Genomic DNA, 461,373 nt, shown 5'->3' on the forward strand with positions numbered 1-461,373 from the left:
TCAATCGCCCTATTCAGACTCGCTTTCGCTGCGGCTCGCTCACGCTTAACCTTGCTGACAAGAATAACTAGCCGGCTCATTATGCAATAGGCACGCGGTCAGACATTCCCTTGCGGGCATAGTCCTCCCACTGCTTGTAGGCACACGGTTTCAGGTACTTTTCACTCCCCTCACTGGGGTGCTTTTCGCCTTTCCCTCACGGTACTGGTTCACTATCGGTCAGAAACGAGTATTTAGCCTTACGGGATGGTCCCCGTGGATTCAAGCAGGGTTTCTCGTGCCCCGCCTTACTCAGGTACCTGCTTCGAGTCCAGATCAATTTCGCATACGCGACTGACACGCTCTATGGTTCCGTTTTCAACCGGATTCCGCTATCGACTGGATTGGTAACTCTACTGTTGCAGGCCCTACAACCCCCGTGCCACCGAAATGGAACGGGTTTGGGCTATTCCGAGTTCGCTCGCCACTACTATCGGAATCGAGGTTTCTTTCTCTTCCTAGGGGTACTGAGATGGTTCACTTCCCCCCGTTCGCTTGTTCAAGCCTATGTATTCAGCTCGACATACCTGGGTTTTGCCCAGGTGGGTTTCCCCATTCGGAAATCTCCGGATCACAGCCTGTGTGCGGCTCCCCGAAGCTTATCGCAGCTTGCCACGTCCTTCATCGCCTGTTTCTGCCAAGGCATCCACCGTGCGCCCTTAGTAGCTTGCTCATAGAATTTACTCGCACGCAGCACTTACCTGCGGCGAGCGTCCATGTTACTTCGCCTTAATTATCCTAAAGACACTCAACACTAAATCTTCAGCATTGCGCGGATACGACCCACGCGCTGAAGGCTCAGCCTTGTAGTTGTTTAATTACCCAATCTATTCAGTTGTCAAACATCCCATGCGATCAGCTATGCCGCTGTCGCGGTGCGCCCTTGGGCGCTGGAAACTCCTCTTGCGAGGGAATCCAAGGATCAGGCCAGAGCCTCAACCTCAGAGTTCCTTACGACTTTCGGTTTGGTGGAGCTGAACGGGATCGAACCGTTGACCCCCTGCTTGCAAAGCAGGTGCTCTCCCAGCTGAGCTACAGCCCCTCGTGAACAACCTGATCAGCGTATCGCAAATGCGACCGCGTGGTCAAGACAAGTGGTGGGCCTGGGTAGATTCGAACTACCGACCTCACCCTTATCAGGGGTGCGCTCTAGCCAACTGAGCTACAGGCCCAGCCCGAAGACCGGGCGGCGCCGCTATCGCGACTACCGCCCATCCTCGCTGCTCGTTCTGAGCTCGCCTGGCAAACCAGGGCGGCTCTTCGAAAGTATTTCGAGGACACAGTTGAACGTGCGGACCGGCTACGCCGGCCGTTGACCATCGTGTAGAAATTGGCAGACCAAGAGAGGGTCTGGTTCAAGCTCCCTCAAGCTCCACCAGAAGAGGAGTTGAGGGGTGTACACGGCAACATCAGGGGACACTCAGCCAAGCAGCTGCTCGCGATACGCGAGGCGTGATCCTGTGCCGTGACGTTCTCTCTTAGAAAGGAGGTGATCCAGCCGCAGGTTCTCCTACGGCTACCTTGTTACGACTTCACCCCAATCATGAATTACACCTTGGGCGGCTGCTCCCTTGCGGTTAGCGCACCGACTTCTAGTGCAACCCACTTTCGTGATGTGACGGGCGGTGTGTACAAGGCCCGGGAACGTATTCACCGCAGCATGCTGATCTGCGATTACTAGCGATTCCAGCTTCATGGAGTCGAGTTGCAGACTCCAATCCGAACTGAGGCCGGCTTTTTCCGATTGGCTCCCCCTCACGGGTTCGCAGCGGTTTGTACCGGCCATTGTAGCACGTGTGTAGCCCTGGACATAAAGGCCATGAGGACTTGACGTCATCCCCACCTTCCTCCCCGTTATCCGAGGCGGTTCCGCCAGAGTGCTCAACTAAATGGTAGCAACTGGAGGTAAGGGTTGCGCTCGTTGCGGGACTTAACCCAACATCTCACGACACGAGCTGACGACAGCCATGCAGCACCTATATACAGGCCCATTGCTGGGCGCCGATATTTCTACCGGATTCCTGTACATTTCGAGCCCAGGTAAGGTTCTTCGCGTTGCGTCGAATTAAACCACATGCTCCACCGCTTGTGCGGGCCCCCGTCAATTCCTTTGAGTTTCAGCCTTGCGACCGTACTCCCCAGGCGGATTGCTTATCGCGTTAGCTTCGGCACGGCAGGATTGGGTACCTGCCACACCAAGCAATCATCGTTTAGGGCTAGGACTACCAGGGTATCTAATCCTGTTTGCTCCCCTAGCTTTCGCGCCTCAGCGTCAGTTATGGTCCAGTGAGCCGCTTTCGCCACAGGTGTTCCTTCCGATATCTACGCATTTCACCGCTACACCGGAAATTCCACTCACCTCTCCCATACTCAAGCCCGGCAGTTTTCCGTGCAGGCTTCGAGTTGAGCCCGAAGTTTTCACACGAAACTTGCCAAACCGCCTACGCGCCCTTTACGCCCAATAATTCCGAACAACGCTTGCCCCCCTCGTATTACCGCGGCTGCTGGCACGAAGTTAGCCGGGGCTTCTTCTATAGGTACCGTCATAATCGTCCCTATCGAAAGGAGTTTACGTCCCAAGAGACTTCATCCTCCACGCGGCGTTGCTGCGTCAGGGTTTCCCCCATTGCGCAAAATTCCCCACTGCTGCCTCCCGTAGGAGTCTGGACCGTGTTTCAGTTCCAGTGTGTCCGTGCGCCCTCTCAGGCCGGATACAGATCATCGCCTTGGTAGGCCATTACCCCACCAACTAGCTAATCTGCCGCGACCCCCTCCCCAAGCGCATTGCTGCTTTGACTCGTAAGTGTTATGCGGTATTAGCCCAGGTTTCCCTAGGTTATTCCCCACTCGAGGGTAGGTTAGTCACGTGTTACTCACCCGTGCGCCACTTTACTCAGGGCCGAAGCCCCTTTCTCGTGCGACTTGCATGTGTTAGGCACGCCGCCAGCGTTGATTCTGAGCCAGGATCAAACTCTCGTTTGAATTCTGGTTGCACACTCTGACAGGACGGGGTCCCCAGAGATGTGCGCCGCACAACCTCGAAACGTTGTGCGGGTATAACTAGTGAGATGACCAGACCACAAGGTCTTGCCGTATCTCACGACTGGCACGTTCAACTATGTTGTCAAAGATCCGGAACAGATTCAGCCTAAGCCGTCTGCTTTTGGATCAAGGACGCCCGTCTTTGTCGACGAGTTGTGTCCTCGAACTTGGTGCGCGCTGCTTGTGTAGTGAGGTCTTTATGAGCACTCGCTCTGGACCGGATTGCTTGCTCGCTGTATTCTTATCTTGTTAGACCAGAACCGCGTCGCTCGCTCGCTACTGCCTTGCGTCAACTTTCTTAGAGTATCGCGTTTCGCTCTCTTTGTCAACCCGCTCACTCCCCGACACCCTCACTCGCCGGCGATCCACATGGTCGCTCAGTCCCTCGGACACGAGTAGCAGGCGCTGAAAGCAGGCGTGTGACTCTGGCGAATCGCACTCTTCGATCGTTGCACTTGGCTTGCTTCACTGTGGAAGCAGCGCTCAAATCTCAATCAACTCGGCGTTGCCCGAAGACAATGCCCGGAGCCTAGGCTCCTCATCTATTCAAACTGCAGTGGCTTGGGTTTGGTGGTGGGACCGGAACCAGAACCGATGGTGAAGGCTCTTGCTGTTCTCTTTGTCGGACCACAAACGCTTGGACTGCTCAGCGTATCGTCTCGCTGTCGCTTTTGCGACCCTCGCTCGACTCTTCCAACTCTACACAGGTCACTTTCACCTGTCAACCGTTGTCGCTGTTTTCTTTCGTCTCGCACATCGCTGTGCTCGACTTGGTTGAAGTTATCCGAACGCAAGCTCCTGTGCAAGCCGCTCCTTGCCTTTTCTGTGGAAGACGTGTGAATAAGTGAGCTGCTGCAAGATGCGATCGCGTCGGCGAATCAGCAACTTACGCCTTTCGAAAACTTCAACGCCGGTTGTCGGTGGCGGGCTCGGGATGAATCAAGACACGGGTCACCGAGGGGTGTTCCCGGAGGAAAGCCGTCTCCAACGCTGAGATCACCGAATGCACGGCATCAATCCGCATGTCATCCGGAAGAGTGCAATGGCAGCTCAGCTCCAGCTTGTCCCCGTGCCAAAGACCAAACAGGTCGTGAACATCGTCGATCTCGGGCCATTGCGCTGCGGTCGCACGCAAGTCTTCGAGCAATTTGGGATCGCGAACGACCCGCTCCGGATGCGCGATCGCCTGGTCTTCCCCCTCGATGTGGGTCGTGATAGAGCGGATTTCGGGGATTTCGCGCCGGATGTCGGCTTCCAACCTGGATGCAGTCTCGTGAGCATCGCGGAGGAGGGTTTCGGCGGGAAGTTCCAGGTGCTGCTCCAACTGCAGACCACGCTCGAGTTGCTGCACGGAGACGTCATGCACCGAAAGATCCGCTCGGGCAGCAACTGCACGCACCCGGTCGAAGACGCTTTCCTGCTTGTCTGCCACCGGGATGGTGTGAACTACGACGTCGGTTGCGGGCAGAACGCCCTGAACGGCACGGGTAATTTCCGCGACGAGCTGTTCGGACCGTTGGAACGTGATCGTTCGCGCCATGCCGACGGTTACATCGGCGAAGTAGCTGCCACCGGATCGCCGCATCCGCAGCCGATTCACTGAGACCACACCCGGAACCTGCGCGATCTTCGCAGCCATGGCGTCTCGGGTATCGGGCGGCGTCTTGTCCAGCAAGGCGTCGACGGTCTCGCGCGCCAATCCCCAGGTGACGTGCAGAATGATCGCGGAAACCAGAAATGCCGCAACAGGATCGGCGAGTTCCAACTGCCGAATGCCGAGATGCTGGCCTAGATACGCGGCGACCAGGCCGAGCAGAACCGCAAAGGACGACCAGATGTCCGTGCCGAAGTGGAGAGCCTCGGCCTCCAGCGCCTGCGAATGTGCCTGTTGCGCGGCGCGGCGGAGTGCCTGGGAACGCGTCCAGTCAACGGCGATGGAGAGTAGAAGAACCACCACCGGCCAGGGCGAAATGCTGAGTGCTATGGCTTCGCCGTGCCGGTAGCGCAGGAGCCGCTCGACCGCTTCGTAGATGATCCACACGGACGAGGCGAGCATGAAGAGCGTTTCCACAAATGCGGAAAGGCTCTCGACGCGGCCGTGGCCGTAGGTGTGATCCTCGTCTGCGGGCCGGTCGGCGACGCGCAGGCTCAGCAGCGTCATCAGGCTGGCGATGAGGTCAATCGCGGAGTGCGCCGCCTCGCTAAGCATGCCAAGCGAACCGGTTGCAACGCCCGTGATGACCTTGAGCAGCGTGATCGCGGAGGCCGCCAACACGCTGCGCAAAGCCGTTTCACGCTTGATGTGCTGCAGGTGCTGCGGGGAGGCGTCCGGACTGACGGGATCGGCCATGCGTTTTCAGCCTACACGTTCAGTCGGGAACACCCGATCCCGCAACAGATAGTGCGCGAGCAGTTACGCCGCGGCCTTTTCGCCGCCCTTGAGCGTGGCAAGGTCGATGACGAAGCGGTAGCGGACGTCGCTCTTCAGAACGCGCTCGTAGGCATCGTTCACGTCGGCGATGCTGATCTTCTCGATGTCGGAGGCGATGTTGTGCTCGCCGCAGAAATCGAGCATTTCCTGCGTTTCCTTGATGGAGCCGATCATGGATCCAGCAAGCGACTTGCGACCCACGATCATCGAAAATGCCGACACTGGCACGGGGTGTTCCGGCGCGCCAACCACGACCATGGTGCCGTCGCGCTTCAGCAGCGTCATCAGGCGGTTCCAGTCATCGGCGGCGGAAACGGTGTTCAGGATCAGGTCGAACTGGCCGGCGAGCTTGGTGAAAGTTTCCGGATCGTTGGTGGCGTAGAAGTGGTCGGCACCCAGGCGCTTGCCGTCATCCTGCTTCTTCAGGGACTGGCTAAGGACGGTAACCTCAGCGCCCAAGGCATGGGCCAGCTTGACGCCCATGTGACCCAGACCGCCCAGGCCGATGACGGCGACCTTTTTGCCGGGGCCGGCTTGCCAGTGCTTCAGCGGCGACCACAGGGTGATGCCGGCGCACATCAGAGGCGCGGCCTCGTCCAGGTTCAGGTTCGCAGGAATGCGGAGGACGTAGTCCTGGTCGACGACGATGTGATCGGAGTAGCCGCCATAGGTGGGCTGGCCTTCCTTGTCGCGGTCGTTGTAGGTCTGCACCAGCTTCACCTGGCAGAACTGCTCCTCCCCCTGCTTGCACTCGATACAGGTGCGGCAGCTATCGACGAAACAGCCGATGCCAACGTGGTCGCCGACCTTGAACTTGGTAACGGCGCTGCCGACGCTCTTCACCACGCCAGCGATTTCGTGGCCCGGGACCATTGGGAAAACGCCCTGGAACCACTCGTCGCGGACCTGGTGGATGTCGGAGTGGCAAATGCCGCAGAACTTGATCTCGATCTGCACGTCGCGGTCACCGGGCTCGCGGCGCTCGAAGTCGAAGGGGGCCAGCGGAGCCTTGGGCGTGGCTGCAGCGTATCCGGATGCGTGAGGCATGGAAAAACTCTCCTGAAAAGGGTTGTTGCCTTGAAGGGTGAATCAGCGTTGGGGTGCGTCCGCGGTTCCGCTCCACAGCCCGGCAACGCCGAACAGGTACGGTTGCCAGCGGGTTTCACGGAAGGCGGCGCGGTTCATCAGCGTGCAGAACTCTGCGGGAGGCGGAAACCGTTCAACACTCGCCGGCAGATATCGATAGGATGCTCCGCTGCCGGAGAGGATTCCGCCGATGCGCGGCAGAACGTGTTGAAAATACAACTGATAAGCCGTTCCTAATAAGCCTGAAGGGGTGCTGAAATCCAGAATGCCGATGCGGCCGCCGGGGCGCAACACGCGCCGGATCTCGCGCAGGCCCGCGTCGTAGTCCGCCAGATTTCGAAAGCCGAAGGCAGAGACGACCAGGTCCTGCGAGGCGTCCGTCAAAGGCAGGTTCAGGGCATCCGCTTCGATGAAATCAACTAGCTTGCCGGCGAGCTTGGCGCGGCCGCGCTCGATCATCTCGTGCGAGAAGTCGATCGCGGTGATCGGCGCCGCGCCGGCGGAGGCAGGCCGTCGGGCCAGCAGCGCCGCCGTCATGTCGGCGGTGCCACAGCACAGGTCCAGCACGTTCGCCTCAGGGCGGCGCAGCACGTCGTCAAAGAAGCGCGCCGCGCGATTCCACCACACACGGTCCATGCCGAAGCTGAGCAGGTGGTTGAGCTGGTCATACTTCGGCGCGATGGTGTCAAACATCTGCTGCACGGCCATGGATGCCTCGGCTGTGGTGCGAGTGCCTTCGGGACGCGCGCCGGTCAAACGAGGTGGGTCAGCCGGCATGCGCGGGCTCCTCCACTCCGGATGCCCTGCTGATTGCCTGCACCTCGGCCAACATGGCGGCAACGGCAGCGCTCAACTCGGCCTCTGTGACGTCGTTGACGATTTCAACCTGCCCGATACCGATCGGCAGGATGAATGAGAGCGTGCCGCTGCGCTTCTTCTTGTCGGATCCGGTGAGCGCTACGAGGCGCTCCGTAGTTGCTGCAAAATTAGGCAGGTCGGTAGTTCGGCGGATGAGTTCACGCATCCGGTTCGCGTCCGCAGCGGGCAGCACGCCGCGCGACTCGCCCAGGTGAATCGCGGCCAGCATGCCCCAGCCGATCGCCTCGCCATGCAGCAGGTGCTTGTACTCGGTTGCCGCTTCAATCGCGTGGCCGACGGTGTGGCCGAAGTTGAGGATCATCCGCAGACCGCCTTCTCGCTCGTCGGCTGCAACCACGGCCGCCTTGACCCGAATGCTGCTCTCGACCACGCGTTCGAGCGCTGCGGAGTCGCCTGCCAGAACCGCGTCGAGATTTGCTTCCATGAAGTCGAAGAGAGCCGCGTCGCGAATGATGGCGGACTTGACGCTCTCCTGCAGGCCGGCGCGAAGTTCGCGCACGGGCAGCGTGCGCAGCGTGTCCAGATCGGCGATGACAGCGACCGGCTGGTGAAAGCTGCCGACCAGGTTCTTGCCTGCGGCAAGGTTTACGCCGGTTTTGCCACCCACCGAACTGTCAACCTGGGCAAGCAGAGTCGTAGGAACTTGCAAGAAGCGGATGCCACGCATGTAAATCGCAGCGACGAAGCCGGTAATGTCACCGATGACACCGCCGCCAAGAGCGATGAGCAGGGTGTCGCGATCGGCACCCAACGCAGCCAGTTCTTCGCAGAGGCGCTCAACCGTGCTGAGGCGCTTGTGCTGTTCGCCAGCCGGGACGTGGAGCAGGTTCACCGGAATGCCGTTGCCAAGAGCGCGGCGCAGCGACTCACCCCAGAAGCGCTCGACCTCCGGAGAGGTGACGACAATCACGCGTGAGGCTTTAGCGGGCAGGCCGACGAGTGAGCTTGCGCCCGCCTGCGGCTGCAGCAGGCCACTGCCAAGGTGCACCGAATAGTGTGCGGAATCGGTTTCGACGCGGATCTCCGGCATAAGTTGATTATCGCAGTCGATGCTTGCGTAAGCTGTGCGCAGAGCCTGGCTGACCGGGTCGCTGCGGATTCGCTAAGCTGAAGCTATGCAGATTGGCGACCCTGTCGAGTTCACGCTGCCCGATCAGAACGGCGATGCTGTTTCCCTCTCCCAGTTCCGCGGCAGCCCCGTGGTGCTGTTCTTCTACCCGCGTGCCGACACGCCGGGCTGTACGGCCGAGGCGTGCGAGTTCCGCGATCTATACAGCGAGTTGAAGGCCGCTGGTGCCGTGCTGCTGGGCATTTCCCGCGACACGCCCGGCAAGCAGAAGAAGTTTGCCGAGAAGTACAGCCTGCCCTACACGCTGCTGGCCGACCCGGAGATGACGGTGGCGCGCGAGTTCGACGTGGTGAAGCAAGGCAGCATGTATGGCAAGCCGGTGACGAAAGTGGAACGATCCACGTTCCTCTTTGACAAGGACGGAAAGCTGCAAGCTGAGTTCCGCGCCGTAAAGCCGGAAGGCCACGCGGCGGAGATGCTGGCCGCGGTGCGGGGCGGCAGCTAGAGGCTCCGCGTTGTTCCGACGCCGACATGGCATTGCGGAACGACGCAGGCGTAGTGGCTAGGCGGCCGGAAGCGAGATGGGCTGGTCCGGCGTAAACACCGCTTCGGTTCCGCGCGCCGGCGCCGCATCCGGCAACTCCTTGGCACCCTCTTTGCCCAGCGCGGTCACCGTGTTGGACAGCACGCGACGGTCGGCAATGCTGACGACCTGCAGGGAGAGCTGGCCGTAGCTGGAGATTCTGCCCGCAGGTGCTGCCTGCACCACAGTTAGTCGAACGGGCGTTCCCGCCGGCAGGTTGCCGATGGGCGCCGCCAGTGTTCCGTCGACCATGTCGCCGTTGTGAGCGTGGCCCGAATCGACCGCAGACCGCAGCCGAACCACGATAGGTGCGCCGGACGGAATACCCAGGCCGTTGCCGGTAGAAGCGATGGGAAGCAGCGGCCGGTCGACCGTGCCGGTGGCGTTTGCCGCGGGAAAGCCGGTTACCTGCACGTCGCCGTTGGCGGCTGGAGCGGGCGGCTGCGAGGGGTTCGCACCGTTTCCACCTCGCGGCGAGCCCGCGCCGTTGCCCCGGCTACCTCGACCACGAACGCGAGCGGCACCGGCCTGGCCCGAAGGTGCGGCAGCCGTGGAGTTTGCGCCGCCAGAGGTCGCTCCGCCGGTGGAAGCAGGAGCCGAGGCAGTCGTGCCGGTGGTCGCCGGTTGAGTCGCCGTGGTGGTCTGGCCGTAGAGAGTCGCGGCCGCTATAAGGCCGGCCAGCAGTATGGGCGAACGCAGTTTCACGACAGGTGGGATGAAACGGCAGACGTGGAGGTTGCAGGTTTTCCCGTGTTGAGCCAGCGATCGTGAGGCTTGAATGGGTCTAGTCTCCTGCGACCGGCTGAGGGTAGTTGTAGGGCTTCTTGGGTGCGGCCTCGGGAGCGCTTCCGAAAAAGCGTGCCAGGAAAGCGCGGAGCCGATCCATGTAGAGGTACACCACCGGCGTAGTGAAGAGCGTAAGCGCCTGCGACACCAGGAGGCCACCAACGATGGTGATGCCAAGCGGACGGCGCAGCTCGGAACCGGTTCCCGTGCCGAACGCAAGCGGGATCGCTCCCAGCAGAGCAGCCATGGTGGTCATCATAATGGGCCGGAAGCGCAGCAAGCACGCTTCGTAGATGGCATCCCGCGGGCTCTTGCCGTGGTCGCGCTCGGCGACCAGGGCAAAGTCGATCATCATGATCGCGTTCTTTTTCACAATGCCGATCAGCAGGATGATGCCGATCATCGCGATGACCGAGAGGTCGACTTGCGTGACGAGGAGCGCGATCAGCGCGCCGACACCCGCGGAGGGCAGCGTGCTGAGAATGGTAAGCGGGTGGATAAAGCTCTCATACAGGATGCCCAGCACGATGTAGACCGCGGTAAGCGCCAGCAGGATCAGGATCGGCTCGGAAGACAGCGAGTCCTTGAAGGCCGCGGCCGTGCCCTGGAACCCGCCTGCGATGGACGCGGGCACCCCAATGCTGTTGCGGGCGTGATCGATTGCCGCGGTGGCCTGCGACAGTGAGACGCCCGGAGGCAAATTGAACGACAGCGTGGCTGCCGGGGACAGCCCCTGGTGATTCACCTGCAGCGGAATGCGCTGAATCTCAAAATGCGAGATCGCCGAGAGCGGCACCTGGGCGCCGGTGGATGACGTGACAAAGATCGTCTTCAGCGCGTCCGGGTTCTGCTGCCACTCCGGCGCAACCTCCAGAACCACGTGGTACTGGTTCAGCGGCTTGTAAGTGGTCGACACCTGCCGCTGGCCGAACGCCGCAGAGAGCGTCTGGTCAATGGTAAGTGCGCTGATGCCAAGCCGCGAGGCGGTGTCGCGGTCGATCACGAGCTGTGCACGCAACCCCTGATCCTGCTGGTCGGTGGCGATGTCGCGCAAGTCGGGCTCGTGCTGCATCGCCTCCATCATCTTCGGCGCCCACTGGTTCAGGTTGCTGACCGAATCGGCGGTGAGTGTGTACTGATACTGCGTCGCGGAGCTGCGGCCGCCGATGTTCAGTTCCTGCGAGGACTGCAGGTAGGTGATGACACCCGGCATGCTGGAAAGCTTGGGCCGCAGGCGCGCGATCACCATGTCCGCGGACTCGCCTTTGCGCTGGTCCGGATCCTTCAGGAAGATGAACATGTTGCCGCTGTTGGACGCGCCGCCGCCCGGTCCGCCGCCGCCCACGGAGCTCATCACGTTTTGCACGGCAGGATCCTTCTTGACGATCTCCGTCATCTGCTCGACCTTCAGCTTCATGGCGTCGAACGAGACGTCCTGCTGGCCCTGAATGCGGCCGCCCATGCGCCCGGTATCCTGCTGCGGAAAGAAGCCCTTGGGCACCAGGATGAACAGGTAGATGTTGAGCGCGAAAGTGCCAATGGTGATGAGCAGCACCGGCAATTGGTGCCGAAGCACCCAGCTCAGGCCGTGCTCATATTCCATGTTGATGAAGTCGAAGAACTTCTCGCTCCAGCGATAGAGCCGGCCGTGCTTGATGTCTTTGTGCGCTTTGAGGAACTTCGCAGAAAGCATCGGTGTGGTGGAGAGCGACACCATCAGCGACATCAGAATGGCCACCGACAAGGTGACCGCAAACTCGCGGAAGAGTCGGCCCACGATGCCGCCCATCAGCAGGATGGGGATGAACACCGCAATGAGCGAGATCGACATGGAGACGACGGTGAAGCCGATCTCCTTCGACCCGAGCATGGCCGCTTCATACGGCGACAGACCCTCTTCCAGGTGCCGCGAGATGTTCTCGATGACGACAATGGCGTCGTCCACCACGAAGCCGGTCGAGATGGTCAGCGCCATCAGCGACAGGTTGTCGAGCGTGTAGCCCAACAGGTACATGACGCCGAAGGTGCCCAGCAAGGAGAGCGGCACCGAGACCGACGGGATCAGCGTGGACCGGACCTCGCGCAGGAAGAAGAAGACGACCAGGATCACCAGAACGATGGTGATCATCATGGTCCGCGTGATGTCTCGCACGCTGGCGCGAATCGTGACGGTGCGGTCGAGTGCCACCTGCAGCTTGATGCTGGGCGGGATGGATGCCTGCAGCATGGGAAGCTGCTTCTCGATGTTGTCGACCGTCTCGATGACGTTGGCGCCGGGCGACTTGAAGACGATGATCAGGATCGACGGCTTGCCGTTGAACATGCCGAAGGTGTGAATGTCTTCAACGGAGTTGACCACCTGGGCGACGTCGCCCACGCGCACGATGCCGGCAGCCGGCGTGCTGGTGGTCGCAACGTTGGACGCGTTGGTGTTGATGGCGGCCGAGGTGTAGCCGGTGCCGCTGTTGATGGCCGCCGTGGTGGGCGCGGAAACGTTACTGCCGATCGAACTGACGGCGGCGTTGGTCTGAGTCGTGGTCGCCGCAGTTCCACCCGTGTTCGCAGTGCCACCACCGCCGCCACCACCCGTGGTCGGGGAAGCCAGTGACGAGACCGAGCCTGAGGACGCGCTGCTCGAGGAGGAACTGCCGCCGGACGTACCCGTGCTGGAACCGGAGCTGCTGGCCGAGGTGGACGATCCCGCGCCGTTGGCGGAAGAGCTGCCCGTGTTGTTGCTGCCGCCTCCTCCGGTTGCGCCCGCGGTCGCGCTGGCCACATTCGCCTGCAGACCGTTGTTGGCGGTGACCGTGGTGACCGGGCCGCGGCTGGTGGCCACGACCAGAGGGCGGTAGGCGTCCGCGCCAAAGAGCTGGTCGCTGGTGCTGATGGACCATCGCTGATCCGCACCGTTCAGGTACCCCTTGGGCTCCAGCACATTGAAGGTCTGGGCCGCGGCCGCAAGCGTGTTCAGCGACAGGTTGTAACTGGTGAGCTGCTGCGGGTTCGCCTCAAGCCGAACCGCGGGCTTGGAGGATCCGCCCACGAACGTCTGCCCCACGCCCTGCACCGAGGCCAATTTCTGCGCCAGGATGGAGTCGGCGGCGTCATAGAGCTGCGGGACGGTCAGCGTGTCGCTGGTGAGCGCCAGGATCATAATCGGCGCGTCTGCAGGATTGATCTTGCGGTAGGTCGGATTGCTGGGCAGGTTTGCCGGCAACTGGGCGCGGGCGGCGCTGATGGCGGCCTGCACGTCGCGCGCGGCGCCGTTGATGTCGCGCGACAGATCGAACTGCAACGTGATGCTGGCCGAACCGATCGACGACGTCGATGTCATCTGGTTGACGCCGGCGATGCGCGAGAACTGGCGTTCAAGCGGGGTGGCGACAGCGGACGCCATGGTCTCCGGGTCTGCGCCCGGCAGACCCGCACCGACGGAGATGACCGGGAACTCTACCTCAGGCAACGAGGCGACCGGCATCAGCTTGTACGCGACCGCGCCCGCCAGAATGATGGCGATGGAAAGCAGAAACGTCGCGACGGGGCGCTGGATGAACGGCGCGGAGAAGTGCACGCCACCAATGGGCGAGTTCGCGTCCTCCGCGGCCTCGGCGTTGAGGCGCTCCTCGTGCCGCGAACTGCGATCCTGCGGAGCGGAATCACCAGCGCGCTTGTCCGGTCCGCGCGTGCCCTCGCCCGCGTTCAGCTTGCCGGCATCGCCGGGCCGCTGACGGTCGCTGGGGGTGGTGTCGCCGGGTTGTGGTTCGGTGTTCATTCGGTTCGTATTCGTTAGTCGCCGGCCGCGTAGTGCGGCTCGGCTTCGTGAATGTGCTGCTGGAATTCTTTGTCAGCCTCTTGAGTGCCGAAGTAGCGGCGGCCGATGCGGTCAAAGAAGAGATAGACGACAGGCGTGGTGAACAGGGTAAGAATCTGCGACACAATCAGCCCGCCGACGATGGTGATGCCGAGCGGCCGCCGCAGTTCGGACCCCGTTCCGGTGCCCAGTGCTAGCGGAACACCACCCAGCAGCGCGGCCATGGTGGTCATCATGATGGGCCGGAAGCGCAGCAGGCAGGCCTGGTAGATCGACTCCTCGGGCGTCTTTCCCTGTTCGCGCTCGGCTTCCAGCGCGAAGTCGATCATCATGATGGCGTTCTTCTTCACGATGCCGATCAGCAGGATGATGCCGATCAGCGCGATGACGCTGAGGTCGGTATTTGTGATCTGCAGCGCGAGGATCGCGCCCACGCCGGCCGATGGCAGCGTGGACAAAATCGTGATGGGGTGGATGTAGCTTTCGTACAACACGCCCAGCACGATGTACACGGTGATGAGTGCGGCCAGGATGAGCAGCGGTTCATTGCTGAGCGACGCTTCAAACGAAGCCGCCGTGCCCTGGAAGCTGGCATTCACACTGAGCGGCAGGTTCAGTTCCTTCACGGCCTTGCCCACCTGCTTCACGGCATCGCCGATGGCGTACCCGGGTGCCAGGTTGAACGACAGGTTCACCGACGGGAACTGCCCCTGGTGCGAGACGGCCAGTGTGGTGTTCGTCTGCTCAAAGTGCGTAAAGGTGCTGAGCGGAACCTGGGTGCCGTTGCTGCTCTTCACGTAGATGTTGTCGAGCGCGGCGGGATTGCGCTGGAACTTGGGCGCGACCTCCAGCACCACGTGGTACTGGTTCTGCTGGGTAAACATGGTGGACACCTGCCGCTGCCCAAAGGCGTCGTACAGGGTGTCGTCGATGTTCTGCGGCGTGATGCCGAGGCGGGATGCCGTGTCGCGATCGATGACCAGGCTGGCCTGCAGGCCGTCGGTGGTCTGGTCCGTTGCGACGTCGGCCAGGGCGGGCAGCGTCTTGAACTTCTGCAGCAGCAGATCGGAGTAGTGCACCAGCTCGTCCGAGTTGGCGTCCTCCACAGAGAACTGGTACTGAGTGCGGGCAGTGCGAGTGTCGACGGTCAAATCCTGCAACGGTTGCAGGTACGCCTGGATACCTTCCACCTGGTTCAGCTTGGGCTGCAGTCGGCGGATCACGGCCACGGCGTCGGACTTGCGGTCTTCTTTGTCCTTCAGGTCGATTTGGATGCGGCCGGAGTTGAGCGTGTTGTTGGTCGCGTCGATGCCGATGTACGAGCTGATCGATGCAACGTCAGGATCCTGCAGGATCTGGTACGCGAGTGCCTGCTGCTTCTGGCTCATCGCGGCGAAGCTGGTGTCCTGCGAGGTGTCCGTGATGGCAAGCAGCTCACCGGTGTCCTGCACGGGGAAGAAGCCCTTTTGCACGACGGCGTACATGAAGAAGGTGAGTGCAAAGGTCGCCGCGGTGACGAGCAGGGTGATCACCTGGTGGCGTAGAACGAAGCGCACGCCCACGGCGTACTTGGCGATAACCCAGTTGAAGAAGTCTTCGCTGCGCTTGTAGAACCGCCCCTTCTGACTGTCAGGGGTGTGGCGGAGCAGTTTGGCCGCCATCATGGGCGTGAGCGTCAGCGAGACAACAGCCGAAACCAGGATGGTCACGGACAAGGTGACCGCAAATTCGCGGAACAGCCGGCCCACGATGTCGCCCATGAAGAGCAGCGGAATGAGCACTGCAATGAGCGAAATAGTGAGCGAGAGGATCGTAAAGCCGATCTGCTCCGATCCCATCAGCGCTGCTTCCAGCGGCGAGTGCCCTTCCTCCAGGTAACGGTCGATGTTCTCGACCATCACGATGGCGTCGTCGACGACGAAGCCGGTGGAGATGGTCAGCGCCATCAGCGACAGGTTGTTGAGCGAGTAGCCCAACAGATACATGACGCCGAAGGTGCCGATGATCGAGAGCGGCACGGCGATGGATGGAATGATCGTGGCGCGCCAGGAACGCAGGAAGAGGAAGATGACCAGGATAACCAGGCCGATGGTGAGCATCAGCTCGAACTGGACGTCTTTGACGCTCGCGCGGATCGTGTTGGTTCGGTCGGTGAGCACCTGCAGCTTGACCGAGCCAGGCAACGTGGCCTGCAGGCGTGGCAGCAGCGCCTGAATGCTATCGACCACGCCGATGATGTTTGCGCCGGGCTGCCGCTGGATGTTGACGATGACCGCAGGGTGGATCTGCGCGCCTTCGCCGTCTTCTGCGGCGCGGCCCATCCACGCTGCCTGGAACGCATTCTCCGCACCGTCGATCGCGTTGGCGACATCGCGCAGGTAGACCGGCGAGCCGTTGCGGTACGCAACGATGGTGTTGTTGTAGTCCTTGGCGGTGAGCAGCTGGTCGTTGGCGCCAATGATGTAGCTCTGGTGCGCTCCGTTTAGGTTGCCCTTGGCCTGGTCGACGTTGGCGCTGGCCAGGGCGGAACGCAGGTCCTCCAGCGACAGACCCTGCCCTGCCAAGGCGGTCGGATTTGCCTGGATGCGCACACCCGGCTTCTGGCCGCCCGCGATGCTGACCAGCCCGACGCCGGACATCTGCGAGATCTTTTGCGCCAGCACAGTGTCGGCAAGGTCTTCGACCTTGGTCAGCGGCAGCGTGTCCGACGTTAGCGCTAACGTCAGGATCGGCGCGTCTGCCGGGTTCACCTTGTTGTAGATGGGTGGGTTCGGCAGATCTTTCGGCAGGTAGCTTTGCGCGGCGTTGATCGCGGCCTGCACGTCCTGCTGGGCGACGTCGATGGACTCCGACAGATTGAACTGCAGCGTGATGATGGAGCCGCCACCGGACGAGGTGGAGGTCATCTGGGTCAGGCCGGGGATCTCGCCGAACTGCCGTTCCAGCGGTCCGGTCACGGCGGACGCCATCACGTCAGGGCTGGCGCCGGGGTAGAACGTCTGCACCTGGATGGTGGGGTAATCCACCTCAGGAAGGGCGGAGACCGGCAGCTGGAAGTAGGCGACCGCACCCGCCAGCAGGATCGCCACCATGAGCAGCGCCGTGGCAACCGGCCGAAGGATAAACGGGCGTGAGGGACTCATGCTGCGTGGACCTCTTGAATTCCTACCGGGGCACAGGCCCCGAGAGTACAACTTGACTCAGCGAACGGACGGCCGCCGCTCCCTCAGTGTGCTCGTCCTCGTCCCCTGCGCTGCAGAAGACGAGGCTGTGCAGCCTAGGGGTGCGACGCCCCGCTGCTGCTTCCCTGCTGGTTGGACTGTCCACCCTGCCCGTTGCCGTCGGTCGACCCGCCATTGGCGTTGGGTGTGCCCGTCTGTGATCCCAGGCGGGTTGCGCCACTGCCCTGCGCGGCGCGCGGGTCAACTCCCGCCATGCCGGGTGAAGAGGTATTTCCGGGTTGCTGATTGTCCACGCGCTGCGCCGGCCGCGGGATAACCTTGCTGGTGCTGGTCAGCTTTTCCTCGCCGTCCGTGACCACGCGCTCACCGGCACGTAGACCGTTGCGGATCACCACGGTGGTGCCTTGGGTCAAATCAACTTGGACCACCCGCTCCTGCACGGGATAGCTGGTCTGGCGCATGGCCGAGTTGCCACCGTTCCGACCGCCCTTGCCACTGCCGCCGCTGGTGCTGGCACCACCGCTGGGGGCATTGGTCTGCGAGCCTGCCGAAGAGTGTGACGACGAAGACCTGCGGCCTGCGGCGTCACTCTGGTTGGCCATGGCCTGGGTCTGGTCGGGCGAGATGGGATGATCCATATCCACGACGTAAACAAAGCTGCCCTTGCTGCCGGTCTGGAGAGCAGCGGCCGGGATGGTGAGGGCGTTCTGCCGTGTTTCCAGGATCAGCCGGATATTCACAAACTGATTCGGGAAGAGCGCGAAATCATGGTTGTCGAACACTGCCTTCAGCTTCGCCGTACCGGTAGTGGTGTCGATCTGGTTGTCCACCGTCATCAGCGACCCGGTCGCCAGCTTCGTCACGTTGTTGCGATCCCACGCCTCGACGGTCAGGTGGCGGCCACCCTTCATCCGCTCGAACACCTGCGGAAGCTGATCCTCGGGAAGCGTAAAGATGACCGAAATCGGCTCGACCTGGGTGATGACGACCAGGCCGGTGGAGCTGTTTGCGGCAACCACGTTGCCGATATCCACCTGGCGCAGGCCGACCAGGCCGGAGATGGGCGAGGTGATGCGGGTAAACGCCAGGTTGACGCGCGCCGCCTGGATCGCTGCGCGGTCCGATTCAAGGGACCCGACTGCCTGGCCGGAGGTGGACTCCTGCGCCTGGGCCTGCTCCTTGCTGACCACGCCAGCGGCGTAGAGTTGGTTGTAGCGTTGCGCCTCTGCCTGGGCGTTGGCCGCGTTGGCCTGGTCACGAGTCAGGTTGCCCTGCGCCTGGGCAAGGGCTGCCTGGTAGGGCCGGGGATCGATCTCGATCAGCAACTGGCCCTGCGAGACGCGCTGGCCTTCGCGGAAGTTGACGCGCGTGATCTGGCCGTTTACCTGGCTTTTCAGGGTCACCGTGTTGTAAGCCGTGACCGTGCCGAGAGCGTTTAGGTAGATGGGCACCGGCCGCTGCTGCACCAGGTCGTAGGCAACGGGCACGGGCCGATTGGCCATGGCGCGCGCGCCGGAGGCCTGCTGCTGGTCCGCCGCCTTGTTGGTGCGGATGCGATACACCACAAACGCAACGGCTGCCGCGATGATCAGCAGGAGTATGACAACGCGTAGCCAGGACGAGCGGCGCTGGGGAGGCGGCGCGACATCGGCGCCCGGTGCTGGATGCTGGGCGGCGTCGTCGGGCAGACCGGTGGAGGCAGGAGAGGCATGCGCCGGTAGGGCCGGATGCTCAGCGGAGGCAGACCGATCAGTGTGCTCGCTGGGCGAGGACGGTGACATAAACGAGGCAGACCTTCTGTTTTCCGAAATGGTGTGACACGACCCGGCCATCGCGTAGACGACGGCACGCTTTTGCAACTATATAGTTGTACGTTTCAGCCGCGCCAGAGTTTCGCCCCACCCGCGTTCGGCGAATGTGCGCCGGGTACCGGCCCCGGTCGGGAGTGGGCGGCGTTGCCCGGGAAAGAGTCCATGGCAGGCAGGGCAGTTCACGGCGGATGCGCCAGGGCTCCTTATAATGCCCGTGAGCACAAAGAGCGGAGATCGGCCGGCATGTTGGATCAAGTAGACAGGAACGTTGCAGATACGGGCTCCGTTCCGGAAGGTTTGCCGGCAGGGCACGAGGTCCCGCTGTGCGTGGACCTGGACGGGACTCTGGTAAAGAGCGACACGCTGGTCGACAGCATCCTTCTGCTGGCGCGGCAGCAGCCCCGGTCACCGCTGTCGTGGGCAGCCTGGGTGCGCCAGGGCAAGGCGGGGTTCAAGCGCGAAATTACCAGCCGCGCCGTGGTTGATGTGGAGCACCTGCCGTATAACCAGCCGCTTCTGCAGTTTCTACGCGAAGAGCATGCGCGGGGCCGTCGCATATACCTGGCCACCGCGGCGGATATCGGATTTGCCCAGCAGGTAGCGGATTACATCGGCCTGTTTACCGGAGTACTGGCGTCGGACGGCACGCTGAACCTGGCCGGTAAGAACAAGCTGGCAGCCTTTCAGGCGCAGTTTCCGGAGGGCTTCTCGTACATTGGCAACGCTATCCCTGACCGAACCCTGCTGCAGGCGAGCCACCAGCCCATGGTGGCGAATCCGCACGGCAAGCTGCGATCGGCCATGCGGCGGGACCGGGTGGTGGCGCACCGGGAGTTCCTGGATAGGCGCAAGCCCGTTAGTGCATTGCTGAAGGCGATTCGCATCCACCAGTGGGCCAAGAACACGCTGGTCTTCCTGCCGTTGCTGCTGGCGCACGAGCGCGGCGCCAACGTTGTGGGTGCGGCGGTGCTGGCCTTCTTTGCGCTGTCGTTCTGCGCCAGCGCTACCTATATCCTGAACGATCTTCTGGATATCGAGGCGGACCGCAGACATCCGCGCAAGCGCAACCGGCCGTTTGCGGCGGGCGACCTGTCCCCGTTTACCGGGGTGGCAGTTCTGGCGGTCTTCTTCGTCGTGGCGGTGGTGCTGGCGCTGCTGGTGCCGGTGATTTATCACGCCTTGCCCGGCACGCTGGGCGTGCACGAGGTGTTGGCGAAGCCCTACCGCTTCCTGGGTTGGCTCGCCCTGTACACGGTGACCACGCTGACGTACTCGTTCTACCTGAAGCGGCTGGCGCTGGTGGATGTGATCGTGCTGAGCGGTCTGTATACCGTCCGCATCCTGGCCGGGTCGGCGGCGACGAACATTGTCGTTTCCGCGTGGCTGGCGGCCTTTTCCATCTTCTTCTTTCTCTCGCTGGCCTTCGTCAAGCGCTTTGGCGAGCTGGAGTTGATGGTGGCGAGCAATCGCACGAAGGCCACCGGCCGCGGATACGGCACCGCCGACATCGAGCAGTTGCGAAGCTTTGGGACCAGCAGCGCCTTTGCGAGCGTGGTGGTCCTGACCATGTACATTAGCGGCCTGGCCGATGTGCTGTATGCACATCCTTCGCGGCTATGGCTTTTGGTACCTGTGCTGATCCTGTGGCTGTGCCGGGTGTGGCTGCTGGCCAGCCGCGGTGAACTGCACGAAGATCCGGTGGTGTACGCGATCACAGACCGAACAAGCTGGCTGCTGGGCGCAATCTCGGTAGGAATCGTTTGGTCCGCGCTGTAGCTGAGCAAGCCGCCACGGTTCACCGGCCAGCGGAGCCGGGTCAGGTATCCTGAATCGCGACGATGATTGACGGATCCACAGCAGAAACTACCGGCAGCGGCGACTCGCTGGACCTGGAGTTTTCGAAGCTCACAGAAGAAGTTCGCGCCGCTGCTGGCGCGCTGACCACGCCCGAGGCCAAGGAGCAGTTTCGGCTGGATTGGCTTGGCCGCAAGTCGGGCCGGCTGAAGACGCTAAGCGACGCCTGGCTCAAGTCCGCACCGCCCGACCAGAAGAAGTCGATCGGCATGCGATTCAACCAACTCAAGGCCGAGATCGAGGCCGCGTTGGACGCTGAAGTCGCGCCGGCCCGAACGAGCGCGTCCTCGCTTGATCTTTCCCTGCCCGGCATTCGCCGCGCCATCGGTGTGGAGCATCCGCTGACGCGCACCATGCGCGAGATGACCGCGGTATTTGCGGCGCTGGGGTACTCGGTCGGCATCGGGCCAGAGGTCGAGACCGACTTCTACAACTTTGAGGCGCTCAACTTCCCGCCGAACCACCCGGCGCGCGACACGCAGGACACGCTGGTCGTCGCGGACCAGGAATCCAAGCCGTTGCGCGAGCGCTACCTGATGCGCACGCACACCTCGCCCGTGCAGATTCGCAGCATGGTGGCAAACAATCCGCCGCTGCGGTTGGTCATCCCGGGCAAGGTGCACCGCAACGACGAGAGCGACGCAACGCACTCGCCCATCTTCCACCAGGTGGAGGGCTTGTGTGTCGATCGCGGCATCACCTTCAGTGATCTGAAGGGCACGCTGGATTACGCGATGAAGGCGTTCTTCGGATCGAGCGTGAAGACGCGCTTCTTCCCTTCCTTCTTCCCGTTCACGGAGCCAAGCGCGGACGTGCAGATTTCGTGCCCGTTCTGCGGACAGAAGGGCTGCCGCAAGTGCAAGTTCAGCGGATGGATCGAGCTGCTGGGCTGCGGCATGGTCGATCCCGCCGTGTTTGCCGCGGTCGATGCGCGACGCGTGGAGAACGGCCTGGAGCCCGCGTATGACGTGCCGGGCATCAGTGGCTTTGCCTTTGGCATGGGCGTGGAACGCATCGCGATGATGAAGTACGGCGTGGGCGACATCGGCCAGTTCTACTCGGGCGATGTGCGGTTCCTCTCCCAGTTTGTGTAAGGACTCGACACTGTGAACGTTTTATCGGCTTGGCTGCGCGAGTACCTGCCCGCGCTGGAAGTGAGCGACCGGCAGCTTGCCGAAGATCTGACGCTGCGCGGCATCGCCGTGGAAGGCGTGCACGAGCTGCCCAGTGGTGGCCATCTGTTTGAGATGGACATCACCACCAATCGGGTTGACGCGATGAACCACTACGGCATTGCGCGCGAGGCTGCAGCGATCTATGGCGTGCCGCTGCTGACGCTGGAAGACCGTCGCGTCGCGAGTGCCGAAGGAGTGACGGCGGCAGTGCCGGACAGCGGTGCCGGATATCCCGTTCGCATTGAGGCACAGGACCTGTGCGGCCGCTTCACGGCGCAGGTCGTGCGCGGCGTTACGGTAGGCGCGTCGACCGGCGTGGTAGCCGAGCGGTTCGCTGCGTTGGGGCAGAAGCCGATCAGCAACGCCGTGGACGCGACCAACTACAACTGGCTGGCAATGGGGCACCCCACGCACGTGTTCGACCTGGACACGATCGAGGGCAGCATTGTGGTGCGGCGCGCGCACGACGGTGAGCGCATGAAGCTGCTGGACGGCTCCGAAAAGACGCTGACCAGCGAAGACCTGGTCATTGCGGATGAAACCAAGGCGTTGAGCCTGGCCGGCGTGATGGGCGGCTGGGACTCGCGCGTGACCGAGGCGACGAAGAACATCCTGGTGGAAGCCGCGTGGTTCTCGCCGGCGGCAATCCGTGCAAGTTCGCGGCGGCATGGCCTGCACACGGACGCATCGCACCGGTACGAGCGCGGCGCTGACCTGGGCGCGTGTGCTGTGGCAAACCGGCTGGTGACGCGCGCCGTGTTGGCCGCGTGCGGCGGCGCCGCCGAAGGCGCAATGACCGACGTGACCGTGCCCGAGTGGGAAGCACGCACGACCAGGCGGCCGCAAGTGCTGCTCAGCGTGGTGCACGCGCAGGAACTGCTGGGCACAACGCTCGCAGGCGGTCCGACGGGCAATGTAGTTCCCGAGGACAAGATCGAGCAGTATTTGGAAGCGCTGGGCTGCCATCTGCGACCCACGCCGGACGGCGATGCATTCGAAGTGACGTTGCCAAGCTGGCGGCTGGACCTGGAGCGCGAGATCGACCTGATCGAGGAGATCGCCCGCGTCTACGGCTACAACGGCTTCGCCGACACATTGCCCAGCTTCAGCGGCGGCGTGGTTGCGCTGCCGCACGCGTCGCGCGAGGACAAGGTGCGCGGCACGCTGCTTGCCCTCGGCTACACCGAAGCGATCAGCAGCACGTTTGCCTCCGCCGAAGACAGCGCCCTGTTCACCACCGCGAGCGCGGTGCCCATGGGCAATCCGCTGAGTGCCGAGGCGGGTATGCTGCGGCCATCGCTGCTGCCGGGCATGGTTTCGATGCTGGCGCTGAATACTAATCGGGATGTACGCAGCGCACGGCTGTTCGAGTACGGCACTGTCTTCACCGGATCGACCGCAAGCGTGAGCGAAGCTCCTGCGCTGGCGCTGGGCGCATACGGTGCCGCGGAAGCGACACGCACGATCAATGCCGCGGACGCCTTGTTCTTCGAAGTGAAGGGCACGCTGGAAGAACTGCTGTCGCGCTTCGTCACGCCAACGCCACGCTTCAGCAGCGATGAACTGCCGAAGTGGATCGAAGCCGGCCGAGGGGCGCGCATCGTGCTCGGCGAAGCCACTCTGGGCTTCATCGGTGAACTGAGCCAGGCGGAGCGCGACGCGCGCAAGCTGCGCGAGACCGTGGTGTTGGCCGAGCTGGACGTGCCGGTGCTCTTCGCGTATCCGTTGCGCAATCCGGCAGCAGTGGAGCCTTCGCGCTTCCAGGCGGTCGAGCGCGACCTGTCGTTTGTCTTCGCCGACCGCGTGCAGTGGGCCGACGTGGCCGCTGCGCTGCGCAGTCTGGCAATCCCGGAGATGCTGTCGATCGCGCCGGTCGAGATCTTCCGCGATCCAAAGGGCAAGAGCATCCCCGCGGGGGAATATTCGCTGCTGCTGCGCATGGTCTTCCAGAGCAACGATCGCACGCTGCGCGAAGAGGAACTAACGGCGTGGCAGGACCGCGCTATCGCGGCGCTTACCGCGCTGGGCGGTCGTCACCGCGCGGCGTAGCGCCCTGAAGTTCGCGGACACGATCGCGCAAAGCGATGGCGTCGAACGGTGCGCGAACCTTCGCATCGTTGTCGAAATAGCAATACACGTCGCGCGCCCTTGCCGGGCGCGCAATGTGTTTGGGCGCGCAGTGAATGCCGCGCGGCGTGCACCCTTCGGCTTCGTCCGCCACCTCCTGGCCGCGTGACCAGGCGACGATGCGTTCGCCCCAGCGGTCGATCGCGTCGGACTCATAGCCGGAGACGTAGAGCTGTTCCGAGCCGTGCAGACGGCAATAGATGAAGTCTGCGGTCACATCGAACAACAGCGGCCACTCGACCGTGTCCGCCACCACCAGGCCGATGCGGTGCTTGCGCAGCAAGCGGGCAAACTCCGGCGTGACGAAGCTGCCATGGCGCACTTCGACGCAGTGGCGGATCGTGCCTTTCGCTTCGGCTTCGACCACGGAGCGGCCCTGGAAGCGCGGAGCGTGATCGTGCGCCAACACCGCGGCATCGGCGTGCGTGCGTGGCAGCAGATCAAAGAAGCCGGCCAGCCGGTCAGCGTCGAACGCAAGCTGCGGCGGGAGCTGCCACAGCACCGGTCCTAGCTTCTTGCCAAGAGCGAGTACGCCCTGTGCAAAGAAGTTTGCCAACCCCTGCTCTACGCCGCGCAGCTTCTTCATGTGCGTAATGAAGCGAGCGCCTTTGATCGCGAAGAGGAAGCCTTCTGGGGTTTCAGCATGCCAGCGCCGAAAGCTTTCCGGCCTCTGCATGGAGTAGAACGTGCCGTTGATCTCGACCGAGTTAAAATGCGTCGCGGCAAACTCCAGCTCACGGCGCTGCGGCAGCCGTGGCGGGTAGAAGACGCCGCGCCAGGGCTTATAGCGCCAGCCCGAGATGCCAATACGGATTGCATCGTGGAGGATCATATCGCCCTGCGCTGGTCTCCCTGACGGCAACCCAGCGATGCACGAATCGCACTTCCGGCATCTTACCTGCCATGCCGCTGGAACACCGCCTGCTGAACACGTCCCTGGAACGTCCTCTCTCCACCCAAATCCTGGTCAACGGACGCACTGTGCCCGCCGCGGAAGGCGAACTTCTGATCGAGGCGCTGAACCGGGCCGCCGGCATGGCGAACAACACGCTGCGCGATGCCGGGGACCACGAGGACGAGCAGCGGCTGTCACCCGCCGAACGCGTTGCGCGGCAGTTCGACTCCATCGTCGGCGACCCGCGTGCTTCCTCCCGGCAGGACCACCCGACGTTCTCGCCGGACTCGTCCATCGAGCAGGGCACGGGCGAGTACCACAGCGTTCCGCAGCTTTGTTATCACTCCCAGCTTGGCCCCATCCAGACCTGTGACACATGCATGGTGGAGGTGGATGGATCGCTGGTTCGCGCCTGCGCCACGGAGGTCTTCCCAGGCATGCGCGTGAGCACGGAATCTGCCCGCGCCTATGCCGCGCAGCACGAAGGCATGGACCGCATTCTGCAGAACCACGATCTGTACTGCACCGTGTGCGACAACAACAACGGCAACTGCACCGTGCACAACGCGGTAGGCGAGATGAACCTGATCCACCAGGCGCGGCCGTACCAGCACAAGCCCTACCCGCAGGACCACTCGAATCCGTTCTACCGGTACGACCCGGACCAATGCATCCTGTGCGGTCGCTGCGTGGAAGCCTGCCAGGACGTGCAGGTAAATGAGACTCTGACCATCGACTGGACCATGAAGCATCCGCGCGTGCTGTGGGACGGCGGCGAGCAGATTGCCGGATCGTCGTGCGTTAGCTGCGGACACTGCGTCACCGTCTGTCCATGCAACGCGCTCATGGAGAAGTCGATGCTGGGCCACGCCGGCTACCTGACCCACCTGCCGGTCAAGGCGCTGGACGACATGATCGAAGTCGTGAAGGGCGTAGAGCCGGAGACCGGCTACCCCCCCATTCTCGCGCTCAGCGACATGGAATCGAAGATGCGCGAGGCTCGCGTGAAGCGCACCAAGACCGTGTGCACCTACTGCGGTGTTGGCTGCAGCTTTGAAGTGTGGACGCGCGACCGGCACATCCTGAAGATCGAGCCCGAGCACGGCCCGGCCAACGGCATCAGCACCTGCGTGAAGGGCAAGTTCGGCTACGACTATGTGAACGCCACGAATCGGCTGCACACCCCGTTGATCCGCAAGCACGACCCGAAGACGGGCAGCGATACGTTTGTGGAAGCGACGTGGGATGAGGCGCTGGACCTGATCGAGAAGACCTTCCGCGAAATCAAGGAAAAGCACGGCCCGGATGCGCTGGCGTTCATCGCTTCGTCGAAGTGCACGAACGAAGAGAGCTACCTGATGCAGAAGCTGGCTCGCGCCGTCATCGGGACCAACAACATCGACAACTGCTCGCGCTACTGCCAGACGCCGGCAACCATGGGGCTGTCGCGCACGGTGAAGTACGGCGGCGATTCGGGGTCGATCGCGGACATCGAGAAGGCCGGCCTGGTGATCGGCATCGGCACCAACACGTCGGAGTCGCACCCGGTGCTCGCAACGCGCGTGAAGCGCTCGCATAAGCTGCGCGGTCAACGGCTGATTGTGAGCGACCTGCGCAAGCACGAGATGGCGGAGCGCGCGGACCTGTTCATTCGGCCCAACCCCAGCACCGACCTGGTTTGGCTGAGCGCGGTAGCCAAGTACACCATCGACCAGGGCTGGCACGATGCCGCGTTTGTCGAGAAGTGGGTAAACAAGTTCGAGGAATACAAGAAGAGCCTGGAGCCGTTCACGCTGGAGTTCGCCGAGAGGGAAACCGGCGTGAGCCGCGAACACCTCATCCAGATCGCGGAGGAGATTCACAAGGCGAAGGGCACGTGCATCCTGTGGGCCATGGGCGTGACGCAGCACTGCGGCGGGTCGGACACGTCGACCGCCATCAGCAACCTGCTGCTGCTGACCGGCAACTACGGTAAGCCCGGCACCGGTGCTTACCCGTTGCGCGGTCATAACAACGTGCAGGGCGCCAGCGATTTCGGGTCTATGCCGAACTACTTCCCGGGGTATCAGTTCGTGGACGATCCCGAAGCGCGCGGCAAGTTCGAAGCTGCCTGGGACGTGACGCTGCCGGTAAAAAAGGGCCTGGATAACCACGAGATGATGGAGGCCATTCACAAGGGCGAGTTGCGGTCGCTCTACATCAAGGGCGAAGACACCATTACCAGCGACGGCAATGCCAACGATGTTGGCCAGGCGCTGAGCGAGGTGGAGTTCCTCGTTGTGCAGGACATCAGCTTCTCGGAGACGGCGAAGTTCGCGAATGTCGTTCTGCCGGCCTCGCCTTCGCTGGAAAAAGACGGCACCTTTGTGAGTACAGAGCGGCGCATCCAGCGGCTGTATCGCGCGCTCGATCCGCTGGGCGATTCCCTGCCCGACTGGCAGATCATTCAACTCATCGCAAACCGGCTCGGCGCGGAGTGGCACTACGCACACCCGTCGGAAATCATGGACGAGATTGCGAAGCTGACGCCGCTGTTTGCCGGCGTGAATTACGAGCGGCTGGAAGGCTTCAAGAGCCTGCAATGGCCCGTTGCGATCGACGGCACGGATACTCCGCTGCTGTTCACCGACGGCTTCCCGTTTGACGACGGCAAGGCGAAGTTCTACCCGCTAAGCTGGGTGCCGCCGTCGGAGGAGACGAGCGATGAGTTCGACCTGCACCTGAACAACGGCCGCTTGCTGGAGCACTTTGAGCAAGGGGCGATGACCTATCGCGTGCCGGGCATCGAGCAGATCACGCCGCTGAACTGGCTGGAAGTGTCGCCAGAGCTGGCGGCGGAGCGCGGTATCGAATCGGGCAGCAAGGTGGAGCTGAAGTCGAAGTGGGGCACGATTCGCGCGCACGTGCTGGTGACAGACCGCGTGGAAGGCAAGCAGTTGTACATGCCGATGAACTCCGTGGACCAGCCGGTGAACCGGCTGACCGGCGCCCATGTGGATCGGGCGACGCACACGCCGGCATACAAGGAGGTGAGCGTGAACATGCGTGTGCTTTCGCAGCGTGGGCGCTCACCGCTATCGCCGGAAAACTTCCGCAACGGCCAGCGCACTCCACAATATGGGGTCGCAGTTGAGAAGAAGTGGGAGCGCGCCGACTACTACCTGCCGGGGACACGCCAGGGAGACCGGCTGGTGCAGATCCGGATGGACACGGTGTGAGCTGCTCGTTGCTGACAGCAGCGACCGATGCGAACCTGACGCCCAGACCTGAAGCCCAGAAACAGAGAAAGAAACGAGCAGATATGGCCATTCCAGTTCCGTTCACGCCCAAGCCCCTGGACCCGCGCGAAGGTTTGCGCAAGCGGCTCGATGCCGCGCCAATGGAACACGCCGAGGCTCTGCTGGTCGGATATGACCTGATCCAGGCGGCGCACGACGAAGGCATTCTGGACCTGCTGCACGGCATGGTGAAGCACAAGGATGTGGTGTTCGAGCACCTGTCGGCCGGGGCAGCGAAGCAGGAGAGCATCGACGCGATGCGCAACCTGATCTCCATGGGCAAGATGCTCACGGCGATCGAACCGGAGACGATGAGCTGCATCGCGGCGGCGCTGTCCACCGCGTCGAAGCCGCGGCCGGAGGAGCCCGCCAGCCTTTGGCAGTTGTTCAAGCGCGTGGGCAGCCGCGAGGGGCGTCGCGGCCTGACGCTGATGGTGGAACTGCTGGTCGCGCTGGGAACACGCCGCTTTGCCGACAGCGCCCTGCTGAACCCGGCGAAGTCGCTGGCCAAGCGGTGACCGCGATCCTCATTGCCTAATTACGGGCCGACCGCGCACAATAGGCGCCATGCGTTTCTCTCCGCTTTGCTGCGCCGCTCTCTCGCTTGGATCTTTCGTCGCTGCCGCTGCTTTTGCCCAGCAGGCACCCGCCACCATCACGATCCAGGCGGACAAGCCGCTGCACAAGGTCAGCCCGATGCTCTACGGCCTAATGACCGAGGAGATCAACTATTCCTACGACGGCGGCCTGTATGCAGAAATGGTGCGCAACCGCACCTTTGAGCATGACTGGTCAGGCTTTGAGCACTGGACGCTGGTAGAACAGGGCACCGGGCGCGCCAGGTTTGAAGGCAGCCGCACCGACGGACCCACGGTTGACCTGCCGAGCAGCCTGCACCTGACGGTAAGCGCAGCCGATGCACAGAATCCCGCGGGTATCCGCAACGATGGCTACTGGGGCATGGCGGTGCGCCCCGACACCACCTATACCGGATCGATTTTCGCGCACGTGGTTGACGGAACGCCCGGTGTGCTCACGGTTTCGCTGGTGAACGACAATACCGGAAAAGTGCTGGCGACCACCACGACTCAGCAGTTGAACGGCGACTGGAAGCAGTACCAATACGTTCTGAAGACGGACAAGCTGCCCGCAGGATCGGTAGGTTCGCAGAACCACCTGCAGTTCACGCTGACGTCGCCCGGCACGGTCGACCTGCAACTGCCCTCGCTATTTCCGCCCACATATAAGAACCGCGCCAACGGCAATCGCGCGGACTTGATGGACATGCTGGCCGGAATGCATCCGCACTTCCTGCGCATGCCCGGCGGCAACTACCTGGAAGGCGACGTACCGGAAGAGCGCTTCAACTGGAAGGCGACGCTCGGTCCGCTGCAGAACCGGCCCACGCATCGCAGCCCGTGGAACTACACCTCGACCGACGGCATGGGTTTGCTGGAGTTCCTAGAGTGGACCGAGGACCTGAACATTGAGCCGGTCCTGGCGGTGTACGCCGGCTACTCGCTCAAGGGTGCGCACATCAATGCCGGTGCCGCGCTGAAGCCTTATGTGGACGACGCGCTGGACGAGATCGAGTTCGTTACCGGCGACCAGAACACGAAGTGGGGCGCGATCCGCACCCAGCTTGGCCATCCGAAGCCGTTCCCGCTGCACTATGTCGAGATCGGCAATGAAGACGAGTTCGACCGCTCCGGCAGCTATGACGGTCGATACAAGCAGTTCTACGGAGCGATCAAGCAGGCGTATCCGCAGTTGCAGTTGATTGCGACCACACCGGTGAAGAGCATGACCCCCGACGTGATCGACGATCACTACTACAAGCAGTCGGGCGAGTTCTACGCGATGCTGAACCATTACGACACCATGGATCGCAACGGTCCCAAGATCTTCGTGGGCGAGTGGGCGACGCGCGAAGGCAGCCCCACCACCAACGCCGGTGCCATGCTGGGAGACGCGGCGTTTATGACCAGCATGGAACGCAACAGCGACCTGATTGTGATGGCGAGCTATGCTCCCCTGTTCGTCAACGTGAACCCGGGCGGCATGCAGTGGTCGGGCGATCTGATCGGCTACGACGCGATGACGAGCTATGGCGCGCCGTCGTACTACGCGCAGGCGCTGTTCTCGCAATACCTGGGAACCGATGTGCCGGAATCACAGAAGTCGGGCGGCAGCGACCGCGTCTTTTACTCGGTGACAACCGACGCCGCCAAGGGCAAGATCTTCCTGAAGCTGGTGAACGGCACCACCACACCGCAGCCGGTGCAGTTGCAGATCAACGGCGCGAAGCTGGCCCGCGAGGCGCAGGTAGAAACGCTCTCGGCCGCAACCCAGGCGGAGACGAACTCCATCACCGATCCGCGGCGCATCGTTCCGGTCCACAGCGTGCTCAAGGGCGTAAACGGCAACCTGCAACACACCCTGCCGCCGCTGACCGTGCAGGTCATCACGTTCAGCATGTAAGACACGAGCCTTAGCCGTTGCAGACGGGTGTCATCTTCCGGATGACACCCGTCTGCGTTAGCGCTTACGATGGCACGCATGCGTTTTCATCGAATCGTTTTTGCCGCCCTGAGCGTGGTCGCTGCGCCCCTGTTGGCGCAGCAGCAAGCGTCGCAATACTTCACCAACTGGCCGCAGGGCTATGACCCCGCTGCCGTCGGCAAGCGCGTTGCGGAGCACTTCGTCACGTCGCCGCACCAGTACGGTCCGACGATCCACTACTCGGAAGCGGTGACCTGGTATGGTGCCCTGACATACGCGACGCTGACGCACGACGATGCCCTGCGCACCGCGCTGATCCACAAGTACGAGCCGCTGGAGCCCGGCGGTGCCGAGGCTGCGCGCATTCCGCAGCGGCACCATGTGGACGACAGCATCTTCGGCATCGTTCCGCTGGAGATTGCGATTGAGACGCACGATCCCAAGTTCCAGAAAGAAGGCCTGTTCTGGGCCGACCGGCAATGGGAGAACCCGCAGCCCGACGGCTTCTCCGCCGAGACGCGCTACTGGATCGACGACATGTACATGCTGACCATGCTGCAGCTGGAGGCATACCGCGCCACGCACGAGCAGAAGTACCTGGACCGTGACGCAAAGGAAATGGTCGCCTACCTGGACAAGCTGCAGAAGCCGAACGGGCTGTTCTGGCACGCGGATGATGTGCCGTTCTTCTGGGGACGCGGCGATGGCTGGGTCGCGGCCGGCATGGCCGAGATGCTGCGCGAGCTGCCGGAGGGCCATCCGCAGCGGGCGCGCATCCTGCAGGGCTATCGCACCATGATGGCGGCATTGGTGAAGTACCAGGGGCAGGACGGCATGTGGCGGCAGTTGATCGACAAGCCGGAGTCATGGCCGGAGAGCTCGTCCAGCGCCATGTTCACGTTTGCCATGATCACGGGCGTGAAGAACGGCTGGCTGGATGCCGCGACCTACGGCCCGCCCGCGCGACGCGGCTGGATTGCCCTGGCCGGATACATCGACCAGAACAGCAACATCACCAGCGTGTGCGAGGGCACGGGCAAGAAGAACGATCTGGAATACTACCTGTTGCGCAAGCGCATCACTGGCGACTTCCACGGGCAGGCACCGGTGCTGTGGGCGGTTTCGGCGCTGCTGCGGTAAGCAGCGCCTGAAGCCTTAGCGGTTGCCGACGGGCCGGTTTTCCGACCACTCGTCGGCGACCACGCCGATGCTGGTCAGCGTATCCAGGGCCGACTCGATGTTGCGACGAAGCTGTGGGCGGGCGCTGGCCGGGGCGTCACGAGCTTCTTCAATGGCGACGACACGGCCGTAGGGCCACGCCTCTTTCGGGATGGCATTCAGCGCCTGGGGCAGGTCCTTGGCGTCGACGTTCAGCACCTGCTGGCGGGCTGCCTCAGGCCGCAGCATGGTGCCCTTGCCCAGGTCCGACGGGTTCGCGTCTGGCTCCGTCACATGGATGGAGATCATCTTCTCCTGCACGGTGAGCGACGGGTTGTGCCAATCCTCGAGGCGCTGCACGTTCAGATAGAGCGCCTTGCTGGGCGGCGGGATCTGCTGCAGATCCTGACGGGCGCGGTCCACCTGGTGCGAGCGCTCCAGGTTAGCGGCGGCGACATCGGCGGGTGTGCTCTTGCAGCCGGCGAGCGTGACACACAGCGGGAGGGAGAGAAGGGAAAAAGCGAGCAGACGCACCGTATCAGGATAGCGCGGCGCGGCAGCGGGATACTGGCCGCAAAGCGGCAAAGGACGGCGGAAATCGCGGGTGGCGCAGGCCGGCCAAGTAGAATCAGGACATGATCAAGGGTGTGACCACGGTGCGGGCCGCCAGCTCTGCCGCCGCGTGGCAGCGGGCAGCGTCCCTGTTTGCCGAATTGGGGTTTGAACCGGGCAAAGGCTGGGATGATGGCACGGGCAAGGGTGCCGCGTTCCTGGCACCGCTGGCGAATGTGGAGTTTGTGACCGGGCGCCTGCCCGCCGTGCCGGAACTGCTGGTGGAAGTTACTCAGTTGGACCTGGTGCACGGCATCGTGAAGCGCTGGGCGGCTGCGGAGGTCCGGTCAGAGGACCTGCCGCAAGTCGTCGGCGAGATTGCGGACACACACTGGAAGTCGCGCCTGTTTACGGCAGAGATTGCCGGCACTACCTTCGGCTTCTGGGAGCGGAACGACGTTCTGGCCGGTCGCCCAATCGCCCTGGAGGGCGACCTGAGCGCGGCGGGCATGCGGTTCGGCATCGTTGTGGCGCGCTGGAACGCGGTGATCACGGATCGCCTGCTGCAGGGTTCGCTCGATGCGATTCTGCGCTCCGGCGGCAAGCTGGCGGATGTGCAGATCGTGCGCGTGCCAGGAGCGTGGGAGATTCCGAACGCTGCGCGCATGCTGGCCGATGCGCGCCGCGCGGATGGAACGCGTTCCTTCGACGCGGTCATTACGCTGGGCTGCCTTCTGCGTGGAGAGACCGCGCACTACGAGGCGATCTACAACGAAGCGGCGCGTGGCATTGGGCAGTCGCAGCAGGACACGGGCGTGCCGCACGCATTTGGCGTGCTGACCTGCGAAACGCTGGAGCAGGCGCTGAACCGCGCCGGTGTGAAGGCCGGCAACAAGGGATTTGAGGCAGCCGTCGCAGCGATTGAGATGGTAAGCATCGCGAAGAAGCTGGGCGATGCCGGCCACCACCTGGGCAGCGGTGTCAGCGCGGCCCGCGAGGTGAATGAGCAGTTGCAGGTGGCCGGCGATCTGCCCGTAGTGGCACAGGCGACGACAGGGGCCGCGGCTGAGGCGGATGCGATTGTGGAAGAGGCAGGAAGCTAATGGCCGGGGAACGCCGAAAAGCGCGAGAGATCGCGATGCAGATGCTGTACCAGGCGGACATGGGCAAGCAGCAGCCGCTGGAAGTGCGCCGAGTGTTCTGGAAGAGCCGCGAAGACGAGAACGGAAAGCAGACCGTGGAGCCGGACACGCGCGAGTTCGCGGAAGACCTGTTCCGCGTGGCCACCGAGCGTTCCGATGAGGTGGATGAGCTGATCGAGAAGCACGCGCAGAACTGGCGCCTCGCCCGCATGGCAGCGGTGGACCGCAACGTATTGCGCATGGCGGTGGCGGAGATGCTCGGCTTTCGAGCGACGCCACACCCGATCGTGATCAACGAAGCGCTCGAGATCGCGCGCCGCTACGCCGCACCCGAGAGCATTACGTTCCTGAACGGCGTGCTGGACGCGGTGGGCCGGGACGTGCTGAAGATGCGTCTGGGATAGCTTCCTTCTTTTTCAAGAAGAGCAATGCAAAAGGCCCGCCGAAGCGGGCCTTTGCTGTTGCTGCCGACTTCCTACTGCCCGTTGAGCGACGTACGCGGGCGGGAGACGATCAGGTTGGGTGTTGCGGTCAGGTTGGGGTTGGCGGCCAGCGGCAGGTTGGGGGTGATCTGCCGGGTGTCCGTCAGCGACGAGACTGTGATGAAGTGAATCAGGTTGTCGCCGGACGTGCCCGCGAAGAAGAAACGGTTGTCGCTGGAGAACGCTCCCGCAACCGCCGCGGTAGCTCCCTTTGCAAGGGTGACGCTGCTGGTCGTGCCTGCACCGTTGAGTGCCGGGCGATATGCCCCGAGGGTGGCTCCGGTGCTGGTTGCGCCGGTCGCCGCCGTGTTGGTCACAAAGGCGATGGACGAGTCCGAAGCCGGATAGACGCCGGTGACCGTGCCAGCCTGTACGCCGCTGAATGCCGCGGTGTTCACCGTGGTGGTAAAGGTGGGCTGGGTGCCGTTGGCGGGGCAGGCGCCCGTTGGCAGGCCGGCACCGTTGCCGAGCACGACGTCGTTCATCACGGGGTTGCCGTTGGCGGTTGCCAAGCGAACGTCGAGCACGTGCTTGCCGTCGTTGGTCGCGGCCAGGCGGTCAGCTACGGCTGCGGAGACGGTGGTATTCGACGCCTCCGGGTAGAAGTCCGTGGTGGCGGTAGTGGTGTTCGGGCAATAGGAGCGGCCGTCGATAGCGGTCTGTGCTCCCACGAATGCACCAACAACCGGAACCGCGGTGATCACGTCATTCAGCGATCCCAGGCGGGACAGGTCGTAGCTGTGCCAGCTCGTGTTGGTGTTGTAGACCAAGAGGCGGCCGTCCGTCGTAACGACGTACGCCGTGGTTCCGTCCTGCGTCCATGCTGCGCGGCTGGCAACGCCGCCAAATGAAGTGGCGATGCTGGAGTTGGCCGGCGTGTAAACGTAGATGAGCTGACGCACCGGATCGCTGACGATCAGTTCCGTGCCGGTGGGCGACACCGCGAGCGCAGTGCCTTGAATCGCCAGGTTGGTGGCGGTCACGCTGTTGGTACCCGTGCTGTACGTCATCAGGCCGGTGTTGGAACCCAGGTAGATGGTCCCGCCGTCCTGCGTAAGCACCATGCTGTTGGGCTGGTAAGGCAGCTTCGTGGGCGCCGGTACCGAGCCGGCCGTTAGATCGATGGGCAGGAGATAGAGCGAGTCGGTGCTGGCCGCCCAGATGAGGGAGCTGGTCACACCAGGGGTGCTGACCACGATCTGGTTGGAACTGACCGGCTTACCGTTGCCCGATTGCGCGCCATTCGGATAGCGCCCGATCTGGGCCAGCGGCGCCGGATTGCAGGTGGGCGGCAGACACAGGGCGGTGATGTTGGATCCGCCGGCGAACAGGGGCACGATGCCGCTGGACGACACCGGCGTGGAGATGGGCGAGGTCGAAATATAAGTCAGCGTCAGGCCCGTGATCTGGACGTTCTTGGTGTCGAGCACCGTCGCCGTGATCGGTTCGTTGTTGCTGACGTTGACGTTGACCGTGCCGTTGACCGCGTTGGGAGTGTTGATCGTGATGGACTGCGGCGCACACACCGAGACGAACCCGGCGTTGGAGGTGATGCTGCCGGCGCCGCTTCCCAGGGAGGCGGTTACGACGGACGATCCGGGCGCGCTGGCAAGGAAGATGCCGCGGTTGTTCGCGTCAAACGTGCCGATCTGGGCGGTCTGCAAGGTGAAGACCGGCAGGCCGGCGTCGTAGGTCACGTTGTTCGGGTCCGGGATGGTTCCGGATTTTGGTCCCTTGTAGAAGCGAGTCACAAGCTGCGCACTTCCGCCAAAGGAAAGGCAGTCGTTTGGGTTGTACGCGCTGGTCGTGGCCACGGCAGGCAGTCCAGCGGCGTACTGTGCACAGTTGCTGGCCGGGTCGTTGACACAATCCGTGGAGGCGGCGCCGATCTCGATGTTGGTGATGACGGGGTGAACGTACACCTGCACGGCGTTGCTGCCGGCGCCGCCCGCGGTAGCGGTCACCTTGCCCACGCCGGAAACGCCAGTCGGCATGCAGGTGCTGTAGTCGGGCACGCCGCCAGGGCTGTTGCGGTTCCAGGTGCCAGCGCAGATGTTGCCGGTGCTCGGATTGATGTCGATCAGGTGAGCGTTGGCCGAGGTGGAGTCGACGCTGTAGACGATCTTGCTCAACGAAACGGTCGCGCCGGTGCAATCGGTGGCGGTCGGCGTGGAGAGGTTGGTGTTCTGGCCGGTGTTCAGGCTGAGGCCCGTGGTGTAGGGCTGCAGAAGAACCGTTGTGGGCTGGCCGACCACCGTGCCGCCAGGGTTGTAGCCGGGGCACAGGTTACCGGCACTGCCGCCGGACGAACTGCCGCATCCGGCGACGCCGAAGCTGAGCGGCATGACCAACACGAGTGCACATACAAGGAGCCAAACGCGACGCAAGAAACCCTCCCCGCAGCGGGACGCGGACACACCACTGCGGTCTCTATCTATGGTCTTGTGTGTGGGACGAGACCGGGCCGGAAAAGTCTGTTCCGGCTGCCCGTCTAGTGTAGTGGCGCGGGAACAGAGTCACAAGTCGCCGCGGCGATCTCTTGCAGTGCCGGGCGTTGTGGCTTAGGATAGGAAGGTTAGCAAAGTTCTCCGTCGCGGCCAGACCAATGCCGGGCGAAGCAACTGGGTGGGCGAGAGCCCGCCTTTTCTTTGCTCCAAAAGCAGGGGCGAACGCACACAGGGAGGCACGGAGTTGGCAGTTTCGATCGAAGCGGTTCGTTCGCTGGCAGAGCGAATTGCGAGCCGGCACGGCCTGGAAATTGTGGATGTGGAGTTCACCGGTGCCGGCAAACAGCGCGCGCTGCGCGTGTACGTGGAGAAAGACGCAGCCGGCCGCGAGGAACTGAAGCGCAAAGCCGCCGAGGATGCGTCGGGTCTGCCCAGCGGTGTCCCCGTGGAGGCGCTGAGCGGCGTGACCCACGAGGATTGCGCCACGTTTGCCCAGGACTTCGGCACGGTACTGGACGTGGAGGACCTGATTCCCGGAACCGCGGAATACACGCTGGAGGTGAGTTCGCCCGGCGTGGAGCGCAAGCTGTACCGGACGGCTGATTACGAGCGCTTCTCCGGCTTTCTGGCGGAGGTCCGCACCTTTCAGCCGGTACACGGGTCCAAGAAGCTGACCGGTCGCATGAGTTTTGCCAACGACACGGTCACGCTGGACCTCTCTGCCGTGAAAGCCAAGGGCAAAAGGAAGAAAGGTGCCGAACCGGCACCCGAAATCGTAGAAATCCCGCTGCGCGACATTGAACGCGCGCAGCTCGTTGCGGAGTTCTAAACCGCACGCCGAAACAACCAAGCAGGAGTTACCCAGCAAATGGCAAGTGCACTGTACCAGGCAATTGAGACTATGAGCCGCGACAAGGGCATCGACCCGGAGATCGTCGTGGGCGCCGTGGAAGACGCGATCGCGCTGGCGACGCGCAAGTATTACAAGACCGCGACCAACATGCGCGGTGAGTTTGACAAGGAAACCGGCGAGATTCGCGCGTACGAGTACAAAACCGTCGTGGAGCCGACCGAAGAAGAGCCGCTGGACGAGGACAATCAGCTGACGCTGGAAGAGGCTCGCGAAATGGCCGGCGAAGTCGAGATCGGCTCAGAGCTGCGCTTCTACCGCGACACCTCCCCGCTGGGCCGCATCGCGGCGCAGATGGCCAAGCAGGTCATCTTCCAGAAGGTGCGCGAGGCCGAGCGCGACACCGTGTTCAACGAGTACGCGCATCGCGTGGGCGAAGTTCTGAACGCGACGGTGAAGCGCGTGGAACCGATGGACCTGATCTTTGACATCGGCAAGGCCGAGGCTCGCATGCCAAAGCGCGAGCAGAGCCGCCTGGAGCAGTTCAGCGTGGGCGAGCGCGTTCGGGTCGTCCTGCTGCGCGTGGACCGCGCCGCAAAGGGACCGCAGGTAATCGTTAGCCGCGCTGCGCCGGCGCTGGTGCAGACGCTGTTCCAGAGCGAAGTTCCAGAGATTTACGACGGCACCGTCGCCATCCGCGCGATTGCGCGTGAGGCGGGCGAGCGCACCAAGATCGCCGTGGTCTCGCGCGACAAGGACGTCGATCCGGTCGGCGCCTGCGTCGGTATGAAGGGCATGCGCGTGCAGTCGATCATCCGCGAACTGCGCGGCGAAAAGATCGACATCATCGAGTATTCGGAAGAGATCACCACCTTTGCCGAGAAGGCGTTGCAGCCGGCCAAGGTGGCTCGTGTGTCGATCACCGATCTGAACGAGAAGCAGCTCGAGGTGATCGTTGACGACACCCAGCTTTCGCTCGCCATCGGCAAGAAGGGTCAGAACGTCCGCCTGGCGGCCAAGCTGCTGGGATGGAAGATCGACATCAAGTCTGAGGAAGAAAAGCGGCAGGAAGTGGAGCAGGCGATGCGCGCGCTGGAAGGCACGCCGCAGACGCCGATCGAACAGGTGACGGAACTGGGCGACCAGGTGCTGGAGAAGCTGATCGCTGCCGGCATCACCACCGTGGAGCACCTGGCGGACATGACCGAGGAAGAGCTGGGCGAGGTTCCGGGCATCGGTGACAAGTCGGTGGAGCGGATCGCCGTTGCCGTGCGGCACTACTTCGGCCAGTACGAAGAGGGCGAAGCGCGGCCGGAAAAGCCCGTCAGCGAGCTTGCAGCGTCTTTGGAGAACAATACGGCATCTGATTCTTCAGTCGCCCACACTGCTCCCACCGAAGAAGATGGCAAGCCGTACGATCCCGCGTCAGAAGGGGACGGTACGGAGGCAGGCGAAGTTCTGCGATTGGCCGATGACGCAAACGAGCCGGGAGCGGAAGAAGGCGACCTGACGAAGGAGAGTTCCATGAGCAAGACACCCGAACAGGTGCTGGCCGAGCAGGCCATCTACGCGGACGAGCCGGTGGAAGTCGGATCGATCGACGATGCCGTGCTGCGCGAAGACCGCCTGAGCCAACTGGATGCCTTCGGCAACGACGCCGACATCCGCGAGGCGCAGATCGAGATGAATAACGACATGACGGACGACCTGGCCGTGCAGGCTGGCGAGACCGGAAGCGAAACGATCGACCGGGATGAGCCCCTTGGTTAGCCAAGGACGCCTCCTGAACGCAATTCACTGCGTGAAAGCCCGGAAAACGGGCTTTCACGCCATAATGGAAGAGCAGAACAAACGCGCTCTGCACAACAACTCCTTTCCCGAGGCTTGTATGAGCAGATAGCGCAACTGAGGAACACGAGGGCCGATTGAGCAAAGTTAGAGTCAACGATCTGGCGCGCGAGCTTGAGGTCAAGAGCAAGGAAATTCTTGACGCGCTTGCAGCAGTCGGAGTCACAGAGAAAAAGACGCACAGTTCGTCCATCGAGGACGACGAAGCCGCAAAGGTCCGGTCATTGCTGACCGGTGGCCGCGGTGCCGCCCGCAGTGGCGGAGCCTCCACTGCCGACGCCCGGCCGCGGGTAGATCTGAAGAACGCGACCAAGCCCGGTGATATTGCCCGCGCCATCCTGGAGCGCAGGCAGGCCGAACAGGCAGCCGCAACAGCGGCCCGTACCGCCGCGCCGCCACGCCCGGTGGTCACGCCTCCGCCGGCAGCATCGGCGCCTGTTGCACCGGAACGCCCGGCGCCAGCGGCGGCCCAGCCTGCCGCGCCGGCTGCCCGTGCCGTGGTTACGCCGCCGCCCGCACCTCGTGTCATCACGCCTGCTTCGGTGGCTGCAGCACGTCCGGTCGTCACGCCCCCGGCACAGCCCGTAGTGGCTCGCCCCGCAGCTCCGGCCACACCGGCGGCGGTTGCGGCGCCCGCAGCTCCCCGCCCGGTTCCGCCACCCGCATCGACTCCCCTGCCCCCGCGCAATCCTCGTGCGACGCCGGTCATGCCGACCTTGCGCATTGCTCAGCCGCGCACACCGGATGCTCCCAGCGACCCCGCCCGGCGCATTGTTCCGCAGGCACGTCAGGCGCCTGCGGTGGTGGTCCGACCGGCAGTGCGTCCTGGCCAGCCCGCCGGCGATCGCCCGGCCATTGCCAGCAGCACACCGCCCCCGCAGGGTGTGGTCGTGGCGCGTCCGCCGGCAACCCCGGCTGGAACCGCCGCGCAGCCCCCAGCGGCAGCACAGTCTGCGGCTGCTCCCGCGGCGCCCGTAGCTCCAGCAGCACCACCCGTGGTGGAAGCCGCTGCACCGGCTGAACCCGCTCCTCCGGTCCGCCGCGTGATCATGCCGCAGACCGGTCCGCGGCCTACGTATTCCGCTCCACCGCCGACTCCCGGCCAGCCGCCACGCCGTCCCATCTTCCAGCGGCCGGGTGGCCCTGGTGCGCCGGGCGGACCTGGCGGACGTCCTGGTTTTGGACCCCGCCCCGGATTCGGCGCTGGACCTGGTGGTCCTGGCGGACCCGGTGGACCTGGCGCTCGCCGTCCCATGCACCCGACCCGCTCCTACCCGGGCGGACCGCCTGCTGGCGGACCCGGTGGACGTCCCGGCTTCGGTGCGCGTCCTGGCTTTGGCGGTCCTGGTGGACGCCCTGGCTTTGGTGCGCGTCCCGGTGGTCCTGGCGGTCTGGCTCCTGAGGGCGCGCCTGGTGCAGCCAAGCCCGGCATGCGTCCGGCGGCTCGCAAGGGCGCGGCCAACAAGAAGCGTTACGAAAAGAGCAAAGAAGGCCCAATGAAGGGCTTCGCGCCGCCGTCGCGTTTCGGCGGAGCGCAGGTCCCCATGGGCGAGGTGCCGATCACCCGCGTCATCACCGTGACCGAGGGCATTACCGTGAAGGACCTGGCCGAGAAGCTGGACCTGCGCGGCAAGGACCTGATCGCGATGCTGCTGATGCGCGGTGTGTTCGTGACCGTCAACCAGTCGCTCGACAATGAGCTGGTGAAGCAGGTTGCCGCCGCCTACGGCGCCGACGCGCAAATCCAGACCGTCGAAGAGACGATCGAAAACGAAGCGATCGAAGGTCTGCTGGAAGACACCAGCGGCATGGTCGAGATTGTGCGTCCGCCGGTTGTTACCGTCATGGGCCACGTCGACCACGGCAAGACCTCCCTGCTGGACGCGATCCGCTCGACGGATGTGGCTGGCGGCGAAGCCGGTGGCATCACGCAGCACATCGGTGCCTACAAGGTGCACGTCCAGAAGCCGGATTCACCTGCCTTTGGCCGCGAGATCGTCTTCCTGGATACCCCGGGTCACGAGGCGTTTACCCGTATGCGTGCGCGCGGCGCCAAGGTCACCGACATTGTCGTGATCGTGGTTGCGGCGGACGACGGCGTGATGCCGCAGACGATCGAAGCCATCGACCACGCTCGCGCGGCCAAGGTGCCGATCATTGTGGCGGTGAACAAGATCGACAAGCCGGGCGCCAACCCCGACAAGATCATGCAGCAGATGGCCGAGCGTGGTCTGCAGCCTGACTCCTGGGGCGGCGACACACCGTTTGTGCAGGTTTCGGCGAAGCAGCGGACCAACCTGGACGGCCTGGAAGAGATGATCTGCCTGGTCGCCGATACGAACCAGCAGAAGGCAATTCCGGAGCGTCCGGCAGTCGGTACCGTGATTGAAGCCAAGCTGGATCGCGGCCGCGGTGCGGTGGCATCCATCCTGGTGCAGAACGGAACCCTGAAGACGGGTGACAGCTACCTGGTGGGCAACACCTTTGGCAAGATCCGCGCCATGTTCGATGACCGTGGCCGCGCGATCGATGTCGCGGGTCCGTCCACACCGGTCGAGATCCTGGGTCTGGAATCGATCCCCGACGCAGGCGACACGTTCATCGTGATGGCCGACCGCGACCGCGCTAAGGAAGTGGCTCGCTACCGCACGCTGAAGGAGCGTGAGGCACAGCTTGCTAAGTCCAGCCGCGCATCGCTGGAAGGCTTGGCCGAGCAGATCCGTACGGCTGGCGTGAAGGACCTCAACATCATCCTGAAGGGCGATGTGCAGGGTTCGGTGCAGGTGCTGGAGGACTCGCTGCAGCGCATGTCGACTGACAAGGTACGCGTTCGCGTGCTGCACTCGGGCGTCGGCGCCATTACGGAATCCGACATCCTGCTGGCCGCAGCGTCGAACGCCGTGGTCATCGGCTTCAACGTCCGTCCGGAACGGAAGGCGCAGGAACTGGCCGACCAGGACAACGTGGAGATTCGTCTGCACTCGATTATTTACGAGCTGCAGGACGAGATCACCAAGGCCATGTTCGGGTTGCTGGAACCAGTTTTCCGCGAGAACTACCTGGGCCGCGCCGAAGTGCTGAACGTCTTCAAGATCACCAAGGTCGGCCAGATTGCCGGCTCGGTGGTTCGCGACGGCGTGATCCCGCGCAACGCACAGGTCCGCGTGACCCGCGACGGTCAGGAACTGTGGAAGGGCAAGCTGCAGAACCTGAAGCGCTTCAAGGACGACGTCCGCGAAGTGACCAGCGGCATGGAGTGCGGTATCGATCTGGGCTTCCGCGACATTCGCGTGGGCGACATGATCGAGGCGTACTCCACGGAGAAGGTGGCAGCCGAGCTGGGCGAGAACGTGGCGGACCGTAAGGCCGCTGCAGCCAAGCAGGCCGCCAGCGCCGAACAGCCGGAAACCGCCAACGCGTAAGCGCTAACATAGTGCATCAACAGAAAGGGCCGGGAGAAATCCCGGCCCTTTCTTTCGTTCAGTCCTGTGGTCCATTTCGACCCTGTCGACTGGTCCATTCAGAGCCTAGACTTAACGCACTGTCGCCCATCAAAGGGCAAGACAAAGCCCGCGTGCTTAGGCCTTCAGGAAACGGCGGCGCGCCATGCCTGCAAAGGCGACCACTGCGGTGCCGAGTTCCACGAAGGTCGAGGGTTCCGGGGTGGCTGCCACATAGGGCGTGACAGGGACATTGTCATACTCAGAGTCGCTGTAGTCGTTGACGGCGATGTCGTACTTGTACCCCGTGCCGCTCGTGCCACCCCCGGTCGTGTTCACAACCAACACGAGATCCTGCCCGTTGGGTACGATGACTTCGAAGTCACGAGCTTCTCCTGGATCGTTCGAGAAGAACTGGATGTTGCCGCTCGCTCCTTCATCGCCCAACCAGTTCTGGCCCTTTGCCGCTGGGTTATAGGAACCGGCATAGGCGCTCACAAAGAACAGGCCACTGTTCGACTCGTCGAAGACGCTAATGTCGATGTAGTTGTTCGGATTGAAGAGCGAATTGCTGAAGGTGTAGGTCTTGTAGTAGAAGGTCACTCCAGTATTGTTGGTGCCTGGGAACGAACCCTCGGCGCCCGCCCACGTCTGGGCTTGGCCACTGCGCACCAGGCGGCCCTGCTGGGTCGCATCGGAGGTAGAAACGGAATCCGTGAAAAAGGTAAGAGGATCCGCGAAGGCAGATGAAGCAGACATGCCGGCTACGAGCAGCGCGCCAGCAACCATAAAGCGAAGTTTCATAACAATCTCCTGAGAAGACGAGGTCGGGCAATGGGCGGTGGCCCTTAGCGGACCACCGCAGTTTGCTTACTGCTGTGCTGGCGAGGCGGCGACTGCCTTGGCTGCGTTGACAGCGTTGATGGCCGAGACGATACCGTAGCCGCTATCGCGGTCCACGCCGGCCGCCATGTTGTCGAGCGTGGTGCTCGTCATAATGTTCCGGATCTGCGTATTGGTGAGAGCCGGATTCGCAGACTTGATCAGGGCGGCGATGCCGGCCAGGTGTGGAGCAGCGGCCGAAGTTCCGAAGAACGGAGCGAAACCAGGCGTTGCGGTAGTCACACCGTCCGCTCCGGCGGCGTCCGGCTTTTGCAGCGTCCGTCCACCGCCGTTCGAGAACAGATAATTTCCGGGCGTGATCGGGGTTCCATCGGGGTTGTAGAAGATCTTGCGCGGCCCGTCTGAGCTGAACGTCTCATCGGGGTTGGTGCTGCCACCGGTGAACGGAGCGGGTCCGCGACGTGCTGCGTTCCAGTACACGGCTGCGGTGGAGAACGTATTCAAGCCAGCATTGTGCCCGAATGTTGCTCCGGACGTAGCGATGGTCAGGGTTGCGCGTTCCGTATCGACGTGCAACGCGCGAGCCACACCCGAATACAGCAGGACATACACGCGGCTACCGGCGGGGAAGCCATTGGTCGCGGAGGCGAACTCGTATGGATTCTGCGTTCCGGTTTGCGAATTGCCGCCAATGCCCAGGACTGAGGTGCCGGTGCTGTTCGTAATAATGAGGTCGTAGTCGTTTCCGGAACCGCCGTTGGGATCGGACCAATGCAGGCCGATGCCGCTGGCCGCCGTCGAAGTCAGCACGTCGTACGGCTGGTTGCTACTGAAGTTGTGCAGGGTACCAGTTTCGCCATACGGCCCGAAAGCGGCCGGGAGCGTTGCCGTCGAGGGAGAGAAGTCGCCTTCCCATGTGCCCGAGGTCCCGGAGGTGAGGTTGCCAGAGTTCGCGGCCGCAGAGAAGTACAGAGCACCGTTCGCCGTTACGTCGTTCACGGCCTGAGCGATGGGACCGTCCTGGAATGCGGACTCGTTGAAGTAACTGATGTCGTCGACGATGATGTCGCAGCCGTAGGTGTTGCGGAGAGTGCGAATGTTATCGGCGAAGCTGGCTGCGCCGTTGAAGGCTGAGGCGAAGAAAAGCTTCGCGTTCGGCGCGATGTCGTGCACGATTTCCATCATCGCCGCACCTTCATCTTCGCCGCTGTTATCGGACGGTCCAGCCTGACCGGGCAGCACAACCGTGTCGGAAGGCAAATCGCCCGAGGCGATAAGAGCCGCCACGCGTGCCGGGTAGGCGCTATCCGAGAGCACGCCCACCTTGATGCCGGCCCCCGTGACGCCGCTGGAGATCACGCTGTTCGCGCGGTGCGCGACGTAGCCCTGCGAGGTGACGGAACCGACGTTGGTGTGGGCCAGCGCAGCTTCTTCAACGGTCTGCACATCGCTCTCCGACGCGAGCTTGAGCAGGTTCGCCAGACCAACGTGCGCACGGGCGTGATGCCCTGCGATCGAGGTAGACGAGGCATCGACATCGCCGAACTTTGCGAGGCTGCTGGCAAGGCGTACGCCGGGACGTGCGTTGACGTCGACAGCGATCTTGCCCTGCGCATCGGTTTGCGGAACGCGTACCAGAGAGGCGAGTTCCTTCGGAAGCTTGCCTTGTGCCTGGCGGGAGAGGAGCACGAGATTGAAAGACATCTTCTGCTCAACAGGTGAGAGCGACGCCTTGATCGCGTAGACGGCTTGGATTTGTTTCAAGGCAGAGGGTGCAAGTCCTGCGGTGGCTTCCGTGCTCTGCGCATGGGTCGCGGAGAAAGCAAGGCTTGCGGCAAGCATCGCTGCGATATGGAGCAACTTCTTCTGGTTCATACGTCTCCTGGACGGCGAACGGCTGTTTCCGAGCCACGGGGGGACCGGCTGCGGCAAGAGGAGCTTGCTACAGAGCGGCGGTTCTGCCTGCCTGATTGGTTTCCGAGTTCTCCAAGAATGCAGGCCCCTCTAGACGCTGTCAACGGCCCACAGAGAACTGTCGGCTTTTACCAGCAGGGTTAGCTTCTGACAGTGACGGCGCTTATACTTTGGCGCTCAACTACGCGCTAAACCTGATGAAGTGCCACGAGGAACGAAGTGCCGGCTGTTAGCTGCTGCCTTCTGCGCGTCCTTCCCGGAGTCTCGCGTTTGCCATGTTTTTGGATCGGGGCTCGCGCTCTCCGCATCTGGTGCTGGTGAGGGACAAGCATGGAAGTGACGGGCAATACGATTCTGGTTACGGGTGGTACCAGCGGCATCGGGCGGGCGCTTGCAGTGGCGCTGCACCAGGCGGGGAATACGGTCATCGTGGCAGGCCGCCGGCAGAACCTGCTGGATGAGATCGAGGCGAAGTACCCCGGCATTGTCGGCATGCAGTTGGACGTGGAGGATAGCAGCGCCCTGCAAGGGTTTGCGAACGAAGTACAGGAGCGTTTCCCTAACCTGAATGTCCTGTTCAACAATGCAGGCATTGCGGGGATGGAAGACTACACGGCCGACACCGTCGACGTGACCCGTGCGAAGCAGACGATCGCCACGAACATCACCAGCGTGGTGGAGTTGTCGGCCGCGCTGCTGCCGCACTTGCGCAAGCAGCCTAAGTCGACCTTGATGGTGACGACGTCGGGCCTGGCGTTTGTACCGTTCCCAAAGGGACCGGTGTACAGCGCGACCAAGGCGTTTCTGCACAACTGGCTGGATGCGCTGCGCATGCAGTTGCGCGGCACGAGTGTGGAGGTGCTGGAGCTGGCGCCGCCCTATGTGCAGACCGAGCTGGGCGGACCACAGCAGGCACAGGACCCGCGCGCCATGCCGCTGGATGCGTATACGAATGAAGTGATGTCGATCCTGGCGGACCCCGGCAAGATCGAAAAGGGCGAGGTGCTGGTGGAGAACGTAAAACACCTGCGCTGGGCCGAACGCGACGGGCACTACGAGAAGACGCTGGAGATGTTCGCGAACTTCTAAGCGCGAGCCAGATACAGCAAAAGGACCGGGCGATCCGGTCCTTTTGCGTTTACGGCAGCGCAGCGCGCAGGTATGAGCGACCTAGCGAGCTAGGCGGCGCGCCCTGATGGAAGGATCGTGAGCACGGACGGGACATTGAGCATGGGCACGGCTTCACGGCGCGGGCGCGGGATCTCAAAGTCAGGAAGCTGCTCGAAGGCTGGTTTGGCGAGCAGATAGCCCTGCATCAAGCGGATACCACAGCTGCGCATGGCACGATACTCCTCGTAGGTCTCCACGCCCTCACCGACGATCTGTGTTCCAAAGCCGCGGCAAAGCCGCACCAACGATCGCACAATGGCCTGGGCACGCGGCCGTTGATGCAGATCGCGGGTCAGATCCATGTCGAGTTTCACGATCCCGGTGTGCAGGCGCGCGAGCAGATTCACGTTGGAGAAACCGGCGCCGAAGTCATCGATGGCGAGGGTGAAGCCATGCCGACTGTACTCGTCGGCAATCTGCTGGAGATGCGTCGGCGAGTCGATCTGCTCGGCTTCCGTGAATTCAAAGATGAGCCGGTCGAGCGGCAGGCTGTGAGCCCGCGCGGTAGCCAAGGTGAGTCGAACGCAGGCGGCTGGACTATAGACGGCGCCCGGCATGAAGTTGATGGAGAGCTTAGGATTCCGCTCGACAATCCCAAGTTGGCTGGCGAGGGTGATGGCCTTGACACGGCAGTTCTGGTCAAAGGCATACCTGTTCTCAGGGGTGACCGCACTCAGAACGCTTGCGGCGCCTTCGCCCTTGGGGCCACGCACCAGCGCCTCGTATGCAAAGACGCGATTTCTCTCGGTATCTACGATGGGCTGGACCGCCATGCTGAAAGGGATGGGCGGTTCCACTCCGTTACGGCAAGCCTGGCACGACTGTTGCATTTCGATCTTCTCCCCCTGTGAGCACCTATCGGCAACACGATAGCGCTCTCGTATGTCCCATTTCTGGTCACCTCTGCCGTGTCCCTTCGTGGAGAGGAACCTACGCGCCGGGGGAGCGCGACGGCACTACAAAGAACAAGGAGATGTTGCCATCCGGCAGCGAGTTGCCCAACTCTGCACTATTGGATAGGCGGAAAGCCAGGCATTCGATCTTTTCCGGCGCTATCGAAAGCGCGGCACGGCGCAGGGGTGCTTTCCAACGGAGTTGCATCAGACCGTACGGGAGCACACCATGAAACGCGTTTTCCTCTTCTTCGCCGCAGCTGCCGCGCTGTGCTGTACCGCGCACGGGCAGTACGCTCCGGCGGCGCCGGCGCAAACCGGTGTGCTGGGCTACTGGTCCACCGATGCCGGATCGGTGCTGCACATCGATCGTTGTGATGGGCACGTGTGCATCACGATTGTCACGATCTCAAAGAAAGCGCCGGGTGTGACAGACGAGAGGAATCCGGATGCCTCGCTGCGTAGCCGGCCGATCTGCAAGATGGCGATAGGCACGGACTTCGCCCTGCAGGACCCCGATCATGCGGTGGACGGCAAGATCTATGACCCGGAGAGCGGCAAAACGTACAAGGCCGCGATGACAAGCGAGGGCAACGCGCTGCACCTGCGTGGGTACATCGGAATCAAGATGTTCGGCCGCACGGAGACATGGCAGCGAACCACCGGCCAATACGCCACGTGCGAAGGAACGACGCGGCGCTAGCCAGGTACGCATTGCCATTCGCACGCGAGAGACGATTCCCTCGCGTGCGCATCTATCGACCTAGTTTCCGAGAATTGCCTTCAGCGGAATGGCCCCGTTCTGTGCCTGATACCCAAGGCCGGTGGGGTGGAAGTTATCACCGCTGACGAAGTTGGGCAGAAGGAAGTCCGGGTGTGCCGGATAGGCCAGCGCGGCGTCAAAGTCAGCCACAGCCACGACTCCGGGCAGAGTTGCCGCCACGTTGCGGATCCAGGTATTGACCAGTCGGCGCTGGGTGGAACCTGGATTCTCAGGACCGGGGTTCAGATCGCCCTGCCATGGATTGGAAGTGCTGGGCAGCAGCGACGGATCGGACGTGGTGCAGTACTCCGAGGGCGGGATTGTGGCAATGATCACGCGGAGGTTTGCAGCAGCACCTTGAGCGATGATGTTTGTCAGCGACGCTTCGACGTCGGTGGCTGACTTGCAATCCAGCCGCAGATCGACGCCGCCGATGTAGACGATCACAGCTTTGACACCGGGTTGCTGAACGACATCGCGATTGAATCGGTCGATACCGGCCTGCGACGTACCGCTTGCGGTAGTGGCATCGGGAGCTGCGGGATCGGCGATCTGACCGCCGTTTGCAACTCCCAGACGGTAACCAGCGGCCAAAAGGCTGCGACCGAGCCAATCTGCGGGTGTGTCGTTGTCCTGAGTGGGTTCGACGGTATTCTTGGCCGGGTAGGCATTGGTGCTGAGATAGTTGGAGTTAGTTCCGTCAATGGAGGAACTGCCCAGAAGGACCACCGTTCCTTGGTATGGGCCGTACACATCTACACCGGTGACAAGCAGCCATCGCTGCACTGAGTTGGTGAAGCTTGCTCCACTCGTGTCCTTTGTCATGTCTCCCGCATTCGTCGCGGTTGCATAACTCATCATGACGGGAGACTGGTGCTGTGTGAGCGGTGCGAATGTGCCTTTGACGTAGGTGGTGACGGCGAGCTTCTGCCCAGCGGTGTAGAACACCTTCACCGAATCGGACGTAACCGTCTGCCCGGCGGGGATGGTGACGCTGGTTGCCCCATTGAACGTAAGTGGCTGGTCGGTCGAGCTGTCTACTGCTGGAGCCGTGGTCACAACAGCAAGATGCGCACTGCCGATGGTGATGGGAGCGCTTCCATATAGGTTGGAGAGCCGCACACGCTCCTGCGATCCATCGATGGTCGGCAGGATGATGGACCGAAAGGTCTGTTCCTCTCCGCCTGGGTTTGTCGCGGAGGCGAGCGCGTTTTCAGGCGGCGCGCCCCATGCTACAACCCATTGGCTGTCCGGCAGCGGGACCGTGGTGTAGGTCGATCCACCGGAACAGCTGCTCAGCAGCAACGCCGCTGCGGAGAGCACAACACAAAAGGCCGAGCGCACGCGCTGTCCGAGAGTTCCCATACACCCCTAGACAGATACGACGCCGGAAAGTTTACACAGGCTTGATTTTTCCTGGTACCAGATGACTACCGGGGAGCGGGCAGTACCGAAAGGGGAATGGCGTCAGCCTCCGCATGGTAGCCGTTCCCGTTCGGGTGGAAGTTGTCGCCGGAGTTGTACTGCGATTGCAAGAAGCTGGGACGCGCCGGATCTTCCAGAGCAGCAGAGAAATCAGCAATGGCGACCACACCCGCCAGGGTTGCACCCGTCGACCGGATCCACTGATTCAGAGCAATGCGTTGCACTTCGCCGCCGTTCGGCGTGCTGCCGGGCGCGACGCCACCGGCGTACGGGTCGGCAGCCGTAGGAATTGGTCCGAAGTTGGCCTGCGCCGGGTTGGTGCAGAACGCGGACGGAGGAATCGTCGCCAGGATGACAGGAAGACTGGCGGCGTGCGCGGCAGATACGAGACGGGTAGTCGCTTCCTCGATTGCGGGCGCGGACTTGCAGTCTGGCGACCGGATATCAATGGACCCGAAATAGGTGACCATGGCCAGCGGGTTGGGAATGGTCAGGGCGTCGTGACCCACGCGCTGGTTCGCATTCTGGACACTGTTCTGGGTGTTGGTGATGTCATCTGTAACGGTGTCACCAGGAACCCCAAGGTTCACCACGCCGATGTGATACCCCGCCGCGTTCAGTCGCCGCGCCAGCCAGTCGGAGAGGCGGTCCGTGAACTGGCCGTCGACCGGTGCGTTGGGCGTGGGGTATACCGCCGTGCTGCTGTAATTCGATCGCCAGCCGTCCGTGGTCGAGCTGCCGAAAAGGATGAATGTCCCCTGATAGGGTCCGTAGACGTCGACACCGTTCAGAAGCAGCCACTCGGCATGGGTGGACGTGAGCCCATTGCCGGACGAATCTGCCGTCAGATCGCCTGCGCCATCGGCAGACATATAGTTCTGCGGAAAGATGCCGTCGTGGCGGGAGACAAGGCCGTAAGTGCCTTTCAGGTACATGGAGACGGCGAGGGTCTGACCGTAGCTGAAGGTGATCTTGACCGGGTCGGAGACCACGACCTGTCCCGCAGGGACGACCACGGAAGTTGCACCGCTGAAGGTAAGCGGCTGGTCCTGCGTGGTGTCGATCTGGCGACTGCCCTGCGCACCCAGCGAGAGCCGGGCTGCGCCGATGGTCACCGGCGTGGTGCCGTAGAAATTGGAAAAGCGTACGCGTTCCTGCGTGCCGCCGATGGTTGGGTAGACCAGAAAGCGGAAGGTCCTGTCACTGCCGCCGGTGTTTACCGCATTGCCGACTGCATTGGTCATGGCGTTTGCCCAGGCACCGACCCAGATGGAGGGTACCGCTGCCGGCATCGCGACGGGCTGAGTCGTCGTAGTGCTTTGCATGCCGCTGCCGCAACCGACCAAGACACCACAGAGAAGAACGAAAGCGCTAACGATAGGGATTTTTCTTAGACTTGGGCCAGACGACCGCATAGGCCTGACGGTAGCAGGAAAGTGCTGCGCCTGAATGAAGAGGCTGACGGCAAACGACGACGCCTGCACGTGTGTGCAACGAACTTCGATGCCGTCAAGATTTTCAACCCGGATGCACGGCCAGCCGTTGTCTCGGATCACTCGCTGTCTCTTGCAGGTCAGCGGATCAAGGGGAAGAGGCTGGAGTAATCGTCGGTCCAGAGGCGCAGGCCGGCACGCGGTTGGGTGGGCTGGGAGCGCTGCACTACTTCGGGCTGAGCCAAGAACTGCTGGTTGGCGGTGAGCAGCACCCAAGTGGAGCGGAACTCGCCGCGGCTGTTGTCGGCGGCGTTGTGCACCGTGCTCGCCTGCAGGCCATTGTGTTCTCCCAATTGCTGTACCGCCGGCTCAAGATCCACGTGCTGATTGGAGACGTGGAAGGCGAGGATGCCGCCGGGAGCAAGGTGGCGCAGGTAGACCTGCATGGCTTCTGCGGTGAGCAGGTGCAGCGGGATGGCGTCGCCGGAGAAGGCGTCTACGACGAGGACGTTGAAGTTCTGCGGCGGCTCGAAGGTGAGTGACGCGCGGGCGTCGCCTTCGACGATGGTTGTCGTGGCGGGTGTCTGGCGCAGGTAGGCAAAGAGGTTGCGTGCGACCGGTGGCACGGCGGGATTGATGTCGTAGAAGCGGAGTGTGTCGCCGGGTTTGCCGTAGGCGGCAACCGTGCCGGTGCCGAGACCGATGACGCCGATGCGGCGCGGACTATCGCCGCAGCAGAGACGCAGGGCGAGGCCGACGCCGGAGTCGTACGCGTAATAGGTTGTGGGCGTGCGGACGAGTTCCGGCGTGAAGATTTGCGTGCCGTGGCGAATGCTGCCGTTAGCGAGGGTGCGGACGGTCTGGCCGCTGCTGTCGGTGTTCTGCTGCACGCGCAGGGTGCCGTAGAAGTTGCGTTCGGAGAAGAGCGTGTCCTGCCGGTAGGCGATGCGCTGGAGGCCGAGCAGGAAGAGGAGCAGCGCCGTGCCAGTGAGCCACAGTAGACGCTGCGACCAGCCTTGCTGCCACAGCGCGAATGCAGCGACTGCGGCAGTGACCGTGAACGAGATGGCGAGGTCGTAATTGGCCGAGAAGATGAGCGGGAAGACGACACCGATGAGTATGGCGCCGAGCGCTCCGCCAGTCGCAAAGATTAGGTAGAAGCGGGTCGTCTCTTCGGCTCGGCGCGGACGAAGCTCGTAAGCGGCAGCGTGGCAGAACTGCGCGGCGAAAAAGAGCTCGGCCAGGTAGACGGCGATGGCGAGTGCGATGGGAACGGAGACGTCGACCTTGCTGAGCAGGTAGCCGAGGCTGGCCAGCATGACTGCGAGCAGGCGCAGGATGATGCCCTGCGGCAGGAGGCGCGGGAACTGGAAGCTGAAGACCAGCGAGAGCAGGTATACCGCGAGCGGCAGGATCCAGAGCAGAGGGATTGCGGCGACGTTGGCCGTGAGGTGCGCGGTGATTGCGGCGAGCTGCATGGAGGCAGCCATGGGCAGCAGTAGCCAGAGCAGGCGCGCTGTGTTCAGAGAAGGCGCGGGGGTTTCGGTGGGTTCTTCGCTGCTTGTGACCGCTGTTGCTGGCGCCGCTTGTGGGAGGGCGCGCTGCAGCCGGATCGCGAGCACCGCGAAGAAGGTGAAGCCAATCACCCATGCGACGCGCTGCGTATGCATGGGCAGATACGGTTCCATGAGCGTGGGATAAAGGCCCAGCGCCAGCAGCGACGCCAGGTTGGAGATGCCGTAGAGGCTGTAGCGTGTTTGCCCGGCGTTGGCGCGTGCGAACCACGCCTGCAGCAGGGGGCTGGTGGCGGCGAGCGAAAGGAACGGCAGGCCGACGGTGAGCAAGAGGTCTCGGCTGATGGCGAAGAAAGGATGCGCGGTGAGCGCAGGCGACGTGCTTTGGTGCAGAGCCCAGGCCGCTGCGGAGAGCACAGAGATGCCAAGCACAAGCGGGTATGCTCCACCCTCGCGTTGCAGAGCGTTGCGGCCGCGAGCGAGCCAGTCTGCGAAACCATAGCCCGCCAGCAGAGCGCATTGAAAGAAGACGAGGCAACTGATCCACACGCCGGCGGAGCCGCCGAAGCGCGGCAGGAGCTGCTTGGCCGCGATGGGCTCGACCAGGAAGAGCAGGAACGCGGACAGGAACGTCGCAGCGGTGAAGAGCGCGGAGGAGACACTGCGCGGCTCGCCGGCTTCAGTGCGGAAAGGCATGGGAAGAGATTACGGCGGGACGGCTAGGTGGTAAGTGCGCGGTGCGGCTCTGGCGGCAGATCGACGCGGATGCGGTCTTGCGCGCGGACTATGCCGCCCTGCGTGACGATGCCCATGACGCCGACGCGCGGGCGGCGCTTACCGTCTTCGTGCGAGAACATGCGCTGCTGCAGGCCGGGTTGGTAGCGGTCGATTTGCGCGCAGGGCTGGCGCAGGCAGGTGAGTTCGACGATGGCTTCCTCGCCGAGACGCAGGAGCGTGCCTGCGGGCAGGTGCAGCAGATCGACGTCGCGGGTGAGGATGTTTTCGCCGAGTCCGCCGGGATCCACCTGAAAGCCATCGGCGTTCACCTCATCGAGCAGCTCCGCGGGCAGCAGGTGCACCTGCATGCGGTTGGGCGCGGAGGCGTCCTTGCGCATGAGGTACAGGTGCTGCACGGTCTTGCCGCAGTGCGAGTCGCCCTCCACGCCGAGACCGGCGAGCAGATGAATCGCGGGCTGCGGCTGCTTGGAGAAGCCGTGGTTCGGACTGCTGCTTACGGCAATGATGCGCGGCTCTGCCATCACTGCAACGCGCCTAGTTGTTGAACTTGAAGAAGAGAATGTCGCCGTCCTTGACGACGTATTCCTTGCCTTCGCTGCGGAGGAGACCTTTCTCTTTCACGGCCTGTTCAGAGCCGAGCCGGAAGAGGTCTTCGCAGTTGTAGGCGTCGGCGCGGATGAAGCCTTTTTCGAAGTCGGAGTGGATGACGCCTGCGGCGCCCGGAGCCTTGGTGCCCTGGCGGATGGTCCACGCGCGCACTTCCTGCACACCCGCGGTGAAGTAAGTGATGAGGCCGAGCAGGCGGTAGGCAGCGTGGATGAGGCGGTTCAGGCCGGGCTCGCTCAGGCCCATGTCCTTCAGGAACTCGTCGCGTTCGGCGGGATCGAGCTGCGCGATTTCGGATTCGAGAGCGCCGCAGATGCGGACGACCTGGCTGCCCTCTTCGGCAGCGCGCTGTTCGACGGCGGCGGTGTGCGCGTTGCCGTCCTTCAGGCCGGCCTCGTCCACGTTGGCGACGTAGAGTGTCGGCTTCATGGTGATCAGGTGCAGGTCGCGGGTGTAGGGACGTTCTTCGTCAGAGAGGTCGGCGGTGCGGGCGGGCTTGCCGGCTTCGAGTGTTTCGAGCAGCTTGCTCATCGCGCTGAACTCGAGCTTGATTTTGCTGTCCTGCGTATTGCGTGCCAGCTTCTGCACCTTTTCGTGGCGGCGCGTGACGGTGTCCAGGTCGGCTAGCAGGAGCTCGGTGTTGATCACGTCGATGTCGGAGAGCGGATCGACCTTGCCCGCGACGTGGATGACTTCTGCGTCTTCGAAGCAGCGCACGATGTGCAGCGTGGCATCGGTGGAGCGGATGTTGGCGAGGAACTGGTTGCCGAGGCCTTCACCCTTGCTGGCGCCGGCGACCAAGCCGGCGATGTCGACGAACTCCATGGTGGTCGGCACGATGCTGTTGGGTTTGACCAGCGCGACAATCTTGTCGAGGCGCTCATCTGGCACGGGAACGATGCCGATGTTGGGCTCGATGGTGCAGAACGGGTAGTTCGCAGCGACGGCTTCCACACTGGTGAGCGCGCTGAAGATAGTGCTCTTGCCCACGTTGGGCAGGCCGACGATTCCGCAGTTCAAAGGCATACCTGTCTATTGTCGCCGATGCGCTATAAACGAGACATACACGCCAAGTGAATCGGAACAAAGGAGCAGACACATGCCTCGTGATCTGAACCGTCGCGCGTTCTTGCAGGGATCGGCTGCGCTGACTGGAATGGGACTAGTGAGTGGGTGCGCGAAACGCGCCGGTGTGCCCCTTGCCGCGCAGGCGACCGCGCCGGGAGCGGTGGCTGCGCTTCCCTTCTACGACATGCCGGGGCCGATCGTGCCGATCCGGGCGGACATGGATCGCATCTTCCGCATCACGGTGTGCCTGCGGCCTTTCCGCGCGGCAGGACCGCGGCTGGAAGTGGAACGAATTGCGGATGCCACAGTGGTGCACAACTACGGTCACGGCGGCAGCGGATGGTCGCTGTCGTGGGGTGCGGCGGACCAAGCCGTGCGCACGGCGATGCAGGCCGCGCCGGGAACGCGGGACGTGGCGGTGATCGGGTGCGGTGCTATAGGCCTGACGGCCGCACTGACGGCGCAGCGAATGGGTCTGAACGTGACCATCTATGCGAAGGAGAGGCCGCCGTATGTGCGGTCGAGCCGCGCCACCGGGCAGTGGACGCCCGATTCGCGCATTGCGCTGGCGAATGTGGCTGCGCCGGACTTTGCGCAGCGTTGGGAGCAGATGGCTCGCTTCTCGTTTGGCATGTACCAGAGCTATCTTGGTTCGCCCGGTTCGCCGATCGAGTGGACCGACCGCTATTTCCTCGAGGATCCACCTGCGGCGACGGCAGGGCGGGCGGCGGAGCAAGCCGAGGAGCACCAGTTTGCGCGATATCGGAATCGGATCGCGGATCTGACGCCGCAATGGAAGAACTTGCCGGCGGGGGTGACGCCGTTTCCAACGAAGTCGGTGCGGCAGTCGAGCACACTGACGTTTAACGTGGCCAGTTACTCGCGGCAGTTGATGCAGGAGTTCCAGATTGCCGGTGGACGCGTGGAGACGCGCGAGTTCCACTCGCCGGGCGAGCTGGCGCAGTTGACACAAAAGCTGGTGATCCACTGCACCGGCTACGGCGCGCGCGCGTTATTTGCGGATGAGAGCGTGGTGCCCGTGCGCGGTCAGATTGCATGGCTCATTCCGCAGGAAGGCGTGAACTACGCATTCTTCTACAACGGTTTGAATGTGGTGGGACGGCGCGATGGCATCGTGATCCAGCCGGACAATGGCCGCGGTGATGAGGACGGGTGGAACCGTACCGATGAAGAGCCGGACCGTGCAGAAGCAGAGGGCGGCGTTCGCATTTTGCAGGAGCTGTACGGGCGCATGAAGCCCGCGGCAGCGAGGCGCGGCAACGCATGACGGCGTAGCCCAGCAACGCGGCACGCGAGAACGCACTCCTATGCATTGGCCGCGACGCAGCAAGCGCAACGGCGAGAGTTCCTCCGGAGAAGCAACATGGCACTGATGGACGTACTGCTGGACGAGATGCGCGACCTGTACAGCGCAGAGAATCAACTGGTCAAGGCTCTGCCGAAGCTGGCGAGGGGCGCGAACGATCCGAGCCTGAAGTCCGGCATCAAGAACCACCTGGAAGAGACTAAGAACCAGGTGCAGCGCCTGCGTGAGGCGTTCGGCCACCTGGGCAAGAAGCCGACGGGTCAGCACTGCAACGGCATGGAAGGCCTGATCGAAGAGGGTCAGGACGCGCTGGAGAAGGATGAAGAAGGCGCGAACAAGGACCTGTGCATCGTGGGTGCATCGGCGCGCGTGGAGCACTACGAGATTGCCGGGTACACCGTGGCGATTGCGCTGGCTAAGGGCCTGGGCTTGAAGGAAGTGGCATCGCTGCTGAATGAGAACCTGCAGGAAGAAGTCGCCGCCGCGAAGACGCTCTTCGCCAACGCCAAGCCGCTGCTGAAGCAGGCTGCCAGCGAAGACGACGCGCACGAGAACGAAGAAGAATCGAAGCCGAAGTCCGCGAAGGAAAAGAAGAGCGAGAAGGAAAGCGAGCAGGACGAGAAGGAAGCCTCGGCGGAAGTGAAGAAGCGCGGCCGCTAAGTTGCACGGTTGTTGTAGGGAAAGATCCCGGCCGAGGTGCCGGGATCTTTTTGCGTTCGTCCTACCGTTGACTGCCCTCCAGCACTGCTAGGCTGGTGAGCGCAGCTTGCAAGGAGATCACAGTGAAGATGAAGAACGTAGTTCTGGCCGTGGCGCTGGCCACCGGTGCCTGTTGCCTGATCGGCGCGCAGGACATGCAGATGGCTCACGGGTCCATGAAGATGGACAAGGACGGAAAGCCGATACCGAGTCCGCGCAAGATGGCGATGGCCGACTTGGGCGGCACATCGATTCACATCAGCTACGGTGCACCTTCGCTGCGCGGACGCAAGATGGTCGGCGGGCAGGACCCCTACGGTAAGGAATGGCGACTGGGCGCGAACGAGGCCACCAGCTTTGAGACTTCGGGCGACCTGATGGTCGGCGGAACGCACGTGCCCGCGGGCAAGTACACGCTGTTTGCGCTGCCCGAAGCGAATAAGTGGACGCTGATCATCAGCAAGAAGACGGGCGAGTGGGGTATTCCTTACCCCGGCGCGGGCGACGACCTGGCGCGCGTGCCGATGCAAAAGGCGCCGGCAAGCGGATCGCTGGAGCAGATGCTGATCGACTTCGAAAAGAGCACCGCGAAGAGCACGCAGATGCACGTAAAGTGGGCGACCGACAACTACTACGTGACCATCACGAAGATGTAAGCGGGCGGGCTCGCACAGAGAGCGCACGAGAAAGCCCTCGCGATGGCGAGGGCTTTCTCGTGAATTTTCTGGAGCGGGAGACCGGGATCGAACCGGCGACATTCAGCTTGGGAAGCTGACGTTCTGCCACTGAACTACTCCCGCGCGTTCCCTAGCATAGCACCGGCCGGCGGGCGTACCACGGGATGGCCGGTGCTGGGCGCGTCAAGGCAGGGGTGTATCCCAGTCTGATTCCACCGCTTCAAATCGGCACTGCCGAATGGCATTTGCGCCCCTATACTTCGCTCTAGCAAGATGTCTTGCGACGCGAGGAGAAGCGCACCGATGACCACTAACCCCATCAGCGTGGACGAGTTTCAGGCACTGGAACAGCGCGTTTTGCGCACGGTGGAGCTGATCCGCAAGGAGCGCGAACTGCGTGTTTCCGCGGAGCAGGAAGTGGCAGCGCTGAAAGAGCTGCTGGACCACGCCTCCAACGAGAACAGCGAACTGAACAACCAGGTGCTCGCGCTGCGCGAGGAGCGTACCCAGGTGAAGAACCGCGTGGACGCGATGCTGCAACAGATGGATGAGATTCTGTAAGGGACGGCGCCGGCCGGCAACCAAGAGATCGGAGTGCGTGAAGTGACGGATACGACAACCGCTTCGGTGGAAATTTACGACCAGGTGTACCGTCTGCGCGGCGTGGATCCGGAGCACATTGCACGGCTGGGCGCGCTGGTGGACGGCAAGATGCGAGCGGTCAGCGCTCACGGCGCGACGGTGGATTCCCTGCGCGTGGCTGTGCTGGCGGCGCTGAATATCGCGGACGAGCTGATGGAGCTGCGCGCGCGGCATCGCGAGTTGGTGGCATCGCTGGACCGAAGCGAAACGCACACCCGCAGCCGGGCATCGTCACTGACCAACATGCTGGACGAAGCGCTGGGCGACGAATACCTGGACCGCATCGCAGTCTAAGCTGCGGCAGGCCCGCGCAAATTGTGATTGCGGCACGTGCAGAAGTGGCGCTACAGTGCCGCCATGCGATTCCCTGCCCTTCTGCTTCTGTCTGCCTCTGTTGCCCTCGCCGCCGCTGCCCCAGAAAAACCGGCTTTTGAAAGCGATCCCGCCTTTCAGAAACAAAAAGCACAAGCCCAGGCGCTGGAACGCCAGCGTGGAAATGTGCTGTTTGCGGCAGACGCCTGGCGCAAGGCGAACAAAATTGCAGGCAATCAGTGCATGGAATGTTACGAGCACGCGATCCGAGCCTATGCCGACCTGGGCGACACGAAGGACGCGGTGAAAGAGGCAGCGGCGATGGAGGCGGCGGCAGTCACGCCGGCCGACAAGTCCGACGCAGAGATGCAGCAGGGGCGAGCCCTGCTCTTTGGCGCGGGCGACGAGAAGTTCAAGCCCGCCATGCTGGAGCAGGCGCACGCCGCGCTGAGCAAGGCCTACTCTACCGATCCGACCAATCGCCCGGCCGCGTTTCTGGACGGCATGGCGCTGGCCAGGCTGGACCGCAACGCCGAAGCAAGTACCGCATTCCGCGCTTTTGCGGAGCATGCGCCGGAGAGTTCCGCGATGCGGCTACGCGCGAAACACTTTGCCGAGAACCCGGAGCTGGCGCGTCACAAATCTGCACCGCCCGTCGTGGTGACGACGTTGGCAGGCAAGAAGTTCAACCTGGATGACATGCACGGCCGCGTGGTGCTGGTGGACTTCTGGGCAACGTGGTGTGGGCCTTGCAACCAGGAACTGCCGCACATGCAGAAGCTGGCCAAGAAGTATGAGAACGATCCGTTCGAAGTCATCAGCATCTCGTGGGACAGTGACGAGACGAAGTGGAAGGACTTCATCGCGGCGCATAACATGACGTGGAATCAGTATCGCGACACTGCGCACACGCTCTCGACTGCGTTTCACGTGGACGCCATTCCGCACTACTTCACGATCGACTCGGATGGCGTGCTGACGGCGGAAACGGTGGGCTCGGGATCGATGGCGGATAGTCGCATCGACAAGCTGGTGCAGCGGGCGCGTGAGGCGCAGCGGGAGCGCGGAACCGCGATGGCCGTGGCGCAACCGGCGGCCACACAGTAGCACATGCACGTGCAAACAGGCGGCGCATTTCGGGAGTCGGCGTTGACTGTCGTGGAAAGAAGTTGTCACCGCCACTTGACTTGCATTCGCAAGCAGGCCGGTCTAGCATCCAACCCTAGAAGACCGGCCTGCAAAGCAGGTGTGGGAACAACGCTGGTTGAACCAACATTCAGTGAACCGGGGTCTGGCTCGTATATATGGCTCGGTGTGCAGTGTCCGCCAGTTCGGAATGCCTAAAGAGCCACGGCTGGATCCCACCGTCTTAGGGCGGGTTCACCGGCGCTTCCTGCACGGCCCCGCGGGTCGGTCTTTTGCTTTCTCTGGCAGTGAATGCCTGCTGTAAGCGTTGTGGCACGCGCATTTGATTCTGCTGTCACCTGCTTCCTTCCCGTTTTAGACTCGGACCCATGCTTCGTTCCTTTGCTGCCTTAGTGGCCCTGGTTGCCACTGCACCGCTGTCTGCACAACTGCCCACGCCAGAACTGAAGAAGCAGGTGGAGGCGATGCGTCCCGCGCTGGATGCGACATACCTGCAATTGCATCGTGCGCCTGAGTTGTCACGGCAAGAGGTGAAGACCTCCGCGTTTGTCGCGGACGAGTTGAAGAAGCTGGGCTACACCGTGACCGCTCACATTGGCCGTTACGAGGATGGCAGCCCCGCTCTGGGCCTGGTCGGCGTGCTGAAGAACGGAGCTGGGCCGACCATCCTGATTCGCACCGACATGGACGCGCTGCCGGTGACGGAGAGCACAGGACTGCCCTATGCGAGCAAGGTGCACGCCACCAACCCGCAGGGGCAGGACGTGGGCGTGATGCATGCCTGTGGACACGACACGCACATGTCGGTGTTTCTGGGCGTGGCAAAGATCCTGGCGGGCAATCGCGGCGCGTGGCACGGGACGGTGGAGATGCTGGCGCAGCCTGCGGAAGAGGTGATCGCTGGCGCCAAGGCGATGATGGCGGACCGCCTGTACGACCGCGTTCCGCGGCCGGCAGTCGTGCTGGACATGCACGACACGAACAACTATGCGACAGGGACCATAGCTACGGCTCCTGGGCCATTGCTGGCGTCGTCGACGAGCGTGTACGTGACGTTTCACGGCATTGGCGCGCATGGTTCCACGCCGGCCAACGGCAAGGATCCGATTGTGATGGGAGCGGAATTTGTGGTGCTGGCGCAGGCGATCGTGTCACGGCAGATTCCAGCGCAGAACCCGGCGGTGCTGACGGTAGGCACCTTTCATGCGGGCACGAAGAACAACATTATTCCCGACGATGCGACGCTCGGCTTGACGCTGCGTGCGTATGACGAGCCCACGCGCAAAACTCTGGTGGACGGCGTGACGCGTACCGCAAACGCCGTGGCTGCGGCGTACAACGTTGCTGCAGACAAGATGCCGACGATCACGATCCCGGAGCAAACGGTGCCGACCGTGAATGACGCCTCGCTGGCGGCGAAGCTGCGTGAGACCGCAGTCGCAACGCTGGGCGCGGACAAGGTGGAAACCGCCACACCGATCATGGGCAGCGAGGATGTCCCGTTTCTGACGGACAACGGGTCGATACCGCTAGGCATGTTCTGGCTGGGAGTCGCGGATCCAGCGGCGCTGGCCGAGTCACACCGGACCGGCAAACCTCTGCCCAACATCCACTCGCCGCTGTTTGCGCCTGTATACGAACCGGCGCTGACCACCGGCGTTGAAACCATGTCGGCCTTTGCCATGCGCCTGCTGCAGTAGCCGGGCCGACTGCACATACGTACACTGGTTGCCCATGGAACCAAGAGTGCGCGTGAAGATGTGTTCTGCCCTGTTTGCCACTGCCTTGCTCAGCTTCGGAGGCCTCGCATCTGGGCAGGCGGCAGCCGCGTCCGGGGGCACGGGAACCAGACCGGAGCAGGGGCAGATCGCGTCGGCAGTGCCGCAGGCGGTCGATCCCCTGCTGGTGAAGCCGGTGAGCGAACTGACGCCCGAGCAGATCGAGGGCATGCAGAAGAAGCTGGCGGACTGGCCAAACCTGCACCAGTTCCGCGAAGACAATGACCGTCTGCCGCCTGCTGAGCCGGGCCGCGTTGTGTTCTTTGGGGACAGCATCACGATCGCCTGGAAAGAGCGCGACGGCAACAGCTTTTTCCCCGGTAAGCCGTACATCAACCGCGGCATCAGCGGGCAGACCACGCCGCAGATGGTGGTCCGGTTCCAGCAGGACGTAGTGGCCCTGAAGCCTGCGGCCGTGGTGATCCTGGCCGGCATCAACGACCTGGCCGGCAACACGGGGCCGATGACGTTGCCCATGACGGAGGACAACTTCCGGTCGATGGTCGCGATTGCGCAAGCGAATGGGATTCGCGTGATTCTGTCGAGCGTGCTGCCGGCGAATCACATGGCCTGGCGCAACAACCTGAACCCGGCGCAGCAGGTGCGCGACCTGAACGCATGGCTGCAGAAGTACGCCGCCGCGCACGGCTGCACCTGGCTGGACTACTACAGCGCGCTGGTGGACGGTGAGGGCGGAATGAAGCCGGGCCTGTCGAAGGACGGCGTGCATCCGACCCCCGCGGGTTACGCGATCATGGCTCCGTTGGCGGAGGCTGCGATCGAACGCACGCTTCGGACTTCTCCGGCACGGTAGTCCGGAAGCTGCGGAAGTGCGCCGGGGAACCACAAAGGGTTCCCCACGTACGGACGGGTGAGGACCGCCCTGTTATGGTCAGAGGCGCATGCTCCGCGCCATCAGTACCCATGTTTTTCTGCCGCAGCGGCTCCATGCCGGTCTGCTGGATGCCTTGGTCGCCGGTGGTGCCCAGTCGATCGAGCTGTTCGCGGCACGGCACCACTTTGACTACACGGATCGCGCCGAGATCAAAGAGCTGGCAAGCTGGTTCCGCTCCAACGACTGCCGCGCGACGCTGCACCAGCCGATCTTCGAACCCGGACTGGGGCAATGGAGCCGTCACCAGCCTGCCACGCTGAACCTGATCGACCCCGACAAAGGCCGGCGCATCACCGCCATGGACGAGGTGAAGCGGGCGCTCGAGACGGCGGAACAGATCGACATAGATTCCGTGGTGCTGCACCTGGGTGGGCGCGACGACAAGTGGAACGAGCGATCGCTCGACCTGTCGATCACCGCGATCGAGCACATCAAGGCGTTTGCCCATCCGCTGGGCGTGAAGACGCTGCTGGAAACGCTGCATAACGACGTGACCACGCCAGAGCATCTCCTGGAGATTCTTCGTTCCGGTCACTTCGACACGGTCGGCGTCTGCCTGGACGTGGGCCACATGAACCTGCCGGGTATGCCGAGGCTGGATGAGGCGTTTGGCGTGCTGGCGGGCCGCATCGCCGAGTTGCACCTGCACGACAACAGAGGGCAGCGCGATGAGCACTGCTGGCCAGGCGACGGAACCGTCGACTGGGGTGTCGTCCGGGAAGGCATTGCCGGTGCGCGGCCAGAGGCGAAGGCGGTCCTGGAAATTGGCTACGAGCCGGAGCTGCTAGTGAAGACTGTCAGCGAGAACGCGGCGAAGGCTTTCCGACTGATCGAAGCGTAAGGAGCTGCAGTCTAGCTGCGTTAGCGGACGCGGGCCACCGGCTCGCCGTGCCGCATTTCATCGGCGCCGGCACCGAAAACGCGCGTCGCCTCGAAATTGCGCAGCTTCCAGGAGCCGTCCGGCTCGCGGCTGTACACGCGTGTGTAGCGGAAGGTGCCAGTCAGCGGATTGCTGTCGAGCTTGCCGGTTACGTCTGCCGTGGTCACCACGACGGCCGACGACGCCTGAATGCGCACCTTGCGATCCGTGATGTCGATGCGGGTGAACTGGTGTTCGTGCCTGCCGATGCGGCGCAGGTACTGCTGCTTGTCAGACAGCGTGCCGTTCGCCGAGATGCCGAGGAAGTCGTCGGCCAGGATCTTGTCCAGGGCCCCGGTGTCCGCACCGAGCAGAGCGGTCCGCATCTGGTCGTCAATGCGCAGGATCTGCTGCTGATCGGCGTGCCCGGGCCGATGGGGACGCATGCTCATGCCGTGTGCAGCAACCCCGCACAGCACCAGCAGCGCCGGGCACAGGAGCACCAGGCGGAGCAGCGGTGTGAAAGCGGGTTGGGAGCGAAGCTTCCCCATGGCGTAACGCATCGTACGTCGGTTCCACGCGGCGCGTCAAAGACCAATTCGTGGGATGTCGAATTCCTAACCTGAGCGGTGCTTATTTCACTTCGACGAGTGTTTCTGCCGTGCGCTCGCGAACCTTGCGGTAAAGCCCGTTGGTGGCGTAATCGTCGAAATGCTGCGAGGTGCGGTGGGCTTCCAGGGCGTCGGCGTCGCGGTACTGCTCATAGATCACGACCGTGTTTGGATCGCTTTCCACGTAGTGCGTCACGTAATTCACGCAGCCGGGCTCCTGCCGCGATGCCGCGCCCAGATTGCGCAGCAATTCGCGGATGGTGCTCTGGTCCTCTGGCGCAAACTTCATTCGAACCGTAAACGAGATCATTCAAACCTCAGAGAAAAGTGGTGCAGTTGTTCCAAACAGGCGGGGAGCGAACTAGCCGCCTGTTGCCTCCGTAAATGCGGGGACACTGTAGGTCTCGTCCCGGTCGGGGCCGGTGCTGACCATGCCGATGCGTGCTCCCGAATGCTTTTGGATGAAGTCCAGGTAGTTCTGCGCCGCCTTGGGTAGGTCATCGACGGACTTTGCGCCGACAGTGCTCGACTTCCAGCCCGGCAGCTCCTCGTAGATTGGCTCGATCTTGTTGAATCCAGGCATGTCGGCCGGGATCAGATCGGTCTCTTCGCCGTCGATGCGGTAATGCGTGCAGACCTTGATGGTGTCGAGCGTGTCCAGCACGTCCAGCTTGGTGATGACCAGCCACTCCGTGCCGTTGATCATGTTGCTGTAGCGGAGCAGCGGAAGGTCGAGCCAGCCGCAGCGGCGCGGACGACCGGTGGTGGCGCCAAACTCCTGCCCGCGCTCGCGCAGCTCTTCGCCGGCACTGGTGCGGTCCTCGGTTGGGAACGGGCCCTCGCCGACGCGGGTCACGTAGGCCTTGGTCACACCGATAACCATGCCCACGCTGGTGGGTCCAATGCCGGTGCCGATGACCGCTCCGCCCGCCGTGGCGCTGGACGAGGTGACGAACGGATAGGTGCCGTGATCGATGTCGAGCAGCGCGCCCTGTGAGCCTTCAAACATAACGGACTGGCCGTTGCGGATGGCGTCGTTCAGCAACACCGCCGTGTCGGTGACGTAGGGCGCAATCTGGTCGGCGTAGCGGGCGTACTCCTCGTAGATCTTGACCGGGTTCAGCGGCTCGGTGCCGAAGAGCGCGTGCGCGATCTGGTTCTTCTCGTGGCAGGCGTTCGTGATGTGTGTGCGCAGCAGAGCCGAGTTCAGCAGGTCGACGACGCGAAGGCCGTTGCGGTGGACCTTGTCCTCGTAGGCCGGGCCGATGCCGCGACGGGTGGTGCCGATCTTGGTGCGGCCCGGCGCGGTCTCTGCTGCCAGCTCGATCATGCGGTGGTAAGGCAGAATGACCTGGGCGCGATTGGAGACGAACAATTGGCCGTCGACCGGCAGGCCGTTCTGCTTCAGCATCGCGATTTCCTGCAGCAGGGCCGCAGGATCGACCACAACGCCGTTGCCGATGACGCCCTGGCCGCCGGGCCGCAGCAGGCCGCAGGGGATCAGATGCAGAACAAACTTCTTGCCTTCGATGATGACGGTGTGGCCGGCGTTATGTCCGCCCGCGTAGCGCGCCACCACCTGGTAGCGCTCGCTGAGCACGTCCACGATTTTGCCTTTGCCCTCATCGCCCCACTGGGCTCCAAGGACGACGGCGGTCTGCTTTCTGTTCACGAACGGTTCTCCCGAAACTTGCGTAAGAGGCGGTCCACAGGCTACCGACCGGCCTGGCAAAGGCGAAGGCCCGGCGAACTCCTACCTGCCCATTCTATACTTCGCCACGCGTGTCTCTTGCGACGCGCCGGTGGCCAGCGCATGACACGGGAAGAACTGAGCTTTGAGCTGTACGTGGTGCTGGGCAATGCGCTGCACCTGCTGGTGAATGGCGTAAAGCCGGAGGATCAGCAGCGACTGGCGCTGCCGATGGCCGAGCTGCAGCGGTTGCACGCGTGGCTGGAACCGGTGCGCGCGACCGAGATGCTGGGCGCGGTGGAGCGCCTGCCGGATTCAGATTTCAGCCTGCTATTGGAGGCGGTTGCGATGTGCGAACGGCTGGCCGATACGCAGGCGGAGCACCTGCTGGGAGCTCCAGCCGAGGTGCGGAGTGAGGTGCTTGCGGCGCTGCGAGCAACGCGGGAACACAATGGGGAGGTCGCTTGATGACCGGGGCACGCATGATGATTGCGTTGGGTGCTGCGCTCTTGTTGCTGCCGACCGCATCGATGATGCACGCACAACGCGAAGTTTCGTTGCAGCCCGCTGCTCCTGCCGGGTGGCCGCGCTGGGTGGCGTCGTGGACGGCGGCGCTTGAAGCTCCGTACGGAAGCGAGACGCTGCCCGCGGGTGCTCTGAAGGGCATGACGCTGCGCGAGACTGTTCACCTGAGCTTGGGAGGAAACCGGCTGCAGGTGCGACTGTCGAACCTGTTTGGGGAAGCTTCGCTGGTGTTGCGCAATGTGACCGTGGCGGTGCCCACGAGTGCCAGGCCCGACGGCAGCATTGTGCCGGCGAGTTGGAAGCCGGTGCTGTTTGGCGGGCAGCCCGGTGTGACGATAGCGCCGGGGCAGGAGGTTGCCGGCGATCCACTGAACTACAACGTGCGCCCGGGCGCTGACCTGGTGATTTCGCTGGACGTGACCAGCGCCCCGGACAAGCAGACGCTGCACGCCGGTGCGCGGGCGACGGAGTTTCTGCTGGCCGGCGATCATGCCGACGAGGCGTCGCTGCCTGGCGCGACGACCAACACGCGCTGGTACTTCCTGAGTGGCGTGGACGTGGAGGAGCGTACCGCCGCGCCGGTTGTGGTCGCGTTCGGCGACAGCATTACTGACGGCCACGGTGCGACGACGGACGGCAACGACCGCTGGACCGATGACCTGTTCCGGCGCTTGCAGGCGGCTTCGCCCACGAACAGTGTCGCGGTAGTGAATGAAGGCATTGGCGGCAATTGCGTGCTGCAGGTGTGCGTTGGGCCGCCGGCGACCGAGCGCTTTCAGCGCGACGTGCTGGACGTGCCGGGAGCGAAGACGGTGATCGTGCTGGAAGGCATCAACGACCTGGGCGCGCTGAGCCGCAAGGAGCCTCAGGCCGCAGCTGTGCACGCGGCTCTAGTGCAGCAGATGGAGGCGGCGTTCACAAAATTTGTGGCCGATGCGCATGCCCACGGCATTCGCGCGCTGGGCGGCACGCTGACGCCGTGGATGGGCAGCGAGTACTACCATCCCGATGCGCAGGCCGAGGCCGATCGTATGGCGCTCAACACGTGGATTCGGACAAGCGGGACGTTCGATGGAGTGATCGATTTCGACGCAGCGGTTCGCGATCCGCAACGACCCGACCACATGCTGCCGGCGTATGACTCGGGCGATCATTTGCACCCCGGGCCGGCGGGGTATCAGAAGATGGCTGATGCGTTGAATCTGAATCTGCTGACTGGAACGGAGCCGGGGGACATTCGGCGATGAATCAGCCGACATCAACCTGGATCGAGTTCCACGATAGTCAGATCCGCTACCTTGCGGTGTCGGAGGCGGGGCTTGTGCTCTCCTTGTATGCTGTCGTGCACAGCGACCCAAACGGCAACGGTCCCTATACCGGCTGGCAGGAGCATCGCCTTTTATTCAAGGGTTTCACTTTCACCTGCTCGAAGTTAGAACACGGCGAAAAGGTTGATGTGTACCTCTCCGATGGCGCCGTGAAGGTTGATGGGAGAGATATGAATCAGTTGCTCGCCTCAAACGCAGCATTTACAGGCGCGATAGAGGTTTCGCTTTGGCCTTCGCCGAACTTTGCGCGACTTCTCATCACGGCCGGATCTCTGCGTGTTGAACCGGTCGGCCCATTAAAGTGGGAGCGTAAACCACCTCAAGATGCGCTTGCTCCTTCAGCCTCAGCTTCGAAGTGAGGCTAAGTACGATCAACGCTTAGCCGCACGCCGTGTGTGGGCCGGAGCGTGATGCTGGGGCTGATGGGGATGTTTTCGGGTGCGCCCGGTTCAGGGGTGAAGCGGAACTGGCGCGCGAGCATGGCGAGGAGGAGTGTGCCTTCCATCCAGGCGAGGCCCTCGGCGATGCACTGGCGCGAGCCGCCACCGAATGGGAAGTAAGCGTAGCGCGGGCGGCCCTGCTTGGCTCCGTCGGTGAAGCGGTCGGGGTCGAAGCGATCGGGGTCGGTCCACCAGCGCGGGTCGCGGTGCAGGGCGTATTGCGGAGCGTTGAGCGCGGCACCCTTGGGGATGGTGAAGCCGGCGATCTGGTACGGCTCGGCACACATGCGTGCGGTGACCCACACGGGTGGGTAGAGGCGCATGGTCTCCGCGAAGACCTGCGTCGCGTACTTGAGCTTGGGGTAGTCGTCAGCAGTGACGGGGCGGTCGGGGCCTAGCACGGCGAGGGCTTCGTCGCGCAGGCGCTGCTGCACGTCGGCGTGTTGCGCGAGCAGGTGCAGGGCAAAGCTGAGGGCGTTGGCGGTGGTCTCGTGCCCGGCGAGGATGATGGTGACGCACTCATCGCGAAGCTGCGTGTCGTTCATGCTGATCGCTGCGTTGGTGGCCGCGCCCTCTTCGGCGTCGGTGGCCTGCAGCAGCATGCTGAGCAGGTCTCCGCGGTCACGCGGGTCGCGGCGGCGCTCGGCGATGACGCCGTAGATGAGTTCATCCAGGTACCGCTGCCCTGCCCGCAGCCTGCGCATGGCGGGCAGCGGCGACGCCTGCACCAGCCGTGAGAATGGCACAAAGCTGAGCGGCATGAAGTACATGAAGCTGGAAACGGCCGACTCCATAGCGTGCAGGTCGTTAATCTCGTCCAGGTCGAATAGGCATTTGCCGACGATGCGCAGGGCGAGCTCGAGCATCTCGCGATGCAGGTCGAGCGTGCTGCCGTTGGACCAGCGGCGCATCTGCGCGTTGGTGTAGCTGGCGATCACGTCGGCGTAGCTTGCAATGCGGCTGCGTAGGAACGCGGGCTGCGCAAGGCGGCGCTGGCGCATGTGCAATGGCTCTTCGCTGGTCAGCAGACCGTGGCCCAGCACGTCGCGGCTGCGCTGCATGACCAGGTTGCGGTGGTGGTGCGGAGCGTCGGTGGTGAAGAAGTCCGCGATCAGGTCGGGGTGGTTCACCTGGTAGAAGTGGCGACCGGCGATGTTGTAATGCGTCAGGTCGCCAAAGTCGCGCGCGACGGACTGCATGAACTCGGCCGGGTTCTGGCGGCGCGAGGTGCCGAAGAGTTGCCGTGTGAGCAGACGCGAGAAGAGCCGCGGCCCTGCCGGGTAACGCGGATCGCGCGGGTCGGTTCGTATGTCAAGCTCGGTGCGAATGTCGGGCGCGGTGCTCACTTGGCTAGTGTGTCACTTGCGCTTTCAACACATCCAATAGCCGATGCCTGAACTTCCTGAGGTGGAAACCGTAGCGAATGGCGTGGACGCGCGAGTGCGCGGCCAGCGCATTGAGCGGGTGACGCTGGGATCGAAGCCCGAGCCGCTGAAGTCGCCTGCGCACGTGATCGAAGAGACGCTGACCGGAGCGCGGATTACGCGGGTGCATCGCGTGGGCAAGACGGTTGTGATCGATGTGCAACGGCGTGACGGAGCGGCCGCGCAGGCGACGGTACACCTGGGGATGACCGGGCGGCTGCTGGTGTCGCAGGCCGAGGTGCCGATGCCGCCGCACACGCATGCGGTGCTGCACCTGCACGACGGGCGTGAGGTGCGCTTTGTGGACCCGCGACGCTTCGGTCGCGTTGGCGTGGTGGAGTCAAGCGAGCAGTATGCCGGTCCGGGCAAAGAGCCGACGACGATTGCGCCGGAAGAGTTTGCAAAGCTGTTTCGCGGCCGCAAGACGCCGATTAAGTCGGCCCTGCTGAACCAGTCGCTGCTGCACGGGGTGGGCAACATTTATGCCGATGAGAGCCTCTTCCGCGCGGGCATTCGACCGAAGCGGCATGCAGGGCGGCTGACGCGTGCCGAACTGCACAAGCTGCACGGCGCGCTGCAGACGGTTCTGCAACACGCGATCGAACTGGGTGGGTCGTCCGTTTCGGACTACGTGGATGCCGACGGCGTGCGCGGCTTCTTCCAACTGGAGCACCGCGTGTACAGCCGAACGGGGCAGCCCTGCCGCGAGTGTGGCGAGCCCATTCAGCGCATTGTCATCGGCGGTCGATCGACGCACTTTTGCAAGAAGTGCCAGAAGTAGCGCAGCACCGACCTATCGGACGTTGACGGTCTGAGTGGGTGCGTTGGTCTGCGGCGGAGATGCAAACGGGTCGATGTTGGAACGGACCTGAACCGTCGAGGTCTCGTCCACCACATGGTAGTTCGACGGAGGCGTAAAAAGCTGCGCCGGCGGCTCGGCTGTCTTCACGTCGATGATGCTGACGATCTGCTCCCCGGTGCGTGGGTCGTCGTGCTTTTCCAGCATGATCAGGTGCAGGTCTTCGGAGTACCAGTATTCGTCCGTGATGTGGATAGGCTTTGCCGCGGGCCCGGTTCCCTGCATGGAAAGTTCGCGCGTGCGCCGCAGACCGCGAACCGACACGCCGCTCATGGTGGACGTGCCCAGGTCCTGATCGGTGGTGCCGGGAACGCTGACCAGGAATGGCTTGCGCTCGGTAACTTGGCGCGCAGAGAGCGTGACGGTGTGAACGACGTCGGTGAACGGTGTCCAGTTCTGGCTTACGCGGGTCTGCGGGTCGTAGGTGTGGATGCCGAGCAGAGGCGGCTGCTTCTGAAACGCGGCCGGGACCAGCATGCGGCGCTCGTTGTAGATCTTGCCGCTGGAGGAACGCGCGATGTGGTTGGCAGTGCGCCGCAGTTCGGTGGTGCCGTCCGGGAGGGTCCGCATGGTGCTGATGTCGACAACGGCGGTCAACGGGATGTTTGCGATGGGTGTGACAAACACGCCCGGCACGTGGGTTTGCGGGCCCGCGTATTGCGGCGGCGCAACTTCTGTGGTCATCTGTGCGGCAAGCGGCGAAGCGGCAACGGCCAGAAGAACAGCGAACCGGAACATGCGGGCACCTTTGTGCCACCGAGTGTACTTCCGCCGCTACCGGAGCACCAGAAAAAATTGGTGATTGCATGGCAAGACTCCGCACCGCGAAAAGGCTTATGGTGCCGCGGCGTTACTGCTGCGGCTTTTTCTCCTGATTCGGCTGGTAGCTTTCTTTCTGCTTGCGGGTGATGGCGTCGATGTCGTCGTCATCGTTGGGCTGCGCGGGTGCGGGATGGGCTGCGCGCTGCGGGACTGCGAAGGCCTGCTTCAATCCCTGCTCCGCCGCGGCCTGCACATCGGGCTGGATGCCGGGCATGGCAAGCGCGGCCTTGTACTCCGCGGTGGCCTTGGTGCGGTCGGGCTGGGCGAGCGCCGTGTCGTACATGCGGCCCAGGTAGACGTGGGACCAGGCGACGGTGCGCGTGTCCTTGCCGGTTGCGATGATCTTCTCGAACGTGTCGAAGGCTTCCTGCGGCTCGCGCTGCATCAGGTGGATGCGCGCCATCACGTACATGGCGGAGGTCGAGTCCGGATGCGCGGCGAGTTCTTTTTCGGCGAGATCCGCGGCGCCGACACGATCGCCCTGCTGCAGCTTCAGCTCGGCCTGGTCCATCGCGGTCAGCGGCTGTGGCTTTACCGCTTTGCCGCGCCTTGTGGTGCTGGCGCCGCTACCGCTCACGCCGACCAGTTCGGGGCTGTTCTCGTCGAAGAACGGAATCTTTTTGTCGCGCGAAGCTTCGGCGGGCACGTCCATGCCGTAGACCAACTCACCCATGCTTTCTTTCAGGCTGATGCCTTCGCGGTCCTGGGTGCTGAGCTTGTCATAGAAGTACTGCGTGAGCACCCAGCCGGAACGCATGTCGCGGATAACCTGCTGGCGGCGCACCACTTCCGCGCGGCGCTCGTAATCCTGCAGCGCGATGTTGTAGCCGGTGGGGTCGAAGCGCTCTTTGCCGTTCGCCTTGCGCGACGGCTTCTCGATGCCGGTGTCCATGGTGCGCGCTTCAATCGCCTTGATGAGGCACTCGGTCAGGAACGCGTTGACGTCGTTCTTGTAGAGGAAGTCGATGGGCGCGTCCTGCACCGTTTTCAGGATCGGCAGCAGACGCGCGGTGGAGGAGGCGCGCGCGTAGATGATCGGGTCGATCTCGTAAAGCAGGTAGATGTGGCGGAGCTCTTCCAAGTGGAGGCCGGCCTTGCGCATGGCTTCGGTCTTGGCGTCGGCCTGCGGACGCGTGGCGCTGAGAACGACGAAGTAGTCGGTGCCGTAGATGCGCGCGTTAGCGGCCTCGGGGCTCAGCATGGGCTCCAGCAGAACGAGGAACCGGCGGCCGTCGTAGACCGTTGCGGGCTGGTGCAGGTAGGCGTTGGTCTCCAGCAGCATGCGCGTGACGGTATCGTGCACCTGGAGCACGGCCTGTTCGTAGTCCGCACGGTGCTGCACAAAGATGGCGTGCAGGTGAATGGTGCTGGCCCAGGTGCGCAACAGCGGCAGAACGTTGACTACGTTCAGCGCGTCGGGCGGCATCTCGTTTTCCGGGAAGCTCAACTGCAGGTCGGGCGAGAGGAACAGTGCCAGCGAGACGAACTGCGCCAGGTTCTGCGAGCCCGGAAGCTGGTGCGACTGGATGTAGCCGCAGAGTGCGCGCTGCGCGGGCAGGCCTCCGTCCACGTTTGCGGTCTGATCCGCAATCTCGCGGCGAACCGCAGACCGCACGGGCAGGCTCTCGGCGAGGCCCGCATCGTAGCCGCAGGTGTTCAGAGCGGCGGCTACGGTAAACATCTGCTCGCTCGTCTCCAGCGTCACGGCGGAGCCGGCGGCTTCTACGCCGCGGCGCTGTACGGGGGCCGTCTGGGCCGCGGCCTCGGCGTTTGAAGAGCTCGAGTTTTGCGCAACCAGGGGCGCCGCCGCAAACAGGACCAGCGAGACAGCGGAGAGGATTCGGTGCGGGGAAAGCTTCACGAGAGTTGGACGCCTCAGCAACAGATTCGAACCGAAGCTGAGTCTATGCACCCGGTCCCGGGTCCGCAAGCTTGCCGTCCGTAGGCTGACGCGTACATCCGCGGTTGGCACGCGATCCCGTCCGTCGTGCTTTTCGCGTCAGGCTGTGAACGAAAAGCCGTTAGCTGCGGGTGTTGAAGGTTACCCGTGCACTTCCACGTCGGCGAACGTGAGGACCACCGTGCCACGAACAGGCTCGCCGAAGAAGCTGGCGGGCTTGAAGACACTGTTCAGCATCCGTTCCTGCAAGGAGGCCGAAGTCGCCGGCGTGAGCGTGCCGCTGAGAACGCGGTACTGGTACACGCGGCCTTCGCTGTCCACACGGGCTTCCACCGTCAGGGGAGCCTGGTCGGCGGAAGTGACGTCGCGGGTCACGGGAGCCGCTGAGTACAGGTAGTGCGGTGCGGAGAAACCGACCAGCGGAACATCGTTGGCCTGGACCGCCTGCTGCGGCGTAACCGCACCCAACATTACCCCGAGGCCGAGCACAGTGAAAAGAGCGCCGGCCACTACGGCACTAGGCATGGCAAAGGGACGCAGAGTGTTTTCGCGGAACAGGTGTGCCTGGTGCTGGATGCGCCCCCACCAGCGGCGGTCTGCGCGCACCCGCTCATGCGAGATGGCTAAACGGAGCCGCAGTTGCAGGTCATCCGGCACGGCAACGGGCTGCTGCACCGCGCGCAATGCGTCATCGGTCATCACGCGCTCGCGGTGCGTCTCGTCGAGCCAGATGGACACGACCGGTTCGGCAGGGCGCTTTCCAAAGAGGTGGGCAAACAGTTTCATCGACTCGTCCTCTTCGATGTTGCAGCGGGAACTGCGGATTCGGAACGAGGAACCTTGCGCGGAACCGTTCCAGTTCCGGAACGGTGACCGGCGACGGCACCCCACTCCGGCAGGCGCTGGCTGAGCAGGGTGCGGAGAGACGCGCGGCCACGCAAAAGGCGGCTCTTCACCGTACCCATGTTGATCTGAAGGATGGCTGCGATTTCGTCGTAGGCCATGCCTTCGATCTCGCGAAGGATGACTACTGTGCGAAAGCTTTCCGGCACTTCGCGCAGGGCGCCCTCGACCACGGCGCGGAGTTCGGAACGGCGTGCCGCATCGAAGGGGCTTTCGCGGGTGTCGGCGAGGCTTTCGCGCAGCGGGAACCAGCCGTCCTCCGACGCGTCGGTGGTGTCGCTGTCGATCGTCACTTCCTGCCGCTTGTGGCGGGACCACCAGCGCTTGCTGTTGCTGCTCTCGTGCAACGCGATGCGGTACATCCAGGTGCGCAGGCTGCAATCGCCATGGAAATTGCGGATGGAGCGGAAGACCTTGATGAAGACGTCCTGGGTGATGTCGGGAGCGTCGGCCGGGTTTGGAAGAGAACGCGCGATCAGCGAATAGAGCGGAGCACTGTACTGTGCGATCAGTTGCGCAAAGGCTTCCTCGGAACCAGCCTGCAGAGCGGCGACAAGGGCCGCTTCCTCCGGGTGGCGCGACTCCGCCGCACCTGCGTAGGTGTCGAGCGGATCGGCGGAATGTACCAGGGCGCTCTGCAGCGGGTTCACGATTACAGCTCCCACAGTGCTGCTCCTTTCACACTACGGCTCTCAACGCACAACCGGCAAACTGGCGCGGACGGCTGACGCCGATTCGCTCCTGGATTTGTGTCCACCGCCGGCGGTGCAGAGTGCTCTCGCTCACTCTGACTGCATAGACACCGGGTAGTGCCCGGTTTGTTCCCGGAACTCACACGTCACCAACGGTGCACAAAAGTGGGATGCCGCTGGCGCCAAAGTCGCTCCTTTTGAGCGCAACCCGGAGCCCTGTTCCGGGTTCAGAGAGGTGTGCGGTGAGGCCTCTGGCAGGCACGCACCGACGGGCTGCGATGGACAGCCACTGACATCAAGAGTAGGAGTGAACACATGATGCGGAAGACACTTGCACTGACAGCGCTCGCAGGGACGCTGGCGGCCTTTGCCCCGAATCTCGCCTCGGCCCAGGTTTACGTCCGGGTGGGCCCGCCGGCGCCGGTGTATGAGCGCCGTGGACCGGTTCCGGGACCGGGATACGTGTGGCACGGCGGCTATCACCGCTGGGATGGGGGTCGTTACGTGTGGGTTCCGGGCAGCTATGTGGTTGCGCCCAGGCCACGCGCCTATTGGGTTCCCGGCGCCTGGGTTCGGACGCCGCGCGGATGGTACTGGCGCGAAGGCTACTGGCGCTAGAGCGGCCTGAGCTGGACGAAACTGGATCGCCGGTTTGACGAGATACGCCAAACCGGCGAGAATCAGACGAGACGTGGGCCTGTGGCGCAGCTGGGAGCGCGCTTCCATGGCATGGAAGAGGTCATCGGTTCGATCCCGATCAGGTCCACCAACTCCCTCCCTTGTACAAGTTCATTCGGACTGGCCTCGGCACTTTACCGGGCTGGTTTTGCTGTTTGCCGTCGAACATCAGGCACTCATGAAGCAGCGATCGACGCGAACTCGTGCCGGCGGACCTGACCTGCACATACCCGACCAGATCGTGCGTGAGCGCGGCAAGCGGTTGCTGCAGCGCGACGCCCTGCGACCCAACGAGCAGCGCGACCACGCCTTCCGGCTCATGATCCTGTCCATCCCCTCGGGCCGCGTGAGCACCTATGGCGCGGTTGCGGCAGCCGCCGGGTACCCGCGCTATCACCGTGCGGTCGCAAAGCTTCTGCGCTCGGAACCGGCCGATCACCTGCCGTGGCACCGTGTACTGGGAGCCGGCGGAGAGATCAAGCTGCACGATGCGGCAGCCGAAGAACAGCGGGCCCGCCTGGAACTGGAAGGCGTGGTCTTTCGCGGCAAACGAGTGGACATGGAACGCTACGAACACCGTCTGCAACCGTGGCAGGTCTACGATTAGCAGCCGCTCTGCATCTGTTGCCAGAGTGGGTGACGTTTCACGGCAGCTTCGAGCGTTCAACTGGGGTTCTTCTGAGCCGATGCATTCCCTGCTCTGCCTGCCGGCGGTGGCGCTGCCGCTGCTGATCGGAGTTCCGCTGGGCTATCCCGGCACGGCGGTGCTGATGGCAGGCGGAGCCCAGACCGTGGGCTTCGGGTCGTTCCAGCAGCCGCTCTACACCCGCTCTGGTCCCATGGCGATTGCTACGGTGGGCATTGCCATCTCCGCCATGGTTGGAGCGCTTTGCCGGGACAGCACGCCGGCGCTGCTGGCTGCGGTGCTGGTGTGGAGCGTGGTCTATGGCCTGAGCAACGGCATTAGTAGCGCCATGGCGTGGGTCGGCCAGCAGTGCTGCGTATTCCTGATCGTGTCATCCGCAGCGGCCAGCACACCGGGAACGACACACGACCTGGTAAAAAGCGCGATGCTGCGCGGACTGGGTGTGCTGGCCGGTGGCGCTCTGCAGACCGTCTGCATCTTTGTGGGCCAGCGGGTGTGGCCACAGGCGCGGACGCACTTTACCAAGCTCGACTTCGATCCGAAACGACTGCAGGTGCCGTTCCTGCGCGAGCAGCTCAACCCACATTCCGGCACATTCGTGTTTACGTTGCGGGTCACGCTGACCTCGCTGCTGGCTACCGTGGTGTACCGCCACCTAAACTTTCCCAACGCCTACTGGATCGGCATGACAGCCGTGCTGGTTCCAAAGCCGGAGTGGACGCTGACCGCGGCGCGCTCGGTGCTGCGGACCGCCGGTACCCTGCTGGGCGCGCTGATCAGCACGCTGCTGGTCGTCAGCGCGCACCCGCATGGCTTGGCACTCACCGCGCTGGTGATCGTGTTCCTGTTCCTTAGCTACTTGTGGACCAACGTGAACTACGGCGCGTTCTCTGTGGTGCTCACGGGGTATATCTGCTTTCTGCTGGCGATCGTCCGGCAGCCAGCGCACAGCGTGCTGGAACACCGCATGGGAGCGACGGCCGCGGGTTGCGGCATCGCCGTGGGCGTTCACCTGGTCGTGCTGGGGCTGCGGAAGGCCGGGCACTTCACCGTGGATCGGGTCCACACCTTGGAGGAGCGCTTCGGCTGGCGCTCCGTTCCGGCCGAAGAAAGCATGCACTAGCCCGAGCGGGACTACATGCCGCCGGAGCCAATGTCCGGGCTCTTGTTTTCCTTGCTGAGGTAAAAGCCGATGGCTTCGTCGAGCCGGCCCTGTGACTCCAGGATGAAGTCGATCACGTCGCGACCGGCGCCAAGACCGCCGGCATGCGGCGTGACCCAGTGCGCCTCGCGCTTCACCTGCTCGCGTGCGTTCCACGTTGCCACGGCAAAGCCGACCTGGCGCATGGGCGGGAGGTCGATGATGTCGTCACCGACGTACGCCATCTCCTCGAGCCCGACGGCTTCGCTCGTCGCGATCTTTGCCAGCGCTTCGGTCTTGAAGTGCGCCCCCTGGTAGAGGTGGTCGACCTTCAGGTCGCGCATGCGTACTGCGACCGTGTCCGACTGCCGCTTGGTGATGATGCCAACCTTCAAACCGGCCGCGCGCGCAATGGCGATACCGAGGCCGTCGTGTGCGGTGAAGCCCTTCACCTCAACCGCAGTCGGTTCCCCGTTGCTGTCCTTACCGGTGGGTACGAAGAAGAGGCGACCGTCCGTCAGCACTCCGTCCACATCGAACACGATCACCTTCACGCGCCGGGCGCGCTCTGCCGCTGACATCTCGTTTGCATCGCTCATAGTGCCTATTTTCGCAGGGCGGTCACCCGGCGCAATTTGGCGAATTGCCGGGGAGAAAACCGGTAGGAAGTGGTGGCATCGCACTAGATGTCGATCTGCTGCACGCCCCGCCCCGGAGTGGCTGGAGCGCAGGAGACGCGCTTGAAAGGAATCCCCGATGAAGATCTTTTCCGCAAACCTCCAAACGCTGCAGGAGCTGTACAACAACGAGCTTCGCAAGGCTCTCGACCTGGAAGAGCAGATTGTGAAGGCTTTGCCGACCATGATCGAGAAGTCCAGCGATACGCAGTTGAAGCAGGCCTTTCAGTCGCACCTGCAGGAGAGCGAACTGCACGTGGACAAGGTGAAACAGTTGCTGAGCCAGCAGGAAGACTCGGACAGCCAGACCTGCAAGGTGATTCACGCGCTAGTCACCGAAGCGCAGGACACCATCAAGGATGTGAACGATCCTGACGTGCTGGATGTGGCGTTGATTGGTGCCGGCCAGCAGGTGGAGCATCATGAGATCGCTGTGTACGGCACCCTGAAGAACTGGGCAGCCCTGCTGGGCCGCACGCAGGACGCGCAGGTGCTGGAGAGCATTCTGAACGACGAAAAGCACGCGGATAAGCTGCTGTCGCAGGTGGCGGACCGTGTGAACAGCGACGCCGCGGCTGTGGCAGCGTAACCTTTCGATTTCGATGTAGCAGCAAGGCCCGGCTTTGCCGGGCCTTTGTTGTTTGCACCAGCGCTGCTGCACTCTGCGCCACCACGGCACCAGGGCGAATACCCGGCGAAGCTGCGCGGTAGAATGCCCTATGGCTTCCCTCGCCATGGCGTCCCCGGAATCCCTGGCCTTTGAGCACCCCGCGCTGGCCTGGGCGCACCCGGTTGTGCGCGAATGGTTCCTCCAGCGGTTCGGATCGCCAACCGAGCCGCAGATCGAAGGCTGGCCCGCCATTGTCCGTGGTGATGCGACTCTGATCTCTGCGCCGACCGGCTCCGGCAAGACGCTGACGGCGTTTCTGGTCGCGATCAACGAACTGTTTGTCGAAGCCGTTGAGGGACGGCTACCCGCGACCACGCAGATCGTCTACGTCTCGCCCCTGAAGGCGTTGTCCAATGACGTGCAAAAGAATCTGGATGAGCCGCTGAAAGAGATCCTGGCGCTGGCGCTGGAACGCGGCTACCTCCTGCCGCAGATCCGCACCGGCGTGCGCACCGGCGACACCTTGCCGAAGGAACGCCTGGCGATGCTGAAGGCGCCACCGCACATCCTGGTGACCACGCCGGAGTCGCTGTACCTGCTGCTGACCAGTGCCAAGGCTCGCGAGAATTTGCGCTGCGTGCGAACGGTGATCGTCGACGAGATTCACGCCATGGCCGATGACAAGCGCGGCGCGCACCTGGCGCTGACACTCGAGCGGCTGGACGCGATCGTGACCGGCGAGAACCGTCTGAGCCCCGGCAGCATGCTGACGGGCAGAAGCACACCTCCTCAGCGCATCGGCTTGTCCGCGACGCAGAATCCGATTGAGCTGGTCGCGGACTTTCTTACCGGCGCTGAAGGAAAGCGCGCCACCATTGTGCAGGTGGGTCAGCGCCGCAAGCTGGACCTGGCGATCGAGATTCCGTCGTCGGAGCTGAGCAGTGTGTGCGACAGCAAGATGTGGGTCGATGTGTTCGATCGCGTCGCGCAGCTCTGCCGCGAGCACAAATCGACGCTGGTGTTTGTGAACACGCGCCGCATGACCGAGCGGCTGTGCGGCGCTCTCGCCGAACGACTTGGCCCGGAGAACGTGGCTGCGCACCACGGGTCGCTCTCGCGTGCGCTGCGACTGGATGCCGAGCAGCGGCTGAAGGCCGGTGAAATCCAGGCGCTGGTCGCCACGGCTTCGCTCGAGCTTGGCATCGATATCGGCGCGGTCGATCTCGTCATTCAACTGAACAGCACGCGCGCCGTTGCGGCAGCCATGCAGCGTGTGGGTCGCGCGGGCCACTGGCGCGGTGCAACGCCAAAGGGCCGATTCTTTGCGACAACGCGTGACGACCTCTTGGAGCAGGCGGCACTGGTGCAGGCGATGCGTTCCGGATCGCTGGACAGGCTGGAGATCCCACCCAAGCCGCTCGACATCCTGATGCAGCAGATGGTCGCGATGTGCGCCGCCGAGCCGTGGGAAGAGGACGCGCTCTTCCGGCTGGTTACGCGTGCGTATCCCTACCGCGATCTGACGCGCGCGGAGTTCGACGAGCTGGTGACACTGCTGCACCAGGGCATCGAAAGCTCGCGCGGGCGCTACGGCGCGTACCTGCTGCGCGATGGCATCGCGGGCCAACTGCACCCGCGCCGGGGTGCGCGCATTACCGCGATCGGGAATGGCGGAGCGATTCCGGACACGGCGATCTTTAGCGTGATCCTGCAGCCGGAAGGCACACAGATCGCCACGCTGGACGAGCACTACGCGATCGATTCCGGGCCGGGCGACGTAATCCAGCTTGGCAACGCGAGCTGGCGCGTTCTGGTGGTCGAGAAAGAAGGCCGCGTTCTGGTGGAAGACGCGCACGGCGCTCCGCCGAACGTGCCGTTCTGGGCCGGCGAAGCTCCGCAGCGCACGGACGTTCTGTCGGACTTCGTAAGTGCGTTGCGCGAGGAGATCTGCACGCGCACATCGGGTCTGCACCACGAGCGCATTACGCTTGATGATCCGCAGGTTGCGGAGGTCTGCGCGTGGCTGATGGACGAGTGCTGCGTGTGCGAGTCGGGGGCGCGGCAACTGGTGCAGTACGTGGTCTCCGGCTGCGCGGTGCTGGGCGCGGTGCCAAGCAAGAAGCGCATCATCGCCGAGCGCTTCTTTGATGAGGGCGGCGGCATGCAGTTGATCCTGCACGCGCCTTTTGGCGGCCGCATCAATCGCGCGTGGGGACTGGCGCTGCGCAAGCGCTTCTGCCGCGGCTTCAACTATGAACTGCAGGCCGCCGCGACGGACAACGGCATCAACATCTGCCTCGCCGAGCAGCACAGCTTTCCACTCTCGGACGTCTTCCACTACCTGACCGACGGCACCGCGAAGGAGCTGCTGGAGCAGGCGGCGCTGGCCTCGCCGATCTTCAAGACACGCTGGCGCTGGGCGGCGAACCGGTCGCTGCAACTCTTGCGATTTCAGAAGGGCAAGAAGGTCCCGCCGCAGGTGCAGCGTACGCGTGGTGAAGACCTGCTGGCCTCTGTTTTTCCGCAGGCGGCAGCGTGCTTTGAGACGATCGTCGGCGACATCCAGATTCCCGACCACCCGCTGGTGCGCGAGGTGATGCAGGACGTGCTGCAAGAGGCCATGGACCTGGAAGGCCTGCAGCAGGTGTTGCGCGACATGGATTCAGGTGCGATCGAATGCATTGCGGTGGATACGCCCGTGCCGTCGCAGTTTTCGCACGAGCTGCTGAACGCCAACCAGAACAGCTTCCTGGACGAGGCAGATCTCGAAGAGCGTCGCGCGCGCGCTGTTTCACTGCGCCGAACCATTCCGGATTCCGTACTGGGCGAAGCTGGCCGGCTCGATCCAGCGGCCATCCTCCAAGCGCGCTGTGAAATCTGGCCCGACCTGCGCGGTGAGCACGAATTGCATGATCTGCTGTTCAACACCGTCGCCTTGCCGCTGTCACTGTTCGACATTGAAAAAAGTGTTGGAACGAAAGCGAACGAACTGCTGGCGCATCGTGCGCAGGCGGCGCGTCACTGGCCGCTATTTTTTGAGCGGTTGCAGGCCCGCGGACGCTCCGCAACGGTGCAGTTCGGAGATGAAGTTTGCTGGGTGGCAACGGAGCGGCTGCAACACGCGCACGCACTGCTCGGCATCTGCTCGTCCGTGCCCTCCGAGAATGCCGGTTCAGAAGCTGTGCCCGGCTCGCTCGTTGCCCCCACGTCGGCCGATCTCCCCTCTGCTGCGGATGCTCTGAAGCTGCTCACGCAAGGACTGCTCCAACTTGTGGGACCTACCACGTCGAACCAGCTTGCTGCGATGTACGGCCTGCAGCCGCGCGCCCTGTTCCAGCAACTGGTGCAGATGGAGGTGCAGGGCGTTGCGATGCGCGGCGTGTTTGAGGGCACCACAACCACCGACGATGTGGAGATCGAGTGGTGCGAGCGGCGCATCCTGCAGCGCATCCATCGCCTCACGCTGGGCGCGCTGCGCAAGCAAATCCAGTCCGTCACACCGGCGGTGTTTCTGCGATGGCTGACGCGTTGGCAGCACCTTGCGCCGCAAACGCAGCTTTCCGGCGAAGAAGGCGTGCTCGAGGCTCTGCTGCAGTTGGAAGGCTTTGAAGCTCCGGCGGTGGAGTGGGAACGAACCTTGCTGCCTGCGCGTGTTCGCGATTACAGCCCGCAGTGGCTCGACGCCTTGTGTCTTTCCGGTGCGGTGGGATGGGGACGCATTTCGCCACATCCGGCATGGGCCGCGGGCGATGGCGCGGCGCCGCGCCGGGTGATCCCCACCAACATGGCGCCGATCACGTTCTATGTGCGTGAGTCTGCGGATTGGCTGGCCAGCGCGCTCGCGGCCAAACAAGTGGACGAAGCGAAGCTTGCCGCTGCGCTGAGTCCTGAGGCGCTGAGTGTGCGCGCGACTCTGCGGGACCGCGGAGCCTGCTTCACGGCGGACCTGCAGCGGATATGCACCCTGTCGAAGCCGCAAACGCAATCTGCGCTGTGGGAACTGGCTACCGCCGGTCTTGCTGCGGCCGACGGCTTCGATCAGTTGCGCCAGATGATGGACCCACGGCGCAAGCCACTGGCGACCGAGCCGGTTGCAAATGGAACGAGGCGCGGCACGCGCTCCACCAGCGGGCGATGGTCGCTCTTCCTCGAGGATGACGCTCCACAACGGACCGCGCCCGAACGCGCCCGGCTCAACGAAGCGGCACTGGAATCTGCGACACGCGTCCTGCTGGCGCGGTACGGCATTCTCTTTCGGGATCTGCTGGCGCGTGAGACAAACGCACCACCCTGGCGCGATCTGCTGCGCATGCTGCGCCGCCTGGAAGCACGCGGCGATGTGCGTGGAGGACGGTTTGTTTCCGGCTTTAATGGTGAGCAATTCGCCTTGCCGGAGGCGGTGGAATCCCTGCGCGCCACCAGGGACATTTCGCACGATGAAGTGCTTTCGATGGCCGCGTGCGATCCGGTCAACCTGGTTGGCATCTTGGTTCCCGGAGAACGCACTGCAGCGGTGGCGGGCAGGCGCGTCTATCTGCGAAACGGCGCAGCCTGCGACGAGGCTGGCGACTTGCTGGACGCAGTCGCGACGGCGGACGGCATTCGCAAGGCGAAGCGGGATACGGCTCCGCGGCCGCTGGCAGCGACGCCGGGTGCGGGCGGGATCGAAACGCCGTCGGGCCATGTCTCCGCGCAAGGTGGCCTGTTTGCCTGACGAGCCCGCAGGTCTCGCTCCGGAAGACTTCTACTACGAAGGCCCATACCTGGTCTTCACCGCGGCATACCACCTGAAGCGCGGGTACTGCTGCGGCAGCGGATGCCGGCACTGCCCCTACGGCGACGAGAAAGCATCCCCGAAATCGGGCTGTGATGACCCGGCCGCGACCGCCGCTACAATGGAACAGGACAGGGGAAATTGATGGCACACATGGTGTTTTGCGCGAAGTACAAGCAGGAACTGCCGGGACTGGACGAGCCGCCGTTCGACTCCGAGCTGGGTCAGAAGGTGTACAAGACCATCAGCCAGCGCGCGTGGAACGAGTGGGTCGAGCGGCAGAAGATGCTGTTGAACGAATATCGTTTGCAGCCCTGGACCCCGCAAGCGCAGGAGTTCCTGGTGGAGCAGATGAACGATTTCTTCTACGGCTCCGGCGGCGAACTGCCGAAGGAATACGTCGCTCCGACAGCCTAACTGCGTCACAGGAGAACCGATGACGCAAACCGCAGCCATTCTTGGCGGGTCGACCCTAGCAAGCGACACACCGCCGCCGCACCGGAGCGACAGCCGATTCGTGCGTGCTTGTCTGCGGCAGCAGGTGGATCGCACCCCTGTGTGGTTCCTGCGCCAGGCGGGTCGCTACATGCCGGAGTATATGGCGGTGCGCCGCCATCATTCGCTGCTCGAGATCTGCCGAACACCAGAGATCGCGGCAGAGGTGACGATCACCGCGGCAGAGCGCCTTGGCGTTGACGCGGCGATCATCTTTGCCGACCTGCTGCTGCCGTTCACGCCGATGGGACTCGACTTCGAGTTTGTGAACGGCGAGGGCCCGGTGGTGCATCAGCCGGTCCGCACGCGCGAGCAGATCGCGGCTCTGCGCACCGACGGCGCCGGCGAGCTGGAGTACGTTGCGCAGGCAATTGCGACGGTGGCCAAGCACTTTGCGGCACCGCGCGCGGATGGAGACCGTTTGGGGATCATCGGCTTCTGCGGAGCGCCTTTTACGCTCGCCAGTTACATGATCGAGGGCGGGTCGTCGCGCAATTACATCGAGACGAAGAAGCTGATGTACACCGATCGCGATGCCTGGACGATGCTCTGCGACAAGCTGGTGACGGTGCTGACGGAGTACGCCGCGCAGCAGGTGCGGGCGGGCGCGGATGTGCTGCAGGTGTTCGATAGCTGGGCCGGCGCGCTCTCGGTTGAGGACTATCGCGAATACGTTCTGCCTGCAACGACGCAACTGGTGCAAAGCATCAAGGCGCTGGGCGTGCCGGTGATTTATTTCGGCGTCGATACCGCTTCGCTGCTGAGCACCATGCGCGAGACCGGTGCCGATGTTCTGGGCCTGGACTGGCGCGTTCCCCTGGATGAGGGCTGGCGGCTGGCGGGCAAGAGCATCGCGGTGCAGGGCAATCTTGATCCGATTACGCTGTTCGCGCCGCAAGAAATTCTGCATGCTCGCGTGAAATCGGTTCTGGATGCGGCGGGAAACCGGCCAGGACACATCTTCAACCTGGGTCACGGAATCGTTCCGGGTACGCCGGTCGAGAACGTGATTGCGGTGGGGCAGTGGGTGCGCGAACTGAGCGCCCGGAGCGGAGCCGCGCAATGAGCCTCTTTCATTTTCTCGTCGGCGTTGCCGCGGAAAAACTGAACCTGCGTGAGCGCCTGGAGCCGCTGCACGATCAGATTGCGAGGCAGGTCACGCAGCGAGCGCAGGAGCCTGCAGAGAATGCGGTGACGCAGAGTTCCGGCCCGCTGCCGGAAGCGGTTCTGCTGCTGGCGCACGGCACGCCCGACACACTCGGGGAGATGGACGCGTACCTGAAGCTGGTGACCGGCGGTCGTGGCGTTCCGCCGCACGTGGTGCACGAGTTGCAGGAGCGCTACGCCGAGATCGGTCTGCGCGACGAACCCACTCCGGAAGGCCCGCACCTGACCCGCTGGACGCTGCTGCAGGGCCGGCTGCTCGCAGCGAAGCTGGGCGTGCCCGTGTATGTTGGCATGCGCAACTGGAAGCCATTCATCGCCGATGTCGTCGCGCAGATGAAGAGCGACGGCGTTCGCAGCGCGCGTACCCTGTGCCTGGCGCCGCAGAATAGCCGCACCAGCGTGGGTCTGTACCGGCGCGCGGTGGAGACCGCCGCAGGCGACGACCTCCAGATCGACTTTCTCGCGGGGTGGGCAGAGCATCCGCTGCTGGCGCGTGCCTTTGCTGAAAAGATGCGGGCAGCGTTGCTCTCCGCGCGCGCAACGGGTGCCCGTACCGCCGTGCTGTTCACCGCGCACTCGGTCCCCTGCCGCACCGTGCAGGCTTCTGTGAAGCCGGTGGAGCACCACGGCATGGTGCTTGCCACCGAACCCGACACCTACAACTCCGAGTGCAAGAAAACCGCCGCTCGCATTGCCGCGGAACTGAGCGACATTCTGCCGGAGTCGGAGTGGTACTTCTGCTTCCAGTCGCAGGGCATCAGCGGTGGGCCATGGATCGGTCCCAGCGTGGAAGATACGCTGTCGGCGCTGAAACAGGAAGGCTACGAACACGTGGTCTTGCAGCCGGTCGGCTTCCTGTGCGATCACGTGGAGATTCTGTACGACATCGACATCGCGTTTCAGCAGACGGCGCGCGAACTTGGCATCACCATCTCGCGCGCGGAGAGCCTGAACGACAGTTCGACGCTTATACAAGCGTTAGAGGATTTGGTGCGGAACGGCTACGAGCATCCGCTGGCACCCGCGCCGCACACCAGCGCCGAGTTGCTGACAGTGCTCGCGCCCCTGGAAGAGCCCGCAACGGCCGCCTGAGATGCCGAAGCACATCCTCATTCTTGGCGGCGGCATTGCCGGCCTGACCGCGGCCTATGAACTGACAAGATTACAGCAGAGCGGGGCGGACCTCACGTTCACCCTGATTGAGAAGTCCGCCCGTCTTGGCGGGACGGTGGAGACCGAACGCCGCTCAACAACGGCGGGCGAGTTCGTGATCGACCTGGGCCCCGACGGTTGGGTGAGCGAAAAACCGTGGGCGCGCGAACTTGCGATCGAGCTCGGCCTTGGTGATCAGTTGCTGCCCTCGAACGACGCCGAACGCGTCACGTGGGTACTGCACAATCAGCGCCTGGAAGCCATGCCGGACGGGATGCGCATGATGGTCCCGTCGGATCTGGGCAGTCTGGACCATGCGCCGCTGTTCAACGCGGAGGCGCGTGCCGCGTACGCCGCCGAGCCGGGTCGCGCGGAGGAGTTGAAGCGTACCGCGGCGCAGAGTGACGAATCGGTCGCCAGCTTCGTGCGGCGTCACTATGGCGACGAGGTGCTGCGCACCATTGGCGCTCCGCTGCTGGGGGGCATCTTCGGCGGAGACGTGGAGCAGCTAAGCGTGCGCGCGGTGATGAAGCCGTTCGTGGACATGGAGCGCGAGTACGGATCGCTCATCCTAGCGTTGCAGGCCAAGGCGGTCGAACGCAGTTCTAGGCCGCAGACCGGGAATAAGGCGACCATCTTCACCTCCCTGCTCCGCGGCACAGGAGCCTTAGCCGAGGCGATGATTGCGACACTCGATCCGCAAAACATCATGTTCCACAGGCGGGCGGTGAGCCTGACTCGCGTGGGATCGCAATGGCGTGTTGGTTCGGAGTTGGATGTACGCACGCCCGGCGTGTCCGCCGAGGCGCACCTGGCAGATCACGTTCTGATCGCCCTGCCTGTGCTGCAGGCGCGCGACCTGCTTCGCGATCTGGATGGAACGGCCATCCGCGTGATGCAGATGCAGACCAGCAGCGCTGCCGTGGTCGCATTTGGGTTTCTGCCGGAGAAGAACGTGCAGTGGCCGAAGGGCTTCGGCTTCCTTGTGCCGCCCACCGATGCCAGCGGAGGCGGCCTGCTTGCCGCCACCTTCAGCGACCAAAAGTACGCGCATCGCGCCCCTGCCGGCGGCCGCCTAATCCGCGCCTATTATGGTGGGCTCGACGTTGCAGCGGATGGCAGCGACCTGCCCGCATCCGCAATGCGCTCGCTGCCCTATGGGAATGCACTGGAAGACCTGCGCAGCATTCTGGGCCCGCTGCCCGACCCGGATTTTTCGATTACGCGCCTATGGCATCGCGCGCTGCCGCAGTATGCGGTGAGCCACCTGGAGCGGATGGCCGAGCTGGATGCGCGGATTCAGCAGCTTGGCGGCCTTCACCTGCTCGGCAATGGTTACCGCGGTGTAGGCTTGCCGGACCTGATCCGCGACGCTCGGGCCGCAGCGCGATCTGTAGCGGGGGCAAGCTAGACCGGAAACGCGAAGCGCTGCAGCAACTGCCACGGGCCGCCCAGGTAGCGCCACCAATCCAGACCGACAGCCTGGCATCGCCACGGCACGAAGCCGGCCTGCAGCACAGCCAGCGTCTCCCGGGCCACGGCAGGCTCCACCTTGTTCTGCACAACGACGTGCGGTCGGAAGCCCTGCCGGTCCTGCGGGCTCAGCTCGTCTTGAAACGCGTTGCTCAGGTCGCGGTGGAGAGCCTTGGCGGCAGGCGCTTCCAGGAAGAAGGCAACGCCCCGCCCCAGCGAGCGCAACCCGCTCACCTCCATGTGGAACGGTCGCGTTGCCGTCGCGATGGCACGCAGCGAGTGGGCTACGGCCTCGGTCTCGGGCAGGGTATGAAAGAGCGTGAGATGTGCAGGAATCTGGTTCCGCTCTGGCGGAAACCATTGCTGTCGCAGCAACTCAAACCGCTGCTGCGACGACGAGTCCAGCGCCAGAGTCAGAACGGAGCTCACGGCTGCTACTGGCGCGGCTTTAAAGAGGGCGCATTGCCGTTGGCCGGGGTATCAGGGCCGAGCGTCGGCGCCTTGCCCGCGCCGCCGGCCGGCGTTGCGTTCTTCATGTTGGTTTCATAGGCCAGCGTGGCCGCTTTGAAATCCGGCTCCATGCTGTTGACGGTGCCCTGCAAAATCTGGATGGTCTTGCCGCTCAGTTCGGGGCTCTTGGCGACCAGCGCCTGCCCCGCAGGCGTCTTGTAGAAGGCCAGGATGCCGTCGAGCTCCGGCTCAGTGAACGTCTGCATGTACAGATCGACCAGCTTGGGATGAACCGAGTCCCACGACGCGCCCTTTTGCGCGATCGTGCCCATCTGGTCCAGGTAATCCTGCGTGATCTTCTTCTGCTGGTCAGTGCTCGCCGTTTGCACCAGCATCTGGCGAGACGCGGCCTGCTTCACGCGATCGGGAACGCTGGCCAGCATCTGCTTGCTCAGGCTGTCCACCTTGCTCAGCGTCAGCATCTCTTCCACCTTGGTGCGCTTGGAGGCGTCGTCCGCGTGCAGCGACAACGGGAGAGCGCACAGGCAAAGGGCGAATAGGACAGAACGGCGCATGAAACTCCTTTTGAGAACGCCGCATGTGCCGCGCCTTCAAAGTCGATTCTACGCCGCGAGACCTACTCCGGCTGCCACCCCGGACGCTCCGCTACCGAGCGTGACAGCGCGACGAAACAAGACGCCAGCGGAATTGCCGATACGCAAGCCGCCATTAGGTTGATGGCAAACGGAGCGGCTGCGCCATGGATGCGGTGGGCCAGTTCCAGATGGCGCTGCAGCGCTCCGCCGGCGTACACGATGGCGGCGAACAGGGCAAAGCTGATCGCAGCGACCACAAAGGCGGGTATCCGCGAAGTTTCGCGCAGGCGAACTCCTTGCACACCAGCGAGCAGGCGCAACCACGCAGGCAAGATAAACCAGACCGACAGGATGAGGAAGCACCACGTGACGACGTACCCCCATTGGGGCGGAACGCCGCCACGCAGCGAGAAGAATAGCCCGACCACCGCGGTAAGCGCGCCCACGCCCAGCGTGAATGCCGCCACCCTGAGCACCTCGCCCATAGGTGCGGTCCAGTCGTTCGGGCGCGCTCCGTCTTCATCGCGCAGGCGATGTGCCCAACGGCCCGTGACCGCCATGCCGTAGACCAGCAAACCAATTTCGATCAGCAGAGGCAGAAATGTGAACACCGCAGCCACGACCACTACGGGGCCGCTGACCTTGCCGGAAAAGCCTCCCAAGACCGACTTCGGCGCCACGGCCTTCATCGCCGGGCCCTTCAGGGACCCGAATATCCAATAGGTGGCGAAGTCGAGCAGCCGAACGGCCAGCACCGGCAGCAATACGACTGGATTTCGCAACAGGAATCCTGCTGTCTTTTGGAGCAATGCCCCCGTCCCGTTCACGCTGGCCTTTCCGCGCCTCTTGGCGCTTCCTGGATTGCTTTATGAGAATCGCGGCAGACTTACTTCGCTGCCGGCTTTGGAGGTGCTGAGGACTTGCTGCCGTACTTGGATTGCATCTCTTGTGCGAACTCCATGGCTGCCTGCATGATCTGCGGCTGTACGGTCTGCATCAGCGACTGCGTAACCGCCTGCGATCGCTCAACGATCTCCGGCTGCTTGGCGACCATCTCCGCACCGACCGGCGACTTGTAAAACGCGATCAGCCCATCGATCTCGCTCTCGGAATACACGGAAGCATAGATGTCGGTGAACTGCGGCTCCAGCTTCTCCCAGGTTGCGGCCTGCGCAACGATGCCATGCACCTTGACGATGAATGCATCCAGATCCGCCTGCTGCTCAGCCGTCAGTGTTCCTGCAGGCATCAGCTTGCGAAGCAATTGCGGCATTTGCTTCTCCTGCGCTGCAAACATGATCCTCATGGTCTGGTCGATGTGAGCCAGTTGGAACATTTCGTGCAGCTTGGCGCGTTTGCTGGCCTCGTCGGCGTGCGTCGCCATGGGCAGTGCCGCTGCGAGCAACAGACCCGCGATCCACTGTGCTCCTCGGTTCATCGCTACTTCTCCTTCAACGGCGTACGTGCAAAGTAATACAGCGCGCCCGCCAGCAGTGCAAACATGACCACCGCAACGGGGTCGTGGTAGAGCGGATTCGTTTCGCTGAAGCGGGGCAGGTGCCAGTTGCCGCCACGATTTTCGCTCACGCTTTCCAGCAGTTTGGTCGCGACGCCAAGCAGACCGACCAGGCCGCCGGCAGCAATCAGGCCGCTGGCAAACAGCGAGCCGGGCGAGATCTCGTCGTTGTCCAGATCCGTAAGAGGCTCGTTGCCGGTCACCTCGGCCTGCATCTCGTCGTTCGTCAGCAGAGCTAATTTCGCGGCGTCGCGAGCACGGGCTTTCGCAATGGCGCGGTCCGCCAGCCAGCGCACCAGGCCGCCCACAAAGATCGCCAGCGTCGTTGCGATGCTGAGATAGGCGCCCACGGCGAAGGTCAGCGAGCGAATGCCCAGCAGCTCCACCGCGATCACCAGCGCTACCCCCAGCAGTACCAGGCTCCACGGCAGCTTGCGGCTCAGGATGCCGTTGATCACGGTGGCCATCAGCCGGCCCTGGGGCGCGGCGGCCTTCTCACTGCCGATGCCCTGGATCCACTGGATCTCCAACGCGCCGGTTGCAGGATCCATCAGGTACTTGCCATCTTCCAGCGTCGGCGATCCGATTGCGTTTACCAGGTGGAAGCGTGTGGCATCGTTCACTTCGCCCGCCTCCTGCGACGCGGTTCCCGACTTCTGCGCCAGCCGGATGTGCGGGCGCGGGAACGTGCCCATGTCATGCACGCCTTCGGGCAGCGCAGACGGGTTCAGTTGCACAGCGTGAGCCATGGGCCGGAACTCCTCGAGCCCCGTGTTCATCAGCTTGAGCGTGACACCGATGGAGAACACGCTAACGATCACGCCGATCATGATGGCGAGCTGCGTCTTCCACGGCGTTGCTCCGATCAGGTAGCCGGTCTTCAGGTCCTGCGCGCAATCACCGGCGTTACTCGCCGCAATGCAGACCACGCCGCCGATGGTGATTGCCAGCGCACCAAATGCCGGTGCGGTCCAGCCTTTGACGAGAAAAATTGCAGCCGTGGCCATGAGGGTGGCGATGGTCATGCCGCTAACCGGGCTCGCACTGGACCCAACGATGCCGACGATGCGCGCAGAGACCGTAACGAAGAGGAAGCCGAAAACCACGATCAGCAACGCCGCCGCAAGATTGGCCAGGATGCCGACCTGCGCTCCCGGCACCGGCTTGAACTGCAGGAAGGCAGCCATGATCAGCACCAGCAGAGCGCTGCCGCCGAACACGACGGAGTTCGGCAGGTCGTGCGCAGTGCGCGGCAGCTTGCCGAGCCAGCCACTCCGTTCGTCTGCAGACGATACTGCGGCGGCACGTCCGCCCGGCTCACCCGGCAAGCCGTCGCGCCCCAGCAGGTCCGCCGCAATCGGCTGCGCGGGAGCGGACACGGTGGAAGCGACGGCTTCTTCTGTGTTCGCCGCTGCCTTTTTGCCCACCGATCCGCGCAACGCGCCCACGATCGTCGGCAGGGTGCGCAGGAGCGTCAGCAGGCCCGCTGCGGCAACGGCACCCGCACCCATGGGGCGGATGTACGTGCGCCACAGGTCGCTCGGCCCCATGTCGCGAATGGGCACCGTGCCGGGGTAGAGCGGCCCGGGGAGGTGCGATCCGAAGAAGTAAATCGCCGGCATGAGCACCAGCCAGCTAAACACGCCGCCCGCCAGCAGAACGCCCGCCACGCGCAGACCGATGATGTACCCGACGCCCAGGTATTCGCTGGTTGCGTCCGCGCGGATCGCGCCGCCTTTCAGCAGGTGCTGCTCGCCGAGGTTCGGTTCGTAGTTGGGCGTGCTCGGCCACAGGCCAAATAAGTTCTCGTTCTGGAAGAGCGTGTACAGCGAGCCCAGTCCCAGGCCCAGAAAGACACGCGAGGCGAAGGAACCGCCACGCTCCCCGGCGATCAGCACGTCGGCGCAGGCCGTGCCCTCGGGGTACAGCAGCGTTCCGTGCTCCTCCACGATCAACTGCCTGCGCAGCGGGATCATGAACAGGACGCCCAGCCATCCACCAAACAACGCCAGAGCGAAGATGCGCGCGTACTCCAGATCGAAGCCAAGAAAGATGAGCGCGGGCAGGGTGAAGATGACGCCGCTGGCAATCGACTGGCCCGCATTGCCCGTGGTTTGGACGATATTGTTTTCCAGGATCGAGGGCTTGCCCAACACGCGCAGGATCGAGATGGACAAGACGCTGATGGGGATGGATGCCGCGACCGTGAGTCCCGCCTTGAGCCCCACGTATACCGTGACCGCGCCGAACAGTACACCAAAGAGCGCGCCGATCAGGATCGCGCGAAAGGTCATTTCTGGCCGCGACTCGGACGCCGGAACAAAGGGGCGGAAGGTCGCGCTTTTCGGTGAAGGGACAGCAGTGGTGGCCATGGCAGACTCCTGAACACACGCATACGGCACGCAAGGTTGCGTGCCGTTGGTCTAAGTTCAGCGAGTGTACCAGCGTGCCCGAGAACGATGGGGATGCGGCGAGCTCGGAATTATATGTGCCGCGCCGACGCACTCAAACCCAGCGACTACACGCTTCTAGGAGCCTCGCCGCCTACGGCTGCTGTGGCGGAGACGGTCCGTCCATGCGGCCGTGTGACCCAAACGGCCCTCGCATATGCTGCCGCATGCCACTGGGGCGCTCCTGCTGCAACTTGGTCCACTGCGCCTGCGTGAGCACGCCACGGACCTGCAGCAGCATGCGTGCGGTTGCCTTTTCCAGGTCGGCACGCATGTCGGCAATCTTGCTGATCTCGGCCATCACGCGCGCCTGATCGAGAGGGTTGCCGTTCAGCATGGGCTCCAGCACCGCTTCTTCGCTGTCCAGCGCGGCATGCATGCGCGTCAGCGTGTCTCTATTTTGCAGAAAGGTGTCGTCCATGCGCTTCTGCTGATCCGGCGTCAGTTCCAGCCGCTGCACCAGGTCCTGATCCTTCCACCAGATGCCCGGCGGCAGAATGCGGGCTCCCAGGCGCATGCCGAAACCCCCACCGAAGGGGCGACCCGGCCCTTGACCGCCAGGCTGATTAGGCGGACCAGAAGGCATCTGAGCCGTTAGGCCGCATACTGCAAAGCTCACGGCAAGCACCGGCGCCCAGAGCCTCTGACGAGCACGAACTGTCATTGCCGCACCACGTTCTGGCTAGCGCGAGAATCGTGCACCTCGCTCGCCTGTAGCGGCTCCATGGCCGCGGGCACACCGGTGGAAAGGTCGCTCTGGATCTGATCCAGAAGTGCCTCGTCCGTCACAGTCGACGCAGGCTGCACGCGAACACTACGACCATCCGCAGCGGCGGTCGAGGTGCCCTGAGGCGACGGGCTGTGATGCGCCAGCCGAACTCCCCCGACCGTTAGGGCGGCAGCCGCTACGCCTGCGGCGGCCCAGGCCAGCCAGCCCCTGCCGGTTGCCGCTCGCGGCCCTACCGTGGACGCAGAAGTCATCCCTGCACGGCTCCACGCGCGGTCCGCGTAGACGGTCGCGGCTTCGCGCAAATCGTCCAGGTCCTGGCGCATCTCGGCTTCCAGTTGCAGCAGGTCCAAGTCATCCATCTCGCTCCACCGATCGCTCATGCGCTCTCCCTCATCCCGCTTCGCACGCGCTCCAGCGCGCGGTACAAATGTGTCTTCACCGTGGCCAGCGGCAGACCAGTGGCCGCCGCGATCTCCGGCAGCTCCATCTCGTCGATATGGCGCATCAGAAAGATGCTGCGCTGCCGCTCGCTCAGCTTTTCCACGTGCCGCCAGACCGCGGCAACGCGCTCCCGTGCCAACAGGATGCGTTCGGCACCACGCTCGCCGCTCGGCAATACCTCGGCCAGGCTGGCGGCATCCACTGACTCCCCCTGCGCACGCTTCCAGAACTTATACTTGCCGCCGCGAACGTGGTCGCGCAACAGATTGATGGCGATGCGCATGAGCCATGTGCTCGGAGCGCACTCGCCCCGGAAACTCGCTTCGCTGCGCCAAGCCTTCACGAACGTGTCCTGCACCAGCGACCGGGCAGCGTCTTCGTCCCGCAGATTCAGCAGGAAGAACCGAAACAGTCGCGGCTGACACTGCGCCATCAGAGCTTCGATGGACCCGAGCCCTGCCGCCCGCTCGCCAACTGCCGCGGCGGTGCGCGGCGGCGCCATACCACTTTGCTCTTCCCTTACTTTGGTCTCCGGAATCAGCCCCTCACTTCCGGCCCGCAATGCGTGCTCCACCATTCGCGTCTCTCAACTGTACCGACGCAGCCTGCCGCTCGAGGTTTACAGCCAGCGACACGGCCCGAGTCTTTTCCGGACAGGCCGCGTCCATACCATCGGAAACGCGCCTCAGAAAGCCGCCAGGATACCTGCCATGAAAGCAACTCGCCAGTTCGCTCTTGCCGCCGTCGTCCTACTGCTCGCCATGCCCCGGTCTCGCGCGCAGGACGCTTCCGCCACCCAGGACGGCACACAACGCCAGGGGCAGAGCGGCTATGGCGGCCAACGTGGGCAGGGTCGCAACGGCATGGGGCGCCCCGTTCGCGGCACCGTGACGGCGGCCAGCGGCAATAATGTGACCCTGAAGACAGAACAGGGCGAGACCTGGACCGTGGTAACGACGGACAACACCCGCATCAACATCGACCGGCAACCAGTGAAAGCCTCGGACGTGAAGCCCGGCGATGAAGTGATGGCTATGGGCATCGCGGATCCCGACAAGCACGAGATTCACGCAATGATGCTGGGCGGCATCTCCGCCGCGCAGGTGGCGAAGCTGAAAGCCGACATGGGCAAGACCTACATCGTCGGCAGGATCACCGCGATCAATGACACCAAGCTCACGATCGAACGCCCCGATCACGTTTCGCAGACGATTGCCCTGGACGAAACCACCTCGCTGAAGCGTGGCGGCCGGCTGCCGGCCGAGCTGATGGCCGGCGGCGGCATGTTTGGCGGAGGGGGCGGCCGGCGCGGTGGACGTGACGGCGCGCCCGGCGGCAATGGCGCTCCCCCGGCGAACCTGAATAACGAGACCACCGGCGGAATGCCGCCCGGCATGGAGGGTGAGTCGATCACCCTGGCTGACGTAAAGGTGGGTGACAACATCGCTGGCACCGGAGCACTGAAGAGCGGGACGTTTGTTCCTTCGGATCTGCATGTGCTGGTGCAGCGGCCGCGCGGACCGCGACCGGACGGCGGTGCGGCGCCTGGCTCAACCTCGGCAGCATCCCCGCGCCCCTGATTCGCTTCGAAGTGACCGCTCACGACGGCGAGGCTGGATCCCACATCACTCGCCGCGTGCTGCTTCGCCTGACTCGCACGCTTGACAGAGGCCCGACTCCGACAGGGTCTCCTGTACGAAACACAAGCAAGCACCCCTGCGTCTATGCAGGTAACAACGCCTCTGCTGTGATCCGAGGACTTTCTTTGCGCCAACGCTCTTCCCTGCCGGTGCTGCTTGCACTCGCCGCCGTGACCGGTGCACCGCTTTGCGCGCAGGACAGCAAAGCGCCGCCGCAGGAACCGGCCCAGGCCGCCACCCCAGCCACCTCATCGGAGCCGCCAGCACAGCAGGGCGGCATCATCACCGGCACGGTGACCGCCGCAACAGCGGCAGCCGCGAATGGGAAGAGCCAGCCCGGCACGCCGCTGCCCGGCGTCACCGTCACAGCAACGCAGTCGCTGACGGGCAAGAAGTACGCCGCCGCCACCGATGTGAACGGCACCTTTCGCCTGCTGATTCCGCGCAACGGCCGGTATGTTCTCCGGACTGAATTCGCGGGATTCGCCCCGCTCACCTCCGAAGTTCTGCTGAACGACAGCAGCCATACGGGTACCTCAAACTTCACGCTGCAACTGGCCTCGCGCGTGGCGGCGCGCGCCTCGCAAGCCGGCGGCGCAAACGCCGAAGCGGCGGCAGGCTTCGGTTCGGCGCTAGGCCTAAGCGGAGCACAGACGCAAGCACTACAACGCGGTCTGCAGTCATTGCGGGGTGCCGGGACGGACGCCCAGGCCTCCTCCGACGCGGGCGGCAACTCCGGGCCCTCGCTCAATACGCTTGCCGGATTGGACTCGAGCGGTGCCGACTCCGTCGCCGTGACCGGTCAGTCCGGGCAGACCAACGGCATGGCCGGCTTTAACGAGGACGAGGTTCGCAACCGCATCGAGGGCGCCATCGCGGAGGCCCGCCGCAACGGCGGCCAGCAGGCAGACATCGCCAACGCCGTGGTCGGCCTGGTCGGCAGCATGATGGGCGGACCGGGTGGATTCGGCGGGCCGGGTGGCGGACGCGGGGGTCCGGGCGGTGGTGGAGGTCCCTTTCGCGTCGGCGGTGGTGGTGGCGGACGCGGCGGGTTCCGCAACTTCAATCCGACCCAGGTGCACGGAAACCTGTTCTACCAGGGCGGCAACGGTGCGCTGGACGCAACGCAGTTTTCGCTCACGGGCACGCCCATTCAACCGGCGTATTCGACAAACCGTTTCGGCCTGAACCTGACGGGGTCGCCCTACATCCCGGGCCTGATCAAGCCTTCGACCAAGCAGTTCGGCTTCCTCAACATCACCGGCCAGCGAAACGAAACGCCGACCAACATTGCGGGTACGGTTCCGACGGACGCCGTGCGCACGGGCGATTTCTCCGGCTTCACGCGCACCGTCTCCGGCGTGTCGATGCCCGTGGTGATCTTCGATCCCGTTACAGGTGCTCCATTTGGCTGCGCGTCCGCTGCGATCTACGCCGCAAACCCGGCGTGCGCAACGAACGTGATCCCGGCGAACCGCATCAGCCCACAGGCTCTGGCTCTGCTGAATTTATATCCGCACGCCAACCAGGCCAATCCCGCCAGCAACAACACGGGCGAGGTGTACAACTACCAGCGCGTGACCACGGCCGGGCAGAACCAGTTGCAGATCTCCGCGCGATTCGTGCGCAACTTCGGTAACGCACCCACAGGCCGTGGCGGTTTTGGAGGCATGTTCGGCGGCGGAGGTGGACGGCAGCAGCCAGGACAGAAGCCCAGCCTGCGCCAGAACATCAATACCAATTTCAGCTACTCGCATTCCGGCAACGACATCCGCGCGTTTGCCCCTTCGCTGGACGGCAAGAGCTTCTCCGATGGCATGAACGCGGGTGTCGGCTACTCCATCGGTTATGGCCGGTTCAACTCGAATGCCTCCATCAACTTCAACCGCGCGCACGCCACCACGCAGAACCTGTTTACCGGCGGTGCGGTCGATCCCGGCTCGGGGCTCAACATCCCCAAGCCAACGCCGCTTGCGCCTGGCTTCTACAACGGCGTTCCGACAATCGGTCTCAGCAACTTCAACTCGCTGTCTGACACGCTGCCGCAGGACCGCGTCCAGCAGACCTTCAGCTTCGGCGACCAGGTGCGGTGGAATCACAAGAAGCACAACCTGAACATCGGCTTTGACGCGCGGCGCGTGCAGAACAACATCATCGGCAGCACGAACGTGCTCGGATCGTTCACCTTCTCCGGCGTTTACACGCAGGATCCGTCGCTTACAGGTGCGGGTGGGGGCAGTACGGGGACTGGCAACAGCACCGGGACGGCGAGCGGATCGTCGTTCGCAGACTTCCTGCTGGGAGCGCCGCAGCAGACCTCGATCCAGGCTGGCCTGAACAAGACTCACCTGCGCGAAACCGTGGTGAACGCCTACGGCTTCGACGACTTCCGCGCCTTGCCTAACCTGACGCTGAACCTTGGTCTGCGTTACGAGTACTTCAGCCCGTACTACGAAACGAACAATCAGTTGGTGAACCTGGATCACAGCCCCGACTTCAGCGTGGTCACACCCGTGCAGCCGGACGGCACCGGCCCCTACAGCGGCAAGTTTCCGCGTTCGCTGGTCAACCCGGATCGGACGATGTTTTCGCCGCGGCTGGGCCTGGCGTGGCGGCCCAAGGGCAACAGCAACTTTGCGAAGAACACGGTGATTCGCGCCGGGTACGGCATTAACTACAACACCACCGCGTTCGGCTCGTTCGCGAACTCGCTGTCCTACCAGACGCCGTTCGCCATCACGCAGACCAACATCGCCTCCGTGCAGAACAGCAACGACTCAGGTTGCGGCACGTTCACCACGCCCGGCACGGTGAACCGCTCCAACTTCACGCTGACCAACGGTTTCAACTGCACCAGCAAGGCCGTCACGAACAACTTCGCGATCAACCGCGACTACCGGCTCGGCCGCGTGCAGGTGTTCAACTTTGGCATCCAGCACACGTTCGGCTTCGGCATCCTCCTGAACGTGGATTACAACGGATCGCTGGGCAGCAACCTGGACATTGTCAGCGCGCCCGGAGCCACGGCCCAGGGCTTGGCGCTGCAGAACGCCCAGGGCTTCACCTTTGAGAACTCCGTGGCCGACTCGCGGTCCAACGGTCTGTTTGTCAGCGCGCGCAAGCGCATGTCACGCGGCATCTCGTTGCAAGCTACGTACACCTACAGCCACGGCATCGATAACGCCTCAACATTATCGGGCGGTGGCGGAACCGTCGCGCAGAACTTTCAGAGGCTCGATCTGGAGTACGGCAACTCCAGCTTCGACGTGCGCCACCGTGCCACCGGCAACTGGGTGCTCGAGCTGCCGTTTGGCGAGAACCGCGCCTTCCTGAACAAGGGCGGATGGCTCTCCTACGCGTTGAACGGCTTCAACCTTTCCGGCAATTTCACCTTTGCAACCGGCGGCTATGCCACGCCGCAATACCAGAACACGGCCGCGCAGTTGGTCACCGGCGGCAACTACACCCTGCGGCCCGACCGTGTGTTCTCGCAGCCGATCAGCGGCGCGGGCAGCCTTCGCAACTGGTTCAACCCCCATGCATTTACCGACCCCGCCAACGTGTTCGGCACCAGTTCCCGCAACTCCATCCAGTTGCCCGGCACCGTCAGCACGGACACGTCACTCTCGCGCGACTTCGCTTTCGGCGATCTGAAGAACCTTGAGTTCCGCGCCACCGCCACCAACGTCTTCAACACGGTGCAGTACTCGGGCGTGAACACCGTGCTGAACAGCGCAACCTTTGGCCAGGTGAGCAGCGTAGCCCAGGCGCGGCGCCTCAGCTTCCAGGCTCGCTACCGCTTCTAAAGGAGGACACGATCATGCACAACAAACTGTTCTCCTCACGCAGCGCGACTGCGGCCACCTTGCTGGGCATCCTGCTTTCTGTTCCGCAGATGCACGCGCAACAGGACCAGCCCACGCCGGTTCTGCGCGTCAACAGCAACATCGTCCTCACCAACGTTGTGGTCCGTGACAAGAAGACGGGCGCGCCCGTTCGCAACCTGAAGGCCTCTGACTTCACCATCACGGAGAATGGCAAGCCGCAGCAGATCGTCTCCTTTGACTTTCAAACGGTGGACGAAGCGGCGCGGCTGAATGAGGCTACCGTTTCTGGCAGTACGCCGACCATCGCGCAGATGCTCGATCGTTCGCTCGGCTCGGATACGGCACAGCTTCGCGATCATCGGCTCATCGTTCTCTTCTTTGACACGGCGAGCATGCAGCCGGACGACATTGACCGGGCTGTGGACGCAGCGAACGACTACATCAATAAGAGGATGGCGCCCGCCGATCTGGTCGCGGTGGCTTCGCTCGGCACCACACTCTCGCTCGATCACGATTTCACCGCCGACAAGCAGGCGTTGCTTGCCACGGTAGGCAAGTTCAATGGGTCCACCGATTCGGCGGGCCTGGCGGCAGGATCGACCGCGACCAGCACAGAGAACACCAGTGACGACTCGAATGCCTTTCAGGCGGACGACACCGAGTACAACAACCTGAACACCGACCGCGAACTGTACGCCATTCAAACGATTGCAAAATCGTTAGAACGTGTGGACCAGCGCAAGAGCATGCTCTACTTCTCAGGCGGACTGTCGCGCAACGGTGTCGAAAACCAGGCCAGCATCCGCTCCGCCACCAACGCCGCGGCGCGCGCAAACATGGCTATCTACACGGTCGATTCGCGTGGTCTGCAGGCCCTGCCGCCGCTTGGTGACGCGTCGCAGGCGTCCACGCGCGGCAACAGCCCGTTCAGCGGCGCGACGATGCAGTCCAGGCTGGACGCCAACGCCGGATCGCAGGAGCTGCTCGCCACGCTGGCCAGCGACACCGGCGGCAAGTTCTTCGGCGACAGCAACGATTTCGCGCCCGCCTTCCAGCAGATCCAGCACGACACCGAGGCGTACTACATCCTGGGCTTCCGCTCCACCGACCACGCGCGCGACGGTCGCTTTCGCAAGCTGCAGATCAAGCTGAACCGCACCGATGCGAAGCTGGAGTACCGGCCGGGCTACTATGCTCCCGCCGACTTCCAGCACCAGAAGACAGAAGATCGCGAGGCTGCCCTGAACGAGCAGCTTCGCAGCGATTCACCCGCCGTTGACGTGCCGTTGTACCTGGAAGCGTTCTTCTTCCGCGAGCAGCCGAACCTGTACACGGTCCCCATGTCGCTGATCGTCCCGGGCTCTGCTATTCCGTTCACGCGCACCAAGGATCAGGACAAAGCGACAATCGACATTGCCGGGGAAGTAAAGAACGCGCAGGGCATCGCCGTCGGCAATGCTCGTGAAACGGTGAAGCTTTCGGTAGACGGCAATGCCGGTGCCGCCCGCCGCAACATCCAGTACGGCACCAGCTTTCGCCTGGCACCCGGCCACTACCACGTGAAGTTTGTGGTTCGCGAAAACGAGACCGGAAACATGGGCTCGTTTGAGACAGACATTCTTGTCCCCGATCAACGCAAGAGCACGATCAAGCTGTCCTCGGTTGTTCTCAGTTCGCAGCGCACACCGGCTGCGCCGGCGGATGCGGGACGACATCGTGGCACACAAAGCACACCAGCGAATCCGCTGGTGCAGAACAACGAACAGTTCCTGCCCAATGTTCCGCACGTGTTCCGGCAGGACGCACACGTCTACCTGCTGTACGAGCTGTACGACCCCGCCAAGCTCTCCAAGGAAGCACAGCAGCAGCTTGCCACCGAGGCCGCTGCGCAGACTAGCGGATTGAGGGCGCGACCGGGGGCGGGCGGCGTTCACGTGCTCACCTCCGTCGAGTTCCTGCAGAACGGAGCCAAAGTGCTGGAAACACCGCTGGTGAGCACCGATGTGCTGAACGAGCCGGAGCGCGGCGCGGTGGGCTTCACCTTCGACGTGCCACTCACCGGACTCAAGCCGGGCGACTACATCTGCCAGGTCAACGTGATCGACGACGTTGGGGGAGCTTTCACATTTCCGCGGCTTGCGATGCGCATCCTCCCGGCCACGCCTCCGGCTGCACCTGCGGCCCAACCGGCGGCGTCGGCCAGCGGCAGCTAAGTATGCGCTGTCGGTGTGGTGCGGTTCTCCGTAAGCGCTAACGCAGATCAAGACTGCTCGCCGCTGCGAAATCGGTCTAGTCTGTAGGCGGAGAACACTCGATGCGCCGTTTGCTGCCTTCGCTTTCGCTCCTGCTCAGTCTCTCGCTCGTGGCTCAAAGCCCGGCACCGACAAGCTCCCCTTCGGCACAACAGCCCGCCACAACGGGCGCGCCGCAGACATCCGCTCCGTCCACCAATCAGGGCGACCAGTCACCCGTCGCGACCATCCGGTCGAGTTCCCGCTTGGTGATTCTGGACACCGTTGTGCTCGACGGCAAGGGCAACATCGTTCCGGGCCTGAAGAAGGAGGACTTCCACGTTACGGAAGAAGACACTCCGCAGACGATCCTGAACTTTGTCGCGCCCGGCACGTTTACACCGCCCGCGGATGCGGCGATCAACTCCACCGCGGACCTGGATCGAGTGGCACCAAGAGCGCCGGTCAACATCATCCTGCTCGACGAATTCAACACTCTCTTCCAGGACATGGCGTTTGCACGCTATTCGCTGAAGAAGTACCTGGAGCGGCAGCCGGGCAAGCTGGACGAGCCGACCATGCTGATCGCGGTCTCGCTGCAGAAATTTGATGTGCTGCAGGACTACACGCAGGACAAAGGCGCAATCCTGAACGCGCTGGATCACCACTTCGCCGCGTATCCCTGGCAGGCGCACAACTTTGGGTGGCTGGCCGAACGCTACTCGCAGGCATTCCTCTCGCTACAACGTGTCGCGCAGGCCACGGAGGGTCATCCCGGCCACAAGAATATGATCTGGATCGGCCGCGGGTTTCCGAACCTGAACCTGCAGAACGTTGCCTTGGATCAGCGGCAGCGCGTGGAAAACGTGGTGCAGCAGACGGTGAACCTTCTGCGCGATGCTCGCGTGACGCTGTACACGATCGATCCCGCCGGCGTGCAGATTGACCCAAACGCTTACGGCAGGGACGCCGCGCTTTGGGACCCGTTCGGCGGCAGCTATGAGTTCAACAAGCTGGCGCGCGCCACCGGTGGCCGCACCTTTTACGGCCGCAACGATGTAGACGCCGAGATCGGCACCAGCATCCGCGACGGGGCAAGCTTCTACACGCTTACGTACCGTCCCACCGGCGCGGCCGACAATCCAAACAAGTTCCGCCGGATCAAGGTCACCTTCGACAATCCGGACTATCACGCGGTAACCCGCGAAGGTTATTACCCGCAGCGCGGGCCGGCCCGGTATAACCCGCAGGGAACGAATAACCGGCTCTTCACCGAGTTGGCTGCGGCGAACAGCAGCAACATGGCCTATGACGGTGTGCCGATCACGTTGCACCCGGATCCGAACGACCCCGACAAGTTCACGATCCACGTGGATTCACGCGGCCTGAACTGGACGCTGGCGACCGATACCGAGCCGCGCCGCTGCGAGGTGATCCTGCTTGCGACGACCTTCGACAAGAAAGGCAAGCCGGTCGGTGATCCCATCGCGAAAAACATCAAGGTCGCCGCGCCTTCCGATGTGGCGCCAACGGGCCGACTGGAGCGCGCCATCGACTTCAACGTAACGCTGAAGCACAACCCCCAGGCCGTTCGCGCCCGGTTTGTGGTCCGCGTAGCCTCCACGGGCCGCATCGGTACTGCGGATTATGCACTCAACCCGAATCAGCAGGCGGTGGCGAAACCGGCACCCGCCGCTACAGCGACGACACCTCCGGCGTCCACCACACAGCCGTAGCAGAGGGGCGCCGCTAGGTGTCGGTCCTAAAGCTGGTGCGAGTCAGCCCTTCATGATGGAAGCGCATGGGCGTGATGCATATTCCGCCCATGACCCGTCGTACAGCCGCACCTGCTTTGCACCGCAAAGTTCAAGAGCCAATGCAAGGACCGCGGCGGTTACGCCGGAGCCGCAGGTGGTCATCACCGGCCGCTCCACGTGAACGCCGTGCGCTGCGAAGACTGCCGCCATGTCAGGCAGGGGCTTCAGACGTCCGTCGGCGACCAGTTCGGTGTATGGAACACTGAGCGCTCCCGGCATGTGCCCGCTTTGCAGGCCCGCGCGAGGCTCCGGCGCAGATCCTGCAAATCGTCCTGCGCTGCGCGCATCGACCACCTGCTCTCCCCGTTCCAGAGCCAGCATCAGGTCCGGCAGGCCGGCAACCTGGCTCTTGTCGAGCACGGCATGGAACTGCTGCGGCGCGTGCTCGACCTCGCCCTGCTCCAAAGGCAGACCCGCTGCCTCCCAAGCGGCCAGTCCGCCCTGCAGCACGCGGACATCGGCCGCACCCATGACGCGCAACATCCACCAGGCCCGGGGCGCGCTGAAGACGCCCGCCTGTTCGTACACCACCAGCGTCTTGCCACCCTGATCAGGACCCGCAGAGGCAACGCCGAGCGCGCCCATGTCCGTTGCGAAGCGATCGGCCGGAGGAAGCATGTGGGGCAGCGTGGTGTCGCGGTCGCTCAGCGCGTCGATGTCGAAGAAAACCGCGCCGGGCAAATGCTTCTCTAGGTAGCGGGCCCGCGTGTCCACCTTGGGAACCACGCCAACCGGAGGCAGCGTCGCATCCAGCAACAAAACTTCGCCCGCATCCAACCGCTCGGCGACCCACGGCACATCCACCAGCACGTCCATACGGAATACCTTAGCCGACATCCGTGGACTGCGCGCTGGCTCGTTACGGTCGCCTTTGCCGAACTATTCCGGCCGAAGGGCGGCCGGCGTAAAGGCGGTGCGGAGCAACGTGGGAGATTGCGTGAGATAGACGGTCAGGATCTTCGGATACTGTTCTTCGACAAGCAGGAGCGTACGGAAGTCGAAGCTCTGGATGTCGCAGCGGGATTCCATGTGTTCGCGCTGAATGGTGCCGGCGAGGGCATCGACGAAGGCCTGTGGCTCGCGGGTGTGGTTCTGAATCAGTTCGAGCGGAACGCCAGGTTCCTGCATGCGCTTCACCTCGGGCGGCAGGTCATTGGGAAAAAGCTTGGTCTCGATGTTGAAGTGAACGGTTCGGGCGTTGGCGGCTCGCTCGGCTGCGTGCGGTGTGTTTCTGCCGGGGCCGTTCGTGTAGTAGTCGGCGTAGAAGGCGACGAATCGAAACAATTCGGCGGCGTAGGTGGGAGCGTAGGGATGCGGGCGGTGCTCGTGCTCGCTGAAGGCGACCGCGACCGGTGAGAGCGCCAGGTCGTTGCGCTGGTCGGGGAAGGCGCTCGCATGCAGCTTGTCGCAGATGAGCGTGTGCTGTGCTTCCTGCGTGCTGACGTCTTTGAGGTAGATCCGGTTGTCCAGCGTGTAGGGCTTACCGTCGGCGCGGCGGCAGCTTTGCGGGTTGTAGAACTGGTCGTGCGAGATCAGCGAAACTCCGTCGGTGGAGACGCCGGTGTCCGTCTCGAGTTCCGTGGCAAGCTGATCGAGGCCACTTTCAAAACTGGGCAGCGTGTTCTCAGGCCGCAGGCCCCGGCCGCCGCGGTGAGCACTGACGATGAAAGTCTTCCAGCGTGGGTCGTTCGGGGTTGCGGCGCGTTCCTCGGCAACCACACGTTGCAGCAGATCGGGGCGATCGCTGATGAGCCCGTCGACGCCGGTGCGGATGACGGCCCGCATCTGCTCGGGGTCATTGGTGGTCCAGGGAACGATGCGAACACCCCTACGGTGCAACGCGTCGACGGGCACCGTTTCTGCCGTCAGGTGGCGCTGCGCCTCCAGTGCATTCGGCGTGAAGGCAGCGGGCGCGACGGTGCGGTCAAGCGGTGACAGCACGGGCGTGAGCGCGCCGTGTTGCTGTGCATGCGCCGCGGCCTTTTGCATAAGCGTGAGGAACGGATTCGGCTTGGTCACGGTGTCGGCCGGCATACTCGAGGCGGATGCGGGCGCGGCACTGCCGGGTTGTTGTGCGACCAGAGGCAGCAGGACGCCGAAAACGAACCCGAGCAGAAAGAGAGCGCGCTTCATGGCTGGAGTATGAACGCCGAAAGAGAGGATGCGCCATGAAGATCTGGTGAAGGTACCCGCCGGTGTACGGCGGGCGCGCGGTTGAGGCAAGCAGAATTATCGGGTGGTTGGACCGCTGCTTGGAAGAAACAGTTGGAACACGGTGCCTTTGCCCGGAGTGCTGCGGACGCGCAGGTTGCCTTGGTGCCGGTCGATGATTTCTTTGCTGATCCAGAGGCCGAGACCGGTGCCCAGGATGCCCTTCGTGGTGTAGAAGGGGCGGAAGATCTTGGCCAGGGTTTCGCGACTCATGCCCTGGCCGTTGTCGGCCACCGTGATGATCACACCGCGTTCGCCGGTCGCTTGATTACGCGCCTCGCGGGCGCGAAGAAAGATGCTGCCATCGCGGGGGATGGCATCGAGTGCGTTGCCAAGCAGATTGGCGATGACCTGGCGTATCTCGCCCTCAAAGCAGCGGACCGGCGCCGCGGCACGGTAGCGGGTGTGGATGTTGGCACCGGCGTTGACGATGCGGCCCTGGTAGACAGAAAGCACGTTGTTGATGAGGACTTCCGCCGTGAACTGCTGCGGACTGCTGGACTGCTTGTGAAAGCGAAGGGTCTGGCTGGCGATGGCGGCAACGCGGCGCAATTCGTGGTCGGCGCTCCTCAGGTATTCGCGGCTCGCTTCCAGCGTTTCAGTGCTGCAGGCCAGGTAGAGCAGGTTCATCACCGCTTCGAGCGGGTTGTTGATCTCGTGCGCAATGGAAGAAGCGAGACGGCCCACGGCGGCTAGCTTTTCCGACTCGATCAGGGCAAGCTCGGCCTTCTTTTGTTGCGTCACCTCGAGCGAGGCGGCCGTGATGCCCTGGATCGTGCCGTCGGCTCCCGTGACTGGAAAGTAGCTGACCGTCCAATAGCGGTATTCATCGTCGGGGTCGGTGACCAGCGTTCCTTCAAGCGGATAGTTGACGACCGGTGGGCCGCCCGACGCGACCTGGTCGAACAGTTCGCGAAGGCCCGGAATGGGCGCCATCTCGATCAAGGTGCGACCGACGATCTCTTCAGGCTTGAGGCCGAAGAAGGCGGCCTGCCGATCGTTGAGGCGAAGGTAGTGGTAGTCGTCCAGATCAAACAGGGCCAGGCCGATGGGAGCGGTGCGGTAGACAGCTTCGATCTCGGCAAACTGCCGCTCCATTTCTTCTCGGCGGCGGATGAGTTCCTCTTTGTCGCGGCGCTCGTCGGTGATATCGCGAAAGAACAGAATGATGCCGTCGTCTGACGGGAAGGCGTGGACGTCGAAGAGCTTGTTGAGCGGTTCGGGGTAGAAGGCTTCGAAGTGAGTGGCGACGGCCTCGTCCATGGTGCGGTGGTAGTTGATCCAGAAAGGTGTGTCTGGCGCGGCCGCGTCGGGATACACCTCCCAGATGCACCGGCCGAGGATGTTCCCACTGGCCGCAAGAACCTCACGGGCGCGCCGGTTCACATAGGTGAAGTTGTAGTCGTGGTCAAGAAAGGCTACCGCGTCCGAGGTGGCCTCAAAGAACTGAGCCATCTGGCGTCGGATCTTTTCCGGGGTTGACTGAGCCATCTGGCGTCGGATCTTTTCCGGGGTTGCCGGTCCCACCTGGTTCGCGTTCTGCAACGCCTGCTCCATGCAGGCAAGTTTACGGGTTCGCGAATCGGCCTTGGAAGCAGGCGCCGGTCGCGGCTCGCTATGACCTCGGCAGGGCAGCGTTATAGAGCGGGCGAGTCAGCTCGTTGCGAAGTTGCCGCTGCAGTGTGGGCGGAGCCGTTTCGATGCGAGCGTTGCCCCAATCGGACCACTGCGGGTAAGCGGACCAGTCCCAATTGATGTAGCAGAAGGCGCGGATGCCTGGATGGGTGTGGACCAGGGCGAAGTACGGCGCGAACCAATCGCTCCAGACGTTGCTCGACCTGGTCACGTTGTATCCGCGTGGTGAGCTTTCCGCAATCATGACGGGATGATGCGAGGCTGCGGCAGCCTGCAGGAACTGCTCCGCGGCTGCCGAGCGAATGCCTGCCGAGGTGAAGAGGTTGAGAGCCCACCAGTCGACGGAATCGGCCACATCGCTGGCGCTGCTGCTGCCAGGGTAAAAGGCCTGCCAGCGTGAGTTGGCGGGAGCGGTGTTGCCGCCCGCTTCGGTGTCGAGTTCCGCATCGACGGACCAATCCCAGACAATGGCGGTCTGTGGCGCGCAGGCGTGAACGCGCGAAGCGATCCGACGGAATGCGGCCACATACGCGGTGGGCTGGTAGCCGTTCCACGAGCCGTTGAACTCATAGCCTGGGCGAAGGAAAACGGGCCGATGCAAACTCTGCAGGCCGTTGCAGAGCTGGCCGATGCTGTAGTCGTCGGTGCCTGCGGCGGTTTCGGATTCATAGTGCAGTTGCGCCTGGCCGCGGTTCATCGAAAGCCCGATTTGCGGGGTGAGCGCGGGCTCGGTGCTGAGAGTGCCGCGAAGCTGCGCGAAGAAGCCGGGTAGGTCGTCGCGCAGGTCGACATAGGTCATGAAGACCACGGGCTGCGCGGGTGCGACGGCGTTACGATACGCAGCAAAGCTGGCCCAATCGGTTTGGCCTGCACCATGCAGGACCGTGTTGCCCGCGGGCTCCAGGCGGCGGCCGTAGTGAGCACGCGGCAAAGGCTGGCTGTCCTGCAGGTTGACCTCGGGAACGGTTCCCTGCGCCCGACGCAGGGCTGGAGTGGCGATGCCCAGGGTTGCGGCAAAGAGACCTACGGCGAGGATCGCGGCTTTCATACGTGGGTGAGTCCTGTTTGGCGCTGAGGAAGATTTCACGTGGGGGGCCGCTGTGCCCGAAAGTACAGGTGGCCGAACCGGCGCGGCAATGACACGGTCGTGCCACGGCGGCGAACAGAAGTCTTCGCTCTTCCTGAGCTTTTCGGCAGGACGACGCTTGAGCTTTACAGAGATCGTGAAGCGGGCGTGGGCTCGGCCGGCGAAGAGGAGGCGCGGAGAGATCGTTTCCAGGCACCGTGCGCAACGCTGTTGGGCACCAGGCATATGCCAAAAAAGAAGAGAAGATCGAGAAGGCGGGGGTGGTTACCGCGAAGGAGACGGAATACCTGCCGTAGCCCGCTCCAGGAACCGGCTCGCTTCGCCTTCAGGGCCACCTTGCTGGCCAGGAACGAGTTGAAGGCGGTGTGGCTGAGCCAGCCGCGATAGCGCATTGCCCAATCGAGAGAGTCCTGCCAGTTGGCACGGCGCGAGCGCGTGGTGCTTTCCGTGGCGATGGTGTAGGTGACGAGCGGCTCCCAAAGAAAGCGGACGCGGGCATCGGCGTAGTTCCAGGCTTCGAGCAGCCATGCCCAGTCCTCGTGATCGGCGTGGTCGGTGAGCGGAGCGTTCCGAACGACGGAATAGTGCATGACCAGCGACTGCAGCGAGAGCACACCCGGGCGGCCGAGCAACGAGGGACGGATCAGTAGGTAGTCGCCCAGATCCTCGCCGGGTGCCAGCGGCCGTGCGGGCCAGACGTCTTCCCGGTTGCCGTGGCGATAGATCATGCGGCAGGCAGACATGCAGTGCGGCTCCGCCGGGTTGAGTTCGGCGAACTGGCGCGCGAGGCGCTCCGGAAGCATGGTGTCGTCGTCGTCGAGGAAGGTGAGCCATTCGCCACGGCTGTGCTGCACGCCGAAGTTGCGGGCTGCCGCAGGACCAGCATTGTGTGGCAGCTCAAAATACTGCAGGCGCGGGCCGAGCCCGCGCACGGCTTCGCTAGCGAGCGGATCCGGGCCATCCGCTACCACGAGGACCTCGACGTCCGGGTGCGTCTGAGCAACGGAGCTGGCAGCGGCACGGCGCAGATCTTCGTAGCGGCGGAAGGTCGGAATGATGACCGAGATGAGACCGGGCTGAACCGGGCGCTCCGAGCCTGCGGGGGCGGCGGTTGAAGGCATCAGGAAGGCCTCCGCTGAGCGGCCAGCAGGGACGCGTGGCGCGATGGGAATACTTTGTGTTCGCCGGTGCCATGGCCTGCCCGCGCGACTGGTGAAACAGCCGGTGCAGGCTGGGTGACGGTGAAGGTTGCCGCGTCGATGCCTTCAACGATCGGTCGGTCCGGCTCAGGGTCTGCCATGTCGACCGAACCCTCACGCAGGCACATGCGGAATACGGCGATGTAGACCAGCATGGTCGGCATGTGCGGATCGAGTGGCGCCGATTCCGAACTGCTGAGCAGAACCAGCCAGGTGAGCAGCATGGCGTTCAGCAGGTTGCTGCTGGAACGCAGATGCAGGTAGCGCCGCCAGGCTACCACCAGGGCGGAGACCATGATGGCGAGATACAGCGCGCCACCGACCACGCCAAGGATGATGACCTGGTCGAGATATGTGTTGTGTGCGTGGGGCACGGGCCAGCCCTGGTCGTGGCTGATGCGGGCGGCACGTTGCTCTGTCCAGAAGGCACCGTAGCCGTAGCCGAGAACCGGACGCTCCTCCACCGAGTCCAGCAGTTCCTGCCAGAGGGGCAGGCGGTTCGACAGATTGGAGGTGTTCTCAGTATCGTGCCGGCCCATCATGAAGGCGGTTTGCGCCGCGTCACCACCGCTGTTGCCGACGACGAACACCAGCAACGGAACGACGATCGACAGCAGGACCAGCAGGATTCCAACGCGCACATGGGGACGAACGCGGTCGCGCAGGAGTTTGTTGAGCGCAATCGCAAGCAGAACGATGCAGAGGATGGTTCCGATCCGGGCCCGCGTAATCCAGAGCATGGCGAGAGTGGAGAGAAGGATCACTGAAAGCCATGGAACCCATCGCGGCCGACGCAGCATGAGAGCGGCACAGCACAGGGCGCAGGCCACCAGGTTCATGGCCTGTTGATTCGGCGTCATCACGCCCTGCAGGCGGTAATCCGCGTCGGCCGGATTGAAGCTGTGAATGAGGAAGATGTCTGCAAGGACAGAGAAAACACCCGTGACAAACATCGCGATGGTGGCGCCAAGCGCCATCTCCATGGTGGACAGCGTACGCGCCAGGGCATACGTGACGAAGCAGTCCATCGCGAACACGGCAAGGCGTTTCGCGGTCAGTGACGGATCTTCGCTCCATGCTGTGCTGCTGAGAGCCCAGACCACGTAAACGCAGATGAGAATGAGCAGCCGGCCACCGGGCACGCCGCGCACCGGGTAGCGCCACAGCATGAAGCAGGCGCACAAGGCGAGAGCCGGAACGGCGAGCTGGCGACTGATCGCGCCCTGAAACTGCTCGGAGTTGTCGGCCTCCTGGACTGTGGCGTTGGCGTTGGGCTGATGGCGCGGCAGGCTGTATGGCACGGAAAACCAGAAGAGTATGCCGAGCAGAAGCGCGAGCCACATCTTGGAACGGCGCAGAGCGGCCGAGGCGGCGGTGAAGCGGTTCGCTTCGCGCTGCTGCCCTGCGGTGAGCGCGCCGCGATGTGCCGATTTGGGAAGCGTGGTCATGACGCCGCACCGAGGGCTGGAGAGATCTCCCTGTTGTAGAACACCTGGCGAACGAAAAGCACCACCACGCTTCCAAGGCAGAGGGCGGCGGCGGCACCGGGAACTCCGAAACGGGAGACGAGCAGGAACGCGGCCGCGGCCTGGGCGACGAGACCCACGAGGTTCGCGAGCAGCGTGGAGCCGGCCCGATCGATGGCGGAGAGAGCGTAGCCCTGAGCCATGGTCGCGGCGAAGGCGACAAAGTTCAAGCCGAGGAAGAAGAGGATGGTGCGGGCCTCTGCCGGGATGCTCTTGCCAAAGATGACTCGCGCGGCAAATGGGCCGAAGGCAGTGATGCCGATAGCGGCGACAACGGAGCCAAGCGTGAGCATGCGGTCGATGCGGGAGACGCGCTGGCGAAGCATCGGCTTGCCCCCCTCGGCGTAGGCACGCGCGAGCACGGGCGCGAAGACATTTTGCAGGCTGACGAGGGCGACACGCGGGATGTTCACGATGCTCTCGCAAACAGCATAGGCCCCGACGCTCGAGCCGCCGAAGACGGCGCTGAGTATCCACGGGTTCGCCTGGTTGGAGGCGACGAAGACGAAGTTGGAGCCGAGCAGCCAGCGGCCAAGACGGAAGTTCAGAGCGGTGTCGCGGACGAGGTCGCGGAGGCTCAGCGACACAGAACGGAGTTCGCGCGCGAGCCACCACAGGCCGACAATGCCGGCGCCATTGGCAAGCGCCCAGAGAGTATGCGGTACATCGAGGTGACCGGTGCGGAAGCAAAATTCGACGCCGGCAATCTGCAGCGCGACCGTCGCAACTTCGGTCCAGAAGGCTTCGCGCATCCGCATGTCGGCGAAGTACATGCGACGGTTGAACTCACGGAACAGGATGATGCCGCCGGTGACGATGAGTGGATGAAAGGTTCCGTAGTACACGCCGCGACCGGGTGTGCTGGCCCAGCGCGCCGCCAAAGCCATCAGCGGAAGGCAGAGCATGGACGCGATGACTTGCTGAAGAAGGACGCTGCCGCGATAGCGCGCCATCCGGTGGGCGGCGGTGGACGGCAGGTTGAATGTGAAGGGCGCCCAGGAGAGCGTGTTGCAAAGCTGGATGAGGATGTCCAGCGTGCGCTGGGTGAGGATGTACATGCCGAAGGTGCGCGGGCCGGCGTGGCGGCTGAGCAAGGCGGCTACCACCATATTGCCGAAGCTGTACACCACCTGGTCGCCCAGGGCGTAGCTGAGGCGATTGCGAACGAGAGCGACGAGGCGGGTGACCCTGCCCGTGGGCGCGTTCGAAGGCGTTTCGGGAATGGCGAGCGCGGGCAGCGGAAGTTCGGCCGATTCTTCAACCTGGATGGCGTGCGCGATGGATCCGGTGGTTGTGTCCATGCGGTTCTATGGTGTATCGGCTGCGCGCGCGGCGAGTTGAAAGTAAATGGAGTTGACGTGGTCACCGTTCACAGACCAGAGGAACTGACGGGCCCGCTCGGTGGCGCCCTGGCTTAGAGCGAGCAGGCGATGCTGGTCTGTCGCGAGCTTGTGGATCGCGGCAGACCAGTCTGCAATGGCGCGACCCGGTGTGGTCACAGGGATGCGGATGCCGCAGGTCTCGTCGACCATGTCGTGCGCGCCCTGGTGGTCGAAGCAAACGACGGGAACGCCGGCCGCCAAGGCTTCCAGGACCACGTTGCCGCTGGTGTCTCGAAGACTGGTGAAGCAGAAGAGGTCGGCGGTCTGCATGGCCTGTACGGCTCGCTGAAACGGCAGGCGCCCGAGAAAGCGCACGGGGTTCGCGCTTGGAATTGCGTCGGCTTCGTGCTTCCACTGCTTTAGCATGGGACCGTCGCCGAGAATGTCGAGCTCGAAGTGAACTTCGGCCGGGAGCACCGCGAGGGCACGCAGCAGAATGGGCAGAGCCTTGCGTGGGCGGAGTTGGCCGCTCCAGAGGATGCGCAGAGGACGCGGATGTCTTCTCTGCTCTTCGTCCTCCACGCGCTGGAGGAAACGAGTGCGGTCGGGCTCGGGAACCTCGTTCAGCCCGGTCTCAAGCAGGCGCTGTACCTTGCTGCCCGGGACGATGCGCTGCATGTCGCGCACCGTGGTTGTGTTGGCGCCGAGGATGACAGAGGCACGGTGCGCGGCCGTGCGAATGCTGGGACTGGTTCGCAGGATCACTTTGTTGAGCAGTGTGCGGGCGAGTTCTTTGGCAGCTTCGCTCAGTGGCAGCACACCGAGCATGCGCGTGGGGAAGTTCTGCGTGCCGCCAAACGGTCCCCAGACAAACGGGATGCCGAGTTGGTGGAGCAGGCCGGGCTCGCGGACGGTACAGACAGTGCTCTGGTGCGCGACGTGGAAGCCGACTTCGCGGTGGAGTTGCTGCGCGAGAGCAAAGGCCAGCGTGTGCCAGTGATGGTAGGCGGTGTAGTTGTAGTCGAAGTGAACAGGCTGCTGCTCGAGGCGCCGGAGCTCTGCGTCCGGTGCCGGGGTATGGATATGCGCGTTCGCGGGAACGAGGCCTTCCATGCGGGCACGCTCGAGGTCTGCAAAGTTCGTTTCGCTGACGATGCAATGGACGTCCGCAACGCGCGCCGCCTGCAGCAGGCGTCCCCAGCCAACGGCCCACTCGGAGCCGCGATACGGGGAGCACTCGTAGGCGATGAGAAGCAGATTCATGCGGGCAGCGAGTCAGCACATTCGGGCTTGCGCCCCAGAGCGGCTCTAAAAGAGGCCGTTGCCTACGGGGTTGAAGTAGACGCCGAGATTGACCAGCTTCATATAGCGCTCGACGGTTGAGAGCTTGTCGTGGCGGACCAGGATCATGTCGTCTGGCTTCAGCAGGATGTCGTCCTTGGTGTGTTCGCCTTCGTGCAGGTGATTCAGGTGGAGGACGAACGTCTCCGCGAGTTCCCCGTTGATGCGACGAAACAGGAAGACGTGGTTCATGGCGGAATCCTGTTTGGGGCCGCCAGCCATGAGGATGGCGCCAAGTGCGGTGGTTGGCTTGCGTAGATCGAAGTGGCCGGGCAAGTTCACTTCACCACCGACTGTGATCTGAGGCCGTTCGAACTCCTTGAGCGTGACCGTGACTTCCGGGTTTACGAGTTGCGTGGAGGCTGCCTTGACGATGTGCTCCTGCAGTTCGGCAACGGTGCCTCCAGCCGCTGGAACAAGCCCGATGTTCTTGAGGGTGAGGCGACCGTCGGGCGATACGGTTGCGGTGTCGTCGAATTCGGGCGTGAACCGGTAGTTGACCTGGACGACGTCGCCGGGGCGCAGCAAATACTCGCCACTGGTTCCGACCATGGCTTCTGAGGTGCGTACGGCGCCGTTGGGGTCGTCGCGCGTGGTCTGGGCGCGCATGCAGAGGCACAGAGCGCCTGCGATCAGAATGGCGGCGCCGCAGCGAGTGCAGGTGCGGCGTAGCGAATGGCGGTGAAACATCTCCGGGCTCCTTTCGTGTGCGATCAGATGAGGCGGTGCAGCCAGCGCGGGACCGGGTAGGTCCGGCGGTTGAGGAGGTAGCCAAGCAGCGGCACGCGGCGATCGGACAGGCTGGCGGAAAGCTGGTCGACCGAAGCCTTGCGAACCTGGCCCGCACTCACCACGGCGACGTAGCCATCGACGCACGGCTCCACTTCGCTTGCCAGCGTGGACTCGACGTTGCTGGGGCAGTCGAGCAGGATCAGGTCCATCTCCTCACGGGCGCGGTTGATCCAGGGGCAAAGGCGGGATGCGAAGTTGCCGCGCGGGCCGATCTCGCGCCAGGCGGCGTTGGGAGCAGTGCCATTGGCAAGAACCCAGTAGTTGCCGGGCTCCTGCAGGGCGAAGCCGAAACGCATCGTGCCGTCCTCTTCGAAGCGGCGCAGCATTTCGCGAACGTCCAAAATCGCAACCTGCGAACCGAACTGCCGGGCAGCCTCGTGCGCGAGATGCTCGGCCACGTACGAAACACCTTCGTGACGCACGGAAGACGTGATGGCGATCACGTACGCATCCTGGGCAATGACTCCCCGCGGCCACTCTCCATGCGGGCTATCGTACAGGGGCAGGATGCTGGAGCCATGCGGATCAAGGCGGCGCTCCTGCATGCTCTTGTGAATGCTGTAGAGCAGGCGACGGTATTCCAGCGCGTTGATCTCGTCCGCGTTCGGTGCGGTGCTGGCGTCGGCCAGGGTGGCCAGCGTTCGTGTGCCGGTCAGGTTGTCCAACTGGCCGGGCGTGTAGAGGAAGCCGGAGGACGTATCGAGATAGACGACGACCACGGTGGCAAAGAGCAGGGCAAAGACGAGACCCGTAACGGCGTAAAGAACCGGACGCGGGCGGATGGGCTCGCCCGTGGAGTAAGGCGGCTGCACGAGTGAAACGTCGAACAGCTTCATCTTGTCGAGTTCGGCAGAGATGCGTGCGTCGGCCTTGCGCTGGGCGTACAGGTTGTAGTCGGTGCGGGCCTGCTCCAGGTTGCGCTTGAGGGCGTTGACGTCCGTTGTGGATTTCTCGAGTTCATCGAGGCGGTTCTGCGCCTGGTCGAACTGGTGCTGCAGCACGGAGCGCTGTGCCTGCAAGCCGGTCAGCTCACCTTGCGACATGGCAACGGCCGTGGAAAGCTGCTGATAGACCGGGTTGACCTCGGTCGCATTTTCAGCGGCCGGCTTGGAGGCAGCGTCGCTGATGGCGAGCTTGGTGTTGGCGATCTTATCGTCAAGCTCGAGGATCTGGCGATCGGAGGGAGCGTAGCGACGGACGAGTTCGGCGCGCCGGTTTTCGAGGTCGACCAGTGAAGTGGTGAGCCGCTCCTGCGAGTACTGGTTGGTGATGGTGCGTTCCATGCCGCGGGAGCGGGCGGGCGTGTTCTGGAGCTGCTCTTCCTGGTGCGCACTGCGAGTGCGCTGCATGGCGATCTGGCTGTCGAGCAACGCGAGCTGATCCTGCAGGGAAGAGACACGCTGGAGCTGCAGCTTCTTTTCGTCGTCGAGATCGCTGATGTCGTGCTTGAGGCCGTACGCGGTGAGGGCCTGCTGGTCGGCGTCGAGCTGACGCTGTGCGGCTTCGAGCTGACCGTTGAAGAAGGTGGCGGCGCCCTCGCCCATGCTGTGGCCGGCGCGGGCTTCGAAATACGAATCGATCACGCGCTGTAGTTCGCGATTGGCCTGGTCGGCGGTGTGCGCGGTGTAGCTCAGGTTGATCAGGTTGGTTTGGTGGACGGGATCGACCTTGAGGTGGTGCGCGACTCGATCGATCTCCTGCTGCGCCCTGTTGGTCTGGACGCCTCCGACCGGCGCGCCGACCGCCATGTGGGCAACCATGGGGCTCTGCAGCAGGTCGACCTCTGAGTTGATCTCGGATTGCGACACGTCGTCCTGCGTGGTCTGGTGCACGGGTGCGGTGGCGCTAAGCGGTGTGGCCTGGCGCACGTTCTGCACGATGAGCTTGGCCTCGGACTTGTACTGTCGCGGGATCAGGACGGTGATCGCCAGTACCGCAGCCATGATGGCGAGAACCAGGAACGCGAAGAGGCGGCCGCGGCGAAAGATGGCTTCCACCACGATCTGGCGCAGCCTGGTCTGGCCAGGAGCGGCGTTCAAGCGCGATACCGCGAGTTGGGGACAGGGTGCATGCGCGACGAAGAGGCCTTTGGGCCGCAGTGTAGCCTTTGCACCGCAGACGGGGCAGTACCGAAGTCGCGTGGGGAACACGCGCTGGTTCACTTTTCGTCTGGCTCGCGCGGATGCTGGGGGATGAGCCAAACGGCTTTGCGGCGGAGCGGGAGCTGTTATGGTGTCTGCGCGGATCGACCTAGGCGTCGTTGCCGTTGCGTTTGCGGCGCGACCAGAGGCCCAGGCCACCCAGGCCAAAGGCGCTGGCGACCGCAACGCCAACCGCCACCACCGCCGCCAGCGCGATCAGCAGGCCGGTAAGGCTGGTGAACACGTCGACGATAGCGGACGCTAACGCCCGCGTGACGGCATGGATGAGCCAGAGGATGAGGTGCAGGAGCGCCAGGATGTTGTCCTTTGCCTACTAGCTTAGTCTGCCTCACCCGCAGTGATCACGCCGTAGCGGGTTTTATCGCGCCGTGGGCACTCCAGCCTCACTGTCCTGCTGCTTCGCCTGGGTCTGGCGACGCAGGATGAAGAGGTGGGCAGGCTGCTTGGCGGGGTCGAGCGAGACGTAGTTGCGGGCGCCCTGCCACATGTAGGTGGAGCCAGTAAGAACGTCTTCGACGGTGTAGGGCGCTCCACTGTCCACGCCCAATGCGAGCACATCGAGAGTGGTGAACCCGGTCTGTACCGCGTCGGGGTCTAGATTCACGATACAGAGCACGATGTCATCGCCCAGGCGCTTGGAGTAGCAGAGCAGATTGTCGTTGCTGATGGGGTGGAAGCGCAGGGTGCTGTTCGTCTGCAAAGCCGGGTGTTCGCGGCGAAGGGTGTTCAGCACCGTGTAAATGGGTGCGAGGCTCTTTGCCTTGACCGCTGGATCGTCCAGATTCCACTGCCGGATCTGGTACTTCTCGCTGTTCAGGTATTCCTCGGCGCCCGGCTTGGCGGGCTCGTGCTCCATCAGCTCAAAGGCCGGCCCGTAAACGCCGTAGCTGGCGCCCAGCGTAGCGGCAAGAATGATCCGCTGCGAGTAGAGCGCGGGGTTGGGCACCTGTAGCGGCTTCGGAAGAATGTCGGGCGTGTTGGGCCACAGGTTGGGGCGGAAGAAGTCGCTGACAGGTGGCTGCGTGATCTCTTCGAGGTACTCGGTCAGCTCGGCCTTGGTGTTGCGCCAACTGAAATAGGTGTAGCTCTGGGTGTAGCCGCCTTTGGCCAGCGAGTACATCACGTGCGGCCGCGTGAATGCCTCGGCAAGGAAGATCACTTCGGGGTGCGTCTTGTGCACCTCTGCGATGCACCACTCCCAGAACGGCAGGGCCTTGGTATGCGGGTTGTCGACGCGGAAGACGCGAACGCCCTTGTCGACCCAGAAGGCGAAGACGCTGTAGAGCTCCTGCCAGAGCGCCTGCCAGTCAGACGATTCGAAGTTAATGGGGTAGATGTCCTGGTACTTTTTCGGCGGGTTCTCAGCGTACTGGATGGAGCCGTCCGGGCGGATGGAGAACCAGTCGGGGTGCTGCTTGACCCAGGGGTGGTCGGGCGAGCACTGGAAGGCGATGTCGAGCGCGATGTCGATGCCGAGACCCTGCGCGGTTTGGACAAGGTAGTCGAAGTCGGCGAAGTTGCCAAGCTCGCGCAGAATGGCTTTGTGGCCGCCGTCCGCGCTACCGATCGCCCAGGGCGAGCCGACGTCGCCGGGCTCAGCGACCGTGGAGTTGTTCTTGCCCTTCCGAAAGGCATGACCGATGGGATGAATCGGCGGCATGTAGACGACGTCGAAGCCCATGGCCGCAACCTGCGGAAGGTAGGCGGCGACCTCGCGCAGGGTGCCGTGAGCGCCATTCTTGCCGAGCGAGCGCGGGAAGAACTCGTACCAGGAGGAGAACTCGGCGCGCTTGCGATCTACCCACAGCGGAACCTCGCGCGAGTATGTCGTCATGAAGCTTAGGTCGGGGTAGCGCATCGCGAGCGCGACCGTGGCGTCGTCCAGCGGAAAGTCATAGCGGACGCCGTTTTCGGGAGCACGCTCCGCGATCACGCGAAGTCGGCCGGCGGCGGACTTGAGTGTCTTGGCGTCTTCACCCGTTGCGCGGCTCGAAGCCTTGTCGAGCAGGATCGCCCCGCTGCGGAAGGCGAGTGCGACGTCGGCCGCTGCGGTGCTGAGTGCAGCTGACGCAGTGCTGGAAGTGGAGGTCCCGGAGGTCGGCGTGGACGTGCCAGGCAGCGGTTCGTTCAGGTTGGTGGCATGGGCCGCATCCGCGGTACCCTGCGCGGCGATGCGCTTGTGCAGGTCATGAATCCAGGTGTCGAAGTGGTCCACCCAGGCCTGGATGGTAAAGCGCCACTGGCCGAGCGTATCGGCCGTGAACTCCGCCTTCCACAGATCGTTGCCAAGCTCCGCGAACGGTGCGTAGCGCCAGGTCTTTTCGTCTTCACGGCGGTACAGCAGCCGGGCGCCGAGATGGTCGTGGCCGTCGCCAAAGATGGCTGCGGTGACGGCGACCGTGTCGCCCAGAACACGCTTAGCGGCATAGCGGCCGCCGTCGACCTCTGGCGATACTTCTTCGATGATGACGCGGCTGCGACCTTCGTTCGGCTTCAAAACAGACCTGCTCTTTCCCACGGCTTAGCCGTGTTGCGCCCCTGGCGTGACCGTGTGCGGCGTCTGCGCATCCGACGCTGTGAACACAGTATCGCTTCCCTGAAAGGATGAGATGCCGGTTCCGCCGCCCTGAACGCGGACAGAAGGAATGGCCTCCATGAGCCCGTTGAAGTCCCTGCTGCACCCATCTGCTGAAGACAAGCCGCTGCAGGCGGCGCGGATTGAAGACTACGCAATGATAGGCGACCTGCAGACCGGCGCCCTGGTTTGCAAGAGCGGGTCTGTCGACTGGCTATGCTGGCCCACCTTCTCAGACCACGCGGTGTTTGCGGGCCTGCTTGGGACGTCGGACCACGGCTTCTTCCAGATTCGCCCGGCCAAGGACGAGGCGATCACCGGCGAACAGTGGCGCTATGTGCCGGGAACTCTGATTGCCGAGAAAACGTGGACCACCCTGGACGGCGAGGTGATGGTGAGCGACTTCATGCCTCCGCGCGGCAAGAACAGCGACATCGTCCGCATTGTGAAGGGTGTTCGCGGGTCCGTGAAGATGCGCATGGAGGTGACATTCCGCTTCGATTACGGACGGACGGTGCCATGGGTGACTAGTGCAGATCATCACCTGCGCGCGATCAACGGGCCGCACCTGATCGTGTTGCGCACGGAAGCTCCGCTGCACGGGGAAGGCCTGTGTACGGCGAGCGATTTCACCGTGGAGGAGGGCCAGAGCATCTGCTTCCAGTTGAGCTACGGCTCGTCCACGGAAGAAGAGCCAGCGAGCTTTGACGCCTACGACGCTTACCGGGACACGGTGAATTTCTGGGAAGAGTGGATGGCGAAAAATCAGTTCCAGGCTCGGCCGGAGCACCGCGACGCCGTGGAACGTTCGCTGATCACGCTGAAGGCGATGACGTATCAGCCGAGCGGAGGCTTGGTAGCGGCGTTGACAGCGGGTCTGCCGGAAAGAATCGGCGGCGAACGCAACTGGGATTATCGCTATTGCTGGATTCGTGATGCCGCATTCACGTTGCTGGTGCTGCTGCATGCTGGCTTCACGGAAGAAGCGATGGCGTGGCGGGGATGGCTGCTGCGCGCCATTGCCGGATCGCCGGAACAGTTTCGCGCGGTGTATGGCCTGAAGGGCGAGCAGTTGCTGACGGAGTGGTGCGCGGAGTGGCTGCCAGGATACGAAAACTCCAGGCCGGTGCGGATCGGCAATGCAGCAGTGGAGCAGTTGCAACTGGACAACTTTGGCGATCTAATTACTGCGCTGAGTCGAACGCCCGTTGGCAAAGATGACATGTTGGCCAAAGACATGCGGTCGATGGTGACCGGGCTCCTGAGATATCTTGCGAAGGTTTGGCATGAGCCCGACAACGGTATCTGGGAAACCCGTGGTAAGCGGGAGCATTTTGTCCACAGCAAGCTGATGGCGTGGGTTGCCTTTGATCGTGCTATCTCCACGTATGAGCAGCGGCACCTGACAGAGGACGATCCGGATCGCGACAAGAACCAAGAATTAGTGGAGGAGTGGCGGCGCAACCGCGAAGAACTGCGTGCGGAAATACTGGAAAAGGGGTTTGACAAGGAACGCAATACCTTCACGCAGGCGTATGGATCGAAGCGGCTGGACGCGGCGACCTTGCGCATTCCGCTGGTGGGCTTTTTGCCCGGCGACGACCCGCGAGTTCTGGGAACGATCGATGCCATCGAGAAGAACCTGATGCAGAACGGTCTGTTGCTGCGCTATGACACCGCGGGAGATTCCGATGGCCTGCCCAGCGGCGAAGGAGCGTTTCTGGCGTGTTCCTTCTGGTACGTCGGCGCGCTGCATGTGGCAGGCCGGCGCGATGAGGCTTCAGCATTCTTTTTAAAGCTGCTGGGGTTGCGCAACGAAGTGGGTTTGCTGTCGGAAGAGTACGACCTGCCGCACGGCCGCCAGCTCGGAAATTTTCCGCAGGCACTCAGTCATCTGACGCTGTGCCACGCCGCGATGATCCTGGCGGACGCGGAAGGCCCCTGGAATGGACATACTCAGGCCACGGGCCGGAAACAATCGTGAGAGGAGACGCCACTTGGCGGCATTCCCTGGAGGCCGCCGAGCGCAAGTGCAACCTGCCCGCGAGTGGCTGCACCTAACGGCTTCGAAGCAAAGTTTCACTGCATGAACAGGCAGCCCCTCGGCTGCCACAGCAGGTGCGCCCCGACGCGGGCGCCGCAAGGATAGTTGCATTCATGGCTCGGATCCCCCACTCGACCTACCGTCTTCAATTGCACAAAGGCTTCACCTTTGACGACGCGTCAGCTATTGCGCCATACCTGCGCGATCTCGGCATCTCTCACGTGTACAGCTCGCCCTACCTGCAGGCGGGACCTGAGTCGATGCACGGCTATGACGTAGTCGACCATCATCGCGTGAACCGCGAACTGGGCGGAGCGGAGGCGCACGAACGATTCTCGAAGAGGCTCGGCGAGCTGAAGCTCGGCCAGGTACTCGACATTGTGCCGAACCACATGAGCGTGCACCGGGACAATCGCATGTGGTGGGACGTGCTGGAGAACGGCCCGTCGAGCCGGTTCGCAACGTTCTTCGATATCGACTGGAACTCCGTCGAAGAGAAGCTGCGCGACAAGGTGCTGATGCCGGTGCTGGGTGACCAGTACGGCCGCGTTCTGGCCAAGGGCGAGATCAAGCTGAAGCGCGAAGGCGAATGCTTCCTGGTGCAGTATGGTGAGCAAGCATTCCCCATGGCTCCGCGCTCACTGGCATGGCCACTTGGACGCGGAGCGGCGCTGGCACCGAGCGATGAGCTGAACTTCCTGGCGTCTTCTTTTGCGCGTTTGCCGGAGCCCACATCGACCGAGCGCGAAGTACAGCTGTCACGCCACCGCGACAAACAGGTTCTGCAGAAGCTGCTGCAGCGGCTGTGCAAGGAAGAGCCGCGCGCGTGTGCCGCCATCGACGAGGCACTGGAAGAGATCAACAACAACATCGATTCACTCGACGAGATCCTGAGCCAGCAGAACTTCCGCCTGGCCTACTGGAAGACGAGCGATCAGGAGCTGGGGTATCGCCGCTTCTTTGACGTGAACTCCCTGATCGGTCTGCGCATGGAGCGCCAGTACGTCTTCGACGAGACGCACGAACTGATCCTGTACTGGCTTGAAAAGGGTTTGCTGGATGGCATTCGCATCGACCACCCGGATGGCTTGCGCGATCCGCGCCAGTACCTGGAACGTCTGCGTGCGAAAGCGCCGGAAGCGTACATCGTGGTCGAGAAAATCCTCGAGCCTGGCGAGTGGCTGCGCACCGAGTGGCCGGTCGAAGGCACCAGTGGCTACGACTTCCTGAACGTGTGCAATGCCCTGCTGGTGAAGCCGGACGGCATGGAAGCTCTGACGGCGATCTACCGCGACTTCACCGGGCAGCCAACGAACTTCGACGACATCACGTTTGAGAAGAAGACCAACGTCGCCAAGGAAACGCTGGCGAGCGATGTAAACCGGCTGACGAACATCTTTGTGCAGATCTGCGAATCCAACCGCGAGTTCCGCGACTTTACGCGCGCGGACATCCGGCGCGCCATCCGCACCGTGGCGGCCTGCTTCCACGTGTATCGCACGTATGTCGTCGCCACGCAGAACGAAATCTGCGAGGACGACATCAACCACATTCGCCAGGCTCTGAAGGAAGCGGCAGAGCGCAAACCGGACATCGATCCGTGCCTGTTCGGTTTCATTGGGGACGTGTTGACGCTGAAGATCACTGGCCCGCGCGAGGCAGAGTTCGTGGCGCGCTTCCAGCAGTTCACTTCCCCGGTCATGGCAAAAGGCGTGGAAGACACGGCCTTCTATGACTACGACCGGCTGACGAGTTTGAACGAAGTGGGCGGGGACCCTTCGCGGAACGGGCTCTCCGTGAGCGAGTTCCACGAGTACAACACACACATGCAGCAGACGTTCCCGCTGACCATGACCACGCTGAGCACGCACGACACCAAGCGCGCAGACGACGTGCGTGCGCGGCTTGCGGTTCTGAGTGAACTGCCGGACCGGTGGTCGCAGCAACTGCAGCAGTGGTCGGAGGCGAACCGCGACCTGCGCACTGGCAACTACCCCGACCCGAACACGGAATACTTCCTCTATCAGACACTCATTGGGGCATGGCCGATCGACGCGGATCGCACCAAGACCTACATGCAAAAGGCCATGAACGAGGCCAAGCTGGAGACAAGCTGGACCAACAAGAACGAGGCATACGAAAATGCGGTCGCCAGCTTTATCGACGGCCTGTTTGCGCGGCCGGCGTTCCTGGATTCCTTGAAAGAGTTTGTGAACGGGATCAATCGCAGCGGGCGCGTCAACTCCCTCACGCAGACGCTGCTGAAGTGCGTGGCGCCAGGCATGCCGGACCTCTATCAGGGCGGAGAGCTGTGGGACCACTCGCTGGTAGACCCGGATAATCGCCGCCCTGTCGATTACAAACTTCGGGCGAAGCTCTTGAAGGAGCTGCAGCAGATCACGCCGGCAAAGTTCGTTGAGACGGTCGAACAGCGTTTCGAAGATGAGGGCTCGCCGAAGCTTTGGCTCACGTACCAGGCCCTGCAACTGCGGAATGAGCGGCCACAGAGCTTTGGCTCAAAGGCGGCCTACACGCCGCTGGTGGCACAGGGTGCTGCGGCCGATCACGTCGTCGCCTTCTCGCGAGGAGAAGATGTGGTCGCGGTCGGGCAGCGGTTCCCGCAGACGATTGCGGGCAACTGGCGTGACACTACGCTGGAGCTGCCAACCGGATCCTGGACGGATCGCCTGAGCGGGGCGCGGCACAATGGGGGAAAGATCGACGTTGCAAACCTGCTAGACCGGTTTCCTGTGGCGCTGCTGGTGCGCGACAGTAAGAATTGAGAAGACGGCGCAACAGCCGCTGAAAGGCAAACATACGAATGCATCATTTTTCCGTTTGGGTACCCCGGCGCCACAAGGTTTCGGTGGTTGTAGACGGCAGCACGTACCCGATGCAGGGACCTTCGTCGCACGGCTTCTGGACCGCGGATGTCGAGAAGGCCGTACACGGTAGCGACTACGCGTTTCTGCTGGATGACGATCCGAATCCCTACCCGGATCCCCGATCGTTCTGGCAGCCGAAGGACGTGCACTCGTTCTCGCGCGTACTGGATCACCGCAACTTCGCTTGGACCGACGAGAAGTTCAGAGCGGTGCCATTGCCCTCGGCCGTGGTGTACGAGATGCACGTGGGAACGTTCACTCCAGGCGGCACGCTGGATTCAGCGATCGAACGGCTGGATTACCTTTGCGAGCTTGGCATCACCCATGTGGAGCTGTTGCCGATTGCGTCTTACGAGGGCAACTTTAGCTGGGGCTATGACGGTGTGGCGCCCTATGCACCGGACGAGACGGTCGGCGGACCTGACGCGGTAAAGCGGTTCGTGGACGCGTGCCACAGCAAGGGTCTTGCCGTAATTCTGGACGTGGTCTACAACCACTTTGGGCCGGCCGGTAACTACACCGGGCAGTTCGGGCCGTACTACACCGAGAAGCACAAGACGCCGTGGGGCGCAGCGATCAACTTCGAAGAGGGCGGCAGCGATGAGGTGCGCCGCTACTTCATCGACAACGCTCTGATGTGGCTTCGCGATTACCACTTCGACGGCCTCCGCCTGGATGCGACGCACGAGCTGATTGATCGTTCGGCCTTGCACTTCCTGGAGCAGTTGTCGCGTGAGGTGGAAGACTTGTCAGCGTCGGTAGGCCGATGCCTGGTGCTGATTGCCGAGAACGATCTGAACGACCCTCGCGTTGTGACCTCGCGCGAGGCGAACGGGTATGGCATGGACGCGCAGTGGAGCGATGACTTCCACCACGCGCTCTTTTCCCTGCTGGCAAACGAGCAGATCGGGTACTTCCGCGACTTTGGCGAGATTGGTCAACTGGCACACACGCTGAAGCACGTGTTCCTGTATGACGGCCGCTACTCGCAATATCGCCAGCACAGCCATGGTCGCCAGGTGCTGAACCTGAGCTACCACAAGTATCTGGGCTTCATCCAGAACCACGATCAGATCGGCAACCGCGCCAAGGGCGAGCGACTGGAAATGATTGTGGGCATGCGCAAGGCAAAGCTGGCCGCGGGTGTGGTGTTTACAGCGCCATTCGTTCCCATGATTTTTATGGGCGAGGAGTGGGCCGCCGATACGCCCTGGATGTACTTCGCGGACTTCGAAGCACCTGAGTTGCGCAAGGCGGTAAGCGAGGGGCGCAAGAAGGACTTCGCACACTTCGGTTTTGGCGATGACGTGCCTGATCCGGAAGACCCGCAGACGTTTGAGTCGTCGAAGCTGAAGTGGGCGGAGCTGGACGAGCCCAAGCACCACGAGATGTTGCGGTGGTACCGCGACCTGATCCACCTGCGCAGGAAAACGCTGTCACTGAATCTGGGCGATATGCATCGCATGGATGTGGAACACAGCGAAGAGAGCCGGTGGATCCGCACAGACCGCGGCGAGATCCGGACGTGCATGAACTTCGCAGAAACAGCGACGGCCTTTGCGTTGCCCCCTGGGTCTGAGCTGCTGTTGTCGAGCGCGGAGGCCCCTGACCGCGAACCGGGTGGCGTGGTGGTGCCGCCGCTGAGCATGGCCGTGTACCGTATGCCGGCGCGGCCGGTGACGGTAGAGCCGCCGCAGTAATCTGAATACCGAAAGCAGTAAGGGCGGCCCGAGTGGCCGCCCTTCTGCTGTGTTCCAACGAAGTCTAAAGCGCTTTACGGACGACTTTGCGCACAGTCTCCGCTACCAAGCCGTAGACCACGTGCGTGACCATTTCACTGCGCTGCTCGCGCGGCTTCTGGTCCTTCGGCTCGGCGGAAAGGCCGAGCGCCGGCAGGGCACCCTCGTGCGCAAAGGCCATGAGGGTCATGCCAAAGGTGATGCCGTTGCGCGCGGTCACCTGCGGATACACCTCTGCGACGACGCCGTAGGCAGCGCCGGCGAGAGCTCCAAAGGCCCAGTGCACACCCTCGGCTTGCGCCTTTTTCGAAGAGGTCTGCTTGCTGTCCGCGCCCAACTTTTCGACCGTGACCTCGGTCGGATTGCGCTCACCATGGATGCGCGGCGGGTAGAAGCTTTCAGCGAGCGTCTTCGCTCCGGTGGCGATCAGGCCGCCGACCAGACCGGCTACGGCGCCCTTCAACAGGCTGTGCGTGGGATGCGTGAGTTGGTGCGCTTCTTTCGCCATATCAGAACATCGGACGCCGCAAGGGAGCGTTGGGTGGCTTGGCAGTGCGGCTCCGGACAGCGGACAGGCCAGCCTTCGACGGGACGCGATGAATCCTTTCGCCAGTTGGCGCATTTAGAATGGAGGCTCCGGTCCTGCGGCTCGTTCAGTGCCGACCGAACACACATCCATGACAGAGAATCCGTCCGTTCCAACACAAGCAAAGGATGGCGAGCCGGCGGGCGACATCCGCGATGCAGCCAACGACGTCCGCGACACCGTGATCCTTGGTTCCGGCTGCAGCGGCCTGACCGCGGCGATCTACACCGCGCGTTCCAACCTGAAGCCGCTGGTGATCGAAGGTCACGAGCCGGGTGGGCAGTTGAGCATCACCACGCTGGTCGAGAACTTTCCCGGCTGGCCCGATGGCGTGCAGGGACCGGAGCTTGTCGAGAACATGCGCAAGCAGGCGACCAAGTTTGGCGCCGAGCTGGAGATGGGCCACCTGGTCGCGGCAGACCTGCACAAATCGCCAATCGAGCTGGACTTTGGCACCAAGAAGATCAAGACACGCACGCTGATTGTGGCGAGTGGCGCAAGCGCACGCTGGTTGGGACTGCCTAGCGAGCAGGCGCTGATCGGGCATGGCGTTTCCTCATGCGCCACCTGCGATGGCTTCTTCTTCATGGACAAGACCATCTGCGTGATCGGCGGCGGTGACAGCGCGATGGAAGAAGCCATCTTTCTGACGCGCTTTGCGAAGAAGGTGTACCTGATCCACCGCTCCGCCAGCTTCCGCGCGAGCAAGATCATGCTGGAGCGAGCGATGGCGCACCCGCAGATCGAATTCTTGACCAACACCGTGGTGGAAGAGGTGCTAGGCGTGGAAGAGAAGGAAGTCCGCGGCATCCGCATTCGCAACGTGGAGTCGGGCGAGGTGAAGGAGATCGCGCTGGAAGGCTTCTTCCTGGGCATCGGCCACATCCCGAACGCGAAGTTCTTCGAAGGCCAGATGGACCTGGACGAGGACGGCTACATTCTGAGCAAGGACAACGTGTTCACCACGCGCAATGGAGAGGTGATTCCGGGCGTCTTCTGCTCTGGCGATGTGCAGGACCGGCGCTATCGGCAAGCCATCACGGCCGCTGGTACGGGCTGCATGGCTGCGCTGGAAGTGGAGAAGTACCTGGAAGAGCAGGGGCGGTAAATCCTAGCTCCGTATCGCAAGCAAAGGGCGTGCCGAATGGCACGCCCTTGCTGCTGCAGGATGCGTTGGACAGTGAATCGATCCATGACAGGTGTCACCTTCCTGAGTTGACCGGACGCGCGTTGCGCAAAGGGTATGGCGCGCTACGCTCTCTGCATGGCTAAGATTCAGGCAGGGCGTTTTGCGGCAAAGATCGAAGGCGACTTTGTGGTGTTTTACATTGGTGCCCGTATCAACCGGTTCACCGCCGTAAGCAAATGGCTGCCGGTCACGCTGGCCATGCCGCGCATGATCCGCGAGCTGATCGCGCAGCCGGAGCTTGGCTTTCTGCATGCGGAGCCAGCGCTGGCTCCGCCGCGGACGGTGGCGCTGGTGCAGTACTGGCGCAGCTTTGACCACCTGCACGCTTACGCGCATGCTCGCGATAGGGCGCACCTGCCGGCCTGGGCGGCGTTCAACAAGGCGGCGCGCGGCAACACGGCGGTCGGCATCTTCCACGAGACGTACCTAGTGCAGGCGGGCAGCTACGAGAGCATTTACGCCGACATGCCGGTGTGGGGCCTGGGCAAGGCGGGCTCGCTAGTGCAGGCGGTGGGCAGCATGCACAATGCCTCGCAGCGCATTGGCCGCGAGGTTCGCGGAGACTCGAACGCGCCGAGCGACTAAGCTGAAGCTATGTCGATTGCAGAGAACCTCCAGCGCGTGCGGCGCGAGGTGGATGAGGCGTGTGAGCGCGCGGGGCGCGAGCCGGGCAGCGTGCAGGTGATGGCGGTCAGCAAGACGCACGGGCCGAAGCTGGTGGCCGAAGCCTTTCACGCTGGGCAGCGCCTGTTTGGCGAGAGCCGCGTGCAGGAGTGGGAGCACAAGCGCGAGCAGTTGCACACGCTGCTGGGCGAAGGCGTGGGCGAGATCGACATGCACCTGATCGGCAACCTGCAGAACAACAAGACAAGCAAGGCCGCTTGGCTGTATAGCGCGGTGGACTCGGTGGACACGATCAAGGTGGCGGAGCGGCTGAACGCTCCGTGCGCGCAGGCGGGCAAGGTGTTGCCGGTGCTGATCGAGGTGAAGCTGAGCGAGGAAGCGACGAAGCACGGCGTGGACCCGTATGCCGTACCCGGTCTGGTGCGCCGCATTCACGAGGACTTGGAAGGGCTGGAGGTGCGCGGGCTGATGATGGTGCCGCCCTACAGCGATGACCCGGAGGAGGCGCGTCCGTTCTTCCGCAAGCTGCGCGAGATCCGCGACGAAGCGCAGCAGGCGACCGGCATTGCCCTGCCCGACTTGAGCATGGGCATGACGCATGACTTCGCCGTCGCGATTGCGGAGGGCTCAACGTGCGTGCGCGTGGGCACCGCGATCTTTGGATTGCGGGAGTATGCAACGACTCCGCAGGAAGAGGCCTAGCGCCGCTTAGCGACTGCTACTGCGGTTCTCTGCTTGAAATCGGCTTTGCCGTTTGAGAGCACGCTGCCGCAGCATGTGCGCACCACCGGTCACGACTCCAACGATCATCAGCGTCAAAGCGATCAGGTTGATGGTGATCCAAATAGACTGGTGCGCATGGTGAGGAGCGGAGAAGGTGGAGATGCCGTTGAGCAGCAAGCCACTGCAGAAGCAAGAGGTGTAGAGCTTCTGCGCCCGGCTCATCGGCGGATTGCGGAGTGCGTCATGCGTATCGAACATGGCTGCCTCGCTAGTCCACGGCTAGGATCAGGCACTTCAGATAGCGCGTCTCCGGCAGCGTGAGAACCTCCGGATGGTCGGGTGCGGCGGCGCGGGTTTCGAGCAGGCGGACGTGGCGGCCGGCGTCGGCAGCGGCGGAGGCGATCGCTTCCGTGAAGTCAGCCAGCGCGATATGGTGCGAGCAGGAGCAGGTGACGAGCGTGCCACCGGCGTTGAGCATGCGCACAGCGCGCAGGTTCAATTCCTTGTAGCCGCGCAGCGCACCTTCGACAGCGCGGCGGGACTTGGCGAACGCAGGCGGATCGAGCACGACGGTGTCGAAGCGCTCACCGGTGCTGTCGTAGTGGCGAAGCAGTTCGAAGGCGTCGGCCTCCACGAACTCCATGGGCGCAAGGGCGTGCGCTTCGCGATTGCGGGTGTAGTTGGCTTCCGCGATTTCGAGGGCACTGCGGCTCTGGTCGATGGCGGTGACGTGGTCACAGCGACCTTGCGCAGCGCCGCGCGCCAGGTGCAGCGCGAAGCCGCCCTGGTAGGTGCAGACGTCCAGCCCACGGCCGCGAGCGTGCTTCGCGGCAGCGGCATAGTTCAGCCGCTGATCGAGGAAGGCGCCGGTCTTTTGTCCGCTGTTGGCGTCGTACTGAAACCGCAAGCCATTGAGGGTGAAGGTGGTGGTGAGCGCCTCGTCTCCGCTGGTGGACAAGAGAGGCGCGGCGGGCGCAGGTGCCAGCTGCTCCAGCTCACGAATTCGCGGATCGGGGCGTTCCACGATCGCCCGGACGCCGGCCGTGGCGAGTTCGGCAGCGAGAACTTCGCGCAGGTCATCCTGCGCTGTGCCCTGCGCGAGCAGTTGCAGGATGACAAGGTCGTTGTAGCGGTCGGCCAGGATGCCGGGCAGGTTGTCGGCTTCCGCAAAGATGAGGCGCAGTGAATCGGTATCTCCGCTCGCCAGCATGGGCGCGCGCAGAGCCAGCGCGCGGCGGACGCGTTCGCGGGTCTCATCCAGGTATTCGCCGCGGGAGAGCCGCGGTTCGCTGCTGACCTTGCGCAGGGTGAGTTCGGAGCTGCTGCTGAAAAGTGCGGAGCCCAGCGGGATTTGGCGTGCGTCCAGAATGGTGACGAGCGCACCTGGCTGGATCTCGGCATGACCAAGCGCTGGAATGAGCGATTCGACCTCGGACCGGTAGACCCAGAGGTGACCGGCACGCAGGCGATCGGCGGCGCGGCGGCTGACGACCGCGGCGGGGCCGGCCAGATCGGCCTCGGCGTAGCGGAGAGGCTGGTCTTTGCCGCGGGCGCTGATCGCGTCGCGGGGTGAAGCCGCTTTGCGGGACGCGGGATTGCTGGGCCGAGAGGGTGTGTTGCCGCGTCGATTCATCCCTTTGATTGTCGCAGGGCGCACGATTGGGACCGTTGTCCCTCGACGTGCACAGGAAGAGCATATGGTTCACCGCGCTCCGGACGACACTTCGGGGAGGGAGATCGCACGAGGATTGCCGGATGCGCTACACTTCCCTGCGACGCTGAAACGTTTTGATGGACCTCGGTCAGAGGCTTCCGTTGCACAGACCTTGTTCGGCACAGGAGAGTCCCAGAGCTATGCAGTTTCCCAAGTTTTCGTTCGGCATGGGCGACCGTTTCGCCCACCAGGCCAAGGCGCAGTTGCAGGCCTGCATGCTTGCTGCGCAACAGGGCGCGGACGTGACGCCGGTGTGGAACAAGTCGAACCGCGAGCACCTGATCATCGGCAGCGAGCCGACCGGAACGCGCGAGGCTGCGGACGCCGCGGTAAAGGAAATGGGCTGGACGAAGCCGTACTTCCTGGATGCCGACCACATCAACCTGAAGACCTATGAGCGCTTTGTGGCGCCGTGCGACTTCTTCACCATCGACGTGGCGGACAACATCGGCCAGAAGAGCGATGAGACGGAGATCGCGAAGTTCGTCGAGCGCCACCCGGAGCTGATCGGCGAGATCACCATCCCGCGCATCGACCAGCCGTTCCGCACGGATAAGGCGTTTGTCGAGAAGACGGCCAAGCAGTTCCTCGCCGCGGTGCAGCACGCGGGCGAAATCTACCGAGCAATCGCCGCGGCAAAGGGCAACGAGAATTTCGTCGCCGAGATCAGCATGGACGAGACTGACGCACCTCAGACGCCTGTCGAGCTCCTGATCATCCTGGCTGCGATCAGCGATGAAAAGGTGCCGATCCAGACGATTGCGCCCAAGTTCACCGGGCGCTTCAACAAGGGCGTGGACTACGGTGGCGACCTGCAGCAGTTCGCGAAGGAGTTCCGCGAAGACCTTGCAACGATTGCGTACGCGGTCGAGAAATACAACCTGCCGAAGACCCTGAAGCTGAGCGTGCATTCCGGGTCGGACAAGTACTCGATCTACCCGGCGATTCGCGAGGGGCTGCAGGCGTTCGATGCCGGCGTTCACGTGAAGACGGCCGGAACCACGTGGCTGGAAGAGGTGATCGGTCTGGCAGAAGCCGGTGGAGACGCCCTGGAACTGGCAAAGGAGATCTACGCACAGGCCTATGCGCACGCGGATGAGCTGTGCGCCCCATACGCAACGGTGATCGACATAAAAAAAGACAACCTGCCCACGCCCGAGACGGTGGACGGCTGGTCGAGCGAGCAGTTTGTGAAGGCGCTGCAGCATCGCTCGCCTGCAGAGGCTGGCGACCTGCCGGAGTACAACCCGGATTTCCGGCAGCTCTTGCACGTCGGTTTCAAAGTGGCGGCAAAGCTGGGCAAGCGCTACACCGACACGCTGGAAGCCAACGAAGAGGTGGTCGCACGCAACGTGACGAAGAACCTGTTCGAGCGGCATATCCGGCCCATCTTCCTGGGCTGATCGCAAGGGTCGAGCGGATGCAAAGACGCGCGTGTTTCAGCCTGGGCGTATGCGCTGCGGCAGGGTTGCTGATGGGTAGCGGCTCTGCCGCAGCCGCAGGCCTGCCCGTGCTGCAGGTGGGACCGCAGGCGAAGTTCCACACCGTGCAGGCAGCGATCGATGCGGCGCCACAGACGGGCGCGGAGATACGGCTCGCGCCGGGTAAATATCGCGAGAAGATCCACATCTCCACACCGAACCTGTACCTGGTGGGTACGGGCAAAACGCCGGGCGATGTGGTGCTGAGTTGGGACGACTCGGCGAAGAGTGCGGGCGGCACGGGCAAGAGCGGCAGCGTGACCGTGGAGGCGGACGGCTTCGAAGCCGAAAATCTGACAGTTGAGAATACCTGGCAGAACGAGCACGAGCGCACCCAGGAGGGGTCGCAGGCCGTGGCGTTGCTGCTGCGAAGCGACCGTGCCGTGCTGGACAACGTTCGCCTGATTGGAGCACAGGACACCCTGTATGCGGACAGTCGCACGTGCCATGAGAATCTGCCCAGTGATGGCAGTGCGCCGAAGGAGCCGCAACCCGCGTGCCGTGCATCGCGCGAGTACTTCCGTGACGTGTACATCGAAGGCGATGTGGACTACATCTTCGGCGATGCGCAGGCGGTGTTCGATCGCTGCGAACTGCATCCGCGACACCACCCGACGGTCATGTTTACGGCGCAGAGCCGGCACTTTCTGGAGGAGGTGTCGGGATATTACTTTCTGCACTCCAGCATTACAGGGGATCGCAGCACATTCGACGGCTCGGAGAAGCTGGTGCTCGGCCGGCCCTGGCGCGACTACTCCACCGTATGGTTCTACGACACTGAGATCGAGCCGACGATCACAGCGGATGGATGGAGCGACTGGAACGGACGCTTGAAGACGAGCGAGTACCGCGAATACAAATCGCATGGACCGGGTGTGAATGGTGGGCAGCGAATCGTGAGCTATCCACCGCTGACAAAGGAAGTGGAGAAAGGCCTGACGCCCCAGGCTCTGCTGCGCGGGACGGATGGGTGGAACCCGGTGAAGGCAGCGGATCGACTATGGAAGGCACGATGAACAGAATGCGCCCATTCGTGACGGTTGCGCTTACTGCAGCGTGGATCGCGTCCGCGTGCGCGCAGCAGACCATGGTCGGAGCGAATGCTGCCGTGAGCGCACAACGGGACGGCGCGGCGATGGCGGCAACCGTGCGCCAGCAATGGCCGGACGGCGTGGTGGCCACCCAGGCGCATCCGGGTGCGTGGGCGTATGAGACGGGCACGCTGCTGGACGGGATGGCTGCGGTCGGTCTGGCAACGAACGATGCTGCAGAGCGTGCCGCGGACCTGGCCTATGTGAAGGCGGCGGTCGATCGGTGGGTGCGCCCCGATGGATCCATCGAAACCGAGCCCGGCAAGCCGTTCAATCCGTCATTGCACACCTTGGACAACCTGGAGCCCGGGCGAGCGGTGTTGTTTGTTTGGCAGCAGACACACGAGGAGCGGTACCGCAAAGCGGCGGCGTTCCTAATTGCGCAGTTTGCGGCGCAGCCGCGCAATTACTTCGGCGGGTACTGGCACAAGCAGGTGTACCCAGACCAGATGTGGCTGGACGGGGCGTACATGGCGGAACCGTTTCGCGCCGTCTATGCAAAGCAGTTCGGTCCGGCCAGCGAGCTCGACGACGTCGCCAAGCAGTTGCTGCTGATGGACGAGCATATGCGCGCGCCGGGTATTCCCGCGGGCGAGTTGCTGCGGCATGGGTGGGACGCGAGCGGCGCCGAAGGAAAGCAGGCGCAGCCCTGGGCCGATCCGAAGACCGGCTTGTCCGCAGAGGTTTGGGCGCGGGCGCTGGGCTGGTATGCGATGGCGTTGGTGGATACGCTGCCATCGTTCCCGGCAAACCATCCGGATCGGGCAAAGCTGATCGCAGTGCTGCAACGGGTGATGACCGCCGTGGCCGCCGAACAGGACGCTGCCACCGGTGTGTGGTGGGATGTACTGCACAGGCCGGGCCAGGCGGGCAACTTCCGTGAAGCGTCGGCAACAGCGATGTTTGTGTACGCCTCAGCGAAAGGTGTGCGGCTGGGGTACTTGCCGCCGCACTTCTCCGGGAACGCAGAGCGCGGGTGGACCGGACTTGAAACTCAGTTTGTTACGCGCGCAAACGGACGCGTAACCCTGCACGGCACCGTGAAGGTGAGCGGCCTGGGCGGCACACCGTACCGCGCAGGCGACTACAGCTACTACGTGCACGAAGCTGTCGGCGATGACGACCCAAAGGGCGTGGGAGCGTTTCTGCTGGCGGCCAGCGAGGTGGGTCGGCTCCGTACGGTGACGCACTCCAGGTAGCAGTCCAGCGGGGCACCGAACCGGGTCGCTCGCAGCGTGCGTTTGCCCGTTACAGAGAATGCGCCGCGATGCGATACTTGCTGGAACTTACAGGAGATCTGTTTTGTCTACGTCGCCTCGTCCCGATGCTTCGAACCGCAGTGATGGTGTTTCACGCGCGGAGGGCGCGCCGCTGCAGGCACGGAGAGCAGGACGCATCAAGATACAGGATGTGGCCCGGCTGGCGCAGGTGTCGCCCAGCACCGTTTCTGGCGTGTTGAACGAAAAGAGCAATGTGCGGCCGGAGACGCGGCAGCGCGTGCTGGATGTGATCGCGCAACTGGGGTACACGCCGAATATCTTCGCCAGCAACCTGGCGCGGCGATCGACCAAGCTGATCGGCATCATCGTTAGCGACCTGTTGAACCCGTTCTTCGCAGAAATTGCTGCGGCACTGGATGCTGAGGCCCGCAAGCATGGCTACGAAACGTTTCTGGCGTCGACCAGCTTTCACCCGGATAAGCAGTGCGCGGCGGTGCGCCAGATGCTGGCGCTGCGCGTGGCCGGCGTGGCCATGATGACGAGCGAAAACGATCCCGAGGCGTTCAGCCTGCTGAAGGGGAGTGGGACGCCCGCGGTGTACCTGGACAACAATCATTCCGCGCCGCACATCGGCACCGTTCGCGTGGACAAGCGGCACGGGATGTTTATCGCAGTGCAGCACTTGTTGGAGTTAGGCCACCGAAAGATCCTGCTCATCAAGAACTCGCAGCAGGACTCGGCCGAACCGCCGCTGCTGAGTCACCAGGAACGGCAGATCGGGTTTGATGAGGCACTTCACCAGTACAACCCGAAGGAGATGGACGTCCACGTGATCGACGAACCCGGCGATCCGGCGTCCGCGGGCATGCGCGCAGTAGAACGGGCGCTGAAGCAGTACCGGTTCACGGCGGTAGTCGCCATCAACGACCTGGTCGCACTGGGTGCATTCCGGGCGCTGCAGGCGGCGGGGTTGCAGATACCGCAGGATGTTTCCGTCGTTGGATTCGACAACACATATCTTTGCGACTTCCTTCACCCCCCACTCACCACGGTGGCAACACCCCGCGCAGACCTGGCCAGCAACGTGGTCTCGATGCTGCTGAGTTACATACGCGGCGACGGCGCGCCCCCAGAGCCGATGCTGCCCGCCCAGATGGTGCTGCGGCAGTCCACGGCGACGCCGCAGGCGACGTAGGGCAAGGATGGTAGCGCGGACAATCTGCCGCACAGCGGTCACGCTCACCGCTCTGTTGGTGACGTCCTGTGGCCACGCGCAGAGATCTCGCGTAAGTGCGGCGGAGCAGGCGACGTACACAAACCCGATTCTCTTTTCGGACTACTCGGATCCTGACGTGGTTCGCGACGGCAAACGTTACGTCCTGGTCGCGTCCACGTTTTCGTTTGTGCCCGGGCTGCCCATTCTGGTATCGCCAGACCTGGTGCACTGGACGATACTGACGCATGCGTTACAGCGGGTTGATCTGGCGCCGCAGTACGACATGAACGATGGCGATCGGTATGGGGGAGGCGTGTGGGCGCCGGCGATTCGGAAGCATGCCGGGCGCTTCTACATCTTCTTTCCAACTCCGGAGGAAGGCATCTTCATGGTGAGCGCGGCGCGCCTTAGCGGGCCGTGGACGAAGCCCGTCGCGGTACTGGCCGGGCCGAAGCTGGAGGATCCGTGTCCGTTCTGGGATGACGACGGCAAGGCCTACCTGGTGCACTCGCGAACAGGCGCGGGGCCACTAATCTTGCACCGCATGTCGCCGGACGCAACGCACGTACTGGATGCCGGCAAGGAAATTGTGAATGACCCCGTACACCTGAAGACCCTGGAAGGCCCGAAGCTGTACAAGCGCAATGGTTGGTACTACATTTTTGCGCCGTTTGGTGGAGTGAGCACGGGCAAGCAGGTGACGTTGCGCTCGCGAAGCATTGATGGCCCTTACGAATCACAGATCTCCCTGCAACAAGGCACGAGCAACATCAACGGGCCGCACCAGGGTGGTTGGGTCACCACGCCGGATGGCAAAGACTACTTTGTGCACTTCCAGTCGCGTGGCGCACACGGGCGCATTGTGCACCTGGAGCCAATGCGGTGGGAGAACGACTGGCCGGTGATGGGAACGGCTACGATTGACCCGATGGCCCCGCGGCCGGGACAGCCGGTGCAGAGTGCTCCCGTGCCCGTGCCGGTCGCACGTGCAGCCAAGATCACGGTGCAGACTTCAGATGAGTTCGCGAGCACCGCACTTGGCCCGCAATGGGAGTGGAACCACAACCCGGTCAAGGATGCGTGGTCGCTCAGCGAGCATCGCGGATACTTACGGCTGCACGCCCTGCCCTCTGCGAGTTTGTTCGCTGCGCGCAACACGTTGACGCAGCAGATGCAGTCAGAATCGCTTGTGTTCACAGCCCGGCTGGAACTGACAGGACTGCAGCCGGGAACTCATGCCGGGTTGGGGATATTTGAGCAGAAGGCCAGTGGCATCGAGATAACCGACGGAGGCCAAGCGTCGTACCGCCTTGCCTACTTTCACGTGGAGCGGGCGAAGCGTGGGACGGTGACTCAGTTGGGCGACGACGCCGCTGCTCATGTCGCCCGGCATATCCAGGCGTTACTGCTGCGGGTGACGGTACGCGGAGATCGTGTTCGCTACAGCTTCAGCGCGGATGAGGGCAAGAGCTTCCAGGAGCTGGGGCCGGAGACCCCAATCGACTTCAGTTGGTGGAAGGGCGCGAGACCGGCTTTGTTTGCGTACAGCGAGTCGGACGGAAGTGCGACGCCGGGGTACCTGGATGTGGATTCGGTCCATGTGGACCCGATACCGTAATCGCGCTGGGACGACAGCACGGACCGGGCAAAGCGGGGGCGCTCTTGCACGTGTCGGCTGGTGCTGAAAGGTCCGAAATTATCTTGCCGCTTAACGAATTAAGCCTTTGAGCGGCAGAGCGACGGTCTCGGTGCGCGGAGGCAGGCAGACCTGGTCGTTGCAGGTTTGATAGCGCACCAGGACGTGGCTGACGGCGTCTGCAGCGGGCCGGGTGCGAGGCGCGCGCAGTTTCAGGGTGAAGTTGACGTCGGAGAGGAAGACGCCCGCCACCGAGTGCGTGACCGGATCGGGAACCCGGGCTGGGTCGGGCTCGCTTACGTCGAGCAGGGTGAGCGGATCGCCCTGTTGCAGGCCGATCTCGGTTGCGAGCGGGCCGCCCTCGGGCTCTTCCAGCGCGTACAGATGCCAGCCCGGCTGTACCGCCGCGGCAAGCGTGACCGTGAACGCCGCGCCGGGAGCAACCGGCCGCGACGGCAGGTGCTGAACGGACCAGTGGGCCGGCGTGGGCGGAGCTGCAAACAACTGCGACACCGGGGCGAACGGGACCGCGATCGCGAAAGCGAGCACCACGCGGAAGCAAACGGCAGATGAGCGCATCATCGGGCCGCCTGCTGAAGCGGAGCGTCGCCCAGAGGAGCGTATGCCGCCGCGACCACTTTGTGCGAGGAGAGGTCCTCAACCCAGGCCGCCACGGCAAGCTGATCGAGCGGCAGCGTGGTGTCGGTGCTGAGAAAGTGCGCGGTGCCGAAGCGCTCGTTGTACTGGGCGAAGTCCGCGAGGTACTTGCTGAGCTTGGAGCTGATCGTTGCCGGATCGAAGGCCGCGGACGCAGAGGACGATCCGGTGAGCGCTACGGGTAAGGCGTCCGCTGTCGGCCGCGCCAGATCGCGAACAACCACTGCATGGAATCGAATGCCGTTTTCGCCGCTGTAACGAACCTCGCGCTGAACCAGGGCGAAGTTGAGAACCAGCTTGGGAGTCTTCGCGGCAGCAGCAGGAGCTGCAGTTGCCGCTGGATCAGAGGACGCAACGTCCGGCTTCGCCGCTTGCGAAAGAAGCTTCCGCAGCGCATCGGCATCGGCCACCTGGAACTCAGCCTTTGCAGCAACCGTGTGGTCCGGCGCGAAGCCGGCCGCAACATGCAGCGTGGCTCCGGAAGGAACCTGCAGTTCCTTATCCAGCTCGGCGGAAAGTGTCTTGTAAGCTTCCTCGGCGTCTTCGCGTCCACCACCGATTTCTGGACCTTCCACGCCGTCGATGCGAAAGGTCGGCGTGAAACGCACGTTGTCATACGCGGCGCGCGCGACGGAGGCGGTGTTTGCGAGGGGATCGGGCTCGGGAATGTGCTGGTCGAACGCCAGCGCAACCACTTGCGAACGCGAGTATTGCTCCAAGACGCCGTCTGTCGCCAAGTCCGCGGCAGCGCATGGGTCGCACGCCGAGCCGGTGTAGAGCGCGAGCAGGACGGTGCGGCCGGAAGTGGGTGCGGAGTGCTGTGAGGCCGGCCTGGGCTGATACAGAGCGCGGTAACGACGGTCGATCTCCGCCTCCAGACCGGCGCGATCGCCCCCATGCTGCGCGGCGTAGAGCGACTGCAGAAGGGCTTGCCCCGCGGGTGTCATTCCGCCATAAATAGTCGCCAATTCCAGGTCGTCCACGGCCTTGTCGTCCTGATGCTGCAGGTGCTCGATCTGGCCGCGTGTGAGGAACGTTGCACCCTGGGTCGGATAGAGCGGCTGTGCCTGGTCAAGCGCAGCGATCGCATCGGAGATCTTGCCTTCGTGCAGGTAAACGTCGGCGAGCGTCTGCAGATTGGCGGCCTGAGACTCACCGAAGTACCGCTTAACCTGGGCGTCGCGCTTGGCCTGTTCCGCGGGTGTAAGCGGCTTGGCAGGCGCGCTACCAAACATCATTGCCGCCATGGCAGGCAGGGTGGTCTGCTTCACGGAATCGCGTGCCCAAGCCTCGGCCGACTTGAGATCGACGCCGTTGGGCGGGGCTTCCGCGAGGCTGTAGGCCACGCCGTTTTCCACGTTTGCACGGGAGGTTTTTTCGGCTGCATCGACTCTGGCCTTGGCAACCTGGTGGATCCGTTTTTCGTCGAGAGGCTGCTGCTCCAGCAGGAGCTTGAGCAGAATGCTGCGAGCGCGGTCGGCGCGCTTGCTCGTCGGGAAGTCGTGGAGAAAGGCCGTGAGCGCGGCGGCACGTTTGTCCGGTTGGAGCTGCGCATTCGCGGCCTGAAATGCAGCCTGATCCGGGGTAACCTGCATGGCCGTAGCGGACCCAGCGCCGGAGGGCGCCGCTGTCTGCGCAAACACTGGAGGAGCATTGCCGAGCGCAATGGCGACACAAACGGCGGCGAACCAGGACTGCCTGAACAGCATGAACGCTCCCAAATTAGCCTGAATGGACGAAGCATATCAGCACGGTGCCCGATGTGAGCGGGCGGGAGATAAGCGGACCGGGGCACGGCGTTGATCGGCCCATCCAGGTAAGGCGCGGCTGACCGCGGATTGCCTATACTCCGCGTATGGGTCTGACCGCAGTCGTTGTGGATGACGAGCCGCTTGCCCGGCGGGAGTTGCACTACCTGCTCGGTCGCATTGGCGATGTGGACGTAGTCGCCGAGGCGAGCAACGGTATCGAGGCGGTGGAGACGATTCGTAACGCCGCGCCAGACGTGGTCTTTCTGGACGTGCAGATGCCCGGACTGGACGGCTTTGCGGTGTTAAAGAAGCTGATCGACGCCAAGGCTCTGACCCCGGAACGCGAGGAGCCGATGCCCGAGGTGGTCTTTGCGACAGCATTCGACCAGTACGCGGTGCGTGCATTTGAAGTGAATGCAATCGACTACCTGCTGAAGCCATTCGAAGAGCGGCGGGTGCGCCAGGCGATTGAGAAGGTGCGAGCCCGGCAGCAGGCGAGCGCATCGTCAAACGGTCAAACAACTATCGAAACCGTGCCGCAGGCCAGCAGCGAGGAGCGGCTGGAGAGCCTGCTGAAGCTGCTGGAGTTGCAAGCGGGAGCCACGCAGGCCGGGGCTGCAACGGCCCAGGCTGGTCCCGCGCGCGGCACCAGGGTACGCAGCGGTAAGGTCGTGGTGCGCAGCGGACAACGATTGCTGCTGGTGGAGGAGCGCGACGTGTCGTTTGCGTCCATCGAAGAGGGCGCCATCTCCGTGGTGACGCCGCAGATGGAAGGGCTGGCGAACTGCCGCACCATCGAAGAACTGGCCGAGCAGGTGGACCCGAACAGTTTCTGGCGCGCGCACCGGTCGTACCTGGTGAACATTGCGCACATCCGGGAGGTGGTGCCCTGGTTCAAGAGCACGTACCTGCTCCGCATGGATGACCGCAAGCAAACGGAGATCCCGGTGGCACGGGCACAGATCAAGCGGCTTCGGGAGTTGTTCAACTTGTAATCTGCCGTGCCCGCGGCGGTGATTTTGATGGCGAACATCCGGCGAAGATGAGACACTGGTGCGGGCGCGTAAGAGCCCGGCCAGAGCGCCATGCCTGAAGATTTCGGTCCGCCAGCACCGCCCCTGCGCAAGATCGTGCATGTGGACATGGACGCGTTCTACGCGTCGGTGGAGCAGCGCGACGATCCTTCCCTGCGCGGACGACCGGTCGTTGTGGCGTGGAAGGGTTTGCGATCCGTGGTGTGCGCGGCTTCGTACGAGGCGCGGCGCTTCGGCATTCGTTCGGCCATGCCCGCCGTGCGCGCGGAGAGGCTGTGCCCGGAAGCCATGTTCGTTCCGCCGGATTTTGTTCGGTACAAAGCCGTGTCGCAGGCCGTGCGCGAGATCTTTCAGCGGCATACGGACGCGATCGAGCCGCTGTCGCTGGATGAAGCCTACCTAGATGTGACGGAGAACAAGACTGGCCTGCCGACGGCCACGCGCGTGGCCAGCACCATCCGGCAGCAGATTCGGGACGAGCTGAAGCTGACTGCCTCGGCCGGTGTGGCGCCCAACAAATTTCTCGCCAAGGTGGCGTCCGACTGGCGCAAGCCAAATGGCTTGTTCGTCATCCAGCCGCACGAGGTGCTCGAGTTTCTGCGCGACCTACCGGTAGGCCGAATTCCTGGGGTGGGCAAAGTAAGCGAGCAGCACCTGGCCGCACGCGGCGTGAAAACCGTGGGTGACGTGCAGCGGATGGACCGCGTGGAGTTAGAGGCAAGGTTTGGCCGGTGGAGCGCACGGCTGCACGCGCTGGCGCATGGCATTGACGACAGTCCCGTGGTGGCAAACCGCGTTCGCAAACAGGTAAGCGCGGAGGATACGTTTGCCGCCGACGTGCCGCTGTATGAGACCGAACCGGCGATCCGACGACTCGCGGAGAAGGTCTGGAAGGCAAGCCACGGCAACGCCCGTGCCGCGCGCACCGTCGTCCTCAAGTTGAAGACGAAGGAGTTCACCAGTCTTACGCGAAGCTTGACGCCGGTGGAGATGCCGCGTTCTGCGGAAGAGCTGGGCGATGTGGCCGTGGGCATGCTGGACCGCGTTGCTCTGCCGCCGGGGCAGATGTTTCGCCTGGCCGGTGTGGGCCTGAGCAACTTCCAGAGCGATGTGGAAACACCGCTGTTTGCTGAGCCCGGCGACGGCGTAGCGGAGATCTGAATCGGGCTCTCTTCCGCCGCGCCGCTTTGCCTCTGCGAGCGCCCGCCAGTTTGACCGAAGCGCTGGGCGTCGTCGGCTGCGGCACGCATGTGTCACATCTCCTAAGTTCTTAGTTGACAGCGAAGGAGTGTGCGGCCTATGCTCCGAAACTGTTAGGAGGTGCGATGGGCGGGAAGAAGCGGGAAGGTTTGACACCACTGGAGTTGAAGGTGATGCAGTCGTTGTGGTCGGTGGGAAGCGGCACCGTCGCGGACGTGCAGGAGCAGATGCAGCCCACGCCGGCCTACACCACCGTGCAAACGGTGCTGAACATCCTGGAGCGCAAGGGCAAGCTGACTCGCACGCTGGAAGGCCGAGCATACCGGTACCGGCCTGCCCTGTCCGAGGCGAAGGCACATAGCCACGCGTTGCGCGACCTGGTGGACCGCATGTTTGGCGGATCGAGCGAAGACCTGGTGATGAGTCTGGTGAAGACACGGCAGTTGGACGCGAAGCGCCTGGCCAGCATAGCGCGCAAGCTGCAACAGCAGGAGGACGGGCAATGAGCACAGCAATGCACTCCTTGGCGAATTATCTGTTGAACGCTTTATGGCAATCGGTGCTGATTTGCGCGGCCGGATGGGGAGTCGCACGGCTGGTGCGGCCGCTGGGGGTTGCGGCGGAGCATCGCGTGTGGGTGAGTGTGCTCTGCGCGCAATGCATACTGCCGGCTTGTGCGGCGCCGGGGCTTGCGGCGTCTCTGCAGCGATGGATGGCATCGGGCAACGAACGCAACGGTGCAGTCACCGTCACCGTGGGGGCGGCGCAAGCAATCGGCCGTGGTGGCGCTGGCGTTATGCTCCTGGACCTCGCTGTCACGATGTGGGCTTTGGTGACCTTCGCGTTCGCCATGCGATTCGTGGTGCAGATGTGGCAGCTGCGGAACTTGCGGCGGGACGCTTCACCACTCACGCTGAATGACGCGGACGCGCTGTGGATGCGCGACTCCTGCGCACAGCTTGGCATCGCACACCCCGAGCTGCTGACTTCCAGCAGTGCGAACACGCCGCTGACCTTTGGGTTTAGCCGGCCCGTGCTGATCTTGCCAAGCGGCTTTGCACAGCGTGTCAGCACCAGCCGCTTGCGTGCCGCGCTAGCGCACGAACTGGCGCACGCGACACGACACGATGCAAGGAAGCAGGTGCTGTTTCGAGTCGCCACGCTGCCGCTGGCGTGGCACCCTGCCGTGCACTTTGCCATGGCCAAGATTGCCGAAACGCGTGAGTGCGTTTGCGATGGGCTTGCTGCCGGAATGACGGGAAGCGCGCGGGAGTATGCGCGATCGCTGCTGGAACTCGCTTCCCTGCTGACCGCACGCCGGCCAGCCAACGCTCACGCCATCGGCCTGTTCGATGCCAACCAGTTGGAGAGGAGAGTTCTTATGTTGAACCGTCGTGTGTTTCCTATGGCTCGGTCCTTGCGCGTAGGTCTGGTGGCAGGCAGTGGTGTGCTGGCAATGGTGGCGTGTACGTCTGCCCTGGCATTTCGAATGGACGCGCCGGGACAGCCCTCGGCTGTGTCGGCTTCGGATCAGAAGAAGCAACAGGGTCCGGTTCGCATTGCGCCGGGCGTAGCAGCAGGGCAGGTGGTCCAGAAAGTCACACCGGTGTATCCGCCGGAAGCGAAGAAGGCGCATATCTTCGGCGCGGTGGTGTTGCACGCGATCATCGGCAAGACGGGATCGATCGAACAGTTGGATGTTGTCTCGGGACCGCCGGAGTTACGCGACTCGGCCCTCGACGCCGTACGCCAGTGGGTTTACAAGCCATACCTGCTGAATGGCGAGCCAGTCGCGGTCGATACGACCATCACCGTGAACTATTCGTTCTCAGAAAACCCGCCGGCGAACGCACCGGCACCCGGCACGAAGTAGCTTTTGCAGTTGCGCGCGGAGGGCACGCGGGCCGGCCCGCGTGCCCTTCCCTATGCAACGGAAGACCCGCTGAAGCTTAGGTAATGTCGAGCAAGTGTGCCGGTCCCCAATAGCGTTCCCCATTTTGCTCGCGATATATCGTACTGCGATACACTTAGAGCAGGACGATTATGGCGGACGAATCACAGCGCTATGACATGGAGCATCTCGCGAAGTTTCGTCGGGAGATCCGGCGTTTTCTCCAGTTCAGTGAACAGGCGGCGATCTCCGCAGGCCTGCAGCCGCAGCAGCATCAACTGATGTTGCAGGTAGCCGGAGCGCCGCAGGATGAGTCCGTCACGGTGAGTTATATCGCCGACCTGATGGGACTTAAACATCACACGGCTGTGGGGCTGAGCAAGCGCTGCGAAGCGGCGGGCCTGCTGCGCAGGGTTCAGGACCCGCAGGATCGCCGTTGCGTGGTGTTGCAGTTGACCAGCTTGGGCCGGCGGGCCTTGCGACAGCTTTCTGAGGTCCACACCCAGGAACTACGCGACCTGGCACCCAGCCTGATTCAGGCGTTGTCGCAGATCCAGAAAACATAGACAGGCATGCAGCGGTCAGGTAACCGCGCGACCAGAAGAGAGGTACGTTTGCAGTCAGAACCATCAGCCTTGAGCGACTTTTCAGTCGATCGGCGCGTTTGGGTGCTCTCCGGCGTGGCGGTGCTCATCGGCGTGTGCGCGACATTTCTAGCGGTGCTGCTTCTGCGTCTTATCGCGCTCTCGACGAACCTCTTCTATTACCACCGCCTCAGCTTTGCATCGGTCTCGCCCGCGGGCAGCCCGCTTGGGCACTGGATGGTTGTCGTTCCCGTGGTGGGCGGGCTCATCGTGGGCCTGATGGCGCGGTTCGGTTCCGACAAGATTCGCGGTCACGGCATACCGGAGGCAATCGAGGCCATTCTGCTGCACCGCGCGCGGGTTGATCCAAAGATCGCGGTCTTGAAGCCGGTGTCGGCGGCGGTCGCTATCGGATCCGGTGGGCCCTTCGGCGCGGAAGGCCCAATAATCATGACAGGAGGTGCCGCCGGCTCCCTGATTGGTCAGTGGATGCACGTAACCGACAGCGAGCGGACCACCCTGCTGGTTGCGGGAGCGGCGGCGGGCATGTCCGCCACCTTTGCGACACCGGTCGCCGCAATCCTGCTCGCAGTGGAGTTGCTGCTGTTTGAATGGCGGCCGCGGAGCCTGGTTCCCGTGGCAGTGGCAAGTGCAACGGCGGCGCTGCTGCGGGTTTATTGGCTCGGCGCAGGTCCGCTGTTCCAGATGCCCGCGCTGCCGGACCTGACGCGTGTCTCATTCGTCATCGGTGCATTGTTCCTCGGAGCTCTGCTGGGGCTCGTGTCCGCTGGCATGAGCCGGCTGATGTATTGGTTCGAGGACCGGTTCGACCACCTGCCCATTCACTGGATGTGGTGGCCCGCCCTTGGCGGCATCGGTATCGGTGTGGGAGGCTTGTTTTTCCCGCGCGGCCTCGGCGTTGGCTACGAGAACATAGCAGAGCTGCTTCGCGGAAACGCGCCGCTCGGGCTGATTGTCGGCATCCTGATCGCGAAGTCGTTGATGTGGGCGTTCTCGCTCGGTTCTGGAACGTCTGGCGGCGTGCTGGCACCGCTGCTCATGATCGGCGGAGCGGTAGGCGCGTTGGCGGGACACCTGGCTCATGCCTCGGCAGACGCTCAGGCCGTGTGGGCACTGATCGGCATGGGATCGATGCTCGCCGGCGCGCTAGGAGTGCCTCTGACCGCGATCCTGTTCAGCCTGGAAGTGACGCATTGCCTCCCTGCCCTGCTTCCGCTGGCGGTCGCGTGCGTTGCGTCGTACATCGTGACGGCAATGATCATGCCGCGATCGATTCTGACCGAAAAGCTGAGCCGGCGTGGCTACCACCTCACTCGGGAATATGGCGTCGATCCGCTGGAACTGGTGCTGGTGAAGGAGGTCATGTCGCCTCTTGCCCTGGGAGAAGAAAACCTAACCCTACCGAAGATCTACACGTACGCTGACTCCACGACGCGGTCTGCAGCAGAGCTGATGGCGACGGAAGGCGTGGAGCGCATTCCTGTGATCGATCGAGCAAACGGGCAGGCCTGCGGTGAGCTTTCGTTGCACGATCTGCTGCGCGGGCGGGGGCGGTCTGTCGTGCGAGAAAGCGAACGGCTCAGACTGTACAGCTATGTTCCGCCAGAGTTGGGCGGCCACAACTGAGCGCTGTTCTCGTCGTCACGTACTTTGCGCGGTGAAGCGAATGTTCAGTGCGGTTGCTAGTGGGCCGCCATCTGCTCGGGATCAACCTTTGCGGTCTTCGGCGGAAGGCGCATGATCCAGACCAGGGGCGAGAGCGCTGCCACTGTGCAGGCAAGGACGAAGAACGCATTCTTGTAAGCGAGCATGTTGGCCTGACGGCCAAGCTGACCGTAGATTTGCGCCAGCGCCAACGGCTGCGCGCCGGCCACGCTGGAACGCGTCATCTGCGCGAAGCGCGACACGAAGTCGCTGACCGCGGCGGAGCCCGCATAGATGTTCGCGCCCAGCGCAACGGAGTGGACCTGAGCAGTGCGTGCCAGGAAGGTGGTCAGCAGAGCCGTGCCGGCCGATCCACCAATGTTGCGGGCGAAGTTGGATAGCGAAGAAATCTGATTGGACTTGTCGCGCGGCACGCCGACGTAGTTGAGCGTGCTGATTGGGATGAAGATGAACGGCAGCCCGACGACCTGGAGAGCGCGCCAAAGCATGACCGTGTGGTAGCTGCTGTAAAGATCGAGCCGCGTCAGGTTGTACAGGCCGGCAGCGACGGCCAGGTAGCCGACCATGACGGTGAAGCGCGGGTCGCCCTTGCCCAGGGTGCGACCGGCGATGGCCATGCCCACCATCATGACGAAACCGGCGGGCGATAGCACTTTGCCAGCGTTCTCTGCCGTGTAGCCCAGCAGCACCTGCAGATACTGCGGGATGAGTACGGTGGACCCGAAGAGCACCATGCCGAGCACCAACTGCAGAAAGACCGCGGTGCCGAAGTTGCGGTTCTTGAGCAACTTCAGATCGACGATGGGATCGGGATGAAACCACTCCCACAATACGAAGAACAGAAGGATGACGCCGGCGAGGATCGCGGTGGTCTGAATCTCACCGGAGCCGAACCAGTCTTTTTCCTGGCCTTTGTCGAGCGTGAACTCGAGCATGCCGACACCGATAGCGACGCTGAGCAGGCCGATGTAGTCCACGGGATCGCGGCGCTTGGTGCGCGCGGTCAGCTCGGGTGGGTCCTCGACCATGCGGTGCGACAGCAGCAGCGAGATGATGCCGATAGGCAGGTTGATGAAAAAGATCCAGTGCCAGGAGTAGTTGTCGGTAATCCAGCCGCCGAGGGTAGGACCGATGGCGGGCGCGACGACCACTGCCATGCCGTAGAGAGCAAAGGCTTGGCCACGCTTCTCGATCGAGAAGGTGTCAGCCAGAATGGCCTGCTCACTGGGTGCCAAACCGCCGCCGCCTAGCCCCTGCAGAATGCGCGCGAAGATGAGCATGGGCAAGTTGGGCGCGAAGCCGCACAGCACCGACGACACCGTGAACATAGCCACGCACGTCATGTAGAAGCGCTTGCGGCCGATGCGGTTGGAGAGCCAGCCGCTGATGGGCAGGATAACGGCAGAGGCGACCAGGTAGCTGGTGAGCACCCACGTGGCTTCCTCCTGCGATGCACCGAGCGAACCGCCGATGTGCGGCAGCGCCACATTGGCGATAGAGGTATCCAGGACCTCCATGAAGGTGGCCAGGGTGACGGTCAGCGCGATCAGCCAGGGATTATGCTTCGGCTTCCACGCTGCTTCGATGGGTGCTGCGGCTGGCGGCATTTGACGGAGTGGTCCTGCGTATCAGGGTACTGATACAGTCTTGCTAGACCAGAGTATCAGGGTACTGACATAGATGAGCGGAAGTCGCCGCGAGCTTCAGCAAGAATTCGACGAATGGAAACAGGCTCTTCCCATACCGGAAGGCGGCCCGAGGGTGGCGGCTGCGCGGCAACTGCGGGACAGCATCCGCGTGTTTACCTTCGGCTTTCGCGACTGGCTGGAGGACGCCATGCGGCCGCAAGGCCTGACGCTGCCGCAGCTTCGCATGCTCTTCGCGGTCCGCTATGGCAGCGATGCAAGTTCGGCAAAGATCGCGCGACTATGCCAGGTAACACCTCAGACGTTGCAGGCGATGCTGGAACGAGCGGTTCGCGAAGGATGGCTGCTGCGTAAACCAGCGAAACACAACGCACGAATCCTTGTCTCGGCACTCACTCCGAAAGGCGAAGCCCTGCTGCAGGAGGCCGTCGAAGCAACCACCGCGTTCGAGCAGCAGGTGTGGCGTGATGCGAGTCTGGCGGAACTGAAAACGATGAACGCCGCGTTCACCAGGGCGGCACGGCGCATTGCGCAGATGGAGGCCACGGGAAACAAGCCGCCCCAGAAGAACAGGAAGCCGAAAGCGCGCACGAAGCTGTAGGCTGGGTGGCACCGCATCATTGCTGAGAGGCCACCCGCTTGCGATTCCCTGCTCTCCTGTTCTCTGCCGTTCTGCTCGCCGCGCCCATGCTTGCGCAACAGTTGACTCTGGAGCGCTCAGGCGCTACGGTCGTGGTCACGCCCTACGCTCCGAACATCGTGCACGTGACGCTCAGCCTGCGGCGCGAGGACGCGCTGCGCGGGCCGGGCTACGGCATCTCCGCCAAGCAAGACAGCGCTGGCTGGACTACGGCTCTAGACAACGACACCGACGTGATGCGGTCTAACGCGCTAAGTGTGCGCGTGATCGGGCATAACCCGCGACCAGTGGACGCGAGCAAGCTGCCGGAGACGGCAAAGTATTTCAGCGGCTCGGCACCGTGGGTCGGGCTGAGCCTGCTGAAGGCCGATGGATCGCCGCTTCTGCAGTTGCAGGGATGGCAGATGGCACCGCCGAACTACAAGGACGCTACGGCATGGCTGGCGAACGACAGGCGGCCGAGCGATCCGCCGTTCTTTACCGTAGGCGCCACGTTTAGCGCTGCACCAGACGAGCACGACTACGGCATGGGGCAGAACCAGGAGGGCTACCTGGATCGCCGGGGCCACACGTTACGCTGCGCGCACGACTACAACGCTCCGGGTGGCGAGAGCGTGTGCGTCCCGTTCGCTGTCACCAACAAGGGCTACGCTCTGCTGTGGGACAATCCATCGCGCACGACAGCGACTTTTGGCTTAAACGGGCAGAACACGTTTACGAGCGAGGTTGGGCAGCGCGTCTCATTTTTCGTGATCGCTGGGGACTACGCGGCTCAATACCGCGGCTATCGCTTGCTGACGGGCGACGTACCGATGCTGCCGAAATCCGCGTACGGGTACATCCAATGCAAGCAGCGCTACAGCAACCAGGCGGAACTGCTGGCGGTGGCGCACGGGTATCGCGACCGTCACCTGCCTGCGGACGACCTGGTGATCGACTGGTTCCACTACACGGTGATGGGCCAGATGGACATGGATCCAGCGAAGTGGCCCAATCCAACGGCAATGAATCGCGAGCTGCACGACCTGCACTTCCACACCATGATCAGCGTGTGGCCGCGCTTCGTCCCAGAGGACCGCTACTACAAGACATTGCTGGATCACGGCTGGTTCGAACACCTGGCCGATGGCACGCCGACGAATGGTCTGCCCTTTGACAAGGCAGGATCCGACATTGACACCACGAACCCCGACGCCGCGAAGTGGTACTGGCAGACGATCCGCGATAACTACGTGAAGATAGGGTTCGACAGCTTTTGGGCCGATGAGACGGAGCCGGATCTGCCGCCGAACGGAAGCTACTTCCACGTGGGACCCGGTACAGAATTCTTCAACATCTATCCGCTGTTCCACACGGCCGCGATCTACAACGGCATGCGTGCCGACATGAAGGAGCGTGCGCTGATCCTGGCGCGCGCCAGCTACCTGGGAGCGCAGCACAACGGAACCATCTTCTGGTCGAGCGACATCTCGCCCACGTGGGATGTGCTGAAGCGGCAGGTGCCGACCGGCATCAACTTCACCGCGAGCGGTATGCCGTACTGGTCGACCGACATTGGCGGATGGCAGGCGCTGCCCGCGCATCACACGCCCGCGCATGCACCACTGCTTGACCCGAGTGACGCGCGTGCCGTGGTGGGCGGGTACGACGATTATCCGGAACTGTACACACGGTGGTTTGAGTACGGCACGTTTCAGCCGAACATGCGCACGCATGGCACGCGCCCACAAAACGAGGTGTGGAGCTACGGCAAACAGGCGGAGCCGATCCTGGAGAAATATCTGCGGCTGCGCTACACGTTGCTGCCGTACCTGTACTCGTTGGGCTGGCACGCGAACCAGACGGGCGAGCCGTTGATGCGCGGGCTGTTCCTGGATTTCGCCAGCGACCCGAACGTAGCGGACATCGGCGATGAGTACATGTTCGGACCCGCGCTGCTGGTTGCGCCAGTGACAGAGCAGGGTGCAACGACGCGCAGCGTGTACCTGCCGGCCGGTACGGACTGGTACAACTTCTGGACGAACGAGCGGGTGCATGGCGGTCAGCGCATCACCGTCGCCGCGCCAATCGATACGATCCCGGTGTTTGTGCGCGCGGGCTCGATTGTACCAATGGGGTCCGCTGTGGAGAGCACCGAAGACAAGCAGACCATCAACGAAGTGCGCGTGTACCCCGGCGCGGATGCAAACTTCACGCTCTACAACGACGACGGCAAGACCTACGCGTATGAGCAAGGCAAGTTCGAGACAACGGAACTGCGCTGGAGCGATGCAGCGGGCAAGCTGACGCACACGGGTGCGAAGGCCTGGAGCGGCAGCGATGGGGGCGTGGTGAAGGTGATCCGCTAGGGAGAGCGAGGATCAAAACGAAAAGGCACAGCTTGCATGCTGTGCCTCTCTTTTTGGAACAGCGATAACTACTGCGCGGGCGCGATCAGAAACTGCTCGATCTTGCCATCTGGTTCGGTGTAGGTGGTGAGGGCTGCCTTGCCGTTCTGAAAGGTCAGCGTGTACGAGCGGAAGACCATGCCGCCGCGCAGCTCTGCAGTGTCCTGTTTCAGATCCCGCAGATCACCCAGCGGCGCCAGGCTGGCTTCGTAGTCCTCGGCGGTTTCGGGCGAGAAATAGAAATCGGTGTCGGCGGTGAAGTGCGTGCGGTCGAGCTTGCCGTCTTGCAGGCTGGTGAGCACAGCTCGAACAGTCGCGAGTGCTGCATTGTCCTGAGCGGCAGTGGTCACAGCACCGGCTGCCGCTGTCGGACGCGCTGCTCGCTGCGCGGGTGCCACGTTGGGTAGCAACTGCTTGCGGATGGCAGTGGTGATGGACGACGCGGCGGAGCTTGCCTCCTGGTTCGTCAACGCGGCGTAGCTAATGTCATCCGTGAGGTCGACCACGTTGTTGGAGACGTAGCCGCCTACCTCGCCGGAGTGCGTGATGAACTTCTTGCCGCCGGGATAGGTGCGAACATCGACGCCAAGGCCGTAGCCCGAATCGGTGCCGTCCTTCAACCTGAAGGAAGTCTCCAACTCCTCGTAGCTCTGCGGTTTGAGCAGGGTGCGATGCACGATGCTTTCATCCCACTGCAGCAGCGTGGCCACGGGCATGGCGAGCTGTGCATCGCCGTAGTACCAGCCGGGTGCCTCCAGCGTGGCGCGCCGCATCGGTCCCAGCGCGTGCTGTTCGTAGCCCTGCACGTCCAGCTTGTCGCGATCGGTGTCCAGGTCGAGCACGCCTTCCAGGTGCAGCGGCGTGATCACGTTTGCCCACAGGAAGTCGTGATACTTCTGACCGCTTGCCTTCTCAACGATTTGGGCGGCGATCTGGAAATTGGTGTTGCTGTACTGCCACTTGGTGCCCGGTTCGAAATCGAGCGGCTTGGTCGCCCACTGCGTGACCACTTCCAGCGGCTGCACGGTTTTCGTCCACGCTGGGATCGTGTAGTCCTGCGGAGCATAGTCGGAGTAGCCGCTGGTGTGGGTCAGCAGGTTGTGGATCGTAACCTCATTAGCGCGGGTGAAGTTCGGAAACCACTTCGCTACCGGGTCATCGAGACGAAGCTTGCCCTGCTCCTGCAGCAGGAGGATGCAGGCCGCGGTGAACTGCTTGGAGATAGAGCCGATCGGGTAAGCCATGCCGGGGCGCGCCTTCACCGGCTTGGTGGTCAGCTCGCTGATCTGCATATCGGCTCCGGCAGAGCTTGCGGCGCCCACGTTGCGTTGCAGTTGCGCGTTCCCGAAGGCCTCGGTATAAACCACTCTGCCGCCACGCGCAACGCCAACGGAGGCGCTCGGAACTTTGGTGGCGTCGACCACGCTCTGCACGGCGTCGTGTACGCGGCTGCGCTCGTCGAGCGATAGGCGCTGCGCCTCGGCAACGCACGTCGTGGCGAGAACGGCAACGCAAACCGTGGCGGAAAGGCGCAGGGGCACGGCAAAACGCATGGGCATGGCAGGTCGCTCCGGGGTACGATTTCACGCTATCAGACGCGCCGCTCCCTGGCCGGGACACAAACTTTTCCGGCTGGCAGTGCCACAATACAGAGGATGAGTTTCGACGTTGTGGTGGTGGGCGCAGGCCCGGCCGGAGCTACGGCCGCGTACCAGATGGGCCTGGCGGGCGCAAAGGTGTTGCTGCTGGACAAAGCCAAGGCGTTTCCGCGTGAGAAGCCCTGCGGCGGTGGTTTGAGCGCGCGTTTGCTGCAGCGCTTTCCATACGTGCGCGAGTTTCTGGACGCGGGCGAGGTGCCGGTGAACCCTATCCGCCGCGTTCACCTGGAATCGCCGGACGGCACACGCGTTACGCACGAGCAGGAGAACGATCCGATTCTGTACCTCATCCGCAGGTGGGAGTTCGACGCCGCGCTGTTTCGCCGCGCGGAGTCGGTGTGCACCGTGCGGACAGGTGTAACGATTCGCAGGTGCGAGGTGAAGCCGACGCACGTGGAACTGGAGACGACTGAGGGAGAAATCATCACGGCGCCGTTGGTCATCGGTGCCGACTCGGCGAACTCCGTGATCGCGCGGCACACCGGCCTGCGCACCGAGGCCGCCCACAAAGAGTACGCGGTGGACATGATGGAGGAGACTACCTACGACCGGCTGCAGGTGGCAGATCGCGAGTCCATCTACCTCTTCCTCACGCTCACGCAGACGTTCGGGTACGGCTACATCTTTCCGAAGACCGAGCACCTGAACTTGGGCTTCGGTTGCAAGCTGGACTGGTATCTCACCGCGTTGCGCGGCAAGGGCGCGGACCACCACGCCGAGTGGGTAGACACGCTGAAGCAGAAAGGTGACGTGACCGGCGAAACGGATCGCGGTGGGTACAAGGCGTTCCCGATCCCGGTGAGCGGGCCCCTGGTAAAGACGTACGCCGATCGTGTTCTGCTGGCCGGCGATGCCGGCGGCTTTGTGAATGCTTTCACCGCGGAAGGCATCTACTACGCGATGACAAGCGGGTCGCTTGCTGCGGACGTGGCACTGAAGTCGATCCGGTCGCAGCGCTACGACGGGCGGCAACTGTCGGCGTACCAGAAGGCCTGGCAGCGCGAGATTGGCGACGATCTGCGGCACTCCGTAGAGATCCAGCACCGGCTGTTCAACGGGTCGGGCCGCATGGATTCGCTGGTGCGCAGTGCAAAGAGCGATCCCGAGCTGCTGCGCCTGATCATCGGCTACAGCATGGGTTCCGCGCGTTACGACGAGTTGCGCAGCTACATGATGCGATCCACGGTGCCCACCTGGGTGTGGAGCAAGGTGAGAGCAGCGGTCGGACTGAACGCGTGAGGACCTCTACAGCAGGCTTGCTTCGCGCGCGCATGGATCCAAAGCTGCGAGCCGCAAGAACCTCACGAGGTCTAGCCGCGCCACCTCAGCTGCAGTTGCACCCATTCCCGTGGCGCGCGGGCATGGTGCCATCCTTTGCGGGGATGCAGTGGCCGTGTGGGTCGACAGTTGGATCGCCCAGAACGGCAGCGACGCGTTCCTCGAATCGCTCAGAGATGAAGTGCTCCAACCGCTCCGCCTCATCGTGCAGCTCTTCCACCGGGTAGTGCAGCACATGAAACAGGAACGTCTCGACAAGGCGATGGTGGCGCACAATCTCCAGCGCGCGGCGGCGCCCGGCGACGGAGAGCCGAACGCCGCGTCGGCTCTGGTATTCGATCAGCGGTTCGGCTTCAGCCGCCAGTCGCTGCAGCATATTGGTGATGGAAGCGGGCGCGACGGAGAGCCGCTGCGCCAGCGCGGAGCTGCCAACGCGGCGATCGCTGTCGCCTGCCAACGTATAGATCGCCTTCAGGTAATCGTCGACCGATTCGCTGGACTTGCGGCCTTGTGCTTCCTGCCTCATAGCCAAGGCGAGGATACCGTGTTCGCAAAGCGGCGACCAACCGGACACGCTTCGCTCGGGCATTTGAAATAAATCCGAGCGGGAGTGACGGACCAAACGTCCTTGGAGTAGAGACAAGTGCATGACACGCGCAGAGGGTTACAGTCTGGTGCTGAGTGTGGGCGAACGGGCAGCGGCGGAGGTGGACATTGCCGCGCTGGTGCAGCGCCACGCTACCCTGCTGTTTCGCGTTGCGCACTCAGTCCTGCGGAACCCGCACGAAGCTGAAGACGTGGTGCAGGACACGTTTGTGCGAGTGCTGCAGCATCGGCACGATCTGCCGGCCGTGCGGGAGAAGCGTGTTTGGCTCGTCCGCATCGCGTGGAACCTGGCCGTGGATCGCACCCGGCGGATCCGGCCCGAATCGATGGACGCAGCGTTCGCTGAATCGCTGTCCGCAACGCTGGTGCCTGCCGATCGTGCCATGGACGAGGCTGAACGGCTGCGGCGCGTGTTGCGCGCGGTTGACGCCCTGCCCAGGACAGAGCGCGCAGCGCTGCTGCTGAGCGCGGTAGACGAGATGAGTACGGCGGAAGTAGCGGCGGTGCTGCGTAAGAGCGAGTCCGCCGTGCGCGCCATGCTCTTTCGGGCCCGCGGCCGACTGAAGCAGCGGCTGGCGGAGATGGAAAAGAAAGGAGTGCCGCGATGAACGAGCCAGAGGAGCGGACGCCCGCGGACGATCGCCTGGACGCTGTGCTGACGGCGCTGGGAACGGCACGGCCGGAAGACGGGCTGGAACAGCGCCTGGCGCGTCGACTGGCACAGGTGCCCGGACGAGAGACTACGCCAGCACGCTGGGTACGCTTTCGCCCTGCCCTGACGCTTGCGAGCGCGGGTGTGCTGGCCGCTGTCGCTCTCGCAGCACTGCTGGTGAATGCGCCGCGTCAGCCCGACGAGCGTAGTTCGGCAAAGTCGCCGAGCATGCCTCGCGCTAATTCACTCTGGGTTGCAGTGCCAGAACCTGCTCCTGTGATTTCGCCGAAGGATGCGGAGCGCAAAGAGAAATGGCCGCACGTCGCGACTATGCACCAGCCGCAAGCTTCGGTGTTGACCGCAAACGCATCGACGAGCGCCAGGGGCTCGGCCGACGAGGCGAGTTTCCCCGCGCCGAAGATGCTACTGACCGAGCAGGAGCGCCTGCTGTTGCGTGTTGCGCACCGCAACGATCCGGAAGAGATTGCGATGCTCGACCCGGTGCAGCGCGACCTTACACTGGCGCGAGAGCGTGCGGAGTCAACGAAGTTCTTCGCACCGGAGCCACTGTCACCGGAGATGCAGCAGGAAATCAAGGCAGCCCTACGTTCGCAATACGTAAACACGCCGCCACCCCCCGAGTTAGCGGACTCAACCAGTGACAGGAGCACACGATGATACTTTCCAAGGCAGTGCAGCGTAACACCATCTTCTTTCTTAGCCTTGCAGTCCTGTTCGGCTCGCCTTTGGCGCCAACGCTGCAGGCTCAGGCCCCTTCTGCGCATGCATCGGGATCAGCAGCCGAAGCAGGCAGACCAACATCTACCACGCCCACCGAACAGGCGGAGCGTTTTCGCACCAGCAGCGTGGATCGCGAATACAAACTTAGGTATGCGCCGAATAACATCGATCAGAACGAAATAGTGACGGCTCTCCGCAACATAGTTGAACCGCAGACCAAGATATTCCTGGTGCCGAGCTCGGGAATGATCGCGGTACATGGTCCGGAAGATGTCCAGTCGACAGTCCGCGCGCTGCTCAACGCCCTAGACCGGCCTCATTCGCGCTATCGGATCACCTACACGCTGACTGAATTGGATGGCACACGCAAATTGGGCGTGCAGCACTTCAGCGTGGTCGCGAACTCCGGACAGAACACCGTATTGAAACAGGGGAGCCGCATCCCGATCCAAGTCGGCAACTCCGGCAGTTCGCTGCCGAACGCCACCCAGATCCAGTACATAGACGTCGGTATGAACTTTGAAATCATGGTCAGTGAAATTGAAGGCGGCGCCGTTCTGAGGAGCAAGGTGGAACAGACGAGTACCGCTCCTGACACTTCGGGCTCGAACCCCAACCCAATTATCCGGCAGACGGACCTGGAAGGCACAACCACTCTGTTGACTGGCAAGCCGGTGATGTTTGGGTCCATCGACGTTCCGGGAAGCACGCACCACTTCGATGTTGAAGTGCTGCTCGAACCGGCCAGCTGAGTGGGCGTTTCGAAGCTGTTGGATCGCTCCTGCTTAGAACCTTCATGAGTCCGGCGTGCGCTGGGCCACGGACGCCTAGTTCACCTGCAACGTCAGCGTTGCAGAGCGGCTGAGCGTCGCTCCATTCGCATTGGCCACAGCCTGCACCGTCAGAGTGGTCACACCAGCGGGAGTGCCGGTCGAGGTCGGCGGAGTCGAGCTCAGCGGCGATGCTCCCGTGCCGGAGATGCCGGTGCCGCAGCTGGCGAGAACCGACGTCGCAACAAAGAACAACAGAACTGCCAGCAGGTTAAGCACTAAGTGTTCCCGGCGACGCCGCACCAGGGCGAGCATAGGCAAGGTCAGCACTGCGGCCCCAGCAGCCCTGAACTCGGAGGTTGAGTGCGCAGTGGTCGTCACTGTCACTGTCACGGGGACCGCGGAACTGCCGGGCGTCGCTGCCGCCGGACTGACGGTACAGGTCGCGCCCGCCGGAGCGCCGCTGCACGTCAGCGTTACGGACAACGGAAGCCCGGCGCTGCCAGGTGTCAGCACCAGCGCGGCCGTGTTGCCGGTGCTGGCGCCCGCGGCAACGGTGATGCCACCTGTGCCCGATGCAACGAGGGTGAAGTCAAGGATGCTCAACGGGACGATCACCGATGCGGACGCCAAGTTCGCATCGCCGGAGTAGGTCGCCGTGAGGGTGTGCGCGCCACCGGGCAAAGCTGGAACCGTGACGGTGGCGTTGCCACTGCTGAGCGCCACCGAAGCGAGGGTGTTCCCGCCTTCCTGCAGCAGCACCGTTCCGGTGGGCGTAGCGTTGGCCGCGCTCACCGAGATGCTTAGCTGTGCAGTTGCACCGGCCAGCAGCGTCGCCGGTCCGGAGACCGCAAGCGTCGCCACCGACCTCGTCGCGCTCACCGTAACCGCATTCGATACGGTCGGCAGGTACGCGGTGTCGCCACTGTACGCAACCGTGTAGTTATGAGTTCCGGCTGAAACCCCGGCGACGGAAAACGTGGCCGAACCACCGGTCAGCGGAAGGGCGGCAAGCGTGGTTGCGCCTTCGCGCAGGGTAACGGTGCCCGTGGCGGTGACTGCCACCTGTCCGTGGCCCACGACTACAGTCAGGCTCACCGCGCCGCCCGCCGCCACCGCTGTCGCCGAGGTGCTCAGAGTTGCGGTGGTCGCCGCCTGTGCAAGGCTTACCACTGCCGCCGCGGACGTCGAGCCGGTAAAGTTTGCGTCGCCACCATAAACCGCGGTGATGCTGTGGCTGCCCGCCGCCAGCGTAACCAGGAACGGAGCGGTGCTGCCGGTGCCGTTCACCACTGCAGAGCCCAGAGCGGTTCCACGGTCGAAGAAGGTGACCAACCCGGTCGGCGCCGGAGATCCTCCGCTGAACGAAACAGTCGCCGCAAGACTCAACGGAGTGCCCGGTAAGGCGGACGCCGGAAGACTTGTAAGCAGGGTCGCAGTCGACCGCGCAGACGACGGCGGCTGGGTGACGATCGGGGTAGATGGCGGAGCCGACACGGTGCCCACATTCAGCAGCCCAAGCGGCAGCTCCGCGCCGTAGGTGGTGCTGGCAAACAGCGACCGCAGCCCCGCCGTGGGAAACGACAGGTTGAGCGTGAGCGTGTAGGTGCTGCCGTTGACGTCGAGACCGCTGCCGTTGCCGGACAGCGTGCAGCCGGAGGTGCTCAACGTACCACTACCCGCGGCGATCCCGGCCGTGTACGCCTCCGTGGTGGGGTCAAGCAAGAAGAACTGAGGCTGCCCGGAAGAAAGATCAGCGGCAACCGTACATGTCGGCGCCCCCGCTGCGGTGGCGTCCAGTTCCACCGTGCCGAGGTCGGCAACACCAGACGAATCCTGCAGTGTGAGCGACAGAGCGATGCTGCTGCCGGGTTCGACGGACGGGTTTGCGGGTGACAACGCCACCACGTTTGCACCGTTGCCAAGCTGCAGCACGCGCGCGCTGCCACGGCCCACGCTGAAGTAAGTAGACCGCTGACCCATGCCGGTGTTTGGTGCGGCCGTCCAGGTGAACGAGCCGTTGCCGCTGCCGGAGGTGGTTCCACTCAGCGTCATCCAGGCGGCATTACTGCTGGCGCGCCACGTGCAGGTCGACGGGGCTGTGACCGCGACCGTGCCACTGTCACCGGCGGCCGCGATCGGGCCCGTCGGCGCGCTGAACGTTGCACAGTTGCTGTCGTACTGCACGGAAACACTCAGCCCGGCAGAGGTGATGCTATTGACGGTGAGAGACAGCGGCGAATACGGGTCGCTCCAGCGGACACCGGGAGTGAGCGCGCCATCGGCGAAGTTGTTGCCCGGACCCGTCGGAGTCATGTCGATTTGGTAGGTCTTCCCGTGATCGCCATAGCCGTTCTGGTAGTGCACAACGGCACCGCTGGAAGCATTCTGCCCCGGTACCGCGGCCAGGTTTGCCGCGTCAAACGGGGTACCACCGTCCCGGTACTCCAGCCACATCCACGACGACGAAGCCGGGTCGCGTAGGATGCGCAGAGCTCGCAGGCTGGTACTGCCGGAGGATGGTGCAGATGCGGGTTCGATCGTGAAACTCCCCGCAGTGGTGACCGTGCCGAGAGCGCTATAGGACCCATTAGACGGGATCCAGCCGAGCAAGTCGGCGCGGTGCTCGGCCGAGTACGGCCCAGGACCGGTGGACCATGGATTCCCCATCACGGAAAAGCGATCGCCGTACTCGGTGTCCACGGCGGTAATGGCACCGGTCGCGGTGGTCGCACTCGAGCCGCCCACCACGCCGGGGTTCGTGGCCTGGAAGTCGATGGGTCCCAGCGAGATCGCACCGAAGTCCAGCGTGTTCGCGTGGTTCAACCCCAGGTTGTGACCAAGCTCGTGGGCCAGGCTCGCCCACACGCCGGTGCGGCTGGTATAGCTAGTCACGATCGGCATCCAGACCACCGAGTACGGGTGCGGAACGATCGTGTCTCCGGAGTTGCAGCCGATATCCGCCAAGCCGCCGTACGCACAACTCGATGCAGGAAAGCCGAGAACAATCCGCGTGTAGCGTGAAAGGTCGATCGTGTTGGAAGCCAGCGTGAGCGCGGCCGAGCGCATGGCCAGGTAATCCGCGCAACCGTAGGTTTGGGGCAGAGTCAGCGGACCGTAGACATCCACGGTGTCGGAGGTGCCGCCGGAAGTCATCTCGGACCACAGGCTGTTGACCGAGTTGCCGGATCCGGCGATCGCCTGTTGCCACCATGCTGCCGTTCCGTAGCTGCCGGGGAACGCTGGCGTGTTGTTCGGGAACTGGAGCAGGAGGACCGCTGTCTTTTGCGTTCCGGTCGTAGAACAGGTGAGTGTCGTGTTCGATGCCGGAACCGCCTCAGCCTGTAGAGCCGCAGAGCGCCGCAAAGCCGGCTGAAACTCAGCAGGGCTGACAGGCGTGATGAGCTCGGCGGCCAGATCGGAACCAAGCTGGATGCCCGCAACCGTGACCCTGCGATGCACCAACGCGCCCAGACGCAAAGACGCCGAGGCATGCACGGCAACCTGCGCGCCGGTCGTTGGGTCGTGCAGGACAACGACGCGTTCGCCTGCGTTGTGTTCGAAGTCGTCCACCTGGACGGCGGCCAGATCGCCCGCGACTGCCGCCTCGTGTTCCAGCAGGTCGAGGTTGTGGGGGTCCGTTGCGATGAGCCGGTTGACGACCGCTTCCGGCAGCATGACCGAGCGAACCTCTTCCGGGTGCGTTGCCATCAACTGGCGCACGAGCTGCGCACGCTGCTGCAGGGACACAGTTGCGGTGTCGCGGTCAGTCGCCGCGGGCGCGCCTGCCAACCTGGGAGTGGGCGGGGTGCCCAGAAGACCCTGATTGATCGAGAGAATGGCTTGCGCCGCTTCAGACATTTCCGGCGCCGCAGCCTGGCCGCAGTCAATCTCTGCCCGCGCGTGCGCCGGCCAGATGGAAGCAAGCAGCACGGCGAGCACACTGGCTGCGCGGCACGCCGCTGCCCTGCTCTTCATAAACGACGGCATTGTGGGGGCGGACCTCGTCGTATACCGTATCGGCGGCAGCCGACGTTACCAAGCATGGCACGTCTGCCCGCCGGGGAACGGGAATCTTGACGGGGATACATACAACCTTCGTGCCATTCCAGATGAGCAGGCGCTAATCCCGGAGGGGAATCGAAGGTGAACTGGCGTCTGCGGAAGGCGAGACGCACCGATCTCGGACAGTTACACCCGCAGTATTTGGTGGGGTACTAAGAGACCGGCGCAGCTTCTAGCGAGGTGCTCGCCGCAACCCTGCGCATGGCCGACTCGATGTGCCGATTTACGTCTGCCTCGGCGAACTCGCTGGCGACTCGGATCGCGTTCAGGATGGCGCAATCATTCGAGGATCCATGGCCGATGATGCAGGCGCCACGAACACCCAGCAGAGGAGCGCCGCCGAACTCGGAAGGATCCAGCTTCTTCTTGAAATTACGGAACGCCCTGCGGCTGAGCAGGGCGCCCACCTGGCTCGTGATGGTGGACTTGAGCGTGTCTTTCAGAGAATCGCTGACCATACGGCCAAGACCCTCGATCGTCTTCAGCGCCACGTTGCCGACAAACCCGTCGCACACGGCTACATCGCAGTGGCCGTTGAACAGGTCGCGACCTTCCACATTGCCAAGAAAGTGGTAGAGGTGCTCGCCATGAAGCGCGCGTAGCAAGGGCAGAGTTTCGCGCGACAGCGCATTGCCTTTGCTGTCCTCCTCGCCGATGGAAAGCAGGCCCACGCGCGGTTTGGCAACGCCCAGCACATTGCGCGCATAAATCTGCCCCATCAGGGCGGACTGCACCAGGTTGTGCGGGTCGGAATCGACGTTGGCGCCAACATCCAACAGAACGCATGGGGTTCCGCGGCCGTTCGGCAGCACCGTTGCGAGGGAGGGGCGGTCGACGCCCTCCAGCGTGCCCAAGACCATCTTGGCCGTGGCCATGGCGGCGCCGGTATTGCCGGCAGTGACGAAACCGCGGGCCTGTCCATCGCGCACCAGCTTCAGGCCCACGCGCATGGACGAATCTTTTTTGGAGCGAACGGCCTGGGCAGCCTTCTCGTCCATGCCAATCCATTCGGAGGCATGCACAACATGGATCGGCAGACGATCGCCGCCCGGCGACTGCGCGAGGTACTGCGACAGCGCCGGCTGCAGCCGCTCTCGCGGACCCACCAGGTGAATGCGAACCGGAAACTGACGCGCTGCCTGCACGGCGCCGCGGATCTCTGGCTCCGGCGCACGGTCAGACCCCATGCCGTCCAGAACGATGTCGGTCAGCATGGGATGCTCCACGGGTTCACAGACGGATGATTCCGGCGGAAGGACGCAAGTGCCATGAGATGGATTTCCGCGTGGAAGCGGAAAGCAACTGCTCCGCCCCACAAGGCGGAGACAGCCTGCATCGGACGACCGCTTGCGCTCACCTCAGCCAGACTAGACTTCAGCCCGAGCAGGCGTAACCGCGCGACCCTTGTACTCGCCGCACTTGGGGCAGGCGTGATGCGGCAGCTTGCGCTCATTGCAGTTCGGGCAGATGTTGCTGTTCGGCGCGGTCAAGAAGTCGTGCGAGCGGCGCTTGGCGGTGCGCTGCTTGGAATGGCGGCGCTTCGGATTCGGCATGGCGGTTCCCTTTCAACGGCAGCCCGACCCTGCGCACGAACGCGCTCCGGGTCTGCTGGTGCGAGCAAACTGGTAACGACCTGCCTGCAAACGATGCCGTGCCCGCTAATTGGCGGGAAAACCCTGCAGAGCGTGCCAGCGGGAGTCCACTTGCTTGGACTCACAGTCGCAATCACGCTCGTTCCGGTTTCCGCCGCAGTGCGGACACAGACCTTTGCAGTCTTCGCGGCAGAGAGCGCGCTCCGGCAGGGTCAACAGCACCTGCTCACGCACGACATCCTCCAGCGAAAGGCCGCTCTGTTCATAATACCCGATTTCTGTCTCCGCTTCGGTGATCGCGCGTTCGCCGAGGTTCGCGTCCGTTCCGGACGGCCGGAAGATCAGGTCGAAGCTCTCTGAGACGTGCTGCGGAATGGGCTTGGCGCATCGGGCACAGATTGCCTGGAACTCGCCCTGCAGATTGCCGCGCAGGCGGATGTCGAGGACAACGTCTTTCGGTCCCCGGTGCTCCTCAATGCGCTCGGCGCGGCCCTGGATGTGAAGCGGGCCGACCTGTTCCAGATCGAGCGCGTAGTCGATAGCACCGGGCTCGAGGGTCTGGTCGATGTCGAGCGGGTCGGGGTAGAGATCTTCGGGGGTGATGCGCATTGCTCTTCCAGTATCGGCCTGCCGGGGCCTCATTGGCAAAGCCGGAATGCGTCGCTTCTACAAAAACTCATAGGACGATCCACCGGATCGCTGCGGATTCTGGAAGGGCGGGGTCTTCGCCAGAATTCAAGTCACACATTCCTAAATGCTTAGCATTTGGCACGCGAGGTGCAATAACGGTTTGCGGGAAGTGCGTGCGGATAGGTACTGCTGCCAGATGCAGACCAATGCACGGTAAGACAGGTCCAGCTACTACGGTCGAGTTCCCGCCCGAAACGAGGCGAGGCCACCGGAGGATGGAAGCAACAATCCTTTTGGGAGGCCAGTGACTGGCTATTCGAAAAGCGCCACCGGGCCCGGTGGCGCTTTTCTGCTGTGAAGGTACGGTCGTGAGCCGTTCCGGCAGCTCTGCTTTGGCCAGCCACTTGCCAAGAACCGCGACTCTGCCGTACTATGTGGGCAACAGAGGAAGAAGCCGCTGCAGCCAGGCCCAAAGGCCGCCGGCGGGACTCCTCCAACAGGCCACATGTAGGTGGCAACGCACACATCAGAAGGTGTTTAGGTAACGCAAGCGGGCCAGTGTGCCCGCCGGGAGTACACCGGAATCCGGTCGCCGGCAGAATCTATCGCTAGGCAGACCACCGACACGCCAACCTTTTCTCGCTCGGCTCAGGGAACCCCAACCAGACCATGGTGCGAGCCGGTCTTTGGCATCGGACGATCCTTCTCCGGCTGGGAACCCGTATTGCAGTTGAAAGAAAGCAGCTCCTGAAGCAAAGTCCCGGCCGGATTGTCGCGATGTCTCCCCGTTCAGCGGATGAGAGACGGCAGGTTCGGACCGTTCCGAAGAAAGAAGAAGCATGAGCGAAGAGCAGAACGTGTCTGAGGCGCCCACGGCTGTGGCGCCTCCGCCCTCGGCAGCAACCCAGTTTGAAGAGGGTGACGGCTCCACCAGTGGAAGCAACAGCGGCACGGGCGTAAGCAAGAGCCGCAGACGCCGGCGCAAACGGAAGAACCGCACAGCGCAAGGTGCTGGTGCTAACGCGGGCCAGCCAGGAGAAGCACAGGCAGGGTCGATCGAAGCCTCGAGCGAAGGCGCCGCAGAAGGCTCCACACCCGTAGCCGCCGCTCCCCAGCAACAGCGGCAGCAAGGCGGGAATGGATCCGGCAACGGCGGCCAGCAACAGGGGCAGGGCGAAGGCGGGGGCCGTCGCAAGAAGAAAAAGAAGTTTCGCCGTGCAGGCGAAGGCGGAGGCAACGGCCAGCCCCGGCCGGAGCCAGGCAACAGCCTGCAGGGCAGCCACTCCGGTCAGAACGGCATGCGCCGCAACCGCAAGCAGCAGCAGGGACGTGGACCGCGCAGCTTTGTGGGCCCCATGGACCACAGCTACCGCGAGGTCAACGGCAACTACGCCGACGCTCCGGCCAGCACCATCAACGTGAATGGCAACAATGGCGGTCATCGCCGGCAGGGTCACGGGCGCGCCTTCAACGAAGACCGCTTGCCGCCCGAGCTGATGCACCACTACAAGCCGATCGCGATCCCGGAAGATGCGCCGACCCACATCTACTTCTTCATCGAAGACCTCTTCTTCACGGCCAAGATCCAGGAAGTCGCCAAGCAGCAGGGCGTAAAGGTCGCGTTCATGAAGCCTGACAAGGACGTGGTCGCACACCTGGCCGAGCTGCACGACCATGAGCACCCGTCATTGATCGTGTTTGACCTGAACAACGCCGCGGCCAAGCCGCTGACGCTGATCCCGAAGCTGAAGGCAAAGCTGAAGAAGGGCACGTCAATCCTCGGCTTCCTGTCGCACCTGCAGGGTGACCTGAAGCAGAAGGCGGTCGAAGCTGGTTGCCACACCGTGATGCCGCGTTCGGCGTTCAGCCAGAATCTGCCGAACCTGCTGCGCCGCTATGGCGTGGACGATGCGGACGAGCCGAACTTCAACATGTAGCCGAAGCGAAGTGCAGAAAGAAGGGCAGACCATGCGGTCTGCCCTTCTTTGCTTTGACAGCTTGCGGCTACGACTTCGCTTCGTATTTCCAGTTGAAACGCTTGCCCTCCTGCAGTTGCGCCACGGCTTGCTGGACCCGGCGCACGCGGGTCTCTTCGCGCTTGGCTTGAGTAATCCACAGGACGTACTCGCGGCGGCAACTGGGCGGAAACGCCTCGAAATTCTGCTTGGCTGTTGGATTGTCCTGAAGCGCCTGCGCGAACACTGGAGGGATGGGCACGGTGGTCTTGCTGCTGACCGCCCCGTCCGGTCCACGCCGCGATCGGCGGACACCCATGGGGCTCTCCGCGATGCCTTTGCGGATGTGGTCCGCCGCCGTCTTCAAATAGCCGAGCATCTTTTTGCGGGCGGGCAGATCCTTGATTCTGGTGATTCTGCCGAACGAACCCGCACCTTCCATTGGCTCAACGCCTTCGGCACGCAAGTGCTCGGTCATCGTGCGAGACCAGAAGCCGAATGAGCAGTGATTCTTGAAGATACCCATCATTGCGAAGATGACGCCGTCCAGTTCAAAGAAGGGATGGCTCCACTTGATGGTCTCGGTCGCCTCCGGCACGGCTTCGTGAACCAGGTCGCGCAGGTATTCCAGAACGGGCTGGATGTCCGAGGAGGCAGCTGCGATCTTCGCGTCGATGCGGGCGTCGGTGTTCGTGGCGCGTGCGGTTGCCATGATGCCCGCGAGTATATCCGCGACGACCACCGCTTCGAAACTTGTTTCTGCAGCCCGCGGGTTCAGCGGCTGTGCGGCTGGGCAACCATGTCCGGGGTTGAGTCAGACGGCCTCCGGTGCGGCAGCATGGCAGCGACGCAGAGCAGACCGAAGGCTCCAATGGAGCAAAACTGACGCAGGTGCAGTGCGTGAAAGAGCTGGCGCTCCATGCCGTAGACGCTGGCGGACGAGTGCGCGCCGACATCGGCCAGGCGAATGGATCGGTTCACCGGACGCTGAAGCGTGCGATTGATCTGGAGATCGGCAATGGAGAATACGCAAGCAAGCGCGATGAACGCGAAGGTCTTGGTACGGACCGCGGTGGCAAAGCACAACAGCGTAAGCAGATACAGCACACCGATGCCGATCAGCAAAAAGCGGATGCGTAGGTGGAGGTAATAGTCGTGCAGTTGCCAGAGTTTCAGGAAGTTCTCGGCCGACAGCGCGTCGAGCACCGGAGCAAGGCCGATGGAATACATCATCAGAACGCCGGCGTACAGGCCTGCTGTGCCGAGCAGAAGGCCAAGGAGAATGCGCTGTGCGCGATACAGGGTAGTGTGCATTCGAAGTCTGAGGCGCAGAGTTGGCCTCTGAACGCGCCTATCACTCTGATGAGATCGCAATGGAAAAGGCACAGCAAGAAGCTGTGCCTTTCTCCCGGTTCGTAGCTTTGCGCGTTACTTGTTTGCGGGCTCCATGAACTTTTCCTGCATTTTTGCCTGGATGCTGTCTGGCGTGATGTTGACGACCGCGCCCTGCAGCTTGGTCATAAAGTCCGACGCGTACACATGCTCTTCGCCGTTGAAGAGAGCGTCGAGGCCTGTCTTTGCGACCTCGTCGGGCTCGTTGTTCTTCTTGCCCTCGGTGCCAATCTTGGTATTTTCCATGTGCGCAACTTCGAAGAAGTTGGTGTCGACGGGCCCCGGCTGCAATGCCGTCACGTTGACGCCGAAATCCTTTAGTTCAAACCGCAGGCTCTTGCTGAGCGACAGCACGAACGCCTTCGAGGCGGAGTAGACCGCCATCTTCGGCGACGTGGTTTCGCTGGCGATGGAAGCGGTGAAAAGGATGTTGCCCTGGCCGCGTCCGGCCATCTGGCGCGATATGTATTTGGCGAACTGCACCGTCGAAGCGCAGTTCAGATCGACGATCGCCAGTTCCTGCTCCAGCGATGTTTCCGTGGCGAACAGGCCGGCCTCGCCGATGCCGGCGTTGATGCAGGCGACGCTCACTGGTTTGCCAAGAGCTTCGATTCCCTGCCAGACCTTCTCCACTTCGTCGCGCTTGGTTGCATCCGCCTGAAACAGGTGCACCGTTGCACCGGCGGCCTCGAAGTCCTTTGCTGCGAGCGGCAGGCGATCGCCGTGCGCTGTCACCGCCAGATCATATCCGCGCTGGGCTAACTGCAGCGCAAGTTGGTAGCCAATGCCGGACGATGCTCCGCTGACAAATGCCAGTTCCTTTGCCATGATTCTCTCCTTCTGCAACAGTGAGTCGGATGCCCGGCCAGAGTGCGAAGGGCAACGGCGGCATGGATTGGCACGGCCCTAACAGCTGAATCTGCCTTCCTCGGGATGTGCGACGGGCTGAAAAGGGATGAGGACTCCCATACTGTCCTGCGGCCGGCGGCAGCGCACTTGTGTTCACGGAAGAGCGTCGCAGACCCAGCAGTGAGAAGATAAAGAGGATGCTTTCAGGCGTTTGCCGATGGGGATGTTGTGCCGCATTGCTCGTGGCCGGGATGATGATGCAGGGCTGTCGCAGTGTGGCTCCGGCCAAACCGCTGGACCAGTTGACGCCCGTGGAACAGAGCGGCCACGCGGTGTTTGTGCAGCATTGCTCCACATGCCACCACGACCGCACGACGGACCCGTTGAATGGCCCTGGTCTGGCAGGCCTGTACAAGAAGCCGTACCTGCCCAGCGGCGCGCCGGCGAACGACGAGCGCGTGCGCAACACGATCGTGCACGGCCGCAACAACATGCCCGCGCAGGGCTACGCCATGACCGACACGGAACTGAACGACTTGCTGCAGTACCTGCACACGCTCTAAACCGCGGGTCCGCTGTATGCGCGGCCCTCCGAGGAAACTTCATGCCAGACGAATCCAACTCCAACCACAGAAAGCCGGGCAAGCAAGACGTTGCGGCCGCCGATCGCGAGTTCGCGGCCCGCGTGCAGGCAGCCGAGGATGCCCGCCGCGAGGCACGGCTGAAGCTATCGCCAGAAGCGGCGGAACGCGTTCGCCAGCAGCGCGCCGCGGGGATTGGACCGGCCACACCTGGCACCGGTCCTCGCATGCTGCCGGGCATGGCCATGATTGCGCTGTTTGTGCTGGTGTACGCCCTGATGAACGTGGTGGCCGCGTGGCGCGGCATGTTTGGAGACGGCGTGACGCGATACGGCACCCTGGCGATTTGCACCATGCTGGTGGTCGGCGTCTTCGGCTTTTTGCGGCTGCGTCGCTGGGGTTGGGCGCTGGTGCTGGGCGGAACGCTGTTCACCGCGCTCAGCTATGTGCTGCGGTTCATCACAGCCCACGTGCCGCTGAGCCAAGGTTTAGGCATGTTGGTGTGGGCGGCTTTCTTTACCGTGTTTTTCCTGTACCTGGTGCGCGACGAGGTGCGGAGCAGCGTTCGCTAGCGGGCACCGGCGCCCAGCGTCGCATCGGCGACGTCCGCCGCGATGCGTGCGCCAGCTACATCGTGCACGCGAACGAGTTGCGCCCCGTTCAGAATCGCAATCGTGTTTGCCGCATGCGTGTGCGCGTCACGTTTCGACGCATGAACCGACGGCGCCAGGAAACCTTTGCGCGACAAGCCGGTCATGAAAGGGCAGCCAAGGTGGGTGAGCCGGTCCAACCGCGCCAGCAGCGCCCAGTTCTCCGCGCCGCGTTTGCCAAAGCCGAAGCCAGGATCGAGGACAATGCGACTGCGCTCGATGCCTGCTGCGAGCGCCTCTTTCAGGCTCTTCTCCAGACCGGAGCGCACCTGCGGCTCCACCTCTTCAGCCGGCCATGCGTTTTGATGCTGCCACTCACTCGGCAGGCCGCGCGTGTGCATCAGAATCGCGCCGCATTGCAGCTCTGCAATGGTCCGCGCCATGTCGGGATCCCACAACAGACCGGATACATCGTTGACGATTTCAGCACCCGATTCCACCGCGAGCCGCGCCGTGGCAGAGCGATAGGTGTCCACGGACACAATCGCGTCCGGGCGAGCTCTCAGCACACCTGCGATCACGGGCAGCACACGCCGTTGCTCTTCCGCGCTCGCGATCGCCGCGGGCGTGCCTGCGGCCGATCCGGGACGGGTGGATTCACCGCCGATGTCCAGCAGATCTGCGCCATCGTCCAGCAGCCGCAGTGCATGGTCGATGGCGTCTCGTTCTGAAGCGTGCGCTCCGCCGTCCGAAAAGGAATCCGGCGTGACATTCACGATGCCCATAACCAGCGTGCGCGTGCCGAGCGAAAGCGCCTGCGAGCGAAGCCGCCAGGTGAACGCGGGTCTCATGTTCAAAGTATGAGGGCTCGATTGTTCCTGGATAAAGCTGCGCTAAGGAAACACTCGGGCGTTCGCCACCATCGCATGAACGTGGATGCGGAACTGCGGTACCGGTGGTCGCGAAAACTGCCGGGCCTTCTGCTGCTCGCAGCCGCTTCGTACCTGTTGTTTCGAAGCCATGTGTACCGAGCGCCCAGGCTTGTCGATCTTTCGCAACTGAATCTGCGCAGCCTGGAAGAAGCTTCGCTCGCCGACAAGGTAATAAAGAACAAGGTGATTGTCCTGAACATCTGGGCACCGTGGTGCGGCCCGTGCCGGCAAGAGATGCCCTGGCTCGATCACCTGCAGCAGAGCCATCCCGAGGCGCTGATCGTCGGATTGGAAGACGATCCTGACGTGATTCCAGCAGCGCGGGAGCTGGCGCGGTCCTTGGGCATCACCTATCCGCTGGTGCAGGCCAACGACCAAACGCACCGAGCCCTGGGGCGTGTGGCAGCGTATCCCACGACGTTGTACATCAGCGCTTCCGGCCGGGTGGTCCACACGGTGACCGGTGTAGTGCCGGAACGCGTGATGCAGTACTACTTGAAAGACACAGAAGCCCACCCGTGAGCTGAGCCGTTTCGATCGGCCATTTCCTGCTGCTCTGCCGCCCTGGCAGACGGCTGCAACTTGGGCCGGGCCAGCTGCGTCTCCCCTGTTACTCTCGCTTTTACAGCAGTGACTTCTGGAGGCTTTCTCGATGCCGTTTCATTGGAGCGCCGTGCGCCGTGGTGTGTGTGCCGCGACGTTGCTCTCGACCGTCTGCACCACCGTTCTGCCTGCCGTTGCGGCGGACAAGGAAAAGCCAAAGACACGGCATGAGGCAGCGACCTCGGCAGAGGCCATGCGCGGGTATTACGGGCCGCAGCCCGGCACCGAAGACATCAACCTGAACATGTACGCGCGCATCCGCACCGAGGGCTACGCGCACTCGCATGCGATGGATTACATGACCGGCCTGTCGGACGGCATTGGGCCTCGCCTGACCGGATCGCCCAACATGAAGAAGGCCAACGAGTGGACGCGCGACCGGCTGACGGATGCCGGCTTGGTCAATGCACACCTGGAGGACTGGGGCGAGTTCGGCATGGGCTGGGCCCAGGTGAATAGCTGGGCCCGCATCATCACGCCCGATACCGAGCCGCTGTGGATTCAGGCCGCGCCCTGGTCGCCGGCCACCAAGGGTGCCGTGACCGGCGATGCCGTTCTGGTAGAACTGACGACCTCCGCCGACCTGGACAAGTACAAGGGCAAGCTGGCCGGCAAGATCGTTCTGCTGGGAGCCCCGCACGCGATCGTCGATCTGACGGAGCCACTCTTCCACCGCTACACCGAAGCGGAACTGAAAGAGATGGAGAACTACGAGGGTCAGCAGCGCCGCGCTGCCGCAGGCCCGCCCATGACCATGCAGCAGATGCTGGCAGAGCGCCAGCGGTTGACCCAACTGCGCACCGCCGCGCTGAAAATGATGCAGGCCGAGAATGTGGTCGCCATCATCACGCCCAGCCGCGACGGCGGCAAGGGCGGCGGCACCGGCATCATCTTCGACGACAACGGAGCCAACCTTAGCCGCAACGCGCAGAAGCGCGAGTCCGCCGTGACGATCCCCAACGCAGTCGCTACGGTCGAGGGTTACGGCCGTATTTACCGTTTGCTGAAGCAGAACGTCCCCGTGCAGCTTGAGGTGAACATTGAAACGAAGTTCACCGGCGACAACGAGCACGGCTTCAACACCGTCGCGGAGATCCCGGGAACAGACCCCAAGCTGAAGGATCAGGTGGTCATGGTTGGCGGCCACCTGGATAGCTGGATCAGCGGCACCGGGGCGACCGACAACGGAGCCGGATCGGTCGTCGCGATGGAAGCCGTACGCATCCTGAAGGCGATCGGGTACAAGCCGCGCCGCACCATCCGCATCGCTCTGTGGAGCGGCGAAGAACAAGGCCTGTTTGGCAGCCGTGGCTACGTGAAGCAGCACTTCGGTGAGTTCCAGGAGCCGCCAGCGGCGCCGGGTGCTGACCCGATCATGTCGTTCCTGCGTGGACCGCAGGGACCGCTGAAGACCACCAAGGAATGGGAGACGCTGGACGCGTACTATAACCTGGACAACGGCACGGGACGCATCCGCGGCGTGTACACCCAGGAGAATTACGCCATCGCGCCGATCTTTGAGCAGTGGCTGAAGCCTCTGCACGACCTTGGAGCGACGACCGTCAGCTACCGCAACACCGGCGGCACCGATCACCTGAGCTTTGACGCGGTCGGCCTGCCGGGTTTCCAGTTCATCCAGGATCCGATGGACTACGAAACGCGCACCCACCACAGCAACATGGACACCGTGGAACGCATTCACGAGGATGACCTGAAGCAGGCCGCGACCATCGAGGCGATTTTCCTATACAACACGGCCGAGCGCGACGCCATGATGCCGCGCAAGCCCTTCCCACACCCGGAAGAAAACCGCGAGCGCGACCAGCAGTTGAAAAACCTGTTCCCCACCGCAGTTCCCGCACCGGATGCCGGCAAGCCCGGCGCTCCGCAGCAGTAGCTGATCCGGCCGAAGCAAGAGGGCTGCGCATCCCGCGCAGCCCTTTGCTTTTGCTCCAGAGTTCTTGCATTCCAGCCATAGCCGGAGCCGCGCTGGCAAACCTTATCGCTCTACAGAGAGGCGCGAGCGCCGGCTGCGCAGTGCGGAGTCCAGAAAGAATGCGCAGAGGATAGCGATCGTGTACGCCAGGATGTCGGTGTAGGAGAACTCGCGGCCGAGCAGTAAAATGCCGGGCAGCGTGGCACGAAACCTCTCCAGCCCCGGCGTGTGAACGAGCTTGAAGAACTCTACGGCGACGGCGCCGCTTTCTGTGATGAGCGCAACTGCAGGCAGGCGCATACGCCCCAGCAGCGTGGAAGCGACCCAGTACAGCATGGCGGCCCAAAGGACCGAACCACCGTACTTGCGAATGGCCCACGGCAGCCCTAAGGGCCCGAAGCGGATAGCCAGCCCAAGCACAAGCGTAAGGGCGATCAGCGCGGTAGACGCTGCGAAGGATCGAGGGGAAGTACCAGCATTCTGCAACACGATCTCACCATACAAGCGAACGCAACTCTTTCCTTGACAGACTAGGAGAGCGGGCCTACGCTGCTCCCTAGATCGTCTAGGAGTACATTCGCATGGCGGAACCGGTCGACCTGTTGCAGGGAACGTTGGAATTGCTCATCCTGAAAGCAGTATCGCTGGGGCCACTGCACGGCTATGGCGTGCTGCAGCGGATTGAGCAGATGAGCGGACAGCAACTACTGATTCAGCAGGGCTCTTTGTACCCGGCGCTGTACCGCCTGGAGGCGAGCGGCGCCCTGCTGACGGAGTGGTCCACCAGCGAAAACAATCGGCGCGCGAAGTACTACCGGCTGAGCAAGGCGGGCCAGCAGCAGCTTGCCGCGGAACTGGACCGCTGGGGCCGAGTCTCAAAGATTATGGCCGCCATCCTGCGCGTGACTTCCGCACCCCCGGAAGGAGGCCGCGCGTGAACAGGCCGACCCTTCTGCACCGGATAGGCGCGTGGCTAAGCGCTCTCATTTCACGCCCTCGCTTTGAGCGAGAGATGGAAGAAGAGATCCGCTTCCACATGGAACAGCATGCAGCTACGCTGATTGCACAAGGCATCGCACCGGCCGAGGCGCACCGGCAGGCCCGCATCGCCTTCGGCGGTGCTGAGACTTCACGGGACAACATCCGCTCGGCGATCGGTCTTCGTCCTTTGGACGAACTTCTCGGGGATCTCCGATACGCTGTCCGGGTTCTGCGCAACAGCCCCGGATTCACCCTGATCGCGGCTGCGTCGCTCGCACTCGCCATCGGCGCGAACACAACGATCTTCTCCGTTGCGCACTTTATGCTGCTGGAGCGCCTGGCCGTACCGCACCCTACCGAACTTCGCATGCTGTATCGCGAGGAGGGGGAACGATCCGTCTATCACGGGACTTGGGGTTCGGATTACAGAGCGGATAACGGCCAGTTTCGTTCCGATTCATTCCCCTATCCCGTCTATCAGCAGGTGCAGCGTGCGGCGGGAAAAGACGGCGTATCCGTCTTCGCATTCAAAGACATCGGGACGGTAAACGTCGCTTCAAACGGCACTGCACAAGCCGTCGAAGCGCAGTTGGTCTCCGGAAACTTCTACGAATCCATGAAGACGATTCCTGAGCTGGGCCGCGGCATCTTGCCTGCTGACGACGGCGCTCCCGGCACGGGAGCTGTCGCGGTGATCAGCTATGACTTCTGGCAGAGAGCCTTTGGAGGCTCCCGCGACGTGCTGGGGAAAGTCGTCCGTGTAGACACCTTTCCGGTCGCCATCGTGGGCGTGAATGCCAAGGGCTTCACCGGTGCAGATGGCGTGCAGAGGGCGCCGGAGTTGGTAATGCCCATGTCCATGATCGCGACGCTGCATGGCACGCTGGGCGAAGACAAGGTTCTGGAGAGCAGCAGGCTGTGCTGGATTCAGATGATGGTTCGCAAGCCCGCGACCATGACTGACGCTGTGCTGCAAAACCGCCTGGATCATCATTTCCATACAGCGGTCCTGGCCACAGTAACGCCCGCGGCGGGTGAGACTGTAGATCGGCTCGTCACGGATGATGGCAGCCGGGGCGAAGCGATTGAATCCATGTTCATGCGCCGCCCCATGTACATTCTGCTGGGGTTGGTGGGTTGCGTTCTGTTACTGGCCTGCGCCAACGTGGCGAACCTGATGCTTGCCCGCGCCAACAATCGTCAACGGGAGATAAGCGTCCGGTTGGCTCTGGGTGCGGGGCGCGGACGAGTGTTCCGCCAGTTGCTGGTTGAATCGCTACTGCTTGCCGCTATTGGTGGTGCCGCCGGCGCCATGCTGGGCTACCTGGGACGAACTGCTGCGCCTGCTCTGTTGCAAAACGCCTGGCAGACCAACGCCATGCCGATCCCATTCAACTGGCCGATTTTTGCCTTCACCACCGCGATCACTTTGCTCACCGGCATCCTGTTTGGACTGGCGCCCGCGTGGCAGTCCACGCGCACCGACGTAAACACCGCGCTGAAACAGGGTGCAGCCACAGCTTCCCGGCAGCGCAAGGCATGGACCGGCAAGGGCCTGGTCGCGTTCCAGATTGCCATGGCAACGTTACTGGTGGCCGGATCGGCTCTCTTCCTTCGAACCATGCTGAACTTGTCCCGGGTGAAGCCGGGGTTTGAGCCTGGAGGGCTGCTGCTGTTCGATGTGCAGCCGCCTGAGAAGCAGTATCCCGGTGTGAAGAGCGTGGCACTGCACCGCGAGTTGACGAGCCGCTTTGCCGCGGTGCCTGGAGTGGACGGAGCAAGCGCCGCCTCAGTGGCACTGATCTCGGGATCATCGTGGAATAGCGGCGTGCGGATCGAGGGGGAGTCAGCGAATCTTGGCGACGGACGGCATGTCCACACGGATGACGTAAGTCCCGAATTCTTCCAGGTGTTACGCATCCGAATGCTGATTGGCCGCGGCTTTACCAGCACGGACACTCAAACCTCGCCTAAAGTCACTGTGGTGAACCAGGCGTTCGTTCGCAAATACCTGAATGGTAAAAATCCGATCGGCCTGCGCATCTCTGGTGGAGAGATCAAAGTCGACGGCAAATCCCAGCCGGATTGGCACACAATCATCGGCGTCTGCGCCGACACACAATACAACGATCTCCGCACTGCTCCCGAGCCCATTTACTTCACGGATAAGTTCCAGTGGTCGGGACAGAGCGACGCCGCACAGGGCTCGGTCTACCTGGTACGCACGCAGCTCGCGCCCGCTGAGATCGTTCCGGCACTGCGCGAGGCAGCGACCCGGCTTGATCCGGACTTGCCTCTGCTGAACATCCGTACCCAGTCTCAGCAGATCGCCGATGTCTCTCGCCAGGAGCGCATGTTCGCGACGCTGACGGCGGGCTTCGGCGTGCTGGCGCTGGCGTTGGCGTGTGTGGGAATCTATGGCGTGATGGCGTACACCGTTTCGCAGCGCACGCACGAGATCGGCATTCGGCTAGCTCTTGGAGCGGAACGAGGCCGCGTGCGCCGCATGGTGTTGCGGGAAGCTGGTTGGCTTGCAGGCGCTGGTGTTCTGGTTGGCCTTGGAGCAGCGCTCGGACTCGCTCAGTTGGTTAGCAGCCTGCTGTACGACACGGAGGCACGGGATCCGCTCAGCCTGACGGTGACTGTCACCCTGTTGCTTGCCGTGTCGGTAACTGCAAGCTGGGTGCCGGCCGAGCGCGCGGCTCGACTTGAACCGGTGATCGCTTTGCGACAAGATTGAGACCCTTGCGCTGTGATAGCAGCTAGCCTCGGCAATCTCGCATGTGAAACGGAACGAGGAGCAGGAGGAGAGTCCACCGCGGGATCTCTGGGTCCATGTGCTGGAAGCATGAGCGCTTAGGGGATCCCCGACCGCTTCAGGACCTTTGGAGCTCGCCATGCGAGAACAACCGGGTGCCCAGGCAATGGGCATATGGACGCGAAGCGAACCGTCGGCGACTCACTGAGGGGCCCGGCGTTCCCCAACTTCGAGCGCAATAAGAAGAGGGACGCATCTGCGTCCCTCCGATGACTACCGCTTAGAAGCGAGTTTTACCACTGACCCCAAGCGCGCGAGATGTAGTCGCTCATGCTCATGATCACCAGCACCAGGAAGGTGAAGAAGCCACTGACCACGGTGAGCTTCACCAGGCGAGAGCTGTACTTGACGTGCATGAAGAAGAGCACGACGAACACGGCCTTGGTGCAGGCGATCGCGATGGCCACGGCCGCGTTGAAAGGACCGAGCGGCAGATACGCGAAGCCAACAGTGGCCAGGGTGCCGATCATCAGCACACCGAAGATCGCCAGGTACATCACTGGCGAAACGATGTGGTGCGCAATGTGTTCGGGGTTCACCACATTTCCAGCGTCGTGGTAGTCCAGGTTGGCACCATGCCGGTCGACGGGCTTGTTCGACAGAGCGATCGCCTGTTCCCCGTTATCTGTCTTCTGCAACTCACTCATACCTGTCTCCTGCCTGGAGGGTCGGGCTCTATTTTCTCTTTAGGCCCAGCGTTTTCAATGCGATATCAGATCTACGCGACTCCCTACACCGGTCGCACCCTGACACAGGTCAGTGTCGATTGATCAAGTAAAGGAACGGGAACAGAAAAATCCATACGATGTCGACGAAGTGCCAGTACAGCCCGAAGTTCTCGATGGGTTGGACATACCCGGACGTGTAGACACCGCTGTTGGATTTCCACAGCAGCACGATCAGGATCGCGATGCCGATGATCATGTGCAGCGCGTGGACGCCGGTCATGGCGAAGTACAGGGAGAAGTAGACTTCCGTCTTTTTCGCCATGTCCATCGGCAGCGGCTTTTCCTTGCTTCCAGCCGGAGGATTCACGAAGTCCGCGATGCTGAACGAAGCGCCAGGAACGTGATGCTCTGCGAACTTGTCGTAGTACTCGCCGGTCTTGATGCCAAGAAAGGCGAAGCCGAGAACTACAGTCGCGAGCAGGAAAATCTGGAGCAGCTTTTTATTCTTGACCTCGGCCGCCCACACGCCCATCGCCATCGTCAATGACGACGTGATCAGGACGATGGTGTTGGTCAATCCCATTGGCACGGAGATGGAGTTCGACGCCGCAACGAAGGCGTCGTAGTACCAGTTCCGGTACAGCAGGTAGGCCATGAACAGGCCGCCGAAGAACATGATTTCTGTGAGCAGAAAGAGCCACATGCCGAAGCCGGCAGCTTCGCGCTGCTGCTCAGCCGTCTCAAAGTGGTGCCGCTGATAGAACGGGTGATCGTGCACGTCGTGAGACGCGTGGATCTCCGGTGCGGGCGGATGGGTGATCTCTGAAAACGTCGAGCTGACCGACATCGTTCTCTCTTCCTCTCAGTGCCAGACATCAGGGCGCTTCCTGTTGCCTGCTATGCCGGGCTTGCGGGCCTCAGCGAAGTAACTCTGCCCGGGGTATAAAACCGGGGTGCGTGGGCGGCGGGAGTTCCGCCGCCGGGAGAAGCTACACGTGGGAGAGTTCAGCCTGCTGCTTCTTGGCCAGCCACTCGTAATCGTAGGCTTCCCATTCCACAACGGGCGTTTCCAGGAAGTTCTCAGTGAGCGGAGGTGACTGGATCTGCCACTCCAAGCCAGTTGCCTGCCACGGGTTGTTACCCGCGATCGCACCGTACTTCAAAGACCAGCCCAGGTACAAAAGCGGCAGAAGATAGCCCACTCCAAGCACCGTCGCACCTGCAGTCGAAAGTACGTTGAGCACTTGGAACTCCGCCGGGTACGCGTGGTAGCGACGCGGCATGCCAAGGTAACCCACCACGAACTGCGGGAAGAAGGTGAGGATGAACCCGATAAACGTGGTCACAGCGGCCAGCTTCGAGATCGACTCGGGGTACATGCGGCCCGTCATCTTGGGCCACCAGAAGTGGACGCCCGAAAGGAAGGCCATGAGCATGCCACCCACCATGACGAAGTGGAAGTGGGCGACGATGAAGTAGGTCTCGGTAAGGTGGATGTCCATGCCGAGCGAACCCAGGAAGACCCCGGTGAGTCCACCAATCGTGAACAGGCCGATGAAGCCGAACGCGTAGAGCATCGGCGTCTCGAAGGTGATCGAGCCCTTCTGAAGCGTGAACGACCAGTTGAAAATCTTGATGGCCGAGGGTACCGCTACCAGCATGGTCAACAGCGAGAACACCAGGGCCGAGTAGTTGGACACGCCCATGATGAACATGTGGTGCGCCCATACGAAGAAGCCGAACAGGGCGATCGCCACCGAAGAGAAGGCAACTGCGGTATACCCGAAGACCCGCTTGCGGCTGAAGGTGGAGATCACCTCAGAGATGACACCGAAGCCGGGCAGAATCATGATGTACACGGCAGGGTGCGAATAGAACCAGAACAGGTGCTGGAACAGCAGCGGATCGCCGCCCTTGGCGGGATCGAAGACGCCGATGCCGATAGTCCGTTCCAGGGCCACCAGAGTGATCGCAATGGCGAGGACCGGAGTGCCCAGCACCATCATGATGCTGGCGGCATAGTTCGACCAGACGAACAGCGGCAGGCGGAACCAGGTCATGCCTGGTGCGCGCATACGGTGAATCGTCACGATGAAGTTCAGGCCCGTGAAGATGGACGAGAATCCTGCGATGAAGATCGCGGTCGCCGTGGTGATCACGTGCGTGTTCAGGTAGTGGGTGGAGAGAGGCGTGGTGAACGTCCAGCCGGTATCCACACCGCCCAGCACCAACGACGCCAGCACAAACGTGCCGCCGATCATGTACAGGTACCAGCTGAGCAGGTTGATCTTGGGGAACGCGAGATCCTTGGCCCCGATCATGATTGGGATTAGGAAGTTGCCCAGCGTGGCCGGAACGGACGGCACCAGGAACAGGAAGACCATGACGATGCCGTGCATGGTGAACATCTTGTTGTAGGTGTCTGCCGCCATCAGGTCTCCCACCGGGGTCAGCAGCTCCAGCCGGATCATGCCGGCAAAGAAGCCTCCCAGGAAGAAGAAGAATGTGATGGAAACCAGGTAGAGCATGGCGATGCGCTTGTGGTCGCCAGTCAGCAGCCAGCTCAACAGGCCGTGTTCTGCGTTCAGGTAGCTACGCTTTGGCAGCGTCGCGGTGCTCTGGTCGGGCAGAGAGACGATAGTGCTCATGGCTTCACCATATCGGGCGTGGTCGGCGCCGCGTTGTTGGACTGCGTGGTAACCAGGGTCTGCTGATTACGATAATTGCTCTTGAGGTTCTTGATGTACTCGACCAGATCGATCAGGCCTTCTTCAGAAACCTGGCCCTGGTAGGTCGGCATGATCGGCTTGTACCCAGCCGGCACATGCTGCGAGGGGTTCAGAATGGTGTCGCGGAGCCAGCCATCGGTCGCAATCTGGGTCGTGCCGTCGTCCATCTGGATCTTGGAACCGTAAACTCCCGCCAGGACCGGTCCGCGAGCCGCAGCTGTACCGTTATGGCAGCTATTGCATCCCAGCGAATTGAAAAGGCGCTCGCCGTTCTGCGCCAGGCTCATGCCGCTGGTGGACTGCTCCGTCCACCGCTGGTAATCGTCCGGGCTCAACACCGTTACTTCGCCGATCATGCCGCTGTGCAGCGTGCCGCAGTACTGGGTGCAGAACAGGTGATAGGTGCCCGGAGTCGTTGCGTTGAACCACACGGTGGTGAACCGCCCGGGGATGACCTCGCGCTTCACGCGAAACGCCGGGATGGAGTATGAGTGGAAGACGTCCTGCGAGATCATCGTCAACTGGACAGGGCGACCCGTCGGGACATGGAGCGCGTTGATTTCATGCTGACCGCCGGGATGTTCGGCTTTCCACATCCACTGCTTGCCAACGATGTAGATCTGCATCGCGTTGGCTGGCGGATTGTAGATCCGGAAGTACAGCCAGGCGCCCCAAACAAACACAAACAGGAAGATGCCGAGCGGGATGATCGTCCAGGTGGCCTCCAGCAGCGTGGAGCCCTCGATCTGGACGGCTTCGGGGTGCTTCTGCGCGCGGTAGCGAACCGAGAAGACAAAGACAAGCGCGCCGACAAGGATCATGCCGACGACGGTCATGCCCCAGAGAAACAGGTACAGTGCGTCGGCCATGGGCGCGACGGTCGACGCCTCCTGCGGCCAGATGGCGAAATACGTCAACCATTTGGTGAGGAACTGCCAGAGCACTGGACTGATATACGACATCGTTGGCCTTATCTCTTCCTGTAAATCTTGTCCTGCGGTGATGCGTGCTGCCGTTTACGAACGATCTGTCTGCCTCGAAATGGGCGGTTTAGGATACGTCGCGATCCGGATCGCTCCGCCGCGTCAGGTGGTTCTGCTCTTTTGCAATCTGGTGGTCGCGCCGGAACATGAGAAACATGAAGCCCCCAAGGCCCGCAAGGGTCACCATGCCGCTAAGCTGCACTACACGCGCAACGATGATGCTGTGCCGGTTGCGGTGCGGGTCATAGTGGTAGCAATAGGTGAGAATGTTGGCAACCGGGGAACCGATCTTGTTACCAGAAGCCTCGACCAGCCCAAGCAGGACGTCCTTTGGCGAGTACTCAACTCCTAGATAGTACTGGGCCACCTTGCCTTCGGGCGTGAGGATCTGTATCGCCGAGGCGTGAGCGAACTGCGTGAGCTTGCCGTCTGGTCCGGGGACGCGGACGTAGCCGAAGCCCACCGCGGACGAAAGTGCGTCAATCGACGGCTGAGGCCCAACCAGGAAGTGCCATCCGGCCTCGGTGCCCGGACGCGCATACCGCTTGGTGTAGAGCGCCTTCTTCTGTTCCGCCATTGCGGGAGTGTCGCTGGGATCGATTGAGGCTATGACAACTTGAAAGTCCTTGCCAGGGTTCAGGTGAACCATGGCAAGCGCCTGCGTCAAGCCGTCCAGTTCCTCCGAACACAGCATGGGGCACTGGTAGTACACCAAAGCCAAAATCGCCGGCTTGCCATTCTGGAAGTAGTCCCCGAGGTGGACTGACTTGCCGGTCTCATCCGTCCAGGTGGAGTTTAGAGGAATCTGGCCATTCAGGCGCTGGTTGATTGCAGCACTCTTCAATACCGTCGGCAGTTCGTTGCCGTACTGATCGCCCGTCTGCTTTTCACCGTAGGAAGCGACCTGCGCGGGAGTCGCGAGGGGGAGCAAGGCACACCCCAGCAACACCGCCGCTGCCGCATACGCGGTGCGCCGTGTTTTCCGGAATATGTCCATCATGCTCATGCCGCTCCGATTCCCTTTCGCTTCCGTTTACTTCTCGAGCTTGGCGTGCTCGCCATTGTTGCGGGCATTCTGCTCATTTTTCATTTCCAGCGCCTGACCACGCTGCTCGATCTGGTCCAGTTCATAGCTGGTACGGGCAAAACCATTGGTGAGCGGAGGATGGACGAGGTGATCAACGTCGCCCGTCATTTCCGCGCTGCCGTTTGCACCCGTCGTACCAGCATTGGGTGCCGCCCCCGATGCGATCTGGGTGGTGGCTCCTCCATTATTGGACGACGGCAGGCCTCTCTTTACAAGGAGCTGCATGGCAACGTCAATCGGTATCCGAACGGTGCCGGGACGGCCGCCTGCTGCGCCCTGGTTCGACTCAACCTCGGTGTAGTAGTTCAGCAGCAGATCCTCCCGGGCGTGCAGGTCGGCGGTGGACTGGTTCGAGTCGTCCGCATCCAGCCGGGGCGTGGGAAAGCTCTGGGCTACCAGAGCGGACTCACGCTGCTCCATCTCCGGGTTGTTGGTCATGCTGTCGCCGCGATGCAGGCCGATGGGCGACCCACTGGCTGAGGCTGCCTGTGGATTGCGTGAGTCCTGATCGCTGTCCTGCTTCAACAGACCAAAGTTCAGGGCCTTGCCAGCGGCATAGCAAAAGATGAAGAAGACGAAAATGAAGGCGAGCATTCCGCCCATGAAGACCACAACGCCCTTGGTGTTGACGTCGGTGATCTCATAGCCCGGGTGCTCCGCATCCGTCTTTGGCATGGGATGCGGATTCGGCTTTTCAATGCCGTGCTCGTCGTGATGCTCGGTGTTCTGCTGGCCTGAATTAATGGGCATGTTCCGGCTCCAGGATTTCCGCCGTGTGCGGATCGTTGAGGACAATCAGCGGACGCTGTTGCAGGTTGTGCAGGTAATAGAAGCTCCAGAAGCCGAGGATTCCGAGGGGCAGCGTGATGTAGGCGAGCATGCTGATGCCGCCACCGGCGAAGTTCGCCATGGACTTCGGGAAGTTCGGCTCGATCAGCCAGAACAGATCGAAGGCGCGCGCGAAGACCATGAACGCGGTGAGCGCCAGCATCTTGCTGCGGCTCCGCTTGAAGCCACGGCTCAGCAGGAGCGTAAACGGGATCACCCAGTGGAAGATGAAGTCGAGCGAGCAGATCACCCACCACCCGCCGCGAATGCGGTTCAGGTAGAAGTGGATTTCCTCCGGCTGATTGGCCGACCAGATGATCAGGAACTGCGCAAACGTCAGGTAGATGTTGAGCATGACGAAGGCGAACAGGAACTTGCCGAGGTCATGTTGCTCGGTCACCCGGAGCGCAGTAGCCATGGGCTGGGTGCGGGAGAGCCGGATGATGGTGTGAATGGAGACGGCCAGCACGAGGTAGCCCTGCCCGACCAGGAACTGCAGGCCCCACATCGTCGAGTACCAGGTGATGTCCATGGACATCACCAAATCAATCGCAACGATCGTAAGCACCACAGAGTAGAGCAGGATGCCGATGCCCGACAGGTTCTCGCATTTGATGCGCCAGTATTCGAAGGAAGCCATGGAACCGGCGCGCGGATCGGCATCCCGGTCGATGGACCACTTGTTGAGAAGGCCACCCCAGGCGCCGAGGAATGCGAACACGACGATAAATTGCAGGGTCACGCTCATGGGCGAAAGCATCAGGTGCTTCCAGTTCAGTGCGTGCGCCTCCGACTCCGAGATCAGGTGGTTCGACAGTGCATTCTCTACCGCCGCACGGGTCGGGTAATCCATCCAGAGATACAGCTTGCGGCCGAACAGCATGATCGGCACAAACAGCGCCACCACGAACCAGAAGGTGCCGACCATGGCTTCCAGCGGACGCCGGATGACCAGGCCCCACTTGCCGCCGGAGACGTACTGCAGCATCAGAACGCACAGGCCGCCGGCGCACAGCGAGAACGCCATGAACCAGCCGAGTAGCAGAGCGCGCGCGAAGTGGTCGCGGCCGTCCGGAGTGATCAGGAACAGCAGCGAAAGTACCACGCCGACAGCGCCCACCAGAAGGGAACGGGTGCGCCAGGCCGCAACCACCGGCGGTGCGCTCAGGTTGGCCGGCAGCACACGAGGGCCGTGATCGATGTGCAGGGCCGCCCCGTGCACATTGGTGTGGCCGTGTGTGGCGTGTGTGTCGAGTCCGTGTTCGTGTGCCATTCCGTCTCTCGTCCTAGCGTGTGGTGCCGTTCAGGTGGTGCGTGGGGGCGAAGGTTTAGCGGGGCCCGTTGAGCGTAGCCGGAGACATCGAAGATCCGGCATTGGGAGTGATGGGCGAACTCACGTTTCCTGCAGATCCCGGCGCTCCATGGCCCGTGTTTTGTGTCTGGACTCCGGTCTTGCCGGACACGTTCGCTCCATTGGTCGCGGCGTCTTGGCCCGGGATCCCGTGATCCTGGTTGTCTGGTGTGCCGTACACAGCCGTCGCCGGCAACGCCCACTCTGCAGCAAAGTTGCGCGGTAGACCGTTCGCCTCTGCAACGTCGCCCAGCTTGCGGATGGGTACTCCGCCCGCATCGGCAGCGGTAGCGTTCTGGCTCAACTGGAGAGCCCGGATGTAGGCCACGATCGCCCAACGATCTTCCACCGGGAGCATGGTGCCGTATTCCGGCATCGCGCCGTAGCCATTTGCAATCACGTTGTAGAAGTGACCGAGCGGCGCCGAGCGCAGCCGATCGGTGTGGAAATTCCCTGCCGGGCGGTAGCCGCGCTGTACGACGATGCCGCCGCCATTACCCACGCGGGAGTGACACGCCGTGCAATAGATGTTGTACCGTTCCTGGCCGCGGGACAGCAGGTCCATGGTCACGGGCAACGGCATGCCGTCGCCTTCCTTGCCGCCCTGCATGCCGGTCATGAAGTAGCTGTTAACATCGGCTTGGCCGCGCGCGACGGTGTTTTCTACCTGGGGACGCGCGGAGCGTCCGTCTGCGAAAAACTCGGTCCCGCGCTGGGGATAGAACTTAGGCTGGTTGTGCATGTCCTGGCGGCAGCCGGCAAGGCCGAGCACCGAAAGGGCAGACAAGGAAACCGCCAGCAGCCGCTGTTTCATGGCGGTGGCCCGTTCCGTCGTTGCTGTTGTCTGGACGGCCTGCATTACAGGTCCACCTCCACCACACTCACGGCGTGGAACTGTTCGAGAAACGCGCGGGTGTCCGCCAGCTCAAACCGGGGATCCGCCGCTTCCAGGCACAGGAAGAACTTGTTGTCCGTCGCTCCAGTACGGAAATTGGGAGCGTTGAACAACGGGTGGTACGGCTGGGGCAGACCGTTCAGGGCCAACATGCCGAACGCGGCCGACAGGCCCGCGAACAGGATGGTCCACTCATATGCCGGGATCATGAAGGCAGGCCAGCTGAAGAGTGGCCGTCCCGCGACGTTGATCGGATAGGAGATGGCGGACATCCAGGTCTGCATCAGGAATGCCGTGGTCAGGCCCATCAAGCCGCCCATCAGCGTCAAAAGCGGAACGCGGGTGTGGTGCACATCCAGAGCGGTCGCGGCTTCCTCGACCGGGTAGGGCGTGTAGCACTCCATCCGGCGGTATCCGGCGGCACGAGCCTGTTCGGTCGCGTGCACCATGGCACCGGGGGTATTGAATTCGGCCAGGAGGCCGTAGACTCCCTCTTCGACTGGCATCAGGCCGTCTCCTCTACCGTTTCCTCGGCATCCAGGCCGCCCGCCAGCTTGGCCTGGGGCAGCATCATCTTGATTTCGTTCATCGGGATCATGGGGGCGAAGCGCGTAAACAACAGGAACAGGAACGTGAAGAAGCCCATGGTGCCGACGTACAGCATGTAATCCCACTTGGTGGCGCGGTACGTGCCCCACGAGGAGGGCAGGTAATCGCGGTACAGCGAGGTCACCACGATCACAAATCGCTCAAACCACATACCGGTATTGATGATCAGCGACAGGATGAACAGGTACGTGACGTTGACCCGAAGCTTGCGCCACCAGAGCGTGAACAGTGGTATCGCGATGTTGGTGAGGATGAGCATCCAGTATCCCCAACCCATGGGACCGAACATGCGGTTCCACATCATGAACCACTCCCAGTGGGAAGCGGAGTACCAGGCGAAGAAGACCTCTGTGCCGTAGCCGTACGCCACGATCAGGCCCGTACCCAGCATGACCTTGGCCATGTTGTCCAGGTGACGGAGCGTAACCAGGTCTTCCATGTGGTAGAACTTCCGGATCGGAATCGCAAGCGTCAGCACCATCGCGAAGCCGGAGTAGATAGCACCCGCGACGAAGTACGGCGGGAAGATGGTCGTGTGCCAACCGGGCAGAGCCGCGACGGCGAAGTCGAAGCTGATGACGGTGTGGACCGAGAGCACCAGTGGGGTCGACAGACCAGCCAGCAGGAGCGACGCTGTCTCATACCGCATCCAGTGACGGGTGGAACCGCGCCAGCCAAGCGACAGCAGGCCGTAGAACCACTTGGGGAACGGATGCGTAGCCTTGTCGCGGAGGGTGCCGAAGTCAGGCACCATACCGATGTACCAGAACACTACCGAGATGGTCGCGTACGTGGACACCGCGAACACGTCCCAGCAGAGCGGGGAACGGAACTGCGGCCAGATGTTCATGGTGTTTGGGTACGGGAAGAGCCAGTATCCCAGCCACGGACGCCCGATGTGCAGCACCGGGAAGAGGCCTGCGCAGCAGACGGCGAAGATCGTCATAGCTTCGGCGAAGCGGTTGATCGAGTTACGCCAGCTCTGCTTGAAGAGCAGAAGGATGGCGGAGATCAGCGTTCCGGCGTGACCGATACCGATCCACCACACGAAGTTGACAATGGCGAAGCCCCAGGCGCCGGGGATGGTGACACCCCAGATGCCTACACCGCGCAGCACCAGCCACGTGATGGCAACGATCATCATGGTGAGCACGCCAGCCGCCGCGATCAAGCCAAAGAACCAGCCCAGCGGGGTGTGGGACGTGAGCACCACATTTGAGATTTTCTGCGTTACCGACGCGAAGTTGTGGCCCGGCGCAATGACGGCGAACTCGCCGGTGCGCGGGTCGATCATCGGGTCGTTTACCGGATGGCGGAGTGGTTCACTGATTGGTTTGGTCGCCATTACGCCGTCTCCAGCTCTGGGTTCGGGTTGGTCACGCCGGCGATGTAGCTCGTCCGCGGACGGTAGTTAATGTCGGCGAGTACCTGATAGCTGCGCTCTTCCGCTTTCAGTTTGGCCACCCGGCTGTTCTTGTCATTGATGTTGCCGAAGACGATGGCCTCGGTCGGGCAGGCTTCCTGGCAGGCGGTGATGATCTCACCGTCGCGGATGGGCCGGCCTTCCTTGTCAGCCTCGATCTTGACGGCCTCAATCCGCTGAACGCAGTAGGTGCACTTTTCCATCACACCGCGTGAGCGTACTGACACTTCCGGGTTGCGCATGAACTTGAGCGACTCGGTGTCGTAGTCCGCGTACAGCAGGAAGTTGAAGCGGCGTACCTTGTATGGGCAGTTGTTGGAGCAGTAGCGCGTACCCACGCAGCGGTTGTACACCATGGTGTTCAGGCCTTCGGGTGTGTGCACCGTGGCACCGACCGGGCAAACCTGTTCGCAGCCTGCGTTCTCGCAATGCTGGCAGGCCATGGGCTGGAAGTGCGCCTTGGGAGCGTGCAGATCGCCCTCGAAGTAGGTGTCGATGCGCAGCCACTGCATGTTGCGGCCGACCTTGACCTGTTCGCGGCCAACCACCGGGATGTTGTTCTCGGCATAGCAGCTGACGACGCAGGCGTTGCAGCCGATGCAGCTGTTCAGGTCGATCGTCATGCCCCAGGCATTCTGGATGGTTCCGGTCGACTTGTCCTGGTTGGTGTAGCTCCAAGCGTTGGGGAAGAAGCTCTCCTCGTGTTCGGGAGTCTCCTTCAGCGGGCTGCCCTCATGAGCAAATCCCGGCGTCTTCTGCGCCTCGGCAACGGTTGCGCTGCGGATAATCGCCCGCTCCATGGCTTCGTGCCCCGGAAGCGACTCGTTGCCGGAGGTGTCCGGGTGCTGCAAGTCGCTCTGCGCGGTCTTGCCACGCTGGTCCATCGAGTGGACCTGCGTAACGCACAAGTTGTGCTTTTCGCCGGTCGCATTCACCTTCAGGCCGCTCGAAAGATAGGGTGAATCCACCGACTGCAGCTTGTATGCGTCCGAACCGACGAACTGCGCGTTGCGTCCAAACCAGCGGCCTTGTCCCACATGGACCGTCACAACGCCGTCGGCGTGCCCGGGAACCATCAGTGGAGCAAACTTGACCTTCTGACCGTTGACTTCCAGTTCGAGGAGCTCTTCCTCGTTCGCCTTCAGCTCGGTCATGGTGTTCATGCTCATCAGCGCGGCATTGTCCCAGCTGATACGCGTGATCTGCTTCGGCAACTCCTGCAGCCAGCCGTTGTTGGCGTAGCGGCCGTCGTACAGCGACGGATCGTGCCGGAAGACGAGCTCCAGGCCGCCATTGCTTTGCACCGGGGCAGGTGCCGGAGCGGCTGCGCCCGAGATGCCGCCGGAGCGGGGCGTGAACGCCGTTCCCTCAACCCAGCCGTCATGCAGAGCCTTGCGCCACGCTGCTTCCGAATCACCCTTCATGTAGGTCTTGGCCGTGGCCTGGACCACCTCGTACGAGGTCATGCTGGGGTTATCCAGTAGCGTCTGCAGAATGTCGTGCGAGGTCAGGCCACCGTACAGCGGATCGATCATCGGCTGAACGATCGAGATTGTGCCATCGTACGCGCGAGCGTCTGACCAGCTTTCCAGGAAGTGGGCCTGGTTGATGTGCCAGCTGGTCAGGACGTTCGTTTCGTCCTGATACATGCCGAGCGACGCAGTCCACGGCACCTTGCTCATGGCCGGGCCGAAGCCAAGGGTGGCAGGCGTCGAGTAGATGGGATTTCCGCCCAGCAGAACCAGAGCCTTCACCTGGCCGGCGTTCATGGCGTTCACCAGGTTCCGCAGGTCGGCGTACTGCTCGGTCGGGATCTCTGCCACAGGCTGGGTGTAGACCACGGTGGATCCGACGGCGCCGAGCTGCTGGTTCAGCGCGAGCGCGGCGTGATTTACCGCAACCGAAGCCTGCGGACCCGCGATGACGACGGCGCGAGCGCCGGAGCGCTTCAGGTCCGCCTGCAACGCTGCGAAGAACTTCTGCGCCTGCTCGTTGCCGCCCGTGTAGCTGCCGCCCTGTAGAGCAGCGGCGAATGCGTCGATGTCGCTCGGCTTCAGGGCCAGGCGATGATCCGCCTTGGCACCCGTGACCGTGTGGTTGGTCTCAACCACGTACAGGCGGTTCATCGTCTTGCCGGGCTCGTACTTGCGGCGCTCGGCAAAGCCTGCGCTGAGCGGCAGGAAGCCCGGGAACGCGTTGGACGACAGGAAATCGGCATCCAGCGCAAGGATGACGTCCGCGTTTTCCAGCTTGTACTGTGCGTCAGCATACTGGCCAAAGGCTGCCTTGGTGGCGGCGCGGGCGTTGTCCTGGTTGATCGGTTCCCACTGGACCAGCTTCGCGCCGGGGTACTTGGCCTGGACGGCCTTCCACTGCGCGGCAAGAGTCGGCGAGGTGATGGTCTCCGACAGGAAGACCAAGCCGTTGCCCTGGGGCAGCTTCTCAACAACTTCCGCAAACGCCGTCTGGAAGCCGCCAAAATCGGCATTAATGCTCTGGCCCGCGGTCCGCTGGATCACGTGCTTGGAGCGGTCCGGATCGTACAAATCCAGCAGGGTCGCTTGGGTGAAGACGTCCGTCTTCCCCTTGGACATCGGGTGTTCCGGATTGCCGTCGATCTTGACCGGACGGTATTCGCGGCTCTTCACCAGCACCGGCACAGCGCCCGTCGGAAACGGGTGAGCGGTGGCGAAGTAGTTGAATTTGCTGATGATCAGGTCCTGCGGCTGCTTGACGTAAGGATAGATCGGCTCGTCCGGCTGCTTGGTGCAACCGGTGACGCCGGCCAGGGCCAGCGAGGCACCCATGACCTTCATGAAGCCGCGACGCGAGAAGCCCTCGGTCAGCTCCGAAGCCTGACGGGGAAACTCTTCCTTGACCATCTCCATGAAGCCCGGCGCGTCGACCAGATCGTCAATGGACTGCCAGAAGCGCTTGCCGCCCTTGGTTCCGCCCTGCGCATCCAGGCGCGAGCGAACTTCCTCCAGGCTCAGCTTTGCGGGCTGAATGGAGGTGACTACCTGTGCGCCGCCGGAGGCAGCGGTCGTGCTTTCAAGCATTGCCTTGGGTTCCATTCCGTCGTTCACGGGGCTCGTTAGGGTTCCAGAGTTCATCGGTGGCATACCTCGCAGCTCTGGAGCTCATTGGGCCGGCGAATGCGGTAGTGATCCGACAGGAAGGTGCCGAGAGCTTCCTGTGAGGTGAACTTGGTGTAGCTGGCCGGCAGGATTGCGCCCGTCTGCGTATCGGAGTAGGTCTTGCCTGCACCGTTCTTCGCGTTCGGCTCCAGGTCGGTGCCGGTCGAAGAGGACGACTTGCCGTTGGACGCGCCGGCCAGACCGTTGCCCGGATCGTAGTTCGGACCGTTGGTGCTGGTGTCCTGCTGCAGGAACGCAAGCTGCGGATTGCCCTGCTGCGGGTCCTTGGTCACGCAGTTGATCTGCTGGGCCGTGGGTCCGCCCTTGCCGGTTTCCGCGCACCACACTGGCTTGTCGCGGGTGGGTCCGCTCCATGCCATGTTGTAGATTTCGCTGGTCGGGCGGAGGTTCTTCGCCGGGTTGCGGTGGCAGTTCAAACACCACTCCATCTGCAGCGAATTTTCCATGTACATGATGGGCATCTCGTCGACGCGGCCGTGACAGCTGGCGCAGCCGATGCCCTTGTTCACGTGAATTTCGTGATTGAAGTAGACGTAGTCTGGCAGATCGTGCACGCGGATCCACTTGATCGACTGACCGGTCGCCCAGCTCTGGCGTACCGGCTCGAGCATCTGAGCGTTGGTCCAGATCTGCGAGTGGCAGTTCATGCAGGTCTTGGTCGGCGGAATGCCGGCGTAGCCAGCCTTTTCCACGCTCGTGTGGCAGTACTGGCACTGAATGCCCAGACCCTCCACGTGGTGGCGGTGCGAAAAGGGCACCGGCTGATCGGCGCGCTGGCCCTGCCTGGTGACCCAGGGGGAGCGCTGCAGCGAATTCAACGCCACACCCAGCGCGACGACGATCAGTCCGGTAAGAACCAGACCTGCCCGCGCCAGGGCGTTCGAACTGCGGTCAAATACTTGCGCCATCGATGCGTCCTGCTTCTCCCGGACCGGAGCGCTACGGAATCGCTCGGCCCGTCCAAAGAGCGGTGGCTGCTAAGTGCCACCTATGAAACTGTCCCCCGCCTGCTTCACCGGTGGGCCGTGTTCGGGCTGTGCTGCACCCGCGGTCGTTGCGTTTGGCGAGGTCCGAATCAGAGGGAGGCAGGATTTCTGCCGATCTGAGCGAAACTTCGCGGCGTCGGAGGTGTCGGGAACTTCACCAGAACTATAGCAGCGCCGTCCGGCCACAAGCACCGCCGGAGGCCAGAGGTTCCCTACTGGTTTCGTGCATCCTGCGATAATCGTCCGTCGCCAAATCGGGCTCGGCAAAGGTGCCGGCCGCTCGGGCTGAAAGATGGGATCTCGCTCTTTCCAATCTGCCGTCAGAGATACCTGTTGTAAATTGCGTCCGAATCGGTCCGAGTTCATTTCGGGCGATAGTCGTTCCGCCGGAACGTGAAAAACTGACGTATGCCTCGACCCTCGGCCAATCGCAAGCCGCCCTACGACGCTGCGGAAGCGGTCGCCTCGCTGTCCGCGGCAGACCCAAAGCTGGCGCGGCTGATCGGGCGCGCAGGGCCGTTCACGCTTCGCATTTCCGGATCGCAGTCGCCGTTCGAGGCGCTGGCTGAATCCATTGTGTTTCAGCAGCTTCACGGCAAGGCGGCCCGCGCCATCCACACTCGGCTTTTGGAAAGCTTCCATGAAGTCTGCGGTGTCGGCGTTCACCCTTCCGCGCAGGACCTGCTGGACTGCCCGACGCCGCAATTGCGAGGGGCCGGGCTCAGCGCGAACAAGACGCTGGCGCTCCGTGACCTGGCCGCCAAGACGCTGGATGGCACGGTTCCGACTCTGGCCCGCATTCGGCGCATGGACGACGAAAGCATCATCGAGCACCTGACCCAGGTACGCGGCATTGGCCGCTGGACCGTGGAGATGTTCCTGATGTTTCGCCTGGGACGGCCAGACGTACTGCCGGTGAGCGACTACGGCGTGCGGAAGGGGTTCGCTCTCACCTTTGGCAAGCTGAAGCCCGAGGACAAGGTGACCCCAGCCGATCTGCCCAAGCCAGACGAAATGCTGAAGCGGGCCAGGAAGTGGCACCCATGGTGCTCGGTGGCCAGTTGGTATCTGTGGCGCGCGTGCGATCTGGCGAAGCCGGACGCGGCAAGCAAGCAGCCGGCCTGACCCGGCGCAAAGGTGCTGCGCCCGCAATGGGACAATAGAGCCATGGCTTCCGAACGCATTGTCGGCATCGACCTGGGCACCACCAACTCGCTTGTGGCGTACCTGCAAGACGGCAAACCGACCGTCATTCCCGGCGAAGACGGGTCGCCCATTGTTCCGTCGGTGGTTGCCATCAACGGTGGCGACGTGCAGGTGGGCAATGCCGCGCGTGCCACGCTGCTGAGCGAGCCGGGCAACACCGTCTACTCCGCCAAGCGACTGATGGGCCGGGGCATCGCGGATGTTCGGGACGAACTGCAACTGTTCCCGTTCCACATCGTGAACCAGGATGAGGCCGATGCCCCGTTGAAGCTGAAGGTAGGCGACCGCACGCTGACGCCGCCCGAAATTGGCGCACTAGTGCTGCAGCAGTTAAAACGCAACGCCGAGCGCTTTTTCGGCACGCCCGTGACCAAGGCCGTCGTCACGGTTCCCGCCTACTTCAACGACGCGCAGCGCCAAGCGACGAAGGACGCGGGCCGCATCGCGGGTCTGGAAGTGCTGCGTCTGGTCAACGAGCCAACCGCGGCCGCGCTGGCCTACGGCCTGGACCGCGCCAAGGCCGGTACCGTCGCGGTGTACGACTTCGGCGGCGGCACGTTTGACGTGTCGATCCTTAAGCTGCACGACGGCATCTTCGAGGTGATCGCCACCAACGGCGACACGCACCTGGGCGGCGACGACATCGACAACCTGCTGCTGCGCATCGCCCTGGACGAGATCCGCAACGAGTTCTTCCCCGGTTACACCGATGCACAACTCCCCGCCGCGCTTCTACAGAAGGTGCGCAACGCCGTGATCGAGGCGAAGATCGCGCTTTCATCGGAAGAGATCGCGAAGCTGAACATCGACCTGAGCGACTTCGGCCGTGACCTTACCGGGGAGCCGCGGCGCTACCAGCGCGAAATCTCCCGCGAGCAGTTTGAGCAGTTGATTGCGCCCGTGATCGCACGCACCGCCGGCCCGGCGAAACAGGCGATGAAGGATGCAGGCATTACGCCGGCAGAGATCCAGGAAGTCGTTCTGGTTGGCGGATCGACACGCATCCCGGCTGTTCGTGCGCTGGTGAGCGAAGTCTTCGAGCTTGCAGTGCGAGGCAAAAAGCCCCACACGGAACTGAACCCTGACGAGGTCGTCGCTTTGGGTGCCGCGGTGCAGGCCGACATTCTGGGCGGCGGCTCCGCCGCGACCAGCGATCTGCTGCTGCTGGACGTGACGCCCCTCTCGCTCGGCATTGAGGCACTGGGCGGCGTAGTGGCCAAGATCATTCAACGGAACAGCACCATCCCGGCAAGCGCGACCGAGCACTTCACGACCGGCGTTGACGGCCAGACCAACGTCGCGATCCACGTGCTGCAGGGCGAGCGGGAGCTGGCCAAGGATTGCCGATCGCTGGCGCGCTTCGATCTGAAAGGCATACCGCCGATGACGGCGGGGCTGCCGCGCATCGAGGTCAAGTTCCTGATCGATGCCAACGGCATTCTGCAGGTAAGCGCGCGCGAACAGCGCAGCGGCACCGAATCGCAAGTAGAGGTAAAGCCCAGCTACGGCCTGACCGACGAGCAGGTTGAGACGATGATCCTCGACAGCTTCGACAACGCCGAGGCCGACCTGAGCGAACGCCAGGTGATCGAGGCAAAGAACGAAGCGCAGACGATCCTGGACGCCGTGCAGAAAGGCGAGAAGCACCCGGCGTGGCAGCAGCTCAGCTTCAACGAGATCCAGGACATTAAGGCCGCGGTGCTGGAGCTGGAAGCAAGCGTCAAGGGCGGCGATTACAAGATCATCCGTCGCGGCATTGAAACTCTCGACAAGCACACTCGGCGCTTCGCCGAGTTGATGATGGACTCCGCCGTATCCTCGGCTCTGACCGGCCAGACGATGAACGCGGCGGGCGAGTCCATGGGCGATGGCCCGAGTGCGCCACACCCGTTTGCACCCGCGCAGATTGAGGAAACGAAAAAGCCGGAGTAACTGTTGCACCGCGTGTCTCATGTTGACGCGACGGCATAACCGTTCCGTCACACAGGACACCATCTCACTGCTTGTATGCCGCACTGCATGGCAGCGCGGCAAGGAGAGTGTGATGGCAAAGATCCAAAGCGTGCAGCAGTTGACCACGGTCGCAATGAGCTATGTGCTCGACATGGAAGAGAAGATTGCGGAGGCCGCGCCCAAGTGGGCCGAAGCCGCGTCCGATCCTGACCTGAAGCAACTGTTCGGCAAGACCGCAACCAAGAGCAAGGAATACGCGCAGCGCGTGGAGCAGGCATTTGGCAAGCTGGGCAGCCAGGTGGAGCGCAATGACAACCACGTGACGGCCGCAATGCTGCACGAGGTGGACGGCATGATCCAGAACACCGATGCCGGTCCCATTCGCGACTCGGCACTGATCGTTGCGGCGAACCAGCAGCAGCTCTTCCGCGTGGCGTCGTACGGTTCCATCGAGAGCTATGCCAAGGTGATCGGAAAGCAGGACGCGGTCAGCGAGATCAAGGCATCGCTGGAAGACAGCAAGGGTGGCGACCAGAAGTTCACGGAACTTGCGGAAAGCAAAATCAACCAACAGGCGGCCGAAGCGGGACAGCAGATGGCGAACGCGTAATATCCCCGCGCAAAGCACGAAGGCGAGCCGCATTGGCTCGCCTTTTCCTGTTCACATAGCGTTTCGTTACTCGCCCTTGTAATCCACAAACAGATCCGGGTAGGTCGCTTTCAGCGACTTGATCTTGGGCACATCGCATACCTGGATGTACGGGTTGTCGGGATTGCGCAGCGCGTAGTCCTGGTGGTAGTCCTCCGCACGGTAAAAGCCGTTCAGCGGGGTCACTTGCGTGACGATCGGCGCGTTGAACAAGTGCGCGGCATTCAGTTGCGCGATGTAGGCCTTCGCGATCCCCTGCTGCTGAGGATTGGAAAAGAAGATGGCCGAGCGGTAGCTTGTACCCTCATCCGGCCCCTGCCGGTTCAACTGCGTGGGATCGTGTGCGACCGAGAAGAAGATGCGCAGCAGACCGCCGTACGTGATGACGGACGGATCGTACGTCACCTTCACCGATTCGGCATGGCCCGTCGTCTCTGTGGTCACCTGGTCGTAGGTCGCGGTCTCTTTTGACCCGCCGGAGTAACCCACCTCGGTTGCCGTCACGCCCTTTACCCGTTCAAACACGGACTGCGTGCCCCAGAAGCATCCGCCGGCGAAGACCGCGGTCTGCAGCGGCTCTTTCGCCAAGGGCGTGTCGTGCTGCGGCAGCGGGAACTTGCGGACGGCAGAGCTGGCTGCTGATGCGCCTGCAACGGGCGCGGCATGGCAGCCGGTTAGCGGCAGAAGCACAGCACAGGCGAGCAGGGCGGAGCGAACGGCGTTCATACCCATTGGACTCGGTCGCAACCCGCGCGGGTGCACGCAAGACTCGCGTTCGCAAGCAGGACTCGATGCGATGTTTACGGTATGCAAAGAGGCGGACCGTTAGACCATCGCCGCAGAACCGCTCAGTCGCGCTCGCGCCGGTAGTCCCCGCTCTTGCCGCCGCTCTTACTCAGCAAAACGATCTCCCGGATACGAATGCCCTTATCCAGCGCCTTGGTCATGTCGTACACGGTCAACGCAGCGACGCTCGCCGCGGTCATGGCCTCCATCTCTACGCCGGTGCCGGCCACGGTCGCGGCGGTGGCGCGAATGCGGACGCCGCCTCCGGTGCGCAGCAGCTCGGCAGGGTGGACAACAGTCGCTTCCACGTCGATGAAGCTAAGCGGCAGCGGGTGGCACATGGGGATGAGGTCGGCAGTTTTCTTGGCAGCCATGATGCCCGCGAAGCGCGCGACCTCCAGCGGATTGCCCTTGGGGTTCTGCGGCAACGCAGCGAGTACCTCGGCGTTGAGTTCAACGAAGGCCTCGGCCACGGCCTCGCGCCGTGTGGCGGACTTCGCGCTCACGTCGACCATGTAGGCCTCGCCCGCGGCGTTGTAGTGGCTCAGGCTTGTGGGTGCTCCAGCCGGTGCTGCGGATTTCTTGCTCACAGGTCCTCCCCGCGCATCATGCGCATGCCGATCAGCAGCAGAGCCACATCGGCCACGATCCAAGGCCAGCGCGGGCTCGCGATGCGGTGGTTGTAGATGCTGCCGCGCGACAGCAGAAAGCCGCCCAGGATCACCAGGACGGGCGCGAAGACAGCCAACGCCACAAGAGCACGGCCAAAGGACGCACGACGTATGCCGGCACGCACCGCGCCCGCACGGGTCTGCTCGTCTCTTGCGGCATTGTCCTTTTCGGGTCTCACACTGCCAGCGTATCGCAGCCACGGCAGTAACTTTCTCGGGCAAACCTGCGTCTCCACACGTGTGCGCCCGCTCGTTGCTTCCGTGCTTGCTTCCGCGCTGCTGCCCGTACGCGTCGCCGCGACACAGCAGATCCGGACGGCAGCGCAGACGGGAATCCCTTCGCGCATCCAGATCCTTGCTCCTGCAGCGACGCCTGCGGCAACTGCAGCACTCTCCCACCGCAACACTCACAGCAAGCTCACCATCGATGCTGCCGCAGCGGACTGGACCGACACCGGCGTTCCGGTACTGGCCGGCGACGCGCTCACCTTCGAGGCCAGCGGCAGCATTCAACTCGGCGACCACACGCTCTCTCCGGACGGTGCTACGCGCGGCTGGCGCGACATGCTGCGGCGTTTTCCGGTGGACACTGCCAATGCCGGCGCCCTGGTTGGCCGCATCGGCAGCCGCGCCGCGGCGGTGCCGTTCACCGTGGGCGCGCAGTCCACGCTGACGGCAACAGAGAGCGGCAATCTCTTCCTCCGCGTGAACGCCAGCAACGAGCTCCCGGCGGTGGGCCAGCTCCGCGTGCAAGTGCGCGTCACAGCCGCTGGTGCGACGCCGGCAGAAACGCCCAACACGCTGCGGACGCCGGCAAACCTCCTGAGCACGCTCTCTCCGGCGACGATGGATGCCCTGCCGCGCCGCGTTGCCGACCGCGACGGCGAGCCGGGCGACGCCACAAACTTCGCGCTGCTTGGCACCGAGCAGCAGGTGCGAACGGCTCTGGCGAATGCTGGCTGGCTTGAGGTGGATGCGAACGCGCCGGCAGCGCTGGTGCATGGCCTCTTGAATACGTTGCAGCACAAGCCCTACGTTGAGGTGCCGATGAGCACGCTGTACCTCTTTGGCCGGCCTCAGGATCTTGGGTTTGCCCGCGCTTCGGCCATTACGGTTGCGACGGAGCGACACCACCTGCGCTGCTGGAACAGCGGCGTGACTGTTGGCGGAGTGCCGCTTTGGATCGGCGCTGCCACGCACGATGTCGGCCTGGAGCGTGATCAGCGTAACGGCCAGGTGACGCACCGCATTGCGCCAGAGATCGACCAGGAGCGCGACTTCCTGCGCGACTCATTGCAGGGCAGCGGCGGAGTAGCTGCAGCGGCCTACTTTACGCCGCTGAACCCGGTGCACCAGGCGCGCACCGCCACCGGTGGCAGCTTCACCACGGACGGTCGCATGTTGGTGGTCCAGCTCCGCTGAACCCGTGTCAGCAGCGACACGGATGCGCTACGCTGTTCGCGCGTGCCAGAAGCACGCCGAGGTGGATCGATGCAGGAACGAACCACAGTCATCCCTTCTATGCGTTATCACGATGCCGACGCAGCCATCCAGTGGCTGGAACGTGCTCTCGGCTTTACGCAGCACGCCGTGTACCGTCATCCGGATAAGGGTCACGTGGTCCATGCGGAGCTGGTGCATCGCCGCAGTCGCGGTGGTGTTGGCATGGTCATGCTGGGCAGCACACACAACGAATCCGAAATGGCGACGCATTATCGCCGGCCAGCCGAGGTCGGCGGAGTCACCTCAAGCGCGTACCTGATCGTGGACGACTGCGACCCGGTCTACGCAGCAGCGCAAAGCACCAGTGCGGAGATCCTAATGACACTGCGGACCATGGACTACGGCGGCAAAGCGTTCGCCGTCCGCGACCCGGAAGGACATATCTGGTCCGTGGGTGAGTACGATCCGTTTGCTCTGCTAACTGCCTAGCCGCGGTATGGGTGCTTGGCTGTGCGCAGGCCGTGCTTACCGGTGGTGAACTCCAGTGCCAGTTGCAGGTGGAACTCCGCCAAGGCGGCATTGCGGTGGCGCCGGTACCGCTCGGCCAGTGCTGACTTCTTGCCCAGCGTGCGCGCGGCAGCACACTCCAGCGTGAGCCAGTCGTGCCACGCTCCGCCCGCTTCCTGCAGGTATTCGAAGCGCTGCGCCAAGCGCTTTGCTTCGGACGAACCTTCCGGCAGGCTCTCGGCCATGTAGCGGCACTGCTTGGCGACCTTGCGCAGGTCGTGCAGCGTGTCTTCGTCCAGACGCTGCAATCGCTGTAGCGCATGGGCGCGGTCCGGGTGACGGTCGGCCTGCAGCACGACGCGAGCCCTCGCTGCAAACCAGTTCTGAATCTGCTCGCTCAGTTCGGGCGCGGTAAACGTGCGCGGACGGCTGCCGGAGGTCGAGCCGATCACACTGCGAAGAGCGTGCATGGCCCGGGACAGATCCTCGCTCTCGGCCTTCAGGGTGCCCGTGAGCTCTCCCGTTTCACGATCGCGTTTCTTGTGCAGCTTCTTCAGCAGCTTCTGCGCTTCGCGGCGTACCTGATCGCCGTGCGATCCGTTGTGTACCGCCGCGCTGTCGGGCATGTCCGCTTCGATCATGTCGATCTGCACGTCCATGTCGCGCACCGTGGCAGCCGCACGTCGCACGCGCCGCAGCAGCCGCTGCACCTCGTCCGCCTGCTCGTTGTGCTCGGGAATGCCGGGCAGGAGGCTGACCAGCACTAGCTGCGCCTCCATGCGGCGGGTACTGGTGCGCAGGCGATGTACGGGACTCTTGTCCGCACTGGTTTGCGCAACGAGCATGGCGCTCTCCAGGGCCTGGATCTGGCTGTCGAGCAAACTGCTCGCCACAATGTGCCGGGCTGAACTCACACAGGTATAGATGCAAAGGCGCCACGGTGGTCTCTTTGCCGTCGCAGCATCTGTCTTCGCACCGTCACGGCGAAGCTGCGCTGCGATCGCAAGATGACACCTGTCATGCCTCAGCAATGAAACATGCGCTGGGGCTGCGCACGCCCGGCGCTTACTCTGACTGTGTTGGATCCAGCCGCCCCGTAGCAAGGCAGCCGAAGAAAGAGAGCTCCATGTCGACCAGCACGCTTTCCATGCCCGCAGCCAATACCGCCAATCCGGCCCTGGCCAGCCAGGTGGCACCCCCGGCGCAGTTGACCGGCGTAACCCATCGCTACGGCTCAGGAGCGGCCGCGCACGTTGCGCTCGATCGTTTTTCGTTGACGGTGCGTCCCGGCGAGGTCCTTGCATTGCTGGGTCCGAACGGCGCAGGCAAGACGACCGCGATCAAGCTGCTGCTGGGTCTGCTGCGGCCCACAGAGGGCACCGCCACCGTCTTCGGCGGCAGCCCGCTGGAAACGCGTACCCGCGAGCGTCTGGGCGCCATGCTGCAGGTGGCCCGTGTGCCCGAGACGCTGACCGCAAGCGAGTACCTGGACCTGTTCCGCAGCTACTACCCGCGGCCGCTGCCGCAGGATGAGGTCATTCGCATTGCCGGCTTGCAGGAGATCGCCAAGAAGCAGTTCAAGGACCTGAGCGGCGGTCAAAAACAACGGCTGCTGTTTGCTCTTGCAATCTGCGGCGACCCCGATCTGGTCTTCCTAGACGAGCCCACGCTGGGCATGGACATTGAGACTCGCCATGCGCTGTGGGCGCAGGTTCGCGCGCTGAGTGAGCGCGGCAAGTCCGTTCTGCTGACCACGCACTACCTGGAAGAGGCCGACACCCTGGCGCACCGCATCGCCGTGATCGCACGCGGCCGCGTAATCGCCGAGGGCACGCCCGTCGACATCAAGGCGCAGGTCAGCGGCCGCAAGGTGCGCTGCGTCACCGAAGTTCCCGAAGCGCAACTGCGCGCCCTGCCCGGCGTCATCGACGTGGAGTACATCGGTTCTGCTGTGACGCTGACCGTGAAGCAGGCCGAGCCCGTGCTGCGCGCCCTGCTGCCGCTGGACTCCTCGCTGCACTCGCTGGAAGTGACCAGCCCCAACCTGGAAGACGCCTTTCTCGCCCTTACGCAAGACAAGTAAAGCCACTCGCAACCGAGACCGCTTCAGGAGCACGCCATGAGCACCGCCGCCACGCTTCCCGCCCGCGCACCGCAGTTTCCGCTGTACGTGAAAGAAACCAAGTACGAGTTCCTGCGCCTCTTGCGCGCCCGCGCCTTTTCCGTCGCCACCATCGGCTTTCCGGTCATGTTTTACCTCTTGTTTGGCGTGGTGGTGGGCAACAGTTCGCCCGATGGCCAGTGGCGCGCCAAATACCTTTTGGGCACCTACTGCATCTTTGGCCTGGTGGGCTGCTGCCTGTTCAGCATCTGCGTCACGCTGGCCAACGAGCGTGCGCTGGGCTGGCTGGAATTGAAGCAGGCCAGCCCCATGCCTGCGCCCGCGTACCTGCTCGCCAAGCTGCTGACCGCCGCCGCCTTTGGTGCCATCATTCTCGCCATCCTGACCACGTGCGGCATCCAGTTCGGCCACGCTGTGGTTCCCGCGAACCAGCTTCGCCACTTGGTGGAAGTGGTGCTGGCCGGCACGCTGCCCTTTGCTGCCATGGGTTTGCTATTGAGCATGGTGGTTCCTCCTAACGCGGCTGCCGGCGTGGTGAACCTGATTTACCTGCCCATGAGCTTCCTCTCTGGCCTGTGGATTCCGCTGGGCGGCCTGCCCAAGTGGATCAGCAGCGTGGCCCCGGCGCTGCCCACCTGGCACATGGGCCAACTGGCGCTTTGGGCGCTGGGCTACGGCTCAAAATGGCAGCCTTGGCAGCACGTGGTGTGGCTCGCGGCCTTTACCGTGGTGGCGCTCCTGCTCACCGTATTTCTGTTCCGCCGCAACGCCGCCAAGGCGTAAGCCTCACGTACCAAAGCAGGTACTGCCTACTCCCGGGTCCACAGTGGCCCGGGAGTAGTTCTTGCTGCGTTTTTGAAGCTCGTACACGATTGCCCAAGAAGCTGTGCAACAACACAAATCTCACGGCTGCACTGCTCCTGGTGCAAGGTGACAGCGCGTAGGAGGTGCGCTAGCCTGTAACTCCGAAAGGCGAATAAAAGGCGAACAACCATGCCAGCCCTCACCGCAGCCCTCCTCAAGTCCCAGATCGAAGCTCAGCTCGCCCACCGCATCCCCGCAGCGCTGTCGCCCATGGCGCGCGAGGAGGCCGAGCGGCAGCCGCTGCACGATCCGCGGCTTACGGAGTTGCTGGGTGGCGGCGTTCCCGTGGGCGGCATCACGGAAATTCATGGGCAGGCCTGCTCTGGCCGCACTTCCGTAGCGTTATCCCTGGCTGCTGCGGTCACTGCTGCGGAGCGGGTGGTCGCCTGGATTGACGTGAGCGACGAGCTGGACCCCGAGACCGCCGCGCTGTTTGGCGTAGACCTGGAACGGCTGCTATGGGTGCGCTGCGGCGCGCCTGCGCAGGAGAAGTCGCCAAGGTCAGCAGCCCTGCCCTCGCAGAAAGCGGATCCGGACACCAGGGAGCCTGCCGCGATTGCCTCCATGGAGAGCGCCCCCGCGGAGCCGAACCTGGTCGCCACGAATCACACGCCGCGTCCGGTGGGAAATGGTGGCTGCGGTAGCCCGCACCCGCGCGGCGAAGGCCGCGGCATGGCCGAAGCGATCGACGCGCTCCTGCAGCAGCAGCCACGCTCGGCCGCGATTCCGGATCGCCGCGCACGAAAGAAAATCGGCACGCCCGGCATGCCCAACCGCGACATTGCGCAAGCGATGAAGCCGCAGAGCGTGAGCCATCATGTGGCCATGGTGCTGGGCAAGGCCGCCAGGTTCCCTACCGGCAAGCCAGTCACTTCCGCAAAGAGCAATCTAGTTCCGCCAGAAGAGATCGTGCCCACCAACGGCAGCCTGTTCGGCCGGCAGGTGGAGCGCAAGGTGAGCTGTGGCTCGAACCGTCTGCCTTCTGCGGCAGACGCGCCAATCGGCTCTACCCGGTTGCCACCGGCGCAGCGGCCGCCCATGCCGTTTCCACATGCGTCGCCTTATCGCGAGGAGCAGATTCCGACCGACCGGCAGCCCTCGCGCCGCGCACAGCCGATTGCACCGCAGAAACCCAAACCACGCCAGGACGTGCAAGGCCTGAATGCACTCGCTGCACGCCGCAAGGATGGCGCCGAGGATGTGTGGGCACCGCTTGACCAGGCGCTGCGCAGCGTCGATCTGCTGCTGCAGGCCGGTGGCTTCAGCCTGCTTGTGCTCGACCTGAGTTCCCTGCCTGCAGACAAAGTGTGGCGTATTCCACTGGCCACCTGGTTCCGGTTCCGCGCCGGCTGCGAACGCTCGCGTGGCAGCCTTGTCGTTCTGTCGCAACATCCGTGCGCTCGCGCCAGCGCCGACCTTACCGTCTCGCTGCGCCGCAAGGAGCTGCACACCGAAGGCAACCGCATCCTGACCGGCAGCAGCATCAGCGTGGAATTGGAGCAGCAGCGCCGTGGGACCGGGACGACCGTTGCACCTCTGGATCGCTTTGCATCGCAAAGCAAAGTCGTTCCGTTCCGCAAGCCGGTGCAATCGGACCATCGCGCACACACACCGGAACCGCTGTGGAAGGCTGACACGCACTGGAGCGTGCGCGCGTGAGCCCGATCCACCAGCCGCGCTTCCTTTGCGTGCACGTACCGGAGTTCCCGGCGCAGGCGCGGCTGCGGCACCGTCCGGCTTTGCGCGGCAAAGCGATCGCAATCCTCGACGGAACACCACCGCTCGAAACTGTATGCAGCACCACCCGGCTGGCACGTCAGAAAGGCGTTCGCCAGGGCACCACGCGCGCCGAGTTGGACAGCTTCCCCGGCGTCGAAGCGCTGCGCCGCTCCCGCAGTGAAGAAGACAGCGCCGCCGCCGCTCTGCTGGCAGCAGTGTGGCAGGTCTCACCGCGCGTGCAGGTGCTTGCGCCTCGCAACGCAGCGCATCGCGTGGTGGTCGACATCGCCGGAACCGAACGCATCTTTGGTCCGCCCGCGCAGGTTGCGCGCAACGTGTTGCAGCAGGTGCGCGCCCTGGGCCTGCTGGCGCATCTGTGTGTCAGCGACAACTTCCACACCGCTGTATGCGCCGCACCCTACGCAGGCGGCAAGCCCGCCGTAGTTGCTCACGGAGCAGAGCGCGCCACGCTGGCACCGCTGCCACTCTCAGCGCTGGACGGCGTAGAAGAAGAGCAGCGCGACACCTTTGCCCTGTGGGGCTTGCACACGCTGGGCGATTTGGCCGCACTGCCGGAAACACAACTGGTCGCGCGCATGGGGCAGGCTGGCCGACGCCTGTGGCTGCAGGCACGCGGCGAACATCCACACCTGATGCAGCCTGCCGAAGACCGTTTCACGCTGGAGGAGCGCACCGAGTTCGACGCCCCTGTCGATCTGCTCGACTCGCTCTTGTTCGTGCTGCGGCCCATGCTGGAGCAACTGGTACTGCGCGCGAATCAACGTGCGCTCGCACTGGCCAGTGTGACGGTGCGGCTCTCGCTGACGAACCATGCGGCGGAGGACACCGCCATCGCGCCCGAAGCCACGCAGTTTGAGCGCACGGTCAAGCCTGCGCTGCCGCTGGCGGACAGCCGCATTCTCCTGAAGCTGTTGCACCTGGACCTGCAGGCGCACCCGCCGGGAGCTCCGATCGTTGCCGTGCACTTGCACGCAGAGCCGGGCGACCAGACGCGTGCGCAGCTCGGCATGTTCAGCCCGCAACTGCCTGAGCCGTCACGGCTGGATGTGACGCTGGCGCGCATCCGCGCCCTGGTTGGCGAGGGCCGCGTCGGACGGCCGAAACTGCTCGATACGCATGCACCGGAAAGCTATGTTGTCGATACGTTCGCACCCCATCTGCGCGCGAGCGGCAGCGCAAGCAAAACTCATTCCATCTATCACCCTGCGCTGCATGGAGATCCACTGAACTACCAGGAGCAAGCGAGTAGCTTTGCATCGCAAAGCAGGTCGCTCGCCCTGCGCCGCTTGCGGCCACCCGTGCTGCTGAAGATGCACACGGCAGAAAAGCAGCCCAAACTTTTCTTCTGGCGAGGCACGCGATACGAAGTCGCCACCGCATTCGGCCCATGGCGTCGCAGCGGGAATTGGTGGACCACTTCTGCATGGTCGCAGGAAGAGTGGGATGTTACCGCGAACAGCAGCAGCGGCGACACACTGGTGTGCCGCATCGCGCGCGACATTATGCACCGCCACTGGCTGCTGGAAGGCATCTATGACTAAGGCCGAAGCCAACCGCGGCTACGTGGAGCTGCACAGCAACAGCGCCTTCAGCTTCCTGGAGGCGGCCTCGCTGCCCGAAGCGCTCATCCACGCCGCGCACGATGCCGACCTGCCCGCCATGGCGCTCCTGGATCGCAACGGCTTCTACGGCTCGCCACGTTTCCATACCATCGCGAAGGACAACAAGATCAAGGCGCATGTGGGCGCCGAGATCGCTGTTCCCGACCTGGGCATGCGACTCACGCCACCGTCCGCGCTGCCGCACCAGCACCGGCCCGAGCCCGCGCGCATCCCGCTGCTGTGCACGAACCAAACGGCGTACCAGAACCTGAGCCAGATGATCACGCGGTTCAAGATGCGGCAGCCCGGCAAGTGCGAGGGCTTCGCCGAGCTGGACGATCTGCGCGAATTCAGCAACGGCCTGCTCTGCATGACAGGCGGCGACGAAGGCCCGCTGTGGGCCGCGCTCTATCGCGGAGGCGAAGCGGAGGGCCGCCGCGTCGTCGAAGACCTGACCCACATCTTCGGCAGGCACAACGTGTACATCGAACTGCAACGCCATGGCAGCCGTCATGAGGAAGCCTGCAACCAGGCAGCGTTACGCATCGCCGAATCACTGCACCTGCCCGTGGTCGCCACCAACGGCGTGCGTTACGCCACGCCCTACGAACGCGAGGTGCTCGACATCTTCACCGGCATTCGTCACGGCTGCTCTTTGGATGAGGCCGGCCGCCTCTTGCAGACCAACTCGCAGCGCCACGTCCGCAACGCTGCGGACATGCGCAAGCTCTTTGCTGACATTCCAGAAGCGGTCGAGAACACGCTGCTCATTTCGCAGCGGTTGGACTTCCAGCTGGAAGATCTTGGCTACACCTTCCCCACATACGACACGCCAAACGGCGAGCCGATGAAGCAGTATCTGCGCAAGCAGGTATACAACGGCATTCAAACCCGCTACGGTCCGAAGCGCGATTCGGGCCTGATGGAGCGTGCGAAAAAGCAGGCCGAACGCGAGCTGAAGCTGATTGAAAAACTCGGCTTTGAGGGTTACTTTCTCATCGTTCAGGACATCGTGCAGCATTGCAAAACGAACGACATCCTCATCCAGGGTCGCGGCAGCGCGGCGAACTCAGTGGTTTGCTATGCGCTCGAAATTACGGCAATCGATCCCGTAGGCATGAACCTGTTGTTCGAACGGTTCCTGAGCGAAAGCCGCAACGAGTGGCCCGACATCGACCTGGACCTGCCCAGCGGCGACCGTCGTGAGCAGGCAATCCGGCACGTATACGACACCTACGGCGAACTGGGCGCAGCCATGACTGCCAACGTGATCACCTATCGCGGCAAGAGCGCGGCACGCGAGGTGGGCAAGGCACTTGGCTTTGACGAAGAAACACTGGGCCGCCTGAGCGGTCTAATCGGCCAGTGGGAATGGCGCCGCAAGGACGAGACGCTGGGTGACAACTTCCGGCACGCCGGCTTTGACCTGCAGCACTGGCGCATCGCGAAGTATGTGGAACTGTGCGAGCGCCTGCAGGACCTGCCACGGCACCTGGGCCAGCACTCCGGCGGCATGGTCATCTGCAAAGGCCACCTGAACCGCTTCGTTCCGCTGGAGCGCGCCAGCATGGCGGGCCGCAGCGTTGTGCAGTGGGACAAGGAAGATTGCGGCAACCTGGGCCTGATCAAAATCGATCTCCTGGGCCTGGGCATGATGGCCGTAATGAAGGATTGCCTCACGCTTATCCCCGAGCACTACGGCCACAAAGTCGACCTGGCGCAACTGCCGCCAGACGATTCCGAAGAGATGAAGCCGGTGTGGGAGACGCTGTGCAAGGCCGACACCGTCGGCATGTTCCAGGTGGAAAGCCGCGCGCAGATGGCATCGCTGCCGCGCAACCGGCCAACGAGGTTCTACGACATCGTCGTGCAGGTCGCCATCATTCGGCCTGGCCCCATCGTCGGCAAGATGATGCACCCCTACATGCGCCGCCGCCAGAAGCGCGAAGAGGTTAGCTATCCATGCGAAGAACTGAAGCCCGTGCTGGAACGCACGCTCGGCGTTCCGCTGTTTCAGGAACAATTACTGCGCATGGCCATGGTCGTCGGTGACTTCAGCGGTGCCGAGGCCGAAGAGCTGCGCAAAGCCGTTGGCATGCGCCGCAGTTGGGAGCGCCTGGGCGAACTAATGGCCAAGCTGCGCGAAGGCATGACGCGGCGCAACCTGCCCGAGCACACTCAGGAGGCGATCGTAGGCAGCATTCAGGGCTTCGCGCTGTACGGCTTTCCGGAATCGCACGCCGCCAGCTTTGCGCTGATCGCGTTTGCGTCGGCGTACTTCAAGGTGAAGTACCTGGCCGCGTTCACCTGCGCCATGCTCAACAACCAGCCCATGGGCTTCTATACGCCGGCTGTATTGGTGAAGGATGCGCAGCGCCACGGCCTGCGCGTGAAGCACGTCGACATTCAACGCAGCGAAGTTGCCTGCACGGTGGAGCACGAGCCTTGCGGTTCGCTCTCGCTGCGACTCGGCTTCAACTACGTGCGCAGCATGAAGGCGACGGTGGCGCAGGCGATTGTCGAAGAGCGCGACCGCAACGGTCTGTTCGGCACAACGCACGATCTTGCCATGCGCGTGCCTGCGTTACGGCGCAGCGACCTTGCACAGCTAGGCCGCATTGGCGCATTGAACTCACTGGAAGGTGTGGGGCATCGTCGTGATGCACTGTGGCAGGTGGAGCAGTGCGGCCGTCCCGCCGGACCGCTGCTGCAGCACCTGGAAGGCGACACTGAAACTTCTCCCTTGCTGCAGATGCGTACTGACGAGCGGCTGGTGGCGGACTACGGCGGCACCGGACTGACCACCGATCACCACCCCATGGCCTACCGCCGCGCGGAGCTGCGCAGCATGGGCATCCTCTCCGCGCGCGACCTGAAGAGCCGCCATACCGGCGAGTACGTAACCGCTGCCGGATGCGTGATCGCCCGGCAACGCCCCGGCACCGCGCTCGGCTTCATCTTTCTATCCATGGAAGACGAGACCGGCATCAGCAACGTGATAGTGCACCCGGATCTGTACGAGCGCGAACGCGTGACCGTAACGCAGGGCAAGTTCCTGCGCGTATGGGGCAAGCTGCAAAACACCGACAGCGTCGTCCACGTGAAAGCCGAGACGATCGAAGTGCTGCAAACCGCGCCCATGGCCGTGCGCTCGCACGATTTCCACTAGCGGCTTAGGTCTGCAACAAACGGCTTGTTTGTAAGGCTGGTGGCCAGAGACGGGATCGAACCGCTGCGCTGCGCGTGTACTAAAAGTGAGTGGTGGCCAGAGACGGGATCGAACCGCCGACGCCGGCCTTTTCAGGGCCGCGCTCTACCACTGAGCTATCTGGCCATGGTGCTTCACGAGAGGTGAATCCCATAGAGGCTGCCGCCGGGCGGCGCAGCCGGTTGCGGTCCTGGCGAGGATCAGCAACCTGAGTAGTATACCGAAAACTTGGGGCCGGTCACGTCGTACTCTGAAGAGACCCCACATAGAGCTTCTTTGGACGGACGCCCATGCACTTCCCTTCGTATCTCCTGCTGCGCCGCGCCTTGCTGGCCACGGCACTCGTGGTTGCCGGTTGCACCGCTACCGATCCACTCGCGCAGGCGCCGGCCGTCTCCGCGCGCGAGGCCCGGGTGGCCCAGCGCCTGGAGGCCGCGCGCAACTCGCCACCTGCGCTTCGGGCCATGCTCACCGCCTTTCCAAAGGGCGGCGATCTTCACATGCATCTCTCCGGCGCGGTGTATGCCGAGACCTTCATCCACGAAGCAGCTGCAGAGAACCTGTGCGCCGACCCCGTCAAGCTGCTGCTTCTGCCCAACATCGGAACGACCAAGTCGATTCCACCCAGGCCGGTCTGCGCGGAAGGCACAGTCCCCGCGGCAAACGCGCTGACCAACCAGAAGCTCTATGACGCCCTGATCGACAGCTTCAGCATGCGGACGTTTGTGCCAACCTCTGGCACCAGCGGCCACGACCAGTTCTTTGCCACCTTTCCGCGCTTCAGCGGCCTGAGCAAGCACAACCTTCCGGAATGGCTGGATGAAGTAGCAACCCGTGCGGCCGCGCAAAACGAGCAGTATCTGGAGATCATGCACACGCCCGACGTGGTGCCCGTGGCCAGGCTGGCCGCCGGTGCCACGCTCGACCCGGCAAATCCCGAGCCGTTCTACCAGTACCTGCTGGCCCACGGCATCCGCGATCTGGCGAAGCAGGCGACGGACGAAATGCAGAGCGCAATGCAAGCTCGCCGCGAACGCGAGCACTGCGACACTGCACAGGCGCAGCCTGCGTGCCAGGTACAGATCCGGATGCTGTACCAGGTGCTGCGTGCCTTGCCGCTGCCGACCGTCTTCGCGCAAAGCGTCATGGCATACGAGATGGGCACCGCCGCGGCGAACGATCCCAACTACGTGGGCCTGAACTACGTGCAGCCGGAGGACACGCTGGCCAGCATGAGCCAGTATTCGGCGGAGATGCATCTGCTGCAATTCCTGCAGAGCAAGTACAAGACTCAGCCGCGGCACGCTCGCCTGAGCCTGCACGCAGGCGAACTGACCCTGGGCCTGGTGCCTCCCGACGGCCTGCGCTTCCACATTCGCGAGGCGATCGAGATTGCCGGAGCCGAACGCATCGGCCACGGGGACGACGTGGCCTACGAAACGGACGCGCCCGCTCTGCTGCGAGAGATGGCCGCGAAACACGTCTCCGTCGAGATCAATCTCAGTTCCAACGACGGCATCCTCGGCATTCGGGGCGCCGACCACCCGCTCGCCATCTACCGTGCCGCTGGCGTCCCGTTTCATCTTTCGACCGATGATGAAGGCGTCTCCCGCATCGACCTGACTAACGAATACGTGCGCGCCGTAACCGACCAGCACCTGACTTATTCCGCGCTGAAGCAGAGCGCACGCGCCTCGCTGGAGCACAGCTTTTTGCATGGGGACAGCTTGTGGTCCGCCCCTGACCGCTTCACGGCCACGCGAAGCGGATGCCCCCTGCCCGCGCGGAGCACGGACGTGCCGGGCAGCACCTGTCAGACGCTCTTTCACAGCAGCGACAAGGCGCTGCAGCAGTGGGAACTCGAACGCCGCTTCATCGCCTTTGAAGAGAGCACACTCGCTCAGCCCGCAGCCTACAATGGGCTCGCATCCACATCCCGCGCGCAGGGCTCGCAGAGTGGGCGCAATCCATCTGAGGCTTTCTGATGAAGCGTGTTCTCTCGATCCTCGGCCAGTCCGTCCTCTTCTTTCTCACCGCGATCGCGGGCATGCTGTGGCGCCCGTTTCACGTAACCCATGTGATCGCGCAACAGGGCTACACGCGCCGGCAGTATGAGTTCGACTGGCTGCTCTGTGACGGCATTCTCTACCTGCTGCTATTGCTTGTCTCCCTGCTTGCGCGACGCATCCGCACGGGCTGGATCAGCACGACAGTAGCGTTCGTGCTGACCGTGGTTGTCATCGCGCTCTTTACTAAGATCGGCTACAAGGACGCGAACCTGCTGTACAGCCGTTAGCTTGGACTCGCCGGACCAACTGCCGCTTCGCTAGCTCTATTGCCGCTTGCGGCAGCGTTACTGTCGAACGTAGATGCGATAGCTAGCCGTATGTTTTTTTGTAGTCGCCAGATGCGTGCGGTCCACGCGATAGTTTGCCAGGAGCCACTCGGCGAACGCCGGCCAGCGTTCCAGTTTCGTCAGGTCACGGTCATCCTGGTGCGGCCAGTTGTGCGCCGTCAGAACGATGACGCGTGGCGGATTCGCCTGCATCTCCCGCAGGAATCGCTGCTGGTATTCAGTAAGCACCGAAGACGCAGACTCGGGATACGGAAACAGCATGTGGTCGTTGACGAAGCCGGTAGTCTGCACCAGCCGCAGATCGTAAGCCGCGCCGATACATCCGCCCAGCGTCATGTCCAGGCACTGGAACTGTCCGCTAAGCGAGTGACCGCCCAGCGACTGCAAATCTGCAATCAGCGCCTGCTGCGTTCCATAGGGGTACTCGGCGTTGTCGCGGTTGTGCCAGAACTTGGCGGGCAGCCGTATTGCGCACAGGAACACGAACATCACCGCAGCCACTCGCACATCGAAACCGCGCATGGCGCGAGAGGCCCACGCCGTTGTCCAGACGCGCTGTGCCAGCACAAAACCTAGCACCGCGGCGCACAGCACAAACGGGTACACGTGATACGGGAAGCCCTTGCGCTGCACCAGGTACATCACCACGCCGCACGCCGCGCCTACCGCCAGCAGCAGATCCCGGAGGCGGAGCCAACTACGAGCGCGCACAAAGAGGTAGAGCACCAACGCCAGCGCGGCCAGCACCGGGTACAGCAACACCCCCAGCAGCATGCGGTGCCAGGTGGCGCGGTTCAGCGTTCCGTACCACGCACCCAATGTGCGCTCAGTGTGCAGAAATGCGTCGAACGCACCGGGCCAGTGCGCGAAGTACAGCACAGTGGCCAGCACCGGCGGCACTGCGCCAAGAAGCGACCACACCAGAACCGCGCGCCACCGATCGCGCATGTGCCACAGCACCATGGCAAGCAGAACTGCCGGCAGCAATATCGCGAACGGCTTGATCGCGCAGCACCATCCCGCCAGCGCGAAGCAGCCCGCCATCCATCGTGCATCGCGGCGATCCACGGCTTCGGCAGCGCAGGCCAGCGCCAGCAGCCACAGGCCGGCAATCAGCCAATCGCGTTCTGCAATGTCGAAAGCGGCGTCGTTCAGATGCAACGTCCAGGTGAACATGGCTCCGGCAATGCCGGCCATGCGATACCCGCGACCAGCGATCCACGCCGCACCTGCAACCGCGAGCAGGCCCATGAGGACGTCCCACCGCCACAGCCCGGCCGCGGTCGCGCCAAACACGTGCATGCCGAACCACTCGGTCATCAGCGCGCCCGGCAGATTCATTTCAATCATCCCGGTATACGGCGCGCGGCCCGATCCGACCATGAAGACGACATAGTGCAGGATGGCCGAATCGTGCACGATGGGCCATGTGCGCTCATACAGCACCAGCCGCAGCAGGAACGCGGCAAGCGGCACCATCGCCGCCCAGCGAGCGAGTACCGGCCAGGACGGAATGCGAAACGGCGATGCGTCCGGATGCGGCGGCGTCTGTCCCGCATCGCCGCGTGTCAGCGTTGACCTCGTCCCGGCGAGCACGTCAGCGTGCCTGCAGCGCGGCCTTTTCAAACCGCAGCATGGCGTCTTCGTTCCAGCGGTGGTCGTTGCTCCGCCAGCCGTTGCGGCCGTCGTCCATAAAGTTCGGGAAGTTGGATCGGCAGTAGCTCTCGCGCAGCTCAAAGTCCAGCAGCACCTGCGGCACACCATCCAGCCGCAGCGCCGCCCGCAGCCCATCCGCGGACCACTCAATGGTCACCAGTCGCTCGCGGTCGCCGTTTTCCTGCGAGCGCATCGCGTCGGTGTTGTACACCAGCATGGCGTCCATCACAGTCACGTCGAAATCGTCCTCAACCGTGGCGCGGTCGCCGTCGCAGGCGTAGCAGTATCCCGCCGCACCTTCGTCTTCAAAGACAACGCGCCACGGCAAGTCGCGCGCGGGCGAATAGCTGACCAGCTTCGCGCTGCCCACCCGAAAGTCGAGTGCATCCATACCTTCAGGGTAAAGCAGGCTGCGCTTGACAAGCGTGAGCAAGCCTATGCGCCTCTCCACCGCTGAAGCGAGCTCTCCAGCACAGGCGCGTAAACTGGTCAGAAGTCATTCGGAATGAGTTTTCGTTTCCACTTTGGACGTCCCCAACGTCTTGCCGCCCTGGTCCTTCTGCTGTTTCTGGGCGCGGCTCTGTTTACCATCGGTCGCGCTCCGCTGACCGAAAGCGACTACCGGTACGCCCTGTGCGGCCGCGAGATGTGGGAAAAGCCCTCGCCCGCGCTGGGCTACTTCACGACCTGCGGCAACATGCAGGGTGACGGCACCGCCGCCTACCGCGCCGCCGCTCTGCCCCTCACGCTTTACGTGCAGGTGTTGCGCTTCCAGGACTGGCGCGAGCGCCGGGCCGACGCCGCTAAACCGCCAGGCGAGCGGACCTATGTCGCTAACTCCGTGCAGGGCTCCGTCTACGATCTGCGGCATCAGATCTCCGGCCTGCAGTACCTGCTGCGAGTACCATTTGCGCTAGCCGCGATGGGCCTTGGCGCCAGCCTATGGTGGGTGTGCCGGCGCCAGTTTGGTAACGTTGCCGGCTTCTTCGCGTTGTGCCTGTACTGCGTCTTGCCGCCGGTGCTTGCCTCCGCCACCACGCCCAACAACGACATCCTCGCCGCGTGGGGTCTGTTCGCCACCATCTACACGGCGCTCGGCATTGCGCACGCCATGTACGGCCCCGCAGAGAAGTGGCGCCCGCGCATCGTGCTCTTTACCGTTGGGCTCGGTGTCACGTTGTGCGCGCACGTACTCGCTGGCGTGGTCGCGCTCTGCTTCGCGGCGCTGTTCATGCTGTATGTGGCGGAGCGGCGACGCACCCTGGTGCTGCCGCTGCTCATCGGCTCCGGCCTGGGCGCGCTGTGCATCGTGTTTGCCAGCTACGCCTTCCGGCTCGCCCCGTTCTTTTACGTCTTCACCGCGGGCGCGGCGCGCTTCACCGTCCAAACGGCAGCGGCGAAACTATTCTTCTCCGACTTCCGCAACCTTCCCCTTACGGCCACGCTGGCGCTGTGCCTGGTGCTGTACTTCGCCGTGCGCCGGTCGCGCTATTTCGGCAACACCGCTCCTCTGCTGGTTGCACTCGCCTTGTTGCCCATGCAAACCACGCAACTCGTCACATGGCCGCTGCTGTGGGCTGTGCCGTTCCTCCTTACCTTTGCCGCCGGCATCTTCGCCGACGCCCTGGAAACGCGACAGCGGAAGCTATACCTCCTCCTGGGTGGCGCCGTCATCGCGACGGAGACGCTGCTGGCCGTCACGGTCGTTCCGTCGCTGCACCAGTAGGCGAAGGTTCGCGCGCTCCCGTTTGCTTCGTTGCGTAAGAAGCGCCGAAATGGCGAAAGCAGCTCGGCAGAGAACGCTCCATTTCCGCAAAGGCTGCATCCAAACAGCAAATCCTATGCGTTCTGTCGTTGCGGTTCTTCTGCTGCCAGCTCTTCTGGTCACTCTTCCTCTCTCCGGCTGCAAGCGCGCCAAGCGCATCGCGGCGCAGGCTGCCGGCTCCGTCGGTGTTTCGCAGCCGACCTACACGGACGCCATCCAGCAGGCCATCAGCACCGGCCACATGGATGCCCTGAAGTGGCCGGATTACTCAGATGTGCAAGCTGCGGTCAGCGGCTTTTACGACAGCCGGGATTACACACTCGCCTGGAGCAAGGACGGCAAGCCCACCGCGCAGGCAAACGAGCTGATGCAGGCCTTCAGCAACGCTCGCAAGCGCGGCCTGGAACCCGAGGATTACGACGCCAGCAGGTGGCAGGGCCGCGTGGCCGCGCTTTCGTCCGACGATGGCAAGGTCGCGTTTGACACCGCCATGACGGTGAACGCGATGCGCTTCCTGAATGCCATTCACATGGGCCGCACCGATCCCAAGTTCTTCGCGTTCGGCATCGATTCCAGCTCCAAGCAACTGGATCTGCCGACTGTGCTGACCGACCAGATCGCCTCCGCCAGCGAAGTAGACAAAGCGCTCACCGATCTGGAGCCGCAATCCGCGCAATACAAAGCTTTGCGCGACCAGTTGCCGCATTACCTCGACCTGGCCGCGCAGGATCACAGCGATCCGCTGCCCAGCCCGGGAACGTCAGCCGCCTCCCTGTCGCGCTCCTACCCCGGCCTTGCGGCTCTGCAACAGAAACTGCAACTTCTCGGAGATCTCCAGGGCGGCACAGACAACACCGCCGCAAACTCTGGCGCTGATGCATCTCCATCCGCCGCACCAGGAACGAGCTTGGATCTTGCCACGCTGACGGACGGCGTCAAGCACTTCCAGCATCGCCACGGTCTGCCGGAGGACGGCAAGCTGTCTCAGGCCACCGTTGCCGCGCTCAACGTGCCCATCACCACCCGCGTCAACGAGATCGAAGACGCCATGGAGCGCTGGCGCTGGCTGCCCGACCAGTACCAGCAGCCCGCCATCCTGGTGAATCTGCCGGAGTTCGTTCTTCGCGCCTTTGAAGGAGACACGCAGCAGTTCAACATGCGGGTCGTCGTGGGCCAGAGCAAGGAAGACGAGCACCACACGCCCATGATCGCGGACCAGATGAAGTACTTGGTCTTCCGGCCGTTCTGGAACATCCCGCCGTCCATCGCCAAGAAAGAGATCCTCGGCCACATGCAGGCCGATCCCGGTTACCTGAGCTCGCACAACTTTGAAGCGGTCAACAGCAAAGGCGAAGAGGTGCCCGCCTCCGCTGAGGCAGTGGAGCACAGCACCGTCATGGTGCGCGAAAAGCCCGGTCCCAAAAACTCACTTGGCCTGGTCAAGTTCATGTTCCCCAATCCGTTCAACGTCTACCTGCACGACACCAACGCGCACTACCTGTTTGCGCGCAACCGTCGTGACTACTCCCACGGCTGTGTTCGCGTTGAGGATCCGCCCAAGCTCGCGGACTGGCTGCTGCGTGACAACAGCAAGTGGGATCCCGACACAATCCAGCAGACCATGAACGACGACACCGTCATCAACAAAACGGTATCGCTCGGCAAGTCTGTTCCCGTCGTCCTCTTCTATGGCACGGCCTACGTGGACGGCGGCGAGATGCACTTCTTCCAGGACCTGTACGGCTACGACGCGGACCTGGAAAAGGAACTGCAGCACGGCTATCCGTTCCAGCACAAGCCCGGTCGCGCCCGCGGAGAAGCTTCCGTCTAGTCACTGATCATCGCGCTCAGGGGCGTGTCCTGCCGGTCAGTACCGCCCCTTTCTGAGCACATCAATCCGTTGCGCGATTGTGTCGGTTTGATCGTTGGGGCGATGCGCCTTCGCCAGTGCCAGCGCACGGCTGAAGGCAGCTTCCGCTTCGGCCCTTCGCTGGAGCGACAGGAACATCGCTCCAAGCTCCACCTGCACGTCGGCGGCATCGGGCGCGATCGCAACAGCGTTGCTCGCCTCCTGTATCGCTCGGTCCACTTGTCCGGTCCGAATCAGGCCACGCGCCTGGCTCATGTGCGATTGCGCCGCCAGCAGCGGAACATCGTACGTGCCTTCGTACACCAGGATGGAGTGCCCGATCATGTCCTTCGGGTGCCCGTCCTGGAACTGACGATACGGATTCATATCGCCGGGGCCCCAGACCGCGCCCGACGTCTCAAACGTTCCGAGCAGGAAAATGCCGGAGATCTTTAACGGCATAATCGTCTGCGGTGATCCCGCCCACATGCCCAGGCCACTCGGCAGCAGCTTGCACGGGATGCCGTACCCGAGCGGCTGCGGCATTGTCTGCGGGTAGGCGGACCAGCAATCCGTGATGTGGTTCCGCTCCAGGTATGCGTGCTCCTCCTTGCGCTGCTGTCCCCAATCCACGTTCGAGTCGCTTAGCAAGCGATACGTCCGATTGGAACCTCCGAATGCCTCATTCGCATACGGCAGGTAATCCGGATGCGCATGCAGCGAAGAACCCACTTGGAACAGCATCACAAGTGCGATCACAATCGCAGCCGCCCGGGAACGCTGCGCAATCAGCCATGCCGTGGCACCGGCAAGCAACACAGCAAACGGATACACCGGCAACACATGCCGAACCCCGATGTCCAGCTTCGAGGTCATACTCGCGAGCACGATCACGATCATCGGCACCATCACAAAGAGGAACTGACGCCGGTACCTGAAATCTCGACGAAACAGCAGGACGAACGATGCGCCCGTGAGCAGCAGCAGCGGAAGTGACGTCTTGATCAGAAGCGCAGCTGGGAAATACCAGGGAACACCGGTCGGATACACCTTGCCGAACAAGAACGCCGGGTGCGCCATCTGGTCGATCGGCAGCTTCGTCCAGCCGTACAGGTACGCCTCCGGCAGTAGGTGGAACTTCGCCGCAAACACGACCAGCGCGCGCTCGAAGTGGCTCGGCAACTGCATGGTGAACGCTGCCAGGTTCGGCACTAACGTTATGTTGGCAGCGGGGCGAGCCGCATAGCGAAATCCGTAAAAGGCCCAAAGAATCCCATAGCCGGCCAACGCAGCCACTGCGATGCCGCCAAACACCTGAAGCGGACGCCGATGATCCCGCTGCATCATCTCCATCGCTCCCAACACCAGGAGGATCGGCAGCACGATCGCGCCGCTCATCTTGGTTACAAGTGCCAGCCCAAATGCAAGGGCGAACAGCAACAGCCGATCCCATCCAGGCCGTTGCAGGTAGCGCCAGAACGTCCACACCGTCGCAAAGACCATGACGGCCACGCCCATGTCGGTCGTGATCAGGACTCCATGGGCGAGCGGCGTGGGTTCGAAACAGAAGATTGACAGTGCCAACAGACCGGCCACGGGCCCGAACATCTCAGTGCCAGCAAGGAAGATCATGGTTCCGAGCAGCAGCGGGAAGACGACTAGCGCGGTTCGGGCCCGTTGCAGCAGGTCGTCCCCGCCGTTCATCCCCAACAACTGGTCGCCGCCTATGTATTCCTCTGCGTAGAAGAAGGGATTGGGCGGGTGCGGCTGCTGTATGTGCCTGCCGAGCAGAGGCAGGGCCGCAATCATCTTGACCAGCGGCGGGTGCTCCGGATTCACACCGAAGTCGTGCGCGGTCCAGTGCTGATAGCCGGCATACAGGTGCGCAGCCTCGTCTACGGTTCTTGACTGCTGGCGCACGGAGAAGAGCAACTCTGCTGCAAGGATCAGCAGCAGCACTGGGGCGGCGAAGTAACAAAGACGAGCGAAACGCGACGACTCAAGAGACGTGCGAGACAACATAATCTCTCCACTTTGGCGGCTAAAGGAAATCTGGAGAGGAATGCTAATCGCGCGGGACGAAATCGATAAAGATTTATTTGAGCGGCAAGGTGAGGCCAAAAACAGAAAAGCGGGTGAGGCAAATGCCCTCACCCGCTTTCTGAAGCTGAGCGCCTTACGCGCGATGACGCCGGCTGTGACCGCGGTGGCCGGAGCCGCGCGATGCCAACTGCATGCCACCAAACTGCCACTGGCGAACCGGGCCCACGTCCACGTGGACAAAATGGCTGGTCGGGTAATATCCGACACCGCCCATACCAAGGCTCAGCGCAGCATCACGAATGGCCTTGGTGCTCACACCGGGGATCTGGATGTCGATCGCCTTGGACAGGATGTGCTGCGAATGCTCGGCCACGCCCGTAGCCGCGCTGCGGGTGCGGAGAAAATTGTTGGACCACGGCGTACGGTAGCCGCACACGATGTCGATGGTGGCGTTGGGCCTGCCCAGCTTCGCCAAGAGGCTGTGCAACAGGTCGAACTCCCGCGGATCGTAATTTGCCTTGTCGTTCGTCCGGTGATCTCGCAGGAAGTGGTTCAGCATGTCGATGCCGCTCTGCAGGTACAGGCCGTTCTGCTTGTACGCAACGTCGATGGACTCACCGGTGTGCAGATGGTGCAGCCGCAGACGCACGGTATCCAGCAGGGTCGCCGGGCGATGCGGCGGAAACGTAGTCGGCACGGACGGCACTGAATCGGCCTTGATACCCAGGGTGATCAGCGAGGTGAGGGCAACCGCAGCAACAGCGCGGAACAGGCGGGGCAGCAAGGGAAAATCCAAACAGTGACTCCAGAGGGCTTGGGTGCGCGATGTTCGGGGCGGAAATGCCAATCGCAAATCCGCATTCTCACTAAAGAAGACTTTATCTGAATCGTGAATACAACCCAATACCCTAAACGGGGCATCCGCGACGCCACCTCTCGACATACCGCGTCGCCGAGACGCCAGAGACTCTGCTTTTTCTTTTCAGGCGCACAGCCTCTCTTCTATAAGGCGCATCCGTTTACCTGATTCGGTGTGCTCGGCGTTGTGCTCGAGCCATCGTGACAAGGAGAAAGCCCATGAATCTGAAGCACGCGATTCTTTCCTCAGCACTGGTTCTCGCAACGGCACTACCGGCGCTGCCTGCCGCAGCTCAGGACACCTACCAGCACCACGGCATTGGCACCGGCAAGGGTGCCCTGATCGGCGGCGCAGGCGGTGCGGGCATTGGAGCCTTGGCCGGCGGCGGCAAAGGCGCCCTGATCGGCGGCGCACTGGGCGCCGGCGGCGGTGCACTCATCGGGCACCACAATGCTTCCGTGCACCACCGGCACTATCGCGAGCGCCACGGCTACTATCGCAACCGTCGCTACCGCTAGAGCTGAACCGAGCCGATCGGGAGGAACGAACACCTGATCCGGCTGGAGCTCCAAAACTGGGAAGTTTCACTGCGCCTGACGCATGCACCTGCGGCAGGCGCAGTGCCGTTTGCGTTGAAGTGAACTGGACCCTTACGTCAGCAATTGGCTGAGATTGCGGTGCGTTGCGACGCTACCAGATGTCCCGGTGGTCGCTTTTCCAGTCCTGGCCGGTCTGTGAGGGTTTCCGGGTCGGGCGTGGAGGCGGCTGGAGCTTGGTCGCGCGTGTTCCGATGGACGTGGTCATCGGCCGTTGCATCGTCTGCCGATCGCGTTCGCTCTCGGTCCAAGCCTTCCACGTGTCCTGGCCACGGTCCACCCGCGTGTTGTGCGAGCGCGGCGGCAGCGCGTAAGCGGCTGTGACAAAGTAGCCGTACTGGCGCTGATTACACCGCATGCAGCGCATGGGATAGCGCAGCAGAAGCAGCTCTCCCACGTCATGAATGCGCACACGCGAACGCCGAAACTTGGTATTCGCGCAGAATACGCAGCCGATCACGCCATCGGGCAGCTTCTGGTCCGAGTCGGTCGCACCGCCGTCGTAGCTTGTGCCGGCATTCTCTTGTACAGAGGGCAGCAAAGGATCAGCGGCGAGAGGACGATCGATGTCTGGTGTCACGACGCCTCCTTGCACGGCCTGTCTGAAGGTTAGACGTGTGCGGCACCCGCGGCAAGCGCCCGAACTCAGGAAGCTACTCTGATTTTGGGTCGAAGAGGCCGGGTAAGGTGGCGGAGCTCTCGGATTTGCTGGAAAAGTGAGCGTCTCGCGGCGGCTTGGCGGCTGCGAGGTGAAGTCCTCGGCGAGACGGCGTGGCGGGAACTGTTCGGGAGAGCGGTCGCGAGACCTCCCCGGCACCGGGCCCACTTGGGGGACCATCCAAGAGGTCCCGGAGGTCGCGGAGTTCGGCGTGGATGCGCTCGAGACCGCTGGATCGCGGATCGGCTGTACCGGGCTGCGGGGCTGCAGCTTCGGGCTTGGTGCGGTGGGCGTCAGACCGGCGCTGCCGGCTTTGCAGCAACTGCCGAGCGCCTGGAATGGTGTAGCCCTGCTCGTAAAGGAGTTGCTTGATTTCGAGGACGAGTTCCACGTCGCGGCGGCGATACAGGCGTTGTCCGGTGCCGCCCTTGCCCACTTTCAGTTGAGGGAATTCGGTTTCCCAAAAGCGGAGCGTGTGGGTCTCGACGTTAAGGAGGCGCGCAACTTCGCCGATGCGGAAGTACAGCTTGTCCGGAATGACCGGATCGCGAGGCGGTTGAATGTTGCGAGCTTCGGACACGCGCAGCCCTCCTGGGAGCGTGCTTGCGGACGGTCTGAGTATATGCCTGCCGGGTACTCCCCCGCCCCCCAGCTTTTCGTAAGTTCTTCCTGGAATGGACGTTAGCGAATCAGCAGGCTGTAAGTTCCTTAATTTGCTGAGGTTCGGCGTAAGTTCCTGGCACGGAACGGGATAGCTGGCGATGCACAAAGCCTGATGCACCGGTTTTCGCTCTGCGTAGCGCGGCGGACAGTCAAGTGGCCGGGCTAAGGGAAAGGTGAAGGTGGAGAAAAAAAGGCCCCACTCTCGTGGGGCCTCGCTCAATGGACAGGAACAGCGGACACGGTAGATTCCCTTCCCGGTACTGAATGCCCCCGCTGGGTTCCTCTCCCTGAAGAACCCGAATTGTGCTACGTCAGTCCCAGGAATGGGGGTCAATCTGTCAGCTACACCATAGCTTGCCGTTATGCTGCGAGAGTGTCAAGGTGGATGCACCGAAAGTTTTGCACAATTTTGTGTGCTGAATCCGATTTGGGATTTCGCGGAAAGTGGTAGGCGTGCCAGCGTGCAGTGGGCTAGCGGGTTAGCTGACAAACGCGCAAGAGCCGGGGCTGGTTGGCCCCGGCTTTCTGGTGGAGGAAGCGCATTCGCAGCCGCTCCCGAGTGCATCCGGCCCGGTCAGGCCGGCCTGGAGACTAGAAGGTGAACCGGCCGCTGAGGCGGATAACGCGGGCGGCGTTGGACGTGGTGATCTGGCCGAAGGTACCCGGCGAGTTGATGTTGGCAGAGGGATTCGCCCACTGCGGTGTGTTGGTTGCGTCGAAGGCTTCTCCCCGCAGCACAAAGGTGTACTCGTGCCAGATGGGGAAATTGCGCGTGAGACCAAGATCGAGGTTGAACAGGCCCGGTCCGCGGACGGAGTTGCGACCCACGTTGCCGTTCCGCAGGTTGGCACCGGAGTAGACCGAGGTGATAGTGGCGTAATTGCCATTGTTGACGAAGTACTGCGGATAGTTCGGATTGGTGCCGTTGTACTTCACGCCCGTGATGGACGGCTTGCTGAACTGAACGGGCACCGCCGTGTCGCCGTTGCCGCTGGTGGAGCTATCGGTCAACTGGAAGGGCTGACCGCTGTCATAGATGAGGATCGTGTTCAGGTCGAAGTTGCCGATGATGCGCCCCAGTATGCCGCTGGAGAGGAACTGCCGTCCGGGACCGATGGGAAGCTGGTAGTTCGTCCAAAGCGAGTTGATGAAGGTCCGGTCGAAGCCGCTGTTGGCGTAGTTGCGATTGAAGGTCTGCGGAGAGTTGAAGGTGACAGTACCGGGCGTGGAGTTGGTGTCGTACGTGTTCATGGCATGCGACCAGGTGAACGCGTAGCCGAACTGCAAGGACTTGAAGGTGCGCTCGTTCAGCGCGAACTGCAGGCCCGAGTAGTTGACCGTGCCGAACGGGAAGAAATCGGTGAGCGTGTTGACGTTGCGCCGAGCGCCACCGGGAGCGTTGCTGTTGGCAAAGATGGGCCGGCTGTTGACGCCCAGGCTGCTGACGAAGCCGGAGTTCACATCGATGCCCGCGACCTGGCGAACCTGGTGCGTGCCCACGTAGCCGACCGTGGCTACAAGGCCCTTGGCCAGATCACGGTCGACGAAGAGGTTCCAGGTTTCCACGTAACCACGACGCCACTTCTGTGGAGAAAAGATGGTGCCGTAGTTGTACGGCAGCGGCACTACGCCGCTGCTGATATCCGGCAGCACGACTGGCGGCACACCGATGAAAAGCGAACCGGCGGGCCCTACGGAGTTGGTGGTACTGAGAGCCGAGGAGGGCGTGTACTGGGTGGTGAAGGTGCCTACGCCGGTCTGGCTGAGCGTGGTGAGCGCCGGGTAGGCGTCGCGGTAGAAGCGGTAGTTTTCCGGATCGACGGTGATGCCGGCGCCGGTGCGGATCACCATCTTGTCATTGACGCGGTAGTTAATGCCGAGGCGGGGAACGACCTGGCCGTGGCCCACGTCGACGCCGGTATTGGTGGGGGTATTGCCGCGTCCGCCGATCAGCGTATTTCCGGTGGTCGGATCGTAGCGGAAGACGCCGGTGTGGTCACGGGTTGCGAACGGATAAAACTCGTAGCGCACGCCGTAGTTGATGGTCAGGTCGGCGCTCGCCTTCCAGGTGTCCTGGGCGAAGAAGCCGAACTCTGACCAGCGCGGCCCGTTGGGCTGGAAGAGCTGGACGGTCTTGCCGACGTTGTTGGGCAGGCCGAGCAGGTTGTCCGCAATGACGCGGGCGAAGTTCGGCGTTTGCGCGCCGCCGGTACCACCGTTCAGCGCGGTGATGCCGCCCGTGAAGGTGAACTGACCGCGCGGACCGAAGTTGTTGGTCTGCAGGTGATTCATGGCGGAGTGGGTGTACTCGCCACCAAAGCGGATGCTGTGATTGCCGTGAACGTAGGTGCCGTTGACGTTGCCGACGTACTGGTAATCGCGGAAGCTGAACGGGTTGGACTGCAGGTAGTTGCCATAGTTGCTGAGTCCCTGGTTTTCGATAAAGCCGGGCAGACCAGATTGGAAGGTCGTGGTGCCATTGGTGCCGGGGATGCCGAGCAGGTTCAGGCCCTCGTTGGTGCCCACATCAGGTGCCTGAGCGGCCAGATCGATGCGGACGACGCCAGCGTTGGCGTCGATGAGGAAGTTGTTGGTGAAGGAGTGCGTCGCGCCGAGGCCGACGTTCTTGATGTTGCCCGGAGCGACACCCGGCTGGCCACCGTCCCAGGTGTTGCCGATGGCGGGACCAAAGGCTGGCGGATCGACGATGTTGGAACGGAGGAGCGAGTAGCGGCCGAAGAAGGTGGTCTTGTCGGTCGGGTTCCAGTTGATCTTGGTGTCGTAGGTTCCGCGATCGAAGGCGAGAATGGCGCCACCGGCGTAGTTCGCCGTGGGCGCGGTGGATGTTTCGGTGGGGATGAGCGAGAACATCTTGAGCGCGGGCGCGCTGAGGCGGTTCTGCGGGATGATGTTGCCCGCAAAGGGGGTGCGCCCGGTGCCGTCGGCATTGCCAGTGAGCGGGTCATAGATGACCGCCTGTGCCGCAGTCAGGCCAAACGCCGCGGGGTTGCGCAGGAGGGCGCTGAAGTCGCCGTTGCGGAACTGAGAGAGCGGCACGGTCATGGTGCCGTTCTTGAACTGGCGCAGCGAGACCTTGTTGTAGTTGAAGAAGAAGAACAGCTTGTCCTTGATGATGGGACCGCCGATGTTGCCGCCGTACTCGTTGTAGATGTTCTTGGGAACGCGGGGCGTGGCGGCGGCGCGGACGAAGTAGTTGCGCGCATTGAACTGGGAGATGGAGTTGTATTCCCAGACGCCACCATGGAAGTGGTTGGTGCCGCTCTTGACGACGAAGTTCGCTGCGATGCCGCCGGCGGCGCCCTGCTCTGCGTTGAAGGAGCTGGTGACGACGTTGACGGATTCGATGGCGTCCTGCGGCGGGATGTAGGCGGCTTCAGATTGCAGCCAGGGGTAGTTGACCGCGGCACCGTCGATCTTGATGTTGTTGATGGTGTTGGCGACGCCGTTGGCGTTGATGGCCTGGTTGCGGCCGGGATTGCCGGCCTGGGAGTTCATCTCCTGCGGCGGCGGAACGCCGGGGATGAGGCGGAAGAGATTTTCGGGATTGCGGCCGGCGGAACCGGAGGTCGGAAGCTGGTCGACCTGGCGCGGGCTGATCTCGTAGGACACGTCGGCGCGGTCGGTCTGGAGCGCGGGCGGGGCGGTGGAGACGTCGACGGTTTGGGTGACGCCGCCGATGGTCAGGGTGGCGTCGACCCGCTTGGTCTGGTTGACGGCGATGGGCACGTTCTTGGTTTCGGAGGTGCCGAAGCCGGTGTTGCTGATGGTGACGGTGTAGTTGCCCTGGGGAACGTCCGTGATCTGGTAGTTGCCCGAGTTGTCTGTGGTGCCGGTGCGGGTGAGGCCTGTGTCGGTGCTGGTGATGGTGACGGTGGCGCCGGCGACCGCCGCGTTGGAGGCGTCTGTGACGTTGCCGGTGAGCGTGCCGTAGAGCACCTGGGCGTGGACGCAACTGAATGCGAGCGCTGGAAGGGCGAGGGCGGCGGCGGACCGAAGAGCAAGGTGGTGCGCGCGCCGGGAAGTAGGGTGGAACATGGGTGCCTCCAAAGTTTTTGCAGCCGAACTTTTCTAACTTGATTTGCGCGCCGAACTTTAGACAGCGGTTCTCTGCCGTGTCAAGACACAGAGTGGTGCAGCCGACAGCATTTTTTTGGGAAGGAGAATTTCTGGGCTGAGAAACGTTTTTTCTTGCGATGTTGCGGCTGAAACTTTTTGGTGAGGATGCTCGTAGCGACGCGGTTTTTGGGTAGGGCCGAACGGCGGACGGCGGCTTCTGCGAGGCCTTACCGTTGCGGCTCCGGCAGCTTAGGCACGGCACCCCAACTAAAGGCGCGCAGCTTCCTCTTCCAACTTCGGACCTGAATTTTTCGGCGCGCAGGAAAGGCCGCCGGGCGGCATTCGGCGCGACCCTGCGCGGTGGTGAGGTGCTCTAGCGGAGCAGGCGCATGCTGAGGCGGAAGAGCTGCTCGAAATCGTTGTGGAGGGTGAGGCTGGTCGCCTCGGGGGAGTTGAGGGCGGACTCCACGGCCTTTTGCGCGGCAGGGCGGCTGTAGCCGAGATTGACCAGCGCGGAAAGCACGTCGTCGGCCGCGGGAGTGAGTGCGGGCGCGGCGGCTTGGGTAGGTGCCGGCGTCGCGAAGCCGTCGAGCTTGTCTTTCAACTCCAGCACGATACGTTCCGCGGTCTTCTTGCCAATGCCCGGAATGCGAACGAGTTCGGCGTGACTGCTGGAGCGGATGGCCGCGGCCAAGGCGTCGGCGCGGATGCCGGAGAGCAGTGTGATCGCGAGCTTGGGGCCGACGCCGGAGATGGTGATGAGCTTCTCAAAGAGAAGCTGCTCCGAGGGGTCGAGAAAGCCGAACAGGGCGATCGAGTCTTCGCGCACTTCCGTGTGGATGTGAAGAGCGACGGGGCTCCCCTGCTCCGGGAGCGCGGTGTAGCACTGCACGGAGGTGGTGACGGCATAGCCGACGCCGCCGCATTCGACCACAGAGCGGTTCGGCGTCTTGGAAAGTAAGGTGCCGCGGAGGTGAGCGATCATGATGAGTTCGAAGGCGGAGCGGACGTGGCCGAGCTATGCGCGGCGGCGGTACAGGATCTGGAACTGGTATCCCGGGTTGGGCGGATACAGAGCGTGCACGGCGCAAAGACGGGCGGCGAGAGCCGGCGGCGCAAGCAGGGGGTACTCGCGCTCGCGGAGATCGGCGTAGTCGAAGTCGAGAAAGATGCTGAGCAGATATATCGCGACCGCGTCGGCAAAGGCGGCGTTGCGGTAATCGCGGCGCGCCTGTTCCGCTGCTGCGGGTGTTGGCGGCGGAGCCGAGGGCCGGGGTGCCGGCCGGGTACGCGAGGGAGTGTCCGCGGTGTCGGGCTGTGGGCCGAAGGCGGCGACTCGGTGCTCCCAGGCGTCGATGGAGGTTTCCCCGCGGACGCCGGCGGCGGTCTGTTCGGCGAGCAAGTCGCCGAAAGAGGCGGGCATGCTGGCGATATCGACCAGGTCGTGCGCGATGTTGATGAAGAACTCAAAGGCGAGCGCAAAGCTGTCGTTGTGCAGAAGCGCGGAAAGGAAGACGAGGTCTTCGCCGCGGATCTCCGCATTGCGATGGCAGATGGCGCGTTCCACGAGTTCGGGCGTGGCGTGAAGTGCGACCAGGGTGGGGTCGTTGCTTTGGAAGGCGGCGTCTGCGGCGTCGTTGCCGCGGAGGCGAGCCCCCGAAAGAGCCAGCGGGACAAATACGTAGGTGGTTCGGGTGAGCGCGGCCGCCAGGCTGGCCGGAACAGCATTCACGAGTCGGAGCAGAGCTTCTTCGGAGACGTGAGTCGCGGCGGGCTTACCTGAACCTACGCCGTCCCCCAGAAAGGCATAGCGAAGGCCATTGCTCGCGGTGCGAGGCCGCATCTGGCTTCCTGCGGCTTCGGCGGAAAGCAGCTCTGATTCGAGGACGTTGGCCACCAAGGCGTATTCTAAATGCAGCCATGGCACAGCCTGACCGCACCTTTGCTCCGGGATACACGAACTACACGGGACCTCGCCTGTTTGGGGCACCTGTGGGCGATCTGAGTGCGTTTCAGACGGTGTTGGCCACGCTGGCGATCGGAGCGGCAAGCTTCTTTGCGGCGACGTTCTTCGGAATCCTGGGCGTGTCGGTGCTGAGCATTGCGCGGCACCGGATGCTGGACTACAGCATTGCGTATAAGTTCGTGGGTCTGCCGGTGGGCGTGCTGATGCTGTTTGGGGCGGGGCTGTACCTGGGGTCGATCCTGATCCGCCGGGTGACACGCGAAGGCCGCTAGGCCGGCTTCACGCCCGGTGCAGATCGGGCGCAAACGGTTGCGCCGCAGGTTTTCGGAAAAATTGTTCAAGAAATGCGGCGGCTTTCTGTTGTAATCAACAGAGTTTGGACCCTATGACCGTGCCGCCACACTCAACTGGAAGTCCCAACAAAGGAAATGGCGGAGCGGTGTCGCTGCGCACACTGTCAGCGCACCTGGGCCTGTCGATGGCCGCGATCTCGCGCGTGCTGAGCGGATCGCCGGCTGCGCGTTCGATTCCGCCGGCAACGCAGGAACGCATCTTTGCCGCGGCCCGCGAGTTGAACTACCGGCCAAACCTGCTGGCGCGCTCGCTGCGGCGGGGCCAGTCGACCAGCGTTGGCGTGCTGATTCCCGACATCTCAGAGGGCTACTCGGCCCACGTGCTGGCGGGCATCGAAGAGACGCTGTCGGCCGCCGGGTACACGCTGGTGATGATCACGCACCACTATCGCGAAGAGGTGCTGGCGAAGTCAGAACGCATCTTTGCCGAGCGCGCAGTGGATGCGGTGATCCTGGTGGGAACGAACCTGCACGTGTATGGCACCACCCCGACGGTCACGGTGTCGTGCCCGGATTCGCACCCCGGTGTGACCAACATTGTGCTGGACCACGATCGCGCGGCCGAACTGGCGCTGCGCCACCTGTATAGCCTGGGGCATCGCAACCTGGCGGTGATCAAGGGGTACAAGAAGAGTTCGGACACCGAGCGGCGCTGGCAGTCGATTGAGCGCGCCGCCGCCATGCTGGGCATGACCCTGCCCGAGGAGCGCGTGGTGCAACTGGACGACGAGCAGCAGACCAACGAGCCGGGATATCGCGCGATGAAGAAGCTGATGCACCAGAGCCGGGAGTTCTCGGCGGTGTTCGCCTTCAACGATGTTGCTGCGATCGGCGCCATCGACGCGATGCGCGATGCAGGCCTGGACGTTCCGGAAGACGTTTCCGTGATGGGCTTTGACGACGTTGCGTTTGCGCGAGTGCACCGGCCGTCACTGACCACGGTGCGGCAGCCGCTGCACCGCATGGGTGTGCTGGCCGCCAACGCGGTGCTGGAGAAGCTGAGCCAGCCGGGCGAGAAGCAGACCGATGAGGTCGAGGTGGTGGTAGAACCGGAGCTGATTGTGCGGGCAACGACGCGCGCGGCGACCGTGTGCGCGGCGGCTGAGGCGGCTTAGGCGCTCGGCACTGCCGTGTCGCCCGGATTGATTCTGCTGCCGATTCTTCGATCCTGCCGAGGTGAGTCCCAGGGATCGCGAAACCTGTTTCAATTACATCGCACGTTCCGGATGGTGCAGTTCTGTGGGCCTGCCTAAGGTTGGGTCATGCACAAGACGATCGATCCAACGATTCTCTACTTTGGAACTCCGGTAGCGCTGATCAGCACGGTGAACGAGGATGGCTCGGCCAACCTGGCTCCGATGTCGTCGGTCTGGTGGCTGGGGTGGAGCTGCATGCTTGGCCTGGGGCAGATGAGCCAGACGGCGCAGAACCTGATGCGCACGCGCGAGTGCGTTGTGAACCTGCCGAGTTCGACGATGGCCGGCGCGGTGGACCGGCTGGCGATGACTACGGGCAAAAATCCAGTGCCAGACAAGAAGCTGGCGTGGGGATATCGCTACGAAGCGGACAAGTTCGCGCGAGCGGGCCTGACGGCGGTGCCGTCGGTGACCGTGGCATCGCCGCGCGTTGTGGAATGCCCGGTCCAGATGGAGGGCGTGATCCACGAGCGCCACGCCTTCGGAAAGAACGTGTCGGCGTGTGCGTTTGAAGTACACATTCAGAAGCTGCATGTGGATGAGAGTCTGCTGGAAGCCGGGAGTGACCGGCACATTGACCCGGTGCGATGGCGACCGCTGCTGATGAGCTTCTGCCGGTTCTTTGAAGTAGGAGCAGAGGTGCAGCCGTCCACATTGGCCGAGTCGGGCTTTATGCAGTCAGCGCGGTCGCTGGTGGCAGCAACGGCCAAGACAAGCGCCGCTCCGTTGGGAACGGAAGGAGCGTCAGCATGAGTGCGCGCGAGATGCGATCGGAAGAGGAAGAGCGGTGGGCGGCGGTGGTGGCGCGCGACCGGTCGAGGGAAAGCGCGTTTGTTTATGGCGTGCTGTCGACCGGCGTGTACTGCCGGCCGGGGTGTTCGTCGCGGCTGCCGAAGCGCGAGAATGTGCGGTTCTATGATTCGACTGCTGCCGCAGCAGCGGACGGACTGCGCGCCTGCAAGCGCTGCCTGCCGGACGGGCGCGATGCGCGGGCCGTGGAGGGAACGATCCGGCGGCTGTGCCGGTACATGGAAGCGCGCTTGCAATCGCACCCGGAGGACGCGCTGCAGCTGGCGGACCTGGCGGCGCGGGCGCAGTTGAGCCCGGCACACCTGCAGCGCACGTTCCGGGCAGTGGTCGGAGTGAGCCCGAAGCAGTACGTGGACGGTTTGCGCATGGAGCGGTTCAAGCGGTCGCTACAAGGCGGAGAGAGCAACGTGACGGATGCAATTTTCGATGCAGGGTACGGATCGATTAGCCGGGTGTATGAGCGCGCGGAGACGCAGATGGGGATGACGCCGATGGAGTTTCGCGAAGGTGGCGCTGGCGTTGCGGTGACGTACGCGGCCTTTGAGACAGCGATGGGGCTGGCGCTGGTGGGCGCGACGGACCGCGGCCTGTGTTTTCTGCAGTTTGGCGAGAGCGAGGCGGAGCTGGTGGAGCGGCTGCGGGAGCAGTATCCGCGAGCGGTGATTGCGGCGATGGAGCCGCGCTCGTCTGCGGGTTTTGCGGGATGGATCGCTGCGCTGAACGGCTATCTGGAAGGCCGGGCGCCCGACCTGCGGCTGCCTGTCCACGTGCGGGCCACGGCGTTCCAACGAATGGTCTGGGAGTACCTGCAACGCATGCCGGCGGGAACGACGCAGAGCTACCGCGAGGTGGCGGAGGCGCTTGGGCGTCCGACGGCAGCGCGCGCAGTGGCCCGGGCCTGCGCTTCCAACGTGGTCGCGTTGGCGATTCCCTGCCATCGCGTGGTGCGTGGGACGGGCGAGGTGAGCGGCTATCGGTGGGGCGTGGAACGGAAAAGGCGGCTGCTGGAGATGGAGCGGGGCAATGTAGCCGGGCGGACCGACGCGTGATGCCGGCGTAAAAGCGTGAGATGGAGCAGGGTGCTCCACCTCACGCTTCGATGTTTCGACAACTATTTGACTTTGGCGAAGCTCGCTTCGGCGGTGTTGAGTTGATCGGGCGTGGGCGCGCCGGAGGTAAGCAGGATGCGGTAGCGGAAGGTCGCGGTGCCGCCCTGTGGAACGGTGAAGTTGTGCTCGGGCGCTTTGGGGTCGAAGATGTGGTCGCCGAGCGGGTTGGCAGCGAACAGGCCGTAGCCTCGGGCGTGCCAGTAGGTCGGAAAGCCCGGGTTAGCCGGGTTGTCGAGGATGGCGATGGTCTCGGTCTTGCCTTCGGGGCTGGTGCCGGTGAGTTCACACCAGGCGCCGCGGGTGGACCAGACCTTATCGCCGGTGATGCCCTCGGAGGTGCGATAGATGCCGGTCTGGCCACTGGTGTCGCCGGCATCGACCTTGGTCGGGCGGCCTTGGGCGTCGTTGTACGTGCCGCCCTTTTCCGTAGGTGATTCGAGGAAGTGGGCGACGCGGATGCCGAGCAGGCCTTCCTTGTCGTCGTGGAAGGTGACGGGCCGGAGCGCGGTGAGGGTGCTGATGCGGTCGATGGTGCGGGTGTTTCCTTCCGCGCGGAAGATGTAGGTGGTGCGTTCCTTCAGCTGGTCGGTACCGGTGCCGTCGGTCCAGGTGGTTTCGGTGACGATCTCGCCCTGTTTGCCGGATTTAGTCGAGACGATGCGGCCCTGGTGGACGGTGCCCATCTTCGGCTTCTGCGCAGCGGGGATGGCACCGGAGTTGTTCCAGAAGTCGAAGCCATTCACGTTGCCGTAGTTGAACCAGAGGCCAGCGTGGTGCGGGTGATCGACGCGCTCGCCGGGGCGAGGCTCCAGAGGAAAGCCGCGCGTGACGGTAGTGCCGTCGGGAGCGATCAAGGGATAGAGCACCGGCTTCTCAAGCGATGTGGGCCAAATGTAGCTGGTGAAGGGCTTGCCGTCGGCGGTGACGTCGATGCGGCGATCGGCTTCGTGAACGGTGACCTGGATCTGGGCTTGCATAGTGGCGGCAAGTAGAAGTGAGGAGGCGAGCAGCATCCCATGCTTCACGCGGAAAGAGCGCGAAGCATGGGGCACGGAAGTGTCTTGCCGCCTTGAGCTATGCGACATGCTTGCCTCCGGCGACGACCTGCTGCGTCTTGTCGTCGAAGGTGACCTTGGCGCCGGTCTGCATGGCGGCGATGCACATGCAGAGCGCGACGGAGTGGGAGTAGCCTGCGTCGACCGAGGCGTTGGGCGTCTTGCGGTTGCGAACGCACTCCATCCAGTTGCGCATGTTTGCGCTGGTCTGCGGGTCGGCGCCGGTGTTGGCGTCGTTGGAGACCTTCTCCGCTTCGCCGAGCTGGAAGTCCTTGAGCAGGCGCGGCTGCATGTGCATCTCGCCCGCGGCGCGCGCGGTGAGGCCACCGTCGGAGGAGACAAGCTGCTTGTCCATGTCGAGCGATCCACCGACGGAACGGTAGATCTCCTTAACGCCGCCGGCCGAGTTGGTCTGGCGCGAGGAGTAGATGACCTGGAAGCCCTTGTTCGGATCGTCCAGCGGGCCGTAGTCGAAGACGGCGGTGAGGGTGTCCCAGTTGCGGCGGCCGTCGTGCCAGGCGTAGATGCCGCCGTTGGCCACGACCGAGCGCGGATGCGGGTAGCCGGTGAACCAGTGCACAGTGTCGATCTGGTGCACGAGCCACTGGTCGGGGATGCCGGACGAGTAGGGCCAGAAGAGGCGAAACTCGAGGTACTTGCGAGCGTCGAACGGCTCAAACGGCTCGTGGATCAGGTAGCGCTTCCAGTCGGTGTCCTCCTCCTTGAGAAGTGGCACGACATCGGGGCGACGCCAGCGCCCAGGCTGGTTCACGTTCCACGTCATTTCGACGTTGACGATGTCGCCGAACTCGCCGGACTTGATGTATTCGTAGGCGCGCTGGTACGAGGGCGTGGAGCGGCGCTGCGTGCCGACCTGCACGATCTGTTTAGAGTTGTGCACGGCGTCGCGGATCATGCGGGCATCGGCCATGGTGTGTGCCGTGGGCTTTTCCACGTAGGCGTCGCGTCCGGCCTTGACGGCCTCTGTGCCGTGGTAGGCGTGCTGAAAGTCGGCGGTGGCGATGAGCACGGCGTCGATGTCTTTGCGCGCGTAGAGCTCGTCGTTGTTGCGGACGGCTTCAACCTTACCGCCACCCTTTTTCTCGACGTAGGCGATGCCGTCGTCGCGGCGCTTGTTCCAAAGATCGGAGATGCAGACGAACTCGAAGTTCATCTGCTTCGAGTGCTGCAGAAACGCGGGAATGAGGGCCTGCTTCATGCGGTCGCCGCAGCCGACGATGCCGGTGCGCACGCGATCGTTGGCGCCGACGATGCCGGCGTAGCTGCGTGCATTCCAGGCGGTGGCGGCGGCCGTGGCGAGGCCGGCGTTCTTCAAAAAGGTGCGGCGGGTAGTGTCGCTCATGGCGCGAGGCTCCGTTGTTCAGTGAGACAGATGAGACAGCTCGGGGTACTGCGGGCCCCATGCCCTCGCGTGATACGCGAGGGCATGGGGTCTGCAGCATTGAGTGCGGTTAGAAGGTGAAGCGGCCGGCGAGTTGGAAGATACGCGGGTCGGCAGCACCGGTTGCGTAGCCGAATGTGGAGGAGCTTGGCGTGGCCGAGGTAAAGGCGTTCAGGTTTGGGTGATTGAGCACGTTGAAGCTTTCCAGGCGGATCTGAAGGCGGAGGCGCTCATACACGTTGAAGTTGCGGCTAACCGAAAGGTCGACGTCGTAGAAGTTAGGCGTGCGCAGGAAGTTCCTGGGCAGATTGCCGTAGGTGCCGGTCGCCGGAGCGGCAAAGGCAGCCCGGTTGAAGTAGAAGCGGTTGCCGGTGGTCGTGGCGCGACTGGTCACCTTGGTGCCGGTCAGCAGGGGGACGCCCGGGACCAGGTTCGGACGGTCGTTGGCCTGACCGGTCAGCGAGATGTCAGAGCCGTAGGTGACGTTGATGGGTGTGCCGCTGGTCATGCGGACGAGCGGAGCGATCTGCCAGCCGTTCGCCAGACCGGCGGCAAAGCCGTGCAGGCTGGAGAACTTGCTCTCGGTAATAAAGGTGATGTTGGCGATGTGGCGAACGTCGTAGCCGCAAACGCCATAGTCTGCGCGCGGATTGGAGCTGTTCTGCAGGGTCGAACTGGCGATATCGCCCTGGTTGTCGACCAGGTCCATGCACTTGGACCAGGTGTAGTTGCCAAGGAAGTTGAAGTTACCGGAGCGGTGCTGGATGGTGAAGATGCCGCCGTTGTAGTTCGAGATTCCGTGGTCGTCGATGATGGTGAACGTGGGGCTGTAGAGCAGCCCCTGCGACGGATTGATGCGCGACAGAGCCGTGCGTGCGTTGGTGTTGCCGCTGCCGGTGTTCGAGCAGGGCGAGCCAGCGGCAGGCAGGTTGCTGCCGGACAGCGGACCGCAGGATCCGGCGACGCCCGTCGACACGCCGGGGATATACGTGGCGTGGTACGGGTAGGTGCCCATGTACTGGTGAATGTTGCGGTTGCCGAGATAGTTGGCAGAGAAGTTCCAGCCGCGGCCGAACTCCTGCTGCAACGACGCGGTCCACTGGTAAATCACCGGCGTGCGCGCGTCGGGCTTCATGACCACGTACTGCCCGGTGGTCGGGAAGGTAGCCGTGGCGTTCGGCGGGAAGATGCCGGGGAACGGATCGGTGCCGTTCTGATACACGGACCACGGATTGCTGAACGGGATGTTGCCCGTCAGATCGATTTCGTTCGTGTAGGGCGGATTGGTGGTTTGGCGCTGGCTCAGGTACAGCGGCGGCGTGTCATACATGATGGCGCCGCCGACGCGGACGACCGTGGTGGGATGCGCCTGGTACGCCAAGCCAACACGCGGCGAGAAGTTATTCAGCCGGTTGTTCACCATAGCCTTGCTGATGCCCGTGTCGCCGGGGAACAGAGTGCCCGCCGGAGCGTTGGGGAAGCGCGCGGAGTGGGTGTTGCTGACGAATGCGTTGTAGTCGAAGGTGCTGCCCCGGCCGTAGCGGTCGGCGGCGAAGAGCATGGGCTCGTAGCGCAGACCGTAGGTCAGGGTCAACTTGTCCTGCACGTGCCAGGTGTCCTGCCCGTAGCCGGAGATGATGTTCTGCCGGAAGGCGGTCTGCTGCGAACGGCTCTGGCCGAAGCTCTGCATCCGCCCGGTAAGGAAGTCGATCATGCCTTCGCCGACGTTCCGATTGTTGACGCCGGAGAGTTGGCCGTTGAAGGTGTACTGACCATTCTGCAAGTAGCCGGCGTTGGTGTTGTCAGCCGCGCGGATGTACTCGGCGCCGAAGGCAAAGGAGTGCTTGCCGTGCTGGTAGTCCACGTCGTCCGAAAAGTCTTCGGAATTGGAGTTGAAGAAGCCGGGCGAGCAGGTGCCGCAACCCGCGGACGGGCCGTTGGTGACGCTCATGCGGAAGTCGGCCGGAACGTAGACGTAGAGGTTGACGCCGACATTGGTCGCGTTGATGCCGCCGGATGTCGGCCCACGGTTGTCACGGCGACGTGCCCAGGTGGCGTGCGCGGTGTTCACCACGTTGGGGGAGATGTTGAAGATGTCTCCGATGGTGGCAGTCTGCACGCGCTCATCGTTGCCGGCAGTGGTGGTCAGCAATAGGTTGGTGGGCGAGTAGTAGTTTGGCTGTTTGTAGTTGGCGATGAAGTAGCGCGTGAAGAAGGTGTGGCGCTGCGAGATGTTCCAGTCGACGCGGCCGATGTACTGGTCTTCCTGGTTGTTCGCGGGCAGAGCCACGCTGACCAGACCGAATGGATCCTCCTGCGCCAGCGGAAGCATCTTGATTACGTTGAGAGACTGCTGCGAATACGTGGTCGGATCGACGCGGCGATAGCCAGCGGTGCCCGGGGTGGTGTTGATGCGGGCGCCGGTGGCCGGGTTCACCAGGTTGGAGCCGTCTGCAGCATTCTTGCCACACGATCCTCCCATCTGGCTGAAGTCGCCGGATAACTCGGCTGGCGTGGGCAAGCAGTAGGTGGTGGCGTTCGACACCTGCCGGTTGCGAGTACCCTGGTAACCACCGAAGAAGAACAGCTTGTCCTTGATGACGTGGCCGCCAAAGGTGCCGCCAAACTGGCTGCGCTTGAGCGTGTCCCGGATGGGCGCGCCAGTGGCCGTGTTGACCGAGAAGAAATTGGTCGCATTGATGATGTTGTTGCGCAGGAACTCAAACGCCGAGCCGTGCCAGTCGTTGGTGCCGGAGACGGTGACGGCGTTGATCAGAGCGCCAGGGTGAACGCCGTTGCGGGCGGGCAGCGAGTTGGATTCGACCGAAAACTCACGCAGCGCGTCGGGGAACGGGAACGGCAGGTTGGTGTTCGTGAAGTTATCGGTGTGGTAGCCGCCGTCCAGAACGTAGTTGTTGTAGTTGCCCTGTCCGCCTGCGATAGAGATGACGGTGGAGTTGGCGTAGTTCTTCGAGGTCTGGATGTCGTTGGCGGGCGGGGTAACGGCACCGCCGGTAATGAGAGCAAGCTGCGTGGCCTGGCGGCCATTCAGCGGAAGCTCGTTGATGCGGGTCTGATCGACCACCTGCTTGTAGTTCACGGTCTCGGTTTCGAGAGCGGCAACGCCGGCCTGCACCTCGACGACCTGCGACTCGGAACCGACGCTAAGTGTGGCGTCCACGGTCGCAGCGTTGCCGACTTCAAGCACGCCGCGCTGCTGGAAACCGGTGAAGCCGGGCGCGGAAACCTTGATGGTGTAATTGCCCACGGGAACGTTGGGAATGGAGTAATCGCCCGAGCCACCACTCTTGACGGTGCGCTGCGCGCCGGTTTCAGTGTTGGTATAGACGACTTCGGCGTTGGGGACGGCGGCGCCGGTAGCGTCCTTTACCGTTCCCTGAACACTGGCGGTACCGGCTGCCTGGGCGCGCAGAGGTGCGGGTGCGAGCAGAGCCGCGGCGCCAAACGCGGTGGCGGCCGCGAGTACGGCCGCCGGGGCGGCGGAAACGCAGACATAGGCCAGCAACGTGCGGTGTGCCCGGCGGTAAGACTTGGTAGACATGGCCTCTAGCTCCTGAAGGTGCGAAGTCCGCCAGACGTGCGGCGAGTTTCGCGGCGAAACGTTTTTGTCTTTCTGAGACCGCGAAAAAGTACGAGGACTGCACTAACGTTGTCAAGCCCGCGCAGGGCTCAGGATCCGCGTGCTGCGGGACAAACGTTGCCCTGCCGCGGCCGTGGTGCCCGGTTGGCTACACTGGAAGCTATGCCCACCATCAAAGCGGTTCGCGGAACGCGCGACCTTCTGCCGCCCGAAACAGCACTGTGGAACCGCGTGGAGACCGTCGCCCGTGACGTGTTCCGGCGTTACGGATTCGGTGAGATCCGCACGCCCGTGCTGGAGGCCACCGAGCTGTTTGCGCGCGGTGTTGGTGAAGAAACGGACATCGTTTCCAAGGAGATGTACACGTGGGAGGACCGCGCCCGCGCCGCCAGTGAAAAGGCGCAAAGCCTGACGTTGCGGCCTGAGAACACGGCCGGCGTTGTGCGCGCCTATATCGAGCACAAGCTCGGCGATACGGGTCAGTTGCAGAAGCTGTACTACATCGGTCCACAGTTCCGGCGGGAGCGTCCGCAGAAGGGCCGCTACCGGCAGTTCTTCCAGATCGGCGCAGAGGTAATCGGGCCGGCTACGGCGGGTTCGGAATCGCCGCTGCGCGATGCCGAGGTGCTGGAAATGTTGGCGGCGCTGCTGGACGCGCTGGACATTCCGAGGGCTTCTGCTGAAAACGATTTTCGCGGCTGGCGGCTGCAGTTGAACAGCGTGGGATCGAGCACGGACCGGCCGCGCTATCTGACCGCACTGCGCGAGGCGCTGCAGCCGGTGAAGAACCAGATGTGCCCCGACAACCAGAGGCGCGCGGAGACGAATCCGCTGCGCGTTCTGGACTCGAAAGACGAGCAGGACCAGGACATCATCAACGCACTGCCCAAGATTGCGGACTTCCTGGATGCAGAGTCGACAGCGCACTTTGCCGCCGTCCGCGAGGCGCTGGACGCGTGCGGCGTGCCGTACACGGTGAATCCGCGGCTGGTACGGGGGCTGGACTATTACACGCGCACCACGTTCGAGTTCACGGTAGACCTGGGCTTGGGAACGCAGAACGCCCTGCTGGGCGGCGGCCGGTATGACGGCCTGAGCGAGATGCTGGGCGGCCCGCGCGCGCCCGGTATCGGCTTTGCGATCGGCGAAGATCGCCTGATTCTCACGCTGCAGGCTCTGGCCGAGGCGCGCGCTTCCAGTCCTGGCGAGATGGTGGCCGCGTCGAAGCTGGACGCCTACGTGGCTCCCTTGAGTGCGGGCCAGAACGCGGCGGCGCTGCGGCTGGCGCAGCAGTTGCGCGCGGCAGGGTTGAGCGCCGAGGTGGGCGATGGAACGTTTCGACTGAAGAAGTCGTTTGAGGCGGCCGAACGTGTGGCGCGCGCCATCGTGATCGTGGGTGAGGACGAGGTGACGCAGCACGTAGCGACGGTGAAGACGTTTGCCACGGGAGAGCAGCGCAAGGTGGCGTTTGCGGAGCTAGCAGCTGTGCTGCGGGTCTAAGCACGAGCCCCGCAGGCCAGGAGTATCGCGTTCCAGACAAGCAGGCAACGCGCGCACTTCGGTATAGGCCGAGATGGTGGTACGTCACTCCAGCGGAACCTGAGCGGTGCAGGCATCCAACGTCACTGCGAGGTGGTGGCGTGGCGATTGGGTTCGACCTGGAGCGATTTGTGGAGGCGCAGCGCGGGGCGTATGAGCAGGCTTTGCGCGAGATGGAGGCCGGTGCGAAGCGGAGCCACTGGATGTGGTTCATCTTCCCGCAGGTGCGCGGGCTGGGATCGAGCAGCATGGCGCAGCGGTATGCGATTGCCGGCCGCGACGAAGCAGCGGCGTACCTGCAGCATCCTGTGCTGGGAGGGCGGCTGCGCGAGATTACGGCCGCGGTCAACCGGATCAAAGGCAGATCGCTGGACGAGGTGTTCGGGTACCCGGACGACCTGAAGTTTCACTCGAGCATGACGCTGTTTGCGGAGGCGGAAGGCACGGACGGCATTGTGTTCGCGCAGGCGCTGCAGACGTGGTTCGGTGGCCGGCGCGACGAGGCGACGCTGCGAATGCTGGGAAGCCGGCGAAACGAATAGGAGCGCGGTCGCCACTCCGTTCAAGAGACTCACCGGAGCGAGATGACGCCGATCAGGGATGCGGTGTGCTTTGTGAGCTTTCCGAAGGCGGCGCGGAAGAACTCGACGCTGGGGGTGCTGCCGCTGCTCCCTCCGACGGCTTTGGTCCGGATGGAGCAGCGGGCGTGGCCCCCTCCGCAGAAGGCGCTTGCGATGCTGCGGGTGCCTGAGGCGCTGTTGGCGCTTGAGGGGCTGCTGGTGCTGCTGGACCTTGCGGTGCCTGAGGCACTTGCGGGACTGATGACGCGGCCGAACCGGAGTTGGGAGCGGGTGCGGACGCGGGCTGCGGCAGCGGTGTAGGCAGCTTGACGGCGGCGACGCTGCCGGGATCGTCGCGGAGCTTCAGGTAAAGCGTGCTGCCGTCGGCCGGTCTGGGAACGGTGAAGCTTGGGTCCGAGAAGCCCGTGGGGACTTCGGCCGGTTGCTGGAAGTCCTGCGTTCCGCTGAAGGATTGCACGAGGAAGAGCCTGCTTCCCTGCACCGTGCAGCGGTATAGCGTCGACGTGCCGGTTGGAGCCGGAGCGTCGCTGGCATACTGCTGCGGAACGGGCATGCCGTTGGTGTGAGCGATGGGCGAGCACTGAATGCCGGTGATTTGTGGCACGCGCACTAGCGTCCCCAGCGGAGACCAGTCACCGGGCGTGCCGTCGGCCGCGATGGGTCGCATCTGCAGCTTGCCAAAGGCGGAGTCGCCGAAGGCCTCCTGCGGGTTGAGCGTGGCGATGGCGGTGTGCTCGTCCTGCAGCATGAGCGAGCTGTCATGACCGGAGCTGCCGCCGGAGTTCCCGCCAAGCGAGAGATCGGTGTGGGCACCGCCGGAGGCGGTCGCGACCTCCACCTTTTGCGAACGATCGAAAGGCTTTTCAGTTTGCAGGACAAAGGTGAGCTTGCCCTGCAGCGGAATCTCGTCCTTGCCGGTGAGCGTGATGGGGAGGGCCCCCTGCTGCGACGCGGCTTCGGACTTCATGCTGAGCAGCTTGAGTGTGGGGCGGGCGGCTTGTGCGTCGACTTTGACGGGCAGCGTGCGGCCGTCTTTCAGCTTTGCGGTCGCCTCTTCGCCGTCCTTGGGCGAGACGCCCGATTTGGCGGCGAGGTGAAGGGTGCTGGGATCGTCGCCGTTGCCGGTCGGGGTGAACTCGACCTTGTCGATGACGACGGAAGCCACGTTGGCGACGCCGTCGCCGGTGAGCACGGCCTGCGTGTCGCCGGCATGGATGCGCACGGTGGCGAGCTTGATGGCGCCGTTGTACGCGACGAGCGGGACCTTGTCCGGGTCGGCCTTGCCGAACTGCTTGACCAGCAGCGAGTAATCGCCGGGTTTGGCTTCCTTGAGCGGGACGGTCACGTCGAGCGTGTTTTTGGATTTGTCGTCGTTGCCGTCGGCGGCCTTGAAGCTGACGTCCTGCTTATGGTCACCGGGGCCGACGAGCGCGATGTGTTCGACGCAACCCACGGCATCGCCCTGGAGCTGGAGCTTCTTGTCCTGGCCGGCAATGGCTTCGGTATCGCCGACGACTTTGAAAGTGCCGCTGTCGGTCTGCTGCAGCTTGAGCGTGGGGCCCTGGAAAGTGTCGAAGCCCCAGTTGCCATGGACGGTGCCGCTGATGATCTTGTCGCCGGTGGTCACCGGCTTTGGATCGTTCGCTTGCGCGACGAGACCGCCTTGAAAGGCGTCGGGCTTCAGCGGGATGTCGGTCGCGCCGGAGCTGCGGTCCAGGTGCAGAGAAAGATTGCTAGCAAAGCCGGTGGAGAACAAGAGCGGAGCGCCGGTCACGGGCAGGGCCATGTTCGGTTGCAGCAGGCATGCAACCTGGTTGGGCGTTTGCGCGCGCAACTGCGGCGGAATGTTCTTCTGCACAGCGGGCAGGCCGACGACGATTACGGTCTTCGGCTTGTTGAACGACGGCGGCGTGTTCAGCTTCAGGTTCAGGGTCTCGCCCTCTGGAAAGGTGAGGCCGGGAATGTACTGGTAGTCGGGGCTGCTGCGCAGGTTGCCGACGAGGCGCACCACATCGACGATGGCGCCAACGTAGGCCGAATAGGCACCGCCGCCGACGGCCTGGGTGTAGGAAGCCTGATTCACCAGGTCGCCTGCGCCGTTGTTCGAGAGTGCCTGCGCCAGGTTCTGACCCTGCGTGTCGCCCAGGATGACCGGCGCGCTGGCCTGGGTGAGGCAGCCCACCTGTTGGTTCACGGGCTGCTTGAAGCAGTCGTCCTTCACCTTGAGGCCGAGCGCGGCGGCGAGCTTGGTGGAGCGGTCCTGAATGGCCTTCGCGTCGTCCGGGTTCACCGTTTTCATGGCGGCCAGGTAGCGTTCGATGCGCTGCTGCTCAAAGGACGCCTCGTTAAGGTCGGCATCCGCGCGGATGAACTGGCCGGGCTTCTGCTTCACGGTGGAGCGCAGCGAATTGAAGTCTCCGCCGGTCTCAGGAGCAAGGAAGAGCAGGGCCTGTTGCGCACCTTCCGGCACGGTGACAAAGGTGCCTTCGCGCGCTTTCTTGTCCCAGGTTTCGACCTTGGTGAACCAGTTGTCGGGCGGTTCGTTGGTAGTGCCGCGCAGAAAGGCGACCACGAGCAGGAGGTGGTTGGACTGATCGGCGGGCAGGTCCGCGTGGATCCAGAGCTTGTCACCACTTTGCAGGTTGGGCACCTGGCCGATGGGCAGGGTTTTGCCGTTGCGGGTGACGCGCACGCTGACCTTGGGTCCGGTCAGGTTGAAGGGCGCGGGATCGTCTGCGTGCGCCAGCGGGGCAGCGAGGCAAAGAGCGGCAAGGCAGAGGGCCAAACGGAAGCAGGAGCGTGCGAACGGGCGCGCAAACGTCATGCTCTGTAGGACGCCGGCAGAGACAGGGATGTTGCGGAACGAAGGTGGTATGGCGTTGTCGCCGGCGGAACGGTTTGGCCGTTCCGCCGGGCCGTGAGGTCGTCCTGTGAGCGCTCCCAGCCCTTTAGGCGAAGACGACGCACATAGGGCGCGGCGCGGGGTACTGGTGCACCGGTGCGGAAAGTTTGCCGGTGGCGCGGTCGCGCGCGAGCACGGTCAGATCCTTGCTTTCCTGGTGCGAGATGACCATCCAGCGATCGGTGGGGTCGAGCGTGATGTGGCGGCAGTTCCGGCCGCCGCTGCTGGCGAACTCGAGAGGTTTGAGCGACGCGGGGTTCTTTGCATCGGTGGCGAAGACAGCAATCGTATGGTCGGCGACGCGGTTGCCGCAGTAGACGTTGCGGCCGTCGCGCGAGACAGCAACCTCGCCGACAAAGGCCGTGTTGGGCGTGAAGCCCTGTGGCAGCGTGGAGTACGACGCGAGCGGCGTGAGCGTGCGGGCGTGCGCGTTCCAGCGGAGGACGTCCACGTTGGAGGTGAGTTCGTCGGTGCTGTAGATCAGATCGCCTTTGGGCGAGAAGGCGATGTGGCGCGGACCGGAGCCGGGCTTGGCCGACCAGAACGGCGTCTGTGCCGGACGGATGACGGAGGTAGCGGGGTCGAGTTCGTAGACGAAGATGCGATCGAGGCCTAGGTCGTTCACGAGCACGGAACGGCCGTCGGGCGTGACCTGGGCGGAGTGGGTGTGCGGCGCTTCCTGCCGGCCCTTGTAGGGACCGCTGCCGTGGTACTGCTCGTGCGACACGGCTTTCTCGAGCGAGCCGTCGGCGGCCACATGGAACGACGTGACACTGCCGCCGCCGTAGTTGGCGACAACCACCGTGCGACCGTCGGGCGAGACGGAAAGGTGGGTGGGGCCGGAGCCGCCGGTCTCAAGCTGGTTCAGCTTGCGGAGCTTGCGTGAGCCTGGTTCAACGGCGAACGCGGTCACGGGGGCGTTGGGCGAGTCGATCTCGCTGACCGCGTAGAGGAAGGTCGATCCGCCGCGGCGGGAGAGCGCAAGAAAGGTGGGGCTGGCGAGCTCGGCAGCAAGCTCCAGCGGACCGATGGTGCCGTCGGTGGCGTTCCAGTCCGCAACGTGAATGCCGACGCCCGACTCGGTCCCGATGGTGCCGATGTAGATGCGGCTGGAGGTCGCCGTGGCGGCAGGCAAGGCGCGCAGGAAGCGCGGAGCAGCCAGCGCTGCGCCGCCTGCTAGGCCGGAAGCGAGAAGGGCACGGCGGGAAACAACGGACATGAAGACCTCACGGGAAGGATCCCTACCAGCATCGCATGGGCCGCGGGCAGGTCTCGCGCACGGGCCTTCGCGTGGCTCTTGCGCTAGCCGGCGGCCTGGGCGGCGCCTGGCTTGGGTCGGGAGAGCAGGAAGGCCAGCGGAGCGCAGCAGAAGGCGACAAAGGCGAGATATCGGAAATCGTCGACGTAGGCCGCGATCTGGGACTGCGCGTCGAGGCCGCGGCTGATCAGGTCGTAGGCGCGCTGCATGGCCAGGTGCGGCCCCGCGTGCATGCTCATGCGCTGGCTGTAGCTGTTGTAGGCGCGTTGGAAGTACGGGTTCGCCGGCGTGAACGAATGCAGGAGGCTGAAGCGATAGGTCTGCGCATGACGCTGCGCGATGGTGTTCATCCAGCTAATGCCGACGCTGCCGCCGATGTTGCGGAGGAAATTGAAGATGCCGCTGCCGTTCTGCACCTCGTCCTTGGGCAGGGTGCCCAGCGCGAGCTGGCCCAGCGGGACGAAGCACATGGAGATGGCCGCGCCTGAGACGACAATGGGCCAGAAGAGCGACCACGGCGAGATGTCGAGCGTGAAGCCGCTGAGCCACATGCCAGAACCGCCCAGGATGGCGAAACCGAGCGCCACAAACCAGCGCGGATCCAGCTTAGAGACAGTGGCGCCGACCACGATGGCGGACACCATGGCGCCCAGGCCGCGCGGACTGACCACCAGGCCTGACTTGGTGGCGCTGTAGCCGAGCAGCGTCTGGTAGAAGACCGGCAGCACCGTCGTGATGGCGTACAGCACCAGCCCCAGCAGAAAGATGAGCAGGCAACTGAGGCCGAGGTTGCGGTTGCGCAGCGATCGGAGGTTGACCAGAGGCTTGTCGGCCGTGAACTCGCGGACAAGGAACAGGATGAACGTGACGATCATCACGCCAAATGCGACGCGGATCTTCATGTCGCCGAACCAGTCGTCTTCCTGGCCCTTGTCGAGGATGTACTGGAGGCAGCCGACCCACAGCGCAAGCGAGCCAAGGCCCAGGCCGTCCAGTTTGCCGGGCTTGGCATGCTTGATGTAGTCCGGGTCTTCGAGCGTTCGGCTCTGCAGAAACATGGCGAGCAAGCCAATGGGCACGTTGATGTAAAAGGCCCATCGCCAGGAGACGGCGTCCGTGAGGTAGCCGCCCAGCGCAGGGCCGATGACTGGCGCGACGACGACGCCGAGGGCGTAGAGGCCAAGCGCCTGCCCCTGCTTCTGCGGCGGAAAGCTCTCGACCAGGATGGCCTGCGCGAGTGGCTGCAGAGCACCGCCGCCGATGCCCTGCAGGGCGCGTGCCGCAAGGATGAACGGCAGCGTGGGAGCGATGCCGCATAGAAACGAGGCCAGCGTAAAGATGCCGACCGAAGCGATGAGGTAGTTCTTGCGGCCGAACTTCTCGCTGAGCCATCCCGAGGCAGGAAGGAAGACGGCGTTCGCGACCAGGTAGACGGTGAGCACCCATTCCGCCTCGTCGTTGGTGGACGCGGTGGAGCCCGCGATGTACGGCACGGCCACCGAGGCGATGGAGGTGTCCATCACCTCCATGAACGTGGCGATCATCACCGCAATGGCGATGAACCACGGGTTCACCTTGGGCTTCTGCGCTCCGGTGGACGGCACTAGAGGTCTCCAGTCATTAGCGCAAGAGGACTTTCGGTTCCACGCTCATGCCGGGCGCGAGGCGATCTGCGTCTTTTTGGCCGGGCTTGAAGCGGATGCGGACGGGCAGGCGCTGCACGACCTTGACGTAGTTGCCAGTCGCATTCTCAGGTGGCAAGAGGCTGTAGATGGCGCCGGTGCCGCCGGGCAGGTCTTCGATGTAGCCGTCGAACGTTTCACCCAGCGCGTCGACGGCGATGCGAACGCTCTGTCCTTTGCGCATCTTGCGGATCTGCGTCTCCTTGAAGTTGGCCGTGACCCATATGTCGTTGGTCTGGGTAAGCGCGAACATCTCCTGGCCGGCGGTGACGCGCGAGGCGACCTGCACCTGCTTGTCGCCGATGATGCCGTCTTCGGGAGCGTAGATGCGCGTGTACTCCAGGTTCAGCTCGGCCTGGTCCGCCTGCGCCTTATTGCTCTGTGCCTGGGCAATGCGCTGCTGGAGGGTTTGCTGCTGGATCTCGACCTGGCGCGGCAGATTTTCACGGTCGCGTCGTGCCTGCGCGCGGGCCTGGCCGAGTTGAGCTTCGCTTTGCTGCACGGTGCGCTTTGCGGCCTCGGCCTGCTGGCGGCGAGCTGCAACCTGAGCGGCCTGCGCGTCGCGCTGGGTCAGGCGCTGATCGTACTGCTCGTAGCTGACCTCGTCTTTGGCCACCAGCTTGCGGTAGCGAATCTCTTCGCGCTCGGCGTTGGCCTGGTTGGCCTCGGCCTCGTGCAGGTTGGCGACACTGGCAAGGTACTGCTCTTCGTTTTGGCGGACCTGCGCTTCGGTGCGGACGACGTTCAGGTCAGACTCGATGGCCTGCTCGCGCTGCTGCGTGCTGGTGACGGGCACCTGCGGCTGCTGCGCGCGGATGGCGGCCTGTGCCTGGTTGTACGCGGCGTCGGCCTGTTCTTTGGACACCTGGTAATCGCGCGGGTCCAGCTGCAGCAGCAGTTGGCCCTTCTTTACGCGGTAGGTGTTTTCCACGTAAACGTTGGCGACGGTGCCGTTGATGCGCGTTGCGATCGGGTCGGTGTGGCCGTCGACAAAGGCGTCGTCGGTATTCTCATACCCGGCCAGGTACCACAGCAGAAATGCCGTGATGAGCAGGAGCGGGATGGCGATGAGTACGCCGAGAAAGGTGTAGCGGGCGCGCTTGCGGCGCTGGTCTTGTATGTCGACGCGCTTCTTCTTCGGCTCTTCGGCGTCATCGTCCCCGCCGCCTTCGCCACCACCACCTTTGTCGCCGCCGCCACCCTTGTCGCCGCCGTCTTTGCCTCCGCCTCCCTGACCACCCTGCTGGCCGCCACCGTTCTTCTTCAGTTCATCCAGCTCCGCGCGCAGGCGTGCCTGTTCGTCGTAGAGCATGCGCACGACTAGGCCGGGGTCAGCGCTGGCCTGGGCCGGTGCGCCCTGCGGCGGCTCCGACGGATCGGTTGCGTGCGCGGGCAGAAGGTGTTCCTCGGGTGGCGAGGGCAAGAGGTGCTCAGGCGAATTGTTGCGATCGTCGGGCATGGGCTATTTCCGAAGCAGTTGCGGCAGCGTCTCTTCCGCAGCGCCCATGGCGCGGGCGAGCGAGAGCTTGGCCAGGTTGTGTTCGTAGAGGGCGGTGATCTGTTCGTCGTCGGCCTGCACCACGGCCTGTTCCGCCTGGACGACTTCAACGGTGTCGGTGACGCCGGCCACGAAGCGGTCGACTGACTGCGTCAGCGATTCGTGTGCGAGCACCCGGTTGCGCTCGGCCAGCTTTACCTGCGATTCCGCCGCGTTGAGTTGAATGAAGGCCTGCCGCACGTCCTGATCGACCTGAGCGCGGGCGTCTTCGTACTCGGCGCGGCGCTGGGTGCGGGCGGCGTCGGCCTGCTTCTCATCGCCGGCGATGCGGCCGCCGTTGTAGACCGGAATGGTCACGATGCCCTGCACCGTGTACACGCCGAGCGATGTTTGCGTGGGCGCAACGCCGGCTATGCCTGCGTCGGCTCGGATGGCGACGCTGGGCAGGCGTTCGGAGCGGGCTGCTTTCACGCCGGCCTCGGCCGCGCGCATGCTAGCGGCCGCGGCGACCAGGTCCTGCCGGTGCGTCATCGCGCGCTCGAGTGCGGTGTCCAAGTTGAAGCCGGTGAGCGGCTGGAAGCCGTAGACGTCGGTGGCGACGAACTTCTGGCCGATGGGCAGACCGATGATGCGGGCCAGTCGCAGGCTCTGCGTGTCGAGGTCCGCCTGGAGGCTGATGCTGCGCTGCTCCTCGGTTTCGAGCTGAACCTCGGCACGCGTGGCGTCCAGCTTGGCGGCCAGGCCGGCGTCGTACTGGTCGCGGGCGCGATTGAAGACGGACTTTGCGTACTCCACCTGGGCGTTGCTGGCGTCGAGCCGGGCGCGCGTGGCGGTCAGTTGCAGATACGTCCCGCCCGCGGCCAGCACGATCAGGTCACGCGCATTGCGAGCGTTGGCTACGGTGCTCTTGACCTGCTCGGTCGCGCCGTGGAACTGGTGGATGCTGACCAGGTCCAGCACCGACTGCTGCAGTAGACCGCGCAGGTCGTCGTAGTTGAAGACAACCGACGGCGGAACCAGGCTGGTCTTCAGGCCGGCGGTGCGCAGGTTTTCCTTAGAGAAGACTTCGGCCGCGCCGATGTTGATGTTGGGCAAGAGGGCGCTGCGAGCGGCCAGGCGCTGACCCTCGGCCTGCTGCACACCGGCGTCCTGCGAAAGCCGGCCCAGGTTGTTGCGGAGACCCATTTTCAGGGCGGCATCCAGCGTGAGCGGAAGCGTGTCGGGAGCGAGGGTGCCGTCTGGCCGGCTGCCGGCGTACGGTCCCTGCACGGTCACGGTGGTGTTCAGCGTGTCCACGCTGCCGGGCGTGCCTGCGGGTGTGGTCTGCTGCAGTACCGTGACGGGGTTGGCGGGTTCGGCTCGGCCCGACAGCGGCACCGGCTGGGGGCGCGTGGGACCGGTAATCTGCTGGGTCGGAGTTTGCGCACGCGCCGCATTGCCCAGGAGGCCGGCGGCGAGCAGCGGCAGGCACACACGGACAAGCGATGGGGCTGCCGCCACTCTCCGGGCGCTGCTGTTCTGCCGGGCTTGCTTCAAAAACACACTCCTGCTGGGCGCCGCCGGTGGCAGCACATCTCTATGCGAACCGGGCTGGTTCGCGGTCTACACGACGAGAGCTCTGCAAGCGGAAACGCGCGCAGGTCAGGCCGGTGCGTTCTGCTCTGAAAAACTTTGAGGGTTGGATGCAGGAAACTGGTAGAAGGCTCCTTCCTGGGCGGCGGGAGCGGTGGGCGCTGGCCGAATTTGCCCTGGGTGACGCAGTCAATCTGCCCGGCAGATGCGGTTTTGTTTTATCCTCGGCGTATTCTGCCGGAACCCTCCAAACGCATGTTTTTCTTACAGAAGCGTGACTCCCCGCGATACGCCGTAACCCTGGCGGTCGTTCTGGCGGCGTGTCTGCCGGCGCTTTCGCGTGCGCAGGCGACGGCTACGCCCTCCAGCGAGCCGGAGGTTCTGCAAACGCCGGCGGGCATCACGGAAGTGGGAGTTCTGACCGGCGCGGAGTACCGCATCGACGTTCCGGCCAACTGGAATCACGGGCTGGTGGTCTTCTACCACGGCTACTCGGAGCGGCCGTTCCGCTATCGCCTGGATGGATCGATTGGTTTGCAGGCCGAACCCATGCTGCGACGCGGCTACGCGGTCATTCAGAGCGGATACTCGCAGACTGGATGGGCGCTGCAGGTGGCGTATCCGGAGACGGAGATTCTGCGCAAGTATTTCGTGAAGAAGTACGGCCAGCCCCGCGAGACCTTTGCCGCGGGCGGCAGCATGGGTGGAGCGCTGGTGATGGTGACCATGGAGCTGAACTCCAGGAACACCTATGCCGGCGGTCTGAACCTGTGCGGCGCAGTAGGCCCCAGCTATGTCCACCTGAACCGGCGCTTCGCCTGGCGCGCCGCCTTCGATTACTACTTTCCCGGCATCATGCCGCCGCTGGTTCCGGTGCCCGTGAACTTCGAGGAGTCCGAAGCGCTTCGGCAAAAGGTGTTGACCGCCATGCGCGCCAACCCGGCCGGTGCCAGCGCCATGCGCAACCTGACCGGCTTGCACTCCGACGTGGAGGTGGCGCGCGCTGTGGGCTACTACACCTACGTGGTCGGCGACATGCAGCGCAAATCCGGCGGCAATCCGTTTGACAATCGCAACTACCTGTACACGGGCACCAGCAACGATTCCAAGACGGACTATGCCCTGAACGATGGCGTAAAGCGGTACTCTGCGGACTTCAAGGCGCGCGCCTACCTGCTGTCGCACTACTCGCCTTCGGGGCGGCTCACGCATCCGATGCTGGCGCTGCACACCATCTACGACCCGCTGATCCCCGCCACAACGCTCTCGCTGTACGACGCGCAGGTGGCGGAGGCGGGGTACTCGCAAAATCTGGTGCAGCAGTATGTCGACCGCGAAGGGCACTGCACGTTCTCGGGCGAAGAGGTAGGCCGCGCCTTCGACGAACTGCTGCGGTGGGTGCACACGGGGGCAGCGCCACAGCCCGGTCTGCTGAAGTAACGCCGTTCACCGCCACGGTTCGCATCTAACTCCCTGGAACGCGGGATTATCACGCCTGCGGAGGGAGATCGATGCGGATTGTAAAGACGATGGTTGCTGTTGCGCTGACCGCTGTACTCGTGACCGGGTGCAACAAGAAGAAAGATGAAAGCGGCAACCTGAAGACCGCCATCAACGACTTCTACGATGCGCACCCCGAGTGCCTGTTCGCTACGGAAAAGAAGTTCCCAGTGCAGGCGGATACCAAGAACAGCAGCGACACCGCACCTTGGGATGCGCTGGTGGACCAGGGGCTGCTGACTCGCACGACCGCGGAAAAGACAAAGCTCATAGTGCTGTCGAAGTCGGTAAACAATTACGACCTGAGCGACAAGGGCCGTGGCACGTGGAAGGCTGATCCGAACCAGCCGGGCTACGGCAACTTCTGCTACGGCAAGCGCGTGGTCGAAACCGTGGTGAGCCACACACCCGTTGCCGGAACGCAGCCCGGCGTGAGCACGGTGGTGAACTACACCTACACAATCGGCAACGTAGCCGACTGGGCACGTGCGGCCGTGGTGCAGACCGCGTACCCCGACGTGAAGGCGAAGCTGGCCAGCGCAAACAACGCACAGGACACGCTGGTGCTGACGAACAACGGATGGCAGGTGCAGTCCAGCGGAACGTCAAGCCGGTCGAATCCGAAGACCGCCGCGGACGGCAGCATCGTTCAGTAGTACTGGTGGCAAAACAAGAAAAGGCCGGGCAAACGCCCGGCCTTTTCTTGTGCGTTGCAATTACATGCCCGGCGGCGGTGGAGGAGCGGAGATCTTGAACTCGTGCGGCGGTGTGGCTCTCATCAAGTTGGTGACGAAGTAGTCCCAGCGGCGACGCATCATGTAGAGACTCATGTCGCCGTAGCCATGGTGCGCGTGCGGGAAGATGACCAGGTCGTAGTCCTTGTTCGCCTTCTCCAGCGCATCGACGACCAGCAACGTGTTGCTGACCGGCACGTTGTCGTCCATCAGGCCGTGGGCCAGCATCAGCTTGCCCGTCAGGTTCTTGGCATACTGCGCGTTGGCCTGCGAATCGTAGTTCGTGGTGCCGTCGGCGTTCTTGTGCACGAGGCCGACCCACTTCTCGTCCCAGTCGTCCTCGTAGTTGCGGTTCTCATGATTACCGCTTTCGGAGATGCCGACCTTGATAAAACCCGGGTAGCGGAACATCATCGCGGCCGTGGCGTTGCCGCCACCGGAGTGGCCCCACATACCGGTTCGCTCCATGTCGATCCACGGATAGCGCGTGGCCAGTTCCTTCATGCCGCTGATCTGGTCGGGGATGGCGTTGATGCCGATGTCGTTCAGGTACGTATCGTGGAACGACTTGGAGCGCTGCGGATTGCCCATGCCCTCGATCTCCACGACGGCAAAGCCAAGCTGCGCAAGCGCGTTGGAATCACCACGCGACGGCAGAAATGAGTGCGAACCGAACGATCCACCCTGAGGCCCTGGATAGATGTAGTTGATGACCGGGTACTTCTGCGAGGGATCGAGATGCGCAGGCTTGAAGAGCAGGCCATACACCTGCGTCTTGCCGTCGTGCGCGGTCACGTGAAAGGTTTCCGGCGCGATCCAACCCGCGGCCACGAGGCGTGACAGGTCACCGTGCGCCAGTTCCTCAATCACCTTGCCCTCGCGATCGCGCAGAACGGCGACCGGCGCGGAGTGCGGCGTGGAGTACACATCGACGATGTAGCGGCCGTCCTTGGAGACTGTCGCCTGGTGATCGGCGTCTTCGGGCGAGAGCAGCTTCAGGTTCTTGCCGTCCAGGTTGGTGCTGTAGATCTTGCGATAGTACGGATCTTCACCGGGCTCGCGGCCAAGGCCGAGCAGTAGCATGTCGCCGGTCTTCTGGTCGAGCTGCAGGATGTCGTACACGTTCCAGTCGCCATGGGTCACACGGTGCTTCAGCTTGCCCGTGGTGGCGTCGTACAGATAGAGGTTGCCCCAGTTGTCGCGCTGCGAAAACCAAAGGAACTCGTTGCGATCGGAAAGGTAGCGCCAGTTCACGGACTGGTAGCCACTCTCGAAGAACGTGGCCGCGTGCTCTGAGAACACATCGCGCACCTTGCCTGTGGCCACGTCAGCGATTCGCACCGTCTCGTCCTTGTGGTCGCGCGAGGTAGAGACAAACGCCAGCGTCTTCGCGTCGGTTGCCCATTGCACATCGTCCCAACCGCCGGAGCAGCTCACGTCGTCGCAGATCGTCGAGCGGTGCTGGTCGGGCGGCATCTGCAGCCGCGTCACCTTGGGCGTGTCTACATCGATGATCACGCGCTCGATCATCGTCACGTGCTCGTCACCTACCAGCGGATATTTCCACGCGTCCAGCTTGGGGTGCCCCACGTTGGTGCTGACGGTGTACATCTCGCCGGTCTGGCGCTGGTCCTGCTGGAAGGTGGCAATCTTCTTCGAATCCGGCGACCACAACACAACAGCGCGGTCGGAGTGGGTCCAGCCGGCGTTGTCGGTGGCGTAGCCGAAGTCCTTCACGCCGTCGGTGGTCAGTTGGGTTTCCGCGTTGGTCGCGGTGTCGCGCACCCACAGGTTCCAATCACGAATGAACGCGGCTTTCTTGCCGTCGGGCGAAAGCACGGCTGCGGGAGCGCTGCGGCGCCCCGAGCGGGTCAGGCCGGTGGAGCCGGGCAGTTCCGTGGTGCAGGTATAGGTGGTCAGGTCGCACTTGAACGAGCGCTGCTGCACGCTGAGGCGCGCGGTCTTGTCGTCATCCGAGATGTTGAAGGCGTCCGGCACATACTTGCCTGCCTCCACCTTGACCCCGGCGGCCTGCAGCGCCGTGGCCATGCGGGCAGCGTCGAATGCTTCGCGGCGCGTACCCTTCGCGGCGTCACCCAGCATTACGGTCGTGTTGCCGCCGGTGGTCTCCAGGTACCAGAAGCGGTCGTGATCCAGGAACTGCGCGCCACGCACGGCGTGATCGACCAGCGGCGTGGTGGCCCACACCAACTGGCTCGCGGCGCGGGTGTAATCGGCGTCGGTGTAGACGCGGCCGGTTTGTGCATGAACGGCTGCAACAGCGAAGGCAGCGGGCACAGCAAGGCTGCACACGAGGCGGGCGAGGCGGAACAGCGGCATCGGTTGTGGGATCCTCTGGAGATTCGATGGTATCGCAGCCCTGAAGCAGGGAGAACGATCTAGCGCCCCGCCTGCCGCAGCTTCCACAAGACCTGTCGCAGCATGCCCATCCAGACCGTGGTGTCGGCGGAGGTGAGACCGAGGCGTCGCACCAGTTCGCGGGTTTCGTTCGCGCCCATGTTGCCGGGGAAGCGGCGATCGTACTCGGCGGCGGTCAAGGTTTCGCGCAGCAGAGATTCGAAGCGGTCCAGATCGTCCGCGGTCGCGGCTGCGGCGGGCTCCGGCAGGTTGCGCTGCGCGGGTGCGTCGCGGTGCAGCTCATACAAGCACACCGCCACCGCCTGGCCCAGGTTCATCGACACACCACCGCGCGCCATGGGAATGGTGAGCAAGCGATGGCAATGGCTTAGTTCGTCGTTGGACAGGCCGGTCTTTTCCGAGCCGAAGAGGATCGCGGTGCGGCCCGGGTTCTGCCGCACGTGGGAGGGTGCGTCGCGCAGGACGTCTACAGGGTGGTGGAGATCGCGGTCACCGAGCGCGGTAGTGCCATAGACCAGCGTGCAGTCCGCAATCGCTTCGGCGACGCTGCTGAACGCCTGCGCCGACGCCAGAACAGGTGCGGCGTCGATCGCGCTGCGGGCCGCTTCGAGAGGCTGCAGATAGTCGCCCACCACGCGCAGATCCTTCACGCCGAAGTTGCTCATGGCGCGCGCGGCGGCACCCACGTTCAGCGGATTGCGCGCCCTTACCAAAACCACCGCGAGTGACGAGGACGGGAGATCCGGATCCATGACGCGATGCTAACCCGGGGGCCTTTCCTGCTTCGATGCAGCGCGGGAAGCATCCAAACAAGCCGAAGCGCCGCGACGGCGTGCCGCCGCGAAAGGAAGCCGTATGAAGTTGACACAACTGAGTTCCACCGTGACGCAGCTCACGATCCTTGGCTTTTCCAACGTGTACCTTCTGCGCGAGAGCGACGGCTTCACCGTAATCGACACGTCGCTGGGTGGCCAGGCCAAGGGCATCGTGGAAGCGGCACAGCAGCAGAACACGCCAATCAAGCGCATCCTGCTGACGCACGCGCACGGCGACCACATCGGATCGCTGGACAAGCTGCACGACCTGCTGGGGCGCGTGGATGTTGCAATCAGCGAGCGCGAGGCTCCGCTGCTGCACAAAGACCTGACGCTGCGCCCGGGCGAGCCGCCGCAGAAGCCGAAAGGATCGCTGCCGGGGGCGAAGACGCGGCCTACGCACACGCTGACCGACGGCGAGTTGTTTGGCTCGTTGCGCTGCATCAGCACGCCCGGCCACACGCCGGGCCACATGAGTTTTCTGGACGAACGCGACGGCACACTCTTCGCCGGCGACGCGCTGGTAGGCATCGGAAACCGCCTGAGCCTGGTAACCGCGCCGCCGTGGTGGTTTCCTTTGCCGAAGATGGCGACGTGGGATGTACCTACGGCGGATCGCTCCGCACAAAGGCTGCTCGGAGTGAGCCCGCGCCTGGTGTGCACGGGCCATGGCGCGGCCATTCCGAACGGCACGGAAGCACTGCGCGAAGCCCTTCGGCGCAAGGGCTTGCACGAGTCGAGATAAGCAGGAAACCCGGCCGGCGGTTTAGGATGTGCCTACTTCACCCTCCCCCAGAGAGCAGGAGTTTGCAATGCCTAGCCTTTCCCGAATCCCTGCGCGGCTGCGTTCTACGGCAGTCGCATGTGCGTTCCTTTGCGGATCGCTCGCCAGCGTAGCGCAAGTTGTTCCCGTCCCCTCTACGCCCGTGGTGGGCTCATCCAACCCGGCCACGGCTGAGCCTCCGGTCACGCGTCCCACCACCACGCCCTGCACTGTAACGCTGTACGACAACCTGGAGTTCAACGACTACAGCGCCAAGCCGATCAGCTTCGCACCTCCGGCGGACTGCAAAGGACCATGGGCCAAGGTAGTGCTCTCGGTCGATTTCACCGTCACCAAGGGCCGGCAGTACGACCGCACCGCATCGCTATACCTGGGCAACGCCAACATCTTCTACGGCACCACCGCCGAACCGCGCAGCACGCTCAGTCCGTCGTGGCACGTGGAACGCGATGTGACCGACCTGTCGGCGATCTTCCAGACCACGCAGACCGGCCAGGCGATCGTCTACAACATCTTCAACTCCACCTATAACGGCGACATCTTCGGCACGGCGAAGCTGCAGTTCTACCCTGCCGATGCGCTGAACCCCGCGCCGACCGTGCCGGGAGCCGTGATTCCGGTGAGCGGCGTGAACAGCCCGTACGAACTAGACACCACCGCCAGCCAGTTGACCACCTCCGTCACTGCGCCGCGCAACACAGTGAAGGCGTACCTGGACGTAATCGCACAAAGCCAGTCGGCGGACGAGTTCTGGTACCTCTGCGTTCCGAACGACCTGGCCAACGAGCTTGAGAGCTGCCCCAGCACCGCCTTCCGCGAAACCGAGATCACCATCGACGGCAAGCCTGCCGGCGTGGCCCCGGTGTATCCGTGGATTTACACCGGCGGCATCGACCCGTACCTGTGGGAGCCGATCGTGGGCGTGCAGACGCTGAACTTCAAGCCTTATCGCGTGGACCTGACCCCGTTTGCCGGCGTTCTGAGCGACGGCCAGCAGCACACCGTAGGCGTAAGCGTGTACAACGCCAGCAGCTACTTCCTGGCCACGGCGAATCTGCTGCTGTACACCGATCCGAACCGGCGCACCACGGGCGGCGGCTTGCTGGAAGACACGCTGGACGAGGCACCGACCCCGCAGATTACGAACAACCTCGCAACCGACGCTTCTGGCCTGGTGAAGGGTTCGGTCACTGTCGACTCCAAGCGCAACTTCCGGATCAAGGGATACGTGGAAACGTCCGCGGGCCGCGTTGTGACCACCGTGCAGCAGACGGTCCACTTCAACAGCACGCAGAATTTCGCTGTGAGCAACAACGATCAGCAGAATGCGATGCAGACCAGCACGGTGGACAGCAAGACGGTTCGGCAGGTGGGTGGCACGCGCGAGGAAACAACCAAGCGCATCTCCTTCCCACTCATCCTCGACTACTCCTACATCGTGAACCCGGATGGCACCTCTTCCCAGACCGTCATTTCCAACCAGAAGGACGTGGAGACAGAAACGCGTGCTGTGAACGGCTTGGAGGTGTACTCCAGCGGCAGCGCAGAACAGGTGCACTCGACCGATACATTGAGCATCTCTGCGGCTAACGCGATCACCGCGGCAAACGGTTCCAGCAAGGCGAGCTACCAGAGCTCGAACTCGTTGGGCGAGTGCTACAGCCGCGTGATCACCGCAGCCAATCGCGTACTGACCTCGGTCAAAGACGGCGACGGCTGCTCAACTGAGAAGTAGTGTCTTCTACGCTTCATCTACAAAGAGGGGAGCCTTCGGGCTTCCCTCCTTTCTTCGCTCAGGCTAGCTGCGCCAATGCAGCTCTACCGGTTCGCGCAGCGGGTGTTCGCCCTGCCCGGTCAGCCGCCGCTGCTTCAGCGCGAAATACCACTTGGCCGGCTTGTCCGCGTCATCGATCAGCATCATCGCGGGACGGAAGCGCAGGCCCTCCGCCTGCTGGATCATCGTCTCCTGGTCCTGCCGCACGAAGCGCGCGCCGAAGAACTTCGCGATCTGTGGCACCAGCGGAACGTTGTAGAAGACGTTCCAGCAGGCGACCACGTCGATGCGGCACGACGACGGCGTGACCGGTGTAATGGTCGTGAGCGAAGCAAACCACTTGCCGTTCTCCCCGTGCCCGGCGCGGATCACTTCGTAGCGGCGGTTGGGCAGCGTGAAGTCGATGGTGGTCTCGATTTTTTCGCCGTAGACGCCCAGCAGCTTATACGGCGCGGAGTTCGCGGAAGGCGCGTGCGAACTCATGCGAAAGCCGTCCGGTAGGGGTTCGAATCGCTTGGTCTTCTCGTGAATGCTGGCCGCGGAGCGCCACCACCAGGCGCGATGCACGAACGGGCCATGCGCCGGGTCCATGAGCCCGATGATGCCGTGGTCCACATTGCAGGGCAGGTCGGCGGAGAGGTGCGCAGTTCGGAACTGCGCGGAGAACTTCGGCACCTGCGGCAAGGGCGGCAGCGCCGTCTCTGCCGTGATGCGGCCCATGCCAGCTTCGGGGACGTAGACCCAGGCGAAGCCGTCGGCCTCGCGGCAGGGAAAGGCGCCGGCGTAGATCTTGGTGGGCTGCAGCGTGTCGATCTGCGTAAGAGACGGAATCTCGGTGCACTGGCCGCTGCAGGGCTCGAACTTCCAGCCGTGATACCGGCACTGCACGGTGTCGCCGTCGAACCAGCCGGCGGAGAGCGGGATGCCGCGGTGGGGGCACAGGTCGCGCATGGCGAACAGAGCACCGTCGCGCTTGCGGCCAACGACCAGCGGAATGCCGAGCAGCAGCGTAGTGGTCATGCTGCCGGGACGCAACTCGCTCGTGCGCACGGCGGGGTACCACTCGCCGAAGATCAGGTCCGTGGCGGGCTGGTTCCCTGCTTCCGGTTTGTCGTTGCGCAGTCGCATGCGGCCCCTTCAGGATACGGCTGCGGATGGCGGGTTGCGGCGCCGCGTACGATGAAGCTGCAATGCACGGCATTCCGCAGCGGCCACGCAAAACGCTCCACATCCTCGGCTGGCTCTGGTTTGCCTTCTACTGCACCTTTGCGCTGATCAGCCCGCCGCTGCTGGACGACGCCGACTCCGTGCACGCCGAGGTGGCGCGCGAGATGATCGTGCGGCACGACTACGTGACGCTGTACGCCAACGGCATCCGCTACCTGGAGAAGGCTCCGCTGCTGTACTGGAGCATGGCGGCCAGCATGCGGCTGCTGCGTGTGCACAATGAAACTGCGCGCCTGCCGCTGGCGCTGTACACGCTGGCACTCTTGCTGCTGGTCGAACGCTTTGCCCGCGAGGCCTTCCGCTCCGCTCGCGCCGGGCTGTACGCGGGCATGATCCTCTTGTCCAGCTTCGGCCTGTTCATCTTCACGCGCATCCTCATTCCGGATGCGATGGTGTGCCTCTGGTACGTGCTGGCGCTGTGGGCCTTCTGGCGCATGGAGGCCTACGCTCCGGAGCAGCGCGTACCCTGGCAACCCGCAGCAATCTTGGGAACGGCCTGTGCGCTGAACGTGTTGACCAAGGGCCTGATCGGCTTGGTCTTCCCGGTGGGCACCATCGCGCTTTACCTCGCGATGACACGCGGCAAAGCTATGGGTCGCCGCATCGCGCAACTGCGTCCGCTGTTCACCATCGTCGTCTTCTTCGTCATCGCGGCACCTTGGCACATTGCGATTGCACGCGCGAACCCGAGCGAAGGCGATCCGCAAGGCCTGCACCATACCGGCCGCCTCCTGCCGTGGTTCTGGCGCGGTTGGAGCGTGCCCGAGCCCACGTGGGGGCACGTGCACGGATGGACGTGGTTCTACTTCATGAACGAGCACGTGCTGCGCTACCTTAACCTGCGCGTGCCACGCGACTACGACACCGTGCCGCTGGTGCTGTTCTGGGGCCTGCTGCTGGTGTGGCTCATGCCGTGGAGCGCCTTTCTGCCGCAGGCGCTCGCCTCGATTCCGGTGGACAAGGTGCTCTTTCGAGCGCGCCTGGGCATGCAAGACCGCATCATGCTGCTGGTTGGCACCGCCGCGCTGCTGCCGCTGGTCTTTTTCTCATTCTCCACCCGACAGGAGTACTACGTTCTGCCCTCGCTGCCGTTCCTCGCGATGCTGCTGGGCCGTTGGCTCGAACGCGAGACGGTAGAAGCCGAGACCAACGTCGCGCCCACGCCACTGCACAACGTGGCGATGCGTTCCACTGTCGTGCTGCTCACATTCGGATCCCTCGCGGCTCTTGCGTGCGCTTACTTTCTGCTGCATACGAGCGCGCCGATCGGCCCCGTCGATCTTGCGACGTTGCTGAAGCAGAACCCTGGCGATTACGCCCTTTCCTTCGGCCACTTTCTGGACCTGAACGCGCGCGCCATGGCGATGTTTCGCTTGCCGCTCGGCATTGCCGGAGCCGCATTATTTGGCGGAGCGTTCGCTGCATGGTGGGCCAGGCGCGAGTGGAATCCGCACGCCGCCAACATGCTGTTGCTAAGCGGCGCCATGGCGTTCCTGCTGGCCGCACACGTGGGGCTCACCACGTTCTCGCCTGTGCTCACCAGCTTTCGCCTGTCGCAGGCCATTTCGCGGCAGATTAGGCCCGGCGAAATCATCATCCTGAACGATGAGTACGAAGCGGGGTCGTCGCTCGGCTTCTACCTGCGCCGATCCGACATCCACATCCTGCATGGGCATTCCGCGAACCTTTGGTACGGCAGCTTCTTCACCGACGCACCGAACATCTGGGAAGACGACCTGACCTTGCGCGCCCGGTGGCTGACCACGCAACGCATCTATCTGTGGACCGAGCCGGACAAGATGCCGAACCTGCCGGTGAAGCCATATCTGGTCGCGGAAAGCGGCGGCAAGATGATCGTGAGCAATCAGCCGAATCGCTGACTTCCGACAGCGCTGCTGTGGCAGGAACTTCGTGAGCGACGCAGCCCAAGCGGGAAGCCAGCAGGGATAACGGAACCGTACAATCGCACGCATGAGTCTCTCCGCGTTGCCGCTCACGCGCCGCAGCTTTCTGCGCACTTCGGCCCTGGCCACCGCTGTACTGCACCTGCCCGGACATGCCTTCGCTGCGCCGCCCAGCACGACCGTGCATACGCCGCTTGGCAACCTGCGCGGCACCGTGGAGAACAACATCCGCGTCTTCCGTGGCATACCCTTTGCGGAGCCGCCGGTTGGTGAGCGCCGCTTCCGCGCTCCCGTGGCCAAGGGTTCGTGGACCGGCGTGCGCGACGCGACCGAGTTCGCCGCGGAAGCCTGGCAAACCATGACGCCGGACATCAACAAGAGTGAAGACTGTCTCTACCTGAACATCTGGGCACCGGAGCGCGTCGACCGGCCGCTGCCCGTCTTCGTGTACATCCACGGCGGCGGCTTCACCGGCGGGCGTTCGTTCGATCCGCTGACCAACGGCACCGCCTTTGCTCAGGACGGCATCGTCCTGGTGACGGTGGCGTACCGCCTTGGCGTCTTTGGCTTCCTGGACGTGAGCCCGCTGCTTGGCCCCACCTACGCAGCCTCCGCCAACAACGGTGTTCGCGACCTGATGCAGGCGCTGCGCTGGGTGCAGCAGAACATCAGAGCCTTTGGCGGCGATCCGTCGCACGTGACCATCGGCGGCCAGTCCGCCGGCGCCAAGCTGTCGGACATCCTGATGGGCGTGCCCGCAGCCAGGTCGCTGTTCCACCAGGTCATCTCAGAGAGCGGCGGGGCGGAGCGCGTGCAGAGTCTTGCTAACGCCACAGCCGTCGCGCAGGGCTTCCTGAAGTCGTGGCAGCAGACCGGCGGCGGCGATGTAGCGTCGCTCAAGACCGCCGATCCGGCCAAGCTGATCTCCGCGCAACAGCAGTTCATTGAAGAGTGGCCGCAGCACTTTCCGCTGCGCTGCGAGATCGACGGCACCGTGCTGCCGCAGAAGCCGATTGAAGCAATCCGCAACGGCAGCAGTAAGGGCAAACGTCTGCTGCTAGGTACGAATCGCGATGAGAGCGCCAGCTTCGTCGGCCCGCACCCGACCAAGGACGCGCTCGCAGCCGACCTGGGCAACGTGCCGGTCGAGACCTTCGCGAAGATTTATCCGGAGTACGAAGAGATTTATCCCGACTGGACCAAGGAGCAGCGCCGCATTCGGTCGCTGACGGCGGAAGAATACTGGGTTCCAAGCATGCGCGTGGCCGAAGCGCACGCGCTGAACGGCGGCGAAACGTACGTCTATCGCACCGATTTTGTGGAGACCAGTGGACGCCTGAAGGGCGACGCCTATCACGGCATCGAGATGCCGGAGGTGTGGGGCACCTGGCGCAAGGACGTGGAAAACGCTGCTGCCGAACAGAAGCTTGCAGCCGAACTGCACACCGCCTGGGTTCACTTCATAAAGGGTGACGCGCCGTTTGCCGAAGGTCTGCCGAACTGGCCCCGATGGACGCCCGGCAATCGCGAAACCATGTTGTTGAGCGACAACAGCAAAGTGGAAACCAAGCCGCAGGAAGCCGAGCTGCGGCTTTGGGATGGAGTGCTGTAGCCGCTAAGGCTGTACGCGCTCCATCACGCCCTTTCGCAGGCGGAAGCGCTCGCCGCGCCACACCACCTCGTCGCCCGCGTACGTCCACGCCCACAGCAGCAGGGCGAAGCAGTCGCGCACGGGGATCAGCAGAATGTCGCGCAAGACCTGGCCATCGCGCAGCAGGCCCACGCCTCCGCACAGCGCAACCAAGATGCGCAGGAAGAGCACCAGCGAGAACAGCGAGATGCTGGGCAACGACGCTCCCGTTGCGATCACCGTTGCGATCGCCCACGGCACCGCGTGCAGCGTGACCGTGCCAAAGAATTGTGCGGGCCGCGCATCGCGCACGGTACGCCCCCAGCGGAGCTGGTGCTCGGCAAATCCGCGAAAGCTGTAGCGCGGAACGGAGGTGGCGACCACCTCGCGCATCAGGCGAACGGTGCGGCCGCTTTGGTACACGCGAGCGCCAAGTTCGTAGTCATCGGCAACATGATCGCGCAGCATCTGGAACCCGCCGATGCTGTCCAGCGTTTCGCGGCGCAGCGCCAGCGTTCCGCCCAGGCCGAAGCGCACGCCGCGCTCCAGCATGCGTGCCGAGAGGATGCCCGGCAGGAACTCCGTGCTGATGCCAAGCGCCTCCAGCTTCGACCAGATGCTGCCGCGCTCCGCCACTTGCGCGAAGTACGTCGCAGTCACCAGGCCGACGTTCGGCTCGGCCAGGTGCGCGGCGATGCGCTCCAGATAGTGCGGGCCAACGCGGATGTCCGCATCGTTGATGACGAGGACCTCGCCCAGCGCGTGCGGCACCATCTGCTCCAACGTGCTCACCTTGCCGTTCAATCCCAGCCGCTCCGGGCACGGGATCACGCGGACGGTCGATCCCGGGAACTCCTGCATCAGCTTTGCCGCCATCTGTTCCAGCGGCTCACCCGTCTCACTCGCGCCCAGCAGCAGTTCATAGCGGCCGCCGTACTGCTGCTGGCAATGGCTCGCAAAGCTGCGATACAGCCCCGGGTCGCTGCCCTTCACCGGTTTCAGAATGGAGACGGTCGGCGGCGCCGTGGCCAACGGCGGGTCGGTGACCTGCGCAAAGCTGCGCATGGCAACCAGCGCCAGCAGCAGGTAGAAGATGCCGGAGAACGTAAGCAGCAGCGTAATCAGCGGAATGACAAACACTGCTTTGAGAATAGATGGTACGAAGCACGAGCAGTTGACGGCGCCTTCTACATCACTCAGATTCGATTGGAGCAGTGTCATCCTGAGCGGAGCGAAGGATCTGCTTTCTGTTAGCCTCGGCACTCCAGTCGTATGGGGCTGCCTGCTTGCCCCACTCAGCACTCAAGTCGTCCCAAGTCGGATTCTCTGCCTCGATCAGCGCAACTTTGCGAGCGCGCGTCCAGCCCTTGATCTTCTTCTCGTAGGCGATTGCGTCTTCCACGTAGGGAAATCGCAGGTACCAGACGAGGCGGTTACAACGATACTTGCTGGTAAAGCCTTTGAAGGTACCGTTGCGGTGCTGGACGACGCGGCCCTCGATGTGGCTGGTCACACCGATTTACAAGGTGCGGCTGATGCTTGCCACGATGTAGACGTAGTAGAGGCGGTCCTTCACGCGAGCATTCTAGCGGCTGCGAACGAAAGGAGATCCTTCGCTTCGCTCAGGATGACACTGATCATCTTTAAGGGCGCAGATCTAGAGAGTCGCGAGGCTCCGGTCAGAAGAAAATATCTCCCGGTAAGCGATCTCGTAGCCTTTGCGCTGGTGCCTTGCAGTCAACGCGCCCGCGATGTCGTCGCCCTTCACGGTCTCCGTCTTTGGGTCCCAGTGAATGTGGTGGTCGGTCTTCATCGCCATCCAGTGCAGGAGGCACGTAGTGCAGGCACGGTGGCCGATCTCCGCAGTCGCGATGTTGGTCTTGCGGCTCTTCACGCAGTCCAGCCAATTGCCATGGTGGTCGTCGGCCGTGTAGGCGTGCCACTCGTTCGGCCCGATCACGGAGTCGACCACCTTCGGATTCGAAGCGCGCAGCGGAACGATGGGCACCGGCTTGGCAGAGCCACCGGAGTTGGCGGTGGCGGCAGGGGTGTTTGCGCCCGTGGGCGTGGCTGCGGCGGTAGGCGTGGTCATGCCGTCGCGGCAGACGAAGATCCAGCCGTCGGTGCCGATCCACTTGATGCCGTTCTCGTACGCGCCGGAGATCGTCATCTTCACGCCGTTCTCGTACAGGCCATAGGTCTTGAACGGCCCGTGCACGTCCCACAAGCCTGACTTCGGAAACTCCGCCTGTCCCCAGACTTCGATCGGTCCGGTCAGTTCCGTATTCATGCCCCAGTGCGCCGTGTCTACGTGGTGCGCGCCCCAGCCGGTGATCATGCCGGCGCCAAACTGCTCCATGCGCAGCCAGCCCGGCCGGTCGAAGCCCTGGACGGGCATCACCCGATCGACGGTGTAGGGCACCTCCGGCGTGGAGCCGAGCCACGCGTCATAATTGAAGTCCGCCGGCACCGGCATGGGTTGCGGATTGCCGCCCGCTGGGTCGCCGGGCAATCCAATCTCCACTTCCTTCACCGTGCCGATACGGCCGTTGCGCACAAGCTCTACAGCGCGCGCAAACTGCTTCCACGAACGCTGTTGCGATCCGATCTGTACGATCTGGCTCGACGCTGCGGCGTGGTTCGCCATGATGCGGCCCTCCGCGATTGTCAGCGAGGCAGGCTTCTGCAGGTACACGTCCTTCTTCGCCTTGATCGCCGCCACCGCAAGCCGCGCATGCTGGTGATCCGGCGTAGAGATCAGCACCGCGTCGATGTCCTTCTGCGCCAGCAGCTCGCGATAGTCGGCATACCCGCGCGTGCCGGTGTAGTTCCCACCCAGCTTCTTGGCATAGGTCTCGTCGACCAGTTGCTGCGCCAGCTTCACGCGATTGGCGCTCAGGTCGCACACCGCCACGATGCGGTTGTCGCGCCCCGCCACGCCCGTGTATTGCCACACGCCCGGCATGTCGTGCCCGCGCGAGATGCGGCCCACACCGATCGCGCCGATGTTGATGCGATTGGACGGCGCCGTCGCACCAAACACGGATGCGGGAACGATAGTGGGAAAGCCGGCCGCAGCGGCAGTGGCGGCTGCGGTCTTCAGAAAGCTGCGGCGGTCGATCATGATGAGGTTCTCCGTGGAGCAGAGTTCGGAGGGAGCTTCGAATCAGGTGGCAAAGACGCGCATCCGCGCCTCGCCCGTTGCGGCGCACTGCCAATCAGGCAGGCGTGTTCTCTTTCGGAAAGGGCTCGTTCGTCAGGCCCGGCTTGTCTTCCCAATCCACGTGCGAGCGGCGCGCATTCATCTGCGCCCGGATCACCAGTTCGGCCGCCAGGAGGCATTGCGCCTGGTCCTGCGCGGTGTGTGTCCGGTTCACAATGTCGGCAACGAACTGCGGCCCAAACGGCAGCGGCATGTTGTTGCAATCGATGTAGCGGGCTTCTTTCTGATCGACCAGGAACAGGTTGTTGCCCTGCTTGGCAACGGCCACGTTGGTGTACTTGCGAACCTCGATGTAGCCCTCGGTACCCAGGATGAAGAGCCGGCCGTCACCCCACGTGCCAAGGCCGTACGGCGTGAACCAGTCCAGCCGCACATAGCCGAAGCCGTTGTTGCCGTGCAGCATCATGTCGCCGAAATCCTGAAAGGCGGGGAACTTCGGGTGCCGCACATTTGCAAGCTGCGAGGCCACGACCTCTGCCTTGGTAGAGCCGGTATAGAACAGGAACTGGTCCACCTGGTGCGATCCGATGTCGATCAGGATGCCGCCGTACTGCTCTGGCTTCCAGAACCACTCGGGCCGGCCGCCCAGGCCTGAACCCATGTCGCCACCGGGCTTTTGATTCACCTGGTGCGGCGCAATGTTGATGGTCTGGATCACCTTGCCTATGGCACCCTGCTGCACCAGTTCGCCGGCGTGCACGGCGGCCTTCACCTCCAGCCGTTCGGAGTACATGATGGCGTAGATCTTGCCGGTGGCTGCAATGGTCCGGCGCACCTCGGCAAGCTGCGCCAGGTTGGTAATGCCCGGCTTGTCGGAAAGGAAGTCCTTGCCGGCCTTCATGGCGCGCACGCCGATGCCGGCACGCTCGTTCGCCACCTGCGAGCTCAGGATCAGCTTGATCGAGGGGTCGTTGATCACCTCGTCCTGCGTCGCCACAAACTTCACGTCGGGGTAGCGCTTCTTCATCGCTGCGACGAGGTCGGGCTCCATGCCCCACGCCACGGTGAACTTGCCGCCACCACGCTTGATCGCCTCGATCATGCCGTACACGTGGTTGTGGCTTATGCCGCACACGCCGAAGTTGATCGAGTGCGCCGGGGCGGGTTCCGCCTGCGGCGCCAGCGCCTCATGCCGGACGGGGCCGGCGTAGGAGTCCAACGCTCCGGGCATGGCAAACGCAGGCATGGCGGTGGCCACGCCCGCCGCCGAAAGGGCCTGCAGGAAATTGCGCCGGGGCAGAGACTTGGTCGACATCAGAAGCGGTTCTCCAGGAGCGGTGGGGATTAGGTTCGGCTGCCGAACTTTGACAAGCTACCCGCAGGCAGCGGCCGATGCAACCGCACTCTACTCGCCCGGGAACGGAACTGGCAAGTCCCTCGAAGAAAGGCCGTCGGCGATATCCGGGATGCCTCGCGGCCTGCTGTCTCCCACACCGCCATTGGCGACCCATAAAGTTTTGTAGTACGAATTATCTCGGTTTTCGTGACAGAGCAGGTCGCTGCCTGGGCAGCCGTTCAGGCGCACGAGCCGGAGGTTTCTCTTTTTGAACGACGGAAAACAAAAGAACGGTTGTGCCGTGGTCCTGGGCGGCACCTCGGGCCTGGGCGAGGCCATTGCAGTGGGTCTGGCGCAGTCCGGCCTGCACGTAGTGGCCAGTTCGCGCAGCCAGGATGGAGTGGATCGCACCGCCGACAGCATCGAAGCGGCCGGCGTCCGTACCCTCCGCGCCACAGCCGACGTGGCGGACCGCGCATCGCTGCTACATCTGCGCGAACAGGTCCTCGCGGAATTCGGCGAGGTGCGGGTTCTAGTGAACGCCGCCGGCATGACGAAACGCGAGCCAACTCTCGATGTCGCGGAAGAAACCTGGAACCGCATCCTCGATGTGAACCTGACCGGCACCCTGCGCGGCTGCCAGGTCTTCGGCGAGTCCATGCTCGAGAACGCGGAAAAGAACGGCATCCGCGGCCGCATCATCAACATCGCCTCGCTCTCTACCTTCGTCGCGTTTACAGAGGTCACCGCCTACTGCTGCAGCAAGGCCGCGGTGGGCGCACTCACCCGCTCGCTGGCGGTGGAGTGGTCGCCCCGCGGCGTCCTTGTGAACGCGATCGCACCCGGCGTCTTCCCCACTGCACTGAACAGCAAAATCATCGACAGCCCGCGCGGGCAGGAGCTGAAGTTGCGCACGCCCATGGCCCGCTTTGGCCGCGCGGAAGAACTGGTGAGCACCGCCGTGTACCTCTCCAGCGAAGACACTACGTACACCACCGGCCAGATCGTCACCGTGGATGGCGGCATGTTGAGCAGCGGGGTGAACCAGTAATGCCGGGTGGTGGAACGCGCGGCAACGGCGGAGGCATGTCGAGCAAGCGTTCGTTGCCGGCAGGCAAGCGGCGCTTCGATCTTCACTCCGAAGATCCGGCGTCTAGTGAACTGGCACGCGACATCAATCGCGACATCATCCTGGAACTGCTACGACGTCGTCAGCCCATTGCCCGTGTCGACCTTGCACGCCTCAGCGGCCTGCAGCGCTCGACCGTCTCACTCATCGTGGAGCAGTTGCTGCGGGAGCGCTGGATCGTGGAAGGCGCCACGGTGCGCACCGCGCGGGGACGCCGTCCCACCATGCTCAGCCTGAACGCAGACCTGGTCATGCTGGTGGCAGACATCAGGCCCAGCCATGCCGTCTGTGCCGTGGTCGATCTGAACGGCCACTTCCTCGCGCGGCAAAGTGTACCGGTTGCCAGCGACCCGGAGATCGGCGTGCAGCGCATCGCCGAAACGCTGGAGCGCATGCGCGATGAGTTCGCGCGCAAGAGCTTCGAGGGCGTGGGCATCAGCGTGCCGGGCCGCGTGCATCCTGAAACGCAGCGCCTCCTGTGGGCGCCCAACCTGCGCTGGCACGACTTCGACATCCACGCCGTTCTGGAAGAGCGCCTGGGCCTGCAAGTGGAGATGGATAACGCCGCCAACGCTTGCATGCTGAGCGAGCTGTGGTTCGGCCGCATGGACAAGTTCCGCAATGCCGTCCTGGTCACCATCAGCGAAGGCGTGGGCGCGGCGGTGTTGGCCAACGGTCAGTTGCTTATGGGCAAGGACGGCATGGCCGGTGAGTTCGGCCACATTCTGGTCGACCCCAACGGGCCGCAGTGCAACTGCGGCGAGCGCGGCTGCTGGGAGATGTTTGCCAGCACGCGTGCGGTGCTGCGCCACTATAACGACCGCGCGCCCGAGCAGCCCGCACTGACCTTTACCCACCTGATCAGCCTGGCCGACCAGGGTGATACGAACGCCCTGGAAGCGCTGGAGGAACAGGCGCGCTGGGTGGCACGCGGCCTGCGCATGATCACCGCCGCGCTCAGCCCGGAGACGATCCTGTTTGCCGGCGACATCTCCGCCTGCTGGGAACGCAGCGGCCCCATGGTCGAACGCGCCCTGTCGCAACGCATGCTCGTTGGCACGCCGCCAACGTTGCTCGCCATAGGCGATGGCGAAATGGCACGCCTGCGCGGTGCGGCGGCGCTGGTTCTGCAGCGGCACTCCGACTATCACCGCTCCACGGCCACGGCGCAGCGCGCGCCCGAGCGCGAAGCGGTCGCGCAGGCGTGATGGCCGCAGTTCTGCAAGAGAGTTTCGCGTCTCGGCAGCACCGTAACCTTGGCTTTATCGCCCGCGCCCTGCTGTGCCTTGCGTGCCTTGCCGGCGTCGCTCCGCTCCACGCGGAGACCGGCGCCCAGGCGTGGTTGCGCTACGCTCCGCCGCCAGACCCGCCGCGCTATCGCGACATGCCGCACGAGATTGTGCGACTGGGTCACGCGCCCGAAGAGCAGGCCGCGGCCGAAGAGCTGGAGACCGGGCTTGGCCGCATGATCGCGGGCGCACCCGAAACTCTGCCCGCCTTCCATCGCGACATCGACGCTATCGTGCTCGGCACAGCCGACGAGATGCGCCGCTCGGAATCGATGCAACGCCACCTGCACGGCTACCAGCCCGTGCCGCTCGCGCCCGATGCCTTCCGCATCACGCATGTTCGCAACCGCGCTCGCCAGTGCTGGGTCATCCAGGGCGGATCGCCTCGCGGCGTGCTCTACGGCGCCTTCCGCCTGCTGCAATGGATCGCGCAGGATCGCCAGCTTCCCACCGACACCACGGAGACACCCGCATCAACCATCCGCTGGGTCGATGAATGGGACAACCTGGACGGCTCCGTCGAGCGTGGCTACGCAGGACCATCGATCTTCTTCGACCATGGTCACGTGCGCGGTGACCTGTCGCGCGTACACGACTACGCACGCATGCTGGCCAGCGTCGGCATCAACGGCATCACGGTCAACAACGTGAACAGCGACCTGCGCACGCTGCAGCCGGAGATGCTCGAGGAGTTCGCGCGCATTGCGGATTCGCTACGGCCGTATGGTATCCGCATGGCGCTCAGCGTCGATCTGTCCTCTCCGCAGGTGGTTGGCGGTCTGCCTACGTTCGACCCCGTCGATCCTCGCGTGATCGCGTGGTGGCAGGCGAAGGTGGACGAGATCTATAAGCTCATCCCCGACTTTGCGGGCTTCACCGTCAAGGCCGATTCCGAGGGCCGCCCCGGACCGCACCAGTACGGCCGCTCGCCTCTGGATGCAGCGAACGCGCTCGCAAAGCCGCTGCAGGCGCACGGCGGTGTGGTGCTCTACCGCGGCTTCGTCTACAACAACCATCTCGACTTCCACGACCTGAAGGCCGACCGCGCGCGCGCCGGATACGACAACTTCCGCGCGTACGACGGCAAGTTCCTGCCCAACGTCATCATCCAGGTAAAGCACGGCCCCATTGACTTCCAGGTGCGTGAACCCGTGTCGCCACTGATCGCCACGCTGCGCCACACGCCGCAAGCGATGGAAGTGCAGATCACCCAGGAATACCTGGGCCAGCAGCGGCACATGGTCTACATCGCGCCCATGTGGTCGTGGGTGCTCGACACCGACATGCGCGTGGACAACCAGCCCTCGCCCGTTCGCGACATCATCACCGGCAAGACCTTCTATCAGGCGCAGGGCGGCATGGTCGGCGTGGCCAACGTGGGCATGGAAACGAACTGGCTGCACCACCCCATGGCGCTCGCGAACCTGTACAGCTTTGGCCGTCTCGCATGGAACCCGACGCTCACACCGGAATCAACCCTGGACGAGTGGACGCGCATGACGTGGTCCAACGACGGCCGCGTCTACGAACCGATCGAGCAGATGAACCTGGCAAGCTGGCACGCCTACGAGCAATACACCGGCCCGCTCGGCCTGGGCACGCTGACCGACATCCTCGGCACGCACTTCGGTCCGGGCCCTGAAAGCGCGGACGGCAACGGCTGGGGCCAGTGGATTCGCGCCGTGCCCGGTCCGCACGGCGGGATCGGCATGGACCGCACCGTCGCCACGGGCACCGGCTACATCGGCCAGTACCCGCCGGAGCTCGCCGCCAAATACGAGTCGCTAAAGACCTGCCCCGACGACCTCCTGCTCTTCATGCACCACGTGCCGTGGACGTACAAGCTGCGCGGTGACGACCCCGGCGACAAGACCACGCCTTCTGCGAAAGGTGCTCCGACCGCCAACGATGCCGACGACGAGAGTGAGGCTAAGACCAGCACCAAAACGGTGATCCAGCACATCTACGACGCGCACTACGCCGGCGCCGCCACCGCCGCAGCCTTCGTCGACCAGTGGGAGAGCGTGAAAAGCCTCATCGATGAACCTCGTTACAACGAGGTGCACGCGTTGCTCGTCTTCCAGGCGCGCCACGCGGAGATCTGGCGCGACGCCATCAACGACTGGTTCGCGCGCGAAAGCGGCGTGCCCGATGCGCTGGGCTTCGTCGGCCACCACACCGGCCGCGAAGAGGCCGAGTCGCTGCCCGGCACCGGCTTCCACACCGTAGACGTTTCAAGCTGGGAAACCGCCAGTGGCGGCAAGGCAGCGGTGTGCAACGCCGCACCCTGCGAACTGCACACCACCTTCCGCGGCGCTGCGAACCCGTACCGCATCCAGGTCGGCTACTTCGACCGCCATCCCGGCGCGGCGCAGTACCGCCTGCTGGTCAACGGCACCGAAGTCGCAAACTGGACCGCTGACGACATGCTGCCGCCCGACCGCCCTGACGACCGCCTGAACGGCCACACCGCAACGCGCTTCGTCGCCGAAGGCATCCGCCTCAAACCCGGCGACACCATCTCACTCGAAGCCACACCCGACGACAAAGACTTGCCCGCCGTCGACTTCCTCGAAATCACCCGCGACCCGCGGTGGAACTGAATACCGATTCCTGTACAACATGCACTGGAGTGATCTATGGCAAAAACCAAGTTTTTGGATGAAGCGCTAGACGGGCTTTACGCGAGATTAAATGAGGTCGGCGGCGACCCGCTCGAGCTACCCTCAGTGCTGCGGCCTCCAATACTGCTGATGACAATGCAAGCGAAGATCGACAACGGCGGCATTCGTTATCCCATGGAAGGCGACTTTCCGTTCACTCCGCCCTACTCTGTCTTTGCAGATGCTTACCGCGCCATCGGAGCGAACGACGCGGCGGATCGCTTCGACGAAGCAGTCGCTATGTTTCCGTTTGAGCATCCTGAGCGCGAGGCAGACAAGCGTGAGGAGTTCATGAGCAGCCTTGATGACGATCATAGGTTTTTCCAGCTTGGGAATGCCCTCTGCGGAGACGAAAGCATCTGGCGCTTGCTGGACGAGTATGTGAAGGAGCACGCCGAAGCCTTTGGGCTCCGCGACCAAAAGGTTTAGGCAAGCGCACGCTGATTGGGCGCCCGCACCGCCTTCAACTCACGGCTTGAGAGGACTCGCATGAAGATCACCAACGCTCGCCTCATCGTCTGCTCGCCCGATCGCAACTTCGTCACGCTCAAGATCGAAACCGACGAGGGCATCTACGGTTTGGGCGACGCCACGCTGAACGGCCGCGAGCTTGCCGTCGCCGCGTATCTGGAAGAGCACGTGATCCCGTGCCTCATCGGCCGCGACCCGTCGCAGATCGAAGACATCTGGCAGTACCTGTACCGCGGTGCGTACTGGCGGCGCGGCCCCGTCACCATGTCCGCCATTGCGGCGGTCGACGTCGCGCTGTGGGACATCAAGGGCAAGGCGCTCAACACGCCCGTCTACAACCTCCTCGGCGGCAAGAGCCGCGAAGGCGTGCTGGTCTACACGCACGCCAACGGCAGCAACATTGACGACGCCGTCGCCTCGGTTGAGCACCACATCGGCGAAGGCTATCTCGCCGTCCGCGCGCAGAGCGGCGTGCCGGGCGTGGCCTCGAGCTACGGCGTGCCGAAAGGCGGCAAGCCCTATGAGCCTGCGGAGCGCGGCCTGCCCGGCGAGAGCCTCTGGTCCACCGAGCGCTACCTGAACTTCGCGCCCAAGCTCTTCGAAGCGGTGCGCAAGTCCGTCGGCGAAGACATTCACCTTCTGCACGACGTGCACCACCGCCTCACACCCATCGAGGCCGCACGCCTCGGCAAATCACTGGAGCCCTACCACCTGTTCTGGATGGAAGATCCCACGCCCGCCGAGAACCAGGAAGCCTTCCGCCTCATCCGCGAGCACACCGTCACGCCCATCGCGACGGGCGAGGTCTTCAACAGCTTCTGGGACGCGCACGACTTGATCCGCCACCAGTGGATCGACTACATCCGCATGACGATCGTGCATGGCGGCGGCATCACCGCACTCAAAAAGGCCGCGGACTTTGCCGCTGTGTACCAGGTACGTACCGGCTTCCACGGCGCCACCGACCTGTCGCCCGTGACCATGGCGGCCGCGCTGCACTTCGGCCTCGCCATCCACAACTTCGGTATCCAGGAACACATGCACCACACCGCGCTGACCGACCAGGTGTTCCCGCACCACTACAAATTCGAAGCCGGTTACATGCACCCCGGCGACGCGCCGGGTCTCGGTGTGGACATCGACGAAGCGCTTGCGGCGAAGCACCCATACCAGCGCGCCTACCTGCCCATCGCCCGCAAACTGGACGGCACCCTTACCGATTGGTAAGCGACCCTCACCGACTGGTAAGCACAGCGAGGACCGGAAGCAGACACACACGGCCGGTGCTACAGTTTCGCTATGCCCGGCCCGGCCATTCCGCGCGTTGCAACCTGCCAGATGGCGGTGCGCCGTGCGCGGATGAGCATAATCTTCACGGTTGTCGGCCTGGTCTGGCTGGTCGCGTCACTGGCCTACTCCGGCCGGCTCACGCCGCGCACCCTGACGAGCTGCAGCATGGTGGGCGCCACCGCGCTGATTGTGTCCCTGGCCCTGCTGCGGCGCGCTCCCCGGTTGCCGCGCGAGCCCATGACGCGCGAGCAGCAGGCACGCATCCGCCGCATCGTCATTGCAATCAACATTCTGGAATGGGTTGCGGTCGCCACCGCCTGTGCTGTGCTCATGCTGGTGCACCTGCCGGAGTACATCCCCACTGCGGCGGGCATTATCGTCGGTCTGTATCTCTATCCCATCGCGGGTGCTTTGCGCGCTCCGCTGCACACCGCCACCGCCACATTGCTGCTCGGTTGGAACTGCGTCGCTCTGGCGACGCTATCGCGCTGGCGCCAGGTCAGCGTGGGCGCCGCTGGAACAGGTGGCATTCTGCTGGCCAGCTCGGCCGTGACGCTCGCGTGGGCACTGTGGCGCACGCGCAATGCTGCACCCCTGCCAACGGTTGCGGCCGCGGACATGCTGGCGCCCTGAACGCTCCTTTGGCTGACGCCTAGGGCAGCTTCTGAATCTGGGCGTTTGCGGGCATCTTCGGCAGTTGGAACTGGTTATCTTCCAGCGCTTGGTTGGTGCTCAGCTTTTTGATCGTCAGCCGCAGCCGGAGCTGGTCGATCGGCCGCTGGATCGTGATCACCGACGGAAACAACTGGTCACCGAACTTCTGGTAGTTGTCATAGTTCGCGATCGTGACCTTTTGGCCTTTTTCGTCGTAAATGTCCTGCTGGTACGGCATTAGCGTCGCGCGGCTGATGTGAATCACGCGTCGCGATGTGAGCTCCTGCGAACCGGTCACCTGGTGATAAATCCCAAGGTCGTACTCTGGAACGTCGAACACAGCTTTTTGCGTCGGATCGGGCTGGTAGATCCGTTCGTCCGATGTCCGTGAGACCAGGTCATCGCCGTCCGCCCCGCGGATCAGCAGCGAGTCGAAGAAGACACCGGGCCGCAGGTTTTCGATCGGATTGGCAGACGGCGTGGAGACCGCGTTGGACCCGGTGATCGCACGATTCCGAGGCGGAATCTGGACCGTGAACGTCTTCCCGTCCGTGACCATGTCGACCGCCTGGATGTGACCCACCGGCGTAAACAGCAGCACGCGCAGATCGCCCGGTTTACGCAGCAGCAGGTACCCGGGGAAGGCTGCGTAATCCACGACCTTGCCCTCTTTGCCCCCGCCCGTCGAGACGGAGATGTCGATGGACGCGTTCATGGACTTAATCTGGTTGAAGCGGTCATCGGTCTGCTTCAGCAGATCGGTCAGCGTCGCGTCCAGCACGGTCGAGGGCGCATGGGTCTGCATGACCGAGCGGGTACTGCGGAAGCAGCCAGCAAGCGGCAGCAGAAGAGCGGACAAGACGACTGCGCTCGATCGGATTCGAGACAAATTTGGCAAAGCTCAAGTATATCGGTCGCAGAAGTGGCAACCGCACCATTGGATGGCCTCGACCCCGTTCACGATGCTGAAAGACGACACCGGTTAGCCCCGGAGCAGCGATCCGGCTTACCCGGACGCGTCGTCAGGGCTGCGCCGGCACTGCCGCTCGATAGCTTTGTACCTGCTGCGCGTGCTCCGCCAGGGTCTGCGAAAACTGCGTGTGACCGGTACGGTCCGCCACGAAGTACAGGTTGTCCGTCACTTCCGGATGCATCGCCGCCCGCAGCGCCGCAGCGCCTGGAGAACAGATCGGCCCCGGTGGCAGGCCCTTGTGCGCGTAGGTGTTGTATGGCGAGTCAAACTGCAGATCGCTGCGGTAAATCGTTCCCCGCCAGCGGCCTGACAGCATGGCCGCATAGATCACCGTCGGATCGGTTTGCAGCGGCATGCCCTGCCGCAGCCGGTTCACAAACACGCCGGCGGCCATGGTGCGCTCGTTGTCGAAGTGCACTTCCTTTTCCACCAGCGACGCCAGCGTCACCACATCCGCCGCTGGACGGCACTCCCCCGTGCAACTTGCCGCAGCAGGCTGCAGTCCCAGCCTGGCGGCCTGCACGTTGAAACGCTTCACCATGGCCTGCAGCATCTGTACCGGGGTAGTCGTGTGGCTGAACAGGTAGGTGTCGGGATAGAGATACCCCTCCAGCGACGTGGCATGCGGAGACCATTGCGCGATCAGTTGCGTATTCTGCTTTGCCGCAGTCAGGAAGTCCGCGCCGGAGGCCAGCTTTGCTGCCTCGACCGCGCGCGCTATGTCGAACAGGTTGTACCCCTCGGGAATCGTCAGCGCCCGCGTGTACACGTCACCCTGCGCAATGCGGCGATACACCTCTGCGGCGCTGGCCGGGTCGGCAAAGCGGTACTCGCCTGCCTTTAGCCGCCCGTGCTTCCATGCCCGCAGGAGCAGAAACGCATAGCGCGACCGGATGACGCCGTGCTGCTCCAGGGTCGTCGCCATGGTCTGCGCCGAGGTGCCGGGCGGCAGCTCCACAAAAGTTTCCTGCGACGGCGCAACCGGCAGAAATACCAGGCCCGCGGCAGCACCGGCAACCAGCACACACAGCAAGAAAAGCACGGCGACGAACTTCACACCCACTAATCTCTCACGAGATCGCCGCCTTTTTGCGGGCGCTGCGCGACGGCTCGGCTGGCGCCGCTTCGGGGTGCTCGCGCGCAAGTTCGCCTACGCCGCCACCGCATCGCGCAACGCATCCACCTCGTACAGGTAGTCGTGCGCCGGCAATTGCTCCAGCACCTCGCGCAACTCGCCCAGCAGCGGACGGCTCGCACGCCCCCGCCGCAGCGCGTGCATCAGCGAGCACAAGCGCTCCTCATGCTGCTGCACCACCTGCATGGTGTGCAGCAGCGAATTCAGCCCGTGCGCCAGCACCTGGGCGTCCACGGCGGTCGCAACCGCTGGAGTTCCACGGCCGGCAGACCGCCCGGCAGCACCAGGCGTCCGCTTCGGCGCAGCCGCTTTTGCCGAGACGGCCCTTTTCGAAGCTGTCCGTCCCGCGGATGCACTCTTCCCAGATAAGCTCTTCTTTGCCGCATTTCCAGGCACGGCCTTCGAGCCGCTCGACCGCCCTGCGGCCTTCCGTCCCGTTGTTGCCTTCTTCGCTACTGTCTTCGCCATAGGTTGACTCTCTTGTAAATAGGATGCGGGTTGCACCAGAAGAAGTGCATCGCTGCTTCCGCCCCGCTGCTAGACTGCGCCCATGCTTCGATCTGCTGCGGCTCTGCTTTGCCTTGCTACCGCCTCCGCCTGCCTCGCCCAGACCACCACTACGGCGCTCAACCCAACACTGCAGCAGCAGATCGAGACCATCACGCAGGAGCCCGCCGTCGTCCGCGCCCATTGGGGCGTGTCCGTCACCACGCTGAGCGGCGCGCCCATCGCCACGCTGAACGATGGCCAGTTCTTCCAGCCCGCCAGCAACACCAAGCTGTTCACTACCGCCACTGTTTCCGCCCTGGTGCCGTTGGACACGCGCCTGCACACGCGCTTGCTCGCCGTGGGTACCGGCCTCCGCGACGGCGTTCTGCAGGGTGACCTGATCCTGCGGGGTGGTGGCGATGCTAACTTCTCTGGCCGGCCTGTTCCGTACCGGCCGCTCAAGCCCGGCGAAAAGGAACCGCCACGCCCGGAACTCCGCTACATCGACGAACTCGCAGACCGTATCCAGCAGCAGGGTATTCGCAGCATCCAGGGCGACATCCGCGGCGACGACAGCCTGCTGGCCTACCAGCCCTACCCACCGGACTGGTCGCTGGATGACATGGTCTGGTACTACGGCGCGCCGATCACCAGCCTGATGATCGCGGATAACTCCATCGACATCACCGTCACACCCGGCAAACAGCAGCCCGGGCAGCCCACGTACGACACGCCGTCGATCCATCTGAATCCCGACCTGTCCTACTACGAATTCGACACACACGACCTGAAAACCGTACCGGGCGCGCCCACCCGCATCGACTTCGATCGCATGCCGGGCAGCCGCGTGCTGCACCTGCGCGGCACCATCGCGCCCGACGCAGCCCCTTCCACGGAGAGCATCAGCATTGACGATCCCGCCGAGTACGCCGCCCTTGCCCTGAAGCGCGCGCTGGAACAGCGGGGCATCACCGTCACCGGCCAGGCGGTCGCGAAGCACGGTCCGCTCGCCGGCTTACAGCGCGACGACCTGGTAGAGGCCAGCATCGCGGGCAAGACAACCTCCACCAGCCCTCTACGGCCCGCCGTGACCGTGCCCGACGCCGGCGGAAACACGCCCATGTTTGGCTCCGCCGAATGCACGCGTCTGCAAGCCGCGGGCAGCGTCGCCTGCGTCGTCGCCGACCACGTAGGACTTCCGTTGGCCGACGACATCGTTGTGACCAACAAGGTCTCGCAGAATCAACATGCCGATCTTCTGCTGCGCATGCTGCCGCTGGAGTTGAACCAGGGCGCAGCAACGACCGCCAACGGCGCCATGCTCGAGCGGCGCTTCCTGACCGAGCAGGCCGACATCGACCCGCGAGACTTCTACTTCAACGACGGCTCCGGCATGTCCGGCCACAACATCGTCACGCCACGAGCCATCACGCAGCTGCTGCGTTACGCCAGCACGCAGCCCTGGGGAGCGCAGTGGAAGGCATCGCTTCCCGTCGGTGGAGTCGATGGCTCACTGCGTTCGCGCTTCCCGAACGAGCCACTGAAGAACCACGTCTTCGCGAAAACCGGAACGCTCGGCGAAGTGCACGCGCTGAGCGGCTACCTGGACTGCAGAAGCGGACAGACCGTCGTGTTCAGCCTGATGGTCAACACCCACACCCCGCTGAACAACGACGATCTGAAAGCGATGGACCGCATCGTAGCCTCCATCGCCGCGGCGGAGTAGCGCTCGCCGGCTACTTCACGCGCTCCAGCACCACCGCGGTCGAGTCGTAATCGCCAACCATGCTCAACGCCACTCCCGAGCCCATCAGCACCGCTCCGCTCACCGTCGCGTCGCCGTGGTACTTCGCCGCATCCAGCGCGCGCACACGATACATCGCCTTCGCGTCCAGCCCCAGCAGGCGCACCGGAGGATAGGCCACGCCCAGCCGCTGCGAGTGCAGGTACGCCATCAGCACGGCCTGCGATCCGTCGCGCGACACATACTCCACCTGCGTCGCGTCACGATCGGTGGGCGGAGCCAGCCGATAGAGATCGCCCTGCTGCACGGTGTTGCGGATGCTCTTGTAGAACGCGGTCAGCTTCGCCCCCAACGCCATGTCGTCGTCGCTGAATTTGTTCAGGTTGTTGCCTATGCCCAGCGCGCCCTGCATGGCCACGAGGAAGCGGTACTGCAGCGGAACGAAGCGGCGATCGTAGTTCGGTACATCCGTCGTCCACGCCGCCATGACCTGCGGCGTGTAGGCCTGCGTAAAGCCGTACTGAATGTCCAAGCGGTCCAGCGCGTCGGTGTTATCGCTGGTCCACACCTCATCCGTGCGCTCCAGAATGCCCAGGTCGACACGGCCGCCGCCAGACGCGCATGACTCAATCTCCAGCTTCGGATGCTTCGCGCGCAGCCGGTCAATCACGTCGTACAGGTTGCGCACGTACTGCACGTAGATCGCTTTCTCGGCATCCGGATTGCGATGCGCGGCACTCGACCCGGGCGCACCTTCCCATCCCGCCTCGGTCCAGTTGCGGTTGTAATCCCACTTCAGGTACGCAATGTCGTTCTCGCTGACCAGCTTGTCGAGCCAGTTGAACATCCACTCCTTCACGTCCGGCCGCGCCAGGTTCAGCACCAATTGGTTGCGCGCCTCGGTGTGCTGCCGGTCGGGAAACTGCATCGCCCACTCGGGATGCGCGCGGTACAGGTCGCTGTTCGGGTTCACCATCTCCGGCTCCACCCAGATGCCGAAGTCCATGCCCAGTGAATGCACGTGATCGATCAGCGGCTTCAGCCCGTGCGGAAACTTCTGCGGGTTCACCGTCCAGTCGCCCAGGCCGCGGTGGTCGTCGTTGCGCTGCCCGAACCAGCCGTCATCCACCACGAAGCGCTCCACGCCCAGCTTCGCCGCTTTGTCCGCCAGCGCGATCTGCATCTGGTCGGTGAAGGTCATCTCCGTCGCTTCCCAACTGTTGAACAGGATCTTGCGTGGCGGAGGTGGCTGCCGGGTTGCGGATCGGTGTGGCAGAATCTCATCCGTTTGGAACCGGTGCAGCACGCGTGACGCCTCGCCGTGTCCACCATCCGTGTAGCCCGCGTAAAACTTGGGCGTCTCCAGCGACTCACCCGGCTGCAACTGGTAGCCGAAGTCGAAGGGGTTGTAGCCACCTGTCACCTTCACCATGTGCAGGCTGGTATCGTCCACGGCGATGCGCCACGATCCGCTGTAGCCCAGCTCGCCAAACCACACCGGCCCCGCAGTCTCGGTCGTCTCGTCCGTGCGGCCGAACGCAAACCAGGGATTCGCGCGTTGCGAGGTCGATCCTTTGCGGCTCTCCAGCACGCGCTCTCCCGCCTGCACGCGTTCCTCGTGCAGTTGGAACTCGCCGGCCCACATGCCGGTGAGCCATCGCATGCTGTAGCTCGATTTGTCCGTTTCCGGATACGCCGGCAGCGTCCACGTTGCGCTGGCCGCCTGTTCGATCTGCACCGGCGCCTTGCCCGAATTCTCAATGCGCGACCAGCGCGCGATCACACCCTCAGGGAACGCCTTGTAATACAGGTGCACGCGCACAGGCTGCGCGGTGTCCTTCAGCACAATCTCAAGCTGGTCGGCCGAAGTCTTCGCCGACTCATACTTCAGGATCAGCGTGCGGTCGCCGTTGGGCGAATCGGCCTTCAGCGCCGACTCGGTGAACAGCCCCTCACCCCACGCCGGGTATTCCAGCGGCGTGGTGCCAATGGGAGGATCGACCGACGCACGCTCCGGGTGCATCTTCGCCGCGGGCAGCGTCGCGTCCGCGGGCAGGTGCGGCCCCCAGTACATCGACTGCAGCATGCCCTGGTCGTTCACACCAACGGCGTACGTCATGCGGCCCGCGTCCAGAAACCACTCGTGGCCGGCCGCGTTCTCATGCACCGCAACCTGCGCGTGCACGGCCAGCGGAGCCAGGGCAGACAGGAGAACGACAGGCACAACCGCCGCACATAAACGTATACAAGACATGCCAAAAACTGTAACGCGCCGAAGGGATCTCCGGCGCGTCGACTTCAGCGGAACTCTGTTTAGCGCAAGCCACCGGCAGCGACGACAACCTCGCCCGTGATCCACGCCGAGTCGTCCGAGGCGAAGAACGTGGCAGCGCGGCCGATGTCGCTTGGCTGTCCCACGCGGCCCAGCGGCGTCTGTGGCGTCAGCGTTTCAAAGAACTCGGTGAAGCCTGCAGCACCCTCGGTGACCACCGGCCCGGGGTTCAGGCTGTTCACGCGAATCTTCTTGGGCCCCAGTTCCTTGCTCAGCGCAACCGTGATCGAATCTACCGCGCCCTTGGTCGCCGAGTACACCGCGGCATTCGCTGAGGCATTGCGGCCCACCAGCGAACCAATGTTGATGATCGATCCACCCGTCTCCGGAAACAGCGGCACGACGGCCTGCGTGGTCAGCAGCAGACCCAGCACGTTGGTGTCAAAAATGCGATGGAAGAGTTCGGGCGTAGTCTGCTCCAGCGGCGCAAACTGGTAAACCCCGGCGTTGTTGACCAGCACATCCACCCGGCCGCCAAATGCCGCTTTCGTGCCCTCGACCAGCTTCGCGATCTCTTCCGGCTTCGACACGTTCGCACCCACGGCAACCGCCTTGCCGCCGGCATCGGTGATGCGCTTCACCACCTTGTCGGCGCCGTCCTTGGACGAAGCGTAGTTCACCACCACGCTCGCGCCCTCGCGGCCCAGTTCCTCTGCGATGCTCGCACCAATTCCCTTTGACGCGCCGGTCACGATCGCGATCTTGCCATTCAGCTTGCCCATAACCTGTTCCTCCTGGCGGGACTGCGACTCCGCGTCGCGTCTCCTGCACACCTGAACAGATGGGTGGTTCCGAGGCAGCGATTCAAACATTCTTTTGAATGTTTGAATATGGGAAGTTAGCGGCACTCTGGCCGGGATCAGCGTTAGACGCGCTTCTTTTTGCATCGGTGAAGCGGGGTGTCGCATCGCCCGTTACGAACCTACGCAGCGGCAGGCTGACTTTAGGCGGAGGGAAGGTATTGCTTCGCCAATGCTGTGAACGCCGACACCTGCTCCCGCTGCCAGGCCTCGTCGCGCCCCAGCTCCTTTGCGAGCAATCCCGCCACCTTCGGAGCAATCGCGATGGCCGCCCGGGCATTCAGCAAGAGGGCTCGAGTACGCCGCGCCAGCGCATCGTCCACCGTGCGGCTCATCTCCTCACGCGCGGCCCACACAATCTCCGCCGCAAGATACGGCAGTTCCGGGTGCAGTCGCTCGGCCAGATCCGGTGAACCAGCAGCCAGCGAGCGAATCGCGTCGGCGTCCGCACCGTACACGCTCAGGTCATCGCTCTCGGCCACACCCTCGCGCCATCCGTGGATCTTCAGGTCCGCCGTCTTGCACGCCACGTCGGGCAACTTGCCCAGCGTGGCCGCATGATTCACCGTGTCCTCTGCCATGTGACGATACGTCGTCCACTTGCCGCCGACGATCGTCAGCAGACCGCTGCCATCGATGTGAATCGTGTGGTCGCGCGACAGCGCACTCGTCTTCGACGAATCGCTGCCCGCCGCCTTCACCAGCGGCCGAATGCCCACATAGATGGAGAGAACATCGCTTCGCGAAGGCTTGCGGCTCAAGTACTCGCCCGCCGTGCCCAGCACAAACTCGATCTCTTCTTCCAGCGGCTTCGGCTCATAGCTCGGCGCATCGATCGGCGTATCCGTCGTTCCGACCACCGTGTGCCCGTGCCACGGAATTGCAAACATCACGCGGCCGTCGCTGGTGCGCGGCACCATGATCGCGTTGTTGCCACGCAGAAAGCTCTTCTCCAACACCAGGTGAATGCCCTGTGACGGAGACACCATGCCCTCCGCGCCCGGCTCGGCCATGCGCCGCACTTCGTCCGTGAAAATGCCGGTCGCGTTCACTACGCACTTCGCATTCACTGTGACGCGCTCGCCGGTCTCACGGTCTTCCAGTTCCACGCCGTTCACAAAGCCATCGCCATCGCGCTGCAGTCCCACTGCCGCGCAGTAGTTCAGCACCGTCGCGCCGTGGTCGGCCGCGGTCATTACCAGGTGCATCAGCAACCGCGTGTCGTCGAACTGCCCATCGTGATACACCACGCCACCGCGCAGGCCCTCCTGCTCAATCGTCGGCAGCCGTTTCAGCGTCTCTTCGCGGCTCAGAATCTTCGACCGGCCAAAGGAATACTTCACCGCCAGCAGGTCATAGATCTTCATGCCAATGCCGTAGAACGGAGCCTCCCACCATGAGTAGTTCGGGACCACAAACTCCAGGTCATGCACCAGGTGGGGAGCGTTCTGCCGCAACAGGCCCCGCTCCTTCAGCGCCTCCATCACCAGGCTCACGTTGCCCTGCTCCAGGTAGCGCACGCCGCCGTGTACCAGCTTGGTCGACCGCGACGACGTGCCTTTCCCGAAGTCCTCGCGCTCCACCAGCAACGTCGCATAGCCGCGCAACGCCGCGTCCACCGCCACACCGGCGCCGGTGGCCCCGCCGCCAATCACTACCACGTCCCACGGCTCCGCACCGCGCTCCCGCACCGCCCGCACCATCGTGTCGCGATTCATCTCAAGCCCTCTTCCTGTCTGATGCCGTCAGCACAACACGGCCTATGCCGCCGCGTTCCAGCCCTTCGCGCGCTCGACAGCCTTCTGCCAGCGCGCGTACAGCTTGTCCGTGCTTTGCCTATCACGCGGCTCAAAGCGGGTTCCCGGCACCTGTTCCTGCTGAATCGACTCCAGCCCACCCCACACCCCGGTCGCGATGCCCGCCAGGTACGCCGCACCCATGGCGGTCGTCTCCAGGCATGCGGGACGCACAACCGGCACCTGCAACAGGTCCGCCTGGAACTGCATCAGCGTATCGTTGGCCGTGGCGCCGCCATCCACGCGCAGCTCCTTCAGCGGAGCGGGCGTGTCCGCATCCATCGCTTTCAACACGTCGGCCACCTGCAGCGCGATGCTCTCCAGCGCGGCGCGCGCAACGTGCCCGGCCGTGGTGCCACGGCCCATGCCCAGCAGTGTGCCCGTCGCGTACGGGTCCCAGTGCGGCGCGCCCAGCCCCGTGAATGCAGGCACAAACACCACGCCACCGCTGTCTGGCACGCTGCAGGCCAGCGCTTCCACATCGCTGCTCTTTTGAATCAGCCCCAGACCGTCGCGCAGCCATTGCACCACCGCGCCACCAATGAACACCGAGCCTTCCAGCGCATACTCGGGCTTGCGTTCCAGCGAACACGTCAGCGTGGTCAGCAGCCGCTGCTCACTCAGCCGGAACGCGTCGCCGATGTGCTGCAGCAGAAAACATCCCGTACCGTAAGTGTTCTTCGCATCGCCTGGCCGCGTGCACATTTGTCCAAACAGCGCACTCTGCTGATCGCCCGCGATGCCGGCAATCTCAATGCCCTCCAGGCCGAGCGTAGTACTCACCGGCCCCAGCGCTTCGCTCGACCACACCACCTCCGGCATCATCGACCGCGGCACGCGCAACAGCCGCAGCAGCTCGTCGTCCCAGCGGTCTTCCACGATGTTGTAGAGCAGCGTGCGCGAAGCATTCGTGCGATCCGTCACATGCCGCTTGCCGCTCGTCAGGTTCCAGATCAGCCAGCTATCGATGGTGCCAAAGGCCAGCTCGCCGCGCTCCGCCTTCTCCCGCGCGCCAGCAACGTTGTCCAGGATCCACGCCACCTTGGTACCGCTGAAGTACGGGTCCAGCCGCAGACCGCTGCGCCGCCGCACCTCGTCTTCTGCACCGTCGCGGGTCAACTGCTCGCACTGCGCTGCGGTCCGTCGGTCCTGCCACACAATCGCGTTGTACACCGGCTTGCCCGTCGCGCGCTCCCACACCACGGCCGTCTCGCGCTGGTTGGTGATGCCGAGCGCGGCCACATCGCGCGGCCGAATACCCGCACGCCCCAGCACCTCCACCGCCGCGCTCAATTGGCTGGTCAGGATCTCAAACGGGTCGTGCTCTACCCAGCCCTGCGTGCCCGTGGGACCGCCGCGCGACGCCTCGGGAAAGATCTGCCGAAACTCATGCTGTGCCGTTCCCCGAATCGCTCCGGCCTTGTCAAACAGAATCGCCCGCGAGCTCGTCGTTCCTTGGTCCAGCGCCAACACAAGTTCAGCCATGCATCTCTCCCATTTACCGGCGCCGCCACCCGGCGCCGATTGCCGCCCCAACATACCACCGCGCTTGCCACCGCCGCCACAGCAGGCAAAGGCGCCCAACAACGCATCGCTCGGCCCTTAGTCGCTTGCCGCCACACTGCAGCCCCTGTACTTTCTTGAAAGATGGCCGTCGATTCTGCGCCAGCCCACACATCACGGCAGGCGTCGTTCCAGGCACAGCCGAACCGCCGCGACCATGCGCAGCGCTTCTACCGGCCAGAGCTGGACGCAGTTCGCTTCGTAGCCTTTCTGCTCGTCTTCCTGCACCACACTTCATCGCAGTTTGTGTGGCGTTCTCCGCTCATCCAGGTCACGGGTCTGGGTCTCTGCCTCTTCTTCGCGCTCAGCGCATACCTCATCACGACCCTGCTGCTGCGGGAAAAGGCGCAAACCGGAACCGTCTCGTTGCGTGACTTCTACATCCGACGCATCCTGCGCATCTGGCCGCTCTACTTTCTCGGCCTCGCGGTCGGTCTCCTGCTCGATTGGCGGTACGGCTTTTTCCCAACCGACCGGTCCTGGTACATCGCGGCGGCTCTGCTTGTCGGCAACTTCGCCGTGTACATGCCAAGCTTCGTCCTGCCACTATGGAGCATCTCGCTGGAGGAGCAGTTCTATCTGCTTTGGCCAGGTCTGACCAGACGCCTGAGTCACACCGGTCTGCTGATCGCCTGCCTCGCGCTCACCATCTGCTCGTGGATCGCGACCGGCATCTACGGCCATCTGCATGCGGACACCGCGAACCGCGTATGGTTCAGCAGCCTGGTCCAGATGCAGATGTTCACCGCAGGCGCGTTGCTGGCGCTGCGGCATGACCGGCAGGGCTGCCTGCTCCAGAACCGCGCCTTGCGCATCGTCGCGCTGCTGCTCACACCCTGCATCTGGCTTGCGGCGATCCGGTTCGGCGGCATCAAGGGTGGCTATGCTCCCGGAGCCCTCCAACTCATCGTGGGGTATGCGGCGGTCGCGCTCACCTGCGCCCTGATCCTCGATGCGCTCACCGCCGCACCACCGCGCATCCCGGCTTTTCTTGCTTACCTTGGCCGCATCTCCTTCGGCCTGTACGTCTTCCACTCCCCTGTCTTTCTGCTTGGAAAGCGCTACCTGCCGCTCCACCGGCCATGGACACTGCTGCCCGCGGAGCTCTGCCTCACCATCGCAGCCGCGGCGCTCTCCTACCGCTTCTTCGAAACGCCGTTTCTCCGCCTGAAACAGCGGTTTGAGATCGTGCGTTCGCGGCCGATCAACGCCTGAGCGCACCTTCGCAACGCGCCTCCTCTAAAATTGGAGGTGCTATGAGCGAGCACCCCACCGATCTGCCGCCGGTCGACCTATCCAAGCCGCCTGCGGACAACATCGTCCGCGTCACCTTTCAGCCTGAAAACAAGACGGTTGAGTTCCCCTTCGGCACCCTGCCCTACGACGGCCACGGCCGTCCCATGAGCTTTCTGGACGTCGCCGAAAACTACGGCATCTTCCTCGACCACGCCTGCGGCGGCGTTTGCGCCTGCACCACCTGCCACGTCTACGTGAAGCAGGGCGAGCCCGGCCTTTCCGAACCGGAAGATGACGAGCTCGACCGCGTCGATCTTGCCGCTGGTCCGCAGACCAACTCGCGCCTTGGCTGCCAGGCAGTCATCGAAAAGCCCGGCACCTACGTGGTCGAGATCCCCGCCTGGAACCGCAACTACGTGCAGGAAGGCAAGCCCGCTGCGATCATCGCGGACGCGACGCCGGCACCGCCCGTCACCTCGCCCGCAGCGGTAGCGGCAAAGGAGTAGCCATGCCACGCGAAATCACCTGGACCGACTTCGAAGAGATCGGCATCCAGTTGCAGGAGAAGTACCCGGAGATCGACCCGCTCACGGTGCGCTTCACCGACCTGCACAAGTACGTCACAGCGCTGCCCGGCTTTGTCGGCGATCCGGCCAAGTCCACCGAGGGCCAGCTCGAAGGCATCCAGATGGCCTGGCACGAAGAGTACGAAGACGCCAAGTAAAGTGAAGCGGGTGCCGCGAACAGTGTCGCTGCCCCCGCTTCTCTACTTTTTGGCAGGATCCGCTTTTTCGCACGACTCTACTGCCCGCGGCTGCTCGTTCTCAAAAGTCGTGACGTTGCATTCATTGAACATCGAGCAGTAGCACGCCGAGCCATGCAGGTAGAAGCGATCCTTTTCGAGCTTGTTCCAACTCGCCATCGCCGATGAGTCCTCTGCCGGCTTCGGCCAGTTGAATACGGACCGGTCCTCGCCACTGCGCATCAGCGTTCCGCCAATCTGCTGCGACGTGAAGGCGGCCGTAGGATCGACCTGGCGCACCCGCTCGTAAAAGTTCTTCGAGTAGCTGTTCCCCTGATCGTCCACCAGGTGGAACCAGGCGATGCGCGCCGGCCCCGTGCCCACATTACTCAGCTTCATTTCGATGGCTGGCTTTCCGCCTACCAGGTTTGAGGAATCCAGCATCAACAGCGGCGTCGACTGCGCGCTGACCAGCCGCCGGTTCTCCTCCACCAGCGCATGCATCGACTTCTCGGACTGCAGCGACGTCAGCAGCGACGCCACCGAGATGCACAGCACCGCGATCGGCACCACCAGGTCAAACCACGGCAACCCGGTCTTGTGTGCATGATGATGCGGTGCTTCCGGCGCTTCAACCATCGTGTGTTCGAACCTCCAAACGTACCTCCAGAACAAACGAAAAGCTCCGGCATGTCCAGCCATACAAGAAATAGTGGACGACCGCTCCTCTTTCAAGACTCCGTGAACACGCCCCGACGCTCCGCCCGGAAGCCCTGCGGAGCAATCTCCTAAAGGGCGCGAGACGCAGGCCAAAGGCGGAGTTTTTGGTTTGGCTCTGTGGAATAATCCGCTAACACCATGACCAGCCCTGCGCCTTTGAAGACGTCCGCTACGGATGCACCTCCTGCTGCGCCACAACGGGATTCCACAATCGCCGTCCGGTTTGCATTTGCGGGGATTCTGTTGTGGACGCTTACCCTGGCTCTGGTCTGGTCACATCAGCGGCTCATGTGGAACGACGAGTTCCTCTCGTTCTACACAGATAGCCTGCCCACCGCGCAGCAGGTGATCCACGTGCAGCGCTACACGCCGATCTCACTCGATCCGCCTACCTACCACCTGCTCAGCCACTTCAGCATGAAGCTGCTCGGCCCGGGCCCGATCGCTCTGCGCATGCCAGCGCTCGCGGGGTTCCTGCTGCTGCAAGTAAGCCTCTTTGCGTTGCTTCGGCGGGTAAGCACAGCGCGTGCTGCCTTATTTGGCATGGCGCTTCCGGTGCTCACCGCCAGCTTCCGCTTCGCGGTGGAGGGTCGCCCCTATGCCTGGCTCCTTGGCCTCTATGCGCTAGCGCTGTTCTGCTGGCTTTCTGCCGCTGGTAGGCCTGGGTACACCTCTTCGCTCGCTCGCAGGCTTTCACTGGTGGGCCTGTTTTGCGCAATTGCTCTTGCCATTACAAGCCACTACTTCGGACTTCTTATTCTGGTTCCTCTGTTGCCGGCAGAGCTGATCCGCACCGTGCGACGCCGCACCGTGGACTGGCCCATGATTGCGACGATGGCAGCGGGTGCATCCGCCCTCGCGCTCGTCATGTTCTTCAAGCAGGGCCTTGTACCTTACCGCCAGCATTACTACATCAACTTCGTCAGTCTCCACGCCATCTCTCGTGGATACCGGGACCTCTTCCTTCAGGACGGTCGCGCGAGCAACGCAATGCAGCGCCTGTTCGCATTGGCTATGCTGGCCGCGGCGCTGTGGATCGCATTCCGTCTTCGTGGCAAGCGAAGTGAACTGAGCAAGGCCACCTCTGCAATGCTTGGCTTCGGGATAGCTTTGATTGCACTGGCCATGCTGCCAATCTTTGGTTACCTGGTGGGACGCTTCGTGACACACACCATGGAGGTCCGCTACGTCGTCGCTTCGCTCATCCCCTTCATCATTGCCCTGGCAGTCGCATCGGGCAAGCCGTTCCGCAGCCGCCCCGTATTTCTGCTCGCTATGAGCGTGACTGTCTTCCTGGCTACAGCGTCTGTCTACTCTCGAATTCGGAACGAACGGGACCATGCGGCTACCGTACGCGCCCGCCTGCAGCCCTCTGCCTCAGTGATCGCTAGGTTGCGGTCGAACCCGGCCGAACACCTTTACGTGCAAAGCACTGGTGAGCTCTTCCTGGATGCGTATTACGCCCCTACCCAGGTCCCAGCTGACCGGCTCGCAGTTATTTACGACAGGCCCGCAGAAGTCTCAATCTTGGGCAACGACACCGACGCCGTTACCGCCGAAAACGCCAGCCACTTTCTCCCGTTTGCCACTGTTCGATACCAGGACTTCAAAGCACAACCTATGCCGTTGCTGGTCAACAAGGAAACCTCAGGCATGGACTGGATAGGCAAAGACCTGAACCTTCAACATGTCCCTGAATACGTCGTCGGCGATGCCTTGGCCAGCCACATCGTTCAGGTCGACTTCAGAAACGTTCCGAACGCAGCGGCAGCCGTTCGCTAGGTGAGTAACACCTGCCGTCCAGGTCGCTCCAGCCGGTAGTACGGATGCATGGCCTGCTGCGGTCCCCACGGCTCATGGTGCGTGTACATGAAGCCCAGCCGGCCCACCAGCGCGCGGGAGTGCTCGTTCCGCGGCCCGTGCCCGGCCACCAGCGCCCCAGCATCCGTGTTCTGCCACGCCCACGCAATCACTGCGCGCGCAGCCTCTTCGCCATACCCCCCGCTCCAGAACGCCCGAGCCAGGTGAACGCCAACCTCCAGCACACCTTTCTGATCGTGGAACGGCCGCAGCCCTGAACACCCGGCATGCGCCCCGGTCGACAGACCGAAGATCGGCCAGTACTGAAAGCCGAGCGTCTGCTGGTTCTGCATCTCCGCCCGCAACCGAGCCTCGGCAGCCGCGACCGACATCGGGCCGCCCATGTGCCCCATCACCTCGGCATCCGTCCACAATGCAACCGCCAGAGGAAGGTCCGCCTCAGACCACGTGCGAAAGCCAAGCCGATCCGTACGAAGAAAGTAGCTCAAACCCGAACCCGCTGACTTGCTGACGCGCTAACTTGCTTACTTGCTGCCTTCCTGCGCAACACCACATCCGGCAGCTTCGCCCCCGTCACCCGCAGCACCGCGAAGCACACACCCGCCCACACAATTGTTCCGGCAATCACATTTACCAGCGCCAGCGCTCGCCCGTGCGCAGCCGGCAGCACGCTCATCGCAACCAGCGTCGCTAGGCATCCCAGAAATGCGGCGAGCAGCGACTTTCCAAGCTCCGCGCCGTCCAGCTCGGCGATGCTCACCATCCGCTTCTTGTGCAGCAATACGGCCAGCGACCCGGTGTGCAGCAGCATGCCCGCGTCCGCCGCCCACACCAAACCTTCCGCTCCCACCGTCTTGTACAGCGCACCGTACACCGGGATCGAGACCAGCGTGACCACGGTACCACTTACCATCGGCGTAAAGGTGTCGCCCGCCGCGTAAAAGGCGCGCGCATACAGGTTCTGGCTCGTCCACAGAAACAGGCTCAGCGTGTACACCACAAAATAGCGAGTGGTGATGGCCGAGTCCGACGCCGTAAAGCGGCCGCCACGCAGCACCAACTGCACAATCAACGGCGCCAGGCCGATCATCCATCCGCCGACCAGCAGACTCACCGCGATCATGCGCGACACGCTCTTGTCCACCGCCGCGCTGAACGCTGCAATGTCCTTCTTCTGCCACAGCGATGCAAAGAACGGCAGCGACGCCGTACCCGCCGCAGGCCCCAAGACATTCATCGGCGCCGTAAACAACAGCCTTGCAAAATTCAGCCGCGACAGGTCGAACTTATCGCCCGAGATGAAGTAGTTCCGAATCCAGCTATCCGTTGTCGTCAGGCTCTGCCCCAGCATCAGTGGCAGGTTCAGCAGAAACCATTCCCGCAGCGCAGGATGCCTCAGGTCCCACTCAGGCGTCCATCGCAGACCCGTGCGGTGCGCGCCCACGTAGTTCATCAGCAGAGGTCCCGCAAATGCTCCGGCTGCCGCGCCAACTGCCAGCGAGTCCACGCCCATGCGGCTGTGCAGTAGCACCGCTCCTAGCAGGATGCCGCCGCTATAGATGACCGGCTGCAGCGCCTGGTACACAAAGATGCGCCGCACCAGCAGCCGCGATCCAAGCACACCACCCGCGAAGAAGAACAGCGGGTTGCACAGCAGAATGCGCGTCAGGTGCACGCACTTGGCGAACAGATCGGGCTGCTCGCGAAACTTCGGAAATGCATACCGGATGTACGCGGGTGCAAAGACTTCGCCCAGCAGCACGGCGATCAGTAGCACCGCAGCCACCACGTTCAGGATGTTGCACAGCGCGCGATCCGCCTCTGCTTGTTCCCCCCGCTCCCGATACCGGCTCAACACACTGATCAGCGCGCTTGAGGCCGCTCCGCCGATGAGGAGATACAGGATCGTGTCCGGCAACTGAAACGCCGCGGTGTAGGCCGCGGTATCCGTTCCCGTGCCGAAGTACCTGGCCACCAGCGTGTTCCGCAACAGGCTAAATATGCCGCTCAGCAGGCTCGATCCCATAAGCAGCAGCGACGCCGAAAACGCGCTGCTCGCCCCGCCAAAGCCCAGCCGCGTGCGCCACCCGCGCTCCGCCGCGGCACTGCCGCCGCTAGTGGGCACCACCGTAGCGCCCTGCCCCGCAACCGCAATCTCCGGCGCATCGTTAGGGTTCGCAATCGACGCCGGTGTCGGATTCCCTGAGGTGTTGTCGGGCAGGCTCAAACTTCTCTGATTCTACTGACGCAAACACGAAGGGCGTCCCCCTGCAGGACACCCTCGTGGCACTGCTCCTCTCCAGCCACTTACTTCTGCGTCGAAGCCTGCGCCGCCGCGTGCGCGCTCACACCCGCGGTCTGCCGCACGGCAGCATCCACTACGGCGTACAGCAACTGGTCCGGATCGCGCCGCGCGCTGGCCTTGATCAGGTTGCCCATCTTCTGTCCTGCGGCTTCGGTGTCCGGCAGCGTCACGCCACGCTTCTGCGCGCTCATCTCCGCCATGCCCTTCACCACGTCGAAGAACTTGTCTTCGTTGCGGCCCGAATCCACCCACGCTTCATGCACCGTCTTAGTCAGCATCTCCGGTGCCACGGTCGCCGCGCCTGCGCTGTTGTTCGCGGTCACGCTTGGTGCCGGCCGCCCTGCCTGCGCACGCATCCCCAGCGGAGCCGCCACCAGCATCGCCGCCATCACCACCACACTCGTAATCTGCTTCATCCCTGTGCTCCTGACGTTTCGCAAAAACAATCTGCTGTGACCCGCTGCCTAGTACCGGCGATATCCGTTGCCGTACCCGTAATCGCGATAGTCGCGGTACTCGTCCCGGTGCCTGCGATCTGCATTCGCCTTGCCCAGCAGAGCTCCACCGCCGGCACCAACGCCGCCGCCGATCAGCGCACCCTTCAGGCCGCCACCCAGCAGGCCACCAATCAGCGCACCCGCGCCACCACCGATCAGCGCACCCTTGCCAGGCCCAATCCCGCCGTGGTGCCGGTTGTAGTAGTCGCGGTCATAGCGATCGTCATAGGGCCGCGTATTCCGGTAGCCGTTGTAATAGCCGCCACCGTGGTCGTAGCGCTGCGCCTGCACCGCCGGTGCCACGGAACCAGCCAGCAGCGCCGAACCCAACACAATGCCTGCAATTCTTCGCATCTGAGAACCTGCTTCCCAGGCCGCCACCGCTCTCGCGTCAACCAGCCTCTCTGAGACGGATGCCCGCATCCCACCTCGCGTTTGATCGACTGCTCGCGTTTCTGCAGAAGTCCTCTACCTGCCGCGAACCGCTCCGCTCGAAGCAACCTACCAACGCAAAAGGCCGGGCACATTGCCCGGCCTCTCTGCGAACGTCACACCTTAGTAGCCGCGATACCCATATCCACGATTGCTGTAGCCATAGCCGTTGTACCCACCATTCCAGCTATTGCCATAGCCATAGTTGCCGTAGCCGCGATGAGCATTCTGGTTCGCCGCGCCGGCCACCGCACCCACACCGGCGCCAGCCGCGCCACCGATCAGCGCACCTTTGCCACCGCCCAGGATGCCGCCCAGCACCAGACCCGCGGCGCCACCGATCAGCGCTCCCTTGCCCGGCCCAACGCCGTGGTGACGGTCGTAGTCATACCGCAGGTCGTTGTGGTTGTAGTTTCGATCGTTGTTGTAGAAGTGATCGCCCTCGTAGCTCTGGCGATAGTCCGGCGCATAGCCACGGTTGTCGTATCCGCCCCGCCACTGCGCCTCCGCCGGCACACCGGCAACCACCGGCAGCGCCATACCCGCCACCAGAACACCACCCAGCACCTTTGTCTTCAGCACAGTTCCAAAGCGGTTCATCGTACCCTCGCTCGCCTCCGGATCGCCTCGGCGCCTATCGCCGTCGTCGTCCCTCTGCACAGTCAGTACAAACACCGGCCCTGCAGATAGTCGCGTGTACTCTGGATTTCCTCGCAGGCAGAAACAGAAGGGCGAGGCCGCAGCCTCGCCCTTCTCACACCAGCAACTCAGGTCGTCTGAGTGACCCCGACTTAGTGACCCTGGTTCGCTCGGATGAAGTTCGCCGTCGTGTCGTGCAGTTCCTTCGCCGCATCCGGATTCACATAGACCATGTGCCCTGTCTGGAACCAGTGGTACGCAATGTTCGACTGCAGCTTTGCCGGCATCGGCAGGTGCTTCATCTCATACGTTGCGCCAAAGAACGTGGTGCCCAGGTCGTAGTACCCGCCCATCAGCAGCACGTGCATACGCGGGCTGCGCTCCATCGCGACAGCCAGGTCAGGCATCACGTTCAGCGAGCCTTCCCAACCGCCGCCAATGGGCGAGTGGTGCCCCATGTTCCAGTGGAAGCCCGGTTCGCGCGCGCTCGGCTTATAGGTCAGGTCCGCGCCAAACTTCAAGTCGTTGTGCGCGTACTGGTTCATGTTGTTCACAAACGCCGGTCCCGTCGCACTCATAAATGGATCGTCGTCCGCCTCAGAGGCCAGCGGATCCAGCTTCGGCCCGCTGTACCGCGTGTCCAGCCGCCCCGCGTTGTCTGACGCATCGGTCAACAACAATCCGCTGAACTGCCCGCCGCTCAGACGCAGGTTCGCCTTCACCCACGTCGCCGCGGGAATGCCCGTGTACCCGGCCAGCTTCGTCGCAATCGCCTGCTTCCTGTCCGCGCTCAGGTCCGCGCCCTGGTGCAGCGCCGCGGCATAATCGTTCAGCGCAAACTGCTCCACCTCAGGCAACAGGGCATCCAGACCGCCCCCGGCCTGAATCTTGTGATGAAACAGCGCTGTCGCCGCAAACGAAGGCAGGCTCAGGAAGTACGCCTCATCCGTTCCCGGATTTCCCTCCGGCCCATCCGCCGAGATGCTGAAGTTCAGAATCTGCGACAGCAGGATCACGCCGTTCAGGTCCACGTCGCCCAGCATGTTCGCCAGCACCGCCGACCGTGTCGTTCCATAGCTTTCGCCAAAGATGTACCGCGGCGATCCCCAGCGGTCGTGCTTGCTCAACCACTTCTTGATGAACCGCGCAAACGCCCGCCCATCCTCGTCCACACCGTAGAAGGCCTTCATCGCATCTTTGCCGTGTACGCGCGAGTAGCCCGCGCCGGGCGCATCGATGAACACCAGGTCGCTCGCGTCCAGGAGGCTGTTCGGGTTGTCCGCCATGCGGTACGGGCCGCCCACCGGGTGCTCCAGGTCACCCAGCACAATGTGCTTCGGCCCGAACGCGCCCAGGTGCAGGTACATCGTCGGCGATCCGGGTCCACCGTTATAGATGAAGATGACAGGCCGCGTCGCCGTGTCCTTCACATCGCTGCGAAAGTACGCCGTGTAGAACATCTGCGCCGTCGGCTGCCGGTCTTCCGGCTTCGGGGCCTCTTCCACACCGGCATCGCTGGTCAGCTTGCCGTTCCACTGCAGGGTCGCGTCCTGCGCATCGCTCGCGCCCACGGTGATGGTGCCCGCCACAGCGCGATACGGAATGCGCGCGCCGCCGACCGTCACCGATCCCTCGGTCACCGAATCCGCAGGCACCATCGCTGGCGGCAGCACCGGCTTGGCGGCCGCCGGCTCCGTGGTCGTGACCGTTGTCATCTTTTGCGGCGCAGCCTGTTGCGCCAACGCGGTCCCAACTCCCAACACACCAGCACACGACAACACCGCCACCATCGCCAACCGCATTCAGACCGACCTCAACTCAGGGGAATATGCCAATCATCGCACGCACGCAGCCGCGGCATCTCCCGCCCGCAACGGTGCTCTGCGCCTAGCCGCGATAGGCCCGCTTCGCGACTCAGCGAAGCACGAGCTGTCTGCTACCCTTCGGCTATCCCGTCTTCAGGAGCCACCCCCATGCGCACGCATCGCGCCGCTGCCTTGATTGCGTCTCTCGCAACCATTGCCACGTTTGCCACGGCAGCCCACGCGCAGCGTCCGGGCCCGCTCACTGCAGAGCAGCGCCAGCACCGCGAAGACGTCGAGAAGCAACTGGAAGACGCCGCCATCATCGATCGCAAGGTCATGGTCCCCATGCGCGACGGTATTCGCGTCCAGGCCGACGTCTACCGTCCCAAGGACACGTCGAAGAAGTACCCGATCATCTTCAGCCGCACGCCCTACAACTTCAACTTCTGGGACGTGCGCAACGGCACCTACCGCGACATGTCGCAGGAACTCGACGCGGTGAAGCGCGGCTACGTGCTCATCGAGATGAACGAGCGCGGCCACTTCTTCTCCGAAGGCAACTACGACATCCTCGGCGCTCCGCTCTCTGACGCCGACGACCAATTCAACTGGATGGGCTCGCAGCCCTGGTCCAACGGCAAGATCGGCCTGATCGGCTGCTCTTCGACCGCGGAGTGGCAGCTCGCCGCCGCCTCCCTCAACAACAAGAACCTGACCACGATCATCCCGCAAAGCTTCGGCGCGGGCGTCGGCAAGGTGGGCCCGTACAACGAGCAGGGCAACTGGTATCGCGGTGGCGCCGTGCAGATGCTCTTCATCGACTGGATCGCCGACGAGCAGAACCAAATCCGTCCCATGTTCCCGAAAGACAGCACGCAGGCCGACCTGATCGCCGGCGCCAAGCGCTTTGACCTCGCGCCCGCCCCCGTCACCACCGACTGGGCCCAAGCCTTCCTGCACCTGCCCGAGCAGGACATCATCAAGGCCGTCGGCGGTCCCGCCGGCATCTTCGCCGACGCAATGCCCGTGCCGACCGGCGGCCGCATGATCCAGCGAACGCCCAACGACCCGGCCTGGCGCAAGGGCGGCCTTTGGCAGTCCGACACCATGCCCATCCACGTGCCGGGCTTCTGGTTCATGACCTGGTACGACGTCTCGATCGGCCCGAACCTCGCCGCCTACAACTTCGTTCGCAACGACAAGTCCAACCCCTTCCGCGACGACCAGTACGCCGTGATCGCGCCCACGCTGCACTGCGGGTACAAGCGCGCCACCGAACACACCGTCGTGGGTGAGCGCGACATGGGCGACGCCCGACTCGATTACGACGCGCTCACCTACGCTTGGTTCGACCACTTCCTCAAGGGCGACGACAACGGTTTCCTGGCCAAGCAGCCCAAGGTGCAGTACTACACCATGGGCATCAACAAGTGGCAGACCAGCGACGTATGGCCGCCCGCCGGGGCCAAGCCTGTCACGCTGCGGCTTGAGAGCAACGGCAAGGCCAACAGCCTGAACGGCGATGGCTGGCTCGCGAATACGACGCACGATTCCCTGCTGCAGTTCGCCCGCCATGACGCCACCAAGGACCCCAACGCCGCAGACCCCAAGCACCCCGGCCATGAAACCGAGCACCACCTCTACGGCTCCGTTCGTCGCGCCGACAAGCTCGAACTGGCGAAGGACATGCCCGACACCTTCACCTACGACCCCATGCACCCCACGCCCAGCTATGGCGGCAACGTCTGCTGCGCGTCCAACACGATCCCCGGCAACGGTGGCGCGCTCGATCAGCGCAAGATGGAGCTGCGCGACGACATCCTCGTCTACACCAGCGAGCCGCTGCAGCAAGGCATCGAGGTCAGCGGCCCCGTCACCGTCACCTACTACGTATCGACCGACGTGAAGGACACCGACGTCACCGCCAAGCTGATCGACGTCCTGCCCGACGGCACCGCATACAACCTTGACGAAACCATTCAGCGCCTGCGCTACCGCAACGGCGACAGCAAGGTAGAGCTGATGGAAAACGGCAAGGTCTACAAGGTCACGCTCACGCCCATGAACACCAGCAACTACTTTGCCGCGGGCCATCGCATCCGGCTTGAAGTTGCGGGCGCGAACTTCCCACGCTTCGACCGCAACCTGAACACTGGCGGCAACAACTACGACGAGACCACCTCCGTCGTGGCCCACACCAGCATCCATCACTCGCCGCAGTACCCCAGCAGCATCATGCTCACCGTTGTGCCCGCGCACTAGCCGCGGCTCCGCTCTGCCGGGGGCTGCCGCGCTACCCAAAACGGCCAGGTGGCGAGCCGCCGCGCCGTGCACGGGCGTGCTCGCATGTCAAGTTGCCCCGGGTTCCACCGAACGATCTACCACAAAGGTCGCACGCTTCTTAGGCCTAAAGTTGCTCGCGCGACCCCGCGTAGTGCGGCACACTGTTTCCACAGCCGAAGCAAAACGCTTCGCTGCGATGCACCACTTTGGAACTTCGGCGGTCGAGGCGACTCACCGCTTTCCAGTTCTGTTTCGAGCCTTGGAGAAGAACCGTGAACGCCCTAGCTTCACCAGCACACTCGCGTCCATCCAGCGCGGAACAGAACGATGACCTGCTGCTCCTCTGCAGCCAAACCCTTCTGAGCGGCATCGCCAGCAGCATCCTTGTCCTCCGCACCTCCGGTCACATCGCGTTTGCCAACAAGGCAGCCGAAGCCATGATCGGCCGGTCCAGCGCCGAACTTGCAGGTCTGCACCTCTCCGCGCTGTTTATGGAAGAGGCCGAGACCCGGCAACCCTCTCCTGAGAGCGAATCGACAACCAGGCGCGGCCGCCTCGTCGTTCCGGGCAGGGTCGATCTCCCTGTACGGATCAATGTGCGATCCCTGGACGGCGGAACCGGCAACCTGCAAGGCAGTGTTGTCACCGTGGAAGACATGTCGGACCTGCTGCAGATGGATGAGTTCGTCAAGCAGATGCTGCGCTGCGACCCGCTCACCGGCCTGCCCAGGGAAGAGACCCTGGCCGAAGCCATGGAAGCGGCGCTGATGCAGTTGCATACTGCCGGCCGCTCCTTTGCCTTGCTGGAACTCAATCTCGACCAGTTCCGCCGCATCAAGGAATCGCTGGGCAACGACGCCGCCTCGGGCGCTCTCCGCGAAGTCGCCACCCGCCTTTCGAAGGCCGTCCACAAGGGCGACGTCGTCTCCCGCAACACCGCAGACGCCTTCACCATTCTGCTGACCAACTGCAGCTCAGAGCAGGAGGCCCTCGACCGCGCCCACATCGTGCTCGAAGCCTGCCGCCAGCCCTTTCGCTTTGGCCCGTACAGCACCAGCGTCACAGCCAGTATCGGCATGAGCTACTCGCGGCCCGGTACTGTATCCACCAGCGGATTCGCCACCGAGGCCGAGTTGGCCCTGCGCCGCTGCAAAGCCATGGGCGGCAATCGCGTCGTCTCCTTCGAGCCCAGCATGGCCGACTGGCACTCCCACGCGGTCCAGATGGAATCGCAGATGCAAACCGCCCTGGCCAACGAAGAGTTCTACGTCGTGTACCAGCCGCAGGTGTGCTGCCAGACCGGCCGACTGATTGGCGTTGAATCGCTCTTGCGCTGGAAAAGCCCCACCAGCGGCCTCATCATGCCGGGCACCTTTATTCCTGCCGCCGAGGAAAGCGGGCTCATCGTCCAACTGGGCGAATGGTGCCTCCGCGCAGCCGCCAAAGAGGTCGCTGGCCTCCAGCAACAACTCGGTTATCCCGTCCGCCTCGCGGTCAATGTCTCGCCCAAGCAGATCTACTCGCCCGGCTTCAAAGACATGGTTCGCCGCACCCTTGAGGAAAGCGGTCTGAGCCCTGAAACGCTGGAGCTGGAGATTACCGAAAGCCTGCTCGTCAGCCACGAGGAAGAAGCCGTCAAGGCCATCAACAGCCTTCAGGAACTCGGCATCTCCCTCGCCATGGACGATTTCGGCATGGGCTTCTCCAATCTCAGTTACATCAACCGATTCAAGATCGATCGACTCAAGATCGACCGCTCCTTCATCAGCCGCTGCCCGGAAGATCACAACAGCCGCATGATCACCACCTCGCTCGTCTTCCTTGCCAAGTCTCTCGGCATGGAAGTCGTCGCGGAAGGCGTGGAAACCGAGGATCAGGCTGCGCTGCTGGCTCAGCTCCAGTGCGACCTGGCACAAGGCTACCTCTATTCGCGGCCCACCACTGCGGCTGAGATCTGCAGCATGGCGACCGCCCTACTCGCCAACGCATCGGCCCCCCGTCCCGTCGCGACCAAGTCTGGCGAACGGCGCATCATCGAGGCAGTCGCTGCCTCCGTGGCACAGGTTCCAGATCCGGTGACCACGACATTGGCTTCACAGGCCGAAAGCCACGTCCTAACTCTCGGGACTCGCGCTTCGCTCTCCGGCGAAGCCCAGAGCGAGCCCGCGGAAACAGCGGCAGTTCAGGTCGCCGCCGCAGCAGCACATCCAGCGAACGGTGAGGAGACCGCGCCCGCCCCGTCCCGCGAACTGCAGGCTAGCTTCACCGCACACACTATCCTGGTACCGCCCGACGAACGCCCGGTGGAACCCTCTGTGGACTCCACGATGCGAAGCTCCCTTTCCAGCGAACGCCGCAAGCAGCAGCGCACCGCAGAAGTCTCCCTGGAGCCGCGCGAACCCCTCTGCCGTCCGTCGCGCCCGAAGCGCATTCCCGGGGCCATGCGCATCCGCTGGACCGCGGTCCCGGACAGCGAACCGGCCTGACATCCGCTTCGCGTCGCCGCACTATCGGCCCATCTAACTAAGCCCGCAATGAGGCGCTGACCGTCAAGCACGCGGCGCAGCAGCGGACCTGGCGGCCTCTCGTCCTGCCAGGCAGGAGCTACGCAGCGCGAGCTACGACCCGTGCCCGCTTCCGCGCGCGCGCGCGCGATTTCTTCTTCTCTGCTTCCATTTGGATCGCGTGCGCATCCGCAATCGCCCGGATCAATCCCGGATAGCGCGCATCGATTTCGGCACAGCGCGACGTATTCCGCATCTCGGTTCCCTTGCGTTCGCCGCGAATCAGCCCAGCCTCGCGCAAAATCCGCATGTGCTGCGACAGCGTTGACTTGGGGATCGGCCGGTCCACGCCACTCGCCAGCACCGTGCAGCTATGGGCGCACTCCGCGGCCACAATCTCAGAGAACAGTGCCACCCGCACCGGGTCCGCCAGCGCATGCAGAATCGCCTCCACCGGCACATCTTCAATCGCGGGATGAATCAGCGGCTTCATTGGTTCGGCTCTCTACACAGTAGTAGATGCTGCAGACCGGTTTTCCATCCACAACCGGCTCGCAACGTACATCAACCCGCTTCCTGCCTTCGCCGTCCCTGCTCCCCCGCCACCCGGGCTTGTTTGCTGTCAACCAGACCCATCGCCCGCGTCCGTTCACCCATAGTTCATAATTCCTGAACTTTTGAATCCTGCTTCATCGCCGCGCAGTCTCATCCTGCAGAACACAGGCGGCAACCAGGCCGTCCTAAAGGAGAAACAATCCATGGGCAAGCTCGATGGAAAAGTAGCCGTCATCACGGCAGGCACCAGCGGCATGGCACTCGCCACCGCCAAGCTCTTCGTTCAGGAAGGCGCCCACGTCTTCATCACCGGCCGCCGCAAAGACGTGCTCGACGACGCCGTCAAGCAGATCCAGCAGGTCGGCCCCAGCATCACCGGCATCCAGGGCGACGCCTCCAAACTCGAAGACCTCGACACACTCTTCGAAACCGTGAAGCGCGAGAAAGGCAAGATCGACATCCTCTTCGCCAGCGCCGGCCGTGGCGAGTTCGCCTCCATCGATCAGGTCACCGAACAGCACTTCGACGAGACCTTCGACCTCAACGTCCGCGGCACCCTCTTCACCGTGCAAAAGGCGCTCAAGCTCTTCAACGACGGCGGCAGCATCATCCTCAACGGCTCCATCGCCGGCAGCAAGGGCTCCGCCGCGTTCGGCGTCTACTCCGCCAGCAAAGCCGCAGTCCGCTCCTTCGCTCGCACCTGGGTCGCCGAACTCAAGGATCGCCAGATCCGCGTCAACGTCATCAGCCCCGGACCCATCGACACCCCCATCCTCGCCCCGCTCCCCAAGGAAGCCGTAGAGGGCTTCATCGCACAGGTCCCGCTTGGCCGAATCGGCAAACCAGAAGAGATCGCCACCACCGCCCTCTTCCTCGCCTCATCCGATTCCAGCTACATCAACGGCGTCGAACTCTTCGTCGACGGCGGCCTCGTCTCGGTCTAATCCGCGGACGACAAATTCTAGTAGAGCAGCTGCTGGTGTGTCAGCCCGGCAGAGCTAATAAGCATGTGCGGGGTACAGGGCGAGCAACTCGCGAATCGAGTTAGCGCCCTGTGCCACGCCGCTACCGATCGTACCGTCACTCAAGACGATCACCGCGGACGGCGTGCCCCACGCGTGGTACTGATCGGCCACTTCCTGGCCCTGCTGTAGCAAGACCATAGCTGGATCCAGCACGGACGCCTTCTCGTAGTTTTCCTCGACCGTCCCTTCGCTCACGATTACCACCCGCAACCCTGCCGGATTCTCGACCATCCACGAAGCTGCCTCTGCCACCAGTGCAAGACACGGTCCGCATTGTGGGTTCATGAAGAGCAATAGGATCGCGTGCGATCCCTCCAGCAGCGACCCCAGCGATACGGCATCGCCCATCAGGTTTGGCAGCGAGAACGTGGGCGCCAGCGAGCCGATACCGGGTGCGCCACCATGACCCTGCGGTTCCGCGGCGTCCTGCGTTCCCTGCATCATCAGGCTCTCCACTCTTTCCAGCCGCAGCAGCAGCCGGCCTTGCTGCCGCAACATCAAGGCAAACAGACTCAACTGCACCACCAACACAGCCAGGATTAGGGCGACCGCTACGCTGAGCGGTGCATGCCGCCGCCCGAACAGATCCGTCCATGCAGAGAAGACTCGCGAAGAACCGGCGACGCCGAGCATGGCTGCATCCAGCATCAGCGCAACGTTGCGAACGATGGTGCGTGGCCCGATGGGCGCCGAATGCACCTGGCCGAAGCAATTGCAAGAAGGTCGCTTGCCTCGGGACAAATTGCGAACAATGGCCACGAGAAACAGACAGAGCAGGACGCAAGCAGCCGCTGCACCGGCGCGCATTGTGAAAGGCACCGCAAGCGAAGCCGCCACAAGCAACTCCGCAATGGGCAGAACGATCGCCAGAGGAGTCCCGAAGCGGTCAGGGACACCAAAGTCCTGCAGGGTCTGGCGGGTCCCCGCCCTGTCGCGCAGCTTCGCCGCTCCGGCAATCAGAAACGTCGCAACCAACACGGTCTGCAACACAAAAAACAGGTATGGCATGGTTTCACCTCGCATCAGTGAATCGGATTTGGATTGACGTTGGTGCAAACGTAGCTACCATTCACCCGATTGCAGTAACTCTGTCCAATGCCACAACACACACCGCCACAGCATGTAGGCGAAGTTAGCGAGCAGCAGGTGCCGATCGTGTGTCCATTCGGGCCCATGGACTGGCAGGCATACTGGCTGATCCTCCCCAGGAGTGTTGGGCAGCCAAAGCAGGATCCGTTGCTGCACACTTGCCCGGGCGCGCAACACGTGTTGCCACAGACTCGCTTCGGATCGGGGCAGCACACATTGTTCACGCAGGTTCCCGCGCAACACTGGCCGTTGCAGCACGGGTTAAACGGCGGGCAGCATTTGTTGTTGCAGATGTGGCTGGGATCGGGACAATACACTCCGTTCTTGCAGTCCTGGGGCGCCGCGCAAACTCCGCCGCAACAGATCTGCCCGGCCGTGCAACACTCTTTCCCGCAGTTCACCAATCCTGTCGGGCAGCCACAGCTGCCGTCGGGCGAACAGCTTGAAACGTTCGCGCCGCAGCACACGTTGTTGCACACCACCATGTTCTGTGGGCAGCACAGATCGCCACGGAAGCAGTTGTCGTGTCGTCCGCAGCAGGTAAACACACCACCACACGGCACCGGGCAGCATCCGCCACCGGGCAACTGGCACGTTCCCCAACACGCCAGCCAAATCACGTTGTACGCTGCTATCGCCGTCGCCCATGCCACCGGGCCGCCTATCCATACCTTCCAATCGTTGATCCCCGATTTATCCGCCGCCAGGTCGCCGCAATTGTTCCAGCAGTTATCGCAATCCGGAGCGTTGTAGGTTCCGCCAGGCACATACCAGCCATCGCCCGGATCGTTCGGTCCGCCCTGACCCGGCTTGTAGGCCATCACGCTGCGTTGGCCACCCGCTGCCACACCGGGTCCAGTAACTGCTGCCGGACGGTTGACGGTGGTGGTGAGACGGGAGGCTGTTGCCGGAAGATTGTGGCACTTGCGCAAACCCTGGCTCGCCTGGGACGCCAACGCAGTGACAATCGGCTGCAATCCCGCATCAAGGATCAGGGCCGGGGCGGGATTCCGGTCCAGAAATGCGACTCCCGTTGCCGTGCCGCGGTTGTCCATAACCGCGCTTACAGCCCTGTTATCGATAACTCCCGTAACCTGTCCTGGCCTCATCTGCAGAGTCGCGTTTGCAATACCGCGCGCACCTGCGCCGTAGGCGATGGTCGCAGTTCCGGTGTGATCCTCTGAGGTGGTCACGGTGGAATCCACCAGCGTTTGGCCACCTCGGTGTGCCACGATCCGGGTGGTCACCACACGTGCGACCGCGTCATACGTCAGGGTCTGCTCAAGATCCACGCCAGACTGGCTTACGATCAGGCCTTGTGTCATCACATTGCCACTGCGCTGCCGCTGACATTGCCCGGTCAGCGTCATCGGCAATCTGTTTACCGGTGTTGCCAGGCGAAGGCGCTGGTTCGCCCCAGGCTGCGCGGCCAGTCTCCCCAACGCAGATTGCGAGCCCCATAGCGCCGCCGTCGACGCAGCGCCCTGCACGAACTTCCGCCGCGCAGGACTCGTCGGAGCCGAATGTCCCGCCATGCGCAGACAAACTTTGTCGAACCAATTCATCATGGCAGCGATCTTCCGTTCCACTTAGCGCGGCGACATAGTAAAAACGCGACATCACTGCAAATCTTTTCCGGGAGCACGCAGCCTTGCTCCTCAACCTGCAGTAACTCATCGCAACCTACTCAGCCAGGATCGGCGATGACCTACTTACTTACAGGACGAGCAGGATGCGCACGGTTCTTTCCTCCACGCCCCGGTCAGAGTTGCTTCCCTTCGTGCGTGCCTATGCACAGCGCGAGCTCCGTCTCGAGCCCGACATCGAGCAGCCCGTTGTCGCTACCCTCGAACAGGTTCTGCAATTCGAATTCGCCGATCCACTTGCCATTCACTACGCGGACGGCAATCTTCAATATCCCGGAAGGATCACTCTTGTCGGCGCGCACACGTTCCCACGCGCGTCCATCCTCTTTCGAGGCAGCATCGAATCATTCGGTGTTTTCTTTCAGCCGCTCGGCTTGTGGCAACTCTTTCAGATCCCGAATCGAGCGATGAGCAATCAGGCTTATGACGGGGTTGCATGCCTCGGTCCTGGTGTCCGCAGTTTGTGGGAAGCGATGGCCGAAGACGGAACGTTTCTGGGACGAGTGCGCCTCGTTGAGGAATACCTTTACAGCCGTCTTAGCCGTTGTGAGCCGCATACGTCTGCCATGGCAGCCGCAGCCTACATATTTCGGCACAAGGGCGTTCTGCACATCGGCGAAGTTGCCGGCCGTTCCGCATTGAGTCTGCGGCAATTTGAGCGCAGGTTTGTCGAAGATATTGGTGTTCATCCCAAACTCTTCGCCCGCATCGTTCGTTTTCAAAGTGCGCTTGATACCAAGCTGCGTTTCCCCGCTCGTCCGTGGATACAAATCGCGCACCGATTCGGCTATCACGATCACATGCACATGGTGCACGACTTCCGCTCGCTCAGTGGCTTCTCGCCAACAGCTGTTCTGGCCAGCATCGGCGATGGCAGGCCGTCTGCCCTGCAGGCCTCCGACCATCTCCTGCTTGGATAGGCCACTTAGACCTTGCGGCTTTGGCAACCGCATCTTCGTTCGCGAAAAAGGAGGAGAACTCCTTACGGCTCAAGGTGAACCGGCACACCCCAACCACCTCGCCGGCGGCTTTTGGAGGCCTCGCAATTTATACTGAAAGATGAATGGCAGACGATCAGAACGCACTCCCTTTGGGCCCGAACAACCCCGATTCGAACGACCAGACCGGCGACACCACCGCCCGTAGCGACTCCGGCACGGGCGGCAACACCCCGCCTTCTGGCGGCGGCAGCATGGGTCCCGGCGCGCTCCATCTCTTCCCCATCAACATCGAGGAGGAGATGCGCCGGTCGTATCTCGACTACTCGATGTCGGTCATCATCGGCCGCGCCCTGCCCGACGTCCGTGACGGCCTGAAGCCCGTGCACCGCCGCATCCTGTACGCCATGCAGGAGATGGGCCTCCAAGCCAACAAGAAGTACACCAAGTGCGCCAAGGTCGTGGGCCACGCTATGGGCAACTACCACCCCCACGGCGACTCCGCCATTTACGACGCCATGGTGCGCCTCGCCCAGCCCTTCAGCATGCGCTACCCGCTGGTCGACGGCCAGGGCAACTTCGGCTCAGTGGACGGCGACCCACCTGCCGCCATGCGTTACACCGAGTCGCGCATGACCAAGATCGCCGGCGAAATGCTTGCCGACATCGACATGGACACCGTCGACTTCACCCCGAACTACGACGAGTCCACCTTGGAGCCCACCGTCCTCCCGGCGCGCTTCCCAAACCTCATCGTCAACGGCTCGTCCGGCATCGCCGTCGGCATGGCGACCAACATCCCGCCGCACAACCTGACCGAGATCATCAACGCCGCCATCACCCTGGTGAACGACCCGCACGCCGGCCTCGACCAGGTCCTCGAGCATGTGCAGGGTCCCGACTTCCCGACCGGCGGCTTCATCTTCGGCAAGCGCAACATCCGCGAGAGCTACCGCACCGGCCGCGGCCGCTTCCTCATGCGCGCCAAGTGCAACACCGAAGAGCTGAAGGGCGGCCGCGAGTCGATCATCGTCTCCGAGATCCCCTACCAGGTCAACAAGAACAACCTCATCAAGCGCATCGCCGAGCTCGTCACCGACAAGGTCATCGACGACATCTCCGACGTGCGCGACGAGTCCGACCGCGAAGGCATGCGCATCGTCATCGAGCTGAAGCGCGGCGCCCAGCCGGAAATCGTGCTCAACCAGCTCTACAAGAATACCCAGATGCAGGAAAGCTTCAGCATGATCTTCCTGGCCGTGCACAACGGCCAGCCGCGCGAGCTGCCCCTGCCCGACGCCATCCGCGCCTTCATCGACCACCGCATCGACGTCGTTCGCCGCCGCACCGCCTTCCTGCTCGGCAAGGCGCGCGAGCGCGAGCACATCTTGCTCGGCTACCAGATCGCGCTCGACCACCTCGACCAGGTCATCCGCACCATTCGCAACAGCGGCAGCCGCGCCGAGGCCCGCGAAAACCTCTTCCAGTTCTTCAGCGGCAAGACCATCAACCTGCGCGGTACCGAGCTCGCCGGCGTCACGCTCGACCCCAACAAGTACGGCGTTGACTCCGCTCTGCTGCCCGCCGCACCCGCAGGCTCAGCGCTCGCCGGCTCGCTCATCCTCAGCTACCGCCAGATCGACGCCATCCTCGAGCTGCAGCTCTACCGCCTCACCCAGCTCTCCATTGACGAGCTGCTCAACGAACTCGCCCGCGTCCGCGAGTCCATCGCCGAGTACGAGTCCATCCTCGCCAGCGAAAAGAAGCTGCGCCGCGTCATCGTCAAGGAGCTCGAAGAGGTCCGCGACAAGTACGGCGACGTCCGCCGCACCCAAATCGTCGATGAGACCGCCGAGCTCGGCCTCGAAGACCTCATCGCCGACGAGCAGGTCGCCGTCACCGTCTCCCACACCGGCTATCTCAAGCGCACGCCCATCTCCACCTACCGGCAGCAGCGCCGCGGCGGCACCGGCCGGCTCGGCATGAAGACGCGCGAAGAAGATTTCGTCGCCTCCCTCATCGTCGACTCCACCCACAGCTTCCTTCTCTTCTTCACCAACACCGGCCGCGTCTTCTGGCTCAAAATCTACGAGATCCCCGACGTCGGCGCCGCCGGCAAGGGCAAGCACATGGCATCGCTGCTCGCCCTGCAGCCCGGCGAAAAGATCGTCAGCTACCTCGCCGTCCGCAACCTCAAGGAAGAGGGCAAGTACGTCTTCTTCGCCACCCGCGAAGGCATCGTCAAGAAGACCCCGCTCACTGACTTCTCCAACGTCATGGCCCGCGGCATCATTGCCATCAACATCGACAAGGACGACGAACTCATCGCCGTCCGCGTCACCTCCGGCGACGACGTCGTCTTCCTCGCCACCCGCGACGGCATGGCCATCCGCTTCGAAGAAAAGTACGACCCCGAAAAGTCCGGCGGCCTGCGTCCCATGGGTCGCAACGCCGGCGGCAACAAGGGCATCACCCTACGCAAAAACGACTACGTCATCGGCGTCGCCGTCACCCCGTCTGAGGCGTCCCGCAACCGCAAGCGCCTCGAACTTGCCGCCAAGATCGACGCCGAGCACCCACCCAAACCCGGCAAGCCGTCCATGACCGAGCAGGTCCAGGCCGCCATCGACGAGATGAACCGCGCCAAGGGCAACGTCCCCCTCGAACTCCAGGGTGACAGCTCCGAAAAGGTCGTCGAAGCCGCCCTGCCCGAAGCCGAAGTCGAAAAGATGGAAAAGCTCGACAAGCAGCTCGGCCTCACCGCCTGCCTCATCCTCACCGTCTCTGAAAACGGCTTCGGCAAGCGCACCGACGTCGACGCCTACCGCCTACAGTCCCGCGGCGGCAAGGGCGTCATCAACATGCGCACCACGCCCAAGATCGGCCAGGTCTCCACCATCCAGCTCGTCGACGAAACCACCGAACTCATGGTCATCAGCCAATTCGGCAAAATCATCCGCATCGACACCAAAACCATCCGCGCCGCCGGCCGCGCCACCATGGGCGTCAAACTCCTCGACCTCGACGACGCCGACAAGGTAGCCGCCGCCGTCACCATCCCCAACGAAGAAAAGAACGAAGACGAAAAGCCACTTATTCAGTAGCCCTCGATTGCAACGAAACACGACTCAACAAAGAAGGCCAGCCGCCAAGGCTGGCCTTCCTGCCTAGGAACCTCTCGTCTGGGGTACTGTCGTATACCGCGAGACTCCAGCGCCACCCAAGCTGGAGTCAAGTATCGGGGAAAATCTCGGTCGAGAAAAGCAGCATCTGCTCACTTGCTTTTGTCCTCAATCCTGATCGCGCCGGCGCTAAGCAAGAAGTCTGCGCTGTTGTCGAAGTCCCTGCATTGACGCGTTGGATCTGCGTCATCGCCTTGCGGAATGAATAGCACTAGACCTTGGCGGGCGCGGGTAAGAAGAACACGATAGGCATTTCTTCTGAACATCTCGCGGTCTCGATTTGTGATCAACTGCCATTTGGATTTTGCCGGCATGAAGTTTCGGGTATTCCATCGTTGTCCGTCCCAAATAAAATCGCCGCCCCAACACACTCCGACCCAATCGAGCTCGAGCCCCTGAACTTCGAACTCCGTCGCAAAAACCTCGCACTGATAGCTCGATCGAACATCGCCTCTCGGAGAGAGATACCAATGTTCCCACGGATATTCACTATGGAACGCTGAGTCCGGCTCTAGACCTTCGGCTCGAAGCCGGGCTGCCTTTGACGAGCCAACTAACCCGCAACGTGAACTGCCGATCGCTTCTCTTTTTAGTACTGCACGTGTCTTGTTGAGTGAACGCGTCAGCAACAGCGGGAAACGCTTACTTATGTCGAGCTTTGCTGCCCGAGGAGCGTCTCCGTCGAGAACAGCATTGACCCACTCCGCAAGGTCCTCTGCGCGAAGGCTACGATTTGAAGTACGGAGGTGTAGCAGAGGCTCCTCACGCACTTCGAGCAGCCCGGTTTCTTGGGTGAAAAGCTTCCGCCCTGCTGTTGAGCGGCCTCCGTTGAGCACTTCCGGAGATGCATATACGGTCCACTTCTTTCCCGAGGCGATCAGCGCTCTACCCCATTCCTCCAAACCGGCTTCACCGGTGTTGATTTCCTGTCCGCCACCCACAAGCGCTAGGACAAAGGCCCAGTCGTCATGGCGTTCCATCACCTCAAGAATCATGCTAGGTTCGGATTTCGGTCGCTTGAACTTCTTCATATTCTGTTCTATGTTCCAAGCGCGTTGAGCTTCATCAAAGATCACTACCCGATTGGAAGGGGCACGCTGATCTTCAGCTTCGATATAAGTTCGCGCAAATAGGTGAATATTCTCTATCAGAGTCTTCGCTTGAATGCCGGCATCTGAAGCCAGAACGCCGTCATGGATTCCCTGTCGTCGAAAGTTCTCCTGGAGCACCTTCACAAGCGGCCCATTGCCGCTCATGAAGTGGATAGCACTCTCACTCGCATCCCCGAGGTGTGCAAGGCTCAATCCCACAAGCGTTTTACCCGATCCCGGAACGCCGGTGAGAAAGCAGATACTGTGCTGACTAAGCTGACGAGATTCTTCGATCCGCCACTGGATAGCATGCCTTACCGCCCCGATCTCGTGTTCCGATGCTTCACTCTTAGCGATGTCTTCGATCTTCAGGCCCGTGCGCAACTGACGAGCGGCTTCGATGATTGTAGGAGTGGGAGAGTACGCGCTCGTAGACCATTCAACTCCGCTTAGTTGCGCTGCATGCCTATCTTCCTCGATCGCAGTTAATATCTGCGCGAGGGAGCTCCATTCGACGAACGCGGTGGGTGCTACCCACGTACTCGCCAACGAAGGAAAGTTGAGCACCTGCTGCGCTCTTCTTTCCGTTGAGCGTACACTCGTTCTTACATCAACGCGCTCGGCAACCACTACAGGCAAGATGACACGATTTTGCGATCCAGCGTGGAAGTAATGCAGCAGCAATGCATACTCTTGTGCCTGTTCATCCGCGGCTATCGGCGCTAGTCCCGTTTTGCATTCCAAAATCAGGATTCTCGTTTGCGTAAGTAGCACTACATCAATCCGCTTTGCTTTACGGGGAATTGTGTACTCGAAGACCAGTGTCCAATGTTCGGCTTCAGACCTTTCAGAAACTAACGTCTGGCAGGTAGACGTTAAGTGCTGTAAATCTTTTTCCCAGGTTAGCGTCTGCTGCGTGAACTGTTGAGCAAAGCCAGACCGCGCATGAGCTGATGTAAGCCGCTGCTGAAGCTCAAGCAGATTACTGCGAAGAAATTCTCTGATGGTGAGGCAGGCGTAAGCGGGCACCCCGCCAGCATATCTCTCCCTAAGCAGGCGGAGCTTTGCAAGAATCAACTTCGCCCTATGAATCGCGCTCATGATGTGTAATGAGCCGCCAGTGATGTCTAATCAGTCCTGCATGCGCAAACGACGACTCTGCACCGCGCTCTTGCTTGCAGCGCTCCTCAGCGCCTCGGCACAGCAGCTCTCGCAGGCCGATCAGGTCATCATGGATGCGGCGCGGGCCCGGTACTACAGCTTGCAGGAGAAAGGCTTCGTCTCCCTTGCTTGCACCGTCCACTTTGACGCGGCAACCGTGCCGCTGCTTCCGATGCTCGGCGCCCCGGCGCAGGACCTTCTGAAAGCGACCGCCGTCCGGCTCACCCTGAACGATCATGGTGGTACCACCTCCGTCGCCTACCCGGACGGCACCACCGAAGCCGCCAAGCAGCAGATCGCGCCAGTGATCAACGTCCTCAACTCTCTGCTCACCGGCCTGTACCAGACTTGGCCTTCCAAAGGCCTCTTCGGTCCCATCCCGCCGTTCAGCAACTCGGTAGAGCGGGTCACACCCGCTTCGCAGGGGTATCTCTTCTCGCTCCACGTTCCCGGAGCACCCGCCACCCTATCGACTGACAAGAACTATCTCGCAACCGAGATCGTTAGCGCAGGCGGCACCATTCACGAACACCCCACCTACACCCCAACCCCGGACGGCCTGGTCTACGCCGGCAACGACGCCGTCCAATCAACTCCCGACAATCCCGTCGTCGTGCACTACGAGCAGCAGAACTCCGTCATCGACGGGCTTCGCTTGCCCTCAGGTGGCCGTCTGCGTGTCAACAGCAACATCGACCTGCGCTTCACACTGGAAAACTGCTCAGTCAAGAAAGCGACCGTCGTGCGGGTAGGCCCACCGAAGTAGGAGCGCCTCGGCGCAGCGACTATCGCAGGCCGATTAGGCCACCGTGGACGCCGCGAGAGCCGGGACGACAGCCTGTACAAGAGAAAGGCTTCGTCTCGCTCGCCTGCACCGTCCACTTCGACGCCACAACCGTGCCGCTACTCTCACAGCTTGGCTCTTCCGCGCAGGATGTTCTGAAAGCAACATCAGCACACCGGCAGTTCCCCGCGCGGCCCACCACCGCCCGCAGGACGCGAACCGCATTGCGCCGCGCTCCTCAGCCCCAAGCGGCTGGCCCGATCATTCAGAAGATGCCGAAGCGCTTGCGCCGGATCACTCGAAGGTGCGGGTCGGACATCGCGACTACGTTAACGCAACTGCCGACGACCGTGTAGTGCTGCGTACCCGTACGTCCCTGCTTCGGTTGCGGTCCATCTTGTACGCGCTGCTCGCCACAGACGGGCGGATTCGGTAAGGCAAACTCCACCACCACAGGACAGCTTCGGGGCCCCGTGTACGGGTCCGCCTGCCATCCCTTCACAAACGTCTCGGCTGCCACCCGCAACATGGGCAGCCCGCTTACCGTGTGAACCTCTGTGACCCTTCCCGCAGTGTCGAAGCTAGCGAGGAGCAACACGGTCCCTGACACATGGGCCTCCCTGGCGATAGGCGGATACACCGGCGCCGTTGTCTCACTCACGCTCTGGATCCCGCAGGGCACCTCGGCGGCACAGATGCGACACGCCACGAGTGTTGCAGCCAGAACTGCCAACCGTACAAGCATGCGTGTACTGTACGACGAGACGGAGCCGTCAACCCAGAACAAAGCTGTCAAGCCCCCAACGACCTCATTCGGGAGCTAAGTGTCTCAACCCGCACTACTTCCAAGACAAAAACAGTTGGCATGCTATATCCCTTCAATCTTCTATCCTGGAAAGAGGAGTGGGCCAACTGGATCGATCCGCCCCGCCCGTAACTTCCACCTGCACAGGAACTTACGCGTAAGTCCAATACGCACAAGATGTTACGAGCCGCCCAGAGCACAACATCCAGTGAATGAAGAACTTGCGAAAACAAGGGGGGGGAGGGGGTGGTCGTGAGATAGCGTCCCTGACTCCGAAAGCGAGCGCAGCGCAATGCCAGACGGCCCATGATGCAACGCAAAATGGTCTGCCAAGTACGGCACCGCCCACGTCGGCCCACTTCGCGGCGGGAAGCGGCAGCGCGATAGGTTATTGATCTACCGAGGCTGAAGCAACGCGGTGTCGGGGTTGCGCTTCTCATTCCTCATCTTTCGTGAGGTGTTCCGTATGCCGCTGATCGTGATTCTTGTTCTGCTGATTCTGTTGTTTGGCGGTGGCGGTTACGCCATGGGGCCTGGCCTCGGCTACTACGGTGGCGGCGGCCTCAGCATCATCCTTTTGCTGGTCGTTCTCTATCTGCTCTTTGGGCGTGGCCGCAACACACTGTAGTCGGTTGCGGGCCTGAAATCTGCGTGGCCTATTAGGCTACGCCCCCCCCCGGGTAGATTTGCGCAACATCTTCTAAACATTCAACTTACGTGTCTGATGGCGGCTAAGTTCTTCGAAAGAATGAGCTTAGCCGCAAGTTCTTGCTGGGACGAGAGTTAGCGTATCGCGGGCTCCTAGTGTCTGGCTGGGATGTAAGCCTTCTTCAAGGATACAAAGTGGAAGGGATATACCATGCCAATTCTTTTTGGCTTGGAAGTGCCTTGATGACCACTAGTTAGGTGCTGCGGCGCGTGCAGCGGGGCTTGACACGCCTGAAACCGGTGGAAAACCGGGGACTCCAACCCACAATTGTTGCAACGTGACGCAAACGAACCGGTATAACTTACAAAGTGGATATACCCGCGCACCACCATAGAGCTCAGCTTCTGCAGATCATTTACTGCAGCAGAAGCCGCATCACCGGCACCCCTGAGCAGGTGGCACCCATGCTGGCCCAACTTGTAGCCACATCGCGCCGCAACAACGCATCCGACTGGATCAGCGGCGTTCTGCTGTACAACGGCACCGCCTTTGCACAAGTGCTAGAGGGGCCCGCCAACGCGGTCGAGAGCTGCCTGAATCGCATCCAACAGGATCCCCGCCACAGCAACCTGGTGGTCGTGAGCCGCAATCCGATTCAACGGCGCTTGTTCTCGGCATGGTCGATGGCCTATATCGATGGAGCTTCCTTCCGGCTGCTCTCAGAATCGGCTATCGACCTGGAAGCGATTCTCGCAACCGGCAAGAGTCAGCCCGGCTTTGTGTTGAACCTATTACGCGACGTGATGGGTACGCAGGGCTACGCCTGACGGCTGGGCAGTCTGGCTTAGACGATTCCGCTTTACATCGTGTGGGATGATCGCCAACCGGCGGAGCCAAACCTGTCCAGTGGATGCGTGTAGGCGACACCGCTCGGTTGGCGAGCGACATGACCTAATCTGACGCATCGACCCCACCTACTATCGGTCTACCCAAAACTGGCTGTTCACGGGACCTGCCTGCTTGTGCACGAGGCATGCCGCGAACAAGCGGTCACTCTCGGGAGGACCTATGACTCGCACATCGCCGTGGATTGCGGCTGTGATCCTTGCCTTCGCGTCTGCCATTGCGGCACATGCCGATCCCATCACCGGAACCATTTCCATTTCAGGAAATGACACCTTCGATAATACCCAGATCACCTTCAGTCCAACTACGGGAACGGTGTACCAGGCATCGGGAACTCTTGGCGTATTTGCTCCCTCAATCTCCGGCGGGCAACTCACTGGCTATCTGGCGAACCTGCAGAGTTTCGCCTTTGCAAGTGCTCCTGGAACAACTGTGTTCACCGTGCACGATCACACCGTCGACACTGCATCATTCACCATCACCAGTCTTACTTCTGTCGTGTATGGCCCTGGCGACGCTCTCAGCAGCCCTTACCTCGCGATTTCCGGCCTGGGCTATTTCACGGAGAGCGGATATGACCAGACGAACGGATGGTTCTCACTCACTTCATCTACAACGGGCATCACAGGTTTCGAGCTCGTTTCGTCTGTTGGTGCAACGCCAGAGCCGGGGTCACTGCTGCTGCTGGGAACGGGAATGACGGGCATGGTTGGAGGTTGGCTACGCCGCAGGCGATTGATGGACCAGAGTACCGCTTAGGTCTTTTCATGCGTTGCACAATGACTCACCGCAAGATATGTTTCGATTCGCAGTAAGAACATTACTGCCTCGTTTTAGGTAGCCGATCGAGTGGCGAAAATACGCTAACTCGCTTCTTATCTGGGCACTGAATACGCTGTAACTTACCCTGACTGCAAAGACTAAGACTTGACAAGGCTCGCCGACGGCCCGGGAAGAGGTCATGGCGGGACGGCGAAACATCATAAGAACTGAGAACTGATGTCTGGGTTCTATCCGGGAAGCCTCGATTGCGATCGAGGCTTTTGCTCCGTGGGGTGATGATTAGTTCTCTTCGATCACTCGTTCGTGTTCGGGCAGCAAGGTCAGCTCTCGCCAGTCCAGCTCTTCCTGAAGCTTGAGGTACAGATCGGGACTCAGTTCTGCATCTTCCCGGAACTTTTCCAGGGCTTTGCGCTCCGCCCGGATCGCAATGAGACCGTAACGACGATAGCGTTCCAGGGTGGGCTGCCCAACCGTTGGGATCTCCCCTGTGCGCTGAAGCTGATAGAACGTCCGGAGGCTTTCGGCTTCAGGGTCGTCGTGCTGCTGAAGAGTGGCGAGCCCAACCGTGCAGAGTTGGCGTCGTACCGTCTTCATTTCCTCGAGAGCACTGTCGGTGTGATCCAGATCGAGAAGACGGATTAGCGGATTGAGCGTCATGCCCTGCACTACCAGGGTGACGATGACCACGCCAAACGCGGCAAGCAGGATGGTGTCGCGCCTGGGCAAGTCTGCTGGAAGCGCAAGTGCTGTGGCCATGGTGACGAAGCCACGCATGCCACACCAACCAACCAGGATTGCCTGCCGCAACGAGGCTCGCGGCTCTTTGCCGAGCCGGCGACGCCGCCAGGCGTTCAGGCGATTGAAGGTGATGACGATAACGAAGCGAAGAACGATGACGGCCGCGACGATCAGAGCGGCGAATTGCATGGATTGGTACAGGCGGGCGCGATCCATGCGGCCGATGATGGACCGCACCTGCATGCCCATGAGGAGAAAGGCGAAGACGTTGAGGGCAAAGACAACGGCGCTCCACACGGCAAACGACTGAACGCGCATGCGGGTGTTGCGGTGGATGAGCTCCGGTGTGCGCGCCAGGGTCATGGCAAAAGTGACGAGGCACAGCACGGGAGAGAGCTGCAGATGCTCTGCCAGGATCCAGACGAGATAGGCTTCGCAGAACTGCAGCAGATTGCCGCCGAGGGTGTCCTGAACGAAGGGGTTGATGCGGCGCTGCAACAGAGCGAAGCCCCAGCCAAGCGCGACAGCTCCCGGGACAGCCAACGCCAGGTGAAGACCCGCGCCGACAGTGATGCGGGACGGGCCGCCTGCCGGTGACAGCAGCGCAAGCGCAGTGCTGTACAACAGCAGCGCCGTGGCGTCGTTGAAGAGGCTTTCGCCTTTGAGTACGGTTTCAGTGCTGGGCGGAATGGTTGTGTTGTTGAGCACGGCGGTAGCGGCACCGGCGTCGGGAGGTGCAACGATGGCGCCCAGAGCGAGCGCGGCCGCGACCGGAATGCCTAGCCAGAGGTGCGCGATAGCGGCCACTGCCGCGGCCGTGACGAGGACAGCGAGCACGGCAAAGACCAGCAGCGGCGTGACGAGGCGCCGTGCCGCGCCTAAGGGGAAGTCGTACGCGGCGTCGACGATGACCGGCGCGATGAACAGTGCGAGTGCTGTTTCAGGAGCCAGCGGAATGTTGGGAACGCCGGGGATGAACGCCATGGCGACGCCCGCCGCGGCGAGCATGGCCGGATAGGGCAAGCCGAGGCGGCGCGCCACCTGGAGCAGGACGACGGCCGCAAAGAGCAGCACCAGCAGGCTGTCAAAGAAGGTCATTGTGTTTGACCCATGGGCTTACCCGAACAGCCGCGCGCCATGAGTGGGCGAGGAAAGGAGGCGCGTGTGTGTGGCGATCTGGCTCGCCCCTGATGCCGTGAGTGTCATCCTGCGCCCCTCGCCTTGCCGGTGATTGTATTGGAGATGCGAGGCGAAAGGCGGCCGATGCACAATAGCGGCATGGCCGATACGCCGCTCTTGACGCCCCGCGAAGCCGCCCGATTGCTGGGCATCAGTTATCCCACGATCAAGCAATGGATCCTGCAAGGAAAGCTGGCGACGGTGCCCACGCCGGGCGGACACCACCGCATTGCGCAGGCGTCGCTCGATCCGTTCCTGGATCGCGACGATGAGCGGAGCGACGCGGAGTCACGGGCGAGGTTCCGCCGGGTAAGTGGGCGCAACCAGTTGCTGGGCAAGGTGCTGGATGTGCAGGTGGACGGGCTGATGGCGAAGGTGGTCGTTGCGGTGGGCAAGCAGCAGATTACGAGCATTATCACTGCGGACGCGGTGCGCGAGCTGGAGTTGAAGCGCGGAGACAGCGTGGCGGCGCTGGTGAAAAGTACCGACGTGATGATCGAGCGGTTGGAGGACTAAGCCGGCGTTCGTCGATGTTCGTCTTTCCTGGTTGGAGGGGCCGTTCCTGAACTACTGCGCGGCGCCGATGTAGTAGCCGTCGCGCGCCTGGATGGTGCTCTTCTTGTCGTTGGGAAGATCGACGAGGACGCGGTGGTAGCCCTCGGATGTATCCGTGGGCGTGAAGCCGAGGCGGTACTCCGAGCGGAGTTCTTCGGAGATCTGCTTGTAGATGTCGTCGATGTGCTGCTTGCTGGAGACCTCGAAGACGCGGCCGCCGGTCTCGTCGCAGATGCGTTGGAGGATTTTTTTGCCGTCGACGCGCTGTTCGCCGCCGCGGCCCTGACCGCCGCCGCCGTTGCGGCCGCCGCCTCCTCCACCGGGCCAGCCACCGCCCATTCCGGGAAAGCCGCCGCCCATGCCGCCGCGGCGACCGCCGCCGGGGAAGCCGCCGCCGTTGTGCTCTTCGCCCTTGAAGTAAATGGCGTAGACCGTGGCGTTGGTGCGCTGCGCGGCTTCGATGGCGGACGAGATGGATTCTTTGGAGCCGCGGTCGTCGCCGTCGGTGAGCAGGATGAGCGCCTCGCGATTCGTCTGCTTCGCAGCCGGCGGCTGTTTGTTGATGACCTCGTTCGAGGAGAGATAGATGGCGTCGTAGAGGACGGTGCCTCCACCGCGATAGTTACCGCCACCCTGACCGCCGCGGCGTCCGCCTCCGCGTCCGCCGTAGCCGCCGTTGTTGTTCCCATTGTCCTGCGTGTTGCCGCTGCCGCTGTTCGGATCCTGCTGTTGCGAGCTTCCGCTGAACTGCGGGCGATCGGTGTCGGCGTCGATCTTCTTGAGGCCGGCTTCGAGCTTGGGGAGGGAGGACGTGACGTCGGCGAGCAGGTCAGCCTGGTGCCCGAACTGGACGATGAAGGCCTTGTCCTTGTCGGGGCGCAGGAGCGTATCGAGGAAAGCGGAGCTGGCGGTGCGCTCCTCGTCGAGCACGTTGCGAACGCTGCCGCTGACGTCGACGAGGAGGCCGACGGTGAGCGGGGCTTCGCTGTCTTTGTCGAAGTATTTGATGGTCTGCGGCTTGTTGTTTTCGGAGAGAGTGAAGTCGGTCTGCTTCAGGTTGCGAACGAGTTGGCCCTTCTTGTCGCGCACGATGACGGGGACGATGACGAGGCGCGTGTCGACCTTGATGGTGGGAGCGGAATCAGACTTGCTGGCCGGTTCCTGTGCGTGGGCTGGTGCGAGGGAGAGCGTGAACGCGGCGCACAGGGCGGCGGCGGTGAGGCGGACCATGCCCTGTTGGACGGAGCGGGAGAGAGGTGGGTCTACAGTGGCGCGGTGTGGCTCACCAAGGCTGTGGGTTGCGGTTCGTTGCGAGAGCTACAGAGGCTTGCCGATCTCCCACCGATGACCGTAGATGTCCACGATTGAGCCATCACGCCAGCCGTAGTCGCGGTCCTGCATCGGGGAACGCACCACTGCGCCGGCAGAGACCGCTTGGTCGAACAGGGCATCCGGGTCATCCACGATGAGCATCAGTCGCACTGCCGTGCCGCCAGTCTGTTTTGGGGCAGGGTTGCCGATCGCGTCGCTTGCCGGATGCAGCCAGAACTCCGCGCCCTCGATTCGCAGTTGCGCAACCATATCTTCCGCCGGAGGCGTGCTCCAAGCCGGAGTAGCTCCGAAGGCACGGCCGTAGAAGGCGATGGCCTCGCGGACGTCGCCAGGGACATGCAGCATAGCTGAGATGCGGCAGTTCATAGTGGACCGAAGGTTATACCGCTCGCCTCGAGATTGCCAGCAACTTCCGATAAGCCGACTGTAAGACCCATACTCCTGTGGAGCTCGTTCGAGCATGCACTTTGCGTCATGTTTCTCTAAGGTCTGTTATGCTTCGTGGGTCCCGAGCCCAGATACCCAGGAGACCGCGAGAATGTCCAGCTCAACGCCAGTTGTCAGCTTGCGACGCGCAGTTCGCCGTTGCGTCTTCGGCTTATCGTGGTTGGCTCTTCTGCTAGTGGCAATGTCTGGCGCAGGCTTGTCGGCGCAGACTTACACTTCGATCGTAGTTTTCGGTGACTCGCTGTCTGACACGGGAAATGTGGCTCACCTGACTGAAGCGAAGTACACCCTCGCAGGGCGCGTTCCCAGTCCAGTGGCGAACTATACGAATGGGCGCTTTACAGACGGTGCGGACACATTGCCGTACGCCCGAAATTACTTCGGAACATGGGTTGAGCAACTCGCGGCCACGTTTCCCGCAAAACCGAAAGTGATCAACTCTCTGGATGGTGGCACGAACTACGCGTTCGGTTCGGCTACTACGAACACTGGTACCAGCACCTTCACTTATGGCCCGAACGGCGCATTCAGCGTGACCGTGGACAACATGGGCCAGCAGGTTGCGAACTACCTGGCGACGTCACCCACCATCACCAATCACACGCTGTACGTGGTGTGGGGTGGGGTTAACGATTTGCTGAGCTCCACCAGCTACACCGACATCACGGCAGCGGTGGCCCACGAAAGCTCGATCATCCAGCAGTTGATCAATGCGGGAGCGACGGATTTCATGGTGCCTAATCTGCCGCCGCTCGGCGCAATCCCGCGTTTGAACAATTCACCTGTGAATGCGCAACGGGCTACCAGCGCTGCTCTTACGTTCAATCAAGCACTTGCCACTGCGCTAGCAGAGCTGCCGGCAGCGAATCCGGGGCGGGCGCTCCATCTCTATCCGTTAGACATCTACGGACTGTTTCGATCTGTGCTCAATGCTCCGTCCGCTGTGGGACTGACAAACCTGACGTACGGTTCGCAGACCATCACCACTGCGGACCCCGACACGTATCTCTTCTGGGACGATCTGCACCCCACAACAGCCGGCCATCACCTGATCGCGCTTGCGGCAGCAACATTGCTGAGCTCTCCCTTGACTACAAGCACGGTGCTGAATGCAGATCCTTCGAGCGTCGTTGTAGGCGGCATCGTACGGCTGACGGCAACAGTATCGGCCAGTTCTGGAACGGCTCCCGTCGGAACGGTGACGTTCACCTATGGCAACTCCTCTTCGGAAGCTATCTACGTTGTGGCGACCGGGAATCAAACGTCAACCGCGACTTACACTCTCAATCCAGTGATGATTGGTTCCTTACCCATCACTGCTACCTTTACTGGAATCAACGGCTACAGCAACTCCGCTTCCGCCACGTTGACGGAAACGGTGACTCCGACCCTAGTCCCTACGACTACATCTTTAGCATCGTCTGCCCAGACCGCCAACCGTGGTACGGCTGTGACCTTTACAGCTACCGTGAGCGACAGCTTCGGATCGGTTCCCGCCGGCTCGGTGACCTTTCTGGATGGCACGGCCGTTCTTGGCACGATCCCGGTGACCGGGTCCGGCGCAAGTGCCGCGACGGCTACGTTTGCAACTTCCACTCTGGATTCCGGCTCGCATACGATCACCGCAACCTTTGTGGGTGCACCTGGTTACGGGAATTCGACTTCCGCAGCTCTCACGCAGACCATCGTCGCTCCCATGTTGCAGGCAACGCTCAGCGCTTCCTCTTTATCGGTGCAGCGCGGCGGCACTGCGTCCACGTCTGTCACGTTGACCGCAGTTGGCGGCTACACAGGCACTGCTGTTATCGCTTGCGGGACGCTGCCCGCGCACTTCACTTGCACGCCGTCGAACCCATCCGTGACATTGACCAGTACCACCCCGACCGCGGCCAGCACAATCCTCATCACCGCAGGTGATCCTACGAAGAGCTCGCTTGACCACGTGTTCCCTTCTGGGACAGGCGGCTTGGAGCGCGTGCTTGCCTGTTTTCTTCTTCCCGGCATACCGCTGATGGGCTTCGCTGGGCGCAAGAGTACATTGCGAAATAGGCTGCTCGCTCTGCTCTCAGTTCTTGCCACGACTTCGCTGATCGGGCTTGCAGGCTGTGGCTCCGCGGCACCGAATACCCCTGCAGCAGGAAATTACACGGTGCCTATCACCATAACTGCCAACAGCACAGTTACTACTCTCAGCGTGTCAGTCAATGTGCAATGACCGGCGCGGTGGGTGCATGTTGCTCGAGCAGCTCGGGGTAAACGATGACGATGCGAAGATGGCAGAGTGATGCTCTCCCAAACGATGGAAAGTATCACTCTGCGCTGAATTAACTGTGAGCAGTCCTGAGAAGCGAAGTGAGCGGAAGTGTACCGCGCTGTGCGCGTGGTTCCGCCTTGCGCGCCTGTGGCTAGAAGTTGTTGCGGGGGACTTCGGAGCCGGTGCGTCCGACGAGGAAGTCGAAGTCGGCGCCCTCGTCGGCTTGCATGACGTGTTCGATGTAGAGCCTGGTGTAGCCGCGGTCGGGCGTGTTGTGCAACGGTTGCCATTGCGCGCGGCGCTGAGCGAGATCTTTGTCGGAGACGTGGAGCTGGAGGGTGCGGGCTTCGAGGTCGAGCGTGATGAGATCGCCGTTCTGCACGAGGGCGAGATTGCCGCCGACCGCGGCCTCCGGTGCGCAGTGGAGCACGACGGTGCCGTAGGCTGTGCCGGACATGCGGGCGTCGGAAATGCGAACCATGTCGGTAATGCCGCGCTTGAGGAGCTTGGGCGGCAGCGGAAGGTTGCCGACCTCGGCCATGCCGGGGTAGCCCTTGGGGCCGCAGTTCTGCAGCACCATGACGGAGTGTTCGTCGATGTCGAGGTTGTCGTCGTTGATGCGGGCGCGCAGGTCCTCGATGGTGCTGAAGACGACGGCGGGGCCGGTGTGCTTGGTGAGCGCGTCGGACGCGGCGGAGGGTTTGAGCACGGCGCCCGAGGGAGCGAGATTGCCCTTGAGGACGGCGATGCCACCGACAGCCTTAAAGGGCTCGGTGAAGGCGTGGATGACTTCGCGCCGCCAGCAGGGCGCGTTCTCGTTGTTCTGCCAGAGCGTTTTGCCGTTGACGGTAAGAGCGTCGCGATGGAGCAGGTTGTTTTCGCCGAGTTCGCGCAGGATGGCGGGCAGACCGCCGGCTTCGAAAAAGTCCTCCATGAGGAAGTTGCCCTGCGGCATGATGTTGAGCAGGCACGGGACGTTGCGGCCGAGGGCGTCCCAATCGTCGAGACTCATCGGCAGGTCCATGCGGCGTGCGAGCGCGATGTGGTGGATGACGGCGTTGGTCGAACCGCCGATGGCAGCGTTGACGCGGATGGCGTTCTCGAGCGACTCACGCGTGATGATCTTCGACATGGTGATGTCTTGCCTGACTAGATCGACGATGCGGCGGCCGGACTCGCGCGCGAGCAGATTGCGGCGAGCATCGACTGCGGGGATCGCGGCGTTGCCGGGCAGCGAAATGCCGAGCGTTTCGACCATGCAGGCCATGGTGGAGGCGGTGCCCATGGTCATGCAGGTGCCGTGCGAGCGGTGCATGCAGGCTTCGGCTTCGTGGTATTCGTCGAGCGTGATCTCGCCGGCGCGGAGTTGCTCGCTCATGGAGATGGTGTTGGTGCCGGAGCCGATGTAGGTGCCGCGATAGACGCCGCGCAACATGGGGCCGGCGGAGATGCCGATGGTGGGCACGTCGACCGAGGCGGCGCCCATGAGCAGCGATGGCGTGGTCTTGTCGCAACCCATGAGCAGCACGACGCCGTCCAGCGGGTTGGAGCGGATGGACTCCTCGACCTCCATGGCGGCGAGGTTGCGATAGAGCATAGCGGTTGGGCGCGTTAGGGTTTCACCGGGCGACATGGCCGGGAACTCCAGCGGGAAGCCGCCTGCCTCAAGCACGCCCCAGCGCACGTGGTCGGCGATGGTTTTGAAATGGGTGTTGCAGGGTGTGAGCTCGGACCAGGTGTTGCAGATGCCGATGACGGGACGGCCTTCGAAGACGTCCTGCGGAAAGCCGCGGTTCTTGAGCCACGAGCGGTAGTAGAAGCCGTTCTTGTCCTGGCGGCCGAACCATTGCTGGGAGCGAAGGGTGCCGGCGGTTTCGTTGCTCATGGTGTGTCTCCGGATGCGAACGGTGTGACGGCAGCGGCAGGGCGTCAGCCGCCAGGTCAGCGTGGTGCTTCTCTCGCGGCGGCTGACGCTGCGGTTGCGCTAGAGTGGGCGGGCGTCGATGACGTGTTGGCGTTGTTCACCGAGGCCCTGAACGCGCAGCGTCATGGTGTCGCCGGCTTTCAGGTAGACGGGCTGCGGCTTCTGGCCCATGCCGACGCCCGGCGGTGTGCCGGTGCTGATGATGTCGCCGGGTTGCAGCGTCATGAATTGCGATAAGTAGCTGACCAGGTACCGAACCGTGTAGACCATGGTGGCGGTAGTGCCGTTCTGCATGGTGTGCCCGTTTACTTCGAGCGACAGGGCAAGCTGTTGCGGGTCGGGCACTTCGTCGGCGGTGACGAGCCATGGGCCGACAGGACCAAACGTGTCGTGGGACTTGCCCTTGACCCACTGGCCTTGACGCTCGAGCTGGAAGTGGCGTTCCGAGATATCGTTGACGACGCAGTAGCCGGCGACGTGCTCGAGGGCGTTTTCTTCCGAGACGTATTTTGCGGGCTTGCCGATGACGACTCCGAGTTCAACTTCCCAGTCAGTCTTCTGTGCGTTGCGCGGGATCTCGACGTCGTCGTTGGGGCCGACGATGGTGGACGTCGCCTTCATGAAGATGATGGGTTCAGGTGGAACCTGCATGCCAGTCTCTGCAGCGTGATCGGAGTAGTTGAGGCCGATGCAGATGAACTTGCCGGTGCCGGCCACACAGGGGCCGAGCCGCGGTGTGCCCGCAACTATCGGGAGCGAGTCGACATTGAGCGAGGCGAGGCGCTGGAGTGAGCCGGGCAACAGAACTTCGCCGGCGATATCGCCCACTTCGGTGGAGAGATCGCGGAGTTGGCCGTTCGAGTCGAGGATGCCGGGAAGTTCTGCGCCGGGGGCGCCGTAACGTACGAGTTTCATTCGGTTCCTTTGCTTGGTGTTGCGTTCGCAGGACGGCTTACGTCGAGCTGTTTTGATGGGCCGTAGAAGCAGACCCTTCGCTCCGCTCAGGATGACACTGTTTGGCTCTGCAAGCATGTGTGGTTCATCGCGCCTGCAGATCGGCGGTGGGTGTGGCGTGCCCGGGAACGGAGCGGATTCGCTGGATTTTGTAGTTGGAGGTGATGAACTGGTAGCCGGCGCGATCGATAGCGCGGTCAGAGGGTCCGTGCTGGCCGTACGGCTGGCCGGAAAGTGAGGCGAAGGCGCGCACGGGATGGCCGAGATGCTTTTGGAAATCGAGCTGCGGACCGACCGTCTCGTTTTCGAGGTAGTTCAGATCGTCGAGTTGGAGCCTGGCGTGGTTGCGGGTGTGGCATGCGATCACGTGGCGACCATCCATGGCCTTGATCTCGTCCCAAGAGAGCGCGTAGCGACCGTCGGGGTACTCGTCATGGATGATCTTGAGCGTGCGGGAGGAGACGAACTGCTGCTGGGTCGCCGCAGGTTCGTTGACGAACAGGGTGGGCACGTAAAACCAGCCAACGAAGCCGTACCTTTCAAGCAGCGGCCGCATGTTGTCGTAGCCGTTGCGATAGCCATTGAAGATGGCGATGAGGAGACCCGGCTTGGGTTTGTGCCATTCGCCGGTGGTGAGATAGCGATCGAGTTCCGCTTCGTTGACGGAGCTGAAGGCGGAGCTCCAAAGCTTGAGCTGCGCCTCCACTTCAACGATGCGGCGCTTGGGAACATTATGGAAGTTGGCAGTGCGGATGAGCGGTGCGGAGCGCAGCAGCGCGCCAGTCTCGCGAGCGGTTCCGCGGAAGTCTTCAGGAGGCACTGGCGACACCATTGCCGACGCGTTGAATGCGGTAGTTGGAGAAGACGAACTCGTACCCGGCCTGCTGCACCAGCTTTGCCGTGTCGACCTCGGGATGCTCATTCTGCGCAGGTCCGCGGAGCGACGAGAACGCGAGCACAGGACGGCCGAGGTTTTTGCGGAAGTCTTCCTGCGAGCCGAAGATTTCCGCGCGGCGGGCTTCTTCGCTCATGGCGGAAAGCTCTGCGTGGTTGCGGGCGTGGCTGGCAATCACGTGCTTCTTGCTGAGCTCGCGGATCTCCTGCCAGGTGAGGGCGTAGCGGCCCTCAGGGTACTCGCGCGTTTGCATGCCGATGTGGTGTCCCTTGGCGTAGGTCACCTGATCGGGGACGGGGCCCTTGATGAACTCGGTGATGATGAAGAACCAGCCGACGAAGCCGTACTTTTCCAGCAGTGGCGCGATGACGTCGTAGCCGTTGCGATAGCCCTCATACAGCACGGGGATCATGCCCGGCTTGGATTTCTTCCACTGGCCCGTCTGAATGTAGGACCGGAGCTCTGCTTCGTTCACGGAGGTGAACGCCTGGCTGTACTGCTGCAGCTCGCGCTCCATCTGTTCCGCACGGATGCGAGGCGTGTTGTGGTAGTTGACGACGCGGATCAACGGGCGATCGCGAAAGAGCGATTCCTGTTCGGTGGCGCGCGCGGTGAAGGCAGGTGTGCTCACAGGTTGTCGTCCTTTCCGCCATGTTCAAAGTCGCGGTAGGAGAGCAGTTCGATGAGCTTGGCGACGTCGTCGGCAGGCGCATCAGGATGCAGACGGCCCCATGCCTCGATGTACTGCTGGAAGGCTGGCGCGACCCGGTCGTTCGTGGGCTTGGAGTAGAGCGGCGCGACGGGATGCGAAGCGGTGAGGTCCTCGCAGGCAAGGATCATGGGGATGCCTTCTTCGGAGTAGACGCGGCTGCTCAGTCTGGTCATGGCGTCCTGCAACTGCGTGTCATACGTGCTGCTGGCGGTTTGCTGGGCAACCGGGGTAAGGCTGGCGACCACGCCTGCCAAGGGCGTGCGCGTAAGGCTGGAACTCCACGCCACGCCTGCAACGGCGGATTTGCCGAACAGGGTGAGCATTGCACGTCGATTCATGGTGCGGTTCATTGTGCTTCCTTTCTTGAGTGGACTAGCCTTTGACCGCGCCCGCAGTGACGCCACGCACGTAGTAGCGCTGCAGGAAGAGAAACAGAATGAGCACAGGGATAACGGAGACAACAAGCGAAGCCTGTTGCAGGGAAAAGGTTCGCTCGTCGGTGAATGCCTGGCGCATGAGGAAGATGCCCACGGGAACCGTTTGCAGCTTTGGCGCGATGCGCGTGGCGGTCATGGACCAGATGACCTCGTTCCACTGATAGATGAAGACGAAGATGCTGAGCGTGGCGAGAGCCGTTCGAGCCAGCGGGAGCACGACGGTGAAGAAGATGCGGAGTTCGCTGGCGCCGTCGACGCGTGCGGCATCGAGCAGATCGTCGGGGATGGAGACCATGAACTGCCGCATCATGAAGATGCCATACCAGGACACGGCGAAGGGCAGGATGAGACCGGCGTAACTGCTGAGAAAGCCCGCGCCGCCCTGACCGAGCCAGCTATTGCCACCTGCAAATGGCCAGAAGCGCAGGATGAAAAACATTGGGATGAGGAAGAGAAAAAACGGAAACATCTGTGCGCCCAGGATGCAGCGCAGGATGAGGTCGCGGCCGCGGAAGCGGAACTTGGCAAGCGCATAGCCGGCTGCCGAACTGGTGAGAAGCTGGATGATCGTGATCGACGTAGTGACCATGACGCTGTTGGTGAGCCACTGCGCCATGGGCAGATCGTGGAAGACACGGATGAAGTTCTGCCACTGCGGATGCGCTGGCAGATAGATGGGCGGACGTGCCAGGCGCTCAGGAACGGTGCGCAGCGATCCGAGCAGCATGTCAACAAACGGCACCACCATGACGACTGCGCCGAGAGAGAGAAACACATACTTGAGCAAACCGCCGGTGATGCGAGGCGGGCGACGGCCGCGCAGTGCGACAGGCGCGGATGCGTGCGGGCTGACCCCGACGTCTTCTCCCGGAAAGATTGCAACTTCGGCGGAGGGTCTCATGCGTAACCTTCGAGCCCTCCCTTGCGCAGCAACCGGAGCTGGACCATGGTGATGGCGAAGATGAGCAGAAACAAGATGAAGGCGGCTGCGGAGGCGCGGCCCAGGCGCAGGTCGGTGAAGGCCATCTGGTACATGTAGAGCGCCGTGACGGTTGTGCTTTGCGCGGGACCGCCCTCCGTCATGACCAGCATGAGCGGGAAGGAGCTGAGCCCGATGATGAGGTCCGTGGTCATGACGAAGAGCAGTGTGGGCCTGAGCAGGGGCAGAGCGATGCGCGTGAAGATCTGGACCGCGTTTGCGCCATCGATACGGGCGGCTTCAAAGGTGCTTTCGTCCAGGCTTTCAAGACCTGCAGAGAGCAGAAGCATGTTGCTGCCCAGGGTCATCCAGACGAAGACCAGGATGACGGACAGCAGCGCCAGGTGCGGATTGCTGAGCCATCCCGGGCCCGGCAGGTGGAGCAGATCGAGCAGGTGATTGACGAGCCCGGTGGGCCCGTCCAGCAGGAACTTCCATTCAAACGCAACGGCGACAACATTGGTCGCCATGGGCAGCCAGAAGATGCAACGCCAGAAGGCTTTGAACCGGCTGCGCGAGATGGTGTACGCGACCAGGAGCGAGAGCGGGATGGCCAACGCGAGCGAGCCTACCGCAAAGACCAGCGTGTTGCGCACGGTGGTCAGAAAGAACGGATCGCGCGTGAGGAGGTACGAGAAGTTATGCAGGCCAACGAAGTGGTGCGGTGCGAACGCCTGGAAGTTGGTGAAGGCAAGCGTGAGCGCAAGGCCCAGCGGCAGAAGGAAGAAGATGGCCGCGTAGAGGAGCGCGGGACTGAGGAACAGGTAGGGTGTGAGGCGGTTGCGCATAGGTCGCCTACTCCTGTTCCTGCAGGATGGTGCGAATGCCTGCGTCAAGCTGGTGAAGTGCCGTGTCGGTGGGGATGACGCCGAGCATAGCGCGCTCAAGATATTTGCCAGTCAAAGCTTCGATCTCGTTCGCGTGGCGGATGCTGGGCTGCGGCAGAGCGCGGCCGGAGCTGAGCGCATCGACGAAGGGCCGCAGGAACGGCGTATTGAGCTCAGCCGTGGAAGCAGCCAGGTCTTGGCGGTTGCCGGTGAGACCACCGAGTGCCATGAGCATGTTGCCGACACACGAGCGGCCGCCCGGCTGTTGCGCGGTGTTGAGCCACTGCAGCAGCGCCCACGCTTCGGCCGGGTGCGGCGAGTTGGCGTCGACCGACCAGAAGAAGCCGTACTGAAGGGTTCGCCAGTCTGCGCCGGCGGGTATGGGAGCGACAGCGACCGTCTGATCGAACCGTTGCTCAAACCCTTGGTGCAGCGGCCGGTTGAACCAGTTGGGCACCACCATCATGCCGATGGCTCCACTGGGGAACTGGTACGGCACCGTGCCCCACTCCGCACCATGCGAGCGGAATAAGTCCACCTCCGCCTGCAAAGCGCTGTGTGCCGCGGCGCTGGTCAGGTTCGTGGATTTGCCGTCTGCCGCGATGAGTTGCTGCCCGCCCGAGAAGAGCAACGTGAGGAATGGAGCGACGATCTGGTTCTGCGAGGAACCGACGGTGAATCCGGAGACGACGAGCTGCCCTTGACGATTGGTGCGCGAGATCTTTGCGGCGTCGCTGATCCACTCGGCCGTATTGCTGGGCGGATGCGTGATGCCGTTCTGCGCGAAGAGCAGCTTGTTGTAGACGAGCATGTATACGTCTGTTTCGGACGGGATGCCCCAGAGCCTGCCATCGCTCGTGATGGCGGAGGTGGTGTTTGGCAAATAGCTTTGCTGGACAAAGCTTGAGATAGAGGCTGGCGGCTGCGCGAGGGCGTTGCTCTCCACGAGTTGCCTTGTCCAGGTGGTGGAGAGGTTGTAGATGTCAGGAGGCTGGCCGCCCATGCGCGAGAGGAACAGCGACTGCAGCAGGTCGCGGTAGGAGAGCTGCCGGTGAACGATGGTGATGCCGGAATGAAGGCGTTCGTAGGCCCGCAGGCAGGGCGTAAGCGGAGCGCGCTGATCGTCGGTGTAGTGCGTTGCGATGGTGAGCGTGAGGTGTTGCGCAAAGGTGGGCGCGGCGCCGATCACGGTGGCGCAGACACATGCGACGGCGCGAAGCTGCGGCGTGCTTTGGGTGCTGTGCTTCCGCGGAGCCATAACCCTAAACCTCACGGTGGATGGCGCGATTCTCCCATACGGTGAGAAGCGCGTGCAAGCGCTTTCCTAAGTGGACCTGTGGACGACGGAGGTGGCGTTGATAGTGTCTTTCGGAACAGATCCGCGCAGAACTTCGAGCGCGTTGGTTGCTGCGCGAACGGCGGCTCCGGTTTTGCCGCCGATGGTGAGGCCGGCCTGGTGTGGGGTGAGCGTCACGTTGTCGAGCGCGAAGAGAGGCGAATCGAAGAGCGGCTCGGTCTCGAACACGTCGAGCCCGGCGCCAGCGATGCGCTGCTCTTGCAGGGCTTGAAATAGCGCTGTTTCGTCGATCAGCTCGCCCCGCGCGATGTTGATCAGGTACGCCGAAGGCTTCATGAGCGCAAGCTCGCGCGCGCCGATCATGTGGCGGGTTTCCGGCGTGAGCGCGGCAAACAGGTTGACGATGTCGGAGTTCCGCAGGACGTCGTCGAGGGACGCATACTCGAAGCCCAGGCGAGACGCGAGGGACTCATCGTGCGTTCGTGTGTGAACGAGGATGCGCGCACCGAAGGCGCGGGCCCGGACAACGAACGCCTGCGCGATCTGGCCCAGGCCAATGACGCCAATGGTGGACCCGACGACGTCCATGCTGGTCTGGGTTTGCGCGGCCCACAGACCTGCACGGATGGCGCGGTCGCCGCGGCGAATCTGACGAACGACATCGAGCATGAGGCCCATGGCGAATTCAGCACACTGCTCCGCGTTTACACCCTTCACGTTGGTCACGAGGATGCCGCGCGCAGAGGCGGCCTCCAAGTCCACGTTGTCGGAGCCGGAAGTGTGCAGCGCGATGACGCGGAGCCTGGGAGCGAGCGTCAGCGCGGCGGCATCGATGCCCATGACGCGGCCCATGACCACGGCGTCCGCATCGTGCAGGGCCGCTTTGTGCTCAGGGGAGAGTTCGTGCCATGGTGTGAGCGCATGCACCCAAGTGATGTCGGACCCGGAGTCACGCAGGATGGCCACGGCTTCGGGCAGCGTGTGCAGACTGTCAGAAATGACGAGGATGCGAGATGCTGAGGCGGACTGGATCATGCGGCACCGATGCGAAGGCCTTGTGCGTTGAAGACGTGGCCGAGGCCAGGGACCGGCTGCAGCGAGACAGGTTGGCCGGGCTGCAGGTCGATGCGCTCGCGCACGAGCGCGGTCAGCCGGCCGGTCACCGACTGCACAATCAGGATGGTCTCAGAACCCGTTGGCTCAACCACCGCGACGGTGCCAGCGATGCTGCCCGGCGCTGCGGGAGCGACGGCGCGCAGGTGCTCCGGGCGGATGCCGAAGGTGACTGCGTCGGTTGCGACTGCACCGGAGATGCTGGCTGGAAGAGCGGGGCCGCTGTTGACCTGAAGCGCACTGCCGACGAGATGTGCGGGCAGGAAGTTCATTGCGGGAGCGCCGATAAAGCCGGCGACAAACTGGTTCGCCGGCCGATCGTAGAGGTCCATGGGTGTGCCGATCTGTTCCACCGTGCCACCGTGCAGAACGACAATGCGCGAGGCCAGCGTCATGGCCTCGACCTGATCGTGTGTCACATAGATCGTGGTGGTTTGCAGGCGCTGGTGCAGCTCTTTGATTTCGGCTCGCATGCTGATGCGCAGCTTGGCATCGAGGTTGGAGAGAGGTTCGTCGAAGAGGAACACTTGCGGGTTGCGCACGATGGCGCGGCCCATGGCGACGCGCTGACGCTGGCCACCGGAAAGCTGGCGCGGGAAGCGGTCCAGCAGGTTAGCAAGGCCCAGGGTTTCTGCGACGGCGTTCACCTTGGCCGCTATGTCGGCCTTGTTCATGCCTTTGAGGCGCAGCGAAAATCCCATATTGCCGGCGACCGTGAGGTGCGGGTACAGTGCGTAGCTTTGAAAGACCATGGCGATGTCGCGGTCTTTTGCGGGCAGGTCGTTGACCACGCGGGAGCCGATGCGGATCTCGCCGGCGGTGACCTCTTCCAACCCAGCGATCATGCGCAGCAGCGTGCTCTTGCCGCAACCAGAAGGTCCAACGAGAACCACGAATTCGCCGTCGCGGATGTCGAGGTGGATGCCACGGAGGATGTGAGCATCGCCGTGCCGTTTGTGCACGTCGCGAATGTGGACCTCAGCCATGCGGCCCCTGGATGCTGGCGTGATGGGCTGCTTTGCTCATTCCGCAAACACCGTTAAGGTGAGCAGGTCGGTGCGCGGCGGAATGCGCAGGGTTGCTGTTTCATTTGGCGCGAGCGCGACTGTGTCCCACGAGTGGATCGGCAGGGTGTCACCGTTGGAGGTCTGGAGTGAAGCGGAAGCAATCGGGTTTTCGCTCTGGATGTGAACGAGCAACTCAGCGCCGGGCGCAACGCCACCGCGAAGATCGAGTTCGAGATCTTCGCGGCCGGCAACTATTTCCGCGAGGAGCAGGCCGAGGAGGTGTGCATGATTTCGTTGGTCCAGCAGCACGCCTCTCCCTTCCTTCGCGGAGTGCCGACGTGTTGAGAACACTGCCGTCTCGCGCTGATGCGGGGTCGTTGCGCGGGCGTAAGCGACGTCGGCGATGGTGTGTGGCGTGAGCCGGTAGACGGCGTGCGGCGGAAGGTATGCGACCGAGGGACGATCGCCGTGCGCGTGGAACGCGGAGAGAGTGAAGGTCCCGACGCTTGCTGGATCTGCTTCGCTGATTCCGATCTGCACGGTCGCGGTGCCCTCGGTCAGGATGAGGAACACCTCGTCGTCTTCGGCATGGCCGTCGACGGGCACGCCTGCGGGAAAGCGGTAGATGCGCAGCGAGCGCAGACGCTGAAAGCCGGTGTTGCTGCCGTCGATGTCCACCGGACGATGCGCAGGTACCGCGACACCCGGGAGGGGGTAGAGACGCTCGTGATCCGGATGGATCAGCTTCATGACGCCGCTCCGGCGAACTGCGGCAGGTGCTGACGGTGGGCAGCGATCAGATCGGTGGCGAGAGATGCTGCCTTGTCGGGATCGCTGACGGAGCCGTCGGTCAGCAGCGCCTCGACGAACAGATCGAAGCTGCCGGTGAGCGCGGCATCGACTGTGACTTCGATGGCGGCGATTTTGGAAAGGAGCTTGGCAGTGAGCGCGGGCGGCAAGGCCGCAGACTGCAGCGGGGTAAAGCCGGCAGCACCGGCCGCTGCGGGCATTTCAAGCACTGCGTCGTAGGGCAGGCCCGGCACCGTGCCGCGATTGGGCATGTTGACGGAGAAGATATGGCGCTTGTCGTTTAGCAGTGATTGCATCATCTGCATCAACTGCTCGGATTCGCCCGGCACGTTCTCGAAGTAGGACGCGGGCAGCGGATCGCTGGAGTGCGCGACGGCCATCATCTCGTCGAACCAGGTGTCGCCCAGGGCGATGCGGCCGTCGATGGAGAAGCGGTCTACACCGAGAGTGCCGCCGTAGTACTTACCGCCGGGGAAACGCTCGGGAAAGAACTCGGTGATGTGTCGGTCGAGCGCGACCGGGAACACGCCGTAGCGGTCGAAAATGTCCCACGACAGCGGGTCGTCGGAGTAGCGTGGAGGGCGGCCGGTGATGCCGTTGGGCCACTCGGTCTTTTCGCGGATCTCTTTGGCAAATGAGCCGCGCTGCTCGTCGAGTTTGGCCCGCATCAGCGGTGTGGCGTCCTTGCCGTCGGCCGTGATGTGAGTGAGCAGGGTGAGATGGTTCAGGCCGTAGCCGTAGCTCTGCATGCTGTCTTCCTCGACGCCAAGAAAGCGAGCGATCACGCCTTCGACATAGTGGACACCGTGGCACAGACCGATGACGGGAACGCCGGTGTGTTTGCGGATGGCGCGGCAGACCGCGGTCATGGGATTGGAGTAGTTGAGGAAGTACGCGTCGGGGCAGAGGTCGGCAACGTCGTTGGCGATGGCGATCATCTGCGGGATCATGCGCATGGCGCGGGAGATGCCGCCGGGCATCATCGTGTCGCCGACCGGCTGGAAGATGCCGTGCTTGCGCGGCACCTGCACATCCTGGTCCCAGCCGGGGCGGCCGCCAACGGCGATGGTGGTGACGACAAAATCGGCACCGGGCAGAACGTCGCGCCGATTTACCGTGGAGGTGATCGGGAACGTGACGTTCTTGAGCGCTAGCATTTTGCGCACCAGTCGATCGACCGCATCCAGCGTGACCGGATCGATGTCGACGAGACCGAGCTCCCACTGGTCGATCTCGCCGCTCAGGATGATGTCGGCAACCAGGCGCTGCGTGAAAACCGTGCTGCCGGCACCGATAAGGACGAGCTTTTTGCGGTCGCTCACGAGGATTTGTCTCCAATGGTATCCGCGATGATGCCACGGCCGGGAATGTACGTGCAAGCGGTTGCAGACATGCTCTTCAGGAGCGACCTGTCTCCGGGTGAAGCTGGAACGGCTTGACCACGCGGGTGACCTGGCCGTCCGGGCTGGGGTTATCCGGATCAATGCCGGCGTGAAGGCTGCTGCAGTACGCGAACAGTTGCGAGAAGACCACTTCAAACGGAGTGCGCAGGGCGTCCGGCAGCACGGGTGCGAGCGCCGGAATGTACCAGTCCGCGGGCCACGACCGGGCGGCCTCTCCTCCGATCACCGCGAATCTGCCGAGGCCGCGGTCGCGGAACTCGCGCACGAAGTCTTCCTCGTACCGCAGCTTTTGGCGATCGTTGGACGCAAAGCAAAGCACGGGTGTGTTGCGACGCAGGGCGCTGGCGGGGCCGTGACGGAAGCCGAGGAAGCTTTCCGCGATACCGAGCCGCTGACCTGCCGTGAGTTCGAGCGTTTTCAACGTGGATTCAATAGCCAGACTTTGCATGCTGGAAGCAAGCACGACGAAGCGCTCGGAGTCCTGCCCGGCAATGTCGTACGCGGTGGCATACAGGTCTGGCAAACGCTGCGTGAGCGCATTGCCGATGGAAGCGAGGTGCGGAGCAATGCTTTCGAGGTTCCGCAGGAGCAGGCCCGCCAGGGTGAGGTTGGAAAACGAGGCGGTCATCGCGAGGCTGCGGTCGTTCGTGTCGGGGTGCAGCGCAAGCACATCTACGCCGGCAAGGTGGGCCAGCCGGCCCTCGGCATTGCAGGTAATGGCCAGGTGTTGAACCATCGGAAAGAGAGCCTGCATGCGACGCACCACGCCGACACTTTCAGGGCTGTCTCCGGAGCGCGCAAACGAAATGAGAAGTCCGCCGCTGGCGAGACCCGGTGCAGCGGCTTCGATCTCGTCTGGCGCGAGCAGCATCAGGTCCGTTGTGGCGATGGCGCGAGCGCCCGGCCACGCTGCGGCAACCGCCTGCCCGGCGTAGGCAGAGGTCCCCGCGCCGGTGAGCAGAACCGGGCCGCTGCCGAAGCTGCGGCCGGGAAGAAAGGCACGAACCCGCTCCAGGGTGTCGAGCCAGAGGCGCGGCTGGTGTTGAATTTCAGCCGCCAGGAGGCTGTTCTCGGGATAGGCGGCGGTTGCAATCGGGTGCGGCATGAACATTTCCTTGCGATGCGCGAAGAGCGCCAGAACAGCAGCGAAGAACAGAGGTGAACGAGCGCTCTACCAGTGCATGGTAGCGGCGTGACACGTCACGAGGTACTGCCAGGTGAGACTGGGGCGTATGTGGATGGTGGCTGCATACGGCTAGAAGTAGAACTTACCCGCGAACTGGATTTGGCGATTGCCGTTGGCACCGTCGCGCAGAGACGTGATCTGGCCGAAGGTGGACTGACTGGCGAGGCTGGTGGTGCCCGGGTTTGCGAAGTTAGGCGTGTTTGCCAGGTTGAAGGCTTCTGCGCGCAGTTGCACAAAGACCCGTTCGGTGAAATTGAAGTTCTTGAAGAGTGAGAAGTCCGCCCGCACGTAGGAGGGGCCGTGGTACTGGGACGGTCCTCCGCCCAGCGGAGCGTAGCTGCTTTGCCCGTTTGCAGTGGCAACCGGAGCGTTGCGGAAAGCCGCTGGGTTGAGGAAGTTCTTCACGGTGTACCCGGACGGGTTGGGCGACTGCGCGTACCGGTTCACACCGGCGTTGACAAAGACGAAACAACCAAACGTGGTAGTGGTGGTAACGGAGCAGCGGATGGTGCCAGGCTGGCCGTCTTCCGCGGTGAAGATGAGGTTGGTGCTCCAACCGCCGAGTACGGCATCCGTAGCGCGATTCAGGTGGTTGCCGTGCGCGCGGCCTCGACCAAAGGGAACGTCGTAGGTGCCGCTGACGTGGACGACTCGCGGGATGTCGTAGTCGCACGCACCGTAGTCGCCGGAGATGCCGAAGCCGGGCAGAGTGGCGGCGCGGAACGAGCCGATGGCGGTGGCGTTCAGGAAGTCGCGGCCGTTGGTCATGCACTTGGAGTAGGTAAAGTTTGCCAGCAGGCTAAGTCCGGCCGAGTAACGCCGCTCGTAGGTCGTTTGAAGACTGTTGTAACTGCCCGACGCCTCAAAGCTGGTGTAGTTGCCGCCGGAGGCGAAGTCAGGATAGGGCGAGAACGCCAGCGTGTTCTGGCCGGGGACCAGGATCTGGTGGGGCCGGTTCGGAGCGATATATACGCCCAGATGGCGCGTGGTGTTGCCGACGTAGCCCACTTGGAATGATTGGTTCTGCGAGATCTGGTACTGCAGCGTGAGGTTGAAGTTCTGGTTGTAGGGCGTGCGGATTTTGTAGTCCTCACCCTGGACCGAGACACCCGACGCTGAGATGAGCGCGGGATTGACACTGATGTTGGTCAGGCCCGTTTCGATGGAGCTGTTGCCGCCGTTGGGGAAGTTCACCGGCGAGTTCGGGGTTTGCGACTGGTAGCTGAGAGCGAACTGAAACGGGAAGTCGCCAAAGGTGTACTGTGACGAGTTCTCAAAGCCGCCGTAGAAGATGCCGTAGCCTGCACGCGCGACGAAGCGCGGCGTGACCTGGTACGCGAGTCCGATGCGGGGCGAGAAGTTCAAATGCTGCACGGTCTGCAGGCCCGGCTGGCTGGTGCACTGAATGGTGACGTTGTCCTTGGCAGCCGCGGCGTAGAAGGCAGGTGAGAGCGGTGTGTTGCACGTCTTCTGCGCGAAGAGGAACGTCGCTCCATTGCTCATGGGCTGGAAGTTGGTTTGGCGACCGTTGCGCTCCACCAGCGGGCCGAAGCTGTCATAGCGCAGGCCCAGGTTGAGCGTGAGGTTGGGCGTGGCCTTCCACTCGTCCTGCACGTAGGCGCCGTTGTAATTGCGCTTCATGTCCGTGGTGGCGATGTTGGATAGCTGCGCGGTATCGAACCCGCCCAGGTTGTTGCCGCCGCCCACGCTGGAGTTGGTGGGAGCGAGCACCAATTGCGCCAGGCCGGTGTTGCCGCCGGTCTGCGTCGGCACGTCGGTGAACTGGCCGTTGAAGGTGATGTTGCCGCGCGAGGCGATGGGCTGCAGCACGGAGAAGCGCAGCCGCTCATAGGTGTAGCCGAACTTCAGGGTGTGATGGCCGAGCGTCTTGGTCGCATCATCGGAGAACTGCACTACGGTGCTGTACTCCACTGACGGCAGGTAGCCGACACCGCCGAGCGGAGTGAGGTTGGAGATGGTGATGCGCGGCAGACCGCCGTTGTTTGGCGCCTGCGGTACACCGCCGATGCCGTACTGCGCAGGAAGGCCCTGGGTGGATGCGTTCGCTTGCAGGCGAGACGATTCCAAGCGGTTGACGCCAACGCGGGCCTCGTTGATGAAGCTAGGCGTGAAGGTATGCGTTTCGTTCAGAACACCGTGATAGGTGGTCGAGTTCGTGAGGCCGTTGTTGAAGGCACCGCCGTCGGCAACGCCGTTGAAGGGCGGCGGCAGATATACCGGGTTCTTCAGATAGCTGAAGCGGGCAAACGCGGAGTCTTTCTGCGAGAAGTACTGATCGAGGCGAACGTCGGTGGAGTCAGAGTTGTTTGAGCCCTGGACGTTGTTGACGTAATTGCCGGTGAAGCCTGCCTTGTTCGGCGCCGGGAACAGAGCGGCCAGCTTGACGCCGTTCGGGTCAAGCCGGTTGATCGGGATCACGTTGCCGGAGAACGGGGTGCGCGCGTAGCCGACCTGGGTGCCGGGCGCCCGGGTGCCGCACGCAACAGTGATGCCAGTCTGCGCGTCGGGAACTCCGCAGAGCACAGCGCGGGTGGTAGCCGGGTCGAAGATGGTGCCCACGGGAAAGGTTCGGCCGAGGCCGTCGGTGTAGGTGGCGCCCCTGCCTTGTGTGATGAGATCCGCGAAATTGGTGTAGCCGCTGCTGGCCTGTGCCGCGGTGGGAACAGTGCTGGTCAGCGTTTGTGCCTGGGTATTGCGCTGGCCCTGGTAGTCGCCGAAGAGGAAGGTGTGGTCCCTGCGAACCGGCCCACCCAGGGTGAAGCCGAACTGGTTCTGGCTGAAGTGACCCTTGGTCGTGGCGAAGTAGTTATTCGCGTCAAGAGCGTCGTTGCGGACGAAGTCCCAGGCACTGCCGTGAAGCGTGTTGGTGCCGGATTTGGTGGTGGCGTTGAGCACGGCACCGGCAGAGCGGCCGATCTCGGCCGAGTAGTTGCTGGTCTGGATCTTGAATTCCTGGATGGCGTCGGGGGGCGGAAGAACGGCGTAAGCTGTGCCGTTGAGGAAGTCGACCAGGTTGCTGTTGTTGTCGATGCCGTCGAGCAGGTAATTGTTCTGTGCGGGACGCGCGCCGTTGGCAGCGAAGCTGCCGGTTGCGCCCAGGCCACGGGTGTCGTTCTGGTTCTGGTTCACGCCGGCCGAGAGCTGGGCGAGGAAGGTGAAGTTGCGGCCGTTCAGCGGAAGATCGACGATCTTTTTCGCGTCGACCACCTGGCCCACTGAGGCGTCCTGCGTTTGCAGTTGTGGCGCATCGCCGGTGACGAGCACGGTGTCAGAGGCTTGCCCTGGCGTGAGCGTGGCATCTACCAGGACGCGCTGCTGCACAGCGACGGTCACGTCTTTGTGCTGGAAGCGGGAGAAGCCGGAGCTCTCAATGCTGACGGTGTACACGCCGATCTTGACCGGGCTGAAGGTGTACTCGCCGGAGGAGTTGGCGATTGTGGTGACGACCTGACCGGAGTCCTGGCTGGTGAGCGTCACGCGGCTGTTGGGAATGAGCGCGCCAGAGGTGTCGCGCACCACTCCGACCACGCTGCCGGAATCGACCTGGGCCACGGCGGCAGACGAGCAAAGCAGCAGAGCGGGCAGCAGGCAGAGCCAAAGAGTCCCGAACCACGACCGGAACGACTTGCGATGGAACATTGCGCACATAGTCACTGCCTCCCTGGATCGAAGCGAATCAACGAAGCGGCCTACAGCAGAGAGCCGATTTGCACGCCGGGGGGACGGGACGATGCGCCTTCTTCTCTGCTGAACCGTCGCTGTGAAACTGGACGCTTGCTGCTTTCTTCAGTGTTGAGGAGAGACGTTACGCTTGAGGAGCAATCTATGCAAGCGGTTTCTGCAAGCACTTGCAAAACTTTCTGGAAGCATGGAAAAACGTTTCTCACTCAGCCAGATTTCTCGTTGACAAGGCAACGGACCCCGGCGATACTCCTGCAAAACCACTCGGGTTTTCCCAACAAAACAGGCAAGTGTTTTTGGAGACGGCTCTGGCCGCGCTCTTTCGCCGCCCTCTAACTTCCGCAATGCACTCCGCCTAGCGAATTCTCAGAATCGACCGCTGCACGTGGAGCGTCGTTTCCTTGCCAACCAAGGAGAAGCCCATGCCGATGCACCCGTTGGAACCGCTCACCGCCAGTGAAGTGAACGCAGCCGTGCAACTACTGCGCGCCACGCCGCGATTTCACGAACGCATGCGCATCGTGAGCATCAGCCTACTGGAGCCGGCAAAGGCGCAGGTGTATGCCTGGCCGGAAGCAAGCACCGAAACCCGGCGCGCCGAGGCCGTGATCTTTGACCCGGAGCGCAACATGGCTGCTACGGCTCGCATGGACCTGGGTGCCAGCCGGATGGAAGCATGGGAGGACGCCGCCGAAGGCTTGCAGCCAACCCTGACCGTTGACGAACAGGTGGAATGCGAGCAGGCCGTGCTGCGCAGCGAAGCATTTCGTGATGCGCTGCGACGACACTACGGCGTGGACGACACCAGCCTGGTGATGGTCGACATCTGGAGTGCGGGAAACTACGGCGCGGAGGAAGAACGCACGCGGCGTCTGACTCGTCCTCTTTGCTTCCTGCGAAAGGATCCCACGGACAACGGGTACGCGCACCCGATCGAAGGCATCCGGCCGGTTGTAGACCTGAACCGGATGGAAGTGATCCGGGTGGAGGAGTACGGGCATTGGCCGCTGCCACCGGAGGACGGTCAGTACTTCGAGGATCGCGTGCCGCACAAGCGCGCTGGCCTGAAATCGCTGGAGATCACACAACCGGACGGCCCGAGCTTCACCCTGGAAGGCAGACAACTGCGCTGGCAAAACTGGAGCATGGTGGTCGGCTTTACCGCGCGCGAGGGGCTTACGATCCACGATCTGCGGTACCAGGATGGCGGGCGCAACCGGCCGATTCTCTATCGCGGATCGCTGACGGAAATGGTGGTGCCGTATGGCGACCCCGGGCCGACGCAGGTGCGCAAGAACGCGTTTGACGTGGGCGAATACGGCATGGGCATGTGCGCCAACAGCCTGACGCTTGGGTGCGATTGCGTGGGGCACATTGCATACCTGGACGCGGATCTATGCGACAGCCGTGGGGGAGCGATGCGCATCGAAAACGCGATCTGCATTCACGAAGAAGATTTCGGCATTCTGTGGAAGCACACGGATCGCCGGCATCCCGATCGGCCGGAGGTGCGGCGATCGCGGCGGCTGGTGGTTTCGTCCGTATCAACCGTGGAGAACTACGAGTACGGCTTCTTCTGGTACTTCTACCAGGACGGAAACATCCAGTTCGAGATCAAGCTGACGGGCATCCTTTCGCTGGGCGCGGTACACGAAGGGGAGAATCCGAAGTACGGCACCGTCATCGCTCCCCTGCTGTATGCGCCGAATCATCAGCACTTCTTCAACATGCGGCTAGACTTCGGAATAGACGGGCCGCGCAATACGGTGCAGCAGATTGACGTGGTGGTGACACCGGAGGGCGAAAGCAATCCCGAAGGGAACGCCTTCTACGCGAAAAAGACGGAGCTCACGAACGAGAAGGAAGCGTGCGCGAACCTGAGCCTGGAGACCGCGCGGACCTGGAAGATCGTGAACCCGGCATCGCTGAACCGCATGGGCGAACCGGTCGGTTACAAGTTCTTCGCGGGCGACAACGCGGTGCCGCTCGCCTCAAGAAATGCGTGGTGGCGCAAGCGCGCAGGCTTCGTGGATCACCACGTTTGGGTCACGCCGTTTGACGAAAAAGAGCGGTTTGCCGCCGGAGACTTTCCAAACCAGAGCAGCGGTGGAGACGGACTTCCCCGGTGGGTTCAACAGAACCGCAGCATCGAGAACGAGGACGTGGTGTTCTGGTACTCGTTCGGACACACGCACATTCCGCGCCCGGAAGACTACCCGGTGATGCCTGCGGCGTACATCGGATTTCTGCTGAAGCCGAACGGCTTCTTCGATGCGAATCCGGCCAACGATCTGCCTTCAACCTCGGCCGCGAAATCGGCGAGCAAGCGGGCGTGTTGCCACGGTGCCTGATTGCTTGGGGAGTGCTGTAGTGACTACGGATCGGCTTTAGAGGTTCTGGAGCTTCGATCCTGTTTTGAGCGCTTCGATCTTTTTGCGCAGAAGCGACGTTCGCGCGGCCGCGGTGGACTTGCGGATGACCAGCTCCGTTTCAATCACGTACTCGTCGCCCCGATTGCGCTTCTGTTTCAACAGCTTGTTCAGAGCTTTGAAGGATGTGACGCCGAGATCTTCGCGAGGAACGCGGATGGTCGTCAGAGGCGGCCGCACCAGGTACGAGAACGCGATGTCGTCGATGCCGATGACGGAGATTTCACTGGGAACGTCGATGCCAGCCTGCTCCAGCGCGACCATGACGCCCATGGCGATCAGGTCGCTGCCGCAGAAGATGACGGTGGGCGTGCGCTTGGTGGAGACGATCGCCTTGACGGCTTCGGCGGCGGCCTCGACGTTGTAGGCGCTGTGGGTCACAGGGTCGGGGTCGAGACCACGCTGCTTCAGGCCGTCGACCAGCGCTGTGGCAATGTTGGCCGCAGTTTGATTGCTGGGCGGCCCGGCGATCACGGCTGCCCGGCGATGCCCGAGCGACGCAATGTGCTCGATCGCTTGTGACAGGCCGCGTCCGTAATCGATGGTGATGTTGCTGACGAGACGGTCCGGGGCGGACAGGTTGCTGAGCACGACGGCGATGCCTTCGCGCGTGAGTGTCTGGATCACGTCGGAGTCGAGCGACGAGGTCATGACGGCTACGCCGCGCACATCGTTTTCGATCAGCTTGCGCACCACGGATTGCGTGCGCTCCGGGTTGTACTCGGTGTTGAGCAGCAGAACATCGAAGCCGCGATCCCATGCAGCAGATTGAAAGCCACGGATGATTTCCGAAAAGAAGGGATTTGCGATCTCAGAGATGACGAGGCCGAACAGGTCGCTCTTACCGATGGCCAGACGCCGTGCGTGCACGTTGCGGTGATAGTGCAATTCCTTGACCGCGGACAGAACGCGGTTCGTGGTTTCCGCGGAGATGTAGGGATTCTTGCTGAGCACGCGCGATACAGTTGCCGGCGATACGCCCGCGCGCCTGGCAACGTCGTGCATGGTGTGAGCCATCGGCTGTTCTTGCCCCTTCGCTGGTCGCAGCTAGAGTGTACAGGCAAGATGGCCCGAAACGACCGAGACCAGACCTGATGCCGGACACCACGGAAAGCGGTTGCGCGCGGAGGTTCGGCTCTGGCCAGGAGGGACCGCCTGAACGTTACGAGCGCCGGAGGCCGATCCGCTGCAAGCGATTGCACGGCTGGCAATAACCGCGGCCAAAAGCTTCCGGATGAGGAGAGCCGCGAAGTGGCATCGTGCAAGCCGCGGCCGACCATGTAGCCTGACGGAAGCGGTTCGCCCGGTCGTCTCCAGACCGGCCTGGTCGCCGCAGACCGCATTCGAGGAGCTGAAAAGGTTATGAGCGAGTTGCCCACATTGAACCTGCCGGACGGGCACACGCGGCTCCTGCTGCACTCCTGCTGCGCACCGTGTTCGGGCGAGGTGATGGAGACCATGGTGCGGTCCGGCATCGACTTCACAATCTTTTTCTATAACCCGAACATCCATCCGCGGCGCGAGTACGACCTGCGCAAGGACGAGAACCAGCGTTTTGCCGACAAGCATGGCATCCCGGTGATCGATGCCGACTATGACATGGAGAACTGGTTCGAGCGCGTAAAAGGCATGGAGCACGAACCGGAGCGCGGGGTTCGCTGCACGACCTGCTTTGAAATGCGCTTTGAACGGACGGCGCTGTACGCGTACGAGAACGGATTTTCGTTGATTAGCAGTTCTCTCGGCATCAGCCGTTGGAAGAACTTTCGCCAGGTGACGGACGCGGGGATCCGTGCGGCCGAACGCTACGGGAACGTGGCGTACTGGGAGTACAACTGGCGCAAGGCGGGCGGCGCCGATCGCATGGTTGAGATCAGCAAGCGCGAGAACTTCTACCAGCAGGAGTACTGCGGCTGCGCCTATTCGTTGCGCGACACCAACCTGCATCGCCTGAAGGCGGGCCGGGATGTGATCCGGATTGGTGAGATGTACTACGGCCAGCCGACGCCGACGGAGTAGCGGGCGGGATCAGGACGAGCGCGGAGCTTCGACTTCGACCTGAGTGGTGAGACGGCGGCGCTGCCCTGCGGATTCGGGCGGCGCGCTCGGCTTTGAGGGCCCACGCTCTGCGTCGCTGTTCGCCGGCCCGCTCGTTGAGGACGGATCTGTCGCTTTCGTAGAACCACAGCCGGGGCCGTAGCCGGAGCGGAATTCGGGGCGCGTTGAGCCGCAGGCATGCAGGATGCCGCTGAGTTCGTACGCACTTTGCGGGCGGCCTGCAGGATCGACGCTCAGCAGCGTACGGAGGAGGCGCGCCAGCGGGTCCTCTTCGGACAGTGCGGCTGGCATGCGCCACACGCCGTTCAGGTGCCGGTTACGAATCTCTTTCATCGAAGAGCCCTGAAAAAGCGGCGTTCCGCTGAGCGCCTCGCCCAGCACCGCTCCTAGCGAGTACAGGTCGCTACGAATATCCAAGGCGTCGCCGCGCAGTTGCTCCGGGCTGCTGTAGAGGGGTGTGCCGCCGACGAACGGCCGGTCCTGTGGCCCGTTGAGCTGGGAGATGCCGAGATCGAGCAGGCGGTACTGGCCGAAGCCGTCGCGACGAACGTTGCCGGGCGTGAGATCGCAGTGGACGACACCCTGCGATTCGGCGTGGCACAGCAGGCTGCTCAGCTGCGCCGCCATGTGCAGGCACTCTTCCCGATCCAGAGGACCCTCGTGGGCCAGCACCTCATCCAGGTCCTGCCCGGGGATATACGGCATGAGCATGAAGAACAAGCCGTCCAGCTCGCCAAAGTCGAAGACGGGAACCGCGTTGGGATGGTCGCCCAGCAAGGCCGCGTGCCTGGCCTCAAGCCGGAAGCTGCGAAGTACGCCCGCGCGGTCGACCAGTTCCGGGTGAAGCACCTTAGCAACGAAGCGGCCATTGTGCAGCCGGTGGCGCAGCAGGAAGATCGTGGCCATGCCGCCGATGGCGAGCGGCCGCTCCAGCAGGAAACGGCTGCCCAGCACCACTTGAAGACGCTCGCCGATCTCGGCGGTGTCGGTACGCGCTTCGCTCACGAGAGCCGCTTTCTGCGCGAAGCCTGTGCGGGGATGTGCGCCAAGGAGGGCTCGTAAGCAACGCCCTGGAGCAGCATGGGGTCGGCCGATGGAGTGCAGGGCACGGCGGCAGGCTGCATCACGTGCAGTGCCTGCGGGTTCCATAGGGTTCCTGCCAGCATCGCCACTACCTTGTGCATGGCAATCTCAACCGTATTGCTGACACGGTGTCGATCCCACAGGCAGACAAAGCCGGTTTCCGGGTGCACGTTGGGGTGAACGACAGGGACGCTGAGATACATCTCCATGGGAACTGCCGGAAAGTGTACCGGGAACTCGATCCGGAGGTCATGCACGGAAAGAGCGGTGCCGTGCTGCCCGCCGGGGATGGACACCGCGGCCGGACCGTGCAGAGTGAGGTAAAAGACGTCTTCCTCGCGGCGAAGCTGGGTGATGCGACCGGGGTTCGCCGCGGAAAGCTGCTGCAGAAGGGACCACTCCGCGGCGAGGCGGCGCTCCGTTGCGGGAAACACGGCGTCCGCTCAGCCGTTGGACGCCACGGTGGAGACACGCAGGACGTCACCCGGCCGCACGCCCTGCACCGTCAGCGGCTGGGCAAAGTCGAGTGAGCGGCCATTCCAGACCACCTCGGGCTCACCCTCGCCCTTCAGGATGTTGCCGCGCTCGCGCAGGTCGAAGAGGATCTCTTCGAGCACCATGTCCAGGGTTTCGCCCTCGTCGATGTCGACGTTGTACTTGGTCTCTCCACTGAGCGTGTCGAAGTACACCTGGTATTTCGGCATAGTGTGCGTACCCTTCTCAAGGCAAATGGAAGCAGGCGAAGCCTAGTCCGCGCCTACTGGCGACGCGACTGTATGTGCAAGCGATGCGGGAAGTTCCGGAAGGGCTGTCCTGCAACGCTGACATTCGCCGTTGGTGAAGTCCCAGCAATCGCGGCACTGGGCCCGCCGGCAATGCGGGCAGAGCCGCAGATCCACCTGGTCGGCGGCACCCCGGCAAACCTGGCAACGATCGTGACGGGAGCGCGGACCGGCGACGCGCATCCACCAGCTTTCTTCCACCGGCAAAAGCGGAACCCGCTGGTCCAGGCACAACTGGCACCGCTGATGCTCGAAGCTCCAGCAGGTCTCGTCGCACACGTGCATGCTGCAACGCGGACAGGCAAAGACCAGGGCGGCGCTGCTGAGGCTGCGATTACACAGGCCGCACCGCGCCTGTGACCGGCGCAGCAGAAAAACAGTGATGCCGCTGCCCAAGGCCGCGGGAAGAAACGCGAACAGGCCGAAAAAGCTGGGCCGGAGGGAGAGGTCGAGAACGGCTGCGACGGCTTCACAAAGCAGAGCGATCACCAGCGGCGGCACCCACACCGCCCCGGACGGCAGGTCGAAACGCAGCCATAGCCAGGTGGCTCCCGCACTCAGCAGAAGCGCCCCAACCAAGGCCGCGGCGGCGCCCGCCAAGGCCGCGCAGAACTGCAGCGACGCCAGTAGGACAAGCACACCGAGCAGAAGCGCCGCACGCTCCAGGGTCCGATTCATGTTGCAGCCTCAGGGTTCGAACGGTACAGGGCAGAGATTCGCACCCAGTAGAGATGCCGGTCGGGCATTCCAAGCTGCCGCGGCGAAAACTTGGCCCAAGTGTCTTGGGCGCAGATGCGGTGAACGGCTCGGAGCGGCTGCTGCCTACGGGTGCCGCAGGCGGGGCACGCCGATGCACGCACCTGGGCGACCCGCTGCATGGGCCGGGTTCGAGTGCCGCACCCGGAGCACGACGCCTCTGTGCACACCGGCCAGTGCAAGAAGAGCTGCCAGTCGGCCCCGGGCAGGGCCTGTGCGAGTGGCAGTTCCCAAGGCAGGGAGCGCAGGGTGGCTGTTGGCGGCTCATGCCACGGGCAGGTCAGGCTTCGTGCAAGTTCAAAAGATTCAGCCTCCCACCGTTCGCCGGGCGATTGCGAAAGACGCATGCTACTGGCTGCAATGGTCGCGGGCAGGTTTGGAGCGCTTGCGAAGACCTCGATCTGAGTGGCGGTGGCGGCCGCGACTTGCTGCAGTGTGTCCAGCGACGCGGTCATCGCGGGCACCGACTCAGGCACCTGGCAGCCGATTGACGTGGACGCGGCATAGCCGAGGACCTCCGCCCGCCGTTGCTCCGCTAAACCGCACAAAACACACGCCGCGGAAGTCGTGGGCGGATACAGAGTGACCCGGCCCGAAGGGATGCCGTCCCCAAGAACACCCGCGTCCAGCAGCGGTTTGCTGAGCGAGCGTGCGATCCAGGCGGTTTCAGCTCGGGACAGCACACTGTCGGTGCAGCAGCAGAACAGGTCGATATCGCTCAGGTCCTGCCAGCCGACGTCCGCGATCGGCCGCGGAATGGCCCGCCATGGCAGGCCGGCCTGCGCCTGTGCCGCGCGGGCGAGCAGCTCTGCCTTATTGGGCAATGGCGAACCGGGCTGGTGCCGGAGCCAGTCGGCGAAGGAGTCCTGGAGCAGCGGACTGAGAGGAAGGTTTCGCGCTTCGACGGTTTCCGGGTCGACCAGAAGCACGGAGCGGGTCTTTCGCTGCAGGAGGTGCTGGAGCAGCGTGGAACCCAAGGCGCCAGTACCGACCACCGCCAGCCGCAGATCGCGGGGGCGGGCTGCCTGGGGAAGAAGGAGATCTTCAGCGAATTGCGTCATGGAGTTCCAGAAGCAGACGCCTCGTCCGAACGGTGGGGCGATTTGCTGCTCCCGAGGAAAACGCCATTTCTGGACAACTCCGACCGCCGTCTCATAACTCTATACGCCTACCGGCGAAGTGGGATTGCCCAAAGGCGAACTACATTCGCGACTCCGATCTGCCTGGCTGCCTACATGAGTCTGTATCGCGGATTATGGTTTGGAACAGTCTCGGGCATGGCAGGAGGGCTGTTGGCCAGCCTGCTGAGCGCGCTGATCCAGATACCGCTCAGTAGCGAGCGTTCTCACCTGCTGCCGGATACGATTACCTTCCTTTTGTTCGGCATGACCGTGTCGGTGCTGGTCTATCTCCACTTTGACAAAGTTTTGCTCGGCCGCATGCGCGGTTCGTCAGTTGGCTGGGGGCTGCTGTACGGCGGTGTAGCGGCGCTGGTAGCCGCGGGTTTGAATTACCTGCTTTCTGCGGGCATTGCTTCAGGAGCACCTTCGCTGTACCGCATTGCCGCGTGGTCCTTGTGTTTTTCCGTGGTGGCGCTGGGGCTGGGTTTGCGCTGGGTCAGGACCAACGTTGCCCGCGTTTTTCATACCTATGCCGGCGGTCTGCTGGGCGGCCTGTTAGGCGGCATTGTGTTTGTGCTGTTTACGCCGCACCTGCCAGCCGGCGTGGGCATGTGCGGCATGATGCTAGCCGGCGCCGGGATGGGCTTTGGTGCCGGGATCGCACCGGTGCTGGTGCGTGACGGGCAGTTGCGCTTTGTGAGTTCGGGCGACGCGCGGGCACAGAACAAATTGGGCAAGAACAAGACGCTGTGGGACCTGGACGTGGAAGAGTCGTACACGTTGGGCAGCGCGCAAACTGCACAGGGTGGAAGCAAGTTCCAGCAGGGCGCGGATATCTGCATCCCGGACAGTTCGATCGCACCCAGGCATGCGGTGGTCTTTTCCAAGGAGGGCCGCTACTTCATCGCGCGGCATCCGGACGCTGGTGGGCCGGAGGGCATCGCGAAGTATGTCCTGCGCGTGAAAGGCAAGACGGTTGTGAGCTCGCAGGAGCTGGCGCCCAACGATGACGTGTTGATCGGTCGCACAGCGCTGCGCTTCGACAGCAGAAAGCTGGGTGAGTGATGCGGCGATCTGCTTCGTATGTCGGCATGGTCCGATCGGCGCTCGGTGTAGCCGCCGCTGGCGTGACGCTGTGCTTGGGCGCATTGGCGCAGGCGGTACCAGCCGCTCCGAAGCCGACGACGCTGCATGCCGTGGGTCAACCGGTGCTTGTCGATTGCGCTCCGGTGACGATGTCGCCGTGCATGTCTGCGGTGGTCACGCCCGCGGCCGCCACGGGTATGCCTGCGCCGGTGCAATTGCCGCCTGCAGCGCAGCTTGCTTCAGCGTTCCGAGTCACCGGTCCTGCAGGAGACGTGACGCCCTTCTATGCGTCCCTGGGTGCGGGACCGGATGCTGCCGACCACACCAACGTGGTGCTGCTGATGATCGATATCAGCGGCAGCATGAACGACAAGCTGGCCAACGGCCAGACACGGTTTGAGGCGGCCAAGTCAGCCATTGCGCAGTTTGTGGACGGGATGCAGGAAGGCTCGGACCGCATTGCGATCGTGCCGTTCGAAAGCCATAACGTGGTCTCGACCATTCACGGCGCGGTGTACGCCTCTCGCAAGAGCGACGCGCAGGACCAGTTGAAGGCGCTGCCTACGCCAGCCTCAAAGAACAACACGGCGCTGTACCAGGCGGTGTTTACCGGCGAGGAAAGCCTGCACAACGAGGTGGAGAGCCTTCGGCACGAGGGCGTGAGCACCGGTGTACAGCCGCACCTGATCCTGATGACGGACGGCAAGAATGAAGTGCTGCCCGGAGATGACCCGCAATTGCTGAACGGGGATCTCGGCCTGCAGCAGGCCGCCGCACAGGTGCACGCGTCGCACATGGACACCATCGGCATCGGCTTTGGGGATCGCGCACAGATTGATGCTGCCGCGTTGCAGCGGCTGTCGACACGGTTCTTCTATGCCGCCGACGCGACGCAGTTGCTGGGCGCTCTGCACGTGTCCCGCTCAGCGGTCAGCCATGCCATCACCCTGACGTGGCTCTTGCCGGAGAACAGCCGTGTGGCTCTGGCGGGGCGCGATCAGCAGTGGGTACCCACGCTGCGGATGGAGGAAGGGTCGACGCTGACCGGCGAACCGCTGCGCCTGCTGGTGCCCGCCACCGCACCACCCGTGTTCGACCGCAAGGCCAGTGCCGATGAGCTGAATACGTTGTATGCGACGCGCCCAGAGGTGAACTCGGGCTGGGCGCTGGTTCTGACGCACGGCTTGTTGTACGTTGCCGCGGCGCTGCTGCTGCTATTGCTGTGGTTCTGGGTGCCGCGCCTGATCTGGGCCGACGAGATGATGGGCGTTCCTGACCGCAAGCAGCGGTGGCGCAGCGAACGCGCAGCCACCGAGACCGGCCTGCGCCCGGGAGTGAAAGCGGCATCCGCCGTGCAGGTTCGGTCCGCATCTCTTCCCGAAGGCTTCGCTCCGGAAACAGCGAATAGCAGCCCGTTACAACGTTCTGCCGCGCAGGTGACTCAAATCCAGTCCCGTGGCGAGTTCTCGCGAACGCGCCTCAATGTCGATCGTTAGTTCGCACGTTTCTGAAAAGGGAGGGCCAACATGCCTCTGGTCAAAGTTGTTCGCAAGGGTGTAACCGCAGCGGTTCGCAAGGTGCCCACCTCTACCGCGGCAGCCATGCTGCCCATGACGCTGGATCGCGTGGGCGCCGAGGCGGCCTCTGAATCGGAAGACCTGAAAAAGGTAGAGGACCTGGCCGATGCGTTTCGCCAGTTCCAGCCGAAGCTGAAGTTCCAGGGCTACGCTGGGCCGGAGCAGGCGGAGTTCCGCGCCGACTTCGAGTTTCGGTCCATCAAGGACTTCGATCCGGAGAACCTGCAGAAGCGGCAGGAGGTGAAGGACGCCGACGGCGAAACGCACTTCCTGCGCAACGACCTGGCCGACCTGAAGACGAACATCGACCTTCTCTACCGCTTGAAAGACCGGTGGAAGCTGCCGGCCGTGCGCCGCGCCTGGGGCAATGCCGCACAGCGGCAGGAGATTGTGGAAGCACTTGGAAAGCTGCGCAGCGAACTTGAGCGCGTTGCGGAAGGGGAAAAGTAAGCCATGGCACAGAGCGCAACCGCAACCCGCACCACTGAGCAGATCCTGGGCAACAGCGCCGCACGCGAACTATTGCAGGACATCTTTGCCGACCTGCACCCGGGGCTGACCAACGAGAAACGCGACATCGCCAGCATCTTCTCCGCGCAGTCGGCGAAGGAGTTCCTGAGCCAGCTCACCAATTTCGAGCAGTTGATCAGCGCCGACGACAGCTATGACCAGACGGTCAAGAAGCTGCAGGGACAGATCGACAGCGCGGAAGCTGTACGGGATGAACTGCTGGCCCAGATCTTCGATCAGGTCCGGCCGCTGGAACTGTCCTATCGCCAGGTGCAGCTCTTCTTTGAGAACACCAAGGTGAACGACGGCAAGGTGCGCAAGCCGGTGGAGCTGTTCATCCTGAACGCTGATCCCAAGGCGATGGAAGACATCTTCAGCATGAGCGTGGCCGCGATGGAGCACTTCGTCGTGCAGCGCAACGACAACTTCAACTTCCGCGACGATATCTGCAACCTGGTCGTGCCTGGGTACTATCCGCAGCCGATTCGCGAGAAGCTGGAGCAGCTTGCGAACACGTGGGGCATGCTGCTGATCGGCGACCTGGACGACGAAACCTCGTTCAAGAACGTGGAGCGCAACTTCCTGCCTGGAGGCAAGTACGAGTTTCTGAAGCGGCCTGAAGATGCGGCCGCATCGGACGTGTGCCTGATGGGCTACCTGCAGATGCGTCCGGCGCACTGGTTTGAAAAGGGCGATGGGCAGCAGGACGGCCTGTACGGTCCTCCGTCGCTGGTGTTCGCCGGTGCAGTGGCGCGCGCGGACGATGCGCAAGGCATGGCGCAAGGACCGGTGGGATCGCGCTTTGGCCGTGTGAACGGAGCGGCAAAGGCACGCATCGAGCCGCTGATTGGGCAGATGGAACACCTGTCGATGGAACGGCAGTTGATCCCGATTATCCGGGACGCCGACAACCACCTGTGCTTCTACGGCTGCCGCACCCAGGCCGACGATCCGTACGGTGTGTTGAAGTTCTTCACGTCGTACCGCATTCTTCGCTACCTGGAGCGCTGCTGCCGCCACTACCTGCTGCAGGTTGCGGGCCAGGTGCTGACGCGCGACTTCATGGACCAGCAGATTGAGACGCCGCTGAAGCGGTTGCTGGATGAACAGGTGGAGCAGGGCACGATTCTGGGCTATGACCTGTTCGTCGATAAGGACTCGAACAAACGCATGCAGGGCATCTGCGACATCACGCTGAACGTGATGCCGACGGGGCCGGCAGAGACCTTTGTGCTGAAGATCGATGTTCCAGAGTTTGCGCGGCAGGAACCTGCGAAGCAGTAAGCGAGGAGACCATGGCGCAGATTCGATTTCAGATCGGGCTTCCACGCGCGGGATCTGCGGCGAGAGATGTGGAGTCTTCGCGGGAGCGCTTTCGGCCGTTGCGGCCGGAGGCGGGCTCCGCGGCAAGGCAATCAGAGGAGGAGAGGCGCGCGGCCGGGGCAGACGGAACTTTACCCCGGGCTCGCGTCGCCACCATCCGGGTGCAGAGCCGCGACGGGCAAACGGCCGGTGTCTCTCCGAGCCCGGATTCAAACCGGAATTTGGGAATATCTGCCCACAAAATCGACGAAACTTCCCAATCTTTCTCCGCGCGACCGCCTTACCCTGAGGACGCGCCTCTGGCTGCTGGCAACAGCAGTGCGCCAACATTCGGCAGCGATGCACCTGTGCGCTCGCTGCCAGACGACACCCCGCTGCAAACGGCAGCGGCAAAGTTCAAGTCGCTGATTCGCTCGGTCGTCTCGCGAGCGAGAGGCGAAAACTAAACCGTTCACCCGACACAAGCAACACGACACCGAAGGAGTCCCTTATGGCAAATCCGTACCGCACCACTGTGACGATTGACGGCCAGAAGTTCCAGGCGGTTACGACGAGTGTGAAGTTCAATACGGCGAAGGATCGCGCGGGCGTGGCACAGATGGGATCGCTCTCGACCAAGATCCGGGTCTGGGCCGATCTGCATGACGACGTGAATCTTCCGTTCAGCACGGTCAAGCACCTGTTCGATCTGTCGAATGTAGTCACGCGTGACAAGATCAAGCCCATCAAGATTGAGTTCTGGAAGGACGACTCGCAGCAGGACGCGCTGATTTCTTACAGCTTCAATGGGTGGATCCGTCGGTTCGAAACCTCGAATCCGCTGGACTTCCTGCCGCGCTCCGTTTCCGCGAGCACGGAAGATGCGCTGGCCGAAGGTGCCGCGCCCAGCCTGAACCACATGCTGGTGCTGGACATTGAGCCTGCGCTGAATCAGCAGAACTTCCAGGACGTCCGGCTGAGCAACTAGCGGTCACCCGGTTCCTCTTCGCAGGACGGCTCGATGCCACCTGCTCCGATTGCAAGGACAAGCCTCACGCTCGACGACAGGCCAACGGGGCCAGGCTGAGGCAGACGCAGAAAGGACTCAAGATCATGGCAGCTCCCTACCGCAGCACCTGCACAATAAACGGCAACAAGTTTGATTGCCTCTCCATCTCGGTTGCGTTCAACACGGACAAGGACCGCGCCGGCATGCCCCAGATGGGTTCGCTGCACACCAACATGCGCGCCTATGTGGATTTCCACGACGACACCAATATCCCGTTCTCGACGATGAGCAACCTCTTCAACCTGTCGAACGTGGTGACCAAGGACAAGGTGGTACCGATCAAGCTGGAGTTCTGGAAGGACGACTCGCACCAGGATGCCCTCGCGTCCTACAGCTTCAACGGATGGATCAGCGGCTTCCACACGCTGAACCCGTACATGAGCGACGACCAGCTTTCCAATGAGGATCACGCGGGCGTGAACCACATCCTGGTGCTGGACCTGGAAGCGGAGATGAACCAGCAGAACTTCGCGGACATCACGCTCAGCAACTAACTCAGCACACTGCAGCAAGGGGTGCCTGCTTACCGGAGCAGGCACTCTTGCCATGTCCCAGCATTGCGCGCGTTCTCAGTTCCCACGTCGGTCAGGACTACCATGCAATCCATCGCATTTCCAATGCGCCTGCAAGAGAACGGACTGCTGCGCCGCACCGACCGCGCCGCGTCGGTGCTGTCGCTGCTGCAGGTGATGGCACGGACGCCGCGTGGTTCGTGGGGCGCGTGCCCGGAGTTTGGCTTGCGCGACCTGTTCGAGGATGGCCGCCAACGTGCCGACCTGCCGCGTTTAGTTGCCGACCGCATCAATGGCTGCCTCGCAGACCTGGGCATGGCGGAGTTCCAGGTGACGGAGGTGGTGCGTGAGCTGAGCGCGGACCGGGCCGTGGACAGCTACTCGATTCGGCTGGATGACGCGCACACGGCCGAAAGCCTGACGACGACGGTGGTCTACGAGGCCTGAGGGAACGGAACGCATGAGCACGCACACGCCCACTGTTCTGGAGATCGACCGCAAGCTGCGCGATGATTTTCGCCGGCGTGTGAAAGATTTCGGCGTGACAGCGGAGACGACCGACCCGCTGCTGGCCGTGCTCTTTAGAACCTTTGCGCAGCAGATCGATCAGGTGTACGGTGACACCGCACTGCTGCGGCAATCGCTGCTGCATGAGTTGATGCGCGGCCTGCAGGTGCAGCAATACCTTGCCACTCCCGCGCAAGCGGCGATCCGGTTGACGAACAGCATGCCCGAGCCACGCGTGCTGCGTGCCGGAACGGAGCTGAACGCGGTGGCTCCCACGGGCGAACGGCTCGTCTTCAGCCTGGATGCAACGTGCGAGATTTCACAGGCGCGAATCGCGTTTGCACTCAGCTACCAAGACCAGGTTGTCCGCCTGCTAAGCGCCGTGGAGATGAGCGACGCCGTGCAGGCGATGCGGCCGTCGATGGAAGCCGTGCCGGTGGCGCTGGGACCGCAGCCTGCGTTGTACCTAGCGATCGAGAACCTGCCGGCGTCCCTGCTGAATCGGCACGGCATCTTCTTTGAACTCGGCCCCGGCACCTATGCGGTGCAGCACGCCCTTTGCCATGAACCATGGTGGATCTTCAACGAAGATGGCGAGTTGAGCGGCAGCGGTCTCTTGCGGCCGCACCGCAGCAATGCCGGCGTGTATCAACTGCGGTTCCAGACGGGAGACAACGAAACCACAAGCATGCTCGACACGCCGCTGCCGTCGATCCCGGACGGCTTCTACACCGGCCGGCAGTTTGTCTTTCCAGCCATGCACGCCGACGCGCCGTTCCGCTGCCGCGTGCCGCGCCTGCTGGAGCCCGCCATGGCGCGGCTGATGAACCAGTCTGCAGAAGCGGTTCTGCGCGAGCCTCGCGTGTGGATCAAGATTCCGATGCCTCCCGGTGTGCCAGCACTGCACCATGCCATCGGTGGTATCGTGCTGCACGCCATGACCGCGTCCAACGTGTTTGCACGGAACCAGACGGTGCAGTTCGAGCGCGATGGCACGTCGATTCCCGTGGCGCGCAGTGGAGGCACGCCGGAACACCTGGTTGCGCCGTTGACCGTGATGAGCACCGGCAACGACCTGTACGAGCCCGCCGCCACGCCCAGCGCGAGCGCCACCGCGGGCCGCTTCGAGTTGCACAACAACCGGTTGACCATTACGCCCGGCCACCACGACGACGGAACCGTGCACACAGCGGCGAACGTGCGGCTATGGCTGACCAATGGAGCGCTGGGAAACCGCGTAGGACCGGGCGACATCACGGGGTTTGCCAACGCGGCGGCGATGACAGGTGTCCGCATTGGCCCCCTGACCGCGGCCAGTGGCGGATCCGATGGCGAAGAGACCGCGAGCGAGGAGCGGCGCTTTGCCGATGCCCTGCTGACGCGCGGCCGCATTGTGACCAAGCAGGATCTGAAGACCGCGGCGCTGGCGATCGATCGCCGCATTGTGGAGGCGGACAGCACGTCGGGCATGGAACGCGGCAGTGAGGGTGGCCTGCAACGTGTGGAGCGGCTCTTGCTCACGCTGGACCCCGACGGGTTCTCCCGGCCGGAGATCGAGTTGCCAGCGTTGAAGGCGCAGGTGGAGCGGTCGTTAAACGGCAGGCTGGTCCAGGGCCTGCAGCTTTCCGTGGAGTTCTCATGGAACAGTTGATCGCCGAGTCGAAGCTGGACAGTACTCCAGTGCCCTGGCCCGCGATGCCTGCGCTGGCGCTGGGCAAACATTCGCACCATCACACGATCCATTCCGCGCTGGCCACGCTGGAGGCGTTGGGAGTGGGAGCACACCGCATCTCGGTAGAGCGCACCGGCCGTGAAGCGGTAGAGGCGGGCACCGTGGTGCGCCAGGAACCCGCCCCCGGCACGCCGTTGCGGCCTCACACGGCGGTGCGTCTGCGCGTGGCAGGGCTGGGCTTTTCGCACGCGCTGCCCGTCGGCATGTGGGATTCAGGCGGCGAACGCGAGATGGGCACGCGGGAGTTGCTGGAGGGTCTGGACGACCCGCTGGAAAAGCTGAAGCACTGGTTCCATGAAGGTGCACCGCTGTTCCGCATTTCTCCGGATGACCCGACGGCATGCGCGCGCTGGCTGCGCCTGTTTGGGGTAGAACCGCAGGAGTGGCCGCGCAGTCTCTGGTACACACTGGCAACGCTGGTCGCCAAGCTGCCGCTGCTCTCGTGTACGGAACAGGGCTGCGCATTTGTGCTCAAAACCGTGCTGGGGCTGCCGGTGGAACAGTTCCGCTATCGGCAGAACTGGTCGGCACTGCCGGGCGAGATGCGTTCGGGCCTTGGCAAGCGTTCGTCGCGGTTGGGCGTCGATCTGTTGCTGGGCGACACGGTCGAAGAGCCGGCGACACTAGAGATCCATCTCGGCCCCTTGGCTCTGGATCGCTATGAGTACTTCGCCGAAACGGCGGAAGGCAAACAGATCCTGCGACGTTTGCTGGAGTGGATCGTGCCGGTGAGCACCAGGACCGAACTTCGCTGGTCGGTGCTGGACCGGAATCGCGCTCCACAACTGGGTGTTCGCGATGGAAACAGTCGTCTGGGCATCAACACGCACATGGGCGGGCGCTTGGGTGAGCAGCAGCCGCAGACCTGGTTTGCCGAGAGCGACAGCGCTGTGGACGTGCAAGATCTGGAAGCAACGCAGGACCGAGAGCAACCCAGCGCGGGTGTGCTGCAACTTTGAAGAGAGCCGTGCAGCCGGAGGACTAAAGATGGCCGACATGCGGATGGATGCGCGGATGGACGGACGCAGTGCAGGACGCAACGGCACGGAGGGCGGAGCCCGCGATCGCGCGCGCGACACGCTGCAGTTGCGGTCGGTGAACTGGGAGCATGGCATGCTGCTGACGCCGGATCACTTCCTGCGCCAGGAGCAATACCTGGAGGCGTTGAACGGCTGGACCACCCGCTTCCTGCTGCAGGGCAGCGGCCTAGTGGGCGGCGGCGTTCGCCTGCCTGAAGCCGACCTGGGAACGGTCCGATTCGATCCGGAGGTGTCGCTGAACGAGACGGCAGACTTCCTCGACATCTCGGTCGACCGGGCGCGCGGCGTGACGCCCGCTGGGAACGTAGTCGACGTGGACAGTGCTGGCACAGTCTCAGTTCGCTACGGACGCGATGAGTTGGCCGGAGTGTCCGAAGCTCTCATCTATGTCGTGGTCGATGTGGGCAGCAAAGAGAAGCGCAACGGTGTGGTGGATGAGTTCAATCCGCAGATGCGCACCGAGCGCGTGCCCAGCTATCGCGTGGCGTTGCAGGTGACTGCGGCGGAACGGGCGCAGAGCATCGTGGTTGGGCGTCTACGCCGGCCGGCTGCGGGCATGGCCTTTGAGGCCGATCCGCAGTTCATCCCCGCATCCATGACGGTGGCGGCGCACTCGGAACTGATGGCCGGCACGCGTCGCATCCTGGACGCGACCAACCGCCTGGCCGCCGGGTATGCGGAGCTGCATCGCGCGATGCGCGAGTTCATGCAGATCTTTACCGAACGCGGGCTGGAAACCGAGGTGGACCGCGACAGCATGGTCTTTGCAGAACGCATGGTGCTCGAACTGCAGGACACGGCATACTCGCTGCTGGACCGCACACAAAGTCCGCAGCAGTTCTTCGGGCGCGTTCGCCGCATGCTGCATTCCGCGGCGATCTACTTCGATCTGGCCGAGGGCATGCAGCAGTACTACAACACGCTGCGTGAGACCGGCGAAAGCGAACTGGTCGGCCTGATCGAGTTGCAAAAACACACGCTGCAGATGGGCCGTACGCTGCAACTGGACGAAGACCTGGGCCAGGAGGTGCGAAAGGCGCTGCAGTCGCTGGGTGGGCTGGAGCGGTTGGAGCGCGCGCTGGAAGGCAAGTACATCGACTTCCGCAAGAGCGCGTCGCTTGAGAGCACCAACTTCATCTTCGACCGCGGCGGCAAGCAGCTCTACCGACTGGCGGCGCGGGCCTCGCGCGTGCAGGGCATTGCGGACGAGATGACCGTGTTTTTCAGCAACCTGCGCCTGGAAGGCCGTGACCGCTACCGACTGATCCTGGTTGGGGAGCGATCTACGCCGTGGCTGCGCGGCACCTCGATCGGCGCGGAGGTCCGCATCAACGAGGGCTCCGGCTTCCGCCGCGAGAGCTACATCCTGACCGGCGACGTGAAGCTGGACGAGCAGTACAACATCGAGCTCGACTTTGAAGCGCCCGACGTTCCGACCATTACGGACGTGCGCGTAACCGTGCCCGCGTATCACACGGTGCGCACTGCCCTGCTTTTCCAGCGGCACCGCTTCTACAGCGGCGTGCGCACGGAGACGCCGGAGGCGCGCACGATCGACCGCGAAAGCACGCCGCCGCCAGCAGAGCCGTCCAGGAATGTTCCGCCCCGGAGCGGGTCGTTTGCGGAGCCAGCGCGTAGCGCCGGATACGCGGACCCTCCGCGCGGTTTTGAAGGAACAGGTGCCGCTGCGGAACCGGCCAGTGCTTCCAGGTTCTCGTCCCCGTTTCCACCGCAGAACGGTGCTCCTGTGCGTGGCTCGGGAGGCGCTGGCAACGGTGCAGGTGCGCCCACCGCGCCACCGCTTTCGCAGCCCGCATGGATGCCGCGCGAGACGCCCAACCCTGCGGAACCAACCGATCCGGAACGACCGCGCCGCCGCAGGCTGGAGTAGATCCGCCGAACTGAAACGGACGCGAGCAAAGAGAGATTGATGGCACTGGACCTGAGCAAACTTTCCGACGAGATGGAATCCGCGCTGGCAAACGCGCGGTTGCTTGCTGAAAGCAAGCGGCAGGCGCTCATTCAGCCGGAGCATCTCCTTTTGCTGTTGCTGGATGGGGAGGCGAGCTCGCTGCGGCCCGCACTGGAGCGGAGTGGCGTGGTGTTTCCGCCGCTGCTGGATGCCCTGGCGCGGCGTGCAGACCAGCTTTCGGCGCAGCGCCTAGAGGAAGGCCGGCGTCCGCTGGCGTCGCAATCGCTGCGGACGATGCTGGCTGATGCGTTCGACATTGCCGCACGGCACGGTCGCGAATCCGCCGAGCCGGTGGACGTGGTGGAAGCGGCGTTGACGGGAACGCAGGCGTGGAATGGCGACCTCCGCAATGATTTCCGCCGGGCAGGGTTCACGGTAGACGACCTCGCGCAGGTAGCTCCTGCGGGTTCATCGACTAAGCCCCCGGCACAGGCTGGCACGCCTGCTGCAGCAACCTCGTCGAAGGCCGCCTCGGCCGCGGCGGACGGTGACCTGGCCAGCGGAGCGAAGATGCTGGAGCGCTTTGGCCGCGACCTGACCGCGGCTGCCGCCAGTGGCGAGCTGATGCCGGTGGTGGGCCGCGACGATGAGGTGCGGCAGATCATCCAGACGCTCTTGCGCAAGACGAAGTCGAACCCCGTTCTGGTGGGTGACCCCGGCACGGGCAAGACCGCGATCGTGGAAGGCCTGGCGCAGCGCATCGCCGCGCAGGATGTGCCCGAAAGCCTGAAGCGCTGCCGGGTGATCGCGCTGGACCTGATGGGCCTGGTTGCCGGAGCGAAGTACCGCGGCGAATTCGAGGAGCGGCTCAAGGCTGTGGTGGACGAGGTTCGCCTGCGCAAGGGCGAGATCATCCTGTTCTTGGACGAGATCCACCAGCTGGTCGGCGCGGGTGGCACCGAGGGCGGCATGGACGCCGCCAACATTCTGAAGCCGGCTTTGGCGCGCGGAGAGCTGCGCTGCGTCGGCGCGACCACCTTTGACGAGTATCGCGAGCGCATTGAGAAAGACGGCGCCTTGGCGCGGCGCTTCGAACGGGTGCAGGTCGGGGAGCCGAGCGACGAGTCGATGCTGTACATCCTGCGCGGCATTCGCGAACGCTACGCTGCGTTCCACGGAGTGGAACTGACCGACGACGCCCTGGTCGCCGCGGTGAAGCTGTCGCGGCGGTACATGCGCGACCGTTTCCTGCCGGACAAGGCCATTGACGTGATCGATGCCGCGACCGCGCGGCTGCGCATGCAATTGGAGTCGCGGCCAACAGCGCTGGATCAGCAGGAACGGCGGCTGACGCAGCGCCGCGCCGAGCTGGAGGTGTTGCGTGGCCTGCCCAGGCCGACCGCCGCGCAGACGAAGCAGGTCGCCGCGCTGGAGGCCGAACTGGCCGATCTTGAGCCGCGAGTCACTGCCGATGCGGAGCTGTGGGAGCAGCAGCGTACGGCGCGCGCGGACCTGGCCAAAACCGTGACTGCCATCGAGGAAAACACGCGGCTGTTGCACGCGGCCGAGGGCTCCGGCGACGTGACGCGGGCTGCGGAGATTCGCTACGGTTCGCTGCAGCATCTTGAGGCGCAGCGCGCCGATCTGGAAGGGAAGCTGGCCGGTCTGCGTGAGCGCGCCGCGGGCTCTGTGCTGATCGCGGATCGCGTCGGGCCGGAACACATTGCGGAGGTGATCGCGGAGCGTTCGGGCGTACCCGCGTCGCGCATGCTGGAGAGCGAGCGCGAACGCCTGCTGGGCCTAGAAGACCGGTTGGGAGAGCGCGTGTACGGCCAGCCGGAGGCGGTGCACGCCGTTGCGGAAGCGGCGCGGCGTATGCGCACCGACCTGCAGTTGAAGCGTTCTCCGGCATCGTTTCTGTTCGTCGGACCAACGGGCGTGGGCAAGACCGAGCTCGCCAAGGCGCTGGCGGAAGCCCTGTTTGACGACGAGACCGCGCTCATCCGAATCGACATGGGCGAGTACAAGGATCAGTCGTCCGCCGCCGGCCTGATCGGGTCGCGCCCGGGCCTTGTGGGATCGGATGAGGGCGGCTTCCTGACGGAACAGGTGCGCCGGTCGCCGTACTCCATCGTTCTGTTCGACGAGGTCGAGAAGGGGCACCCGTCCATCCTGGATCTGTTGCTGGGCGTGCTGGATGAGGGCCGGCTGACCGATGCCAAAGGCCGCTTCTGCGACTTCACCAACACGGTCGTTCTGTTCACCAGCAACCTGGGCGTTCGCGAGTCCATGGCGGCGGGCAGCAACGATGCCCTGCGAGAATCGATTCTGCTGGACGCGGTGAGGGCGAACCTGCGGCCCGAGCTATACAACCGCATCGGCCAGGTGATTCCCTTCCATCCGCTGGGCATGCCGGAGCTGCGCCGCATTGTGGAGACGCAACTGCGTGGGTTGCGGCGCAAGTTGGAAGACGACCGCGACCTGCACCTGCAAGTGACGCACGCCGCGACAGACCTGCTGGCGACGCTCTCGTACGATCCCGAGTACGGCGCCCGGCCGGCAACCCGGGTGATGCAGCGGGAGGTGCTCGCGCCGCTGGCGGAAATCCTGCTATCCGGCGATGCGACACCCGGCAGCACCATCCACATCGACGCGACAGCCCAGACGAGCCTCGGCGAAGGCGAGTCAGAAGCATCGACGGAGGACTCTGCCACCGTAGCGGAAGCGGAGCCGCGCGAGCTCATCTTTTCCGTGGAGCAGCCCACCCCGGATGCGGAGCAAGGGACGAGTTCAGGCGAGCGCAGCGGCGTAGACGCGGAGGAGGTTGCATGACAATTGCTCCGCAACGCATTTGCTTGAGACTGAACCGAGTTAGGCGGAGTGCTGCCGCGATGCTTCTCGCACTTGGGCTTGCCAGCGGTGCGTTGGCGCAGGCACCGCTTTCGCTGTTCAACGGAACGTCGCTGTTGGGCTGGAATAACCAAGGTCCCTGGAGCGCGTCGGGCGGTGCTCTGACGACCAGCGGCAGCGGAAACCGCAGGCTGCTGACCGCCGTTCCCTTCGGTGACTTCAATCTGGAGTTCGAATACACAGAAACCGGTTCGCCGGGCGCGCAGTTCCGCATGTGGACCACGAAGGAAGGCACCGGCGGCCTGACGGTCGACTTGGATTTCAGCGGATCGAAGAACGGCGTGGGTGGCATTCAGTCACTGGGCAGATCGTCGCTGGCGACCATTTCCGGCGGTTGGCACCGGGTGCAGGTGGAGGCGTCGCACGGCCGCGTAACGGTACGCGTGGACGGGCAGCCAGCCGGCAGCACCAGCACCGATCTGGGGGCCCGCGCCGGGTACCTGGGCTTTGAGGCGAATGGAGAGGGGCAGTTCACGGTGCGCAGTCCGCGGCTGCGCCCCTTGAACCTGAACAGCACGTTCAACGGGACAGATCTGGGTGGATGGAAGAGCGTTCCGCGACCGGCCGATGCCAAGGGTGGATTTGGACATAGTGCGGCAAAGGTCTTCAGCTTTGGCGCGGCAGGCGGCGACGTAAAGCCGCACGACGCCAAGTGGACCGTCAAGGGCGGAGCCATTCACGGCGAGTCTGGTCCGGGCGGGCTGGAGAACGGGACTCCGCTGGAAGACGGCGTGATCCAGATTGCAGCTGCGGTGCATGGCGATTTGAAGCCGGACAATTTGACGGCGCTGTCCGTGCGCAATCCCTCTGGCCAGTTTGGCACCGGATACCGCGTCGGCATCGGTCCGTACGCGGGAACGGTGCAGCCCCTGAATAAGGGCGGCATGGGCAAGGCGTCCACCCCAGTGGACGAAACGGTCGCCTTCGGCGGTCGCGTGATCGAAACCTGGATCAACGGCAACATCAGCAGCGTGCTCACCGACCCGCGCCCCGAGAGCGGCAGCGCGCAGAGCGGTGCCCGCACCCAGGGCGGCACGGTGATGCTGGTACTGCCCAATAGCGGTCCCAGCGTCGACGTGAGCCGGGTCAACCTCATCGCGCTCGGGAAACCGTACGGCGCTCAACCTCGGTCCCCGGCACCCCAACCGGTGCCGACTACGGCAGCCATACCTACCGTTCCGCCCGTGGCAAACAGCGGCGACAGCGCCGCCGCCGACGCTCTGAAGCGTGCCGCGGACGACCAGGCCAGAAAGGAAGCGGACGACCAGCGCAAGAAGGACCAGGTCGCGTCGCTGATGACGCAGGCCCTTGGTTCCAGCGATCCAGCAGAGCAGAAAGACCTGTACCAGCAGGTGATGCGGCTGGATCCCGCGAACCCGAACGCGATGGCGGGATTCAAAGAAGCACAAGGAAAGCTGCAGGAAAAGGCCAACGCGGACGCGCAGGCCGCCAAGGGCGAACAGGCGCAGAAGTCGAACGAAGACCAGACCAACATGGCGCTGGTGAAGGCGCAGAGCGCGTTTCTGGGTGGCCACCTGTCGGACGCAAGCAATTCACTGTCGATTGCAGAACGCCTCTCGCCCGGAAATCCCGTAGTGCGCGAGCTTCGTTCTCGCATCAACGCAGCCACCGCGCAGCGATCGCGCCTGATCATGCTGGGCAGCGGAGCCGGGATCGTCTCGCTGCTGGCGGCCATCTCGCTGTGGTGGCGCCGCCGTCGGCTGCAACGTTTCCCTGTATTGGAGGTGACCAGCGGCATCGACGCGGGGCGCAGCTACCGCATTGAGAAGGACCAGACCCGCGTTGGCGCGGTGCCACAGGACGGTGGTCAGAAGAACGACATTGTGGTGCGCGACGTGGAGCACGCCATCTCCCGCTTCCACTGCGAGATCGTTCGGCGCAACGGCCAGCTTTACGTGCAGGACCTGAACAGCTCCAACGGCACACGCGTGGATGGCGAACGCCTGAAGCCAGGCAGCGCCGCGCTGCTACGGCGTGGGACCCGCATCGAACTGGCAGGCACGGTCGAGCTTCGGTTCGGCTACGACAAGGGCACGAAGAAGGCCTAGCGCGGCCAGGGCAGCCACATGGACATTCGGATCCGAGCCGCAGCGCTGAGTGACGTGGGCCGGCAGCGGCGCACCAACGAGGACAGCTTCGGCTTTGACCTGGATCGCGGTCTGTTTGTGATCTGCGACGGCGTAGGCGGCCGCGCGGCGGGCGAGGTGGCGAGCCGGTCGGCCGTGGACTGTGTGCTGAGCCGCTTCCCCTACGGCGCAGATGGCACCGGCGGCGGATCGGATCTGCAGCGCGCTATCCAGGCGGCGAACCGGTCCATCTTTCAGGCGGCGCACCGTGAGCCGCTGTACGCCGGCATGGCAACCACGATTGTCGCCGCGCACTTTGATGGCAGCCGCATGTGGATTGCGCACGTGGGGGACAGCCGCGCCTACCTGTTGCGAGGCGGATCGCTGCACAGGCTTACGGACGATGATTCGCAGTTGAGCCAGATGCTTCGCGAGGGCCGCCGCGACCTGTCGCCGTGGGACATGGCGCGGATGGACAGCGTTCTGACCCAGGCCATTGGAGCGTCGGAGATGGTGGTGCCCACCGTGACGGTCTTGAATGTGGAACTGGGCGATTGTTTTCTGCTGGCGACTGATGGCATTTGCAAAGCACTCTCCAATTCCGAGATGCTGTCGTTGCTGCTGACGTCGAACTCGCCGGAGCAGGCCTGCCACCAATTGACCTCCGCGGCGAACGCCGCGGGCGGCCTGGACAACGCAACCTGCATTATGGTCCAGATCGATTAGGCGTGTAGGGGCACAACGGAGACAAGCGGCATGAACTGAATCGGGGTCGATCATTCAAACGTCCGGGGTGGGAACCGCATCCCACTGTCAACATAGTCAAAGGACGACGCGCACCAGTCCCGGATGGATCGGGAAGAGCCACTTCTAGAGAGGTTGTATGTCGCTTCCTCAGATGCAGATCGGTGATGGCACCCTGGGAACTGCACTTCTGGCCTCAGTGGAAGTGGTCCAGGAACTGAACGCCCACTGGTGGTGCACCATCGTCTGCCGCAACACGGAAGATCAGCGCGTGCCTGTGGAAAGCCTGCTGGGGCAGAGCGTTCAGGTGAAAACCACGGACGATCAGGGTGTAGAACACATCCACTTCGCCGGCACGGTGCACGACGTTGAGCTGGAATACGAGGTGTGGGGAAGCTATACCGCCACCCTGATCGCCGTAAGCGATAGCTACGCGATGGACGTGACCGCGCACAAGCAGTACTACGCGCAGAAGAGCCTGAGCGATGTGGCAAGCACGATGGCCGGGCGCGACGGTGTTGCGGTGAGCGTGAATGCGTCAGACACCAAACCGCTGAATTATGTGCAGTACGGCGAGACGGACTTCTCGTTTCTGCACCGCATTGCAGACGACCACGGCGCGTGGATGCGGCCCACCCAGGGCGGACTGGAAGTCTTTGACAGCTTTCAATCCGGAACGACCGTGCAGTGGCGCGAAGAGGGCGGCCTGACCACGTTTCGCCTGCGCGGCCAGCGGGTGAACCCCAGCTTTTCCGGATCGCACTACGATCATCACGCCATGGAGTCGAATGTGTTCCAGAGCGTGAACAAGGCACCCGCGATGTACGACGGCGGAGCGCAACTGCACAGCTCGGTACAGAGCGCGTCGCAGAAGCTGCCCTCGGGTTTTGAACCGCAACGCAGCCGCGCCATGACCCTGGGCGACTACAACGACCAATTACAAGCAGAAAGCGAGCGCTCGCTAGGAAGCGCAGTGACCGGGTCGGGCACGTCACAGAACCAGAACCTGAAAGCGGGCGACACGATCACGATCGGCGGGTCGCTGGACGCCAAGGGCACCTATGGCCTGACTCGTGTGCATCATCGTTGGACTCCGAGCGGCTATAGCAACAGCTTCAGTTGCACGCCCTGGAAGCAGTACCGCAACGCAGCCGCACCCGTTGCACGCGCCTGGTACGGCGTGGTGCCGGCGCGTGTGGTTGACCACAACGACCCCAAGAAGATGGGTCGTCTGAAGGTCCAGTTCTTTTGGCAGGAAGACGGCGCCACCCACTGGGCGCGCGCCACCAGCCCCCACGCCGGCCCCGACCGCGGCTTCATGTTCATGCCCGAAGTGGGCGACGAAGTCGCCGTCATCTTCGAAGACGGCGACCCCGAGCGGCCGATCATTCTTGGCTCACTCTGGAATGGCGTTCACCAGCAGCCGCGTGCCGACTTTCGCGGAGCTGACGTGGAAGACAACGCTGTGAAGCGGCTTATGACTCGAAGCGGCAATCGCATTCAGATGTCGGATAAGGTGGGCTTCGAGACGGTCACCCTGGCAACACCGAATCACAACGTGATCAAACTCACTGAGAAGGCCGACAGCAGCGGACGAAGCAGTATCTTCATCGAAGCGCGGACGGGAGATATCGTCCTGCACGCACCGCAAGGTCGGGTGCACATCGAAGCTCTGTACTATTCCAAAGACATCGGCCCGGCGTAATCCGGAGAGCAACGGGCAGATCCGGAAACGTGACGAGAAACGCACCGCCGCTGAGAGCGTAGGAGAAAGACAAGTCCAATGAGCCGCCAGTTTCTGCTAGGTGTGGCGTTTGTAGCGCTGATCATTTTCCTTCTGTGGGGACCGTTGCGCCGGTTGGTCTTCGGTGCCTCGGCGGGACGTGGTGCTGCCGGTGAGTGGGTTGGCACGATCACGATCACGGATGGCTATCCCCGGCCGGCAGAAGGAACTCTGGTGCGGAAACCATTGGCAACTCCCTTGCATGGTGCTGTGTACGTAAAGCTCTCCACTAGCGACGGATTTATGCAGGAGTACAGCGGACCTGGCCAGATCCACCTGAAGGGCCATGCCGAAGATCTCGCGTTCCGACTTGGATCATTCCGCATTCATCCGCCTGAGATTCGTGCCCAGGGCGCATTTCTGTGCAAGGGATTGCTCGAGGACGGCGTTACAGGGACCTATCAACCAAACGCGATCCACATAGAACACCGGTACTCTCCAGGAACAATGGACGGGAGTGTGGCCTTCACGATCGATCTTCACCGAGGTTCCGAGTCGGATTACCAGCAGCTTCAGAAATCGTTACCCTGACCTCGGGAACTTGCAGTCGAATTGGAGGAGCCTGACATGAGTGAACCAGCCGAACCAGTGCAACCACTGCCCACAAGCAGCGGCAACATAGTTTCCAATGCAGCCAAGGGCGCTTGGGACGAGGTTGCTGGAAAAGATAACGTCTTCAAAGGCGCCATAAAGACATTCACTGGCAAGAACGCGTATGAGTCGGAAAAAGTCGAGCAGTCCTACAAGATGCTGACACCGGAAGGCATGATCTCCGCTTCGGCTCTTTCAGCACTCCAGGCTGGTCAGCATCAAGAGATTACTCGCGGTAACGCGGCCATGCAGGTGACGCAGGACCGCTACACCTTCATTGATGGGAACGAGATACAACGCATCCTGCAGACGCAGCGCGAGGAGACACACGGCGATGCGAACTTCAGTTGGTTGGCCAACCGGAATATCGCGGTCCAGGGGAACGAAGAGCATCTGACGTATGGCGACCTGGACACCTATGTGCGGGGCGAGAGCGTTGAGATGTTTGTAGGCAAGCATGAAGTCACGGCTCCCGAAGAGTTCGAATGGAAACAATTGGAACGGGGCTTCTCCTACCTGAAGCAGGACATGATGGTGGCAGGTTTAGACCTGCACGTTTCGCAGATTGATGTTCATCAAGTCGACGTAGAAGTGAGTGGCCTGGAGACAAAAGTTCACGGAGGCAGTCACGATCTTCGGGGCGAAGGCGTAAAGATCCACGCCTTCTTCTCGCGTATCGGCAGCCATTTGGAAGCGACCCTGCACGCCAATCCGCTCATCTCGCTAGGCCTGGATATTCCCTTCTAGTCGCACTCAAAACTGTTTTCTTTGCAGGAGGCTCATTGGAGGCAACCGGCGGTACACCGGCAAGACGCCCGCGATTGACGGTCGATGATGGCTTCGCGCCTTGGATTCGGGCCGAGCAGGGTGTTGGAGATGTGACTCTGTTGTGGTTGCCGGTAGCCGCCTTTCCCATGTCACACGGAGAAAAGGCGTGGCTGTTCACTTTCTTGACGCGGTTGCACAAAGCACTCGCGGAGAAGCATGGATTGCGGGAAGAAATTTTCTTGCAGTTCAAGGCGTTGGACCAGTTTGGCGATGAGTTTAGGCGCTATGTAAACACCTGCATGATCCGCGTTGGGATCGGTCGTGCTGGTGACGAACCGTTCTCAGGCATGCCGCCGCGCGAGGAAGTGCAGCGGTACGTCGATGAGCGCACGTCCTTCGACTACAAAGACTGGATGGCCGATTACCTGGTGTGGTTTGTCGGGAAGGATGCGAGTGGACAACGGGAACGCTTTGGCGGCTTCGGCGGAATGTTGACCGTGCTGATGCAGCCTGACGCTCAGATACGAGCACCGAAATTCTCAGTGACACCTGCCATGCGCAACGCCTTGCCGGTGTTTAGCCGTTTCGATGTAGATGGCTTGCTGAAGAGTTCAGCCTCACTGCAAGACAGCTTTCAAGCCCGCAGCAAAGCCATGTTCGGAGCAGGCCTGGAGGACACTCCCGAGTATCCGGGCATCCCCTTCATCATGCCACTGCTGAAGTCCGCGCAGTTCTTTCTGGCGGATGAGCAAAAGAGGAATCAGTGGTTCACGTTATTTGATCTGTATGTAACGGAAAGCGTCGTGGACAAAGGCGTACTTCTCGCATTCCAGAAGACGGAGTACGAGCGGGTGCTGCTCGATGTACTGGAAACGATGAGAGCCGACACCAGATATCCGAGCGTGACTCGATGATGGCCGGCTTGGAGCAACCGGGGCCGCATCACCAGACACTGGTGCCACTGGCGAGCCCAGCCGGCTGGAACGCTTCTCTGTGGAAGATGCCGCGATTTCCGCTGGACGAGCAGAGCCGGGAGGCGATAGCCCATTCCATGGTGAACCTGTGCAGCCTCGCAGTAGCAGCAGGCTTGCAGGGGCAGCTTTTCCTGCAAAGCTGGAAACTCTCGGCGGAAACAGGCAACAATGTGGTCACTGCACATTTGCCGCAATGGCAACCTCGCCGAGGCTTGGGCATTTGGCCCGCTGGTCCGGCACCCACCGGCTGGACAGAAGAGAGCCTGATGAATGCGGCCGCTGCGGCGTTCCAGGGACAAGAACCGCGGCTACCCGTTCACCACCTGCTGCAGCTACGAACCGACAATCAACAGCTTCCGTCGGCGGTGCGGAAGATGACAGGGCGGGGCGTGGCACTTGTAGTCTTCTCCAAACAAGACCGGTCTGAGTCGCTGGAGCGCAACGCTGGCTTTTACCGCGATCAGGTAGAGGGCAGATTCAAGCGGTCGCCGTTTTTCATGCCGCTGCTCGACGAAACAGGTCTGCTTTCATTCTCTGGTGCTGACCACACCGAACAATGGATGCACGGCCTGGACATTTACGTGCGCGAGACAGCCGAAGATGAAGGGGTGCTGATTGTGTCTCGCGCGGCTTACACACACGTGATCGACGAGTGGCTTCGGGTGGCCACGGACCATCGGCAAACCGCCGCCGAAATTCGCGACGCGCTAGCAGATGCTCCGCGTTCAGTTAGTGGATGATCCAGTCCTGCCAGGCGGCGAGGCCGCGTTCGCACTGGAGGCGGTGGCGTTCTTTTTTGTCACGGATCTTGCGGCGAAGGTCTTCCTCGAGTGGGGGTAGCAGGTCGAAGGTGATGTTGGCGGGTTGGAAGCGCTTGGTGTCGGCGTGCGTGATGTAGTGGACGAGTGAGCCGTTGGCGGTGAGGCGGGGCGCGGGGGTGGGCTGCTCTCCGCGTGCGACCCCAGCGGCGAAGCGGCCGGCTAGCATGCCGCCCGCGATGGATTCGGTGTATCCCTCCACGCCGCTCAACTGGCCGGCGATGAAGATCTGAGGGTGCTCGCGCAGTTGCAGCGTCTCGGTCAGCAGCGATGGCGAGTGGATGTAGGTGTTGCGGTGGATCTGGCCGTAGCGCAGGAACTCCGCGCGCTCCAGGCCTGGGATGAGGCGCAGGATCGTCTTCTGGTCGCCGTACTTGATGTGGTTCTGGAAACCGACGAGGTTGTAGCTGTCGGCGCGCAGGTTTTCCTGCCGCAATTGCACGACGGCCCACGGCGTTTGGCCCGTCTTTGGGTTGCGCAGGCCCACGGGCTTCATGCAGCCGAAGCGCAGGGTGTCGCGGCCGCGCCGGGCGAGTTCCTCGATGGGCAGGCAGCCTTCGAAGTAGTCCAGCCGCTCCCACTCCTTGGCCTCCACCTCGTGCGCCGCGATGAGCGCGTCATAGAAGCGGTCGTACTCATCTTTGGTGAACGGGCAGTTGATATAATCGGCGGTCCCTTTGTCCCAGCGCGCCGCGAAGTACACGCGATCCATGTCGATGGTGGTGGCATCGACGACGGGCGCGATGGAGTCGTAGAAGCTGAGGTGATCGGTGCCTGTCAGGCGCTGCAGTTCTGCTGTCAGCGCCGGTGACGTGAGCGGACCGGTAGCCAGCACGGTCAGATGGTCGCCGTTCTCTTCCAGCGTTGTCACTTCTTCCCGCACGACGGTGATTCGTGGCTCGGCGGCAATGCGCTCCGCGACACGACGCGAGAACTCCGCGCGATCCACCGCAAGCGCGTGCCCCGCAGGCACCGCGCAGGCATCTGCCTCCTGCAGCAGAACACAACCTGCAGCGCGCATCTCCTGCTTCAGCAACCACGGTGCGGTGTTTTCGCTCTCGCTCTTCAACGAGTTGGAGCAGACTAACTCGGCGAAATCGGCCGTCTGGTGCGCCTCGGTCGAACGATGCGGACGCATCTCAAACAGCGTCACTTCGCAGCCTGCGCGTGCTGCCTGCAGCGCGGCCTCTGGCCCGGCCAGGCCGCCGCCGATTACATGGATCTTCTTCACACCTCTATTGTCTCGCGTAGCGAGAGGAGGCGCTGCAGGCAGGCGTTAGAGCATCGCCAGCCTCATCTTCTTTTTAGGTGGAGCGAACGCGCCGTCAATCGTGCGCAGGTCATCGTCATCCAGCTTCAACTCTGCCGCCGCGGCGTTCTCTTCCACATGCGCCACGCTGCCAGCCTTGGGGATCGCCTGCAGCGATTGCCGCAAACACCAGGCCAGCGCCACCTGCGCCGGTGTCACACCGTGCTTCTGCGCTACCTTGCGAAGCGCCGCGGACTGCAGCAGCTCGCCGCCCTGTCCGACCGGTGAGTACGCCATGACACCGATGCGCTGCTGCTGGCACCAGGGCAGCAGGTCGAATTCAATGCCGCGGTTCTCGGGGTTGTAGAGCACCTGGTTCGCAACGCAGGCACCGCCGCTGGGCAGCGCAAGCAGTTCCTCCATATCGTCTACATCGAAATTGGACACGCCCCAATCGCGAATCTTGCCCTGTTCCCGCAGCCGTTCGAAGCCGGCAAGTGTATCGGCAAGAGCGTACCGTCCGCGCCAGTGCAGCAGGTACAGATCCAGGGCATCGGTTCCAAGCCGTCGCAGACTGGCTTCACAACTGCGCACCACGCCTTCGGCTGACGCATTGCTCGGCAACACTTTGCTGACCAGATAAATCTGTTCGCGGATACCGCGAATCGCCTCGCCGACCAGCGATTCAGAGCGGCCGCTGCCGTACATCTCGGCGGTGTCGATGACCGTCAGGCCGAGTTCGACGCCACGCCGTAGCGCGGCGATCTCTGCCGCGCGCTTCTGCGGCTTCTCGCCCATGTACCAGGTTCCTTGGCCCAGCACGGGCACTTCGCGGTCGCCGAACCAAATCGTCTTCACACCTGCATTGGATGCCGTTGCTACACGGAGCTACGGAACTCGTTGGCCATTGCCTGCGTATCTCTCATTGCGCTCGCTTCGCGGGCGCAACGGAGCGTCAACCAATGCTGCTCTTCCTCGTCATCCTCTTTCTTCTGCTGCACCGCCGGCGCTGGTATGGATACGGGTACTACCCGTACTGGGGCTATCCGCAGTACCGCGGTTACGGTCCGTACGGACCCAGCTACAACGGCTATGTGTGGAACGGCTACGCCTGGCAGCCACAGTACGGCCCAGCCTACTACCGGGGTGGTTACGGCTACTGCCGTCGGGCCTACTGGTGGTAAGCGCCACATGGCGCACACAGACATAGCCCGGCGCTCCCGGTGCATCCCACCGTGCGAGGGCAAAAGCAATGTTTTCCTTTCACGACAAGATCGTTCTAGTCACCGGCGCCGGTTCCGGCATTGGTGAGGCCGCCGCACGCGCCTTTGCCAAGGCAGGCGCCACGCTGGTGCTGGCCGACAAAGACAAGTCCCGGCTGAAGAAGCTGACCGAAGAACTAGGCGAAAGCCGCGGCATGGCTCGCGTGGTCGACACCAGCGACCCGGACGATTGCGAAGACCTGGTCGCGGCCGCCGTGAAGAAGTTTGGCAAGCTGGACGTGCTGGTGAACGACGCGGGCGTGGACCACATGGGCGCCGTGGACGAGGGCAGCCTGAAGGAGTGGGAGCGCGTGATGGGCACCGACCTGAACGGCTACTTCTACATGATCCGGTTCGCGATTCCACACCTGCGCAAATCCAAGGGATGCATTGTGAACGTGTCCAGCGTGAGCGGTCTGGGCGGCGACTGGAATCACTCGTTCTACAACGCGGCAAAGGGCGCGATCACCAACTTCACCCGTGCGCTGGCGCTGGATGAGGCGAAGCACGGGGTTCGCGTGAACGCGGTGAACCCGTCGCTGGTCTACACCGCGATGACCAAGCAGATGAAGGCGAATCCGAAGCTGATCAAGAAGTTCGAAGAGCGCATTCCGCTGGGGCGTGGTGCGGAGCCGGCCGACATCGCGGGGCCGATCCTGTTCCTGGCCAGTGAGGCTGCGCATTTCGTCACGGGCGTGAACTTGCCGGTCGATGGCGGACTGACCGCCTCAAACGGCCAGCCGATGCTGGAGTAGTCAGGGCAGACCTGCGGCGAGCCGCGCGATGTCGTCGCCGGTGAGCCGCAGGTTTAGCCACTCACGCAGCACACTGGCGCCCAGGCTTTCGTAGAAGGCGAGCGATGGCGTGTTCCAGTCGAGACACTCCCATTGCAGGCGGGTGCATTCGCGATCGACCGCGACCTGAGCCAGGTGCTGTAGCAGTGCTTTGCCGAAACCGCGGCCGCGATACGCCGGCCGGACGAACAGGTCTTCCAGATAGAGCGACGGCCGGCCCTCCCACGTGGAGTACTGAAAGAAGTACAGCGCAAAGCCGGCAACGGCGTGCGAAGCGTTCTCGGCTGCGGCATCGAGCATCACGCATCGGAAGTACGGCTCGGGACCGAAGCCGTCGCGTAGCAGGTCCGCCTCGGTCGCCTTCGCCGCCTCGGGCTCTTTCTCGTAGAGCGCGAGCTCGCGAATTAGGGCTGCGATCTCACCAACATCTCCGGGCACAGCATTGCGGATGCGAAACGCGTCTTGACTCACTCCGACTTGCCCTTCGCATCCTTGTTGTCAGAGGCCTTGTCGCTCGACGCCTTTGCGGCCTTCTCCGCGTCCACGTATTTGTCCAGTGGAACGGTGAACGCGAACAGCTCCGTGTGCTTCGCGTCGGCAAAGTGCGCCTGCTTCACGTAGATCTCCGCGTGGCGCAGCACCGGGTCGTCCAGGTCGCGCGTGTCGTAGAAGAGAAAGCCGGTCGCGGTGGTGTGGGGCGGCACCGTGGTTTCGGTGAAGCTGAAGTCCTTGTCGTCGTCCTGGATCTTCTTGTCGACCGGCGTGGAGTGGTACGTGATCGGCGTGCCGGGGACGTGGCGCGGCTGGATGTCCTTGAAGCGGAAGAGCCGACGATTCATCTCGTCGGGCGTGGCGGCGGGCAGCTTAGTCCCATCGGCCGCGATGAACTGGATGCGAACATCGCTCAGGTCCAGCGGCGTGTCGCTGTCGTTCTTCACGAAGATGCGGACGGGCAGGATGCTGTGGCCCACGTAGTCATTGCGGAAGAAATCGCCTTTGCTTCGCGTATCGAACGGCTCGGCAGCGACGGTGACCTTGTCCTTGTCGTGCGTGTCCCGCGCAGCAACGGTGCTGGCATCGGGCGCGGGCGGCGCCTTTTTAGCGGCCAGGAGTGCGGGCGTGCTCCCAAGCAACAGCAGCGACATGCGAAAGAGAAGTGCGGGACGCATACACCTCATTAGACGACAGACGGGCGTGGAAGACCTCAGGCTCCGGCGGCTCTGCGACGAGCCTTTCGAAGCCGATCGCCAGAGTCATGCTCGATCGAGCAGACGACGGCACCGGCCTTACAGCGGTACATTGAAGCAGTCTGCCGCTTATGATCCTGTTCTCCTTTGGTCTGCTGCTTGCGCTTGTGCTCAGCGCCCCGGTTTGGGGCTGGCGCATGCTGCGGCAAGAGCGGTACCGGAAGGGGATGCGGGAGCGACTCGGTCAGGTGCCACAGCGGCTGTTGACCTGCGTGCAGGGCCGCCCGGTCGTGTGGGTGCATGCGGTCAGCGTGGGCGAAACCCTGGCGGCCGAGCGCATGGTGCGGGAGTTAGCCGCAGCCTTGCCTGGCTACGCCATTGTGCTTTCCACTACAACGCCGACCGGGCAGCAGGTGGCGCGCGAACGGTTCGGCGCAGACCGCGTGTTCTATTACCCGCTGGACTTCGCCTTTTCCGTGCGAGCCTACCTGCGTGCGCTCAGGCCGTCGCTGCTGGTGCTGATGGAAAGTGAACTCTGGCCGCGCATGCTGCACGAGTGCGCGAGCGCGGGTATTCCGGTCGCGGTTGTGAATGCGCGAGTTAGTGATCGCTCCCTGCCACGCTATCGGGCGCTGCGCGCCGTGTGGAGACCGCTGCTGCGCAAGATCTCTCTCCTGCTGGCGCAGAGCGAATCGGATGCTGAGCGTTGGGAGAGCATCGGCGTTCCGGCAGACCGTGTGCGGACCACCGGCAACCTGAAGTACGACACCGCGAACGATCCTTCTTCGCCGCTTGCGGAGTTGGTGCGCCGGAGCCTGCCGGAGGACGCGCGCGTTGTAGTTGCCGGCAGCACGCACCCAGGGGAAGACGCGCCCGTGCTGCGCGCCTACGCGGGCGCTGCCCGGCAAAGCCAGGTTTCGAGTGTGCTGATCCTTGCGCCGCGCCATACCGAGCGCAGCGCCGATGTGCACGCCCTTGCGACGGAGTGCGGCCTGGAACCCGTTCTGCTGAGTGAGTGGCGTTTCAGCACACAACCGCTGCAGGATCACGCGGTGCTGCTGATCGATACGGTGGGCGAGCTCGCTTCGCTGTACGCGCTTGCCACCTGCGCGTTCATCGGTGGCAGCCTGGTGAATAGCGGTGGGCATAACCCACTTGAGGCAGCGCAGTTCTCAGTTCCGGTCGCAACCGGACCGCACTTTCAGAACTTCCGCACCATGCTGGAGGGCATGGTTGCGCAGAACGCCATCACGATCGTTCCAGGCGAAGACGCCCTGGAGCAGTGGTTCCTCGGCTTTCTGCAGCAGGAAGACGAAACCGACGACGAGGCCGGCGCGCGTGCGCGGGCCTTCTACGAGCAGCAGCGGGGCGCAACCGCACGTGTGATGGCAGCGCTGGTACCGCTGGCCACCCGGACGCGCACGTGACGGCGCGACGTCCCATGCTGCTGCCGCTGGTGCCGCTCTACCGTGCGGGGCTGGCGCTGAAAACCTGGCGCTTCGACCACTCTCGGAACGTTGCGCGCGAATTGCGCGATCCCGTGATCAGCGTGGGCGGCCTGTCCGCCGGCGGTTCGGGCAAGACGCCATTCCTGATCGCGCTGGCGAAGCTGGTCCGCGAGCTTGGCTATGCTCCCAATGTGCTGTCGCGTGGTTACGGCCGCACCACCAAGGGTGTGCTGCGCGTGAACCCGCAGGGCACGGCCGCGGAGTTCGGAGACGAGCCGCTGCTGCTGGCACGCACCCTGGGCGCTCCGGTGTACGTGGGCGCGGAGCGTTATGACGCAGGCCTGCTCGCCGAGACGGAGCTGCCCGATTTCCACCGCGCGATCCACCTGCTGGACGACGGATTCGCGCATCGTGGGTTGGTTCGCACCATCGACATCGTGCTGCTAACAGAGGAGGACGTTCGTGACCACCTGCTGCCTGCGGGTAATTTGCGCGAGCCGATCTCTGCGCTGCGCCGCGCGGATGTGGTGGTGCTGCGCGCAGCGGAAGCAGCAGCGTTGCAACCGGTACTGGAAGAAGCACTGCGCGGCGCGGCCAAGCCGATTCGTACGTGGACCATTGAGCGCCGGATGACGCTGCCCGCGACCATGCCGTCTGCACCGCTGGTGTTCAGCGCGATAGCGCGACCTGCAGATTTCGAGAGCATGCTTGCAAAGCGCGGCGTCGCTGCGGCCGCAACACACCGATTTCGCGACCATCACCGTTACTCGCAGTGCGACTTGGATACGCTGTTGCACAAAGCCCGGCAGAGCAGGGCGGGCGGCTTTGTGACCACGGCGAAGGATGCCGTGAAGCTGGATGCCGCGATGCTGTCCGCCTTGCGAGCGCACGGCACTCTCGCGGTGGCCGATGCCGTGGTCACGTTGCGGGACGAAGCACGCTGCGCCGAAGATTTGAAACATCTGCTGCGCGAACGCACACGCCTGGCGAAGCACATCGTCGGGCCGAGACCAGGAACGACGCTGCGCGAGAGGCCGCGATGAAGCCTTTCGGACAGACCGCTTTGCAACGCAAAGTGGACACCGGCACACCGCGTTTCCTGATCGTGCGCGTGGGTGCCATGGGCGACGTGATCCACGCCCTGCCCGCCGTCGCCATGCTGCGCGAGGCGTTACCGCAGGCGCACATCGGCTGGGCGATCGAGCCGCGCTGGTTGCCCTTGCTGTGCACGGAGGGTACCGCCGCGCGCGACCCAGACTGCATGCCGCTGGTGGATTCGGTTCACCGGGTCGAGGCCAAGCAGTGGAACAGGCAGCCCGTCTCGCTCGCAACGTTGCGCAGCATCCTGGCACTGCGCCGCGAGTTGCGCCAGCAGCACTATGACATTGCCATCGACTTGCAGGGCACGCTTCGCTCTGCCGTGATCGCACGCATGAGCGGCGCGCGTGTCGTGATCGGGAGTGCAGCACCGCGCGAAGATCTGGCGCGTCGGTTCTACAGCAAACGCGTGCCTCGCGCTGCGACCCACGTGGTAGATCAGGCAATGGAGCTTGTGCGGGCCGCTGTTCCGGCCGCGAAAATTACGTCCGAGATGCTCCACACCCTATCGGGACCGTTGCTGCCGCGAGACCACCAAGCCGAGGCAGAGTGGGAGCGCCGACGCGAGGAACTGTGTGAGCAGCGGCGGCCCGTTTTGTTGGCCGCGACCGCTGGTTGGGGCGCGAAGGAGTGGCCGCCCGAAAAGTTTGCCGAGCTCGCCGCTGCGCTGGTCAACCGAGGGGAGTGCGTTTTGCTGAACACGCCGCCTGGGCAGGTGGACGCGGTGACGCAGCGGGTGCTGGACACCGTTCGCACGCGATCTCCTGCAGAGGCGCGGCATGTTCACGCTTTCGACGCGACGCTGCCGATGCTGATCGCTGCAACCCGATGCGCGAGGGCTGTGATCGCCGGCGATACCGGTCCGCTGCATCTTGCGGAAGCCGTCGGCACGCCAGCGCTCGGTCTGTTCGGACCGACAGACCCAGCGCGGACGGGGCCTCGCCGTGACAGTATCTGCCTGCGCGATGCGACGAGCGTAACGGATCATCGGCGCCACGCCGCGACCGAGGCCGGTCTGGCCCGCATGCCCGTCGGTTCCGTGTTCGAGGCCTTTGTGTCGCTAACCCAGCAAACACGCGAGCGCGAAACACGTAGCTGCTGAGGGATGTTGCGAAGCAACGCAGGACGAGTTGGCGGCTGGAGGCGTGATAATAACGTTGCCGCGAACCTTCGCGAGCGCCACACTCGAAAGGTTCCGCGCAAGTTTTGAAAGAGAGCTGGGTTGCCGATAAGAGTTGGGCCGAGCGTGCCGTGCGCCGCTTCCGTGTGCCGCTTGGGTTCCTGTTCGCAATCGCGTTCCTCGTCTTCGCGCGGCCCACTGTGCTGTCGCTGTTTGCATCGTTGCTGCTTGTGATTCCGGGGCTATGGCTGCGCGGATACGCCGCCGGCTACGTGAACAAGAACGCCGAAATCACGCAAACAGGCCCCTACGCCTGGACGCGCAATCCGCTTTACCTGGGCAGCCTGCTGGCGGCCACGGGCTTTGTCAGCGCGGGACGCAACCTGTGGCTTCTGCTGGCGTTTGTTCTGCTGTTCGCTGCCATTTATGGCCCGGTGATCTGGTCGGAGGAGCAGTTCCTGCTGCGCCGCTTTCCGGCTTATGCCGTGTACATGCGCGCAGTGCCGCGGCTCTTCCCAAGCCCGTTTCGCCACCTGCGCACCGATCGCGCACACCCGGGCGGTGGGTTTTCCCCGGAGCGCTACCGCAAACACCGCGAGTACAATTCTGCGATAGGTGCCGCTGTGCTGTACGCGGTGCTGATCACGCTGTTGCTGTTGCGTCAGCACGGAGTGCTTCCCGGGCAGTAGCACGGACCAGGGCTCATCCCGAGCCCAGAAGCGAAAGGGGCCAAACGAGTCTTGTTGCAACTGTGCCGTCGCCGGCTTCTCGCTTCGCTGTGCCTGCTGACGTGTGCTGCAGCAGCGCGCGCGCAAAGGGAAGGCATACCGCCCGCGACCGCGCCGCCGGTGCTGCCTCCCACGGCGGGCTACAGCTACCCGCAGCACCAGACGTTGACCTACACGGTAGATTGGCGCGTGTTTACGGCCGGCCGGGTGCAGTTCCAGTTGGACCAGCAGGGCGGACTCGCCCGCGTGCAGGCCACGGCGGACACCGTGGGCGCGACCAACATGATCTACCAGGTGATCGACCGCTTCCAGTCCACCTTCAATCCGCAGACGAACTGTTCCGGCGGCTTTACCAAGCAGACCCAGGAGGGCCGCCGCAAGATCCAGAGCGAGCTGGTCTTTACGCCGGGTGCGGGAGCGCCGCCGACGCGGCCTGCCGGTGCGCTGGGCACGCAGGCTCTTACCGAGCGCAACCTGATCAAGGGCACGTCCAAGCAGCAGCAGGGTCAGATCCCGGCCTGCTCCATCGATTCCCTGTCCGGCATCTTCTACGTGGGATCGCAGAACCTGCAGATCGGCCAGGACCTCCACCTGCCGCTGGCCGACGCCATGCGCACCGTAGGTGTGACGGTAAAAGTGGAGGCTCGCGAAGAGGTAAAGACGCCCGCCGGCACCTTCAACACCATTCGCGTGCAGCCCACCGCAGATGCGGGCGTGGTGAAAAACCGCGGCACCATCACCATCTGGTACACCGATGACCCGCGCCACATCCCGGTACAGATCCGGGCCAAGCTGTTCTGGGGAACTCTGACGTTTCACCTGCAATCGCAGGAAACGCGCTAGCCCCGTCGGCCGCTTTAAGCGGCTCCCTCCCGCCTACCTGTGCCCTCGCTCTAGGTCTTCCTCATGCTCCAGCAACTCACTACTTTGGTTGGGGAACAGGGTCTGCAGCGCCTCCAGCAGCTTTGGCGGAGAGAAGTTGTCGATCACGGCATCGGGAGTGCGCGGTCCAAGGCTCAGTCGCCCGTCGCCAACAATGATCAGCTTCACGTCCGGCGTCTGCCCCAACGCTTCAAGCAGGCCCAAAGCGTGCGTGTCCAACAAAGCTCCGTTCACGATCAGGGCATCCACAGCCGGGAAGCGCAGCAACGTGCTTACCGCCTCTTCGCAGGAGTAAGCCGTAATCACGTTGTACTTTGCAGTCTCCAGCACCAGCTTGCGGCTGGACAGACTGCGGGCGTGCTCGGGATCAACCACAAGAAAACAGGGACGTCGTTGCACGCGGAACCTCCAGGATGTACGGGAACCTCGCTAGTGTCTCCGAGCCGATACGACGCGCGCAATCCCCTGAAGGTCCGGGCGAACCTGCACTGCATGAAATCCTTTCCGCAACGCCTCCAGAATCCAGGTCACCTCGCCGCCGGTTTCCATCAGCAGCAGGCCTCCCGGGCAGAGGCGGGCGTGGGCCTCAGGGATGAGCCTGCGATAGACGTCCATGCCATCATGCCCGGCGAACAGGGCCAGGCTCGGCTCGAACTCGCGCACCTCGGCGTGCAGCGTCGGCGCATCCGGCAGAGGGATGTAGGGCGGGTTCGACACGATCACGTCAAAGCAAGCGTCGTCGCGCAAGTTCGCAAACAGATCGGACTCCAGGAAGCGAATCCGTCCCGCAGCGCCCAGCCGTTCCGCATTGCGCTGGGCCACCAAAAGCGCCTCCCGTGAGATGTCCAGGGCGGTCACCTGACTCCCCGGCAGTTCCAGCGCAAGCGTCACCGCCAGAGCGCCGGAGCCGGTACCCACGTCGGCGATGCGCAACGCGGCGTTGCGGTCCGGTACGGATTCCAGGACTGCGGTGACGATGTCCTCGGTCTCCGGCCGCGGGATGAGGACATCGGGTGTCACCCGGAAATCGCGGCCGTAGAACTCCTGGGAGCCGCGCAGATGCTGCATGGGCTCGGCTTTTAACCGGCGCTGCACCAGCTCGGATAATCGCTCCTGCTGGGCAGAGGTCAGAGCGGCTTCCGGATGCGCCAGCCGCGCAACACGCGACGTGCCGGTCGCGATTTCGACCAGTTGCGATGCATCCAGCCGGGCGCGGTCGCGAAGATCTTCGCGGATGCGAAGCTGCTGCTCGGCCCAGAGCTCTGCCTCACGCAGGGTCATGCGGCCCGGAGTCGCCGCCGGGCCAGAAGAGGTGCTTTCGGTAGCCTCCGGATTCATGCCATCAGCGTAACGGACGCACTCGCTGCCGGCTCCACGGCTCAACGCAGGATCATCCGCAGATCGCGGAGGTTCAGTCCCGTAGCGCCCGTCTCGATCGCGGCACCCATGCGGCGCAGCAACGGATGCGCAGAAAACCGGCCTAGGGCCTCGAGCGCGCGATGCCGCGCCTCGGCAGAGCGGAAGTCAGCCGACGCGATCACGGCGCCGGCGGCTGGGCTGTTTCCGTCGATGCCATCGGAGCCGCACGAGAGCACGGCGATGTCGCCGTCCGACTCCGAAAGGCGCGTGGCAGTCTCCAGCACAAAATGCTGGTTGCGGCCGCCGGACGCGCGGCCCTGCAAGCCGGGCGGCAGTCTGACCACCACCTCACCCGTGCTGATGAGGCATAGGCGGCCTGAGCCTTTCCCTGACCGGTCCTGCTGTGACTGGAGACTCCGGAAGCGGTCCAGCAGGTACTGCGCTGCTTCGGCGGCGGGCCAGTCGTCGGGCGTGTTGTCGATCACGGCGGAGTAGCCGCGTTCGCGCGCTGCCTGCGCCGCATGCTCGGCCAGATCGGCCTGGCTGAGTATGAGCAGCGCATTCGGGTCGAGGTCGCCGGGCTTGGGCGTCTCGGGCAGGCTTTCCCTTTGAAAGAAGGCCGTAACACTGGCCGGCAAGTGGCCGCTTAGATCGTGTTCGCGAAGAATCGCCCGGCAGTCGGCGACAGTGCTGCGATCGGGCAGTGTGGGACCGCTGCTCAGCGCGTCCAGTTGTCCCGGCGGAACATCGCTCACCAGCAGGCTGATGCTGCGCAGGTGGCGGGCGGCAAGCGCCAGGCGACCACCCTTGACCGCGGAGAAGTGCTTCCGCAAGGCATTGATCTGCACGATGGGCGCCGCGCTGTGCACCAGCGCACGGTGGAACGCAGCGGTGTCCTCGACGCTAATGATCGGGTCCAGCGGCAGTTCCACCATGGCGGAAGCGCCTCCGCTGACTAGGAACAGGCACAACGTCCCTTCGCTCGGTGGTTCGTCGTGCAGCATTCCGAGGATGCATTCCGCCGCGTCTCTCGAGCGTTCGTCGGGCTCTGGGTGACCGCCGCGGAAGTACTGGACCGACGCGGGCAGCCAGGCTGGACGATCGGGCGCGACCAGGACGCCGCTGATCGTGCGTCCGCCCACGATGTCCTGCCGCGCAAGCACGGCTCGCAGCATGGGGCCGGCCGCCTTGCCCATGGCGATCACTAGGATTCGGCGGACCCCATCCATTCGCAGAACGGCACGGTCACCCTCGAAGAGGTCCGCTGGCCCCGTAAACAGCTTGTCTGCAAGCGTGTCTCCAATAGAACACCGCTGCAGGGCCGCGTGAAACAGGGCGCGAGCGTCCCGCTGCAGCGCAAAGCACGTTGACCCCGCCGATCGTGCCATCGCTCTAGGATGCAGCGCGAGCGCCTTGCCTGTCTTCTCGCTCTCCGGTCTCCCTTCCGGCGCAGACCGGCGTCCTACACTAGGAAAGGTGCGCGCGACCAGGTTTGCCGACGGCGCGCCACTCGCCGTAAGGAGTTGCTGGAGGGAAATGATCGGTCGATTGCACGGTTGGAAGCATGTGGTCCGGGGATGCCTCGCGATGTGTCTTGCGGTGAGCGCCTCAACGCTGCGGGCGGCCGCACCGTCTTCGGAACAGGGGCGACCAGGCAGCTTTCACGCCGGGGTTCAGGCGCTCGACATTCACCCGGGCGGCGCGCGCAACTGGCGCGGCGCCACTGCCGGCGTGCTGCACTGCATGGTCTGGTACCCGGCGGACGCCACCGCGACAGAGAACCCGCAGGAGTTCGCGCCGGCCGGACTGCCGCCGCTGTTTCACGCCGGGATCGCGGCGCAGAATGCCTCGGTGGCGCGCAGCGTCGAGAAACTGCCGCTGGTGGTGTTGAGCCACGGCCTGGGCGGCAGTGCGGACCAGTTTGGCTGGCTCGCCCCTGCCCTGGCGCGACGTGGGTACCTGGTGCTGGGTGTGAACCACCCCGGCAACAACACGCTGGAGCCCTACACCGCCGAAGGCGCCCTGCTGTGGGGTGAGCGCGCGCAGGACGTGTCGGACGCAATTGATGGCCTCCTGGCCAACGCGACCTTTGGCGCGCATGTGGACACGGCGCGCATCGGTGCCGTGGGCTATTCCCTGGGCAGCGAAACCGTTCTGGCGCTGGCCGGCGCGCGTGTCAACCAGCAGCGCTTCTTCGATTACTGCCTGCAGCACCGCGAAGCTGCCACCTGCGGCATTCCTTCGGTCAGCAACGCGACCTCGCCGGCGGAGCTGCTGGCTGCCGTTCGGGCGAGCAGTGCCGAGGCCCTGGCTCACGAAAGCGATTCGCACCGGGACGCCCGCATCCGCGCCGTGTTTGCCATGGCGCCGCCGCTGGGCGAGGCGTTCTCTGCCGACTCCTTCGACTACGTGAATGTGCCGGTGACCCTGGTTGCTGGCGCGGCCGACACCCTGGCTCCGCCGGCCAGCAACGCCGAGCGCTTCGCTAACTGGCTGCCGGGCGCAAAGATCGCCGTGCTGCAGGGCGCTGGTCACTACACGTTTCTGGACACCTGCACACCCGAGGGTGTGAGTGTGGCTCCGCAGTTCTGCCAGGATCCGCCCAGCGTGAACCGTGACGCCGTGCACACCAAGACGGCCGGCATGGTGCTCGCATTTTTCGACCGGACCTTGCAATCGCCGGCAGGCTCGCCGGCCAGCCCGGGCAGCAAGCCGGTTCCCTCAGCCATGCTGCCGATGTCGGAATCCGCAGCCAGAAAGTCGCTGCGATGAGTAGTGCCTCGGTCGTTCCGCTGCGCGTCGCCGTGGTGGGATGCGGCGCGTTTGGCCGCAATCACCTGCGCGTGTACCAGACGCTTGCTACCTCCGGCGTGCCGGTGCAGGTGGTCGCGCTGGTCGATCCGAATCCGGGCGCGCGCGAACTGGCTGTGCGCGACCACGGCCTGCCAGCCTTTGCAACGGTGGCAGATCTGCTCGCGGCGAACCTCAGCCTCGACGCCGCAAGCGTCTGCACGCCCACGGTGCACCACGCGGACAGCGCCGTTGCGTTGCTGGAGGCGGGCGTCGACGTGCTGATCGAAAAGCCGATCGCACCCTCGCTAGCCGATGCCGATCGCATTCTCGCCGCCGCGGCCGGGCATGCGCGCGTGGTGCAGGTGGGTCACCTGGAACGCTTCAATCCTGCCGTGACTGCGGCGCTGCCGCTGCTGCACCGGCCCATGTTCTTTGAGGCGCACCGGCTGTCTGTCTTTACTCCGCGCTCGCTGGACGTGGACGTGGTGCTGGACTTGATGATCCACGATCTGGATGTGGTGCTGGCGTTGGCCGACTCAACCGTGCGCGAGGTACGCGCCGTGGGCCTGCCCGTACTCTCGCGCGAGGTCGACATTGCCAACGCGCGCGTGGAGTTTGAATCCGGAGCCGTGGCCAACTTTACGGCGTCGCGCGTCTCCACGGAGCGGGTGCGCAAGCTGCGCTTCTTTCAGCCGCACCAGTATCTGTCGCTCGACTTCGCCCGACAGGATCTGCTGATGATCGACGTGACCGCTGCCGCATCGCTCACCCCACAACAATTGGAAGCGTTGCTGGCTGGCAGCGGTAAGAGTGAGGTCGCCGCGGCGGAGGCGAAGCCGGATAGACCGGCGGGAGCGGAGCATCCCTCGGCAGGCCTGTCCCTGCGCAAGGTGCCCACAGAACCGGGCGAGCCCTTGCGCCTGGAGATTGAAGCCTTCCTGAGCGCGGTTCGCACCCGCGAGACGCCTCGCGTCAGCGGCGCCGCCGCACGCGATGCGCTGGCGTTGGCCCTCGCCATCCAGGACAGCATTCGCGATCATCGCTCTCGCAGCGGCCTGGTCTAACCAAGCTCCGCGTCACGAAGAACGCCTTGCGCTGCATGCGGCGGCAGCGTCGGTGCGGAAACTTGGCGCATGCCGCAAAGCATCTTCTAGAATGGAAGCAGTCGGGGCGTAGCGCAGCCTGGTAGCGCATCTGCTTTGGGAGCAGAGGGTCGGGGGTTCGAATCCCTCCGCCCCGACCATTACTCTCCACGTCTTAAGGCTGGGCAGCAGTTTTCCGCGCTTGCAGAAGCCAAGCTTCTCGCGCTGGTCCCACTTGCTGACCGGGAACAACCGGTCTCGCGCATAACGAGGATGGCTACTGAGGCATTCGCGCGCCGCGGCGTTGCAGGATGCGGTAGGCATAGGGCTGCTCGGGCCGGCTCCACAGCCGAAGTGGCTGCACCGGGTGGCGCTCCAGAAGCACGTCGTACTCCGCCAGTGTGTTCTGCATCCACGGCCAGCCGGTGTACTTGTCAAAGGTTCGCGCGCCCGTGAAGCAGTTGCTGTCCGTGAGCACAACGATCTGCGGTGGGCGCTCAGTCCACTCCTGTTGCAGCAGTGCGCGCTGTTGCTGCACGACAGGCTTGCTGCCGTCCAGCAGGTAGCAGTCGTAGAGGAAGCCAGTGGTTTGCGTCAGCCGCGCTTCGTACATGGCTCCAATGCATGGGCCCGCCGTGTCCAGGCACTGCACTCGCCGGTCGAAGGGCGTAGCGCCGCGTGCGACCAAGTCGTGTCGCAGATCCGCATAAGGGTCCGCGTGGCTGAAGTGCGAGCTCCGCATCAGAAACACCGCCATCAAAACGATGGCACAGCCCAGCGCAGCCAGAGTCGCCGTGACTGAGAGGCGAGGCCGCACCGTTGACTGAGAACCTTGATTCGGTGCGATGTCCAAGTCCTGCAGCACCGCCCAAAGCCTCGATCCGCACAATAAGGACACCCAGAGCAGAAACGGGTAGCGCTGATAGGGAAAACCCTTGCCCTGGATCGCGTACGAGACCAGCCCGGCCGCCGCACCTAGCGCGAATAGCGTGTCCGTGGGCATCCACCATATGCGTGCCCGAGTGCATGCTGCCAATGCTGCAAGCAGCAGGAACGGCAGCACCGGCGACCACATGTGCCCCAGCAGAAACCCGATTGAGCGGCGCTCCAGACTGGCGTGGTAGGCGATCAATCCGCTGAGGTCGTGCAGAAACGCGCCTGTCGCTCCGAAGTGGTGCAGGTACGCCGCGCACAGCAGCACAGGCACACAGCCGCCTAGAATCGCGGCCGCAACCACGGCAACGGATCGCCTTGCCGCAACCCCCTTCCGCCCGGAAACGCAGAGCCAAACCAGCACAGCAATCGGGAACAGGATAGCCGGCGGCTTGATGCACGCCGCCGCCGTGCTCAGCGCGCCAAAGAGGCCTGCTATCCCAAACTGCCGAAGCTGCGGCCGCGTCTCCGGCGAGGTGGACGCGTCGCAGAACCCGCCGCCCAGCAGAGCGCAACCGGCCGCAACCTGCAACACCGTTACCAGCAAGTCGCGCTGGCCGGCCATATGAATGCCATCCTGCAGATGGACCGTGGCGAACAGCGCGCCCGCGAACAGGCCTGCGGCAGAGCCACGGCTACGCAGCATGTGCCAACTGCATGCCACCGCAGCCAGCACCAGAAATCCGTCATACAGCCGCCAGCCTGCAGCGCCAGCGCCGAACACCGTCATCGCGGCCTGCTCGCTGATGTAGGTCAGCGGCAGGTTCATCTCTGCCACATCACGGTACGGTGCGAAGCCGTGTCCTGTGAGCCACACCACGTAGTGCATCAGCACCGAATCGCCCACCAGCGGCCAGTGGCTCCCAATCGCAAACGTGGCCAGCAGCGAGACAAGGCTGACCGCAGCCAGCCCTGTTTCGATCAAGCGTCGCCTCATCCGTTCCACGATACCGGGTTCGACTCGCGGCGCGGACGCACCGGGGTCATCAGATTGCCGCGATCCCCGCCTTGACCAGGATGAAGAGGAGCCATACGCCGAAGACCATGGCGAGGCTGCTCGACCTCTTCACGCGCGCGACGATCGCGCCACCCAGCCCCAGCAGAAAAGCCTGCCAAATGCTGAACACGTCGATAGAAGAGAGCAGCGACTTCAGAAACGGCCCGGTGCCTGTAGGCAGGTAGTACCCGATGTTGGTACCTGCCATGTTGTTGATGTTGAAATTTTCCGGGTCGCCTGCAAACAGCGTCGCGATGATGATGGCGTAGAACAGCAGCGCTGGCAGGGCGGCATACATTGCGACCGCGAACATTCCCGGATAGGTTGAGCTGCCGCCCAGGATGAAGTTGCAGCCCACCCAGATCAGCAGCGCCAGGAAGGCCGGGAAGATCAGGAACGAGATCGGGCCTGAAAACAGGCCTACCCGCATGAAGGTGCTGGTCATCTTCATCGCTCCGACGCGCTGGTCGGCTGGCATGTTCTCAAACTTCGCTGCCTGCGATGAGTTGTTTCGAATAGCGTTTTCCGCCAGCGTGTCTGGTCCCACGCGCTTCTGCACGGCTGCGCCGAATACGAGGCTGCAAAGCACAAGCAGGATGTACGGCAGCCACCACGAACGGTTTCGACGGATGTCCGCAAAGGTGCGGGACGGCGCGAAAAAAGTGTCGATCACGCGTTGCCCCTGGCTGAGCGGCGGCACCGAGTCATACTCATCCTGCCGCGGTGGGATCACACCAGGGCCGTACGTGAGAGGGGGAACAGCGGCGGTTGCGACAGGTTCAGGCGAGGACACAAACTGCGGATCGGACATACACGTTCTCCGTCGTTTCCGGATGGATCTTGGTGGATGCACCGGATTGTAGCGCGGCGCACATCGCGCGGTGAGAACATAAAGACACCCATGGATTTTGAGCATCCTGAATCGCACGACAAACGCCTGCTCTGGTACGCGCTGGGCTCGTTCCTGCTGGTTAACGTCGGCATCTGGGCGGTGTACCACTTGCTCCATCTGGGCAGTCCCGCCAACATGAAGGGCGACTGGATCAGCTTCGTGCACGTGCGGCAATGGACTGATTCGTGGCTGCCCATGCTTAAGTCGCTGGACTACTTTCACGACCATCCGAACGAGCCCATCTACTACGCCAAGCTGTACGACACGCTGATCTATCCCCTGCCGTCGCTGCTGCCCATGGTGCTGCTGCGCAAGATCGGCCTGCAGCCGCATGAACTCCGCATCCTCGCGGTGCTGAGCTGGCTGGCGTGCTGGGGCGTACTCGGGTTCTCGCTCCTGCTGGCGCGCGTGGAGCTGCGCCGTCGCGGAGGTTCGCTCTCGTTCGCTTCGGTGCTTGCAGTTGCGGTGATCTGGGCTGGGTTTTACCCACTGTTCAAGGGGTATGCGCTGGGCAATGCAAGCACCTTTCTGTCGTGCGCCTTTGCCGCGCTGCTGTGGGCCTGGGCGCGCGGATCGGAACGCGCAGCGGGCGTGCTGATCGCCGCGATGACGATGGTGAAGCCGCAGTTCGTTCTGCTGGTGGTGTGGATGGCTCTGCGGAAAAAGTGGGGAGCGCTGGCAAGCTGCCTGATCTTCGCCGGTGTGCTCTTTGCCATTTCGTTCGCGTACTTCGGCGCGCACAACAACCTGGACTACATCGGCATCCTCGCTTCGCTGAGTCACAAGGCGCAGTCGCACTTCGCCAACCAGAGCATGTTTGGCACGCTGAACCGCATGACCTTCCACGGCGAGAACCTGCCGTACCATCCGTTCGTCTACTCGCCCAACATTCCGTGGATCTATCGCGCCACGGTACTCACTTCCCTGCTGCTGACCGCGCTTGGCCTGTTCTTTCCGTGGGGCAAGTTGCGTGGATCAGCGGGTGACCTGGGCGCGATGACAATCCTCAGCGTCGCCGCCTCGCCCATGGCCTGGGAACACCACTACGGCGTCGTCTTCGCCGTGCTGGCCTGGGCATGGTTCGCGTATGGAGCGTGGCAGGTGCGGCGGCCGTGGCTGCTGGCACTCGCGGCGTTCCTCACCTGCAATGCGCTCAGCCCGATTCACCAGTTCCTGTCCGCAAAGGTGGGCTGGAACGTGCTGCAGTCATACCTGTACTTCGGCGCACTGCTTCTGGTCTTTCTGCTGATGCGGCTGGCCCGCAGCGAAACGCGCGGCGAGCCCGTGCGGATGTAGGCTTGCAGGCATGGCTTACCCCATCCAGCCACCCGTGCTGCCCATGCTCGCCAAGCGCATCGACGCGATTCCGACCGCGCCCGGCTTCCAGTTTGAGCCGAAGTGGGATGGCTTTCGCACGATCATCTTTCGCGATGGCGACGACCTGCTGATTCAGAGCCGCGACGGCAAACCGCTGGATCGCTACTTCCCAGAGTTGCGTGCCGCGCTGCTGGAGCAACTGCCCGCGCGCTGCGTGCTGGATGGCGAGATCGTCATCGCACGCGCCGACGCGCATGGCGGCACCGCGCTCGATTTCGACGCGCTGCAACTCCGCATCCACCCCGCCGCCTCGCGGATCAAGCTGCTGGCGGAGCAGACGCCGACCAGCATCGTCTTCTTCGACCTGCTTGCCCTGGACGATCGCGACATGCAGCAGACGTCCTTCGCCGAACGCCGCCGCGAGCTGGAGCAGTTGCTGCGCGACGCAAAGCCACCGCTGCACCTGACACCGGCGACCGAGGACATCGCCGTTGCCGAGGACTGGTTTCGCCGCTTCGAAGGCGCGGGCCTGGACGGCCTGATTGCGAAGCCGCTGGACGGGCTGTATGCGCCGGACAAGCGCACCCAGTTCAAGGTGAAGCACGAGCGCGATTGCGACTGCGTGGTCGCGGGTTTTCGCTGGCACAAGAACGGCGAAGGCACGCACGTGGGCTCGCTGTTGCTGGGCCTGTACGACGATGCCGGCGCGCTGCAGCACGTGGGCGTGTGCGCCAGCTTCACCGAGGCGAAGCGCCGGGACCTGGTCGACAAGCTCGCGCCCTACCGCAAGAACGCACTCGAGAACCACCCGTGGGCACATTGGTCAGGCTCCGACGCGGACACCTCGAGCAACGCGGAACAGCGCGTGCCCGGAGCCAAGTCACGCTGGAACCAGCACAAAGACCTGAGCTGGATCGCGTTGCGGCCGGAGCTGGTGGTCGAGGTCGCCTACGAACACATGCAGGGCAATCGGTTTCGCCACCTGGCCCACTTTCGCCGGTGGCGCACGGACAAGCCGCCCGCCGCATGCACCTACGCGCAACTGGAAGTGGTGCCGCCACAGGAACTGATGGAACTCTTCGGCCGCTAGGCTCGCGGCATCGGGAAGAAGCCTAATCCAGCCGCACGAGGTACGCCTGCGCATCCGGCTCGGCCACTCGAATGCTCTGCGCGATGGCTGTCGCGTGAGCACGGTCGCTACTGACGGGATTGATGCGGACCCACATCCCCGTAGCCCCCGCAAACTCGATCACCTTGGCCGAAGTGCTGTATTGCCGCGACAGGTCGGCGCGCAATCTGTCGGCGTTCCCCTGGTCCACAAACGCACCGACCTGCACGCACCACCGTCCCGTGGGCGAAACATCGGGCCGCATCTGCAGGATCTCGATGCTCACGCGCGCGACGCCCATGCGGTACACGCCCGATGCCTTGGCCGCGGCGGTGGAAAGATCCAGCACACGCCCGCGCACAAACGGACCGCGATCGGTCACGCGCACGTCCACCGTTTGTCCGGTGGCAAGATTCGTCACACGCAGCAGCGTTCCCAAAGGCAGCGTGCGATGCGCCGCGGTCAGGCTGTTGCCGTCGTACACGTCACCATTCGCACTGCGATGTCCGCTGGGTGCATACCAACTGGCCAGGCCCGTCTCAACCCTGCCGGTCGGAACCGCGTTATCGTCGGTGCGCGGAACGGTGCGGCTGGGCGGCGCGGGCGTGGGCGTGCGGCGCGCGGAACCTTCACCTGCCGAAGGCGAACGGCGCACCGGTGGCGGAGCAGGGTAGGTGTTGCGGCTGCGCTGCACCTTTTTGTGGCATCCACTCAGCAGCAGTACGAACATGGCCAGCAACACGCCCGCCGCCGTGCGGAGGCGGTCGGCGCGGACGTGCCACGAGTGTGTTGCGTCAGGCGTTCGCAGGTTCGCCGCAGCGTCAGCGCAGGGCGCCACCAGCTTGTGGTGTTGCTGGCCCTGCGCACACCGGCCGGTCACCGCCGATTGCCCTGCTCCATCTTTTCGGCAAGGGAACGCAGACCTTCCGAAGCGGATCGGAGCGCGACGGAGCTATGCTTGCGCACGTCGGGAACCACCTCATCGTTCAGGTAGCGGATAAGCCGCTGCAGTTCCTCGTCCGCGCGTGCGGCGGCATTGCGCAGGTCCTGCTCGAAGTTGCTGCGTGGCGCGCCTGTGGGCTGGTCCGGTCCGTTCATGTTAGTGCCTCCTCGTGTTTGCGCCGCACACGCGACCAGCGGGCACAAAATTCCGATTGCAAGGGAAGCGTAATCCACAGGCAGGAGCCGCCGCTACGGCACGAGCACCACAATCGCGTGCACAGTGCCGGCCTAGATACGCCGGGCAACCGCGCCGGATACGGTGCTGCTGCGACGAGAAAATCTCTTTCCCGTCGCGTCAGGATCACGGGTTCCGATTCTGCCAACGTCTGCAGAGGGCCGTTCCTATGGTGAAAATGCAACGGAACCGCGACGGCACGACTCCAAAGGAAAACGAACGGCAACACTTTTGCTCGAAGGACCCTGACCTATGCGCCCTGCGCTTTTCTCATCTTTGTGTGCCGCCGCGGTGTGCGCAATCTCTATTCCGGCGATCGCCGCGTGCCAGGCAGATTCCGCAGCAAGCGCACAGGCCGTCGATCTCAGCACGCCCCATGCTGCCGTGAACGCTACGCTGCTGGCGGAAGCAACGGCCGCACCCGCGTTCTCTTCCAGCGCTGCGATGGAGCCGTCCGAAGCCTTGTCTGGTCTGCCCGACGCACCCAGCGCCACCCTTGATGGCGCCGCAGAGGGCCAGTCCGCCTCGCCGCACCTACCCGCGCCGAATCAGCCGATCGCCCCCAAGTACACCATCATCATTCTTCCCGGGCAGGGTGCGGTTCCTCTTTCCGCAGGCAGCAAGGTCGCCTTTGCGTTTCGGCAGGAGGTAAGCCCGTTCACGATGCTCAGCCGCGTGCTTTCGGCCACATGGTCGCAGGCCATCGATTCGCAGCCGCACTACGGCCAGGGTTGGGGTCCATACGGGCAGCGTGTCGGCGCCTCGTTTGCGCGCGGAGCCGTGCAGGATCTGGCGACAATGGCCGTGTTCGATCCAATCTTCCGAGACGATCCCCGCTACTACGTTCTGGGCCGGCAGCATAAGTTGATCAACCGCGCAGTCTACGCGGCCACGCGTGTCCTGATTACACGGACTGACAGCGGCCACAACACGCTGAATGCGCCACTGCTGCTGGGCTACGCCGCTGCAGCCGGAGCGAACATGGCGTACTACCCGCAGCGCGACCGCAACTTCGGTGATGCCGCAACCGGCTACGCCGGGTCGTTGGGCGGCAGCGTTCTGGGCTTCGAGGTGAACGAATTTCTGGATGATGCCCTGCGGCTAGTGCACTTCCGCCACGACTAGCTCGACGGGTGCTAGGTTTGCCACCTGGCCGGATGCAATCGTAAACAGCACGGCGACGCTTTGCAGGCCGGGTCGACCTTGCCCAGCCTGCTCACCCGGTGTCGCAATCAGCTAATTGCAAAGCAGATCGCAGTACAATCGAACCAGTCCTATGCCGCAGTCCAATGCATTCACTTCCGGCTCGACCGCTCTGCGTGACACGCCGGAAGCTGACCAGGGTTCCACCCTTAGCAATGCCGCAGCGGTCCGCAATACCCGCCAGAAAGAGGCGATCCGCGCGGCCATTCTGGCCGCCGGCCGACCGCTGTCGCCGGAAGAGATTCTGCAGGCGGCGCAGCGTGGAGTCCGAACTCTGAGCCTGGCCACGGTGTACCGGAACATCGCCAGCCTGCAGCGGGACGGCTGGCTACAGGCAGTCACGCTCCCAGGCATGCCCGCCCGGTACGAGGTTGCAGGCAAAGCGCACCATCACCACTTCCACTGCAACGAGTGCGGCAAGGTGTACGAGATGGAAGGCTGCGGCTTTGAGTTCCACGCCAAGCTGCCGCAAGGCTTCACCGCCACCGCACACGAGCTGTTCCTCTCTGGCCGGTGTGCTGCCTGCCATTAGGCGGCTAACCTTCTGCGACCTATCGCACACCCAGTAAGAGCCTGTTTGCCAGGTAAATCAGCCCGACCCCGCTGAGCACGCACAGCATCACGTAGGTCCGCGAGGCGGTGGAGCGACGCACCTCCGGCAGGAAGTCGCTTGCCGCCATCTGTATGAAAAAGCCCGCAGCAGCGGCCAGCATGACCACCGAACTGGTGACGCTGGAAAACCAGCGCAGCGCAAACAGGCCGCCCGCAAACGGCGCAATCGCATCCGCCAGCAGAAATCCATAGTCGACGGACCTGGGCTTCTTGCCGCCGGTGGTCAGCAATACCGTGTTTACGCCGTCTCCCAGATCGTGGGCGGCAATGCCCACCGCCACGGCGTACCCCGCCGGATGCGACGCAGCAAAGGCCGCTCCGATCGCCATGCCGTCTCGAAGGCTGTGGAAGATGAGCATGGCGCCGCCGATGTGCCCGGCGGAGACGCGTGGTAGGCGCCCATCGCCGCGTGCAGCCAGACTGTCTAACACCGATTCGAGGGCAAAGAATCCCAACAGGGAGAGCAGGGCGACCATCGTCACCTGGCTCACCGGGTGACCGGACGCGCTTCCCAGGACGATCGCCTCGGGCAACAGGTCAAGAAATGCCGCACCCAGCAGCAGGCCCGCACCCAGCGCCAGCAGCAGGTGCAACCAGCGCCGGAAACGCACGGCCAGCAGGCCGCCAGCCAGAGTGGCAAGAACCGGAAATAGGAAGAGCTCGAACGGAATCGCCACTAGGAATACGTTATCAGTAAGCCCCTACGGCCCGCCTGCTCCCGCCTTTGTGCACGAAGTCACCAGGTCGAGGCATTGCAGGCGCTCGTAACTGATCTGGTTCCTCTAGGCCTTTTGCCCGCCTAATCTGCACTCCGCGCGGTGCTCGGGGCCGAAAAGCCAACGAAAGTCGGCGGTGGCAGTTGCAACGACAGCGGCAATAAGACTAGAGTGTGAAAACTTCACCTATTTTGCGGTTTTGTCGTCGCCGAAAGGCTCGCAGGCTTTTAAAGCCATGCGGCTCCCGTATTCGGACGCGAGCGCCCCGTCGCGTCTCCAGAACGTTGTTGGAGGTCCCGCTGTATGTTGTCGAAGTCGTTGCAGTTCAGCTTTGTAGCCCCGCTCGCCGTTGTGTGCACCCTTGCCGGTGCGCAAACCTTCCGCGGAACCGTGACCGGAACCGTCCGCGACGGCTCAGGTGCAGTGGTGTCCGGCGCTGCGGTGGAGCTTAGTAACCCAGCTACAGGGACAACGCTGCAGAGCAAGACGAATGGCGCGGGCGTCTACAGCTTTCCGGAGATTACGCCGGGCCTCTACAACCTGACGATCACCTCTTCGGGGTTTGCAAGCAAAACGATTGAAAAGATCGACGTGCAGGTGACCAAGGTTGTTTCGCAAGACGTGACGCTGAGCCTTGGCGGTGAAAGCACCGTGGTCGACGTGGCTGCCAATGCAGCCGTGCAGACCGACACCGAATCCAGCGCTCTGGTCGCTGTGATCGACAGCAAAGCGGTGCAGGACATGCCGTTGAACGGGCGCGACTTCACCCGTCTAACGCACTTTGCGCCTGGAGTATCCGCACTGACCAATTCGGTCAACGGCCAGCGCACCACCTCGATCAACTTCCAGGTGGACGGTGCGGACAACGTGGACTCCTGGCTCGGTATCGTTGCTTCGAACCAGGGCGGGATCGCCAGCGTTGCCGGTGGCCTGATCCCGATCGAGGCCATCGACCAGTTCTCCATGCAGGCTGGCGGCGAAGCCGACCAGGGCCGCAACGCAGGTGCCAACAGCAACATGGTGCTACGCAGCGGTACGAACAAGGTTCACGGCGACATCTTCTACTACGACCGTAATGAGTTCTTTGCGGCTATCTCGCCGGTGAACGCTCCGAATTCGAAGAAGAACCTGCTGCGAAATCACCAGGGCGGCTTCACGCTGGGCGGACCATTGTGGCGCGATCACACTTTCCTATTCGTGGCGGGCGAGTTCCAGATCGCTAAGATCAACACCGCCATCGTCGACACCGTGCTGAGCGATCAGTGGGTTGCGGCAGCAACGTCGTTCATGGCGAACCCGGCTTTCCGCCGTACGCCGACCCAACTCAGCCAGAATCTGTACGGCCTGCTCTTTCCGAACTCGACGAAGGTTGCCGCCGCGGCCAGCAACAATTTCCTGCCGCAGGGGCTGTCCAACTACAACAGCTACAACGGCATCATCAAGCTGGATCACCACTTTAGCGATCGCCACACGCTATCGCTCCGCTACCTAGGCACCACCGGTACGCAGACCGCGCCGACCTCATCTTATTACGCGGAATATTTCCAGACTGCGCCGATGCACATTCACAACTTCAGCGTGGTGGACAACTACACCTTCAGCCCCAAGGTGCTGAACCAGTTAACGCTGGGCACCAACTACTTCCTGCAGACGTTCAATGACGCCGACCAGAGCTTCAATCCCGGCACCAACGCGGGCCTGAACCTTGGATTGTCCGGCATCATCGCCGCCGGTGCGCCGACCATCTCCATCAATACCTTTGACATCACTGGCGCCACGCAGCCCTCCGGCCGTATCGACGTGACCGGCCACATAACCGACACGCTGCACTGGACACTGGGAAGGCACAACCTGAAGTTCGGCGGCGAGTACCGCCGGATGAACGTGAACTTTAAGTACTATTCCAACTCACGCGGCAGCTTTACCTTTGACGGGACGCGCGGCCCCTGGTTCACGAACACAAGCACCGGCCGCCAAGGCACCACGTGCAATGCTGCGGCTAACGCTGCGTACAGCTCTGTGGTCGCGCAGTACGGTCTTAGCACCAGCCTGGTCACCTGCGCTCAGCTCGCGTATGTCTCGGACTTCCTTGCAGGCACACCTTCCAGTTCGTCCGGTGCCAAGCTGCTGAACGGCAACCTGCAACGCGTGTACTTGCTGAACACCGAGGAAGCCTGGGCGCAGGACGACTTCCGCGTCAACAGTCACCTGAACTTGAACCTCGGCCTGCGCTATACCGTTCCAGGTGTGGTGAGTGCCGAGCGCGACGATGTGTACAGCTTTGTACCGGGCAGCACTCCTGGTTTCCAGAAGGGACTGTACAACAACTACTTCTTCGCGGTCGCGCCTCGCGTGGGCTTCTCCTACTCGTTCCACAATGACAACTCGACCGTGCTCCGCGGATCCTGGGGACGCTTCTTTGACGTGCCGGGTGCGTACACCTACGTGTACGGAACCAGCACCAACGGCGGTGCGTCATACGCGCAGAACAACCCCGCCGGTCCGGATGCAGCGGTGGTGTACATCAACAACAACCTAGGACCGTGGCAAGTGAACGTGAACCCGTTCGTCGGCACATCTGCACCGACGGTCGGTGCAGTCGGTGTCGATCCGAACATCAAGATGCCGTACTCCGATGTCTTCAGCTTGAACGTGGAGCAGCAGCTCTCGAAAAACCTGCTGTTCACCCTGGGATATGTGGGCACCGAGGGTCGCCGCCTGCCCATGCTGATCGACCTGAACCAGCCACGTGCTATTGGCACGGGTGCTTACGCTGCGCGTCCTTACGCCAACGTCACCAGCTTCACCAACGAGAACGCGGCGTTCGTGGGCACGCAGTTGCAGGGCATCAACCAGTTGCAGGGCGCGGCCTCGTCCAACTTCAACTCTCTGCAGACAACGGTGCGCGGAGCGAACTACAAGGGCCTGTCGTGGGTCTTCAACTACACGTGGAGCAAGTCCATGGACGACGGCTCGTCGCCGACCACGCCCATGAACAGCTACAACCTGCACCAGGATTACGGTCTGAGTACGTTTGACGCACGCCACGTAATCAACGGGAACATCTTCTACACCGTGCCCACACTGGTGCGTTCGCTGCAGCGCCTGACCGGCGGCTTCCAGTTGAACGCGCTGTACACCTACTCCAGCGGTCTGCCGCTGAATCCGCTGGTTAGCGGAGACAACAGCAAGACCTTTCAGTTGAAGGATCGCCCGAACTACAACCCTGCGGTGAACCCGTACACGGGCCTCGTCCTCAACACCACCACTTCGACTGCACGGTCGTATCGCTACCTGCAAAATAACGGCGCCTTCACCGTTCCCACGGCAGGCACCTACGGCAATGAGGTTCGTGACTCATTCATCGGACCGAACTTCCGCACGATCGACTTCTCCGTGTTCAAGCGCACCCCGGTCACCGAGCGCGTCAACACCGAGTTCCGTGCCGAGGTGTTCAACATCTTCAACTTCAACAACTTTGCTGCGCCGTCCGTCTCCAACATCACCAGCGGCAGCTTTGGCACGATCACCAATACCCGCAACGGTGCCAACGCACCTGGGATTGGTTTCGGCGAGCCGTTCAACGTGCAGTTTGCCTTCAAGGTCTCGTTCTAGCTCCGCCTGGCGAGAACCGGCCCGTTACCGTTCCACCGCGGTAGCGGGCTTTTTCATGCAGTGCCCTCTGCTCCAATCTGACCCCGTTACAGAAAGCGAGATCCACAGATGCATCGCAGTAAGCAGAAGCTCTTTCGCACCGTGTGTGCGGCAGCCATCGTCTTGAGCAGCGCAACGGCGCAGCAGGACAGCGCCGGCGGTGACCGGGTTGACCTGAATGCACTGACCGCGATCAAGCGCGAAGCGTTCAACCGGTCGCAGGCAATGGAGAGCCTGTACTACATCAGTGAGGTCTACGGCCCGCGGGTAAACAACAGCCGCAACCATCGCGCCGCAGCCGAATGGGCCATGCAGCAGATGAAGGCGTGGGGCCTGCAGAATGTGCATCTGGAGCAGTGGGGACCGTTCGGCAACGGCTGGCAGATCAAGAAGTACTACGGCGCGCTCGAGTCGCCCGCGTACGCTTCGCTCATCGGCTTTCCGCTGGCGTGGACGCCCGGCACGGACGGCCCCGTGACTGGCGACGTGGTGCTGGCGCCCATCCGCGGACCGCAAGACTTTGCAAAGTGGAAGGGCAAGCTGCGCGGCAAGATCGTCCTGCTCGCCGAGCCCAAGGTCATCGAGATGCACACGACGGTCGAGGCGCATCGCCTCTCCGACGAGGAGATTCAGCAGCGCACGCTCACGCCCGATCCGGCGCACATGAACCGCTTCGGACCACCAGCTAGCGCAGTGCCCAATCCCAACCAGGCCTTCAGCACAGCCGCGCCTTCAGGCATGGTGTTGCGCAACCAGATCAACCAGTTCCTGAAGGACGAAGGCGTCCTGGTCGGTGTGAACTACGGCTACAACGGTGACGGCGGAACGGTGTTCGCTAGCTACGGCGGATCGCAGAACCCCAACGATCCCGTCGGGCCGCCGCTGGTCGCGATCACGCCGGAGCAGTACAACCGCATCGCTCGGCTGGTGCAGCACAACGCCGCGCCCAAGCTCACCTTCGACATTCAGGTGGAGTACCAGAAGGACGACCTGATGGGGTTCAACGTGATCGGAGAAATTCCGGGCACGACGAAGAAGGATGAAGTCGTGATGCTGGGCGGTCACTTCGATAGCTGGCAGGGCGGCACCGGAGCCACCGACAACGGCACGGGTTCGGCCGTGGCCCTGGAAGCGATGCGTGTGCTCGCAACGATGCACAAGCCCATGGCGCGCACCGTGCGCGTGGCGCTGTGGGGCGGCGAAGAGGAAGGCCTGTATGGCTCGCTGGCGTACGTGCAGAAGCACTTCGCCCCGCGCGACACCATGAAGCAGACGCCCGAGTACGCGAAATTCGATGTGTACTTCAACGACGACTCAGGCTCGGGCCGCTTCCGCGCCGTGCAGGCGTTGGGTAACGACCAGCTCGCGGCCATCTTCCGCTCGTGGATCGCACCCATTCGCGATCTCGGCATTGAGGCAGTCACCGGTGTTACGGCCGGCCCGACCGTAGCGCCCGGCGGCACGGACTCGACCAGCTTTTCCTACATCGGCCTGGACGGCATCGGCTTCATGCAGGACCCGCTGGAGTACGGCACGCGCACACACCACAGCAACATGGACCTGTACGACCGCGTGCAGGCCGGGGATGTGGAACAGGGTGCGGCGATCGAAGCCTGGTTCGCCTACAACGCCGCAACCCGGCCGGAGATGCTGCCGCGCATGGAGACCCCAGCGCCGCTGCCACCCAAGAGCACGGTAGGCATGCAGTAAACGCTTCACATCCGCGAGCGACAACGGGCCGAGAAATCGGCCCGTTTTGCTTGCTCCCTACAGCTTCCAGAACCCGGCCAGTTGTGTCAGCCGATTCGATTCTTCGTCGAAGCGCCCATAGCTGAACCCGTTCACCAGCGGCGCGTCGTCGCGGTCAAACAGTGTCCACGACGCCAGCAACTGTCCGTGCTGCTGCCGCAATACATTGCTGCGGAAGTAGCAGCCTGGGTATTGCTTTTGGAAGTCCTGAACGTGCGCGATCATGCTCTCGATGCCTTGGCCTCCCGAGTCAGGATTCGAGAAAGCGATGTCGTCGGACAAGGTAGTGCGTAGCAACTCGGCGCAGCGCTCAGCCGGCACGTCGGACCATGCGTCCTGGTAGGTTTTCCAAATCTGCTGCAGTGCTTCGTCGGTCATTGTGATCTCCTTCGCGTGGTGCTTTTTCCCGCGCACGGTTCACTCTAGGCCGGCACTCCGCAGAGATCGATAACGCCGACGCCGAAGTTCTTTATCGATCATCCAAAGCTGCGTGGGTGCGTTTGTTGATCTTGTCTCGCTGCTGCGGCCCCGTGCCACACTGTGGTCCCGTGTGGAGGCGACTGCAAACTGGAGCCTGCAATTTCACGCGCACAACGACCTGCTCTTCTGCCGCGTAGAGCGCGGCGCGTGCGAACTTGCCCTGCCAGACGCTCACCCGATTTCGCTTCAGCAGGACAGCTTTGTCCTGGTTCGGACTTCGACGCCGTTTCGCTTGCAATCGGGGCCGGGAGTGGAAGCAGTGAACAGTGAAGCGCTCATCACCGGTGCCGGCGCAGTCGCGCAGCTTGGTTCAGGCGAGGGTCCAAGCGCGGTCTTGGCGGGAGGCAAGTTCGTCTTCGACACTGCGAACGAGGATCTGCTAACCGGCCTGCTGCCGCAGGTGGTCCATTTAAGTGCAACCAACACGGCATCGACACAGGTGCGCGCCCTGCTCGCGATGAACCAGTCGGAGTCAGAGAGGCGCAGCGCCGGCAGCGACTTCGTCATCGCGCGGCTCATGGAACTCACGCTGATTGAGATCCTGCGCAGTGGCGCCTTTGGCGCGGCACAGCATCAGCGTGGTCTGCTGGCCGGCCTGTCCGATCCGGTTACGGCACGCGCACTGAATGCGATGCACGACGACGTCGCCCACGCATGGACCACGGCGGAACTGGCACGCCTGTGTGGCTCGTCGCGGTCGTCCTTCGCGGCGCGATTCACCAGAGTGATTGGCGTGGGCCCGATCGAGTATCTACAGCATTGGCGCATCGCGCTCGCCAAAGATGAACTACGACGCGGCGTTCACACCATCGGCGAGATCGCGCTAAGCATTGGCTTTCAGTCTGGAAGTGCTTTCAGCACCGCCTTCACACGAGCTGTGGGCTGCTCTCCGCGAAGCTTCGCAGAGAGCGGTAGCCGAGGTCCGCGAAAGTTGTCGAACGGCTAGGCAACGGTGTTGCGCAGCGTGCCTATGGGGTCGATCGTGATCTCGACCACATCTCCGCTTTGCAACGTAAAGTCATCTGCTGGAACAATGCCGGTTCCGGTCAGCAACAGAGCACCGGCTGGGAAGCTGTTGTCGCGGTACAGGTAGCCGACCAGCTCCTGCGGGTCACGCTTCAACTCGGCCAGGGTGGTCTCGCCTTGGAACGCCGGCTCGCCAGCGCGCGTGATGGTGAGCCGGATGGCGGTCGACTTCGCCAGCGGCTCCGGCGAGAGCAGAACGCGCGGCCCAATCGAGCAGGAGCCGTCGTACACCTTGGCCTGCGGCAGGTACAGCGGGTTCTCGCCTTCAATGTCGCGCGAACTCATGTCGTTGCCGATGGTGTAGCCGACGATCTCGCCTTTGGGATTGATGACGAGCGTCAGCTCCGGCTCGGGCACCGACCATTTCGCATCGCTTCGAACGCGCACGTTGCCACCCGGCGCGATCACGCGGCGCGCTGTGGCCTTGAAGAACAACTCGGGACGCTCGGCCTCGTACACGCGGTCGTAGAAGGTTCCGCCGCCGGCGTCTTTTGACTCCTCGATACGCGCGCTGCGACTGCGAAAGTAGGTGACACCCGCAGCCCACACCTCCTGCGACCCGATGGGCGCCAGCAGAGCTTCGTCGGTGGGCGCGGTCACCACGGGCCCGCTGATCGCCGCCGCACACAGCGCTGGCAGATCGTCGCTGGTCAACACGTCATCCCAGGACCCGACGCCCAGCGTGTAAAAGGTCGAATCATCTTCGGTCAACAGAATGCCGCGACGTGTGTTGTAGAGCTTCATGCCTGTTGGATGCTCCTCTTCCGTCAGAATCGAATCTTTGCCGTTCCATGGTGTTGCGACGCGCGAGACGGCGTGTTGAGGCGCGCGCGTGCTTCACGCAATCACGTGCTGCGCTCGCTCGCCAGACGGGTGAAGATTGCGTCGGCGTCGTACACGCACCCGCCCCACACACCGCCAGAAGCCTGCACCAGTGCCGCCCATAGCCGCGTGTCATCGGGCAGATCGGGGTGCGGCGCCAGGTCCTCGCGCGGCTGCCGGGCAGCCAGCACACGCTCACCCTCCTCGGCATCGAACCGCACCACATCTCCATCCCGGAGTTCGCCCAGCAGATGCACCTCGCCGTGCAGCGCCTTGCGGTCGATCGTGATGCCTATGACATCGCCGTCGCGCACCCGGCCAATCGGGCCGCCGGCCAGTGCCTCGGGCGAGATGTGACCGATGCACGCGCCCGTGGAAACGCCGGAGAAGCGCGCATCGGTCAGCACCGCGATGTCCCGGCAGAACGGCAGTGCTTTGAGGGCAGAGGTGACCTGGTAGATCTCCTGCATGCCGGCGCCCAGCGGTCCGCCACAGATGAGCACCAGCACATCGCCCGATTGCACCGCGCCGCGCTTGATCGCGTCGATCGCCGTGGCCTCCGTGAGGAACACGCGCGCCGGGCCCGTGTGGCGGTACACGTTATCCGCGTCCACCAGGGTGGGGTCGATTGACGTGCTCTTGATCACGCTGCCCTCCGGCGCCAGGTTGCCGACCGGAAAACATACCGTCGAGGTCAGGCCCCGGGCCCGCGCGCGGTCGGGCGTGAAGATCACGTCGTCCGCATCGAAGCCGTCCAGGTCCAGCAGCCGTTGGCGCATCGCGGAGCGCCGCTCGCTTGCCTGCCACCAGTCCAGATTCTCGCCCAGGGTGGCTCCGCTGACAGTTCTCACAGACGTATCCAACAGGCCGGCATCGCGCAGGTGCAGCATCACCTCTGGCACGGCGCCCGCCAGGAAGACCTGCACCGTGGCAAAGCCGCGCGGTCCGTTGGGCAGAGCATCCACCAGTCGCGGCACTTCGCGGTTCACCTCGGTCCAGTCCGCAACGGACGGCCGCGGCAAGCCCGCCGCGTGCGCAATGGCCGGGATGTGCAGCAGGAGGTTCGTCGAGCCACCAAAGGCCGCGTGCAGCACCATGGCGTTGCGCACCGCGGCAGGCGTGAGGATGTCGCGCGTTCCCCAGCCCATGCCCGAGAGCCGCAGCAGCGCACGCGCAGACCGCGCCGCAGCGTCGAGCCACACCGGCTGGCCGCTGGGTGCCAGCGCCGTGTGCGGCAGTGCCAGGCCCAGCGCCTCCGCGACCACCTGCGACGTGGCAGCCGTGCCCAGGAACTGGCAACCGCCGCCCGGGCTCGCACAGGCGCGACAACCCGCGTCGGCGGCGTAGTCCAGCGTGATCTCGCCCTGGGCGTAGCGCGCGCCGATGGTCTGCACCTTGCCGGCATCTTCGGCAGCGTGGCCGGGGATCGGCTCGGGCAGCAGCGTCACACCTCCGGGGACAAGAACGCCGGGCAGGAGGCCGCCACTGGCCAACGCCATCAGCATCGCCGGCAGGCCTTTGTCGCACGTGGCAATGCCCAGAACGCCGCGCCGCGTGGGCAGCGATCGCATCAGCCGGCGCAACACCATCGCCGCGTCGTTGCGGTACGGCAACGAGTCGAGCATGCCCGTGGTGCCCTGCGTGCGGCCGTCGCATGGGTCGGTGCAGGCCGCCGCAAACGGTACCGCGTGGCGGTTGCGCAGTTCGCGCGCCGCCTCCGCCACCAGCAGACCGACCTCCCAGTGCCCGGTATGCAGACCCAGAGCAATGGGAGTGCCGTCCGCCGCGCGCAGGCCGCCATGCGTGCTCAGGATCAGGAATTCGGGATCGGCAAGCCGCTGCGGCTCCCACCCCATACCTGCGTTCTGGGAGAGGCCAAACAGGTTTCCGGACGGTTCGGTTCGCAGCATCTCCGGCGTGATCGGCAACACGCCTTCCGGGCCGCGCGCGTGCGTCGCCGTGGCGGCGTACAGGCCGACTTCACTCTCCAGCACGGAGCGGAGATCGCTTTGCACTGCAAAGTGCGGCTCAGGCAAGATCGGCCTCCGGCGCCAGCGCGCTCGCGGTTTCTGCGATGCGGGCCTTCCCTAACAACGGCAGCAAAGCCTGCAGCACGCCCGCCGCGACCAGGGCCAGTGCCATCAGCAACAGGCCCGCCCGCTGGCTGTGCGTCACCGCCTGCAGCCAGCCGACCAAGTAGCTGCCGGCAAACCCGCCCAGGGCGCCCACACTGTTGACCATGGCAAACACTTCTCCTGTGACGGCCGCCGGCACTCGTTCCGGGATGATGCTGAAAAACGGCCCATACGGAGCGTACATGCATCCGCCCGCCACCACCATGCAGACAAACGCAAGGGCGAAGCTTTGCGACACAAAGTACACCGAGGCCAGCAGCGCGCCGCCGCCCAGCAGCAGCAACGGCCAGATGAACGCGATGCGCTGCCCCGACCGATCGGACCGGTGCGACACGATCAGCATCAACACCACTGCCAGCACATACGGCACAGCCGTTAGCAGGCCCGTTTGCCCCATGCCCAGGCCGGCGCCGCGCCGGACCATGGTGGGCAGCCACAGCACAAATCCGTAGGCGCCCAGGCTCCAGCAGAAGAACTGCAGGCTCAGCAGTAAGACATCCGCCCGCAACAGAACCCGTACAAGCGAGGTATCACCGGGCAGACTCGCCGGCCGGTCGGCCGCAATGGCTGCCTCCAGCGCGGAAGCTTCTTCCCGCGCCATCCACGGCGCGTAGTTGGGTGCGTCGCGCATCAGCAGCACCCACACAAACGCCCAAAGCAGCGCCGGAAGACCTTCGTACACAAACGTCCGCTGCCAGCCGAAACGCTGGATCAGGTAGCCGGTGATCGCGGACATCCAGAGCACCGTCAGGGGATTGCCCAGGATCAGCACGGTGTTGGCGCGCGACCGCTCGGCGCGGGTGAACCAGCGCGTGAGCAGGAGCAGCATGGCCGGGAAGACAACGCTCTCTGCAACGCCAAGCAGAAGCCGGTCCACCGCAAGCCACGCAAAGCTGCGGATCACTCCGGTGAGCGCCGCCAACACGCCCCACATCAGCAGGGCGACAAACACCAGCCGCGTGGGGCTCACGCGACGCACCCACAACATGCCCGGAATCTGAAAGGCGAAGTAGCCCAGGAAGAACAGCGCGCTCAGCAGCGCGGTGCGGCTCTCGGTAATGCCTAACGTGTGCGCCAGCCCGGCCGCCGCGCCAAACCCGAAGTTGGCGCGATCCAGGTAAGCCAGGCTGTAGGTGCCGAAGAACAACGGCAGCAGAAAACCTCGACGCACACCCGCCCCCAAACATGATTCGTCCGCGCAGCAGAATCTCTACCGGGCAGAGGACGCCATGGTACCCGTGCGCGCGCAGATCTGGCCGATGGAGATCGCGGAGGCGACGACAGCACCGGCCACAAGCCGCGGAACGGCCCGAGTTCGCGCACGCTGCACATAGCTTCTGCAAGGCTGCGAGCGCTGCGTTCAGGGGATCGCAACCAGGGCGGCATCTTTCGCCACGGCAACCCCGAGCAACACACCTTCCGAATAGTGCCGCATCACACAAGACGCGTACCGAAGCACACCTGCACAAGGAGCACCATGCCAACCGATCTGATCACGCCCCAGGACCCGCGCTCGCAGTATCCTGGTCCCCCGTCCGAAGTCGAACTTCAGGCCGCACCCGCCACGCAACAGCAGATGAGCGAAAAGCCAGACTGCGGCGAGCTGTCATACAAGGGCTCCGGCAAACTTGCCGGCCGCAAGGCTCTGCTCACCGGCGCCGATTCCGGCATCGGCCGCGCCGCCGCGATCGCGTTTGCCCGCGAAGGCGCAGACGTCGCCATCTGTTACCTGCCCGCGGAGCAGGCCGACGCGGAAGAGGTCGCGAACTACATTCGAGAGGCCGGCCGTAAGGCGGTTCTGTTGCCCGGCGACATCTCGCACGAGGGCTTCTGTCAGCGGCTCGTCTCCGACGCGGTCGATCAGCTTGGCGGCCTCGACATCCTGGTGAACAATGCCGGCAAGATGGGCAAGACCGAAGGCATTCTGGCCACCAGCACCGAGCGCTTCGACAGCCTGATGAAGACCAACGTCTACTCGCTGTTCTGGATCACCAAGGCCGCGCTGCCGCACCTGAAGCCCGGCGCCTCCATCATCAACACGACCAGCATCCAGGGCTACGATCCTTCGCCCAACATCTTCGACTACGCCATGACCAAGGCGGCGATTGCTAACTTCACCAAGGGCCTGAGTCAGCCGCTGATGGAAGAGCACGGCGTCCGCATCAACGCAGTTGCGCCCGGACCCATCTGGACGCCGCTGCAGGAGGCGGACGGCTCAGAAGAGAAGCTGAAGAAGCTGGGCAGCAAGACACCCTACAAGCGGCCCGGACAGCCCGTGGAACTGGCACCCGTGTATGTCCTGCTGGCATCGCAGGAGGGCAGCTACATCACCGGTGAGATCTATGGCGTGACCGGCGGCATGGGCGTCGCCTAAGCGAGGCGCAACAAGAGGGCCACGCGATCGCGTGGCCCTCTTCCTTTTCACTACACTTCAGGTTCACCCCGGCATTGCTGGAACGCCTACTGGATGCCCATCTTGCCCGCAAGGGCGTCGATCATCTTGGTGTGCGATTCCATCACGGTACCCGCGTGCGCGGACAGTTGCTTCATCTCGGCATTCTGCGTGGTGTCGTGCTCGGTCTTGGCCTTGGTCGTGTCGCTATGGTGATCGCTGACCATGCTCTTCACGTATTCCTTATCGAAGGTGTCGCCCGACAGCACCTTCAGCTTCACGTAGGTCGCGTCCGACGAGATGCTCGGCGTGGTCGGCAGGGTCACGCCAGCCTTTGTGGCAACCGGCTTCTCGCCCGCGTACAGGGCCTTGTGGTCGGTGATCATCTTCTGCGCGAACTCGCGAATCTGCGGATTCTTTGTTGTCTTCAGCGCCAGTTCGGCGGCCTTGATTTCACCCAGGTTGTCGCCGGCGGAGTCCTTCAGAAACGTCTTGTCTTTGTCAGAGAATCCCTGGGCAAACACGCTGGTGGCAGCGGTGGCTGCAAGCGCGGTGGCGAGTGCTGCGGCGTAGAGCTTCATGGTGTCGTTCTCCTTCAACCTCGCCAAACTTGGATGCATTCCGCGCAAAAAACGCAGGCAGCGCATCGCAATTGTTGGCAGACGAAGAAGGGATACCCTCTGCCACAGCCAAGCTTGCTTTAGCCAAGCTCCGCTCGCGCCAGTTGCGCCAGGCCGTGCGCCACGCTGGTGAACACCTCGCCCTGCTCCATGCGTGCGCCAGGAAAGCCGGCCGTGAAGACCCGCCGAACCGCAGGCACAAGCGACGTTCCGCCTGTAAGGAACACGTGCCCCACATCGCCGGCCGTAGCACCTGCTTCCTGCAACAAGGCGTCCAGGCTGGCCTGGATGCGGCCGAGCTCCGGGGCGATCCACTCCTCGAACTCTCCGCGCGTGATCTGAACCCGCACATCCAGCCCTTCTTCGCGGAAGACGAATTCGGTGCTGTCGCTACGCGAAAGTTCGACCTTTGCGCGCTGCACCGCGCCGTGAAGACGGTAGCCCAGGTCGCGCTGCACCAGCGTTCGCAGCGCGGCGATCTTCTCGGGCTCGGCCGCACGCATCTCCGCTGTGCGCAGCAACTCCATGGTCTGCCGCGTCTGCAGAAACGAGAGCAGGTGCCAACGCTCCAAGCTCGTGTAGATCCATGCCGGTAACGCGGGGATGCGCTTGTCCGGCACACCGGGCAGAGCGCGTTCGACCGAGCCGAAGCCGAACGCCGGCGCTACGGCATAGCGCACGATGCGCGCGTCGAACGCGTCGCCCGCCAGTCCTACACCGGTGCTCCGCAGAACGGTGTGCCGCTCACCCGCTGCACCCATCCGCACCAGCGTGAAGTCCGTGGTACCACCACCGAAGTCACCCACCAGCAGCAGATCGCCGTTCCCTGCTCTCTGCGCGGCAGTATCCTCGGCGGCTGCGTTGCCAGCCAGCCGCGCGGCATAGCTGTGTGCCGCGCCCACCGGCTCCAGCGCAAACTGCACATCTGTCCACCCGGCCTGCAGGAACGCGGCACGCAGGCGCTCTTCAGCAAACGCGTTGTCATCTTCCGTGTCGGCATTCACAAACCAGACGGGCCGCCCTGCCACGGCGCGCGTCACCTCGATGCCGAACGCTTCACTCGCCCGCACTCGCAGGTCACCCAGCATCTTTGCCAGCAGATCTTCCATGCGATAGTGCCGACCGAAGATCTCGGTCCCGGTGAATGAGCGCGCGGCAAGATAGCTCTTCAACGACTGGATGAGACGGCCCTGCACGTCATCGTCAAACGGGTCGTGCTCCAGGTGCCTCGCAATGGCCTCAGGCCCGCTCCACACGCGCACCGGTTTGCCCGGCCTGGTGCTCTGCCGCTGCAGATAGAGCAACGAACGCGACGAAGCCGTCAGTCCACCCGGTGCCGCGAACTGCGCAAACCTGACCGACCCATCCGCCGCAGCCAACGCAACCGAGCTGTTCGTGGTTCCAAAATCGATGCCGACCGCAGGTGTGTTCGTGCCTTGCAAAACACCTCTAAGCCTATCGCGTTCAACGATCCCACCGCGTGCCAGAGTCACCCGCGCCACAGCCAACACGGGCCGTCCTCTACAATCATGGGCGTTCGCCGACCGAGGATCCGACCATGCCTTCACGCTTCCGCCTTGCCGCTCTCTGCCTTGCCCTGCTCAGCTTGAGCAGGAGCGCCGCTACCGCCCAGGCCCTGTCATCGCAGTGGGAAGAGCTGACCGCGCCCGACTTCGTCAAGGCCATTCACCAGGCACAGGGCGTGTGCGTTTTGCCCTTCGGCATCATCGAGAAGCACGGTCCGCAACTCCCCTTGGGCACCGACCTGCTCGACGTCAGGTTTGCCGTAAAGAACGCCACCGCGCAGGAGTATGCGGTCGTGTTTCCGCCGTACTACTTCGGCCAGATCTTCGAGGCGCAACAGCAGCCCGGAACCGTGGCCTACAGCCTCTCCACCCAACTGACCCTGCTGCAGGAGACCGTGAAGGAGATGGCGCGCAACGGCTGCAAAAAGGTTGCGATCGCGAACGGCCACGGCGGCAACCAGAGCCTGCTTCCCCTGTTCGCGCAGAGCCAATTGGCCACGGCACGCGATTACGTGGTGTACGTGATCGACCTGCCGCAACGCAATGCACCGGGGCGGCCGGCGCAGAAGACGACCATCGACATGCACGCCGGCGAGACCGAAACCTCGGAGATGCTGATTGCACGGCCCGACCTGGTGCACCTGGACCGCGCCACCAGCCAGTCTGGCGCGGATCAGCACCACCTGCACCTGCCATCGTCCGTGTACACCGGCATCTGGTGGTACGCCAGGTTCCCGGAGCACTATGCGGGTGACGGATCGGCCGCGACGAAGGAACTGGGCGCATTTGACCAGAAGAACTGGTCGCGCACGATCGCAGAAGGCCTGCGCGCGATCAAGGCTGACTCAGACAGCCTCCGCCTGCAGAACGAGTTCTACGAAAAGGCGCAGCACCCGCTCGATACGAAACAGTAGCGAATCGCCGCTCGGAAAACACAAGGGGCACACGCGTCGTGTGCCCCTTCTGCTGTTTCAGACTCCTCTCGCTACAGGGCTGCCTTGGCCCGCAGCACCCGCTCGCGTGCTTCCTCGGCGGTGGCACCGACCGCGCTCAGGTGCCCCATCTTGCGGCCCTTGCGTGGCTTCAACTTTTCGTACAGGGTCACGCGCACCGTAGGCACCTCCAGCGCGGCATCGAAGCGCGGCTCGCGCTCGGAGCCGTCCGCATCGAGCCACACGTCGCCCAGCAGATTCGCAATGGCCGTGGGCTGCACCAGCGACACGTCGCCCAGCGGCAGGTCGCACGCGGCACGCACTGCCTGCTCAAACTGGCTGGTCACGCAGGCGCGCTCGGAGCCGTGATAGCTGTTGTGCGGCCGCGGCGCCAACTCATTCACAAGCAGTTGCCCGTCGCGCGTCACGAACATCTCCACCGCCAACAAACCCTGCAATGCAAAGGCGTCCGCAATGCCGCGCGCAATCTCCTCTGCCTGCGCGCTCAACTCCGGCGAGACGGACGCGGGGATCACGCTCCAGCTCAGAATCTGGTTCTCGTGGAAGTTTTCCGCCGGTGGGTACACCCTCACTTCACCGCGTGGCGAACGCGCTACCATCACGCTGATTTCCTTCTGCAGGTCCAGCGCGCGTTCCACGATGCAGGGCGCGGCGCCCACGTCCTGCCACGCCTCGGCAATGGCAGCGGCATCGACAGCCGCTCCGCCGAACCCGAGCTTTGCCTGCCCACGGCCGTCGTAGCCGCCGTGCGCGGACTTCGCGAACACGGGCCCGTCCAGATCGCGCACCGCCGTGGCGAGTTCCTCCTGCGAGTGCGCCGCGCGAAACGGCCCTACCGGAAATCCGTGCCGAGCCAGCCACTGCTTCTGCTCCACGCGATCCTGAATGATCGCCAGCATGGCTCCGCCCGGTCGCACCGGCGCCCAGCGCGCGGCCTCTTCCAGGCTTGAAATGGAAACCTGCTCAATCTCCAGCGTCACAGCCGAACACTCACGCGCCAGGTTCGCCGCGGCCCAGCGATCATTCCACCCAGCTTCGATCACCGTGTCGGCGATGTAGCCCGCCGGGCAGGCCGGGTCGGGGTCCAGCACGTGAACTTTGTATCCCATGCTGCGGGCTGCAATGCCCATCATGCGGCCAAGCTGGCCACCGCCGAAAATACCCAGCGTCGAACCCGGCAGAGCGGGCCCGCTGATCTTGCTTTGGAGGTCGTCCGGATCAAACGTGCGCTTCTGCGAATCGCTCATGCGGTGGCTACAGGTGCTTTCTGTTCGTGGTCAGGAGTTTCATCCAGGCTGAGCGTTTCCGCCAGGACAGATTGCTCACGGCTCTTGCGCCACTCGACAAGCCTCGTCGCGAGCGCCTCGTCGTTGGACGCCAGCATGGCCACCGCGAACAGCCCGGCGTTCACCGCGCCCGCCTCGCCGATCGCGAACGTCGCCACCGGAACGCCCTTGGGCATCTGCACAATGCTCAGCAGCGCGTCCATGCCCTGCAGCGTGGTGGCGTTCACCGGTACGCCGAGCACTGGCACAACTGTCTTCGCGGCCAGCATGCCCGGCAGGTGCGCAGCGCCGCCCGCGCCCGCGATGATGGCCCGCAGACCGCGGCCGTGCGCGGCTTCCGCATACTCAAATAGCAGGTCTGGCGTGCGATGCGCGCTGACCACGCGAGCTTCGAACGGAACACCGAACTCGTGAAGAATGCGAGCGGCGGCGCTCAGGGTCTTCCAGTCGCTCTTCGATCCCATGACCACGCCCACCTGGGGCGCAGCGCTTGTGTCGTGCATTGGCAAAGTATACGAGGGACGCTGGCGAAGACGTGTGAACTGGCCCTTCCCTCAGCGAGTTTGCGAGTGCAGTGCGAACAGCGCGCCTTGAGGGTCTTTTCCGATGGCGACCCACGTGCCTCCCGGAACCTCGTGCGGACCCATCAGGACGCTCCCACCACCCCCGTTGATCCGCCCGACCGCTGCATCGATCCCGTCGACACTGATGTAGTACAGCCAGTAGGTCGGCATACCCTTTTCGTGCGGTCCCTTGCGCAGGCTGCCACCTGTCTCGCGGCTGTCGTTGCTGGTGAACGTCTGGTAGACCCCGTGCTCACCCATGTCCATCGCGTTGACTTTATCCCAGCCAAACTGCTTCACGTAGAAGTCAAGATTCTTCTCGTCGTTGCTGTGCAGCTCACACCAGCTCACACTGCCGGCGACCCACGATTCGGGCCTGGGCGGAGCGTCGGTGCGGCCCGGCTGCAACAGGTTGAACACGCCACCCTCCGGGTCTGCCACGGCCGCGATGCGACCCACGTCCGGAAGGTCCAGCGGGCCGAACTTCACGCTGCCTCCCGCTTCGGTTACCGCCTTTGCGGTCTCGTCACAGTTCTGCGTGTGGATGTACCCGGTCCAGTTGGGAGGCATGCCCGGCGGCACCGTGGGAGGCATGCTCATGATGCCCACCACTCCGCGATCGCCGACACTGCCCACCAAATACTCCGTACCGTTCGCCGAGCCCGGGAAGGGTTCCACCTTCCAGCCCACAACATCGCTGTAGAACTTCGCGGCGCCCTTGGGGTCGCTGGTCATCAGCTCATACCAGATCCAATCCTTCTTCGCGGCCATGCGGCCCTCCTTTAAACCAAACAAACGGCACAGCCACTCTAACGCTTGCAGAGGCGCCAGACACACCTTCTCCTATGAAAAAGAGCGACGGTCCGCCTTCCGGCCTCGTCTCTCGTTACGCATCAGCGGTGACTCCGTTGTCGTTCAGATCGATCGGAACTGTCGGTCCTCCGTATCCGTATGGGCCTGTAACAGATCGCCCGCCGGAGCAATCCCGATGAACCGTCGCAACTTTGTGGCTACAGCCGGAGCAGCAGCGACCGCCCTGCTACCCAGGGGAGCCTTCGCCCGTTCGTTATCGCCGCTCCAGCCGCTCATCACCGCCAGCGGCTTCTGTGGAACTGCGCTGGTCGCACGCGGCAGCGCCATTCTGCTGCATCAGGGCTTTGGGCCGGCCGAACGTAACTTTCAAACACCGTGTCGGCCCGACACTCGCTACCGGATCGCTTCCATCACCAAGCTCTTTACTGCCACACTGATCGTCCAGTTGGCAGGAGAGGGCAAGCTCGATCTGGACAGGACCATCGGCACTTATCTGCCGCAGTACCCGGGACCCGCACGGGACCGCTCAACCTTGAGGCAGCTCCTTCACCACACATCAGGAATCGAGAACTTCGACAAAGGACTCACCAGTTTTGCGGGAGCCCAGCGGTCCGGGATGCCGGCGTATCAAATGCCGCACAGCACGGACGATCTGCTTAACCTGTTCGCAAGCGGAGCGCTTGCCCACCAGCCAGGTTCCGTCTTCGACTACAACAACGCCGATTTCATCATCCTGGGCAAAATCATCGAGGCCGTGGAGTTGAGCAGTTTCGATCAGATCCTGCAGCGGCGCATCTGCCAGCCGCTTGGGCTGACAGCCACAGGCTTGTTTCCCTCCCGTCATATTCAGCCCGCGTTGGCATCGACCTACTACCGCGATACCGGCCAACCGCTCGGCAACGATCTTCCCGTTTATGCCGAAAATTGGTACGCCGCCGGGGGCATGACATCTACCACCGCGGACGTTCTCAAGTTTGCGCAGGCACTGTTCCACGGCAATCTCATCCCGGGGCCTGCACTGGCAGAATTGCTGACGCCGGGCCTGGAGGACTATGGCTTCGGCCTCTGGATCGGGACACTGGAGGCGAACGGGAGAAAATATCACTTCGCGCAACGCCCAGGACGGATCATGGGAGCGAACACGCTGCTGTTGCAACTGCTGGATGAGCCTCTCACCGTTATCCTGCTCGGCAACACCAATCTGACCGACACCGACCGCCTCGGCTTCGACATCGCTAAGCAGGTCCTGACCAGCTAAAGAGCACTCGCAGCAGGCGAATCGCCGCGGGTGCGGCACGTCCATCCACACTAAGCACCGCAGTGTTTTTGCGAGCAAGAGAAACGCGCCCGTTGCGGGCGCGTTTCCTTCCTTCCCAGGACAACTCTGAATTACATGCCGGCTGCAGACGATCCGCCGTTCATCATCTTCACGGCCTTGTCCGCCATCATGGTGTGCTGCGCAACTACCTTCTCGCCCTTGGCGACGACCTTCTTGAACTTCGGATCGGTCGTGGTGCTCTCTTCCTGCTTGAACAGATCCAGCGCCTTGTGGTGATCCATGTCCATCGCGGTCATGTAGGTCTTATCGAAGTCGGCGCCGCTCATCTGGCTCAGTGCGTCGTACTTCTGCTGGTGATCGCTATCCAGCTGCGTCACCGGCGTCACGCCCATCTGGTCGGCAAAGGGCTTCATCTCGGTTTCCAGCTGGGTGTGATCGGCGATCATCTTCTGCGCGTACGCCTTCACGCGCGGGTTGCTGCCCTTGTCCGCGGCAAGCTGGCTGAACTTGATCTCGGTGTAGTCGCTCTGCGACGCCGTCTGGATAAACGTCTTGTCCGCATCGGCGGAGCTGGCCGGGGTCTGTGCAAAGGCACCCGCTGCGCTCACAGCAGCGCAACAAACGGCGGTAGCGCAAATCATCTTGATCTTCATCAATCTTCTCCTTGCGTGATCCTGGGCGCTCTCAGCGGCGCGATCACGTTCCACGACATGGGAGTGGCGAACACACATGGGTTGTTGCACGTGGTACCGCGTCACTGCACGCCAAGATCTTGCGCGCTGGGTGGCATGTGTATGCGGTAGAAACTTTTCACAGCAAAGCTGCGCGACGTAACCACCCGCCGCGTAAGCCGTGCTCCATACAACGAAAGCATCGCAAGCGCGTAGTTACATTCCATTCACAGCTTGAGCTAACGACGGCGACCCAGGCGCGGCTTACGCAAGACATGCGCTGCGCCACCGGCTTTGGCCGGAGAGCGTCGCGCAGCCGCCTGCGCACGCGGCAGTCTGCGCACGGGCTCATGCGTCAGCGCCGTCGCACGCGGAGCGCGGCCTCCATGAACCCGGGCAACCCTTGCCGGTGCCGGAGCTGCATCCCGAGCCTCTTCCAGATCTTCGGCGGTGCGCTCACGCTCGGGGTCATTCGGGTCGACCGGCACCGGCGGCAGACCACACAGCATGAGCAGCAGATCATTCGCCTCGCGGAACATGTTGCCGCCCGCACTACGGCGGCTCTGCATCCGAGCGATGAAGATGCCGGCATGATGCGCGGGGTTCAACGCCACATACGTCTGGAAGCCCGCGCCGCCACCTGTCTTCTGCACAATGCGCGAATCGCCGTACTCACGATTGATCTCGACCCATCCCAGGCCGATGCCGGTCGGCACGCCAGCATGCCCCAGTCCCTGCACGCTGCGCAGATCGGCCGGGTCCACATACATCGCGGTCGACATGCCGTTCTGGTGCACCGGTACGCCCGGCAGGCCCAGGAAGTACCGCATCAGCCGCGCCATGTCGCGCGGCGTGGAGTACATGCCACCCGATCCGGCGGCGGCTTCCGTATCGGTGCACTGGCTCGGTTCGCGCTCGCTGCTCATCAGCCGCGTGCACTGCTCTGAGGTCGGCGAAAGCGTGGTGTCGCGCAGGGCCAGAGGCTGCACCGTCTTTTCGCGAAACAGTTCCGCATAGCTCTTGTCCGTCGCCTGGCTCAGCGCGTCGGCCAGCAGATCAAAGCCGATGTTGGAATAGTGCGCAGCCGTCCCGGGTGACGTGCGATACCGGAAGCCCGGCAGCCACTGCCAACGGTACTGAAAGTCCGGGAACGTGAAGTGCGCCGCGCCAACCGGCGGGTACGCGATCTCACGCGGCAGGCCGCCCGTGTGCGTCGCCAGGTCACCCAGTGTCAACGCCCGGTCCACCGGTCCGTGGACGGTCATGCTGGGCACGGTCACACCCTCGGGAGCGAACTTCTCCAGGGGATCGGTGAACGCGACCGTATGCGCTGCGACCAGTTTGGCCAGTACATCGGTGGTTAGGATCTTCGTGATCGAACAGAGCCGCACCAGGGTATCCGGCGTTGGTTGGTCCTTGCTGTTGTAGGCGACCTTGCCGAACGAGGCCATCCAAACATCGCCGTCCCGTACAACCACCACAACCATGCCGGTGGAGTTGGTGCGGCGAAAGATCTGCTCCGCCACCGCCTGCGCGCTGCCCAGCGGCGGCTCTGCCGCACGGGTCGCCGCCTCGCCGGCAGGTTGCGCAGAACGAAGGTGCGCGGCAGAACTCACAGAGGCCCACAGCAGTGGGCACAGCAACAAGGCAGATCGCGAAGAAAGCAAGTACCATCTCAACGCGCGGGTGGTTCCCGCGCCGTCTTTTACAGTAGCGGCTTTCCGAAGGGTGACAGGTATCTGCCGCGGCACCCACAGCTCTTAACGGGCGCCGCGGCATTGTTCCAGACCTGGTTACGCCTGCATGTGCTCGGACTGCGTGCTCATCTCCTCGGTCCCCACGAAATGCATATCGGTCGTGGGCTGACCGTACGCATCCGGCTTTCCGGTGTACTGCCGGTCGAGCGCATCGGCGGCAATCCAGCCGGATTGCATGACCATCGGCATGCCCGGCCCCGGGTGCGCCGCGCCGCCAGCCAGGAACAGGCCGTCCACGCCGTTCACCACATTCGACGGCTTGAACGCGCCGCTGAATCGGCCGTGCGAGCTCAGTCCGTAGATCGCCCCGTTCAGCACGCGATACCGGTCGTGAATGTCCTGCGGCGTGAGCGCCGCCTCAAAGACGATGCGGTCTTCGATATCCGGCATCTTGCCCGTAGTCTTCAGCTTGTCCAGGATCACCTGGCGATAGCCGGGGAACATCTCGCGCCAGTCATGGTTCGGCCGCAGATACGGCGTGTGCACCAGCACATACAGCGCATCGCCGCCCTCGGGCGCGGTCGCCGGCTCGGTGCGGCTGGTCGACGCCAGATAGCACGTCGGGTCGGGCGCGGGCAGGCCGAGGTTGTAGATTGCGTGAAACTCCTCATGCGGGTCGCGCGAGAAGACGAAGTCATGGTGCGCCAGGTGGTCGTAGCGCTTGTTCAGCCCCAGGTACAGCACCACACCGCTGCACGCCGGCTCATAGTTGCTCTTGCGATTGAAGCGCGCGACCACATCCTCGGTCCCCGGCGCTCCGCTCAGCAGCTCACGATAGGTGCGCACACTGTCTTCGTTGGAGACGATGGCGTCAAACGCATACCGCTCTCCGTTGCTCAACGTAATGCCGTCCGCCACCGGCAGACCGCCCGCCAGGTGCGTATTGATGCGCGCCACATCGGCGTTCACGTGGTATTGGACGCCGAGCTCCGTGCCCAGCTTGACGAGCGCCTCCGGCACCGCGCGCGTTCCGCCCATGGGGTACCAGATGCCCTGCTCGGTCTGCATATGGCCGATAGCGCACAGGATCGCCGGCGAAGCATCGGGCGAGGAGCCGACGTACTGCACGAAGTGGTCGAGCATCTGCGCCGTATTGTCGTCGTGAATGTATTCGCGGATCACGCCGGCAACCGTCTTGCCCAGGCGCATCTTCATCACGTCCTTCAGCACGGCCGGATCGAACATGCCGCGCATCTCCAGCGTGTCCATCATGGAGCCGATCGGCTTCCAGAAGAAGAACTTGTCGCTGATGTGATGGAGCTGCTCGCTGATCCCAAGGAACTCGCGGTACTTCTCACCCATGCCCGGCTTCACGCGGTTCAGTTCCGCCACCATCTGGTCGGTGGAGTCCTTCAGGTCGATGACCGATCCATCCTCAAAGAAGCAACGCCAGGACGGGTCCAGCTTGACCATCGTCAGGTAATCGTCCAGGTTGCGGTTCGCCTCCGCGAAGATCTTGCGCAGCGTGGACGGCTGAATCAGGATCGTCGGCCCCATGTCGAAGCGGAAGCCCTGCTCCTCCAGCAAAGCGGCCTTGCCCCCGAGCCACGGGTTCTTTTCGAACACTTCCACCTGGTAACCGCGGGCAGCGAGTGTGGCTGCGGCGGAAAGTCCGGCCAGGCCGGAACCGATAACTGCGACGCGCATGCGTTTGTGACTCCTGAACCTGAAACTGCTGACTTGGACGTGTTTGTAAAAGAATCTACTGCACGGCGAGGTCGCGGTCGCGCAGATGGCTCTGGTCGAACGCAGACTGCGTGAAGTTCCATGCCGGTTTGATGCCGAGGTCTTCCAGCAACAGCTTGGACGAGATGCGCGCAGACTCGAAAATGACCGGCAGACCCGACCCCGGATGCGTTCCGCCACCGGCCAGGTACACGCCGTCGGTTTCTTCAAACCGGTTGTGTGGGCGCAGGTGCAGCATCTGGCGCAGCGAGTGCGCCATGCTGAAGGTAGATCCCTTGTGCAGGGCGAACTCCGCTGCCCAGTTCGCCGGCGTCAACACCCGCTCGGTCCGGATACGGCTGCGCACATCCCCCATGCCAATGTTCGCCATCTGGTCCAGCACGCGCTCGCGGAATGGCGCGAGGTCGCGCTTCCAGTCGACGCCGTCGCAGCTATGCGTGACCGGCGCCAGCACGTAGAGCGAACTCATGCCCTTGGGGGCCAGCGAGTCGTCGCTCACCGAAGCGTTCTGCACGTAGATCGAGGGGTCCTGCGAGAGCGTGTGGCCCTTCTCGATGTCGTGCAGGTTGCCGCGGTAGTCCTTCGCCAAGTAGATCGTGTGGTGCGAAACCTCGTCGTACCGGCCATCCACGCCCAGGTACAGCATGAAGGTGGAGCAGCTATGGTCCTTCTTGCCGATGCCGTCGTCGGTCCAGCGGGAACGCAGGTGACGCGGAATCATGCGCTTCGCCGCTTCTGCGAACTCCGCGTTCATCACCACGGAATCAGCCTGGATAGTGCGCTGGTTAGTACGGACGCCGGTTGCCTTGCGACCCTCAAAGCAGATCGCCTCGACGTCCTCATTCAACAGGATCGTGACGCCCATGTCCTCGCAGATGCGAGCCATGGCACGCGTCACCGCGCCGCAACCGCCGACCGGATGAAACACGCCGTACTCGTACTCCAAGAAGCTGAGGATCGAGAACAGTCCCGGACACCGGAAAGGGGACATGCCCAGATACTTCGATTGGAATGAGAAGCCGAGCCGAATGCGTTCGTCGCTGAAGTACTGCCGCAGCTCCTGATCCAGCGACTTCCACGGCGCCAGGATGGGCAGAAGCTTCAGCATCTCCGGCCGCGCCAGGTCACGCCAGCTCTCAAACGGCGACTCCAGGAACGGCAGGAAGCGCTGCAGCTTGTTGCGGTTGTCCGTCATGAAGTTCTGGAAGTTCTTCGCGTCCCGCGGACACAGCTTGGCGATGGCAGCTTCCATGCGCTCGTGGTCGCCGGTCGCCAGCAGTTCGCCACCCGTACCGAACACCAGGCGGTATTGCGGGTCCAAGCGGAGCATGGGAACTTCGCGGTCAAGCGAATACCCGGAAGCCGAGAAAATCTCGCTCAGAACACGCGGGTACAAGAAGAAGGTCGGACCGTAGTCGAAGCGGAAGCCGTCCTGCTCAAAGGTAGAGGTACGCCCACCCGCGTGATCGCGCTTCTCAACTATGGTTACATCCACACCCGAGGCCGCCAGCAGCATGGCACTGGCCAGACCACCGGGGCCCGCGCCCACGACAACCACACGCTTCTGCATGGAACTCATTCAACTCTCTACGATGCTGAAAACGGTGCCGTGGAGGACGGCGGGAATCCAATCCTCCCGCTGCCGACTGTAAGAACTAGCAGCTTTGTATCACGCGATGGAAGGCTTGGTACTCCGCCGATCTTTTCGGCTACGGTGCCCCGTTCCTGGGGCAGCACTCGACGCCGCAGCTCAGTGGGCGCTGTCGGACGCCGGCACGCCGTCAAGGCCCAGCGCGGCCGCATTCGCCTGCATGGCGCGCAGGCAGTTCGCAATGTGCTGGTCCACTTCGATCCCGAGCAGGGCCGCGCCGTTCACAATGTCTTCCCGCAGCACGCCGCGGGCGAACGCCTTGTCCTTCATCTTCTTGCGAACACCCGCGACCTCCACATCGTGAATGCTGCGGCTCGGCTTGACCAGGGCGCACGCGGTCAGGAAGCCGCTCAGCTCGTCGCATGCGAACAGGGCCCGATCCAGGTGCGACTCGCGCGGCGTGTGGGTGTACTCGGCATGCGCCAGGATGGCGTGACGGATCGGCTCCGGCCACCCCTGCTGCTCCAGCACCTTGATGCCGACCCACACATGCTCGTCCAGCGACGGATGTTTCTCGTAATCGAAGTCGTGCAGCAGCGCGGCGATGCGGTACGGCTCCACAAATGCCTCCGCCGCGGTACCGCTCAGACCAAGCCGCTCGGCCTCTTGCTGCCCGTATGCGGCGGTGCAGGTTTCCACCGCAAACGCGTGCTTCAACAGGCTTGGCGACTGCGTCCACTCGTGCAACAGCGCCAACGCCCGTTCGCGCGTGTACTCGTTCTGAGGCTGCGACGGCGCAGGCTTCTCAGAGGCGCCTCCGGCCTCCGCTGTGGTCGTGATCATGGCCCAAGAATAGCGCGCGTATCCGGTTCCGAAACACCCGGTGCCGTTAGTTGCTCCAGGTCCTCCGGAGTGTCGATGTCGAGTTCGCCACCCGGGAGCGGCAGGTGCACGACGTCCTCGTGCTGCAGCAGATCGCGCGCCCCGCGATCGCCGGAGAGCCGCTGCAGCGCGTGAAAGCTAAACTCCGGAAACAGCGCCGGAACCCCGCGGCGGCCGGCATAGGTCGACGCCACTACATGTTCACGATGCGACGCGGCAACCAGGTCGCGCAAGTGCTGCGCCGTGACCGCCACCTGGTCACAGGTGAGCACCAACAGGTCATCTACGCTGTGCCGCTCCGCCACCGCAGCACCCAGCGCAATGCTGGTGCCCATACCCTCGGCCCATCGCTGATTCAGCAGAATGCGCAACTCTGGCTGGTAGGGCTGCAGGATTGGAAAGATCTGCTCGTGGTGCGCCCCCAGCACCACCAGGACCGTCTCCGCGCCAGCCTCGCGCGCAATCCGCACCGCGCGTTCCACCAGCGTCTCTCCGTTCCAACGCACCATCTGCTTCGGTTGGCCGAGCCGCGTGGACGCACCCGCAGCCAAAATCAATGCGCCCAGGTGACGCCTTCCCTCGTTCAACTCTTCCCCTCGTGCGCCGGCATCCGCGGCCATACGCACTCTGATGCGAGTTCTTTAGCCGAAGCCGACCAGCAGGCTCTAACGCCTCAGCCGCAGCGCGAACTGCGCCACCCGCGGATCGGTCGTGGTTGCCGTGATGCTGCCGAAGGCTGCCGTTCCGAAAGATCCGTTCGGCTGCGCAAACGCAGGGGTGTTAGTCACATCGAACAACTCTGCGCGGAACTCCGCCGTGAACTTCTCGCCGATGCGCGTGTTCTTCACCAGCGCCAGATCCAGGTCGCGGTACGCCGGTCCACGCACAGGATTGCGCGACGCACTGCCAAAGGTGAACTGCGGTGCCGCTGCAAACGCAGCCGTATTGAAGAACGCTGCAGGCGTGCGCTGCGACGGGTCGAGATTCGGCCGGCCCACCAGGTTTGGCCGCTGCAGCGACACACCCAGCGAGCTGTTGTTATTCGTCGCCTGCGTCACCGTAACCGGCATGCCGCTCTGCATCGTCCAGATGCCGTTCACCTGCCATCCTCCCAGCACGCCGGTCAGCACACCATGACCGCGGAACCGCGGCAGGTCATAGATCGCCGAAGCGGTCAGCACGTTCGGCATGTCGCCCTGCGACACGTCGCGCTCCAGGTACGGCCGGTACGTGTCCGCCGCAATCAGCGAACTTGTATTCGGCGAACTGAGCACCGTTGACGAGAACACGCTCGACGCATCATCGATCAGCCGCGAGTGCGTGTAGCTGAACAACACATAGAGGTTGTGGCTCATGCGCTGCTCCACCTTTGCCTCAATCGCGTTGTAGTTCGACGTGCCCGTGTTGTTGCGGTACACCGCTACATTCTGAAAGCGCGCGAACGGCTTCAACAACTGAGCGTTGGTGATCGTGCGGCGGCCCAGCGGGCTCGAGATCGGGATCTGCCCGAAGTACGGGTTGGCCACCGAAGCCAGCAGCGTCGAACCTGGCTGCAACCCCTGCGCAATCTGGTCCGCCGTCAACTGGTTGATGTTGCGGTCCGGGATACCCACATGCACGACGTGCGATCCCACATACGCAATGTCGAAGCTCAGGTTGTTCGTCACCGAGCGCTGCACCGCCAGGTTCCATTGCTCCACATATCCTGAGCCCGCGCTCCGATCCGCTGTGTACACGCTCTGCCCCAGGCCGGCGTTCGGCGTAAAGCTGACGGGCGCCACGCTCGGTCCATTGCGCAGAGCAAACGCAGGCGTCACATTATCCAGCGTCGGCTGCTGCACGTTCTGAATGAACGGGTACTGCGACGTCGTGAACGGCGTCGTAATGCCGCTCTGGTCGATGAAGACGATGCCGAAGCCAGACCGCACCACCGTCTTCGAATCCACCGAGTACGCCAGGCCGAAGCGTGGAGCAACGTTGCCCCAGTGCAGTTCACGCGCCGATCGCGGATAGCCGTTCACGCCCAGGTAATCCAGCACCTGCGTCCCCGTGTTGAAGATCGCGCCCTGGTTATGCGTCTCCGTGCTGGGCAAGTGCAGCGTCCAGCGCACACCGGCGTTCACCGTCAGCTTCGGCGTGGCGCGCCAGTCATCCTGCACAAAGAACTCGTAGATGTAGTCGCGCGGACGAATCGTCCGGTTTTGCAGATCGATGGAGAACGTATCCACCTGCCCCAACAGGAAGCTGGCAAAGCTGTTGCCTCCCGTCGCTGCCGCCGATCCCGTTGCCGTCTGCGTGTCGGTGCCGGTAACGGTGAAGGCGAATGAACCCTGCGGATTCGGCGGGGCAATCGTGTTCAGCTCATACCGCCGCGCGTCCATGCCCGCCTTGATCGAGTGCGCGCCGCGCGTCACGATCAGGTTGTCCACCAGCTCGCCCACGCTCGTCTGGTAGCGCGCATTGGTGCTGGCCGATGGGCCAAGCTGCTGGAAGCCGGTCAGCGTAAACAGCGGCAGTGCGTTGTTGAAAGCTGCATTGTTCGGAATTCCTGGGATGCCAAGTGCTGCGGACGCGCTGCCGGCCAGCGTCGCTCCTTGCTGCGTGTTGCCGCGCCGCGTGTAGCCCAGCCTCAGCTCGTTCGCCAGGAAGGGCGTGAAGGTGTGGGTCTCGTTGAAGACCGCCTGCTGCCCCAGAATGTGCGTTAGTCCCGCAACGTTGCCGGTGCCGATCACCGACCCGCTGATCGCACCCGATCCTTCCGCAAACGGCGTTACCGGGTTCTCCACTTCGCTGTAGTAGGTATAGCGGGCAAAGGCGCGGTCGTGCTGCCCCTTCGCGCCGTCCACGCGAAAATCGGACTGGTGCTGGTGATCGTCGTCGTTTCCGGTCCGCGAGTAGTTGCTGGTGCCGGTCGTGTTCGGCAGCGGAATCCGATTCAGCAACGCCACCGCGACCGGATCGAACCGCCCCTGCGGGATCGTGTTGCGCGCGAAGGCCGTGCGCACCACGCGGCCGCTGGCCGTGGTCGTCGTCGTGTTCGGGTCATAGATGGTCGTCGCGCCGAAGTTGCCGCCGCGCTGCGCTACCGTCGGCACCGTCGACAGCCGTGTGACGCCGATGCGCTGCAGAATGCCCTGATACCCAGCAAAGACGAACAGGTGATCGTGCACCACCGGCGCGCCCAGCGTGCCGCCGAACAGGCTGCGGCGGTACTCGGGCTTCGGCTGCGGTCCGGCTGCGGTCGGCCGCGCAAAGTAGTTGCGAGCGTTCAGCGTCTCGTTGCGCAGAAACTCGTACACGCTGCCGTGCACCTCGTTCGTGCCCGACCGCGTCGCCACGTTGACCACGCCACCGTTGAAGCGGCCGTACTCCGCCGGCACGTTATTCGCCGCAATGGTGAACTCCGCAATGTCGTCGATGATGGGGAAAAACGCCACCTGCCCCGGCTCCGGCTGCAGCGCGCTGATGCCGTCGAACAGGTACTCGTTCGTGCGTGGACGGCCACCGTTGATGCGCGTCAGCACCGTTCCGGGCGGCAGTTCCACACCCGGCGCCAGCTGCGCCAACTGCACAAAATTGCGCGAGTTCAGCGGCAGCGCTACCACGGTACGCCCCGGAATCGTCGTTTGAATGTCCGACGTGCTGTTCTGCAGCAGCGGAGCGTCCGACGTGACCGTGACGCTCTGGTCGGCCGCGCCTACCGTCAACGGCAGATCGAGGCCGACGGTCGTTCCGGTCGTCACCGTCACGTTCGCCCGGTCATATGCCTGAAAGCCGCCCGCGGCCACGTGAACGCTGTAGACGCTCGAAACCAGGTTGGTGAAGTCGTACGCCCCGGCACCCGTGGTCACCTGAGTCTGGCGCACGCCGTTTCGCGTATCCGTCAGCACCACCGTTGCACCGCTTACCGCGGCACCGGACGCGTCGCTCACCCGACCACGAAGATCGCCCAGCACCTGGGCATGCACCACGGGCTGCAGCGAAACACAGGTCAGCGAGAGCGCGGCCGCACCGGCCACAAAACCATACGACTCGAAACGCATATTACGACTCTATGCGATTCAAGCCGCACGCGCGAACGCGACGGAAGCTGGCGCACCACGCTGCGCCTGACACACGCAAGCAACCGGCGTGCGCCTACTTCTTCGGCGGTGCCTGCTCCGGCACCTCTTCCACACCCGTCAGAATGCGAGCGCTCGAACGATACCGCTTGTAATCCGTGTACTTCACGATCGACTTCACGTGCACGTCCTGCCCCATGGACCCACCCGATGCGGCGAAATGCAGCGTGCCCTCAGCTTTCGTATAGGTCGGGAACCAGTACTTGCCGTCGATTTGCTCGTAATAGGTGCTGAACGGTGGCGACAGGTTTTCGTGCCCCTTGCGCACGTCGTCGGGCACGTTTTTGCCGCTGGCCAGCACAATCTGCAGGTCCTGCTGATCGACCCAGACCTTACCCTGGAAATACCGCTTGCCCTTTTCCATCGTCTTCGGCTTCACGTCGAAGACGTACGTATCCAGCTCGTCCACCTTTTGCCGGCCCAGGTAGCTCACGTCGTACTCGGGCAACTGCTCCGTGGTCAGAATGAACGGCAGCCTGTGCACCACGTCATCCAGATCCTCCCTGGTCAGGATCACGCGCTCCAGCGTGTTTTGCGGCGCGAACAGCACATTTTCCGTGCGCGCGCCGGTGCTGGAGAATCCGATGTCGCTCACCTGGTGGTACTCACCATCGGGCCGGCCGTTGTCGTCGTTGATGGTCTGGAATTTCACATCCTGCTTGAAGACGTAGTTGTCGCGCGCCTTGGCGAACTCCGCCTCGCGCGCGCCCATCGCTGCCACAATCTGCTCCGGCGTCTTGCCCGTCGGCGGATCGGGCTGCAGCGGGCCAAAGCCCTCCTGCGCCACGGCAGCGGCACCGAACACAGCAGCGGAGGCAAGCAGAAGACCGAAACGGCGCAGACGTCCAGGCATCATCACATCCAGTTAGACGACGTGGAACGCCCGGAGTCGCGCACCGCACAAACCCCTCCCAGCACCAACCTCAGCCGACCCCAGCCCTGTTCCCTGTTCCCTGATAATGCCTCCATGCCCTTCGGCAGACCCAAACGCGCCCGCGAGCCGCTCACCGAGACCGAACTGCTGGACTACGCCGCCAAGTCCCTCGGCGCGCGCATGCAGTCGGAGCGCGACCTGCGCCGCAAGCTGCGCGACCGCGCCGAGCCCGGCCCCACCGGTGCTGAGGCCGTGGACGCGGTCATCGCCAAGCTGAAAGAGCTGCGGTACCTCTCCGACGAGCGTTACGCCGTCGACTTCGCTCGCCTGCGCCAGGAGAACCGCAGCCTGGGCCGACGCCGCGTGCAGCAGGACTTGCAGAACAAAGGCATCGCCTCGCCCGTGATCACCGAAGCTCTCGAGAGCGCCTACAAAGGTGTGGATGAGGTCGCGCTCGTTCGCCAGCACATCGAACGCAAACGCCTGCAGGCCCCGACGGACGACAAGAGCACCGCCCGCATCCTGCGTCGCCTGACCGCCGCCGGCTTCAGCTCGAAATCGATATTCACCGTGCTGCGCCAACTCCGCTCCGGCGAATCCATCGACACAGCCGAAGCCGCGATCGCGGACGACTAGGCAGCCCTCACGCAACGACGCACTGGAAGCATCGAATAGCCGTGACACGTAAGCTTTCCCCCACGACTGTGCTCGGCATCGACTGGTCCGGTCGCGTCGACCTCCCCGGCCAGCGTCGACACATCGTCGCTGCCATGTGGCGCATGGACGGCAAAGGCAAGACTCGCGTGACGGTCGAGAACGGCCGCACCCGTGACGAGGTCGCCGACTGGCTGATCGCACTTGCGCAGAAAGACCCGGCACTCGTCGTCGGCTTCGATTTCTGCTTCAGCTATCCGGCATGGTTCCTGCACGAGGTCGGCGCGAAGTCGGCTCCCGACTTCTGGCGCATCGCCGCCGAGCGCGGCGAGCAGTGGCTGCACCGCGAAAGCGAGGATCGGCGCTTCTGGGGTAAGCCGCACAAGCGGCCCTCCGAGTTCAGCGGCGAGCAACTGCATCGCATGCTGCGCGGAACCGACATCGACTGCAAGATCATCGCCCACATCCCAGAGGCCAAGCGCGCCCTGCGCGTGAAAGGCATCACGCCCAAGTCGGTCTTTCAGATCGGCGGCTCCGGCTCAGTCGGCACCGCCAGCCTGCGCGGCATGCCGGTGCTCACTCGCCTGCACGATGGTGGGTTTCGCGTCTGGCCCTTTGACCGGCCCACGCCCGGCCAGCCCCTGGTCGTCGAAATGTACTCGCGCCTGAACACCGGCCCGGTGCACAAATCCAACCCCGAAAAACGCAAAGCTTACCTGGATCGCAAGCGACGCGAAGACCCTGCATGGGCATGCGTCGGTCCTGCCGCGCTACGCGCCGCACGTGAGAGCGAGGACGCATTCGACGCCCTGGCCAGCGCCGTCGTAATGGCCGAGCACCGGCACACGTTCTACGCGCTGCCCACTCCGCGCGATCCGAATGCCGCTCTGGAAGGCTGGACCTGGGCACCGGACGTGAGCGCCAGCGCCGCTCCGCGCGTTGCACAGGAGAGCTCCCGTGGCACCGCGGTTCACGAATAACTAGTTGGGCAGCGAAGCACCGACACCGCTCCGCGCCTGCGCAGACCGGTATGGCGATCTCGTGATCTCCGAGGCAGGTCCGCCACTGTAGCGCATCGTGTCTGGGACCTTCTGCTCGTACATGTGCTGGTCGCTGCGCTCCATCAGGTCTTCCAGGCTCGCATCGCCTTCGCTGCTGTGTGCCTGCCCGATGGTGGCGCTCACACGCAAAGGCTCGCCCGCGCTGCAGGGAATACGAATGTCATTGATCGCGACGCGCAGCCGCGCGGCCACGGTATGCGTCGTCACCTTGGAGGCATCCGGCAGCAGCACCAGGAACTCATCGCCGCCAATGCGGGAGGCCAGGTCCGAGTCGCGCAGGCTGGTGCTGATAGCTTGTGCCACGCACTGCAGGGCCGTGTCGCCGGCAGCATGGCCGTGGCGATCGTTGATGGCTTTGAAGTGATTCATGTCGATCATCAGCACCGAGATCGACTGACCCTGACGCTTGCAGCGCGCCAGCTCACGTCGGGCAAACACCTCGATTGCGCGCCGGTTCAGCAGACCCGTCAGCGGATCGCTCATCGCCTTCTTCTCAAGCCCGTCGCTCACGCGCAGCATGTCCATCCATAGAAAGCAGAGCGCGGTGAATGAGATGAACAACACGCCGCCCCAGTTCGCGCCATTCAACAGCCGAACGCCACGCAGCACAACATAAGAACTCCGCCAAAGGCTGAAGCTGACCAGCAATAGCGCTACCGCCATGGCGCGCGTCGCCGGCCGGGTCGCACGGTCGCGGCACCGCAACAGCAGCACAGCCGGAAAAACCAACAGCGCGCCCAGCACGGCCGTGCCGAACATCACGCGCATGCTGCGGTCCGGCCGCCAGTAGGTCAGATAGCTATAGACGGTCATCAGGGCGACGCACAGCGCCACCATCACCGGCATGCCACGAAAGCGCTGCCGCGTCGCTACCGCAATCGCCTTGGTCAGGAACAGAGGTTCCATCAGGAACAGCGCATTGCTCAACATGACCGACAGGATGAGTGGCAGGCTGTTGTAGTAGGCCTGCAACATCAGGCCCATGCTGCCAAGCGTGGACCCCGCCGCAAACCACAGCGCGCCCGCGTCCGTCTTCACGCGGCGGCTAGCGTGGTGAGACATAAACAGGAACACGCCGAGGAACAACAGCATCCAGCTCTGCAGCCGCAGGATGCTCACAAGCTCTGCTGAATTTTGCACTTACAGTTTTTATAGGGCAAACGCGGCTACGCTTGACCTATGTTTTCGCAAGCGCTCTCTGCCACTTTCGAGTTATGCGACGGCTCGGTCACAGGCGAACACGTTCGCCGCGGCTCTGCTCGCAGGCCCGTCCATTAGCCCTGCCGGTCCAGGTAGGCCCCCAGCTCTGTAAGCGCGGCGGGCGCCCCCGATTCCAGGATGCGCAACCGCAGCCGGTTCAGCGCCGCAGGCTTCTCCAGCCGCACGATGCGGCAGTTCCCGATGCTCTCGCCTTCGGCCAGCTTCGACCACACGCCGTCGGTGCCCGCCGCCTCAAGCACCCATCGCCGGACGCGCTGACCCAACGCGATCGCCTCACGCATGCGGATCACGTTGACCTGGAGTGGCTCACGCGCACTCGCGGTGATTTCCGCCGGCCCTGCGTTCGAGGCCAGCCAATACGTGTCTACCGATCCGTCGACAACGAGGCCGGCTGCATGGTTCCGGGCTGCCGCGGATGCCGCAAGCGATGCTCCGCGCAGCAGGTTGTTGGCAAAGGTGGCTTCCACACGACCGTGAAAGCTCCGCAGCGCAGCCGCGTCGGCGCTTGCGATACGTCCGCGCGTGTCAGGCGGCAGGTTCAGCAGCAGCCCCGCTCCGCGTCCCACCGACCGCTCGTACAGGGTCATCAACTGCTCCGGCGTCTTCACCTTGCTGTCTTCCTCCGAGTGGTAGAACCAGCCCGGCCGGATCGACACATCGCACTCGGCCGGCATCCACACCTCTCCGCCGGGCGTACCCGTGTTGTTGATCGCAGTGTCCACATCGCCCGGCGACGCCGGCCCGCCGTGCTCGCCGCGCGGCGTGATCGTAGCCCAGCAGTTCTCGCCAGCTTCGCCTTTTTCGTTGCCGACCCATCGCACATCCGGGCCCACGTCGCTGAAGATCGCCGCCTCCGGCTGCAGCTTGCGCACCAAGGCCCACGTTCCCGGCCAATCGTAGTAGTGCAGCTTGTCGATGGTGCGCTTCTCCCGCGCGCCACCGTAGAAGCCGTCACCGCCATTCGCCCCGTCAAACCAGATCTCGAAGATCGGACCGTAGTTGGTCAGCAGCTCCGTGATCTGCTGCCGATAGATGGTGAGGTACTCCGGTTTGCCATACGCCGCATTGCTGCGATCCCACGGCGACACGTAGACGCCAAACTGCAGCCCCTGCTTGCGCGCCGCGTCCGAGATGGCGCGCACCACGTCGCCCTTCCCGTCCATCCACTTGCTGTGCGAGATGTTGTGTTCGGTGCTCTTCGTCGGCCACAGGCAAAACCCGTCGTGATGCTTGCAGGTCAGGATCACGCCGCGCATGCCGCCCGCCTTCAGGTCGCTGACAATCGCGTCGGCGTCGAAGTCGGTCGGCGCGAACACATCCGGGCTTTCATCGCCCAGCCCCCACTCCCGGCCGGTGAAGGTGTTCACCGTGAAGTGCAGGAACGTGCAGGTTTCCAGCCGCTGCCAGCGCAACTGCCGCGCCGACGGCACCGCCCCGGCATTCGCCGCCGTTGCTGCCATCCCCGGCGTGCAGTGCACCGCACCCACGGCCAGCGATGCGGATAAAAACTCCCTGCGGTTCCAAGCCATTCCCGTCTCCCGTGCTCGTTCCGTTCCACGGTGAGCGAACCCAAGTCTATCGTCCGGAGGGCGCCGCGCCCGAACCGCGCTGCTATCCTCACAGGTACCATGCAATCCCGTTCCGGCAACCAGATTCGCGAAGATTTCCTCCGCTTTTTCGAAGAAAGAGGCCATCGTCGCATCCATTCCTCGTCGCTGGTTCCGCACAACGACCCCACGCTGCTCTTTGCGAACGCGGGCATGAATCAGTTCAAGGACGTGTTCCTCGGCGCCGAGCAGCGCAGCTACACGCGCGCCACCACCAGCCAGAAGTGCGTGCGCGCCGGCGGCAAGCACAACGACCTGGAGAACGTGGGCTTCACCCGCCGCCACCACACCTTCTTTGAAATGCTTGGCAACTTCAGCTTTGGCGACTATTTCAAGCAGCACGCCATCGCCTACGCGTGGGAGCTGCTCACCAGCGATCGCTGGTTCGGCATCGACCCGGCCCGGCTCTACGTGACCATCTTCGAGGGCGACGCGCAGACCCCGCGCGACGACGAGGCCGAGCAATTCTGGATCGCCGCCGGCGTGCCGAAGGATCGCATCTACCAGCTCGGCGCCAAGGACAACTTCTGGCAGATGGGCGAGACCGGCCCCTGCGGTCCGTGCAGCGAGATCTATTACGACCTGGGCCTTGAGGCGTCGGAGACCGGCGAAGACAAGCCCTTTGGCGAAGACGACCAGCGCTATATGGAGATCTGGAACCTCGTCTTCATGCAGTTCGACCGCGCCGCCTCGGGCGAACTCACGCCGCTGCCCAAGCCCTCCATCGACACCGGCATGGGCCTCGAGCGCATCGCCTGCGTGCTGCAGGGCAAGCTCTCGAACTACCAGAGCGACCTGTTCGTCCCGCTCATCGCAAAGGCGGCGGAGCTTGTCGGCTTCACCGCGATGAGCCCGGAAGAAGCCTCGGTCAGCGATGCAAAGGGCGCTGCCTCGCTGCGCATCATCGCCGACCACGCGCGCGCCGCGACCTTCCTTATCAGTGATGGCATCGTGCCCTCCAACGAAGGCCGCGGCTACGTTCTGCGCAAGATCCTGCGCCGCGGCATCCGCCACGGCCGCCTCCTCGGCCAGGAGCAGCCGTTCATGCACCAGATGGTCTACGCCGTGCGCGACGAGATGCAGGCCGCCTACCCCGAACTGAACGAAACCGCCGACCGCGTCAGCAAGACCATACTTGGCGAAGAGCAGCAATTCGCTCGAACCTTGCAGCTTGGCCTCTCGCAGATGACGAATGAGACGCTCGCAAGCGGCTCACTTGCCTTTCGCCTGTACGAGACCTTCGGCATGCCTCTCGACTTCATGACCGATGCAGCGCGCGATGCCGGCATCGAGTTCGACATGGAAGGCTTCGAGCGCGCCAAGGAAGAGGAACAGGCACGCGCACGCGCCTCGTGGAAGGGCGGATCGCAGAAGTCCGCCAGCCCCGTTTTCACCTCTCTCCCGAAGACCGACTTCGAAGGCTACGGCAAGCTCCGCATCGAAGGCGCAAAGGTCCTCGCTCTCGTCAAAGACGGCGTCGGCGCCAACGAACTGCACCCGGGCGACACCGGCGAAGTCGTGCTGAACGCGACCAGCTTCTACGCCGATTCCGGCGGCCAGGTGGGCGACACCGGCTGGCTCTACTCGCCCGACGGCGCGCACGTGCTGGCCGACGTGAGCGGCTGCACCAAGCCGGTGCAGGGCGTCTTCGCGCACCGCGTCACCGTCCGGCAGCCCATCGCGGTGGGCGACACCGTGAACACCGTGGTGGACGGCGCCGAGCGCAACAGCACCATGCGCAACCACACCGGCACCCACCTGCTGCACGCCGCGCTGCGCGAGGTCCTCGGCACGCACGTGAAGCAGGCCGGATCGCTGGTGAACCGCGCGCGCCTGCGCTTCGACTTCAGCCACTTTGCCCAGGTCGCCGACGAGGAGCTGCAGGAGATCGAGGACATCGTCAACCGCGAGATCCTCTCGAACACCAAGGTCGAAACCTTCGTCGACGTTCCCATCGACGTAGCGATCAACGAGTTCCACGCCACCGCACTCTTCGGCGAAAAGTATGGCGACAAGGTGCGCGTGGTGAAGATCGGCGACTTCTCGACCGAGCTCTGCGGCGGCACCCACACCGCGGCCACCGGCGAAATCGGCCTTCTGAAGCTCACCGGCGAATCCTCTGCCGCCTCTGGCATCCGCCGCGTGGAGGCCGTCACCGGCACCGGCTCGCTGCAGGAGTTCCGCCGCGACTTCGCTGTGACGCGCGTCGTCTCGTCCCTGATCGGCGGCACCAGCGATTCGCCCGCCGCCGCACTCGAGGCACGCCTCTCCCAGCAGGAAGAGGAGATGAAGAAGCTGCGCCGCGAGCTGGAACAGGCGCGCATGAAGGCGGCCTCCGCCTCCACTGCCGATGCGGCCAGCTCCGCCGTCGACGTACAGGGCATCAAGGTGCTGGCCCAGCGCGTCGCCGGCCTCGACCGCAACCAGATGCGCTCGCTGGTCGACTCGCTGCGAACGAAGCTGGGCAGCGGCGTGGTCGTTCTGGGCGCGCCCACAGAAGACGGCAAGGTCGCCCTGATTGCCGGTGTGACCAAGGACCTGACCGGCCGCGTGCAGGCCGGCAAGATCGTCGGAGCTGTGGCTGCCAAGGTCGGCGGCAAAGGCGGCGGTCGCCCCGACCTGGCCGAGGCCGGCGGCACCGATCCATCGCAACTGGACGCCGCTCTGTCCGGTGTACCGGAGATCGTCGGCGGCCTGCTCGCATAGCAGTCCGCCCGACCACCTAAGAGGACTTCCGCATGACCGCGCTCACCGTTGACGAACTGCTTGCCTGGCTCGATCAGACCTCAAACGGCTGGCGTGGCCTGGTGCAGCGACATCCGGAGGTCCTCGCCTTTCCGTGCAGCACACGCGAGACGCAGAATGTGGCCGAGCTGCTGCAGCACATTGTCGCCGTGGAACTGCGCTACGCCGAGCGCCTGCGCGACCTGTCCGAAACCTCGTACGATCAGATCGCCTTCGACACTGCGGACGCGATCTTCACCACCCATGCGCGCACCATGGACCTGCTGCAGCCGCTGCTGCAACGGGACGCCGAGTTCTGGGACGGCACAATCGAGTTCATGACCCGCAGTGCTGGGCAGATGCGTGCGCGGCGCCGCGCGATCCTGGTGCACCTCGCCATGCACGCCATCCGTCACTACGCCCAGCTCGCCACGCTCGTCCGCGAGCACGGTGTGGCGCCAGGTTGGCAGATGGACTACCTGTTCGCAGTCGCAGAGCCAGCCTAGGCAGCGCGCCGCGCATGCGACCGCCCACCCCGCCGCCGCGTCTAATTCCTGCGAACCAAACGAGGAGAAACGACACATGGCGCAGGAAACAGCAATCTTGGCGGGCGGATGTTTCTGGGGCATGCAGGAGCTGCTGCGTGACCGGCCCGGCGTGATCAGCACCCGCGTGGGCTACTCCGGCGGCGACGTAAAGAACGCCACCTACCGCAATCACGGCACCCACGCCGAAGCGGTCGAGATCGTCTTCGACCCGGCAAAGATCAGCTACCGCCGTCTGCTGGAGTTTTTCTTCCAGATCCACGACCCCAGCACGCCCAACCGGCAGGGCAATGACCGCGGTGCCAGCTACCGCTCGGCCATCTACTACACCAACGACGAGCAGAAGCGCGTAGCCGAAGAGACCATTGCCGACGTGAACGCCAGCGGCCTGTGGCCCGGCAAGGTGGTCACCGAAGTGGCGCCGGCTGGCGACTTCTGGGAGGCCGAACCGGAGCACCAGGACTACCTGCAGCGCATCCCGTATGGCTACACGTGTCACTGGGTGCGCCCGAACTGGGTTCTGCCGAAGCGCGAAGCCGCAGTCCCCGCGTAAGCCACTCATCCTGAACAGTCCCAGAAAAGCGCCGCCCAGCCGCGGCGCTTTTCCGTTTCAGAACGCCGCCGGAACGGGTACCCGCCGCGGTTCCGGGCAGAACTTTCCGGCCAGTCGGGCTAACCCTGCTCGATACACTGAAGGCGCTTTGACCCGGAACCGTTCATCCCGGCTGCGGCGCCTTGCGCCTGCGGTGATCGCCCCCGCACTTCTGCTGGCCTCGGCGTGCGTGGCCGCTGTGCCCAGGAAGGCCGCCGAGACCACACCCTGGCAGGTGGCCGAGGCCGCCCGCGCCCAGCTTGCGCAGATTCCCCCCGGCGAGCGCACCGGCACCGACTACCGCACCGTCATGGACGCCTACCGGCTGATCTACCACGCCAACCCCGGCGACCTGCACGCGCCGGAGTCCATATTCCAGGTCGGCAATCTCCTGGCCGAGGAAGGCATCGTCCTGCACGATCCGCACGCCCTGCAGGAGTCGCTTGGCCAGTACGAGTTCCTGCGCCGGCAGTACCCCACCAGCAGCCTGCGCATCTCCGCCGCGCTCGAAGAGGCGCACGTCGCCGTCGCCGGCCTGCACGACGCGAAGCTCGCCCGCGAGAAGTACACCGACTTTCTCACCGAGTTCCCCCGGTCGCAGCGTGTGCCCGAAGCGCGCGAAGCCTTGGCGGCGCTGAAAGCCGGCCGCATGCCACAGGTGACCAGCGGCCCGCTTGCCCAGACCAGCACCAAGCAAACCGCTGCCGCTCAGCCGGATGCACAATCCGCGGCGACCACCATGGCGCAGGCAAGCTCCAGCCAGGCAGGCCAAGCCCCAAACGGCACAGCACAGATCGATGCGCCATCCGCCACGGCGACCTCGCGCGGCAATCGGACCACGCAGACCCCACCTGCCCTGCAGACCGCAGCGCGCTTCCAGACCGAGGCCGCCGCCAACAGCAACGGCGTCGCCCAGTCGACCGTCGCGCCCAGCGAGCGTGCCGAGGCCAGCCAGCGCGCCAGCGAGCGCACCGCTACCCAGCGCGATGCCGTCATCCACGCCGCCACCAACCCCGAACAGGCCGCCACCGACGACACACCCGCCTCCGCCAAGGCTGCCGCCCATACGAAGAGCGGCCTGGCGCAGGTGACCGGCATTCGTCACTGGTCCACGCCCACCTACACCCGCGTCGCCATCGACCTGGGCGACCAGGTGCAGTACGAGGCCGCGCGCGTTCCCAACCCCGACCGCATCTACTTCGACCTGCACGGCACGCGTCTGGCGCCCGAACTGCAAGGCAAGCTGCTGAACGTGGTCGACGACGGCTTCCTGAAGCGCGTCCGCATCGCGCAGTACACCGCCGACTCCACCCGCGTGGTGCTCGACGTGAACGACGTCACGGAATACTCAGCCTTCCTGCTGCCCAACCCGTACCGCCTCATCATCGACATCCACGGCGGCGCCAAGACCACTACCTCCCAGACGAACACGCCCACCACCAACACAGCGCCGCAACAGGCAAAGACGAGTCAGGCCGCACCCGTGACCCGCACCACCGAACCGGTCATGGGAGACAACGACGGCGGCATCGTCGGCGACGCACCCACGCCATCCTCCCCCGCTCCTCGCCGCACATCTTCACTCGCAACAACGTCCCGCGCCAACACTGACGTTGCCTCGCTGAGCAAGCAGCCCGGCAAGGTAGACGCCACCGACCGGCCCACCACGCAGCCCATCGCCGTGGTCGCCGATCGCCGCGGCGGCGACACCGAAACGCCCGCAACCGCGCACAAAGTGAAGCGTGCCCTGGCTGCGGCGAACAGCCCTGAAGCTGCACCAGATGCCTCGTCCCAGCGCACCGCCGATCTCGGCTCGAACCGCGCCGCCGCACCCACCACCGAGGGCCAGCGATCGCTCATGCGCGCACTCGGCCTCAAGATCGGCCGCATCGTCATCGACCCCGGCCACGGCGGTCATGACTCCGGCACGCTCGGCGCCGACGGCATCATGGAAAAGGACGTCGTACTCGACGTCGCTCTGCGCCTCGGCAAACTGCTGCACGACCACCTGGGCGCGGAGATCATCTACACGCGTTCCGACGACACCTTTATCCCCCTCGAAACGCGCACCGCCATCGCCAACAAGGCGCAGGCCGATCTCTTTCTCTCCATCCACGCCAACAGCAGCAAGGACGAGACCGCGCGCGGCGTGGAGACCTACTACCTGAACTTCACCAGCGACCCCACCGCGCTGGACGTGGCCGCGCGCGAAAACGCGGTGAGCGACCAGAGCGTGTCCGAACTGAGCACCATGGTCAAAAAGATTACGCTCAAGGACAAGATCGACGAGTCACGTGAGTTCGCGCAGGACGTGGAGCAGTCGCTCTACACCGGCCTGGAACGCGGCAACGCCGGCCTGAAGAACCGCGGCGTGAAGAAGGCCCCGTTCGTCGTGCTCATCGGCGCCAACATGCCTTCGATCCTCACAGAGATCAGCTTCGTCACCAACCCCGACGATGCCGCCAAGCTCCGCACTGGCGACTACCGCGAACGCGTCGCCGAATCCATCTACAAAGGCGTTGCCCGCTACGCCCAGGGCCTCGGCGGCATGCGCGTCGCGAGCACCACCCCAGCGAAATCGAACAGCCCCGAATAATCGCAACGGCAACAACCCCGAACACTCCGGTCGCGTTTTGCATGAGCGTCGGTAAGCTCGCCGCCCAGCGAAATCGTCGAGCAAACCCCGCTAACTAATTTCTTAGTTGCCCGTCTCTCCTAACAAGAGATGCCGCGTACCCGTTCCAACACGTTGACCGAAGCTGAGCTGAGCCTCATGCGCCTCTTGTGGCGGATGGGTCAGTGCTCGGTGCAGGACCTGGTTTCGGCCATGCCGGAGAACGAGCGGCTGGCCTACACCTCGGTGCTTACCACGATTCGCATCCTCGAATCGAAGGGTTACGTGGAGCACCACCAGGAAGGCCGCGCCTTTGTGTACACCGCCGTGGTCGCGGAGAACACCGCCCGCCAGAGCGAGGTGAAGCACGTGATCAGCCGCTTCTTTGGCAACAGCCGCGAACGCCTGATGGTCGCCCTGCTGGGTGACGGCGAGGTAAGTGCGGAAGAACTGGCGTCACTGAAGAAGGCGATCGCCAGGGCAGAGGCTGCGGCCGCCAACGACCAGCAGGAGGAGAACTGATGCCTTCCACCCTTCTGCATCTCTCCTCATTTCTGACGGCCGTGTGCGTTGCCGGCCTGTGGCAGGGGCTGACGGTGGCGCTCATCGCGGCCGCGGTTCTGGTGCTGCTGCGCCGCGCTCCGGCTGCGCTGCGCCACTCCGTGCTGGTTGCTGCCTTTGCTGGTGTTCTGGTCCTGCCATGGCTTGAGCTTCATCGCGATCTGCACGCAGGCAGTGCGCACACGGGCGAGCATGGCCTGCACCTTGCACCCTGGATCGGCCTCGCCGTAGCCGCGCTCTGGCTCGTCGGAACCACCGTCCGCGCCGCGCAGCTGTTCCTTGCATGGCGTCACCTGGGCCGCGTTCGCAATGCCTCAACGGTCGTGCCGTTGCAAGGTGAAGAGAACTTCACCGCCGGCTCGCGCCGTGCCCTCTTGTGCAGCTCGCCCGACGTGGACGCGCCGGTGATCCTCGGCTTCCGCTCGCCGCGCCTCTTAATACCGGAGTGGATGCTGCCCACCCTGTCCGAAGCCGAACTGCACCAAATCGCGCTTCACGAGTGCGAACACCTGCGGCGCCGCGATGACTGGATCAACCTTCTGCTGCAGGTCGGCCTGGTGCTGTCTCCGCTGAACCCCGCCCTGCTGTGGCTGAACCGCACGATCCGGCTGCAGCGCGAGATGGCCGTGGACGCCGCCGTGGTCGCCCGGACCGACAAGCCACTGGCCTATGCCGCCTGCCTGACCCGTCTGGCCGAGCAGCGCCAGCAGCGCGGAGCCCTGCGTCTTGCCCTGTCAGCCCTGGGCCGCAAGGCCGAACTGGTGCAGCGCGTGCACGCCCTGATCGCTAAGCCGACCGCCTGGACGCGCAAGCAATCCGGCCTGGCCTTCGCCGGAGCGCTGGCGCTGCTGTGCACCGCGGCTGGCGGTTTCCTGCGCGTTCCGCAACTGGTGCAGGTCGGCACGGATGTCGCGCCTGCATCGAGCAACACCACTGCAGCGGACGCGAGTTTCACTCCCGTCATCTCCACCACTGCGGCCAGTCTGCCGCTGGTGCGCACCTCGGCTGAGGTGACCACGGCGCGCAACCTACGCTCCATACCAGTGCGCATTGTGCCCGCAACCTTCCGCAGCGTGGACACACACGCCCGCAACAAACATGCACGCTCCGCGAAGAGCAGCACCGCGACGCTGCTGCCGGCACACACGCCAGGCTCTCTTCGCGCCGCCACGGTTCTTGCTCCGCGCATGATGCGGACCACTTACGCAAGCTCTCGGAATCGTACGGCTGACATGGACGCAGTTGCGGATTCGTCATCGCAGGTTCAGACCACAACAGCCATCTTCTACACGCCTTACGCAGCCGTGCCCGTCGCCAACGGCTGGCTGCTGATCGAACTCTAACCGGATCTAAGTCCAACCCTGGAGAAACACGCATCATGTCCGCAAAAACTAATTCATTAGTTGCAAGCAGCCGGCCCTTCCTCTTCCGCGTTGCCACACCTCTTGCCCTGGCTGCCGTTGCCCTGTTCGGCACGGCAGAGGTTCTGCACAGCACCGGCGTTCACGCCAGCGCCATCTCCGCCTCCGCGCTGGACGACCAGAGCGTCAGCTCGCTGAGCGCGCTCGACCACGACATGGAAACTGTCGCGAATCGCGTAACCCCCGCCGTGGTCAACATCGCCGTCACGAGCGTTGGCGGCGGCGAGGACGAATCCGCCGACAACGCCCAGGCGCCCGACCTGCAGGGCCTGCCGCCGCAGTTCCGCCAGTTCTTCGGCGGTGGTGGAGGCATGCGTCAGCCCCAGCAGCAGGAGTTGCGCCACGGCATCGGCTCCGGCGTCATCATCTCGTCCGACGGTTACATCGTGACCAACAACCACGTGGTCGAGGGAGCGAAGCAGATCCGCGTCACCCTCAGCGACCGCCGCGTGCTCACTGGCAAGGTGGTCGGCACCGACAAGCTGACCGACATCGCCGTGGTCAAAGTGGACGCGCACGACCTGCCGGCCATCTCCTGGGGTGACAGCAGCAAGCTGCGGCCCGGCCAGACGGTGCTCGCCTTTGGCAGCCCGTTCGGCGTTCTGCAGTTCAGCGTCACGCGCGGCATTGTCAGTGCGGTGAACCGCGCCGCTCCGTTCTCCACCGATGCGCGCACGCCCGGCGGCCTCATCCAGACCGATGCAGCCGTGAACCCCGGCAACAGCGGCGGCCCGCTGGTGAACATTCACGGGGAGCTGGTCGGCATCAACCAAATGATCGCCACCAACAGCGGCAGCTTCGCCGGTGCCAGCTTCGCCATTCCCGCCTCCACCGCCAAGGCCATCGCGACGGAGATCATCCAGACCGGCGCGGTACATCATGGCTACCTGGGCATCGCCATGAACGACGTGACGCCTGCCAACGCGCAGTTCTTCAACCTGAAGAGCGCGTCCGGCGCGATCATCTCGCAGGTGACGCCGGGATCGCCCGCGGCCAGCGCCGGCCTGAAGAACGGTGACGTGATCGTCAGCCTGAACGGAAAGACCATCGAGTCCGGTGGCGAACTGCAGGTGGACGTGGCACAGATGACGCCCGGAACGCACGCGGACCTCGGCATTCTGCGTAACGGCGCGCCGCAGACCGTGAACGTGAAGCTGGGCGAGTTCAACAAGGACAAGCAGCTTGCCAGCAACGACGGTGACGACGGCACCGGTCAGCGCGGCGCCAAGCTGGGCGTGCAGATGAGCGACATCACCCCCGACGTGCGTCAGCAGTTGAACCTGCCCGACAGCGTGAAGGGTGCTGCCATCGCAGCGGTGAAGCCCGGCAGCGCGGCGGAGGAAGCGGGCCTGCAGCCCGGCGACGTGATCCTGGAGGTGAACCGCAAGGCAACACCCTCGGCGAACGACGTCGTCAGCAGCATCCGCAACGCGCCGAACGGCAAGCAGGTTCTGCTGCTGGTCTGGTCCAACGGCGGCACCAGCTACCGCGTGGTCAGCCCGAACGAAGGCTGATCGCTCTGTGATCGCAACATCGGCAGCAGCGAGAAACTAGACCGTTGCTGCTGCCGGAGCACTCTTCGTCCTCAATGCACCTCGTCCGCTAAAAGGCGAGCGAGTGCATCTTTCGTTCTTCGGAATCTGCTAGTCGAAGCCGAGCAGCGATCCCTGCCGAATCGGCAGCTTGCGCACACGAATACCCGTCGCATGGAACACCGCATTCGCAATCGCGGCGTTCACCCCGGTCACGCCGAGCTCGCCCAGCCCCTTGATGCCCAGCGGGTTCACTTCCGTGTCGACCTCGTCGAGCATGATCGTCTCGATCGCCGGAATGTCGGCGTTCACCGGCACGTGGTACTCGGCCAGCGTGCTGTTCGCATAGCGCGCCAGCACCGGGTCCACTTCTGCCGACTCGTGCAGCGCCGACGAGATGCCCCACACCTGTCCGCCCACCAGTTGCGAGTGCGCCGTCATGCGGTTCATGATGCGTCCCGCCGCAAACACGCCCACCATGCGCGACACGCGAACCATGCCCGTCGAGCGATCAATGCGCACCTCCAGGTAGTGCGCGCCGTGCGCAAACTGCATGCGATCCTTTAGCCGCGATCCGCCCAGCAAGATCGGCTTGCCCCGGCTGATGAGCCACGGCCCGATCAGCGGCGGCGCGCCATGCGGGCTGTTACGGCCTTCTTCCACCAAGGGCTTGCCGAGGCCAACGCGCTGGACCAAATCAGCCAGCGGTTCGGAGCCGGTTGCGCCGACTACATTGCCAGCGCGCAGCCGCACCTCTTTACTCTTCGCGCCGTACAGCGCACCGCCCTTGCGATACACCGCCTCCACGGCGAGCCGGCGGCGCAGCGACTCGCAGGCCTTGCCCACCACGCTGCACACGCTGGCGGTCGAGTTCGACCCCGCCGACATCGGTCCTGCCGGCAACGTGCTGTCGCCGATACGAACGGTGATGCGGTCCAAGCTCAGCCCCAGCAGGTCCGCCGCAGTCTGCGCAATCACGGTGCGAATGCCGGTGCCGATCTCGTGAGTGCCGACCTCAACCGTCGCGCACAGGTCTGGCGTGAGCGTCACGCGGCACAGCGCCGGCCCCACCTGCGTTGGATAGAACGCAGACGCCATGCCCCAGCCCACTAGGTCGTTGCCATCGCGCATGGAGCCGGGCCGCGGATCGCGCTCGCTCCATCCAAAGAGCTCCGCACCCTTGTCGATACACTGCACCAGCGACCGGCTGGTGTACGGCTTGTTCGTCGCGGCCTCGACCATGGTGTCGTTGCGGCGGCGCAGCTCCGCCGGATCGATGCGCAGCTTGTGCGCCAGCTCGTCCATCGCCGATTCCATGGCAAACAGGTACGGCGTCTCCGGTGGCGCGCGCATGAAGCCTGGCGACTGCCGGTCGGCGCTCACGTTGTGTACGCGCACGTCCACGTTGCCGCACTTGTACAGGCGCGCGGTCGACTCCGATCCGGCCACGGCAAAGCGATCCGCGCGGCTGGTCATCTCCCAGCTCTCGTGCACGATTGCGGTCAGGTGCCCGTCCGCATCGGCACCTACGCGCAGGTGCTGCCGCGTTTCCGCGCGGAAGGTTTTCAGAAAGAAGCACTGCTCCCGCGACGACTCCAGCTTCACCGGTCGGCCCAGCCGCCGCGATGCCAGCGCGATCAGCGCCGTGTACTGCCCCAGTTCGCCGCGCGATCCAAACGCGCCACCGATGAACGGCGACACGATGCGGACCTTCGCGGGCGGAATGCCAAGCTGTTTCGCCAGGCCGTACTGGAATCCACGCACATTCTGGCTCGACTCCCACACGGTCAGCTCGTCGCCCTGCCACGCGCACGTCGCTTGGAACATCTCCAGCGGGTTCTGCACCTGTGGCGGCGTCTCGTACCAGCCCTCCACGATGGTGTGGGCGTCGGCCAGGCCCTGGCTCACGTTGCCGGCCTTCAACTCCGTTTCACCCAGCGCCTTGGCTTTGACCACCACTGCACCGGCGTCGTCAAAGCGGCCGGCCGGCTCTTCCGCCCGGAACTCGAACCGCAGCTTGCCCGCAGCGTCCTTGGCGATCTCCGGCGTTTCCGCAATCGCGACCGCGACGATCTGGCCGGCAAACTCGATGCGGTCCGAGCCCAGCGGCGCCACCGACTGCGCCATGTAGCCGCCGTCGATGATGTGCTTACCCGCCTTCACCGCCGTGCCAACATTGCGGTACGTCAGGATGTCGAGCACACCCGGGATGGCCCGCGCTGCAGTCTCGTCGATCCGGCGGATGCGGCCCCGCGCAATCGGCGAGAGGGCGAGGTAGGCGTGCGCCAGATTCGGCAGGTGGTGTTCCGCACCGTACTTTGCCTGACCCGTGACCTTGGCCAGGCCGTCTACCCGGACCGTCGCGCTACCGATGATGCCGTTCGGTTGTATCTGCTCCATGCCGTGCCGCACGCTCCGTATTCAGTGGGATGCGTTTGCGGCACCGCACCGCTCCGCACCCGAACGGCAGCCGGCCATCGCGCCCAAGGACGCCGGCTACCACCCGGCAACATCGCTTACGCGTTCGCGGCTGCCAGCAGGAACACCAGCGGCGCGTTCCAGTTGATTGCCACCTCGTTCATCGAATACGCCTGCCAGTCATCCACCCACATCCGCATGGGCGGCCGCTTCGGCAGCTTGTCGGCCACCGAGTCGCCACCGTGCGCATTCGGACCGCCGGAGAGCAGACCCGGCCATGGCGCAGCAATCTTGTCGGCCTGGCTTGGCCGGTGGTGCGGATGCTGAAACGGGCGGACGCCCACCCCTGTCACCCACGACACACCAAAGCAGTTGCGGCCCAGCAGGTAGTGCAGGTTCGCCAGCGCGGCCTCGCGCGCAGCCGGGTCGCTTTGGAACCGATCGGCCATCAGCAGCAGCAGCGCGTGGTTCGCGGCGACCGAGTTCGATCCCCACACATAATCCGTCGCCTCCATCGTGTTGCCAAAGCCGCTCGTGCGCGAATGCTCCACGAGCGCGTTGGCCGCATCCCGCGTCGCGCTCACAATGCGATCGCGCAACGCGGCATTCGCTCCCGTGCTCATCGCATAGGCCCACAGCGCAAAGGACATCAGGTTGTTCCAGCCTGGCGTTGTCACGCGCAGCTCCGCCGGCAAGCCCGCTTCAAAGGCGACGCGAAACTCTGCCTCGCCCGTGGTGCGAAACAGCTCTGCCGCGGCCCACATCATCTCGTCGGCGCTGGACCGGTCGCCGTATTCGCCGGTGGTCACGCCCGGCGGATTCTTGAACAGCACTTCGGGGTTCTCACGCGCCCACTTGTATGCGGCGCGCGCCGCGACAAGGCAGCTCTCCGCGAACTTCGGGTCGTACGGCCGGTAGCATCGTGCTGCGATCGCTGCCACCGCGGCCAGGTCGGCCGTGGCACACGTGCTCTTGAAAGGCGCGCTCCCGGTGCCGATCACCTGGCTGGGCAGGTCGTCGCGCTCCGGCATGATAAAGCCGCAGAACGCCGCGCTGGTCTGTTTATGCCACACGCCGCCATCGGCCGGATCCTGCATGCTCAGCATCCATTGCAGGTTCCACCGCACCTCGGCCAGAAAGTCCGGAACGCGGCCACCCGACTCGGGAATCTGCAGCTTCAGCGGCTGCAGCATTGCGGGGAACATCTCCCACGCGTACAGCAGAGTGGCGGTGGAGATGCCGCTGTTCACCACGTAGCGCCCGTAGTCCCCGGCATCGTGCCATCCACCGCTGTTGCGCACCGGACCGCTCTTGCCGGAACTCACACCGAACTCGCCAGCCTTGTGGCACGCCTTGTGCTTGTATCCGCCGCCCAGGTCGACCTTGCACCCGCACCGCTGGCCGTAGAACGCCCGCATCGCCGTTTTCAACGCGGCCCCATACGCCGTCTCCGCAATGATCACCGGATCGCTCACGGCGTCGGCAGTGCGGATGCGGTAGGTACCGGACGTACGCACCGCGGAAAAGTCCACGAGCGCCACAAGATCACCGGACGCGGCGTCCCGTGCGGCGGCGGGCAACGTTCCACGCAGCACCACTTCGCCACGCGCCGACTCCACTGTGAAGTCCTGCCGGTCCGGAGCACCCTCCGCCAACACAACGCTTGCCACCTTGGCCGCAGCCGGCCGGTAGCCGCACTGGTTCGTCACGATGCGCGGAACGGTGCCGTCCGCACCCTCGGTCTTGCTCTTGTCATTCGCGGCCATCGGCATCGCTTGCGAGCCCGACTGTTCTGGCAGTATCCAGGCTCCGGCGCAGGCTGCGCCAATCGCTTTCACTACGAACCGGCGATCCCAGGCCGGCTGATCATTTCGCATTCTCTTGTCACCACCGCCATACGGCGCATTTGCGTGCGAGCACCATGATCATTGCACGCACGCTAAACAATCGTTCGCTGCAGGTCGCACCGCGGCGGTATCCTCGTGCGTATGCAGCTGAACACGGTTCGCGCTGTAGTTGGCTATCGCTCGTGGCTCGTCGCCATTACAGTCCTGCTCGCCCTCGCGCCAGAGCTCAATGCGCAACAGGTCGTCGCGCGCGGAGCCTTCGGCAAGCCCGCCCAGGTACTCGATCAGACCGGCCAGTGGAGCACACCGCTGCAACTGGCGTCGGACAGCGACGTGCAAATCTTCATGCCCGACGTCTCCAACCCGGACTGGCTCAAGAGCAACTACGACAGCTATCAGAACCAGGGCAACTACACGCTCTCGCTCTTCACGCGCTACAAGAGGCCCGACGCCTGCCGCGCGAACCAGACCGCATGGGGCCTTGGCGATGCCGCGCACCTGAACGCCTGCGCCACGGTCGGCTACCGGGTCCATACGGTACGCATCGATCCGCACAGCCGCTCCGTCATTCTTCTGCAGGCGGCCATGACCGACCAGAACGGCAACGTGATTCCTTCCCTTGTCGAGAAGCGAACGGCCTACCGATCGTGGGATCAACTGGACGCCACCAGCCTGTCTGCGGTGAAGAAGGCAAACGATCTGGTCGCAGCGCAGATGAAGTCCTACTACGACCGCCTCAATAATCCTCGGTAAACCGACTTGCCCCAGCACCGAAAGACGCCATCCCGCTTCATCGAGGAACACAAGCAGCCGCCGCGGTGTCACAGCTTGAGACGAAACTCTCGCGCAGGTAGTCCTATCCCTATGCTTCGCTTGCGGCGCTTCTTTCTTGTTCCAGCTTCGGCGCTCCTCGCTGCCGCGGCTCTCCCATCCCACTCTGCGGTTGCGCAGACGCCGGCGAACTCTCCGGCCGCAACCACCGTCTCCATGCCGCCGGCACCGCTGTTGCCCGACAGCTTCGGACCGTGGCACGCGACCGGCACCGCCGATAACGCGCTCAACTTTGACCCTGCCGTCGCGAAGGAACTGATCGTTCAGCGCACCGACGCGAAGACCTACACGGCCGATGGCGCCACCGCAGTCATCTCCGCCGTGCAGATGACCGACTCCACCGGTGCCTACAGCGGATGGACGCTGAAGCGCGCCGTAGCGACCGGCGAGCCCATGCGGCCCTGTGCCGGCGGCAACTCGCTGGGCGCGAATTGCGCCGTATCGGCCGGGCGCCTGCTCTTCTGGCAGGGCAACACGCTGGTGCTCATCGCGCCCTCGGGGACGCACGCCGTCTCTGCCGGTTCTTTCAGCGATCTGCTGACCTCGCTGCCCAAGCCGCTGGGCGCCAAGGGCGCCCCTCCGCTGCTGCCCACGCGCCTGCCCGCGACCGGCCTCCTGCCGGAAACGGAGCGGTACGCTGTTGGACCGGCGACCTACGCCGCCGAAGGTGGAACGCTGCCCGCAGATGTCCTGAACTTCTCCAAGAGCCCGGAGATCCTCACCGCGCGCTACACCGGCAGAGCCGGCAGCGGTCTGCTGACCTCCATCTTCTATCCCACGCCGACCATCGCGGGCGAAGCGCAGCATGCGCTGGAAAAGGCGATTGGGAATCGTGCACTTTCGCCCGGCATGCTCGCCGGTTCGCCCACCGTGCGGCGCTCCGGACCGATCGTCGCGCTTGTGACCGGCGACTTCACCAAGGCGCAGGCTGAGAAGCTGGCCGACGCTGTGAAGTACAACGCCGAGGTCACGTGGAACAAGCCGGAGGGCTACGCCGACCAGTTCACCATTAGCCGGACCGGCAACGTGGTCGTACAGATCATCATCCTGGTGCTCACCATCGTCGCCGCGGCAGCAGTGCTGGGCGTGGTCTTCGGTGGCGGTCGCGCGCTCATCCGCAAGGCTCGCGGTAAGCCACTCTCGTCGCTGGAAGACGCGGAGATCATCAAGCTGGACCTTCGCGGAAGGCCCAGCAAGCTGCAGTCCTAAGGCGAACAAAGAGCGTAGCCGCGTTGCGCCCAATTGCAACCAAAATGGCTCAACCGCTACGCAGTCAAGCACTTACGAAAAATGCTTGACTTGACCCTACCCGCACCGTAGGATTGCGCCAGAAAGTTCAGATGGCTTTGCCTCCGTCCGAACTATTCTCCCTGAAGAAAAAGCCGCCCTGTTGCCGGGCGGCTTTTTCGCGCCCGGAATCGTGGTCGAGCTGCACGCGTGCATGGACGAGCGCCTGCACCGTCCAGAGCTCGGCCAAGCCGGTAGTTTTCCGGTAGAATGGCAAACGAGGCCGACGTAGCTCAGTTGGTAGAGCAGCTGATTCGTAATCAGCAGGTCAACGGTTCAAGTCCGTTCGTCGGCTCCACTTAGGCCAGATCCTCGCGCAGCAACAACGGTTCAAGTCCGTTCGTCGGCTGTGCCGTCCTCCCCACGCACATCCTGCTCCTCCTCCCTTGCGGTTGACCTGCGCAGACCTTCTTTTCCCTCCTGCGTAACCCCTAATGCCTCACCCCAAAGCGGGCACCCGCAACAAAGTGCTGCCACGGCCGATTCCGGTCCGCGTTATCCACGCTTTTCTCGTTTTCCCTCGTTTCGCTCGCTTGAGTCCGCTGGCGCATGCACCGCATACTCGCATCAGCGGAGACGCATCCTATTGCGTATTCCAGCGCCGGCGCACCCATCCGTTGCGCTCTAAGGGAGGAGAACGATGTCCGCAGACACCCTGACAGTCGGCTTCTCCTCGACGGATGCCGCGCGTATTCTGCGCATTCCGGTACAGCAGATCGCAGCCTGGCAGCGCGCCGGCCTGCTACGAAAGCCGGACGGCAGCTTCACCCTGCGCGATATGGGTGCCATGCGCCGCCTACGCTCCTTGCGCGGATCGCGCCCGGCCGGCCGGTCTGAGCGGCAATGGGCCGCGGCTCTGCGCAGTTGTCTTCGCGAAGAAGCCGAGCAGGAGGAAAGCCGTACCGTGCGCAGCGGTGCCCGCCTGGTGGTGCGGCACGGCGGCGCCCTGCTTGACCCGCTCACGCAGCAATTCGGCTTCGACTTCGAAGCCTGTTCCGCGACGGCCGCAGGCGCGCCCGAACTGGTGCGCATGCCCACCGTGGCGAACCCTTCCGCTGTGTCCGAAGCAGGGGCCGACCCTTTCAACCGCGCGCAGGACCTGTTTCAGCAGGCGGTGCTGCTGGAGGAGAGTGCGCTCACCGTGGCCGCGGCCGCCGACCTGTATCGCGAAGTGCTGGCCCTGTGGCCCGCGCACGCCCCGGCCAGCGTGAACCTAGGAACGCTGCTGTACAACCAGCAACGCTTCGCCGAAGCCGAGCAGTGCTACCGCAGGGCAGCCGCGATCGACCCGGACTACGCCCTCGCTTTCTTCGATCTGGGCAACGTGCTCGACGAGCTGCAGCGCCTGCCCGAGGCCATCGACGCCTACCTGCGCGCGATCCAACTGGCGCCGCAGTACGCCGACGCTCATTACAACCTGGCCCTGGCCTATGAGCGCACCGGCGAACGCCGCCGCGCCCTGCGCCACTGGATGCGGTACGTCCGCCTGGATCCGATCGGGCCGTGGGCCGCACACGCGCGCACCCAGGCCAGGAAAACTCTAAGCAGCGAGAAGCTGCGGGTAGTCAGCCGCTACGGCAGACGCGCCTAGGCAACGACTCCGCACGTACCGTCGCTGTTCCGACAGTCAGCTCGCCCTTGAGCACACAGCTAGGGCTTGCTCCAGATCCTCGATCAGGTTCTCGATCGGCTCCAGGCCAACGTGGAAGCGGACGATGCAGCCGGTGCCATACCGCGGCCGATCCAGGCCCGGGTAGGCCATCACCAGGCTGACCGTTCCTCCCCAGCTCCAGCCGATCTTGAATCGTTGCAGCGCGTTGACGAACCGCAAGACGTATTCCTGCGGCAGCTCGTCCCGAAACACCACCGAGAAGATGCTGGCCGATCCGCTGAAGTCTCGCTTCCAAAGGGCATGCCCTTCGCAGGTCGGCAGCGCCGGATGCAGCACACGTCCCACGGCCGGCTGTGTGGCCAGCCACTCCGCGATGCGCAACGCCGAGCGCTCCATCGCGTCCATCCGGATGGCGAGCGTCTCCAAACCCCGCAGCACCAGGCTGCAATCGTCGGGCGACGCCGTCAGACCGAGCGCGCGGTGCGTGTCGCCCACGCGCGTATACGCGCTCTCCTCCCGGACCGAGACCGACCCCAGTAGTACGTCGCCGTGCCCTCCGGCGTACTTGGTCAGCGCCTGCATGCTCACGTCCACGCCGTGTGCGAACGCGTCGAATAAAACGCCGGCCGCATAGGTGTTGTCGAGCGCGACCGGCACGCCGGCGGCATGCGCTGCCGCAACAATGGCTGGGACGTCCTGCACTTCCATGGTGATGGACCCGGGGCTCTCGCACCAAACCAGCGAAGTACTGCTCCGGATCAGCCCTGCGATGCCCGCCCCCAGCGACGGCTCATACACCTCCGCCTCGATACCGCAGCGCTGGAGAAGGCCAGCGGCCAGCTCCTTATTGGGGCCGTACGCATTGGAGGGAACCAGGACGTGGCTGCCCGTGCCGCAGAAAGCCAAATAGATAAGAGCAATTGCGGACTGGCCGCTTCCCACCAGAAAGGTTTGCCTCGCTCCTTCCAGGTCGGCGATACGCGCCGCCAGCTCCAGCGCCGTGGGCGTTCCATAGATGCCGTAGCTGTACTCGCCCTCCGCGTGATCGCGCCAGCCTTCGCGAATGTCCTGCTGCGAGGGAAAGACAACGGTCGATCCGCGATGGACGGGCACGGCGAGCGAACGGAACTCGCCCTGCTCCACGGCACGTGGCTGGCTCAACTTCGATCGCCAGTCTTGCTTATGTTCGAGATCCTTCGCCACGGCACTCCTCACGCAAACACGGTCTGGAACGCCTGCTCGAAGTCGGCGATCAGGTCCTTGGGCGATTCCAGACCCACCGACAGGCGGATGAGCCGGTCGGTAATGCCCAGCCGATCGCGTTCCGCTAGCGACAGATCGCAGTGGGACGCCGTCGCAGGGTGCGTGATCAAGGTTTCCACGCTGCCCAGGCTCTCCGCGCAGGTGCACAGCTTCAGTGCATCGACGAACTTCAGCGACAGCTCCGGCGATGCGTCCAGCTCGAACGACAGCATGCCTCCGAACGCCTTCTGCTGCTTCTTCGCCAGCTCGATCTGCGGAAACGTCGGCAGCCCCGGATAGTTCACCTTCGCAATCCGCGGGTGCGCGGCAAGCCACTGCGCCACCTTCATGGCGTGCTCGCAATGCATGGCAAGTCGCGCCGGCAGCGTCTTCACGCCCTGCAGCGCAAGCCACGAGTCCATGGGCGCCTGGATACTTCCGATGATCTTCCGCACGTACAGCAAACGTTCCATCAGCGCTTCATTGTGCGAGGCAAGCGATCCACCCAGCGTAGCGTTGTGGCCGTCGATGTACTTGGTCGTGGACAGCATGGAGATGTCCGCGCCGAGTGAAAGGCAGTCCTGCAGCAGGGGCGTCAGGAAGGTGTTATCCACCGCAAGCAGCAGGTTCTCCCGCGAATGCGCCAGGTCCGCCAGCGCACGCACATCCGACAGGCGTAGCGTTGGATTCGCGGGAGTCTCGATGAACAGCAATCGCGTGTTCGGCCGAAAGGCCTGCTCCGTGGCCTCCACTGAGGCCGTATCCGCAAAGGTGTACTCCACTCCGAAGTGGGTCAGCACCTGGTGAAACAGGCGGGCAGTGCCGCCATAAATCACCTCAGAAAGTACGACGTGGTCCCCGGCATGCAACAGGCCCAGGCACAGCGTTGTGATGGCCGACATACCGGAGCGGAAGCACAGCGCCGTGCGCGTTCCCTCGATTGCGGCAATGGCCTGTTCCAGCGCATTCACGGTCGGGTTGGCGCCTCGGCTGTAGCCGTAGCCTTTGGTTACGCCCACGGTTTCGTGAATGTAGGTTGCCGTCTGATGGATGGGAAACAGGATCGAGTTCGATTGACGTTCGTAGCTCCGGTTGGAATGAATCACGAGAGTCGATGGATCGAAGTCGGGTCGATCGGTCACACAATCTCCTATGGCGCGCTGCCCAGCGCGACGAGCTGATCACGCCGCTTAGACTTCAGGGTACGCGCTATGCGTCGGCCTCGCACCACTGCGGACCTGTATGGCAGATGCACTCGGTTCGCAGCAGATGCAGCTCCGATGCATTGACACCACATCCGCTCCGGCGTAGCCTCCACTCAATGCAGTCGTTTGCACACCTCTGTTGTTGCTCCCGTTAGATCTTCCACGGTCGAGCGAACGCATGTGCAAAGTTAGCTGTTTTCCCTTGTAGAGTCTCGCGCTCGGCCTGTCTTCCGTTTCGTCATGGAAAGGACTGGCATGAAGAAAATCTCGTTCCTCACACGTCTGCGCTTCTCGTACACAGCATTCCTGCTGGACGCAGCACGCCTCGTTCTGCAGAAACGCCTCTCAGGCAACGTGCGCTCCACCGGCAACTTCCACGTGGCGCGACCCGCCCTGGCCCAAAGCAATGCCCGTGCGAACGCTCTGGAAGCAGTCCCGCTGAAGGCGGCTCGCTAACGGCTACTTGCCGGCCAACATAGCTCGGCGTAGTGCAAGTGCGCGCGGAATCGTCTTTACATCGTGCTGCCATTGCGGCAGGATGGCGGACATCGCCAGGCCTTCCACATCGCACAGGATTCCAAGAACCAGGGCGATGCCGAGCAAGAGCCCGCCCCTGCTGAAGGCAAAAACCAGGATCAGAGAGATCGCCATCACCAGGCCCCACGTCTTGGCTAGGTACGAGTGGTAGCTGGAACTCTTGCCGAACTTCCGCAAGTCCACCACGTAGCGCACACACTCCAGCGTGAGCAGGATGGCGAGCAGCGGCCATTCACGCCGAACAACCGCCGCCTTGCGCAGCCACAGCGCAGCCAGCACACCCAGATAGAACACCGTATCCACCAGCGAATCCGCCACGCGGATCGCGGGAGTGTCGCAGCCCAGCCGGCGAGCGATCACACCGTCGTAAATATCCGAGAGGAGAGCGATCAGGACGCAGACCGAGAGAACAGCATCCGGCCGGCCGGATGCCGCAGCCCACACGATGCCCGGCGCCAGAGCCAGCCGTAGAACGACCAAGGACCACGGCAGAGCCCGCAAAGATTGCCGGGGTGCTGTGGTCCTGTTCAAGGCCGGGCTGAAAGTTACGCGTTCACGGGCTCTGCAGGTGCGGACTCGGCGGCCTGCTTCTTGGGCGCGGGCGCTTCCTGCTTCTTGCTTGGCGCCAGGATGGCGTGCAGCGTGGTGCCTTCCATGCGCGGCATGAACTCGACCACGCCGGTCTGGCCAATGTCCATGATCAGGCGGTTGATGATCTTGTAGCCCAAGTCGCGGTGCGCCATCTGGCGGCCACGGAACCGCAGCGAAGCTTTGACCTTGTCACCCTCTGAGAGGAAGCGAACGGCCTGATTCTTCTTGGTCTGGTAATCGTGCTCATCCACCGTCACGGAGAACTTCACTTCCTTGATGGTGATGACCTTCTGCTTCTTGCGGGCGGCGCGTTCGGACTTGTCCTTCTCATAGAGGAACTTGCCATAGTCCTGGATGCGGCACACCGGCGGAACGGCATTGGGTGAAATTTCAACCAGGTCCAGCGATCGCTCCCGTGCAATCTTCAACGCGTCAAACGGGGCCATGATCCCGAGCTGCTCGCCGTTGTCATCAATCACACGCACTTCGCGCGCGCGAATCTTTTCGTTGGTACGTATAAAGGACTTCTGGGAACGCTTGTCGTTGAACGGTGGAATAAGTCGCCTCCGCAGCTGCTCGCTCTTGATCTGCTCGTTCTATCGGATGCAGATTCTGCGGCGCTGCAATCTTTATCATACATCCGGGCACAACAAATTCGATGGCGTCGCGAGTCGCCCCTAAGCGCCAAACAGGCCGAATCCGCCCGGAATCGTGCCGCAGCCCCGGCGGAAGAGGAGTATGCTGCTGTTGGCCCCAGCAGTGCTGCCACGTACCCGCGCAGGAAGACGCGGGCGTACCGGAGAGGATTTTTTCTTAGATGAAGCGCCGCATTCTCCTTGTCGACGACGAAGTCGCCGTTCTACTCACCTTGAAAACTGTGCTCGAAATCAGCGGCTTTGACGTTGACACCGCCACCAGCGCGCGCGAAGGCAAGTCGCGCATCAAGCACCGCGAATACGAGATGGTCATCACCGACATGCGCATGGAAGGCGAGCGCGCCGGCGAAGAGGTCATCGAAGCCGCAAAGGCCGCGCCCTATCAGCCCGCCATCGCCCTGCTCACCGCGTTTCCCGTGGACGATGAAGCCCTGGATAGCATGGGCGCCGACCAGATGCTGGTAAAGCCCATGCACACCCGCCAGTTGCTGCAGCAGCTTGAGGCCCTGTTCGCCAAGCGGCACGGCACGGCCGACGCCTCGGAGTCCAGCGAAGGCGACGAGACCGAGAAGCCGGCGAAGAAGGTCGCAGCCACCAAAGCGGTCAAGTCAGCGGCAGCCAAGCCAAAGCCAGCGGCGGCAAAGAAGACCACGGCGAAGAAGGCACCCGCCAGCAAGAAAGCCGTCGCAAAGTAGACCGGCGACGAAGTCCAGAAACGAAAAAGGCACGGCGCGAGCCGTGCCTTTTCCATTCGCCCGCGGTGTCGTCAGAACCGGAACGCGATCTCGCCCGTAACCGTGCGCGGAGTCACGTAGTGCGTTCCGCTAAACGTGGACAGGAAGTTGTACAGCGCGTACTTGTTCGTCACGTTCACCGCGGTCAGCCGCGCGCCCAGGTGGTAACGGTCGCTGAAGTGCACCAGGTCGTCATCGCCCATCTCCATATCGAACAGGTTGCGCTGCGAGATACGTGGCGGGTTGTGGTCGTCGTCTTCCTGGTTGATGCCCGGGATGGACACCAGCTTGGAGGTTAGACCCGCGGCATCGCAGCCCGTGAAGCCCTGCGTCTGCGTCGCACGCACGCCGTCACAGGTCAGCCCGGCCTGGAACTGCTCGTCTGCGGTCAGGCTGCTCAGGTTGATCAGCGGCTGGCCGCTCGCGTTCACCAGCGGATTGCCGTTCGCATCGGTGGAGAAGCCGGTGCATCCGCTGTTGGCTCCCGTGGCGTTGTAGCAAGGTACCGATCCTGCCACCAGGCCCGAGTCATACCGCCAGTTCAGCGAGTAGTACAGGTTCTTGTGCCGCGGCACGCGGTACTCGATGAACGTGGATGCGTTCGCGCGCTCATCGTGATCGATGCGGAACGGCAGCGTGCTACCACCGGTGGCAACCGTCGCGCCCACGCCGCCGATCTGCGGATTGAAGAACCGCGCCGCAACCGACGAGAAGACAACCCGTGCGGTCAGGCCTTTGACGTCCGCCAGGGTCGCGCTTGCCGTGTAGCCCGGAATCTTCGAGTTGTGCCACTCGATCGGGAACGTGATTGGCGTCGCACCCAGCACGCTGAAGTCATAGCCGTTGTGGGTGTACTTGCTGATCCACTCGCCATTCACCACCAGGTGCGATCCGATCGCCTGGCTGAAGCCCGCGTGGAACTCGTTGCGGAAGCCCGGCCGGAACGGTGCAGGGTTGCAGTACCCTGCCGTTGCCGTGAACACCGCATTCAGCACAGGATCGAGGCACCCGTGCGCCGAGAGTACGAGGTTTTCGTTGAACGGTGTTTCCTGTGTGCGGGCGTACGACAGGCGCAGCACGGTGCCCGTTTTCTTCACGTTGTAGCTCAGGCCAGCGCGCGGCTCGGGCTGGCGGTCGATCGCAAGGCCGTTGTAAAAGTCGCCGCGCACGCCGAAATTGAACTGCCAGTTGCCCGCGGTGAGCTGGTCCTGCGCATACAGAGCAAGCTGCTTCACATCCGTCTGCCCGTGCCAGATGTAAGTGCCACCGCCGCGCGTCAGGTCATACGGCGCCAGCACCGGACTGTAATTCGGATTTGCCGAGAAGCTCGATGCGTTGACCGTCGCGCACTGGTTGGGACCGACATTTGCCGGATTTCCATTGACGTCGAGGCAAGGCGCATTCAGGTTGGAATCGACCAGACCAAGCACATCGTTCTCGCGCAGAAAAGTCTGCTGGTACATGCCGCCGAACTTCAGGCTGTTGTGCCCCAGGGTCCAGCTCACGTCAGAGCGAACGCCGGCGTTGGTCAGCGAACGCTGCTGACCAACGCTCTCCTGCTGAATCGGGCCCAGGTCGTTCAAGAGGTTTGCCGAGGGCAGGTAACGATAGCTGTCGTGGCGAATGTAGGGTGCGAAGTTCAGCACCGCGGCCGAGCTCAGCACCCGCGTGTACGTTGGCGCAAACAGGTACGTTTCAATCTTGGAGCGCTGGTCGGTTGCGCCCGTCGTCAGACCCTGCTGTTGGAAGCCGTACTGCGTGTCGTAACTGTTCGGCGTCTGGAACAGCGACCGCGTGTACTGCAGGTTCAGGTGCATCGAGCTCACGTCAGAGAACTGCCCGTCGATGCGGTCGAAGAAGTTCTCCTCGTTGCCCTTGTCGTGGTACACCACGAACTCCGGCGCGTCCAGAAACCGGCCGCTCTCAAGTCCGCTGCCCGTGATGAAGTTGCCCCATTTGGGACCGCCCCACGCCATGTTCGCCAGCAGATGGCTCGTGCCGAAGCTTCCATAGGAGAACGACACCTCGCCCGTGGGCTTGGTGATGCCCTGGCCGGATCGCGTGGTCACCACGACTACCAGGCTGGTCTTGTCGCCGTACTCCGCGGGCGGTGCGCCCTCGATCACCTCGAACGACTGCACCGCGTCCGCCGGCAACTGGTTGCTGAACACCTTGCTCTGCTGATCCGTGATCGGCTGTCCGTCCACCGAGAACGAGACCTCGTTGTGGTCGCCCAGGCCGTGCAGCAGGCCGTTGGAATCCGCAGCAACGCCCGGCGTCAACTGCGTCACGATCGAACTCAACTCCGACGAAGCGCCCTCCGTGGGCAGGTGGCTGATCATCGCGCGGTCCACGTCGGTGTGAAAGGTCGGATCGCTCTCCGTCAGGTCGGGCGTCGCCTCCACGTCTACCGTTGTCGAGGACCCAACGACTGCCAGCGTCACATCCACCGCCAGCGGCACGGCAGACGAGACCCGCACGCGCTTCGCCGAGGCCTGCAGACCCGCTCCCATTGCCGAAAGCTGGTACTCATCGAACGGGATGTTGGTGAAGGTGAAGCGGCCGGCGGCATCGGCCGTAACCGTGCGGCTGTAGCCGCTGCCCCGGTTCTGCAGGGTCACCGTTGCGTTGGGCACAAGTGCGCCCGTGCTGTCCTTGGCTGTGCCGGCAATCACGCCGGAGGTGCTCTGCGCCACCGCGGCCATGGCCAGGGTGATGGGCGCAACAGCAAGCAGCGCTCGGTGAAGCTGGGACGGCGATGCGAATCGGAAGAAGCCCGATCGTTGCATGAAATACCTCTCTCAAAAGGGGGAGTGCGCGTTTTGCACTCCGGGTAGGGGAATGTCGTCGGCCCGCTGCGGGCCAGAGGTCAAACTGCCCTGGAGAGAGTGGGTGGCGGCCGGCTCAGTCGCGCAAAAGCGACCGGCTCGCTTTCGACGATGACTTCGTGTTCGAGGACCGTGCTGCGGCACACCGGTAGAACACCGACCGCCGGACCGGCGCTGCTGGGAGCGGCGGACTGCATCGCCACGCACAGCGAGCAGGTCTCCGCGGTGTCGGCGACAGGGGCGGCCGATCGATCCGACTCTCCGCTGATCGCGTGGCTGGCGGCATGTGCGAGAACCGGCGGCGGCAGGTGGCTGTGAAGCGCCTGCCCCACAAACGCCAGCAGAAACAGCAAGAGCACGGCCACGCCCGGGAGCTTCGCCAACGGCGAACTCTCGCGCTTCCGGAAGTGCTCTGTTGTTGTCATCGCGACATGGCTCCCCAAACGACCTCGGCGCACGTGCCCGGAAAGCTGCGAAGGCCTCCGCGCCGGCACACCGATGCCGCCTCCCAGGTTGTTACAGAAACAGACAGGCTCAGTGTAGCGCGTTATTGCGAGCGCATACGCACTAATACCCTGCTTACGTAGACGCAGAGACACGCCGTATGGACTCGCTCCTTCGTCGATGCGTAACCGCAGCCTGTACTGGTGCCCGGTTACGCGCCGACGCTAGTCATCGTCATCATCGCCGCCGTACTTCATGGCGGCTTTCACCAGCGGCCCCGGCGCCAGCACCTTGTCCTCGCCCGGATAGGGGCGGGTCCAGCCGGTGGTCGCGTACCAGGTCACGTGGTTCAGGAAGTTGGGGTCGACCGAGTCGGCCTTGTCATACTTGCCCTTCATCACCTTGCCTGTTGCCTTCAGCCATTCCTTCTCTACCGGCGAGAAGCTGGTCAACTTGCCCGGCTCGATGTCCGGCCCCTGGTCCAGCGGGATGGTGGCGGGAACGACGGTATAGGGCGTCAGGTCAGCGGTGTCCTGGAAGGCGTCGAACATGGGCGACGCGACCAGGTCGAACTGCGTCAGCGGCTTGGCACCCAGGATGTTCTCGATGGTCCGGTTGATGTTCTCCGCGGTGTAGGTCGTGTGAATCGTCTTTCCGCGGCCCGGTGCGGCGGGAGCCGCGGTGTACGGGCTGATGACGTATACGGGCTGGCGGTGTCCGTCCACGTGATCGGTGCCGCCCTGCGAGTCATCCTCCTCCACAAAGATGGCCGACGATCCCCACACCTTGCTGTGACTGATCGCGTCCACCATGCGGCCCAGCGCCAGGTCGTTGTCGGCCTGGTAGTTGATCGGGTACGGATGCCCCTTGGACGTGCCCGCCGTGTGATCGTCCGGCAGCCAAAGCACCGTCAGGTTCGGCACCTGGTTCTGTGCATCCATCTCCTTGAACTGCTGAATCCAGTAGTCGGCGCGGTACTGGTCAGGAATGTCAAGGTTGAACGGCGGAAAGTGCGGGTCCATGATCTTCGCGGCCGACGGGATTGCCGAACTCACGTGGATCGCGCCATCGGGAACGACACACGCCGACGCCGGCGCTTTCCCTTCCTTGCACAAGGAGGTCCTCCAGAAGTCCGCCCACGTATACGCGGTGCCGTCCTTCTTCTTGTCGATCGTGGTCCCGCTGCTCCACTCGCCGTACAGCCGCGCCGTCATGCCCTTGGCCGCGACCTCCGTCCACAGGAAGCCTCGCGGCGTATTGGTCAAGGCGTCTTCCGCCTCGCCACCGGGGTACGACCGGATCCAGTCGGGCGAGAGAATGTCGTTCGAATAGAACGACCCCGACATGCCGATCCACGGATGCCCGTCGGCCGACTGGCGGCTGGGCGCGTACACGTTGTCCAGCAGCGGAAAGCGCTGCACAAACGCATGCTGGTTTGGTACTCCGGAGGCGAAGATCGCCAGTTCCGGCGCCCCATTGCCCCACGGCACGTCGCCCAGCATCTGGTCGTAGGTGCGGTTCTCCTTGATGATCAGGAACACGTGCTGAATCAGCGACGGCTCGCCAATGTGCCGCGGGATTGCCACTGGCTTCGCATCGCGCTGCACGAATTGCGGACCGACCTGGATGTTGGTGGTCAGGTCCCAGTGGTTGTTCTGAAACACCTGCCGGCTCATCCCGGCCAGGCTGCCCGCATTCGGTTCCGGAATCAGGTTCACCACGCCCATGTCGGCGTGCGTGTTGTAACCGATCACGCCGTCCTTGGTTGTAGTCTTGCCGCGCGACCCCAGCCCCTTGTCGTCGGCGATCACAAGCTGTTTCCGCGCCGCGTCAAACGCGATCGACGTCGGGAAGTACGCGGTCGGGATGTAACCGATCACGGGGTGGGCATCGCGCCCCTGCAGGTCGACGACCGCGACGGCGTTCGCCTGTCCCAGCGTTACGTATGCCGTGCCGCTCTCGGTCACCGCTACTGCATTCGGCCCGGATCCAAACGTGCCTCCCGCAATCGGCACGCTCAGGTCGATGGTGCGCACCACCTTATTCGTCGCAAGGTCGATGATCGAAAGGCTGTCGCCGTACGTGTTGGCCACGAACAGCCGCGATCCCGCAATCGTCATCCCCGCCGGGTGCAGCCCGACCGGGATCGAGGCTGTCTGCTTGCCCGTGGTCAGGTCAACCACTGACACCGTGCCCGACAGCGTGAATGCATCCGTGCGGTCGACCACGATCGCCGTACCGTCCGAGTCGTTGGTGAAATCGCCTTGCGTAGCAGGCCGGCCGCCCTCGTTGCTCACATACGCAAAGTTGCCGTGCACCACCACGCTGTTCGGAACATTGCCGATCGGGATTTGCACGACGAGCTTCGCCGGCCTTGCCTGCAGGTCGATGACGCCCAGCGTGTTGGCCGCGTTCAGCGCAACATAGGCGCGCTTGCCATCGGCCGAGAACGCGATGCCGCCCGGGTTGATCGCCTTGGCGTTGTGGTAGGTGCGGCCATCCGCCGGCGGCTCCGGCAACGTCACCCTCTGCTCGTGGCTCAGCAAACCCGTCTTGCGGTCGACTGTGGCGACGGAGACATAGTTATTGTCCTGGCTGAACAAGAGCCGCGATCCGTCCGGCGAGTACGTCACGCCTGAGAACGAACCGGCGCTGCGATCCTTGTCCGAAGCACCAGCCTCGCCGCTCGGCACGAAGCGCTGCAGCACCTGCCCGCTCACTGTGTCGATCACCAGAATCGGCTCCGGCGAACCCATCAGCAGCACCGCCGCCGTGTGCGCACCCTTGGCGGGATTGAGCGCGATCGCCTTGGCCCGCACCGGCGATCCTAGCTCCACCAGCCGGCCCGCCGGCGTGAGCACCTGGTTGCTCGAAGCCACAATCGAACCATCGCGCTGCGGCCCCACCGTCCGCTCCGGGCTGCTTACTTCGGACTGCGCCGCGCTTCGACCTGTACCGCGCTCGCTGTTGCCCTCGGGAGCGTCCTTCATGGGCGCGGTCTTGAAACCGGGGCTGCCCGCCTGCGGCGTTGCCGCCTGAGCTGCTGCCCATTGCAATCCGGGAAAGAACGAGGCCACCGCCAACGCAACGGCAGGCCAGGACGAACGATCAGTCGAGCGCACCCTAGGAGTTCTCCGAACTCAAAGGTATACAGCAGCCGGAAGACACAGTGTTGAACAGGTGGATTGAGGCCGTGCGAAGCGGCGAAACCCGGTGCCGGCTCCGGGGGCTACGCCGTCCGGAAGATCCGTCGCTGGATCCAGAGCCGCGCCTCGTTCGTGCGGTACTCCGTGACCCTGGCCAACAGCGCGGCCACTGTAATCAGGATCAGCAGAATACCCATGGCAATGGGCAGGCTCCGCAAGCCAGGCTGGAACCGCCCCTGCCGCACAAACCACGCGGCCAGCAGAGTACAGAGTGGAATGTGTACGAGATACAGCGTGAAGGAGAAGCTGGAAAGCCACCGCGCGAACCGCTCCCACGCGTGGCCGGTCGCGGCGGAGTTCGCCGACAGCATGGTCCACAGCAGCAGCGTCGTCAGCACGCCAAGGCTGAAGTTGCTCAGGTTTACACCAACGGTCCAGCGCTTGAAGGTGAGAAATGGAAGAAGGTAGAGCACCGCTGCGCTCCAGCGAATCACCGCGCCTAAACGGGCCGGCCACCGCGGAGCCGGAAGCCACGCCAGCAGCGCTCCCATAGCCCACACCGCCGCGGAGAGCCCAATGCCCCAACCAACGAACTTGAAGATCGCCACGATGAGCAGCGCATACCCAACCCGCGCCAGCAACCCAGTGCTGCGCCGAAACACGAGCAGCACAGCCGGAAACAGCAGGTAGTACCAGAACTCGTTGGCTAGGCTCCACAGTGAACCGGCGGAGCCAAACGTGGGAACCCGAATCGTCTGCACAAAGAACAGGTTCCCCAGGAAGATCGACACGCTGCGGTGCGCCGTCACATCCAGGATCACGTGATCGTCGGAAAGCCCGTGGTACAGCGCCTGCGCAAACGGCAGGTGGAGGCCGACCGTATCGAACAGCGCGCACAGCAGCAGCGCCGGCAGCAGCACGATCCAGAGCCGCACAAAGCGATGCAGCAGATACTCCCGCCAGCTCCAGGTACCCTGCCGGAACATGCGCATGGCGCTGCCGCCCACCAGGTATCCGCTGAGCACAAAGAACAGCATCACGGCTGCAACACCGCACGACGACACCACGTACGCCGGCGCCCACAGCACCCGGTGCGCCGCCACATCGCGGAAGTCGACAAAGAGGATGTTGCGCCAGTGCTCCAGCAGCACGAAGACCGCAGCCAGGCCGCGTACCAGGTCCAGCAGAACGGACGCCTGCGTGTCAGTGAAGCGGGGCGTCCGTGTCACAGCACCAGCCCGAGCGGAATCAACGCTGGCAGAGTCCGCCCGTTTCGTCATTCCCGTCGAATGTAGCATCCAGCGCTCCGGCAGCCGGCCCCTGCCCGTTCGCCGCCGCACTTTCCCCGTTCGCTGCCGAGCATTGCATTTCAATGAAAACCGCTCTCTCGGCCAGACGTGCGGGCGTAGCCTCATGGAGGCGTAAACCGTTGTTTTCTGACGGCTTGGGTTAGCGGAGACGAATCAAAGCGGTCATCTTCCGCATCCCACTTCTGTCACTTAAGCTCAGGCGGACAGCTCCTTTCCCAACACCCGGGGAGCGCGCAAATCAGGAACAGCACCACTCAGGAGAAATCATGGCCAAGGCCTCCAAGTTCATGGAAAAGTCGATCACGGTCGTTGCAAAGGCCGGCTGGTCGGTTTTTGAAAAGCTGAACAGCATCAGCCCGAATGCGTCGTTCACGCCCAAGTGGTCCGACAAGCCGCTGCTGAAGAGCTACCAGAAGGAGAAGCCGCCCCTCGGCTGGCCCCGCACTACCGATTCGCTCTGCCCCAAGTGCATCCCGGAGATCCGCCAGCAGATCGTCGACGGCAAGCTGCCTCACGAGATCCTGCTGAACGAGAAGGTCGGCGAAATCAAGGCGCAGATCATCGAGCGCGACGGCCAGATCCTGATGGTGAAGGACTGCCCGATCCACGGCCACTTCGAAGACGTCATGTCGATCGATCCGCCGATGATGGAGCACCTCGAGCGCGTATTCCCGGGCCGCGACATCCGCGCCCACAATGACGAGAAGCTGCACAACCACGGCACCTCGACCGTCACGCACGGCCGCGGCTCGGTCCTGACCATCGATCTGACCAACCGCTGCAACATGATGTGCGACCCGTGCTTCATGGACGCCAACCAGGTCGGCTTCGTCCACGAGCTCACGTGGGACGAGATCAAGACCATGCTGGACAACGCGATCCAGATCAAGCCGCGCCGCCAGATGTCGGTCCAGTTCTCCGGTGGTGAGCCGACGCTGAGCCCGTACTTCCTGGACGCCGTCGCCTACGCCCGCAAGGTCGGTTACAACTCCGTGCAGGCCGCGACCAACGGCATCGAGTTCGCCAAGTCGAAGGAATTCGCCAAGGCCGCCGCGGAAGCCGGTCTGCGTTACGCCTACCTGCAGTTCGACGGCATCGGCAACGCTGCCAACTCGCACCGCAAAGTCGGCAACGCGTTTGACGTGAAGCTGCAGGCAATCCACAACCTGCACGAGGCCGGTGTGGACATCGTCCCCGTCACGACCATCGTCAACGGCATCAACAACGAGCAGGTCGGCCGCATCATCCAGTTCGCGCTCGACAACCCCAAGAAGATCAACTTCCTGTCGTTCCAGCCGGTTTCGTTCACCGGCCGTGACGAGGCGGTCTCCGACGAGCGCCGCGCCGCACAGCGCTACACGCTGTCGCACCTCGCGCACGACATCCGCAACCAGACCGGCCTGGGCGAGTCCACCCGCGACTGGTTCCCCATCAGCTTCATGTCCACCTTCAGCGATTGGGCCGACCTGGTCCACGGACCGGACCACGACTGGGGCCAGCTCTCCTGCGGTTGCCACCCGAACTGCGGCATCGGCATGGCGCTGATGATCGACAAGGAAACCAAGGAAGCTGTGCCCGTCACTGCCTTCCTGAACGCCGACCGTCTTGCCAAGGACGTGGCCAAGGTGAACGATGCCGCCCGCGGCAAGTTCCTCTCGATCCTCGGTGTGTCGCTCGCGCTGCTGCGCAACTACGACCCCGCCAAGGCTCCCACGCACTTCCGCATCATGGACCTCCTGCAGAAGTTCGATAAGTGCTTCGGCGCGACCGGCCGCAACTACGGCAAGGTCACCGCGGACCGCACCCAGGCCGACATCGAGAAGCGCCGCGCCGACCGCTGGAACTTCCTCTTTATCGCCGGCATGTGGTTCCAGGACCTGTTCAACTACGACTTCCGCCGCACCGAGCAGTGCATCATCCCCTACGCCACGCAGGAAGGCGAGATCAGCTTCTGCGCGTACAACACCGGTGTGGGCTGGCGCAACATCATTGAGAAGATGCACATGACGTCGACCCTCACCAAGTGGTACGAGGAGCACGGCCGTCACGAGATCTTCGCCGGTGGCAAGCAGGTTGCGATCGAGAAGCAGGAGAAGTACGACCTCGTCCTGAACCAGGCCCACGTGGACGCTGCCGCTAACGACACGTTCGACAAGTCCGGCATCGCCAAGAACGCGCGCGAAGAGAAGATCCGCGCCCGCGACGCAAAGCTGAAGCAGGAAGCCGAGAACGCCCGCATGGCCAAGCTGTACCGCAAGGAAATCCTGAAGGAACAGGAACAGCCCGGCTTCGTCGCCCTCGGCGAAATCGGCGGCCTCGGCGGCATCAAGCCCGCCCCCAAGGCCGAAGTCGTCACCGAAGTAAAGAACGACGAGCTCGTAGCCGGCGACTAACTACTGCAAACGCGCTTCGCGCAACAACAAGAAAGGCCGCCCGCAAGGGCGGCCTTTCTGCTTCAATCGGATCGTGGGTGACTGGCTTTATCTAGAAGAGGGAGAGTCAGAACTCCGGCTACATGTGCCTGCTCGGAACAACGCAATTGCGGTGATCATTGCATCTTCCGTAAGCGCATCGTGTGTTCTATATGCCGGTTATTTCTTTTTTCTTTGGCTCTCCCGTTCGGAACAGGGTTGGTCTTTTCTGTACGACATCCTTTCGAATCTTTTGTTGTTCACAGGCGTCTTTGCAGTCAGAGCGCTCCTGCGTCAGCTAGTTACGCGAAAGATCATCTTTGAACGCTGGGTGATCGGAGTTGAAGAACGCCTTCTAGGCATCCGAGTACGGCGTCGCTGGATCAACGTTTCTCGGATTACGCGTTGGCTAGACATTCTCAATCCGCAGGGCACAGCGACCATTGGATTCGAGTTTGCGAAAACGCGCGAAAGAACCAGCAAAGTGATTTGGCAGATGCCGTCCGATCAATGGCTGAATCTGATCACGCGAATGCAGCGCAAGGACTTCGTCTATGTGTAACGGTGTACATGGTGGCTCTGCAGCACCGCCGCTGGTCGTCACAGTTGCAGCCGCACCTTCATCCTCGTCAGTAGCGTAGAAATGGCCAGCATCGCTGCGGTGAACACAAGCGAGCGCACTACGCCGCCCCAGCCTGTCGGGTACAGCGTGCTCCAGGCGTGAATGCTGAACACGCCCAGCAGCACGTACCAGAAGTCGGGCAGCAGGTAGGTCAGCAGCGTGTTGGACCCGGCGGAGCGCACCGGTGCCGCCCACCCGCGGATTTGCTTTACATCGCAAAGCCAGTACAGCAGCGTGTAGACCCAGCAGCACGCTGCGATCGTGAACAGCACCCACGACGGCGTCGCCCGGATCTTCGACAGGCCCAGCGGCAGCGCCAGCCACCCTGCAAGCCCGGCAATCACGCCGAACGAACAAGCCAGCACTGCCTTCCTGCGAAACGGCAGATCGGGCGACAGAAAGAACAGCGTCGTCAGCAGAACGCCGGCAAACACCAGCGTCTCCATCGATCCGTTCGACACAGGCCAGATCCACCACTTGTCCGTCGTCGGCAGGATCTTCGCCGTGGCTAGAACGTTGTACACCGCAAACACGGCGAACCAGCCGGCCGGCGCCCACTTCCAGCGCCGCGTCGCCATGTAGCACAACGCACCCAGCAGATAGGTGTAGCCGATCAGCCCGAGGATCTCAGGGTACGAATAAGACAGCCACTGAACCGGCCCGCCGTTCTCTGCTTTGCGATACAAAGCGGCGAGCACAACCAGCATGACCAATCCTGCGACACGCAAGCCAGCATGCAACTGCGCATGCTTCCGCTCAGAATCACGCGGATAGTCGAACCACACCAGCACCGCCGCCAGCAGCGCCAGCAGACCCCACACCGCACCGGGCAGGCCGTGCATCAGCGCGGCGGTCCCGCTGCTCAGGTTGGCCAGGATCAGGCCCAGCGTAATCAGCGCCACCGACCGCAGCACCACATACCAGACCAGTTGGGGCGCCGTGTCGCCACGGCGAATGCGGCTGTTCACCGCCAGCGGCAGCGACATGCCAACGATCAGCAGAAACGCCGGAAACACCATGTCCACATAGGTCATGCGGTTCTCGTAACCGTGCGCGTGATAGGTCCACCGCGGCAGGCCTCGAATCTCCGCCACTTCGTTCACAAAGATCATCAGCGCGATGTTCAGACCGCGAAAGATGTCCAGCGAAACCACACGCTCTGGTTTGCGCGATTGTAGATCGCTCATGCTACGTCCCCTTACATGCTGGTCTGTCTGGTATACCAGTCCGCACGTACGGTTGCCTTCGACCTGAACTCAAAGGCCCGGCCTCACCTCACTCAATTGCATACAGAGACTTAGTGCAGCGTCTGCTGCAGAGTGACCAGGTCGCGCGGATGCACACGGATCACACCACCGCGCGGGCTATCGATATCGGCCACCAGGAAGATCGCGACAGCCACCAGCACCGGCAGCACGATGAGCAGGCCGCTGCGTGCACGCCGGCGACCTGTGCCGTAGCCGACCAGCAGGTTCGACACGCACGCAATCGTCACCAGCAGAACCCAAGCCGTAGTCGGAATTCGGTTCCACCATGAGAACTGCGTGTACCCCTGGCTGTTCAGCACGTCGTTCATGCCGCTGACTACCAGCGCCGTGACCGGTGTTGGCTGCGTCGCGGCAATGGGCTGTATGGACTTCCAAAGCTGTGTCTGCAACTGCGACGACTGCCGATCGATCACACCCAGCTTGTTGCCCTCGTCGGAGTTGTAGAAGTCGATGCGCGACTGCACGTACTGCCGAAGCAGCCCACGGGTCGCCGCAGCCTCGCTGGCCGGCATCAGGTCGCACCGCACCCACTCCGTGCCGATAGCGTTGGCCTCGCCTTCTTCGTACAGGCGCCGCTGGTCATAGCGGCTGGTCGCCATGGAAAACATGAAGCCGATGATCAAGCCCAGCAGTGTCAGCGTTGCGGAGATCACCAGCGTAATGTCTTCGTTCTTGCCGTCGTCTTCCTTGGGGTGCAGAAAGCGAAGCTTGGTCCCGGCAAACGACAGCGCCGCCATAACGCACAGCAGAACGGCCGACAAAAGGCGTGGGTGGTTGATCATGAAATGGAACATGCTCCAGGTTCGATGCTGTTGCGCACCGCTGGCCGGTGCAAGGCAGAACTCGCTCGCGCCACGCTAACTCCGACCAGACACGCCCGCCGGAGCTTCCATCTTTACTTCCAGCGGTGGCATGCCCACAATCTCGTACGTGCCAGAGGCAATGCCGATACCAGCCTTGTCCATCTCGGCAATCACGCGGCGACTCATGCGATCTTTCAGGCCGCGGATGTCGTGATCCTTGACCAGGAAGCGAACCGTGAGCTCCACCCAGTTGTCCGTCAGCCGCCAGTAGACACGCGGTTTCAGATCGATCGCCTCCAGCAAGAACTTCTGCCGCAGGTGCTCCAGTTGCGGCGCGGCGAGTGTGCTGATCTCAACCGTTTCGGCCTGTGCCGCCTCCAGCAGGATTTGCTCCGCGGCTGCGCGATTGTCCTTGTACGAGATGGGAAGCTGCATCTCCTCCCACAGAAACGGGAAGTCGCGCGTGTAGTTGAAGACGGGCGCGTCAAACAGCGTGGAGTTCGACACCGTCACAATGCGGCCGGAGAACTGGCGCGACTGCACCCACACATCCGGCTTGGCCGACTGCATGGACGGCGGCTCGCCCATCTCCATAATCACGGTCTGGAAGAAGCTGAGCGAGATCACGTCGCCACGCACACCGCCTAGGGCGATACGATCGCCCACGTTGAACGTGTTACCCCGCAGGATGATGAAGTAGGCCGCGAAGCTGGTGATGACCTTCTGCAGTGCAAAGGCCAGCCCAGCGCCCACCAGACCCACGCCCGTGGCGAGCCGCGCAGGGTTGTCGAACCAGATCGACATGAGCCCGAGCAGGCCCAGCGCAAAGGTGACCAGCGAGACACCTTGTCCTGTCCAGAACACGGCGATCCGGCTTTCGCGCGACCGCATCGCCTTGGCCGCGGCCTGCAGCACGCCGCGAATCACCCACAGCAACAGCAGGAACACGATGGAGAACAGCAGCTTGCGGCCGTTCTGCGCGTCCACGCCCAACAGCTTCACGCCATAGATCTGCAGGTTGTGGGACGGCCCAACGAACTGCACCCAATCGTGGTTCATCTCCGAATGGATGCAGTGGCGACAGCCGAGGGTAGCCGCTGATCCGGCAGCGCAGTTCATCGCGAACGCCCACAGTCCCGTCCTGGTCAGCAAGCTCAACGGTGTCTCATGCCGATCCGCCAGGCGCAAAGACTGCGACGCATCCACGTGAGTAGACTGATTGCGATCCGCATGGGCCGGTGTGGCTTGTCATTCACCCACGCCGTTGCACCAGTCACCTAGAAGAGGTCTCGATGCCTGCAAAGCGTTGCGCTGCCCTGTCGTTCCTGCTCGCGGTTGCCACCCTCCACGCCCAAACCAATCAGCCGGTGCAGACGGACAAAGGTGCCGTGATCGGCAAGCTGTCGGACGACGGACAGGTGCGCGCCTTTCTCGGCGTTCCCTACGCCGCCCCGCCCGTGGGCCCGCTGCGCTGGCAGCCGCCGCAACCTGCTGCGGCATGGTCGGCACCGCGCCTGGCGCAGAGCTACGGTTCGCATTGCGTGCAGGTGAATCAGTTCGCGGACATGCACTTCCACGACGCCGGTGAAAGCGAAGACTGCCTCACGCTGAACGTGTGGGTACCGCGCGACGCCGCGCCGGGCGCC

Annotated in this window: 369 protein-coding genes, 7 tRNA genes, 2 rRNA genes and 1 other RNA gene (2 of these 379 running past the window's edge); 182 read left to right on the top strand and 197 right to left on the bottom strand. The window is 63.4% G+C overall.

Features of this window, described 5'->3' with window-relative positions; all coding sequences use genetic code 11:
- The 8 genes from OHL12_RS10545 to aroB form a co-directional block, all read right to left on the bottom strand.
- A 23S ribosomal RNA gene (locus OHL12_RS10545) occupies positions 1-712 on the bottom strand; it reaches 2,237 nt to the left of the window's first position.
- 293 nt (positions 713-1,005) lie between these two features.
- Positions 1,006-1,081 (bottom strand) — tRNA-Ala (locus tag OHL12_RS10550).
- Positions 1,082-1,134: 53 nt separating this feature from the next.
- Positions 1,135-1,211, bottom strand: a tRNA-Ile gene (locus tag OHL12_RS10555).
- 310 nt (positions 1,212-1,521) lie between these two features.
- Positions 1,522-3,021: ribosomal RNA gene (locus OHL12_RS10560) — 16S ribosomal RNA — on the bottom strand.
- Together the 16S and 23S rRNA genes with 2 tRNA genes alongside form the textbook arrangement of a ribosomal RNA operon.
- 964 nt (positions 3,022-3,985) lie before the next feature.
- Positions 3,986-5,431 (bottom strand): cation-efflux pump, encoded by a 1,446-nt coding sequence (locus OHL12_RS10565; protein WP_263413776.1) that lies wholly within the window; start codon positions 5,429-5,431, stop codon positions 3,986-3,988.
- Between the two features lie 63 nt (positions 5,432-5,494).
- On the bottom strand, positions 5,495-6,559 hold the full coding sequence (locus OHL12_RS10570; protein WP_263413777.1) for an NAD(P)-dependent alcohol dehydrogenase: 1,065 nt from the start codon (positions 6,557-6,559) through the stop codon (positions 5,495-5,497).
- Positions 6,560-6,601: 42 nt separating this feature from the next.
- Positions 6,602-7,375 carry a ubiquinone/menaquinone biosynthesis methyltransferase gene (locus OHL12_RS10575; protein WP_263413778.1) on the bottom strand — a complete coding sequence of 258 codons (774 nt, stop codon included), beginning with the start codon at positions 7,373-7,375 and terminating at the stop codon, positions 6,602-6,604.
- Positions 7,365-8,507: a 3-dehydroquinate synthase gene (gene aroB, locus OHL12_RS10580; protein ID WP_263413779.1), complete on the bottom strand. Its 1,143-nt coding sequence runs from the start codon at positions 8,505-8,507 to the stop codon at positions 7,365-7,367. The genes OHL12_RS10575 and aroB overlap by 11 nt, the downstream gene beginning before the upstream one ends.
- Before the next feature lie 85 nt (positions 8,508-8,592).
- Between aroB and OHL12_RS10585 the strand changes: the two genes are divergently transcribed.
- A complete protein-coding gene (locus tag OHL12_RS10585; RefSeq protein WP_263413780.1) occupies positions 8,593-9,051 on the top strand; it encodes a peroxiredoxin in 459 nt (152 codons plus the stop codon).
- 57 nt (positions 9,052-9,108) lie between these two features.
- Here the strand turns inward: OHL12_RS10585 and OHL12_RS10590 are convergent, their stop codons facing one another.
- From OHL12_RS10590 to OHL12_RS10605, 4 genes are all read right to left on the bottom strand, one after another.
- Entirely contained in the window at positions 9,109-9,834 is a 726-nt protein-coding gene (locus OHL12_RS10590; protein ID WP_263413781.1) for a hypothetical protein, read from the bottom strand.
- Positions 9,835-9,913: 79 nt separating this feature from the next.
- Positions 9,914-13,687: an efflux RND transporter permease subunit gene (locus OHL12_RS10595; protein WP_263413782.1), complete on the bottom strand. Its 3,774-nt coding sequence runs from the start codon at positions 13,685-13,687 to the stop codon at positions 9,914-9,916.
- A 14-nt stretch (positions 13,688-13,701) separates the two neighbouring features.
- Positions 13,702-16,869 carry a multidrug efflux RND transporter permease subunit gene (locus OHL12_RS10600; RefSeq protein ID WP_263413783.1) on the bottom strand — a complete coding sequence of 1,056 codons (3,168 nt, stop codon included), beginning with the start codon at positions 16,867-16,869 and terminating at the stop codon, positions 13,702-13,704.
- A 134-nt stretch (positions 16,870-17,003) separates the two neighbouring features.
- Positions 17,004-18,689, bottom strand: coding sequence for an efflux RND transporter periplasmic adaptor subunit (locus tag OHL12_RS10605; RefSeq protein WP_263413784.1), 1,686 nt, complete (start codon positions 18,687-18,689; stop codon positions 17,004-17,006).
- Between the two features lie 273 nt (positions 18,690-18,962).
- Here OHL12_RS10605 and OHL12_RS10610 point away from each other — a divergent pair, with 273 nt between their 5' ends.
- From OHL12_RS10610 to pheT, 3 genes are all read left to right on the top strand, one after another.
- Positions 18,963-20,495: a UbiA family prenyltransferase gene (locus tag OHL12_RS10610; RefSeq protein WP_263413785.1), complete on the top strand. Its 1,533-nt coding sequence runs from the start codon at positions 18,963-18,965 to the stop codon at positions 20,493-20,495.
- A 62-nt stretch (positions 20,496-20,557) separates the two neighbouring features.
- Positions 20,558-21,667: a phenylalanine--tRNA ligase subunit alpha gene (pheS, locus tag OHL12_RS10615; protein WP_263413786.1), complete on the top strand. Its 1,110-nt coding sequence runs from the start codon at positions 20,558-20,560 to the stop codon at positions 21,665-21,667.
- 12 nt (positions 21,668-21,679) lie between these two features.
- The gene (pheT, locus tag OHL12_RS10620; RefSeq protein ID WP_263413787.1) at positions 21,680-23,797 is read left to right on the top strand and encodes a phenylalanine--tRNA ligase subunit beta; all 2,118 of its coding nucleotides are present in this window, start codon (positions 21,680-21,682) and stop codon (positions 23,795-23,797) included.
- Here the strand turns inward: pheT and OHL12_RS10625 are convergent.
- Positions 23,763-24,707, bottom strand: coding sequence for a DUF72 domain-containing protein (locus OHL12_RS10625; protein WP_263413788.1), 945 nt, complete (start codon positions 24,705-24,707; stop codon positions 23,763-23,765). The two genes, pheT and OHL12_RS10625, sit on opposite strands and share 35 nt — an antisense overlap.
- 71 nt (positions 24,708-24,778) lie before the next feature.
- Between OHL12_RS10625 and fdhF the strand changes: the two genes are divergently transcribed.
- The 4 genes from fdhF to OHL12_RS10645 all read left to right on the top strand — a co-directional run bounded on the left by fdhF (position 24,779) and on the right by OHL12_RS10645 (position 31,690).
- On the top strand, positions 24,779-27,988 hold the full coding sequence (gene fdhF / locus OHL12_RS10630; protein WP_263413789.1) for a formate dehydrogenase subunit alpha: 3,210 nt from the start codon (positions 24,779-24,781) through the stop codon (positions 27,986-27,988).
- A gap of 83 nt (positions 27,989-28,071) precedes the next feature.
- Positions 28,072-28,566 (top strand): DUF1641 domain-containing protein, encoded by a 495-nt coding sequence (locus tag OHL12_RS10635; protein WP_263413790.1) that lies wholly within the window; start codon positions 28,072-28,074, stop codon positions 28,564-28,566.
- 49 nt (positions 28,567-28,615) lie between these two features.
- The gene (locus OHL12_RS10640; RefSeq protein WP_263413791.1) at positions 28,616-30,529 is read left to right on the top strand and encodes an alpha-L-arabinofuranosidase C-terminal domain-containing protein; all 1,914 of its coding nucleotides are present in this window, start codon (positions 28,616-28,618) and stop codon (positions 30,527-30,529) included.
- A gap of 78 nt (positions 30,530-30,607) precedes the next feature.
- Positions 30,608-31,690, top strand: coding sequence for a glycoside hydrolase family 88/105 protein (locus OHL12_RS10645; RefSeq protein WP_263413792.1), 1,083 nt, complete (start codon positions 30,608-30,610; stop codon positions 31,688-31,690).
- A gap of 15 nt (positions 31,691-31,705) precedes the next feature.
- Here OHL12_RS10645 and OHL12_RS10650 read toward each other — a convergent pair whose 3' ends face one another.
- Positions 31,706-32,242 carry a hypothetical protein gene (locus OHL12_RS10650; protein WP_263413793.1) on the bottom strand — a complete coding sequence of 179 codons (537 nt, stop codon included), beginning with the start codon at positions 32,240-32,242 and terminating at the stop codon, positions 31,706-31,708.
- Between the two features lie 101 nt (positions 32,243-32,343).
- Between OHL12_RS10650 and ribH the strand changes: the two genes are divergently transcribed.
- Together ribH and nusB are read left to right on the top strand one after the other, a co-directional pair.
- A complete protein-coding gene (gene ribH, locus OHL12_RS10655) occupies positions 32,344-33,363 on the top strand; it encodes a 6,7-dimethyl-8-ribityllumazine synthase (protein WP_263413794.1) in 1,020 nt (339 codons plus the stop codon).
- The gene (nusB, locus tag OHL12_RS10660) at positions 33,363-33,806 is read left to right on the top strand and encodes a transcription antitermination factor NusB (protein WP_263413795.1); all 444 of its coding nucleotides are present in this window, start codon (positions 33,363-33,365) and stop codon (positions 33,804-33,806) included. Before ribH ends, nusB begins: the two co-directional genes overlap by 1 nt.
- A gap of 71 nt (positions 33,807-33,877) precedes the next feature.
- Here the strand turns inward: nusB and OHL12_RS10665 are convergent, their stop codons facing one another.
- On the bottom strand, positions 33,878-36,238 hold the full coding sequence (locus tag OHL12_RS10665) for a hypothetical protein (RefSeq protein ID WP_263413796.1): 2,361 nt from the start codon (positions 36,236-36,238) through the stop codon (positions 33,878-33,880).
- A gap of 337 nt (positions 36,239-36,575) precedes the next feature.
- Between OHL12_RS10665 and OHL12_RS10670 the strand changes: the two genes are divergently transcribed.
- From OHL12_RS10670 to infB, 3 genes are all read left to right on the top strand, one after another.
- Positions 36,576-37,160, top strand: a complete 585-nt coding sequence (locus OHL12_RS10670; protein ID WP_263413797.1) for a ribosome maturation factor RimP — start codon at positions 36,576-36,578, stop codon at positions 37,158-37,160.
- Between the two features lie 39 nt (positions 37,161-37,199).
- Positions 37,200-38,951: a transcription termination factor NusA gene (gene nusA, locus OHL12_RS10675; RefSeq protein WP_263413798.1), complete on the top strand. Its 1,752-nt coding sequence runs from the start codon at positions 37,200-37,202 to the stop codon at positions 38,949-38,951.
- 155 nt (positions 38,952-39,106) lie between these two features.
- Positions 39,107-42,451 carry a translation initiation factor IF-2 gene (gene infB / locus OHL12_RS10680; RefSeq protein ID WP_263413799.1) on the top strand — a complete coding sequence of 1,115 codons (3,345 nt, stop codon included), beginning with the start codon at positions 39,107-39,109 and terminating at the stop codon, positions 42,449-42,451.
- A 156-nt stretch (positions 42,452-42,607) separates the two neighbouring features.
- Here the strand turns inward: infB and OHL12_RS10685 are convergent, their stop codons facing one another.
- Positions 42,608-43,273, bottom strand: coding sequence for a hypothetical protein (locus OHL12_RS10685; RefSeq protein ID WP_263413800.1), 666 nt, complete (start codon positions 43,271-43,273; stop codon positions 42,608-42,610).
- 66 nt (positions 43,274-43,339) lie between these two features.
- Complete coding sequence (locus tag OHL12_RS10690) at positions 43,340-45,187, bottom strand: S8 family peptidase (RefSeq protein WP_263413801.1); 1,848 nt, start codon at positions 45,185-45,187, stop codon at positions 43,340-43,342.
- 369 nt (positions 45,188-45,556) lie between these two features.
- Between OHL12_RS10690 and OHL12_RS10695 the strand changes: the two genes are divergently transcribed.
- Positions 45,557-46,315, top strand: coding sequence for an SDR family oxidoreductase (locus tag OHL12_RS10695; protein WP_263413802.1), 759 nt, complete (start codon positions 45,557-45,559; stop codon positions 46,313-46,315).
- 89 nt (positions 46,316-46,404) lie between these two features.
- On the opposite strand, the gene OHL12_RS10700 is transcribed toward OHL12_RS10695, so the two are convergent.
- Positions 46,405-47,169, bottom strand: a complete 765-nt coding sequence (locus OHL12_RS10700; RefSeq protein WP_263413803.1) for an EAL domain-containing protein — start codon at positions 47,167-47,169, stop codon at positions 46,405-46,407.
- A 349-nt stretch (positions 47,170-47,518) separates the two neighbouring features.
- On the opposite strand from OHL12_RS10700, the gene OHL12_RS10705 reads away from it, so the two are divergent.
- Positions 47,519-47,992 carry a DUF2147 domain-containing protein gene (locus OHL12_RS10705; RefSeq protein ID WP_263413804.1) on the top strand — a complete coding sequence of 158 codons (474 nt, stop codon included), beginning with the start codon at positions 47,519-47,521 and terminating at the stop codon, positions 47,990-47,992.
- 60 nt (positions 47,993-48,052) lie between these two features.
- Here the strand turns inward: OHL12_RS10705 and OHL12_RS10710 are convergent, their stop codons facing one another.
- From OHL12_RS10710 to ychF, 5 genes are all read right to left on the bottom strand, one after another.
- Entirely contained in the window at positions 48,053-49,417 is a 1,365-nt protein-coding gene (locus tag OHL12_RS10710; RefSeq protein ID WP_263413805.1) for a GDSL-type esterase/lipase family protein, read from the bottom strand.
- Positions 49,418-49,482: 65 nt separating this feature from the next.
- On the bottom strand, positions 49,483-50,802 hold the full coding sequence (locus tag OHL12_RS10715; RefSeq protein ID WP_263413806.1) for a GDSL-type esterase/lipase family protein: 1,320 nt from the start codon (positions 50,800-50,802) through the stop codon (positions 49,483-49,485).
- Between the two features lie 248 nt (positions 50,803-51,050).
- The gene (locus OHL12_RS10720) at positions 51,051-53,120 is read right to left on the bottom strand and encodes a spermidine synthase (RefSeq protein WP_263413807.1); all 2,070 of its coding nucleotides are present in this window, start codon (positions 53,118-53,120) and stop codon (positions 51,051-51,053) included.
- A 23-nt stretch (positions 53,121-53,143) separates the two neighbouring features.
- A complete protein-coding gene (locus OHL12_RS10725; protein ID WP_263413808.1) occupies positions 53,144-53,683 on the bottom strand; it encodes an MOSC domain-containing protein in 540 nt (179 codons plus the stop codon).
- Between the two features lie 13 nt (positions 53,684-53,696).
- On the bottom strand, positions 53,697-54,794 hold the full coding sequence (ychF, locus tag OHL12_RS10730) for a redox-regulated ATPase YchF (protein ID WP_263413809.1): 1,098 nt from the start codon (positions 54,792-54,794) through the stop codon (positions 53,697-53,699).
- Positions 54,795-54,867: 73 nt separating this feature from the next.
- Here ychF and OHL12_RS10735 point away from each other — a divergent pair, with 73 nt between their 5' ends.
- The 3 genes from OHL12_RS10735 to OHL12_RS10745 all read left to right on the top strand — a co-directional run bounded on the left by OHL12_RS10735 (position 54,868) and on the right by OHL12_RS10745 (position 57,518).
- On the top strand, positions 54,868-56,124 hold the full coding sequence (locus OHL12_RS10735) for an FAD-dependent oxidoreductase (RefSeq protein ID WP_263413810.1): 1,257 nt from the start codon (positions 54,868-54,870) through the stop codon (positions 56,122-56,124).
- A gap of 96 nt (positions 56,125-56,220) precedes the next feature.
- Positions 56,221-56,823, top strand: coding sequence for a YciE/YciF ferroxidase family protein (locus tag OHL12_RS10740; protein WP_263413811.1), 603 nt, complete (start codon positions 56,221-56,223; stop codon positions 56,821-56,823).
- 128 nt (positions 56,824-56,951) lie between these two features.
- Positions 56,952-57,518 (top strand): DUF2911 domain-containing protein, encoded by a 567-nt coding sequence (locus OHL12_RS10745; protein WP_263415120.1) that lies wholly within the window; start codon positions 56,952-56,954, stop codon positions 57,516-57,518.
- 69 nt (positions 57,519-57,587) lie between these two features.
- Here the strand turns inward: OHL12_RS10745 and OHL12_RS10750 are convergent.
- Positions 57,588-57,662, bottom strand: a tRNA-Gly gene (locus OHL12_RS10750).
- A gap of 180 nt (positions 57,663-57,842) precedes the next feature.
- Between OHL12_RS10750 and OHL12_RS10755 the strand changes: the two genes are divergently transcribed.
- The 7 genes from OHL12_RS10755 to OHL12_RS10780 all read left to right on the top strand — a co-directional run bounded on the left by OHL12_RS10755 (position 57,843) and on the right by OHL12_RS10780 (position 63,153).
- The gene (locus OHL12_RS10755) at positions 57,843-58,100 is read left to right on the top strand and encodes a hypothetical protein (RefSeq protein WP_263413812.1); all 258 of its coding nucleotides are present in this window, start codon (positions 57,843-57,845) and stop codon (positions 58,098-58,100) included.
- Positions 58,101-58,142: 42 nt separating this feature from the next.
- Entirely contained in the window at positions 58,143-58,475 is a 333-nt protein-coding gene (locus OHL12_RS10760; RefSeq protein ID WP_263413813.1) for a cell division protein ZapA, read from the top strand.
- A gap of 63 nt (positions 58,476-58,538) precedes the next feature.
- Complete coding sequence (locus OHL12_RS10765) at positions 58,539-59,600, top strand: TlpA family protein disulfide reductase (RefSeq protein ID WP_263413814.1); 1,062 nt, start codon at positions 58,539-58,541, stop codon at positions 59,598-59,600.
- Between the two features lie 122 nt (positions 59,601-59,722).
- Positions 59,723-59,909: non-coding RNA, 6S RNA (gene ssrS, locus OHL12_RS17450), on the top strand.
- A 98-nt stretch (positions 59,910-60,007) separates the two neighbouring features.
- Complete coding sequence (locus tag OHL12_RS10770; protein WP_263413815.1) at positions 60,008-61,339, top strand: amidohydrolase; 1,332 nt, start codon at positions 60,008-60,010, stop codon at positions 61,337-61,339.
- A 58-nt stretch (positions 61,340-61,397) separates the two neighbouring features.
- Positions 61,398-62,231 (top strand): SGNH/GDSL hydrolase family protein, encoded by an 834-nt coding sequence (locus OHL12_RS10775; RefSeq protein ID WP_263415121.1) that lies wholly within the window; start codon positions 61,398-61,400, stop codon positions 62,229-62,231.
- Positions 62,232-62,319: 88 nt separating this feature from the next.
- On the top strand, positions 62,320-63,153 hold the full coding sequence (locus tag OHL12_RS10780) for a sugar phosphate isomerase/epimerase family protein (protein WP_263413816.1): 834 nt from the start codon (positions 62,320-62,322) through the stop codon (positions 63,151-63,153).
- Between the two features lie 20 nt (positions 63,154-63,173).
- On the opposite strand, the gene OHL12_RS10785 is transcribed toward OHL12_RS10780, so the two are convergent.
- From OHL12_RS10785 to OHL12_RS10795, 3 genes are all read right to left on the bottom strand, one after another.
- Positions 63,174-63,734 (bottom strand): nuclear transport factor 2 family protein, encoded by a 561-nt coding sequence (locus OHL12_RS10785; protein ID WP_263413817.1) that lies wholly within the window; start codon positions 63,732-63,734, stop codon positions 63,174-63,176.
- Between the two features lie 70 nt (positions 63,735-63,804).
- The gene (locus OHL12_RS10790) at positions 63,805-64,092 is read right to left on the bottom strand and encodes a putative quinol monooxygenase (protein ID WP_263413818.1); all 288 of its coding nucleotides are present in this window, start codon (positions 64,090-64,092) and stop codon (positions 63,805-63,807) included.
- A 51-nt stretch (positions 64,093-64,143) separates the two neighbouring features.
- A complete protein-coding gene (locus tag OHL12_RS10795; protein WP_263413819.1) occupies positions 64,144-65,454 on the bottom strand; it encodes an adenylosuccinate synthase in 1,311 nt (436 codons plus the stop codon).
- A gap of 141 nt (positions 65,455-65,595) precedes the next feature.
- Between OHL12_RS10795 and OHL12_RS10800 the strand changes: the two genes are divergently transcribed.
- Genes OHL12_RS10800 through OHL12_RS10810 form a run of 3 tightly spaced genes read left to right on the top strand, consistent with a single transcriptional unit; the run spans position 65,596 to position 67,684 of the window.
- Positions 65,596-65,940, top strand: coding sequence for a hypothetical protein (locus OHL12_RS10800; RefSeq protein ID WP_263413820.1), 345 nt, complete (start codon positions 65,596-65,598; stop codon positions 65,938-65,940).
- Complete coding sequence (locus tag OHL12_RS10805) at positions 65,940-67,244, top strand: SGNH/GDSL hydrolase family protein (protein ID WP_263415122.1); 1,305 nt, start codon at positions 65,940-65,942, stop codon at positions 67,242-67,244. The genes OHL12_RS10800 and OHL12_RS10805 overlap by 1 nt, the downstream gene beginning before the upstream one ends.
- Positions 67,241-67,684: a hypothetical protein gene (locus tag OHL12_RS10810; RefSeq protein WP_263413821.1), complete on the top strand. Its 444-nt coding sequence runs from the start codon at positions 67,241-67,243 to the stop codon at positions 67,682-67,684. Before OHL12_RS10805 ends, OHL12_RS10810 begins: the two co-directional genes overlap by 4 nt.
- Before the next feature lie 2 nt (positions 67,685-67,686).
- On the opposite strand, the gene OHL12_RS10815 is transcribed toward OHL12_RS10810, so the two are convergent.
- Positions 67,687-69,111 carry a cytochrome P450 gene (locus OHL12_RS10815; protein WP_263413822.1) on the bottom strand — a complete coding sequence of 475 codons (1,425 nt, stop codon included), beginning with the start codon at positions 69,109-69,111 and terminating at the stop codon, positions 67,687-67,689.
- Positions 69,112-69,154: 43 nt separating this feature from the next.
- On the opposite strand from OHL12_RS10815, the gene mutM reads away from it, so the two are divergent.
- The gene (gene mutM / locus OHL12_RS10820; RefSeq protein ID WP_263413823.1) at positions 69,155-69,970 is read left to right on the top strand and encodes a bifunctional DNA-formamidopyrimidine glycosylase/DNA-(apurinic or apyrimidinic site) lyase; all 816 of its coding nucleotides are present in this window, start codon (positions 69,155-69,157) and stop codon (positions 69,968-69,970) included.
- A 12-nt stretch (positions 69,971-69,982) separates the two neighbouring features.
- Here mutM and OHL12_RS10825 read toward each other — a convergent pair whose 3' ends face one another.
- The 4 genes from OHL12_RS10825 to OHL12_RS10840 form a co-directional block, all read right to left on the bottom strand.
- Positions 69,983-70,786 carry a hypothetical protein gene (locus tag OHL12_RS10825; RefSeq protein WP_263413824.1) on the bottom strand — a complete coding sequence of 268 codons (804 nt, stop codon included), beginning with the start codon at positions 70,784-70,786 and terminating at the stop codon, positions 69,983-69,985.
- A gap of 112 nt (positions 70,787-70,898) precedes the next feature.
- A complete protein-coding gene (locus tag OHL12_RS10830; protein ID WP_263413825.1) occupies positions 70,899-72,731 on the bottom strand; it encodes a tetratricopeptide repeat protein in 1,833 nt (610 codons plus the stop codon).
- 180 nt (positions 72,732-72,911) lie between these two features.
- Positions 72,912-73,556: an anti-sigma factor gene (locus tag OHL12_RS10835; RefSeq protein ID WP_263413826.1), complete on the bottom strand. Its 645-nt coding sequence runs from the start codon at positions 73,554-73,556 to the stop codon at positions 72,912-72,914.
- Positions 73,553-74,302, bottom strand: coding sequence for a sigma-70 family RNA polymerase sigma factor (locus OHL12_RS10840; protein WP_263415123.1), 750 nt, complete (start codon positions 74,300-74,302; stop codon positions 73,553-73,555). The genes OHL12_RS10835 and OHL12_RS10840 overlap by 4 nt, the downstream gene beginning before the upstream one ends.
- Before the next feature lie 378 nt (positions 74,303-74,680).
- Between OHL12_RS10840 and OHL12_RS10845 the strand changes: the two genes are divergently transcribed.
- The 4 genes from OHL12_RS10845 to OHL12_RS10860 all read left to right on the top strand — a co-directional run bounded on the left by OHL12_RS10845 (position 74,681) and on the right by OHL12_RS10860 (position 76,812).
- Complete coding sequence (locus OHL12_RS10845) at positions 74,681-74,983, top strand: hypothetical protein (RefSeq protein ID WP_263413827.1); 303 nt, start codon at positions 74,681-74,683, stop codon at positions 74,981-74,983.
- A 75-nt stretch (positions 74,984-75,058) separates the two neighbouring features.
- Positions 75,059-75,134, top strand: a tRNA-Ala gene (locus OHL12_RS10850).
- An 87-nt stretch (positions 75,135-75,221) separates the two neighbouring features.
- Positions 75,222-75,650, top strand: coding sequence for an MGMT family protein (locus tag OHL12_RS10855; protein ID WP_263413828.1), 429 nt, complete (start codon positions 75,222-75,224; stop codon positions 75,648-75,650).
- A 79-nt stretch (positions 75,651-75,729) separates the two neighbouring features.
- Positions 75,730-76,812, top strand: a complete 1,083-nt coding sequence (locus OHL12_RS10860; protein ID WP_263413829.1) for an FUSC family protein — start codon at positions 75,730-75,732, stop codon at positions 76,810-76,812.
- Between the two features lie 11 nt (positions 76,813-76,823).
- Here the strand turns inward: OHL12_RS10860 and OHL12_RS10865 are convergent, their stop codons facing one another.
- A complete protein-coding gene (locus OHL12_RS10865; RefSeq protein ID WP_263413830.1) occupies positions 76,824-77,429 on the bottom strand; it encodes a KdsC family phosphatase in 606 nt (201 codons plus the stop codon).
- Between the two features lie 157 nt (positions 77,430-77,586).
- Here OHL12_RS10865 and OHL12_RS10870 point away from each other — a divergent pair, with 157 nt between their 5' ends.
- The 7 genes from OHL12_RS10870 (at position 77,587) to hemG (ending at position 87,116) form a co-directional block, all read left to right on the top strand.
- Entirely contained in the window at positions 77,587-78,096 is a 510-nt protein-coding gene (locus OHL12_RS10870) for a YciE/YciF ferroxidase family protein (protein WP_263413831.1), read from the top strand.
- 130 nt (positions 78,097-78,226) lie between these two features.
- Positions 78,227-82,831 (top strand): DEAD/DEAH box helicase, encoded by a 4,605-nt coding sequence (locus tag OHL12_RS10875; RefSeq protein ID WP_263413832.1) that lies wholly within the window; start codon positions 78,227-78,229, stop codon positions 82,829-82,831.
- The gene (locus OHL12_RS10880) at positions 82,800-83,036 is read left to right on the top strand and encodes a DUF5522 domain-containing protein (protein WP_263413833.1); all 237 of its coding nucleotides are present in this window, start codon (positions 82,800-82,802) and stop codon (positions 83,034-83,036) included. Before OHL12_RS10875 ends, OHL12_RS10880 begins: the two co-directional genes overlap by 32 nt.
- The gene (locus OHL12_RS10885) at positions 83,036-83,308 is read left to right on the top strand and encodes an oxidative damage protection protein (protein ID WP_263413834.1); all 273 of its coding nucleotides are present in this window, start codon (positions 83,036-83,038) and stop codon (positions 83,306-83,308) included. Before OHL12_RS10880 ends, OHL12_RS10885 begins: the two co-directional genes overlap by 1 nt.
- A 19-nt stretch (positions 83,309-83,327) precedes the next feature.
- Positions 83,328-84,452: a uroporphyrinogen decarboxylase gene (gene hemE, locus OHL12_RS10890; RefSeq protein ID WP_263413835.1), complete on the top strand. Its 1,125-nt coding sequence runs from the start codon at positions 83,328-83,330 to the stop codon at positions 84,450-84,452.
- On the top strand, positions 84,449-85,645 hold the full coding sequence (gene hemH, locus OHL12_RS10895; protein ID WP_263413836.1) for a ferrochelatase: 1,197 nt from the start codon (positions 84,449-84,451) through the stop codon (positions 85,643-85,645). The genes hemE and hemH overlap by 4 nt, the downstream gene beginning before the upstream one ends.
- 1 nt (position 85,646) lies before the next feature.
- Positions 85,647-87,116 (top strand): protoporphyrinogen oxidase, encoded by a 1,470-nt coding sequence (gene hemG, locus OHL12_RS10900; RefSeq protein WP_263413837.1) that lies wholly within the window; start codon positions 85,647-85,649, stop codon positions 87,114-87,116.
- Here the strand turns inward: hemG and OHL12_RS10905 are convergent.
- The 8 genes from OHL12_RS10905 to OHL12_RS10940 form a co-directional block, all read right to left on the bottom strand.
- Positions 87,113-87,607 carry a 2'-5' RNA ligase family protein gene (locus tag OHL12_RS10905; RefSeq protein ID WP_263413838.1) on the bottom strand — a complete coding sequence of 165 codons (495 nt, stop codon included), beginning with the start codon at positions 87,605-87,607 and terminating at the stop codon, positions 87,113-87,115. The two genes, hemG and OHL12_RS10905, sit on opposite strands and share 4 nt — an antisense overlap.
- 5 nt (positions 87,608-87,612) lie before the next feature.
- Positions 87,613-88,203: a DUF2059 domain-containing protein gene (locus OHL12_RS10910; RefSeq protein ID WP_263413839.1), complete on the bottom strand. Its 591-nt coding sequence runs from the start codon at positions 88,201-88,203 to the stop codon at positions 87,613-87,615.
- Positions 88,204-88,265: 62 nt separating this feature from the next.
- Positions 88,266-89,006, bottom strand: a complete 741-nt coding sequence (locus OHL12_RS10915) for a hypothetical protein (protein ID WP_263413840.1) — start codon at positions 89,004-89,006, stop codon at positions 88,266-88,268.
- Positions 89,007-89,110: 104 nt separating this feature from the next.
- Positions 89,111-89,662 carry a DUF2059 domain-containing protein gene (locus OHL12_RS10920; RefSeq protein ID WP_263413841.1) on the bottom strand — a complete coding sequence of 184 codons (552 nt, stop codon included), beginning with the start codon at positions 89,660-89,662 and terminating at the stop codon, positions 89,111-89,113.
- 2 nt (positions 89,663-89,664) lie between these two features.
- On the bottom strand, positions 89,665-92,112 hold the full coding sequence (locus OHL12_RS10925) for an OPT family oligopeptide transporter (protein ID WP_263413842.1): 2,448 nt from the start codon (positions 92,110-92,112) through the stop codon (positions 89,665-89,667).
- Between the two features lie 172 nt (positions 92,113-92,284).
- Positions 92,285-92,854, bottom strand: coding sequence for a Spy/CpxP family protein refolding chaperone (locus OHL12_RS10930; protein ID WP_263413843.1), 570 nt, complete (start codon positions 92,852-92,854; stop codon positions 92,285-92,287).
- Positions 92,851-93,300, bottom strand: a complete 450-nt coding sequence (locus tag OHL12_RS10935; RefSeq protein ID WP_263413844.1) for a hypothetical protein — start codon at positions 93,298-93,300, stop codon at positions 92,851-92,853. Before OHL12_RS10935 ends, OHL12_RS10930 begins: the two co-directional genes overlap by 4 nt.
- The gene (locus tag OHL12_RS10940; RefSeq protein ID WP_263413845.1) at positions 93,297-93,863 is read right to left on the bottom strand and encodes an RNA polymerase sigma factor; all 567 of its coding nucleotides are present in this window, start codon (positions 93,861-93,863) and stop codon (positions 93,297-93,299) included. Before OHL12_RS10940 ends, OHL12_RS10935 begins: the two co-directional genes overlap by 4 nt.
- Positions 93,864-94,071: 208 nt before the next feature.
- Between OHL12_RS10940 and OHL12_RS10945 the strand changes: the two genes are divergently transcribed.
- The 4 genes from OHL12_RS10945 (at position 94,072) to OHL12_RS10960 (ending at position 102,795) form a co-directional block, all read left to right on the top strand.
- A complete protein-coding gene (locus tag OHL12_RS10945) occupies positions 94,072-94,941 on the top strand; it encodes a DUF5666 domain-containing protein (protein WP_263413846.1) in 870 nt (289 codons plus the stop codon).
- A gap of 185 nt (positions 94,942-95,126) precedes the next feature.
- Positions 95,127-98,807 (top strand): TonB-dependent receptor, encoded by a 3,681-nt coding sequence (locus tag OHL12_RS10950; protein ID WP_263413847.1) that lies wholly within the window; start codon positions 95,127-95,129, stop codon positions 98,805-98,807.
- Positions 98,808-98,821: 14 nt separating this feature from the next.
- On the top strand, positions 98,822-101,041 hold the full coding sequence (locus OHL12_RS10955; protein WP_263413848.1) for a VWA domain-containing protein: 2,220 nt from the start codon (positions 98,822-98,824) through the stop codon (positions 101,039-101,041).
- A gap of 101 nt (positions 101,042-101,142) precedes the next feature.
- A complete protein-coding gene (locus tag OHL12_RS10960; protein ID WP_263413849.1) occupies positions 101,143-102,795 on the top strand; it encodes a VWA domain-containing protein in 1,653 nt (550 codons plus the stop codon).
- Positions 102,796-102,837: 42 nt separating this feature from the next.
- Here the strand turns inward: OHL12_RS10960 and sseA are convergent, their stop codons facing one another.
- The 12 genes from sseA to OHL12_RS11020 form a co-directional block, all read right to left on the bottom strand.
- On the bottom strand, positions 102,838-103,692 hold the full coding sequence (gene sseA, locus OHL12_RS10965; protein ID WP_263413850.1) for a 3-mercaptopyruvate sulfurtransferase: 855 nt from the start codon (positions 103,690-103,692) through the stop codon (positions 102,838-102,840).
- Between the two features lie 63 nt (positions 103,693-103,755).
- Positions 103,756-105,009, bottom strand: coding sequence for a glycerophosphodiester phosphodiesterase family protein (locus OHL12_RS10970; RefSeq protein WP_263413851.1), 1,254 nt, complete (start codon positions 105,007-105,009; stop codon positions 103,756-103,758).
- Between the two features lie 96 nt (positions 105,010-105,105).
- Positions 105,106-106,644, bottom strand: a complete 1,539-nt coding sequence (locus OHL12_RS10975) for an ATP-binding protein (protein WP_263413852.1) — start codon at positions 106,642-106,644, stop codon at positions 105,106-105,108.
- A gap of 58 nt (positions 106,645-106,702) precedes the next feature.
- Complete coding sequence (locus tag OHL12_RS10980; RefSeq protein WP_263413853.1) at positions 106,703-107,770, bottom strand: glycoside hydrolase family 26 protein; 1,068 nt, start codon at positions 107,768-107,770, stop codon at positions 106,703-106,705.
- 164 nt (positions 107,771-107,934) lie between these two features.
- A complete protein-coding gene (locus OHL12_RS10985) occupies positions 107,935-108,930 on the bottom strand; it encodes a glycosyltransferase family 2 protein (protein WP_263413854.1) in 996 nt (331 codons plus the stop codon).
- Positions 108,930-110,456, bottom strand: coding sequence for an O-antigen ligase family protein (locus OHL12_RS10990; protein ID WP_263413855.1), 1,527 nt, complete (start codon positions 110,454-110,456; stop codon positions 108,930-108,932). Before OHL12_RS10990 ends, OHL12_RS10985 begins: the two co-directional genes overlap by 1 nt.
- Positions 110,453-111,835: a lipopolysaccharide biosynthesis protein gene (locus OHL12_RS10995; protein WP_263413856.1), complete on the bottom strand. Its 1,383-nt coding sequence runs from the start codon at positions 111,833-111,835 to the stop codon at positions 110,453-110,455. Before OHL12_RS10995 ends, OHL12_RS10990 begins: the two co-directional genes overlap by 4 nt.
- Positions 111,836-111,841: 6 nt before the next feature.
- Positions 111,842-113,119 carry a glycosyltransferase family 4 protein gene (locus tag OHL12_RS11000; RefSeq protein ID WP_263413857.1) on the bottom strand — a complete coding sequence of 426 codons (1,278 nt, stop codon included), beginning with the start codon at positions 113,117-113,119 and terminating at the stop codon, positions 111,842-111,844.
- Between the two features lie 45 nt (positions 113,120-113,164).
- Positions 113,165-113,887 (bottom strand): polysaccharide biosynthesis/export family protein, encoded by a 723-nt coding sequence (locus OHL12_RS11005; RefSeq protein ID WP_263413858.1) that lies wholly within the window; start codon positions 113,885-113,887, stop codon positions 113,165-113,167.
- 23 nt (positions 113,888-113,910) lie between these two features.
- Positions 113,911-116,028: an exopolysaccharide transport family protein gene (locus OHL12_RS11010; RefSeq protein WP_263413859.1), complete on the bottom strand. Its 2,118-nt coding sequence runs from the start codon at positions 116,026-116,028 to the stop codon at positions 113,911-113,913.
- A gap of 211 nt (positions 116,029-116,239) precedes the next feature.
- Positions 116,240-116,374: a hypothetical protein gene (locus OHL12_RS11015; protein WP_263413860.1), complete on the bottom strand. Its 135-nt coding sequence runs from the start codon at positions 116,372-116,374 to the stop codon at positions 116,240-116,242.
- A gap of 135 nt (positions 116,375-116,509) precedes the next feature.
- The gene (locus OHL12_RS11020; protein WP_263413861.1) at positions 116,510-118,648 is read right to left on the bottom strand and encodes an alpha-1,4-glucan--maltose-1-phosphate maltosyltransferase; all 2,139 of its coding nucleotides are present in this window, start codon (positions 118,646-118,648) and stop codon (positions 116,510-116,512) included.
- A gap of 157 nt (positions 118,649-118,805) precedes the next feature.
- Between OHL12_RS11020 and OHL12_RS11025 the strand changes: the two genes are divergently transcribed.
- From OHL12_RS11025 to treZ, 3 genes are all read left to right on the top strand, one after another.
- On the top strand, positions 118,806-120,710 hold the full coding sequence (locus tag OHL12_RS11025; protein WP_263413862.1) for a glycoside hydrolase family 15 protein: 1,905 nt from the start codon (positions 118,806-118,808) through the stop codon (positions 120,708-120,710).
- Positions 120,711-120,883: 173 nt separating this feature from the next.
- Positions 120,884-123,553, top strand: coding sequence for a malto-oligosyltrehalose synthase (gene treY / locus OHL12_RS11030; protein ID WP_263413863.1), 2,670 nt, complete (start codon positions 120,884-120,886; stop codon positions 123,551-123,553).
- 38 nt (positions 123,554-123,591) lie between these two features.
- Positions 123,592-125,355 (top strand): malto-oligosyltrehalose trehalohydrolase, encoded by a 1,764-nt coding sequence (treZ, locus tag OHL12_RS11035; protein ID WP_263413864.1) that lies wholly within the window; start codon positions 123,592-123,594, stop codon positions 125,353-125,355.
- A 64-nt stretch (positions 125,356-125,419) separates the two neighbouring features.
- Here the strand turns inward: treZ and OHL12_RS11040 are convergent, their stop codons facing one another.
- Positions 125,420-125,902: a DUF1440 domain-containing protein gene (locus OHL12_RS11040; RefSeq protein ID WP_263413865.1), complete on the bottom strand. Its 483-nt coding sequence runs from the start codon at positions 125,900-125,902 to the stop codon at positions 125,420-125,422.
- A 169-nt stretch (positions 125,903-126,071) separates the two neighbouring features.
- Here OHL12_RS11040 and trxB point away from each other — a divergent pair, with 169 nt between their 5' ends.
- From trxB to OHL12_RS11055, 3 genes are all read left to right on the top strand, one after another.
- Positions 126,072-127,088, top strand: coding sequence for a thioredoxin-disulfide reductase (gene trxB / locus OHL12_RS11045; RefSeq protein WP_263413866.1), 1,017 nt, complete (start codon positions 126,072-126,074; stop codon positions 127,086-127,088).
- 156 nt (positions 127,089-127,244) lie between these two features.
- The gene (locus tag OHL12_RS11050) at positions 127,245-127,754 is read left to right on the top strand and encodes a DUF4188 domain-containing protein (protein ID WP_263413867.1); all 510 of its coding nucleotides are present in this window, start codon (positions 127,245-127,247) and stop codon (positions 127,752-127,754) included.
- Positions 127,755-127,763: 9 nt separating this feature from the next.
- Positions 127,764-128,495, top strand: coding sequence for a YggS family pyridoxal phosphate-dependent enzyme (locus OHL12_RS11055; protein ID WP_263413868.1), 732 nt, complete (start codon positions 127,764-127,766; stop codon positions 128,493-128,495).
- A gap of 6 nt (positions 128,496-128,501) precedes the next feature.
- On the opposite strand, the gene OHL12_RS11060 is transcribed toward OHL12_RS11055, so the two are convergent.
- Both OHL12_RS11060 and OHL12_RS11065 read right to left on the bottom strand, forming a co-directional pair.
- Positions 128,502-128,774 carry a hypothetical protein gene (locus OHL12_RS11060; RefSeq protein ID WP_263413869.1) on the bottom strand — a complete coding sequence of 91 codons (273 nt, stop codon included), beginning with the start codon at positions 128,772-128,774 and terminating at the stop codon, positions 128,502-128,504.
- A gap of 10 nt (positions 128,775-128,784) precedes the next feature.
- Complete coding sequence (locus OHL12_RS11065) at positions 128,785-130,149, bottom strand: class I SAM-dependent rRNA methyltransferase (protein WP_263413870.1); 1,365 nt, start codon at positions 130,147-130,149, stop codon at positions 128,785-128,787.
- A gap of 221 nt (positions 130,150-130,370) precedes the next feature.
- Here OHL12_RS11065 and OHL12_RS11070 point away from each other — a divergent pair, with 221 nt between their 5' ends.
- From OHL12_RS11070 to OHL12_RS11090, 5 genes are all read left to right on the top strand, one after another.
- On the top strand, positions 130,371-131,633 hold the full coding sequence (locus OHL12_RS11070) for a tagaturonate epimerase family protein (RefSeq protein WP_263413871.1): 1,263 nt from the start codon (positions 130,371-130,373) through the stop codon (positions 131,631-131,633).
- Positions 131,634-131,650: 17 nt separating this feature from the next.
- Positions 131,651-132,727, top strand: a complete 1,077-nt coding sequence (locus OHL12_RS11075) for a pectinesterase family protein (protein WP_263413872.1) — start codon at positions 131,651-131,653, stop codon at positions 132,725-132,727.
- Positions 132,724-134,001 (top strand): glycoside hydrolase family 88/105 protein, encoded by a 1,278-nt coding sequence (locus tag OHL12_RS11080; protein WP_263413873.1) that lies wholly within the window; start codon positions 132,724-132,726, stop codon positions 133,999-134,001. The genes OHL12_RS11075 and OHL12_RS11080 overlap by 4 nt, the downstream gene beginning before the upstream one ends.
- 103 nt (positions 134,002-134,104) lie before the next feature.
- A complete protein-coding gene (locus OHL12_RS11085; RefSeq protein WP_263413874.1) occupies positions 134,105-135,217 on the top strand; it encodes a LacI family DNA-binding transcriptional regulator in 1,113 nt (370 codons plus the stop codon).
- A gap of 7 nt (positions 135,218-135,224) precedes the next feature.
- Positions 135,225-136,856 (top strand): glycoside hydrolase family 43 protein, encoded by a 1,632-nt coding sequence (locus tag OHL12_RS11090; RefSeq protein WP_263413875.1) that lies wholly within the window; start codon positions 135,225-135,227, stop codon positions 136,854-136,856.
- Positions 136,857-136,946: 90 nt separating this feature from the next.
- Here the strand turns inward: OHL12_RS11090 and OHL12_RS11095 are convergent, their stop codons facing one another.
- Both OHL12_RS11095 and OHL12_RS11100 read right to left on the bottom strand, forming a co-directional pair.
- Positions 136,947-137,456, bottom strand: a complete 510-nt coding sequence (locus OHL12_RS11095) for a protein-disulfide reductase DsbD N-terminal domain-containing protein (RefSeq protein ID WP_263413876.1) — start codon at positions 137,454-137,456, stop codon at positions 136,947-136,949.
- Positions 137,453-139,240 (bottom strand): hypothetical protein, encoded by a 1,788-nt coding sequence (locus tag OHL12_RS11100; protein WP_263413877.1) that lies wholly within the window; start codon positions 139,238-139,240, stop codon positions 137,453-137,455. The genes OHL12_RS11095 and OHL12_RS11100 overlap by 4 nt, the downstream gene beginning before the upstream one ends.
- Positions 139,241-139,386: 146 nt before the next feature.
- Here OHL12_RS11100 and OHL12_RS11105 point away from each other — a divergent pair, with 146 nt between their 5' ends.
- The 6 genes from OHL12_RS11105 (at position 139,387) to OHL12_RS11130 (ending at position 145,638) form a co-directional block, all read left to right on the top strand.
- A complete protein-coding gene (locus OHL12_RS11105) occupies positions 139,387-140,277 on the top strand; it encodes a LytR/AlgR family response regulator transcription factor (protein ID WP_263413878.1) in 891 nt (296 codons plus the stop codon).
- Between the two features lie 90 nt (positions 140,278-140,367).
- Positions 140,368-141,477 carry a DNA polymerase IV gene (dinB, locus tag OHL12_RS11110; protein ID WP_263413879.1) on the top strand — a complete coding sequence of 370 codons (1,110 nt, stop codon included), beginning with the start codon at positions 140,368-140,370 and terminating at the stop codon, positions 141,475-141,477.
- 164 nt (positions 141,478-141,641) lie between these two features.
- Positions 141,642-142,022 carry a BlaI/MecI/CopY family transcriptional regulator gene (locus OHL12_RS11115; protein WP_263413880.1) on the top strand — a complete coding sequence of 127 codons (381 nt, stop codon included), beginning with the start codon at positions 141,642-141,644 and terminating at the stop codon, positions 142,020-142,022.
- Complete coding sequence (locus tag OHL12_RS11120; protein WP_263413881.1) at positions 142,019-143,389, top strand: M56 family metallopeptidase; 1,371 nt, start codon at positions 142,019-142,021, stop codon at positions 143,387-143,389. Before OHL12_RS11115 ends, OHL12_RS11120 begins: the two co-directional genes overlap by 4 nt.
- Before the next feature lie 170 nt (positions 143,390-143,559).
- Positions 143,560-143,973 (top strand): MarR family winged helix-turn-helix transcriptional regulator, encoded by a 414-nt coding sequence (locus OHL12_RS11125; protein WP_263413882.1) that lies wholly within the window; start codon positions 143,560-143,562, stop codon positions 143,971-143,973.
- Positions 143,974-144,042: 69 nt separating this feature from the next.
- Positions 144,043-145,638 carry a chloride channel protein gene (locus tag OHL12_RS11130; protein WP_263413883.1) on the top strand — a complete coding sequence of 532 codons (1,596 nt, stop codon included), beginning with the start codon at positions 144,043-144,045 and terminating at the stop codon, positions 145,636-145,638.
- A gap of 56 nt (positions 145,639-145,694) precedes the next feature.
- On the opposite strand, the gene OHL12_RS11135 is transcribed toward OHL12_RS11130, so the two are convergent.
- Positions 145,695-147,284 (bottom strand): DHA2 family efflux MFS transporter permease subunit, encoded by a 1,590-nt coding sequence (locus tag OHL12_RS11135; RefSeq protein WP_263413884.1) that lies wholly within the window; start codon positions 147,282-147,284, stop codon positions 145,695-145,697.
- A gap of 73 nt (positions 147,285-147,357) precedes the next feature.
- Here OHL12_RS11135 and OHL12_RS11140 point away from each other — a divergent pair, with 73 nt between their 5' ends.
- On the top strand, positions 147,358-147,924 hold the full coding sequence (locus tag OHL12_RS11140; protein ID WP_263413885.1) for a MarR family winged helix-turn-helix transcriptional regulator: 567 nt from the start codon (positions 147,358-147,360) through the stop codon (positions 147,922-147,924).
- A 38-nt stretch (positions 147,925-147,962) separates the two neighbouring features.
- Entirely contained in the window at positions 147,963-150,311 is a 2,349-nt protein-coding gene (locus OHL12_RS11145; protein ID WP_317889817.1) for a glycoside hydrolase family 31 protein, read from the top strand.
- A 68-nt stretch (positions 150,312-150,379) separates the two neighbouring features.
- Here OHL12_RS11145 and OHL12_RS11150 read toward each other — a convergent pair whose 3' ends face one another.
- A complete protein-coding gene (locus OHL12_RS11150) occupies positions 150,380-151,909 on the bottom strand; it encodes a serine hydrolase domain-containing protein (protein ID WP_263413886.1) in 1,530 nt (509 codons plus the stop codon).
- Between the two features lie 96 nt (positions 151,910-152,005).
- Between OHL12_RS11150 and OHL12_RS11155 the strand changes: the two genes are divergently transcribed.
- Positions 152,006-153,247: an NAD(P)/FAD-dependent oxidoreductase gene (locus OHL12_RS11155; protein ID WP_263413887.1), complete on the top strand. Its 1,242-nt coding sequence runs from the start codon at positions 152,006-152,008 to the stop codon at positions 153,245-153,247.
- An 85-nt stretch (positions 153,248-153,332) separates the two neighbouring features.
- On the opposite strand, the gene OHL12_RS11160 is transcribed toward OHL12_RS11155, so the two are convergent.
- Positions 153,333-153,812: a metal-dependent transcriptional regulator gene (locus tag OHL12_RS11160; protein WP_263413888.1), complete on the bottom strand. Its 480-nt coding sequence runs from the start codon at positions 153,810-153,812 to the stop codon at positions 153,333-153,335.
- 121 nt (positions 153,813-153,933) lie between these two features.
- Here OHL12_RS11160 and OHL12_RS11165 point away from each other — a divergent pair, with 121 nt between their 5' ends.
- The 3 genes from OHL12_RS11165 to OHL12_RS11175 are packed head-to-tail and all read left to right on the top strand — an operon-like array spanning position 153,934 to position 156,037.
- Positions 153,934-154,500, top strand: a complete 567-nt coding sequence (locus OHL12_RS11165) for an RNA polymerase sigma factor (RefSeq protein ID WP_263413889.1) — start codon at positions 153,934-153,936, stop codon at positions 154,498-154,500.
- Positions 154,497-155,222, top strand: a complete 726-nt coding sequence (locus OHL12_RS11170) for a hypothetical protein (protein ID WP_263413890.1) — start codon at positions 154,497-154,499, stop codon at positions 155,220-155,222. Before OHL12_RS11165 ends, OHL12_RS11170 begins: the two co-directional genes overlap by 4 nt.
- On the top strand, positions 155,219-156,037 hold the full coding sequence (locus tag OHL12_RS11175; protein ID WP_263413891.1) for a hypothetical protein: 819 nt from the start codon (positions 155,219-155,221) through the stop codon (positions 156,035-156,037). Before OHL12_RS11170 ends, OHL12_RS11175 begins: the two co-directional genes overlap by 4 nt.
- Positions 156,038-156,112: 75 nt before the next feature.
- On the opposite strand, the gene OHL12_RS11180 is transcribed toward OHL12_RS11175, so the two are convergent.
- The 4 genes from OHL12_RS11180 to OHL12_RS11195 all read right to left on the bottom strand — a co-directional run bounded on the left by OHL12_RS11180 (position 156,113) and on the right by OHL12_RS11195 (position 162,321).
- Positions 156,113-160,045, bottom strand: a complete 3,933-nt coding sequence (locus tag OHL12_RS11180) for an Ig-like domain repeat protein (RefSeq protein WP_263413892.1) — start codon at positions 160,043-160,045, stop codon at positions 156,113-156,115.
- A 227-nt stretch (positions 160,046-160,272) separates the two neighbouring features.
- Positions 160,273-161,334 carry a phosphate acyltransferase PlsX gene (gene plsX, locus OHL12_RS11185; protein WP_263413893.1) on the bottom strand — a complete coding sequence of 354 codons (1,062 nt, stop codon included), beginning with the start codon at positions 161,332-161,334 and terminating at the stop codon, positions 160,273-160,275.
- 153 nt (positions 161,335-161,487) lie between these two features.
- A complete protein-coding gene (gene rpmF, locus OHL12_RS11190) occupies positions 161,488-161,673 on the bottom strand; it encodes a 50S ribosomal protein L32 (protein WP_263413894.1) in 186 nt (61 codons plus the stop codon).
- Positions 161,674-161,778: 105 nt separating this feature from the next.
- Entirely contained in the window at positions 161,779-162,321 is a 543-nt protein-coding gene (locus OHL12_RS11195; protein WP_263413895.1) for a YceD family protein, read from the bottom strand.
- A gap of 860 nt (positions 162,322-163,181) precedes the next feature.
- Here OHL12_RS11195 and OHL12_RS11200 point away from each other — a divergent pair.
- Complete coding sequence (locus OHL12_RS11200; protein ID WP_263413896.1) at positions 163,182-164,279, top strand: response regulator; 1,098 nt, start codon at positions 163,182-163,184, stop codon at positions 164,277-164,279.
- 67 nt (positions 164,280-164,346) lie between these two features.
- Here the strand turns inward: OHL12_RS11200 and OHL12_RS11205 are convergent, their stop codons facing one another.
- The 3 genes from OHL12_RS11205 to OHL12_RS11215 all read right to left on the bottom strand — a co-directional run bounded on the left by OHL12_RS11205 (position 164,347) and on the right by OHL12_RS11215 (position 166,517).
- The gene (locus tag OHL12_RS11205; RefSeq protein WP_263413897.1) at positions 164,347-165,009 is read right to left on the bottom strand and encodes a YdeI/OmpD-associated family protein; all 663 of its coding nucleotides are present in this window, start codon (positions 165,007-165,009) and stop codon (positions 164,347-164,349) included.
- A gap of 62 nt (positions 165,010-165,071) precedes the next feature.
- Positions 165,072-165,611, bottom strand: a complete 540-nt coding sequence (locus OHL12_RS11210) for a DUF1772 domain-containing protein (protein ID WP_263413898.1) — start codon at positions 165,609-165,611, stop codon at positions 165,072-165,074.
- A gap of 114 nt (positions 165,612-165,725) precedes the next feature.
- A complete protein-coding gene (locus OHL12_RS11215; RefSeq protein WP_263413899.1) occupies positions 165,726-166,517 on the bottom strand; it encodes an SDR family NAD(P)-dependent oxidoreductase in 792 nt (263 codons plus the stop codon).
- Positions 166,518-166,813: 296 nt separating this feature from the next.
- Here OHL12_RS11215 and OHL12_RS11220 point away from each other — a divergent pair, with 296 nt between their 5' ends.
- Together OHL12_RS11220 and OHL12_RS11225 are read left to right on the top strand one after the other, a co-directional pair.
- The gene (locus OHL12_RS11220) at positions 166,814-167,101 is read left to right on the top strand and encodes a c-type cytochrome (protein ID WP_263413900.1); all 288 of its coding nucleotides are present in this window, start codon (positions 166,814-166,816) and stop codon (positions 167,099-167,101) included.
- A gap of 41 nt (positions 167,102-167,142) precedes the next feature.
- Positions 167,143-167,691, top strand: a complete 549-nt coding sequence (locus OHL12_RS11225; RefSeq protein ID WP_263413901.1) for a hypothetical protein — start codon at positions 167,143-167,145, stop codon at positions 167,689-167,691.
- On the opposite strand, the gene folP is transcribed toward OHL12_RS11225, so the two are convergent.
- Positions 167,688-168,560 carry a dihydropteroate synthase gene (gene folP / locus OHL12_RS11230; RefSeq protein ID WP_263413902.1) on the bottom strand — a complete coding sequence of 291 codons (873 nt, stop codon included), beginning with the start codon at positions 168,558-168,560 and terminating at the stop codon, positions 167,688-167,690. The genes OHL12_RS11225 and folP overlap by 4 nt on opposite strands.
- A 9-nt stretch (positions 168,561-168,569) precedes the next feature.
- Here folP and OHL12_RS11235 point away from each other — a divergent pair, with 9 nt between their 5' ends.
- Positions 168,570-169,163: a TlpA family protein disulfide reductase gene (locus tag OHL12_RS11235; protein WP_263413903.1), complete on the top strand. Its 594-nt coding sequence runs from the start codon at positions 168,570-168,572 to the stop codon at positions 169,161-169,163.
- Positions 169,164-169,293: 130 nt separating this feature from the next.
- Complete coding sequence (locus tag OHL12_RS11240) at positions 169,294-171,141, top strand: M20/M25/M40 family metallo-hydrolase (protein ID WP_263413904.1); 1,848 nt, start codon at positions 169,294-169,296, stop codon at positions 171,139-171,141.
- A gap of 102 nt (positions 171,142-171,243) precedes the next feature.
- Here OHL12_RS11240 and OHL12_RS11245 read toward each other — a convergent pair whose 3' ends face one another.
- A complete protein-coding gene (locus OHL12_RS11245; protein WP_263413905.1) occupies positions 171,244-171,669 on the bottom strand; it encodes a ribosomal maturation YjgA family protein in 426 nt (141 codons plus the stop codon).
- 92 nt (positions 171,670-171,761) lie between these two features.
- Here OHL12_RS11245 and OHL12_RS11250 point away from each other — a divergent pair, with 92 nt between their 5' ends.
- Both OHL12_RS11250 and OHL12_RS11255 read left to right on the top strand, forming a co-directional pair.
- Complete coding sequence (locus OHL12_RS11250; RefSeq protein WP_263413906.1) at positions 171,762-172,118, top strand: PadR family transcriptional regulator; 357 nt, start codon at positions 171,762-171,764, stop codon at positions 172,116-172,118.
- Positions 172,115-174,901 (top strand): ABC transporter permease, encoded by a 2,787-nt coding sequence (locus OHL12_RS11255; protein WP_263413907.1) that lies wholly within the window; start codon positions 172,115-172,117, stop codon positions 174,899-174,901. Before OHL12_RS11250 ends, OHL12_RS11255 begins: the two co-directional genes overlap by 4 nt.
- A gap of 311 nt (positions 174,902-175,212) precedes the next feature.
- On the opposite strand, the gene OHL12_RS11260 is transcribed toward OHL12_RS11255, so the two are convergent.
- The 12 genes from OHL12_RS11260 to OHL12_RS11315 all read right to left on the bottom strand — a co-directional run bounded on the left by OHL12_RS11260 (position 175,213) and on the right by OHL12_RS11315 (position 189,618).
- Positions 175,213-175,626 carry a cytochrome C oxidase subunit IV family protein gene (locus tag OHL12_RS11260; RefSeq protein WP_263413908.1) on the bottom strand — a complete coding sequence of 138 codons (414 nt, stop codon included), beginning with the start codon at positions 175,624-175,626 and terminating at the stop codon, positions 175,213-175,215.
- A gap of 109 nt (positions 175,627-175,735) precedes the next feature.
- Positions 175,736-176,494 carry a cytochrome c oxidase subunit 3 family protein gene (locus tag OHL12_RS11265; RefSeq protein WP_263413909.1) on the bottom strand — a complete coding sequence of 253 codons (759 nt, stop codon included), beginning with the start codon at positions 176,492-176,494 and terminating at the stop codon, positions 175,736-175,738.
- Positions 176,495-176,636: 142 nt separating this feature from the next.
- Positions 176,637-178,295 (bottom strand): cytochrome c oxidase subunit I, encoded by a 1,659-nt coding sequence (locus OHL12_RS11270; RefSeq protein WP_263413910.1) that lies wholly within the window; start codon positions 178,293-178,295, stop codon positions 176,637-176,639.
- On the bottom strand, positions 178,292-179,338 hold the full coding sequence (coxB, locus tag OHL12_RS11275) for a cytochrome c oxidase subunit II (RefSeq protein ID WP_263413911.1): 1,047 nt from the start codon (positions 179,336-179,338) through the stop codon (positions 178,292-178,294). The genes OHL12_RS11270 and coxB overlap by 4 nt, the downstream gene beginning before the upstream one ends.
- Before the next feature lie 88 nt (positions 179,339-179,426).
- On the bottom strand, positions 179,427-180,365 hold the full coding sequence (locus tag OHL12_RS11280; protein WP_263413912.1) for an SCO family protein: 939 nt from the start codon (positions 180,363-180,365) through the stop codon (positions 179,427-179,429).
- Positions 180,366-180,392: 27 nt separating this feature from the next.
- Positions 180,393-181,196: a hypothetical protein gene (locus OHL12_RS11285; RefSeq protein ID WP_263413913.1), complete on the bottom strand. Its 804-nt coding sequence runs from the start codon at positions 181,194-181,196 to the stop codon at positions 180,393-180,395.
- Positions 181,186-182,547 (bottom strand): hypothetical protein, encoded by a 1,362-nt coding sequence (locus OHL12_RS11290; RefSeq protein WP_263413914.1) that lies wholly within the window; start codon positions 182,545-182,547, stop codon positions 181,186-181,188. Before OHL12_RS11290 ends, OHL12_RS11285 begins: the two co-directional genes overlap by 11 nt.
- Positions 182,548-182,602: 55 nt before the next feature.
- Positions 182,603-183,484, bottom strand: coding sequence for a c-type cytochrome (locus tag OHL12_RS11295; RefSeq protein WP_263413915.1), 882 nt, complete (start codon positions 183,482-183,484; stop codon positions 182,603-182,605).
- Complete coding sequence (locus tag OHL12_RS11300) at positions 183,484-184,026, bottom strand: DUF3341 domain-containing protein (RefSeq protein ID WP_263413916.1); 543 nt, start codon at positions 184,024-184,026, stop codon at positions 183,484-183,486. Before OHL12_RS11300 ends, OHL12_RS11295 begins: the two co-directional genes overlap by 1 nt.
- On the bottom strand, positions 184,026-185,474 hold the full coding sequence (gene nrfD / locus OHL12_RS11305) for an NrfD/PsrC family molybdoenzyme membrane anchor subunit (protein WP_263413917.1): 1,449 nt from the start codon (positions 185,472-185,474) through the stop codon (positions 184,026-184,028). Before nrfD ends, OHL12_RS11300 begins: the two co-directional genes overlap by 1 nt.
- On the bottom strand, positions 185,474-188,611 hold the full coding sequence (locus tag OHL12_RS11310; protein ID WP_263413918.1) for a TAT-variant-translocated molybdopterin oxidoreductase: 3,138 nt from the start codon (positions 188,609-188,611) through the stop codon (positions 185,474-185,476). Before OHL12_RS11310 ends, nrfD begins: the two co-directional genes overlap by 1 nt.
- Before the next feature lie 50 nt (positions 188,612-188,661).
- The gene (locus OHL12_RS11315; protein ID WP_263413919.1) at positions 188,662-189,618 is read right to left on the bottom strand and encodes a cytochrome c3 family protein; all 957 of its coding nucleotides are present in this window, start codon (positions 189,616-189,618) and stop codon (positions 188,662-188,664) included.
- 486 nt (positions 189,619-190,104) lie between these two features.
- On the opposite strand from OHL12_RS11315, the gene OHL12_RS11320 reads away from it, so the two are divergent.
- From OHL12_RS11320 to OHL12_RS11330, 3 genes are all read left to right on the top strand, one after another.
- Positions 190,105-190,821, top strand: a complete 717-nt coding sequence (locus tag OHL12_RS11320) for a DNA-3-methyladenine glycosylase family protein (RefSeq protein ID WP_263413920.1) — start codon at positions 190,105-190,107, stop codon at positions 190,819-190,821.
- Between the two features lie 42 nt (positions 190,822-190,863).
- Entirely contained in the window at positions 190,864-192,834 is a 1,971-nt protein-coding gene (gene hscA, locus OHL12_RS11325; RefSeq protein ID WP_263413921.1) for a Fe-S protein assembly chaperone HscA, read from the top strand.
- Between the two features lie 112 nt (positions 192,835-192,946).
- Positions 192,947-193,465, top strand: a complete 519-nt coding sequence (locus tag OHL12_RS11330; protein WP_263413922.1) for a YciE/YciF ferroxidase family protein — start codon at positions 192,947-192,949, stop codon at positions 193,463-193,465.
- A gap of 66 nt (positions 193,466-193,531) precedes the next feature.
- Here the strand turns inward: OHL12_RS11330 and msrA (OHL12_RS11335) are convergent, their stop codons facing one another.
- The 3 genes from msrA (OHL12_RS11335) to OHL12_RS11345 form a co-directional block, all read right to left on the bottom strand.
- Positions 193,532-194,236, bottom strand: coding sequence for a peptide-methionine (S)-S-oxide reductase MsrA (gene msrA / locus OHL12_RS11335; protein WP_263413923.1), 705 nt, complete (start codon positions 194,234-194,236; stop codon positions 193,532-193,534).
- Between the two features lie 116 nt (positions 194,237-194,352).
- The gene (gene moaC, locus OHL12_RS11340; RefSeq protein WP_263413924.1) at positions 194,353-194,880 is read right to left on the bottom strand and encodes a cyclic pyranopterin monophosphate synthase MoaC; all 528 of its coding nucleotides are present in this window, start codon (positions 194,878-194,880) and stop codon (positions 194,353-194,355) included.
- Complete coding sequence (locus OHL12_RS11345) at positions 194,877-195,140, bottom strand: hypothetical protein (RefSeq protein ID WP_263413925.1); 264 nt, start codon at positions 195,138-195,140, stop codon at positions 194,877-194,879. Before OHL12_RS11345 ends, moaC begins: the two co-directional genes overlap by 4 nt.
- Positions 195,141-195,201: 61 nt before the next feature.
- On the opposite strand from OHL12_RS11345, the gene OHL12_RS11350 reads away from it, so the two are divergent.
- On the top strand, positions 195,202-196,383 hold the full coding sequence (locus tag OHL12_RS11350) for an LssY C-terminal domain-containing protein (RefSeq protein WP_263413926.1): 1,182 nt from the start codon (positions 195,202-195,204) through the stop codon (positions 196,381-196,383).
- Between the two features lie 99 nt (positions 196,384-196,482).
- Positions 196,483-196,893: a VOC family protein gene (locus tag OHL12_RS11355; RefSeq protein ID WP_263413927.1), complete on the top strand. Its 411-nt coding sequence runs from the start codon at positions 196,483-196,485 to the stop codon at positions 196,891-196,893.
- Here the strand turns inward: OHL12_RS11355 and OHL12_RS11360 are convergent.
- The gene (locus OHL12_RS11360; RefSeq protein ID WP_263413928.1) at positions 196,890-197,825 is read right to left on the bottom strand and encodes a CHAD domain-containing protein; all 936 of its coding nucleotides are present in this window, start codon (positions 197,823-197,825) and stop codon (positions 196,890-196,892) included. The genes OHL12_RS11355 and OHL12_RS11360 overlap by 4 nt on opposite strands.
- Positions 197,826-198,037: 212 nt before the next feature.
- Between OHL12_RS11360 and OHL12_RS11365 the strand changes: the two genes are divergently transcribed.
- From OHL12_RS11365 to OHL12_RS11385, 5 genes are all read left to right on the top strand, one after another.
- A complete protein-coding gene (locus tag OHL12_RS11365) occupies positions 198,038-198,994 on the top strand; it encodes an ABC transporter ATP-binding protein (RefSeq protein WP_263413929.1) in 957 nt (318 codons plus the stop codon).
- A 36-nt stretch (positions 198,995-199,030) separates the two neighbouring features.
- Complete coding sequence (locus OHL12_RS11370; protein WP_263413930.1) at positions 199,031-199,816, top strand: ABC transporter permease; 786 nt, start codon at positions 199,031-199,033, stop codon at positions 199,814-199,816.
- Positions 199,817-200,026: 210 nt separating this feature from the next.
- Positions 200,027-201,556 (top strand): P-loop NTPase family protein, encoded by a 1,530-nt coding sequence (locus OHL12_RS11375; protein ID WP_263413931.1) that lies wholly within the window; start codon positions 200,027-200,029, stop codon positions 201,554-201,556.
- Positions 201,553-203,178 (top strand): DNA polymerase Y family protein, encoded by a 1,626-nt coding sequence (locus tag OHL12_RS11380; RefSeq protein WP_263413932.1) that lies wholly within the window; start codon positions 201,553-201,555, stop codon positions 203,176-203,178. Before OHL12_RS11375 ends, OHL12_RS11380 begins: the two co-directional genes overlap by 4 nt.
- Positions 203,171-206,407: a DNA polymerase III subunit alpha gene (locus tag OHL12_RS11385; protein WP_263413933.1), complete on the top strand. Its 3,237-nt coding sequence runs from the start codon at positions 203,171-203,173 to the stop codon at positions 206,405-206,407. The genes OHL12_RS11380 and OHL12_RS11385 overlap by 8 nt, the downstream gene beginning before the upstream one ends.
- 90 nt (positions 206,408-206,497) lie before the next feature.
- Here the strand turns inward: OHL12_RS11385 and OHL12_RS11390 are convergent.
- A tRNA-Phe gene (locus tag OHL12_RS11390) sits at positions 206,498-206,572 on the bottom strand.
- A 164-nt stretch (positions 206,573-206,736) separates the two neighbouring features.
- On the opposite strand from OHL12_RS11390, the gene OHL12_RS11395 reads away from it, so the two are divergent.
- Both OHL12_RS11395 and OHL12_RS11400 read left to right on the top strand, forming a co-directional pair.
- On the top strand, positions 206,737-208,431 hold the full coding sequence (locus OHL12_RS11395) for an amidohydrolase family protein (protein ID WP_263413934.1): 1,695 nt from the start codon (positions 206,737-206,739) through the stop codon (positions 208,429-208,431).
- Positions 208,431-208,742: a hypothetical protein gene (locus OHL12_RS11400; RefSeq protein ID WP_263413935.1), complete on the top strand. Its 312-nt coding sequence runs from the start codon at positions 208,431-208,433 to the stop codon at positions 208,740-208,742. Before OHL12_RS11395 ends, OHL12_RS11400 begins: the two co-directional genes overlap by 1 nt.
- Positions 208,743-208,799: 57 nt before the next feature.
- Here OHL12_RS11400 and OHL12_RS11405 read toward each other — a convergent pair whose 3' ends face one another.
- Both OHL12_RS11405 and OHL12_RS11410 read right to left on the bottom strand, forming a co-directional pair.
- Positions 208,800-210,398: a glycosyltransferase family 39 protein gene (locus tag OHL12_RS11405; RefSeq protein WP_263413936.1), complete on the bottom strand. Its 1,599-nt coding sequence runs from the start codon at positions 210,396-210,398 to the stop codon at positions 208,800-208,802.
- A gap of 1 nt (position 210,399) precedes the next feature.
- Complete coding sequence (locus OHL12_RS11410) at positions 210,400-210,849, bottom strand: DUF2251 domain-containing protein (protein WP_263413937.1); 450 nt, start codon at positions 210,847-210,849, stop codon at positions 210,400-210,402.
- Positions 210,850-210,963: 114 nt separating this feature from the next.
- On the opposite strand from OHL12_RS11410, the gene OHL12_RS11415 reads away from it, so the two are divergent.
- Both OHL12_RS11415 and OHL12_RS11420 read left to right on the top strand, forming a co-directional pair.
- On the top strand, positions 210,964-212,184 hold the full coding sequence (locus OHL12_RS11415; protein WP_263413938.1) for a hypothetical protein: 1,221 nt from the start codon (positions 210,964-210,966) through the stop codon (positions 212,182-212,184).
- 115 nt (positions 212,185-212,299) lie between these two features.
- The gene (locus tag OHL12_RS11420; RefSeq protein ID WP_263413939.1) at positions 212,300-214,054 is read left to right on the top strand and encodes a L,D-transpeptidase family protein; all 1,755 of its coding nucleotides are present in this window, start codon (positions 212,300-212,302) and stop codon (positions 214,052-214,054) included.
- Between the two features lie 36 nt (positions 214,055-214,090).
- Here the strand turns inward: OHL12_RS11420 and OHL12_RS11425 are convergent, their stop codons facing one another.
- Positions 214,091-216,094, bottom strand: coding sequence for an ArnT family glycosyltransferase (locus tag OHL12_RS11425; protein WP_263413940.1), 2,004 nt, complete (start codon positions 216,092-216,094; stop codon positions 214,091-214,093).
- A gap of 154 nt (positions 216,095-216,248) precedes the next feature.
- The gene (locus tag OHL12_RS11430; protein WP_263413941.1) at positions 216,249-216,911 is read right to left on the bottom strand and encodes a DUF882 domain-containing protein; all 663 of its coding nucleotides are present in this window, start codon (positions 216,909-216,911) and stop codon (positions 216,249-216,251) included.
- Between the two features lie 281 nt (positions 216,912-217,192).
- On the opposite strand from OHL12_RS11430, the gene OHL12_RS11435 reads away from it, so the two are divergent.
- Positions 217,193-217,492: a glycine zipper domain-containing protein gene (locus OHL12_RS11435; protein WP_263413942.1), complete on the top strand. Its 300-nt coding sequence runs from the start codon at positions 217,193-217,195 to the stop codon at positions 217,490-217,492.
- A 172-nt stretch (positions 217,493-217,664) separates the two neighbouring features.
- On the opposite strand, the gene OHL12_RS11440 is transcribed toward OHL12_RS11435, so the two are convergent.
- From OHL12_RS11440 to OHL12_RS11460, 5 genes are all read right to left on the bottom strand, one after another.
- Positions 217,665-218,150, bottom strand: coding sequence for a hypothetical protein (locus tag OHL12_RS11440; protein ID WP_263413943.1), 486 nt, complete (start codon positions 218,148-218,150; stop codon positions 217,665-217,667).
- A gap of 73 nt (positions 218,151-218,223) precedes the next feature.
- Positions 218,224-218,808, bottom strand: coding sequence for a MerR family transcriptional regulator (locus tag OHL12_RS11445; RefSeq protein ID WP_263413944.1), 585 nt, complete (start codon positions 218,806-218,808; stop codon positions 218,224-218,226).
- 674 nt (positions 218,809-219,482) lie between these two features.
- A complete protein-coding gene (locus OHL12_RS11450) occupies positions 219,483-222,947 on the bottom strand; it encodes a TonB-dependent receptor (protein ID WP_263413945.1) in 3,465 nt (1,154 codons plus the stop codon).
- 394 nt (positions 222,948-223,341) lie between these two features.
- Positions 223,342-223,953 (bottom strand): Holliday junction branch migration protein RuvA, encoded by a 612-nt coding sequence (gene ruvA / locus OHL12_RS11455; protein ID WP_263413946.1) that lies wholly within the window; start codon positions 223,951-223,953, stop codon positions 223,342-223,344.
- A gap of 33 nt (positions 223,954-223,986) precedes the next feature.
- A complete protein-coding gene (locus OHL12_RS11460; RefSeq protein ID WP_263413947.1) occupies positions 223,987-224,811 on the bottom strand; it encodes a hypothetical protein in 825 nt (274 codons plus the stop codon).
- A 77-nt stretch (positions 224,812-224,888) separates the two neighbouring features.
- Between OHL12_RS11460 and OHL12_RS11465 the strand changes: the two genes are divergently transcribed.
- From OHL12_RS11465 to OHL12_RS11480, 4 genes are all read left to right on the top strand, one after another.
- Positions 224,889-225,206 carry a hypothetical protein gene (locus OHL12_RS11465; RefSeq protein WP_263413948.1) on the top strand — a complete coding sequence of 106 codons (318 nt, stop codon included), beginning with the start codon at positions 224,889-224,891 and terminating at the stop codon, positions 225,204-225,206.
- A gap of 167 nt (positions 225,207-225,373) precedes the next feature.
- Positions 225,374-226,402, top strand: coding sequence for a LacI family DNA-binding transcriptional regulator (locus OHL12_RS11470; protein WP_263413949.1), 1,029 nt, complete (start codon positions 225,374-225,376; stop codon positions 226,400-226,402).
- 147 nt (positions 226,403-226,549) lie between these two features.
- Positions 226,550-227,236 (top strand): flavin reductase family protein, encoded by a 687-nt coding sequence (locus OHL12_RS11475; RefSeq protein WP_263413950.1) that lies wholly within the window; start codon positions 226,550-226,552, stop codon positions 227,234-227,236.
- Entirely contained in the window at positions 227,233-228,342 is a 1,110-nt protein-coding gene (locus tag OHL12_RS11480) for a bifunctional transcriptional activator/DNA repair enzyme AdaA (protein WP_263413951.1), read from the top strand. Before OHL12_RS11475 ends, OHL12_RS11480 begins: the two co-directional genes overlap by 4 nt.
- A gap of 62 nt (positions 228,343-228,404) precedes the next feature.
- Here OHL12_RS11480 and OHL12_RS11485 read toward each other — a convergent pair whose 3' ends face one another.
- The 3 genes from OHL12_RS11485 to OHL12_RS11495 all read right to left on the bottom strand — a co-directional run bounded on the left by OHL12_RS11485 (position 228,405) and on the right by OHL12_RS11495 (position 234,421).
- Positions 228,405-229,379, bottom strand: coding sequence for a DUF6807 domain-containing protein (locus tag OHL12_RS11485; protein WP_263413952.1), 975 nt, complete (start codon positions 229,377-229,379; stop codon positions 228,405-228,407).
- A 97-nt stretch (positions 229,380-229,476) separates the two neighbouring features.
- Positions 229,477-230,820, bottom strand: coding sequence for a Gfo/Idh/MocA family protein (locus OHL12_RS11490; RefSeq protein WP_263413953.1), 1,344 nt, complete (start codon positions 230,818-230,820; stop codon positions 229,477-229,479).
- Between the two features lie 109 nt (positions 230,821-230,929).
- A complete protein-coding gene (locus OHL12_RS11495) occupies positions 230,930-234,421 on the bottom strand; it encodes a TonB-dependent receptor (protein WP_263413954.1) in 3,492 nt (1,163 codons plus the stop codon).
- 201 nt (positions 234,422-234,622) lie between these two features.
- On the opposite strand from OHL12_RS11495, the gene hisS reads away from it, so the two are divergent.
- Positions 234,623-235,960, top strand: a complete 1,338-nt coding sequence (hisS, locus tag OHL12_RS11500) for a histidine--tRNA ligase (protein WP_263413955.1) — start codon at positions 234,623-234,625, stop codon at positions 235,958-235,960.
- A 140-nt stretch (positions 235,961-236,100) separates the two neighbouring features.
- Positions 236,101-236,541: a DUF1810 domain-containing protein gene (locus OHL12_RS11505; RefSeq protein WP_263413956.1), complete on the top strand. Its 441-nt coding sequence runs from the start codon at positions 236,101-236,103 to the stop codon at positions 236,539-236,541.
- A 52-nt stretch (positions 236,542-236,593) separates the two neighbouring features.
- Here OHL12_RS11505 and OHL12_RS11510 read toward each other — a convergent pair whose 3' ends face one another.
- From OHL12_RS11510 to OHL12_RS11530, 5 genes are all read right to left on the bottom strand, one after another.
- Complete coding sequence (locus OHL12_RS11510; RefSeq protein WP_263413957.1) at positions 236,594-239,404, bottom strand: hypothetical protein; 2,811 nt, start codon at positions 239,402-239,404, stop codon at positions 236,594-236,596.
- A gap of 124 nt (positions 239,405-239,528) precedes the next feature.
- The gene (locus OHL12_RS11515) at positions 239,529-240,701 is read right to left on the bottom strand and encodes a lactonase family protein (RefSeq protein WP_263413958.1); all 1,173 of its coding nucleotides are present in this window, start codon (positions 240,699-240,701) and stop codon (positions 239,529-239,531) included.
- 83 nt (positions 240,702-240,784) lie between these two features.
- Positions 240,785-242,344, bottom strand: coding sequence for an MDR family MFS transporter (locus OHL12_RS11520; RefSeq protein ID WP_263413959.1), 1,560 nt, complete (start codon positions 242,342-242,344; stop codon positions 240,785-240,787).
- A 16-nt stretch (positions 242,345-242,360) separates the two neighbouring features.
- A complete protein-coding gene (locus OHL12_RS11525; protein WP_263413960.1) occupies positions 242,361-243,881 on the bottom strand; it encodes an HlyD family secretion protein in 1,521 nt (506 codons plus the stop codon).
- 3 nt (positions 243,882-243,884) lie between these two features.
- Entirely contained in the window at positions 243,885-245,456 is a 1,572-nt protein-coding gene (locus OHL12_RS11530) for a TolC family protein (protein WP_263413961.1), read from the bottom strand.
- A 291-nt stretch (positions 245,457-245,747) separates the two neighbouring features.
- Between OHL12_RS11530 and OHL12_RS11535 the strand changes: the two genes are divergently transcribed.
- Both OHL12_RS11535 and OHL12_RS11540 read left to right on the top strand, forming a co-directional pair.
- On the top strand, positions 245,748-246,932 hold the full coding sequence (locus OHL12_RS11535) for a DUF6351 family protein (RefSeq protein ID WP_263413962.1): 1,185 nt from the start codon (positions 245,748-245,750) through the stop codon (positions 246,930-246,932).
- 71 nt (positions 246,933-247,003) lie between these two features.
- Entirely contained in the window at positions 247,004-247,648 is a 645-nt protein-coding gene (locus tag OHL12_RS11540) for a hypothetical protein (RefSeq protein ID WP_263413963.1), read from the top strand.
- Between the two features lie 60 nt (positions 247,649-247,708).
- Here OHL12_RS11540 and OHL12_RS11545 read toward each other — a convergent pair whose 3' ends face one another.
- Entirely contained in the window at positions 247,709-250,066 is a 2,358-nt protein-coding gene (locus OHL12_RS11545) for a S9 family peptidase (protein WP_263413964.1), read from the bottom strand.
- A 59-nt stretch (positions 250,067-250,125) separates the two neighbouring features.
- Positions 250,126-250,857, bottom strand: a complete 732-nt coding sequence (locus OHL12_RS11550) for an RNA methyltransferase (protein WP_263413965.1) — start codon at positions 250,855-250,857, stop codon at positions 250,126-250,128.
- Between the two features lie 103 nt (positions 250,858-250,960).
- Between OHL12_RS11550 and OHL12_RS11555 the strand changes: the two genes are divergently transcribed.
- Positions 250,961-251,665: an MBL fold metallo-hydrolase gene (locus OHL12_RS11555; RefSeq protein ID WP_263413966.1), complete on the top strand. Its 705-nt coding sequence runs from the start codon at positions 250,961-250,963 to the stop codon at positions 251,663-251,665.
- Positions 251,666-251,732: 67 nt separating this feature from the next.
- Positions 251,733-253,439, top strand: coding sequence for a peptide-N4-asparagine amidase (locus tag OHL12_RS11560; RefSeq protein ID WP_263413967.1), 1,707 nt, complete (start codon positions 251,733-251,735; stop codon positions 253,437-253,439).
- A 63-nt stretch (positions 253,440-253,502) separates the two neighbouring features.
- Here the strand turns inward: OHL12_RS11560 and OHL12_RS11565 are convergent, their stop codons facing one another.
- The gene (locus tag OHL12_RS11565; RefSeq protein ID WP_263413968.1) at positions 253,503-254,606 is read right to left on the bottom strand and encodes a Rieske 2Fe-2S domain-containing protein; all 1,104 of its coding nucleotides are present in this window, start codon (positions 254,604-254,606) and stop codon (positions 253,503-253,505) included.
- A gap of 26 nt (positions 254,607-254,632) precedes the next feature.
- On the opposite strand from OHL12_RS11565, the gene OHL12_RS11570 reads away from it, so the two are divergent.
- Entirely contained in the window at positions 254,633-256,585 is a 1,953-nt protein-coding gene (locus OHL12_RS11570) for an ArnT family glycosyltransferase (protein ID WP_263413969.1), read from the top strand.
- A gap of 91 nt (positions 256,586-256,676) precedes the next feature.
- Positions 256,677-258,221, top strand: a complete 1,545-nt coding sequence (locus OHL12_RS11575; RefSeq protein WP_263413970.1) for a carboxylesterase/lipase family protein — start codon at positions 256,677-256,679, stop codon at positions 258,219-258,221.
- Between the two features lie 3 nt (positions 258,222-258,224).
- Here the strand turns inward: OHL12_RS11575 and hpnI are convergent, their stop codons facing one another.
- From hpnI to OHL12_RS11595, 4 genes are all read right to left on the bottom strand, one after another.
- The gene (gene hpnI / locus OHL12_RS11580) at positions 258,225-259,379 is read right to left on the bottom strand and encodes a bacteriohopanetetrol glucosamine biosynthesis glycosyltransferase HpnI (RefSeq protein ID WP_263413971.1); all 1,155 of its coding nucleotides are present in this window, start codon (positions 259,377-259,379) and stop codon (positions 258,225-258,227) included.
- 52 nt (positions 259,380-259,431) lie between these two features.
- Positions 259,432-259,752, bottom strand: a complete 321-nt coding sequence (locus tag OHL12_RS11585; RefSeq protein ID WP_263413972.1) for a GIY-YIG nuclease family protein — start codon at positions 259,750-259,752, stop codon at positions 259,432-259,434.
- A gap of 144 nt (positions 259,753-259,896) precedes the next feature.
- Positions 259,897-261,363, bottom strand: coding sequence for a Gfo/Idh/MocA family protein (locus tag OHL12_RS11590; protein ID WP_263413973.1), 1,467 nt, complete (start codon positions 261,361-261,363; stop codon positions 259,897-259,899).
- A 94-nt stretch (positions 261,364-261,457) separates the two neighbouring features.
- On the bottom strand, positions 261,458-262,717 hold the full coding sequence (locus OHL12_RS11595; protein ID WP_263413974.1) for a Gfo/Idh/MocA family protein: 1,260 nt from the start codon (positions 262,715-262,717) through the stop codon (positions 261,458-261,460).
- A gap of 289 nt (positions 262,718-263,006) precedes the next feature.
- Between OHL12_RS11595 and OHL12_RS11600 the strand changes: the two genes are divergently transcribed.
- The 6 genes from OHL12_RS11600 (at position 263,007) to OHL12_RS11625 (ending at position 270,213) form a co-directional block, all read left to right on the top strand.
- Complete coding sequence (locus OHL12_RS11600) at positions 263,007-263,789, top strand: SDR family NAD(P)-dependent oxidoreductase (protein ID WP_263413975.1); 783 nt, start codon at positions 263,007-263,009, stop codon at positions 263,787-263,789.
- The gene (locus tag OHL12_RS11605) at positions 263,789-265,075 is read left to right on the top strand and encodes an ROK family transcriptional regulator (protein WP_263413976.1); all 1,287 of its coding nucleotides are present in this window, start codon (positions 263,789-263,791) and stop codon (positions 265,073-265,075) included. The genes OHL12_RS11600 and OHL12_RS11605 overlap by 1 nt, the downstream gene beginning before the upstream one ends.
- Entirely contained in the window at positions 265,075-267,759 is a 2,685-nt protein-coding gene (locus OHL12_RS11610) for an alpha-glucuronidase family glycosyl hydrolase (RefSeq protein WP_263413977.1), read from the top strand. The genes OHL12_RS11605 and OHL12_RS11610 overlap by 1 nt, the downstream gene beginning before the upstream one ends.
- 36 nt (positions 267,760-267,795) lie before the next feature.
- The gene (locus OHL12_RS11615; RefSeq protein WP_263413978.1) at positions 267,796-268,248 is read left to right on the top strand and encodes a DMP19 family protein; all 453 of its coding nucleotides are present in this window, start codon (positions 267,796-267,798) and stop codon (positions 268,246-268,248) included.
- Between the two features lie 60 nt (positions 268,249-268,308).
- Positions 268,309-269,517 carry a D-mannonate dehydratase ManD gene (gene manD / locus OHL12_RS11620; protein WP_263413979.1) on the top strand — a complete coding sequence of 403 codons (1,209 nt, stop codon included), beginning with the start codon at positions 268,309-268,311 and terminating at the stop codon, positions 269,515-269,517.
- 72 nt (positions 269,518-269,589) lie between these two features.
- Positions 269,590-270,213: a hypothetical protein gene (locus OHL12_RS11625; RefSeq protein WP_263413980.1), complete on the top strand. Its 624-nt coding sequence runs from the start codon at positions 269,590-269,592 to the stop codon at positions 270,211-270,213.
- A 19-nt stretch (positions 270,214-270,232) separates the two neighbouring features.
- Here the strand turns inward: OHL12_RS11625 and OHL12_RS11630 are convergent, their stop codons facing one another.
- The 3 genes from OHL12_RS11630 to OHL12_RS11640 form a co-directional block, all read right to left on the bottom strand.
- On the bottom strand, positions 270,233-271,093 hold the full coding sequence (locus OHL12_RS11630; RefSeq protein ID WP_263413981.1) for a DUF4292 domain-containing protein: 861 nt from the start codon (positions 271,091-271,093) through the stop codon (positions 270,233-270,235).
- A 163-nt stretch (positions 271,094-271,256) separates the two neighbouring features.
- Entirely contained in the window at positions 271,257-272,264 is a 1,008-nt protein-coding gene (gene mltG / locus OHL12_RS11635; RefSeq protein ID WP_263413982.1) for an endolytic transglycosylase MltG, read from the bottom strand.
- Positions 272,265-272,357: 93 nt separating this feature from the next.
- A complete protein-coding gene (locus OHL12_RS11640; RefSeq protein ID WP_263413983.1) occupies positions 272,358-272,576 on the bottom strand; it encodes a hypothetical protein in 219 nt (72 codons plus the stop codon).
- A 316-nt stretch (positions 272,577-272,892) separates the two neighbouring features.
- Here OHL12_RS11640 and dacB point away from each other — a divergent pair, with 316 nt between their 5' ends.
- Positions 272,893-274,557: a D-alanyl-D-alanine carboxypeptidase/D-alanyl-D-alanine endopeptidase gene (dacB, locus tag OHL12_RS11645; protein ID WP_263413984.1), complete on the top strand. Its 1,665-nt coding sequence runs from the start codon at positions 272,893-272,895 to the stop codon at positions 274,555-274,557.
- Positions 274,558-274,567: 10 nt separating this feature from the next.
- Here the strand turns inward: dacB and OHL12_RS11650 are convergent, their stop codons facing one another.
- The 4 genes from OHL12_RS11650 to glpK form a co-directional block, all read right to left on the bottom strand.
- Positions 274,568-276,799, bottom strand: coding sequence for an alpha-galactosidase (locus OHL12_RS11650; RefSeq protein WP_263413985.1), 2,232 nt, complete (start codon positions 276,797-276,799; stop codon positions 274,568-274,570).
- Between the two features lie 89 nt (positions 276,800-276,888).
- Positions 276,889-277,629 (bottom strand): SDR family NAD(P)-dependent oxidoreductase, encoded by a 741-nt coding sequence (locus tag OHL12_RS11655; protein WP_263413986.1) that lies wholly within the window; start codon positions 277,627-277,629, stop codon positions 276,889-276,891.
- A gap of 221 nt (positions 277,630-277,850) precedes the next feature.
- Entirely contained in the window at positions 277,851-279,425 is a 1,575-nt protein-coding gene (locus tag OHL12_RS11660; RefSeq protein ID WP_263413987.1) for a glycerol-3-phosphate dehydrogenase/oxidase, read from the bottom strand.
- A gap of 42 nt (positions 279,426-279,467) precedes the next feature.
- A complete protein-coding gene (gene glpK / locus OHL12_RS11665; RefSeq protein ID WP_263413988.1) occupies positions 279,468-280,988 on the bottom strand; it encodes a glycerol kinase GlpK in 1,521 nt (506 codons plus the stop codon).
- Between the two features lie 162 nt (positions 280,989-281,150).
- Between glpK and OHL12_RS11670 the strand changes: the two genes are divergently transcribed.
- Genes OHL12_RS11670 through iscX form a run of 3 tightly spaced genes read left to right on the top strand, consistent with a single transcriptional unit; the run spans position 281,151 to position 283,026 of the window.
- Entirely contained in the window at positions 281,151-282,281 is a 1,131-nt protein-coding gene (locus OHL12_RS11670) for an acyltransferase family protein (protein WP_263413989.1), read from the top strand.
- A 41-nt stretch (positions 282,282-282,322) separates the two neighbouring features.
- The gene (locus tag OHL12_RS11675; protein WP_263413990.1) at positions 282,323-282,808 is read left to right on the top strand and encodes a 2Fe-2S iron-sulfur cluster-binding protein; all 486 of its coding nucleotides are present in this window, start codon (positions 282,323-282,325) and stop codon (positions 282,806-282,808) included.
- A 2-nt stretch (positions 282,809-282,810) separates the two neighbouring features.
- On the top strand, positions 282,811-283,026 hold the full coding sequence (gene iscX, locus OHL12_RS11680; RefSeq protein ID WP_263413991.1) for a Fe-S cluster assembly protein IscX: 216 nt from the start codon (positions 282,811-282,813) through the stop codon (positions 283,024-283,026).
- 42 nt (positions 283,027-283,068) lie between these two features.
- Here the strand turns inward: iscX and OHL12_RS11685 are convergent, their stop codons facing one another.
- On the bottom strand, positions 283,069-283,683 hold the full coding sequence (locus tag OHL12_RS11685) for a hypothetical protein (protein ID WP_263413992.1): 615 nt from the start codon (positions 283,681-283,683) through the stop codon (positions 283,069-283,071).
- Positions 283,684-283,920: 237 nt separating this feature from the next.
- Between OHL12_RS11685 and OHL12_RS11690 the strand changes: the two genes are divergently transcribed.
- Positions 283,921-285,546: a glycosyltransferase family 39 protein gene (locus OHL12_RS11690; protein ID WP_263413993.1), complete on the top strand. Its 1,626-nt coding sequence runs from the start codon at positions 283,921-283,923 to the stop codon at positions 285,544-285,546.
- Here OHL12_RS11690 and OHL12_RS11695 read toward each other — a convergent pair.
- The 6 genes from OHL12_RS11695 to OHL12_RS11720 all read right to left on the bottom strand — a co-directional run bounded on the left by OHL12_RS11695 (position 285,543) and on the right by OHL12_RS11720 (position 291,260).
- Positions 285,543-286,073, bottom strand: a complete 531-nt coding sequence (locus OHL12_RS11695) for a GNAT family N-acetyltransferase (RefSeq protein WP_263413994.1) — start codon at positions 286,071-286,073, stop codon at positions 285,543-285,545. The two genes, OHL12_RS11690 and OHL12_RS11695, sit on opposite strands and share 4 nt — an antisense overlap.
- Positions 286,070-287,812: a murein biosynthesis integral membrane protein MurJ gene (gene murJ / locus OHL12_RS11700; protein ID WP_263413995.1), complete on the bottom strand. Its 1,743-nt coding sequence runs from the start codon at positions 287,810-287,812 to the stop codon at positions 286,070-286,072. Before murJ ends, OHL12_RS11695 begins: the two co-directional genes overlap by 4 nt.
- Before the next feature lie 80 nt (positions 287,813-287,892).
- Complete coding sequence (locus OHL12_RS11705; protein WP_263413996.1) at positions 287,893-288,306, bottom strand: hypothetical protein; 414 nt, start codon at positions 288,304-288,306, stop codon at positions 287,893-287,895.
- 48 nt (positions 288,307-288,354) lie between these two features.
- The gene (locus OHL12_RS11710) at positions 288,355-288,741 is read right to left on the bottom strand and encodes a hypothetical protein (protein ID WP_263413997.1); all 387 of its coding nucleotides are present in this window, start codon (positions 288,739-288,741) and stop codon (positions 288,355-288,357) included.
- Positions 288,742-288,942: 201 nt separating this feature from the next.
- On the bottom strand, positions 288,943-289,419 hold the full coding sequence (locus tag OHL12_RS11715; protein ID WP_263413998.1) for a hypothetical protein: 477 nt from the start codon (positions 289,417-289,419) through the stop codon (positions 288,943-288,945).
- 191 nt (positions 289,420-289,610) lie between these two features.
- Positions 289,611-291,260, bottom strand: coding sequence for a S10 family peptidase (locus OHL12_RS11720; RefSeq protein WP_263413999.1), 1,650 nt, complete (start codon positions 291,258-291,260; stop codon positions 289,611-289,613).
- 171 nt (positions 291,261-291,431) lie between these two features.
- Here OHL12_RS11720 and OHL12_RS11725 point away from each other — a divergent pair, with 171 nt between their 5' ends.
- Together OHL12_RS11725 and OHL12_RS11730 are read left to right on the top strand one after the other, a co-directional pair.
- Positions 291,432-293,525: a CocE/NonD family hydrolase gene (locus OHL12_RS11725; protein WP_263414000.1), complete on the top strand. Its 2,094-nt coding sequence runs from the start codon at positions 291,432-291,434 to the stop codon at positions 293,523-293,525.
- A 293-nt stretch (positions 293,526-293,818) separates the two neighbouring features.
- Complete coding sequence (locus tag OHL12_RS11730) at positions 293,819-296,032, top strand: putative bifunctional diguanylate cyclase/phosphodiesterase (RefSeq protein WP_263414001.1); 2,214 nt, start codon at positions 293,819-293,821, stop codon at positions 296,030-296,032.
- Between the two features lie 118 nt (positions 296,033-296,150).
- Here OHL12_RS11730 and OHL12_RS11735 read toward each other — a convergent pair whose 3' ends face one another.
- Positions 296,151-296,543, bottom strand: a complete 393-nt coding sequence (locus OHL12_RS11735; protein WP_263414002.1) for an ArsR/SmtB family transcription factor — start codon at positions 296,541-296,543, stop codon at positions 296,151-296,153.
- A gap of 265 nt (positions 296,544-296,808) precedes the next feature.
- Here OHL12_RS11735 and OHL12_RS11740 point away from each other — a divergent pair, with 265 nt between their 5' ends.
- Positions 296,809-297,549, top strand: a complete 741-nt coding sequence (locus tag OHL12_RS11740; protein WP_263414003.1) for an SDR family NAD(P)-dependent oxidoreductase — start codon at positions 296,809-296,811, stop codon at positions 297,547-297,549.
- 54 nt (positions 297,550-297,603) lie between these two features.
- On the opposite strand, the gene OHL12_RS11745 is transcribed toward OHL12_RS11740, so the two are convergent.
- Positions 297,604-298,638, bottom strand: coding sequence for a MauE/DoxX family redox-associated membrane protein (locus tag OHL12_RS11745; protein ID WP_263414004.1), 1,035 nt, complete (start codon positions 298,636-298,638; stop codon positions 297,604-297,606).
- 165 nt (positions 298,639-298,803) lie between these two features.
- Between OHL12_RS11745 and OHL12_RS11750 the strand changes: the two genes are divergently transcribed.
- From OHL12_RS11750 to gyrA, 3 genes are all read left to right on the top strand, one after another.
- Positions 298,804-299,472, top strand: a complete 669-nt coding sequence (locus OHL12_RS11750) for a hypothetical protein (protein WP_263414005.1) — start codon at positions 298,804-298,806, stop codon at positions 299,470-299,472.
- A gap of 979 nt (positions 299,473-300,451) precedes the next feature.
- Positions 300,452-301,285 carry a helix-turn-helix domain-containing protein gene (locus tag OHL12_RS11755; RefSeq protein WP_263414006.1) on the top strand — a complete coding sequence of 278 codons (834 nt, stop codon included), beginning with the start codon at positions 300,452-300,454 and terminating at the stop codon, positions 301,283-301,285.
- Positions 301,286-301,428: 143 nt separating this feature from the next.
- On the top strand, positions 301,429-304,407 hold the full coding sequence (gene gyrA, locus OHL12_RS11760) for a DNA gyrase subunit A (RefSeq protein WP_263414007.1): 2,979 nt from the start codon (positions 301,429-301,431) through the stop codon (positions 304,405-304,407).
- Positions 304,408-304,577: 170 nt separating this feature from the next.
- Here the strand turns inward: gyrA and OHL12_RS11765 are convergent, their stop codons facing one another.
- Positions 304,578-306,677: a DUF2075 domain-containing protein gene (locus OHL12_RS11765; RefSeq protein WP_263414008.1), complete on the bottom strand. Its 2,100-nt coding sequence runs from the start codon at positions 306,675-306,677 to the stop codon at positions 304,578-304,580.
- A 40-nt stretch (positions 306,678-306,717) separates the two neighbouring features.
- Between OHL12_RS11765 and OHL12_RS11770 the strand changes: the two genes are divergently transcribed.
- Positions 306,718-307,503, top strand: coding sequence for a hypothetical protein (locus OHL12_RS11770; RefSeq protein ID WP_263414009.1), 786 nt, complete (start codon positions 306,718-306,720; stop codon positions 307,501-307,503).
- A gap of 283 nt (positions 307,504-307,786) precedes the next feature.
- Here OHL12_RS11770 and OHL12_RS11775 read toward each other — a convergent pair whose 3' ends face one another.
- Positions 307,787-308,182, bottom strand: a complete 396-nt coding sequence (locus OHL12_RS11775; protein ID WP_263414010.1) for an energy transducer TonB — start codon at positions 308,180-308,182, stop codon at positions 307,787-307,789.
- 610 nt (positions 308,183-308,792) lie between these two features.
- Here OHL12_RS11775 and OHL12_RS11780 point away from each other — a divergent pair.
- The 3 genes from OHL12_RS11780 (at position 308,793) to OHL12_RS11790 (ending at position 310,640) form a co-directional block, all read left to right on the top strand.
- On the top strand, positions 308,793-308,954 hold the full coding sequence (locus OHL12_RS11780; RefSeq protein WP_263414011.1) for a DUF3309 domain-containing protein: 162 nt from the start codon (positions 308,793-308,795) through the stop codon (positions 308,952-308,954).
- 389 nt (positions 308,955-309,343) lie between these two features.
- Positions 309,344-309,802: a BLUF domain-containing protein gene (locus OHL12_RS11785; RefSeq protein ID WP_263414012.1), complete on the top strand. Its 459-nt coding sequence runs from the start codon at positions 309,344-309,346 to the stop codon at positions 309,800-309,802.
- Positions 309,803-310,043: 241 nt separating this feature from the next.
- Entirely contained in the window at positions 310,044-310,640 is a 597-nt protein-coding gene (locus OHL12_RS11790; protein WP_263414013.1) for a PEP-CTERM sorting domain-containing protein, read from the top strand.
- 303 nt (positions 310,641-310,943) lie between these two features.
- Here OHL12_RS11790 and OHL12_RS11795 read toward each other — a convergent pair whose 3' ends face one another.
- The gene (locus OHL12_RS11795; RefSeq protein ID WP_263414014.1) at positions 310,944-312,500 is read right to left on the bottom strand and encodes a cation:proton antiporter; all 1,557 of its coding nucleotides are present in this window, start codon (positions 312,498-312,500) and stop codon (positions 310,944-310,946) included.
- Positions 312,501-312,680: 180 nt separating this feature from the next.
- On the opposite strand from OHL12_RS11795, the gene OHL12_RS11800 reads away from it, so the two are divergent.
- Entirely contained in the window at positions 312,681-313,097 is a 417-nt protein-coding gene (locus OHL12_RS11800) for a helix-turn-helix transcriptional regulator (RefSeq protein WP_263414015.1), read from the top strand.
- 51 nt (positions 313,098-313,148) lie between these two features.
- Here OHL12_RS11800 and OHL12_RS11805 read toward each other — a convergent pair whose 3' ends face one another.
- Both OHL12_RS11805 and OHL12_RS11810 read right to left on the bottom strand, forming a co-directional pair.
- Positions 313,149-314,366: a VWA domain-containing protein gene (locus OHL12_RS11805; protein WP_263414016.1), complete on the bottom strand. Its 1,218-nt coding sequence runs from the start codon at positions 314,364-314,366 to the stop codon at positions 313,149-313,151.
- Between the two features lie 87 nt (positions 314,367-314,453).
- On the bottom strand, positions 314,454-314,813 hold the full coding sequence (locus tag OHL12_RS11810) for a VOC family protein (protein ID WP_263414017.1): 360 nt from the start codon (positions 314,811-314,813) through the stop codon (positions 314,454-314,456).
- A gap of 283 nt (positions 314,814-315,096) precedes the next feature.
- Here OHL12_RS11810 and OHL12_RS11815 point away from each other — a divergent pair, with 283 nt between their 5' ends.
- Positions 315,097-317,130: an Ig-like domain repeat protein gene (locus OHL12_RS11815; protein ID WP_263414018.1), complete on the top strand. Its 2,034-nt coding sequence runs from the start codon at positions 315,097-315,099 to the stop codon at positions 317,128-317,130.
- Between the two features lie 190 nt (positions 317,131-317,320).
- Here OHL12_RS11815 and OHL12_RS11820 read toward each other — a convergent pair whose 3' ends face one another.
- From OHL12_RS11820 to OHL12_RS11885, 14 genes are all read right to left on the bottom strand, one after another.
- Positions 317,321-319,054 carry an IlvD/Edd family dehydratase gene (locus tag OHL12_RS11820; RefSeq protein WP_263414019.1) on the bottom strand — a complete coding sequence of 578 codons (1,734 nt, stop codon included), beginning with the start codon at positions 319,052-319,054 and terminating at the stop codon, positions 317,321-317,323.
- A gap of 99 nt (positions 319,055-319,153) precedes the next feature.
- On the bottom strand, positions 319,154-320,008 hold the full coding sequence (locus OHL12_RS11825; RefSeq protein ID WP_263414020.1) for a fumarylacetoacetate hydrolase family protein: 855 nt from the start codon (positions 320,006-320,008) through the stop codon (positions 319,154-319,156).
- A gap of 124 nt (positions 320,009-320,132) precedes the next feature.
- A complete protein-coding gene (locus tag OHL12_RS11830; protein ID WP_263414021.1) occupies positions 320,133-320,867 on the bottom strand; it encodes a polysaccharide deacetylase family protein in 735 nt (244 codons plus the stop codon).
- Positions 320,857-321,573: a polysaccharide deacetylase family protein gene (locus OHL12_RS11835; RefSeq protein WP_263414022.1), complete on the bottom strand. Its 717-nt coding sequence runs from the start codon at positions 321,571-321,573 to the stop codon at positions 320,857-320,859. Before OHL12_RS11835 ends, OHL12_RS11830 begins: the two co-directional genes overlap by 11 nt.
- Positions 321,570-321,992, bottom strand: coding sequence for a hypothetical protein (locus OHL12_RS11840; protein WP_263414023.1), 423 nt, complete (start codon positions 321,990-321,992; stop codon positions 321,570-321,572). The genes OHL12_RS11835 and OHL12_RS11840 overlap by 4 nt, the downstream gene beginning before the upstream one ends.
- Positions 321,993-322,026: 34 nt before the next feature.
- Positions 322,027-322,992 carry a carbohydrate ABC transporter permease gene (locus tag OHL12_RS11845; RefSeq protein WP_263414024.1) on the bottom strand — a complete coding sequence of 322 codons (966 nt, stop codon included), beginning with the start codon at positions 322,990-322,992 and terminating at the stop codon, positions 322,027-322,029.
- On the bottom strand, positions 322,989-323,858 hold the full coding sequence (locus tag OHL12_RS11850) for a carbohydrate ABC transporter permease (protein ID WP_263414025.1): 870 nt from the start codon (positions 323,856-323,858) through the stop codon (positions 322,989-322,991). The genes OHL12_RS11845 and OHL12_RS11850 overlap by 4 nt, the downstream gene beginning before the upstream one ends.
- 7 nt (positions 323,859-323,865) lie before the next feature.
- Entirely contained in the window at positions 323,866-325,155 is a 1,290-nt protein-coding gene (locus tag OHL12_RS11855; protein ID WP_263414026.1) for an ABC transporter substrate-binding protein, read from the bottom strand.
- A 66-nt stretch (positions 325,156-325,221) separates the two neighbouring features.
- Positions 325,222-326,229 carry a 2-hydroxyacid dehydrogenase gene (locus OHL12_RS11860; protein ID WP_263414027.1) on the bottom strand — a complete coding sequence of 336 codons (1,008 nt, stop codon included), beginning with the start codon at positions 326,227-326,229 and terminating at the stop codon, positions 325,222-325,224.
- Positions 326,226-327,293: an ABC transporter ATP-binding protein gene (locus OHL12_RS11865; RefSeq protein WP_263414028.1), complete on the bottom strand. Its 1,068-nt coding sequence runs from the start codon at positions 327,291-327,293 to the stop codon at positions 326,226-326,228. Before OHL12_RS11865 ends, OHL12_RS11860 begins: the two co-directional genes overlap by 4 nt.
- A 36-nt stretch (positions 327,294-327,329) precedes the next feature.
- The gene (locus OHL12_RS11870; protein WP_263414029.1) at positions 327,330-328,064 is read right to left on the bottom strand and encodes a 5-deoxy-glucuronate isomerase; all 735 of its coding nucleotides are present in this window, start codon (positions 328,062-328,064) and stop codon (positions 327,330-327,332) included.
- On the bottom strand, positions 328,061-329,446 hold the full coding sequence (locus tag OHL12_RS11875; protein ID WP_263414030.1) for a family 4 glycosyl hydrolase: 1,386 nt from the start codon (positions 329,444-329,446) through the stop codon (positions 328,061-328,063). The genes OHL12_RS11870 and OHL12_RS11875 overlap by 4 nt, the downstream gene beginning before the upstream one ends.
- Before the next feature lie 76 nt (positions 329,447-329,522).
- Positions 329,523-330,632, bottom strand: coding sequence for an SIS domain-containing protein (locus tag OHL12_RS11880; RefSeq protein ID WP_263414031.1), 1,110 nt, complete (start codon positions 330,630-330,632; stop codon positions 329,523-329,525).
- A gap of 150 nt (positions 330,633-330,782) precedes the next feature.
- Positions 330,783-334,382: a TonB-dependent receptor gene (locus tag OHL12_RS11885; protein WP_263415125.1), complete on the bottom strand. Its 3,600-nt coding sequence runs from the start codon at positions 334,380-334,382 to the stop codon at positions 330,783-330,785.
- 434 nt (positions 334,383-334,816) lie between these two features.
- Here OHL12_RS11885 and OHL12_RS11890 point away from each other — a divergent pair, with 434 nt between their 5' ends.
- Entirely contained in the window at positions 334,817-336,766 is a 1,950-nt protein-coding gene (locus OHL12_RS11890; protein ID WP_263414032.1) for a primary-amine oxidase, read from the top strand.
- A 36-nt stretch (positions 336,767-336,802) separates the two neighbouring features.
- Here OHL12_RS11890 and OHL12_RS11895 read toward each other — a convergent pair whose 3' ends face one another.
- The gene (locus tag OHL12_RS11895) at positions 336,803-337,861 is read right to left on the bottom strand and encodes a LacI family DNA-binding transcriptional regulator (RefSeq protein ID WP_263414033.1); all 1,059 of its coding nucleotides are present in this window, start codon (positions 337,859-337,861) and stop codon (positions 336,803-336,805) included.
- A 345-nt stretch (positions 337,862-338,206) separates the two neighbouring features.
- On the opposite strand from OHL12_RS11895, the gene OHL12_RS11900 reads away from it, so the two are divergent.
- Positions 338,207-338,863, top strand: a complete 657-nt coding sequence (locus OHL12_RS11900) for an epoxyqueuosine reductase QueH (RefSeq protein ID WP_263414034.1) — start codon at positions 338,207-338,209, stop codon at positions 338,861-338,863.
- A 9-nt stretch (positions 338,864-338,872) separates the two neighbouring features.
- On the opposite strand, the gene OHL12_RS11905 is transcribed toward OHL12_RS11900, so the two are convergent.
- The 5 genes from OHL12_RS11905 to OHL12_RS11925 are packed head-to-tail and all read right to left on the bottom strand — an operon-like array spanning position 338,873 to position 342,584.
- Positions 338,873-339,907: a serine/threonine-protein kinase gene (locus tag OHL12_RS11905; RefSeq protein ID WP_263414035.1), complete on the bottom strand. Its 1,035-nt coding sequence runs from the start codon at positions 339,905-339,907 to the stop codon at positions 338,873-338,875.
- Complete coding sequence (locus tag OHL12_RS11910; protein WP_263414036.1) at positions 339,904-340,419, bottom strand: ubiquitin-conjugating enzyme E2 variant; 516 nt, start codon at positions 340,417-340,419, stop codon at positions 339,904-339,906. Before OHL12_RS11910 ends, OHL12_RS11905 begins: the two co-directional genes overlap by 4 nt.
- A gap of 9 nt (positions 340,420-340,428) precedes the next feature.
- The gene (locus OHL12_RS11915) at positions 340,429-340,689 is read right to left on the bottom strand and encodes a hypothetical protein (protein ID WP_263414037.1); all 261 of its coding nucleotides are present in this window, start codon (positions 340,687-340,689) and stop codon (positions 340,429-340,431) included.
- 42 nt (positions 340,690-340,731) lie between these two features.
- A complete protein-coding gene (locus OHL12_RS11920; RefSeq protein ID WP_263414038.1) occupies positions 340,732-341,445 on the bottom strand; it encodes a hypothetical protein in 714 nt (237 codons plus the stop codon).
- Positions 341,442-342,584, bottom strand: a complete 1,143-nt coding sequence (locus OHL12_RS11925) for a ThiF family adenylyltransferase (protein ID WP_263414039.1) — start codon at positions 342,582-342,584, stop codon at positions 341,442-341,444. The genes OHL12_RS11920 and OHL12_RS11925 overlap by 4 nt, the downstream gene beginning before the upstream one ends.
- 216 nt (positions 342,585-342,800) lie before the next feature.
- Between OHL12_RS11925 and OHL12_RS11930 the strand changes: the two genes are divergently transcribed.
- From OHL12_RS11930 to OHL12_RS12015, 18 genes are all read left to right on the top strand, one after another.
- Positions 342,801-343,709 (top strand): FHA domain-containing protein, encoded by a 909-nt coding sequence (locus OHL12_RS11930; protein ID WP_263414040.1) that lies wholly within the window; start codon positions 342,801-342,803, stop codon positions 343,707-343,709.
- A complete protein-coding gene (locus OHL12_RS11935) occupies positions 343,709-345,226 on the top strand; it encodes a vWA domain-containing protein (RefSeq protein ID WP_263414041.1) in 1,518 nt (505 codons plus the stop codon). Before OHL12_RS11930 ends, OHL12_RS11935 begins: the two co-directional genes overlap by 1 nt.
- A 30-nt stretch (positions 345,227-345,256) precedes the next feature.
- On the top strand, positions 345,257-345,757 hold the full coding sequence (locus OHL12_RS11940) for a type VI secretion system contractile sheath small subunit (RefSeq protein ID WP_263414042.1): 501 nt from the start codon (positions 345,257-345,259) through the stop codon (positions 345,755-345,757).
- 3 nt (positions 345,758-345,760) lie between these two features.
- Positions 345,761-347,101, top strand: a complete 1,341-nt coding sequence (locus OHL12_RS11945) for a hypothetical protein (RefSeq protein WP_263414043.1) — start codon at positions 345,761-345,763, stop codon at positions 347,099-347,101.
- Between the two features lie 529 nt (positions 347,102-347,630).
- Positions 347,631-348,107: a hypothetical protein gene (locus OHL12_RS11950; RefSeq protein ID WP_263414044.1), complete on the top strand. Its 477-nt coding sequence runs from the start codon at positions 347,631-347,633 to the stop codon at positions 348,105-348,107.
- Between the two features lie 125 nt (positions 348,108-348,232).
- Entirely contained in the window at positions 348,233-348,682 is a 450-nt protein-coding gene (locus tag OHL12_RS11955) for a hypothetical protein (RefSeq protein ID WP_263414045.1), read from the top strand.
- Between the two features lie 102 nt (positions 348,683-348,784).
- On the top strand, positions 348,785-349,147 hold the full coding sequence (locus OHL12_RS11960) for a hypothetical protein (protein ID WP_263414046.1): 363 nt from the start codon (positions 348,785-348,787) through the stop codon (positions 349,145-349,147).
- A gap of 13 nt (positions 349,148-349,160) precedes the next feature.
- The gene (locus tag OHL12_RS11965; protein ID WP_263414047.1) at positions 349,161-350,858 is read left to right on the top strand and encodes a hypothetical protein; all 1,698 of its coding nucleotides are present in this window, start codon (positions 349,161-349,163) and stop codon (positions 350,856-350,858) included.
- The gene (locus tag OHL12_RS11970; RefSeq protein WP_263414048.1) at positions 350,846-351,898 is read left to right on the top strand and encodes a type VI secretion system baseplate subunit TssG; all 1,053 of its coding nucleotides are present in this window, start codon (positions 350,846-350,848) and stop codon (positions 351,896-351,898) included. Before OHL12_RS11965 ends, OHL12_RS11970 begins: the two co-directional genes overlap by 13 nt.
- 28 nt (positions 351,899-351,926) lie before the next feature.
- Positions 351,927-353,870, top strand: a complete 1,944-nt coding sequence (locus OHL12_RS11975) for a YML083C domain-containing protein (RefSeq protein ID WP_263414049.1) — start codon at positions 351,927-351,929, stop codon at positions 353,868-353,870.
- A gap of 39 nt (positions 353,871-353,909) precedes the next feature.
- Entirely contained in the window at positions 353,910-356,723 is a 2,814-nt protein-coding gene (locus OHL12_RS11980; RefSeq protein ID WP_317889818.1) for an ATP-dependent Clp protease ATP-binding subunit, read from the top strand.
- A gap of 59 nt (positions 356,724-356,782) precedes the next feature.
- On the top strand, positions 356,783-358,870 hold the full coding sequence (locus OHL12_RS11985) for a family 16 glycoside hydrolase (protein ID WP_263414050.1): 2,088 nt from the start codon (positions 356,783-356,785) through the stop codon (positions 358,868-358,870).
- A gap of 18 nt (positions 358,871-358,888) precedes the next feature.
- Positions 358,889-359,614 carry a PP2C family protein-serine/threonine phosphatase gene (locus OHL12_RS11990; RefSeq protein ID WP_263414051.1) on the top strand — a complete coding sequence of 242 codons (726 nt, stop codon included), beginning with the start codon at positions 358,889-358,891 and terminating at the stop codon, positions 359,612-359,614.
- A gap of 157 nt (positions 359,615-359,771) precedes the next feature.
- Positions 359,772-361,337 carry a type VI secretion system Vgr family protein gene (locus OHL12_RS11995; protein ID WP_263414052.1) on the top strand — a complete coding sequence of 522 codons (1,566 nt, stop codon included), beginning with the start codon at positions 359,772-359,774 and terminating at the stop codon, positions 361,335-361,337.
- A 78-nt stretch (positions 361,338-361,415) separates the two neighbouring features.
- Complete coding sequence (locus OHL12_RS12000; RefSeq protein ID WP_263414053.1) at positions 361,416-361,946, top strand: hypothetical protein; 531 nt, start codon at positions 361,416-361,418, stop codon at positions 361,944-361,946.
- A gap of 36 nt (positions 361,947-361,982) precedes the next feature.
- On the top strand, positions 361,983-362,753 hold the full coding sequence (locus tag OHL12_RS12005) for a hypothetical protein (protein ID WP_263414054.1): 771 nt from the start codon (positions 361,983-361,985) through the stop codon (positions 362,751-362,753).
- Between the two features lie 35 nt (positions 362,754-362,788).
- Positions 362,789-363,688 carry a hypothetical protein gene (locus OHL12_RS12010; protein WP_263414055.1) on the top strand — a complete coding sequence of 300 codons (900 nt, stop codon included), beginning with the start codon at positions 362,789-362,791 and terminating at the stop codon, positions 363,686-363,688.
- Positions 363,689-363,774: 86 nt separating this feature from the next.
- Positions 363,775-364,488, top strand: coding sequence for a hypothetical protein (locus tag OHL12_RS12015; protein WP_263414056.1), 714 nt, complete (start codon positions 363,775-363,777; stop codon positions 364,486-364,488).
- Here the strand turns inward: OHL12_RS12015 and trmFO are convergent.
- Positions 364,478-365,797 (bottom strand): methylenetetrahydrofolate--tRNA-(uracil(54)-C(5))-methyltransferase (FADH(2)-oxidizing) TrmFO, encoded by a 1,320-nt coding sequence (gene trmFO, locus OHL12_RS12020; protein WP_263414057.1) that lies wholly within the window; start codon positions 365,795-365,797, stop codon positions 364,478-364,480. The two genes, OHL12_RS12015 and trmFO, sit on opposite strands and share 11 nt — an antisense overlap.
- A gap of 45 nt (positions 365,798-365,842) precedes the next feature.
- Positions 365,843-366,673: an aldo/keto reductase gene (locus OHL12_RS12025; RefSeq protein ID WP_263414058.1), complete on the bottom strand. Its 831-nt coding sequence runs from the start codon at positions 366,671-366,673 to the stop codon at positions 365,843-365,845.
- A gap of 104 nt (positions 366,674-366,777) precedes the next feature.
- Here OHL12_RS12025 and OHL12_RS12030 point away from each other — a divergent pair, with 104 nt between their 5' ends.
- Positions 366,778-366,999 carry a hypothetical protein gene (locus OHL12_RS12030; protein WP_263414059.1) on the top strand — a complete coding sequence of 74 codons (222 nt, stop codon included), beginning with the start codon at positions 366,778-366,780 and terminating at the stop codon, positions 366,997-366,999.
- Positions 367,000-367,067: 68 nt separating this feature from the next.
- Entirely contained in the window at positions 367,068-367,832 is a 765-nt protein-coding gene (locus OHL12_RS12035; RefSeq protein WP_263414060.1) for an SDR family NAD(P)-dependent oxidoreductase, read from the top strand.
- On the opposite strand, the gene OHL12_RS12040 is transcribed toward OHL12_RS12035, so the two are convergent.
- Positions 367,833-368,342: a GNAT family N-acetyltransferase gene (locus tag OHL12_RS12040; RefSeq protein ID WP_263414061.1), complete on the bottom strand. Its 510-nt coding sequence runs from the start codon at positions 368,340-368,342 to the stop codon at positions 367,833-367,835.
- Positions 368,339-369,040, bottom strand: coding sequence for a hypothetical protein (locus OHL12_RS12045; RefSeq protein WP_263414062.1), 702 nt, complete (start codon positions 369,038-369,040; stop codon positions 368,339-368,341). The genes OHL12_RS12040 and OHL12_RS12045 overlap by 4 nt, the downstream gene beginning before the upstream one ends.
- 149 nt (positions 369,041-369,189) lie before the next feature.
- Here OHL12_RS12045 and OHL12_RS12050 point away from each other — a divergent pair, with 149 nt between their 5' ends.
- The 5 genes from OHL12_RS12050 (at position 369,190) to OHL12_RS12070 (ending at position 374,295) form a co-directional block, all read left to right on the top strand.
- Positions 369,190-370,485 carry a 3-deoxy-D-manno-octulosonic acid transferase gene (locus tag OHL12_RS12050; RefSeq protein ID WP_263414063.1) on the top strand — a complete coding sequence of 432 codons (1,296 nt, stop codon included), beginning with the start codon at positions 369,190-369,192 and terminating at the stop codon, positions 370,483-370,485.
- Complete coding sequence (lpxK, locus tag OHL12_RS12055; RefSeq protein ID WP_263414064.1) at positions 370,482-371,549, top strand: tetraacyldisaccharide 4'-kinase; 1,068 nt, start codon at positions 370,482-370,484, stop codon at positions 371,547-371,549. The genes OHL12_RS12050 and lpxK overlap by 4 nt, the downstream gene beginning before the upstream one ends.
- A complete protein-coding gene (locus OHL12_RS12060) occupies positions 371,546-372,706 on the top strand; it encodes a glycosyltransferase family 9 protein (protein ID WP_263414065.1) in 1,161 nt (386 codons plus the stop codon). Before lpxK ends, OHL12_RS12060 begins: the two co-directional genes overlap by 4 nt.
- 104 nt (positions 372,707-372,810) lie before the next feature.
- Positions 372,811-373,413 carry a methyltransferase family protein gene (locus tag OHL12_RS12065; RefSeq protein ID WP_263414066.1) on the top strand — a complete coding sequence of 201 codons (603 nt, stop codon included), beginning with the start codon at positions 372,811-372,813 and terminating at the stop codon, positions 373,411-373,413.
- Positions 373,414-373,467: 54 nt separating this feature from the next.
- Positions 373,468-374,295, top strand: a complete 828-nt coding sequence (locus OHL12_RS12070) for a DUF3108 domain-containing protein (RefSeq protein ID WP_263414067.1) — start codon at positions 373,468-373,470, stop codon at positions 374,293-374,295.
- Positions 374,296-374,328: 33 nt separating this feature from the next.
- Here OHL12_RS12070 and OHL12_RS12075 read toward each other — a convergent pair whose 3' ends face one another.
- From OHL12_RS12075 to OHL12_RS12085, 3 genes are read right to left on the bottom strand one after another with little or no spacing between them, the layout of a single operon-like run.
- A complete protein-coding gene (locus OHL12_RS12075; protein WP_263414068.1) occupies positions 374,329-374,733 on the bottom strand; it encodes a response regulator in 405 nt (134 codons plus the stop codon).
- A gap of 30 nt (positions 374,734-374,763) precedes the next feature.
- Positions 374,764-375,672 (bottom strand): peptide chain release factor N(5)-glutamine methyltransferase, encoded by a 909-nt coding sequence (gene prmC, locus OHL12_RS12080; RefSeq protein WP_263414069.1) that lies wholly within the window; start codon positions 375,670-375,672, stop codon positions 374,764-374,766.
- Between the two features lie 41 nt (positions 375,673-375,713).
- Positions 375,714-377,081, bottom strand: coding sequence for a glycerate kinase type-2 family protein (locus OHL12_RS12085; RefSeq protein ID WP_263414070.1), 1,368 nt, complete (start codon positions 377,079-377,081; stop codon positions 375,714-375,716).
- Between the two features lie 148 nt (positions 377,082-377,229).
- On the opposite strand from OHL12_RS12085, the gene OHL12_RS12090 reads away from it, so the two are divergent.
- The 3 genes from OHL12_RS12090 to OHL12_RS12100 all read left to right on the top strand — a co-directional run bounded on the left by OHL12_RS12090 (position 377,230) and on the right by OHL12_RS12100 (position 379,729).
- Positions 377,230-378,465: an alpha/beta hydrolase family protein gene (locus tag OHL12_RS12090; protein ID WP_263414071.1), complete on the top strand. Its 1,236-nt coding sequence runs from the start codon at positions 377,230-377,232 to the stop codon at positions 378,463-378,465.
- The gene (locus tag OHL12_RS12095; protein ID WP_263414072.1) at positions 378,462-379,550 is read left to right on the top strand and encodes a Gfo/Idh/MocA family protein; all 1,089 of its coding nucleotides are present in this window, start codon (positions 378,462-378,464) and stop codon (positions 379,548-379,550) included. Before OHL12_RS12090 ends, OHL12_RS12095 begins: the two co-directional genes overlap by 4 nt.
- A gap of 102 nt (positions 379,551-379,652) precedes the next feature.
- A tRNA-Pro gene (locus tag OHL12_RS12100) sits at positions 379,653-379,729 on the top strand.
- A gap of 116 nt (positions 379,730-379,845) precedes the next feature.
- Here OHL12_RS12100 and OHL12_RS12105 read toward each other — a convergent pair.
- Both OHL12_RS12105 and OHL12_RS12110 read right to left on the bottom strand, forming a co-directional pair.
- A complete protein-coding gene (locus OHL12_RS12105) occupies positions 379,846-381,438 on the bottom strand; it encodes a hypothetical protein (protein WP_263414073.1) in 1,593 nt (530 codons plus the stop codon).
- 49 nt (positions 381,439-381,487) lie between these two features.
- Complete coding sequence (locus OHL12_RS12110; RefSeq protein ID WP_263414074.1) at positions 381,488-382,309, bottom strand: Yip1 family protein; 822 nt, start codon at positions 382,307-382,309, stop codon at positions 381,488-381,490.
- Positions 382,310-382,399: 90 nt separating this feature from the next.
- Here OHL12_RS12110 and OHL12_RS12115 point away from each other — a divergent pair, with 90 nt between their 5' ends.
- Both OHL12_RS12115 and OHL12_RS12120 read left to right on the top strand, forming a co-directional pair.
- On the top strand, positions 382,400-383,686 hold the full coding sequence (locus OHL12_RS12115; RefSeq protein ID WP_263414075.1) for a glycosyltransferase family 87 protein: 1,287 nt from the start codon (positions 382,400-382,402) through the stop codon (positions 383,684-383,686).
- Between the two features lie 10 nt (positions 383,687-383,696).
- Positions 383,697-384,797, top strand: a complete 1,101-nt coding sequence (locus OHL12_RS12120; protein ID WP_263414076.1) for an ATP-dependent DNA ligase — start codon at positions 383,697-383,699, stop codon at positions 384,795-384,797.
- Between the two features lie 22 nt (positions 384,798-384,819).
- Here OHL12_RS12120 and OHL12_RS12125 read toward each other — a convergent pair whose 3' ends face one another.
- Both OHL12_RS12125 and OHL12_RS12130 read right to left on the bottom strand, forming a co-directional pair.
- Positions 384,820-385,695: a septal ring lytic transglycosylase RlpA family protein gene (locus tag OHL12_RS12125; RefSeq protein ID WP_263414077.1), complete on the bottom strand. Its 876-nt coding sequence runs from the start codon at positions 385,693-385,695 to the stop codon at positions 384,820-384,822.
- Positions 385,692-385,913, bottom strand: a complete 222-nt coding sequence (locus tag OHL12_RS12130) for a hypothetical protein (RefSeq protein ID WP_263414078.1) — start codon at positions 385,911-385,913, stop codon at positions 385,692-385,694. Before OHL12_RS12130 ends, OHL12_RS12125 begins: the two co-directional genes overlap by 4 nt.
- A 331-nt stretch (positions 385,914-386,244) precedes the next feature.
- Between OHL12_RS12130 and OHL12_RS12135 the strand changes: the two genes are divergently transcribed.
- Both OHL12_RS12135 and OHL12_RS12140 read left to right on the top strand, forming a co-directional pair.
- Positions 386,245-387,117 carry a hypothetical protein gene (locus tag OHL12_RS12135; RefSeq protein ID WP_263414079.1) on the top strand — a complete coding sequence of 291 codons (873 nt, stop codon included), beginning with the start codon at positions 386,245-386,247 and terminating at the stop codon, positions 387,115-387,117.
- Positions 387,118-387,268: 151 nt separating this feature from the next.
- A complete protein-coding gene (locus tag OHL12_RS12140; RefSeq protein WP_263414080.1) occupies positions 387,269-387,727 on the top strand; it encodes a Fur family transcriptional regulator in 459 nt (152 codons plus the stop codon).
- Between the two features lie 19 nt (positions 387,728-387,746).
- On the opposite strand, the gene OHL12_RS12145 is transcribed toward OHL12_RS12140, so the two are convergent.
- Positions 387,747-388,484, bottom strand: coding sequence for a ZIP family metal transporter (locus OHL12_RS12145; RefSeq protein ID WP_263414081.1), 738 nt, complete (start codon positions 388,482-388,484; stop codon positions 387,747-387,749).
- Positions 388,485-388,826: 342 nt separating this feature from the next.
- Between OHL12_RS12145 and OHL12_RS12150 the strand changes: the two genes are divergently transcribed.
- Both OHL12_RS12150 and OHL12_RS12155 read left to right on the top strand, forming a co-directional pair.
- Positions 388,827-392,138: a TonB-dependent receptor gene (locus OHL12_RS12150; protein WP_263414082.1), complete on the top strand. Its 3,312-nt coding sequence runs from the start codon at positions 388,827-388,829 to the stop codon at positions 392,136-392,138.
- Between the two features lie 108 nt (positions 392,139-392,246).
- On the top strand, positions 392,247-393,887 hold the full coding sequence (locus tag OHL12_RS12155; protein WP_263414083.1) for a M28 family peptidase: 1,641 nt from the start codon (positions 392,247-392,249) through the stop codon (positions 393,885-393,887).
- Positions 393,888-393,944: 57 nt separating this feature from the next.
- Here the strand turns inward: OHL12_RS12155 and OHL12_RS12160 are convergent, their stop codons facing one another.
- Entirely contained in the window at positions 393,945-394,304 is a 360-nt protein-coding gene (locus tag OHL12_RS12160) for a hypothetical protein (RefSeq protein ID WP_263414084.1), read from the bottom strand.
- A 112-nt stretch (positions 394,305-394,416) separates the two neighbouring features.
- Here OHL12_RS12160 and OHL12_RS12165 point away from each other — a divergent pair, with 112 nt between their 5' ends.
- The gene (locus OHL12_RS12165; RefSeq protein WP_263414085.1) at positions 394,417-395,352 is read left to right on the top strand and encodes an AraC family transcriptional regulator; all 936 of its coding nucleotides are present in this window, start codon (positions 394,417-394,419) and stop codon (positions 395,350-395,352) included.
- Here the strand turns inward: OHL12_RS12165 and OHL12_RS12170 are convergent.
- The 3 genes from OHL12_RS12170 to OHL12_RS12180 form a co-directional block, all read right to left on the bottom strand.
- Complete coding sequence (locus tag OHL12_RS12170; protein ID WP_263414086.1) at positions 395,349-396,176, bottom strand: fumarylacetoacetate hydrolase family protein; 828 nt, start codon at positions 396,174-396,176, stop codon at positions 395,349-395,351. The two genes, OHL12_RS12165 and OHL12_RS12170, sit on opposite strands and share 4 nt — an antisense overlap.
- A gap of 101 nt (positions 396,177-396,277) precedes the next feature.
- Positions 396,278-398,290: a YjhG/YagF family D-xylonate dehydratase gene (locus OHL12_RS12175; protein ID WP_317889819.1), complete on the bottom strand. Its 2,013-nt coding sequence runs from the start codon at positions 398,288-398,290 to the stop codon at positions 396,278-396,280.
- Positions 398,283-399,560, bottom strand: coding sequence for an MFS transporter (locus OHL12_RS12180; RefSeq protein WP_263414087.1), 1,278 nt, complete (start codon positions 399,558-399,560; stop codon positions 398,283-398,285). The genes OHL12_RS12175 and OHL12_RS12180 overlap by 8 nt, the downstream gene beginning before the upstream one ends.
- Before the next feature lie 306 nt (positions 399,561-399,866).
- Here OHL12_RS12180 and OHL12_RS12185 point away from each other — a divergent pair, with 306 nt between their 5' ends.
- Complete coding sequence (locus tag OHL12_RS12185; RefSeq protein WP_263414088.1) at positions 399,867-400,763, top strand: SDR family oxidoreductase; 897 nt, start codon at positions 399,867-399,869, stop codon at positions 400,761-400,763.
- Positions 400,764-400,849: 86 nt separating this feature from the next.
- Here the strand turns inward: OHL12_RS12185 and OHL12_RS12190 are convergent, their stop codons facing one another.
- Positions 400,850-401,362, bottom strand: coding sequence for a DUF4142 domain-containing protein (locus tag OHL12_RS12190; protein ID WP_263414089.1), 513 nt, complete (start codon positions 401,360-401,362; stop codon positions 400,850-400,852).
- 119 nt (positions 401,363-401,481) lie between these two features.
- Positions 401,482-402,843 carry an Hsp70 family protein gene (locus OHL12_RS12195; protein WP_263414090.1) on the bottom strand — a complete coding sequence of 454 codons (1,362 nt, stop codon included), beginning with the start codon at positions 402,841-402,843 and terminating at the stop codon, positions 401,482-401,484.
- A gap of 116 nt (positions 402,844-402,959) precedes the next feature.
- On the opposite strand from OHL12_RS12195, the gene OHL12_RS12200 reads away from it, so the two are divergent.
- Positions 402,960-403,841 carry a creatininase family protein gene (locus OHL12_RS12200; RefSeq protein ID WP_263414091.1) on the top strand — a complete coding sequence of 294 codons (882 nt, stop codon included), beginning with the start codon at positions 402,960-402,962 and terminating at the stop codon, positions 403,839-403,841.
- A gap of 71 nt (positions 403,842-403,912) precedes the next feature.
- Here the strand turns inward: OHL12_RS12200 and purK are convergent, their stop codons facing one another.
- The 3 genes from purK to OHL12_RS12215 are packed head-to-tail and all read right to left on the bottom strand — an operon-like array spanning position 403,913 to position 406,500.
- Positions 403,913-405,127 carry a 5-(carboxyamino)imidazole ribonucleotide synthase gene (gene purK, locus OHL12_RS12205; RefSeq protein ID WP_263414092.1) on the bottom strand — a complete coding sequence of 405 codons (1,215 nt, stop codon included), beginning with the start codon at positions 405,125-405,127 and terminating at the stop codon, positions 403,913-403,915.
- Entirely contained in the window at positions 405,124-405,669 is a 546-nt protein-coding gene (purE, locus tag OHL12_RS12210; RefSeq protein ID WP_263414093.1) for a 5-(carboxyamino)imidazole ribonucleotide mutase, read from the bottom strand. The genes purK and purE overlap by 4 nt, the downstream gene beginning before the upstream one ends.
- A 51-nt stretch (positions 405,670-405,720) precedes the next feature.
- Positions 405,721-406,500 (bottom strand): VOC family protein, encoded by a 780-nt coding sequence (locus tag OHL12_RS12215; RefSeq protein ID WP_263414094.1) that lies wholly within the window; start codon positions 406,498-406,500, stop codon positions 405,721-405,723.
- Between the two features lie 217 nt (positions 406,501-406,717).
- On the opposite strand from OHL12_RS12215, the gene OHL12_RS12220 reads away from it, so the two are divergent.
- On the top strand, positions 406,718-407,800 hold the full coding sequence (locus OHL12_RS12220) for a serine hydrolase domain-containing protein (protein ID WP_263414095.1): 1,083 nt from the start codon (positions 406,718-406,720) through the stop codon (positions 407,798-407,800).
- 131 nt (positions 407,801-407,931) lie between these two features.
- Here OHL12_RS12220 and OHL12_RS12225 read toward each other — a convergent pair whose 3' ends face one another.
- From OHL12_RS12225 to OHL12_RS12260, 8 genes are all read right to left on the bottom strand, one after another.
- On the bottom strand, positions 407,932-408,474 hold the full coding sequence (locus OHL12_RS12225; RefSeq protein ID WP_263414096.1) for a DUF4142 domain-containing protein: 543 nt from the start codon (positions 408,472-408,474) through the stop codon (positions 407,932-407,934).
- Positions 408,475-408,731: 257 nt separating this feature from the next.
- On the bottom strand, positions 408,732-410,108 hold the full coding sequence (gene ampH / locus OHL12_RS12230; RefSeq protein WP_263414097.1) for a D-alanyl-D-alanine-carboxypeptidase/endopeptidase AmpH: 1,377 nt from the start codon (positions 410,106-410,108) through the stop codon (positions 408,732-408,734).
- Between the two features lie 177 nt (positions 410,109-410,285).
- A complete protein-coding gene (locus tag OHL12_RS12235) occupies positions 410,286-411,896 on the bottom strand; it encodes a phytoene desaturase family protein (RefSeq protein ID WP_263414098.1) in 1,611 nt (536 codons plus the stop codon).
- 55 nt (positions 411,897-411,951) lie between these two features.
- Positions 411,952-413,514 (bottom strand): phytoene desaturase family protein, encoded by a 1,563-nt coding sequence (gene crtI, locus OHL12_RS12240; protein WP_263414099.1) that lies wholly within the window; start codon positions 413,512-413,514, stop codon positions 411,952-411,954.
- Between the two features lie 171 nt (positions 413,515-413,685).
- Complete coding sequence (locus tag OHL12_RS12245; RefSeq protein ID WP_263414100.1) at positions 413,686-414,369, bottom strand: HD domain-containing protein; 684 nt, start codon at positions 414,367-414,369, stop codon at positions 413,686-413,688.
- Positions 414,366-415,028, bottom strand: coding sequence for a nucleotidyltransferase family protein (locus OHL12_RS12250; protein ID WP_263414101.1), 663 nt, complete (start codon positions 415,026-415,028; stop codon positions 414,366-414,368). The genes OHL12_RS12245 and OHL12_RS12250 overlap by 4 nt, the downstream gene beginning before the upstream one ends.
- A 45-nt stretch (positions 415,029-415,073) precedes the next feature.
- The gene (locus OHL12_RS12255; protein ID WP_263414102.1) at positions 415,074-418,451 is read right to left on the bottom strand and encodes a TonB-dependent receptor; all 3,378 of its coding nucleotides are present in this window, start codon (positions 418,449-418,451) and stop codon (positions 415,074-415,076) included.
- Between the two features lie 94 nt (positions 418,452-418,545).
- Entirely contained in the window at positions 418,546-419,385 is an 840-nt protein-coding gene (locus OHL12_RS12260) for an outer membrane lipoprotein-sorting protein (protein WP_263414103.1), read from the bottom strand.
- Positions 419,386-419,496: 111 nt separating this feature from the next.
- Between OHL12_RS12260 and OHL12_RS12265 the strand changes: the two genes are divergently transcribed.
- A complete protein-coding gene (locus OHL12_RS12265) occupies positions 419,497-420,039 on the top strand; it encodes a regulatory protein RecX (RefSeq protein ID WP_263414104.1) in 543 nt (180 codons plus the stop codon).
- Positions 420,040-420,080: 41 nt separating this feature from the next.
- Positions 420,081-421,037 (top strand): hypothetical protein, encoded by a 957-nt coding sequence (locus OHL12_RS12270; protein ID WP_263414105.1) that lies wholly within the window; start codon positions 420,081-420,083, stop codon positions 421,035-421,037.
- Here OHL12_RS12270 and OHL12_RS12275 read toward each other — a convergent pair whose 3' ends face one another.
- A complete protein-coding gene (locus tag OHL12_RS12275; protein ID WP_263414106.1) occupies positions 421,038-422,237 on the bottom strand; it encodes a GGDEF domain-containing protein in 1,200 nt (399 codons plus the stop codon).
- Positions 422,238-422,392: 155 nt separating this feature from the next.
- Entirely contained in the window at positions 422,393-423,868 is a 1,476-nt protein-coding gene (locus OHL12_RS12280; protein ID WP_263414107.1) for an alpha-L-fucosidase, read from the bottom strand.
- Positions 423,869-423,967: 99 nt separating this feature from the next.
- Here OHL12_RS12280 and alaS point away from each other — a divergent pair, with 99 nt between their 5' ends.
- From alaS to OHL12_RS12315, 7 genes are all read left to right on the top strand, one after another.
- The gene (gene alaS / locus OHL12_RS12285) at positions 423,968-426,652 is read left to right on the top strand and encodes an alanine--tRNA ligase (RefSeq protein WP_263414108.1); all 2,685 of its coding nucleotides are present in this window, start codon (positions 423,968-423,970) and stop codon (positions 426,650-426,652) included.
- A 32-nt stretch (positions 426,653-426,684) separates the two neighbouring features.
- Positions 426,685-427,176: a DinB family protein gene (locus tag OHL12_RS12290; protein WP_263414109.1), complete on the top strand. Its 492-nt coding sequence runs from the start codon at positions 426,685-426,687 to the stop codon at positions 427,174-427,176.
- 76 nt (positions 427,177-427,252) lie between these two features.
- Positions 427,253-427,768 (top strand): peptide-methionine (S)-S-oxide reductase MsrA, encoded by a 516-nt coding sequence (gene msrA, locus OHL12_RS12295; RefSeq protein ID WP_263414110.1) that lies wholly within the window; start codon positions 427,253-427,255, stop codon positions 427,766-427,768.
- Between the two features lie 193 nt (positions 427,769-427,961).
- Positions 427,962-430,403: an N-acetylmuramoyl-L-alanine amidase gene (locus OHL12_RS12300; RefSeq protein WP_263414111.1), complete on the top strand. Its 2,442-nt coding sequence runs from the start codon at positions 427,962-427,964 to the stop codon at positions 430,401-430,403.
- Between the two features lie 129 nt (positions 430,404-430,532).
- Positions 430,533-430,943, top strand: coding sequence for a BlaI/MecI/CopY family transcriptional regulator (locus OHL12_RS12305; RefSeq protein ID WP_263414112.1), 411 nt, complete (start codon positions 430,533-430,535; stop codon positions 430,941-430,943).
- Entirely contained in the window at positions 430,943-432,325 is a 1,383-nt protein-coding gene (locus tag OHL12_RS12310) for a M56 family metallopeptidase (protein WP_263414113.1), read from the top strand. The genes OHL12_RS12305 and OHL12_RS12310 overlap by 1 nt, the downstream gene beginning before the upstream one ends.
- A gap of 35 nt (positions 432,326-432,360) precedes the next feature.
- Entirely contained in the window at positions 432,361-433,917 is a 1,557-nt protein-coding gene (locus OHL12_RS12315; protein ID WP_263414114.1) for a trypsin-like peptidase domain-containing protein, read from the top strand.
- Between the two features lie 129 nt (positions 433,918-434,046).
- Here OHL12_RS12315 and OHL12_RS12320 read toward each other — a convergent pair whose 3' ends face one another.
- Together OHL12_RS12320 and OHL12_RS12325 are read right to left on the bottom strand one after the other, a co-directional pair.
- Positions 434,047-436,335 (bottom strand): xanthine dehydrogenase family protein molybdopterin-binding subunit, encoded by a 2,289-nt coding sequence (locus tag OHL12_RS12320; protein ID WP_263414115.1) that lies wholly within the window; start codon positions 436,333-436,335, stop codon positions 434,047-434,049.
- Positions 436,336-436,451: 116 nt separating this feature from the next.
- On the bottom strand, positions 436,452-438,125 hold the full coding sequence (locus OHL12_RS12325; protein WP_263414116.1) for a glycoside hydrolase family 9 protein: 1,674 nt from the start codon (positions 438,123-438,125) through the stop codon (positions 436,452-436,454).
- Between the two features lie 216 nt (positions 438,126-438,341).
- Here OHL12_RS12325 and OHL12_RS12330 point away from each other — a divergent pair, with 216 nt between their 5' ends.
- Both OHL12_RS12330 and OHL12_RS12335 read left to right on the top strand, forming a co-directional pair.
- Entirely contained in the window at positions 438,342-438,953 is a 612-nt protein-coding gene (locus OHL12_RS12330) for a hypothetical protein (RefSeq protein WP_263414117.1), read from the top strand.
- A gap of 111 nt (positions 438,954-439,064) precedes the next feature.
- Entirely contained in the window at positions 439,065-440,240 is a 1,176-nt protein-coding gene (locus tag OHL12_RS12335) for a DUF6599 family protein (protein ID WP_263414118.1), read from the top strand.
- A gap of 127 nt (positions 440,241-440,367) precedes the next feature.
- Here OHL12_RS12335 and OHL12_RS12340 read toward each other — a convergent pair whose 3' ends face one another.
- Positions 440,368-440,508 (bottom strand): hypothetical protein, encoded by a 141-nt coding sequence (locus tag OHL12_RS12340; protein ID WP_263414119.1) that lies wholly within the window; start codon positions 440,506-440,508, stop codon positions 440,368-440,370.
- A gap of 32 nt (positions 440,509-440,540) precedes the next feature.
- On the opposite strand from OHL12_RS12340, the gene OHL12_RS12345 reads away from it, so the two are divergent.
- Both OHL12_RS12345 and OHL12_RS12350 read left to right on the top strand, forming a co-directional pair.
- A tRNA-Thr gene (locus OHL12_RS12345) sits at positions 440,541-440,616 on the top strand.
- 342 nt (positions 440,617-440,958) lie between these two features.
- On the top strand, positions 440,959-441,909 hold the full coding sequence (locus OHL12_RS12350) for a tetratricopeptide repeat protein (RefSeq protein WP_263414120.1): 951 nt from the start codon (positions 440,959-440,961) through the stop codon (positions 441,907-441,909).
- 36 nt (positions 441,910-441,945) lie between these two features.
- Here the strand turns inward: OHL12_RS12350 and OHL12_RS12355 are convergent, their stop codons facing one another.
- Positions 441,946-443,133 (bottom strand): cystathionine beta-lyase, encoded by a 1,188-nt coding sequence (locus OHL12_RS12355; protein WP_263414121.1) that lies wholly within the window; start codon positions 443,131-443,133, stop codon positions 441,946-441,948.
- An 8-nt stretch (positions 443,134-443,141) separates the two neighbouring features.
- Positions 443,142-444,314, bottom strand: coding sequence for a trans-sulfuration enzyme family protein (locus tag OHL12_RS12360; protein WP_263414122.1), 1,173 nt, complete (start codon positions 444,312-444,314; stop codon positions 443,142-443,144).
- A gap of 318 nt (positions 444,315-444,632) precedes the next feature.
- Here OHL12_RS12360 and OHL12_RS12365 point away from each other — a divergent pair, with 318 nt between their 5' ends.
- Positions 444,633-444,833 (top strand): hypothetical protein, encoded by a 201-nt coding sequence (locus OHL12_RS12365; RefSeq protein WP_263414123.1) that lies wholly within the window; start codon positions 444,633-444,635, stop codon positions 444,831-444,833.
- A 3-nt stretch (positions 444,834-444,836) separates the two neighbouring features.
- Here OHL12_RS12365 and OHL12_RS12370 read toward each other — a convergent pair whose 3' ends face one another.
- Positions 444,837-445,445, bottom strand: a complete 609-nt coding sequence (locus OHL12_RS12370) for a CDP-alcohol phosphatidyltransferase family protein (protein WP_263414124.1) — start codon at positions 445,443-445,445, stop codon at positions 444,837-444,839.
- 14 nt (positions 445,446-445,459) lie between these two features.
- On the bottom strand, positions 445,460-446,092 hold the full coding sequence (gene infC, locus OHL12_RS12375; protein ID WP_317889838.1) for a translation initiation factor IF-3: 633 nt from the start codon (positions 446,090-446,092) through the stop codon (positions 445,460-445,462).
- A 230-nt stretch (positions 446,093-446,322) separates the two neighbouring features.
- On the opposite strand from infC, the gene OHL12_RS12380 reads away from it, so the two are divergent.
- Positions 446,323-446,856: a response regulator gene (locus OHL12_RS12380; RefSeq protein ID WP_263414125.1), complete on the top strand. Its 534-nt coding sequence runs from the start codon at positions 446,323-446,325 to the stop codon at positions 446,854-446,856.
- A gap of 71 nt (positions 446,857-446,927) precedes the next feature.
- Here the strand turns inward: OHL12_RS12380 and OHL12_RS12385 are convergent, their stop codons facing one another.
- From OHL12_RS12385 to OHL12_RS12400, 4 genes are all read right to left on the bottom strand, one after another.
- Entirely contained in the window at positions 446,928-449,684 is a 2,757-nt protein-coding gene (locus tag OHL12_RS12385; protein WP_263414126.1) for a TonB-dependent receptor, read from the bottom strand.
- A gap of 80 nt (positions 449,685-449,764) precedes the next feature.
- Positions 449,765-450,148, bottom strand: a complete 384-nt coding sequence (locus OHL12_RS12390; RefSeq protein WP_263414127.1) for a hypothetical protein — start codon at positions 450,146-450,148, stop codon at positions 449,765-449,767.
- A 243-nt stretch (positions 450,149-450,391) separates the two neighbouring features.
- Positions 450,392-453,289: a hypothetical protein gene (locus tag OHL12_RS12395; RefSeq protein WP_263414128.1), complete on the bottom strand. Its 2,898-nt coding sequence runs from the start codon at positions 453,287-453,289 to the stop codon at positions 450,392-450,394.
- A 107-nt stretch (positions 453,290-453,396) separates the two neighbouring features.
- Positions 453,397-454,542, bottom strand: coding sequence for an acyltransferase family protein (locus tag OHL12_RS12400; protein ID WP_263414129.1), 1,146 nt, complete (start codon positions 454,540-454,542; stop codon positions 453,397-453,399).
- A 347-nt stretch (positions 454,543-454,889) separates the two neighbouring features.
- Here OHL12_RS12400 and OHL12_RS12405 point away from each other — a divergent pair, with 347 nt between their 5' ends.
- Positions 454,890-457,016 carry a radical SAM protein gene (locus OHL12_RS12405; protein WP_263414130.1) on the top strand — a complete coding sequence of 709 codons (2,127 nt, stop codon included), beginning with the start codon at positions 454,890-454,892 and terminating at the stop codon, positions 457,014-457,016.
- Between the two features lie 73 nt (positions 457,017-457,089).
- Positions 457,090-457,596, top strand: a complete 507-nt coding sequence (locus OHL12_RS12410; RefSeq protein ID WP_263414131.1) for a hypothetical protein — start codon at positions 457,090-457,092, stop codon at positions 457,594-457,596.
- 38 nt (positions 457,597-457,634) lie between these two features.
- Here OHL12_RS12410 and OHL12_RS12415 read toward each other — a convergent pair whose 3' ends face one another.
- From OHL12_RS12415 to OHL12_RS12425, 3 genes are all read right to left on the bottom strand, one after another.
- Entirely contained in the window at positions 457,635-458,843 is a 1,209-nt protein-coding gene (locus OHL12_RS12415) for a DUF5009 domain-containing protein (RefSeq protein WP_263414132.1), read from the bottom strand.
- 110 nt (positions 458,844-458,953) lie between these two features.
- Entirely contained in the window at positions 458,954-459,706 is a 753-nt protein-coding gene (locus OHL12_RS12420) for a bestrophin-like domain (protein WP_263414133.1), read from the bottom strand.
- A 75-nt stretch (positions 459,707-459,781) separates the two neighbouring features.
- A complete protein-coding gene (locus OHL12_RS12425; protein ID WP_263414134.1) occupies positions 459,782-460,786 on the bottom strand; it encodes a mechanosensitive ion channel family protein in 1,005 nt (334 codons plus the stop codon).
- Positions 460,787-461,019: 233 nt separating this feature from the next.
- On the opposite strand from OHL12_RS12425, the gene OHL12_RS12430 reads away from it, so the two are divergent.
- A protein-coding gene (locus tag OHL12_RS12430; RefSeq protein ID WP_263414135.1) for a carboxylesterase/lipase family protein crosses the window boundary here: on the top strand, positions 461,020-461,373 show its start. It continues 1,227 nt past the right edge of the window; 354 of the gene's 1,581 nt are visible here — the first part of the coding sequence; it begins with the start codon at positions 461,020-461,022; the stop codon falls past the right edge of the window.

The sequence above is a fragment of the Terriglobus aquaticus genome, from assembly GCF_025685415.1.
Lineage (GTDB): Bacteria > Acidobacteriota > Terriglobia > Terriglobales > Acidobacteriaceae > Terriglobus > Terriglobus aquaticus.

Coding starts and splice junctions, on each gene's coding strand:
- OHL12_RS10565 (WP_263413776.1), bottom strand. CDS start 5,431: ATGGCCGATCCCGTCAGTCCGGACGCCTCCCCGCAGCACCTGCAGCAC.
- OHL12_RS10570 (WP_263413777.1), bottom strand. CDS start 6,559: ATGCCTCACGCATCCGGATACGCTGCAGCCACGCCCAAGGCTCCGCTG.
- OHL12_RS10575 (WP_263413778.1), bottom strand. CDS start 7,375: ATGCCGGCTGACCCACCTCGTTTGACCGGCGCGCGTCCCGAAGGCACT.
- aroB (WP_263413779.1), bottom strand. CDS start 8,507: ATGCCGGAGATCCGCGTCGAAACCGATTCCGCACACTATTCGGTGCAC.
- OHL12_RS10585 (WP_263413780.1), top strand. CDS start 8,593: ATGCAGATTGGCGACCCTGTCGAGTTCACGCTGCCCGATCAGAACGGC.
- OHL12_RS10595 (WP_263413782.1), bottom strand. CDS start 13,687: ATGAACACCGAACCACAACCCGGCGACACCACCCCCAGCGACCGTCAG.
- OHL12_RS10600 (WP_263413783.1), bottom strand. CDS start 16,869: ATGAGTCCCTCACGCCCGTTTATCCTTCGGCCGGTTGCCACGGCGCTG.
- OHL12_RS10605 (WP_263413784.1), bottom strand. CDS start 18,689: ATGTCACCGTCCTCGCCCAGCGAGCACACTGATCGGTCTGCCTCCGCT.
- OHL12_RS10610 (WP_263413785.1), top strand. CDS start 18,963: ATGTTGGATCAAGTAGACAGGAACGTTGCAGATACGGGCTCCGTTCCG.
- pheS (WP_263413786.1), top strand. CDS start 20,558: ATGATTGACGGATCCACAGCAGAAACTACCGGCAGCGGCGACTCGCTG.
- OHL12_RS10625 (WP_263413788.1), bottom strand. CDS start 24,707: ATGATCCTCCACGATGCAATCCGTATTGGCATCTCGGGCTGGCGCTAT.
- fdhF (WP_263413789.1), top strand. CDS start 24,779: ATGCCGCTGGAACACCGCCTGCTGAACACGTCCCTGGAACGTCCTCTC.
- OHL12_RS10635 (WP_263413790.1), top strand. CDS start 28,072: ATGGCCATTCCAGTTCCGTTCACGCCCAAGCCCCTGGACCCGCGCGAA.
- OHL12_RS10640 (WP_263413791.1), top strand. CDS start 28,616: ATGCGTTTCTCTCCGCTTTGCTGCGCCGCTCTCTCGCTTGGATCTTTC.
- OHL12_RS10645 (WP_263413792.1), top strand. CDS start 30,608: ATGCGTTTTCATCGAATCGTTTTTGCCGCCCTGAGCGTGGTCGCTGCG.
- ribH (WP_263413794.1), top strand. CDS start 32,344: ATGATCAAGGGTGTGACCACGGTGCGGGCCGCCAGCTCTGCCGCCGCG.
- nusB (WP_263413795.1), top strand. CDS start 33,363: ATGGCCGGGGAACGCCGAAAAGCGCGAGAGATCGCGATGCAGATGCTG.
- nusA (WP_263413798.1), top strand. CDS start 37,200: ATGGCAAGTGCACTGTACCAGGCAATTGAGACTATGAGCCGCGACAAG.
- OHL12_RS10685 (WP_263413800.1), bottom strand. CDS start 43,273: ATGAAACTTCGCTTTATGGTTGCTGGCGCGCTGCTCGTAGCCGGCATG.
- OHL12_RS10690 (WP_263413801.1), bottom strand. CDS start 45,187: ATGAACCAGAAGAAGTTGCTCCATATCGCAGCGATGCTTGCCGCAAGC.
- OHL12_RS10695 (WP_263413802.1), top strand. CDS start 45,557: ATGGAAGTGACGGGCAATACGATTCTGGTTACGGGTGGTACCAGCGGC.
- OHL12_RS10700 (WP_263413803.1), bottom strand. CDS start 47,169: ATGGCGGTCCAGCCCATCGTAGATACCGAGAGAAATCGCGTCTTTGCA.
- OHL12_RS10705 (WP_263413804.1), top strand. CDS start 47,519: ATGAAACGCGTTTTCCTCTTCTTCGCCGCAGCTGCCGCGCTGTGCTGT.
- OHL12_RS10710 (WP_263413805.1), bottom strand. CDS start 49,417: ATGGGAACTCTCGGACAGCGCGTGCGCTCGGCCTTTTGTGTTGTGCTC.
- OHL12_RS10715 (WP_263413806.1), bottom strand. CDS start 50,802: ATGCAAAGCACTACGACGACTCAGCCCGTCGCGATGCCGGCAGCGGTA.
- OHL12_RS10720 (WP_263413807.1), bottom strand. CDS start 53,120: ATGCCTTTCCGCACTGAAGCCGGCGAGCCGCGCAGTGTCTCCTCCGCG.
- OHL12_RS10725 (WP_263413808.1), bottom strand. CDS start 53,683: ATGGCAGAGCCGCGCATCATTGCCGTAAGCAGCAGTCCGAACCACGGC.
- ychF (WP_263413809.1), bottom strand. CDS start 54,794: ATGCCTTTGAACTGCGGAATCGTCGGCCTGCCCAACGTGGGCAAGAGC.
- OHL12_RS10735 (WP_263413810.1), top strand. CDS start 54,868: ATGCCTCGTGATCTGAACCGTCGCGCGTTCTTGCAGGGATCGGCTGCG.
- OHL12_RS10740 (WP_263413811.1), top strand. CDS start 56,221: ATGGCACTGATGGACGTACTGCTGGACGAGATGCGCGACCTGTACAGC.
- OHL12_RS10745 (WP_263415120.1), top strand. CDS start 56,952: ATGAAGAACGTAGTTCTGGCCGTGGCGCTGGCCACCGGTGCCTGTTGC.
- OHL12_RS10755 (WP_263413812.1), top strand. CDS start 57,843: ATGACCACTAACCCCATCAGCGTGGACGAGTTTCAGGCACTGGAACAG.
- OHL12_RS10765 (WP_263413814.1), top strand. CDS start 58,539: ATGCGATTCCCTGCCCTTCTGCTTCTGTCTGCCTCTGTTGCCCTCGCC.
- OHL12_RS10770 (WP_263413815.1), top strand. CDS start 60,008: ATGCTTCGTTCCTTTGCTGCCTTAGTGGCCCTGGTTGCCACTGCACCG.
- OHL12_RS10775 (WP_263415121.1), top strand. CDS start 61,398: ATGTGTTCTGCCCTGTTTGCCACTGCCTTGCTCAGCTTCGGAGGCCTC.
- OHL12_RS10780 (WP_263413816.1), top strand. CDS start 62,320: ATGCTCCGCGCCATCAGTACCCATGTTTTTCTGCCGCAGCGGCTCCAT.
- OHL12_RS10785 (WP_263413817.1), bottom strand. CDS start 63,734: ATGCGTTACGCCATGGGGAAGCTTCGCTCCCAACCCGCTTTCACACCG.
- OHL12_RS10790 (WP_263413818.1), bottom strand. CDS start 64,092: ATGATCTCGTTTACGGTTCGAATGAAGTTTGCGCCAGAGGACCAGAGC.
- OHL12_RS10800 (WP_263413820.1), top strand. CDS start 65,596: ATGACACGGGAAGAACTGAGCTTTGAGCTGTACGTGGTGCTGGGCAAT.
- OHL12_RS10805 (WP_263415122.1), top strand. CDS start 65,940: ATGACCGGGGCACGCATGATGATTGCGTTGGGTGCTGCGCTCTTGTTG.
- OHL12_RS10810 (WP_263413821.1), top strand. CDS start 67,241: ATGAATCAGCCGACATCAACCTGGATCGAGTTCCACGATAGTCAGATC.
- mutM (WP_263413823.1), top strand. CDS start 69,155: ATGCCTGAACTTCCTGAGGTGGAAACCGTAGCGAATGGCGTGGACGCG.
- OHL12_RS10825 (WP_263413824.1), bottom strand. CDS start 70,786: ATGTTCCGGTTCGCTGTTCTTCTGGCCGTTGCCGCTTCGCCGCTTGCC.
- OHL12_RS10835 (WP_263413826.1), bottom strand. CDS start 73,556: ATGAAACTGTTTGCCCACCTCTTTGGAAAGCGCCCTGCCGAACCGGTC.
- OHL12_RS10845 (WP_263413827.1), top strand. CDS start 74,681: ATGATGCGGAAGACACTTGCACTGACAGCGCTCGCAGGGACGCTGGCG.
- OHL12_RS10855 (WP_263413828.1), top strand. CDS start 75,222: ATGAAGCAGCGATCGACGCGAACTCGTGCCGGCGGACCTGACCTGCAC.
- OHL12_RS10860 (WP_263413829.1), top strand. CDS start 75,730: ATGCATTCCCTGCTCTGCCTGCCGGCGGTGGCGCTGCCGCTGCTGATC.
- OHL12_RS10865 (WP_263413830.1), bottom strand. CDS start 77,429: ATGAGCGATGCAAACGAGATGTCAGCGGCAGAGCGCGCCCGGCGCGTG.
- OHL12_RS10870 (WP_263413831.1), top strand. CDS start 77,587: ATGAAGATCTTTTCCGCAAACCTCCAAACGCTGCAGGAGCTGTACAAC.
- OHL12_RS10875 (WP_263413832.1), top strand. CDS start 78,227: ATGGCTTCCCTCGCCATGGCGTCCCCGGAATCCCTGGCCTTTGAGCAC.
- OHL12_RS10880 (WP_263413833.1), top strand. CDS start 82,800: ATGTCTCCGCGCAAGGTGGCCTGTTTGCCTGACGAGCCCGCAGGTCTC.
- OHL12_RS10885 (WP_263413834.1), top strand. CDS start 83,036: ATGGCACACATGGTGTTTTGCGCGAAGTACAAGCAGGAACTGCCGGGA.
- hemE (WP_263413835.1), top strand. CDS start 83,328: ATGACGCAAACCGCAGCCATTCTTGGCGGGTCGACCCTAGCAAGCGAC.
- hemH (WP_263413836.1), top strand. CDS start 84,449: ATGAGCCTCTTTCATTTTCTCGTCGGCGTTGCCGCGGAAAAACTGAAC.
- hemG (WP_263413837.1), top strand. CDS start 85,647: ATGCCGAAGCACATCCTCATTCTTGGCGGCGGCATTGCCGGCCTGACC.
- OHL12_RS10910 (WP_263413839.1), bottom strand. CDS start 88,203: ATGCGCCGTTCTGTCCTATTCGCCCTTTGCCTGTGCGCTCTCCCGTTG.
- OHL12_RS10920 (WP_263413841.1), bottom strand. CDS start 89,662: ATGAACCGAGGAGCACAGTGGATCGCGGGTCTGTTGCTCGCAGCGGCA.
- OHL12_RS10925 (WP_263413842.1), bottom strand. CDS start 92,112: ATGGCCACCACTGCTGTCCCTTCACCGAAAAGCGCGACCTTCCGCCCC.
- OHL12_RS10930 (WP_263413843.1), bottom strand. CDS start 92,854: ATGACAGTTCGTGCTCGTCAGAGGCTCTGGGCGCCGGTGCTTGCCGTG.
- OHL12_RS10935 (WP_263413844.1), bottom strand. CDS start 93,300: ATGAGCGATCGGTGGAGCGAGATGGATGACTTGGACCTGCTGCAACTG.
- OHL12_RS10940 (WP_263413845.1), bottom strand. CDS start 93,863: ATGGCGCCGCCGCGCACCGCCGCGGCAGTTGGCGAGCGGGCGGCAGGG.
- OHL12_RS10945 (WP_263413846.1), top strand. CDS start 94,072: ATGAAAGCAACTCGCCAGTTCGCTCTTGCCGCCGTCGTCCTACTGCTC.
- OHL12_RS10955 (WP_263413848.1), top strand. CDS start 98,822: ATGCACAACAAACTGTTCTCCTCACGCAGCGCGACTGCGGCCACCTTG.
- OHL12_RS10960 (WP_263413849.1), top strand. CDS start 101,143: ATGCGCCGTTTGCTGCCTTCGCTTTCGCTCCTGCTCAGTCTCTCGCTC.
- sseA (WP_263413850.1), bottom strand. CDS start 103,692: ATGGACGTGCTGGTGGATGTGCCGTGGGTCGCCGAGCGGTTGGATGCG.
- OHL12_RS10970 (WP_263413851.1), bottom strand. CDS start 105,009: ATGAAGCGCGCTCTCTTTCTGCTCGGGTTCGTTTTCGGCGTCCTGCTG.
- OHL12_RS10975 (WP_263413852.1), bottom strand. CDS start 106,644: ATGGAGCAGGCGTTGCAGAACGCGAACCAGGTGGGACCGGCAACCCCG.
- OHL12_RS10980 (WP_263413853.1), bottom strand. CDS start 107,770: ATGAAAGCCGCGATCCTCGCCGTAGGTCTCTTTGCCGCAACCCTGGGC.
- OHL12_RS10985 (WP_263413854.1), bottom strand. CDS start 108,930: ATGCCTTCAACCGCCGCCCCCGCAGGCTCGGAGCGCCCGGTTCAGCCC.
- OHL12_RS10990 (WP_263413855.1), bottom strand. CDS start 110,456: ATGACCACGCTTCCCAAATCGGCACATCGCGGCGCGCTCACCGCAGGG.
- OHL12_RS10995 (WP_263413856.1), bottom strand. CDS start 111,835: ATGGACACAACCACCGGATCCATCGCGCACGCCATCCAGGTTGAAGAA.
- OHL12_RS11000 (WP_263413857.1), bottom strand. CDS start 113,119: ATGAATCTGCTTCTCATCGCCTACGAGTGCTCCCCGTATCGCGGCTCC.
- OHL12_RS11005 (WP_263413858.1), bottom strand. CDS start 113,887: ATGTTTCACCGCCATTCGCTACGCCGCACCTGCACTCGCTGCGGCGCC.
- OHL12_RS11025 (WP_263413862.1), top strand. CDS start 118,806: ATGAGCCCGTTGAAGTCCCTGCTGCACCCATCTGCTGAAGACAAGCCG.
- treY (WP_263413863.1), top strand. CDS start 120,884: ATGGCTCGGATCCCCCACTCGACCTACCGTCTTCAATTGCACAAAGGC.
- treZ (WP_263413864.1), top strand. CDS start 123,592: ATGCATCATTTTTCCGTTTGGGTACCCCGGCGCCACAAGGTTTCGGTG.
- OHL12_RS11040 (WP_263413865.1), bottom strand. CDS start 125,902: ATGGCGAAAGAAGCGCACCAACTCACGCATCCCACGCACAGCCTGTTG.
- trxB (WP_263413866.1), top strand. CDS start 126,072: ATGACAGAGAATCCGTCCGTTCCAACACAAGCAAAGGATGGCGAGCCG.
- OHL12_RS11050 (WP_263413867.1), top strand. CDS start 127,245: ATGGCTAAGATTCAGGCAGGGCGTTTTGCGGCAAAGATCGAAGGCGAC.
- OHL12_RS11055 (WP_263413868.1), top strand. CDS start 127,764: ATGTCGATTGCAGAGAACCTCCAGCGCGTGCGGCGCGAGGTGGATGAG.
- OHL12_RS11060 (WP_263413869.1), bottom strand. CDS start 128,774: ATGTTCGATACGCATGACGCACTCCGCAATCCGCCGATGAGCCGGGCG.
- OHL12_RS11065 (WP_263413870.1), bottom strand. CDS start 130,149: ATGAATCGACGCGGCAACACACCCTCTCGGCCCAGCAATCCCGCGTCC.
- OHL12_RS11070 (WP_263413871.1), top strand. CDS start 130,371: ATGCAGTTTCCCAAGTTTTCGTTCGGCATGGGCGACCGTTTCGCCCAC.
- OHL12_RS11075 (WP_263413872.1), top strand. CDS start 131,651: ATGCAAAGACGCGCGTGTTTCAGCCTGGGCGTATGCGCTGCGGCAGGG.
- OHL12_RS11080 (WP_263413873.1), top strand. CDS start 132,724: ATGAACAGAATGCGCCCATTCGTGACGGTTGCGCTTACTGCAGCGTGG.
- OHL12_RS11090 (WP_263413875.1), top strand. CDS start 135,225: ATGGTAGCGCGGACAATCTGCCGCACAGCGGTCACGCTCACCGCTCTG.
- OHL12_RS11095 (WP_263413876.1), bottom strand. CDS start 137,456: ATGATGCGCTCATCTGCCGTTTGCTTCCGCGTGGTGCTCGCTTTCGCG.
- OHL12_RS11100 (WP_263413877.1), bottom strand. CDS start 139,240: ATGCTGTTCAGGCAGTCCTGGTTCGCCGCCGTTTGTGTCGCCATTGCG.
- OHL12_RS11105 (WP_263413878.1), top strand. CDS start 139,387: ATGGGTCTGACCGCAGTCGTTGTGGATGACGAGCCGCTTGCCCGGCGG.
- dinB (WP_263413879.1), top strand. CDS start 140,368: ATGCCTGAAGATTTCGGTCCGCCAGCACCGCCCCTGCGCAAGATCGTG.
- OHL12_RS11115 (WP_263413880.1), top strand. CDS start 141,642: ATGGGCGGGAAGAAGCGGGAAGGTTTGACACCACTGGAGTTGAAGGTG.
- OHL12_RS11120 (WP_263413881.1), top strand. CDS start 142,019: ATGAGCACAGCAATGCACTCCTTGGCGAATTATCTGTTGAACGCTTTA.
- OHL12_RS11125 (WP_263413882.1), top strand. CDS start 143,560: ATGGCGGACGAATCACAGCGCTATGACATGGAGCATCTCGCGAAGTTT.
- OHL12_RS11135 (WP_263413884.1), bottom strand. CDS start 147,284: ATGCCGCCAGCCGCAGCACCCATCGAAGCAGCGTGGAAGCCGAAGCAT.
- OHL12_RS11140 (WP_263413885.1), top strand. CDS start 147,358: ATGAGCGGAAGTCGCCGCGAGCTTCAGCAAGAATTCGACGAATGGAAA.
- OHL12_RS11150 (WP_263413886.1), bottom strand. CDS start 151,909: ATGCCCATGCGTTTTGCCGTGCCCCTGCGCCTTTCCGCCACGGTTTGC.
- OHL12_RS11155 (WP_263413887.1), top strand. CDS start 152,006: ATGAGTTTCGACGTTGTGGTGGTGGGCGCAGGCCCGGCCGGAGCTACG.
- OHL12_RS11160 (WP_263413888.1), bottom strand. CDS start 153,812: ATGAGGCAGGAAGCACAAGGCCGCAAGTCCAGCGAATCGGTCGACGAT.
- OHL12_RS11165 (WP_263413889.1), top strand. CDS start 153,934: ATGACACGCGCAGAGGGTTACAGTCTGGTGCTGAGTGTGGGCGAACGG.
- OHL12_RS11170 (WP_263413890.1), top strand. CDS start 154,497: ATGAACGAGCCAGAGGAGCGGACGCCCGCGGACGATCGCCTGGACGCT.
- OHL12_RS11175 (WP_263413891.1), top strand. CDS start 155,219: ATGATACTTTCCAAGGCAGTGCAGCGTAACACCATCTTCTTTCTTAGC.
- OHL12_RS11180 (WP_263413892.1), bottom strand. CDS start 160,045: ATGCCGTCGTTTATGAAGAGCAGGGCAGCGGCGTGCCGCGCAGCCAGT.
- plsX (WP_263413893.1), bottom strand. CDS start 161,334: ATGCTGACCGACATCGTTCTGGACGGCATGGGGTCTGACCGTGCGCCG.
- rpmF (WP_263413894.1), bottom strand. CDS start 161,673: ATGCCGAATCCGAAGCGCCGCCATTCCAAGCAGCGCACCGCCAAGCGC.
- OHL12_RS11195 (WP_263413895.1), bottom strand. CDS start 162,321: ATGCGCATCACCCCCGAAGATCTCTACCCCGACCCGCTCGACATCGAC.
- OHL12_RS11200 (WP_263413896.1), top strand. CDS start 163,182: ATGAGCGAAGAGCAGAACGTGTCTGAGGCGCCCACGGCTGTGGCGCCT.
- OHL12_RS11205 (WP_263413897.1), bottom strand. CDS start 165,009: ATGGCAACCGCACGCGCCACGAACACCGACGCCCGCATCGACGCGAAG.
- OHL12_RS11210 (WP_263413898.1), bottom strand. CDS start 165,611: ATGCACACTACCCTGTATCGCGCACAGCGCATTCTCCTTGGCCTTCTG.
- OHL12_RS11215 (WP_263413899.1), bottom strand. CDS start 166,517: ATGGCAAAGGAACTGGCATTTGTCAGCGGAGCATCGTCCGGCATTGGC.
- OHL12_RS11225 (WP_263413901.1), top strand. CDS start 167,143: ATGCCAGACGAATCCAACTCCAACCACAGAAAGCCGGGCAAGCAAGAC.
- folP (WP_263413902.1), bottom strand. CDS start 168,560: ATGAGACCCGCGTTCACCTGGCGGCTTCGCTCGCAGGCGCTTTCGCTC.
- OHL12_RS11235 (WP_263413903.1), top strand. CDS start 168,570: ATGAGGGCTCGATTGTTCCTGGATAAAGCTGCGCTAAGGAAACACTCG.
- OHL12_RS11240 (WP_263413904.1), top strand. CDS start 169,294: ATGCCGTTTCATTGGAGCGCCGTGCGCCGTGGTGTGTGTGCCGCGACG.
- OHL12_RS11250 (WP_263413906.1), top strand. CDS start 171,762: ATGGCGGAACCGGTCGACCTGTTGCAGGGAACGTTGGAATTGCTCATC.
- OHL12_RS11260 (WP_263413908.1), bottom strand. CDS start 175,626: ATGAGTGAGTTGCAGAAGACAGATAACGGGGAACAGGCGATCGCTCTG.
- OHL12_RS11265 (WP_263413909.1), bottom strand. CDS start 176,494: ATGTCGGTCAGCTCGACGTTTTCAGAGATCACCCATCCGCCCGCACCG.
- OHL12_RS11270 (WP_263413910.1), bottom strand. CDS start 178,295: ATGAGCACTATCGTCTCTCTGCCCGACCAGAGCACCGCGACGCTGCCA.
- coxB (WP_263413911.1), bottom strand. CDS start 179,338: ATGTCGTATATCAGTCCAGTGCTCTGGCAGTTCCTCACCAAATGGTTG.
- OHL12_RS11280 (WP_263413912.1), bottom strand. CDS start 180,365: ATGAGCATGATGGACATATTCCGGAAAACACGGCGCACCGCGTATGCG.
- OHL12_RS11285 (WP_263413913.1), bottom strand. CDS start 181,196: ATGCCCATTAATTCAGGCCAGCAGAACACCGAGCATCACGACGAGCAC.
- OHL12_RS11290 (WP_263413914.1), bottom strand. CDS start 182,547: ATGGCACACGAACACGGACTCGACACACACGCCACACACGGCCACACC.
- OHL12_RS11295 (WP_263413915.1), bottom strand. CDS start 183,484: ATGCAGGCCGTCCAGACAACAGCAACGACGGAACGGGCCACCGCCATG.
- OHL12_RS11300 (WP_263413916.1), bottom strand. CDS start 184,026: ATGCCAGTCGAAGAGGGAGTCTACGGCCTCCTGGCCGAATTCAATACC.
- nrfD (WP_263413917.1), bottom strand. CDS start 185,474: ATGGCGACCAAACCAATCAGTGAACCACTCCGCCATCCGGTAAACGAC.
- OHL12_RS11310 (WP_263413918.1), bottom strand. CDS start 188,611: ATGCTTGAAAGCACGACCGCTGCCTCCGGCGGCGCACAGGTAGTCACC.
- OHL12_RS11315 (WP_263413919.1), bottom strand. CDS start 189,618: ATGGCGCAAGTATTTGACCGCAGTTCGAACGCCCTGGCGCGGGCAGGT.
- OHL12_RS11320 (WP_263413920.1), top strand. CDS start 190,105: ATGCCTCGACCCTCGGCCAATCGCAAGCCGCCCTACGACGCTGCGGAA.
- hscA (WP_263413921.1), top strand. CDS start 190,864: ATGGCTTCCGAACGCATTGTCGGCATCGACCTGGGCACCACCAACTCG.
- OHL12_RS11330 (WP_263413922.1), top strand. CDS start 192,947: ATGGCAAAGATCCAAAGCGTGCAGCAGTTGACCACGGTCGCAATGAGC.
- msrA (WP_263413923.1), bottom strand. CDS start 194,236: ATGGGTATGAACGCCGTTCGCTCCGCCCTGCTCGCCTGTGCTGTGCTT.
- OHL12_RS11355 (WP_263413927.1), top strand. CDS start 196,483: ATGCGTTATCACGATGCCGACGCAGCCATCCAGTGGCTGGAACGTGCT.
- OHL12_RS11365 (WP_263413929.1), top strand. CDS start 198,038: ATGTCGACCAGCACGCTTTCCATGCCCGCAGCCAATACCGCCAATCCG.
- OHL12_RS11370 (WP_263413930.1), top strand. CDS start 199,031: ATGAGCACCGCCGCCACGCTTCCCGCCCGCGCACCGCAGTTTCCGCTG.
- OHL12_RS11375 (WP_263413931.1), top strand. CDS start 200,027: ATGCCAGCCCTCACCGCAGCCCTCCTCAAGTCCCAGATCGAAGCTCAG.
- OHL12_RS11385 (WP_263413933.1), top strand. CDS start 203,171: ATGACTAAGGCCGAAGCCAACCGCGGCTACGTGGAGCTGCACAGCAAC.
- OHL12_RS11395 (WP_263413934.1), top strand. CDS start 206,737: ATGCACTTCCCTTCGTATCTCCTGCTGCGCCGCGCCTTGCTGGCCACG.
- OHL12_RS11400 (WP_263413935.1), top strand. CDS start 208,431: ATGAAGCGTGTTCTCTCGATCCTCGGCCAGTCCGTCCTCTTCTTTCTC.
- OHL12_RS11410 (WP_263413937.1), bottom strand. CDS start 210,849: ATGGATGCACTCGACTTTCGGGTGGGCAGCGCGAAGCTGGTCAGCTAT.
- OHL12_RS11415 (WP_263413938.1), top strand. CDS start 210,964: ATGAGTTTTCGTTTCCACTTTGGACGTCCCCAACGTCTTGCCGCCCTG.
- OHL12_RS11420 (WP_263413939.1), top strand. CDS start 212,300: ATGCGTTCTGTCGTTGCGGTTCTTCTGCTGCCAGCTCTTCTGGTCACT.
- OHL12_RS11425 (WP_263413940.1), bottom strand. CDS start 216,094: ATGTTGTCTCGCACGTCTCTTGAGTCGTCGCGTTTCGCTCGTCTTTGT.
- OHL12_RS11435 (WP_263413942.1), top strand. CDS start 217,193: ATGAATCTGAAGCACGCGATTCTTTCCTCAGCACTGGTTCTCGCAACG.
- OHL12_RS11450 (WP_263413945.1), bottom strand. CDS start 222,947: ATGTTCCACCCTACTTCCCGGCGCGCGCACCACCTTGCTCTTCGGTCC.
- ruvA (WP_263413946.1), bottom strand. CDS start 223,953: ATGATCGCTCACCTCCGCGGCACCTTACTTTCCAAGACGCCGAACCGC.
- OHL12_RS11460 (WP_263413947.1), bottom strand. CDS start 224,811: ATGCGGCCTCGCACCGCGAGCAATGGCCTTCGCTATGCCTTTCTGGGG.
- OHL12_RS11465 (WP_263413948.1), top strand. CDS start 224,889: ATGGCACAGCCTGACCGCACCTTTGCTCCGGGATACACGAACTACACG.
- OHL12_RS11475 (WP_263413950.1), top strand. CDS start 226,550: ATGCACAAGACGATCGATCCAACGATTCTCTACTTTGGAACTCCGGTA.
- OHL12_RS11480 (WP_263413951.1), top strand. CDS start 227,233: ATGAGTGCGCGCGAGATGCGATCGGAAGAGGAAGAGCGGTGGGCGGCG.
- OHL12_RS11485 (WP_263413952.1), bottom strand. CDS start 229,379: ATGCAAGCCCAGATCCAGGTCACCGTTCACGAAGCCGATCGCCGCATC.
- OHL12_RS11490 (WP_263413953.1), bottom strand. CDS start 230,820: ATGAGCGACACTACCCGCCGCACCTTTTTGAAGAACGCCGGCCTCGCC.
- OHL12_RS11495 (WP_263413954.1), bottom strand. CDS start 234,421: ATGTCTACCAAGTCTTACCGCCGGGCACACCGCACGTTGCTGGCCTAT.
- hisS (WP_263413955.1), top strand. CDS start 234,623: ATGCCCACCATCAAAGCGGTTCGCGGAACGCGCGACCTTCTGCCGCCC.
- OHL12_RS11510 (WP_263413957.1), bottom strand. CDS start 239,404: ATGACGTTTGCGCGCCCGTTCGCACGCTCCTGCTTCCGTTTGGCCCTC.
- OHL12_RS11515 (WP_263413958.1), bottom strand. CDS start 240,701: ATGTCCGTTGTTTCCCGCCGTGCCCTTCTCGCTTCCGGCCTAGCAGGC.
- OHL12_RS11525 (WP_263413960.1), bottom strand. CDS start 243,881: ATGCCCGACGATCGCAACAATTCGCCTGAGCACCTCTTGCCCTCGCCA.
- OHL12_RS11535 (WP_263413962.1), top strand. CDS start 245,748: ATGTTTTTCTTACAGAAGCGTGACTCCCCGCGATACGCCGTAACCCTG.
- OHL12_RS11540 (WP_263413963.1), top strand. CDS start 247,004: ATGCGGATTGTAAAGACGATGGTTGCTGTTGCGCTGACCGCTGTACTC.
- OHL12_RS11545 (WP_263413964.1), bottom strand. CDS start 250,066: ATGCCGCTGTTCCGCCTCGCCCGCCTCGTGTGCAGCCTTGCTGTGCCC.
- OHL12_RS11550 (WP_263413965.1), bottom strand. CDS start 250,857: ATGGATCCGGATCTCCCGTCCTCGTCACTCGCGGTGGTTTTGGTAAGG.
- OHL12_RS11555 (WP_263413966.1), top strand. CDS start 250,961: ATGAAGTTGACACAACTGAGTTCCACCGTGACGCAGCTCACGATCCTT.
- OHL12_RS11560 (WP_263413967.1), top strand. CDS start 251,733: ATGCCTAGCCTTTCCCGAATCCCTGCGCGGCTGCGTTCTACGGCAGTC.
- OHL12_RS11565 (WP_263413968.1), bottom strand. CDS start 254,606: ATGCGACTGCGCAACGACAAACCGGAAGCAGGGAACCAGCCCGCCACG.
- OHL12_RS11570 (WP_263413969.1), top strand. CDS start 254,633: ATGGCGGGTTGCGGCGCCGCGTACGATGAAGCTGCAATGCACGGCATT.
- OHL12_RS11575 (WP_263413970.1), top strand. CDS start 256,677: ATGAGTCTCTCCGCGTTGCCGCTCACGCGCCGCAGCTTTCTGCGCACT.
- OHL12_RS11590 (WP_263413973.1), bottom strand. CDS start 261,363: ATGATCGACCGCCGCAGCTTTCTGAAGACCGCAGCCGCCACTGCCGCT.
- OHL12_RS11595 (WP_263413974.1), bottom strand. CDS start 262,717: ATGTCGACCAAGTCTCTGCCCCGGCGCAATTTCCTGCAGGCCCTTTCG.
- OHL12_RS11605 (WP_263413976.1), top strand. CDS start 263,789: ATGCCGGGTGGTGGAACGCGCGGCAACGGCGGAGGCATGTCGAGCAAG.
- OHL12_RS11610 (WP_263413977.1), top strand. CDS start 265,075: ATGGCCGCAGTTCTGCAAGAGAGTTTCGCGTCTCGGCAGCACCGTAAC.
- OHL12_RS11615 (WP_263413978.1), top strand. CDS start 267,796: ATGGCAAAAACCAAGTTTTTGGATGAAGCGCTAGACGGGCTTTACGCG.
- manD (WP_263413979.1), top strand. CDS start 268,309: ATGAAGATCACCAACGCTCGCCTCATCGTCTGCTCGCCCGATCGCAAC.
- OHL12_RS11625 (WP_263413980.1), top strand. CDS start 269,590: ATGCCCGGCCCGGCCATTCCGCGCGTTGCAACCTGCCAGATGGCGGTG.
- dacB (WP_263413984.1), top strand. CDS start 272,893: ATGCTTCGATCTGCTGCGGCTCTGCTTTGCCTTGCTACCGCCTCCGCC.
- OHL12_RS11655 (WP_263413986.1), bottom strand. CDS start 277,629: ATGGGCAAGCTGAATGGCAAGATCGCGATCGTGACCGGCGCGTCAAAG.
- OHL12_RS11660 (WP_263413987.1), bottom strand. CDS start 279,425: ATGAATCGCGACACGATGGTGCGGGCGGTGCGGGAGCGCGGTGCGGAG.
- glpK (WP_263413988.1), bottom strand. CDS start 280,988: ATGGCTGAACTTGTGTTGGCGCTGGACCAAGGAACGACGAGCTCGCGG.
- OHL12_RS11670 (WP_263413989.1), top strand. CDS start 281,151: ATGGCCGTCGATTCTGCGCCAGCCCACACATCACGGCAGGCGTCGTTC.
- OHL12_RS11675 (WP_263413990.1), top strand. CDS start 282,323: ATGAGCGAGCACCCCACCGATCTGCCGCCGGTCGACCTATCCAAGCCG.
- iscX (WP_263413991.1), top strand. CDS start 282,811: ATGCCACGCGAAATCACCTGGACCGACTTCGAAGAGATCGGCATCCAG.
- OHL12_RS11685 (WP_263413992.1), bottom strand. CDS start 283,683: ATGGTTGAAGCGCCGGAAGCACCGCATCATCATGCACACAAGACCGGG.
- OHL12_RS11705 (WP_263413996.1), bottom strand. CDS start 288,306: ATGAAGCAGATTACGAGTGTGGTGGTGATGGCGGCGATGCTGGTGGCG.
- OHL12_RS11710 (WP_263413997.1), bottom strand. CDS start 288,741: ATGCGAAGAATTGCAGGCATTGTGTTGGGTTCGGCGCTGCTGGCTGGT.
- OHL12_RS11715 (WP_263413998.1), bottom strand. CDS start 289,419: ATGAACCGCTTTGGAACTGTGCTGAAGACAAAGGTGCTGGGTGGTGTT.
- OHL12_RS11720 (WP_263413999.1), bottom strand. CDS start 291,260: ATGCGGTTGGCGATGGTGGCGGTGTTGTCGTGTGCTGGTGTGTTGGGA.
- OHL12_RS11725 (WP_263414000.1), top strand. CDS start 291,432: ATGCGCACGCATCGCGCCGCTGCCTTGATTGCGTCTCTCGCAACCATT.
- OHL12_RS11735 (WP_263414002.1), bottom strand. CDS start 296,543: ATGAAGCCGCTGATTCATCCCGCGATTGAAGATGTGCCGGTGGAGGCG.
- OHL12_RS11740 (WP_263414003.1), top strand. CDS start 296,809: ATGGGCAAGCTCGATGGAAAAGTAGCCGTCATCACGGCAGGCACCAGC.
- OHL12_RS11745 (WP_263414004.1), bottom strand. CDS start 298,638: ATGCCATACCTGTTTTTTGTGTTGCAGACCGTGTTGGTTGCGACGTTT.
- OHL12_RS11750 (WP_263414005.1), top strand. CDS start 298,804: ATGGACTGGCAGGCATACTGGCTGATCCTCCCCAGGAGTGTTGGGCAG.
- OHL12_RS11755 (WP_263414006.1), top strand. CDS start 300,452: ATGCGCACGGTTCTTTCCTCCACGCCCCGGTCAGAGTTGCTTCCCTTC.
- gyrA (WP_263414007.1), top strand. CDS start 301,429: ATGGCAGACGATCAGAACGCACTCCCTTTGGGCCCGAACAACCCCGAT.
- OHL12_RS11765 (WP_263414008.1), bottom strand. CDS start 306,677: ATGAGCGCGATTCATAGGGCGAAGTTGATTCTTGCAAAGCTCCGCCTG.
- OHL12_RS11770 (WP_263414009.1), top strand. CDS start 306,718: ATGCGCAAACGACGACTCTGCACCGCGCTCTTGCTTGCAGCGCTCCTC.
- OHL12_RS11780 (WP_263414011.1), top strand. CDS start 308,793: ATGCCGCTGATCGTGATTCTTGTTCTGCTGATTCTGTTGTTTGGCGGT.
- OHL12_RS11790 (WP_263414013.1), top strand. CDS start 310,044: ATGACTCGCACATCGCCGTGGATTGCGGCTGTGATCCTTGCCTTCGCG.
- OHL12_RS11795 (WP_263414014.1), bottom strand. CDS start 312,500: ATGACCTTCTTTGACAGCCTGCTGGTGCTGCTCTTTGCGGCCGTCGTC.
- OHL12_RS11800 (WP_263414015.1), top strand. CDS start 312,681: ATGGCCGATACGCCGCTCTTGACGCCCCGCGAAGCCGCCCGATTGCTG.
- OHL12_RS11805 (WP_263414016.1), bottom strand. CDS start 314,366: ATGGTCCGCCTCACCGCCGCCGCCCTGTGCGCCGCGTTCACGCTCTCC.
- OHL12_RS11810 (WP_263414017.1), bottom strand. CDS start 314,813: ATGCTGCATGTCCCTGGCGACGTCCGCGAGGCCATCGCCTTCTACGGC.
- OHL12_RS11815 (WP_263414018.1), top strand. CDS start 315,097: ATGTCTGGCGCAGGCTTGTCGGCGCAGACTTACACTTCGATCGTAGTT.
- OHL12_RS11820 (WP_263414019.1), bottom strand. CDS start 319,054: ATGAGCAACGAAACCGCCGGCACCCTTCGCTCCCAGCAATGGTTCGGC.
- OHL12_RS11825 (WP_263414020.1), bottom strand. CDS start 320,008: ATGAAACTCGTACGTTACGGCGCCCCCGGCGCAGAACTTCCCGGCATC.
- OHL12_RS11840 (WP_263414023.1), bottom strand. CDS start 321,992: ATGAATCGACGTGCAATGCTCACCCTGTTCGGCAAATCCGCCGTTGCA.
- OHL12_RS11845 (WP_263414024.1), bottom strand. CDS start 322,992: ATGAGACCCTCCGCCGAAGTTGCAATCTTTCCGGGAGAAGACGTCGGG.
- OHL12_RS11850 (WP_263414025.1), bottom strand. CDS start 323,858: ATGCGCAACCGCCTCACACCCTACCTGTTCCTCAGTCCCGCGCTCCTC.
- OHL12_RS11855 (WP_263414026.1), bottom strand. CDS start 325,155: ATGGCTCCGCGGAAGCACAGCACCCAAAGCACGCCGCAGCTTCGCGCC.
- OHL12_RS11860 (WP_263414027.1), bottom strand. CDS start 326,229: ATGATCCAGTCCGCCTCAGCATCTCGCATCCTCGTCATTTCTGACAGT.
- OHL12_RS11865 (WP_263414028.1), bottom strand. CDS start 327,293: ATGGCTGAGGTCCACATTCGCGACGTGCACAAACGGCACGGCGATGCT.
- OHL12_RS11870 (WP_263414029.1), bottom strand. CDS start 328,064: ATGAAGCTGATCCATCCGGATCACGAGCGTCTCTACCCCCTCCCGGGT.
- OHL12_RS11880 (WP_263414031.1), bottom strand. CDS start 330,632: ATGCCGCACCCGATTGCAACCGCCGCCTATCCCGAGAACAGCCTCCTG.
- OHL12_RS11885 (WP_263415125.1), bottom strand. CDS start 334,382: ATGTGCGCAATGTTCCATCGCAAGTCGTTCCGGTCGTGGTTCGGGACT.
- OHL12_RS11895 (WP_263414033.1), bottom strand. CDS start 337,861: ATGGCTCACACCATGCACGACGTTGCCAGGCGCGCGGGCGTATCGCCG.
- OHL12_RS11900 (WP_263414034.1), top strand. CDS start 338,207: ATGAGCGAGTTGCCCACATTGAACCTGCCGGACGGGCACACGCGGCTC.
- OHL12_RS11915 (WP_263414037.1), bottom strand. CDS start 340,689: ATGCCGAAATACCAGGTGTACTTCGACACGCTCAGTGGAGAGACCAAG.
- OHL12_RS11920 (WP_263414038.1), bottom strand. CDS start 341,445: ATGAATCGGACCCTGGAGCGTGCGGCGCTTCTGCTCGGTGTGCTTGTC.
- OHL12_RS11925 (WP_263414039.1), bottom strand. CDS start 342,584: ATGACGCAATTCGCTGAAGATCTCCTTCTTCCCCAGGCAGCCCGCCCC.
- OHL12_RS11930 (WP_263414040.1), top strand. CDS start 342,801: ATGGCAGGAGGGCTGTTGGCCAGCCTGCTGAGCGCGCTGATCCAGATA.
- OHL12_RS11935 (WP_263414041.1), top strand. CDS start 343,709: ATGCGGCGATCTGCTTCGTATGTCGGCATGGTCCGATCGGCGCTCGGT.
- OHL12_RS11940 (WP_263414042.1), top strand. CDS start 345,257: ATGCCTCTGGTCAAAGTTGTTCGCAAGGGTGTAACCGCAGCGGTTCGC.
- OHL12_RS11945 (WP_263414043.1), top strand. CDS start 345,761: ATGGCACAGAGCGCAACCGCAACCCGCACCACTGAGCAGATCCTGGGC.
- OHL12_RS11950 (WP_263414044.1), top strand. CDS start 347,631: ATGGCAAATCCGTACCGCACCACTGTGACGATTGACGGCCAGAAGTTC.
- OHL12_RS11955 (WP_263414045.1), top strand. CDS start 348,233: ATGGCAGCTCCCTACCGCAGCACCTGCACAATAAACGGCAACAAGTTT.
- OHL12_RS11960 (WP_263414046.1), top strand. CDS start 348,785: ATGCAATCCATCGCATTTCCAATGCGCCTGCAAGAGAACGGACTGCTG.
- OHL12_RS11965 (WP_263414047.1), top strand. CDS start 349,161: ATGAGCACGCACACGCCCACTGTTCTGGAGATCGACCGCAAGCTGCGC.
- OHL12_RS11970 (WP_263414048.1), top strand. CDS start 350,846: ATGGAACAGTTGATCGCCGAGTCGAAGCTGGACAGTACTCCAGTGCCC.
- OHL12_RS11975 (WP_263414049.1), top strand. CDS start 351,927: ATGGCCGACATGCGGATGGATGCGCGGATGGACGGACGCAGTGCAGGA.
- OHL12_RS11980 (WP_317889818.1), top strand. CDS start 353,910: ATGGCACTGGACCTGAGCAAACTTTCCGACGAGATGGAATCCGCGCTG.
- OHL12_RS11985 (WP_263414050.1), top strand. CDS start 356,783: ATGCTTCTCGCACTTGGGCTTGCCAGCGGTGCGTTGGCGCAGGCACCG.
- OHL12_RS11990 (WP_263414051.1), top strand. CDS start 358,889: ATGGACATTCGGATCCGAGCCGCAGCGCTGAGTGACGTGGGCCGGCAG.
- OHL12_RS11995 (WP_263414052.1), top strand. CDS start 359,772: ATGTCGCTTCCTCAGATGCAGATCGGTGATGGCACCCTGGGAACTGCA.
- OHL12_RS12000 (WP_263414053.1), top strand. CDS start 361,416: ATGAGCCGCCAGTTTCTGCTAGGTGTGGCGTTTGTAGCGCTGATCATT.
- OHL12_RS12005 (WP_263414054.1), top strand. CDS start 361,983: ATGAGTGAACCAGCCGAACCAGTGCAACCACTGCCCACAAGCAGCGGC.
- OHL12_RS12015 (WP_263414056.1), top strand. CDS start 363,775: ATGCCGCGATTTCCGCTGGACGAGCAGAGCCGGGAGGCGATAGCCCAT.
- OHL12_RS12030 (WP_263414059.1), top strand. CDS start 366,778: ATGCTGCTCTTCCTCGTCATCCTCTTTCTTCTGCTGCACCGCCGGCGC.
- OHL12_RS12035 (WP_263414060.1), top strand. CDS start 367,068: ATGTTTTCCTTTCACGACAAGATCGTTCTAGTCACCGGCGCCGGTTCC.
- OHL12_RS12045 (WP_263414062.1), bottom strand. CDS start 369,040: ATGCGTCCCGCACTTCTCTTTCGCATGTCGCTGCTGTTGCTTGGGAGC.
- OHL12_RS12050 (WP_263414063.1), top strand. CDS start 369,190: ATGATCCTGTTCTCCTTTGGTCTGCTGCTTGCGCTTGTGCTCAGCGCC.
- OHL12_RS12060 (WP_263414065.1), top strand. CDS start 371,546: ATGAAGCCTTTCGGACAGACCGCTTTGCAACGCAAAGTGGACACCGGC.
- prmC (WP_263414069.1), bottom strand. CDS start 375,672: ATGAATCCGGAGGCTACCGAAAGCACCTCTTCTGGCCCGGCGGCGACT.
- OHL12_RS12085 (WP_263414070.1), bottom strand. CDS start 377,081: ATGGCACGATCGGCGGGGTCAACGTGCTTTGCGCTGCAGCGGGACGCT.
- OHL12_RS12090 (WP_263414071.1), top strand. CDS start 377,230: ATGATCGGTCGATTGCACGGTTGGAAGCATGTGGTCCGGGGATGCCTC.
- OHL12_RS12095 (WP_263414072.1), top strand. CDS start 378,462: ATGAGTAGTGCCTCGGTCGTTCCGCTGCGCGTCGCCGTGGTGGGATGC.
- OHL12_RS12105 (WP_263414073.1), bottom strand. CDS start 381,438: ATGAGGCGACGCTTGATCGAAACAGGGCTGGCTGCGGTCAGCCTTGTC.
- OHL12_RS12110 (WP_263414074.1), bottom strand. CDS start 382,309: ATGTCCGATCCGCAGTTTGTGTCCTCGCCTGAACCTGTCGCAACCGCC.
- OHL12_RS12115 (WP_263414075.1), top strand. CDS start 382,400: ATGGATTTTGAGCATCCTGAATCGCACGACAAACGCCTGCTCTGGTAC.
- OHL12_RS12120 (WP_263414076.1), top strand. CDS start 383,697: ATGGCTTACCCCATCCAGCCACCCGTGCTGCCCATGCTCGCCAAGCGC.
- OHL12_RS12130 (WP_263414078.1), bottom strand. CDS start 385,913: ATGAACGGACCGGACCAGCCCACAGGCGCGCCACGCAGCAACTTCGAG.
- OHL12_RS12135 (WP_263414079.1), top strand. CDS start 386,245: ATGCGCCCTGCGCTTTTCTCATCTTTGTGTGCCGCCGCGGTGTGCGCA.
- OHL12_RS12140 (WP_263414080.1), top strand. CDS start 387,269: ATGCCGCAGTCCAATGCATTCACTTCCGGCTCGACCGCTCTGCGTGAC.
- OHL12_RS12150 (WP_263414082.1), top strand. CDS start 388,827: ATGTTGTCGAAGTCGTTGCAGTTCAGCTTTGTAGCCCCGCTCGCCGTT.
- OHL12_RS12155 (WP_263414083.1), top strand. CDS start 392,247: ATGCATCGCAGTAAGCAGAAGCTCTTTCGCACCGTGTGTGCGGCAGCC.
- OHL12_RS12160 (WP_263414084.1), bottom strand. CDS start 394,304: ATGACCGACGAAGCACTGCAGCAGATTTGGAAAACCTACCAGGACGCA.
- OHL12_RS12170 (WP_263414086.1), bottom strand. CDS start 396,176: ATGAAGCTCTACAACACACGTCGCGGCATTCTGTTGACCGAAGATGAT.
- OHL12_RS12185 (WP_263414088.1), top strand. CDS start 399,867: ATGCCAACCGATCTGATCACGCCCCAGGACCCGCGCTCGCAGTATCCT.
- OHL12_RS12190 (WP_263414089.1), bottom strand. CDS start 401,362: ATGAAGCTCTACGCCGCAGCACTCGCCACCGCGCTTGCAGCCACCGCT.
- OHL12_RS12200 (WP_263414091.1), top strand. CDS start 402,960: ATGCCTTCACGCTTCCGCCTTGCCGCTCTCTGCCTTGCCCTGCTCAGC.
- purK (WP_263414092.1), bottom strand. CDS start 405,127: ATGAGCGATTCGCAGAAGCGCACGTTTGATCCGGACGACCTCCAAAGC.
- purE (WP_263414093.1), bottom strand. CDS start 405,669: ATGCACGACACAAGCGCTGCGCCCCAGGTGGGCGTGGTCATGGGATCG.
- OHL12_RS12215 (WP_263414094.1), bottom strand. CDS start 406,500: ATGGCCGCGAAGAAGGATTGGATCTGGTATGAGCTGATGACCAGCGAC.
- OHL12_RS12220 (WP_263414095.1), top strand. CDS start 406,718: ATGAACCGTCGCAACTTTGTGGCTACAGCCGGAGCAGCAGCGACCGCC.
- OHL12_RS12225 (WP_263414096.1), bottom strand. CDS start 408,474: ATGAAGATCAAGATGATTTGCGCTACCGCCGTTTGTTGCGCTGCTGTG.
- OHL12_RS12235 (WP_263414098.1), bottom strand. CDS start 411,896: ATGCGCGTCGCAGTTATCGGTTCCGGCCTGGCCGGACTTTCCGCCGCA.
- crtI (WP_263414099.1), bottom strand. CDS start 413,514: ATGAGTTCCATGCAGAAGCGTGTGGTTGTCGTGGGCGCGGGCCCCGGT.
- OHL12_RS12245 (WP_263414100.1), bottom strand. CDS start 414,369: ATGATCACGACCACAGCGGAGGCCGGAGGCGCCTCTGAGAAGCCTGCG.
- OHL12_RS12250 (WP_263414101.1), bottom strand. CDS start 415,028: ATGGCCGCGGATGCCGGCGCACGAGGGGAAGAGTTGAACGAGGGAAGG.
- OHL12_RS12255 (WP_263414102.1), bottom strand. CDS start 418,451: ATGCGTTTCGAGTCGTATGGTTTTGTGGCCGGTGCGGCCGCGCTCTCG.
- OHL12_RS12260 (WP_263414103.1), bottom strand. CDS start 419,385: ATGATGCCTGGACGTCTGCGCCGTTTCGGTCTTCTGCTTGCCTCCGCT.
- OHL12_RS12265 (WP_263414104.1), top strand. CDS start 419,497: ATGCCCTTCGGCAGACCCAAACGCGCCCGCGAGCCGCTCACCGAGACC.
- OHL12_RS12280 (WP_263414107.1), bottom strand. CDS start 423,868: ATGGCTTGGAACCGCAGGGAGTTTTTATCCGCATCGCTGGCCGTGGGT.
- alaS (WP_263414108.1), top strand. CDS start 423,968: ATGCAATCCCGTTCCGGCAACCAGATTCGCGAAGATTTCCTCCGCTTT.
- OHL12_RS12290 (WP_263414109.1), top strand. CDS start 426,685: ATGACCGCGCTCACCGTTGACGAACTGCTTGCCTGGCTCGATCAGACC.
- msrA (WP_263414110.1), top strand. CDS start 427,253: ATGGCGCAGGAAACAGCAATCTTGGCGGGCGGATGTTTCTGGGGCATG.
- OHL12_RS12305 (WP_263414112.1), top strand. CDS start 430,533: ATGCCGCGTACCCGTTCCAACACGTTGACCGAAGCTGAGCTGAGCCTC.
- OHL12_RS12310 (WP_263414113.1), top strand. CDS start 430,943: ATGCCTTCCACCCTTCTGCATCTCTCCTCATTTCTGACGGCCGTGTGC.
- OHL12_RS12315 (WP_263414114.1), top strand. CDS start 432,361: ATGTCCGCAAAAACTAATTCATTAGTTGCAAGCAGCCGGCCCTTCCTC.
- OHL12_RS12320 (WP_263414115.1), bottom strand. CDS start 436,335: ATGGAGCAGATACAACCGAACGGCATCATCGGTAGCGCGACGGTCCGG.
- OHL12_RS12325 (WP_263414116.1), bottom strand. CDS start 438,125: ATGCCGATGGCCGCGAATGACAAGAGCAAGACCGAGGGTGCGGACGGC.
- OHL12_RS12330 (WP_263414117.1), top strand. CDS start 438,342: ATGCAGCTGAACACGGTTCGCGCTGTAGTTGGCTATCGCTCGTGGCTC.
- OHL12_RS12335 (WP_263414118.1), top strand. CDS start 439,065: ATGCTTCGCTTGCGGCGCTTCTTTCTTGTTCCAGCTTCGGCGCTCCTC.
- OHL12_RS12350 (WP_263414120.1), top strand. CDS start 440,959: ATGTCCGCAGACACCCTGACAGTCGGCTTCTCCTCGACGGATGCCGCG.
- OHL12_RS12365 (WP_263414123.1), top strand. CDS start 444,633: ATGAAGAAAATCTCGTTCCTCACACGTCTGCGCTTCTCGTACACAGCA.
- OHL12_RS12380 (WP_263414125.1), top strand. CDS start 446,323: ATGAAGCGCCGCATTCTCCTTGTCGACGACGAAGTCGCCGTTCTACTC.
- OHL12_RS12385 (WP_263414126.1), bottom strand. CDS start 449,684: ATGCAACGATCGGGCTTCTTCCGATTCGCATCGCCGTCCCAGCTTCAC.
- OHL12_RS12390 (WP_263414127.1), bottom strand. CDS start 450,148: ATGACAACAACAGAGCACTTCCGGAAGCGCGAGAGTTCGCCGTTGGCG.
- OHL12_RS12405 (WP_263414130.1), top strand. CDS start 454,890: ATGGCCAAGGCCTCCAAGTTCATGGAAAAGTCGATCACGGTCGTTGCA.
- OHL12_RS12415 (WP_263414132.1), bottom strand. CDS start 458,843: ATGAGCGATCTACAATCGCGCAAACCAGAGCGTGTGGTTTCGCTGGAC.
- OHL12_RS12420 (WP_263414133.1), bottom strand. CDS start 459,706: ATGATCAACCACCCACGCCTTTTGTCGGCCGTTCTGCTGTGCGTTATG.
- OHL12_RS12425 (WP_263414134.1), bottom strand. CDS start 460,786: ATGAACCACGATTGGGTGCAGTTCGTTGGGCCGTCCCACAACCTGCAG.